The organism is Thermosynechococcus sp. FA-CM-4201 (assembly GCF_054689355.1).
Genome location: NZ_CP079920.1, coordinates 1,035,193 through 1,489,824, shown reverse-complemented (window position 1 = coordinate 1,489,824; position 454,632 = coordinate 1,035,193). Strand labels below are relative to the sequence as shown.

The window sequence follows — 454,632 nt, the reverse complement described above, 5'->3', positions numbered from 1 at the left end:
CCGCCAAGCCCTGTTCATTTGTCAGGCCGAGATAGCGGTGAATCTGAGGTCGCCGCAAATCCCCATCAATGAGCAGAACTCGCTGACCCGTGCCGGCGGCAGCAAGGGCAAGATGCAGGGCAACGGTGGTGCGCCCATCGGCGGGTAGGGCTGAAATCACGGCTAACGAATGCCCCAAACCCACAGCTTGGAGGTTGGCAAACACATGGTGAAAGGCTTCCTGAAACTTCACCCATTCCCCGACAGAGGGTAGCACTTGGGTCACCTGCCACAGCCCTGAATTGCCCTTCACCACGCGCTCTAGGCGGAGATTGGTTTGCGGGGTTGCCTTGGGAATTTTGCCAAGGAGGGGCAAGCCTAGGGCATCTTCCACTTGGGCTGGACTGACAAACGTATTGGCGGCGGCATCTGCCACATAAGTAGCCAGAACTCCCAACACAAGGCTGGCGATCGCCCCTAGCACCAACAGCAGTAAGCGTGGGAAGGTGGGTTGGACAGCGGGATTCTCTAAATCTGTCAACACCTGCCAGGCAAAATTATTCTGCGCCAGTTGCAGTTGCACCGCCTGTCGGGCTTGATTCAGCATCTCGAGGGAGAGATTGGCCGTCCGAATCCGATTTTCAAGGCGATCGATGGCGGGGAGTTGGCTACTCAGTTGTTGTAATTGTTGGGCAACCGCCGCTTGGGGTGCCGCAAGCTCAGCATCATAGCGCCGCTGGTTTTCGTATTCAATCCACGCCGTAATGTAGTTGGTAATCAGCGTTTGTGACACTGTTCCTTGAAAGCCGAGGGCCGTGGGGTTGTCCACTTGATACTGCTCACCAATGACTTGGCGGGCGATCGCCTGCAATTGCTCCACCAAAACTCGCCGCTGTTCCTCAAGGGCTTGGATGACGGGTGTCCCTTCCCGAAAAATGGCCAAATTCTTGGCAATTTCTTGATCCAGTTCTTGAATGCGTGCTAGTTGTTGCTGATAAGCAGGGGAGGTACTCAAATTCGCTGCCGCTAAGGCTTCGGCGGGCGTCATCTTGAGTTGTTCTTGGAACCCTTGAAAACGACCGTAGGCTTCCACGGCCTTAAGGCGGGCGGCTTGGCGCAGGCTATGGATTTGGCGATACTGTTCCGTTAAAAAGCGCAGTTGTTCTGAGGGTTGCAGGCTCGTGCCTTGGGGTTGACTGGCTCGGAGTTGCTGCTGGAGTTGCTCTAATTCTGTAAGGTGCTGATTGATGTCTTTGTCAAGTTGCTCTAGGGTGCGATTGAGTTGTTCTTGGCGATCGCGCTGACTGTAGTCAACAAATGCCTCGGCCACGGCTTTTAATACTGCGGTCACGATTTCTGGCTGGCGATCGCGATAGGCCACTTCTAGCACTTTTGTTTGTGTCGGTAGTTGCTCCGTGGCGGAACTAACCACTGGCCGAATTTCCAGATGCTCGGCCAAGACCCGCGTGGTCAGATGGGGGTACTGCTGTTGCAATTTCTGGGCAATGGGAGCCAGTACTTTGTCACTTTCTAGAACCAGAATCTGTGACCCCACATCCACTGGCGGGGTTGTGGTTGGTGGCGGTGAAGGGAGGGGGTCGGTGGGGAGGGTACCGGCAATGCCATCGCGTGGGGTCAAGGTTGGCGCAGGCTGTGGCTCCCTCACCGGTTCCATCAGGAGGCGAAAATAGGCCTCGTACATTTCGGGTTGCCAGAGAACATACCCGCCCATCACCAAGAATGAGAGTAAAACCGTCCCTGACAGCAGTCGCCACCGTCGCCGACAGCGATCGCTAAAAGCTTGCAGCCCACCCTTTTTAGAACTCTTTCTGGTGCTGAACCGTGACGGATTTCGCTGGCGATCGCCCGCAGGACGCGCTTCGCGATCAACGACCCGTAAATTGGGTGCCTTTTGTGGGAGCGACATCAGTAGTACGCCATTTTTAATCCAATAGATTGATGATAATCCCTAAGGTTCCTAATGCGCCGAGAGGCCGCAAGGCATTCCCAATCGTATCCCCTACCTGCGTTAGCCCTGACCGTTCCACCACAATCACATCCCCCTGCTGCAACACAGGATTGTTGTTGGCATTGGGTTGAGCCGCCAAGCTAAAGGGAATCCGTCGCCGACTGACCGTGCCATCGCGATTCAGCCGCACTAGCGTCACCCTAGACATATTGGCACGTTGCACATTAAATCCGCCCGCCGCCCCAATTCCCTGAGTGAGGGTGGCATTGGCTGGCACTTCGACCAAGCCCGGTCGCACCACTTCACCGACCACCTGCACCCGAATCACCTGTGGCGAAAACGTGGCAGAGGCGATCCGTATGGCTTCAGCCGCATTCACTTCCTTCGCCTTGGGCACCACAATCACATCATCACTGCGCAGTGTAATATCTTGGTTCGCATCCCCCGACTGAATCATCTCCCAGAGATTAATTCTCGTTACGGCTGTTTGGCCATTCCCCAGTTGGCGGCGCACTTCAATATTGCGAATATCGGCTTCTTGGGTAATGCCACCTGCTTGGGCAAGGACTCGACTCAAGCGCGGCCACGTGAGTCCGCCAGAAAGACCCACAGAATCAGCACTAGCTGCTTGATCGGCGGTGGAAACAGTGACCCCTGTAAAAGGGACAACATAACTCCCTGGACGTGTGACTTCACCTGCAACCAGAATCTTCATGGGGCGTGGGGTTTGTAAGCTCACAGTCACTGCTGGAAAACGCATGACTTTACTATAGGCGTTTAGAATCACCTGCTCCGCTTGGGGTAGGGTTAAGCCGCCCACCATGACGCGCCCTGCAAGGGGCAAAGAAACTGAGCCATCAAGATTCACTGAAAATTCTTTTTGAGTGGTGACGGTTGGTGGTAAGTTGACTACTTCAATGAAAAGCACATCCCCGGCACCCAAGAGATAGTCCTGAAGGGGGTTAATGCTAGTAAAACTGTAGGAGCTTGGGCTGACGGGCATGGGTTGAGCAGTGGCTGAGCGGGGTACCATCAGTGTTGCCCCAAGGGTGAATCCACTGGCGATCGCCAGCGTGATCACGGTGTTGTGTAGCTTTGGCAATGATTTGCACCCCATGGTTCATTCTCCTCACTCACTTGTTTGTTCTACCATACGCCATCTATTGGCAACCAAGGTCATGAAAAAAGGCTTTAGAATGAGTGCAAATGGCCTTGTCACCTCATTGTAATGCTGGATCAGCCACTCATTTGCCTAGAACAGATTTCTAAAGTGTATGGCCAAGGGGAAACGGAAGTTCACGCCCTCAGGGAGGTGAATCTCAACATTCAGCGGGGAGAGTACTGTGCAATTATGGGGGCTTCGGGGTCAGGGAAGTCCACAATGATGAATATTATTGGCTGTTTGGATCGCCCGACCTCTGGTCGCTACTTTCTGGATGGTCAAGATGTGGCACACCTCAGTGATGATGAACTCGCCCATATTCGCAATGCCAAGATTGGTTTTGTCTTTCAACAGTTTTACTTGCTGGGGCAGCTAACGGCACTGGAAAATGTGATGCTACCTATGGTCTATGCCCAAGTTCCCCCCAAGGAACGGCGCGATCGCGCGATCGCTGCATTGGAACGGGTAGGGTTAGGTCACCGCCTTGAGAATCGTCCCAATCAACTCTCGGGAGGACAGCAACAACGGGTGGCGATCGCCCGCGCCATTGTTAACCAGCCCCTACTCCTGCTCGCCGATGAACCCACCGGTGCCCTCGATAGCCACACCACGGCGGAAATTCTCGCCATCTTTGGGCAACTCAATGAAGCGGGCATGACGGTGATTATGGTGACCCATGAACCCGATGTGGCGGCTGTCACGCACCGCATTATTCAGTTTCGTGACGGTCAAATTCTTTGCGATCGCCCCAATGTGCCTAGCCCGCTGACAACAATGGGCCTTAGCCCGCCGCAAGCTACTACGGTTTTAAGCTAAGCAGTTAGGCGCTTTCTGGCTTCAGCCAATCAAAGAGTTTGATTTTTGGGATGGGGCACTGAGTTACAATGGCAGTATGGAATACCAACGGTACCAACATCTGAACTATACCGTCCGCAAGTTAAAGATTGGCAACAGCGAACAAATGCAAACACTTTCCCGTGCAGCGGGCGAGTTGTATTCACGGACGGTTGTCAGTTTTTGGCGAACGGTTCGTAAGCAAGGAATCTGGCTTAAGCCATCTTCTTTAATGCGATGGCTTCCTAACGACCCTGAAAATCAGCTCCACGCCCATTCGGCTGATGCAGTTGTCCAAAGCTTCTTCGCTTCCCTCAAGTCTTGGCGCGAGAGACGCCAATCAGACCCAGACGCACGTCCGCCCCGCAGACGCAGGCGGTTTTATAGGGTGCAGTGGAAATCATCGGCGATCAAAGTAAAAAATGGCAAGCTGTACTTGTCTAACGGACGGGACAACGAACCATTAGTCATTGATTGGGCATGGGATGTTCCTAAGATGGTTGAAATGGGCTGGGACGGCGAGCAGTATGAACTGAGGGCGATTTACCAAGACGAACCTGTTGCGCCTATCGAGGAAGGCGCCGTAGTGGGTGTAGATTTAGGCGAAATCCACCTTGCAGTTGCTCATGATGGCGAACAGACTTTTATCCTCAATGGGCGATTGTTACGTTCCAAGCGTCGTTATCAAAACAAGCTCAAAGGCAAGCTGTCTTCGCTAATTGATACCAAAAAGCCCGGTTCAAAGCGTCGTAATCGGCTAATTAAATCAAAGCGCAGACAACTTTCAAAGCTAAACCATCAGATCAAAGATATTCTGCATCAGCAGACCAGCAAACTTGTTTCCACGTTCAAAGCTAGAAACGTGCAAACCGTTGTAATTGGGGACATTCGCGATATTCGCAAGTCAGCCAAGTACAGCAAAAAAGCGAATCAAAAAATCCACCAAATGCCGTCAGGACAAACCCGCCAGATGCTGGAGTACAAATGTCATCGAGCGGGCATGAAAACCGTTCTGCAGAATGAAGCGTACACGACTCAAACTTGCCCTGCCTGTGGAAAACGCCACAAACCATCAGGGCGAGAGTATTCCTGCGCTTGCGGATTTCAATTTCACAGGGACGGCGTGGGTGCGATAAATCTTCGCAGAAAGTATCTGGGTCTCATGGAAGTCCCAGTAGTTGGGGTTATGGCTCCCCCCATTGGGTTAAGGTTTTATGCTCATACCCGATGTAGCTCATTGCTTAACAGCATTGAGAAGCCGCCGTCCCTTTAGGACGTGCGGAGAGTCACGGCACCTGTTTTATCTTAAGAAGGGGAACGACTGAGACAAAGCAATGGCAAAAGCAGTTTGGAAAGGGGCGACCTTGGCCGAGAGCGATCGCTATGAAGTGGTCGAAGGCAATGTTTATTTTCCGCCCGAGGCACTGAATCCGGCCTATTTTCAGTCCAGCGATACCCACACGGTTTGTGGTTGGAAAGGCACAGCCAGATACTACCACGTTGTCGTCAATGGTGAGGTGAATCGTGATGCGGCGTGGTACTATCCCGATCCCAAACCAGCGGCCGCCAATATCAAGGGCTATGTGGCGTTTTGGCGCGGGGTGCAGGTGACGCGCTAAGGGGAGCAATTCCCGCTCGGTTGAGAATTTCGGGAATCAAATCCTCACGGCGCACCGCCATTAAATGCACCCCCTGACACAGTTCCCGTGCTTGTTGCACTTGCTCGGCAGCAATGGTTATCCCTTCATCGAGGGGATCAGCGGCAGCGGCAAGGCGATCGATAAGGTGCTGCGGAATCGAAGCCCCCGGCACGGCGCGATTGATAAACAGAGCATTCTTGGCCGACTTGAGGAGAAAAACGCCGGCAAGAATGGGTCGCCCACAGCCAGCAGCAATCTGATCCATAAACTTGGCTAGCCGCTCAAAGTCGGTAATTAACTGCGTTTGGAAAAATTGAGCACCTGCTGCCAATTTGCGTTCAAACCGTTGTTGCAGTCCTGACCAACTGGCAGATTGGGGATCGACCGCTGCCCCAGCAAAAAATTGCGTTGGTCCATCGGCTAAGGGACGCTCCTCGCTATCCACGCCTTGATTCAGTTGGCCAATGACGCGCAATAGCCGTACAGACTCCAAATCAAAGACAGGTTTGGCTTGGGGATGATCGCCTGCTTTGACGGGGTCACCCGTGAGTGCCAAAATATTGCGTAACCCAAGGGCGGCAATACCCATGAGATCCGCTTGCAGGGCAATGCGGTTGCGATCGCGACAGGCGATCTGGCAAATGGGTTCAAACCCCTGCTGTTGCAACAAATAGGCGGCGGCCCAAGAACTCATGCGCAACACGGCGCGACTGCCATCGGTGACATTGACCGCATGAACTCGTCCCTTGAGATGGGCTGCTTGACGCAACATCGTACTGGCATCCCTACCCTTAGGGGGGCACACCTCTGCGGTGATGAGAAACTCACCCTGCTCACAGGCAGCTTGAAAACGCGAGACTGACAAGGAAATGGCTAGAGCGCGACTAGGCAATTATCATATCGCCTTTTGCCCGATGATTCCGTCACCATTGAGTGCAGTGGGCAAGGCAGCCAGCCTTTTGGGCCAACTAATGCCCTCTAGCGATCGAACTCCCCAAAAGCAGAAATATAGGTACCTTTAACGGTTTTTAGTTCCAACATAAACGTATTCGGACCAAGGGTGACCAATGTGCCGGGGATTTGGGCTGCGGCACTGCCAGTATTGGTGTAAAGGGCGAGGTTTGTATATGGAATCACTTCTGTGACACGGTAATGCTCGAGTTTCACCATGCCCCCAGAGCAAAACTGCACCTGCCCCTCTTGAGTACACTTGTCTTTTTCGATGGTGAGGGTCTCGACCATGCCCGATTCTCGTGTCCCACTTAAGACTAAGCGGTTACCAGTATGGGTGACTTGAACATCATCGTATTCTGAAACCTCGCCGCTACTGGAAGTAACGCTGACAAAACCGCGTGCCCAACTAGGAGCCACGAGAGCAGTGGTTGTGAAAGCAAGACCCAAAAAAACAGATGCGAAGTGATGCATAAAAGCCTCAATTAAACGTTAGTCAAAACAGTGAACTTATTGAGGAATCAGGGAAAGGGTGCTGGTGTCAATCGTGTAAACTCCTGCGGACACTAGACTATTGGGCTGAGCGCAAACCACACTTCCAGAGGGGCCATAAATCACGACGACATTACCACTACAGGGAACCTGTACCAGTCCATAGGCGGTGAGGAGTTGCCCGCCCGGACTATTGACCACAACTGTCGGACTATTGTTACCTGCGACACTACCCGCCACAGCCCCAGCAACCGCCGCTGAGGTGATCCCGATCGCCAGATTGCCCCAAAAACCACCCCCCCAGTAGTAGGGGACGGGGTACCAAGGATTACCACGGTTCCACCACCAAGGGTTGTTATTCCACCTAGGATTCACAATCACATTCCTATTGGGATTCACAATCACATTATTGTTGCGGTTCCAGTTGACGATGTTACCAGCGTTATTGATGTTAACGCGGTCGTTGTTAAAGTTGTTATTGAAATTGTTATTAATAGGACGATTTGGGATGATGTTGGGGCTAAAGTTATTGGGGCGAATGATCGGACTAGTCGGGTTGACGGGATGAACATCCACAAAACGGTTACTCAAACTGCGTTCTGCATTAAAGGAGGGGGCAGGGGCACGAAAGCCACCAAATCCACCCCCAAAGCCGCCGCGCGGAAACGCCATTGCTGACAGACTAGAGAGCAGAAACAGGGCACTAACGGCAAAGGAAGTGAAGAGCCGACCCATGATGACAAAATCCTTACCGTAGGATGGGTACACCTTGACTCTATCACTGGCCAATGGGCTGCCGTTGAAGCACGCAGCAACTCTTCATAGAAGCATTTTCTAAAGATAGAGGGGACAAGAAAGGCCTGTGATGCCGCTGTAGAGAGATTTTCAGGTTTACTCAGAGGGTTCTATCCTGCTGCCAAGGGCTACCGTCCTCGGTTCCCTCAGTCACAAAAATTTACGAGTAACGATTAATCACCCAAGAATCCCAGCAGCCCTTCCCCTAGGCGGCCAAGTGGGCACTCACCGTCTGCACCAAGGTCTCTGTCCAATAATCAGCAACACTTTGTTGCTCTGCTTCCACCATGACGCGGATGACGGGTTCTGTCCCAGAGGCACGTACCAAGACTCGCCCGCGATCGCCCATATCCAGTTGAGCTTTGGCAATCATCTGTTGCAGAGGTTCACACTCCTGCCAGTGGAGCCGCCGCTGCCGATCCTCAACACGGACATTGCGGAGAATTTGCGGGTAGGCGGTAAAACTTTGGTCTCGCAGTTGTGCCAAGGATAGACGGGAATCCTGAACTAGGGTTGCTAGGTGAACGGCTGTGAGTAGGCCATCCCCCCCCACACCATAGTGACGGCAGAGGATATGTCCCGACTGTTCTCCCCCCAGCATGGCACCGTGGCGCAGCATCTCTGCATGGACGTACTGATCGCCCACCGCCGCCCGCACCAGTTGTCCACCCCGCGCTTGCCAAGCCCGCTCAAAGCCAAGATTCGACATCACAGTGGCCACAATCAAATCCTTGGGCAGTTGTGCCTGCGACTGGAGCCGTTGTCCCCAGAAGTAGAGAATGTGATCGCCATCAACCACCCGGCCTTGACTATCCACCGCCAGCACGCGATCGGCATCGCCATCAAAGGCAAATCCCATCGCAGCACGGGTTTCACGGACAGCCTGTTGTAATGGTTCTAAATGGGTCGAACCGCAGTTGACATTAATGCGATCGCCATCGGCGCGATCGTGAAGGGCAATCACCTCAGCCCCTAGGGCATGGAACACCGTCGGTGCCACCGCCACCGCAGATCCCCAAGCCAAATCCAACACCACCCGCAGTCCCCGCAGCGGTTGACGATCCTCAAGGGGGGCTTGCACCGCATGGCGATAGCGCTGCAGCAATTCGGGACGATGATGCAAATGCCCCCAGTGCTCCGTATGGGGCAGGGATAGGCCAGCATTTAGGTGCGCTTCAATTTCTTTTTGCAGATCAGGACTGAGCTTGCTGCCATCGCTGCCAAAAATTTTAATGCCGTTATCGGCGGGGGGATTATGACTGGCGGAAATCATGGCGCCACCTATGGCTTCTGTGGTGGCCGTTAGGTAGGCAATACAGGGGGTCGGACACAAGCCCACATTCCACACTTCAAAACCAGCAGCGGTTAAGCCTGCGGCTAAGGCTGTGGCCAACATATCACTGGAGTTGCGGGAGTCTTGACCAATGATAAAGGGGCGCTGGGGGGCATCCGTCGTGTGCCGCAGCACTTCTCCCACCCAATATCCCAAGCTCAAGGCCAAGTTGGGGGTTAGCAACTCCCCCGCCCGTCCGCGAATACCATCGGTTCCAAACCGAATCGGCTGCTGCCCAGTCATGGTTGATTCCTCACGCCACACCAATACTCACTATTTTCTAGTCGATCCCCTTGGCTATGCAGGAGACGATTCTTAACATTTATTCACTATCTGTGGACTATAGCACCTCTGTGAACCTTTGCTGCCGCATCAACGTCCCCCCACAGGAGTATTCTGGATCAGCGGGAATTGAGGCAAAGCCAAATGTTACCACCCGACCTGCGCCAGCAATTGCAATCGTGCCAAGGGCGACTCCTACACCTTTTGGAGTCATTTTCCGCAGCACGGGTACTGGTGGTGGGGGATCTCACCCTCGATGAATTCCTCACGGGTCAGGTGGAGCGCCTCTCGCGGGAAGCCCCTGTGCTGATTTTGCGCCATGAGTTTACCCGCCAAGTGCCCGGCGGCGGTGCCAATGCCATCTACAATCTGGCCAAGTTGGGTGCTCAGGTGCAGGCCGTTGGTCTGGTGGGGGTAGATCCGCAGGGGGAGGCGCTTTGTGGCATTTTTCAAGGGGCAGGGATTGATACGCGGGGCATCTTTAAGGATGGCGATCGCCCCACAGTGACAAAAACGCGCATTTCGGGCCATGCTCGCCAGTCGGTGACGCAGCAAATTGTGCGTGTGGATCGCAAGTCCGATGACCTGCCTGCTCTAGCCCTTCAGGAGGCGCTAGCGGCCTTTATTCGTCAGCAGATAGGGACTGCCGATGCCGTGGTTTGCTCCGACTATGGTGATGGTGTCTTTACGCCCCCTGTGATTGCGGCTGCCCTAGAGCATGAGCGGACAATTGTTGATACCCAACGGGATTTAGCCCGTTATCGCGGTGCTTTCCTATTTACGCCGAACCTGCCAGAAGCAGAGGCAGCGGTGGGCTACCCGATTCGCACAGAGGCCGAGGTACTGCGAGCTGGGGAAGACCTGCTGGAGTTAACGGCGGCTAAATATATGCTGATTACGCGGGGGGATGCCGGTATGAGTCTCTTTAGTCGTGAAGCGGCGCCCTACCATTTGCCCGCCTTTAACCGCACGGATGTCTTTGATGTCACTGGGGCAGGCGATACCGTTGTCGCTGCTTTAACCCTTGCCCTTGTGGCGGGTGCCACTCTTTGGGAGGCGGCAGTTTTAGGCAATTTGGCTGCCAGTATTGTCGTACGCCAGTTTGGCACAGCCACCACATCCACCGCCGAGATGGCAACAGCCCTTCACCATTTGCTGGAAGATTAGTGCCGCGTCGCCTGCTGCAACCATTCCAGAATGCCTTGGGCAAGGGTGCGGGCAAGTTCAGCTTGGGCTTGGGGGTTAACAATCCACTCAAACTCTTCGGGGTGAATCATGAAGCCCAGTTCGAGCAGCACCGCAGGGGCAATTGTCGGACGAGTCAGGGCAAGGTTATTCCAAAACACACCGTACTGCTGCCGCCGCAGTCGCTGACTAAGATACCCCTCTAGGAAAACGGCAAGGTCATGGCTTTGGGGGTGATACCAAAAGGCGCCAATCCCTTGGGTATTGCGGGCATCGCCAGCATCGGGGAGAGCATTGTAGTGCAAGCTGAGGGCAAGGGTGGGTTGGGCTGATTCAATGGCGAGAAGGCGATCGGGCAAGTCCAGATCAATATCCTCGGTGCGCGTCAAAATGACCGTTGCCCCAAGGCGTTCTAGCTCGGGTGCCAGTTTTTTGGCCAGTGCCAATGTGACGACCTTCTCTGGGGTACCATCTGGGCCGCGTGCTCCCAAGTCCTCAGGCCCGCCATGGCCGGGATCAAGGAGAATTTTAATCCCCCGCAGGGGTTGTGTTCCCCGTTGGAGTTGGGGTGGATGCCGCAGTTGCAGCACCAGTCGATTTCCCTCATAGGCCACGCGATAGCCCCACTGTTGGCGATGATGGAGTGTGAAGTGGTATTCCACCCGGTGTTGATCAAGGGGGTACCAGTCAAGGCGCTGGATCACGGGATCAGCATCGAGGCGAATGATATCGGTTTGGGGAATCGTGTTGTGGAGCGTCAGCGTGAACTGGCGATCGCCCTGCTGAATTGAAATCGGTACGGGCACATCTAAAGGAAAGCTGATTTCTGTCCAACCCGCAAGTTGGCGGCTGGTAATACTGCGGATGGTGGCGGTTGTCGGCAGAGCACTAGAGAGGAAGCGCACTTCATTGGCGCGGATCCAACCGCCATAGTCCAAATGCAGCCAGTCCCCCGTTTGTCCTCGCACCCGTGCTCGCGTTCCCACTGGCAAGGGGGTTAGCCGTGAATAATCGGTGCTAGGGCCAGTGCGGGCGACCCCGCCAAGGGAGCGGGTGACTTCAACAACGGGTAATTGCGTTGGCTCAGCCACACGAATGCGGGCACCGGGTTGGCGCTGGCTGGCAAATTGCCATTGAATCGGGCCATAGTCGCCCACTTGGGTGAGCTGGAGGCAATTGCGATAGAGAGAGGGGCGAGCAGTGACCACATCCGCTTGATGAATCAGGGCAGCCAGATTAGAGGGCAGTTGCACTTGGGGCGGTAGGGATTCTAGGGGCAGAATGCGCTGACCTACTTGGACTTGAACGGCGCGATCGCTGGGGGCAGCAGCGGTAAAGCAAACAATTTCGTTGGGCAGGCGCACTAAATCGGCGGTTGGCTCTAGGGGTTGTAATGTCGTCGGTACTTGAGGCACGGTGCGGGTAATGGCAAACTCAAGGCGTTGATCCCCAGCTTGGAGGGTGATGCGATTCAATCCGGGTTGCAGGGGAAGACTGGGGGCAAAGTGTCCCGCTGGCGAGCGATCGCCGATCACTTGACCATTGAGCGTCACCACGACCTGTGGCGGGGCTGTGCCAATAAAGAAAATCTGGGGGGCACTGGTGGTGTGCTCTCGCGGCGGATAAACCACTTGGAGCGAACCCTGTGCCGTTGCTGGCTGGATTGAACTCACCATGAGTGCACCAAAGAGACTCAAACTTAACCAATTCACCCCCAACCCTCATACATTTCTTAATCCTTTCTTCAGATTACAGCCCTTTCCTAAAATGCGGGGTGACCATGATGCCGTTTTGCCTATTGTGATCCTGTTTAATTCTTGTGCAAAGGACTGTTATAAAAGTCAATCACTTCTCAGGAAAGAGAAGCAGTTTTCTCTTAAGCCACTTATGGAATTCGTTGATCCCCGCTGAATTAGCATATTTTTTAACATTGGGATCATTGCCATCTCTAGGAAATCCATCCATAATAAAAAGTGTCCTCTCTCATAAATTTCCTTAATGTTGCGCAATACTATTTCTTTGATCTTGTTATTTTGAAACGCAAGTTTGCGCAGCGCCTTCTATCACAAGTTCATGTCCATCAAAAAGAATTTAAGGATTATTTAACTATGGTTACGATGCAAACGATTCACTGTCCTCACTGTGGTAAATTAGCCCTTCGCCAACGCTATGGCTCCGTGAGTCACACCCAGTGTCCCCACTGTGATTACGTCCTAACGATGTGCGATCGCACAGGACGGGTGTTAGAGGCCTACACGCCTGAAATTACCCATGTGGGTCAGTATGGCGCCAACCTCACCTGCACTATAGAGCGGACACGGGCACTGTGCTAGGAAGAATTCATTAGAAGAATCTAAAGATTGATGAGGAAAATCCTGAGAGTTGTTAAGATAGTTTACATATGGCTATCTTACTTCTACTGGTACTGGCATTGGTGCTGTGGTCGGTGCGACTCCTCCACGGTGCCTATCGCCTCCGGGATTTTTCCTTACTGCTGGCCAGTGGCCTCGTGGCCATCTCAGCGGGAGGCGTGATTTTTGTCTATAGCCTGATGAATGGCTGTGTCGGCTACCTCAGTCAAGGGCAGCCCATGCCTGAATCCGATGCGCCTGTCATTATGTCTGATGTGGCCTACTTTGAGAGTACCTCTGGAGCAACGACCCCAACCTTTAGGCCCTAGGTTGTACTCAAAATCCAAACGTAGGCGATCGCGAGCGTCAACACTGTCAGCGGTGCACCAAAGCGCAAGTGCTGCCAAAAGGAAAACCGCTGTCCTGAGCTAGCAGCGGCCTCAACTGTAATTAAATTAGCCACAGCACCAAAAAGCGTGAGATTGCCCGCGAGGGTACTTGTGGCTGCCAGTAGATACCAGAGTTGATCGGCACCTTTGGGGATAAACTGTGCGAGCAGCAGCACCGTGGGCACGTTAGAAATTAAATTCGACAACAGTGCTGTAATCACCACTAAGGGCAAGGGCTGATTCACCCAAGGGCGCAAAACGGCCAATAAATCAAAGTTTTGAATACAGCGGGTAAGAATAAACAGACCCGCAAACAGAACCAATAGTGACCAATCCACCTGAGCAAGGATGCGCTCTGGCTTCACCCGACGGGTGACCAGTAAAGCCGCTGCTGCCAAAAGAGAGGATTCTGCCAAGGGAAAGCCGAGCAGAAAGGCCAAAAACATCAGCCCAGAGACAATCAGTGTCTTGTGGAGTAGCCCTTTTTGCACCTGCACGGGTTGAAGCGTCGCTAATGTACAGGGTTGGCGCGATCGCACCTCCGGGTAGAGCCACCCTAACCAAGCCACTTGCAGCCCTAACCCCAGCACTGCGATGGGAACCATCACTTGGGCAAACGGCAGATACCCCAACTCGGAAAACGAGCCCACGAGAATATTTTGGGGGTTGCCGCTGAGGGTGGCCACAGAACCGATATTCGTTGCCGCTGCGATCGCCAGCAAATAGGGCACTGGATTTAAGCCCAAGACATGGGTAATACGTAGGGTTAAAGGCGTCGTCACAAGGGCAAGGGTGTCATTCAGAAAGACTGCCGATAGCATTCCCGTCGCTACAGTGAGAAACACCAGCAACCCCAAGGGACTGCCACTAAAGCGCATCACCGTCACCATCGCGATTTGAAAAAAGCCGCTCAAGCCCAGATAAGCATTGACAATCATCATGCTGAGCAAGAAGACGATGGTTTGGGGATCAATCGCTTGCCATGCAGTGGGGAGATCAATCGCGCCTAAGGCAATCAAAAGAGCCGCACTCACAAGGGCGATCGTTGCGCGATTCATACGTAGCCCCGGCACCCCCCCTAGGGCTAAGGCACCGTAGCTGAGGGCAAGGATCAGGAGTTGCAGGAGAGACCGCAGCACCTACTGTTGGGTTTGAATTTTCTTGGCCTCTAGGGCATCGAGCAATTCCCCAAGGGCAGCCATATCATCACCGTCATATTCCCGCTTCCACAGCAGTTGGGAAATTTGGTTTTCAATGGCTGAGGTCAATACTTGGGTTTCGAGCACCCGTTGCACTAAGCGTTGGATCATCATAGGGGTTCAGCAGCTTAGACAGTCGTTCTCTAGGGTAGCCCATTGGCTGTAGGGCAAACTGAAGGAACCACTTTCTCAAGTGGCACAATTTGCTATAGTGGGGTCACTGGGATCAGCAAAGCGTTGATCCTAAGCTAGGGATCGTTGTCCCGTCAATAAATCGTGTTTCGATAAATTAAGGAAAGTTGAAATTCTAGAATACAACAGATATACTAAAGGGCGACTTTTGTAAACTCAATAACAGTTCTTTGAAGGCAAAGGAGGTAAGGCAACTTGGCCAGAAGACGGAAGCGGAAGAGCCGGCGGCGTCTCGAAGGACGCAAAATCCTTGAGTGCGTACCTCAATATAGCATCGAAAGTGGCGAAGATAAACCCGTGACAGCGGCACGAAAATTTATTCAAGCCAAGGGGATCACCCCACCCGCTTTACTTCTTGTTAAGCGGAATGAGCACACTACCGATCGCTACTTCTGGGCAGAAAAGGGCTTGTTTGGTGCGCAGTACGTTGAAGAAAACCACTTTTTATTCCCTAGCCTAAGGGAACTTGCCGAAGAGAAAATGGCAGCCACGACTCGTTAGGCTGTTTTTTTACAAACACCCGTTTTATTGAGGAGTCAGGATGTGTTCTTGACTCTTTTTGCTTTGGTCGTGAGAGGCTCTAGGGTGTGGTCTAAAGATTTGATCTTTTTGCGCCATTTACTTATGGCAATTTGGAAACTGTCCCCTACAATAGAAGTAGCGGAGACGCACGTTTCCGTTCACTCCTCACACCACACCCCGCCTGGACAGTTATTGGTTCGGGCGGCTTCCTTTTAGGTGGGGAGCTACAACTCCCAAACATAGTCAGGATCAGCAAGATTCGCCTGTACCTGTGCCAAATCGGCTAACTGACTAAAGGGGCTGGTCTGAGCGTATTTGACTAGGCTATCCAGCAAGAGGGCTAGTTGAGCATTATTCCCGCAGGCAATTGCTCTATCAATGCATTCAAAGAGTTGCTGAAAATTTCGCTCCCGCTCATCAAACGAATACCTGAGGTAGGCCATGAGAAATTGTCGCTTGGCTTCAATGTCTGCAAGGGTTGTTTGCTTCCAAGCTTCAATTTGACAGCGCCTCGTAGTTTCCTGCTCTCGAATCTGTTGGTACTCTTGATAGCCCTTAGCGAGAGAATAAACCAAATCGAGAACGGATACGACTCCTCCTGCTCCACCAAGAGCAGGTTTTCCCGCAGGCTGATTGTAAAACATTTTCTCCTCCTAGATATGCCTAGGCTCTAGCGATAGGCTGCTAGCAATCGGGTATGTTCGGGATTTAAGTTGCCTTGGCGATCAAGAAGTGGTGTGCGCATAATTTCCATCAGTGCTTTGACTAAAAGAACCGCCCTCTGATACTTCTCGGCATCCCGTTGAATATTGAACCCTTGCTGAATAGCTATTTCTAAGTCATCTAGTGCTATTTGGCAATGATAATCAAGATACTTAAGAACTTCTTCTAGCTCTTGAATTCGCCGTTGGACGCCGTCTTTCAGGTAGCCGATATAAGCATTCATTTTGGCAACCTCAACCTCTACTTGCGCTTCGTACTCAGCAGCTTGAGTGAGGGCTGTTTCTCCTTCTGCTGCTAGACTAAATCCCATAAGTGCAGCACCAATAACAGCACCTCCAACGGCACCTCCTAGTAGCAAACCACCTAAAGCCATGTCAGCAACTACAACGCCTGCGCCCCCGCCCATCAAAACTCCTGCGAAGGCTGTATCTAAATCTACATTTGTGGCTTCCTCCACACTCTTTCGGTAGTTATCAAGCTCAGTAAATGGCACCCCTTCAAACTCTAGAAAAAATTGAGTCTCAGTATCAGATATTGAATATTTTTTTTGCAATTGCTCCACAAGGTTTACAAAGCGCCTTACCGTATTCTGCTTGATTTGAATTTGCAGGTAATGATACTCATTCGCTCGCTTTTTAGTTCGATCTACGGTACATTTGAGAGCGGCTTCTTTAGAACGATAACGTTTTTCAGCAGCTTCAGCTATTTTTTTCGCTTCTTCCTTTTTGCTCAAGCCCTCTAAACCAGACCCTATACCCAGCCCAGCACTAAAAGCAGCCGCTCCAAGAATTAAGAATTGAATCATAAATGTTACCAAACTTTATGCGAAACATCGGGGAATAGGATGAAGCTACTACTAAAAAGTGATAAAGTCAATCCGTAGAACTACGGAATTTTTGTTTTTTAACCAAGCAAATTAAAATGGAATACAGCATTTATCATCAAACCACCTACACCTACAGCGCCCCTGTTGCCCTTGCCCCCCATGATTTGCGCTTGATCCCCCGCAGTGATGGCCACCAACGCCTGCGATCGCTCTCTCTGCAAATTTTACCAACACCCCAAGGCCAAAGTACCGTCCTCGATGTCCATGGCAATCACATTCAGCGCTACTGGTGGTCACCACAGCCCACCACCTCCCTGATGATTCAAGTCACCTCTGAAGTGGAAACCTATTGCGACAACCCCTTTAACTATTTGCTGGACTCGTGGGCAATCACCCTCCCTTTTAACTATCCGCAGCGACTGGCAACTAGCCTCCATCCCTATCTATCACCGCCAGTGGATCCTGTTGCCTATGAATTGGCTTGGCAAATTTTAGCCAGTGGCGATGGCAGTGTCCTCACATTTCTTAGTGACCTCAATAACAAAATTTACCGCACCTGTCAGCACCAAATTCGCGAAACTGGTGCCCCTTGGCCCCCCTGTGTGACTTGGGCAAAACAAATGGGTTCCTGTCGCGATACGGCCGTCTTGTTTATCCATGCTTGTCGGGCTGTGGGCTTAGCGGCGCGGTTTGTCAGTGGCTATCAGGAAGGAGACTTGGATAATCCTGAACGGCACCTCCATGCTTGGGTAGAAGTGTATTTACCGGGGGCAGGCTGGCGCGGCTATGATCCCACCCACGGCCTAGCAGTGAGCGATCGCCACATTGCCCTTGTGGCTGCGGCTGATCCGGCGGATGCTGCCCCCATTCAAGGTACCCTGCGGGGACAAGGGGTGACCTCAACCATGACCTATCAACTACAGATTCAGCGCCTCTCCTAGGTATGGAAGAAAAAGGCGGTGCCGAGAATCCCATAGGTGGCCAACAGCAGCGCCCCCTCTAGCCAGTTGGAACGGCCATCGAGGCTAATCACATTGGCAATCACAACCGCAATAATCACCGTCACCACTTCAAAAAGACTAAAGTTTAAATCCATCGGCTGACCAATGAACTGGCCAATCAGCACAAGCACAGGTGCCACCAAGAGGGCCACCAAGAGGGATGAGCCCAAGGCGATGGACACAGACAGATCCATATTGTTTTTCAGGGCAACCCCCACCGCAGTCACATATTCCGCTGCACCACCCACCAACGGCAAGAGGATGACCCCAGTAAATAGGGGCGTTAGACCCAAGCCCTCCGTTGCTGCTTCAACGGCGCCGACAAAAATTTCTGACTCAAAGGCTACGCCAATCGTGGCAATAATCAGAACCGTGATCCACAGGGGCAGGTTCGGCTTTTCATGGTGCCCCGCTTCGTCCCCCAGTTCCACCTGACTGACATCGTAAAGATAGCTGTGGGTTTTCAAAGAAAAGAGTAACGTTAGTCCATAGACCAGAATCAGAATGATCGCGGCCACAACGGACATGTTGGAAATTGCGGTTGGCGGCACACTGCTGGAGGTGTAAATGACCATTGCCGGTAGGAGAATCGCGGCGATCGCCACTGTCATCGAGGAAGCATTCACCCGTGCCACCACTGGGGCAAAGGATTGCTCCTTGTAGCGAATGCCCCCCAGCAGCATCGATAATCCCATCACCAGCAAAAGGTTCGCCATCAGGGTGCCTGTAATACTGGCTTTGACAATATCTACTAAACCCGCTTGTAGTGCGGCAATGCCAATAATCAGTTCCGTTGCATTCCCAAAGAGGGCATTCAATAGGCCACCGATCGTCGGCCCCGTGGCAAGTGCCACCTCCTCTGTTGCTGTGCTCAACCAAATCGCCAAGGGCACGATCGCCAGTGCCGCCAAAATAAAAACCGTGAGGGCGCCCCATTCCAGTTTTTCAGCAGCAATGGAGAGGGGGATAAACACCAAAAAAACAATCGAAACGAGTCGCTTCATGGGGGCACCCCTTACGTGGTGAACGGAGAAAAATCTCCTCTATCCTAGCCTGCGGTTTTATGAATCCATCCCAATTCGTGGGAAATGATGCTGATGCCTAACCACTGCGCAGGATCACTCGCTGATTTTGGCGGGCAACAAGGGAGAGGGTCAATGGGCCAGCGGTATAAACGGAGGTGGGGGTGACCGCGCTAATATCAATCGTCCCCTGGTGATCTTTGAGGTCGAGGACAAATTTTACCAGCTCGATTTGGCGAAAGGAGCCAACACTGCCAGTGACCGGATCTGGGAGCACTCCAGAGGCGATCGCCCGCTGATTACTGACCGTAAACAACTGATCCAAGCGTTGCAAAATTTGCTCATCGGTCATCTGGCTAGGATCCAAGGAAATGGTGGCCAGATTCTCACCCTCGCGGAAAACCTCCTGATTGCGCGCCACTTGGGGCACCACAAGAATATTGCTTTCTCCCTGTAGGTAATTGGCCGCTGCTAAAATGCGCACCACATAGGGCTGACCATCACTAATTTGGCTGCGCAGGCGGTTCACATCTTCGGTGGTAATTTGAATCACTTGATCCGTCGGTTTTAGATTCTGGGGATTGTTGAGGACAATGGCATTGCGCCGCGCCTCCCGCAGGAGTTCTTCAATGACTTGGGTGGCCTGAGCCGGATCCTTGACATTTTGAATCACAGCAGAGGCCAAGACTTGTCCCGTGCGAATGGCGATCGTCCCCCGCCGTAGTCCCAACAACAGGATGCTCACGTTTTCCTCAAGGCGTTGGCGACTGGCCTCAAGGGCAGCAATTTCCTGCTGAAGCGTGCGCTGTTGATTGCGTAACACCTGCTGCTGCTGATTGGCAACGGCTAGTTGATCCTGAATGCGATCAATCTCTGCTTGGAGACGATCCTTTTGACCTTCCACCTCGGTAAGGCGCTGTTGAGCCGTGCGAATGGCGGTTTCTAGGGCTGCTTTTTGGCCAGCCACATCCTCGAGGCGGCCTTGGATGGCTTGTCGCTCGCGTTGCAAACGCTGAATTTCTTGCCGCAGGCGTGCCCCTTGGGCTTCAAAGTTTTCGAGGTCTTTTTGGGCTTGGGTGTAGCGGTCTTGAAGTTGCTTAAGTTCTGCTTCTGTGAGGGTTTGACGATTGACGGCCTGCTCTAGAACTTGGTTGGTTTGACTGAGGCGTTGGCGAATGTTGGCGAGTTCAATTTGGGATTGTGCGAGTTCTGCCTCAATTTCATCCTTTTGGGCACGGGTTTCGGCGAGTTCTTGTTCAGCAGCCGCTTGCTGACGGCGAATCGTATCAATGCGCAGCACGCCATCGCGCAATTCACGGCTGAGGGCAAAGAGGATAGCAAGGGTGGAGGCAGAAATTAAGCTGCCTGTGAGAATGGTAATCAGGACAGCCGTCTGTCGAGGCCGCAAATTAAACCAACTCAATCGGGCTTTGCCCACTTTTGAGCCAAGGCGATCGCCCACTGTCGCGATCGCGCCCCCAAGAATAATCACAGCCAAGACCAGAACATACCCAGCCATATTTCGGGTACTGCTGCCACTCCCCAACTATACTTTCTACAGTATGTGCCGATGCTGCCCCCTATAACGGTTTGGGCAAATCACTTTGACTGAAATCAACCGATGCCAAAAATTGCTACTTGGAACGTCAACTCAATTCGCACCCGCCTTGACCATGTGTGCCAATGGTTGGATAGCACTGGAGTGGACTATCTCTGTCTTCAGGAGACCAAAGTCACCGATGCTGAGTTCCCGCGTCAGCCCTTTCTGGATCGTGGGTATCAAGTTTATTGTAGTGGCCAAAAGGCCTACAACGGGGTGGCCATTCTCAGTCGTCAGCCCCTTGCGGGTGTAGAAGCAGGCTTTGCCCCCCAATTACCCAGCCACAGTGAGTTGGATACGCAAAAACGACTGATTCGCGCCCAATTAGCCCCTGATCTGATCTTGGTGAATGTCTATATTCCCAACGGCGGAGCGTACGACAGTGAGAAATACCACTACAAGCTGCACTGGTTAAAAACTCTCCATGTCTATCTCGAGCAGCTCACTGCCCAAGGAGAGGTGATTCTCTGTGGCGATTTTAATATTGCTCCTGAAGATAAAGACCTTTTTGATGCCAGCGATCGCGCCACAAAAGTAGGAGCCACCGATGCCGAACGCAACCTTCTAGCGGCCATTCGCGACCTTGGCTTCCACGATGCCTTTCGCCACTTTACCGAGGAGCCGGGGCACTACTCTTGGTGGGATTATCGGGCGGGTGCCTTTCGCCGCAATCATGGCTGGCGTATTGATCACCTCTACATTACCCCCGCTGTCAAAGCCCGGGCCTGCAACTGTCACATTGATATTGCCCCGCGGCGCTTACCCAAGCCCAGTGACCATGCACCCGTGATCCTAGAGATTGAATAGAGGCTGTACAGTGGGTTGGCGCAGCCACTCGCTTAAACTCTGAACCCCTTGGCCGTAGGTGAGATCAAAGGTCAACGGCGTAATACTAATCAGATTTTGGGCAATGGCTTCCACATCCGTGGGAGCCTGATTGGGGTCTTGGGGATATTCTTCAACCACTTCACCGGCGAGCCAGTAGTAGGTTTTGCCGCGAGGGTCAATGCGCTTCTGGAACAGGTCATGGTAGCGCCGAATCCCCTGTCGTGTAATGACAACGCCAGCAATTTCACTGGCAGGCAGAGCAGGGACATTCACATTGAGGAGCATCTTTGGGGGAAGGGGGGCGGTTTCCAGCGCCTTGAGGAGACGACTGGCAAAGTCAGCGGCTGGCTGAAAGTCATGAACTGTGAAACTGGTGAGGCTAATGGCAATACTAGGAATTCCCTCAATCACCCCCTCCATCGCAGCAGACACCGTGCCGGAGTAGAGAATATCCGTGCCGAGGTTGGAGCCTTGGTTAATCCCAGAAACAACAAAATCTGGGGGTTCCTCTAGGAGGGCACCAAGGGCGAGTTTGACACAGTCGGATGGGGTACCGGAGCAAGCCCACGCCTTAATACTGGGGTGAAAGCGATCGCTAACGACTTCGGCGCGAATCGGATCAAAAACAGTGAGGCTATGCCCTGTAGCGGAGCGTTCGCGATCGGGACACACGACCACGACTTCATGGCCAGCGATCGCCAGCGTGTCTGCCAACGCCCGAATACCGGGGGCAAAGACCCCATCATCATTGGCAATGAGTAACCGCATTTCCTGCCCCCTGAATCGTGAAGTATTGGCAAAACATTACAGTTGATTGCAAATCGCAGCACACTCCCTGAGAAATGTTAACCTCTAAAAGGGTCAAGTGGCGTACTGCATGACCCACCCTGCCGAACAGTTTGAACGCACCATTCCTGACATGACCGCTTTTGGTGATTGACAGGATCTATGGAACGCCTACTGAACCATCAGTTGAAGGAGAACACTGTGTCTGTGCATCAAAGTCATCCGTTACTCCGTGAAGACCTCAGCGAATACGTTGCCCATTTGCAACTGCACATGGCACTCCAAGCGCGCAATTTGGTGCCTGCCCTGAAACATACGGGCGACAGCCGCGAGCAACTTCTCCATCAAACCCAAGCCAACTTCGAGAAGCACGTCTCCCGTCAAAGCTATATTGGCTAAAGCCATTTTCCTCTGTGCTCAAAAATCAAAGCCTATAATTCCTAAGCAGCAGTAATCTTGCTGCTTTTTGCGTTTGTTAGCACAGCACGTCATTTCCTCTCACCACTTTGAGGAACGATCGCAACAGAGTACACTAGGGACGATATTACTATTTGTAACACTCTTGCCAGCGTTCTCAGGAGGTTTTATGGCGCGGACAGAGTCCACGATGCTTGCCCTTGGTACTGTTGCTCCCGATTTTCAACTGCCCGATGTGGTGAGTGGGCAAACGATTTCCCTCAGTAGCTTTGCCGATAAGAAAGCCCTACTGGTGATGTTTATTTGTCGCCACTGCCCCTATGTGAAACACGTCCAAGAGGAACTGGCGAAGCTAGGGCGCGACTACAAAGACACCGGCTTAGGGATTGTTGCCATTAGTGCCAATGACGCCGCCAACTATCCCGATGATGCCCCAGAGTCCCTGAAGGCGATGGCCACCGAACTAGGGTTTACATTTCCGCTTTGTTACGATGAGAGCCAAGAAACGGCCAAGGCCTACACGGCAGCCTGTACACCGGACTTCTTCCTCTTTGATGGCGATCGCAAGCTCGTGTATCGCGGACAACTCGATGACAGCCGCCCCCAGAATGGCTTACCAGTGACTGGGAAAGACTTGCGTGCAGCCATTGATGCCGTGTTAGCTGGTCAAACCCCCAGCGAGGATCAAAAACCGAGTCTCGGCTGTAATATCAAGTGGAAACCGGGGAATGAACCCGCCTATTACGGCTAATGCTGGAAAGGCAAAGAGAGGGGCACTTTTATTGCCGCTTTTGAGTCGTTAACCTACTGTTATATCAATGCCAATGGGTTTGGCTGTATTGACGCGATTTGTTTTTTAGGTGTGAGCAGTGAATAACCAACTTTTTTCGCCAGTGCGAATGCAGCCAATGGGGGCTGCCCTGAAAACGGTAGCAGTGGCAATGGCAACCGTGGCGATCGCCCTCGGTCCTTTGAGTCCCAGCCGCAGCCAAGAAGCCCCCACGCCTCCTGAAAACCAACCCGCCGAAACTCCAGCATCCCCAACACCACCATCGGCAGAGCCTGTACCTGAAAGCTCCCCAGCGGCACCCCCCACCCCCCCGCCTGTGAGTCAGCCCCCCGCGGATGAACCCCAAGTGTTGATTGCGGAAGTGGTGGTTGAAGGAGCCACTCCTGAACTGGAGCAATTGGTCTATCAGGTCATTAGCACTCGACCCGGCAGTACCACCACCCGCACCCAACTCCAACAGGATACCAATGCTATTTTTGCCACAGGCTTTTTTGCCGATGTCAATGCTGTACCCAGCGATACCCCCCTCGGGGTACGGATTACCTTTGTCGTGCGCCCCTATCCAGTACTGCGAGCCGTTCAAGTAGCCGGCAATCAGGTGCTCACCCAAGAAAAAGTTAATGAAATCTTTGCACCCCAAATTGGTCGGACACTGAACCTCCGCGAGCTACAGTCCGGCATTGAGAAAATCAACACATTTTATAGGGATAATGGCTACATCTTGGGGCAAGTGGTCGGCACCCCCCAAGTGGATCCCGATGGCGTCGTGACGTTGCAGGTAGCTGAAGGGGTGGTTGAAGAGGTCACCTATCGCTTCCTGAATAAAGAAGGGGAACCGACAAAACAGCGTACTCGCGACTTTGTGATTAGCCGTGAAATGGACACCCAGCCCGGCGTTGTCCTCAACCAAAATACCGTGCAAGCAGATTTGCGACGCCTCTTTGAACTAGGACTCTTTGAGGATGTGCAAGTTGCCCTTGAACCAGGTCAAGACCCACGCAAAGTGAACTTGATTCTCAATATCAAAGAGCGCAATACCGGCAGTATTTCCGCTGGGGCGGGTTATAGCTCGGCCTCAGGTCTATTTGGCACTGTAGCGTTCCAGCAAAATAACCTCTTTGGTCGCAACTGGAAATTTGGTGTGGAAGCCCAAGGGGGTACTGAAGGGGAGTTTCTCTTTGACATTAACTTTACTGATCCTTGGATTAAGGGGGATCCCTACCGCACCTCCTATACCGTTAGTGCCTTTAACCGCCTCAATGTGCCTTTTACCTTCAGCAATGGCCCCATCAATGTGCCCCTAGCCAATGGTGATTTACCCCGTATTAACCGCTTGGGGGGTGCCGTCTTCTTTACGCGACCCTTTACCAAAGATCGGGATTTGATTCGCACCGCTTGGACCGGTTCCCTTGGTCTGCAATATCAGCGGGTCACCTCCATGGATAGCTCTTTTAATCGAACACCGACGGATTTTCTGGGCAACTGTTTGACCTTCCCAGATGATGGTGTGTGTCGCGGCTACAATGACCTCTTTACCGTGCAAGCAGCAATCCTGCGGGATCTGCGCAATGATCCCCTGCGGCCGACGAGTGGCCAAGTGATTCGCCTAGGCGTGGATCAATCCATTCCTATTGGTGCCGGGAATATCTTAATGAATCGGGTGCGGGGAAGTTATAGCTTCTATATCCCCGTGAAGTTTCTGCGTATTGAGGGGCCGCAAACCTTTGCCTTCAATATCCAAGCGGGCAACATTTTTGGTGATCTGCCCCCCTATGAATCCTTTACGATTGGGGGTGCTAACTCAGTGCGCGGTTGGGAAGAGGGGGCGATCGGCTCCGGGCGCGCCTTTGTGCAAGGGACAATAGAGTATCGGTTCCCAATTTTTAATATTGTTGGTGGCGCCCTCTTTGTGGATGGGGCCAGTTTGCTCGGTACCCAACGCAGCGTACCCGGTCAGCCGGGGATTGTGCGCGGTAAACCCGGAGAGGGGCTAGGCTATGGAGGCGGCCTGCGGGTGAATACTCCCCTAGGCAATATCCGCATTGATTTTGGCTGGAATAATGAAGGAGGCAGCGCCTTCAGCTTTGGCATTGGTGAACGCTTCTAGGAGAAAGATGGATGATCACGGCCTCTGTACCGATGGCATTGGTGGCAACGACTCAACAGACCCTTGGTGGGGCTGCCCAATGGTCAGGGGTGGGCTTGCATTCAGGCCAATGGGTTGAGGTCACCCTTCAGCCGGCACCCACCAATACCGGACGGCAGTTTGTGCGCCTTGATCTGGAGGGACAGCCTGTGATTCCTGCTCAGATTGATGCGGTGCAATCCACTCAGTTGGCAACGGAGTTAGTAGCCAATGGCGCCAGTGTGCGCACGGTTGAACATCTCTTGGCAGCGCTGGCGATCGCTGGCATTGATAATGTCACGATTGAGATCACAGGCCCTGAGGTGCCGGTGCTCGATGGCTCAGCGCAACCTTGGTTAGAAGGCATTCAGAGGGTGGGTGTTGTCCCTCAGGAGGCGCCTCGGCCAGCGGTACCCTTGAGGCAGCCTGTCACCGTTTACGAAGGAGAAGCCTTTGTCAGTGCCATTCCTGCTCCTGAGCTGCGCCTTACCTATGGCATTGACTTTCCCTATGCGGCGATTGGTCGCCAGTGGTGTAGCTTTACCCCTTCAGAACTGGCGGTCGCCGTTGCCCCTGCGCGCACCTTTGGTTTTGCCGAACAAGTGGAGTATCTGCGCAGCCAAGGCCTGATTCAGGGGGGCAGTTTAGAGAATGCTCTGGTGTGCAGTGCCAGTGGTTGGGTCAACCCACCGTTACGCTTTGCCGATGAACCGGTTCGCCACAAGTTACTGGATCTCTGGGGAGATCTAGCCCTACTGGGAACACCCCCCATCGCGCATTATGTCGCCTATCGCGCTAGTCATCATCTGCATACCCAATTGGCACGGGCGATCGCCCAGCAGATGGTTTAGTGGGCAACCATTCTCGCCTATGATTTGTTTATATCTTTAGATTTGCAGCCGACACCTACCCCTATGCCAACGTTGACTGACTCCCCACCGACCACTGTGCTGACGGTTACTGATCTTCAGCAGTTGCTCCCCCACCGCTACCCCTTTTTACTGGTGGATCGGATCATTGACTACGTGCCAGAAAAGTATGCCGTGGGGCTGAAAAACGTCACGATCAACGAACCCTTTTTCCAAGGGCACTTTCCCGGTCGCCCAATTATGCCGGGGGTGCTCATTGTGGAAGCCCTTGCCCAAGTGGGAGGGGTTGTCCTGATGCAGATGAACTGGGCAAAGGATAAGCTTTCTGTGTTTGCGGGCATTGATAAGGTGCGCTTTCGCCGTCCTGTCGTCCCTGGCGATCAGTTAATCCTGCGGGCTGAGCTTCTTGTTGTCAAGCAGCAGCGCATTGGCAAAATGCAAGGACGGGCTGAGGTGAATGGTCAATTGGTCTGTGAAGGCGAGATGATGTTCTCGCTAGTGGACTAGTCACAATCAATGATGCAAACGCTCATCCATCCTACTGCTGTCATTCACCCCAGTGCCGAGCTACATCCCACAGTTCGGGTCGGCCCCTATGCCGTGATTGGTGAACAGGTGCGCGTTGGTGCCCATACCGAAATTGGTGCCCACGTGATTATTGAAGGGCCAACAGAGGTGGGGGTAGGCAATCGTATTTTTCCGGGAGCGATCATTGGCACGGCTTCTCAGGATCAAAAATATACGGGTGCCAATAGTGCCCTACGCATTGGTGACTACAACACGATTCGCGAGTTTGTAACGATTAACCGCGCCAATGGTGAAGGGGATGCCACGATCATTGGTAACCACAATCTACTGCTGGCCTATGTCCATGTGGCCCATGATTGTGTGATTGAGGATCAGGTGGTAATTACGAATGCGGCCTCGATCGCTGGCCATGTTTGCATTGAATCAAAGGCACGCATTGGCGGTATGGTGGGCATTCACCAGTTTGTCCATATTGGTCGCTTGGCAATGGTGGGAGCCATGGCACGGGTCGATCGGGATGTGCCCCCCTATATGCTGGTGGAAGGTCATCCGGCGCGGGTTCGTGCCCTCAATCAGGTGGGACTGCGGCGGGCAGGCGTCACAGACGCAGAAATGCGCGACCTCAAGGAGGCGTTTCGGATTCTCTATCGTCGTGAGTTACCCCTTGCCCAGGCGATCGCCCAATTGGCAACCCTACCCCCTTCTGAGCATTTAGAGCATCTACAGCGCTTTCTCACCTATGCCCGTGAAGAGGGACGACGCGGCTTAACCCCCAGTGGCCGGGCGACAACGGATTAAATCTCTAGTTGCCACTCACTCAACGCCATGCCTGCTGTGGTGCTTGTCCATCCCCAAATTCCCCCCAATACAGGCAATATTGCCCGCACCTGTGCTGCCACCCACACACCGCTGCATCTGATTGAACCCTTGGGCTTTGAACTGAGCGATCGCTACCTCAAGCGAGCTGGTCTTGATTACTGGCCCTATGTCACCTTGCACTGCCATCCTGACTGGCCGACGTTCCTCAAAACTACCCATAGCGGGGGGCGTCTGATTGCCTTTGAGCCTTCAGCACAGCAGATTTACTGGGACTTTAGCTTTGCTGAGAGTGATTGGCTGGTCTTTGGCAGCGAACCCGATGGCATCCCCGCCGATGTCTTAGCGACCTGTGACGCCTTTTTGAAAATTCCCATGTGGCAGCCGGCGGTGCGCAGTTTGAATCTCTCGGCTTCGGTGGCGATCGCCCTCATGGAAGTTTACCGCCAACTCTATTCCTCAACTGCTGGATGACCGAATCGCTCCCCCTTGATAACTCCCCTATTTCAGACAACGGCTGTATCTGGTACTTTGCCTACGGCAGCAACCTCTGTACCACCCAAAAAAAACGTCGCATCGGTACCGTCCCCGCTGCTGAAGTTGCTCAACTGCCGGGCTATCGCCTTGCGTTCAATAAACGCAGTAATGATGGCACTAGCAAAGCAAATCTCGTTCTTGATCCTCACCATTCTGTCTGGGGTGTGATTTATCGCTGCACAGAAGCCGACATTGAACGCTTAGATTTTTACGAAGGTGTTAAGTGGGGACATTACCGTCATGAATTTGTTAGAGTCATAACGTCCACGGGTCAGGCGATAACGGCTCTGACCTATGTGGCAGGGGAGGATTTTATTGATGAAACCCTGTGGCCTTCAGCCGACTATTTAGAGACAATTCTCGAGGGGGCAAAGGAGCACGGGCTTCCTGTTGAGTATGTTGCTGAGTTGTGGGAGTGGAAAAACCGAATATGAATACCTCATCTTCTAGTGCAGTTGCCACCAAACCCCCACAAACTGAGAAACGGCGCCGCATTTTTCGGGTAGTGCGGATTGGCCTAGGGGTGACGCTCATTGGCTTAGCGGTCTATCTCCTCTGGTGGCGACAGCGGAATGTGGTCAGTCGTGTGGGCTACCTGAATGGCACAGTGATTACCCTCTATGCCACGATCCCCGGCACCCTAACCCTAGAAGACTTGCGCCCCGGCGAACTCCTGAATGCTGGTAGACAAATTGGTACCATCCGCAACGATCGCAATCCCCAACTGGAAACCGATCGCCAGAATCTAGAAACTCGTCTCAATGTCGCCCTTTCCCAGCAGCAGGGACTGCAACAGAAACGCAACAGCCGCGTGGCTCTGATTTCTCAACTCGATCGCTATCAGCAGAGTCAGCAAACCCTTGAAGTTCGCTTTGCTCAAGAGGCAGTGCAGCGTACCCTAGGCGAACTGCGCCAAGCCCAAGAAGCTCTGGCCATTGCCCGCATTGAAGCCGATCGCTATACCAGCTTAGTGGAAACAGGGGCTGTGGCGCGCCAACTCGCCGATGAAGCCGTTTCCCGTGCCAAGCAAGCGGCGAAATTCGTTGAGAGTAAACAGGCCGAACTGCGCCGCCAACAAACAGCCCTGCAAGCGGCTCGCCAAGGATTGCAACTGGATGCGTCACGCACCTTTAGCTTTCCCCAAATCCGCCTGATTGATTTAGAAACTGAACTGGTTGATATTGATGTTGAACTTTTGGCAGTGGCCACAACAATTGCCGAGCTACGCCGTGAAATTGCCAACATCAAACAGCAACTCTCCCTGCAACGGCTTGCCCCCGTGAAAGTACCGACGACCGCAGTCGTTTGGTCAGTGATTCACAAAACGGGGGATTTAGGCATTCCTCTGACCGCAGGGGATCCGATCATTAAAGTTCTCGACTGTAGCGATGTTTGGGCAACGGGCTTGGTAGCCGAGCGGGATAATCCTCGCCTGCGCGTGGGTCAGGAAGCAACAGTGCGTTTACTAGATGGGAGCGATCGCCGACTGAGGGGCATTGTGCGGGCGATTCGTGGTGGTCCCGGCAAAGTCGAGGTGGGGGAAAACGTGGCTGTGCCGCCCCCCGATCTAGTGCGCAATGAACTGGCGGTTGATGTTCAACTCTACAACCTACCAGAGGACTTAAGCGCTGAGCGTTTCTGTGGTGTGGGTCAAAGTGTCGAAGTGGTGTTTGGAAGCTAAATCATGCGCCTCAAGTCGTTGCAAACCGATGGCTGGCTTTTGCTCCTAGGCCTTCTCGGTCTTCTAGGGGTATTGCTGTGGCAAGTGGATTGGCGGGATCTGCTACCGAATCTTGTCGGTTTTTGGCATGAAGGACAAGCCATCATGCGCCCTCAGGGGACCACCCTTGAGGCACTGCTACTCCCCGCCTTTGTGTGGCTTGCCATCACGTTTCTCCTTAAGGAACTCTGCCCTAAACCCACTTTTTGGTCACGGCTGATCGTTAGTGTCGGCATTGCCCTACTGGGGATTCGCTATGAATTGTGGCGCTTCTTTGGCAGTCTCAACTTGGATGATCCCCTCAATGGCACGATCTCCGTCGTGCTCTTTTTGGCAGAATTGCTGACGGTTCTCAATAGTGTGGCCTTTTTCTTTCACTGCATTTTCTCCATTGATCGCACCCCCGAAGCCGATCGCCTCAGTCAAGCGGTGATTCGCGGGGAGTATCTGCCTTGGGTAGATGTAATCTTACCAACCTACAACGAAGGGGTGGATATTTTGCGGCGTTCGGTGATTGCCTGCCAAGCCATGGATTACCCCAACAAGCGGGTTTACCTGCTCGATGATACCCGTCGGCCAGCGGTGCGTGCTCTTGCCGCAGAATTGGGCTGTGAATATCGCGATCGCCCCGACAACCGCCATGCCAAGGCAGGCAACATTAACCACGCTCTTCCCACCCTCACGGGGGAACTAATTGCCGTCTTTGATGCCGACTTTATGCCCACGCGCAACTTCCTCACCCGCACCGTTGGCTTTTTCCAAGACCCCAAGACGGCAATGGTGCAGACGCCGCAGCATTTTTTCAATGAAGACCCCATCGCCGTCAATCTGGGACTAGAGGGCATCCTTAATAACGAGCAAACGCTTTTCTTTCGCTTTATTCAACCCTGCCGTGACTATTGGGACTCCGTTGTGTGCTGTGGCACCTGTTTTGTGATTCGCCGTAGTGCCCTCGATGAAATTGGTGGCATTCCCACCGACAGTATCACCGAAGACTACATGACAACCATTAAGCTGCAAAGCCTTGGCTATCGCGTCAAATACCTCAATGAAGCCTTGGCGGCGGGCATGTCCCCGGAGACGATTAGTGCCTACATTAACCAACGGCTGCGCTGGGGGCAGGGCACACTGCAAATGCTCTTTTTGGGGGGCAACTTTTTCACCGCCCCTAATCTGCGGCTGACGCAGCGCCTCTCCCATTCCTTGAGTATCATCTACTGGTTTCTCTCCATTCCGCGGGTGATCTTTCTTTTGGCACCGTTGGCCTTTTTGCTTTTTGGTATTGCCCCCTTGCGGGCAACGGTGAACGAGATTCTCTACTTTTACTTTCCCTACTATCTGGGGAATATCATGGCCTTTTCGTGGCTCACTGAAGGTCGCCGCTCCGCTTTTTGGTCGGATGTCTATGAAACGATTATTGCCTTTCCAATGGCTATCACCGTGATTCGCACGCTCATTAGTCCGAGGGGCAAAACCTTCAAAGTGACCCCCAAAGGGGTGGTGGATCCCCATCGCATCAATATCAACTGGCCGCTGATTCGTCCCCTGATGATCATTGCCATTTTGACGATTGTTGGCCTGATCTGGCGCAGCTCTCCCCTGCAGGATACGATTGTCAACCCCGATAGCTTGGCGGTAAATATCGTTTGGTCAATCTATAATTTGTCGCTGCTATTGGTGTGTATGCTGGTGGCCATTGATGTACCGCAGCGCCGTTTTACTCGCTTTCTGCGGGCTGAACCCTGCGAACTCATTGTTGGGGGCGATCGCTATGTCGGGCAAACTGTGGATATTTCTGAAGAGGGCGCCCGCTTACAAATCCGCCGCTGTGACACCTGTCGGGAAAGCCATCCTTCGCCGCAGGGATTGCGAACCTACAGTGCCCAATTTCGCCTCTTGCCCCCCAGTGAACTTGCAGATCTATGGATTTCAGCAGAGCTACGCTGGCACGATCAAGAACGCTTGATGCAGCTTCAGCAGGGGGGGAGTAGTGACCCCGTCGAAATGCGCATTCGCTTTCTGGATTTATCCTTGGCGGAGCAACGTCGTCTCATTCCCTACCTCTACTGCCAACCGGGGCAATGGGATGAAATTCGTGTTCCTGAAATTAAGACCGCTTGGGCAATGATTCAAAGTGTCTTTCGCCTGCATCCCCTTGCCGAAAGTCGCTAGACCATTCTTGAATTTCTGCTTTCAGTGTTCTGTATCAGTTTATAGCTATTCCAATCAAGAATGAGATACTGTCCAGCACAATAATTGCGAATCACCTCATCAATAGAACTGTTTGACCCTGCATGCATCCGCGCTCGCTTCAACGCACTCAAGTCGTGCTCAATCACGTTCAAGTCAGGAGAGTATTTCGGTAAAAATAACACCTCGTGACCCGCCACTTTGACCACTGCCTGAATCGCCCCTTTCGGATGAATTGGTGCATTATCCATCATCAACAACGAACGTTTCTCTAACGCCGGCAAACAGTATTGACTCAGCCAGCTCACAAACCCTAACCCATTCAAATATCCTGAAAACAGCATCAGCGCTATGAAATCTTTCTGGTGTCTATGCCGTCCTGCTACTAAACTCTCTCTTCTCTTACGCTTCCCAACTCGCTCTCCATCAATTCGTTGGCCTCGCGCTGACCCCCCATACTCACACTCCACCCGAGCGTCAAACCCCGTCTCATCGATATACACCACCGTTTCCTCGCCGTGACTCTCTACCCATGTGTCGAGCTGCTGTTGATACGCTTGGCGCTCTTCTTCACACCGTTCTTGGTAACGCATCTGTTTTTTTTTCGGGTGATGCCCATCTGGTCGAGGGCGTAACTAATGGTGGAAACTTGGACGCCAAATCGCTGGGCGCGGTCGATTAAACGGTCATCAGGATGGGCAGCAACATCCGCTGCTAAGGCTTCCCAATCCAGTTTCCAAGGACGACGGGGAACAACCGTGGGCGCTAAGTCCTCTCGCTTCAGTCAGCGATGGATGGTGGCGCGGCTCACCTGAAAGATTTGAGTCGCTTCACTGATTTTGCCACCTTGCTTGATATAGGAGACAACCCGCTCTCGTAAGTCCAGGCTATAGCTCATATTCTTGAGTAACATTCATGACTCTTTGAGTATAGCCTATCCCTCTTGAAAATATCTCACTCCCTTTCGAAATAGCTATATCTAGCCAAATCGACGGCCATTGCCCTCGATGGGTCAACTTCAGTAGTTTCTGGCTCCTGCTCAACCACAAATTCAACCTCAAACCATTGGGCATTGCAGCGCGGGATGCTCCTCACCTCTTTCAGGGAAGGGGAGACGAACAGGACCAAACACCTTCTTGAAGTGCCTCGACATCGGAATCTGGAAGTAGCCATCTTTCTTCAGATAGCGGGGCAACCTCACCTGCCTGTACAGCCCTTGCTGAGCCTTGTTGAGCAAGCGGAAAAACGACCTGAAGGCTCTGTCCACTGCTTTGAGGGTTTGCTGAGCGATGTCGGTATTCAGTAGCGCATAGTTTTCGTTCTCCTTGCAGGCGTGGTAGTTGGCTTCATAACGGAGGTGCTGATGTTTTTCAAAGAAAAACTGCCTGACGGAATAAAGCCCTACGTTGTAGAGATTTTTGGTGAATCTGCACAGGGCGCGTAAGGCAGCAAATTCCTGCCGACTCAAACCCCGGATTTGGTTCTTCTGAGTGACATACATTTTGTGCTCTCCACAACACCCTTATTGTAGAGAATAGGAAAGACTTCTATTGGCGGCTGTGCCGCCACTCCTATCTCTCCCTGCCCTAAACTGCAGGGTTTCTCGGAGGTCTTTGATGACTACAGCCGCATACATTCATCTGCCTTTTTGTCGGCGCCGCTGCTTCTACTGTGACTTTCCGATTACGGTGGTGGGGAATTCCCTCGAGCTGGCAGAATCACTCATCCAAGAGTATGTGGCTGCGCTGTGTCAAGAAATTGCCCACACCCCTGCTGAGCCGCTACCGCTCCAAACAATCTTTTTTGGGGGGGGAACACCGTCTCTAGTACCGCCTCAATACATTGGCCAACTGCTGGAAGCCCTCGATCGCCAGATCGGGATTGCCCGAGGGGCAGAAATTTCTATGGAAATGGATCCGGGGACATTTGACTTGGAGCAATTGCAGGGCTATCTCAAGGTAGGAGTGAATCGCGTCAGCTTGGGTGTACAGGCCTTTGACGATGAGCTATTGCAAGTGTGTGGCCGTAGTCACGATGTGGCCGATGTTGAGCGGGCAGTTGCGATGCTTCATAGGGCGGGGGTAGAAAATTGGAGCATAGATCTCATTTCAGGCTTGCCGCAACAATCCTTAGCGGATTGGCAATTCTCCCTAGAGCGAGCGATCGCTCTCAACCCAACCCATCTCTCTATCTATGACCTGATCATTGAGCCAAAAACCGTCTTCAGCAAACGCTATCAACCCGAAGCAGCCCCCCTACCCACCCAAGAGAATGCTGCCGCTGCCTATCGCCTTGGCCACGAAATGTTAACCGCAGCGGGCTACGATCACTACGAAATTTCTAACTATGCCCGACCGGGGTTTGCCTGTCGTCACAATCAAGTGTATTGGCGCAATCAACCCTACTATGGCTTTGGCATGGGCGCCACCAGTTATCTTGGGCATCGTCGCCTCAGCCGTCCGCGTACCCGCCGTGAATACTATCAATGGCTGCAAAGCTTACCCGAGAGCCTCAATCAAGTCAGTCCAGATTCCCTGTGGGATCGCTGGTTGGAAACCCTGATGCTGGGCTTGCGCCTCAGGGACGGCCTCTCTTTAGCTGCTCTAGCGGATGAATTTCCGATGTCGTGGGTTGAAGCACTACAAGCAGCAGCGGCAAACATGTCTCCAGAGATACTTTCTTTGGCGGGCGATCGCCTGCACTTGACACAACCAGCAGGATTTCTAGTGGCTAATCACGTCATTGTCACCCTGTGGGAAGCATTGGAGGGATCGGTTTTCCGCCAACAGGAAGGGGAACCCCTACCGATACACTAGAGGTTGTCTGACCAAGAATACACTCACGGGAAGCATCATGTTGGAACAGGGAACCATTTCAATCCATACTGAGAATATTTTTCCAATCATTAAAAAGTGGCTCTACTCCGATCATGAGATTTTCCTGCGGGAACTGGTCTCCAACGCCGTAGATGCCATCCAAAAACTGCGGATGGTGGCACGCTCTGGGGAATATAGCGGCGATGTGGATCACCCGGAAGTGACGATCACAATTGACAAAGAAAACAAAAAGCTGGCGATCGCCGACAACGGCATTGGCATGACCGCCGAGGAAGTCAAAAAATACATTACCCAAGTGGCCTTTTCCAGTGCCGAAGAATTTGTTCAAAAATACAAAGGCGAAGGGGAAGACGCCATCATTGGTCACTTTGGCCTTGGCTTTTACTCCGCCTTCATGGTCTCAGAACGGGTGGAAATTGATACCCTCTCCTACCGCGAAGGTGCCGTCCCCGTGCATTGGACTTGTGATGGTTCCACCGAATTTACCCTCTCCGATGGCCAGCGCACCACTGTGGGGACAACCGTCACCCTAACGCTCCAAGACAGTGAATTGGAGTATCTAGAGCCGGGGCGCATCCGTGAACTCATCCGCAAGTACTGTGACTTCTTGCCCGTGCCGATTAAGCTGGAAGGCGAGCAAATCAATAAACAAATTGCCCCGTGGAAGAGTGCCCCCAATAGCCTCAGCAAAGAGGACTACCTAGAGTTTTATCGCTATCTCTACCCCTTCCAAGAAGATCCTCTGCTCTGGGTTCACCTCAATACCGACTATCCCTTTGTGGTCAATGGCATTCTCTACTTTCCAAAGCTGCGCCCCGATATTGATGTCACTAAGGGGCAAATTAAGCTCTACTGCAACCAAGTCTTTGTCAGCGATAACTGTGAAGAGGTGATCCCGCGCTTTTTGCTGCCCCTGCGGGGGGTCATTGACAGTAGCGACATTCCCCTGAATGTGTCCCGCAGTTTCCTGCAAAAGGATCGTACCGTTCGCAAAATTGCTGACTACATTGCCAAAAAAGTGGGCGATCGCCTGAAGGAGCTGTACCGCGAAGACCCCGCTGCCTACGTGCGCTCTTGGCAAGACTTGGGCACCTTTGTCAAATTTGGCTCGATCAATGACGAGAAGTTCAAAAAGCAGGTGGAAGACATTCTCATCTACCGCACCACCGCTGAACTGACCTCTAAAGAAAGCGAGGATGTCTGGGCCAGTGAGGGGGGTATTCACGTGGATGGCAAAACCTACACCACCCTTAAGGAATACCTCGAGCGCAACAAAGAGCGCCAAGGCAATCGCGTCTATTACTGCACCGATGAGGTGAACCAAGCCACCTACGTGCAACTGCTTAAAAGCCAAGGGATTGAAGTCCTGTTTATGGACAGTTTCATTGATACCCACTTTGTGCCGTGGCTAGAGCAGAACTACAGCGATGTCAAGTTCCTGCGGGTGGATGCAGAACTGGATGAGACGCTCATTGACAAAAACAAAGAGAGCGAACTCGTCGATCCCACCACGAAGAAAACCCGCAGCGAGCAGATCAAATCCCTCTTTGAATCCGTGCTGAAAAAGCCAAAGCTGACGATTCGCACCGAAGCCCTCAAGGCCGATGCCCCCCCAGCGATGATCCTGTTGCCGGAAACCAGTCGGCGGCTGCAGGAGATGATGGCAATGATGCAGCAGCAACCCAATGCGCAGTTGCCAGAGGAGCATATCTTGGTTGTCAACACCGCCCATCCCTTGGTGCAAAATCTCCTCAGCCTCAACCAAGGCACGATTATTCAAACCAGCGGCACCTCAGAAACGGGTACATTGGTCGAAAAGCTGTGTCAGTATATCTACGATTTGGCCTTAATGTCGCAGCGGGGCTTTGATGCCAATGGTATGCAGCAATTTACAGAGCGTGCCAGTCAAGTCCTGACCCAACTGACCACTATGGCCACGCGCTAACGTTTGCAGAGGCGGGAGGTAACGCATGATTATTACGGTAGGCCTATTGGCGGGAGCGATCGCCCTACTGGCGTGGGGACTATACCGCAACCTGCCCTACGGCAAGCTGGGGATTGTGGCTTGGTTGCAAACCCTTGTCCTGATGCTCCCTTGGCTGGTGGTTTTTGGCAGCCTCAGCTTTGGGATTGTGATTAACTTTGCTGCTGTGCTCTTTGGGCTAGTGTTCTCGATTGTGGCCTATGTTGCCCTTGGCCGTTGGTTGCGATCGCTGGCGGCCACCGCCGAACTGCCCCTACCCTCTGCCCCTGCTGGTCGTTCGGAACTGGAGCAAGCCACCACAGAACAGACGACCCCAGCCCAGACTACTGCACGACCCAGCCTTCCCGCTGAAGACCTACAAGCGATTCAAAATATCTTTAGCGTTGATACCTACTTCGCCACCGACTACATTCCCTACAAGGGGGGCGTGATCTGCCCGGGGAATTTGCGGGGAGAGGCCAAAGTGGTGCATCAGCAACTCACCGAACGCCTACAGGCCGCCTTGCCCGATCGCTATCGCCTCTTTATGGTGGCCAATGGGGATGGCAAGCCGATGGTCGTGATTTTGCCGATGACGACCGAACCCATTCGCTCGGGCAATCTTCAGAAGCTGGCAGCGGTTTTCTTGGCGGTGGCCACCCTTGGAACCTGTCTTGAGACCAGCGCCATCTTGCAGGGGTTTAGCTTACTGGGAAATCCAACCACTGGCCTCTTTCAGCGATCGCTCCCCTTTGCCTTGGGTCTCTTTGGCATTGCCGCTATACGGGAAGGGGGTCACTGGTTAATGGCCAAACGCTATCGGGCACGCTTAGGGCCGCCCATCTTTTTGCCGGCATGGCAGTTGGGGACGTTTGGTGCCATGACCCGCATTGAATCCTTCCTTGCCAATCGCAGTCAACTCTTTGACATTGGTGCAGCGGGGGCGATCGCCGCCGGTAGTGTTTCGCTGCTGCTGTTGGCCATTGGCCTTGTCCTCTCGCCCACGAGTCAAGGGTTAGAGGTACCGACCCTCTTTTTCCAAGGATCGATTTTGGTGGGGACGATCGCCAAGCTCTTTTTGGGGCAGCAGTTGCAAAGCGAAGTGGTGATGGTGCATCCCTTTGTGATTCTGGGCTGGCTGGGCTTGATCATGACCGCCTTGAACTTAATGCCAGCGGGGCAACTGGATGGCGGGCGGATTATTCAAGCGATTTACGGCACAAAAACCGCCAAACGACTGACGATTATTACGCTTGTGGTCTTGGGCTTGGTGGCGATCGTCAACCCCTTGGCCTTGTATTGGGCGTTGGTGATCCTGCTGTTGCAGCGGGATGTGGATCAGCCCAGTCTTGATGAGATCACCGAACCCGATGACACCCGTGCTGGTCTTGGTCTGCTGCTGTTGTTCTTAATGGCCGCTACCCTGATCCCAATGGCACCGGGGTTAGCCGGTCGCTTGGGAATTGGAGGCTAAATGCCCGATTCACTGCGGCAAATTTTGACGGCGATCGCCCAAGGGCAACTGAGCGTAGAGACCGCCTATCGCCAACTGCAACACCTTTCCTACGAACCCATTGGCGATTTTGCGCGCATTGATCACCAGCGGCAGCAGCGCACCGGCTTTCCAGAGGTGATCTGGGGTCCCGGCAAAACCCCGCAGCAGATTGCCGAGATTCTGGAGCGGATGCGTCCCCACTATCCCTGTGTGATGGCCACACGCATTTCCCCCGAGGTGTTTGAGGCAGTGCGATCGCGCCTTGGTGGGCTGCACTATTTTGAAAAGGCACGGATTTGCAGTACAGCCCCCATTTTGCCGCCGCAGTTTCCGCTTCAGGTGGGCTTGGTCTGTGCGGGTACAGCAGATCTACCCGTGGCCGAAGAGGCCGCAGTGACGTTGCAGCTCTCAGGATTTGGCGTTGAGCGGTTTTGGGATGTGGGAGTAGCTGGGATTCATCGGCTGCTGAGTGTGCGCGATCGCTTGGAGGAGATGGCCGTACTCATTGTGGTTGCGGGTATGGAGGGAGCACTGCCCAGTGTGGTGGCGGGGCTAGTCTCAGTGCCCGTGATTGCTGTGCCCACCAGTATTGGCTATGGCGCAAACTTTGGCGGTTTGGCAGCGCTACTGACAATGCTCAACTCCTGTGCCCCCGGCATTGGTGTCGTCAATATTGATAATGGCTTTGGGGCGGCAATGCTAGCGGCCAAGATCTTGCGATCGCTCAGCCAACGGTTATAATGGTTATTTGTTCTTAACGTGTGATAGATCATCAGGTGACCTGTGGCTAACATCAAATCTGCCGCTAAACGTGCCCAAATTGCTGAGCGCAACCGTCTTCGCAACAAAGCCTATCGCTCGGCAGTGCGGACGCTGATTAAAAACTACTTGACGGCCATTAGTCAGTATGCCGCCGATCCCACTCCGGAAAAACTGGCGGAAGTCCAGCAGCGACTCAACTTGGCCTTTAGCAAAATTGACAAAGCCGTTAAGCGCGGCGTTCTCCATCGCAACACCGGTGCCCGTCGTAAAGCTCGGCTGACCCGTATCCTCAACAAAACGCTGCAACCCGCTGCCTAATCCCCATGTTGGTGGATACCCACGTCCATCTCAACTTTCCAGAGTACGCCTCCGATCTCGATGCAGTGGCTGAACGCTGGCGATCGGCGGGAGTGGTGCGGCTGGTTCATTCCTGTGTCGAACCCAGTGAATTTCCCACGATTCAGAGCCTTGCCGCGCAGTTTCCCGAACTCTTTATGGCAGTGGGTCTCCATCCCTTGGATACAGAACAGTGGCAGCCCGACCTCAAGGAAAAAATTGCCAGCCTAGCCGCCAGTGATCCCAAGGTGGTGGCCATTGGCGAAACGGGTTTAGATTTTTACAAAGCCACGAACCGCGAAGAACAGGAAGCGGCCTTTTGGGCACAGTTGGAGGTTGCCCACAGCTTGAATCTGCCAGTGATTATCCACTGTCGGGAGGCCGCCGCTGCGGCACGGGATTTAATTCAACAGTTTGTTCGCGATCGCGGGCCGGTGCAAGGGGTGATGCACTGCTGGGGCGGTACCCCCGAAGAAACTGAATGGTTCCTCGATCTGGGTCTTTTTATTAGCTTTAGCGGCACTGTCACGTTTAAGAACGCCAAACAAATCCATGCCTCGGCACAAATGGTTCCCAGCGATCGCCTGCTAGTGGAAACGGATTGCCCCTTCCTTGCCCCTGTGCCCAAACGGGGCGAAAAACGCAACGAACCCAGCTATGTGCGCTTTGTGGCTGAAGCCGTCGCCCGTCTGCGACAGTGTGACCTCTTGGAATTAGAACAACAGACGACCCTCAACGCCTGTCAGCTCTTTCGCCTACCCCTGCCCGCCGAACTTACCCCATAAATTTCTCAGGCATTGGGGAATTGACTGAATTGAATCAACGTTAAAAAATCTAGCGCATTTGCGAGCCTGCCCGTTTCAGCATCCTAGGATGGGGCTGTAGGCTAAAGACGATAGTTTAGGATGTGTCCCGATTAGTTAAGTAGGCAATCCGTGGACTCTTTATCAACGCCGTTAGCACCTTGATCTATATGATCTCGGTTGATTTTCTTGATACTCATGCTGACTTGACGAGGATACTGTATGGTTAGCTCTCCTCCCCGTCCCACTGAACTCACTGCTGATATTCATGCTTTTGGTCCAGCTCGCGCCACAATTCAAGGACAGCCCTTGAGTGATAGTGAAGTTGAGGCCATGGATGCCTTCTTCCGCGCTTGTAACTATCTGGCCGTGGGCATGATTTATTTGCTCGATAACCCCCTGCTCAAGGAACCCCTCAAGCCCGAGCACATCAAAAAACGCCTCCTTGGTCACTGGGGATCGAGTCCGGGTCTGTCCTTTTGCTACCTTCACCTCAATCGCATTATTAAAAAGTACCAACAGGAGGTGATTTTCCTAGCGGGTCCCGGTCATGGGGCACCGGGGGTCTTGGCACCCGTTTACCTTGAGGGCAGTTACACCGAGATTTACCACAACATTAGTGAGGATGCCCACGGCCTCAAAAAATTCTTCAAACAGTTCTCCTTCCCCGGTGGGATTGGTAGCCACTGCACCCCAGAAACGCCCGGCTCGATTCACGAAGGGGGAGAACTGGGCTATGTCCTCTCCCATGCCTGTGGTGCTGCCTTTGACAATCCTGATTTAATTGTGGCGGCAGTGGTTGGCGATGGGGAAGCAGAAACGGGGCCTTTGGCCACCTCATGGCATATCAATAAGTTCCTCAACCCGGCGCGCGATGGGGCAGTCTTGCCCATTCTCAACTTGAATGGCTACAAGATTAACAACCCGACGATTTTGGCACGGATTCCCCATCAGGATTTGGAAAACTTCTTCCGGGGCCTAGGGTATGAACCCTGCTTTGTCGAAGGCTCCGATCGCCCCTCAATGCACCAAGCAATGGCCGCCACCCTCGACTACTGCGTCACTAAAATTAAGGAGATTCAACGGGTGGCTCGGGAAGAGGGCGTCACCACCTTACCCCGTTGGCCGATGATTGTGCTGCGTACCCCCAAAGGCTGGACAGGCCCAGCGGAAGTAAATGGCCACAAAGTGGAAGGCTTCTGGCGAGCACACCAAGTGCCCATGGCCGATGTCCACACCAACCCTGAAAACCTTAAGCTCCTTGAAAATTGGCTGCGCAGCTACCGCCCCGAAGAACTCTTTGATGAGAATGGCACATTTCGTCCTGAACTCAAGGCCTTGGCGCCAACGGGCAACTACCGTATGGGGATGAATCCCCACGCCAATGGTGGGCTATTGCGCAAGGATTTGAAAATGCCAGACTTCCGGCAGTACGGCATTACGTTTGAGAAACCCGCCCAAATTGAGGTGGAAAATACCCGTCCCCTTGGCGTCTTCCTGCGGGATGTGATGCGTAATAATATGACCAATTTCCGCGTCTTTGGTCCCGATGAAAATACCTCGAATAAACTCAATGCCATTTATGAGGTCAGCAAGAAATTCTGGATAGCGGAATACTTTGAGGAGGACGCCGATGGCGGTGAATTGTCCCCCAATGGTCGCGTCATTGAAATGCTCAGCGAGCACACCATGGAGGGGATGCTGGAGGGCTACCTGCTGACGGGGCGGCATGGGTTCTTCTCCACCTATGAGTCCTTTGTCCATGTGATTGACTCGATGTTTAACCAACACGCCAAATGGTTGAGCATCTGCAATGAACTCTCGTGGCGGGCTGATGTTGCCTCATTGAACTTGCTGATTACGTCAACGGTGTGGCGGCAGGATCACAATGGCTTCACCCACCAAGATCCGGGCTTTTTGGATATTGTCTGCAACAAGAGTGCAAAGGTAACGCGGATTTACCTGCCCCCCGATGTCAACTCACTGCTGTCGGTGGCGGATCACTGCCTGCGGAGCAAAAACTATGTGAATGTGATTGTTTCTGACAAGCAGTTGCACTTGCAGTACATGACGATGGATCAGGCCATTGTCCACTGCACGAAGGGGCTAGGCATTTGGGACTGGGCTAGCAATGATCAAGGCTGTGAACCCGATCTGGTCATGGCCAGTGCGGGGGACATTCCCACCCAAGAGGCGTTGGCGGCGATCGCCCTCCTGCGGCAGGAGTTTCCAGAGCTGAAGATTCGCTATATCAATGTGGTGGATCTCTTTAAGCTGCAACCGGAAACCGAACACCCCCACGGCCTGAGCGATCGCGACTTTGATAGTCTCTTTACCCTCGATCGCCCGATTATCTTTAACTTCCATGGCTATCCGTGGTTGATCCACCGTCTCACGTACCGCCGCCACAATCATCGTAATTTGCACGTGCGCGGCTACAAAGAAAAGGGCAACATCAACACCCCCCTTGAGTTGGCCATCAATAATGAGATTGATCGCTTTAGTCTCGCCATTGATGCCATCGATCGCCTCCCTGGTCTTCAAGTGGCGGGTGCCCATGCCAAGGAGAAATTCCGAAACATGCAAATTGAAGCCCGCAACTACGCCTACGAGTACGGTGTGGACAAGCCGGAGTTTAGCCACTGGACTTGGCCGTTTTAGCTTGCTCCTCTAGGTTGATGCTCTGTTCCTCTCTTCGCTGATCGGCAAGGGAGGGGTTCTTCTTGGCGCACGGGCACTTGGTGCTGATGGAGATAGTCCTTGATCTGGGCGATCGTCAGTTGGCCATAGTGTAGGAGCGAAGCTAAGAGTGCCGCCTCTGCTTTCCCTTCCACTAGGGCAGCGCGAATATGCTCACAGGTGCCTGCCCCCCCAGAGGCAATCACAGGAATCTCCACCCGCTCGGCGATCGCCCGCGTCAATTCGAGGTCGTAGCCCGCCTGTGTCCCATCGGCATCCATACTGGTCACCAGCAGTTCGCCCGCACCCCGTTTGGCCATTTCCACCGCCCACTCAATAGCATCTAGCCCCGTGGCTTCGCGTCCGCCGCGCACATAGACTTGCCAACGGGGTTGGTCTGGATCGCAGTCGGGTTGGCGCCGCGCATCAATGGCAACAACAATACACTGGGCACCAAAGCGATCGCTGGCCTGATTCACGAGATCAGGTTGCCGCACTGCCGCCGAATTCAGGCTGACTTTATCTGCCCCGGCGCGCAATAGGTCTTTGATCATCGTCAGGGACTGAATCCCACCCCCTACTGTCAGGGGAATAAACACCTGATCCGCGGTGCGATAGACGACATCAATAATGATGTTGCGCTCTTCATGGGTGGCTGTAATATCGAGAAACACCAGTTCATCGGCACCCGCTGCATTGTAGGCTTGGGCGAGTTCGACCGGATCGCCGGCATCGCGCAGGTTGACAAAGTTCACGCCCTTGACGACGCGACCCGCCTTCACATCCAGACAGGGCAAAATTCGTTTGGCAAGCATTTGGCCTCCTTGGGACTACTGCACAGTGACACGGCGACCCCCACCACTGACAAAGATAATGGCGCGACCATCCGCCATCGGTTCCCAACCGACATCAAAGCCACTACGCCAAGCCACGGCACGGGCTGCCCGAAAACAATCAAAGCTATCGGGACGCACAAAAAAGACAAGGGAATAGCGGCTGGGGGAGAGGCGATCAATGGTACGCCGAAAGTTCGACGTGGGTTTTTCCAGCGTGCTAAAGGATTCGCCACCGCTGCGATCGCGGGGTTCAAAGAAGGTTTGCAAAATCGGTTGCCCTTGGCTGCGAACCAGACTCAGGCGCACATTGTAGTAGCGGGTACTGTGGCGAAAGGACTCTAGTTGTTGCTGAATTTGGCGGGGATCTGCAAAGGGATTTTCTGTGATCCGCCGCAGATGGCGATCAATGGCCTCACTGGCTTGATCCTCCTCAAGGGGCATGGCGCGATTTTCACGACACTCAAAGAAATACACCTGCTTGCGGGTTTCGCGGGCAATGGGTGTGCGCACAAGAGCAGGAGACACCGCTGCCGTCAAGCTAGCAAAGAGGCAGACAAAGATCATCACCCCCACGGTATTGGTGAGGACATCGAGGAACGAGTCCAGATTTTGACTGGGGGTTTGGACTTGGGGACGGGAGCGCGATCGCTTCATGAAGCGGCAGTACAGAGACTTCTTCTAGGTTATCGGAATTCTCGACCTCTGGTCTCAGCGCATCTGATAGAGTGGCAATTGAAGACTCAGTGATCAACTCCTCAACTTCTCCCGCCTATGGCAATGCTCAAAACGCGCCCCTCTCGTCCCCTCACCTACCAAGCCTACGATCGTGTGGTTGGCAAACAGGGTCGGGTCTTGGTGTTGCTCTCGATCATGACGGTATTTTTGCTGGGAGGCATTGGTGCCCGCTTGGGCTATCTGCAAATTGTCGAGGGCGATCGCAACCGCCAGATGGCCGATGAAAACCGCATTCGCCTGATTCCCAAACCGCCGGAGCGGGGGAAGATTTTGGATCGCAAAGGGCGGATCCTCGCGGGAAATAAGTTCTCCTACTCGGTATTTCTCTGGCCCCTTGCGGCGAAAAAGCCCGAATGGCCGCAGACGGTGAACATTCTCTCGCGGGTGCTCAATATTCCTGCCAGTGAGATCGAAGCGCGGGTCAAGCAAGCAGGGGTGAATTCCCCTTCGTTGATTCGCATTGCCCAAGGGATTAGCCAAGCGCAAATTGTTGCCCTCGAAGAACACCGCAATTTCCTAACGGGGGTTGAAATTGACCGTGAAGCCATGCGCTTTTATCCCCACGGCGAAACGGCCGCCCACATCATTGGCTATATCGGCGAACTGAATGAGGAAGAACTAGCGGCGCGTCGGGATCAGGGCTACCGCCTTGGCGATGTCATGGGCAAAATGGGCGTCGAAGCCACCTATGAAAAGGTACTACGGGGGACATGGGGCGGTCAGCAGGTGGAGGTGGATGGTCAAGGTAAAGTGATTCGCATTCTGGGTCAAAAGGTAGCTCGACCGGGGAATGACATCACGCTTTCAGTGGATTTGGACCTGCAAAAAGCGGCGGAAGCAGCCCTAGGGAGTCGGCCGGGGGCGATCGTGGCTATGGATCCCCGCGATGGTTCGATTCTTGCCTTGGCCAGTTATCCTGCCTTTGACCCCAATTGGTTTGCCCGCCGCATGACCCAAGCGCAATGGGACGAGCTACAACGGCGGCAATTTCCCTTTGTCAACCGTGCCCTGCAAGGGTTCCCTCCCGCGAGTACGTTCAAAATCGTGACGACGGTGGCGGGTCTGGAGTCTGGGAAGTTCAGCCCTGATACGGTACTGATGACCTATCCGGCTCTTTACACGGGTGGCTTTGCCTTCCATGATTGGAACCGGGCAGGCTTTGGCCCCCTTGGCTTTGCCGGTGCGATGGCGTGGAGTAGCAACACCTTTTTTGGCCAAGTGGCGCGCCGTATTGGTCCTGAGACCCTCATTGAGTGGGCACGGCGCTTTGGCATGGGGTCTAAGACTGGCATTGACTTGCCCGGCGAAGCGGCTGGCTTTGTCCCTGACCCCAAGTGGAAACAGGAAACCTTTGGTGAAGGTTGGTACGACGGTGACTCATTGATCACGTCCATTGGCCAAGGGGCATTGCAGGTGAGTCCAGTGCAAGCGGCGGTCATGTTTGCGGTACCTGCGAATGGGGGCTACAAAGTGCGGCCGCACTTGATTGCTTCTCAAAATCCCGATCGCTGGCGACAGTCATTGAATTTGAAACCCTCTACGGTGCAGGTGCTGCGCCAAGGCTTACGCCAGGTGGTGACCAGTGGTACCGGTGCGGCATTAAATGTGCCTGAGGTGGCAATCGCCGGCAAAAGTGGTACCGGCGAAGACCCCCCCCGTCCTCACCACACTTGGTTTGGTGCCTATGCCCCTGCGGACAAGCCTGAAATTGTGGTCGTCGCCTTTGCGGAAAACTCTGGTGGCGGCGGTGGTTCCGTGGCGGGTCCGATGGTGCTCAAAGTGATTCAGACCTATATGAAAATTCGCGATCGCTAGCTCCTTGCGGTTCAGAAGATTGTCATTCCCCAAGGTTACGCCTAGAATTTGAAGGAATGCGTGTGATGGGGTGAACCATGATCGAGCAGCGCGTCATTGCCCTTGGGCTGACAATGGGTCTCTTGACCACCGCTTTGGGGACTCGCCAAAGTGTTGCCGAAACGATTCCTGCTGAACCAGAAGCGACTGCACCGATCCTTGTGAATCCTGTTCAACCGGTGGAGAGTGAGCCTCTGGTTTTCTCCACAGAACCCGTGGATCCACCCCCCGGCAGCGAACCCCTCGAAAACCTGAAGCCTGCTCGCTCTATCCCCGTGGTGATCCAAGAACGATCCACCGGCTGTCAGGCGATCGTTAGCGAGGGCATTCCCCACAACCTTTGCCAAGCCCAAGGTGCTCCACAACCCGCAGTGACCCCCACGGCTACATCACCTTCCGCCCTAGCTTCCCATCGCCCCGTGGTGGCTGCAAACCCAAGAAATTTTGTGCCATCTGCCCAAACGGCTGCGCCGGCCTATGTACGCCAGCCCTTTCTAGGCCCCAACCCCTTGCGTTGGCTAAGGGTCAACAATGGCCAAATGCTCTTTCCCTTGCCGTTTCCAGTGCCCATTACCTCAACCTTTGGCTGGCGCATCCATCCCATTTTTGGCGATCGCCGCTTCCATTCGGGAACTGATTTGGGCGCTCCTCAAGGGACACCCGTGCTGGCAGTTTTTGATGGCCGCGTGGTTGAGTCGAACTGGCTGGGGGGCTATGGCCTCACCGTAATTTTGCAACACCCGCCCGAACAGCACCAAACTCTCTATGCCCACCTCTCACAGCTTTTTGTCAATCCTGGTCAATGGGTGAAGCAGGGAGATGTTATTGGCCTAGTCGGCAGTACGGGCAACTCCACAGGGCCGCACCTGCACTTTGAAATTCATGAGATGACTGCTCAGGGGTTGATTCCCGTTGCCCCCGAAGCGCGGTTAGAATTGGCATTAGCACAGTTAAAGCAGGCGATCGCCCAAGCGCGTCAGCAATCGAATCGCAGTTAGTAGGACACCGATGGTTATCGCGACTTCCCCTCACACCGATAATCCCCTCTTGCGGGGCGATGGTTTTCCCCCCTTTGATCAGATTCAGGTGAGCCATGTTGAGCCAGCCGTGCGCCAACTGTTGCAGGAACTCACCCAAGAATTAGAGACCCTCGAGCAATCCTTCACCCCCACGTGGGAAGGGCTAGTGGAACCCCTCGAACGTCTGAGCGATCGCCTCGGTTGGACCTGGGGCATTGTCAGCCATCTCACGGGCGTCAAAAACAGTCCTGAACTGCGTCAAGCCTACGAAGCCGTGCAACCCCAAGTGGTGGAGTTCTATACCCGTTTGGGGCAATCGCGTCCCCTCTATGAAGGCTTTAAGGCACTAGCTGCCAGTCCAGACTTTCAGAGCTATCCCCCCGCGCGCAAACGCATTGTTGAGGCCGCCATTCGCAACGCCGAACACAGTGGCGTCAGTTTGACAGGAGCCGCCAAAGAGCGCTTCAACGCCATTCAACTGGAATTGGCGGAGTTATCTACCCAGTTTTCCAACAACCTTTTGGATGCCACCAAGGCCTTTCGCCTCAAGCTCACCCAACCCGATGAAGTGGCTGGACTTCCCCCCAGCCTACTGGCGCTGGCTGCCCAAACCGCTCGCCAAGATGGCATTGAGACCGCCACCCCCGAAACAGGGCCATGGCACATTACCCTCGACTTCCCCAGCTTTGGCCCCTTTATGCAGCACAGCCAACGGCGGGATTTGCGGGAGCAGGTCTATCGCGCCTACATTTCCCGGGCCAGCAGTGGTGAGTGGGATAACCGCCCCATTCTTGAGCGCATCCTTGCCCTGCGGGTCGAAGAGGCACAGCTTTTGGGATTCAACACCTATGCTGAACTGAGCCTTGCCAGCAAAATGGCCGATAGCGTCGCCAGTGTGGAAAAACTCCTCGAGGAACTGCGTCAAGTCAGCTACAGTGCTGCCGCGCGAGAACTGGAAGAACTGAAAGCCTTTGCTGCTGCCCAAGGGGCACCCGAAGCCAACGATCTGCAGCACTGGGATATTCCCTATTGGGCCGAACGGCAGCGGGAAGCCCGCTTTGACTTCAACGATGAGGAACTGCGTCCCTACTTTCCTCTTCCCCAAGTCCTTGAGGGGCTGTTTGGCCTAGTGAAGCGGCTCTTTGGGGTGACGGTGGTGCCAGCAGACGGGCAAGCCCCCGTTTGGCATCCCGATGTGCGCTTTTTTGCTATCCTCGATGAAAATCATCTGACGATCGCCCACTTTTACCTTGACCCCTACAGCCGTCCTGCCGAAAAACGCGGCGGCGCTTGGATGGACGATTGCCTTGGCCGTGCCAAATATCGCATTCAGGGGGAATGGCGGACCCGTTTACCCGTTGCCTACTTAGTCTGCAATCAAACGCCGCCCGTGGATGGCAAGCCCAGCCTGATGACCTTTAGTGAAGTGGAAACCCTCTTCCATGAGTTTGGGCATGGTTTGCACCACATGCTGACGCGGGTGGATGAAGCGGGGGCAGCGGGCATCAACAATGTCGAGTGGGATGCCGTCGAACTCCCCAGTCAATTTATGGAAAACTGGTGCTACCACCGCCCGACCCTTTTTGGCATGGCACGCCACTATGAAACCGGGGAACCGCTGCCAGAACACTACTACGAAAAACTGGTTGCTGCCCGTACCTATCGCGCAGGCAGTGCCCTATTGCGGCAGTTGCACTTTAGTTTGTTGGATTTAGAACTGCACCATCGCTATCGACCGGGGCAAGGAGAAACTCCCCAACAGGTGCGCGATCGCCTAGCGCAGACAACAACCATTTTGCCCCCCCTGCCCGAGGATGCCTTTCTCTGTAGCTTTGGCCACATTTTTGCTGGGGGGTATGCGGCGGGTTACTACAGCTATCTGTGGGCAGAAGTTCTCAGTGCCGATGCCTTTGCCGCCTTTGAGGAAGCAGGCCTAGACAACGAGCAAGCCATTGCTGAAATGGGGCGACGCTATCGCGAAACCGTGCTTGCCCTTGGCGGCAGCCAACCCCCCATGGAAATTTTCAAAGCCTTCCGAGGCCGTGAACCGATCACCGAACCCCTGCTCCGTCACCGAGGCTTATTGTCAAAAATTTAGTTAGACACAAGAAAACTATTACGGTTTATTCCAAAATATGTAAACCGTGGACAACACCTCCTTCTGAATCAAATCTGGACTCGATGATAGAAAAAAAAGAATGATCATCTTTCTCAAAACGCCTAAAGACAGCATAGGCGATTAAATCAGCAAGTTGAATTAATCTTGATGCTTTTGAATCCAAAAAGAGAGGAACTTCTGAAAAGTTTCTAATTACTCCCCAAGTGTATCCAATTGTTCTAAAGTCAGTTGCTAGGGATTGAATGGTAGTCTCATAAGTGGATTTGTCAAAAATAATGATTCCTCTTTGCGTATCTCTTCGATTATTGTGAAGCCTTACCAAATACCTGTCAAATCTACTTGCTAGTTGCTCAAATGCAAGCTCTACCGGATCCTGAGGAGATACCAAAGATTTTTTAATGACGCTAGCAAACAATCGATTACTAGGATGGGACTTGACAAAAATCTCTAAGCTATCTTTTATTGCCTGATGTCGTTTCTCTTTGGAATATAGTCTCCATCTTCCCCTACCACCAAACATTGGGCTGCCATGTAACTCAATTGCTACTGGGTCAGCAGGATCAAACCTCTCTGCAATTTCATCAAGCTGCTTTGCGATCCAGTATCCTTGCCGCTCAAATACACAGAAGCCAGCTAAAACAAAATACTTTTGATTAGAGTCGCAGACTGAACCAGACTCATCGGCGTAGAGTAAATACACCCGAGCGTACGCAGTTTACAAAATTAAATAAAGATTCAGTCAAGGGAAGACCTAGCTTCCACGATCCGAAAGGGTCAGATCTCTTGACTGCGCTTTTTATTATAACGGCTATCACTACGTATTTTCAAGGCTGTGGAAAAACTTAATTTGTAAATCACAAAACTTTTAAGAAATGATCGCTCCGCGTTTGATCGAACCACTCAAAAAATAACGTTGGGGCTAGGCTTCATTGCGGTTGACTGCGAGAAGTTGGAGGGTCTTTGGATCGGGCTGGCCAGCAAAGAACTGACTCAAGGCTTGTTGAAACAGTTGATCCTCCTCATCGACGGCGGCGAAGAGGGTGAGGCAAGACCTGAACTTCAAAGCGTCAATTTCCCCAAGTATGGCGGCAGCCGACCGTGTCTTGTGCGAGCAGATTGCAGCGACACACTCTCGGAGGCGGGGTCTAAGGATTGGGTGTTGAATGTAAGCCCGAGCTTCGGTGAGGTCAGCGATTCCATACTCGTAGGACATGGCGCTCCTGCCTAGACCGCGAAGCTGAGGTAGGATGTACCACATCCAGTGACCTTGTTTCTGTCCTCGCCGTAGCTCTGAAAGCGCGGTCTCGTAGGTCTCTGCTTGAGCCAGAAGGAAGCGGTCGAGGGACGAAGAGGGGCTGTTCATGGGTGACCTTCTCCTTCACTAACCTAAGAGTATAGTGAAAGCTTCCAACATCGCTATCGGAATTTGCTGCTTGACAGGCTGACGATTGGCTTACTTTTCTAGTATGCGTTTACCCTGCCTCGTAATTATGGGAATCTTGACAGAATTACCATTCATGAATAAAATCTAGTGAAATTTTTAATCTCCCAAGGCCGCAGCTTTATTACTATTTTTCATGAAAAGTATTGACCTACAGTGTTGATCCCTAGACATCAAGCAGTAATTTTAAGAAATGAGAGCAAAGATACTGTATGAGTTCTCGGCGCATTATTAACCAACTCACGGCCACTGACCAGCCTGATACCGACATGATTATGGTTGCGGCACAGCATCCTGACCCCAAAGTGCGCCAGTGTGTAGCACAGTTGGCTGCCACGCCAGCAGAGATTTTACAGATGTTGGCTAATGATCGAGATGAAAATGTCCGCCTTGCGGTTGCTGCCAATGGCAATACCCCTGCTGATGTTCTAGAGGCTTGGCTATCGGAAGCTCAAGGCAATAAACCGTTAGCAGAAGCTCTGGCCCAGAACCTCAGTGCATCCCATGCTCTCCTGAAAACTTTAGCACAACACCCAGAGGCCAATGTCCGCCGTAAAGTGGCGATGAATCCCCAGACCCCTCCAGTTACCCTCTATGAACTGGCTGAGAAATTTCCGGGGGCAGTAGCTCGCAATCCTGTGATGGAACTCCTTGTGCTCCAAGACAGCGAACTACAGAGCATCAGTGATGAAACCTTAATACGAATATTAAAGCTTACAGAGCCGCCGACTTGGGCATTGACAGTTGCAGTCCAGCGTCAAAACTGGGAAGTGAGACAGCAGGCGGCTGAGGCAACAACGATTCCTCCTGAACTCCTCGAAACCCTTGCTGAGGATGAGGATTGGGATGTCCGCGCAGCAGTAGCGGGGAACCCGAAGACTCCCCCCTCTGCCCTCGAAACCCTTGCGAAGGATGGGAATAGGGATGTCCGTAATGCAGTGCGCTGGAACCTACAAACATGTCTAGATCGAAAGCAGTAGAGAGGAATTCTTGATCAATGACTTTCTGGACTTACGGTGGGGGAGGCTTTGCTGTGTGCGGCGGACTCTGTTCCTGTGCATACTTTACTCAACACAGATGGATAATTTATTGAAGCGGTTGAACAGCGAGCCAGATCGCTCAAGTCCTTCTCTCCCTCAATACCGACAGCCCAATTCTGCAGATGTGAGGTTTTTGGCATGACACCCGCCGAATTAGAACAGTTTTTGAACTCATTGGTTCAGCATCAATTGGAAGACATGAGCCTCATGATTTGGGGCCCCCCCGGAATTGGTAAGTCGAGTATTGTGGCGCAAACCGCCCAGAAGTACGGCTTAGATTTTATTGATCTACGCTTGAGCCAACTGGCACCAACGGATTTACGAGGCTTGCCTGTGGCATTACCTAAGTCCTCCCACGAGAAAACAGAGGGGATTTCTGTCTGGTATCCACCGGAGTTTTTGCCCCGTGACGGTAAAGGTATCTTGTTTCTGGATGAGTTGAATATGGCGCCCCCTGCCCTACAAGGGGTAGCCCAACAGTTGATTTTGGATCGGCAGGTGGGGAGCTACCGTGTGCCCCAAGGCTGGTACATTTGGGCAGCGGGTAACCGCAAGGAAGATCGTGCGGCTGTGTATGAAATGCCTGCGCCCCTAGCGAATCGCTTTATCCACCTTGAAGTGGAGGTGAACTTTGATAGTTTCAAAGCCTATGGATTGCAGCAAGGGCTGCATGAATACTTGCTTGCTTTTCTATCGTTTCGTCCAGAATTGCTCCACAAATTTCGCCCAACAGCATCCGCTTGGCCTTCTCCGCGTTCTTGGTTTATGGCCAATCGCCTGTATCAGGCTGGCTTGAGTATCGCCCCTGCGGTTGGCGAGGGGGTTGCCGCAGAATTCAATGCCTATGTCAAAATCTACGAATCCTTACCTGATCTAGAGGCGATTCTGATAGGTCAAGGCGCCTCGATTCCTTTTCCTCAAGAACCCTCACTGCGCTATGCCGTGACCATTGGTCTGACGGTACGCCTGAAAACCGCTGAAGAAGCTCTCAATGCCTTTGACTGGATGGAAAAGAAAGCTCCAGCCGAGTGGGTGCGTCTCTATGCGGTGGATATGTTGCGACAAATCGAGCATAAACAATTGATGGGTCGCTTGGTCGTGTTACTCAAACAACGGCCTACGTCAGGACTACAAAAGTACCTACAGGAGTTTAAGACAATCATCATGACTACGCTGTAGGGATTTTTCAATTCACCATTGATTAATAGAAGACTTGTCATGAAAACACAGATGACTGCTGACAAAGCCTACAGTTATGCCATGACTCGGCTACAGATGCACAATCCTTTCTTCGGCACACTGGCCTTATTTGCACAGGCTTATTTCACTGATTCAGTGCCCATTGCAGCCACGAATGGTAAGTCCCTGTATCTCAATCCTGAGGTATTTGTAAGCTTGCCTCGAAAGCAGCAGGATGCAGTCATTATCCATGAAGTTTTACACATGGCTTTGCTCCATGCAGTGCGGCGCGGTACACGAGATCAAACCCTTTGGAATATCGCTGCCGACATCGTGGTCAATGGCATGATTCGCAATCAAGAGCACTTAGAATTACTGCCGGGGAGTTTGATTGATCCAGACTTGGAGCGATTTGATGTTGAGGAGGTGTACGCCTGCCTACAGAAACGGGGAAAGACAAAGAAACGGGGAAAGGCCAAGAGTTCAAATGGTTCACAAAGAATAAAAAATGACTTACCCGCCGAACAACGGGACTTACTGGAGGAAGGATTGCCCGATGCTAAGCCCGTCAATGGCGGTGAGGGTGACGGCAATGGGCATGAGCACAGTGGAGTGCTCGATCAGGAATGGCTGCATGAAATAGAAGCTTTTTGGCGGCAGGCACTCCAACAGGCAATCTGTATTGCTGAACTGAGTAAACAGCGAGGAACACTTCCAGCGGGTATTGAACGATACTGCCGTGACTTGCGTCGTGGGCAGGTCGATTGGCGGACACAACTATGGCGCTACTTGGTGCACACACCAACAGATTTTCAGGGATTCGATCGCCGGTTTGTCTATCACAACTTGTACATTGAAACCCTCATTGGTGAATCCGTCTTGGTGTATGTGGCTGTTGATACGAGTGGTTCGGTAAGCGATGACCTCATTGCCCAGTTTTTAGGAGAAGTCACAGGGATTTTGGCGGCTTACCCCCACATTAAAGTGGAACTTTACTATGCAGATGCTGATATTTACGGCCCCTACGAGCTAGATACAGCGAGCCAAATTCCCAAGCCTCAAGGGGGCGGTGGTACAGATTTCTGTCCATTTTTCACAAAGGTAGCGGAGCGCTGGGATGGGATGACCGATGGTGTTTGTGTTTACCTCACCGATGGCTATGGTAATTTCCCTGAGGAACCGCCGCCGTTGCCAGTCCTGTGGGTCGTGTGTCCGGGCGGCTTGGACACGGCAGACTTTCCTTGGGGTGAAGTGATTCGTCTTATTTAGAATCTTTTGTTATCATTTAATAATGTTATTTATCAAAAGGGCGCTAGATAGAATGGCAGATAGCTTTCAAAAAGATTGTTCTGAGTGGCAGGCGATCGCCCTTGATCCGAAAACTCCAGCGGAGCAATTATGGGCATTGGCCATGAGAAATGATGCTTTGGCCGTCTTGGTCGCACAAAATCCGGCGATTCCGATTTCCCTGATTGAACGACTTGTTGAGAAAGGCAAGCCTGAGATTTTACGAGCACTGGCGAGTAATCCACAAACCCCCAAAGAGATTCTACTACCTTTGGCTGAGCACTTTCCTGAAGAGGTTTTTGCCAATCCTGTTCTTGAAATTTTGTGGCATCTTGATCCAGACTTAAAAGACCTCTCTCTATCTGCACTGAGAGCATTACTTCTGAATCCCAAAACGGCTGATTGGGCTTGGTTTCTTGTTCCTGATCGAGAAAGGCACAGTGGTAATTTGGATGATCTGAGGACATTGTGGTTTACCCTGAAGGAGGTGGCAGCAGCGCCTGAAACTCCTTTGAGTGTGCTTAACCATTTGTTAAACTTCTCAAAAGAAATCGTTGCAGATCGCCTCAATTACATCGATAACAAAAGCTATGGTATTTTTTCCCCCCCAAATCGCATCCGCAGTCTAAGCTCTAGGATCCAAGAGACCATTGGTGCTCGAACCGATATCCCCGTAGAACTTCTGTGTCAGTGGGCACAAGATAAGGATCGCTGTTGCTCTGGGTTAAGGAAAGGAATTGCTAAAAATCCTAATTGTCCTATTTTTTTACTGGAGGAGCTGATCCATGACCCTATAGACAGCGTCCGTTGCGCGGCTGCGGAAAACCCCAATTTACCCATTCAGTCCATGGTTGAAATAATGCGAGATTACGGATCTGAGGGTACAGAGCAAGTTATGTTCAATGTCAGAGCCTGGCTTGCCTCAAACCCTAATTTACCTCGTGAACTACTGATGCAACTACTCAATGATTCAAGTCATAGTGTCCACGTTGCCTTAGCGAACCGTCCTGATTTACCTGAGGAAGCGATAGAGACTTTAAGCCGTCACGAGTCAATAGAAGTTATTGCCGCCCTTTCCCAAAAAGATATTTGTGCCGATTTGATTCGGTTAGCCAGTAATCCGCAAACTGATGGCGATCGCCTGATTGAGTTGTCTCATCACTGGAATCTAAAAGTTTTGCTAGCATTGGTCAAAAATCCAATGACACCTCCCATTGCTCTCAAACAAATTGGCTCTCATCCCCATCTAAAAAGTAACCATCTTGAGGAAATTGTCTTTGGCTTACTGGAACATCCTAGCTGTCCAAACGAGGTTTTTGAAAAGGCCTTGGCTGTTGTGAGAGCAAAAGATAGCTCATCCTAGCCCTAATGTGCGACAAATTGCACAGCAAAAGCTGGCTGAATGGCAGGAGACTAGTCACGAGTCCTAGGGAGAAATGTGGGAAGAGCGATCGCCCCGCGTTTGATCGAGCCACTCAAAAATCCGATCCAACTGCTCCAGTGTAATCAATCCGTACTGCCAAAGAATGATCGGCAAAGATCCGCGCTGCTGTTGCCATTGACGCAAAGCCATCGCAATACTCTCTGGTGGCAGTGCCAGTTCCTGTTCAAGGTATTGCAGCAGTTGAGGAGAGTAGGGCATCGCAGGTGAGGAGTGACTAATGAGACAGGGACAACAAAACTTTTAGGCTTGCAGTATAGCAATGGGATTCTCAGGATAGGGTGAGTTTAACAAAAGCTGCATATTGTCTGAGAAGACGCTGGGGCTGATTGCAATGTTTCGCAGCATACCCTTAAGATAATTAAAAAAGATGCCCTATTTGTAAATTTTTATTACGATGCTTCAACAAGTCCGGCGCTGGTTTCGCCAAATTGGTTTAGTGATGGTGCTTGTGAGCTGCTGCTGGTTGGGCGCGATCGCCCCTGCCCATAGCTTCAACAATCCAGAGTTGTTGCCCGCGGAGCCAACCAATGTCGTTGATTTAGCGCAGATTCTGACACCCGTTCAAAAGGAACGCCTTGACAGCGAACTGGCAGAATTTGAAGCACAGACGGGCTGGAAATTGCGCGTCCTCACCCAGTACGATCGCACCCCCGGCTTAGCGGTGCGGGACTTTTGGGACCTAGACGATCGCAGTATTCTGCTGGTGGCCGATACGCGCGGCGGCAATCTTTTGAACTTCAATGTTGGTGACACCGCCTACCGCGTCCTCCAGCGCACTTTTTGGGTTGAGTTGCAAACCCGCTTTGGCAATCAATACTTTGTCCGCGACAACGGCGAAGATCAGGCCATCCTGCAATCACTTCATGCCATTGAAACCTGCCTCTCCCAAGGCGGATGCCGTGCCGTACCGGGATTACCCCAAGAGCAATGGATTCTCACCCTTGCCACCTCCATCTTTGGCGGCATCATTTTGGGCTTTGTGGCTCGCCCCCGCCGTGCAGATCAAAAAGTCGCTTGGAAGTGGATTCTCCTCTTTTCGCCGCTGTGGGGGATGCTTTTCTTTGCCTTTGGCCTTGGCCCTGTTCTGGTGCGTACCCAAGAATGGCTACCCGTTCTGCGCAATGTCGCTGGTTTTGCCTTGGGTGCCATTGTTGCCTTTTTGATTCCTGCTCCCAGTGGGCCACCGCCAGTGCTTGAGGAATAGGCACCTTACAACCCTTGACCAGAAAATCGCGTAGGATTGGGGTTAACCACACTACAACTTTGGTTGGGGAACCCGTCCTGTGCCATGAATAGTCATCATTCCTCGCGTCACATTGTCGGCATTGTCAAAGGCCCCGGAGATAGCGGTAGCGAGTACGTCTTTATTACGGCTGATGCCCAGCCCGTGCGAATGGGTGAATTTGTCTATTACGAGTTGAGCCATTCCCCAAGTGGGACCTCGAACTCCCATGCTGCTGCTGTTCATCAAGTCTTGGGCAAGATTACTGGCTGCCGTCTGATAGAGCATCTACCGGATCGGATGTTTGCTGATCACGAACTGAATCCCGGTGCGGTGGCTGCCCTGATTGGTTTTACCTGTGAACCGGCGGAACTCTACGAGATGACTGTAGAAGTGATGGGGGAATTTCATGAGGTCTTTGGCTTTAATAATCTGCGGCGGCTGCCCCTGCCCGGTGCCAAGGTCTATTTAGCGGAAGATAAACTACTGCGGCGGGTTCTCAACAAAAAACAGCCAGAGGTGCCGGGGGCGGCTCATATTGGGTCGCTGTTGTTGCGCGAGGAGGGGGCCGTTCCCATTGCCCTCGATGTGAAGGAACTGGTGAGTACCCATGTGGCCATCCTTGCCGGCACAGGGTCAGGGAAATCCTATACAGCAGGGGTTTTGGTGGAGGAGTTGCTGTCGCCGAAAAATCGAGCCGCAGTGCTGATCCTCGACCCCCACGGTGAATACCACACGCTGGCGCAACTGAGGGGACATGAAGCCTTTCAGGGGGAGGATGGCTATCAACCTCAGGTGAAAATTATTACGCCCGAGCAGGTGAAAATTCGGGTTTCTTCCCTAGAGTTTCACGATATTCTGACGCTGCTTCCCCAGATGAGCGATCGCCAGCAGGCCATTCTCAAAAAAGCCCACGATGAAGTGCGCCGCCTCTATCCCAATGGCCGTTGGAGTACGCAGGACTTGATTGCAGCGGTCTATGCTGTGGATCGTGTTGAAGATGAAGAGGGCAATGTCAAGCAGGGTTCCTCTGCTGATGCTTTGGCTTGGAAGTTGGAAAAAATGCAGCGCTCTGACTATTTCCATGCCTATGAGCACCTGCCACCGCAGGACTTATTTACCCCCGGCCAAGTGACGATTCTGCAAATGAATGAGATTCCCCTTGAGGAGCAGCAGGTCATTGCCACAGCAATTTTGCGCCAAACCAACCATGCCCGCATGAATACCCAAAAAGACCGCGTTTCTGAAGGGGATGAGCAATACTTACCCTACCCAGTCTTTATTTTGATTGAGGAGGCACATCGCTTTGCCCCTGCCCATGAACCCTCGCAATGTAAGCGGGTGCTGCGCACGATTCTCAGTGAGGGCCGTAAATTTGGACTTGGGGTGGGACTGATTACCCAGCGTCCCGGCAAACTCGATAGCGATGTGCTCTCCCAATGCATGAGCCAGTTTATGCTACGGATTGTCAACCCCGTGGATCAAGAGAGCCTCAAACATGGCGTAGAGGCGGCGGGTCGAGATTTGCTCAAAGAACTGCCTGCCCTGAGTAAGGGGCAAGTGATTATTGCGGGTGCCTGTGTGAATACCCCTGTCCTCTGTCGGGTGCGGCAACGCTTGACGACCCATGGGGGTGACACACTGGATGCCCCTGCCCTATGGCAAGAGTATTTTGCCCAACATAAACAGTTGGATCGCATGGTGGCGATGGCAGGCCCAGCACCCCGTCCTAAACCGCGAACCATTGGCCGGCGATCGCTCGAATAACGACCTGTTGTCAACTCCAAAAAAATGCGCTAGCTTAGGGGTAGCTCTACACAAGGGGCTGAAACGGCTTCGACGTCCTAGTGAAAGTTGGGCTGTGATACAGGTCGAGAGTGGGCTATCTCTCGTTAATCCAGAGTCCAAACCAAAAGTAACTGCGAACAACATCGTTCCTTTCGCTCGTAAAGCTGCTGCGGTAGCCTAAGACCTCTAAACAGGTTCGAGCACTCGTTGTCTGACTCCGTTAAGGGCAGCGGGTTAACCCCAACGGATGCGCTAGGCAGTTCTCTCTGGTGGGCTGTTTAGCAAAGACTCTACCAGAGCATCCTACTGTTCGGGATAAGGAGCAGTTCCCGCCTGAGGGTCAGAAAGGCTAAGCCTGTGAATGAGCAGTCGATGAATAGCTAGGGCGGACACGGGTTCGACTCCCGTCAGCTCCATTATCGTCCCTGTAAAAAGTTGAGAATGCCTTGGGCGATCGCCCGTGCCATTTGCGTCCGCCAAGCAGGATTCTGGAAGTTGGCAGCATCCTCTGCGCCCGTGACAAACCCTGTCTCGACAAGGGCAGAATCCATTGACGTATTGCGGATGACGTAGAATCGCGCGGATCGTACCCCGCGATCGCGAATGTTCAAGGAACTGAGAATACTATTGTGAATGGCGGATGCCAAACGACTTGAGCGTCCGGGGGCAAAGTAGGTTTCTAAACCATTGACATCGGGGCGAGCCAGACTAATGGCATTGGCGTGAATACTCACAAAGGCATTTGCCCGTGCCCGTTCCGCAATGGCGACCCGAGGAGCCAAGTCTAAGTCAATGTCTGTGGTGCGGGTCATAATCACCTGCACACCCTGCTGTTGCAAAAATTGGGAAACTTGCAGGCTGATATCGAGAACAATATCCTTTTCACGAATGCCGCCAATACCAATGGCACCGGGATCGCGTCCACCATGCCCGGGATCAATGACCACCACAAACCGGCCGCGGGGGACGGGCTGACTGGGGGGCTGGGTGGTTGCCGTGGGGGGGGTATCAATGGGTGTTGGGGCACTCGTAGGCGAGTCATTCGCTCCTTGGATTTGCACCACAAAGGCTTCCGCAGAGAGGGGGCGAGGCCCAAGGATACGAAAGTTCGGTGCTGGCGTCAGGAGAATAGAAACGGTTTGATTATCCTCTTGGCGAAATTCAATATTGCTGAGGGGACTACCAGTGACAAGGCGGGGTTCGCGCAGATTGCTGTCCAACTGTGCTTGCCGTAGGCGAATGCGATAGCGATTGCCTTCCCAGCCCACGTTATAGAAAACGGTGCGATCGCCCTGAATCAGCAACTCGCGTCCCCCCAGATCAACGCGCTGGATCGTTGTGAGGGGAGTTTGAGCACTGGCCGCAGGAATCACACTAGGGCGTTGGGACGGTGGCGGAGGTGGGGGTGTAATGGCCGTAGTTGAAGGCACAATCACAAAGCCATCATTACGGGGCGTCACTTGCCAATCGGCATCTTGGGGGTCAATGTCGAGGGTAATTTGGACTTGGCGATTGCTCTGAGTCCGTACCTCTGCCCGGACACGATCCCGACCAAAGCGGCGCAGTTCCAACCGCCGAGGACTAAAGTTGCGAATGAGTTCACTATTGCTGAGGAGAATTTCAATGCGATCGCGCCGAGGGCGGCGAAGGGTATAGCTTCCTTCGGGCAGGGGGCGATCGGCTAGCACCAGAAAACCCGTGGCATCTGCCCGCCAACTTCGCACTTGCAGCGGCCCTGTGGGCGTTACGGGAGGAGACGGTGGGGGCGGCGGCGGTAACGAAACTGTTTGCTGCTGGGGTGTGGGCAGTTGCACCAACCAGTTATTAGCTGTGACTCCCCGAAAGCGCACCTGCTGCGGATCAATTGTAAAACCAGCCGCATATTCCACCACAATCCGCGTGGTTTGGGGGTCAAACTGGGCAACCCGCACTTGGCGAATGGCACCACTGTAGTTTTGCGTAATCTGAGGGCTACCGAGAACCACGCCCGGCAAGTCAATGACAAGACGGGTCGGGTTATAGACCAATTCAGCACGGGGCTGAACAGCGCGTTCCGTGCGAATTTCCAGTTGATTGGTGGCGGGGTTGAGTCGCCACAATTGTAGGCGGCCGGCTGAGGCAGGCTGAGCCATGACCAGTGCAGTAGCGGGTGCCCATAGCAAACTCACCACAGCTCGAAATTGCCAAGAACGCCACGGTTGATCCATTCACGCTTCCTCCACCAGCGATGCACAACACACTGCCAAGTTGGCTAGCCAAGCCGCTCGCTCAAACGTGCTCAGCATAATTGATCGGGGACAGGTCTGTGAACTGGCACACCCTGCGATTTAGTTTTGCGCGATCGCCCTTCATCAGATTCAAATTTCAGCTTGGTTCAAGTCCACTTAGACGCACACTGGAGCCAATGAGTTCTCCCATTGCATGATCCAGCCTGTTTTGCCGTAGCTTTGCCCTAGGAAATGTCTGCGGAATCCTCAATGCCCAGTGGCCGTACCCACGATCGCCTCACTTGGATCGGCATGCCCCTTGTGGGCTTCACCGCCAGTGCCCTCACCCGTGACTGGATATGGGGGGCGATTGCCAGCAGTAGTTTTGGTATTGGCGGCTTTCTCCTCAGTCCAGACCTCGATACCCCCTCCTTGCCCTACTACCGTTGGGGCTGGCTGCGGGGAATATGGCTACCCTACCAAAAAGCCTTTCACCATCGCTCCTTTTGGACCCATGGCCCAGTGGTGGGCACGGTGATTCGGTTGCTCTATCTCAGCTTTTGGTTGGGGTTAGGACTGGGTCTTGTGGCCGGAGTTGCCGCATTCACAGGACACCTTTCCCTTGTGCAGGAATGGCTACATCGTTGGCAGGGAATCGACTGGCGCTGGGGAGTTGCGATCGCCCTTGGCCTAGAGCTATCGGCACTGCTCCATGTCACAAGCGATCTGGTGGTTTCCCAGTGGCGACGCTGGCACCGCTAATGGTGGTGCGTAGGGCAAGGCGGCGCACTAATGGAGCGATCGAGCCAACCCACTGCCTGTTGGAGATGCGCCAATGCCTCAGCATCATTTTCCTTAAGGAGATAGACCAGAGCGGCAGCCGCTTGTTCGAGGGCACGAGCACGGCGATTTCCCTTGAGGCGATGCCAATCTTGGGGAGCAATCCTAACCGCATCAAGGAGGGCAGTGGCCAGTTCTGCTGCACGGGGAGTCGTTTGCACCATGACTTAAACTTGATCTAAAGGGAGAACTATCCTCTAGTTTAAGCAGTGGGCAACTGCCCCTAACGCCACAGGCACTGGAACTTTACCCTTGAATCATAGCGTCTAAGGTAAAGGCAGGTGCATCCCGCCAAGGAGAGATCGTGATGGTAGCAAAAGTCACCCGCTCCCGCCCCACCTTGATTGTGCTGGCGGTTATTGGCCTTGCCTCGGCTGGTACAGCGGCATGGCTAACCTTGAGTCCCCCCCGGCAGGGAGATCCGGTTCCTAATCCGGCGGAAGTTGCCCAGCAGCAGGAAACTCAAATCTTTTGGGTTAAAAATGAAGGGGACACCCTCGTTTTAGTGCCCTCTACGGTACGGATCACTACCCCAGCAACACGGCCAGAACTCTTTATTCAATCTCGCTTGGAGCGGCTTTTGGCGGGTCCTGCCAATCAAGATGTCACCACCAGCATTCCGGAAAATACCCGTGTCAATCGTGTAGAAGTCAAAGCCGATGGCATCCATGTGGATCTCTCCCCAGAGTTTACCAAAGGTGGGGGAAGTGCTTCGATGCAAGCGCGCCTAGGACAGCTACTGTACACAGCAACAGTAAGTGATCCCAATGCGCCAGTTTGGATTTCCATTGGGGGTGAACCCCTGCGCGTCTTGGGGGGTGAGGGGCTAGAAGTGACGCAACCGATGACCCGGCAAGACTTTCAAACGGCCTTTGCCCTCCGTACCCAGTAGTGCCAAGCAAGTCCAAGAAGAATGAGACCCCACCCCGATAGCCACACTTGGCCTTCGACCCAAAAGGCCAGCCCTAGACAGCCGATTAAACCGGCAACCGCAAGCCAGCGGGGAAATTGTGGCTCCTTCAGTTGCAGTGTGGCGAGGTTGGTAATGGCGTAGTAAATCAGGACGCTAAAGGCACTAAAAGACCACGTAGTTTTTACATTGCCAATCAGGATCAAGAGGGCAATCCCGCCACTGACAGCAAGAATGGCAGCAACAGGTTGTTTTCCTTGGGCTGGAATCTGAGCCAAACTTGCCGGTAAATCTCGCCGTCGCGCCATTGCCAACACCACACGGGAGAGGCCGAGCAACAGATTGAGCAAAATCCCCACCATGGCCGCGATCGCCCCCAAAGCAATGAGAGGGGGCAGCCAAGGCACGCCAAAGGTACTGGCCACAACCTCTAGGGAGGCAACAGTGGTGCGGTTCGCTGAAGCATGACTGCCGAGGACAACGAAAGTGACACTCAGGTACAGCAGCAGAACAATGGCAATGGTGAGCACAATGGCGCGGGGAATGGTTCGCCGAGGGGTTTTGACCTCCTCCGCTAGCACAACAATACGGGCATAGCCTGCATAAGCGACAAAGAGCAGTGCCGTTGCTTGGAGAAGATTCTTGAGCGAGAGTGGTTGCGATGCTGCTGGCCAAAGTGACCCTCCCTGCGGTTGGACGTGGCCAATGCCCACAAAGAGCAACAAGCTCGCGAATGTGACAAGCAGAATCCCCAGATTCACTTGCGCCGATCTCCGGATGCCCAAAAGCACCACACAGGTCAAGACTGCCAGTAGCCCCAGAGCAGCCATGACTTGCCAGCGCCCGCTGTTGTCCTCTAGGCCAAGCCATTGGAAAAGATAAGCCATAGACCCAAGGGCGGCAGTGGCTGCGGAAGCCGATTTGGCCAGTAAAAACATCCACCCCGCTGTAAAGCCGAAAGGGGGAGAAAGATAGCGATACCCATACTCGTAGGTACCCCCACTCACAGGATGGGAAGCGGCCAATTGGGCACTACTGAGGCCATTACACAGCGCGATCGCTGCTGCTAGGATCAGGGCGATCAATACCCAAGGGCCGGCGAGGTCGGTGGCAATGCCTAAACTGACAAACAGCCCCGTACCAATCATTGAGCCTAGACCCGTTAAAATAGCGCCCCACAGTCCCAGTTCGCGTTTGAGCATGCCGGTTAGTTCGAGAACTGACAGACGCCTTCTAGCCTAGAGGATAGGGACGGCGATCGCTATAATTGGAGCAATTCTTAGCACTCGCGCAGGTATCAGGATCATGGCCAGTCCAGAACCCCCTAGCAACCAACCCGACGACCTCCTAGAAAACATCATCAGTGATTTGGGTGAGTTGGACGAGCCTCCCGCACAAGACATTGATCTCAATTCCCTGACCGCTGAATTGGAGTCGCTCACCCTGACCGCAGAACAGCGGGCGATCGCCCAAAACCAAGCCCTACAGGAGCAAATTAGCCAGCTCACCGCAGAACTGAACAACGTTCAACAGCAGCGAGATCAACTGAGCCAAGACCTTGCCCGCCTTCAGCAGCAGCATGAAGCCCTCTTGGCCAAGATGAAAGAATTAGGGACGCCAGCGGTAGAAGCAGCCCCCCTTGAAGCGGAAATTGCCCGCCTCCGTGAAGAAAACGCCACCTTGAGCGGCCTGCGGCAAAATCTTGAACAGGAACTGGCACAGGCTCTCATTCAGCAAGACGAACTTCAGCAGCAACTGGCAACGCTGCAACTGCAAGCCTCCCAGATTCAGGAACTGCAAAGTCAAGTGGCAACCCTGCAATCCCAAGTCTCACAAATTCAAGAACTTCAAGATCAACTGGCCTCACTGCAAACAGAAAAAACCGCTCTCGAACAACAACTGCAAACCCTCTTGGCTGCTTCACCACCCGCTCCTTTAGAGGATACCGCCCTTCTCGGCAATCCCCCAGACGCCGGCTTTGCCCAACAACTGGCGGAGATAACGCGGCAACTCACCCAAGTGGAAAGGGAGCGCGATCGCCTGCAAGAGGAACTTGCCCAAGCGCAAAATGAACTGCACGGCCTGCAACATGATTTAGAGGTGCTGCGCAACCAATCCTCAACCGTTGTCCCCACTGAACTCACCCTTGCTGCCCAGGAAAATTACCGCCTGAAGCGACAACGGCGGCGGCGTGACACCGTGCTTTGGATCAGTGGCATTGCGGCAACGGTGGTTTCTGCCTTGAGTGTCAGCTTAAATCTCCCGCAGCCCATTGGCCGCATCATTCCCCCTGTCGCTGCTTTGGCCGTGCCTGTGATCACAACGCTGGTTGGTAGGGGTGGGTCAAGTGAAAAGACTGCTTAGGCGATCCCCCTCTGGGCTAAAATCTTAGGGCAGGGACGCTTTGCTTAGGAGTTTAGATTACCGTGCCCAATCTCAAAGCTATTCGCGATCGCATCAAAACGATTAAAGATACCCGCAAAATTACCGAAGCTATGCGCCTCGTGGCGGCAGCAAAAGTTCGCCGTGCCCAAGAACAAGTCATGGCGAGCCGTCCCTTTGCCGATCGCTTGGCTCAGGTGCTCTATGGCTTGCAAACCCGACTGCGCTTTGAGGATGCCAATTTACCGCTATTGGCCAAGCGTCCTGTGAAGACGGTGGCGCTGCTGGTGGTGACGGGCGATCGCGGGCTGTGCGGTGGTTACAATGCCAACGTTATTCGCCGTGCCAAGGAGCGTACCCAAGAACTCGAAGCCGAGGGCGTCAAGTATATTCTGGTGATTGTTGGTCGCAAGGCAGCCCAATACTTCCAGCGCCGTGATTATCCCATTGATGCGGTGTATTCTGGCCTAGAGCAAATCCCCTCCGCCAGTGAAGCGGGTCAAATTGCCAGTGAACTGCTCTCCCTCTTTCTTTCGGAAACGGTGGATCGGGTGGAACTCATCTACACCAAGTTTGTCTCCCTGATTAGTTCAAAGCCCGTTGTCCAAACCCTGCTCCCCCTCGATCCCCAAGGGCTAGAAACCGCCGATGATGAAATTTTCCGCCTGACAACCCGTGGCTCCCATTTGGAAGTCAACCGCGAGAAAGTCACCTCGACGTTGCCTGCTCTACCCCCTGACATGATTTTTGAGCAGGATCCGGTGCAAATTCTCGATGCCCTGTTGCCTCTCTACTTGAATAACCAGTTGCTACGGGCACTGCAAGAGGCCGCCGCCTCGGAATTGGCAGCGCGGATGACGGCAATGAATAACGCCAGCGATAATGCTCAAGCGCTGATTGGAACCCTCACCCTCTCCTACAACAAAGCGCGTCAAGCTGCCATTACCCAAGAGATTCTGGAAGTGGTAGCGGGTGCTGAGGCCCTGCGCTAGGAGTTGACCTCTGAAGCTGCTTTTTGTTTCCACTTCGGTTGGCCCTCTGGGTACAGGTAAAGGGGGCGGTGTTGAATTGACGATCCTCAATATGGCTCAGGCCTTGGGCGATCGCCAGCACACTATTCATATCCTTGCCCCCGAAGGTTCCCACTTGTCAGTGGCGGCAACCATTGAACCAGTAGCGGGCGCCCTTCAAGTGCCAGCGCAGCATCAAACCCGCGATCAACCGATTACACTGCCGCCCAATAGTGTGTTAGCCAATATGTGGGCACGGGTGCGGCAGCTTCAGGATCAATTTGATGTCATTGTCAACTTTGCCTACGACTGGCTCCCCTTTTACCTGACGCCTTTTCTCAGCCGTCCTGTGGGGCATCTGGTGAGTATGGCTTCGGTTTCCGATGTCATGGATCAGGCGATCGCCCGTGTCATTGATGACTATCCGGGAACCATTAGTGTCTATACCCGCACCCAAGCGGCCACCTTCCCCTTTGGCGATCGCTGTGTGTGTTTGGGCAGTGGTCTTGATCTGTCGCTCTATGAGTTTTGTGCAGAGCCAGAGGATGCCCTGTGCTGGCTGGGGCGCATTGCTCCCGAAAAAGGACTCGAAGATGCTGTTGCCGCCGTTAATGTCACCCGCACCCCTTTGAAAATCATGGGGCAACTGCAAGATATAGACTATTGGCAGCGCATCCAAGCCGACTACCCCGATGCCCCGATTGAATATTTGGGATTTTTCCCGACTCGGGAAATGCAGGCACGGTTGCGGCGGTGTCGTGCCCTCCTGCTCACCTCCCGCTGGATTGAAGCCTTTGGCAATGTGGTCATTGAGAGCCTCGCCTGTGGCGTTCCTGTCATTGCCTACGATCGCGGTGGGCCGAGTGAAATTGTCCGTGATGGTCAAACTGGGTTTCTCATTACCCCGGATTCTGTCGAGGCCTTAATTGCCGCCATTGGCAAAATTGATCAAATTGATCGGGCGGCCTGTCGGCAGCAGGCGGAACAGGAGTATAGCTTAGCTGTTTATGGGGATAGGGTGGAGCAATGGCTACAGCAGGTAGCAGCTTCCTCTCTGCCCTAAACCAGCAAATTTGCATGGCAACTTCCGTACTCCCCTATACAATAGGCAAGGTGCGAGTGGAGATGACACCTGAATGGGCTGGGTTCTGTTCCAAGGGACAAAGCGAGGACACTCACCCTTGCTCATTTCCTTTACAATGGCCACGATCGCTAGTGCGGGCCTAGGGTTCTGGTTTTTGCGGAGCCTATCCCCGACACCGATGGCTCTCTCAGAACCAATGCCTTTACCTGACCCAGTTAAACTTGAACGACCTCTGCCCCGGCCGATTTTGGATGGCCGCGATCCCCTACTGGCCACTGTCCCCAATAAAGCCCCCCAACCACCAGCGGCTACCTCTACCCACGCCAAGGCAATGTTGCCCACAGTGCCCCCTCCTGCCCTGCAACCCGTGCCTCCGAGCCAAGGCCCTGCCCCTCAAGTGCGGGTGGCGATCGCCCGCGATCAAAATCAACTGACCGTTGGTACCGCCGTAGCCACCGCCGTCACCAATGATCAACAGCAAGTAATGACGCAGCTTGCCCCTTCCCAAGGGGTTGTGGTTACAGCTCGGGATGGCTTTTTGCTCTGGAATGGCCAACCCCTTGCCCCCTCCCTCTGGATTCGCCCTAGCAATCAACTGACGTTTGTTGGCGGGAAATGGTATCGCGGTGTCGTCCGCCTCATTGCTCAAGGAAACACGGTTACAGCCGTCAATCAAGTGGACTTGGAACAATACCTCGTCAGTGTCGTAGGTTCAGAGGTCTATCCCGACTGGCCAATGGAGACCCTCAAAGCCCAAGCGATCGCCGCCCGTTCCTATGCCCTTGCCCAAATGTTTCAACCCGCTAGCCGCTTTTTTGATCTGGGGAACGATGAGCGTTGGCAGGTGTATCGTGGGATTGAAACCGAGTGGAACACCACTCAAGCGGCAGTCCAAGCCACCCGGGGCATTGTTCTCACCAAAAGTGGACGAGTGATGGTTTCGATGTATGCGGCAACCGACGACATTGTGCGGGATGTGTTTGGCGGGCGTGGCATGAGTCAGACGGGTGCCTATGAACTGGGCAAGCGCGGCTACAACCACCTGCAAATTTTAGGCACCTACTATCCGGGGGCGGGTCTATCGCAACTGCAAACCCAATAACTCTTTGGAGGCCAAGTCCATGAAATCTGATCCATCATAAACTTCGCAAGGGAACTGCCACTATAGCGTAGCTGAGCGGTACGGGGAATTGCGGGTCTGTCCTTGAGATTCAGACTATAATCGACAGCATGATTCTCACCTACGAGTACCGCATCCAACCTAACAACGACCAAGAAGCTGTGCTGCTACGGCAACACTGGAACTATTGCTTGGGACAAAGACTCGATTGGTTGCATCGCACTCGCTGCTTCATTGTTCGATGCTCTTTGGTCTCTCAGCCCATCGGTGAGATTCCTGAATGTCCAACCTACTACTCTCAAGCCGCACAACTGAAACAGACGAAAGAACTGTTTCCTGAGTACAAACAGATTTATCACAAGGTACAACAACAGAACTTACTCAGGTTAGAGAAGGCGTGGCAGCGTTGGCTATTTCCTGATGCTGCATTTGCGCATCAAGAGGCAAAGAAAAGATTTTCACTACAAGGAGGCCTATCAACTATGACCGCCACGAGTGCAGGTTGTGCTGGTATAGGCCTTAGAAACCTCAGCCACGATGACGCCACGCTTTTGTGCTTGGAACTTCAGAAACTGCTTAAACCGATAATGCGCCCATGTCAGCATCGCTCGTGCAGTTCTGCTACCGAATTTCCGACCCGCCTTGGCCACCATGTCGGCAGTCTCAAACGTCGCCAGAAAAATCAAACGGTAGTTTGTCGTCAACCAGTGAGCCACCTGCTTGTGACACTGAGAATATCAGCAATTAGCTCAGCGGAGAGAACATCGTTGGTTTTGTGTAAAATCCTTAAATCCTTGGTGTAACCCATACCTTAGAAAAGGGCTATATTAAGATTTTTACTGCTTTTGACATCTTACGTAACAAAGTGGTGGTGGAAGAGACTCCCCTGAAATACTAGAGAAAGAGTCCTAAGTACTGGGGGCAAGTTTGTTGTGGCGTATCCCTTGCACATTGCCTTCATTTGGCACCAGCACCAACCCCTCTACAAAAGTTGTCGTACCGGTCAATACTTGCTCCCTTGGGTACGGCTCCACGGCACCAAGGATTACTTAGATCTGATCTTGATCCTTGCCAAATATCCCCGCCTCAAGCAAACCGTCAACCTTGTCCCCTCACTGTTGCTGCAAATTCAGGACTATATCAACGGTACGGCCCTTGATCCCTACCTGACAGCGACACTGACGCCAGTCGAGCAACTCACGGATCAACAGCGCTGGTTTATCATTGAGCATTTCTTTGATGCCCACCACCGCACGATGATTGACCCCCATCCCCGCTATCGGGAACTCTACGAGCAGCGGCAAACTCACGGCAAAACATGGTGTTGGCAAAATTGGCAGCCCCAAGATTATGGCGATTTGTTGGCGTGGCACAATTTAGCGTGGATTGATCCTCTGTATTGGGAGGAGCCAGAGATTGCCCAATGGTTGTCCCAAGGGCGGGATTTTAGCCTGAGCGATCGCCAGCGGATCATTGCCAAACAGCGGGACATTCTTGGCCAAATCATTCCCCAGCATCGCGCCCTTCAAGAGGCGGGTCAAATTGAAGTCACCACAACCCCCTATACTCACCCGATTTTGCCCCTCTTGGTGGATACCGATGCCGCAAAAGTAGCCGTTCCCAATATTGCCCTGCCCCAACAGCGGTTTCAATATCCCGAAGATGTCCCTCGGCATTTGCGGCGGGCGCGAGTTCTTTATGAACAATTCTTTGGGCGATCGCCCCGCGGACTGTGGCCCTCAGAGCAATCCGTGAGTCCAGCCATTCTTGAACCAATTGTCGAGCAAGGGTTTGAGTGGATTTGCTCCGATGAAGCAATCTTGGGCTGGACAACGGGAACCTATTTTCACCGCAACGAAGCAGGGGTTGTCCAACAGGCCAATGTTCTTTACCAGCCCTATCGCCTGACCACGACCAAAGGGGATCTCAACATTGTCTTTCGTGATCATCGCCTCTCGGATTTGATTGGCTTTACCTACAGTGCCATGGCACCGGAAGCAGCGGCAGCGGATCTGCTCAAGCAGCTTGAGGGCATTCGCCAGCAACTCATTGCCCATGAAGGAACTGGCCAGTCTAGTTTACAGCAACCATGGCTTGTGACCATTGCCCTCGATGGTGAAAACTGCTGGGAGTACTATCCCCGCGACGGCCTGCCCTTCTTAGAAAAGCTCTACCAAGGCCTGAGCGAGAGCGAGCACTTTGCCTGTGTTTCTGTGGCGGAGTATCTGCAACACTATCCGCCGCGTGCGGTGATTTCGGGTTCTGCTCTCCACAGTGGCTCTTGGATTGATGGCAATTTCTGTACGTGGATTGGCGATCCGGTCAAAAACAAAGCTTGGGACTATTTAGCGGCTGCCCGCCAAACCCTTGAACGCCACCCCGAAGCGACAGAAACAAACAATCCAGCGGCATGGCAAGCCCTTTTGGCGGCTGAAGGCTCTGACTGGTTTTGGTGGTTTGGTGAAGGCCACTCCTCGAACCACGATGCCATGTTTGATCAGCTTTTCCGTGAGCATTTGATGGCGCTCTACACGGCATTGGGGGAGCCAATTCCTGAGGTTCTCAACGATCCCTTAGAAGTCCACGAAGCCAAGGATACCTATCCACCCCAAGGCTTTATTCACCCTGAGATTGATGGGCGCGGTGATGAGCAGGACTGGAACTTTGCCGGACGGATTCAAATGGGTGGCAGCCGCGGGACGATGCACCGCCAAACCCTGATCAATCGCCTCTGGTATGGGGTGGATCACCTCAATATCTATCTCCGTCTTGATGCCCCTAGCCAAAAACAGCCCTTTGGGAATGACATCAGTGCCCTGCACTTTTGTTGGTACTACCCCAACATGGTGACGTACAATAGTCCCCTCTCTGACCTGCGAGATTGCCCCGACGCAGCCCCCCTCAACTACCTGTACCACCATCAACTGGTGATTGACTTTGAAAAACAACAGATGACCTTCAAGGAGGCGATCGCCAACTACCAGTGGGAAGAGCGACCCAGCCATGCCCGCTATGCCTTGGGCATCTGCCTAGAGGTAGCCATTCCTTGGGCAGATCTGCACCTGCATCCCGATTGTGGTCTGCATCTATTGATTGTGTTGGCACAGGATGGCTATTACTTAGATCATCTGCCCACAGAGCAACTGCTCTTTTTGACTACACCTTAGACCTTGCGGGGAAGCGTTAACAACAAGAGAGCGCTTAGGCTTGGCAATGCAGCTACGGCTGAGGGCAAATAATTTGCAGCGAGAAATTATTTTCTGCGTACCAAAGTTCTGTAAGCTCAGATAGGAAACCTCTGCGGGACCAACTTGTGCAGTTAGGAGGGTTGTGTGGATAACGTCATCGGCTTAGAGATTATTGAAGTTGTCGAGCAGGCGGCGATCGCCTCAGCGCGGTGGATGGGCAAAGGTGACAAAAACATGGCGGATCAGGTGGCCGTGGATGCCATGCGCAACCGCATGAATCAAATCCATATGCGCGGTCGCATTGTGATTGGTGAAGGGGAACGGGATGAAGCCCCAATGCTCTACATTGGCGAAGAAGTGGGCATTTGTACCCGTCCCGATGCTGCCCAATACTGTAACCCCGAAGAACTCATTGAAATTGACATTGCCGTTGACCCCTGTGAAGGGACCAATCTCTGCGCCTACGGCCAACCTGGATCAATGGCAGTGCTGGCCATTTCTGAAAAAGGGGGGTTGTTTGCAGCTCCCGACTTTTATATGAAGAAGTTGGCGGCGCCCCCTGCTGCTAAGGGTAAAGTGGATATTCGCAACTCGGCAACAGAAAACCTAAAAATTCTCTCGGAATGCCTTGACCGCGCCATTGATGAACTGGTGGTGGTGGTGATGAAGCGCGATCGCCACAATGACTTGATTCAAGAAATTCGCGATGCGGGTGCCCGCGTCCAACTGATCTCCGATGGTGATGTCTCCGCTGCTCTCTCCTGTGCTTTCTCTGGTACCAACATTCATGCGCTTATGGGCATTGGCGCTGCGCCTGAAGGGGTGATTTCTGCTGCTGCCATGCGCGCCTTGGGGGGGCACTTCCAAGGGCAACTGGTCTATGATCCCGCTGTGGTCATGACCAAGGAATGGGCCAATCGCACCCGTGAAGGCAACCTCGAAGAACTGAAAAAAGCGGGCATCACCGATCCCGATAAAGTCTATGAAGCTGAGGAATTGGCCTCTGGGGAAACGGTTCTCTTTGCTGCCTGTGGCATCACCCCCGGTATGCTCATGAAAGGGGTGCGTTTCTTCAGGGGGGGTGCCCGTACCCAATCTCTGGTCATTTCCACCCAGTCGAAGACAGCGCGCTTTGTGGATACTATCCACATGTTCGATAAGCAGTTGAAGTCGCTCCAGTTGTACTAAGCACTGACAGCGATCAAAGACAATGAACTCCCTCTCCCTGAGGGGGTTTTCTTTTGCGTGAGTGCCATGCCTGTGAACCTCGCCACTACGATTACCCTTGCTCGCCTGTTGATCGTGCCAGTGATCCTAGGCTTGCTCTCCTTCAATGATGGAGCGGTCTATCGCTGGTGGGGAGTGGGTTTATTTTTGGTGGCAGCCCTCACGGATTGGCTGGATGGCTACATTGCCCGCCGTTTCAATCAAGTGACGGATTTGGGCAAAGTGCTTGATCCTCTCGTGGATAAGTTGCTAATTCTTGCACCCCTGCTCCTGTGCATTGAATGGGGAGAGGTGCCTGCATGGTCAGTGGCGTTGATCCTCTTTCGGGAACTGGGAATTGCCAGTTGGCGGGTTCAGCAATCGCAAATTCAGGGGGCAAACCTTTGGGGCAAAGCCAAAACCGTTAGCCAGATGATGGCCGTGGCGTTGCTTCTAGCCCCCTTACCTCCTAGTTGGCAGGGGGGAATACTGATTGTTTATGGGGGGGCGATCGCTCTCACACTGATTTCTGGGGCACTTTATCTTCGTGGTTGAGTGCCAATGCGCCCTGCTAGCACCTCCTGCAACTGCTGCGGATTAATGCGATCGACCCAATAGGCTTGAAAGGTTGGCTGTGCCACTTGGCTAACAAACGTTTGACTCAAGAAGGGACGCAACTGCGCATTTTGTTGATTAAAGACACCAAAGAAGGCTGCACCCACCCCCTTGAAAAAGGGCTGCGCCAATTGAGGATTCGGACCAATGAGATCATCGGGTACCGGCAACACCCCCGCTTCGTTGACGCCTACTGCCGAGAAATGGGTACCGGGCACGAGCATGGCAAGATACTTGGGCTGCGCCTGCAACCATGTAAAGGGCCAGATCTGCTCCTCTAGCGGTGGCGCAAAGACATCCTTGCTACTGGAAACAATGAGTGTAGGTACCTTGATATTGGCCATGCCCCGTTCACCAATGAGGATACTACTCACTGGATTGACAGCAATCACAGCTTTGACCCGTGGATCCGCCAGTGTAGAGGGCACATCGGCAAGACCGAGACTACGACATTGCAGAGGCACTGAGATATTAAAGATAAAGAGATCACTCGCGGCTGCCAGACAGCGTTGTTTCACAGCATTCCAGTCAACGGTACCCCCTGCTGCTGCCAGTACGGTAAAGCCCCCCATGGAGTGACCAAAGAGGCCAACATTGTTGGTGTCAATCTTCAGGGCAGGGTTTTTCTGAACCAAAGCGGCCACGGCATCCACCCCAAACTTCAAATCCAAGGGCCGCTGCGCCCAGTCCTTCGGCAAATTCTCGTAGTCGAGGGGTGCCCCTGAGAGAAAACTACTGACCCGACTGGCATCGGAACCGGGGTGAGTGACTGCTAAAACCGCTAGACCATAACTGGCTAGGTGCTCCGCCAAGTAGGCAAATGTCGTGCGGTCTGAGGCTAAACCGTGGGAAATGACAATTAGAGGTGCCGGCGCCGTGATTCCTGTGGGGACATAGAGATCTGCGGGAATGGGGCCTGTGGTGCGATTGGGATTGGTAAATTCAATTTTTTGCTTTTGCCACTGGAAGGATCCTTTTTGGGCAGGATTGAGGCTACTGGCGGGCAGGGGCGTTCTTGGTTGGAGTTGCGCCAAGCGTTCGATAAAGTTTTGTGCTCGTTGTTCTTGATTTACGGCACGGGTAAAGGCTCCCACTGCCTTCAGACCCAACTCACCATTGACTTTAACACTCTTGCCGGGAAAGGCCTGTAGTACTGAGAGCAGGGTAATACCTGAGGGGGAACTGGCAGCGGTTTTCAGGGCTTCCCCAAGGGCTTGGCCACCATTGACATCATTGTCTGCACGAATGACTTGGCCGATACGCTCTAAAAAGCTTTGACCAATAGGACTTTTGACAAACTGGCTGACGGTGGTGGGTTCTAAGTCCATGCGGGTGGTTAGGCCTTCCCGCAGGTTGGGCTCTTGGTCACTAGGGAGCAATTGAATCAAAAACCTGAGTTCCGGACTGGTATTCCCCGTTTTGGCAAATGTGGCAAGGTCATTGACTTGAATGTTGAATGTGCCGAAGGGCGGATAAACAAGGCTAATTTGCTCGGCAGCAAGTCCCGTCTGTCCCCAAAATGTTGCAGCCACGCCGACGAGGGAGAACCACTGCCATTTTTTCCTTGTGCGCGCGATCGCCATCCCTGAGACACCCTCACTTAAATCATTAGCATTATCGTTGTTTGCAACGTCACCTGCAACTCATTTCCAAGGACTGGCAGCCTGAGGGCTAGGTTCCGACTCTCTGAAAAGGGCTGTAAAGGGCTGCCGCTGTGGTATTGTGCTTTTGGAAAAAATGAGGGAATCCGCCCATGAGTGATGATGCAGTCAAGCAAATGAAGCAGGCCGTTGCCAAAGCTGCTGCCGATCGCGTGCAGTCTGGAATGATTGTCGGCTTGGGCACTGGGTCAACGACGGCTTTTGTCATCCAATTTTTGGGCGATCGCCTGCGCAACGGAGAACTGAGCAACATCGCTGGTGTGCCCACCTCGTTTCAAGCCTCTGTCCTCGCCAAAAAGTACGGCATTCCCCTAGTCACCCTCGATGATGTGGAGAAATTAGACATCGCCATTGACGGTGCCGATGAAGTGGATCCCGCCAAAAACCTGATCAAGGGGGGTGGGGCGGCTCATACCCGTGAAAAAATTGTTGACTCCCTTGCGGATCAGTTCTTGGTGGTGGTGGACAGCAGCAAACTGGTGCAGAAATTGGGTTCCACCTTCCCTGTGCCCGTGGAAGTGTTACCCTTTGCCGTGGCTCCCGTCACTCGTGCCCTGAAAGCTCTTGGGGGGCAGCCCGAATTGCGCATGGGGGTGAAAAAAGATGGCCCCGTGGTCACGGATCAAGGCAACCTTGTCCTTGATGTCAAATTTGATGACATTTCTAACCCCGCCGACCTAGAGAAAACAATTAACAACATCCCCGGCGTCGTCGAGAATGGCCTTTTTGTCAACGTGGCCGATGTGATCCTGATTGGTGAGATTGTGGATGGCCAGCCCCGTGTGCGTGAAATGGGCTAGGAGTTTTTGCCTTCATTCCCCACGAGGCAGCAAGAGCCACGTTCCTGTGATCAATCTCTCAACCCATCGGTGATTGAGGCCTTAGGCGGCGACAGGGTTGCCATTAATAATCGGAGTATTCACTCCTACAGGAGCCTCGAATGTCTCTCCAATCTTTTACCCGTCGGTTGGTCACACTAAGCAGTATTGTGGTTTCAGGTGTTGTGGTTGCTACTACAGCAGCGCAAGCGAATCCACCAATTATCGTTAACTGCAATGGTGGTGGTCAAATTTGCGATCAAACTGCTCGTTATAACTTCAACTCTGAAAGCCCGAACTTTGATTACGCCCTCCAAGTTACTGCGCCTGCTACCCACTGCTCGGAAGTGAAATATTTCACCACCAATCGTCAGGGACAGCGGGTCGAAACAGAGTTCCTTGGCCCCAACCGTTCAGCCTTTTTGCCTATTGGTGGCAACTGGCAACAGGGGAATCACACGATTCAAATTGGGGCGATCGGGCGTCAGGGGGGGTGTAATGTGGGTACGCTAGGTTCTTGGGGGGTTCAAGTCAGTCCTGTCGTTGTTCCCCGCTAATGAGGAATGAACTCCTAGAAGCTTGACTCAATTCTCATCTATTCAAGGGTCGGTGGCAGCAACACTGACCTTTTTTTGTGCGTATTTTGGGCTGACTTTGCTGATTTATTTTGTGATATTTTGAACCTCCGGGGGCGATCGCTCGTCAGATTATTGAGAAAGATTATATTTGAGGATTTGTGCCATGCGATTGCGTTGGTTGGTATTGGCATTAATGGTGGCAGCAATGTTGATCACAGGAGCGATCGCCAGCCGTGCTGGTAAGGAGGTGCCCGCCACGCTTACGGGTCGAATTACGGCGGTTGTTGATGATGATGAAGTCTTAATTGAGGCCAATAACCAACGCTACAAGCTCGATCTACCCGATGCCTGCAAACCTGCCCTGCGCAATGGCGTTCTTAGGGTGGGCAGCGTTGTTACTGCCAGTGGCAAACTTGAGCTTGATGATCGCGAGCTAGATGTTTCCGTTGTGCAGATGAATGGGCGTCAGGTCTGCCCATAGTTGCGCACACCAAAGGGGACATGCACTGAGGGAATCGAACCCGCTGCTGATTCTAGATGGGTCAGTTGATCATCAAAGAAGATATGCGGCTTGAGTTGCTTGAGAACCCGTACTTTCTCCATGCCGCCAAGGAAAAAGGTTTCATCAGGCATGACGCCCCAACTATTGAGGGTGGTCACCACCCGTTCACTAGCAAGGATATTGCGTGCCGTTACAATCGCAATCCGTAACAGCCGCTGATAGCGGGCATCCTGCTGCTCTTTTGCCATTTCCAACTGTTGAAAGGCTGCCAGTTTCTTAAAAAGATCACTCAATGGCCCTGGATTGTGGGGAATGTTGGCCTTTTGCAGTTCATGGGCTTGAAATTGCTCGAGATCCCCTTGGCGAAAGACGGCTTCCGCTTCATCATCCGCTAGCACACCATCAAAGTCAAAGGCAATCCGCAACTCAGCATCGTCTTCGTGATCGGTGATGGGCGATCGAATCACCATGCCCGCTGGATACCCAGCCTCGATCGCCTGCTGCACATCCGTTGCATTTGCCGAAAGAAACAGAGACACATTAAAGGCAGGAATGTAGGGATGGGGGGATTTGCCGCCCAAAAATGCAGCGCGGGTAATGTTCAGACCGTAGTGCTGAATTGAATAGAAAACCCGCTGACCTGTATCGGGATCGTTTCTCGAAAGGAGCACGACCTCCACGGGTTCTTGTTCTGGATAGGCACGGTTGAGATTCAAGAAGCGGCGAATAAAGGGAAACGCCACCCCCTTCGGCAAGACATCGTATTTTCTTTCCCGCTGAAATTGGCGGTACTTTTCGGTACCCTCATTGCGAAAGACATCATCCGCTTCCCCCAAATCAAAGAGGGCACTGGAGGCCACCGCAATCACTAATTTCTGCTCAATTGGGTATCCCATTGCTGAGTGTCCGATAGTGTGATTGAAGCGCAGTCCGCAATTGGGCGATCGCCCCTTGCCAATCACCCCGCTGGGGCTGGCGAATTAACTGCGCCGAAGGATACCAAGGCGATCGCGATCGCTGCCAGAGCCACCGCCAATCTGCCACAAAGGGCAACAGGATCCACAGGGGCTTCCCTAGGGCACCTGCCAAGTGTGCCACAGCCGTATCAACTGTTACCACGGCATCCAACTGCTGGATCAAAAACGCCGTATCCAGAAAATCCCCCATATAGGGCTGGCAGTCAATCACCCCCACCTGCCGTAGTTGTTCCGCCTCCCTTGGCGATCGCTCCTTTTGCAGGCTATACCATTGCACGTCAAATTCCCGCAGCAAAGGTAGGAAATACTCAAGGGGACAGGATCGCTGAGCCGTCGTGCGTGTTTGACTATGGCTAGCCCAAACCAGACCCATCCGAGGTTTAGAGACATTAAAGATGCTGTGGGGTGGGTGGGCGGGCAAAGGGAAATAGGGTTTGAACTTGGGAAAGTGGTCTTTATCAATGCCCAAGTAGCGCGGCAGACTCAGCAAGGGGGTATGGTAATCAAAGGGCGGAGGCGTTTCCTCGGTGCTCATCACTTCAATCCCCGGCAGCGTTTGACAAAGACGCACCAAGGGTGGGTAAGCGGCAAAAATCACCCTTTGGGCACGCCGCGCCATTGAGGGCAGTAAGCGCACAAACTGAATGCAATCCCCTAGCCCCTGCTCACTATAGACAAAGAGGGTTTTCCCCTCTAGGGATTGACCTTGCCAACGGGGTTGCGGATAGGTGCGTAATCCTCCAGTGGGTTGCTGCCAGCGCCATTCATACTCTTCCCATCCCTCTGGGAAATGTCCTAGCAGCAGCAGCACAAGGGCAAAGTTGAGGCGCACATCCACTGCATCGGGGTCTAAGGCAACCGCTTGGCGAAAGTGGTGGAGGGCAGCTTGGGGATCCCCTGTTTCCAGAAGTGCTGTGGCCAACCCGGCATGGGCCGCACTATTGAGGGGGTCAAGACTCAGACAGCGTTGGTAGTAACTGATCGCTCCGCTAAAGTCCGCTTCGCTGAGGCAAATTTGCCCTAGTTGCAGGAGTGCCTGTTGATGTTTATTTTCCCGCAGCAAGACCTCTTGATAGCGATCGCGCGCCGCCGCGAGGTTACCCTGTAGATGCAAAGCGTACCCCAGATTGTAGTGGGCTGCCAACAGTTCTGGATTAGCACTCAAGGCGGCCTGAAACTGGCGAGTCGCTGCCTCATAATTTTTCAGTTCAAGATAGACACTGCCCAGATTGTTGTGGACATCGGCTTGACCCGGTTCAAGGTACAGTGACTGTTCATAGCAAGCACTCGCTTCTGTGAGTTTGCCTTGGGCGTGTAGGCAGAGTCCTAAGTTATACAGCGTTGTGGGCAAGTCGGGATTCAAGGATAGGGCTTTTTGGTAGCAGGCGATCGCGCGTTCAGTGTCTCCTAAGTCCAGATAGGCATTCCCTAGGTTGCTATGGGCTTCCACCCACTCTGGCTTGACTTCAAGGGCGCGTTGGTAGTGGAGTAGCGCAGCCGCCGGTTGCTGCAGCAAATCATGGAGAACAACCGCCAAGCGATAATGGGAAGGGGCATGCCACGGATCAAGGGCGATCGCCTGCTCATAGGCTGTCTGTGCCTCAAGGGGCTGTGCCAGTTGTTCAGCAATTAACCCCAATAGGTAATAGGCTTCTGGCTGCGGGGTCTCTTCAATAACTTGGCGGGCGCACTGTTGTGCTCCGCTCCAGTGCTGTTGTTGATACAGTTGCCAAGCCTTTTTTAGCAGCGAGGCGGTTCGCCATCCAAAGATACCCACGGCTATTGTGATGAGCAGTTATTCAAATAATAGGCAACAGCGGTGGCGATCGTAGAATTCCCATTGAGATCCAAGGGGGTGGGGTCTTGGGGCGGCTGGGGTTCTGCGTGCAAAAAGTGCCAGTGGCCGCCAAAAAACTCTTCATGGCTGAGGATTTGATGGCAGTGGTGCGCCTGTAATCCCGCCACCAAAACGGGGCCTTCAGCAAAATCATCACGACGAATTGTTGCCACCGGTACCCCCAAGCGACAGGCCTCTGCATAGGTGCCATAGCCGGGCTTAGACACGACTCGACCACAGAGGGGCATCACATCTACTGGGCGCAGTTGACGGCCACAGAGCTTCAGTAAGTTTGGCATATCCTCGGGTGCAGCCCCATCAAAGGTGAGAAACTGCCAATCGGGAAAGTCCTTGATGGCTTCATAGGGAATGGCTTGCAAACTCAACCCACCAAAGGTCAGCAAAACCGTGCGATCGCGAGGGTTAGCAAGGCCAAGGCGCTGCCGCAACTCCTCTGGTTCAAAACGCGGTTCGGCTCCCGTCAGTCCCACGGGTTCTTTGTGGGGAAAGGCATTGAGGGGTTCAGCAAAGGGCAGTTGAAACAAGCGATCGCACCCACTATAAAGATCACTCACCCAATCCGCAATCTCGCTAAAGTCATCGCCAAAGGAGCGATAGATAAAATCCCAGCCAAAATTACTGACCATCCAACAGGGCACCCCCGCTGCATGGGCGATCGCCACTGCTAAAGGGGGAATATCCGCTAGAACGAGCAGTGCCCGATTTTGCTGAATAAACTCTGCCTCGGCGCGGATCAACTCAGGGGCTGCCGCCTGAAGTTCCAAGAGCTTGGCACGGGTTGCTGCCAAATCCATGTGCAGACTATCGGCTTGCACGACCCCCAGATCAAGGGCACGGGGACGATGAATAAACTCCCCCTCCAGATTCGCCTGCAACAACCAGTAGGGAGCTGCCGTCACGATCAGTGGCAAGAGATCAGGCACTTGGCGGCGAATGGCATTCACGAGCGCCGTTGTCCGCGCCACATGACCAAAGCCATGATTGGTGATTGCCACGTAGAGAGTCGGTCGAGCCACAGGCTTGTTCTCGCCAAAACAGAAGCCATCTTAACATTTGCAAAAACTCTCTATTGGTGTCCCAAACATCTTTTTCCTTGCCTAAATAGGAACACTACGGGGCTGCGTCTATAATAGATTTATTCCAGTCTATTCAAATGAATCATAAGATAGATTTATTGATAGTATTTATGAATTTATGTTGATTTCCATGAAGATATGTAACATACTGTTGACTAGGAGGCAGAGATAAGCATAGCAACACGCTAGACGTTCAACATCTCTGAAGCTGTATGACCTATACCACCGATACTCGTTTCACTCCCTCAACACTGGCCACAGCCGTTCAAGAGGTCACCACTCTTTTCAACTGCCTGAGTGTGGATGACAAACTAGGACTTCTGTGGTTCATCTACACCGAAACGGGTCGTTCGATTACAGCCGCCGCCCCCGGTACGGCTCGCCTACAACTAGCGGAAGGGCTGCTCAATCAGGTCAAAGCACTCAGTTTTGATGATCAACTTCAATTCATGCGCGACTTGGTGGCCAACGTGGACACCCCTCTCACCCGTGCCTACGGTGTCTTTAGCCCCAACACCAAGCTCGCCTTCTGGTATCAACTGGCAGAACTAATGAAACAGGGGTTTGTGGTACCGGTGCCCCCCGGTTATACCCTTAGCCGCGATGCTGATCGCGTGTTTGCAGCCATCAAAGCCCTTGACTTTGGTCAACAAATTACCGTCCTGCGGAATGCAGTGGTCGCCATGGGTGTGGATCCACTTGCCCTGTAATTAAGATGCCATGGGTTACGCAAGGGGGCAGCTCGCTCCCTTTTTTTGTCTGGATTGAAACTACTGAGGAACCGAAAACATGACCCATCTTGTTCAAGGGAGTCCCATTCTCGGCATTGATGAACCAACGCTGATCGCCTATTTTGCTGCCCTCAATGATGAACGCTACGAAGATGTGGCTGCCCTGTTTGCTGAGGCGGGAGTTCTCTATCCGCCCTTTGAGGATCCGGTGATTGGCCAAGAGGCGATCGCCCATTATCTCCACCTTGAAGCCGTGGGTATGCGAGCAGAACCCCTGCAAGGAGAACGACTGAGCACAGAGGGCACAGAACGTCGCTACCGCCTTGTGGGTAAAGCTAAACTGCCCCTCTTTAGCGTCAATGTCGCTTGGCAATTTGGCCTCAATGCTGAGGATCAAATCACGTTTGTGAAAGTGGATTTGCTGGCAACCTTGGAAGAACTCCTCAGCTATCAGCCTCTACGTCAGCAGCGCTAGGGCGACCGGGAAACACCTCGGACTCTAAGGCCTCCACGCGATCGCGCAAATTGTGGAGAATGCCCGAATGACTCAGGCGTACCGCTGCCAACTGTTCCCGTAGGCGATCGTAGTTTTCGGGCAGTTGTTGACGCAGATGAATTACTTCACGGCTGAGGGCATTGACCCGTCGCTCTAGATCTGCCACCCGTTCAGGCAAATGCTCCGCTTGAATATAAAACTTGCAAACAATGTCAACAATTGCCGCTTCAAGGCTAGTAAATTGATGTTCCCGCTGATAGGCATACAGCCAACTGAGAACATCGGGCGGTAAATGCTCCGTAATTTCCGACTCAGAGTTCACGATTCTATCCTGTGGCAGGCTGTATTTCTATTTTGTCGCTTTAGGGAGAGCAGTGGCGAAGCATCGGAATAGACGCTTGTAGTCAGGCAAGGCCACTGCCATTGAGCAAAAACTTGGGAGGCGTCAGCCAAAAGAGTTGACTATTACCAAGGGGATCGATTTCTGGAATCTTCAGGCCAATAATGCCCGCCTTCTTGAGTTGGATGTGTCCCAAGGCTTTGCCACAGGTGAGCAGTTCAGTCCAGTGACTGAGATTGGGTTCATGACCGACAGCCATAAGGGCACCCTCATGGTCTTGACGCCACTGGCTGAGCCAATGGAGCCATTCTTGCAAGCTGCCACTCGGCGCCAGCAGGTCAGAAATCATCAGATCGGGGGCAACCCCCACTTCAAGGAGAATTTCTGCCGTTTGTCGTGCCCGCACGAGGGGTGAGGAGAGAATCAGTTCTGCCTCAATGCCTAAATCGAGTAACCGCCGCGCAATCTGCTGGGTTTTCTTTTCGCCTTTGGCCGTCAGGGGGCGATCGCTATCACTGCCTTCAAACACTTCCCGTTCGACCGCGATTCCGTGGCGGAAAAAAAAGACTGTTAGCTCCGTCATAAAGACCTAAAACTGGATTACTGCGAACAGTGCCTTACTCCGTACCGTGGAGGACATTGTTCTTCGGATTAACGAGGTGGAGGAGCTTCTGCTTAATCTGCGTATCGTAAACGCTCCACTTGAGTTTAGCGTATTCTGGATTCTCATTGAGACCCGACAAGAAGCCCACGGGAATTTCAAAACCGCCGGCTTGGGAGCGACCACCACCAAAGAAGCGTCCTTGGCGATCCTTACCAAAGGCCTCTTTGATAAATTCGTCGGGGTCAAGGGTAATTTTTGTCGTGCGCAGCGAACCGATAATCAGTTCTACCTCTTCATCTTCGTCGTGGACAAGGCCATAGACAACGGCAGTGTGGACATTCTCTTCGGTAACAAGGAAATCTGCCGCTTGGGGAATGGCATCGCGGTCTTCGTAGCGGATATAGCCCACGCCAGAAATTGAAAAATTGTTGTGAATGGAGCGGTTTTTCAGCGATCGCTCGATCACATCCATCACCTGCTTCGAGCGGTGGGACTGCAAAATGGTGTTCAGCAGTTGATAATCAATAAAACGACTCAGGAAGGCGGCTGCGAGAAAGTCCTCTTCTTTAGCTTGTTTGAGGCAATCAGTGTCGGAGCGCAGGCCATGCATCAGAGCCGTAGCACATTTGACGTGAATTGGGTTGCTACTGTCAAGGGTGAGTAGCCCCGCTTGCAGGTATTGGGTAAAGATGGTAGCCGTGGCGCGGGTCGTGGGTCGAATGTCTGTAAACTCGGCTTGAATGGCTTCTTGGAGACTGTGGTGATCAATGATGGCGATCGCGGGCAGGCCAGCCTCCTGCACCATGGGCAGCAATTGACTGGTGGTGCCTTGGTTGTCAATCAGGACGTAGCCTTGGTAACAGGTACAATCCCGCTGATCTTTATTTTTCGTACCTTGCACCGCCCAGCGCACAAGGGGCATCCCCGTCAGCCGCACTAGGGTAATGTTTTCCTGATGGCTCAGGGCACCGGCGTAGGCAATATCGCACTGAATCTCAAACTGTTCAGCAATGAGCTTATAGGTCCATGCCGAAGAGAGGGCATCGGGGTCAGGAAAATCTTGGAGAATAATCAACTGCCGCGTACCGCGATGGCGTTCCAACATTTGCCGCAGGGCTTCGGCACGGGGGTCACTCAAGCGAACTTCCGCCTTCGCCAATTCTGTAGAGGTCGTCTCCGATTTCACCAGTGCGTTACCATTCAGTTCAGGATGAGTGGAACCGACGTCACTGGCGGGGGGGTCACTGAGTTCAAGTGGATAGGGAGATTGCATAGTTGTTTCAGCGTTGGATAACAGGGTTGAACCCAATGGGGAACGCGCAGAAGATAATTGTCGTCACCATACCGTCAACGACTCTATCTCGATCTTGGCAGATATTTTATCGTTTGGCATCCCCCCTTGGACAGCGGTTGCGCCAGTGGCGATCGTCCCATACTTGGCAGTCCTTAGCCCTCACTCTAGCGATCGCGCTGTTTTTTGCGGGAACCCACAGTGTGAAAGCGCAGCAGGTCTGGCGGGGCAGTGAATCAGTCCCCCTGCAAAGAGCCTATGCCGACTGGCAGCAAAAGCACATCCTCTATTTGGGTGAGACCCACGATAGCGTGGCCGATCATCAGGCACAACTGCGAATTTTGCAGGAGTTGCAGCGGCGGGGTCGCCCCCTAGCGATCGCCCTTGAAATGATTCAGCGTCCCTTTCAGGCCGCCCTCGATGCCTACATTGCCGGTGAAATTACCGAGATGGAACTGCTGGAGCAAACCCAATATGCCCAGCGCTGGGGCTTCCCTTGGTCGCTGTATGCACCGATTTTTCGCTTTGCCAAGGAGCAGCAAATTCCCCTGATTGCCCTGAATACACCCACCGAAGTCACCCGCCAAGTGGCACGCCAAGGCCTAGAGAGCTTAGGGGAAGACGATTTTCGCTATATTCCGCCCCTAGCAGATATTGACTTGAGCAACACCGCCTATCGCGATCGCCTGAAGGAGATTTTTATTGCTGCCCATCAGGGGGTGAGCCACAGTATGAATTTTGACTTCTTTTACCAAGCCCAAGTGCTTTGGGATGAAACGATGGCCAAGGTCATTGCCAAGCATCATCAGCGGCATCCCGATCGCCTGATTGTGGTCTTGACAGGGCGGGGTCATGTTTATTTTGGCGATGGCATTCCCCAGCGGGTACAGCGACGGCTCTCCCCCAACCTCCGCCAAGCAATTATCCTGCTCAATCCCACAGCAACGGAAAAAGCGAAACCCCGCATTGCCGACTGGTTCTGGCAAAATGATCCCCCTCTCTAACCTAATCAGCCAAGCCATGTTCAAGGGCAAAGCGCACCAGTTCTGTGCGACTACTGGTACCTGTTTTCACAAAGAGGCGACTGACGTACTTTTCAATATTGCGAACACTGGTATTCAGTTGGCTGGCAATTTCCTTATTCATCAGACCCTTGACCACCAGTTGCAGCACACTGGCTTCGCGGGGGGTGAGGTCCAGTTGAATCGGGGGAGCCGTGGGATTGCGTTTGCCCTGTTGAACGAGCATTGCCCGCAGTTCGGCAATTTGTTGGGCTAGATTGGCCAGATTAGGTTCTGCCTCATCGCGAGCAGCCGCTTGGCGCCGTAGCAGATTTTTAATAATGGCCACCAGTTCATCGGGGTCAAAGGGTTTGGCTAGGTAGGCATCACAGCCAGCATCATAGCCTTGAATGCGATCGCGCTTCATGCCCCGCGCTGTGAGAAAGATAACGGGAATATGGTTGAGATGCGGCTGTTGGCGCACCGTTTCCAAAAAGGCGTAGCCATCCATCTGCGGCATCATAATATCCGTAATAATCAGGTCGGGCACATTGGTTTCTAGGTACTCTAGAGCCGCTTGACCATTGGCGACTGCTGTTACTTCAAAGCCACTGTCCTCTAAATAGGCCGTTACCGCCTCGCGCACCCCCGGTTCATCATCCACCAGCAATAATTTTGCTGTCATTGCATCTCTCCTACTCCTGTAGAACCCAATCTACTCATGGTTTACTATTATTGGCAGTATCTGCGTGGAATGTTTTAATGGCGATTATTGCGCTGCGGGCATGGTACCTACCGCAGTATGAACCCCTCGAACACATCGAGCAACGCCCCCACGATCTACGGCTCAACAAAAGTAGCTTGCTGAAAACAGCATTGCGGGCAGATTTTCTCGATGACTTAGAAACGGTGCAGCGTTCGGAGTGGTTTCAACGCTATCGCCTTGGGGAAACGGTGGAATTTTACATTGAGGGGAGCGGCAGCTATACGATCGCCAACATTGATGTTCTCAGTCATGAAATCTACTTCATCAAGAGCGATCGCCTGAGTTACTTGGAACCAACCCTCTTTTTCAGTGCCGCCGATAACCCCAGTAGCGACGAGATTCGCACCGCCCTCAAAGCATTTGTGACAACTACCCCCAGTCGCTTCCCCTTGGAACTGGTCGAAAGCCCACGCTCAGCCACCGCTCCTCTGCGTCTGGAGAGTCCGGTGATTACCCAATTGCGTCGCTCGCTGCTGTTTATTGCCGATGGCACAGCAGTTGAGAATGGCCAGTTGCCCACGATGATTGCCCTAGAACTTGGCTACGCCCTTGCCAGTAAACGCCGCAATCAAATCCTTGTCATTCAGCAGGAGCACCCCAGCCAGCGAGCACCTCTTCCCATTGAAGTTCCCAGTCGCCAGCGCCTCATCTATAGCGATTCCCAAGAGCTAGCCGAGAAGTTGCCTGCCGTGCTGCAAACCCTCTTGGAGCCGTTTAAGTTTTCATTGACTCGACTTCCCTGAAAGGAAGCCCGTTTCGGGAATAACCTAGCCGTTAACGAACAAGATCGTAGAGCAGGTGGGAAGGAACCCCTGCCGCCAAAAGAAGGCGCGGTAGAGTGGGCAGGACACGACAGCAATGCCGAATGAAATCATGGATCCACCGCTGCAAGGTTTCGACTTCATAATTGGTTAAAAGTTGATCGTGGGGCGTGAAATTCCGATTGTGGAACTGCTCCACTTGAATTTTTGCTAGCCAGCTTTCACGGGGTCGCGTTAATAACCAGTAGTTCGTGACAATCATCTTGCCAAGGTAGCGTACGGTCACTTCCGTAATTCGCCGACAGTATTCGTAGTAATCCGCAAGGTTTGTCGATTCATGGTTTACGGTAGGCACAGGGATCTGCTCTTGGGTTTCCGCAACCTGACTAAAGAACGACATCAAATCTGCTAAAGCATTGTGGGAGACAGGAAGTTCAATACCAATGAGGTCAAAAATTTTCTGCTCAATCTGTTGAAGCTGGTGGGTTTGATGTGGCTCGTTAACTTTTATTTTCTGATGTAACTCAATGAGAAATTCTAATTGATTCAGTTGTGGATAGGTTAAATGATCTAAATTGATGTAACGCTCTAGGTATTCTTCCTCAATGCCTAGTGGGTGTGTGTCACGGGCAACATAGGACTGAATTGCGGGATGCTCTGCCAGTAAGCGCCGCACATAGTAGCGAGTGACTGGAGAAATATTCATAGCGGGAACCCTCACATTCAGGACGGGAGATAGTAGCAAAAGGCGGAGAGGCACGTGACATGCACGTACTTTCAGATGTGCAAGAAGTGAAGTCAATGATGAATACTTAATACTTGTTTAACAAACGCAGGAACTAGGGAAGCGAATTAATATAACCAAATAGTTATTCAAAAAACTAATCATCATCATCAGGGAAACACCCATCACTTCAGGTTTACAAGTAAATTTACGGTATTTAAGTTAAAAGAGAACTCTAACTGCGTTGGATGAAACATGTTTCTGTTATAAATGCTGAGATCTGAGATCGTCAAGTATTGATTGATACAAATAGTTTTTGCGTCACCGTCCTGTAACATAGCCGCTACGTGACACTGCAAAATTTAAGAAACCGTTCACAATAGTTCATATTGAGCCTATATTTGGTAGCCAAGGCTACAACTGCTGTCAATAAGGCTGTAATAATGATTTGATTTTTTTATCTTCTGATTACAACTCTTTACACTGATTTTTATTGATCGCAGCGATCCCATTTCTGTACACGGACGGGGATCATTCATACCCCTTGGTTGTAGGGTTGATCAGCAAAGATACAGTCAGAAAATTTTTGGAGCGATCGCGGCTAGTCTGCCGATCCAGCGATGCCATGCGCTGTTCCGAGAAATCAGCGATGATTGTCTTACCCTTGATGCTGTTTAACCTCTGACCTCATCATTGAGCTGCCTATGCTTGCTGTTTATCCCGGAAGTTTTGATCCCATTACCCTAGGGCACTTGGATATTATTGAACGGGGTGCTCGTCTCTTTAGTGAAGTGATTGTGGCGATCGCCCACAACCCCCAGAAAAAAGCCCTCTTTAGCGTCAGCCAACGGATTAAACAAGTACAGGCGGCTACCGTTCACTTAAAAAATGTGCGGGTAGATACCTTTGATGGCCTGACGGTTGAGTACGCGCGATCGCAACAGGCAACGGTTCTTCTGCGGGGGCTGCGGGTGCTGTCGGACTTTGAATACGAGCTTCAGATGTCCCACACCAATAAAAGCCTCTGGCCAGAGATTGAGACCGTGTTCCTCACCACGTCCAATGAGTATAGTTTCTTAAGTAGTAGCTTAGTAAAAGAAATTGCCCGATTTGGCGGTAATGTTCGTCATCTAGTACCAGCCACTGTTGCAAAGGATTTAGAAGCATGCTTTACTCAAACGCCGATCCCATCTCAACGACCACTGGAGTAAACGAAGCCCTTGATGTCCCTTCCGTACCGCTGCAACTCCTGCAACAATTGGAAACGCTGGAAGAACTCCTGATTCTCGAAGGGACGAAGATCCCGCTGACCGGCCGCAAACTCATTGATGAAGAGCAGATTCTAAACCAGCTTACCCGCATTGAACAGGCAATCCCCGAATCATTGAAGACGGCACAGCGGATTCTCAATCAGCGGGATGAGATCATTAAACAAGCCCAACACCGCGCCCAAGAAATTATCCGTGCCGCAGAGCAACGCGCTGCCCAAATTGCCGATGAACTGCGGATTCGTCAGCAGGCAGAACTCGAAGCCCAGAAAATTCGCCAGCAGGTGCAGCAAGAGGTGGAGTTTATGCGCCAGCGCGCGATCGAGGAGATCAATCTGCTACGGCAAAACACAGAAAAAGAACTAGCCCATCTGCGCCAAGTGACCCGCCATGAATGTCAGGAACGGCAACAGGAAGCCGATGCCTATGCCGATCGCACCCTTGCGGAAATGGAGCGCCAATTCAAGGAAATGCTAGCGGTGATTCAAAATGGGCGCCAATACCTCAAGCAGCATCAAGCCCACCGTCAACCCTAGGCAATCCTCTAATTCTGTAGGGGATCGTAAACGATCAGGGGAGCAATCGCCCTTGGCTAATAGAGCTAACTTAGCTCCAACTGAATTGTCACGCTAGCGGGCTTTCACAGGCTCTAGCGTAAAGAACGTTTGAAAAATTTGCGTATCCACCTCATTCATTTGCTGCTGCAAGTGATCGAGGAACTCGTGCATGCCTTGGCCAATAATTTCATCAATCGTCAAATAGTCCAGTTGCGATCGCAGGCGTCCCAGTTGGCGTTCCACCGGCTGGTGCCAACTCCCCAAGGGCGTCCCCGTAATTTTGTAGAGGGATTTTTCCACCTGCAACAGACAAAAGCGAATGGCGCGCGGAAACTCGGCATCGAGAATCAAAAACTCTGCGACCCCTGCGGGTGTAATGCGATGCGAACCCCGTTTACGATACATTTCATAGGCACTGGCGGACTTGAGGAGTGCAATCCAGCCCAATTCATCAATGGGCGTGCCCACATCTTCCACTGAGGGCAACAGCAGATAGTATTTCACATCGAGAATCCGCGAGGTCTTATCAGCTCGCTCCAGTAGCCGCCCCATTTGACCAAAGTGCCACGCTTCATTGTGGCTCATCGTACTATCCATGACGCCAGCAAAGAGGTGACTAGCCTGTTTCACTTGCTCCAAAAAGCTGGCAATCTCCAATTGATCCGGGTCTTTAGCTGCCTCGCGCACCATTGTGTAGAAGGCATTCACCTGCTGCCACATTTCTGAGGAAATCACCTCGCGAATGGATGTGGCATTCTCCCGTGCCGCCCGCAGACAGGAGATGATCGAGTTGGGATAGGTGGTGTCAAAGGTGAGGAACTGAATCACATTTTCAGCCGTGGCCGTGCCGTAGTGCTCCTGAAAAAAGGGCAAATCCCCCGTTGTGAGCACTAGGGGATCCCATTGACTTGAAAGACTGGTGGGCAGATCCAGTAGCATGTTCAAGTTGACATCAACAAAACGAGCAATATTCTCTGCCCGCTCAATGTAGCGATTTAACCAATAGACCGCATCGGCAACACGACTTAACATATACTGGCAAGCATTCACTCTCTGCCCACTCTAGCAACCTTTTCCCGTCCTGAGTATATGCAGCAAACCCGTCTTAATACTCTGCTTGATCGTTTAGGCGCCGGGATTCAGGAGCAGTTAAAAAATCCGTGGCGACGGCTAGCAACACTGAGTATTGCCTTTCTCTTTGGGGTGTTCTTGGGCTTAGCCATTTCCTCGAGTGCGGGTCAACTGGGCTACTTAGATATTGTGGCCTCGAGCATCGTGGCGATCATTGCTGAAGTGATTAGTGCACTGTTCTATAGCGATCGCTGGAAACTGCGGCAGACGCTCTTTGGCGAAGTTCTCAATGCCCTGAAGTTTGGGCTGCTCTATGGCTTGTTCCTCGTTGCTTTCCTTCTGGGAAGTTAGTTGCTGATTACCTCGCTCAAGTTTACTGGGGACTTCTGAATGAGTATTGCTGTAATTTTAATCGCCATTCCTGACAATGAGCCGCCAGCAGACCTTGAAGCGCTGATCGCAGCCGCAGAGGAAGGAGACTTGCCCAGTTGCATCCTAGAAACTGCATGGCACGGTCTGCATTGGTTATTCACCGGCACTGCCGATGGGGGTGACGAACCTTGGTGCTATCTCCTCAAAGGGGGAACAGAAATGACCACTGAAGACAGGGTGGACAGTGCGCCCCGCTTCCTTGATCGCCATCAGGTGAATGCTTGGCATCAAGCCCTGCAATCGGTCACTGAAACGACCCTAGCACAACGTTTTGACCCAGAGGCAATGGCTGCCGCCCACATCTATCCCACCTCTCTTTGGAGCCGCAGTGACCAAGAGCCTTGGCAACTTCTTTGGCAAGCCTATAGCAATCTACCAAAAAACGCCGCAGTGCTCCGCCTATACTGCAAAGCGGTTAGGTGGTGGTGTAGGCCGTAGGCCGTGCGAAGCGGCGGCAGTCACTCAATCTCAGCTTGTTGCTGGATAGATTGAGCTAGCCCAAAAATCGAGTGCGACTAATAGCTATAATCCACTCATGATCACCCTGACGTACGAGTACAAACTCAAACTAACTAAGCAACAGGCCAAGCAGATCGACCACGATCTAGAAGTGTGTCGCCGAGTTTGGAATGATGCGCTGAGGGAGCGCAAAGACTGGATTGCTTCGCGCAAGTGTCCAGTCAATGCCTGCTCTGTGCGTAGCGAGTACATTATCCCAGCGGATGTCCCCTATCCCAACTTCAACGTGCAGTGCCAACGATTGACTCAAGCAAGGCAGACCAACCCTGATTTAGTGTCGGTTAACGCCCAAGCATTGCAGCAAGTCTTGAAGCGACTAGATCAAGCGTTTGAGCGGCGGCAGAAGTTGGGAGCCGGGTTCCCACGGTTCAAAAAGCCGGGTCAGATGCGGTCATACGTTTTCCCCCAACTCGGCAAGCAACCATTGGCACCCGGACGAGTCAAGTTACCGAGTCTGGGCTGGGTGGCTATTCGTCAGTCTCGGCCTTACCCAGAGGGGTTTACCGCTAAGCAAGCGAGGGTGCTCAAACGCGCCTCTGGTTATTACCTGCTGCTGACGTTTCAGGCTGATATTGCCATCCCAGAGCCTTCATTAGGGGGTCACGTGGTTGGCGTCGATGTTGGCTTGGAATACTTTCTCTCCACCTCGGATGGGCTTCAACTAGAGCGGCCTAGGTTTTTCGTAGAGATGCAACGCAAGCTTCAATTGCTGCAACGCAGACTCAAGCGAAAAAAAGTTGGGTCAGCCAACTGGAAGAAGATTCAACGGAAGGTGGCGAAGCTGCATGAACAGATTGCCCGCACCCGCAGGGACTTTCACTTCAAGGTTGCCCACCAGCTTTGCGATTCCGCTGACGTGATTGTGGTTGAGGATTTGAATCTGATTGGCCTCAGTCGTGGGACTCTGGGCAAGCACATGCTGGATGCGGGTCATGGGCAATTCCTGAACGCGGTGTTGCCTTGGGTGGCCTGCAAGCGTGGCAAGGCGGTTATCAAGGAGAAAGCAGCGGGCACCTCTCAAGAGTGTCCCAACTGTGGCGAAGCAGTCCGCAAAGCCTTGGTCACCCGTTGGCATGAGTGTCCCTGCGGGTGTTCAATGCCTAGGGATATTGCTGCTGCATTCGTGTTGCGGAATCGATTCATTGGCGGTGGGGCGCACCGTCTTGAAAATGCCCCTGGAGAGGTTCTGGCGGGGATGACTTTCGGGTCATCCAGTCAAGACTCTGTGAACGGGGAATCTCCTGCTATACGCGTTGGCGTAAGCCTGCCATCAGGCATAGCGTTAGCGGGATGAGCGTCAAACTGGGGAAAATAGGTTGGGAATGAATGGATGTCGATCGCTGAGGAGTTCCGCCAACTGCAAACGCGCCTCTTGGAGTGCTGGGACGGGACAGAAACTTTTATTCCTGAACTGCCCAAAGGCCCCGGCGGCATTGAGCGCGATATTGTGGTGGTGCCTTCCCTGAGCTTTCCCCAACCGGAGCTAGGCAAGATCACGGGCTACACCCACTACGAGGAACGGCAACTTTATACGCTGATCCAGTTGCGGAATCCGCGTACTCGCATGATCTACGTGACATCACAGCCGCTGCACCCCAGTATTGTGGATTACTATTTGGATTTGTTGCCAGGAGTGCCCAGTTCCCATGCCCGCGATCGCCTGCTCTTGCTGGCCACCTACGATCGCTCCGATAAACCCCTGACTGCCAAAATTTTAGAGCGGCCTCGCCTCTTGGAGCGCATTCGTCAAGCCCTGCGTCCCAACCAAGCCTACATGGTGTGTTTTAACTCCACCCCTTTGGAGCGGGAACTGGCGGTACGCTTAGGCATTCCCCTCTACTCGACGGATCCCGATCTCCTCTACTGGGGAACCAAGGCGGGCAGTCGGGAACTCTTTGCAGCCGCAGGCATCCCCCATCCGATGGGCAGTGGTTTTTTGCAGGGTGTGCCGGAATTGGTGCGGGCGATCGCTCACCTCCAAGAAAAATGTCCTGAACTGCAACGGGTGGTGGTGAAACTCAATGAGGCCTTTTCTGGGGAAGGCAATGCTCTTCTCGATCTGCGCCCACTGCGCCCCCTTGGCAGCCCACACACCCCGGATCATCTACAGCGGATTGAAAATAGCCTAGAGGAGATGGTCTTTCAGGCTCCCAATGAAACTTGGGTCTCCTATCGGCAGCGGTTTATGGAGCTGGGGGGGATTGTCGAAGCCTTTGTTGAAGGGACAGTCAAGCGATCGCCCAGTGTCCAAGGCTGTATTACCCCCAAAGGCAGTGTTGAAATTGTCTCGACCCATGAACAGTTACTCAATGCCCCCACGGGTCAAATTTTCATTGGCTGTGAATTTCCCGCCCAGGCCGACTATCGCCAACAACTCCAAGAATTGGGGCAAAAGGTAGGGACGTACTTGGCACAGCAGGGGGTGATCGGCTGTTTTGGTGTGGACGTTGTTGCAACCCAGACCACAGAAGGGTGGGAGCTTTACGCCATTGAAATTAACCTGCGCAAGGGCGGTACCACACACCCCTTCATGACCTTAAAATTCCTCACTGATGGCCACTATGAGCTAGCCTCTGGACTGTTTTACAGCAAGCACCGCCGTCCCAAGTATTACATTGCCTCCGATAACCTCTGCCAACCCCACTATCGCGGCCTCCTGCCCAATGATCTCTTGGATATGATTGCCCGCTACCATCTCCACTTTGACTCCAGCACGGAAACGGGCACTGTCTTTCACCTCATGGGGGCACTTTCGGAATTTGGTAAGCTGGGACTCGTCAGTATTGGCAACACCCCCGAAGAAGCCCAAGCCATCTACAACCAGACCATTGGCGTTCTCGATGCTGCGGCGCTATAAGTCCCTAATGTGCCCACCCCCCGCATAGACAGGGGTCTGAGAATCTCGTTACAATTGGCAACGTTCACTGTGAAGAGCAGCCTGTAGGGAAAATCCAGTGCAAGTCTGGTGCTGTGCCGCAACTGTGATGGGGAATCCCCCTCAGCCAGAATGCCTACTTGCTGTGGTTCACTCTATTTGCCTGCGTCGCACGGGCATGGAGTTTCAACGTGGTTGTTACGCTCAACGATTCCATTCTCAATCCCCTCGGTTTTAGTCTCGATTTACCCCCTCTCCCCCAATCTCGACCGCTTTTACTCGTCGGTCATGGGACGCGCGATCCGGAAGGTCGCCAAGCATTTTTGGACTTTGCCCAAGCCTATTATCAACTTGATCCCTGTCGGCCTGTTTTTCCCTGTTTTCTGGAGTTAACGGAACCCTCAATTTTTGAGGTGCTCAGCCAGTGTGCTGCCGCAGGCCATACCGATTTGTCGGTGCTGCCAATTTTGCTCTTTGCCGCTCGCCACAATAAGTTTGACGTTACAAATGAGTTGGATCGGGCGCGGCGTGCTTTTCCGCAGTTGCGCTACCACTATGGCCGCCACTATGGCATTGCCCCCGAAATTTTAACCCTCTGGCGATCGCGCCTTGAACTCTTGGACTCACCAGAATTTAATCCCCAAGGCATTGGCCGCGAAGAAACGGTTCTCCTAGTGGTGGGACGCGGCTCCAGTGATCCCGATGCCAATGGTGATGTCTTTAAGCTAGCCCGCATGCTCTGGGAAGGCAGTGGCTACAAAACCGTTGAGGTGTGCTTTATTGGCATTACCCATCCCCGCCTACCCGAAGGGTTTGTGCGCGCGAATCTTCATCAGCCCCGCCGCGTCATTGTCCTGCCCCACTTCATGTTTACAGGGGCACTAGTCAAGAAAATCTATACCCTCACCGCAGAAGCCCAAGCCGCCTATCCCAGTGTTGAATACGTGAACCTGCCGGAAATTGGCTTGCATCCGCAACTGTTTTATCTCACGCGGCAGCGGGAAATTGAAACCCATACGGGGCAGGTGGCCATGAACTGCGAAGCCTGTAAATTCCGTTTGGTAGTAGGCCAGAGCCATCATCACCACCCTCATCATGAGCATGAGCACCACTCCCACAGCCATGATCACGGGGGTCATCACCATCACCACCATCACCATGGATCAACCGTGGACTTGGATCACTTGCCCAGTTATCACCAACGCATTTGGCAAGTTCCCTAGACATTGCTTCCCAGCGAAAATGTTAGAGTAGAAATAATTGCTACTCTTTCTCAAGCTTGAATGGGGCTTGTCTATGCGCATTAAATATCCTCCCCAGACCGTTGATCGGGTGTTGATTTTTGATACCACACTGCGGGACGGTGAACAGTCGCCGGGTGCTTCGCTGAATGTGGATGAAAAACTCACGATCGCCCGTCAACTGGCTCGACTGGGGGTGGATATTATTGAGGCGGGTTTTCCCTTTGCAAGTCCCGGTGACTTTGAAGCCGTACAGCGAATTGCTGAAACCGTGGGCACCGAAACAGGGCCTGTGATCTGTGGCTTGGCTCGTGCCACCCGCCAAGATATCGAAGCCGCCGCAAAAGCCCTCAAACCCGCCTACTATCCCCGCATTCACACCTTTATTGCCACCTCGGATATTCACCTCGAGTACAAGCTGAAGAAAACCCGCGCTGAGGTACTGGAAATTGCCCCAGAAATGGTGGCCTATGCCAAGACCTTTGTGGATGATGTTGAGTTTTCTCCTGAGGATGCTGGGCGTTCGGATCCTGAGTTTCTCTATCAAGTTTTGGAGCGGGTGATTGACGCCGGTGCAACAACGATTAACATTCCCGACACCGTGGGGTACACCACCCCCGCCGAATTTGGTGCCCTGATCAAAGGGATTAAGGAAAATGTGCCTAATATCGATCGCGCCGTGATTTCCGTTCATGGTCACAATGATTTGGGCTTGGCTGTGGCCAACTTCCTCGAAGCAGTGAAAAATGGGGCACGGCAACTGGAGTGTACGATTAATGGCATTGGTGAGCGTGCGGGGAATGCCGCCCTTGAGGAATTGGTGATGGCTCTCTATGTGCGGCGGCAGTACTTCAATCCCTTCCTAGGGCGTCCACCGGAATCGGAAGCCCCCCTGACGAATATCAACACCCGTGAAATTTACAAAACCTCCCGCTTGGTCTCAAACCTAACGGGGATGCTGATCCAACCCAACAAGGCGATCGTGGGTGCTAATGCCTTTGCCCATCAATCGGGGATTCACCAAGATGGCGTCCTCAAGCACAAGCAAACCTATGAAATCATGGATGCCCAACTCATTGGCCTTGCCGATAACCAAATTGTCTTGGGCAAACTCTCTGGCCGCAATGCCTTTGCCACCCGCCTGCGGGAATTGGGCTTTGAACTCAGTGAAACGGAACTGAATAAAGCCTTTTTGCGCTTCAAGGATCTCGCCGACAAGAAAAAAGAAATTACCGACTGGGATCTTGAGGCGATCGCCAAGGATGAAACCCAAGGGATTGATCTGCGGGGCTATCAACTGGAATTTGTCCAAGTCTCCTGTGGTGATCATGCCCGGCCAACAGCCACGGTAACCGTGCGTACCCCCAGCGGCGAAGAACTGACGGATGCAGCCATTGGCACAGGACCTGTGGATGCGGTGTATCGCGCCATTAACCGCGTGGTGCAGATTCCCAATCGCCTCATTGAATACTCGGTGCAATCGGTGACCGCCGGCATTGATGCGATTGGTGAGGTGACGATTCGCCTACAGCACGAAGATCGCATTTACTCCGGCCATGCCGCCAACACCGATATTATTGTCGCTTCTGCCCAAGCCTATATGAATGCCCTCAACCGCCTTTATCGGGGTCTTGAACAACGGGCGTTACACCCCCAAGCTTAGGTATGTCGGAGTCCACTGCTAAGCCCTTGGAAGCCAATGGGGTCTATCTATGCCCCGTCTGCCGCCACGGGCAAATTGCGCCGATGGTACTGATGGATACCTATGCCTGTAACTTTTGCCGCCATATTCTCAGCTTAGATTTTGGCCATCAAACGGCGCGGCTCGAAGATAGTGCCATGACATTTCGCTGGCAATGGACCGGTACCAACTGGCGATCGCTAAATACACCACCTGTGAGCCTCACCTATACCGCCATTATGCTGGCGATTTTACTGGTCACCCTACCACCCGCCTTAATTTGGCTGGGCTATCGCATCTTTCCACCCCTCAGCAGTGATCCGCGCGCCCATTGGTTTCCCCTTTTTTGGGTCGGGCTGACCTTCTTTGCCCATCTGCTGATGATTCTGCGGATTTTTGCTGGCCTGTTGCCGACGACGCCCTTCGTTGGTCTTCATTTTCGTGGGCGATCGCGTAACGTACCCTAGCTCACTGCTGCTGACTGGGGCACAGGAGCAGATGGTATGGGTAAGCCTTCTACTTGACCTTGCTTAGGTGCACCCACCCCATTAACGACAATACCAATCGCCTTATCCTTTAACCCCAAATCATATTCCTTCAGTGCCTTAGCAAAGGCATCCCGTTTTGTTTTGCCTAAACGCACCACAAAGAGCGCTTGATCGACACTGGCCACAAGGCGATTGGTTTCTGCACACTCTGCCATCGGTGCCGTATCAATAATCACCAAATCAAAGGCAGCTTGGGTAGAGGCAAAAAACGAATGCCATTGCGGCGAACTCAACAGACTCATCGGCTCTTGCTGTGGTTGCCCTGCCGTCAGCACCCAAAGTTTTTCAGAGTGGGCTTCAAAAAGACTAAACCAGTTAGGTAGAGGAAGAGTTCCTGTCAATAGCTCAGCGAGACCAGACGTGTTTGCAATCCCAAAAACTTGATGCAGCCCGGGCTGACGCAGATTTGCATCTACTAGGAGAACTCGCTTGCCAATAGTCGCAGCGGCAAGCGCTAAATAGGCTGCGATTGTTGTTCGCCCTTCCCCTGCTCGAGCAGATGTTACCGCTAGCGTTCGCTGAAGACCGAGTTGTTCTAAATGACTCAGAAGAAAATAAAAGCTTTCCTTAAACGCAGGTGTTGCCCCTGCAAGATGATGCTGAAGTCCCCAGAGGGTAAGGGGAGTTTCTAAACGTGTAAACGAACACTGATCAAACTCACTTGCTAAGGGGATTTGTCCAACAATTGGAAGTCGAGTGTTTTGCCGAACTTGTTCAACCTCCAAGAAGCGAGAATCCATCAAATCTAAAATCAATGCTAAGACGACTCCAGAGACAGTTCCCAAAATCAAAGCGATCGCTAACGCCATTGATAACCGCATCGTTACTTTATATTGCTCTGTATCGTCAATATCAGATAGTACCCGCCATGTAAAATCCTGTTGCGCAATTTGTAGTTGTAGCGACTGCCGCGTCTGAAGTAGAAGCTGGAGTGATTGCTGTGCCGCTGCTATACGTTGCTCAATCTTACGATAGGGAGCTGAAACTCCACTAATGCGATTAATTTCAGAAGTTACAGCAGCAATTTGATTTCTTAGTTCTGTATTGACCCTTTCCAAAGACTGAAGTTCAACCGTTGCATTGATATATTCAGATAACAGGTTTGTCGTCAGTAAGCTTTGAGTAGGGATTCCAAGATTAGGGTCAGGTACTTGATAGCGCTGGTATGTTTGTTGTACTTCTTGGGTGAGCTGATTTACAAGCAAGCGTCGCTGTTCTTCCAAGCTTTGTACTACTGGTGAATCAGGCTGGAAATGACTGAGAGCTTCAGATAGCTGCTTTTCAGTTTCTCCAAGACTAGTCAGCAAGGTAGTATAAATTGGTGAGCTACTCAGATCTGTCAGTGCAAGACCCTCTGAGGGAGTAACGCCTAGCTGAGACCTTAAAGATGCAAGCTTTTGGCGGGTTGCATCAATACTGACTGTATTGTTATTGATTGCTGTCATTAGACGACTCAGCTCTGAGCGTTGTACATCAATATCACTTACACTTGTAGTTACAGACGAATCTAATGACTCAGGGCGGAAAACTCTATTCTCATTGCGAAATTGATTGAGCTGAACCACTAGCTCATCTAGCTGAGCAAAAGTTTTCTGAATTTCCTGATTAACATAGCGAAGATTTTCATAAATTTGCCGTTGTTTTTCTGATTCATTAAAATTCTTGAGTTCTGATGAGATGATTTCAAGGGCTAGTTGGATACTTTTCTGATCTCTTGAAGTAAACTCTATATCAACTACTTTAGCACCAGAAGTATTACCAAATAAACGAGAATCAGATGGTACTGTGATTTGAATACTATTACGAAAGGATTGATAGCTAAAATTTTCAGGATTCAAATTAGACTTTTCTAAAAATCTTTCATAAATTGGTTTTAGGACAATATCACTATTAAGAATTCTAATGAGGGTAGAAGTATCCCCTGAAAGGCTACCAGAAGGAATTGGTATAGTACCCATTGATTGAGCGAGGCTACTAAGTAGGGCTGGTGATGTTCCTGAGCGACCGCCTACAGGTTGAATGGGTTCTACTTGCAATGAAATAGAATATTGATAATTTCTGATGAATAAATAATAGTAACTCAAATACCCAGCAGCTACGATTGCACCAAATAAAGTAGCAGCAAGCCAGCGACGCTTGATCCCAGCCAACAAATCACCTAAAGTCACTCTGTCGACTGTAACTGGAGTTAAGATACTATCCTGTGTATCTGTCAGATGACGAGCTAATTGTTCTTGTTCAGGTAGGCTAGCATTTTTATAACTGTTTCTAAGTGACATAAAGCTTTCCTAATTTAGCCTAAGCTTTAACTACAGTTTATAGAAGGTCAGATACCACTCCACAAATTTTTGTACACCTACTTCCACGGGTGTTGTTGGTTCATATCCTGTCTCCTCTTTGAGAGCAACGACATCGGCATAGGTATCAGGTACATCACCCGGTTGCAAAGGTAAGAGATTCAACTGTGCCTTTTTCCCGAGATAGGTTTCTAGCAGTTCAATATAGCGTAGGAGTTCAACGGGTCGGTGCGCACCAATATTATAAACGCGCCAAGGTGCTAAGCTGGTTGCCGGGTCAGGATCCTCTCCGTTCCAATGTGGATTAGGCACAGCAGGCCGATCAAGTACACGCAGAATTCCCTCCACAATATCATCAATGTAGGTAAAGTCGCGGCGATGCTTGCCATAGTTAAAGACAGGAAGCGGCTCGTTATTCAAAATGGCTTTGGTAAACTTAAATAGCGCCATGTCGGGGCGCCCCCAAGGGCCATAAACGGTAAAAAAGCGCAGTCCAGTGGTGGCAAGTCCATAAAGGTAACTGTAGGTATGCGCCATCAGTTCATTGGCTTTCTTGGTGGCTGCATAGAGACTTAAGGGGTGATCAACATTATCGTGAACTGAAAAAGGTAGTTTTTTATTGGCACCATAGACGCTTGAGGTGCTGGCATAGACGAGATGTTCTACCTGATGGTGGCGACAGGCTTCTAAAATGTGGATAAAGCCGACAATATTACTGTCGATATAGACTAAGGGATTCTCAATCGAGTACCGTACACCTGCTTGGGCGGCTAAGTGGATCACCCGTTGTGGGGCAAAGTCTGTAAAGAGTTGGTTCACCCCTGCGCGATCTACAAGGTCGATTTTTCTAAATACAAATTGCTCACTTGCCGTGAAAGGGTTGAGGCGTTCAAGGCGAGCTTTCTTGAGGTTGACATCGTAATAGTCGTTGAGATTATCGAGACCAATCACGCGATCGCCCCGCTTCAGTAGTTCTAGTACTACTGCATTGCCAATAAACCCAGCAACACCCGTCACCAAAATATCCATCTTGATTCCTCAAATGATAAAAAGCGGCTAAAGGCGACCGTCCACATCTTCCTTCGATAATACCCACTTCACATCATAAAGAACCCCCGGTGTTTTCAAGAGACTGCGAATGCCAGTACTACCCATTTTCTGGAACTGCTCGTGGGCAACAGCAATAATGATTCCATCCCACTGTTCAGATAATTCTTCAATCAGGGAAATTCCATATTCCCTCTTGGCCTGTTGGCGATCTACCCAAGGATCGTAAATATCAACCTCTAGACCGTAGCTTTGCAGCTCTTTGATAATGTCAACGACACGTGTGTTACGTAAATCGGGGCAATTTTCCTTAAAGGTTAGTCCCATGACAAGAACACGAGCATTGGGCAAATCAATTCCCTTTTTGACTAATAATTTCAAAAACTGCGCCGCTACATAAAAGCCCATGTTATCGTTGATGCGGCGACCAGCTAGAATCAGTTCAGGGTGATAGTTGTAGGCTACTGCCTTATAAGTTAAGTAATAGGGATCAACCCCAATACAGTGACCACCAACTAAACCTGGACGAAAAGGTAAAAAATTCCATTTTGTGCTTGCAGCAGCTAATACTTCCTCTGTATCAATATCTAATAATTGAAAAATGATAGATAGCTCATTCACAAAAGCAATATTAATATCTCGTTGAATATTCTCAATTACTTTTGCTGCCTCAGCCACTCTAATCGAGCTTGCTTTATGCGTTCCTGCTGGGATAATGGATGCATATAAACGATCAACTAATTCAGCCACCTCAGGCGTTGAACCAGAGGTAACTTTTTTAATTGTGGTTAAACGATGATTATGATCTCCTGGATTAATTCGTTCAGGGCTATAACCAACAAAGAAATCTTGATTAAATTTTAGTTTGGATTCTTGCTCAAGGATGGGAACGCAAACTTCTTCTGTCACACCCGGATAAACAGTAGATTCATAGATAACTATAGACTGAGGTGATAAAACTTGACCAACACTCTTGGAAGCTTTTCTTAAAGGTTCCAGATCTGGAACTTTGTAATAATCTATTGGAGTAGGGACAGAAATAATAAAAATGTTACATTTTCTTAAATCTTCGAGACATGTTGTGTACATTAGCAAGGAACACGATTGCAAATCAGCTTTGCTGACTTCTCCTGTTCTGTCATATCCCTGCTTAAGTTCAGCGATACGTTGGTCATTAACATCATAACCAATAGTGTAGTACTTCTTCCCAAATTCAACGGCCAAAGGAAGACCAACATAACCTAAGCCAATCACAGCAATCTTAAAAGTATCAGAAAAATCAAGCATCATGCACTCACTTTCATGAATTTCGGTGTCTTTCACTTTTTTGAAAAGAGTTGCAATATCTTAATAAGACTAACATGAACTGAGCAATTTGAGGTATTGAGCATTAATTTTTTTGACATCAAATAACTCCACGGCCATTTGATAGCTATGATAGCCCATTGAAGGAATCAAACTGGGCTGTTCAATAAATTTCTGCATTGCAGTTATCAAAGCATTCACATCCCGAGGCGGAATAAGATAACCATTATAGCCGTCAATAACCGTTTCACGGCAGCCTGGTACATCCGTAGTAATCACTGGTCGACCCATAGCCATTGCTTCTTGCGTACTGCGGGGAACGCCCTCACGGTAGGAAGGTAAGACAAACACGCTAGTACTGGGTAGATACTCTTTGATATTAGCAAAGCCAAACCACTCAACTATACCAAGCTCGGTAAATTCCTTAATTTTTGCTTCAGATAAGCTCCCCGGATTGGTATCCAATCCACCAATTAACCAAAATCGAACTTGGGGATAAAGAGCTTTTAAGTGTTTAGATGCCTGTAAAAACTCTAATACTCCCTTTTCAATGAGTAATCTTGCAACTAAAGTAAATGTTAATGGACTAAAAAAAGGCTCACAATACGACCATTCTCTAAGATTAACACCTGTTCCTTTAATGATTAGAGTTTTACAAGGAGCTAGGTTGCACGCTTGAGTAATTTCATGACAGTCATCTTTATTTTGAAAGACAATTTTATCCGCAATAGGTAAACATATCCTGTACAAAGAAACGAGAACACTCTTCAATTTTTTTGGTTTTAATTGATGGTCAGGAGTAAATGCATAACCCAAGCCCGTGAACAATGCAGAGCGAAATTTTATATCAATAAATCTCGAGGCTAGTAATCCCCAAATAATTGGCTTCGAGCTAATAGCTAAGAGACTATCAGCATTAATTCGTTTTATTGTTCTAATGATAGAGAAGAGAGATTTAATATCTTGCCAAGGATTAGTACCATTACGAACAAGGTAAAAATGATGACATATAGCACCCATTTCACTTAACTTTGAAATTTCTGCTTCTGTATAATCTGGAGCTAAACAATGAACCTCAGCACCTGTATGAATCAACTCTAAAATCAAATCTCTTCTGAAATTAATTAACATCTGAGCACTGTTGCAAAGCAATATCAATGATAAGCCGTCTAGCTTGGGTATTCTATAGTGATCTTTGATTTCCATCTTAAATAAAAGGATACATGCGATAGGGTAACCACGCAAAAGCATGATCTGCAAATTGCAGCCACACCCATAATACTAAAAAACTGTAACCAAGTACTAGAAGCAGCCATCGATAAAATATTTCTCGACCTTGGGTGAGAAAGAGGTAGGGCAGATTTCCTAGAACATAGATTTGAATAGGTATTAAGTAGAGTGCAAGGCGATCGGCAGAAGTTGAAGAACCTGTAAACAAGAGTCCAAAAGAAAAAATAACTAGCCAAGATAAAGCAAGATAAACTTTTGAAGAAGTTCTAAAGAAGTTATGCCCTGTATAGTATTCAATCAAGAAAATAGTTGCAGGCAAGAGATTCATGGATAGTCGAACTAAAGCACCTGAAGATGACATTCCTGCTCCGATATAGTGAACTAAAAACTTATCACTGATGCTAGTAATCGCAATTGCACCAGATAGAGCTATCAACAATAATACTGATATAAATAAAATATTAACTATTTTTCCTGTTTTCAATGCATCAAACAAAAATATTAATATCGGTACTAATATTAGAAATATTGCTGTTTTATGAAACAGTAATGCCAAAATAAAAAACAGGATTGAACTTATTTTTTTATTGGATTCTAATGCCATTAGTGCTAGTAGCTCCAGAGCGATCGCTCCTGCTTGACGAGTATAGCCCATTGCTACAACAGTCGTTAAGTATGGAAAAGCAACCGTTAAGCCTAAGTAAGGATTTTTTAGTTTTTGACAAAAAGTAAATAAGCAGCTTGTGTAAATCAGTGCAACACATAAGTTTACAAAATAAATTTCTTGATTAAGAGTGGCAGCAATCTTATTAATCCAGTGATATGCAGGGTCACCAAGCAATGCTTCAAAGCCTATCCATGGCTGATATCTAGAAGCTTCTAATATGTTTATATACTGAAACCAGTCTCCACCAACTTCAAATCTCAGACCAATAAAAGTAACATAAATACTAAAAAGAAATAGCCAATACCACTTCGGCATTTCTATAACCGATGGTATTAGTGTGAGTAAGAAAACAAAGAAATAGGGAAACATATGCTAGTGCTAGATATTCAGAAACTGCGCTCTAACCATGACTGAAATATTAATGCCTCCCATAGTTGCCCTGCCCAGTTACGTTTCCCTATTTGATGTTCCTGCCAGTATTGCCAAACAAGGTCAGGTTGTAGGTAGCCCTCCTGCTGAAGACGGGTTGGATTCAACAAAGTTGCTCCCCAGTCTCGCAGTTCAGAACGCAACCACTGAGATAGGGGAATTCCAAACCCCATTTTAGGTCGTTCAATTAAAGTGGGGGGGACATAGCGATACAAAAGTTTACGTAGCACTTGCTTACCCTGCTGCTGTCTGATTTTCATCTCAAGTGGGAGTGTCCAAGCAAACTCAACAATTCGATGATCTAGAAAAGGGATACGGGTCTCAAGACTCACTCCCATAGCGGCGCGATCGACTTTTACAAGAATGTCATTGGGGAGATAGATTAAAAGGTCAAGTGCCATGATATAGGATTCAAAGGGAAGTTCTGTTAACTGACCTAGCGGAAAGTTAAGGAGTGAAGTTAATTCATGCGCGCCAATGACTAAACTGTAGGGAGTATTAAACTGTGACAGAATAGAGACGTACATGGATTGACGCGAGTCTGTGGATATAAGTTTTCTGATTTTTTCAAGTTTTTCGTCCACTGCGCTATATCGTAGATGCTTGGGCAAAAGCTGATTAAAGTCAGCTATTAATTGATTCAATCGCCCAATGGTCAGAAGACTTAAGAAATTTTTTAACAGCAAGCGGACATAGAGTGGAATGGTTTGTATTCTATTCCACAATATAGGTGCTAAAAAGTGACGGTTATAACCCCCAAATAATTCATCCCCTCCATCACCGGACAAAGCAACTGTGACGTGTTGCCGCGCAATCATGGAGACAAGATGGGTCGGAATTTGTGAAGAGTCGGCAAAGGGTTCGTCGTAAAGGTGGGTAAGTTTGGGAATGACATCTCGCGCCTCTTGACCCGTGAGGTAATATTCAGTGTGATCGGTACCCAAGTGTTGGGCAACTGCTTTAGCATGTTGGGCTTCGTTATAGGCATCTTCATAAAAGCCAATGGTAAATGTTTTTACGGGTTGAGAGGAGAGGCTTTGCATCAAAGCCACAACCGTTGAGGAATCGACACCCCCGGACAAAAAGGCGCCTAGGGGAACATCCGCTAAAAGCTGCCCTTTGAGGCTTTGGCGCAAAAGATGCTCTAATTCAGTTGCTGCTTCGTCCTCTGTCCCTTGAAAAGGCTGGGCAATTCCTTTAGCAATAACGCTTTCCAATGACCAATAGGGTTGGGGTCTGCCTTGAGTATTCGGGCTGAGGGCTTCAGCAGACCATTGGAGATAAGTACCTGCTGGTAACTTCCAGATATGTTCGTAGATGCTGTAGGGAGCAGGAATCCAACTGTAGCGAAAATACAAGGCTAAGGCATCGCGATTAATCAAGTTAGCAAAGGCTGGGTAAGCCCGAATCGCTTTGAGTTCTGAGGCGAACACCAATGCTCCATTCACCCAACCGTAGTAGAGGGGCTTTTCACCAATGCGATCGCGTGCCAAGGTTAATAGCCGATTTTCGCGATCCCAAAGGGCAAGGGCAAACATGCCGACGAGCTTTTCTAGGGTTGTGGCCACGCCCCAATGGCTAAAAGCCGCCAGTAGCGTCTCAGTATCAGAATGTCCGCGCCAAGGGGGGGCTGCGCCAAGGGCTGTTAATTCCTGACGCAGTTCAAGGTGATTATAAATTTCACCGTTAAAGACGAGGACATAACGGCCACACGCAGAAACCATCGGCTGATGTCCTGCGGGGGAAAGATCAAGAATCGCTAAACGACGGTGGCCTAGGGCGATACCTGCCGACTCATCTATCCAGACTCCCTCATCATCAGGGCCGCGATGGGAGAGGGTGGTATTCATCTTGCGGATAGTTGCTGCCCAGTCACCTGAAAAGGCAGCATTGAGAAAACCAACTAGGCCACACATAAGCCTTAGAGAACTCCTTGAGCTTTGGCTACTACAGACTCTAACAGATGAGCAAATTTGGGTGCTGTCACTTGCAGAGCGTAGTGCTGCTCAACTCGGTGACGTCCCGCAACGCCCATCTTAGTGCGCAAGTCAGGATTTTGAATTAAAGTTTCAAGGGCAGTTGCCCAGTCTTCATCTGTAGAAGCCAAAAAGCCATGGACACCCTGCTGAACAATATCAAGATTGACTCCGACAGGAGAAGCAACAACAGGCAACCCGCAGGCCATATACTGAATCAATTTGAGGCCACACTTACCGCGCTCCCAAGGCTCATCAGGTAGGGGCATAATGCCAATATCGCACTGAGCAATGTCTTGAGCTTCTGTTTCTTCTGACCATGGAATAGAAATAACTTCAGTGTTTGGCAAGTAAAGATCACGGGTACCGATCGCAATTAACTGGATTTTATAAATTTGAGATAAACGAGTCAGTACTGGAGTAATCTGAAGTAAATACTTTTGGGTTTTGGGCGTACCAATCCAGACAATTTTGAGGGGAGACAGCTCTGCGTTGATTTTATTTTCAGCAAAGGTATATTTAGAAAGATCAACAACAGTGGGTAAGACCTCAACCCATCTCGCACCTGCATTGCGGGCATACTCAGCAATATAGTTATTTCCAGCAGTTACTAAGGTGGCCAGATTCATGATAGAGGCGATCTTGCTAGAGAGTAAGGATTTAATAATTTTATTTTTGTGCTGATCATATTGATGGAAAATAGCATCATCATAATCGACAACAATCGGGATATTCGGAATAAAATAATTCTCGATAAAGAAAGGCATATAAGGAAATATTTCCTTTTCAAGGATAACTAAGTTGTAATGATTAAGTCTCAATAGCTTAATTAAGCGGTTAAATATACCTTTTAGGGCATGAATATATTTACGGTAATCTCCAGTATAAAGGTAGTGAAGGTATTCTTGATTAAGTAAGGGTAGTACTTCACAGCTAAACCCCCTTTTTTGTAAGTAATTAATGTATTGAAAAAAACGATAGCGGCTACTAGCACCGCCATATGAGTATCGTGTGAGAAATAATATTTTCATGTCACTCTATGCATGGCAGGCACTAAGGTAGTCATACTTTTAAATTTGATAAATTGCTCATTATTCCTTTGACAATTTGGAGTATAAAAGAGAATATAGATGCCATAATAGTTAGTACACTATATACCTTAAGGTACACGATGTCAATCCACATATTACTTATTGCTCCTTCTGCTCCCCCCAAAAATAGCCCAGAAGCTATTCAAGTTGGGCGTCTATTGAAGTTGCTGAATCCCTCAATTCGGGTAACACTAGTCACAACCCCAGTGACTTCAGGTTGGGCGCGGGAAGACTCTACTCTCACTATGGAGCGATCTGGGCTTCAAGTTATTACCCCAACTTTACCAGTCCATAGGCTGATGCACCGTATTCTAACTAATTCACGACTAGCATGGTACCACGTTCCAGATACTGAGTTCTGGCTTCTTTGGTTTACCCAATATATCATTCAGCAGCTTGAAGAGAGTCCAAATGTTATTTATTCTCGCTCAGGACCATACTCTGCTGCCCTCTTGGCGCGGCAATTAAAGATAATGTTAAAACGTCCATGGTTAATGCATTTGAGTGATCCATGGGTTGATAGTCCCTACAGGTGTCTTAAAGGTAAGCAGCGTGCTCTTGATCAAGCCTATGAATCATATTGCTTTGCAGATGCCGACCTTATTACTTTGACTACAGAGGGTCAAGCAAATTATTATCGAGCAAAATATTCAAATCGAGCTGCTGTGATTAGCGTCACTCCAAATATGATGCCAGTTGATTGGTATAATAATACCTTACTCAAGCCTAATCCAGATCAAACATTTCAAAAAAAGATACGCATTATACATACTGGTAGCTTGTATGGCGATCGGAATCCGGATGGGTTATTAGCTGCTATAGAAAAATTAGGTGCTATGATGCCAGACCTAGACAAAAAATTGTCTGTTGAATTTATTGGTAATATGTCAAAGGAGCTATTTCTTAAAATTTCCTCCAGCCCTGTGTGTATTTGTCATGGTTCTGTTTCATTCAAGGAAGCTATTCAGTATCAAATTAATGCAGATATACTATTATGTATTGAGCCTAAAGAGTCAATGCCTCTCCACCGTCATAATTTACTGTCTAAGATTGTCGACTATCTGGCTGTTCAAAAACCAATACTAGCACTCACACCAGAGAAAAGTGTAACAAGCTATTACTGTCATCGTGGTTATGGGTGGGCATTTGAACCTGACGATGTTAGTGGTATAACAAACTTTCTATTTACTTTATTAGAAGATCGAAATAAACTTCAGATCAGCTTGCCACCGCCACCAATGGAACTAGATCCAGTTCATGTAACCAAGTCAATCGAAAATAAATTACTAGCGTTATCAAAGGTTTAGTATGAAAAAAGATGATGTAGTCTTATTGGGATACTACGGCAGAGGTAACTTTGGTGATGATATTTTAATGGTTGTAACACATCGTATTATTCGTGAGCTATTACCAAAAGTAAAAATATCTATGCGCTTGGCTCAGCCAATTCCTTATGTTAGCCGTTTGACTGAAGAAGACATTGGATTTATACCATTTGGCAATCGAGATCAGCACCGTTTGATTGTACATGGTGGCGGCGGAACGTTTTTTGACTTTGCAGAATACTCAATATTCCGAAAAATAATAAATACTATTCTACTTTCGGCTGGCAGTACTACTTTTGTGAAATGTGAAAAATGGATACGTCAAGTTGCTAACCGTCCGCGTATGTCAGCAGAAACACGCATTGGCATTGGATTGGGTGTGGGTACATTTTCTTTTGGCTCTCCCAAACTACTTGAAGCACTACCTGTACTTGCTGATTTTAAATTACTTTGGTTACGTGATCAGCAAAGCCAAAGTAATCTTAAATGCTTAGCAATCTACCCACCAGTGATTTTAGGATCGGATATTGCCTTTCTTTGGAATTATTGGTGTCCTAGTGACTTACTGCTAGCAAGGCAGCCTAAAAGGAGTGGCCGACCGAAGATTGGTGTTATTCTAAGAGACTGGCCAGTGGGTTCTGGTGATCATTTCGCAAAAAGAATTGTGCTGAGTCTAAACTTGCTATCAGAAAACTACGACTTGACTTTGATATCCTTTGACAAATCAACAGATGAAGGCACACTAAAGTTCTTGAGAAATTTTCCACAAATCACTTGGCAGCCAGACAAAATGACGATTTCTGACTTTGCTAATATGCTTTCTGAACAAAATCTTTTTCTAACTGCAAGAGCACATGGAGCAATTTGTGGTGCTTGTCTTGGTCGTCCATCTGTCATACTAGAAATTGAACCAAAGCTAGCTACTATTCATTCAATGCTTCCGAATGCGACTCGTATTGCTCCACTAGATATTCAACCAGAGAAACTGGTGAATTATATTGAAGAAGTAAGAGCAATTTCACCAGCAGCTATCGAAAGTGAAGTTCTACAAAATCATAGAATTTGTCAAGATGCCCTTAGTCAAATTCGTTCCTATATTGAACTATGAATATCAATAGCAATCCTCGTGTCCTAATGATTATTCCTCAATTAGGCTATGGTGGAGCGGAAAGCTCATTTCTTCGATTGGCGAAATTCCTCTCAAACTACTACCAAGTTACTATTGGATTGATGTCTCTTAGTTATGGTGATCAAAGTTACACAAATATTAATTTAGATATTGAACTACCAATTATTTTCTTACACAATCAAGGAGAACCAAATCCAAACTTACCTAGTAAATTACTACGCTGGTGGCAGATGCTTCAAGAATTGAAGAATATAAAATCTAGTTATGATGTAACAATTAGTTTTCTTTCAGGCACAAACTTACTAAATGCTTTATCAGGAAGTATATCTAAAACAATTATCTCTGAACGTGGTTCAAAATTATACCATACGGGAATCACTCGATGGCAAAAGTTTCTGTGGTTAAGAGTACTAGATCCTTTTATCTATACGCGTGTTGACAAGATTGTTGCTGCTTCAGTTGACTACAGACAAGAAATTACTCAAATTGGCGGGAGAAAAATTATTTCAAAAGTTATATCTATAGAAGGTGGGATAGATTTAGACGATCTGATATCTCAAACAGATTCAGAGCCTGATGAAGATATTGCTAAATTTTGCAGCAAATCTACAGCTATTTACTGCGGCCGTTTAGATAAAGGAAAAGGTATTGATCTTTTGCTACCAGTCTTCTCTAATATATGTAAAACTTATCCAGATGCTCGATTTCTTATAATTGGCGATGGACCTCTTAAAAAGACTATTGTTGAAAGATGTGAAAAAATCGGCTTATCTATAACGACAACTGGTGATCCAAGTGCAAACGTTTTTTTGGCGGGATATCGATCAAACCCAGTAAGACATTTTCGGTTAGGAAATGTATTTTTAATGCCTTCACTACATGAGGGTCTAGGTAATGCATTGATAGAAGCACTAGTAACAGGCATCCCCATTGTTGCATCTGATTACCATTGGGGTGCTAGGTCAATCTTGGCGACCGAGTCAGATTTGAAAAAACTTACTAAATATCCCGTCAAAGAACCTCAAGCTGTTGCATATGGCACATTAATGCCTCTTCCAGTAACACCTTTAGCCTTGGATATGTGGACTAAAGAACTTCTTCGACATTTAAAGTGTCCTGCAATCAGACGAAATATAGATGAATCCTATTTAATTGCGTCAAAATTTGACATCAAAAAAACAGGATTAGAGTGGGTAAGGCTTATTAACTCTTTAATTGAAGAGCAGTATTAATTCTAAGGAGTTGTTCATATGGAAAATAGCAAAGAGCAGTTTCTTTTCATAAAGCGAGTAATTAATCGCATTGTCCGACCTTTTGGAATTAATCCTTTTCCTCGATCCTTCGAAAACCCTATAGCACTTAAAAGTGAGTCAGCAAGTGAAGTGTTTAATGAAATTTATCGTACTAATTACTGGAAATCATCTGAAACATATAGTGGTGTTGGCAGTGAGCTTAATTTTGTCTATCCCTATATTAAAAGATTAAGAAAAATAATCAATAAATACAATTTAGAAAATTTTTTTGATGCTCCATGTGGTGATTTAAATTGGATGAGTATTTTGATCAATGATGGAACTATTAAACAATATCATGGTGGTGATATTTCTGAAGAAGTTATTAAAAGAAATAAAGAAAACTATCCATACTTATCATTAGATGTCTTTGATATAACGAAAGATCTATTTCCAGCAGCAGATGTCTGGCACTGCCGTGATTGTTTTTTTCATTTACCCTTTTCTGCAATTTATAATGCGTTAGAAAATTTTCTTGATTCGGATATACCCTTTGCTTTAATCACAAGTCATCGATCTTACCTAATGCACAAGAATTTGGATGTTGGATATGGTGGATTTCGATTTCTAGATCTCGAGAAGGAACCATTTTCTTTACCAAAACCTATAGAAAGGATACCTGATTTCCGAGTTGCTTACGATTTTCCACGCTATGTTTGTCTATGGTCAAAGGAGCAGATTGCGGAGCTTAAGAGGTGATAAGATGAATAATTCTCTTAAAGACAAAAATCATAATAAGCCTACTATATTCCTTATTGATCATTCCTCTGATTTTACTGGTGCCCTCATGAGTGCATCAAATATTTCCTATGTCTTAAAAGAAAAAGCTCAAGTGTTTTTGGTACTACCTAAGCACTCTAATGTTCAGTCTTGTTCAAGGCTGGGTTTCACTAAATTATTATATTTACCTTTTCCTAAACTGAATCGCTCTCTAGTTTCTTTAATCTTATATTTCCCTACATTAATTATCTCTTCTTTGATGCTATTTCATTATATGAAAATTAATAGATCTAAAACTCTTTTAGTAAATGATTTCTATATTATGCAGGGAGCAATTATGCGTTTATGTGGATTTAATGGAAAAATTATAACTTGGATTAGAATTAACCCTGATAACTATGGAAAAATTAGTAATTTCTGGTTATGGGTAGTTCAGCAATCTTCTGATAAAGTCGTTGCTGTCTCAAACTATATTAGGCAAAAGCTCAAATTACCCATGCTACTTACAGCTCATGTATTATATGAATGCATTAGTCCTGATTTTGAAAATGAAATTCATAGTGAACCTCAGAGAGACTATTCTATAGACTTATATCATTCTAATGATGTTAATTTTACTTTTGTTTTTATAGGTAACTATATTCTTGGTAAAGGCCAAGAAATTGCAGTGCAAGCTCTGGCACAAGTTATTAAAAAATTTCCTCATGCTAAGGTAGAGTTTTACGGGAGTGACATGGGTCTGAAAAAGAATCAGGACTTTCACCAATCATTAAAAAACTTAGCTGCATCTTTAGGTGTTTCTCAGAGTGTACTATTTGGACCTTTTATTACCAATCCTCAGCAAGTTTTGCATGGGAAGTATGCCGCACTAAATCTATCTCGCTCTGAATCATTTTCAATGACAGTCTTAGAAGCTTCTGCCTGTGGATTACCAGTTATTGCAACTCGCTGTGGGGGTCCTGAGGAAATTATTGAGGATGGCCGCACAGGAATTCTAATACCAATCGATGATGTAGATGCCTGTGCAGATGCAATGATTTACCTGTGCAGTAATCCTCATCTAGCTCAACAAATGGGTAAAGCTGCTAGAGATCATGTATTGTCGAAATTCTCCCGAGATACTTTCCAAGATCAACTATTTGAGTTGCTTGAGATTTAAATCGGAGCGGCGGGATTTGAACCCACGACCCCCACTACCCCAAAGTGGTGCGCTACCAAGCTGCGCTACGCCCCGTTAAGCTTTACCAGTATAACACGATTTCAGAGAACATCCTAGCTGCTGACGGAAATCTTTCCTAGCGATTTCAAAATATGGGCATTCACCTGCTCAGATGCTTCATCTTGGGGGCAATGGCCAACCGCTGGCAAGGCGACAAATTCCTGCACACAGGGAAACTCAGCTAGCTTCTGCCCTTCATCAATGGGTTCCCAAGGGTCGGCGGCTCCCCACAGGAAATAGGTGGGGCAGGTGATTTGTGGTAGCAGGTCTTCGGGTAAGGGGCCTTGGGAATAACGGACAAAGGCTAGAAAGACATCAGCAGCCCCTGGATCTTGGGCAGGGGTGAGTAATATCTCGACCAGTTCATCGGTGACGGCGGCAGTGTTGGCATAGGCTTGCTGGAGAATGCGGCGCACAGTACGGGGTTGGGCAATTTGGCGGAAAAAGTAGGTGCCAAGGGTGCGATTCCCCAAAAGTTGCTGGAGTAGACTGGTTCCCCAACGGCGGTACCAAGGGAGTTGCGATCGCTTGCGATCGTGGAGCTGACGCAAAGAGCAGTTGAGCAGGATCAATTGACTGACCCACGCGGGCTGGAACACAGCGGCCTGTAAAGCGACCACACAGCCAATGGAGTTGCCAATTAAAACAGTGGGCTGACCAATGACCTCACAGCAAAAGTCTAGAACCAAGGTTGCCCACGTCTCAAAGGTGTAGGAGATGACTGAGGGAGCAGGTTTAGCGGAGCCACCAAAGCCCAGTAAATCAATGGCATAGACTTGATGGTGAGCCGCAAGGGCAGGGATGTTTTTGCGCCAATGCAAGCTAGAGGCACCAAAGCCGTGAATGAGAAGTAGGGGGGTGCCCTGAGTCCCTTGATGCCGATAGAGAATCGGGTAGCCGTGCCAATGCCACGTTTGAGATGGGAGAGAGACAGTCATTTAGTCGGCTTGCAGAAATTGACGGTAGCGATCGCTCAGCTCCTGAACAGCTCGCTCATAAAATTGCTGTCCATGCTCAGGGGTGGCCAAACTGGAATCTGCCCCCATACGACCATCGGGATAGCGGCGGCGAAAATCTGCGGCACTGTAGATGGCATGACTAGTATTGACTTCGGGATTGAGGGGCACGCGCTTAATGGCCTCTGGATAGAGAAATTGGGTCACCGCGACTTCACTGGGGGTGGCATGGGAACCCTCGCGATCGCCATACAATTCCCGTGCCAGTTGCATCACTGAACGACACATAAACCAGTTGGCCAACTCACAGCGCACCTGATCCGCCTCAGGAATTTGCAGATCTGCCAAAACGGCATAGGTCTCAGCAAAGGCCGCCTTCACTGTCGCGATATTGCCGCCATGACCATTAATGAAAAAGAAGCGTTGAAAGCCTGCCCGTACCAAGCTCACCAAATAGTCGCGAATGACGAGAATCAAGGTACTAGGACGCAAACTAATGGTGCCGGGGAAAGCCGTATGGTGTAAGGCCATGCCCACGGAAATTGTCGGGGCAACAAGAGCGTGGGTAATTTCTCCAACCCTTTTCGCGATTGATTGGGCACAGAGGGCATCGGTACCAATTAAGCCCATAGGGCCGTGCTGCTCCGTGGAGCCAATGGGAATAATCATCCCCTTGGAAGTGTTGAGATAGGCTTCGACCTCTGGCCAAGTACTCAAGTGTAGTAGGGGCATTCCTGTCTCCTAAATCGCATCCTCAAGAACGGCTCGTGTATTCCGCCACGCCCAAATCCCCGCGATCGCTACCACGCCCCCCATCCCCGCCATGACCACTGTCAGGCCAAGGAAGTCCGAAAGAATCCCCGCGATCGCCAAGGGCACACTGAGGGCAATATTGACAATGTTATTTTGGAAGCCAAAAACTTTGCCACGCATTGCTGCCGGCGTCCGAATCTGAATCAGGGTCTGCATGGGAATACCAATTAAAGATGCCCCCATTCCCAGCAAAATACTCAAGCCCAGACCCACCCACAGATAATGCACAAAGGCAAAGACCAGTAAGACGGCTGCCATCACCAAAAAGCCAATCAAAGGCAGGGGTCGATGATGTAATTTTTCCCCCCATTGGCCCAAAACCCCTGCCCCTAAAATTAACCCCAACCCTGCGGCGGCCAAGAGAAAGCCAAACTGATTGGGACGCAGGCCAATTTCCTGAGCTAAACTGACTGCCAACACCGTCAAGGCAGCAAAGACACAATAGAGAATGGTCAACTGGAGCATGGCATTGCCCAAGAGGCGATTTTTGCGCACGTAGTGAAACCCCTCCTGCAAGTCCTGCCAAACATTCAGGTGGCGATCGCGCTCATGAACCGCTTCTCGGTAGCGAATCGAGGCTAAAACCAACCCCGCCATGACGTACAGCGCACCAACAACAACTTCACGGGCATAGACACCCCCTAGAGCCACAGCACCACTCAGCAATGGCTCGCCGATGGCAAACCCCACGACGAGTGACCCCATCATTGTTGTGATAAAGAGGGCATTCGCCGAGAGGAGATTTTCCTCCTTCACTAGCAGGGGAATCGCCGCCTGTTCTGCCGGGGCAAAGAATTGCGTGAGGATGGACTCAGAAAAGGCAATCAGGAGCAGCAGCGTAAACCGCTTCGGAATAAAGATCAGGGCAAAGACCAGTAGCCCGCGCAGAATATTGGTAATGCTCATTAGCTCCCGCTTGGGGTAGCGATCCACAAACGTGCCCGCCGTTGAACCAAAGAAGACTGCTGGTAGCGTATTGGCAATCATTACGGCTGAGGCCTTAGAGCCGGGCAGTTCATAGCTGGCATCGTAGGAAACCGCCAGTGTAATTAGGAGGACAAGAAAAATTTTGTCCGCCAGTTGGGAGATGATTTGACCGCCCCATAACTTGAGGAAATTCTTGTTCCGCATCAGAGCAGCAAACCCTTCTGGACGGGGCTTGGGACCAGAACTTACCATTGCTGTTGCTCACTGACCATGAACACAAGTTTCCTCATCGTTACCAAAAATTGGGGCTGGCAGTCTGAATCCAATATACCGTCAGACCCTTGCCAGCGTTTGCCCTGTCTCTGTATCCTTTGAGGTTCCTTTTGGGCATTCTGAGGAATAGAGGTCGCAGAAATCACCAGATAGGAGGAAGTGAAAATACGAAAAATTACCCTTGCCTGTGTAGCACATGACACCCTACCATCTTAGGGTTAATAACCATTTAATTTTTTGCGGATAAGAAATTATTTTTTTAGAAGGGGAGGCCATGATGACTCAAACGCCAGCGGGTGCCCCACGCCCGGTTATTGCCTGTATTGATGACAGCCACACAGTACAGCGGCAAGTTTCTCTCATTCTGGAAACCTCTGGCTATGAGGTGTTGACATTTATGAACCCTACAGCGGCGCTACCCTCCTTAATTGCCAATCCTCCCCACCTGATTCTGTTGGATTTGAATTTGCCGGGGATGGATGGTTACGATATTTGCCGCCAACTGCGGCGATCGCCTCAACTAGAGGGCGTGCCAATTGTCATGCTGACGGCTAAGGATGATCCTGTCCATCGGATTCGTGCCCGTGGCGTGGGTGCTGTGGACTACATTACAAAGCCCGTTGCTCCTCAGGAGTTACTCAAACGGATTCAGAAACTCCTCAATGCGGGTATCGCGGCTCCCCCACGGCCTCCCGTGACGTTACAGGAAGGGACTCTGCTCTGGTCAATTTCGCACTTGCGCTTAATTCTGTCTCCTGAGCAACGGCAACAGCTCGTTCAGGCCACAGTCAAGCTGAAGCAGGCGATCTCCAAGTCCCCCAATAGCCCCAAACTCTATGCAAAGTTGGCTTTAGCCCTATATTTGGCGAATCAACTGGCAGAAGCGCGGGAAATCCTTCTGAAGCTCGTCCACTTGGCACCCGCAGAACTGAATCACCGTCGGAATCTGGCTTGGCTAGAGGAGCAATTGGGAAATACCAAGGGGGCGATCGCTCACTATCAAGACATTGTGCGCCACGATCCCCAAGATCAACGGTCACAGGCACGCCTCGCCTTTCTCCAAGGGCTGTAAGTGTTGCCTATTGATTCAATCGTGAATCCCTACCCGTGCCGCTCGAGCGCCAATTGCACCAAGCGATGGACTAATTCCGGAAAGGGCACACCACTCGCCGCCCACAGTTGCGGGTACATACTTAGGGCAGTAAACCCCGGCAGCGTATTTACTTCGTTAATTAGCACTTCGCCAGTGCTGGGTACATAGAAAAAATCAAAGCGGGCAAGACCAGCGGCATCAAGGGCTTGAAAGGCCTGTAGGGACATTGTGCGGATCTGCTCACTCACGGCTGGGGGAATCTGCGCAGGAATATGGAGTTGAGCGCGGCCATCGGTGTATTTGGTTTCGTAGTCATAGAACTCACTGCTGTAGGTAATCTCCCCCACCACCGAGGCTTGGGGTTTATCATTGCCGAGCACCGCGCACTCTAGCTCACGGGCAACCACACCCGCTTCTACAATAATGCGACGATCCAGTTCGGCAGCGGCCTCAAGGGCAGTTGTGAGTTGTTGGCGATTTTTGGCCTTGGAGATGCCCACCGAGGAGCCAAGGTTGGCGGGTTTGACAAAGCAGGGATAGCCCAATTCGGTTTCAATGCGATCGCACAAATGGTTGTAACGACAGGGATCCGACCATAGATCACTGCACTGAAGGGCGACGTAGCGCACTTGGGGTAAGCCCACAGCCCCAAAAACCGTTTTCATGAGAATTTTGTCCATCCCAATGGCTGAGGCGGCCACCCCCGAACCCACGTAGGGGCGTTGCATGAGTTGCAGTAGGCCTTGCATCGTACCATCTTCGCCATTGGGGCCGTGGAGTATTGGGAACCAAACATCAATGGTTTCAGCAACCGCAGGAAACTGCCATAGGGAGTCCTCTGGTGCTGTGCCCTCGGGGATGCCGACATGGTCTGTGGAGCGCCAGCGGCCATCTTTTTGGATGTAGATCGGAATCACGTCATAGCGATCGCGATTGTCGCCCTCGGCAAAGGCTTGGGCGATCGCTGCCGCCGACACCACCGAAACTTCATGCTCCCGTGAGCGACCTCCAAACAATAGCCCAACCCGCAGACGACCCATAGGACAAATCCGTGTGAATGTGACGGTTTCTTGGTACGATTTTCAAGGATTATACAAAGTTTGGGAGTTGCTATGGACGTGGGGCAAAAAGTGCGCGTCTGTCGAATTCGCGATCGCGTCGCCCAAGACATCATTCAAAAACTCGGCCAAGTGGGTCAAATTACTGGTTTTAAGATGACCGATGGCAGTGGAGTTGGCGTCATTGTCACCTTTGACGATCGCTCCAGCACTTGGTTTTTTGAGGACGAAATTGAAGTCGTCGGCTAATTCCTGCCCTGCCGCCTTTTTCGCAGCAACTGAGCGGGGTCAATAAGACCTCAAATCTGCTCTCCCACAGGATCCCACTGAATCCGATAGAAAAAGGCTGCATTAGTGGTACGTTGTATTGTGGTGCGCTTGCACCAAAAGCTGCATTCCACTTTCAGTCTCGATCGTTGTGCCCCTTGGGGAGCGATCGCCCTCTGAAAAAACGCAAATGAATTTACCTAGACAGTAGGCAAACGTCCATGGTCATATCAGCAGAACGAACCAATGTAGGCTTTATTACTCAGGTCATTGGCCCTGTCGTTGACATTGAATTTCCCAGCGGCAAAATGCCCTCCATTTACAACGCCCTGCGAATTCAAGGCAAAAACGAGGCCGGCTTAGACGTGGCTGTAACCTGCGAAGTGCAACAACTCCTTGGCGATAACCGCGTCCGTGCCGTTGCCATGAGCAGCACCGATGGCTTAGTGCGGGGGATGGAAGCCGTAGATACCGGTGCCCCCATCAGCGTACCCGTAGGGACAGCCACCCTTGGTCGCATCTTCAACGTGCTGGGTGAACCCGTGGACGAAAAAGGTGCTGTCAGTGCCACTGAAACCCTACCCATTCACCGTCCTGCTCCCAGCTTTACGCAACTGGAAACCAAGCCCTCGGTGTTTGAAACGGGCATCAAGGTGATTGACCTGCTCACCCCCTATCGCCGTGGCGGTAAAATCGGCCTCTTTGGCGGTGCGGGCGTCGGCAAGACCGTGATCATGATGGAACTGATCAACAACATTGCGACCCAACACGGTGGGGTGTCGGTGTTTGCTGGCGTGGGCGAACGGACCCGCGAAGGCAATGACCTCTACAACGAAATGATTGAATCGGGCGTGATCGACAAAAACGATCCCAGCAAATCCAAAATCGCCCTTGTGTACGGTCAAATGAACGAACCCCCCGGAGCACGGATGCGCGTCGGTCTGTCGGGGCTGACGATGGCCGAATACTTCCGCGATGTCAACAAGCAGGATGTGCTGCTGTTTATTGATAACATCTTCCGCTTTGTGCAAGCCGGTTCTGAGGTGTCGGCGCTACTGGGTCGGATGCCCTCTGCGGTGGGATACCAGCCCACCCTCGGTACCGATGTGGGTGCCCTGCAAGAGCGGATTACCTCGACCACCGAAGGTTCGATTACTTCGATTCAAGCGGTCTATGTACCTGCGGACGACTTGACTGACCCTGCTCCGGCCACAACCTTTGCCCACTTGGATGGGACAACGGTGCTCTCCCGTGGTCTAGCCGCAAAAGGGATTTACCCCGCTGTGGATCCCCTTGGCTCCACCTCCAACATGTTGCAGCCGGACATTGTGGGTCAGGAGCACTATCAAACGGCACGGGCGGTTCAAGCCACCCTCCAGCGCTACAAAGAGCTTCAGGACATTATCGCCATTTTGGGTCTCGATGAACTCTCTGAGGAAGACCGCCTGACAGTGGCGCGGGCACGCAAAATTGAGCGCTTCCTGTCTCAGCCCTTCTTTGTGGCGGAAGTGTTCACCGGTGCCCCCGGCAAATACGTCACCCTCGAAGAAACCATCAAAGGCTTCCAGATGATCCTCAGCGGTGAGCTGGATGATCTGCCCGAACAAGCCTTCTACATGGTGGGCAATATTGAAGAAGCCAAAGCGAAGGCTGAAAAACTCAAAGCCTAGGTTTCACAGGTGTCGATACAGGGTGGGGCAACCCGCCCTTTGATCATTGAGTGGCAAGGGAAGCGTTATGGTGATGACCGTCCGGGTAATTGCACCCGATAAAACCGTTTGGGATGCCCCCGCTGAAGAAGTGATTTTGCCCAGCACAACGGGGCAATTGGGTATTCTCTCAAATCATGCCCCCCTCTTAACCGCCTTGGAAACGGGCGTGATGCGGGTGCGCCAAGACCGCGAATGGGTGGCGATCGCCCTCATGGGGGGCTTTGCCGAAGTTGAAAACAACGAAGTGACGATCCTCGTCAACGGTGCGGAGCGCGGGGACACAATTGACCTCGAAAAAGCCAAGGCCGAATTTGCGGAAGCACAGGCTGCCCTCGCTAAAGCTGAACAGGGGGAATCTAAACAGGCCAAAATTCAAGCCACCCAAGCCTTTCGTCGTGCCCGTGCTCGCTTGCAGGCTGCAGGGGGCGTGGTCGAGATTTAGGTTCTTTCCCTGATTTGCTGAACGGCAATTGCTCCCCCTAGGGGGAGTTTTTGTTTAACTGGCCTGCTCCGTTTGCTGCCGCAGGTAGGCTTGGATAAAGGGATCAAGGTCGCCATCCATCACCTCTTGAATGACTGTCGTTTCCACCTCAGTGCGCAGGTCTTTGACCAGTTGATAGGGATGGAAGACATAGTTGCGAATTTGGTTGCCCCAAGCTGCCTCAACGGCATCACCGCGAATATCGGCAATTTCTTTAGCCTTTTGCTCTTGGGCAATGACTAATAGCTTCGCCTTGAGAATGGCAAGGGCTTTTTCCTTGTTTTGTAGTTGCGATCGCTCCTGCGTACAGCGGACGGCCAAGCCCGTTGGTTTATGGACAATACGCACTGCCGTTTCCACCTTGTTGACGTTTTGTCCCCCCTTGCCACCACTGCGGGAAGTGGTAATCTCCAAATCGCTTTCCGGAATCTCAACCGTAACGGATTGATCCAGTTCTGGCATCACATCCACGCCGGCAAAGCTGGTTTGCCGTTTGCCATTGGCATTAAAGGGAGAAATGCGCACAAGGCGATGGGTGCCCTTTTCAGAGCGCAGATAACCGTAGGCATAGCGCCCCCGAATTTCTAGGGTGGCTGACTTAATGCCTGCTTCCTCTCCCTCCGATAGCTCGGCTAGATGGGTTTGGTAACCGTGGCGCTCCGCCCAGCGGGTGTACATTCGCAGCAACATTTCTGCCCAATCCTGAGCATCCGTCCCGCCAGCACCAGCATTGATCGTGAGAATAGCGTTGTTTTTGTCGTAGGGGCCACTGAGGAGTTGTTCCAGTTCCCAGCGACTCAACTGGGCGTCTAACTCCTTGAGCAGCGTGGTCGCCTCTGTCACCAGCCCTTCATCCGGCTCTAGCTCCAGCAGTTCCAGTGCCGTTTCCACGTGTTCAATGGTTTTTTGCCACTGCTGAAGTTGGTTGAGGGTGTCTTTGGCTTCGGTCAATTGTTGGAGCGTGACTTGGGCGATCGCTTGATCATTCCAGAAGTCGGGCTGAGCGGCGGTGTGCTCAAGGTCGTGAATCTTGGCGTTTAAGGCCGCTGGGTCAAAGATAGTCCTGGGTATGACCCAGGCGATCGCGCAACAAAGAAAAATCGCGTTTGAGTGTACTTAAATCAATCATTCTACGATGCAAAAGAGAGGAATTCTGTTGATATTTTATCAAAGGCTTGCCCGCTTCCTCACTGTAGCGTCGGGCATTGCTAGACGAGCTTCGGGGTTGAGTGACCAAAGGTTAAGCTTCTTACCCTTGCCCTGTGTCCCTTCCAAGTGTCACCATGATCGGTAGGTGAACTCTGGGGAATCTAAACCTATGGCCATCAAGAACCCGCCCGAAGTACCCCGTAATCGCTGGATTGGTAATCTACTTCTTTTCGTGGGGTTGGGATTTCTCCTATTAAACCTACTTTTCCCCCAACTTTTTGCCCCCCGTCCACCTCAGGTTCCCTACAGTATGTTTATCCATCAGGTGCAAGAGGGGAAAGTAGCGCGTGCCTATGTCAGCCAAAATGAAATTCTCTACCAATTAAAGCCAGAGGAAGATAAACCGCCGCAAGTACTAGCGACAACGCCGATCTTTGACCTAGAGCTGCCGAAACTTCTACAGGAAAAAGGTGTGGAGTTTGCCGCTGCCCCCCCACCGCGCAATAGTTGGTTGTTGAATGTCCTTGGCTGGGTCATTCCGCCGATTGTGTTTGTGCTCATCTTTCAATTTTTTGCCAGTCGCCAAGCGGGCGGTGGTCCTCAGGGGGTTCTCTCCATCAGCAAAAGCCGCGCTAAGGTGTATGTCGAGGGTGCGAACACGGGCATTCGCTTTGATGATGTGGCCGGGGTTGAGGAAGCTAAGGCGGAACTGGTCGAAATTGTTGATTTTCTGAAAAATCCCCAACGCTATATCCAAATTGGTGCCCGCATTCCCAAGGGGGTGCTGCTGGTGGGGCCACCGGGAACAGGGAAAACCCTGCTGGCCAAAGCCGTTGCTGGCGAAGCCAATGTGCCCTTCTTCTCCATTTCGGGTTCGGAGTTTGTCGAGCTATTTGTGGGTGTCGGGTCTGCTCGCGTACGGGATCTCTTTGAGCAGGCGAAAAAGCAAGCCCCTTGTATTGTCTTTATTGATGAGTTAGATGCCATTGGTAAGTCCCGTTCCAGTGCCGGCTTTTATGGCGGGAACGATGAGCGGGAGCAAACCCTGAACCAACTGCTTACAGAAATGGATGGCTTTGATGCCACGGGGGCAACGGTGATTGTCCTAGCTGCAACGAACCGCCCAGAAACCCTTGATCCGGCATTGCTACGCCCTGGACGCTTTGACCGCCAAGTGTTGGTCGATCGCCCCGATTTGAGTGGTCGCGAGGCAATTTTGAAAATTCATGCCAAAAAGGTGAAACTGGCTCCTGAAGTCGATCTGCACGCGATCGCTGCCCGTACACCGGGGTTTGCTGGCGCAGACTTGGCCAACCTAGTCAATGAAGCAGCCCTACTGGCGGCGCGCAATCAACGGGAAGTGGTGACGCAGCAGGACTTTGCCGAAGCCATTGAACGCATTGTGGCGGGTCTGGAGAAAAAAAGCCGTGTCCTCAACGACAAAGAGAAGAAAATTGTCGCCTACCATGAAGTCGGTCATGCCCTTGTCGGGTGTGCGCTGCCGGGCAGTGGTCGGGTAGAGAAAATCTCGATTGTGCCCCGTGGCATGGCGGCCCTTGGTTACACATTGCAGTTGCCGACGGAGGATCGCTTCCTGCTTGATGAGCAAGAACTGCGTGCCCAAATTGCCACGTTGCTGGGGGGGCGATCGGCAGAGGAGATTGTCTTTGGTACGATCACAACTGGGGCCGCTAATGATCTGCAACGGGCAACAGATTTGGCAGAGCGGATGGTGCGCAGCTACGGTATGAGCAAAGTCCTTGGCCCCCTTGCCTTTGAGCAACAACAGGCGAGCTTTTTGACGAACAATGGCATGATGCTACGGGCAGTCAGTGAGGAAACCGCTCAAGCCATCGATCGCGAAGTCAAAGAAATTGTCGAGTCAGCTCACCAGCAGGCGCTCAGTATTCTGAAGGAGAACCGTGACCTTCTCGAAGCGATCGCCCAAAAACTCTTGGAAAAAGAAGTGATTGAGGGTGAAGAACTCCACGAACTACTGGCTCAAGTGAAAACTCCCACTGCTGCCTAACCAAGGGAGCCGCAAAAATCAAAGAAAATGCCAAAAAAAAGACCAGCGAATTACTGGTCATTCAGTCCAATGTTTTTGTCTCAGAAGAGAAGTTAAGGCGCACACAAAGCGGTGAGGGCGATCAAAAAGCTGCACTGCCTTAGCTCCCCTTCTTCTTCCATGATAATGTAGCGAGAGTCACAAAAATTCACATATAAAATCTTTAGGCATTTCTACTCAAACCCATAACCGCAGGTAATCAGTTTAGCGGCCACCGACGGTAATGGCATCGACTTTGATGTGGGGTTGACCAACGGTGACGTAGATACTACCGCTAATCGAGCCACAGAAACCAGGGGCAAGGGCGAGATCGTTGGCAGACATTGAAATGCGCTGCATGATTTCCTTGGCTTCGCCAATCAGTGTGGCTCCCTTGAGGGGGTGTTTGATCTGGCCATTTTCAATCCAGTAGGCTTCCTCAACGGCAAAGTTAAATTGGCCTGTGGCACCGACACTGCCGCCCCCCATGCGTTTGCAGTAAATGCCGCGATCAATGGAGGCCATCAAGTCCTCAACACTGTATTCACCGGGGGCAATGTAGGTATTGCGCATCCGCGAAGCGGCGGCATAGGTATAACTTTGGCGGCGGCCACTGCCCGTGCGAGGGTGCCCTGTGCGCATCGAACCCGCGCGATCGCTCAGGAAATTCTTGAGGATGCCATTTTCAATCAGCAATGTGCGCTGCGTTGGCATCCCCTCATCGTCCATATCAATACTGCCAAAGGCACCGCTGGTCATGCCCTCATCCCAAGCGGTCAAGTTTTCATGGGCAATTTTTTCGCCTTTTTTATCAGCAAAGGGGGTCGTGCCCCGCTCAATTTGAGTGGTTTCCAAGAGGTGACCACAGGCTTCATGGAAGATCACCCCGCCAAATTGGTTGGCCATGATCACCGGATAAGTGCCCGATTCTACATAGTCGGCATAGAGCATTTTGCCTGCCGCTTCGGCAACGGTATCGGCCAACGTGGTGTAGTCCCACTGGCGCAAAAAGTCGGGATTACTGGTATCGCCATTGCGCTCACCAATGGAAGCGCGGTGTTCACCATCAGCACAGAGAACAGAGGCCACGGCTGACTGGGTAAGGCGAATATCGCGACCAAAGGTGCCATCACTGGCGGCCACCATCACCTCTTGCCAATCACGAAAATAACTAAGGCGGCGGGATTGTAGATGTTGGGTTTTCTGACGCAGGCGATCGCTCCCCGCCAGCAAAATATCGGCCACTTCAGCAATAGAACTACAGGTGGCCAGCCAGCCTTCCTTGCGGCCTTGGGCATAGTCCCGCAGCAATTCAAGGTGGATTTCAGGCACATAGGCTTGGGGACTGGGCAAGAGCAACCCCATTAAGCCCAGAGCCTTTTCGAGAGCCGCCCGCAACCCCTTGAAGCTGAGGTCATTGGTGCTCACATAGCAATCACTGGTACCGCGAAAAACGCGAATACCGGCCCCTAAGCTCAAGCGAGGGGAAACACTCGTCAGGCGATCGTCCTCAACAAGGGTACTGAGGTAATGATTGCGCTCAAGGAAAATCTCGACAAAATCAGCGCCAGCCGCCCGCCCAAGGCCAAGGAGCGTAGCGAGGGGAGACTCCCAAGAGCCATCAAAGCGATCGCCTTCGGGGGAATAGTTAAGGTGGGCAAGATCCGCAGAACGAAGTAGCGTGGCTGGCATTGTTAACAATCACTTAACATATCCCCACTATAGCAAATTCCCCCTTGCCGCCTAGTTTTCAGCTTTGGCTAAAAAGGAGAGGTGATAGAGGGTATCCTTAGCGGGGTGGGCTTGCACCTCTTGGAGCACCACTGTTCCCTGCCACGGCAGATCGGGGATCGAAAGCTGGATCGGGGTTTTCTGGGGACGGGCATCCCGCACCAAAAATTCGGCAGCATGGGTATCCACCACCAAGGAAATCGAAGACTCAATCGTCGGGCCGTAGAGGACGGCAGGGGTTTTGCCCTCACGGCGTAGGGCATTGGGTTTGGCATCGGCAGGGCGTAGTTGCCCCTCAATAGCTAAGGAACGAGACATTGCTGCAACTCCAATTAAGATAAAACGGGATGGACTTGGGTGCCATCATCCTTGAGGAGTGCCCGTTTCGGACCATGGATCGGATCCTCAACAATGATGGTTTGGCTGCGCTCTGCCCCCAACGAGACAATGGCGATGGGCACAGACATAATTTCAGCCAAAAACTTGAGATAGTTCAATGCCGCCTTGGGCAGATCATCAAGGGAGCGGCAATGACTGGTGGATTGCTGCCACCCCGGCAGGGTTTCATAGATGGGACGACAGCGGGCAAATTTGAGGGCATTGCTAGGGAAGTGTTCGCAGCGTTCACCGTCAATATCGTAGGCGACACAGACTTTGATCTCTGGCAGCTCATCGAGGACATCGAGCTTCGTAATTGCCAAGCAATCGAGACCATTGATGCGCACAGCATAACGGCCAATCACGGCATCAAACCAACCACAGCGGCGGCGGCGTCCAGTTGTGGTACCAAATTCAGCACCGCGATCGCCTAGGAGTTCTCCCACTTCATCCAGCAGTTCCGTTGGAAAAGGCCCTTCGCCGACCCGCGTCGTATAGGCTTTGGCCACACCAATCACGCGGTCAATCATCGTCGGACCAATCCCCGCCCCGACACAGGCACCCCCGGCCACAGGGTTTGAGGAGGTGACGTAGGGATAGGTCCCATGGTCAAGGTCTAAGAGGGTACCTTGGGCACCTTCAAAGAGAATGTTGCGCCGCCGGCGGATGGCATCATCGAGCACGAGGGAACCATCGACAATGTGCGATCGCAGGCGCTCACCGTAGGCACAGTACTCTTCAATAATTGGCTGGGGTTCAAGGGGAGCCAGTCCGTAGAGCTTTTCGAGGATCAAATTCTTTTGGGCGATCGCCCACTCCAGCTTGGCCGCCAACTGCTCAGCATCCAGCAGATCCAGCATGCGGATTCCCGTGCGCTCCGATTTATCGGCATAGGTAGGGCCAATGCCCCGTCCTGTGGTACCAATGCGCCGCGAGCCACGCCGTTCTTCGGCAGCAATATCCAACTGGCGATGGTAGGGCATCGTCACATGGGCTGTTTCTGCAATCAGCAGATTCTCCGTGCTCACCCCCAACTGTTCCAGTTGCTCGAGTTCCTCAAGGAGCACCTTAGGATCCACCACCGTTCCCGCCCCAATGATGCACTGGGTATCGGGGTAGAGAATCCCTGACGGAATCAGGTGCAATTTCAGGGTCTGGTCCTTGACGACAATCGTGTGACCTGCGTTGACACCGCCCTGATAGCGGACTACCACATCGGCAGACTTGCTCAGGAGATCGGTGATTTTACCCTTGCCTTCATCGCCCCACTGGGCACCAACAACGACGACGTTTGCCAAGTGATTTTCTTAACTCGTTAATTAACACAATCGTCTATTGTAACCCTTGGGGCAAATGCACACAAGCGCGCGATCGCAAAAATTTTCCTATTGTCCTGCCCGTCCTAGGGGCGATCGTGCTAGCATATATAATGCTTTGAATGCCGATGTAGCTCAGTGGTAGAGCACTCGATTCGTAATCGAGCGGTCGTGAGTTCGAATCTCATCATCGGCTTGGCTGCCCCCTTTGCAACCATCTGCGAGCAGAAACAGACTGTGTTTGCCTACCTCAGAGGAACTGTTGTCGGCCATCAATCGGAGGGTGGCCATCGCTCGGCCCTGATTCTAGACGTGAATGGGGTCGGCTATCGCTTACTGGTCACATCCCATCTGTTGCGGCAATACCCGCCGAGTGCTGAGGTGGTGCAGATTTTTACCCATCTCAGTGTCCGCGAAGATCAGATGCTCCTCTATGGCTTTGCCTCGGCAGCAGAGCGGGATCTCTTTTTGTGTTTGATCCGTGTCAATGGGGTTGGGCCACAGATGGCGCTATCGCTGCTGGATACACTGCCCTTGCCAGAACTCGTCCAAGCAATTGTGAGTGGCAATACCCGTCGTCTCAGCCGCGCCCCCGGAGTGGGCAATAAAACCGCTGAGCGCATTGCCTTGGAACTGAAAGCCGCCCTGAGTGCTTGGCGACAGGAAACGGGGTTAACAACGGCTCCCGCTGGCCTGCCCACGGAAGCGATTCGTGAAGAACTGGAGTTAACTCTCTTGGCCTTGGGCTATAGCGATCGCGAGATTGAAGCCGCCCTTACTGCCGTCGGCCAAACGAGCACCCTCGCCAAGAATAGCGATCTAGAGGCATGGCTACGGGAAGCCATCACATGGTTAAGTGCCAATACCTAGGCCATAGAATGAAAAAGACTACGCTTACTCCAATTTTCTATGGGGCAGCCAACCTTCATTGACCTATTTGCTGGCATCGGTGGCATGCGGCTCGGTTTTAGCCAAGCGGGTGGTTGCTGTGTTTTTAGCTCAGAGTGGAACAAGTTTGCCCAGATAACCTACGAAGCAAACTTTGGCGAAGTGCCAGCAGGAGATATTACCCAAATCGCTTCAGAGAAGATTCCCGACCATGACATCTTACTTGCAGGGTTTCCCTGTCAGCCCTTTAGCATTGCGGGTGTCAGCAAGCACAATGCCCTAGGAATTAATCATGGTTTTCAGCACCCGACTCAAGGCAATCTATTTTTTGAAATTGCGAGGATCATCAACGATAAACGCCCTAGAGCTTTTTTGCTAGAAAATGTCAAAAATCTTCAAAGCCACGATCGCGGTAGAACCTTTCAAAGGATTCAAGAAATTCTAAATGATTTGGGATACTACACCTATTACCAAGTCATCAATGCTGTTCACTTTGTGCCTCAGCATCGGGAAAGGATTTTTATTGTGGGTTTTAGAGAACCCCTTGAGTTTACATTTCCTCAGGTGCTAATTCAGCAACATAGAGTTAGGGATATTTTGGAACCGTCAGTAGATGCTAAATATACGTTGAGTAATCATCTGTGGCAGTATTTGCAAAGCTATGCTGAAAAGCACCGTGCGCGTGGTAATGGATTTGGCTATGGTCTAGTTGATTTAGAGGGAGTAACCCGAACATTAAGTGCAAGGTATTACAAAGATGGCTCGGAAATTCTCATTCCCCAAGAAAACAACAATCCGCGTCGCCTGACGCCAAGGGAATGTGCCCGCTTAATGGGGTTTCCCAACTCTTTCAAGATTGTGGTTAGTGATACAAGGGCATACCAGCAGTTTGGCAATTCAGTCGTAGTACCGCTGGTGAAAGTCATTGCTGATGAAATATTAAAATCTCTAAAGCAAGGAAAGCTATTAAAACAAACTAGGCAGCTTACGCTCTTTTAGTTATGTCATTCAAAGTTTTAAGCAAGTAGGAAAAGAAAGTTTTAGCAAAGATATGTTCAGGCAATAAGTATTACATGAAGCCTATTGTTAAGAGAATTAATCAATGGGTTGCTAGCCAGAAGAACATTAAAGAAGCATGGCTATTAGTACTTAACCAGTTACACGACATAATACGAGCTTCCCAGACTGATGTGGAAACACTTTTAGATCAAAAAGTTCAACAGGGGGAAATAGAGCATCAAGGTCAAGCAATAAAGAGCATTGCTGGCAATGCTTTTTCAAATGCCTTAATTTACATCTTTATTGTTAACAAGTGTTGCAAAAACATACCTGACTGGATGTTCATAACATCTCAGCCATCAAGTATTCCAAATCTCAGACAATTAATTAATATCAATATCCAAAATGCAGTGCAAAAACCAGATATGGATATTGTGATTTATGCAAATACTAATATTAAGCAAAAGCATGCACCAGAAAGCTATATTATTTTGTCTCTTAAAACATCCTTAAGGGAAAGGGCGGCTCAAACTTATAAGTGGAAACTCCTAATGGAAGTTGCTCTACACAGCCCTGAATTATGCGAAAAATATAATATCTCCTATCAATCATCAGTAGTTCCGATTATTTGCTTTGCAACAACAAACTTTTATAACGAAATTAATCATCCTCAGCAATGCGGAATGTTGAAGTTCTTTGATCGGTCTCTTATCGCCAAGGAAATAAATTTTACAGAAGATTCGTTTATTTATCCTCTTTCTAATCTGATTCCATTTGCTATAGAAAAGCTGTCAAATCCCTATGTTTAGCTTAGTTTATTTTAACCCGCAAATAAAAAAGGGGCAGTTTTATGCCCCCTAGTATCACTAAATGATTTCAATCTCTAGGAAAACATCGGCAGGTGAGAATAGATGGCTGTCCACAGGGGACTCCAAGGCCCAAGGTTGAGTACTAGCGCCGCGATCGCCACGGTGCTGCTGAGCCATGTCAGCCATTGAGAGTAGATATTCCCCCCTTTCTTCTGGGTTTGTAGGTGTTCAACGGTTTGCTGAAGCTGTTCGACTTCTTGGTTGAGATCTGCAATCTCATGATGTAGCTCGTCAATTTCACGATCGCGATCGCTGACTGTGGCATGGCAAGCCGCTAGTTCTGCCTCTTTTTCGCGACAGGTGGCTTCAATCGTGGTGAGAGAAGCGGTCAATGTCGCCGTTTGACTGGCATATTCTTCTTCGAGGCTGCTACTGCGCTGGTAGGCGGTTTCTAGCTCTTGGCGATAGCGATCGCAATTGTCCCGTAGGGCTTCGTTTTCCGCTTGGCTATTGTTGAGGGCATTCGTCAACTCCGCCACCTGCTGGCGATAGTCACTCACTTGAGTGTGTAGTTGTTGGTGTTGGTCTTCTAGCTCTTGACAGCGGTTTTGCAGCCGTTCTACCTCTGAGCGCAGTTGCTCAATTTCTTGGCGCTGGCGATCGCGCTCCTGTTCACTACGGCTGACCAGTTCCTTTAGCCCTTCAATGCGCTGGGCTTGCTCGCTGACAATCTTGTGCAGGCGATCGCACTCTTCCTTCAAACGTTGGACAGAACCCTTGTACTGCCGCTGTACCCAAGCCCGTAAAAACGATAGGCCAGAGATGGTAAATCCAATTAGGGCATAGGTGCCCACCAGTGTATGACCCGTGGCCGACATCTGTAACATATTGAACCCCTGAACTTCAGTTGAATGTCAATAAAAACGCCGCAATCCAGAATACAGCCCTTTTCCCAAGGATGGAACCCGCCCAAAACAGTCAAAGCCGCTGTCGGACAGGCCTCTATCTCTTTATCCTTTGGCGATCGCTCCCCTATGCAGGGGCAGAGCGATAACTTTATGGGAATCAATGCAGAAACTTCTATTTCCTAGTCTAGCGAGGGAGAATGACGGCTGGGGCTAGCTTCTTGCCAGCATTGGTACAATAAGGGATGCACTTGAATTTGCAAGGGGAAGACCAATGACCGAGGCACCTGTATTGCCCATTCTATTGATGGGGATTGCGAACTTTTTGCAGATCTACTTAATTGTGCTGCTGATTCGCGTACTGCTGTCGTGGTTTCCCAATATCAACTGGTACAATCCGCCCTTTTCGATTCTCAGTCAGTTAACGGATCCCTACCTGAATATCTTTCGTGGTCTGATTCCCCCCATCGGTGGCCTTGACTTCTCGCCGATTATTGCCTTCTTCCTCTTGCAATTTATTGTCCAACTCTTATCGGGGTTCTCCAGTAGCGCCACGTTCTTTTAAGCCATCGCTAGCCTAGGGTGCAATCGCCATGTCAACGCTGCCTGCATTTCAGGATGAATTTGATGTCATTGTTGTCGGTGCCGGTCACGCCGGCTGTGAAGCGGCCTTGGCAACGGCACGGTTGGGCTGTCGTACCCTCTTGCTGACCCTCAACCTCGATAAAATTGCTTGGCAGCCCTGTAATCCTGCCGTGGGTGGCCCTGCAAAATCGCAACTGGTGCACGAAGTGGATGCCCTGGGGGGCGAAATTGGGCGTGTGACCGATCGCACCTATCTGCAAAAACGGCTCCTGAATGCCTCACGGGGGCCAGCGGTCTGGGCATTGCGAGCGCAAACCGATAAGCGCGAATACAGCGCCGTGATGAAACAGGTGGTGGAAAATCAGCCCAACTTGCTCGTGCGCGAAGGCATGGTCACGGATTTAGTCCTCGATGCCAATGACACGGTGATTGGGGTTGAAACCTACTTTGGCGTCGCCTTTCGCTGTCAAGCAGTGATCCTGACAACGGGAACCTTCCTCGGGGGTCGCATTTGGGTGGGGAATAAATCCATGCCCGCTGGTCGGGCTGGCGAATTTGCCGCCGAGGGACTCTCGCAAACCTTAGCGCGGCTCGGCTTTGAGGTGGATCGCCTGAAAACAGGAACGCCCGCACGGGTGGATCGGCGATCGGTGGACTACAGCAAGATGGAACCGCAACCCCCGGATGAGCAGGTGCGCTGGTTTAGCTTTGACCCCACCGCATGGGTGGAAAGACCCCAAATGAACTGCTACTTGACCCGCACCACCGCTGCGACCCACCAACTCATTCGCGAGAATTTGCACCTGACGCCGGTCTATGGTGGTTGGGTGGATGCCAAAGGCCCCCGTTACTGCCCCAGCATTGAGGATAAAATTGTCCGCTTTGCTGATAAAGAAAGCCATCAAATTTTCATTGAACCCGAAGGCCGTGATACCCCAGAACTCTATATCCAAGGCTTTTCCACGGGGCTACCGGAACCACTGCAACTACAACTGTTACGCACGCTGCCGGGGCTAGAAAACTGCATCATGCTGCGTCCGGCCTATGCGGTGGAATACGACTACTTGCCGGCAACCCAGTGCTTTCCCACCCTGATGACGAAAAAGATTCAGGGACTGTTTTGTGCTGGGCAAATCAATGGCACCACCGGCTATGAGGAAGCGGCCGCCCAAGGGATTGTGGCCGGGATCAATGCCGCTCGCTTTGTTCAAGGGAAACCGATGATCACCTTCCCGCGCCAAGAGAGCTACCTCGGCACCCTGATTGATGATCTGTGCACGAAGGAACTGCGGGAACCCTATCGTATGCTCACCAGCCGCTCGGAATATCGCTTGGTGTTGCGATCGGACAATGCTGACCAGCGGCTCACCCCCTTGGGGTACGAGATTGGCTTGGTGAGTGAAGCCCAGTGGCAGGTGTTTCAAGCAAAGCAACAGCGCCTTGCGGCTGAGACCCAACGCCTGCAAACCACGCGCATTAAAGCCCATGAACCCGTGGGCGAAGCGATTGTGGCCGCGACGGGGCAAGCGATTAAGAGTGCCATTGCCCTTGATGAGTTGCTGCGGCGATCGGGGGTACACTACGACCTATTAGATCGCCATGGCCTTGGCAATCCAGACTTGACCCCCCAAGAGAAAGAGGCGGTTGAAATTGCCATTAAGTACGCAGGTTACATTGAACGGCAGCAACGGGAAATTGAGCAGATTGCCCGCCAAGAACAGCGTCCGCTCCCTGCGGATTTGGATTACTTTGCCATCCCCACCCTTTCAATGGAAGCACGGGAAAAACTCAGTGCGATCCGCCCCCTCACCATTGGTCAAGCCAGCCGTATTGGTGGGGTGAATCCGGCAGATATCAATGCCCTTTTGGTCTATCTCCAGGTGCAACAGCAGCGGCAATCCCTAACGGCGGTGGGGGGCTAACACCAGCTCTTTGTAAGACTGAACCGAATAAGTCGGTCTTCAAGGCAAATGGAAAGCAGAGTGTTCGATTGTCTAATGAGTGAGCTGTTCATTACCCAGCTTCTACTTAGGGCTATTTGAATTGGTATTACAGTCTGTTGATGGTATCAGCTCATGGGGTTTTCATCAAGGGAAAATTGGCGGAGGTAATGTAGGGTGAGAGACCTAAAAGTAAAACCTAGTTTAGACCTACTCCGACAGAAACGATCGGAGATTCTGGCTGTCGCTGAAAAACACGGAGCTAAAAATGTTAAGATTTTCGGCTCGGTGGCAAGGGGTGAGGCAGATGAAAATAGCGATATTGATTTTTTGGTTGATTACGATCTCAATAAAATATCGCCTTGGTTTCCGTCGGGGCTAGTGATTGATCTTGAAAATCTATTGGGCTGTAAAGTAGATGTCGTAACAGTTGATATGCTCAAGGAATGCCTGAAAGCGCAAGTTTTGCATGAAGCTATTGTTCTATGAGAAAAACAGAAGAAAGACTCAAAGATATTCTACGAGCAATAGAAGCTATTGAGCGTTACGCTGTTAGAGGTAGGGATGCTTTCGATACAGAAGAACTGATTCAGATATAGATACTCAGAAGTGTTGAACGACAGTTTGAAATTGGATTGGTAATTAAGACATCATGGCCAGTTGGTTGGGCGAATTGGCGTTAGTCTATGCTTGGCGGCAGGGGCAAACCATTCCAGTGCGGGCTTATGCCTCGGCACCCCTGAAGCTGCAACGATCGTTTTATCCCGAGGGCAAGCCGATTTGCCACAGTGTGATCCTGCATACGGCGGGGGGCTATGTGGGGGGCGATCGCCTGCACCAAAAGATTACCCTTGAACCCCAGTGTCGTGCCCTATTGACAACGGCTGCCGCCGCCAAGGTCTATGGTCGTGCCCAAATCCCTGTGGAACAAACCATCCACTGCCATGTTGCCGATGATGCTATTTTAGAATGGCTACCCCAAGAAACCATTGTCTTTGAGGGTGCCCAATTTCACCAACGCCTGCGCATTGACCTTGCCCCTCAAGCACAGGTAGGCCTTTGGGAGATGACCCGCTTTGGCCGCACGGCTCGCGGTGAAGCCTTTAATCGTGGCTATTGGCGTTCCCATACGGAGGTGTGGCAGGGGGGGGTACCCCTGTGGATCGATCGCCAGCGGATTGAGGGTACAACAACGATGCTGACAGCCATGAATGCCTTGCAGGGGTCTCCCCTCATGGGGACATTGGCGTGGGTTGGTAGGGAAGTGAGCAGCGAACAGATACAACGGCTGCGGGATTTAGCAACGCAGATGCAGGGGGAGATGGGGGTCAGTGCCCTGATTCGTGGAGTGGTTTGTCGCTATCGCGGTCACTCCATGGCGGAGTTACGGCGTTGGTTTGTGGCGGCTTGGCAATTACTGCGGCAGGAGCAAGGTTCTCATCTTACGGTTTGTTATCCCCGGGTGTGGCCACGATGACCCGCAATATTGCTCTGACGGATTACGAGCGGCAACAAATTAGAAAAATTAGTGCTTGGCTGCGGGAGGAAACGACCCCTCTGCAACAGGCGGTGCAATCAGTCAATGCCACAGTCGAGCGTCAAGTCAGTCGGATGTTGTCCCCTGAACACCTAGCCATTCTGCGTAAGGCGGGCGATCGCCTGCTAACCAATAGCGATCACACTTGGCAACACCTGAAACAACGACTGGTTAGCACTCGGATACCAGTCGATCACTGGCAGGATCTTCAAAATCAACCCCTAGAGGTCTGCGATCGCCTGCAAGCCAGCGTTGCCGCTGTGGCCTTGACCAAAGCTGCTGTAGAAGCTCTGATCACTGCTCCCTTTGACTTTCTAGGCGAACTGGTGGATGTGGGGTTTACTTTGCTGTTGGGTCTCAAAACCATTCAAGAGGTGGGCTTGTGCTATGGCTTTGGCAGTGAGACTACAGTTGAACAGCACATCATCTGGGGCACGTTGGGGATCACTTTTGCCGGCACTGCCAAGGAACGTCAGCATCTATTGTTGAGTTTGCTGCATCCTTCTGAGGAAAGTGAACGGGGCGCGATCGCCGGCCTTTTGGAGGACAGTGCCTTTGAAGTCTTTACCGACAACACGGTAGAGGCGGTGTTGAGTCGCGCATTAGTGACCTTGAGTGAAGAATTGAGTGGCGAGTTGATCCCCGTGATTGGCATTACTTTGGGGGTTCTGGAAAGCGAACAATTTGCTCAAGAAGTGGCAACGACCGCACGATATGTTTATCAGTTGCGTTGGCTACTGCGTGCTCACGGTGGCAGTGGAATAGATGGTTGACAACGGCTGCCGCCGCCAAGGTCTATGGTTACGCTCAAGTGCCTGTGGAGCAAACGATCCACCGCCATGTTGTCGATGACGCTGTTTTAGAATGGCTACCCCAAGCAACAGTTGTCTTCGAGGATGCTCAATGAGTGGTTTGTCGCTATCGGGGTTACTCAATTTTATTCAATTAATGGAGTCAATTCTCTTTTCATTTCTTCTGTTGTCTTGATACAGTTAAATCCCCAAAAATAGTTACAGGCTTCATACTGATCATGTGTAACACTCAGTGAGATATCGCGAAATAAATTCGTTAAATGTGATGAAATTGATTGATATGTTTTTCTTTCTTGATAAGATTTTATGCCATTCTCTACCCTGATTTTCAAGGGAATGTTGATCAGAACATCTGCTGTACAGGTTATCTGTTGTTCAAATAGCCAGTGGGGTCTATTCATGTAAATACAGTACCCAATGTGAGTACCAATAGCGTTAGAAGCAGTGACATCTGACAACCAGATGATTGATTTAAGACGATTCAGAAAATTCCAATCGTAAATGTGACCTGCTGTTGTGCAGTGAAAACCTGCATTGAGGTAGAGTTCTACAATTTCAGGACGGCAATCTTTCCAGTAAAAGCAAATAAGTACTGATTCAAACTGATGCTCCTTTGATACTCTTTTAAGCCATTCGATAGCCTGTAAATGATTGAATGAAGTTTTAATTAGATGGGTTGAGTGTGCAGGAAAAAATAGTAGCGTTTTTCCAAGTTTTTTCTTGTAATCCTTTAGTGTTTCAATATCGATTAACTCTGCGTAATGTATATATGGCCCTATAGGTAGTACTTTCCTCTCCGTATACTTTGAAATAACTTCTTTCCTAAACTCACTGAATGTAATAATTGCCCTTGCAAAGGGATCATCGTCAGGTGCTCCGGAATCATCTAGATAGCAACCATGTTCAATAGGCGCCAGCAGCTTCTTTTTAGGCTCAATACCAGCGTACTGCTTGATTGTTTTGGATATACCGTAGAGTGAATTTTGTGAAAATTCTTCCGGAACTAGGTGATAGCAAATTCTCATAGGGATATCTACGTTATTAATATCCCGGTCAAACTGAAGTATGTTTGCATTCTTTTCTATGTAGGGCAAATATAGGTAAGACTCAAGTTTTGTAATTGGGTTTCTTGCGGGTGCAATCAGAAACAGTCGAATAGCCCTGATCGTTTTCTCAATTCCTCTCGATAAAGATTGATTTAGTAGCATGACTTCTTGTATATCCTCTGTTAGAGGAGGAATAATTCTTCGTATAAGATTATACTAGGAGATGATTCTTGTTAACAAAAGCTAAAGCTAATTTGGCTAATAATAGACTTTCTTAAGTTTGGTAAATGGGATCGGCAGTGCTGTTGAGGCTGAATAGAAGATGATTTGGGGCGCGTTGGGGTAAGTTTTCCAGCCATCATAGTCAAGGAATATCAGTATCCCCACGGTGCTGGCTACTGTGTGCTCACGGTGGCAGTGGAGTAGATCTCGCTTGCAGTTGATCGCCAATGCGCTGCAGGGCAACCATAGGGCCAGTGAGGAGGAGGCGATCGCCCGCCATTAAGGGACAGTCCTCCTTGGGTTCCAATAGCAGCGTTCCCTCTCGCCGCAGGGCACGGATGGTGACGGTCTCGGGCAGATGCAGATCGGCAATGGTGCGATGTTGTTCGCCAATCTCTTTGGGCAACATGATCCAAAGAAACAAGGTTTCTCCTTGGGGCACACTGACACGGCCATTGATCAGGGCTTCACAAGCTTCAAACTCTGCCGGCTGACCCACAATCAGGAGGCGATCGCCCCCCTGCAGACAGGTTTCACCACTGGGATAATCCACCTCAGTACCATCGGCACGGACAATCGCTAACAGAGTCACCCCCGTCAACTGGCGCAGTTGAATTTCCGCAAGACTCATGCCCCGAATGGGAGAATCCTCAGGGACGGTCACCCAGCGACTATTCATATCCTGAGCCGCTTGCCGCAGGAGACGGGCTGTTCCCTCAGGGGGGGTATCGCCTCGCAAATTAGCGTAGTGGCTGTCGCGCACCTGTTGTACCTGCTGCTGAATGTGGCGCTCACCCATGCCTAGCGTAAAGAATAGATGAGCGGCCAACTCCAGACTGGCTTCAAACTCGGGTTGCACCACCTCCCGTGCTCCCAGTTGATAAAGCAACTCAATGTCGCGATCGCTATTGGCGCGCACAATGACATCCAATTCCGGGGCAAACTCTAGGGCCCGCTTGAGACAGAGGCGAGTACTCATACTATCCGAGAGAGCGATCGCCATACCAAGGGCTTGATCGACGCCTGCTTTGGCCAGAATGGTGGTACTGGCAGCATTGCCGTAAATGTAGGGCAGTTGGGCATCGCGCACTTCGTTAATGACCGTTTCACTTTGCTCAATCACCAACACGGGATAATTTTGTTTTTGGAGGAGTTTCACCACACTCTTGCCGACGCGACCATAGCCACAGACAATCACATGGTTCCGCTGCGGCAACCCCGTTAAATCTATGTCGAGGATTTCATCTTCCTTGAGGATACGGCGCAGTAGGGGCAGTTCCAACAGCACGGGCACCAGCTTTAACAAAAAGGGCGTCACCAGCAACGTCACTGCTGTCGTGCCGAGGGTGAGCAGATAAACCTGTTGGGACACCAACCCCAAGCCCCGCCCTGCCGTCAGCAGCACAAAGGAAAATTCCCCAATCTGAGCCAGCCCAATCCCCGCCAGTAACGACGTTTTCCACGAATAACCAAAGAGCTTGACAATGGGGGTGGTGATCAGGAATTTACCCAGAATCACTAGACTCACCAGTTCAATAATGCGATCCAAGTGCTGCCAGAGAAACACTGGATCAATGAGCATACCAATGGAAGCGAAGAAGAGCGTGGTAAAGACATCGCGGATCGATTCCACGTAATCGAGGGTTTGATCGGCATACTCCACCTCGGAGATCATCAGACCCGCAATAAAGGCACCAATCTCAATCGAAAGCCCCAAATACTGGGTCAGCAGGGCAATTCCCAAACAAAGGGCAACGACGCCTAAAAGGAAAAGCTCACGACTTTCTGTTTTCGCCAGTAGCCGTAGCAGAGGGGGCAGTAACCACATCCCAGCGGCGATCGCCCCCACGGCAATCAAAGCAATGGTCAATACGGCTTGGCCGAGGGCAAGTCCCAACTCCTCTGGGGGTTTGTTCAGGGCAGGTAAGACGGCAATCATCAAGCCCACCGCTAGATCCTGCACCACCAAGATGCCCAGCATAATTTGCCCTTGGATCGACTCCAGCTCATTGCGATCCATCAGGCTGCGCAGCACCACTGCCGTTGAAGAGAGGGAGAGGACAGCACCGAGGAAAATCCCCTGATTGGGGGAACCCACCCAGCCAACCCCAACGGAAATGAGCGTTGTCACTGCAATGGTCAGGAGAATTTGCAGGGCACTGCCCCCCAAGCTAACCCCTTGAACTTTGCGAATTTCACCGAGGGAGAAGCTCACCCCGAGAGCAAAGAGCAAAAAGGCCACCCCCAGTTGTGCCAAACCTTCCACTTGGGGTACTTCCTTGAGGAGTCCCAAGCCCGTTGGCCCCACCAACATACCCGCCAAAAGGTAGCCCAGCAGGATCGGTTGTCGCAGCAAAGCCGCTAACACACCCCCTACCGCCGCTGCCCCCAGTACCACACTGAGGTCAATGACAAGGCGAAAATCTTCGGTCATACATCCCTAATGCTAGGGCATCAAGGCCAGCATCTGAGATACAACGGTAAAACTCTCATTGTAGAGGAAGTCCTGTCCCCAGCGCTGAAGTTCCTGACTTAGGAGCACCTCAGCCGTGAGATCACTCAGGGGAGACACATGATAAGTACGGCACATCTGAGCACTGCCCCCGGCTTCCATGCGCATACAGCCACGGGTTTCTGAGCAAATGATTGTACAGCAATCGGCTTGGAGATTGGAGGAGGTGAGTTTGAGGTCAATCAAATCCCCCAGCACGAGGCCAGCATCACCCGTGGGAATGCCGGCTAATTCTGCCTTAATCAACCGTTGATCGGAGGCCACCAGTTCCACGTGATAGACATCATAGTCACCGCACTCGTGGCGGATCTGTCGCGGCTGCCACTGAAGCCGGGAGGCTAACCAGCCAAGGTACATTAAAGCTTGAGCGGGATTGCCCTTTTCGTAGTCAATGACCACCTGATCAATTTCCTTAATGGCCAAACGGCGTTCCGGCGGATCAAAGGCTTCGGCGGCCAGTTCTTGCCATGCCCCCAGACGGCGCCAGTTCAAATCCGCGAGGGGGAGGTTCTGTTCCAGCAAAGGCGCGATCGCCCGCAAGCCCCGCAGCGGATCGAGAAATTCACTGGAATCCACAATCACCCGGCTAAATTGGGGCGCCAGGGTTTGAAACAACTCAAAGTTATTGAACAAGTCCCCCTTCCACCACAGAAAGCGGGGGAGTTCACGAATAATCAAAGACTGCAACAGGGGTTCCACCCGCTGGAAGGCGCTATGGGTGCCCTTGAGGGTAATGTATTCACAGCAAACGAGGGAACTGCGCATCTTTTTGTTGATCGGGCAGTAGGCCGCCACCTGAGCAGTAATTCCCGTATCTTCGCCAAGGGTAGGACACAGGGCAATCACCCGACAGGGATTTTGACTGGCGATCGCGTCAGCAATGCCACTACCGCGCATATCCACCGCATAGCGATCGCTCCGAGGGGTTCCCTGAGCATATTCTGCCTGCAACGCCTGCCGTAGTTGGGGCGTGACTCGACCCGTCAAGGGCAAGTTGTGATTCTTTTCAGCAGCACGAATCGCCGACTGCATTCGGGGGCCAAGAATGCCATCAATGGGGCCTGTGTAGTAGCCCAAGGCCGCTAGCAATTGTTGGGTATCATCCGCCTCATAGACAACGAGGGTAAAGGTGGTTGCCCGCACTGCTGCTGGCGCCGTACCATCCCCGCCATGGCTGAGCCAAATTTGCCGCAAACTTTGCTCAATATCATCCAACGAGACATCCACGGGATCTTGGAGCGCTACGAGGGGAGTTGATTCAGTTGCCATACCTAGGTACCTATCTGTGAATGAAGTTCGGCCTTTATTCCCATCTCTTCCCATGATGGGCAAAGATCATAGTCGCCGCCACCGCCGACCATCGGCATTAATCATCGCTTCTGCGGCATCGGGATCCCATGTCCCCGCTTCATAGGTGGGAATTGTGTCTGGATCCGTAGGGGCATCCCAAGCACTAAGCACCGGCATCACCACCCGCCAAGCAGCTTCCACCTCATCCGCCCGTGTAAACAGCGTTTGATCCCCGAGCATGCAGTCCAGCAAGAGCCGCGCATAGGCATCCGCCGTTGCCATCCCAAAGGAGGAGCCGTAGCTAAAGTCCATTTCCACCGTGCGCGTGCGCAGATCTGCACCGGGCATCTTTGCCTCAAAGCGCAGGGCAATCCCCTCATTCGGCTGGATACGCATTGTGAGAATATTGGGGTTGGTTTGGCGGGCGGCCGACTGGAAAATCAGTAGGGGCACATCGCGAAACTGAATCGAGATTTCCGTCACTTTTTTCGCCAAGCGTTTACCGGTGCGCAAATAAAAGGGCACCCCCTGCCAGCGCCAGTTATCAATCACTAGTTTGAGTGCCACATAGGTGGGCGTAGTGGAGGTGGGACTCACCCCCGGCTCTTCGCGGTAGCCCACCACAGGCTTGCCCTTCATCCAGCCCGCTCGGTATTGGCCGCGCACAGCACAGGCATCGAGATTATCCAGATCCGCTAAACGGGTGGCTTGGAGCACCTTCACCTTTTCGTTGCGCAGACTATCGGCATCGAGGGCATTAGGGGGTTCCATGGCGGTCAAGGCCAATAACTGAAGGATGTGGTTTTGCACCATGTCCCGCAGGGCGCCTGAAGTTTCATAGTAGCCCGCGCGATCTTCGACCCCGACGGTTTCAGCAACAGTAATCTGCACATGATCCACGTACTGGCGGTTCCAGAGGGGTTCAAAAATGGCATTGGCAAAGCGAAACACCATCAGGTTTTGAACGGTTTCTTTGCCGAGGTAGTGGTCAATACGGTAAACCTGCTCCTCTTTGCACACCGACTGCACCACCTCATTGAGGGCTTGGGCAGAGGTGAGATCGCGGCCAAAGGGTTTTTCAATGACGAGACGGTGCTTTTGGGGATCACTCAATAGAGCGGCTGCCCCTAGTTGTTGAATCGCTTCAACGAAAAAGTTCGGTGAGACCGCAAGGTAAAAGACGCGATTGCCGCGAGTTTGGCGTTTTTCATCCAGCTCAGCCAGCAGTGTTTTCAGCTTGGTGTAGGCGGCGGGATCATCCATATTGCCAGAGCAGTAAAACAGGCCTTGGGCAAATTCCTGCCACAGGGGTTCCGCCTGAATGCCGCCACCAAATTCCTCGACCCCTTGGCGCAGATGCTCTCGAAAATAGTCATCACTCCAGTCGCGGCGCGCCACACCAACAATCGTGAGTTCCGGGGGCAGACGACGTTCCAGTTTCAGTTGATAAATGGCGGGAATGAGCTTGCGCTGGGTGAGATCTCCACTGGCGCCAAAAATCACCAGAATGAGTGGTTCTGGGGTGCGCTCTTGGCGTAATCCGACCCGCAGGGGATTTTCAAATAGGGTTACCATAGGTTACATCTGTGTCACGGTTGCGTTGGCAGGGGTTGGCTGAATAAAGGATTCCACAAGGGCAACGTTCTCAGGGCTGCCAATAATCAGCGGTGTGCGCATGTGCAGATGATCGGGCACGACATCAAGGAGGGGTTGGGTTCCCGTACTGGCTTTGCCACCGGCTTGTTCCACGAGGAAGGCGATCGGTGCCGCTTCGTAGAGTAGACGCAACTTACCCGCCGGATTTTTTTGGGTGCCCGGATAGAGAAAGACGCCCCCCTGCATGAGAATGCGGTGAATATCGCCGACAAGGGCACCACTGTAGCGGGCACTGTAGCCGGGCTGGCGATGGACATGGCGGACATAGTTACGGATGGATTCTTCCCATGCCCAGAAGTTGCCTTCGTTGACGCTATAGATGGGACCACTGGCGGGAATTTGCAGGTTCTCGATCGCCAGAATAAACTCGCCGAGGCTGGGGTCAAGGACAAAGACATGGGTACCCTTGCCCATCGAATAAACCAGCATCGTACTAGGGCCATAGAGAATGTAGCCAGCGGCAATTTGCTTGTGGCCATCTTGCAGGAGATCAGCAGCGGTGCCGTCTAGATCAGTGCCCTCCTGCTGGCGAATCGCAAAAATGGAGCCCACATTCAGGTTAATATCCACATTGGAGGAACCATCGAGGGGGTCGTAGAGGAGGGTATAGCGACCAATGGGGCAATTTTCTGGAATGTAGTAGGGCTTCTCCATTTCCTCGGAGGCGAGGCGACACACTAAGCCACTCTGCTTGAAGGCCGCAATAAAAACTTCATTGGCATAGACATCCATTTTTTTGACATCTTCGCCTTGGATATTCACACCTCCCGTAAAGCCCAGTACCCCTTCCATCAGACCCGCTCGACTCAAGCGGCGGGCAATGAGCTTGCCAGCAAGGGCAATGCGATTCATCAGGGCACTGAGGTCTTGGGCAGCGGCGTCAAAGCTTTGGAGTTGCTGGAGAACGTGGCGAGATAGGGTCAAACAATCGCGATCGAGGGCCTGTTCATGGGCTGCGTAGTCAGTCATTGCCCCTCCCTAGTGAGGATGCATCTAGCCCTGATCCTAAACCGTCTCTTTTCAGAAGTGGTGAGTCTTTAAGATCAACTAAAGATTCCAAGGAGCACTGCTAGTGGTGATCCGGTGCATGCCGGCAGCAGCAAACTCGGCAAAGGTTGCATTGGCAGTTTCGCTAAAGTCCACGACCCCCGGCACCACCACAGGGGACATACAATCCTCAAGGAGATAGACTCGTTGCGCGAGTTGGGGATCTCGCTGTTGAATTTCACTGAGCAGGTCGGCCACCGTCCAAGCAACACAGTGACTTTTGGCTTGACCGGCAATGATCAGGCGATCGCCCGCCAGCAGATGCTCAATCAAAGCCCGATTTACCGGTACTAAAGGACGCCCTTGGGGGTCATGGCTGACTTCTGGACGCAGCACCGAGTAATTTTCCGTCAGAGGATGGCTCCCCTTGAGTTCGATGCGGGTTTGCTGCTGTCGCGCCACGGTGTGAAAGAAACAGGCCTCCTCCACAGCAGACACCAGCGCATGACCAATTCCCCCCAGCATCGAGTGGTAAGGCCAAATCGTCAGCGGAAATTTACCTTTGGCGGCTAACTGGGCAACATAGTGCCGGACATAGGCCTGCAAACTCTCTTGATCAGTCATGCCGAGGGCGGTCAGCAGATGGGGATTGGGTTGCCAGCGCCCACGCTCAACATCCTCAACGGTAATCGTGGTTAGGGGGGGCGGCGGTTCCCCAGTAGCATCCAGCCAAAAGAGGGGATGGAAAATTTGACTGGCGGTGTGGGTATCGAGGGTAACGATAATCTCGCTAATGTGGGCAAGGTGGGTATAGATAAAGCGGCAGAGGCGTTGATTATCCGCAACGGCACCGTGGACAAATAGCTCAAACTCTGGCAGGCAAAACGTATTTTGGACATCAATGAGCAGGAGGATCATGCGCTGCGGATCGTTACTCGCCGGCGGAATCTCGTACTGCTGTGCCCATTGGCGAGCTTGCGCTGCTCGTTCTTGGTAGGGGACACGCCACACCTGAGGGACTTTCGCAGGATCAAAGAAGTCGGGAATCGGCAGTTCTGTTGTTGTGGCCATGGCTCGCTCCTAGAGGGACTAGGCTAGAAAATCGTATTCAAGAATACAAATGTTAATTTTTAATAAAACTATCACCGTATCAGAAATTCTACGGATGAGCAAGCATTGATAACTTCTATAAAATTTACGATTAGTCAAAGTTTAATCTTCCCTAGGAGAACCTAAATGTTGGTGCGCACGCTCAATAGTGTTTTAGAGCAACATATTGCCGGAGTCCCGGGCGTGTTAGCCGTGTTAATTGGCCGCATGACCGATGGGGCAACCATTGCCGAAATTAACTACAGTGGCACTCACCTTGAAAATGCCTCCCTGAGTTCTTTGGGAGCCTATGCCAGCGATTTGCTGCGGGCCAATAATCGCGTGTGTCAGGTGGTGGATCCCGCCTCGGAGGCAGACTATTTGCTAGCGGGTTCGGCAGAGGTGCGACTGGTGATCAAAGCCTTCAGCAAAACCCCCTACTTTGTCCTATTTCTCACCAAGGGTAGCACGAACCTGAAGTTGGTCTTTGAGCGCATTAAGGCAATTTTGGCAGATGGCAAACCACTGCTGCCCTCCGTGCAGGACAACACCACCTCCGTCGCTCAACTGCTGCTCAGCTATGCCCGTCGCTATGCCCCGGATCCCAACTTTGTGACGCTGCGGCTGTCATTGAAAACCGGCTTGCACCGCGAGCGGTTGGAAAAAGGCCAATTGGATGAGCGGGAAGTGCGCATTCTCTATAAGGGTGTGGCCGATATTTTGGGCGTGGAACGCCTCCCCGTTGCGCTTCCCTAATGTTGTTGAATCGTCCCTAATCAGAAACTCAAGAAAAGATTTGTACCCATGTTTGAGCATCTCCGCATCGATCGCCCCCGGAAGCTGGTGGCTTTTTTTAACGAACCAGTGATTTTCCACTGCCACCACTACAATCTATTTCTCCAGCAAACCATTGAAGATCCCGACTGGATTGATGGGGTCAGTATCTTGCAGACCTCAGCCCAAGAGATTTTCTATAGCTTGCTCGCCAATGCCTTTAATACGTTGGGAGTGCAAACGCCAGTGGAACGCCTTGCCACCGCTGCGCAAATTTTTAGCTTTTTGGGCTTTGGCCGACTCAACTTTGAGGTGACAGAACAAGGGGGTGAGGTGGAATTGACCCACTCCCACTATGCCGAGGGCTGGCTCGGGAAGTATGGTGAGCAGGTGAGCCGCACGAAACCCATTGATCACTTAGCCGTAGGTTATGTGGCCGCAGCCTTAGATGCTACCTTTGCAGTATTGGGCACCTATGTGGCTGAAGAAACCAGTTGTATGGCGGTGACGCGGCAGGATCACTGCATGATCCATGTGACCAAAGCACCAGTGCGCCGCTCTCTAACACCCAGTCCACAAATGGGCAAGCTCATTGATCAACCTGTCCCACTGCCGAAAGCAGAAACGAGTGTGGACTACGATGCGGTGAATGAAGCCCTCTGGGGACTGCCCCTCGAAGGGGATGTGAATGGCCAAATTCGGGCGTTTAATGTGCTGCTGACGCGGATGCCTGCCAACTACTACAACCGCATTCAGTACCGTTTCCTTGATGAGCTACAAAAGGTGGATCCGCAACTTTTAGAGGTGGGGCAGGCTTTGATTCGTGAATCGGGTCATGTTTGTGTCTTTTACACCTTTGGCAATATCATGGAATCTTTGGAGTGGGAAGCGGTGGTTGGCCCCATGTTGAAAACCGATACCGATTGGATTCACGGGGGGTATGCCGTTGCTAGTAGTTTGGGGTGGGGGCGTTGGCAAGCCCTAGAGGTGGTCAGGAATGAATCCTGTCGGGTGGCCATTGATGGCAACTACGAAACCAACTACTTCTTGGCTTCCTATCCCCATGCTGCCCAACCGGCCTGCTATTTTGCCCAAGGGGCGGTGCCTGCCATGATGAACATTGTCTATAACGGACGCATTCAACAGAAGCCCGTTTTGGATGAGGCCTTTTACAATCGTCTCTTTCAGCGGGGTGGCGTGTTCCAAGGGGCAGAGGTGAGGGCGCGGGAGAAGGGCGATTCCTGGTGTGAATTCTATGCCCAACGCCTATAGGTCAGTTCTAAAGGATGCCAATTCAACTTTCTAAACGGCGGGAATGTGGCGGTACATGGGTGGTTGATGTCGATCTGGGGCGATCGCCCACCAGCGAGGAACTCGCCACCCTTGCCCAACGCTATGGCGGTCGCTGTCGCCAGTTTCAACAGTTGGTGTGGTTAGATCTTCCTAGCGGTCGGATTACGGCTTCACTGCGGCTGTCGCGTCTGACGATTCGCTTGGGGGATAAGACCCTCGAAGCAGCGATTATTGCCGAGTTGCAGCAGCTTGTGGAGGGAAGCGTGCCGGCCTGTGCGGTGGATCTCTAGCGCTAGCTATGGCGGGTTGGCTTGGCACCTACGATTTCCTGATTGTTTCGATGACTTTGGGGGCGATGTTGGCCTTGTCGCTCTATTTGCCCCTGATGAGTGGTCAACTCTCCCTTGCGAGTCCAGCCTTTTATGCCATGGGGGGCTATATTGCTGCATTGCTCTCCACCCGTGTTTTTGCGGGGCTGAACCCCTATCCTGTCCCCTTGGTGCTGGGGGAAATGGTGTTGGCGGCTCTTGTCTGTGGTCTGGTGGGCTGGGGCTTGGGCGTGCCCGTGCTGCGGTTGCGGGGCATTTATTTTGCCATTGCGACGATCGCTTTTTCTGAGGTGCTGCGGGTGTTGGCACTCAATCTGGAGGTCACTGGGGGGGCGATCGGCATCTTTGGCATTCCCCAACCCTTTAGTACGCCCTTGGGCTATTTGTGGCTGACGCTGCCCTTGCTGATTATTGTGGCGATCGCCATCGGTCGTTTGGAACAGACCCGTGCGGGCAAGGCGATGCAGGCCATTCGTGCCGATGAATTGGTGGCACAGACCCTCGGCATTGATACCACTCGCTACAAGGTTTTGGGCTTTGTCTTGGGGGCGATTCTAGCGGGGGTGGCGGGAGTTTTGGCGGCTCATCTTTTGAATACTTGGAATCCCCGTCAGGGCACGTTTGATACGGGGGTGTTGGCACTGACGGCAGTGCTGGTGGGGGGCAATCGGACGTTTGTGGGGGCGATCGCTGGCGGTATGCTCTTTACAGCCTTACCCGAACTCCTGCGGGGACTTGCCGATCAACCCTATTTGCCAGTGGCAGTGGCCACTTTTTTCCGCGATGGGCGTCTGATGCTCTATGGGTTGCTGATTATCCTCGGCACGCGGTTCTTTCCCAAGGGGTTATGTCAGCTGTCGTTGCTCAGGGTGTTTTCTCGCACTCGCAGCAAAGCTTAAAGATAAGAAACAATAGCAAAAGAGAGAAAATTGAAATAATCCTCCTTTGGCTGCTGCATGTCTCATCCGCGTCGCCTCATTGAATCCCGTCTGCCCCTGCAACCCATCTCGGAGGCCTCGGCACGGGAAAAGTCCATTCGCCACGGCCACATTTCTACACTTCATATCTGGTGGGCACAGCGACCCTTGGTGGCCAGTCGGGCAGCGGTCTTTGCGACGTTGGTACCCGACGCCCTTGGACTGATTCAACCTCATCAAGGACAACTCCGCCTATGACGCCTCCCTTCACCACGGTTTCCCTAACCCTAACCAGTGACCTAACCCAACTGGAGGCTCTCTTGGCATGGTTCAATCAATATCGCCCCACGACGCTGCCCATCGAAGAGTGGTTGAAGTTGGAACTCGCCCTTGCCGAGGGGTTTACCAATGCTGTGCGCCATGCCCATCGCGATCGCGCCAGCGATACCCCCATTCGCATTGATCTCTCCCTTGCAGACACTGTGATTGAATTGCGCATCTGGGATCAAGGGGATCCCTTTGATCTAATGGCCAAACTGGCAACACTGTCCAGCCAAATTGCCCTCGATGCCGAAGGGGGACGCGGTCTACGCCTCTTGGCAACCATCATGGATGAATTGGACTATCAGCGCGTGGGCAATACGGGCAACTGTTTGATTCTGCGCAAAACCGTGAAGCCGACTCCCCAATAACCCTATTCCTTGTGGGGAAACAGACGGGCTGCCAATTCCTCGTAGGTGGCATCAAAGGGACAGCGATCGCCCATGGGACACTGGCGACAGTATTTGCCATCGCTATAGCGTTCAAGGTTTTGGCGGTTAAAAAAGTAGGGCTTGTGGCTAAAGGTACTGGCCACCCACTGCCACGAGAGGTTATTACTCGCCGGATCGCCATCGAGGAGATGCTGCAAAAACCAAGCAGCTCCCGCCTGCCAGCGCACCCGACACCAATGCACCACATAGGCCGCCAACCATAGCCGCGCATGGTTATGCAAGTAGCCCGTTCGTTGTAGGTCGTCACTAAAGGCATCCATACAGGCCAGCCCTGTTTCTGCTGCGATGAGGGCGGGGGGTAAGTCGGCTTGATAATCGGTTGCTTGCCAACCCGTTTTATAGGGTTCGATGTCCTGCCACAGGCGATCGCCCCAACGGGCATAGAGGCGCTGCCAATAGTCTCGCCACGCCAGTTGTTGGAGTAGGGCTTCCGCTTGATGGGGGTGAGACACTACTTCGTACAGGCGATCGCGCACCGCCGCCAAACTGATCACCCCGTGGCGCAAATAGGCCGAAAGCCCTGTTACCGCACCCGTCAAAAAGTTGCGACTCTTGCCATACCGTACAGGCTGTATCTTGGCCAGACGCTCTTGGGCTGCGGCTAAGCCACCACGGGTTTCACTGACAGCGTCATCCTCCCCCACCACATCGGCAAAGACTTGGCGCAGATAGGGCACATAGGCATCACGAGTTCCCGCCATTCGCTCCACAGCAGCAGCAGCGAGCAGGTCTTGAGCAGAATCGGTCATCGGTCTAAGGGCTTAGCAAACGTTGCAGGCGATCGCGATTATCCAAGTGTCCCACAAGGCGGCGCACTGGCTGGGGATAGACCCGCACCAATGTTGGCGTGGCTTGGACTTGATCCTCCTCCGCCAGATCGGGTTGCTTAGTGACATCCACCACTTTGAGCGTATAGGGCACCTTGAGGGAGCGACTCAGCAAATCATGGAGGTTTTTGAGGGCAACCTCAGCGGCGTGGGTTTCTCCACGCACATAGAGGCGAAAGACATAGCGATCGGGCTCCGAAGGACGTGGCACAAAACTGCTCAGGGGGGTGGCTTCCTGCAAATCATAGATCAGTTGGTGATGCTCCCACAGTTGGGGAAAGCTGCTGCGGTAGGCCTCTAGGGCTTGGACATCACAGGGATGCTGCGGATCCTGTACCAACTGCCACGGCAAGGTGGGCTGATGCGCAGGGGCAAAGAGGGCATTCAGTAGGGGACGATGGGGCCATGCCAAGGGATAGACCTCCGCCGCCACTCGCAGGCATTGCTGCTCCTCATCAAACCAGTAATCCACCGCTGCTGTGTAGCAGGGGGATAGGAAAAGGGGCGGCTCTTCCAAATCCAACAGTTGTTGCAGGGCTTGACAGAGCGATCGGTGCCACTGTCCCTGCTTGGAGGGGTCACGGCAAAAGACCACATCCTCCCCCGGTGTAAAGAGCGCCAACCCCTTGTATAAGACAGGCTTGAGGCCAACCATTGCCCTAGACACGACCCCGTAGAATTTGCGCCATTTCGTTGGGTTTGGGGGAGTTTTCGATGGCGGTTTCCTCGTCAATGCGCCCCGCCTCATAGAGTTCGTAGAGGCATTGGTTCATCGTGCACATGCCGTCGTAGGTACACTGCGGAATAATCGCCTCAATTTCCTCCACATCACCCCGCAAAATGTAGTCCTTGATGGCATCGGTGTTGATCATGATCTCGTGAATGGCCGCCCGCTTACCATCCGTCGTGCGCACAAGGGCTTGGGCAATGACCGCCACCAGCGATTCTGCGACCTGCATCCGCATCGGCCCCTGTTCATCGGGGTTGTAGAGGTTGAGGATCCGCTCAATCGTTTTCACGGCACTGTTGGTATGCAACGTACCAAAAACCAAGTGACCCGTTTGCGCTGCTTTTAGGGCTGTATTCACTGTCTCGCGATCGCGCATCTCCCCGATCAGAATAATATCGGGGTCTTCCCGCAACGACGCCTTCAGGGCATTGTCAAACTTCAGCGTATGGATACCCACTTCCCGCTGCCGGATCAGGGCACGGCGACTTTGGTGGACAAACTCAATCGGGTCTTCAATGGAGATAATGTGCTTCGGCATTTCGGTGTTGATATAGTCCACCATTGCCGCAAGGGTGGTGGATTTCCCGGAACCCGTTGGCCCTGTCACCAGAATCAGACCCTTGTGGTAGTGGCAGAGATCCTTGAAGACCGGTGGTAAATTCAACTGCTCTAGGGTCAGAATCTTCACGGGAATCAAGCGCAGCACCATGGCGGGGCCTTTTAAGGCGACAAAGATGTTGATCCGCACACGGCATAGCCCTTCGTACTGATAGGCACCATCGTATTCAAGGTGGGTGCGAAACTGCTCAATTTGTTGGGGGGTCAGCAGTTCATTCAGCCAGTAGTTAAAAGTTTCCTCATCAGTAACGGGATAGTTGGTAATCTCTAAACGTCCGCGATCGCGAAAGCGCGGCGCTTCGCCAACCCCAACATGAATATCGGAATAGCCGTGCTCAAAGGCCTCCCGCACCAGTTGTTCCATCGTGGGGCCAGAGATTCGCGCGGCCGGTGTCGGCATTGGTTGGGTCGGTACCCCCTGTTGGGGCATTCCCGGCTGCGGCGGCATTGGTCGTGGGGGCATCCCCGGTTGCGGTGGCATGGGTCGAGGCGGCATGCCGGGCTGTGGGGGCATCCCTTGGGGAGGTGGTGGGGGGGCAGCAGGACGGGGAGGCGCCATTCCCGGTTGGGGAGGCATCGGTGGAACACCCCCACCCATTGGCGGCCGCGGCGGCGGCATCGGGGGTGAATTGGGAACACGCGGCGGTGGCGGAGGAGGACTTTGGGGATTCGTCATAGAGAGACTCGTGAGAGGGCTAGGAATGGATCAGGTATTTTCAGTGTGCCACCGTTCTTGGCAAACGATAGCAGTCGTTAGCGTTATGTTAAAACTTGGCGGCAGAGGAACACCCACAGCGGTAACACCACCACAAAGCTGAGGGTACTCAGGGCGATTACTGCCGGTGGAAGTTCGGTATTCAGTTCGTATTCTTCTGCCAAAATTAAGGCCGCAAAGGCGGTGGGCGTACCCGTCATAATCGCGATCGCCAGCAACGTATCGCCCCGTAGGCCCAAACCATAGGCGATCGCCATCATCGTCAATGGCAGCAACAGCGTTTTCACCAACATAGGCAGCACCCCCATGCGAAAGCTCTGCCAGCCGGGGAGCCGACTGAGGCGAATGCCGGTGAGGACAAAGGCAAAGGGAATCACTAGGTGAATATCTATCTCACACAAGCTCTCAATCGCGTCGGGAAAAGAAAGATCATGGGTTGCAAAGCCCGCCATTGATGCCCAAAGGGTCGGCACGGTTGGAATCACCGCCAAGGCTCGCCACCAAGGTTGATCATTGCCCTTACCGTAGTACTGACCAAGGAATGAACCCAAGCCGTAGGTACCGAGGGCATTTTGGGTAATGGCATAGAAGGCCGCCCAGGGCAATGCCGTGGCACTCAGAAGAGGAATCGCGACCCCCAAGCCAACAAAGCCCGTGTTGCCGAGAATGCTGGCAATCAGATAGCTCCCCTGAAAGCGGCGACTTTCTCCTTCGGGAACTGTACTCGTCAGGAAGGGGGGGGTGTATTGCAGCCATTGCGGTTGAAAGTAGCGTTTCTGCCAATGGTAGAGGCCTTGGGCAAGGGTATAGCCGACAATGAGCGCCACAAAGGCCAGCACCGGTGCCAACCAAATTAACCCCGCGAAGTTGGTCTGCCGCACCAAGGCAAAAATTTGAATGGGCACCCCGACCCAATAGAGGCCGCGTCCCAACCATTGGGGAATCACTGCCGGCAACCAACGGCCACAGATGAACCCCAGACTTGTCCAAATGACTAAGGGGCTAGCTGCGCTGAGTGCATCCGCCATCGCGATCGCCCGTTAACGGTTCTCCAAACAATATACTGTGGACATTCCTAAAGGAGTTTACCGATGGTATTACAAAAGGGGTCAGCCCTGAGTTTTGTCATCCTACTGGGGGTAGTCTCCCTTTGTGCCGATGCCACCTACGAAGGCGCACGCAGTCTCACGGGGGTCTATTTAGGAGTATTGGGGGCCAGTGGTACCGTTGTCGGCCTCGTGGCGGGCTTGGGGGAATTCATTGGCTATGGTCTGCGCCTTGTGATTGGCTATGTGAGCGATCGCACCCGTGCCTATTGGCGCATTACCACCTTGGGTTACGCCATCAATACCTTGGCTGTGCCCCTCATGGCCTTGGCCCATCGTTGGGAAGTCCTAGCGGGATTCATGATTGCTGAGCGCACGGGCAAAGCGATTCGTACACCCCCCCGCGATGTTTTGCTCTCCTACGGTGCTAGCCAAGTGGGTCGTGGCTTTGGCTTTGGTCTCCATGAGGCGATGGATCAAATTGGTGCCGTTGTTGGGCCGCTGATGGTGGCTGGCGTCTTTGCCCTCACTCAGCACTATCAATGGAGTTTTGCCGTCCTCGCCATCCCTGCCCTGATCGGACTGGTCGTTTTGTTGGTGACGCAGCGGCGGTACCCAGAGCCACGGGACTTTGAAACAGTGGTTCAGGATCTGGATACCAAAAGACTACCAACGCTGTTTTGGATTTACCTCTTAGCGGTGGCCTTTCTGGGCGCTGGCTATGTGGATTTCCCCTTGATTGCCTTTCATTTACAGCAGGGGGATAGTCTGCAAACGAGTCAAATTCCGCTGCTCTATGCCTTGGCAATGGGGGTTGATGCGGTGGCCGCCCTGCTCTTTGGGTACTTACTGGATCGCATTGGCATTATGGCCTTGATCCTTGCGGTTGTGCTGTCGGTGGGCTTTGCCCCCTTGGTTTTCCTCAGTTCTGCGGTGATTTGGGGCATGGTGCTGTGGGGCATTGGCATGGGTGCCCAAGAATCCATTGTGCGGGCGATCGTCGCCAACCTCGTCCCCCCAGAACGGCGGGGGTCGGCCTACGGCATCTTCAGCACGGGCTATGGCTTAGCGTGGTTTCTAGGAAGTTTGCTCATGGGCGTGCTCTACGATCGCTCCTTGGGGCTGTTGGTCTTGGTGTCGGTGGTGCTGCAACTGCTGGGGCTGCCACTGCTATTGTGGATTAGGCAAGGGGCGAGGCATCGTGCTTAGGGGCTGCTTCTTCGGCGAGTGCCTGCAAGCGGTAGAGATGGGCATATACCCCATTGCGAGCCAAGAGTTCACTGTGGGTTCCCTGCTCCACCAGTTGTCCCCGTTTGAGCACAAAAATGCGATCCACATGGCGGATTGTGGCAAGGCGGTGGGCAATAATAATGGCGGTTCGATTCACCAAGAGGCGGTTTAAGGCCTCCTGAATCATCACCTCTGTGCCCACATCTAAATTGGCGGTTGCCTCATCAAGGACAAGGATTTCTGGATTGCGAATCGCCACCCGCGCAAAGGCCAAAAGTTGTCGCTGCCCCGCCGAGAGGTTCGTGCCCCGTTGCCGTAGGGGAGTGTCATAGCCTTGGGGCAACTGCTCAATAAAGTCAGCAATGTTCATTTCGGCGGCCACCCGCTGAATGTCGGCAAGGGTGTAATTGTCGCCAAGGGCAATGTTGCTTTTCACATCCCCCGAAAAGAGAAAGCTATCCTGCAAAATCACGCCAATGTGCTGCCGCAGTTCTGCTTGGGTAAAGTCGCGGACATTGCGACCACTAACGAGCACTTCACCGCGCGTTGGATCATAGAGGCGACAGAGCAAGCGAATAATCGAACTTTTGCCTGCACCGGTGGGGCCAACAATCGCCACCTTCTCGCCCGCATGGATCTGAAAGGAAAGTTGCTTGAGGACATAGTCATCGTCTTTGTAGGCCAGCCAGACATCGCGAAACTCAACGGCAGCGGCTGTATTTTCTGCCTTGGGTAAACGCAAAAAGGTGCGATCGGGATCCTGAATTTCAATGGGTTCTGAGAGCAGATCATGGATGCGCTCAATGGCGGTTAAACCCGCTTGCACCGTGGTAAATTTCTCCGCCAACTGCCGCAATGGATCAAAGACGCGCTGCGAAAAGAGGATAAACGTGGCCAAGGTGCCAAAGTCAATCGTGCGCTGCTCCACCAAGGCACCGCCGAGCCAGAGAACCCCCGCGATCGCCACAAAGGCAATCCACTCCAACGTTGCTGATACTGCGGAATCGTAGAAAATCGTCCGATCCACCTCTTTGATGTAGCGTTGATTGCGCCGCCGAAACAGTTGGCTATTAAAGGCCTCACGGCGAAACAATTGCACCACCGTAATGCCAACGATGTTTTCCTGCAGATCGGCATTCAGTAGCGACAGCTCCTCGCGGGATTTGTAGTTGGCCACGCGGTAGCGATGTTGAAAATAGATAATCAGAGCGGTGATCGGCAGTACCAAGGCTAGCAGCAGCGTTGCCAGCAGGCGGTCAATGAAAAACATCGTCAGGATGACCACCAGCATTGAGAAGACATCGCTGAGAACCCCCACGGCGCCAGTGGCAAACACATCCCCCAGAGCATCCACATCACTGGTCAAGCGAGTAATCAGCTTACCGACGGGAGTGCGGTCAAAAAAGCGCGACGATAAGCGGAGCACGTGGTCAAATAAATCATGGCGAATATCGGCAGTAATGTTTTGGCCAATTTTTTGAATCCAGTACCCCTGCACTGCCTGCACCCCAAAACGCAGCACCACGGTAATCAGCAGTGCAATGCTCAGGAGATCAATCCCTTGGGTTAGGGTCAAGGCTTTCAAAAAGCTATAGGTACTCTCTTCTCCCTTGAGGAAGGCGATCGCCTGACCAATGATGATTGGTTGCAATGCTGCTGCTGCCGCCAAGGGAATCAAAAGCAAGCCACTTCCCACCAGTCCCCAGCGATAGGGCTTGAGGTAAGGAATCAGTCGTTGCAAAAGTTGCCAATCCGTGGAGCGTGTTGCCGCTGTCATGCCCTGCTGAAACTTGTGAACATCTTTTTCCCAGTCTAGTGGGTGCTTGTAATTGTTTGTAACAATTTACACCCTTTAGGGAGTTGTCATTTAGCCATCCCTTAGCTAAACTAAGAGTAGTTCGGGCTATTCAATCCCCCGCATAGCCCCACTGAAATCCCCGAAAAGGTAAGTTACACCGAAAGGGTAACGCACAAATCAAGGATCCTATAGCCGCCGCTTCAGAAAATGGTATGGACGTCCTTGATGCCGAAGGGATTTTTTCCAAGCTTCTCAACAGCTCTAAGCCTAGGGTATAGATTAGCCTACCCTTTGATTAGGTAGGATAGTGGAGCGATCGCCCCCAACTGCCTCTCACTCTCTTGAAATCGCAGTAGGCTAGAACTAGCGGCACCCCGTTCCATTCCATTCATTGGTTTATGAGTGATTCCCGTTTGCTCGATATTGCGCGGCAGGGCGACCCCCGTGCTATTGGTACGCTGTTGAATGCTGTCCTCCTGCCAAAGCGGGTCAAGGCTACTGTGGTGCGTCAGGCCGAGGAGCTAATGATTACGCTGCATTCAGAAAAAATGCTCAATCAAGGGGCAGCCGTCACCCTGATCCGCACCGCCTTAGAAAAATTGCACTTGCCGGAGATTCAACGGGTTTTCATTGAGTCACGGGTGTTGGGCGTTCCCCTGTGGGAAAGCCATTTTGCATTACAAGTCATGCCTGCCGTTCAACCCCCGCCGCCAGCGATCGCAGATCCATGGGCCACGGAAACTGCACCCCCTGAACCAACGCTGCTGGATTTGATGTCCGCTTTTATGACCTCCGAGGCACCTGCCACATCTGACAGTCAGGATGCCGTGGCGCGATCGCCCCAAGAGAAGGAACAACCCAGTCCAGTAGAGAGCACACCTGAATATGGCGATGTAGCGCCTCCCCTAGAGCAAGTCGCTGAGGATGGGACAGGGGCAGAACCCATCAGTGAGCCGCAAGGGAGTTTCCTAGATGAAATTCCAGATATTGACCCTGACGAGGACATCAGTTTGGCAGATTTAGCGGCTGCCTTTGACCCCAACCCACCCTCCCCAGAACCCAATATTGACTGGGAAGAATCGCCCCCCCGCCAAGAAGAACCCATTGAATCCGACACCCTGGATGGGTTTTCAGAAGAATTACCAGTGCTCGCAGTCACTGCTGAACCACCCGCAGAAGCCCCTGAGTCCGTAGAAGAGAGCATTACACCACCAGAAGCCCAAGCAAGTGTTGCTGAGATACCCGAACTCTCTGAAGCCACCCTAGAGCAACCGACCCTTGAGGCATACGACTTCCCTGAACCGACGACTGAGGACACTGCCGCCCTAGAAGCCCTAGAGGCTGAGATTAGCCCACCAACCGCGATACCCCCCGAGATGACCACTGAAGCTGAATCCTCGCCTGAGGGAGCGATCGCCCCAGACGCTGCCCCTGTGGTTGAGGATCCTTGGGTCGTCTCAGACACGTTGCCCACTGCCCCCCCAGCCCCTTCAGAATCTGCTGCCTTTCCTCAAGACCAAGAACCCGCCAACTATCCGCCCCTACGGGATCCTTGGTTAGAGGCCGAGCCTACACCGCAAGTGAAGGCAGACAAGACGCCTCCCCCTGAAACCACCACAGAACCCCCACAGACCCCCTCTGAATCCGAGATTTACACCACTCCAACCATTGAAAAAGTGCCCCGCGATGATCAGGCAAAGGTGGCAGGTATCGCTGGCATGGTGATGGGGCTAGGCTTTTGTGCCACGGGATTAGGAACGATTATTGGTCTGCCGATGGTCGTGGGCAGTATGTGGATGCTTGGGGATGAGGAAGTATGGAGTGGTGAGTGTCCCCATTGTCATCAGCCACTAAAAATTCCGGTGGGTAAGCTGTGGCGCTTTAGTTGTGAGAAGTGTCAGGGATTGATTGAAGTCAAACATGGCCGCTTCTACGCACGCCAAGCCCCCCCGACGTCTAACCCAAATCTAAATTGATCTGACCCCGTTGACGACGGGCTTCAAGGGCTTGGGCAATGAGATCCAATAGCCCCGGTGCCTCTTCCTGAATCGTCAGCAGCAGACGTTCGCCCATGGCCAAATCTGTATCTAGAGCGGGCGGTTCTTCTTGAACCAACTGCCGCAGCCGAGGTACTGTATTGTCAACGATTTCCACGAGTGCCCCCAAGCAGCGAAAAAACTGCCGTTCGGTGAGGGTGCTATCCTCAATGGGGAATTCAATCATGGCACGCACTTCACCCGCGTTGGGGTCGTACTCCCACTGCAACATTTTTGTCTGCCACGAAATGCACAGTAGGGTTTGCAAAATGGCATCACGAAAGCGGTGGGTTTTAATCCCCGGCAAGAGATTGGGGGCATAGAGCTTAAAAAACTCGCCCCCCTCGTCTAACTCAATGACGACGATAAATCGCTCAAGGTGATCGCCGTTGACGCCCGTAATAATTTGGTGGTTGGGGGCATTCAACCGATAGTTCAGTTGGTGCCGTTGGAGATATTGGGCAATTTGGCTGAGGGCGATCGCCATGCCGGCGCCATCCTATACCGTTGCCAAAGGCCGATGACTAATTGTCGTTCCCAAAAGCTCTAAAAATGCCGCTAACCACTGCGGATGAGCCGGCCAAGCCGGGGCTGTGACCAGATTGCCATCCACCACGACTGCATCCACCGCCACACTGGTAAAGTTGCCGCCCGCACTCACGACCTCAGGACCACAGGCCGGATAGGCCGTACAGGTTTTACCAGCCAAGACACCCGCTGCCGCCAGCAGTTGGAGACCGTGACAAATCGCTGCAATCGGTTTTTGGCTCTCGCCGAAGTGCTTCGTGATTTCCAGTACCCGTGGATTAAGGCGCAAATACTCTGGGGCACGTCCCCCCGGTACCACCAAGGCATCATAGGTACTGGGGTCAATTTCCGCAAAAGTGGCATTGAGCGTAAAATTGTGCCCCCGTTTTTCACTGTAGGTTTGATCCCCCTCAAAATCGTGGACGGCGGTGCGAACGCTATCGCCAGCAACTTTATCGGGACAGACCGCATGCACTGTGTGACCCACCATTTGCAAGGCTTGGAAGGGCACCATCACCTCGTAGTCTTCAACATAGTCACCCACGAGCATCAGAATGCGTTTGCCACTCATGATTCTCTGCCTCTGAAATTGACCTGTTTTGATCCTGACACAATCCTGTCCCCTCCAAAAGTTACGCTTAAAAAGCGGATAGTCAGGTAGAGTCTCATGGTAGAAAGCAAGACTGCTGCCGGGGTTTACTTTGTGGGTGCTGGCCCTGGTGATCCAGAATTACTCACCCTCAAGGGGCAACGGCTCATTCAAGAGGCCGATGTGATTCTCTATGCCGATTCCTTGGTGCCGACGGGGATTTTGCAGTTTGCGCCGCCGAGTGCCACCTGTATTCCCACAGCCGCAATGACCCTCGAAGAGATCATTCCGCTCATGGTTGAAGCAGTACAGGCGGGTCAAAAAGTGGTGCGGTTGCAATCGGGAGATCCCAGCCTCTACAGCGCCATTCACGAGCAGATTGCCCGCCTCGCGGCAGCAGGCATTACCGTTGAAGTTGTCCCCGGCATTAGTGCCTATCAATTGGCCGCTGCCCGCCTCAATGCTGAACTCACCCTACCCGAATTGGTACAGACAATTATCCTCACCCGTGCCAGTGGCCGTACACGAGTGCCACCAACAGAAGAATTGGCCAGTCTAGCCGCCCATAAAGCCAGCCTCTGCCTCTATCTCAGTGCGAATTGTGTCCACCGTGCTCAGCGAGACCTGCTTCAGCACTACCCGCCCGAAACCCCAGTTGCTGTGGGCTACCGCCTAGGATGGCCCGATGAGCAGTTGTGGCTGGTTCCCTTGACTGAAATGGCATCATTTAGTCAGCAGCAGCGCTTGACGCGCACCACCCTTTACCTGATCAGTCCAGCACTAGCAGTACAACATCAAGGCCATGGCTCATTGCGCTCCTGCCTCTATAGCCCAGAACATCACCATCTGTTTCGCCCCCATTAACCTGCTTATAATTGGGATACCTTGTGGGCAAAGGCTGTGGACAACTGGCTAAGCAAAGCACTGATCTTTTTGATTCGCGCTTATCAGCGTTGGATTTCGCCCTTATTTTTGCCCACCTGTCGTTATACGCCCACTTGTTCTGCCTATGCGGTTGAGGCGATCGCCCGATTTGGGGCAGTCAAGGGCACCTATTTGGCCATTCGTCGTATTTTGCGCTGCCACCCCTTTGCTGCCGGTGGCTATGACCCTGTACCCGATCCCCACAACGACTCTGTACCCCCCACTCCCCCGTGTTAATCTCTGGGAGACCCTATAGACCCTCTACCAAAATTCGCCGCAGTGCTCCGCCTATACTGCAAAGTGGTTAGGTGGAGGTGTAGGCCGTAGGCCGTGCGAAGCGGTGATAGGCGACCAGAGGGAGCAGTCACTCAATCTCAGATTGTTGCTGGATAGATTGAGCTAGCACCGAAAATCGGGCGCGACTAATAGCTATAATCCACTCATGCTCACCCTGACGTACGAGTACAGGCTAAAACTAACCCAGCAGCAGGCCAAGCAGATCGACGACGATCTAGGGTGTGTCATCAGTTAAGCCAGATAACAGCGGCAGCGAGATATATCGCACCTAAAAAGTTTCGCGCTGTCTTATCGTAACGTGTGGCAATCCCTCGATACTGCTTGAGCTTGGCAAAAAAATTCTCAATCAAGTGCCGAGCTTTGTACAGTTCTTTGTCATAACCACGACGCTGTTTACGACAAGACTTGGGCGGAATGACAGCCTCGCACCCTTTCTCCGCTAGCCCTCTTAGCACCCGCTCATCTGCATCATAAGCTTTGTCCGCCAGTAATGCTTGTCCTTCTTGAACAAGCTCCAGCAGCACATCTGCTCCCGCTAACTCGTGGACTTGGTCTCCACTCAGATAAAACCCCGTCGGATGACCTAAGGCATCACACAGCGCATGAATCTTTGTACTCAACCCACCTTTACTGCGCCCAATCGCTTGGTCTACAAGGCAGCCGTCTTCTTGTTTTTGTGGGCAACTCCAGCACTGTGCTGATGCGCCCGTACGAGGGTGGCATCAATCATGGCGTATTCATTATCCGCATCTTCAGCTAAAACGTTGAAGACCCGCTCCCAAACCCCTGTTTTTGAGCATCGAGTATGGCGGGTATGGATGACTCGGAAGTCGCCAAAGCGTTCTGGTAAAGCTGGCCACGGGATGCCCGCACGATAGCGATACAACACGGCGTCGACAAACAGTCGATTATCTTTAGCAGTACTGCCCACATGCTCCTCACATCCTGGCAACAAGTCTTTGATTCTTTCCCATTGGTCATCTCGCAGGGCGTACCGATGCATGATGGACTCCTGATGAATGCTGACCTCATGTTACCTCAGCAAAACACTGCCCCGATGGTCAATCTATCCGATGACACGCCCTAGACTAAGCTAAATCCAAATGAGCCTGAATTTCTGTTTTAAGCCGATTGAGGATATGGCGCTGATCTAGTTGACTGAGGATTTGCTGGACAACGGTTTTAGGCCCCGCAGCACCCCAGCCTGCACCGTTGGCAAAATAGGTTTTGGCCACTTGCCCCATCGTATAGGAGGAAACGCCAGCAATCCCCGCTTGGGTCATGGCGACTGAGAGGTAAGGGCCAAGGGCAATGCCACCACTCATGGGCGTAGCTAATCCCAACAGTCCCTTGAGGGAACTCAGTCCCAAATTGACGGCAAATTCCCCTAAACTAATGCTGCCCATGGCAATGGCAATGGTTTGGAGCAGTTCCTTGGCGCCTGCTTCTGTGAGTTCAATGTCGTAGAGGCGCGAGAGCAGTTGAATTGTCGTCAAGTCAATGACAGCACTGCTGACCATATCGAGCACGGTGACGGGGTTGAGGGCGATCGCCAGCGCCTTGGTCACTGCCCCTTTCCAAATCAGTTGGTTGGCCTCCTGATCCCGCAGTTCCAGCTTGTAGCGGGCTAACTCTTCACTCACTTTATTGGCAAAGAGCATTGAATTGAGGGCAATCAGGGCTTTGCCTTCGCGCTCTAGCACCTCCAAGATTTTCCGTTTGAGGGGTTCCACTTGGGGGGCACCGACGGTCATTTTTACCTGTACTCGTCCTTGGCGATCGCGACTCACTTGGGGGACAAGGGGCGCTGCCGCTACCATGACAATTTCTTCAGGGGAGAGGAGTTCTTTGACGCGCTCATCACGGATTTTGGCATAGATGGCCTCGCGATCTGCCTCTGGATACTGATCCACTTTGTTGAAGACCAAAATCATGGGCTTCCCTGCCTGCCGTAACTCACTGAGGGCTTGGTATTCAAGACGGGTCAAGTCGCCAGCAATGACAAAGAGAATCAAATCCGCTTGGGCTGCTACTTCCCGTGCCAGTTGCTCCCGCGCGGCGCCATTAACTTCGTCCAACCCCGGTGTATCAATGAGGCGGATGGGATTGCCACGCTGCGCTTCCGAAATTTGCCAGAGGGCACTGGCTTCCTCTTGAGTCACGCCATGAATGGGTCCAGTGGCAAAGTAGGGTTCCCCTAGCAGCGCATTGAGCAGGGAGGACTTTCCCCGCCCCACCATGCCAAAGACGGCAATTTGCACGACACCATAGTGGAGCTTGTCGAGCATTTCTTCGAGGTCAGCGATCGCGCGGGCGAGGGAGGCTTTTTCGCTGCCAGTGGCTTTGCACTCGAACAGTAATTTTTCAAGGGCACTCTTGGCCGCTTCGTAGCTACGGGCGCTTTGGTAGTCCTCAAGGTCATCAATCGTGCCTTGAAGTTCCTTTAGAAGGGCATTCGCTGGCGATCGCTCTGTCACAGATGCAACACTGACGTTACAAAGATTTGCTTTTTATTGTAAGGGCAATAACGGGACTGGTGCGATTTGAACGCACGGCCTAGCGCTTAGGAGGCGCTCGCTCTATCCGACTGAGCTACAGCCCCAAAGAGATACCTTCTATCCTAGCGAGTTTCGATCGCCCCTAGGCTGCTGTAGCCGCCGTTGCCCCGTGGGCTAGGGCATCAATCTCCTGAAACAAGCGCTCTAGGGGAGCATTGGGTTCTAAAAACGAGAAGAGATGCTTGTAGCGCAGCTTGCCTTCCTGATCAATGAGAAACTGCGCCGGTAGCGGTGCTCCCAAGGCTTGACCCGTGCGGTATTTGCGAAAGACTTGGCAACTGGGGTCATAGAGCAAGGGCATCTTTAAGTCCATATCCGCCTTGACCTTTTCACTTTGCTGGGCATCGGTACTGGTGACCACAAGAACCGCCACTCCCTTGCTTTGAAAGGTTTCATAGTTTTCATTCAAGGCCTTGAGATAGGGATAGCAGAGGGGGCAGTATTGGTGCTCGGTGAAGATACGGGTAAACACCAGCAGGAGTGGCTGCTCTTTCCACACGTTTGAAAGGCGCACGGGCGAACTCAACCCTACGCCGGGTAACTCCACATCTGGAACCAGCGCACCCCGCTTCAGTTGATTTTGGGGCGGCAGTGGCCACGCATTTTGCCAGAACCGCTCATTAAAGAGGCCACTGAAGTTAGTGGAGGTGAGGAACGGTAATTGAACAGCCATGGCTCCCTCGCTGGTGGCTCAACAGTTGCCTAGCGATCGACAGATCCCATAATCACATCGATACTGCCAAGGATAGCAACAATATCCGCCACTTTCATCCCCTTCAGCAACTGGGGCAGCACTTGCAGGTTATTGAAATCCGGTGGACGAATCTTCCAGCGCCAAGGGAAGACATTATCATCGCCAATCAGGTAAATCCCTAGCTCCCCTTTCCCCGATTCGACCCGCACATAGTGCTCGCCTTTGGGAATTTTGAAGGTGGGAGCCAGCTTCTTGCCAATGTACTGATAGTCAAAGCCATTCCACTCTGACTTGGCACCCTCGAGCATCCGCTTGGCTTCGAGGTTTTCGTAAGGGCCACCGGGCAGACCATCCAAGGCTTGGCGAATGATCTTCACCGATTCGCGCATTTCCTGAATACGGACAATGTAGCGGGCAAGGCAATCGCCTTCGGTGGCCACAGGTACATCCCAGTCAAAGTCGTCATAGCACTCGTAGTGATCCACCTTGCGCAGATCCCACTTCACGCCGGAGGCGCGGAGCATCGGCCCCGATAGCCCCCAGTTGATGGCATCCTCACGGCTAATTTTGCCCACCCCCTGTAAGCGCCGCACAAAGATGGGGTTGTTGGTGATCAGGCGCTCATACTCATCCACTTTGGGCAGGAAGTAATCGCAAAAATCACGACACTTGGTTACCCAGCCATAGGTGAGGTCAGCGGCCACTCCCCCCATGCGGAAGTAGTTGTTGTTGATGAAGCGCATGCCTGTGGCGGCTTCAAAGAGATCGTAGATGTATTCCCGCTCGCGGAAGATGTAGAAAAAGGGCGTCTGGGCACCGACATCCGCCAAGAAGGGGCCTAACCACAGCAGGTGATTGGCAATACGGTTCAGCTCCAGCATGATCACGCGGATATAGCTGGCACGCTTGGGCACGGGAATACCGGCTAATTTTTCGGGAGCGTTGACGGTGACCGCTTCGTTAAACATCCCTGCGGCGTAGTCCCAACGGCTCACGTAGGGGATAAACATAATGTTGGTGCGGTTCTCGGCAATTTTCTCCATGCCGCGATGGAGGTAGCCAATGACCGGCTCGCAGTCAATCACATCTTCGCCATCAAGGGTCACCATTAACCGCAAAACCCCGTGCATTGAGGGATGGTGCGGCCCCATGTTGATGACCATGGGTTCTGTGCGAGTCTCTATCGTGGGCATAGATGGCAGTTCCGCTAGAGGGTTGGACGCTTACTTTACAGCCCTTTTCTAAAATCTGGGATACATGAAGGGAGGGCAATTTACTCCCATACTGGCTTTCGCGGTTTTAAGCCTGTTCCATCTCTGAAAAGGGCTGTTCTTTTGATATGCTACACAGGTTTTCCCCGCTTGCCAATTCAAATTTGCTTATGGCTTAGATAACGGTGCCATCGGGGATCACGGCATTTTTGATAATCACCACGACCCCGCTGCGGATATAGAATCCCTGATCCTCACGGTTGGATTCTTCGACATGGTCTTTGTTGATGATTTTGACATCGTGACCAATGCAGGCATTTTTATCGACTATTGCGCCGCGAATCACACTGTTGGCACCAATGCCGATGGGGATTTTATGTTGCAGAGCCAGTTGGTGGCGTTGCGCGGAGTCTTGGTAGTAGTCGGCTCCCATCAAAAGGGAATGGTCAATGACACACCCGGATTCCACCCGCGATCGCACCCCCAACACGGAATGGTGCACTTGGCATTCCTTCAGAATGCAGCCCTCGCTAATGATCGACTCGGTGATGGTGGAACTGAGAATCTTACTAGGGGGCAAATAGCGGGGACGGGTGTAGATGGGGGCGTTTTCGTCGTAGAAGCTAAAGGGTGGTTGGGGTTGTTGGGTGAGGGCAAGGTTGGCTTCGTAGAAGGATCCAATCGTCCCAATATCTTCCCAGTAGCCATTAAAGACGTAGGTTTGGACAAGATGAGAACGCGCCGCAGCGGGAATGATTTCCTTGCCAAAGTCCGTGGCATCGGCCATCTGTTGCAGTAGATCAATGAGAACTTGCCGCTTAAAGACATAAATTCCCATTGAGGCAATGTAGGGCTTGCGATGGGCTTCCTCGGCACTGAGGCCATAGCGGGTTGTGTCCACCCGCATATCCCGTAGGGTATCCCCCGTGGGTTTTTCACGGAAGTCAACGACTCGGCCTGTGCCATCTACCTTGATCAAGCCAAAGCCAGAGGCGGCCTTCTCATCAACGGGCAACACGGAGAGGGTAATATCGGCGCCCGTTTCGCGATGACGCTGCACAAACAGGCGATAGTCCATGCGGTAGAGGTGATCGCCTGAAAGAATCAGGTATTCATCCACGTCCCAATCGGCCAACAGCCACAGGTATTGACGCACCGCATCGGCAGTGCCCTGAAACCAGTTGGGATTTTCTGGGGTTTGTTGGGCTGCTAGGACTTCGACAAAGCCACCCGTCAGGCCGGGGAAGGTATAGGTACGGGCAATATGACGGTTGAGGGAGGCCGAGTTGAACTGGGTCAGGACGTAAATGTTATTAATTTCGGAGTTGATGCAATTGCTCACAGGAATATCAATGAGGCGATATTTTCCAGCAAGGGGAACCGCAGGCTTGGCGCGACGCTTGGTCAAGGGATAGAGACGTGTTCCGGCACCGCCCCCAAGGATAATCGCCAGGACTCGTTTCATTGAAAACTCCATCTGAACGGCCACACCAACAGTGTACGCTGTGGTGGCACTTCTCTTTGCGCAGGGGACGCTTTTTGGTAAAGAAGCCGCGCAATGGCATGATAATGATACTTGGTCGTTGATCCCAAGCGGGGAGTGGCAGCATGGGATTTGTGGACATTGCGATCGCGGATCTGGCAGCGGACTACGGCGTGTCGGTCGAAACGGTCTGTGCATGGTGCGATCGCTTGGGTATTCGCTATACCAGTCCGCAGACGCGCTTGCCCCTTGAAGATGCCAAAGCAATTATTTTGGCCTTGACGACCCCTGCACCCGCCAACGATCAACCAGACACACCGCAATCGTAAGACCTGCTTATTGGGAGAACTATGTTAAAAAAATGCGTTTGGCTTGCGGTCGCTCTCTGCCTCTGCCTCTGGCAACTCACCACGGGCACAGCACTGGCCGCCGAACTGACCCCTGAAGTCCTGACTGTCCCCCTCAACAGCGAGGGCAAAACGATTACGCTGACCGAAAAACAATACCTAGAGGGTAAGCGCCTCTTCCAGTATGCCTGTGCCTCTTGCCATGTGGGGGGGATTACCAAAACAAACCCCAGCTTGGATTTGCGCACGGAAACCCTCGCCCTAGCCACGCCGCCACGGGATAACATTGAAGGTTTGGTGGACTATATGAAGAACCCCACCACCTACGATGGTGAGCAAGAAATTGCTGAGGTGCACCCCAGTCTGCGCAGTGCCGACATTTTCCCGAAAATGCGCAACCTGACGGAGAAAGATTTGGTGGCGATCGCCGGCCATATTCTCGTCGAACCCAAAATCTTGGGGGATAAATGGGGCGGTGGCAAAGTTTATTACTAATGACTCGTAACAAGGATTTTCCCAACACCCATGTACCAACCTCACTTTTGGCAACGGTCTCTCGGCTGGCTTTGCGGTGGTCTCTTGATTCTGCTGCTAGGCTGGGCGATCGCGCCGGCAACGGCACTGGCAGCCGCCGGGGTAGATAACTATGTGATCCAATACCTCAAAGTAACGGACAGCGTAGAATTGCCCCTCAATGATCGCGGTGAGACCAAAACCTTCACCGCAGCGGATCTGACCCGTGGCAAGCGGCTCTTTGAGGAAAACTGCAAAAACTGTCATGTCGGTGGCAGTACGTTACCCAATCCTTTGGTGTCACTTTCTCTGAAGGATCTCAAGGGGGCAACGCCGCCACGGGATACGATCGCCAACCTCGTTGCTTTCCAGCGATCGCCGAGATCCTACGATGGCAGCGAAGAGAGTTATTCTTGCCGCCGCGTGAGTGAGGACTGGTTAACCACGGAACAGCTTGAGACCTTAGCTGCCTTTATTTTGCGAGCGGCAGCCGTAGCGCCCGGTTGGGGCGTAGAAAGCTTTCCGGACAGTGCCCCCTAGGTTGGGAACTTTGCTACACTGACCTTTGGTGAACCTTGCACCCCTTGATTTTTGGGGCTTTATCCATACCCTGACGCATTCCATGAAAGGAGAACTCCGTTGAAAAAGCTATTCATTTCTGTTTGCGCGATCGCGATCGCTCTGTTTGTCAGCCTCACCCCTGCAGCCTTGGCAGCAGATTTAGCCAATGGTGCCAAAGTCTTTAGCGGCAACTGTGCAGCCTGTCACATGGGGGGCGGCAATGTGGTGATGGCCAACAAAACCCTGAAAAAAGAAGCCCTTGAACAATTTGGCATGTACTCTGAGGATGCCATTATCTACCAAGTGCAGCACGGCAAAAATGCCATGCCCGCTTTTGCGGGTCGTCTCACCGATGAACAAATTCAAGATGTGGCTGCCTACGTGCTCGATCAAGCTGCCAAGGGTTGGGCAGGCTAAAATTGCCACAGTCTGAAAATAACGATTGATGAAGGGTGTAGGCCTAGGTTCTACATCCTTTTTTTGTTCTGTGACTGCCCTCCAAGTCCTGCAAAGAGAGATGTTTTATTCTGCATCCCCTAGGGGATCCTCTCTAGAACCAGTGCAATTCATATAATGATGAAAGACTTGCTCCTACAAAAAGGCGGTACACTTGGGCTATGCCTGCTGCCCCATTGCCAGCAAATGAACCGGAACGGCAACGTGCCCTTGAGCAGTATCGAGTCTTAGATACGCCTCCGGAACCAATCTTTGATGAAATTACGAATTTAGCGGCGGCAATTTGCGAAACCCCCATTGCCCTGATTAGTCTCATCGATCGCCAGCGGCAGTGGTTTAAGTCCAAGGTGGGGCTAGATGCCTGTGAGACCCCACGGAATATTGCCTTTTGTGCCCATGTGATCCTGCAGCCCGAACTGGTGGTGGTGCCGGATGCTCGGCTGGATCCCCGCTTTGCCGATAATCCCGTTGTTACCGGACCGCCCTATATCCGCTTCTATGCGGGGATGCCCTTGATTACTCCGGATGGCTATGGCATTGGTACCCTGTGCGTGGTGGACTACCAGCCGCGTGAGCTAAACCCCGTTCAACAGCAAACCCTGCGCACCCTTGCTCGCCAAGTCATTAGTGAACTGGAAATCCGCCATCACTTAGAGGTCACCCAGCAACAACTGGCCTACATCCAGCAGATGAGCAGCCTCCAAGAGGCGGTCTTCAATAGTAGTAATCACGCCATTATTGCCACCCGTACCGATGGCATCATCACGTTGATGAATCGAGCCGCTGAGGAATGGCTGGGATATCCTGCCTCAGAACTGGTGGGTAAAGCAACGCCAGAACGTTTCCATGATCCTCAAGAGGTGGAGCGTTATGCTCAGATTCTCAGTGCCCAATTGGGAGAACCCATTCCTGCGGGGTTTGAGACTCTTGTGGCCCGGGCGCGGCGGGGTTTGGCGGATGAGCAGGAGTGGACATTTGTACGGCGCGATGGCTCTCGCTTTCCTGTGTCCCTGTCAGTCACCCCGATTCATGATAGCCAAGAGCAACTGATTGGCTTTTTGGAGTTAGCAATTGATATTACTGACAAGAAGCAAATTGAGGCGGAGCTGCGACTGCGGGAGCGAGCGATCATTGCCAGCACCAATGGCATTGTGATTACCGACTACCGCCAACCCGATAATCCAATTATCTATGTCAACCCTGCCTTTGAGCGGATGACGGGATACCGCGCAACGGAGGTCATTGGCAAAAATTGCCGCTTTTTGCAGGGGCGCGATCGCCATCAACCGGGGGCTGAAGCCATTCGTAATGCAATTAAAAAAGGTCAATCTTGCCGGGTGGTGCTGCGCAACTACCGCAAAAACGGCCAACCTTTTTGGAATGAACTTGCCATCTCCCCGATTTATAACGAATTTGGGGAAATTACCCACTACATTGGCATTCAAAGTGATGTCACCGAACGGCAACGGGCACAACTGTTTTTACAGCAGCAGGTAAAGCGCACGCTCCTGCTCAATCGCATTACTGAGGAAATTCGCCAGCAAATCGAGCGGGAACACATCTGTCGTACAGCAGTGCAGCAGGTGGGAGCAACCCTGAATGTCAGTCGTTGCCTCTTATTTGTCTATCAGGAGAATGCCCCTTCGCCGATGGAATTGGTGGCAGAGTATTGTGCGCCGGGGGTGCCCTCCGTCAATGAGTGTGACCTTAATTTGGCACAGATACGTGGCTCATTTTTGGAATCGGTCTTTGCCTCTGATGAAGTATTTAGCTGCGATGATGTCACGACTGATAACCGCCTCGTTGCGCTGCATGAGTACTGCGAAGCCCTGAGTGTGAAATCTGCGGTGATTGTGCGCACGGCTTATCGCAATCAAGCCAATGGTTTACTCATTTTGCACCAGTGCGATCGCCAGCGGCGGTGGACGGAGGCGATTAAAAGTTTGCTCAAGAGTGTGGCGGCACAGGTGGGGATTGGCCTTGCCCAAGTACAACTCCTTGAACAGGAAACCCGCCAACGTCAGCAACTGCAACAGCAAATGCAGCGGGCATTGCTCCTGAATCAAATTACCGAACAGATTCGCCAAAGTCTCGATACGGAAACGGTCTTTGAAACCACTGTGACCCAAATTGGTCAGGCCTTTGGGGTTAGTCGCTGTTTGATTCACCGCTACGAGCCGGGGCCACCGCCGCGTATTCCTGATGTGGCCGAATATCTGCAACCGGGCTACGCATCGATGAAGGGGATCAATGTGCCTGTGGAAAATAACCCCCACGCCCTCCAAGTCTTAGGTAGCGATGCCGCCGTTGTTTCCCACGATGTGACGCAGGATCCCCTGCTTGCTAGTGCAGAGAAACTGTGCCGCCAGTTTGAAATTAAGTCAATGCTAGCCATTCGTACGTCCTATAAGGGAGTGCCCAACGGCATTATTGGCCTGCACCAGTGCGATCGCCAGCGGCAGTGGACCCCTGACGAAATTGAACTCCTTGAAGCAGTAGCGGCTCAAGTAGGCATTGCGATCGCCCAAGCGGAACTCTTGCGCCATGAACAGCAGCAGCGACAATTATTGGCTCAGCAAAACCAAGAACTCGAACAAGCCCGCCTGCAAGCAGAACTGGCCAACCGTGCCAAGAGTGAATTTTTGGCCACCATGAGCCATGAAATCCGCACCCCGATGAATGCGGTTTTGGGCTTTACGAATTTGCTCTTAGATACGCCCCTCAATGAGCAGCAACGGGACTTTTTGCAAACCCTGCACCAAGCCGGTGAAGCACTCCTAACAATTATTAACGACATTCTTGACTTCTCGAAAATTGAATCGGGCAAGTTGGTACTGGAGCAGCAGCCCTTTGATGTGCGCGAGTGCGTGGAGGATGTCCTGAGCCTATTGGCCAGCAAAGCCGAGGAGAAGGAGTTAGAGCTACTTTACACCTGTACCCCCGAAACCCCTGCCCAAATCAAAGGGGACGTGACACGGCTGCGGCAGATCCTCGTGAACCTCGTGGGCAATGGCATTAAGTTTACCCATGAAGGCCAAGTCGTCGTCCATGTAAGTGTGGTCAAGCGCGAGGGCAAGGATTTTCTCCAATTTCAAGTTCAGGATACGGGCATTGGTATTCCCAGCGATCGCTTGGATCGGCTCTTCAAGCCCTTTAGCCAAGTGGATGCCTCTACGACGCGCGAGTATGGCGGTACAGGCCTAGGGCTAGTCATTAGCAAACGCCTCTGTGAGTTAATGGGCGGTGATATGTCCGTTGAGAGTGTGGAGGGTCAAGGCACGACCTTCACCTTTACAATCCTCGCTGACGGTCAAAAAACCTATGTACCGCCAACGGTTCATCCGGCGTTGGAGGGCAAGCGTGTCCTCGTTGTTGATGACAATGCCGCCAGCCGTGAGAATCTCTGCACATTACTGCAAAACTGGGGGATGGTGCCTATTGGGTATGGCAATCCCCAACTGGTTCTAGAGGCCGCTCCCCAGTGGGATTTGGCGGTGATTGATTTGAATATGCCCGAGATGACCGGGCTTCAGTTGGCAGAACGGTTGCAATCAGAGCCGCACTTCAGGCAACAGCCAATTATCTTACTCACGCCCCTGAGTTGGCTAGAAACTGCTAGCCGCAAGGAATTGATCACAGCCCACGTCCCCAAACCCATTCGCCCCCTCATCCTACGGCAAACCCTCATTAAGACCCTCAGCAGTGAATCCGCAACTCAGCCTGCCCTGACAAAAACAGGCATTGACCCCAACTTGGGCAGTCGCTTCCCGCTACGCATCCTCCTTGCTGAGGACAATGCCGTTAATCAGAAGGTGGCACTGCATATTCTCAAACGGATGGGCTACCGTGCCGATGTAGCAGCCAATGGCCTCGAGGTGCTTGAAGCACTGCAACAGCGCCCCTACGATGTTGTGCTGATGGATGTGCAAATGCCAAAGATGGATGGCCTCGAGACCACCGAACGCATTTGTGCCCAATGGCCTCCTAGCCAGCGCCCTTGGATTATTGCCATGACGGCGAATGCCCTAGCCGGCGATCGCGAGCGCTGCTTTGCGGCGGGGATGGATGACTACATCAGTAAACCGATTAAAATTGAAGCCCTTGCCGCTGCCCTCAACCGCTGTCGCTGCCTCAGTCCCAAGACGACCTACCCGCAACTGTGTGACCCGATCAGTTTCAATGGCGATCAGAATACCGCAGAGTCTATGAGTTAGAGATATTTGGCCAAGAGCAGATGAAGCTTCTCCTTGGTGGCTGCGGGTACCTTGTCAAGGGGAGTGAGAATGGCATTCTTTAAGGCACGGTGGGCTTTAGAGGCTGGTGGATTCTCATGGAGGCGTTTGACGGTTTCACAGATAATCGCTTGGGCATTTTTGACATTGCGCTGCAAGTTGCCAATAATCATCTCCACTGTGACTGAGTCATGCTCGGGGTGCCAGCAGTCGTAATCCGTAACGAGCGCCAGCGTTGCATAGGCAATCTCCGCTTCACGAGCGAGTTTGGCCTCCGGTAGATTCGTCATGCCAATTACGGTGCCGCCCCACGAGCGGTACAGGTTGGACTCTGCCAGCGTCGAGAAAGCAGGGCCTTCCATACACACATAGGTACCTTGGCGGTGAAGGGTGACATCGGGCAGGTTGAGATCGGCGATCGCATCCGCGAGAACGCCAGCAAGGGCAGGACACACTGGATCGGCAAAGCCAATGTGCGCCACAATGCCATTACCAAAGAATGTGGAAATGCGGTTACGGGTACGGTCAATAAACTGATCGGGCACCACCATATCAAGGGGTTTCACCTGTTCTTGGAGGGAACCCACCGCAGACGCAGAAAGCAGGTACTCGACCCCAAGGGATTTGAAGCCATAGATGTTGGCACGAAAGGGAATCTCCGTCGGCAGTAGATGGTGATCGCGGCCATGGCGTGCCAAAAAGACGACTGGAGCCCCAGCAATCTTGCCGCAAATAAAGGCATCGGACGGATCACCAAAGGGCGTAGTCAGACGTACCTCTTCGACATCGGTGAGGGCATCCATCTTGTAGAGACCACTACCGCCAATAATGCCAATTTTTGCAGTCATGGAGATTCCTAAAACACCAATCGGCAATAGCTTAGCATTAGTTGGCCGGCTTTAGATGCCACCGAGGGGGTTGAACTGGTAGTTGGAGCCTTTAGGGCCATTGGGGCCCGGTGCTGCTTGGACGAGAGGTACGCGATCAAAGGTACCACTGGCGGTTTGCCCCTGAATTTGTACCCCTTGGCGGAGCAGTTGTTGGGTGCTGGCGCGATCGCCCCCTTGAACCATCGCTTGGGCAAGGGCTTGAGTTGCATCGTAGGCGGTAGTGGTGCGCCAACTAATCTGACCCCGCCATGCTTGTGCAGCCTGCTGAGCAAAGGGATCATTGGGGTTGGTACTCCAAGGCACCGCCAGAATCATGCCATTGATGGCGCTATCCCCCTTGATCAATAAATCGGGGCTGTAGAGTTGATCACTACCAAACAACTGAACGGGGGTGGTTTGGGTTTGATTGGCAATAGCAAGGGCAACGGCATCATTTACCCGTGCGCGACTCATGGCCAACATCACCACATTGGCTCCCGCTTGCTGTGCTGTGATCATTGCTGTATTGGCATTAAATCCGGGGGCGGCCACATCCATCTGTTGCACCACTTGAGCACCAAACCGAGGCAGAGCAGCGACTAATTTAGTTTTCAGTTCATCACTGTAGGGGCTATCGCTGTTGTAGAGAACAGCCACTTTGGTATTAGGGACTTTTTTCGCTGCGGCTTGGGCGAGGGTATTGGCAGCATTGTCAAGGTAGGTATTGAGGAGTTGTTGCCCCTTTTCATTCAGGGATAGCGTCTGTACCTGTACTGTACCGTTGCCTTGGGGGGTGACATTCGTTGTTAAGGGAGAAAGCGCAGCTATTCCCGCTTGTTCATAGACCTGTAGAGCGGCACGACTATTGGCATCGGTGCCATGACCCAATACCCCTTGGATTGAACTGTTGATCAAATCTTCGGCCAAACTGGTCACACCATTGGGGCTGTTTTCATTGACAATGGCGACTTCAAGGGCACGACTGGGGCTATTGGCATTAAAGCGCTCTTGGTACTGAGCTACCCCCCGCAGAATTTCCTTGGCAGTATCGGGGCTAGTACCAATGGGAACAACGGTGGCCATCGTCATCGGGTTGCCAGCTTGGCGGGCACGGGCATTGTTGAGATAAATGCGCGCCTCTGGATCATTGGGATCGAGGGTAACCAGTTCTTGATATTTGGCGATCGCCTGTGCCCAATCTCCCTGATCAAAAGCAAGGGCGGCTTCCTGCTTCAGGGCTGCTCGCTGTGGATTGGGTTCACTGATGAGGATGCGCTCTCCTTGGCTAATGTGTGCTGTGTTGCGGGTAGTGGTTTTGCTCACCAGTTGGTTGCCACTGGTGGTCCCTACCGTCGGGGGTGAAGTATTGCCGTTGCGGTTGGCAATCAAGATTCGATAGCCGAGGAAACCAATACCACCCGCGAGTAATAGAACCACCCCAAGGGCAGCAGCAATGAGCGGTAGTTTCGACTTTCCCGCCCCAGCAGCACTATTACCACTGGCAGGATTCATGGCCTCGCGGGGTAGGCCACAGATGTTACAGTCAGGGCCAAAGTTTTCATAGGGGGAGTGGGCACCACTGGCATTGGGGTAGGATTTACCGTTTTTAGGTACGCCATCGCACTGCCAAGAACCGGGAGATGGTGCCATGATGCCCCCCTTTCAAGTGAATTTGGATCAGTGTGCTGTCTTAGGCACGGGCAAGAACAGGATTTTCATCTGCGGCTTCTTCGGTGTCGCTCTCTTCTTCAAGGACAATCGTCATGAAGCGGAGAATGTTTTCGTTGAGGCGCATGGCGCGTTCAAGGGGGGCGATCGCCGTCCCAGCAGCGGTATAGGTCATCAGAATGTAGTAGCCCTCCCGCAGTTTCTTGATCGGGTAGGCAAACCGACGCTTACCGCGATTTTGCACCTTAAGCTTTGTCGCACCCTGTTCTTCTAAAAAAGTGCGAAATTGGCTAATGGTTTGTTCCAGTTGTTCTTCCCCCACATCAGGACGAATAATATAAAGCGTTTCGTAGTTCCGTGTAATCATTAAGGTCAACTCCCTTTGGACAAATGGCCTTTTGACGGATGCAAAAAGCAAGGCTTTATAATTCTAGCACCGCAGTTTGCCATTCTTGGCAAGGAGAAAAGGGGACTAATTCACTATGGTGGAACGGTTTGTGCGGGTGCAGACCACGGGGGGGCAGATTTATTACGGCACACTGCAACTCAATCGCGAAGTGATGATTTGGGATGCGGCACCGTGGCTCCACGGCCAACCCACGAACCAAGTCCTTAGTCCCGATAGCTATCAACTACTGGCTCCCTGCTCCCCCTCAAAAATTGTTGCTGTCGGACGCAACTACGTGAAGCACGCTGCGGAAATGGGCGACAGTGTGCCCCCTGAGCCATTGATTTTTCTGAAACCGCCGACAACGGTTCAAGCCCCCGGCTGTCCCATTTGGTATCCGCCCCAAGTGAAGCGGGTGGACTATGAGGGGGAATTGGCGGTGGTCATTGGTCGTCGCACCCGTGCCTGCCCTGAAAATGAAGCTCTTGAGCATATCTGGGGCTACACGATCGCCAACGATGTCACGGCTCGAGATCTTCAGCAGCGGGAGCAGCAATGGACACGGGCTAAGGGGTTTGACACATTTTGCCCCCTAGGTCCTTGGATTGTGCGAGAGGTTCCTAGCGATGCGCGGTTGCAAACCTTTATCAATGAGGCAGCGCAACCCGTCCAATCAGCAACGATTGATCAAATGGTTTTCTCACCCGCCAAGTTGGTGAGTTTCATTAGCTATGTGATGACGCTGCTGCCGGGGGATGTGGTATTGACGGGGACACCCGCAGGAATTGGTGCATTACAGGTGGGCGATCGCGTGCGTGTCGAAATTGAAGGCATTGGCAGCCTCCTGTCGGTAGTCACAACACCTGAGACCCCTTGGACACCCCCCTTAGGTCGCGCCTATTAGGAATGGCTTACTTAACGCCTTATGGTGTCGCAGGTAGAGGCACAACCGACGACCTACTGATTACAAGTCAGTTGTTTGTACTGTACTGTGCTCAACGCCTTACGGCATCAGAGGTAGAGGCACACTCCCTTTTGGAGCACTCCCTTTTTGGGGCACTGGGTGCTCAACGCCTTACGGCATCAGAGGTAGAGGCACACTCGCCCCGCAATCGCTGTGGTTGCTCCCCCACTGGGTGCTCAACGCCTTACGGCATCAGAGGTAGAGGCACAGCGGTGCCCTAGAATTGACTCTAGGACTAGCTTAGCACAGCCCGTTTTCAAGCACCTCAGGCACTTCATTTTTTATCGGCTGTAAAATTTTTAGCCTAGCTCAGTATTCAGTTGTCAATCCCGCTTGGGGGAATAGGTTCAGAGATTTTCAAGCACCTTTAAATCTAACAAAAACCTTCAAACCAAGTCAAGAGGCTAGTTTTGAATATGCTGCAATCCAGAGAATATTTGAGTCCAGAGGTGCTTGCATTTTTGAAAAGTGGACAGAAAATTCAGGCTGCATTTCCTCGAGCCTTGGGAATTTGAGTGCTGCTCACCAGTCAAGGTAAGCTAACAAACAGAGGATTTGCTTGGGGTAAAGGACATGGCTGTTGCTGCCGCCATCATTCTCTTGTTGTTGAGTGGCTGGGTGAATGACCATCCGTGGGGATGGCTACTGATTCTCGGTCTAGGATTGGGCTATTGGTACTGGCGGCGATCGCCCGCTGCGCCAAACGTGGTTCCCTCTCAACCTTCCCTGCATCCTCAATTACTGGAAAAGCAACTGGCAGACACGCGGAGCCTTTTGCAGGAACTTCCCATAGAGCGTCAAGCCTCCCTACAATCAACCCACAGCCAACTCCAACAGCGGTTAGATAGCCCAACGGTTGAGGTGTGTGTTCTTGGGCAATCGGCCTATGCTCTCAATCGGGTGTACGATGCCGTCGCTACCCTACCCCTTGATAGCTGTACGCTTCAGCAGCAAACCTTGGCAACAGTGCCCCAAGCAGACTTAGTGCTTTTGACCGTAACGGGTGCCCTCACCGCCAGTGAGTTTGAGATGCTGCGAGTGTTGCAGGCAGGCCATTATCACGTTCTGGTGGTCTGGTGTCCAGAAATGACGCAGGAGAGCGATCGCCCGAAGGATGCGCTTTGCGATCGCGTGGCAGTACATTTACAGCAGCAACTGCAACAACTCCAGATGGGGCAAGACCAACTCATTCCCTTTACACCCCACCATCCCCAAGCCCTCACCTCCGCAGTGCTGCACTGTCTCACTCAACAGCGAGCAAATCTAGTCTTAGCCGGCACCTATCGCCGTGCCCAACACCTCCATCAACAAGCGCAAGCCGCCCTCAATCAGTATCGCCAAGAACGAGCCACCCCGATCATTGAACGCTACCAATGGCTAGCGGCAGCGGCAACGGCAGTGAATCCTCTCCCGCTTTTAGATCTTGTTATGGCCGGGGGGCTATTGGTGCGCCTCACGTGGGACCTAGGGCAAATCTACCAACGCTCCTTTCGCTTGGCGGATGCCGAACCCCTTGCCAAGGAGCTATTGCGGCTAATGGTGCAGTTGGGGGCTGTGGAACTGGGTACCCAATCCCTAGGGCAGTGGCTCAAGGGCAATTCCCTCACCTATTTGGCAGGGAGTTGTTTACAGGGGGCAACGGCAGCCTATGTCTTGCGCTTGAGTGGATTGAGTTTGATTCATTACTTTGAGACCGCTCCCCAAGCCAAATCTCTGCCTTTGGTGGCTCGATTGCAGCAAAGCCTTCAGTGGGCACAGCAACAGGTGGGACGCTCTCCCCTGCAAACCCTAGGACACTCTCTTGGCTTGCCGTCGGCCTAACCAGTGACGCAGGAGTTGAGCCGCAAAAAGCACAACAAAGGCGGGGTTGTTTATCAGATAGCGTTGCCAGAGGCGGCGAGGTTCTTGCAGGAGTCGAAAAAGCCACTCCAGACCGATCGCCATCATCCAGCGAGGCGCTTGCGCCACAACGCCACTGTGAAAATTAAAGGCCGCTCCCACACCCACCAAGACAATGGGCAGAAAAGGGCTTTGGCGAGCCATCCACTCCTCCTGCTTCGGACAGCCAAGGCTGACAAAGACCAGATCAGCACCGCTCTCAAGAATGCGCTGGCGATCGCCGGCCTCCTCCTCAGGGGTCAAGGGACGAAAGGGGGGCGCCTGGGCACCCACGAACTGGATATTGGGAAAGCGCTCTTGTAGATTCCGTTGCAGCCGCTCTAAGACGAGGGGTTCACTGCCATAGAGGAAAATACGCCAGCCTTCCTCTTGGGCGCGATCGCACAAGGCCAGCATCAAATCAGGACCATAGACCCGCTCCGCCTGAGGAAAGCCCAAGAGCCGTAAGCCCCACACCAAGGGCATACCGTCAGAAGTCACCAGTTGGGCACTATTCACCACCCGTTGGAAGGGCGATCGCCACACCCCTGTCATGACCACATGGACATTGGCCGCCACCACATAGCCCCCCTTACCTTGACTTATCCATTCAGCTATAAGATCACAGGCTTGGCTGTAGGTGGTGACATCAATCCGTGTCCCTAAAATGTGCGCTGACTCCACGCTGGGGCTACTCCGCATGTTTGACTTGATTCCAGCGTAGGACATTGGTTGCAGAACCGAAGTGAACATCCGACAATGCAAAGCAGATGTCATGTTGTGCCCTGGGGAATGAATTTAGAAGAGTGCTATCGCATTCTGGAGTTGCCACAAGGGGCGTCCTTAGCCCAAGTGAAATCCGCCTACCGACGGCTAGCGCGACGCTATCATCCCGATGTCAACCCCGGCGATCGCACTGCCCATGAGAAGTTTATTCTCCTCCAACAGGCCTATGAAAAATTAGTGCGAGTACTGCCCACCTTTCGGCCTACCCCTGTTAAATCAGAACCCCAATCTCCCCCGCCGCAGACACCGCCACCTCTCTCAGCCTTTGAGATTGAACTAAAGCACGCCAGCTATCGCCAACTTCAGGAATTTCTCAAATATCGCTGCTATCAACGTGCCCTATCCCTTGTGGAAGGGTTGGCCAGTCGGCTGCCCCAAGATGCCGAAGTACGCCAGTGGCAAGCTGTCACCTATCAGTGCTGGGCGCGGCAACTCATTCGCGATCGCCAGCCCCAAGCGGCACGGGAGTACCTGCATCGTGCGCTGAAGGCCGATCCGGATAACCGACTCCTTTGGCAAGAAGCTGAAAAGGACTTTCGTACCCTTGATCGCCTGTACGGCATAGAAATCTAAGTCCAGTCCTCCCGTTTATTGCTGCCCACCTTGTAAACGCCGCCGCGAGCGTGAATGGCACGGGTACGCTCAAAAAGTTCTTCCTCAGTGAGTTGCCATTTTTCTAGCAGCTCTGCCATTAACTTCTTATTCGTTTCGGCACCCGGAAAGCCATCGTAGCGAATCAGCAATCGTCCCAACTCCGCTAGGTTGTAGTCACTGATGCCCTCTTGCCGCAGGCGCTCGAGGACTAACCGATCTTGGGCCTCGCGAGGATGTTGTAGGTTTTGGGAGTTTGTCATTTCAGCCTCCAAGCTAAAGGTTTTAACGGCTAGTTTTGCGATAGCGATTCCCCGGCTGCTGCTCCACCCAACCCGCTAGCTCCAAGTGCATCAGTTCTGCCATCACCACCCCTGTTTCCAAGGGTACCCGTTGCACAATGTCATCAAAGGCAACACTATTGCCGCCTTGGCTCAGTTGTTGAATCGCCTCGAGAATCTGTTGCTGGGGGGGCGATAGCGTTGGGGGTGGGGCTGAGAAGAGTTTTGGATCAAGGGGGGGTGTATGCCCCAATTGTTCGAGGAGAGCTTCTTCTCCCAAGATAATCTGTGCCCCTTGATTCACCAGACTTAGGGCACCCTTGGCACGGTGGTTATCGAGATGCCCCGGCAGGACATAGACATCGCGACCATACTCAGCAGCATAGCGAGCAGTGATTAGGGCACCCGATTTGTAGGGAGCCTCGGCAATAATCACCGCACGGCACAGGCCAGCAATGATGCGGTTGCGGCGGGGAAATTGGGGGCGATCGGCACCCACCCCCCTAGGGTACTCGCTCAAGAATCCTCCGCGTTCACGAATCTGGTAATAAAGCGAACGATTTTCCGGTGGGTAGATCATATCCACCCCCGTGGCTAAGACAGCCAGTGTGGCACCGCCAGCTTCTAGACAGCCGCGATGCGCCGCGCCATCAATGCCTGCGGCCATGCCGGAAACAACAATAAACCCAGCTTGAGCAAGGGCATGCCCCAGCTTGTGCGCCCAACGCTGCGCATATTCTGAAGGATCACGGGTACCAACAATGGCAACGGTTGGTGTGAGTTGACTCAGGAGTTCTAAAATGCGAGTCCCACCATAGTAGAGCAAGGGCGGCGGATCGGGAATTTCCCGCAGCAGGGGTGGATACTGGGGGTCACTCAGCACCCAATGGTGGGGATTTTGCTGACAGTGGTGCTCGTAGAGGGCGAGGGGTTGGCACTGCTGACGATGGTGGGCGATCGCCCCTTGGAGTTTGGCACCAATGCCCTCTACTTTTCCTAAGGTTTCTAGGGACGCTTCCCAAGCAGTTTGCAAGTCCCCAAAGTGCTGCCAGAGGCGTTTGAGCAACACCGGGCCAAGGCCGGGTACCTGTGACCAACTGTACCAATAGGCAGCATCAGTGGGAACCAAGGGAGCTTAGTAGGCTTCCTGCAACTCGTAGAAGTCAGGGGTGATGTAGTCTTTACGCAGCGGCCAGCCCACCCAATCCTCGGGCATGAGGATGCGCTTCAAATTTGGGTGCCCCTCATAGACAATGCCAAACATATCGTAGGATTCGCGCTCTTGCCAGTCAGCGGTTTTCCAAATCCAATAGACCGAGGGCACACGGGCATCATCGCGGGGGACAAAGACCTTAATCCGCACCTCTGGGGGGCGATCGGCATTATCACTGAGCTTGATCAGGTGGTATGTGCTCACCAAGTCTTGGCCAGGGCCTGAATCATAGGCGGCTTGGCACTGCAAATAGTTAAAGCCATCGGCATAGAGGGCTTGGCACACCGCCAGCAGGCGATCGCGATCAACTTTGATGATTTCTACGCCAGAGGCATCGGTACCGAGGGATTCCACACTCAGGTTTTGAGACTGTAAGAGGCGGCACACAGGGCCAGCTTCAACAATGGGGGCTTCGGGGGTGTCACTCATGTTCGCTGCTCCAACCTAAACTGCTATCCACTCACTCAAGACCATTCAAGGGCACGTTTGCGCCACGCATACACCAGAGCCACGATCAGAATGGCAATGAAAATCAAGGCTTCGATAAAAGCCAGTAAGCCCAACTGATGGAAGGCCACCGCCCAAGGATATAAAAAAACCGTCTCCACATCGAAAATGACAAAGACGAGGGCAAACATGTAGTAGCGCACATTGAACTGAATCCACGCGCCACCAATGGGTTCCATCCCCGATTCGTAGGTCGTTAAGCGGATCATCCGCCCCGATTTAGGACGCAATAGCGCAGAGGCAGCTAAAGCCAGTACGGGTACCAGACCACAGATAATCAAAAAGCCGAGAAAATACTCGTAACCACTGAGAACAAACACGGTTGCAGTGTCCCTCGATCTTGGAATCGCTACCATTTTGACACACTCCCCTAGCGATCGCTAGGCTAGGGATCAATAGAAAAAACTAAATTGCCCTATAGCGAATCATTAGCGATGTCCCAACCCACTGTCCTCTGTGCTGGCGAAGTCCTCTTTGACTGTTTAGAAGTGCCCCCTGATCCCCCGCAGTGTTTTCTTGGCGGTGCCCCGGCCAATGTGGCCTGTGGTTTGGTGAAGTTGGGGGTGAGTGCCGCCTTTTTGGGAGCTGTGGGGGACGATGCCTTGGGGGAGCAAGCCTGTACTGAATTAGCTGCCTTGGGCGTCAATATCGAAGCGATCGAGCGGGTGGCTGGGGTACCGACGCGGCAAGTGCGTGTTCAACTGCTGGGGGGCGATCGCCAGTTTGTGGGATTTGCGCCAGCGGGAACTTCTGTCTTTGCTGATATGCAGTTCTATGGCCAGCAAGTCTCGCCATCATTCCTAACTGGGGCACGATTTTTCGTTACCGGCACCCTCGGACTAGCCAGTGAACCCACCGCCACCACGATTGAACATCTGGTACAGCAACTGCGGCAAAACGGTGCCTTTATTCTTATTGATGCCAACTGGCGACCAATCTTTTGGCCGGATGCGAGCGCTGCTCCTGAACGCATTCGTTCTTTTCTGGCACAGGCGCATTTTCTGAAACTGGCCAAGGAAGAGGCGGAATTATTTTTCTCTGACAGTGATCCCCAAGTTGTCTATCGTGCCCTTTGGGGGATGGCACCTGACCATGCCGTGGTCATTACTGATGGGGATCAAGCTATTCGCTACTGCTGGCACGGAAATCAAGGGGAATTACAACCACCCGCCATGCCCGTAGTGGATACCACCGGTGCCGGCGATGGCTTTGTTGCGGGTTGGATTGCCCAATTATTGCAGGGCAGCTCGGAAACCTACCGTGACCCCCAATGGCAGGCTGCTTGTCTAGAATTTGCCACGGTGGTGGGGGCGCTAGTGACAACAAAACGGGGGGCGATCGCTGGTCAACCCACCCTTGCTGAGGTCACTCAATGGCTTCGGGATCATCCTCAGAGAAAAATACGAACGCACTCAAGGGGCTAGCCGTGGTGGATGGGCTTGTCGCGATCGCTGGCTGATGTTCACGGCTAGGGATGGCTGCCGCCAAGGGACAGGCCCGCCAAAACCCCCGTACCGGCACATTCAATTTTTCGCAGGTACCACCCCGCCGCCCTTCGGAATAATAGAAGCGGCAAAAGCGGCAAGTTGTGGGAGTGACAATTGGGCTGTCCATCGCGGGGATCAACTCCGAAGTAAAATCTTTAGGCTCTCTACCTTCCATCCTATGAAATTCCCCTCAGCGACTTTTGCAGCGATCACAGGGGCAAAGCAGCCTAGAGAGTCAGTTTTAGCGATCCCCGGTGGTCAAAAGTGCTTTTAGATTCTTTTCATACTCCCGCAACACTCCGTAATAATACGGACATCAATTGTAGGAAAAATGAAAAAAAGGTTACGTCCGCAGACGCAACCCATGGAGATCACTATATTTTTAAGCCGCAGAGGAAATTAACGCACCGCCGCCGGTGTCGGTTCCTTGGCCGGGATCAAGAATAACTTGATCATTTGCCACACGTTCGAGAGATAGAAGGGAAGTTTCTTGAGGAATCCGCCATTTTGCTTGCTAATTTCTGTCAGCTTGGCGTTGTTTTCGACACACCGCTCTAGCCGCTGATAAAACTCTGGATGATCGACATCAAGAATCACCGGGAAAACACGGCCTGCAGTTTCATTGGTTTTGGCAATCACCTCGCGATCATACTCACGGGCATCCAAGCCAATGGCGGCATAGAACTTCGCCCGCTGCAAATCGTTGAGGTACATTGTGGCAAAGACCGACAGCAGGAAGAAGCGGCACCACAGTTTCGGCGGCAGCCAGCAGACCATGAAGTAGCGTGCCCATTTCTTGCCAGAGAGGGACAGGGGAATTTCCTTAATCTTTTGCCAGAAGGTGCGCGGACGATCCAGCATTTGCGGTTGGGCACGCATGACGGCATCAAAGAAGTCACCATGGCGGTTTTCGTCTTGGCACCAGTTTTCAAAGAAGCGGAAGATGGGGTAGATGCGATGTTCGGGGTGTTTTTCCAGATGGCGATAGATCGTAATGTAGCGCCAGTAACCAATTTTCTCGGAGAGGTAGGTGGCGTAGAAGATGAATTCCGGTTCGAAGTAGGTGTAGCTGCGGTGCTGCGTCAAAAAGCCGAGATCCAACGATAGGTTGAAGTCGGACATGGCTTTGTTGAGGAACCCTGCGTGGCGGGCTTCATCGCGAGACATGAGGGCAAAGCACTCCGCCAGTAGAGGGTTGCGATCCTTCAGCTTGCGGCTGAGTTCTTTGTAGAGGAGAAAGCCAGAAAATTCCGCTGTGCAGGAGCGCTCCAAAAATTCAATAAATAACTGGCGGGTTTCGCCATCAATATGATCCCAAGACTGTTCAAATTCTTCATCCCGCACAAAGTGGTGGCGGTTGTAGTCGCAGCGGAATTCCTCAAGGATGGCCTGAAGTTCTGCTTTGTTTTCAGTAATGTCCATATTGGCCATCGCTTCAAAGTCAGTGGTGTAGAAGCGGGGCGTGAGGATGGTTTCCTTGGCGGGAGCTTTAATGCCCGGCCGCAGTTCTTCAAACTCTGGTTTGGCGACGGTATTAACCATAAAAAGCTGCGTCTCGCTCTTGCTAACGGCACTCATAAAGCATGGTAGCGAAAATCACCGATGCGTTACAGGTCGTTACAGAACCGTTACATTCCCCACCAGCGACTGAGTTGATTGCGCCAGCGATCGCCCCAAGAGGCCGACCATGTGGGTTGACTATAACGTTGAATTAACTGTTGCCCCAAGGGAGTGAGGCGATAGCGATCGGTGAGGCCTTGGCCATCCACTTCGCGGCGCAGTAAACCGACGCGGATCAACCAGTCCAACTCTGCTTCTGCTAGGAGCACAGGCAAAGGCGATCGCGTGAATCCAGATTTGAGACCCGCTTCGCCCACAATTTCTAGGAGTGCCACACTCCGCTGCTGCATTGTCTGAAACAAGGGGGGCAAAAAGGGACTACAGCGCAGGGCGCGATCGCCCCGTTCCAAGACCTTCGGAGAATACGCGATCGCCACAGGGTACGTCCTTAACAGAGAACCTCAATAGCCGCTATCAATGAAGGTTGCCCGGTCATTCACTGAAATACCACCAGCGGGGGGTGTGCGGGGCGATTGAGCCGCTGGAGAGGTTGATGGCGAAGAGGGGGTTTCTGCCTCCTGACGACGGCGCTCGGGTAAGACGACGCGCTCCATAATGAACTCAATCGTGCCCTTGCGCAACCATCCCCGTGCGACCAAAATATCGCCGAGTCTTGCCCCTGTTGCTCGCTGATCGGCTAAGGCGACTTCAATTTGTGCGGGTGTCACCAATTCTGCCTCAACCAGATAGTTCCCCAAGCGTTTCGTGTAGCTGTCATCATGGGGACGCTGGATAAAGGGGGGCTTTTTCGCAGGTGCCTCAGTTTCTGCTGCCACGCCTGGCAGGCTGTCAAAGTCACGCTGATCCCCCGCTAGGGCAACCAAGCATTCTTTAATTTTCATCAGAATTTCCGCTGCTCGCCGGGGTTGATTTTGCTGGGCTGCCTGCTCCAAGAGCCGCGCTTCCGCCTCAATCAGCGTTTGCCGGGATGCCACTGCTGCAACTTGTAAAATGCGTGCCTGCTGCTGAAGCACAGCCATATCTCGTTCAAGAAGGGCTTTTTTACACTGCTTGAGAACAAGGGATCCCTGCTTCAGCAGGACTTTGTGGGCAGGAGTAGTCATAGACAGCAACAGCGGGGATAAAGAAGATGACTTAAAAGAATCTTAAAGCTTGGCAACTGCCTTTGGCATTGTTTAGGCAATGGGGAACACAGTTCTACTTTTACTATAGTCCCTTGCTATGAACCCATTCAGGTGAAACAGGGTCAAATTAAGATTTCTCCAAAATATAGCTCTTTTCTGAAATACAACGTACATCAAGGAGCTTTGCACCTCTCTGACGGTGGCTTTCCCAGTGTTAAGCATGCTGCATCGTCATGAAAAGGGCTATGAGGCTCACTGTTGCTGACGTAGGACGGTGTTGAAGAGTTCTTTGACCTGTTCCCACGCATCCCGTGCGGCTGCTGCATCGTAACTATCCCGTTGATCGCAGAAGAAGCCATGATCTGCTGGATAGATGAAGATGTGGTGGCGAATGCCGTGGTGGCGCAGCGCCGTTTCAATTTGCTTCACCTGCTCCATGGGAATACTTTGGTCGCGATCGCCAAAGAAGGCATAGAGCGTGCCGCGAATTTTCGGTGTGATTTCAATGGTGGGTAGGCCACCGCCGGGGGTCATGGTTGTAATCCCAGCGCCATAAAATGAGGCCGTGGCTTTAATGTCCGGTAACTGAGCCACTAGATAGGCCACATGACCGCCAAAGCAAAAGCCAATCGTACCAATGGCATCGCCATCGACATTTTCGAGGCCGCGCAGATAGGCAATGGTGGCTTGGGTATCACTGAGGAGTTCCTCGGCTTTGGTTTGGTTTTTGTACTGCCGCCCCAAATCAATATCAGCAGCGGTGTAGCCCGTTTCAAAGCCGGGGGCAAAGCGTTGGTAAATGGCGGGGGCGATCGCCACATAGCCTTCGCGGGCAATGCGTTCGGTCACATCGCGAATATGGGCATTGACGCCAAAAATTTCCTGAAAGACAATCACTGCCGGATAACGGCCGGGGGCAACAGGCTCGGCTAAGTAGGCATCAATTAGCAGATCGCCATTGACCACCTTGACCCAACGACTGGTAATCTCCACCATCGTGAACCTCCTAGGCAGGAATGTCGAGGTCTGGAAACGTGCGCTTGAAGTCGCTAATCAATTCATCCAGTTCCGCGAGGGCGGATTCAATGTCAATGGTGAGGGTGCCATTGCCGGGCAGTTCCAAGAGCTTTTTGAGGCTCTCCCGCTTCGCCAAAACCACTGCTAGACGTTCCTGTAGTGTGGGTAACTCCATCTTGTACCTCGCTGCAAAGCTCACTATTACTCTACCGTTTCGTTGGCCAGCTTCTTCCCTTTGACAGGTGTCGGGGGCACCAGTTCCACATTGATTTCATTCACAGGACGCGGCCGCAGTTCCAGAGATTGCGATCGCGGGAGCAGATCAAAGATTTCCCGAAACGTGTCATCGAGGGTTTCAAAGGGCACCACACCGATAAATTCCTGCCGCAATTGGCCTTGGCGATCGAAAATCAGGGTTTGCGGCACTCGGCCTTTGTAGTAGTAGCCCGCTTCATTGGCGGAAAACTGCGCCCCAAAGGGTAAGGCATCGACATCAATGGCAATGAAATCGGTGACGCGACCATAGTACCCCTGCAATTGGGAGATGGTTGAGGCAAACTGCTTGCAGTCGCGGCTATCGTTCACATAAAACAGCAGCAATGTGGCGCGATCGCTCTGACGCGATTTCTCTAGGGTGACCTTCGGTGGCACTAAGGAGCCATTGCCAGCATAAAGAGCAAAGATGTTCCCATCGTAGCGATCGTCTTGTAACCCCGCCCAACTCGGCGCTGTCCACAGTCCCCACAGCAGTAGGATAAGTCCTAACCAGCCCCAAACCCGTTTCATTTTTCGCTCCATCACGTTCCGTTCTGTAAAGACACTATACCGCCACGCCATCCCCCTCCCGTGCATTGTAGAACCGCTGCCGCGCCTTCTAAGGTAGGAAGAGTGTCTTTATTGCTTTTGCCACTGGCTACAGGGGTGCTCTTTCTGTGGCTTTTTTCGGCGTGATCGGGCGTAATCAAAGGAATGAATCTGTACCGACGTTTAGGGATAGTCACGATTTTCAGTACAGTGCTACTGGCCAGTTGTGCCCCCACCTCGCAAAAGGGCACTCTCCAACTCTATGCCAATGGTGAAGAGCGCTTGCAAACGGGATGGACAACCAAAGATGGCTGGCAGCTCCAGTTTGACCATGTCTATTTGACGTTGGGCACGGTGACTGCCTATCAAACCAATCCCCCCTTCGATCCTGAGGCAGGCGATCGCCCCGCAAGTGAAGTGAGTGTTGTGTTTAGCGATCCCATGACGCTGGATTTGGTGAGTGATCAGCGTCCCCTTGTGGGCAGTGCGGCGGCGGCGGTGGGGCACTTCAATGCGCTGCAGTGGCAGACCCTCGCACCCAGTTTACAACTGGTGGGCACAGCGCAGCGGGGTGATGTCAGGGTGCCCTTTGACATTACGTTGGATCAGCCCTTGGCCTTTGTTTGTGGCGACTACATTGGCGATCAGCGCAAGGGCATTGTGGCAGCCAATAGCGCTGCTGATGTGGAGATCACCTTGCATTTTGACCATCTTTTTGGTGATGGGGCTGAACCGGCAACCGCTGAGATCAATCGAGATGCACTGGGCTTTGCCCCTTTTGCGGCGATCGCCACCCCTGAGGGCGTCACGGTTGATTGGACAGGATTACAGCAAAAACTCAGCCCCCAAGACTTTGAAACACTACGTAAAGCCCTGAGTAGTCTGGGGCATGTGGGTGAAGGTCACTGTCGGGAGATTGCTCTATGAAAACTGTTTTAGCAACTGTCGTCACCCTAGGACTACTGGTTCCCAAGGTGCTTGCCCATGGGGTAGATTTGCGCTACCAACCACAGCAGGTCATTCGTGTTACAGCGCAATACGAGAGTGGTCAACCAATGGCTGAGGCCACGGTACAGGTCTTTGCTCCCGATCGCCCCCAAGAAGCCGTCATCAGTGGTACGACCAATGCCCAAGGGGAATTTCAGTTTGTTCCCGATCGCCCTGGACAGTGGCAGGTGCAGGTACGCCAAGGGGGACATGGCGGCCTACTCACGATTCCAGTGGCGACCCATGCCCAAGCAACGGCTGAAGTTGCTCTTACCGCCGTTCCCGAACCGCCAAGGACGGTTTCCCTGAGTCAATACACTCCCGCACAAATCACAGTCATGGTTTTGGCAGTGCTGTGGGGTGCCATTGGCACGGCTTGCTTTGCTTGGTCACGACGGCGGCTGCCAGTGGAGTCGTAGTCATGCACATCCCCGATGGTTTAGTGCCGCCCCTATGGTGTGGACTGGGTTACGCCGGTACGGGTGGTCTTCTGTGGTGGTCTTGCCGCCGTTTGCAGCGGGCAACGGTGGATCCGCTGGCGATCGTCCCGCGATTAGCCCTATTAACCGCCGCTTTTTTTACCGCCTCGGCAGTCTATATCCCAGTGCCCCCCAGCAGTGTTCACCTGATGTTTCTCGGCAGTCTAGGGGCAGTGTTGGCGGAAGGGGCAATGATTGCGGTGGTTGTGGGGTTATTTTTGCAGGCGGTGATGTTTGGTCATGGCGGCTTGACCACCCTAGGCCTGAATGCCCTAATCATGGGGATACCAGCGCTGCTGGCGGCGGCTATTTTTCGGGGAGTGTGGCATCGCTGTCCGCCAAGGGGGCGATCGCTCCTCGGGTTTCTCCTTGGGGCGGGGGCTGTGCTGTTGGCCGTTTTCTTATTTGGCGCAGTGATTCTCTTGAGCCTGCCAGCAACCTTGGATCAACAGCGGGAATGGCTAGCGATCGCTGCCCTTGGGATTGCCCATTTGCCCCTTGCTATGTTGGAAGGAGTGGTCACGGCTTCACTGCTGGTCTTTTTGGCCAAAGTCAAGCCAGAATTCCTGTCCCAAGGGGCGTCTTTTTCCCGTGAAAGTTCTCCTTACCCTACTGCCGACCCTCGCTGAACTCTACGGCTTAATCTTTCTGTGCATGGGCATTGGCTATGGCAGCAGCCGCTTTTTGCCACCAACGACGGGGGCTTGGCTAGCGCAAGGGTTATTCTGGGTGGGGACGCCCCTCACGGCATTTAGTTTTATTGTCACCACCACGATTACAGGTCACAGTACGTTGGCTCCTCTATTGGCCTGGCTAGGGATGGGGATCGGCGTCAGCTTGGCATGGCTGTGGTTACAGCAATATCCCGCTCACACGCGGCAGGAGCAGGGCAGTTTTCTCTTGGCGACCATGGTGGGCAATACAGGTTTTATTGGCTTTCCCATCACTTGGCGACTGCTGGGGCAGGATCACTTTAGCTGGGCGTTGTTTTTTGATCTGATGGGGACGCTTCTCATTTCCTATAGTGCTGGCATTGGCGTGGCGGCGAGTTTTGGCGATTACCTACGGTATGTCGAAGGCGATCGCTCAATTTCCATCTCAAAACTGCTGTGGCACATTGGCCGTAATCCAACCCTCTGGTGTGTCGGCATCGGACTGCTGCTGCGACAACATCCCCTACCGGCGATCGCCCAACAGGGACTTCTGACCTTGGCATGGTTAATGGTGATTGCTGGCCTTATCTATATGGGGATCTGCCTTGGGGAAGCCCCCCTCAAGCTCCAGTGGCAGCGGATAATTCCCTGTCTGACCATCAAGATGCTGTTGGTGCCACTGCTGCTGGGAATAGGCTTAACCCTGATCGGGGTCACAGGGCCGCCGCGCCTAGGAATGGTACTGCAAGCAGGAATGCCCCCGGCCTTTATGACGCTGATCTTGGCGGATGTGTATCACTTAGATCGCGCCTTTGCCGCCAGCTTAATTTTGACTAGTCTTTTTGCCTTAATTCTTTTATTGCCCCTGTGGCTGGTGCTCTTTGCCGGCTAGGGGCATTGGGTGGCTAATCGTCGGGGGTCAAGCGCAACAGCAGGTAGCCTGCGCCTAAACCAACCAGAACCAGCGTAAACGTAATCACCGCAGTATTGAAAATCTCTTCTGCCATAGGGCGGCCTCAGCTAACAAGAACTCATTTTAACCAATTTGGCTCCTTTGCTTACCACGGCTCCAAAACAGGTTCCCGCAGCAGCTCATGGGTACCACGATTCACGGTCAAGAACATCCCGCGGGGGGTTTTGGTCAATAGATACGTGTACTCGCCATTGACCGCCTCAAAATAGTACCCTTGAGGACTCCAATCCCGCAGGGGCAACCGAATCGATAGGCGGGGATCCTGCTTGTGTCGCGCCATATAGTAGGCGGGGCGATCGCCCCCACAGATATTCACCCAATAACTGCGAGTCTCCGTGGCCACAAAGGTACTCTCATAGGAGCGACAGGAGAGGGGACGAGCCAATGCCGCCAGCGGTGTCAGGATTAACAGGGTCACAGCAGCAATTGTCTGCCCAAAGGATTTCATTAGTAGGCTTCCCCATGGCTTTTAACTCCAGTCTAGCCAAGGAGGCGGGAAAGGGTTTCCACCCTCGGTAAGATAGATGATGACGACTGCTGTTTACCTTCAACAGGGATTCAATGACGCTCGCGATCGCCCCCTTTCCCATCACTGCCATCATTGGCCAAGAGGCTATTAAACTGGCACTGCTGTTGGCCGCCGTTGATCCCGGTTTGGGCGGGGTGATCATTGCGGGGCGGCGGGGGACTGCCAAATCCGTCCTTGCGCGAGGTATTCATGCCCTATTGCCCCCGATTGAAGTCATTGATCAGGGGGAGATCCCCGTACCGATCATTGCCAACCCCGACCCGGAACGCCCCCAAGACTGGGATAGCCGCTTGCAAGCTTGGCGCCAAAGCCATCCCGATGTCGCGTTGACCACGAAAGTCATTCCAGCCCCCTTTGTGCAAATTCCCCTAGGGGTCACCGAGGATCGCCTCTTGGGAGCCGTGGATGTAAGTCAATCGGTGCAGCGGGGCGAAGCGGTCTTTCAGCCCGGCCTATTGGCGGCAGCCCACCGCGGGGTGCTCTATGTGGATGAAATCAATCTCTTGGATGAGCAATTGGCCAATGTGCTGATGGCAGTGCTCAGTGCTGGCCGCAACCAAATTGAACGGGAGGGGATTAGCCTGGATCACCCCTGTCGTCCGCTTTTAATTGCCACGTTTAACCCCGATGAGGGGGAAGTGCCACCCCATCTGCTGGATCGGTTTGCGATCGCCCTATCGGCGGATACGGTTCTCGGTTTAGATGAGCGGGTTGCAGCGGTGGATCATGCCACTCAATTTGCTGATTCGCCCCAAGCTTTTTTGCAGCAATACGATGCTGAGCTAGAGGATCTGCGCACCCAAATTATTCTGGCGCGGGAATGGCTCAAAGAAGTGAAAATTCAACGGCAGCAAATTGCCTATCTCGTCACCGAAGCCCTACGGGGTGGTGTTCAAGGCCATCGAGCAGAACTCTTTGCAGTGCGGGTGGCCAAAGCCCATGCTGCCCTGAATGGCCGCAGCGAAGTCAATGCCGAAGATCTACGCCGCGCTGTTGAACTGGTGATTGTGCCGCGAGCCACTCAACTGGAACCGCCGCCGGATCAACCGCCCCCACCGCCGCCGCCCCCGCCAGAGAATCAGCAGTCTGACCCCGAAGAAGAACCCGATGAGCCAGAGACGCCACCGGAAGAGCAGCAGGAGACGCCACCCATTCCTGAGGAATTTGTTTTTGAGGCCGATGGCACGGTCTTGGATGAGTCGGTGCTCTACTTTGCCCAACTGACCCAACGCCAAGGGAAATCGGGGAGTCGCAGCCTGATTTACTCCCAAGATCGCGGTCGCTATATCCGCCCGATTTTGCCCCGTGGCCGAGGCGGTCGAATTGCTGTGGATGCCACCCTGCGCAGCGCCGCTCCCTACCAAAAATCCCGTCGCCTACGCCAACCCCAACGCCGCGTCATTGTTGAAAACAGTGATCTGCGAATTAAACGTCTGGTACGTAAAGCGGGTGCTTTGATTATTTTTGTGGTCGATGCCTCTGGCTCAATGGCACTGAACCGCATGAATTCCGCCAAGGGAGCTGTTTTACGCCTATTGACCCAAGCCTATCAAAACCGCGATATGGTGGCGCTGATTCCCTTTCGGGGCGAGCAGGCGGAGGTGCTCCTACCCCCTACCCGATCCATTGAAGCGGCACGGCGACGCCTTGAAACCCTGCCCTGTGGGGGTGGCTCTCCCCTTGCCCACGGCCTGACCCAAGCGGTGCGAGTGGGCTTGAATGCCCGCCAAAGTGGTGAAATTGGTCAAGTGATGATTGTGGCCATTACCGACGGTCGGGGCAATATCCCCCTAAGCCGCTCCCTTGGGGAAACCATTCCGCCGGAGACCAAGCCCGATGTCAAAGCGGAAGTGCTGGAAATTGCCGCTAAAATTCAAGCCTTGGGTCTAAAGCTCTTGGTGATTGATACCGAGAATAAGTTTGTCTCGACCGGCATGGGCAAGGAATTGGCACGGCAAGCGGGGGGCAAGTATTACCATCTGCCCAAGGCCACCGATCAGGCGATCGCCCAAGTGACACAAAACGCCCTGCAATTTTAGCCACCAATAAAAAACTCTCCCCCCAGTTAGAGAGGAGAGAAAATAGCCAACTATTCGGGCAGTGAGCCTACATCATGCCGCCCATGCCCCCCATGCCGCCATCCGCAGGAGCTGCGGGTTTCGGTTCCGGTTTTTCGACCACAAGGGCTTCCGTGGTCAGTACCATGCCGGCGATCGAACCGGCATTTTGCAGGGCAGAGCGTACCACTTTGGCGGGGTCAATAATACCCGCACTGACGAGGTCTTCATAGGTGCCGGTTGCGGCATTAAAGCCATAGTTGAAGTCGCCGGCACGGACATTCTCCACGACCACGGCTCCTTCGACACCAGCATTGTCAGCAATTTGAGCCACTGGTGCTGCTAAGGCACTGGCAACAATGCGCGCACCCGTCTGTTCTTCGGGACTGAGGCTAGGCAGCAGGGCATCAATGCGACTAGCTAAGTGAAGCAAGGTCACACCACCACCAGGCACAATCCCTTCAGCCACTGCCGCTTTGGTGGCATTGAGGGCATCTTCGAGGCGGAGTTTGCGATCCTTCAATTCCGTTTCGGTGGCAGCCCCCACTTTGATCACCGCTACGCCGCCCACCAGCTTGGCAATGCGTTCTTGCAGCTTTTCTTTATCGTATTCGGAGTCGGTCTCGGCCAACTGTTTCTTGAGCTGCTCGACGCGCTTTTGAATATCGGCTTTATTGCCTTTCTCTGACACAAGGGTGGTGGTGTCTTTGGTCACGGTGACGGAGGCGGCTTCTCCTAGCATGGTGATTTCCACATCATCTAGGGTCAGTCCCACTTCCTCAGAAATGACTTGACCGCCCGTGAGAATGGCAATGTCTTGCAGCATCGCTTTACGCCGTTCGCCAAAGGCCGGGGCTTTGACAGCAACAACATTGAGGACGCCCCGCAGTTTATTCACCACCAGTGTGGCGAGGGCCTCGCCTTCCACATCTTCAGCAATGATCACGAGGGGACGACCACTGCGAGCCACTCTTTCTAAGGTGGGAATCAGGTCTTGGATGCTGGTAATTTTCTTGTCCGTCAGGAGCAGATAGGCATTGTTGAGTTGGACAATCATCCGCTCTGGATCGGTGACAAAGTAGGGGGAGATGTAACCGCGATCAAACTGCATCCCCTCGACAATTTCCATTTCTGTATTCAGGGATTTTGATTCTTCAATGGTGATCACGCCATCTTTGCCGACTTTGGCCATGGCTTCACCAATCATGGCTCCCACTTCGGGGTCATTACCGGCTGAGACACTCGCCACTTGGGCAATCATGTCCCCTTCAACGGGTTTGGCCACTTCGGCAATGCCCTCAACAATTGTTTTAATTGCTTTTTCCATGCCGCGTTTGAGGGCAATGGGGTTGGCGCCGGCAGCGACGTTTTTCAGGCCTTCACGGATCAGCGCTTGGGCAAGGAGGGTGGCAGTGGTTGTGCCATCGCCGACAACATCATTGGTTTTGGCGGCCACTTCCCGAATCAGTTGGGCGCCGGTATTTTCGTAGGCATCTTCCAGTTCGATTTCCTTGGCGATCGTCACACCATCGTTGACAATTTGCGGTGCACCATACTTTTTCTCAAGCACCACGTTGCGGCCTTTGGGGCCAAGGGTAATTTTCACGGCATCGGCAAGGGCATTAATTCCGCGTTCGAGCGATCGCCGGGACTCTTCATGAAATGCGACTAATTTTGCCATGGGTGGCTATCCTTTAGTAACTTGGAGGTAATGATTGAGGGACTGCAAACTTGGCAGACTTCAAGCCATTGTTCACAATACTGTGGAAAATAAGCTCAGGGCAATGGCAGAAAATGTAGGGGATTCCGCACTTGCTCGCATACACTGGCAATAGATCAACAAGCTTCTCAGCCATGGCTGGCCGCCGCCTCAATCAACAACGCCTACAGGTCTTCTTGTACGTCACCTTAATGCTCGGCATTGCCCTTGCAGCGGCCAAGGAGTATTTTTACCTCAACAACGGTCAAGGCGGGCAAGACTGGCAAATTGGTGCGCCACAGGTGGATGTCATTGCTGCTCAGCCAAAACGCTCCCTTGCGGAAATACAGGCTTTTGCCCTGCAATTGGTGAATCGCGATCGCCAGCTCAATGGACTGCCACCCCTTGTTGCCGATGAGTTACTGACAGAGGCAGCACAACGCCATGCCGAGGATATGCTCAAACGCCAATACTTTAGCCACACCAACCCCGAGGGGCAATCGCCAATGGATCGCTTTATTGCCTTGGGGGGACGCGGCGGCGTCGGTGAAAATATCATGGAGCAGAAGGGCACCCCCGGCTTGGTGCTCAACTACAAACTGATTGAGCGTTTCCAAAAAGGCTGGATGTATAGTGAGGGGCACCGCCAAAATATCCTGCGGCCTGAATTTACCCGTTTTGGCTTTGGCATTGCTTTGAATGCAGCACGGGGCGAGGTCTATGCTGTACAGATGTTTGCCCTGCCAGCCCAGTAAGAGGCGCAAAACCCGCTAAAGAGATCGAAAAATATCAATCGTCATCAAACCTAGCCACATGAGCCATGTTCACTGAAGAAATGTACGTTGTCCTCGAATCCAGTGCCAGCGATGAGACCTTTCTCACGCCCATGGAGCTACAGGCCAAGCTGGTGGAGTATCTAACAGGAACCGAGGTTTCCCTAACGCCGGATCTACTTGCTTTGCCCGATGTGGAAAGTCGTGCCCACTACCTCATGACAACGGGTTGTGAACTGCAATTACCCAATGGTGGCTACCTTCAGTGGTATGCCGTGCGCTTAGAAAAATAATCGTTACAGAGGGTTACGAAACTCCTGCTCGGAAAATTCCGTTCTAATATAGATAAGGCTCTTGGATCAATAAAGGGTTCAGACGATTATTTATTCTTTCGTGGTGTCCAAATCGTCAGGAATAGCAGGGTAACGAGACTGTGGCCGATCGCCGTCGTCAACAAAAGAAAAAACAGCAAATGACCTACAGTTGGCCGTTGGCAGGCACCTATCAAGCCCTTAGCTCTGCATCGGTGGATTTGATCTGGCGCAAAGTGGTGAATTTGGCCGATGTATCGTGGCATCCCTTGATTTTGCGCACGAATGTGCCCTACGGACTTGTCCCCAAGCCGGGGTTTATTTTCCAGGCCATGACCCGTTGGATTCCGTGGCCGATTCAGATTTTTGTCGAACGGGTATCACCGGGGAAACTGTTGAGTATTCGCATTTTGGTCTTGCCGGGGGTAGAGGAACGGGTAACCTATCGTTTAGAATCAACGGTTTGTGGGAGTCAGATTTCCTGCTCAGTGATGTTGCGGGGATGGCTGGCGCCGCTGATTTGGTCGCTGATTCGCGATTATGCGGCAGTGTTGGCTGCCCGTCTGGCGATCGCCGCTGAGAAGGAACCCCCCTCTGCCAAGCCCCCCATTGACCCCTGTTTAGGTTTTTAGACTGACGAGAGAGACTTCTATGCTCAGCGATAGCGATCGCGTTCGTGTTCTCAGTGAAGCCCTGCCCTATCTCCAAGCCTTTGCCGGGCGCACCTTTGTCGTTAAATACGGCGGTGCCGCCATGAAGGAAGAGCAGCTCAAAGATTCCGTGATTCGCGATATTGTCTTTCTCTCCTATGTGGGGATTCGCCTTGTCGTGGTTCATGGCGGTGGCCCAGAGATCAACACTTGGCTGGGCAAGCTCAACATCGAACCCCAATTCAAAAATGGGCTGCGCGTCACCGATGCCGCAACAATGGATGTGGTCGAGATGGTCTTGGTGGGTCGTGTCAACAAGGAAATTGTCACCCTGATCAATCAGGCGGGCGGTAAAGCGGTGGGGCTGTGCGGCAAAGATGGCAACCTGATTCGTGCCCGTGCCCAAGGGGAAGATAGCATTGGCTTTGTCGGTGAAGTGCAGGGGGTGGATACCCGCGTGATTACGGCGCTAGTGGAGAAGGGGTATATTCCTGTCATCTCCAGTGTGGCTGCCGATGATACCGGCCAAGCCTACAACATCAATGCCGATACAGTTGCTGGCGAGATTGCAGCGGCCTTGGGGGCTGAGAAGCTAATTTTACTGACGGATACCGCGGGCATTTTACGGGATTATCGCGACCCGAGTACCCTCATTTATCGCCTTGATATTGCCGAAGCGCGGCAACTGATTAAAGAGGGGGTTGTCTCTGGGGGAATGATTCCTAAAGTCACCTGTTGCGTGCGATCGCTCGCTCAAGGGGTGAAAGCAGCGCACATTATTGATGGCCGGGTGCCCCACGCCCTGTTACTGGAAATTTTTACCGATTCGGGGATTGGCTCAATGCTCGTGGGATCCAATGCGGCCTACGATAGCGCCTTTACTGACTGAAACTTTTCGCATGAAAACGGGCGTCCTAGGGTATGACAAGGATGTTTTAGCGTAAGCGCCTATTACTTATGAAGTTATTCTCTTTAATCTTAATTAGTAGCGGCTTAGCCACTAGCCTAACGCTGCCAGCACGTGCCATTCCCCAACCCTACCCCCAAGTAGCCGTGAATAGTTTTATGGATACCTGCATCGAGCGTGGCCGGCGATCGGCGCCCCTTGTCCCCCGTTCAATGATGAGTAACATTTGTCAGTGCTCCATCAACTACATTCAACAGCGGGTGAGCTACGCCGACTTTCAAACCCTTGATCCCAATGGCGGCCAACCGCAGTCTCCTCGCCAACAACAGGCACAGCGGGTTCTCGATGAAAGTGTGAACTACTGCATTCGCCAGCAACTGGGCGTCTAGGCACTTTTTCAGCCTGCTGAGCGTCGGAAAACTTAGCTTGCGATCGCCAACGGCCAAGGCAAGTCTTTGTGCTAGATTGGGCGTAGGCTAAAGGATCGAAAATTTAGGACGAATCATATGGGAATCACACACCGCACGCTCGTTGTCAGTACGACAGTGGTCATGACGGCATTGGTTGCTGTCACGGGTGCGGGTCTGCACTGGTCCCGTAGCCTAGCAGGTTTTCGCCAAAGTCCTAAGGAACTGGTGGATGAAGTCTGGCAGGTCATTGACCGTGAATACGTAGATGCCACCTTCAATGGCAATGACTGGCGTGCCGTGCGGCGGGAATTTCTCTCGCGGAACTACACCAAACCCGAGGATGCTTACAAAGCGGCACGGGAAATGCTCGAGAAGCTCAATGATCCCTACACCCGCTTTATGGATCCGGAGCAGTTTCGCTCCATGCAAATTGAAACCTCTGGTGAACTCACAGGGGTAGGCATCACCATTACCCAAGACGAAAAAACCAAAGAAATCACGGTGGTTTCCCCCATTGAAGGCAGTCCCGCCGCTGAGATGGGTCTAATGGCCAAGGATGTGATCCTGAAAATTGACGGCAAATCCACCAAGGGCATGGACCTTAACCAAGCCGTCAGCATGATCCGTGGCCCTGTGAATACAAAAGTGCGCCTCACCATCCAGCGGGGCGATCAAATCTTGAACTATGAGATCACCCGTGCCCGCATTGAAATTCATCCCGTTCGCTTCAGCCTACGCCAAACTCCCCAAGGCCCTGTCGGCTATATTCGCCTTGTCACCTTTAGCTCCAATGCAGCCGCAGAAATGCGCGCCGCCATCCGTGAGTTAGAAAAGCAAGGCGTTGAAGGCTATGTTTTGGATTTACGCTCCAATCCGGGCGGCCTACTCTTTGCCAGTGCTGAAATTGCCCGCATGTTCCTACCGCAGGGCGATATTGTCTCTACGGTCAATCGCCAAGGGGAAGCAGAGCGCTTACGCGCCGGTCGCGGCTTCTTGACCAATAAACCCCTTGTGGTTCTCATTGATGGTGGGTCGGCCAGTGCCAGCGAAATCCTCGCAGGTGCCCTACAGGATAATGGCCGTGCCGTATTGGTGGGAACGCGCACCTTTGGCAAAGGCTTGGTGCAGTCCGTCCAGCCCGTGGGAGAAGGGGCAGGGATTGCGGTGACGATCGCCAAATACTTTACCCCCAGTGGTCGCGATATTAACAAGAAGGGCATTGAACCCGATATTGAAGTCACCCTCACGGAGCAGCAGCGGGAGCAACTCACGCGCGATGACATTGCCACCGATCGCGATCCTCAATTTACACGGGCGCTCGCGGTTCTCAATGAACGCATCCTCGCAGAGCGACGCAACACCCAATCAGCGCGTCCCCCCCAGACAGCTAATCCTTAACTTCACTCAGTTAGGTGATCACCGTGGCCGACCACCGCCGACAAGCCCAGCGGGTATTGTTCTTGGCGCTAGGGGTCAATGTCACACTGACCGTTGTTAAAGCGGTTGTTGGGGTTCTCAGTCACTCCCTCAGTTTACAGGCCGATGCCCTGCATAGCTTGACCGATGCCGGTAGCAGCATCTTGGGCTTAGTGGCCATGCAGTGGGCTAACCCCCATCCCGATCGCGACCATCCCTACGGTCACCAAAAGTTTGAAGCCCTCGGTGCATTGGGGATTGCTGCCTTTTTGGGCATGGTGTGCTTTGAGATTTTACAAAGTGCAGTTGAGCGCCTGCTGCATCAAAGCAGTGCCGTGACGATTACAGGGGCAGAACTGTGGATTGTGATCCTCGTTCTTGGCATGAATATCGGCCTTACCCTCTATGAACACCACATGGGGCACAAGCTGAATAATTCCGTCCTCATTGCCGACGCCAAGCATACCCTGAGCGATGTCTGGACAACCATTATTGTCCTTTTAGGGTTGATTGGGGTATGGACCTTCAATTGGGATTGGTTGGATGTGGTGCTAGCATTTCCCGTCGCTGCCCTTGTGTTTTGGAGTGCTTGGGAAGTCCTCAAAAGTAACATTCCTTGGCTGGTGGATGAGATGGCGATCGCCCCTGAAGCTATCCATGAGCTAGTGATGACCGTGCCCGGTGTGGTTAATTGCCATGACATTAGCTCGCGGGGGATGGTGGGACGGCAAGTGTTTATTGAGATGCACTTAATTGTCGAGGCGGAAGATATTCCCACGGCCCATGACATTACGGAGCAAATTGAAGCCCTGCTGCAAGACCGCTATGGACCTGCTCGCATTGTCATCCACGTCGAACCCCCCGACTACGAATCCAGTCAGATCAGCTTCTCGTAGGTGATTTTTGTTATTTTTTGAGCATCTGCGCAGCGCAACTGAGGAGTGACCCTGTGGTGTACGACTGTATTGTGGTTGGTTCAGGCCCTGCGGGTGGGGCGGCTGCCTATCACTTAGCCAAGCGAGGCCGTCAGGTGTTGGTTCTGGAAAAGGAAAGCTTGCCCCGCTACAAGCCCTGTGGCGGTGGTGTGTCGCCGCAAGTGCAAGCTTGGTTTGACTTTGACTTTCGTCCTGCCATCTCGCTGAAGCTGACGCAAATGGTCTGTACATGGCAGGGGGGAGAAGCGCAAGTGCTGGAACTGCCGCCAGAGCAAGCAGTATGGATGGTGCGCCGCGATGTGTTTGATTATTTTCTGATTCAACAGGCGCAGAAACAGGGGGCGCAGGTAGCGGCTCAAACTCCCGTTACAGGTCTAACATGGGGGGGCGATCGCTGGCAGGTGCATACCCCCAAGGGGGATTTCACAGCACAGTATCTCATTGGCTGTGATGGTGCCAAAGGTTCAATGGCCAAGTGGTTGGGATTCCAACATCGTCAGCAGCGGATAGGAGCAGCCATTGAGGTTGAAGCAGCCATGCCCAATCATTCCCTGAGGGCAGCCCACTTTGACTTTGGTCGCGTTCACAATGGCTACATTTGGAACTTTCCTAAACGGGATGGCTACTCGATTGGCGTGGGCACCTTTTCCCTAGAGCGCAAGCAAAATCTTCGGGCGATCGGGGCAGCGTATGCTGAAACCTTTGGCGTTGATTTCAGTCAAGTCAAGGTCTATGGTCACCCCCTCTACTGTTGGCAGCGGCACCAGCGCCTGCATACCCAAAATGCCCTACTTGCTGGCGAAGCTGCCTGTATCGTTGATCCATTTACCGCCGAAGGCATTCGTCCCTCGCTGTTGACCGGGATGTTGGCTGCCCAAGCCATCGATCGCGCCCTTAATGGTGAGCCAGAGGCTCTCGCGGACTATTCCCGTCAAGTCCAGCAGGCGTGGGGAGCGGATATGGTCTGGGCAAAACGTCTAGCCACCCTTTTTTATCAGATGCCCCACATAGCCTATGAAGTGGCCATCAAACGTCCCAGCGCCCTACAACGGATGGGGCAAATTCTCTGCGGTCAGTTGCGTTACCGCGATGCAGCAGCCAATGGCCTCAAATTGTTGGCGGCGGGTTTGAGAGTGCCGACGGTTTTCCGTTAATGCCGATAGGGATGCTCCCTGAGCTGCCTCCTATAATGTTGGTGCAGCCTAACTTTAGGAACACGAGTGGTGAGCAGTCCCATTGAGCAGCGCAAGGCCGAGCACCTCGAGCTTTGTATTCAAGGTGATGTCAGTAATCAAGAAATCACCACCGCTTTCGAGAAGTATCGCTTTCGCCATTGTGCCCTGCCCGAGCTGGACTTTGCCGAGATTGATCTGACCGTCGAGTTTTTGGGCTGGCGACTCGCTGCCCCCCTGCTGATTTCCTCCATGACCGGTGGCACACCCCAAGCGGGAGACATCAATCGCCGCTTAGCCCGGGTGGCGCAGCACAAGGGAATTGCCATGGGCGTCGGTTCCCAACGGGTCTTGCTGGAGCATCCAGAGGTGGCGACCACGTTTGCCATTCGTCAAGAGGCACCCACTATCCCGCTCTTGGCCAATCTTGGCGCGGTGCAGTTGAACTATGGCTGTGGCGTCAATGAATGCCAAAAGATTATCGATCTCCTAGAGGCGAATGCCCTGATTTTGCACCTCAATCCGCTGCAAGAGGCGGTCCAAACCGGGGGCGATCGCAACTTCAAGGGACTGCTAACCAAAATTGGCGTTCTTTGTCGGGCCCTACCCGTGCCTGTGATTGTGAAGGAAGTGGGCAATGGTATCAGCGCTGATGTGGCCAAGCAACTGGTGGATGTGGGGGTGGCGGCGATTGATGTGGCGGGGGCAGGGGGCACCTCCTGGGCAAAAGTGGAAGCGGCGCGTGCCCAAGATGCCCGTCAACAGTATCTCGGAGAGGCCTTTGCCGAATGGGGTATTCCTACGGCTCAGTGCCTTGAGCAAATTCATACTGCCCTCCCAGAGACGCCCTTGATTGCCTCCGGCGGTCTCAAAAATGGCATTGATGTCGCCAAAGCCCTTGCCCTTGGTGCCAGTCTGGCGGGTTTAGCGCGACCCTTTTTGCAGGCCGCCCATCAATCAGAGGAGACACTTGCGCAGCGCATTGACTTTATCCTTGAGGAATTGAAAACCGTGCTGTTTTGTACCGGCAGTGCTACCCCCCAAGCCCTCTATCAGCGCCGCTGTCTCGAAAGGATCTAGCGGGGGTCTTCAAGGATCGTGCGCAGCCATGGGGGCGGATCCGGAATTGGATTGCCCAATCGCTCCAGCAGTGTCCAGGCCAAAATATGCACCACTAAGGCATACACCGTGGACTGGAAAAAGACAAGTAGCAGTGCCACAACTTGGATCAGGGTCACCGTTGGCTCTAGGAGCAAATTCAGATTGACCAGTACCCAATCAATAAAATTCGTGACCTGCTGATTGAAGTAAATCCAGAGGTTTTCCCCGAGCAGAATCGACACAAGACTAATCTGAAAGAAAAATCCTGCGGTGCCAATCACTGCGCCACTGAAGATGGAACGTCCCCAGTCTTCTTTTTTGGCCCAACAGCCACCAAAAATGACCCCCATAATGCCGTGGGGCAAGAGAAATTGCAGACTACGGGGTGGCCCCATCAACACAGAAAGGAGCAATGCACTGACAATGGCTGCCATCCAAGCGGCGCGGCGGTTCCAGCGTAAATAAACGAGGGCGATGGGAATTGGAAAAAACAGGCGCAAGACCGGACCAATGGGCAAATAAAAGTTAATCACCCACAGCAGGGCAGCGGTACTGGCAAGGAAGGCCGTTTCCGTAATGACAAGGGTGCGCTGAATTTGAGATCGCCCTAAGGCTTGGGACTGCTCAGGGGGCACAATGGCTTCTACGTCGGGAAAATCATCCTCTAGGGAATCCGTTGGGTTCATTGATTGACAGATCACCTTTTTTCTCTACACTCTAGCAAGCTTTACTGCCAGCCCTCAAACTGGATATAGCTGCCGGAAAAATCCTTTGCTGAAAGTTAGAATCGGGGGTAGGGTATTTTTATCAAATTTGCATGTTAACCTATGTGTCGTCTTTATGCCTATATGGGGCGCAAAACGTCCCTTGCCCATGCCTTGGTGGATGCTCCCCATTCCCTGTTGGTGCAAAGTTATCAACCCCGCGAAATGACGGCGGGACTCTTAAATGCCGATGGCTTTGGGGTGGGCTGGTATGCAGTCCGTCAAGATGTGCCACCCTTTCTCTATCGGCAAACAATGCCCATGTGGCATGATGTTAACTTTACTGAGCATTTAAGCCGCTACATTGAATCTGCCTGTTTCTTGGCCAATGTCCGCAGTGCAACACCGGGTCAACCCGTGCAGATGACGAATACACAGCCCTTTCGCTGGGGACGCTGGCTGGGGGTGCACAATGGCTTTATCGAGAACTTTCGCCAAACCCTCTACCGCCCCATGCGCGATCGCCTGTCGGATATTTGTTACAACATTGTTGAAGGCTCGACGGATTCTGAGCACCTCTTTGCCCTCTTTTGCAATGAATTGGTGTTGAATCCGCAATTGTCACCCGTGATGGTTCTGCGGCAAACGCTGCAAATTGTTTTTTCCCTAGCCCAGGCAGCGCGTACCAGTGTCAGTGCCGCCATGATTCTTACTGATGGTGTCTATATTCTCGCCACCCGCTGTTCGCGGGGCACACCCCCCCCCACCCTCTACTGGAGTCAGGATGCCGAGAAAATTCAACTCACCTCAGAGCCTGTAGATCATCAAACGGAGTGGTATCCTTTACCGGAAAATAAACTGCTGTTGATGAGTTTGCAGAGTGAACCAGAAATTTACGCCTTCTGAGATATCAGTGCCTTTTAATCCCTTTGATCGGGGAGCTTTTTGGCAAGCCTTTCAGAACCAGCGGCAATTTACACTCCAAGTCGTGGCTGAGTTGAGCGAGGCCGTCCTTTGTGCTCAGCCCCATCCCCTCTATAGTCCCGTGGGATGGCATTTGGGACACATTGGCTACACAGAAGCTTTTTGGCTCTTGCCGGAATCCTCAGGGGTTAGCGATCGCGATCGCTATTGGTATGCCGCCGATGGCCGACCCAAGGTGGAACGACAATACTTACCACCGCGCAATGAATTACTCGACTACCTCGCAGGGATTCGCCAACGCACGGGCGATCGCCTCTACAGCCTTAGCGACGAGCAGTGGCAACGGGAACTCCGTCTCTGGTGGTGGATTTTGCAGCATGAAGCCCAACATAGTGAAACGATGCAAATGGTGTTGGCGATGCAGGGGATTTTCACCACGTTACCCCCTAACCTATCGCTGCCACAGGATCACCAACGGATTCCCGCTGGGGGGTATGTCATTGGCAGTGAAGACCTCTTAGCCCTTGATAACGAGCAGCCAGTCCAGAGTGTAGAGCTGCTTCCTTTTACGATTGATGCGGCACCGCTGACGTGGCGGGAATTTCTTGCCTTTGTTGAAGCAGGTGGCTATCAGCGGCGGGAATGGTGGTCCAGCAGTGGTTGGGAATGGCGAGCAGCAGAGGAAATTACCTCACCGTTTTACCCGATTCCTGAGAACCTAGACTTACCGATGTGGGGACTCAGTTTCTACGAAGCGGAAGCCTACGGCCATTTCCAAGGCAAACGTCTCCCCAGTGAACGGGAATGGGAAATTGCTGCTCAGCAGGGACTCTTGAATCAGGGCTACGTTTGGGAGTGGACTCAGAGTCCCTTTGCCCCCTATCCGGGGTTCCAGAGCTATCCCTACCGGGGGTATTCTGCGCCCTACTTTGATGGCGAGCATTTTGTCCTTAAGGGCGGTAGTCACTGGACGCGCCCCATTCTCAAGCGACCCTCATTTCGCAATTGGTATAGCCGCACCACCCGTGAGGTGTTTGCCGGGGCACGCTACGTTCACCAAGAAACACTCCCTACACCAAGGGACACTGATGCCTAAATTTGAACATGTTTAGCCTGCCCTCTCCGATCCTCGCGTCAGCAGGTGGTGTGAGCTTCATGTTTTGTGCTGAGGTTCTCATCCATCCTGTGATCGCCTTCACTGGGATTCTTCCTAGGCTCCGCCAAGATTGAATCATCAACCCTTCTCTGGAGCGTGAGCCACATCATGAAACGCTTATCTCTTTCCACCTTGCTACTGCTCACTGGGACACTCGCCCAAACTAGCGGAGCTTTGGCTCTACCCACAGCAACGCTGCAAGGCCGTATCTTTTTTGGCGATCAAATGGGTAATGTTGCACCTGCGGCCTGCTCAGCCATCGAAGTCGTCGCTAAACCCCAGAATTTACCCCCAATTAAGGTATCCGCTGTGGGTCCTAGTGTTGGTGCGAAGGATGGGCAATGTACCTTCAAGATGACTAATGTTCCAGCAGGTGTGCCCATTGAATTGAAGGCAGTGTACGGCGATTTGCTTTCCTATCCTGAAAAGACCTATCCAAGCCCCGCTGGCAATTGGCAGAATCCTTTTGCTTTGCGTCCGGGACAGGTGAATGTCAAGTACATCGAAATTGATGGTAAACCCTAATCAGTTCAGCAAACATCCCTCCTCAGTGAAGAAAGTTTGAAAAGCGGCGCTAAACCATCCGAGGGGTACCCTGAACTTTCTACCAAAATTCGCCGCAGTGCTCTGCCTATACCGCAAAGCAGTTAGGTGGTGGTGTAGGCCGTAGGCCGTGCGAAGCGGTGATAGGCAACCAGAGGGAGCAGTCACTCAATCTCAGCTTGTTGCTGGATAGATTGAGCTAGCCCAAAAATCGGGTGCGACTAATAGCTATAATCCACTCATGATCACCCTGACGTACGAGTACAAACTCAAACTAACCTAGCAGCAGGCCAAGCAGATCGACCACGATCTAGAAGTGTGTCGCCGAGTTTGGAATGATGCGCTGAGGGAGCGCAAAGACTGGATTGCTTCGCGCAAATGTCCAGTCAATGCCTGCTCTGTGCGTAGCGAGTACATTATCCCAGCGGATGCCCCCTATCCCAACTTCAACGTGCAGTGCCAACGATTGACTCAAGCAAGGCAGACCAACCCTGATTTAGTGTCAGTTAACGCCCAAGCAGTGCAGCAAGTCTTGAAGCGGCTAGATCAAGCGTTTGAGCGGCGGCAGAAGTTGGGAGCCGGGTTTCCACGGTTCAAGAAACCTGGCCAGATGCGGTCATACGTTTTCCCCCAGCTCGGCAAGCAACCATTGGCACCCGGACGAGTCAAGTTACCGAGTCTGGGCTGGGTGGCTATTCGTCAGTCTCGGCCTTACCCAGAGGGGTTTACCGCTAAGCAAGCGAGGGTGCTCAAACGCGCCTCTGGCTATTACCTGCTGCTGACGTTTCAGGCTGATATTGCCATCCCAGAGCCTTCATTAGGGGGTCATGTGGTTGGCGTCGATGTTGGCTTGGAATACTTTCTCTCCACCTCGGATGGGCTTCAACTAGAGCGGCCTAGGTTTTTCGTAGAGATGCAACGCAAGCTTCAATTGCTGCAACGCAGACTGAAGCGAAAACAGATTGGGTCAGCCAACTGGAAGAAGGTTCAACGGAAGGTGGCGAAGCTGCATGAACAGATTGCCCGCACCCGCAGGGACTTTCACTTCAAGGTTGCCCACCAGCTTTGCGACGGGGCTGATGTGATTGTGGTTGAGGATTTGAATCTGATTGGCCTCAGTCGTGGGACTCTGGGCAAGCACATGCTAGATGCGGGTCATGGGCAATTCCTGAACTCGGTGTTGCCTTGGGTGGCCTGCAAGCGTGGCAAGGCGGTTGTCAAGGAGAAAGCAGCGGGCACCTCTCAAGAGTGTCCTGACTGTGGTGAGGCAGTCCGCAAAATGCTATCAACCCGTTGGCATGAGTGTCCCTGCGGATGTTCTTTGCCACGAGATATTGCCGCTGCATTGGTACTGCGAAATCGGTTCTTAGGCCGTGGGGCGCACGGTCTTGAAAATGCCCCTGGAGAGGTTCTGGCGGGGGTGTCCTTCGGGGCATCTAGTCAAGACTCTGTGAACGGGGAATCTCCTGCTATACGCCTAGCGTTAGCGGGATGAGCGTCAAGGGACTTTTTAGCAAACCAGCAGGGGGCAGGAATACTCATTTACTTTGATTAGCAAAGGCTGGCATCCCCTTGTCACTCCCATATTTAAGAAAAGGGCTGTAATTTGAGTACAATAGTGTGATGCCAGCGGCGGCTTGCCCTGTTGGTACGGCGTTTACCCTAGGTTGATCACTGCCTGCTATGGTTCAAGAGCGTAGTCTGCCCTCTTTGTCCATTCCCCAAACCACGATTACCCGTGAGCAGGGGTTAATGCTCTATGAAGATATGGTACTGGGGCGCACCTTTGAAGATAAGTGTGCTGAAATGTACTACCGAGGGCGGATGTTTGGCTTTGTCCACCTCTATAACGGTCAAGAGGCTGTCTCTACAGGCGTGATCAAAGCCATGCGTCCCGATGATTACGTGTGCAGTACCTATCGCGATCACGTGCATGCCCTGAGTGCCGGGGTTCCTGCCCGTGAAGTGATGGCGGAACTCTTTGGCAAGGCAACGGGGTGTAGTAAAGGCCGGGGCGGCTCAATGCACCTTTTTTCTGCCAAGCATAATCTCTTGGGGGGCTTTGCCTTTGTCGCTGAGGGGATTCCAGTGGCAACGGGGGCAGCCTTTCAGACGATGTACCGCCGTCAGGTGATGGGGGATGCCAAGGCCGATCAGGTCACCGCTTGCTTCTTTGGCGATGGTGCCAGCAATAATGGCCAGTTCTTTGAGTGCTTGAATATGGCGGCACTCTGGAAATTACCCATTTTGTTCGTCGTGGAAAATAACAAGTGGGCGATCGGCATGGCCCATGAGCGTGCCAGTTCGGAAACAGAAATCTACAAGAAAGCCAAGGTCTTTGGCATGGTGGGTGAAGAAGTCGATGGCATGGATGTGCTGGCGGTGCGTACCGTGGCTGAGGCAGCGATCGCCCGAGCCCGTGCCGGTGAAGGCCCCACCCTGATTGAAGCTTTGACCTACCGTTTCCGGGGGCACTCCCTTGCGGATCCCGATGAACTGCGCTCCAAAGAAGAGAAAGAATTTTGGCTAAAGCGCGATCCGATCAAAAAGCTGGGTGCCTACCTCGTGGAACAAGAACTGGCCACTAGCGAAGACCTGCGTGCCATTGAGCAAAAAGTACAGGCGGTTGTTGATGATGCGGTCACCTTTGCTGAGGAAAGTCCTGAGCCTAAGCCCGAAGAACTCTACGACTACATCTTTGCAGACGAATAGGCTAGCCGCTCCCAGCAAAGAATCAAAGACCTAGGAGCGTTCGAGGTATCGCACCGTCACTGAGTAAATGGCATAGCCAACACAGTAGCCTGCTAGCACATCACTCACCCAGTGGGCACCCACATAGACAGAGCTAATGCCCATCAGAATCATCAGGGCGATCGCGACTCCATAGCTCAATCCTCTCAAGGTTGGCCGCTTCGTAGAGAGGAAATAGCTCCAGAGGAAGTACAGTAAAAGATTCCCTGCTGCATGGCCACTGGGAAAACTATGCCCGCTCAGGTGCAATACCAGTGGATTATCGGGTCGAGCAACATTAAAGAACGGTTTGAGCACCCGATCAATGAGAATCAGGATGAACAGCGTCGAGAACGCGATCGCCTTCATCTCCCGCCAGCGGCGATATTTCCCTAAAACCACGAGGGAAATAAACACTAAACTGCCAGCAACGGGGGCATTGCCCGAAAAATAGGACAACTTTGCAACAGGAGCAAACTCAGGCGGTAAAACGGTTCGGACAATCTCGGACAAACCAATATCCCACTGTTGGCCAAGTCCACTGAACACTAGGAAACAAATGCCTAAGAAGCAGCAACAAACGCAAATAAGTCCAACTTGGAATGTTGCAGAGGGTTGGGGTGTTGTCTTTTGGTAAATACTGGTCTGGCGAAATGCGCTGAGGGGCATAGCTCACAACAACAGTTCTAGAGGAAACTCGTGTTTAAGAGAACATTATTTACAGATTAAGGGATTATAACCTAGCCCCCCACCCCTACAGCCGATTCCAGTCTCAGCAACGTCAAGAATATATTTTTATCAATGAATAAACCATTGCTGGGTCTGTTGACTACGATAGTCTCTAGAATGAAAGGAACGTTCCTTAGAACATTGGCATGTTGTTGACTCCTCCTTTGTTTGCTTGGTTGGATGGTCTCTGGGATGGGGTATTCTCCACCCAAGGGATCATGATCATGCTGCTGATGGGCTACGCAGGGGCGATGTGGCTCTTTTTGTCCAGTGCCCCCAAGGTCTATACGATCATGGTCTCGGATCTAGAGCACGCGCGGCAGTTCTATGAGCAGGAGTTGCATTTGCCGATCGCCGATGTGCCGCTGCACTACTACTACAACTATGAGCAAACCCTTGGCGTCGCTTCGATGGATCCGCTCTATGTGCCCTCGGCCTTGAGCTACAGCAGCCCCAAGCGCCCCAGCCCCAGTGATGGTCTGTGGTACCAACTTAAGAAAAATACCCAACTACATGTGATTAGTGGTGCTAGCAAGGGGGAACGCAATCGTCAGCGCCATGTCTGCTTTGACCGTGAGTGCCTCGAACTCCTGTTGCTGCGGATTCAACGGCGGCAGTTGCGCTACAAAATGCGGAGCGATCGCCCCCTCAATTTCCTTGTCAAGGACTACGATGGCACCGTGATTGAAATGGCAGAAATTTCGGCGCGGCCATGACAGATCTCCAAGAACTCCCTAGTCGTGGTCATCTGTTGACGGAGCAGATCCATCCCGCCAGCCAAAATCTCGATCAGCTCACCCCCTTGGAACTGGTTGATCTTTTTAATCAGGAAGATGCCCAAACGCTGCGGGCGATCGCCCAAGCCCGCGAGGCCTTAGCCCAAACCATTACCGCCACAGCAGCCCGCCTCCGCCAAGGGGGACGACTCTTTTATGTTGGTGCCGGCACCAGTGGTCGCTTGGGGGTTTTGGATGCTGCGGAATGTCCACCCACCTTTTGTACGCCCCCCCATTGGGTTCAAGGCATTCTCGCTGGCGGTGACGCCGCCCTTGTGCGCAGTTCCGAAGGCCTTGAGGATCGCTACGAAGATGGCGCCGCTGTGGTGCGCGATCGCCAGATTACGGCTCAAGATGTGGTGATTGGTATTACCGCCGGCGGAACCACTCCCTACGTTCATGGCGCCCTCGATGCAGCGCAAGCAGTCGGGGCACTTACGGTCTTTATGGCCTGCGTTCCTTCGGATCAGGTACAGCGGGCTGCCGACATTGACATTCGCCTACTGGTAGGGCCTGAACTTCTTGCTGGATCGACCCGTTTGAAGGCCGGTACCGCCACAAAAATGGCACTGAATATCATTTCCACGGGGGTGATGGTGCAGTTGGGCAAGGTGTATGGCAACCGCATGGTGGATGTGGCCGTCACCAATCGTAAGCTCCTAGATCGTGCCCTGCGGATTCTCACGGATCTCACGGGGATTGATCGCGCAGCGGCAGCAGATCTCCTCGAACGCAGTGGCTACCAAGTGAAACGTGCCCTGCTGATGCACTGGACAGGACTGGATGCCCTTGCCGCTCAAGCCCTTCTCGATCAACACAATGGCCAACTGCACGCGGCCAAACGTGCTGCCCTGAACCCCTAAATGCCCACTTTGAAGCCAAGACCGCGATTATTGCGGGGTTCCTCAAACTGCCTGTACACCTTTGGATCGGGGCGAGTAGGCACAGGGGAAATCTCTAGGCTGTTTTCAATCTCTGCCATATTGCTTGCAGGTTGGACGGCATTGGGGGTTGCCGCAGGATCGGGGGCCGATTGCAGTGCCGATCGCAAGTCGGGACTCACTTGAATCGTGCCAATGGCAGCGGAATCAGCAAAGGCAGGGACAGCAGTCAGCGTGCTGGCAATGAGCATCAAAGGGATTGAGGAGAAACGCATAGTAAAGAATCCTCAAGGGGGTTAGAAATGAAGCACCTAAGAACCCCTAACTGCGTTGGGAGTATTCTCTATGTTCTCTATTCTAGGGCAGCCACCTCTCCCTTGGTTGCAGCAAAGGATACCCCCTGTAGTGGCAAGATAACAATAGGACGGAGAGAGAGGGATTCGAACCCTCGGTGAGTTGCCCCACACAGCATTTCCAGTGCTGCGCCTTCGACCACTCGGCCATCTCTCCTAGTTTAAGCAGTTCTACTATCCTATCAGAAGTCCTGTGTCTCTGCTGCATCCAATTGCCCAAGCCAGTTTTGCCATCATCGATCGCGAGATCGGCGCTCACCATTTTGATGCCCCAAGCTATGCGATTTTGCGACGGATTATCCATAGCACGGCGGATTTTGAGTTTAAGAACCTCCTAGAGATTTCGCCGGGGGCGATCACCCACATCACACAAGCCCTGCGCTCAGGTGTGCCGATTATTACCGATGTGGCCATGGTCAGTGTCGGCATTCAAACCATGGTCAGCCGTACCTTCCAGAATCCGATTATTACCGCCCTCGACGATGGCAGCCACACCGCCCCCGGTCAAACCCGCAGCGAAGCAGGGATGATCCGCGCGTGGCAACAGTGGCCCTATGGCCTGTTTGTGGTTGGGAATGCGCCAACGGCACTCCTTGCCCTGTGCGATCGCCTGCAACAAACCCGTGTGCCGCCAGCGGGCGTCATTGGTGTCCCCGTTGGCTTTGTCAATGTCGTGGAGTCAAAAGCGGCTCTTGCCCAACTGCCCGTGCCCCAAATTCGGGTTGCCGGTCGCAAGGGGGGATCGCCGGTGGCGGCAGCAATTGTGAATGCCCTGCTGGAGTTGGCCGATAGCGAGGAGTCAGCGTGACCCCGATTCATGTGGTCGGCATTGGCCTAGAGGGGCTGGCAGGGTTGGGGGAAACAGTTCAGGGCATGATTCGCACAGCGACGCTCTTGGTGGGGAGCGATCGCCATCTTCAGTTGATTCCCCACGGAGACGCCCCCCGCTTGTCTCTACGAGACTTTCATGCCACCCTCAAGGCGATTCAAACCCACTTGGCAACAACCCCCGACCCCCAAGTGGTAATCCTCACCAGTGGTGATCCCCTGTTTTACGGGCTGGGACGCTGGCTTCTTGAAGTCTTTACTCCCGATCAGTTGACGTTTCATCCCCACCTCAGTGCGGTGCAATTGGCCTTTAGTCGGCTCAAGCTCCCTTGGCAGGACGCCGTGATCTACAGTGCCCATGGTCGCGATTTAGCTGGGTTGGTGCCGCTGTTGCAGCGGGGGGTGGAGAAAATTGCCATCTATACCGATGGCGAGGCCAATATTGCTGCCATTAGCCGCTTATACCAAGCATTGCACCTGCCTGTGTCCTATCGGGCGTGGGTGTGTCAGGCTCTAGGTAGCGAAGAGGAAGCCATTCTGCCGTGGGACTTGGCCCAACCAGTAACGGAACTGCCGCCAGTACATCCCTTGAATTTGGTAGTGCTCCTGCGTCAACCCCAGCGCCTGCCCCCTCGGGAACAGCCCGTTCTTGGCTTAGGGGATGATCAATTTTTTACCTTTGGCGATCGCCCCAGCTTGATGACGAAGCGGGAAGTGCGGGTACTGGCTCTAGCGGAACTTGCCCTCACCAGCACTGTTGAAACCGTTTGGGATGTGGGTGCTGGCACCGGCAGTGTCGCCGTGGAAATCGCCCGCCTTGCCCCCCAAGCCACCATTTACGCGATCGAGAAAACAGCTATTGGCTTTCAATTGATTGAGCGCAACCGCAAGGCCTTTGGTTTGACCAACCTCATCCCAATCCAAGGGGCAGCCCCCCAGAGCCTCAGTGACTTGCCGCAACCAGATCGCGTGTTTATTGGCGGCAGTGGTGCCCAGTTACTGGCCAATCTTGACTATTGCTGGTCGCACTTGCAAGCGGGCGGCCGGGTGGTGCTGGCGATCGCCACTCTCGAACACCAAGGCCAAGTTCTCCACTGGTGTCAGACCCAGCAAATCAGCCCACAAGTGCTCCACGTGCAACTCAGCCGCTCCGTTCCCTTGGGTCAAGGCCACCGCCTCCATCCCCTTAATCCAGTTACCCTAATCACCCTGAGTCAGGGGTAAAAATAGCCATCGGGATAAACTGTGGTGCGATCGCACACCGCAGCCGATAGATCAACACCCGTTGCCCGAAAAAAATTACACCGCTGTACCTGTGCTGCCGTTAAATCTGCCTGCTCTAAATTGGCCTGTTGCAGATTTGCCCCTTGGAGATTCGCTTGTCGCAAATTGGCATAGCGCAGATCCGCCCCCTGAAGATTCGCACCTTGCAGGTTTGCCCGTTCTAAATTGGCCGACCGTAGATTGGTGCGGACAAGGTTGGCTCCTTCGAGATCCGCTGCCGCAAGATTTGCTTGATACAACTGAGCATCCCCCAATTCACTGTGGCGTAGATTAGTGGCAGTCGCTTGAATTCGATTCAACTGGCAATAGGGCAGATAGGCATTCTCCAGATCACTGTCACTAAAATCGGCATCGCTGAGATTGGTGTCAAAAAGGCTCAGACCCGTCAGATCGCTGCCCCGAAAATCCCGTTCCCCCGCTGCATAGGCTGCCAATAGTTCCTCATTGCTGAATTTGGCCATAATGGTATAGAGAGCGTTGTACCGTGACTAAGTATTTCTACCTAAACCTTTTTGACTGTAGGGGGATTTATTGAAGAAGTTCAGTTTATTTAATGGTTTCTTAACTTGGTGAGGCACCACAATGGGGTTTCAACCGCTTTCCTTGGCACAGCATTACCACGAACGCACCAAGTACGCCCCTGAGACCTTAGCCCAACAGGCAGCACCGCTGGATTTTAGTCGTCAGCCCAGTCCCTTCAAAACCTATCCTTTTGGTCAGTCTTTCTCCCTCAAGCCCTTTTTAGAACCTGAGCAGGGGGCAGCCCACCCCCACTGGCAGCGACTCTCGCGGTTGTTGTACTGTACCTATGGCATTACTGGGGTGGTTCCCTATCCCGATCAGCCCTTTTATATGCGGGCAGCACCCTCTGCCGGGGGGCTATATCCAGCGGAAATCTATCTCCTCACTCGCAACGACACCGCCATTCCCGCTGGCATTTACAACTACCAAGTGAAAGACCATGCCCTTGTGCAGGTGTGGCAAAGCTATTCTTGGTCAGCCCTACAGGCCGCTTGTCTTTGGCATCCCGCGCTAGAAAGGACGCACATTGCCCTGATCGTGACAGCCGTTTTTTATCGTTCCGCTTGGCGTTATGGCGATCGCGCCTATCGCCGTATTTGCCTCGACATTGGGCACCTCTTAGGGAATGTGGAACTGGCCGCCAATATCAATGACTTTCGCGCTCACTTCATTGGTGGTTTTGTGGATGCCCAAATGAATGAACTGCTTTACCTTGATCCAGAACAAGAGGGGGTGTTGGCGGTGGTTGCCCTTGCCAATTTACTCGAAGTGGGTGAAAACTTGTCCACGTTCCCCGCGGTGTTGGCCTCTGCCACCTGCTATGACTATGGGGCGATCGCCAGTGGCGAGCTACTGAAGGCTTATCATCGTGCCAGTGCCCTCACCAATAGTGACATTATCTACGGCATGGCCAAAGTCGAGGAGACCACTGATCCCAACCTCAGTGCCCAAGAGCCGACTGACCCCCCCGCTAGTAAGTACAACTTCCCCTTTGGGCTGCGCGTCAGTCTCAGCAAAACCATCATTCACTGGGAAACCAATCTAGCCGCTCTCCAGCAAACCATTCTCCAGCGGCGCTCGACTCGTCAGTACAGTGGCCAAGGGATTGAGGTGGATCAACTGGCTGCCCTGCTCACCTTTGCCTACCATCCTCAGGACTACCGCGATCAAGGCCTAGACGAAGCCCCCAGTTTCTTTGACCCGACACTGGTGGAAACCTTTATTGCCGTGACGCGGGTCAGGGATCTGGAAGAGGGGTGCTACTACTATGCTGTGGCCGAGCATGAGTTACGCCAGATTCGCTTCAAGAACTTTCAGGAACAGTTGCATTTCCTCTGTCTCAATCAAGACCTCGGTCGCGATGCCGCAGTGGTGATTTTCCATACCGCCAATCTGGAGCGGGCGATCGCTCGCTATGGAGAACGGGCTTATCGCTATCTCCACATGGATGCTGGCCACCTCGGACAGCGGATCAATTTGGCGGCCACCGCTTTGGGGCTAGGGGTGAGTGGCATCGGCGGTTTCTTTGATGATCAGGTCAACGATCTGTTGGGTATTCCCCCGCAAGAAGCGGTTCTGTACATTACCACCGTTGGCAAAGCAGCGTGACCCTCACCACCCGTGGCCACTACAGTATTAAGGCTCTATTGGACTTGAGTTTGTTACCCAACTATGGGCCTGCCTCCGTGCGCGCCATTGCTGAGCGGCAAAAGATTCCTGCCCCCTATCTGGAAAAACTCTTGATTGAATTGCGGCGGGCTGGCTTGGTGCGATCGCTGCGAGGTGTTTATGGCGGCTATCAACTGGCCCGTCCCCCAGCCGCTATTTCCCTGCGGGATATCCTTACTGCCGTTGGTGAATCGCCGACCCCCCTGTTTTTGCACCCCCCTCAACCGGAAGATGGCACAGCGGATTGGGTGACCTTGAGTCTCTGGCAGCGACTCCACCAAAAACTTCAGGATGCCTTGGCCAGTATCTCCCTTGAGGATTTATACTTTGATGCCCGCAGTTGGCAAGCGGCTCAAGGGGATGGGGCAACATTTGTCATCTAGGCGATCTAGGCTAAGGTCATCCCGTTAAGAGGGGAGACCAAGGATGCCAGCACCAACCTACCCCAAAGCATGGCTGATCATTCGCGAACGTGGTTTGCCGAAACGGGAAGTCATTCTCAGTCCCGATCGCCAGTGGACGATTGGTCGCCAACTCGATTGCAGTATTCTCCTCAAAGATACCTACGTCTCGCGGGTGCATGCCGTCATCAACGCCTTTCTCTTTAAGGGGCAGCCCCTCTATTTCATTAGTGATTACCACAGCCGCAATGGCACGTTCCTCAATGGCCTGCCAATTCAGCACAGTACCCTCCTGCACCATGAAGATGTCATTGGTGTTGGGACTACCTTGATCGTTTTCTATTATCCCGACATGTTTAAGGACATCTCCCTCGATGAGCGCCCCGAACTGAGCAAATGTTCAACCGGCAGTCTGCCTTGGGTTGGCTAGGGGTTTGACAGCCACAGGGGATAAATTTTATGATGGAAAATTGTTGAGTTTGCACGGAACAGGTTTTCCAAGAGGCACGCATCCCCTCACCTGCACGGCAAGGAGTTTTTTAGTTTCTATGGCATACGCAATCATTGAGACTGGTGGCAAGCAACTGCGCGTTGAAGCCGGGCGCTTTTACGATGTGGAGCGGCTCCCCGTCGAGCCAGAGGGCACAATTGATCTAGAACGGGTGTTGCTGGTGCAAACCGATAGCCAAGTCCACGTGGGTCAACCCTACGTTAGTGGTGCGGTTGTCTCGGGTACGGTGATGGAGCATCGTCGCGGCCCCAAGGTGATTGTCTATAAAATGCGTCCGAAAAAGAAAACTCGCAAAAAACAAGGCCATCGCCAAGAACTGACCCGCATTATGATCAACGAGATTCGTCTCAACGGTGAATCCCTAGGAGGTTAACATGGCACACAAGAAAGGAACAGGTAGTACCCGCAACGGTCGTGACTCCAATGCCCAACGTCTAGGTGTCAAGCGCTTTGGCGGTGAAGTGGTCAAGGCCGGTCACATTCTTGTGCGGCAGCGGGGTACGAAGTTTCACCCCGGCGTCAATGTCGGTCGTGGCAGTGACGATACTCTTTTTGCAACGATCGCCGGTGTGGTCACCTTTGAGCGCTATGGCAAAAACCGCAAGCGCGTGAGTGTCTATCCCCTAGCCGAGGGCTAAAACCACTCCTCAATAAACGTTCAAAAATCATCTAATTGGGTCAATCCTCTGGGTTGGCCTTTTTTGTTGTCTTAGCCCATGACATCCCTAGGGGAGTAGTGACCTGAGTATTGTAAATTTCTATGAACGGCTTGCTTTAAGGTCGAGAAATTGTTAAATTAGATACAGAAATGAATCGTTCATCTCTCGCAGGACATCAGTAAACGCTTTTCAGACCGAGTTTAATTGTCAGCGTTGTACCTTCGCGAGGGACGGAAGTAGGGAAACAGATCCCGAAGGAACGCGCCTCAACCAGTCCACCTTGTAATAAAAATGGGGCGAAAACTATGACTACTCTTACTTATCGCGGCGTTCAATACAACTACGTTCCTCCAGCGATCAACACCCAAGCAACGGATGTCGTGGCCAAGTATCGCGGTAGCACCTATCGTGTGGCTGCTGCAACGAATCCACCAGAAGAATCCTTAAAAATCATGACCTATCGTGGCGTCAAGTATCAAAAAGGTAAACAGCCCGCTGGTGTTCCCGCTGCTCGCTTGGCCGATAACGTGGCCTCTGTGCCCATGACAGCAACGGTTAACGAAATGGCTCGCTCCTTGGCGATCGCACATCATGTGATGATTAAAAGCCGTGAACAAACCCTCCTTGCCCGGGTGGCAGAAGCGATCGGCATGCCGGTGACGGCAGCCCATTACTGGAACCAAATTCAAGGGAAAGTGAACCCCGTCTTTGGTGCCACCTACGATCGCTCCCATGTGGCGCTGAGCTAAGGCAGCAATGACACTGGGTTGAACTGTTGAGTTGAGTCAGTAGGAAAATAACGAGGGAGTCAGGTCATCCTTGGCTCCCTTTTGCTTTGGGCATTAGCCCCGCCGATCCCACGGCCCCCAAATGGCAAAGGTCATCCCCGGATGGTAGAGATTGACAAACATGGTTTGGCCGTCGGGTGAGAAGCAAACCCCCGCCAGTTCTTGATCATTGAGGGCATTGCGAGCAAAGGTGTATAGCTCTCCTTGGGGGGTGATACCAATCAGGCGATTAATGGCATCGTCGCCATCTTCGCAGCAAATCAGGTCTCCCCAAGGGGCCATCGTCAAGTTATCGGGATAGTCAAGAACCTCTTTGCCGGGGGACTCGACAAACAGCTCAATCGTGCCACCATCTGCTGCGGTGCGACCGGGGCGGTATCGCCAGATTTGGCCTAGCCGCTTTTCACCACCACTGGTGGCTGCAAAGTAAAATTCGCCATTGTGGTAGCAAAGGCCTTCGCCGCGTACAAATTGGGCGGCCCCTTTGTCGTAGCCCTCATAACGCACGGTGTCGAGGGGCGGGTCAGGCTGCGTGATATTCACCCATTCCACCTCGAAGGGCTTGCGTAGGGGAAAGTCTTGACCAGTGTTGATTTTCGGGTAGCGTTTGATTTTCAGGGCTTGGAGTTGGCCGCCAGCGGCAAGGTTGGTGGGTTCCTTGGGAATAAAGCGATAAAAGAGACTATCGCCGCGATCCTCGGTTTGATAGACGATATTCGTTTTCGGATCAATGGCGATCGCCTCATGTTGAAAGCGCCCCATCGCCTTGAGGGGAACGGGCGTCACGGGTCCTTGAGCACTGATCGGTACTTCAAAGTTGTAGCCGTGGCGTTTTTGTACCGGGCCTCGGTTGGCGGGATGTTCGGGCGTGGAAATCGTTTCTTCGCAGCTAATCCAACTGCCCCAAAGGGTTTTGCCGCCACCACAATTGCGCGAGGTGCCCGCCAAAGAAACGTAATGCTTGAGGAGTTGCCGATCTTTGCTCACCACGAGTGTAGTGGTGCCGCCGGGGGCAATGGGGTCATACATCCGGTCCTTGGGAGCCACCACCCCCTGAAAGGCACGGGGTAGCCCCGGATACATCTCATGGTTGCGTACAAGGATGGTCGTGCCATCGGGGCCGGGGAAGGCGGCCATGCCATCATGGAGTGTCGGGACGGGGGTACCATCACTCAGGCGATCGCCCAGCTTCGAGAACACCCGATATTGAAAGCCTGCCGGTAAATCCAACAGGCCATTGGGATCCTTGACCAAAGGACCAAATCCGCGTGTGGTCAGCGGTTCACCTTGGGCTGCCCGTTGATAGAGAAGCTGTAATCCTTGAGGAAAAAGTGCTGCCCCCATACCAGCGGCGGCAAGGGTGAGGAAGCGACGACGTTGCAAACCCATAAAAAACCTATGTAAACTCCACAACTAACGGCTAAAAGCCGACCCCTATTGTCTTACTGCAAAGTTAGGCAGTTATTCAAGGCAGTTTTGTTGCCGATTGGGGATTGCCTGCTAAAATAAAGTCATAATGAGTTCGGATAAGTCCATGCGAGTTATTGATTTGCCCCTCAATGCGATTCGTCGTCCCCTGATTCGGCAAACGGATCCTGCCAAAGTCGCAGCGTTGATGGCCTCCATTGCGGAAATTGGCCAGCAGGAACCCATTGATGTCCTTGAGGTTGAAGGGCAATACTATGGCTTTTCGGGATGCCACCGCTACGAAGCCTGTCAACGCCTCGGACTGCCAACGATTCGGGCACGAGTCCGCCGTGCGCCCCGTTCGGTACTGCATCTGCACCTTGCCTAGGCATCTTGTCAGATTCGCCTCAGTGTGGGATTCTAGCCAATTAGTCCCTCTAGGATAGCGATCGTGACCGGTGTACGCCTTGAACAACTGACCAAGGTCTATCGCGACCCCCAGCGCGGGCATGATGTCACGGTGCTGCAAGGGATTGATCTGAGGGTCGGTGCGGGCGAGTTTTTGGTGCTGGTGGGGCCTTCGGGGTGTGGCAAGAGTACCCTGCTGCGGCTGATTGCGGGTTTGGATGAACCAACCACGGGCACCATTTGGGTGGGCGATCGCGTCGTCAATGGCTTACCGCCCAAAGCGCGGGACATTGCCATGGTCTTTCAAAGCTATGCCCTCTATCCCCATCTCACAGTCTATGACAACTTGGCCTTTGGGCTGCGCCGCAACTCGCAAATGAATGGCCTGTTACCCGCCCCCATTGAGGCCACTTTAACGCGCTGGACGCGATCGCTCCCCAAGGGGATGCAACTGTCTTTTCCCCGCGAACGCATGATTCACCAGCGGGTGATGCAGATTGCGGAGATGCTGCAAATTGGTCACTTGCTCTATCGCTATCCCAAACAACTGTCGGGTGGTCAGAAGCAGCGGGTGGCCCTCGGACGAGCCATGGCACGCAATCCCCAAGTCTTTTTGATGGATGAACCCCTTTCTAACCTAGATGCCAAGCTGCGCACCGAAACCCGCACACAAATTGTCCAACTTCAGCAGCAATTGGGCATCACAACCATTTATGTGACCCATGATCAAACGGAAGCGATGACCATGGGCGATCGCATTGTGGTGCTGCACCAAGGTCAAATCCAGCAAATTGCCACCCCCCTCGACCTGTATCAACGCCCTGCCAATCGCTTTGTCGCCGAGTTTATTGGCTCACCACCGATGAACTTTTTAGCCGTGACCCTCAACCAAGGGAAGATTCAGTACCACAATTGGCAGATGTCCCTGAGCCAGCCCTTACCCTCGGTATCCAAAGCATGGTTGGGGATTCGTCCTGAGCATTTCGTGCTGGCAACGGCTGATGCAGAGAATACGCTGCCCGTTGAAGTGGATCTGGTGGAAGCCCTTGGCCATGAAACGGGGCTAGCCGTTCACCTCACTGCGACAGGAGAAACGTTGCGGGTGCGCTTGCCCGGGCAACAGCCGATTCAGCGGGGCGATCGCCTGTATGTGCGCCCTGATCCGCAGCATCTTCACTTTTTTGATCAGAACACGGGGCAGCGCCTAGAACCATGAGCCAGCGTCTGCAAGCCCGCCTTGCGATGGCCGGCATTACCCGCAAGAGTCAACTGCGTCGTAAAGGATTTACCCGACAGCAAGCCAATGCCATTTGGTCTGGCGACCTACACCGACTGCGCCTAGAAACCCTCGAACACCTTGCCCAAGTTCTGGGGCTGACTCCCTTGGAGTTGTTTCAGTCGCTCTATGGCGAATTGGCTGCTGAGGCGGCGCTCCAACACCAAGCCCTTCAGATTCTGGAGCCGTTTCTGCGTTTCTGGCCCACTGCCGCCTATGCCGCTAGCCAAAACCCCACCGCACCCGCCCAGCGGATTTTGCCCCTTGTGAAGCCCGTGTTTCAACTCCTAGAGCAGTGGGGGATTCGGTTGATTGGTGAGGTGGGGACGTGTGTTCCCTTTGATCCGCACCAGCACCAGAGCGATCGCGTGCCCCTAGAGGAAGGGACCCCTGTGCGCATTACCCATGCGGGCTATTGGTGGGGCGATCGCCTACTCTTTCGGGCAGTGGTGACGCCAGTAGATACTCTTGGACAATCTGCCCCCTCAGCACATGCTCCTGAATCACCCGCTCAATAACGGCTGGCGTTGCCGAGTGATACCAGACGCCATCGGGATAGACCACTAAAATCGGCCCCTGTTGGCACACCCGTAGGCAATTGGCCTTTGTGCGAAAAATACAGCCCTCTGGGCGCGGTTGATCCAAACCCAATTCCTTGAGGCGTTTTTTCAAATACTCCCATGCTTCTAAACCCACTGCCTTGTCACAGCACAGGGGTTTGGTTTGATCGGCACACAGGAATAGATGCCGCTGAATGTGATCAATGCCGAGAGCTGCTACTTGCTGCGCTAACGAAAGAGATGTCATAGTTGGCTTTTTCTACTCTCCAACAAGGGTTTCCGGTGTTGGTAGCACCATTGAGGAAGTGGGGGAGGGTTGACGCCGATTCCATTCAATGTCGGGCATTTCCTCAAAAGCTCGCCGCAGGGAGGCCTCCCAGAACTGCCGCACCTTTACCAAAAAAGGATCACCCAAGACAAATTCGGCGCGGTGACAGATCTCAAAGCTATCGGTGCGGTACATGATCAGGTCAAGGGGGGGGCCAACGGAGATATTGGATTTCATTGTTGAATCAAGGGAAAGCAGCGCATACTTTGCCGCCGCATCTACCGGCGTATCGAAGCGCAACGTGCGGTCTAAAATTGGCTTGCCATATTTTGTTTCACCAATCTGGAGAAAGGGAGTTTCGGGGGTCGCTTGCAGAAAGTTGCCCTGACTGTAGATGAGGTAGAGGTAGGGTTCCTCGCCGCGAATCTGCCCCCCCACCAGAAATGTGCATTGGTAGTCAATGTTATCTTTGGCCAACCAAGGGCGATGACTATCGGTGACCTCCCGCAGCTTACTACCGACATAGCGGGCTACCTCGTACATATTCGGCAACGAGTTGAGACTGTGCTCCAACTGACCCTTGAGATCACGGCGAATGAGTGTGAGGACTTCCTGAGTAATTGAAAGGTTACCAGCGGTACAAATGACAATCACCCGCTCCCCCGGCACCGAAAAATCAAAGAGTTTTTGATAGGTGGAGATATAGTCCACCCCCGCATTGGTGCGAGAGTCTGCCGCCATCACCAGACCCGACGTGGTGAGGATTCCCAAGCAATATGTCATCTTGCCTATGCTCCGCCAATAACCAAGCACTATAGAGCATATAAGGGATTTGCAGCGATCGCTAGGGACGCCAAGGATTGGAAATCGACCTGATGATCCGATAGGGTAGGGTTCGGTGTCACAGTGAGGTTTGCAGCAATGTCAGCCATTCTAGAAACCCTTGCCCTCATTCTCCTGCTGGGATTCTTTGCGGGTCAGTTGGCACGGCGACTGGGGGCACCCGCCTTGATCGGTATGATTCTCGTGGGGATTGTCCTTGGGCCTGCGGCCTTGAATCTGTTGCAAACCGATGTCCTAACGGCAGCCCCCACCTTTCGGGCTGTTGCAGTAATGGTGATTTTGATGAAGGCGGGACTAGGCTTGGATCGCCAGAAGTTGGCACAACAGGGCACGGTGGCGCTACGCCTCGGTGTATTACCCGCACTGTGTGAAATGGTCGTTGTGGCCGGGGTGGCCATGCTGCTACTGGGATTTGATTTGCGCCAAGGGCTATTGTTGGGGGCGATTGTGGCACCAGAGTCCCCGGCGGTCATTGTGCCGGGCATGCTACGGCTAAAAAGTTTGGGCTGGGGCGTGGATAAAGGCATTAGTGATGCGATTCTGTCGGGCAGTGCCATTTCCGATGTGGTGGTGCTGCTGCTTTTTAGTCTGCTGATGGGGTCTGAGCATGAGGGAGGATTCCTAGGGGCTTTACCGCCCGCCTTGGGGGTGAGTGTGCAGGCACTCCTTGAAATTGGTGGTGGCTTGATCGTGGGTTATGGCTTGGCATGGGCGCTGGTCTTTTTGTTGGTCAAGCAAAACTGGAGTCAAAATCGGGTACAAACAACGCTTGTGGCAGCAGCAGTGGCCTTAGGGGCGGTGGGCTTGGCCGATCGCCTGCCCTTGTTTTCCGGCTACCTTGCGGTGATGAGTGCAGGGTTCTTCTTGATTGAGATGGATGCGCCCCTAGCGCGGCAATTGCGGGGGGGGTTTGATGTGCTGTGGCAGGTGGCAGAGATTTTTCTCTTTGTGCTGTTGGGAGCTAGTGTCCAGTTGGGGGTGTTGCAAAGTTCCCTCGGTGTGGGTTTGGTGATTTTAGCGGTGGGTACCTTGATTGGGCGCGGCATCGGTTGGTATCTTTCCACCCTTGGCAGTAATTGGACCCTCTCAGAACGTCTCTTTTTGCTGCCGGGGAATTCCGCAAAGGCAACGGTGCAAGCGGCGATTGGTGCTTTGCCCTTATCCGCTGGGGTGGCGGGGGGTGAAACGATGCTGGCGATCGCGGTCCTCTCGATCCTGATTACGGCTCCCTTGGGGGCATGGGCGATTCCCACGTTTGCGCCAAAACTCCTGCAAAAGGGCGAGGTGGATCCCACCAAAGTCCTGCTGCAACCACGGGTTGTTCTCTTAGCACCAGTGGATGTTTCGAGTGTCACCCCCTATGTTCTCCAAAAGACGGCGGAATTAGCACGGCGTGCCGATGCGGAAGTGATTGTGCTCCATGTGCAGGACGTACCCGACCCCAAGGCAGTGGCCACACTCGAAGGTCAAATTAAGCAGTACCTCGCCGACATTCGCTATCGTTTCATTGTGACCGCTGGCCCGATTACCGAAGCCATTTTGGATACCGCTGCCCTGTACAACGTGACGGAAATCATTCTTGGCAAACATGGTCAAAAGGGTCTCAAGCGTGTCCTCATGGGGTCTGTGTGTCAGAGTATTCTTGAGACCTCAACTCGACCCGTGTTGATTGTGGAGGAGCCACGCTCGTGATCTCGATTCATCCTCGGTTGCGCCCTGCGTTGGCCGTTAGTCTTGGAGCCATCCCCGGTGCCTTGAGTCGCTTCTTACTGGAGGCCTATTTGGAACCCTATCTTGCCGGTAATGTGCCCTTTGCGACGTTGATCGTGAATGTCACTGGCTGTTTTTTGCTGGGGGTGATTGCTCCCCTTGCCTTTGCCCGCACGTTTGTACTGCACCCCGATTTGCGCTTGCTATTGACAACGGGATTTATTGGTTCCTACACAACCTTTTCATCCTACGAGTTGGATAACGACAAGCTCTTGGGGATCAGAGATGCGGCAGTCGAGGGTTTTTACTGGCTCGGCAGTACGGGGTTGGGATTGCTGGCCTTGGAGTTGGGCAGCCGCCTCATGCTGCGGGGGTTAGCCTATTGGGAGAAGTGGGATGATCTCACCTGAAGGACTGTTGGCGATCGCCATTGGGGCTGTGCCCGGCGCTTTGACACGCTACTACGTCGGTTTATGGAGCGATCGCCGCTTTGGCACCCTCGTCTTCGGTACTCTGAGCGTGAATCTCATGGGTGCCTTTCTTATGGGCTTTTTGAGCCATGTTTTAGCGCGTTGGGGGGCACCGCTGTGGCTCAGCTATGGCATCACCATCGGTTTTTTGGGATCTTTGACCACCTTTTCCACATTTACCCTCGAGGTATCGAACCTGCGCCGTGAAGGCTACCCCCGCATTGCGTGGCTGTATTGGCTGAGTACGCCCATTCTCGGGTTTTTGTTTGTGGAAGCGGGTATTGCTTTCTCCCATTGGGTTGAGATCAACGGCTAGCCGCCAATACTGGCTAGTAGCTTCGCTTCCTCTTCTTTGGAAATGAGGCGGCCTTGGTTTTCGTAGTCGGGAATTTGGTCAAAGTAGAGGTAGCGATAGAGATCCGCTGCAAAGGGATCAATTTTCCGCGTCACAATCTCTAGGTACTCTTCGCGGGTGGGAATGCGCCCCAGTAGGGCACAGACTGCTGCTAGCTCTGCAGAACCGAGATAGACCCGTGCCCCTTTGCCCATGCGGTTATTAAAGTTCCGTGTGGAAGTGGAGAAAACTGTGGTGTTATCAGCAACGCGGGCTTGGTTGCCCATGCACAGGGAGCAGCCCGGCATCTCCATGCGTGCCCCAGCAGCGGCAAAAATACCGTAGTAGCCCTCTTCGCGCAACTGCTGCTCATCCATACGGGTGGGGGGTGCAATCCAGAGGCGAACCTTCACCGCTCCCTCCCCTTCCAGCACCTTGGCAGCGGCACGGTAGTGGCCAATATTAGTCATACAGGAGCCAATAAAGACCTCCTGCACCGGATCGCCAGCACATTCTGAGAGGGTTTTGATGTTGTCGGGGTCATTGGGGGCAGCCACAAGGGGTTCCTTGATCTGATCGAGATCGACCTCAATCACATCGGCATACTCGGCATCCGCATCCGCAGAGAGAAGACTGGGATTGGCCAGCCATGCCTCCATCTTTTTCACCCGCCGCAGAATTGTACGCGCATCGCCATAGCCCCGAGCCACCATGTTTTTCAGGAGAGCTACATTCGATCGCAGGTATGTTGCCACCGTTTCTTCACTCAGTTTAATCGTGCACCCTGCTGCCGATCGCTCCGCTGTGGCATCGGTCAGTTCAAAGGCCTGCTCCAGTTGCAAGTCCGGCAGCCCCTCCATTTCCATGATCCGTCCGGAGAAAACATTCTTTTTATTCTCCTTGGCAACGGTGAGCTTACCCTGTTGAATGGCCACGTAGGGAATAGCATTGACAATGTCCCGCAGCGTCACCCCCGGCCGCAACGAACCTTTGAAGCGCACGAGCACCGACTCCGGCATATCCAAAGGCATCACCCCCAAGGCCGCTGCAAAGGCGACCAAACCAGAACCTGCTGGAAACGAAATGCCCAAGGGAAAACGGGTATGGGAATCGCCCCCCGTGCCCACGGTATCGGGCAGCAGCATGCGGTTGAGCCAAGAGTGAATAATGCCATCCCCTGGTCGCAGTGAGACGCCCCCTCGCGAGGTAATAAAGTCCGGCAGTTCTTTGTGGGTTTTGATGTCAACGGGCTTGGGATAGGCCGCCGTATGGCAGAAACTTTGCAATACCAAATCCGCACCAAAGCCAAGGCAGGCCAGCTCCTTGAGTTCATCGCGGGTCATTGGGCCTGTCGTATCCTGCGAGCCAACTGTTGTCATCACGGGTTCACAGTAAGTGCCGGGGCGGACGCCGGGGAGACCACAGGCTTTACCAACAATCTTTTGCGCCAAGGTATAGCCCTTACTGCTCTCGACGGGGGGCTTGGGACGAGTAAAGAGGGGACTGGGTTCTAGGCCAAGGGCAGCTCGCGCTTTGTCGGTGAGGGTACGGCCAATGAGAAGGGGAATGCGACCCCCCGCCCGCACTTCATCCAAGAGGGTATCGGGCTTGAGCGTAAAGCGACTAATCACCTCTCCCGCTTCATTGGTGATTTCGCCTCGGTAGGGGTAGATCGTGATCACATCCCCCATATTCATTTGGGTGACGTCGCACTCAATGGGCAGCGCACCAGAGTCCTCCATGGTGTTGAAAAAAATGGGCGCAATTTTGCCACCGAGACAGACGCCCCCTGTGCGCTTATTGGGGACGTAGGGAATGTCGCGACCAATGTGCCAAATCACAGAGTTGGTGGCGGACTTGCGGGAGGAACCAGTGCCGACAACATCACCGACATAGGCAAGGGGGTAGCCCTTTTGCTTGAGTTCGGCAATGATTTGCAGTGCCCCCGGCAAACGGCTTTCCAGCATCACCGTGGCGTGCAGCGGAATATCGGGGCGAGTAGTGGCATGGGGGGCAGGGGAAAGATCATCGGTGTTGGTTTCACCCGCCACTTTGAAGACAGTGACGGTAATCGCTTCTGGAAGGGGTTCACGGCAGGTAAACCAGTCCCCATTAGCCCAAGACTCCATCACTTGACGGGCGTAGGTGTTCCCTTGGTGCATCAGGTCTTGGACATCGTGAAAGGCATCATAGACCAAGAGGGTATGGCTGAGGGCAGTGGCCGCCGCACGGGCAAGTTCTGGGTTTTCATGACGCAGCAGCTCAATGAGGGATTGAACGTTGTAGCCCCCCAGCATTGTTCCTAGGAGTTCCACCGCTGCAACGGGGGTGATGAGGGGACTGGTGAGTTCTCCCTTGGCGATCGCTGTCAAAAAGCCCGCTTTAATGTAGGCCGCTTCATCCACACCGGGGGGCACACGATCGCGAATCAGGTGCAGTAGGTATTCCTCCTCTCCCGCTGGGGGGTGTTGCAGTAGATCACAGACCGCCGAGGTTTCTGCCGCCGTCAGGGGCAAGGGGGGGATTCCCAAGGCAGCACGTTCTTGGGTTTGCTGACGGTATTGGCTGAGTACGGTTGTGTCCACGCTGTTTTGACCTCAATTCACAAACACAGAGGATGTTAGGGAAAGCCGTTTTATGTCCAGATCTAAATTTTAGAGTACCGATTTGCGTTTGGTTCTTTGGTTACTTTCGATACGGATACCCTTGGGGCGATCGCCCCTATCGCCAGTCCCGTTGTAACTCTTCAGCCACGCGACGGTAATCCGCTTGAGCTTCCTTCGCCTGTTTGCCCTTCCATTGGGTAATGGGAACCCCATCGAGAGCTGCCCGTTCATGGGCTTTGTAAGCGCGAATAAAGGAATGACAGGCCGCCACCCCCAACTGCAAGAGCGTATTTTGGGCTTCGAGGGCTTCATTGACACAGCGGGGATCAACGCGGGTCAGCAGGACGCGGTGAGGAACTTTAGACGGTTGCACCACTTGCTTCACTGTTTCAATGAGGGCGGCAAGGTCAATGGGGGCGGGGGGGGTGGGCAGCACCAGATAGTCGGCGATCGGTACCACCGCTGCTAGGGCACTGGAGGCTAAGGCCGGCGGCGTATCGACAACAATCAAATCATAGCCAGAGAGCTTGCGCACATTGCTGAGGAGTTTTGGGTTGACCTCCTGCGCCAGATCGAAGCCCATGGATTGGCCACTGCGCTGAAACCACCACGTCGCCGAGGCTTGGGGATCCGTATCCACCAACAACACTTTGTACTGCTCGGCATAGGTGGCTGCTAGATTGATTGCCGTTGTGGTTTTACCAACGCCTCCCTTACCGTTAAGCACAGCGAGCAGACGGGGTTCAGCCAAGGCTCTATCCTCCTAAAACTGCCGCAGAAAGCGCAGATCGCTGGTGTAAAAGCGGCGAATATCATCAATTTGATGCAGCACCATAGCAAACCGCTCTACTCCAAACCCAGCAGCAAAGCCCGTATAGACCTCTGGATCGTAGCCGACATTTTTGAGAACGGCAGGATCCACCATGCCACAGCCCATCACCTCTAACCAGCGTCCCTGCCACTGCACATCCACCTCCGCCGAGGGTTCGGTAAAGGGGAAATAGCTGGCACGGAAACGAATGGGAACATCACCAAAGAGTTCCGCCAGAAACGTGGTGACGGTGCCCTTGAGGTCTGTAAAGGTCAGCCCCTCATCCACTGCCAAAATCTCAATCTGATGGAACACAGCCGCGTGGGTGGCATCCTCCGTATCCCGCCGGTAACAGCGGCCGGGGGCAACGATGCGAATGGGGGGATCATTGAGTTCCATGTGGCGAATCTGCACCGAGGATGTGTGGGTGCGCAGGAGATTGCCATCGGGCAGGTAAAAGGTATCCTGCATATCGCGAGCCGGGTGATCTGCGGGTGTATTCAGCGCCTCAAAGTTGTAGTAGTCGCTTTCCATTTCGGGGCCATTGGCAACGGTATAGCCGAGACCCACAAAAATATCGAGGATGCGGTCAATGGTGCTATTGAGGGGATGAATGTGCCCTTGGGGACGATAGACGCCCGGCATGGTTACATCAAGGCTTTCAGCCGCCAGTTGAGCAGCAATTTTTTCGGCTTGCAGGGTTGTGCGGCGGGCTTCTAGTTCTTGGAGCAGCTTTTCCTTGAGGGTGTTGGCGAGGGTGCCGATGGTGGGGCGATCGCTAGCGGGCAATTTGCCCATGAGGGCGAGAATTTGTGAGAGTTCGCCTTTTTTGCCCAAGTAGGCAACGCGCAATTGCTCTAGGGTATCGAGGGTGCTAGCTGCGGCGATCGCCTGCAAGGCTTGGGCTTCTAAATCTTTGAGTTGTTGGCTCAGCCGATCACGATCAAGGGTGGGGGTGGTCATGGCAAAATGCGGTTGCGGAATACGCAAAAATCAACATTAACGAGGCGTCTCAAGAAATTCCCACGGGCTGGGAATAAGCCTTGATTATAACGCTATGCCCGCAGTTGCGATCGCGATGGTTCTAGAATGCCGACTCCCAAGCAAACAAGTCAGCCTAAACATACGGTCAGTCAGTGGCTAGCCAGAGCACCCCAAGCCTTTCTCCATTCACCCCGGTTTTCTGCGAACCGTGAGCAACAGATGGCGATCGCTGCCTGTGGGCTGTGGTTTTTGGCACAACTGCTTTACCTGCACTATTTGTCCGCAACCCCTTGGCCGTGGCTCGAAAGTTTGGTGGAGGCTGCCGCCGTCGTGATGATTGGCGGTTTTCCAGTGCTGTGGTGGGCAAGTGGCCAGCGGGATTTTGATAAGGTGGCTCAACGCTGGCAGAGACGGTTACTCCTAAGTTTGGCACTGTATATTGCCATTAGCTTAGCCCTTCCCGAGGCAAACCGCTTTCGTTGGCATCCGATTCTGACGAACTTGATCTTTGCCGATCAGCCGGCGCTGAATTTGCTGGTCTTTCTCGTGGGCGTCTGGGCAATGGTGCGCGTCCCTTTCCTCTTGCGGCAGCAAACCACACCGACACCAGTGTTGTGGGCTTGGATCAGTGGAGCAGCCCTCTATCTATTACTCAGCCACAGTGGGCTAATTTCGCCAGCCTTCCCCAAGGAATACACGGAAGGATTCATCATTACGCCCATTTACCTACTCCTCTGTGCTTGGGGCGATGGGCAGCGGCGACACCCCCCACGGACGACCCCCACGGGATTGGGATGGCGGGACATTCCCCTAATTGCGGTCTCACTTTTTAGCCTCTACTGGTTCTCGACGCCCTACTTTCGCTTTGGCCCTTTTGTGGCGCTGCAACTGTTTATTCTTGTGATCATGTTTGGCAGTGGGTTGGGGCGATCGCACTTTGGCTATAGCTTTGAACCCCGTTGGCGCGATGCCCGTTTATTGGCGGGAATGTTCTTGGCGGCCTTGGTGACCATGGTGCCCTTGGGGAGTCTATTGGGCTTTTTGCCCTTGGCGGAATTCAACTTGACCCCCTCGCCGCTGGAGGTGTTTGTCTATGTGGCGCTCTTTGCAATGCGGGTGGGGATTTTTGAGGAGGTGCTCTTTCGCAGTGGTTTGATGATTTTCGTGCGGGATCTGTTGCAGCACTATGGGGGCGATCGCCAGCGGCCGGTGGTCATTGCTTGGGGTGCCATTCTCATTTGTTCGCTGCTTTTTGGCATTCTCCATGTAGGCAATGAGCCAAATGCTGATATTCAACTGCCCCCCATGGCCTACCGAGCAGTGTATATCGTCATGGCAACTTTGGCCTCGCTCTTTTACTGCCTAACCTTTGCTTGTACCCAGCGCCTCTGGGCGGGCGTTTTCCTGCATGGTCTAGTGGATGCGATCGCCGTCGTCTTTTTTGGCGCTGCCCTCGTCACCCCTTTCTAGCGCACCACAATCACAGGCACACCCGGTTGCACTTTCTCAAAAAGCTCCTCAATGTCGCGGTTGTACATACGCACGCAACCGTGGGAAACCGCATGACCAATGGAATCAGGATTGGGGGTACCGTGCAGCCCCACCCAATTGGTGCCATCACTCCAAAAGCCAATCCAACGCCGCCCCAAGGGGTTGCGGGGATGTCCACCGGCAATCACTGCTCCGGTAAAGGGATTTTTCCAAGCGGGATCGCGAATCATCTCCCGAACTTGAAATTGACCTGTGGGGGTTTCCCACCCCGGACGACCTACGGCCACTGGATACCGGCGCAGGGGAGTTTGTCCTTGATAGAGGGTCAATTGGCGCCGCGATAGGCTGATTTCTAGGCGTAGGGGAGCAGTGACCGTTGTTGGGGGGGCGCTAGCAAGGGCAAAGGGGAGAGAACCCAAAAGACTCAAACTCACCAATCCAAAAACCGCAAGCGATCGCTGGCTAGCTTTTAGGAACCCTTGTCCTTTCATTGCTCCATTCACTCCTACCACTGTGAGATTATTGGCATTGGGGAATAATAGATAGCTACGTTGCTACTGGAAAATTTTTCAAAATTCTAGATGAATGACCAAGTTCTACGCTATTTACCCCTTGCAACAGGGGTTCTGGGGGGCACACTTCTCCTCATCAATCGCCTCTTGACCCCCATGCTGACCCCTTCCCAAGCACGCGCCGATGTCGTGGGGGTGATTCTTGCAGCGGTCTTGATTTTGACGACGCTGATTTGGCAGCGGGTGCAACCCCGTCCCCCGGAAGCGGTGATCCTTGAAGGGGAAGAGGGATTTGAACTGGCCGATGATCTGGATGCTGCCCTGAAAACAGAGCTGGCGTGGCTCTCCTATACCTTGCTGACGAATACGCCCACAAAGTCCATTGTCATTTGGCGGGGCGATCGCCCCCTCTTGCGGCGCGGTATTCTTGGGCCGAAACCAATGACGGCCACGGGTGCCATTGTCCAGCGAGCACTGCAAACCCAACGCCCCATCTATTTAGTGAATTTAGCCCTTTACCCCGGACGCATTGAATTTGACTATTTGCCCCCCAATACCCAAGGGGTGATCTGCCAACCCGTGGATGAGCAAACGGTAATGATTCTCGGCACCAATGCCCCCCGCAGCTATACCCAGCAGGATGAACAGTGGGTGGCTGCCCTTGCTGCCAAGTTCGCTCAGGTGCTGGCAGAACAGTACAATAAAGCCTAGACGCGCTTGCAAGCGACTTTTGACACTGAAGACCGTTTATTAGGATTTCGATACTTACTATGACTGTTGCAACTTCTGCTACCACTGCTGTGCCCAGTGACTCGCGCCAACGGGTGGCCACGTTTCTTAAGGAGCTACAGGATCAGATTTGTCAAGGGTTAGAGGCTGCCGATGGCGGTGCCCAGTTTCAAGAGGACAGTTGGCAACGTCCCGAAGGGGGGGGCGGTTGCTCGCGGGTGATGAAAAATGGCCAGCTTCTGGAGCAGGGGGGCGTTAATTTCTCGGAGGTGTGGGGGGAGCAGTTGCCGCCCTCAATCTTGGCTCAGCGGCCAGAGGCAGCGGGTCATGGCTTCTATGCCACGGGTACCTCAATGGTGCTCCATCCCCGCAATCCCTATGTGCCCACAGTGCATTTGAACTACCGCTACTTTGAAGCCGGGCCGGTGTGGTGGTTTGGCGGTGGGGCGGATTTGACCCCCTACTACCCCTTTGCCGAGGATGCCAAATACTTCCATCAGGTGCATAAGGCTGCCTGCGATCGCCACCACAGCGAGTACTACCCCGTCTTCAAACGCTGGTGTGATGAATACTTTTACCTCAAGCATCGCGGCGAAACCCGAGGCGTGGGCGGCATTTTCTTTGACTACCAAGATGGCAGCGATCGCGAACTGTACCGGGGGCCTCATCCCGAGGGCGAGGCGGCTCGCTATAGCCAAAAGGTGGGTTCTGTGGGCAGTCGTTCGTGGGAAGACCTGTTTGCCTTTATTCAAAGCTGTGGCCAAGCTTTTCTTGAGGCCTACCTACCGATTGTGGAACGGCGGCGTCACCTCGAGTATGGCGATCGCGAGCGGCAATTTCAGCTCTATCGGCGCGGGCGCTATGTGGAATTCAACCTTGTCTATGACCGCGGCACAATCTTCGGCCTGCAAACCAATGGCCGCACCGAGTCTATTTTGATGTCCTTGCCGCCCCTTGTCCGCTGGGAATATGGCTATACACCGGAACCCAACAGCCGTGAAGCAGAACTCTACACCACATTTTTGAAGCCCCAAGACTGGGTCAATTGGCCACTCTAAAACAACTCTATGGATGCCCCTGTGTTTCGCCGTGTTCTTGCTCTCCTTGGAGATCTGCGCTTAGCAATTCTCCTGTTGCTGGTGATTGCGATCGCCAGTATTGCCGGCACCGTGATTGAGCAGGGGCAATCCCTCAGCTTCTATCAAGCCAATTATCCCGAAGACCCCGCCCTGTTTGGTTTTCTCAGTTGGCGGGTTCTGCTGGCACTGGGGTTGGATCATGTGTATCGCACCCCTTGGTATCTCAGCCTTTTGGTGCTCTTTGGTGCCAGTTTGATTGCCTGTACCTTCAGTCGTCAGGTGCCCGCCCTAACCACCGCCCAACGCTGGCAGTACTACCAAGAACCGCGTCAATTCACAAAGCTTGCCCTCAGCACCACGATTCCCCAAGGCTCCCTCAAGGACTTAGCCACTGCCCTGAGCGCAAAGGGCTACCGCGTCTGGCAAACCGATAATCAACTCTATGCCCGCAAAGGCATTGTCGGTCGCATTGGCCCGATTGTGGTTCATGCCAGTATGATCCTAATTTTGCTGGGGGGGATTTTGGGGGCGCTCACGGGCTTTATGGCGCAAGAACTGATTCCCAGTGGTGACACCTTTCATCTTCAGCACATTGTTCAGGCGGGGCCACTAGCGCGGATCCCCCAGCACTGGTCAGTTAAAGTGAATCGCTTTTGGATAGACTACACCGCTGCCGGTGACATTGACCAGTTCTACTCGGATCTGTCAGTGCTGGATGCCGACGGTCAGGAGGTGAAGCGGGGCACGATTCATGTCAACCAGCCCTTGAAATATGGCGGAGTCACCCTCTATCAGGCGGACTGGAGTATTGCCGCCATTCGCTTTCGCCTCAACAACAGTCCCGTGCTGCAACTGCCAATGGCACAACTCGACACCGCAGGGAAAGGTCGCCTCTGGGGCACATGGCTGCCCACGAAACCCGATCTCTCGGAGGGGATTTCCCTGATTGCACGGGATCTGCAAGGTACAGTACTGATCTACAGCCCTAAGGGGGAGTTTCTCACCAGCTTGCGCACAGGCATGAGTACAGAGATTAACGGTGTGACACTGACGTTGGTCGAACTGGTGGGCAGTACGGGGCTGCAAATTAAAGCAGATCCGGGGATTCCCCTGTTTTATGCGGGCTTTGCCCTGTTGATGGCGGGGGTAATCATGAGCTATGTGTCCCACTCGCAGGTGTGGGGGCTTCAGGAAAACGATCTCCTCTACGTTGGTGGACGCACAAATCGGGCACAGTTGGCCTTTGAGCAGGAATTGGTGGCGATCGCCCGCGAATTGGCACCCCAAAGCCAAACCACAGAAGTGGAAGTTTAGCCCCTTGACTCTCTAGTTGACTGGAGACTTCAGGATCAATAGGGAGTGCTTTAGGGGAAGGTCATGATGACCCGCCTCACGTTCAAGGTGCAGGGGATGCGTTGTGCTGCTTGCGCCAATGTCGTTGAAACCGCCCTGCGATCGCTGGCGGGGGTGGTGGAGTGTGAAATTCATTTTGCTGCTGCCCAAGCCACTGTCACCTACGATCCGCAGCGCGTCACATGGTCCGATCTGCAAGGGGCGATCGCCAAAGCCGGCTATCACGCAGAGCGACTCCCTGAAGAAGGCTTGGTAACCGACACCGCCGCCGAAGAATTTGCCTATCGGGCTGAACTGCACCGTCTCAAACGCCGACTCCTCTTTGCCGGTGGCGCCACCCTACTACTGCTGCTGGGGAATCTACCCATGATGACAGGCTGGCATCTCCCTTGGATCCCCGCATGGCTGCACCATCCTTGGGTACAACTACTGCTGACGGCGCCAATTCAGTTTTGGAGTGGTGAATCCTTTTACGCAGGGGCTTGGCGGGCACTGCGCTATCGCACAGCCACGATGGACACCCTAGTGGCCTTGGGCACCAGTGTTGCCTTTTTCTATTCTCTTTTTGTGACGCTCTTTCCCCAAGCCTTCCATGAACACACGCCAGAGGTCTATTACGAAGTCTCAGCCGTTGTCATTACCCTGATTCTCTTGGGACGCTTTCTCGAAAGTCGCGCCAAACGGGAAACTGCTGCCGCCATTCGCAAACTCCTCGCCCTGCAACCGAAAACAGCACGGGTGATTCGTAACGGCGAAGCAGTGGAGGTGCCCCTGATTGAAGTGCAAGTGGGGGATCTATTGCTGGTGCGTCCGGGGGAAAAAATTCCCGTGGATGGTGAGATTGTGGCCGGGGCTTCGACGGTGGATGAATCGATGGTGACCGGCGAGAGCCTGCCAGTGGAAAAGCGCGAGGGGGATGAAGTCATTGGTGCCACCCTTAATCAAACGGGCAGCCTGCAAATGCGTGCCACGCGGGTGGGGCAGCAAACCTTCTTAGCACAAATGATTCAACTGGTGCAGCAGGCGCAGGCCTCAAAAGCCCCCATTCAAAAACTGGCGGATCGGATCACGGCTTGGTTTGTACCGACGGTGCTGGCGATCGCTCTCCTGACGGGTCTGCTGTGGCTCACTGTTGGCCGCAACCCCACCCTTGCCCTATTGACGACCATTGGCGTCCTAATCATTGCCTGTCCCTGTGCCCTTGGCTTGGCGACCCCCACTTCAATCATGGTGGGCACGGGCAAAGCAGCGGAGTATGGCATTCTGATTAAAGATGCCCGCAGTCTACAACTGGCCCACCGTCTTCAGACCCTTGTCCTCGACAAAACCGGAACCCTGACCCAAGGCCATCCCAGCGTTACAGATTTTTATACTCAGGAGGATGCCACAACCCTTTTGCGCCTTGCCGCCAGTGTGGAATGGCACTCGGAACATCCCCTTGCTGCCGCTGTGGTCGAGTATGCCCAAGGGCAGGGGATATCGCCGCAAACGGTTCGCGATTTTGTGGCCACGATTGGTCAAGGGGTACAAGGCATTGTTGAAGATCAATGGGTACTCATCGGTACTCCAGCCTTTCTAGAAACCCACGGCATTGACATCACCCCTTGGCAGCCCCAAGCCCAACGCCTTGCCCAAGAGGGAAAAACCGTCGTCTGGATTGCCGTGGCGGGGAAAGTGAGGGGTCTCATGGCCATTGCCGACACGCTCAAACCTGAAGCCCCGGCGGTAGTGGCTGCCCTCAAGCGCATGGGATTAGAGGTGATTCTGCTGACGGGTGATCATGCCGTCACGGCTGCGGCCATTGCTCAGCAAGTGGGAATTGAGCATTACGTTGCCAGTGTCCGCCCCGATCAAAAGGCGGCGATCATTGCTGAACTTCAACGTCAAGGGAAGTGCGTGGCCATGGTGGGGGATGGCATTAATGATGCCCCGGCTCTCGCTCAAGCAGATGTGGGGATTGCCTTGGGCACGGGTACCGATGTGGCGATCGCCAGCAGTGACATCACGCTCATTTCTGGACATCTTCAGGGCATTGTCACTGCCCTACAACTCAGCCGTGCCACGATCCAAAATATTCGCCAAAATCTCTTTTTTGCCTTCATCTATAATGTGGCTGGCATTCCCATTGCCGCTGGTATCCTTTACCCCTTGAGTGGCTGGCTCCTCAATCCCATGGTGGCCGGTGCAGCGATGGCCTTTAGCTCCTTCTCCGTAGTGATGAATGCCCTGCGCCTGCGCTATTTTCGACCAAGACGGCCAGCCCTCTTGTAAAACATAGGCGAGATAACCTGCGCTCAGAGGAGATGCAACATTGTGCCTAAAGCACCTATTATTCAGGGCGATCGCTCCTATACCTTTGCCGATTACTTCAAACTCAACTTTGCGCCCCAGGATATTTTGGCGTACTTCAACGTCACTCTACAGCGCCGCTCCCTAAGCCTACCTCGCTATACTGGCACCCTTGATCGCCTGACGGATCTCAAAAACCGCATTGAAGAAAGCCTGCCTCGCCTCAGCCTCACCACTGAAATCGCCCGACGGGAATTTCTAATTGCACCCGTCTTGATGGATGTCCTTCACTACACCCAAGCAACCCTCAACGTTGAGTATCCCATTGTCGTCAATAACCAACTCAAAGGCTCCCTAGACTACCTGCTGCAAAACGGACAATTCTTTCTAGTCATTGAAGCCAAAAATGAGGACTTAGAACGCGGCTTTGTCCAACTAGCGATAGAACTTATCGCCTTAGATCAATGGATTGAGTCAGAGCAACCCCTTCTCCAAGGCGCGATTTCAACGGGTAACATTTGGCAGTTTGGGCAGTTCGATCGCCAGAGCCGTACCGTGACTCAAGACTTGAATCTCTACCGCGTACCCGCCGACTTAGAAGACCTGCTGCGAATTCTTGTAGAAATTCTAACCCCCTAAAATTACTCCGTTGTCTGAATTGAGTAAAACTTCACTGGCTCACCAGAACCTTGCGGTACTTCCGCCCAGCAATCACCGGGGGGTGCCGCCGTCGTCCCTTCCTTTACGGAAGCGGTGGTTACCCCAAGATCACCAGGTTTTGCCCAGACACAGCCAGAGACACCTCTACCGGCTGGATCAATGGCCTGAGCATGCACTGACACATACCACGGATTGCCACCGCCATAGAGCACTGCATTGGTTGTTTGACTCTTAATTTGGTCATAGCTGAGGACAAGGGGATGGTAGCCCTCAATTTTATAACCACCGCCACTGGTGTCGTAGATTTTCAGCAAAGATAGCTTAGTCGCAAAAATCTTATGGCGCACGCGGTAGGCTTCCTGCGCACGGTTAATCGCACCGATTGTGGATTTGGCACTGGCCAGTTGCGCCTTGGTGCGCTGATTGAGCAATGAAGGCAAGGCAATCAAAGCAATCACCCCGATAATCACAATCACCGCCAGTACCTCTGGTAACGACAACCCGCTATTGCGATTCAGTTGGCGGCGCCGCTCCAGTTGTTCATTGAGCGTAAAGAGCAATTTCAGGCGAATGATGGGGTGAGTCATAGGAGCTAATCCTTGGTGGATATTGGTTACGGCCTTCTACTTCTAGGTTAGCGAGTTCGATCTATTCCATGTATTGGGTACAAACATCTCCCTCCTCAGTCCGCATCGCACCCAACACCGTTGAAATCCGCACACAGCGCAAATAGTCATATTCATAGGCATAGATGCTAAAGGAAATCCGCCGAGGGGTCACCGGCGTAATCACCCGACCCTGATGATCAAAGGCCAGTTCACACTGATTGCTGTCCCGTGCTGCATCTTGCCAGCACTCCAACATTTGCCCCCCAGAGCTAGTGACAGGACTATTAAAGTCTGTCCCCCACATCACCATCACCACTTGCTCATCATCTTCAATCAGGGGTTGCCACGTCCATTGATTGCGAGGGGTTGTGGTGCGGTTCATTGTCCACTGCACACCCGTATCTGTATTGCGAAAAGCGACCACCCAAGGCAAGTTTTCCTTTTTCGCGGCGGCTTGGGCAAGGCGCAAAGCATTCCGGGCATTATTCGTTGCTGCCCGCACCCGTTGCCGTTGCAACAAAGGGAAAATGCTCATTGTGCCAATGCCAATGACCACCCCAATCAGAACAATGACAACCAAGACTTCAACCATGCTAAAGCCATAGTTTTTCCTACTTTTGGGTACAGACTTGTTTGACAAGCAAATCATAAGACAGATTCCTTTAAACTAATTTAGTGGTCAGCCTCCACTTCCAGAGGTCTGAACGACAATAGAACGACTTCTGACCGTTGTTGTCATCACAGGGCGATTAGCTATATCGCTTGAATTAATCCCTGGCAGTCCTTCGGGATTAGCGCGCAAGTAAACAAGTGTAGTAGCATTAATTCCAGTAGAACTTGCTGTGCTAACACAGGCATAGAAACTATTGGAACCTGTACTAGGTGTACGTTGAAATCCCGGTTCGCAGGGTACAGGCGTAGCTGGTAAGCTGCTCCAATTCTGATCAATAAAATCCATCACAACTGGTGGCAACTGATCAGTAGAGCTATTCATACTGGAAATTAAACCATTTACAGTCCGCTGGTAGCGACGCAGACGAGCCTTACCTGGCCACTTTGAATTAGGGTTATCATCCAGATAATAAACAACTAGTAACGGTACTGACCGAGTGTTATAGATTTGGTTGCAAAGTGTGTCAGAAGGAGAACAATTATTAAAACTATTGCTAATAATTTCCCTAGAAATAGGTTCAAGTTTTACCATTGCCAATATTGGCTGTAATGTTACTGAGCCAAATGACGTGAGAATATCACTTGTTTGAAATTGATCTAAAGGATCTCTTTTATTAGGATTAGCTAGGTCATTTGCTGTAAATACATAGTAAGCTTGCTCAAGGTCACTAGTAATATATTCAATCGATGCTTGTAGATCTTGACGTATTTGATTTAAGGAAGATTCCCGTGACTCTACACGTAGCATCTCGATTAATAGAGAACCAAGAGATACAATAATTATCGAAGCAACTATCAATGAAACTAAAATTTCTACTAGTGTGAATCCGTTCTTCGCTTGTCGGGACAAGAAATGAATTCGAGAGAGAGCATATTTCCTATTCATAATAAATTACTCGCAAACAGGATACAAAAAATACAAAAAGTTAATTACTACTGCCTAAAGTACTAAATACTTGGTTATCTGTTGAATCGTCTTTGGTGATAATAGCTGTTAAAACAACTAAAGGTTGTTCAATGCTTATTGAGTTAGTCATTGCAGCAGTTAAAGGAGCTGTTCCAAGTGCCTCGGAGTTATTAATGATACCTGCGTCATAAACTCTCACTTGAACGGGATAGGCATGGTTTGATGAAGTAGATGCTCCCCTATATATTTGAACAGCATACTGCCGGTTACCCATGATTCTAAGGCAAGACTCAGTAGCTGAAGATGGTAGATTAGTCGAAGCTGGACATGTAACAACGGAATTCGGCGGAGGTTGATTATCTAGTAGTGTTGGATTTTGTATCGTCGCAGTTATAGTACTCACTGGAGGTAAAGTAGCGCCACTTTCCAGCATCAAGCGTAATCTATCAATCTCACTTCGTGCAAGCTGTGAAGCTTGGTTAATCCGATCATTTTGTAAACGTGTTGCTGTCACCATCACTAAGGGTGCAGTGAGCATTATCAAAGCCAGATTAACCACTAGAATGGCGATAACACATTCTACTAAAGTCAATCCCTGTTCCAAGGATGAATTTAGAAAAAGCCGTCGAGTATTCATCGTTTTTTCCTCAGTAATATATTATATCAGCAAGATTCTGCTGTAGCCGTTGGGTCAATTTGGCCTCCTCCCCATGCAGCAGGCCGTTGAGCACGTCGAAGTTGGCAGACATAGGGATCATTAGCGGGTAACTCCTTATAAAACTCACTCGGCTGAAGCTGTTCTTGGGCAAAGCGCTCAGCAATCGGTGTTTCACGCACTTGTAAGATACCGACATCGTATCCCCAGAGACGGTTGGGAGGACTATAGTATTGAATAACTTCTCCTGTTGGTGCCCCACAATTAAAAGCAGTATTCACATTGCGGCACGCTGCATCTGATGAAGGAGAGATTTCCCACTGATCCTGATCAAAGGGGGCATTACCTTGGGTTGAGAAGTTCAATTGCATCAAGGAACCATGAATCCAGAGGTTCACTCCTCCCCAATCCTCTATGAATCGGGGGAAGTTATGTAATCCTCCATAGGATTGATTAGGACGTGATGGAACAGTACCACTGACGATGATCAGATTCATGCGAGTTTCTACAGCACGATTGCGAGAGCGACCACTTGTAAATGTGAAGTAAGCATTATAGGGATTATTCGCTTGACCTGTGTTCCCTGTTGGATAACTCGTGAGTGGATTACCATTCCTGTCTATCCGTTCACCCGTCTGGTAATTGAGCAGCCATGACGTACCATTACGATCTACATAAATAGGTGAACTCGGATCAAATGGATTTTCGCGAAGCCAAATAGCGCTGTCGTTAGGCAACTCAGCACTTGGTCGGTTAGCATTCAGAAATGAAGGAACTAACGATGCACTGTCTTGGCATGTTGGATAGATAACTCCACCAGCATTACTAACCGTTGAGCTTTGGGATGCATAAGTGTTGTTGTTAACAGTAAGCTGTGTGTAGTTTGTAGCTAGGTTCTCTGGAGAAGTGGCTGCCAATTGTTGAATCGCATTGCGATAAGCTTCAGCAAAGTAATCATTAGCTGAACCATTACAGAAATTACTAGAGGTAAGGGTAATAGCGTCAGCTAGGATCTCTGTTGCTCGCCAAGTATCTGTTGCTGGTACAGCAAAACGAGTATCCCGCGTTGTACGGTTACTATAAAACTGAGTCACATTGAAAGAACCAGGAAGTTTTTGAGTAAATTCTTCAATTCGGTTACTTTCATTCGTTGTTCCGTTTGTACTGTGCCAGTTAAATTCACCTTGAACATAAACAGGATTATCGCTAATGAATGTCATCCCTAGTTTGTTTTTTTCAGGTGGTAGTCCAGCTCGATCCAGTCGAGTACCATTCCACAGACGGAAGCCATAGGGACGCCGCATGGGATCTGGGAAGAAATCTACGGGCTTTGTGGAGATACCATTCTCCCTCAAGGTTGGGTCATGGGGGCTAGATGGGTTTGTATTCATCCAGTTTTGACCCGAAACGGCTGGTCGAGCAATGCCATCTTCACGTACTGCATCTTCACGGAAGGCATAGACAATACCCCCCATTGGTAACCAAGTATCGCCACCAATGGGACTCCGCCGCAGCAGGTCGAGGTCAATATCCATCTCCCGCACAGCCATCTCTTCACGGCCATTAAAGAGGGTGTTATCGAGGAAAGCGACATTGCGGGCATTGCCATCAAAGTCAATGATTTGATTCAGGCGGTTTGGGAAGCGGATATTGTTGAGCAAAATACCATTGGCAGCCTCAGTGGGAGTAAGGAAATCAGTTGTATTGGCACGTGGGGTTGCCGCAATAGCACTCGGGGTTACAGCCGTCCCCCCTAGTGGGTTGAAGATCGCCCGCAGGGCAGGATATTTGATGGCTGTATTGAAGACACCAACAATTAGAGAATTCGTAGGAATATTAGTACTACCACCACCACTGCGCTCAGTGTGACCAAGATAAACTAAGTTCATGCTATTGGGCTGGCCACTGCTGCCCGGAATAAAACTGGTAACAATAAATCGCCCTTCTCGACGCTGGCTACTATCAGGGGTGCGAATTTCAATGATGTCACCCACAGAAAAGACTTGATTGGTTCGCAAATTCGTCACTGTTGTTGAATTGCGGGTTGGGTTATTGGGAAATGCCACGGTAGGATTAGCAACCGTCCCTAAGACAAATGATGCTGAGGCACCCACGGGTACCGTAACATCTGAACCCGTAGTGTTGCGAAGGGTCACACTGATGATCTTGACAGGATTAGAGATATTAAGTTGAACTGTGCCATTAGCATCTAGAGCCTCGTATTGCACCAGTCTTAATCGGCCAACCCCTGCAACATAGACATCTTGACCAATGTCTGAAGGACGTAAATCAAAGTTATAGCTTGGGGCATCTTCTACCTGTAGTGTTCTCTCCTGATTATTCGGGATTAACCACTGTTGACCAATGACAAAACCACGCCGTTTGTCGCCCAAGCAAAATGCATCCCGTAGATAGCGTGTGTTGTTGTTGTCAGGAATGCTGCACGCATAGGCTTGAGGATTTAGGTCATATTTCACTTGCTCTTTTAGAGCAATGAGTCGTGCTAAGCGTGCTAGTTGATCATTAGTGTTCGTAGGGTTTTCTTGGAGTGGGCGTAACCCCCAACTGTTCTGATCAATTAGAGCAGTGATATAAGCATTGGCATCCAAGTAACCACCCCGATAAGAGAGGGGGTTATTATTATTGCGGCGATTCACTTGAATGCGTCCTGCGTCAGAACCGTTTGCTTGGACTCTAACTTCACCATTGGAATTATCATTGTCTGTAAGACTTAGTAGCGCATTGTTCAGGCTAGTAAGCTGAGACAAACTGCTATAGTTAACTGTTTCTAATGTATTCACACTGTGCGCCAGCATCCCCAACATACAGCCTGCGGTATGCCTTGCGCTTTGATCCGCTAGGCTATTGTTCCCTTGTGGCGAGAGAGCGCGGGCAAGGTTCGAGAAGTTCCCGGCACGGGTGGTGACTGGGTTGGGGTGAATCAGGGTACCCCCTGTTTCCTGTTTTGGTGGAAAGGCACCATCCACGCCATCACCAGCATAGGCGACAAGGTTTTGCATCGCTGACTGCATCGCTGGAGCATTAAAACTTGGGGGAGTAAATTCCCAGCCATCTGTGCCGCGCCCTGTAAAGAAATCAAAGAATTGGAAACCACCGGGCAAGCCTTGAATGCCGCTGTACTGGTTGAACATAATGCTGCGCAGGGCAGTTTGGGGCGTACCGTGGTGGTGGGTTGTGGCAAGACAGGCAATGGGTTGGTAGCCGCTATCATTTTGCCCTGAATAGCGATTGGTCAAGGGATCAGGAATTGAAGCGTTAATTGTTGTCCCCTCTGCCTTGTAGTGATAAACGGCTGTAGCTTGTACGGCCGCAAGGTTATCCCGTAGCGTACGGTGTTGGTAAAACTCATTACGACGGTTATTGTTGGCGGTGTTGCCGGCTGCGGGATCTAAAGGTTTACCAAGTTCAAGACGTTCCCCAACAATAATCCGCAACCCCTCTTGGCGTGCCCGCCGCTCCCAATAACCATCAAGCCCAAGCAGAGCAGAAGGCCCCCAATTATTTGTAAGATAAGGTTGAAGTGCTGTGTCAGTAATCTTATCACCAATCCTAGATGGAACTGCAATTGGATTGGGTACCGATCCGCCATATTCTTCGGCTTGCTGAGAGGTATATCTATAGGTTGGCTTGGGTCCATAGCGATCATCAGCACGATAAGTATCATCTACATAGGGAGTAATTTGATTTTTGTTAGTTATGCGGGGTGGTTTATTACCCTCATTTCTGGCATAGTATTGATTTTGCCAATTAGGATCACGATGACTACGATTTGTTGGATCATTACCTCGGGCTACACTTTTGTCATAAACAACAATTTCAATGGGGTTTAAGGCAATATCAGATGGATTCACACCATCCTTGATAGAATCTCTTCTTGAATCAAATACAACATTCGAACCAGTGTCACTATCACCTGATGTCACTGGCGCAGCATCTTTAACATAGGAGTGAATGATAACAGATCCATTGGTATTATTGTCTCGTAAAGTGCCTGATACAAATTGACCCTGAAATTCTTCATTTTCTGCCGTAGTGATTTCTGAAGCCTCAGGAGTATAGTAACAAGAATTAGTCGAACTTATCAGGTAGCTTTGCAGTCTATTACTTGCACCACCCATAATAATACTGCCTTCAGTGTGCATAGCACCATTCCAGCGAAAATCAGGACCCGGAAAAATTTCAAGATCATTGCGGAACCATGCTGCCCACTTGTTTGGTCGATTTCGGCGGCGCTGTTGAATGAGTTCCAAAGATTCAATGAAGGGACGGCCATTTCTATCTTCATAAACTACAGCACTTCATAAACTACAGCATTCACTTGAAAATTTTTACGATATTCAGAGGTAAAGTCATCCCATCCAGCCGCACCTTCTCGAGCCGCTTCTCCTCTCGATTCTAAACAAGGATTCGTCGTATCAAAAAGTGCAGGACGATTACGTGTAAGTAAGTTTTGTGCTTTATTGCTATCGGAGTCATTAATTTGATCATCCGTTGGTCGTCTCACAAGAATCGAGTACGCAATTATTTGATTGGAATTATTGGGTGAGCGAAATACCCATGCATTGTCTGGGGTGTTATCACCATTAATATCAATCCGTTGCTCATCTGGAAGATCAAATACTGATTCTGCTAATCGCTCTTCTAACCAACCTTCTCCCGGGGTGCCACTTGGGAAAGAAAAGGGAGCATCCTGTGGAGGATTAAATAAATAAGCCAGTTTAGCTTTAGCCCGATCAACAGCAGGATTGGCTGCATTTATTGTTAGCGTTTGTCGCTGGATACCAACTTCATTTGTACGATTCAGCGTCCGCAACATGAGCGCCCCTACTGTCAGTGTGATCACCACGAGGACAATCACTGCTGTGGGCAGTACGAAGCCAGCGCGGCCAAACCTCACTTGTCGGCGACGCAGAACTGGACTGAGCCGTCGTTGCAACCAGAGGCGCAACTGGTGAAACAAATGCCGAATCGTCCGCATTAGCTTGCGATACTGCCGTTTCGAGAGGCCAAAGCGTCGGTCATTCTTTTTCATAGGGGTACCTAGTCAAGGCAGAGGAGCGGCAACCTGCCATTAGTTACAGAGCTTGGAGATGGGCTAATAGTTAGTATGGTTTTTCCTTAGTAAAAAATTTCAGGCTCCAGACAATTTTTCGGATTGTTGCGGCCAGCAATAATACTTATTGCCAGAAGATCAAAAACGATTTATGGTGCATGGGCTAGGTGGAGCGATTTAGCCACGCAAACACTTCCCCTAGGTCAGTAAAGTCTAGGAGTGCTTCTGCTAGAACTTCGATTTGATCGGGAGAGAGCTGACGAATGCGTTCTTCAAGGTCACTGGGCACACTGCCAAACCGCCGCCTTAACTGCCGTAGGACAACGGCTGCTTCGCCTTGTTGTAGTCCTTGTTGTAATCCTTGCTGTAGTCCCTGTTGCAAGCCTTCCTGTCGTCCTTCTTGTTTTCCTTCTTCTCGTGCCTCAGCATACACTTCTTGATAAAATCGCGTCCGCTTCAGTTCCTCAGTGGTAAACCCCAACATGCGCAGCACCTCCTCGCGACTCAGCGTGGTGAACTTGTAGAGCACAATGGTTGTGATCAACTCCATTATGACTTCTGGCCTTGGCACTGCCTCTATGCGAGTGCGCTCTGCCAGCATCCGCGCTGCTGTCGGCATGTCTGCTTCGGGTAGCACTGTGAGCTGCATTAGGGCTAGGCTCAATGGCAAGACCTCAAGTGAACCGAGTTCATTCAAATAGACCCGACGCAGGCGATCGCTATTCACTAACAATTGATACGGCTCAAAAGACTCTTGTTCTGCTTGGCGATCGGGATAAATGACCACAGCTTGCCAGTCAGAGAAGGTACCATCATGCAACCGTAGGTAGAGAAAGATTTCGGAAAAGAAGCGTTGGTAGAAGGTATTGTCCCGTTGGAACTGAACTTCACAGAAATAGACGGTTCCTGAGGGGTCAGGGGGCACGAAGACGCCATCAATGCGAAAGGCGGTTTGCTTCAGCTCCACTGAGTCAAAACGATACCCTTGAGGTGTGTCTATGCCCAAGAGGTCAAAGAGGGTTTGGGGTAGCTGGGCAAACAGTTGATAAAAGAGGGAGTCGCGGTGCATGGGCTAGGAAGAGCGATTTAGCCACGCAGACACTTCCCCTAGATCAGTGAAGTCTAGAAGTGCTTCTGCCAGTGCTTCGATTTGATCGGGAGAGAGCTGACGAATCCGTTCTTCAAGGTCACTGGGCACACTGCCAAACCGCCGCCTTAACTGCCGTAGGACAACGGCTGCTTCGCCTTGTTGTAGTCCTTGTTGTAGTCCTTGTTGTAGTCCTTGTTGTAGTCCTTGTTGTAGTCCTTGCTGTAGTCCTTGTTGTAATCCTTGCTGTAGTCCTTGTTGTAATCCTTGCTGTCGTCCTTCTTGTTTTCCTTCTTCTCGTGCCTCAGCATACACTTCTTGATAAAATCGCGTCCGCTTCAGTTCCTCAGTGGTAAACCCCAACATGCGCAGCACCTCCTCGCGACTCAGCGTGGTGAACTTGTAGAGCACAATGGTTGTGATCAACTCCATTATGACTTCTGGCCTTGGCACTGCCTCTATGCGAGTGCGCTCTGCCAGCATCCGCGCTGCTGTCGGCATGTCTGCTTCGGGTAGCACTGTGAGCTGCATGAGGGCTAGGCTCAATGGCAAGGCCTCAAGTGAACCGAGTTCATTCAAATAGACCCGACGCAGGCGATCGCTATTCACTAACAATTGATACGGCTCAAAAGACTCTTGTTCAGTTTGGCGATCAGGATAAATGACCACGGCTTGCCAGTCAGAGAAGGTACCGTCGTGTAACCGTAGATAGAGAAAAATCTCGGAAAAGAAACGTTGGTAGAAGGTGTTGTCCCGCTGGAACTGAACTTCACAGAAATAGACCGTTCCCGAGGGGTCAGGGGGCACGAAGACGCCATCAATGCGAAAGGCAGTTTGCTTCAACTCGACTGAGTCAAAACGATACCCCTGAGGCGTGTCTATACCCAAGAGGTCAAAGAGGGTTTGGGGTAACTGGGCAAACAGTTGGTAAAAGAGGGAGTCGCGGTGCATAGGCTAGGTGGAGCGATCGCTCCGACCAGAAAGTTCAGAAAACTTCAGAACTGGAGCGTTATGGAGGCAGGGGTTCCCCCTATGGTAAGCTGAGGACTGTATAGAATATGTTGTGGTTTTGCATAGATCCCTATGGCGACGTACTATTACATTCTCGCAAGCAAAAAGTTTTTGACTGAGGAAGAACCCCTTGAGGAAGTGTTTCGCGAGCGACAGCGTCATTATCGGGAGCAAGGTAAAGAGATTGATTTTTGGCTGGTGCCAGAGCCTGCCTTTTTAGAGCAACCCCAGTTTGCTGAACAGAAGGCGCGTTGTCCACAGCCCGCCGCAGCCATTATCTCCACCAACCAGCAATTTATCCAGTGGCTGAAGCTGCGCTTGGAGTATGTGCTAATGGGGCAATTCACCAGCGAGGAAGTCCCGAACCCCCTTGCTTCCCTTGCGAGTGTTTAGGGACAGGCTTGGGCAACAGCGGGATTTTGTTGACGGTAGTCCTTGAGCCAGTCACAGGCGCTGGCTAATAACTGTCCTAGGGTGGCCAGCGGGCTAATCAAGACCTCGTCATCCTCGGTACCGATCGCCACATAGAGTTCGTCTTGGCCACTCACGTCAACGCTATAGGGAATAGCGGAAATGCGATCAATGAGTGTAATGAGCTGGCCTCTTTGGTTCCAAACCCGCACACTGCGATCGGGGGAGGCGGTGGCAATCATTTCACCATCGGGGCTAAGACCGAGACTGACAATACTCCGCTGGTGAGCACGAAAGACACGGGGAGGGCTGGGGGCATTTTTGCCGTGAATTGACCACAAATAGACGGAGCCACTTTCGCCAGCCGCTGCAAGGAATTGGCCATTGGCACTAAATTCAAGGCTGGCCAGCCATCCTGCATCTGGATTCAAGCGATAGGCAAGGCGATCGCCCTCAAAATTCCAGACCTCAATTGTGCCCGCAGACCCCGTACTCGCGAGGAGGGGGAGTGTCGGATGGAAGCTGAGGCTCCAAATTTCTCCCTCACTTTTGCGCTTTTGGATGTTCTCTGGCCGCTGGAGGTCAACGAGATAAATGGTGCCTTTTTCATCCCCTGCCGCCAAGTACCGTCGTTGGGCATCCATAGACACAGTGTAGAGGGGGGCTTCGATGGGCAGTTGCCAGATTTGCTGGGAGCGATCCGCAAGGTTCCAGATCACCAATTTTCCCCCTTTGGTGGCGATCGCCACCCGTTGGCCACTAGGACTAAAGAGCACTTGGTTGATGCCTTGAGGATCGAGAACTGGGGTTGTGGCAAGGAGCGTACCATCCCGCCGCCAGTACTTGACGCGACCATCTTTGCCCCCCGTGACCACTGTGGCTGCTTGGGGATCTAAGGCCACTGTCCAAATACTTTCTTGATCGGCAAGCCAGTGTTCTGTGCGGTGATGATCGAGGTACCACAGCGTCATTTGCCCGCCGCGATCGCTACTGAGAAGGACAGACCCCGTTGGATTAAAGCTGACGGTATTGATCAGGCGTTCATGACTCCCCAACTCAGCAATCAGTTCACCCGTTGGCTGCCACAGACGCATGGTGTTATCTGTGCTCAGGGTCAGTAGGCGATAGCCCACAGGAGACGTGCCCACAAAATAGACGGGGGCGGCACTCACACGCCATTGATTGATTTGTTGCCCCTTGGTGTTCCAAAGGCGGAGGGTGCCATCCTTGCCCACCGTCGCCAGTTGGCCATTGCTGAGATAGGTCAAACTGGTTTGGGGAACGGGAAAATCGGCTTGGACTTGCCATGCTTGGAGCAGTTCCCCCTGACGGGACCAAACCCGAATCCAGCCTTCTTCATCGGCAGTGGCCAAGCGATCGCCCCTGATGGCATAACTCAAGCTATTGATACTCCGGCTAGGGGTAGGAATAGTGGCCAGTAATTCCCCCTCAAGGCTCCAACGCAGCATATCCCCTGTAGTGGTGGTGGCCGTCAACTCCTGCCCCTCTGGACTAAAGCGAAAGTTGTTGATCGGTAAGGCAGGCAAACGCCGCTCAAAGACCAGTTTTTGCAGCTCGACACGCCACAGAGAAATTTCGCCCTTGTCATTGAGCAGACCTACGCGATCGCCCTCAGGGTTGATCCGCGCCAGTTTAACATTGCCCATCTCCAAAGACTGGGCACTCAGTCGCTCGCCGTTCACTCGCCAAAATTCCACAAGGCCGCTTTCACTAATGCTGAACTGCTGGCCATCGGCCGTCAAAAAGGCCGCCATCAGGGGGGTATTGTCACTCTGCCATTGGTTGCGGGCTTGAATGTGATCGAGGAAAAAATTGAGCACAAAGAGGGGGCGCGTGGTGGGGTATTGACTCAGGGGGCGATCGCCCACCAATCGTTTTAGGTCACGTCCTGCCTGAATTCCTGCCAACAGAGCGGGTAACTCTTGGCTTTGAAACTGCTCTAGGAGATCGTTACTGGTTTGCTCAAGGGCTAAACTTTCTTGGCTGGCCTGCAAATCGGCGTGGGTTTTGGCCAAAATCGCGGCTACCCCTAAGGAAATCACAGAAACAATGCCCAGCGCCATGAGGGCCCGCTGAGTGAGACGACTGGCTTTGCGGCGAGCTGCTTCCAGAATTCGATTGGCAGCGCTGATGGCTTCTTTTTCTTGGCGCTCGAGGAAGAGAGTATCTTGAATTGCCTTTTGGTTTGCCTCTTGACTAGCAGAGAGGTACTGATAATCCAGATCACTGAGACTTTTGCCACTGGCCCAGATCAACGCTTCCTCAAGGGCTTGTCCCCGCAGGAGCCGGGAGCTATCACTTCCCCCAGAGCGCAACCATGCTTGGAATTCCTCACTGTAGGGGCGCAGTTGTGCCAACTGTTGCTCAACCCACTGGGCATCAAAAACGTGGGCATAGATGGGGTTAAACACCTGCAACTTGCCTTGGCGCTGGCACACCAATCCCGTCAAAGCTAGGGCACGCTGCTCACTACTGCCATCAAGGGGAATGCCCCCCGTTTCTAAAACGCGCTGATAGAGACCCAAGAGACGACCAATGCGCTGTTCATCGGCCAGCAGGCGATTGCGAATCGTCTTCAGGTGTTCGGGTTCATCTTGCCGCTCCCAATCCTGAAGGATATGCTCTTGGACAAACTGCGCTAACTGCTGGGAGAGCGTTGCCGCTGGCATGAATGACCCGTGGTGTTGCAGCAGGCGACAGAGTTTTTGGGTCAAGAAGGGTTGGCCACCCGTCCAGTTGAGAATTTCCGCCAAGAGCTGATCGGGGTTGTCGCTGAGATGGGCAATGCCCTTGAGTAGGGGGGTGGCTTCCGCAAGGGTAAATCCCTGTAAATCAATGGCACAGCCAATGTTAAAGGGGGTGCGCTGCTTATCTTGAATCAGTTGATCGGGGGTGGCCACGCCAAAGAGGGCAAAGGTTAAGCGCTGATATTCGGGACACTCCGCCCGTTGGTTGTAACAAGCACGAATCCACGCAAAAAAATCATCGGTGGAAAAGGGCAGACTCAGCAAACTATCAATTTCATCAATGAAAATCACAAGGGGTTCACGGGTGTGGGCAAGCAGCACTGTTTCTACAAAGTCGCTGAGGCGCTGAATGGGTGACACAAGCTGGCGATCGCGCCACCAAGAGCGCAAGGAGACCACATCGGTTAACTGAAATCCCTGAATGAGGGCACCCACAAAGCTGGCATACCACTGCTCGGGTTGAATATTTTGGCTGCCAATTTTGGTAATGTCGAGGGCAGCACAGCGGTACCCCATTGTCATCAATTGCTGTGTGACTTGCACCCGCAAGCTGGATTTGCCCATTTGCCGTGAATTGAGAATATAGCAAAACTCGCCGGCGGTGAGGGCAGCCAACAGATCCGCATCCGCTTGCCGTCGGACATAGACTGCCGATGTGGTGGGTAAACTGCCCCCCACTTGATAGGTAGCTGCTGCATCCATTGAGGGTGACCTAGTTGGAAACGGTACGCTCAGGTGCTGTTGACGTGGTTGCTCTCTCTGAAGTGGCCTGACTAGCAAGAAATTCTTTTTCTGTCACTTCTCCCAGTTGCCCCATGGGTTGGGACGGACCATTATTGACACTCACCTTGACAGCGCCAGCATTCCCCGTGCGGACAATTAAACGTTCCTTGGCTTGCCAACTGCGCTCTGTTCCCGACTCCAAAATACCGGCATAGACGACTCGACCATCGGCTTCCACCTCGAGCCATGAGGCATCGGAGAGAGACAACTTGACCTCAAGCGTTTCAGGGGGCGTGGGGCTGGGCGTCGGTGTTGCCGCTGCTGTCGGGGTGGGTGTGGGGCTGGGGGACGCGGTAGGGGTCGGTGCGGGGGTTAAATCGGTGATGCTTTGGGCTTGGGGACGAAAGAGATAGGCCAACCCAGCCACTGCCGCTGCCACAAGGGCAAAGTACATCAGGTAGAGGTGAATTGGGCGCAACTGCCAACCTATGCCACCCTTGGGAACACTGGGTTTATCGGGGCGCTCCACAGGATCGGCCACTGTTGGAAAATTGGCGGCAATACTTTTGCCATCCAGGCCAAGGGCATCGGCAAAACGGCGAATAAATCCTTGGGTATAGACGGGTTCGGGCAACTCCTCTAGGCTGGCATTTTCAATGGCTGCAAGGATTGACTGGCGCACCAAGGTTTTGGCGGCCAACTCCTCAAGGCTCAGACCCAGTTCGAGTCGCTTGTCGCGGAGGAAGGCACCAATTTCTGCCAGTTTTTCTGCCTGTTGATCACTGAGGTGAGGCATCGCTATCTATCTCCTGCCGTCAGTCTATGCCAATTTGCCGAAGAGGGGTTTAGTCATTGGGATTATCCTATAGCAAGCTGCTGTAGATTGGGGGACTGCCTTTGGTAGGCTAGATCTGGCTTTTAGACGCACCTCTTTTTTATGACTCAGTTCTCTCCCTTGTACGAAGGCAAGGCAAAGATTATTTATGCCACAGCGGATCCAGACATCTTGCTGGCGGAGTTCAAGGATGATGCCACCGCCTTTAATGCTCAGAAGCGCGGCTCGATCCAAAACAAGGGAGTGATGAACTGCGCGATCGCCAGCCATTTGTTTCAGTATCTGGCGGCTCAGGGCATCCCCAACCATTTTATTGCCCAAGTGGCGCCAAACAAGATGCACATTCGGCGAGTAGAGATTATTCCCCTTGAGGTGGTGGTGCGCAATCGGGCAGCGGGAAGCCTTTGTCGGCAGACGGGATTGCCCTTGGGATTAGACCTCAATCCCCCCTTGGTGGAGTTTTACCTCAAGAATGATGATCTCGGTGATCCGCTACTCACGGGCGATCGCCTGCGCCTATTGCAGATTGCCACGGATGAGGAAGTCGCTCAGATCAGGGAAATGGCCTTGGCCGTCAATACCCATCTCAGTCGCTTTTTTGCGGAGTGTGGCATTACCTTAGTGGACTTTAAGCTAGAGTTTGGCCGCAGTCCAACAGGGGAGATTCTCTTGGCGGATGAAATTAGTCCCGACAGTTGCCGCCTCTGGAATCAAGATGAAAGTGATCCTGAAAAGCGCATTCTCGATAAAGATCGTTTTCGCCAAGATTTGGGGGCGATCGAGGATGCCTACGCTCTTGTCATGCAGCGAGTGTTAGCCCATAGCGTCAGTTAGCAAGGGGTGGGCAATGACCGTTGTACTCGGCGCCGATGTGGGTGGCACAAAAACGCTCGTCGAGTTGTGGGATGTGGTGGGCAGTGATTGGCATTTGCTCCACAGGGCTAAATACGCCAGCCGTGATTTCCCTGACTTGACAGCTCTTTTGCAAACGTTCCTCAAGGAGAGTCCTACCCATCCACAGCGGGCTTGTCTGGGGATTCCAGGCCCTGTGATTGACCAAGTGGCTCAGGTCACCAATTTGGACTGGCGGGTCAGTGGTGCCGAATTAGAGAGGGCATTGCAGATCCCTTGTGTGACGTTGCTGAATGATTTTGCAGCCGTGGCCTATGGTGCATTGGTGTTGCCGCCGACGGATTTTGTGGTCCTTCAGGAGCGGCCGCGGCGTCCCCAAGCGCCTATTGCCCTACTGGGAGCAGGGACTGGATTAGGGGAAGCACTAATGATTTGGCAGGGCGATCGCTACCAAGTGATGCCCCTGGAGGGCGGTCACACCGATTTTCCCCCCCGCAATGAACAGGAAATAGGTCTATTGCGCTATCTCTGGCAAACCTACGAGCGAGTTTCTGTGGAGCGGGTGGTTTCTGGTGCAGGGCTAGTGGCGATTTACGACTATCTCAAGAGTGTCCACTTTGCTGCCGAATCAGCAGGGGTTGCAGCAGCCATGGCAGAGGTAGAGGATCGCGCTGCCGTGATCAGTCAATATGGTCTTGAGGGGGATCCCCTGTGTGCGGAAGCCTTGCGGATGTTTGTGGATGCCTATGGGGCGGAGGCTGGCAACCTTGCCCTGAAAAGTTTGCCCTTGGGCGGGGTGCTGATTGCCGGGGGGATTGCCCCGAAAATTCTACCCAAAATGACCGATGGCACGTTTCTGCAAGGGTTTGTGAATAAGGGACGGTTTCGCCCCCTGCTAGAGCAGTTGTACGTTGCAGTGATTACGAATCCAGAGGTGGGATTACGGGGCGCCGTACATTTAGCCGCTCAGGGGGCCTAGGGGGGTTAGAGGTGCTTCAGTTGTGGATAGGCCATCAGCAACTCATCGGCAGTGAGGGTGTCACCAATGGCTTGAGGTTGCCAGAGCAATTCCACCGCCAGTAGGCGATCGCTACCAATGCCCCCCAACTGTTGCAACACTTGCCGTAGCTCGAGGTCGTTGTTCACTGCGGGCAATTTCAAGCGGCCAGTGGCAGCCACCACCAAAGTTACGACAATGTATTCACCCACATCATTGCTCACCACAGGGGCGATCGCCGTCTGCTTAATCTCACGGCGGTAGTTAGAGAGGGTTTCCGCACTGAGTTTGCTGCGCTCCGCAAGGGCCAGTTGGTTAAAGGCCGTTTCCGCTTGCAGCAGTTTCGTTTCTTGGCTGCTGGCGTGGGCATAGACCCAGTACTGGGGATGGCGCAGCAGGGCAAGGGTTGCCTCTTGCAGCACTTTGGTCAGACCTTCGGGACTTTGGGTATCGGCGGTGAGCGCCAGTTGATTCAGTTCCTCTTGGAGTTCGCGAGCTTGGGCGAGGAGTCCCACATGCAGCGTATGCAGCGAGACCACGGGGTTGTCTTGGTAGATCTCTGAGTCATCGCCGCTGTTGCGGAAGTTGCGGAAGGTGGAGATCAAGATATTGGCCAGTACACCAATCATGATGATCGTGAATAGGCCGCCAAAGCCACCCCCAAAACCAAAGAAGGGAATCAGGAAGGGAAAGCCAAAACCACCGCCATAAACAGGAACGGGCTGCGCATAGCCGCCGTAATCACTGCGGGGGGCACGGTAGGAACGGGTGGGCGCCGGACGACTAAAGGAGCCACCCCCGACACGTCCACCACTGCGGGCTGCCCATGCGGCACCACTGTCAAGGACAAGATGGGCAATCAATACCGCCACTGCCACAATTGCTGTCACAGATTTGAGACGTTGCCAAAAAGTTTTCATCATAAATTGTGTTCCCAAGGATTGACACACCGAAGGAAATGTCCTGCTCTCAGTCTAACGTTTTGTCATCTTTAGAACAGATAGGGAAACCCTACAGCCCTCTTCACGGGGATGGAACGCGCTGGCAGCAGTCAAAATTGCGAGAGCCTCGCGCCCCCTTGGTGTAGGCCATATTTTAGAAAAGGGCTGTATTACGATATGAAAAGCAAACTTTCGATGAATGCTTTGCCTGCCGAGTTCTGTTCACGAAAACAATGATTGAAATTCCTGAGCCTCTTAAGCCGGTGATTACCTTTGCCCACCCGGTGCTGATGTGGATTCTTTTTGCGCTCACGCTCTATGCCATGTATTTAGGGATTCAAACCCGTCGCCTACGCTCCCTCAGCGGCGAGGAAAAGAAAGCACTGATCCAATCCAAGGTCAATATCAAACACCACCAAGTGGGCGCTATCCTATTGGCTTTGATGGTCATGGGTACGATTGGCGGCATGGCCGTCACCTACATCAATAATGGCAAGCTCTTTGTCGGACCGCACTTGATTGTCGGGCTAGCGATGACGGCATTGATTGCGATTTCTGCCAGCTTGACCCCCTTTATGCAAAAGGGAAGTGAGGCCGCTCGTGCCCTACACATGACCCTGAATCTGTTTCTGGTGATCCTCTTTGGTTGGCAGGCGGTAACAGGTCTGCAAATTGTGCAGCGAATTCTCAATGCCAGCTAGATGCGGGTGGCAATCTAGGAAGCGATCGCAGCAATTGCAAAATCTCTGCAACAAGCGAGAACTTTTGTGCCAGAATATGAGGAGCGCCAATTACTGCAAATAATTCCTAATGCAGTGGGTGCTCCTTAGCTTTACTGGTTGCAGACGGTTCGCTTTCTGGGTGATCATGAGCACACTTTCCCTGATGCCAACGCTTAAAACAGCCGTCCAGGTTGAGCACTTACGTAAATCCTTTGGCCGCTTTGCTGCGATTCGCGATGTGAGCCTCTGTGTCCATGAGGGGGAAATTCTCGGGCTGTTGGGGCCTTCGGGTTGCGGCAAGACAACGCTACTGCGCTTAATCGCCGGTCTGGACACGCCAGATGCTGGGGAAATTTGGGTGGGCGATCGCTGTGTGGCAGCGGCAAATGTCTTTGTGCCCCCTGAGCAACGGTCTTTGGGCATGGTGTTTCAGGACTTTGCCCTTTTTCCCCACTTGACGGTGGCCGAGAATATTGCCTTTGGGTTGCAACAACAACGCCTGAGCAAGCAGCAAATTCAGGAGCGGGTAGCAGCAGTTTTAGCCTTGGTGCACCTAGAGGGAATGCAAAAGCGCTATCCCCATGAATTGTCCGGTGGGCAACAACAGCGGGTGGCCTTGGCGCGGGCGATCGCCCCCCAACCAGCGGTGATTCTCCTTGATGAACCCCTGAGTAATCTCGATGCCCAAGTGCGCCTGCAACTGCGGGAGGAATTACGCACCATTCTCAAGGGCACAGGGACAACGGCGATATTTGTGACCCATGATCAGGAGGAAGCCCTGAGTCTCTCGGATCGCCTAGCGGTGATGCGCCAAGGCAAGATTGAGCAGGTGGGTACCCCCCAAGACATTTATTGCCAGCCAGCCTCGCGGTTTGTGGCGGGCTTCATTACCCAAGCCAACTTTTTGCCGGCCTGTGCCGAAGGGTCTCAGGTGCGCACGGATGTTGGTGTCTTTCCCCTGCTGGAAACCCTGCCCAAAGGAGAAGGGGAAGTGATGATCCGCGAAGAGGATCTCCAGTTGCAGCCAGACACTGAAGCCACCAGTTGCTTTGTGATTCGCGATCGCCAGTTTCTTGGTCGCGAGTATCGCTACTGCATTCAACTGCCCTGTGGCAAAGAACTCCATGCCCGCCAGCCCCTTGCTGTGGATTTACCCATTGGGACTGCTGTGAAGGTAGCGGCTGAAGTGGTGCGCTTTTTCCCGAAGGAAAACTAATCTAGGGCACGCGCCATATACTCACCCCAGAGGGCGGCAGCTAGACCACTGCTGCCTTGAGTAGGGCTATTATCGTCATTGCCGAGCCAAATACCCGTGAGAACATCGGCAGTGGGTACATAGCCAATAAACCAAAGATCCCGACCATCATTCGTAGTGCCGGTCTTACCCGCGACTGGACGGCCAATGGCGGCGGCACGACCCGTTCCCCGACTCACAACAGCGGTGAGTAGATGCGTCATTTCATTGGCGATCGCGGGGTCGAGAACCCGTTGGGGCGTTTCATCACTGGCGGCATAGATCAGGCGACAGGTCTGCCAGTCGTTTGCACTTTTACAATCACCGCCATCGCGTACTGAAACAATGGCATGGGGCGGAATGCGCTGTCCCTCATTGGCGAGGACGGCAAAGGCACCACTGATTTCAAGGAGAGTGACCTCACTTTGACCGAGAACAAGGCCGGGCACCGCTTGCAGCGGACTGACAATGCCCATTGCTCTTGCCAATTGAATCGTGGCTTCTAAACCAACGCTTTGGGCGAGGCGCAAAGCAATCGGATTTTCGGAAAGGGCTAATGCTGTGGCCAAATCCATCGCACCACCCCCCCCACGACAGCCATCGAATTGTTGCCCTTTCCAGAAGACGGGAGCACAGGAAAAGGTTTCACCAGCCGTGTGGCCTTTCAAGAGGGCTTCGGTATAGACAAACACCTTGAAGGTCGAGCCGGGTTGGCGCAGCGCAAGCGTAGCCCGATTAAACTGGCTTTTTTGATAGTCCACCCCCCCCACCAGAGCCAGAATCAAACCACTACTAGGCTGGAGGGTAATCAATGCCCCTTGACTGACGTCATAGTTGCTGCCGGTGGTGCTAACGAAATTGCGCAGACTCAATTCAGCCTGTTCTTGCCAACGGGGGTCTAGGCCGGTTTCCACAATCAGGTTGCCCTCTTGAGCAAGGTCTTCGCCGAGGAGTTGGGCCAGTTCCTGATAGACATGATCCGTGTAGTAGGGAAAACGCTGGGAGGTGAGCAATTCCCGCGCCTTGGGACTAATTTCAATGCGGGAGCGGCGGGCGCGATCGCCCTCTTCTTTGCTGATGTAGCCCTGCTGCACCATGCGCAAAATGACACGATTGCGATAATCCACGGCAGCATCGTAGTCGCGCACAGGATTAAAACGGTTGGGGGCGGGCAGAATCCCCACCAGTGTAGCAGCCTCACTGAGGGTCAGGTCTTTGGCGGGTTTATCAAAGTAGAATTGAGCTGCATCTTCAAAGCCGCGATTTCCCATGCCCAAATAGACACGGTTGAGGTAGGCCAAGAGCAACTCATCTTTGCTGTAGAAAAATTCCAAATTCAGGGCAACCGCCATTTCCCGCCACTTGCGGCCGAGGCTCTCATCCATCCCCACATGGGAACGAAAGAGGGTACGTGCCAACTGCTGGGATAGGGTACTTGCTCCTTCCCGTGTTTGGCGGGTTAATAAATTGGTCACTACCGCTCGCGCCATGCCCAGAGGATCAACGCCAAAGTGCCAGTAGTAGCGCACATCCTCAGAGGCCAAGACCCCATGGACTAAGTAAGGGGAAAACTCATTGAGCCGTTGCAGTTCGCGGTGGGGGCGATCTTCCACTGGATTGATCAGTTCCCCTTGGCGATCGAGGAGAATAATCGGCCCTTGCTCAATCGGAGGCAGGGGACGCACCGCCACTTTGCTAGCTTCGGCAGTCAGTAATCCCATTACAAGGCCACTGATGCCGATCGCCCCCCAAATGCTGTAGCTGAGAACACGAACCCAAGGGGGGGGTGGATTGTGGAAGCGGAGGGTAACGGCACCTTTGACCTCAGGAGGGCCAAGGGTAATCACATCGCCGTGGTGCAGTTCACTCGTTTGCAGGCGCCGCCGTTTGCGATAGATGCCGTTGGTGGAGTCTAAGTCTTGGATTTGAAAGACGCCTGTGGGGGTGAGCCGTTTTAGGCGGGCATGGGTGCCACTGACAATCTCCGCATCAATAAGAATATCGGCACGACTCTGACTGCGGCCAAGAATGTAGCGATCGCCAACCAAGGGAAAGACTTGGCGTTGACCTTTGAACTCGACCCATAGTTCGGGCGTGCGAGCATTTTCCCGCAGGGAGACCTGTTGCCAATCAAAGCGGGAGTGTACCGTTTGCACCGCTTGGGTAACGGTCTGAGTCATGGACTGCCAAAAATCTCGGGCAGGATTGGGCATGGCAGCAGCTATGGGGACAATGGTATTGGACGCACGGGTAACCTGATTGTATCCCTACATTTCTGGCACATAGCCCGCTGGCACGGCACTCGGATCCGTATCTCGCTTGGAACTGAGGATATCCATGCGCTCAACGAGAATGACCGGCGAGGAGCGCTCGACCCCCGTGTTGCGGTCTTGCCAGCGATCGAACTTCAGACTGCCCTTAATACCCAAAAGCGTCCCTTTGCGCACATAATCAGCAGCCACCTGAGCCGTTTTGCCCCAAATTTCTAGGTTAAACCAATCGGGTTGATCATCCTTGCTGGGGCGATTTACTGCCAACGTCAGCCGACACTTCACACTCCCCGACTCAAAATAGCGCACGTCGGGATCACTGCCGACACGACCCACTAGATGAACCACGTTTAGACTCATGGCCGACTGCCTCAGATTGCTCTTCGCTTCATTGTATATCGTTTGATTCTACTTCCTGAAAGCAAGAGGAGTATCGATATAGCCTCTTCCTGAGTGGATTGCAACCCCCTGTTCTTAATGCTACTTCAGGGTTGGTGGCTAATTTGATACAGGTTTTGCGCGATCGCCAACCTTGAGACCTTGACCACTCAAAACGCGACCAACCGCAGAAACATCGTCCACTTCTGTAATTTGAATTCGACCGATGGGCTGGGTATCGAGGCGCAACATTCTACCTGTCGTTGGATCTTTAATCTCCTTGATCACCCGTTCAATCGAGAAGAACATCCCCGGCCGCAAGCCGTCTCTACTTCCCTTATTCAAGATCACTCGCCCTGCGGAGACATCGGCCACCACAGCCACAACATTAGGAAGCACTGGTGCAAGGGCAGCCAAGGCAGGTTCTTGCCGAATAATCCCCTCGACCAGTTGGTTCACTGCTTGCTCAGCCGCTGCCGATAGTAGCGGATCAGCCGCCTCACCAAAACTGCTTGCCCCCGTTCCCAAAACACTGGCACTACCAGTCTTTTTCTCTGCGGTTCCCCGTCCTTCAGTGGCCGCTAAAATTTCGCCAGTGGTGGTGTTCACAGTCCGAGCGGTCACCGTTCGGGTTTTTCACCGAATTTAGGTCTCTCCATATTCTGACATACTCCCACGACTAAAAGTCGTTGTAGGGCTTTTCCGCCCCGCACTAAAGTGACGGAGCTACCAAGCTAAATTGTGGTGTGCAGCCAAGAAAAGGGTCGGAGCCAGCGATTTATTACAACTGTTATCGTTTGCTGGGCGATTTCTTCATTTTCTTTTAGGATCGAAGTAAGGCTGAGCGATGCCGAAAGGAGGCCGACGATGCGCCAACAACTCTTCAGTGCTTTGACAGTTTTAGCTGCTTTTGTTGGTCTCAGCAGTGCTGCTGTGGCACAGCCGATGGCGATCGCCACCCTCACCCCCCCTGAACTTCAGGAACTGCAACGCCTTGTGCCCCGCAGTGCCGAGGATTACTACAACGTAGGGTTAATGCACCAAGGTACGGGTGATCTGGCCGCTGCCATAGAGGCCTTTAGCCAAGCAATCAGACTCAACCCCAGTGCGGACTACTACTTTGCTCGCGGCCTAGCCTACTATGACCAAGGGGATATGCAGCGGGCGATCGCGGACTTTACCACTGCGCTGCGCAACGATCCACAGTTTATTGCTGCCTACTACAACCGGGGCATGGCCTATCTTGCTCTGCAAAACTACACAGCGGCGATTGCAGACTTTGATGCTGCCCTAGCGCGGGATCCCCAATTTGTTGCTGCCTACTATAGTCGCGGCATGGCTCACTTCGATAGTGGCAATGTGGAATTGGCGCAACGGGACTATGAGCGTGCTCGCGCTCTCAACCCCGCCATGACAGCCCAGTACTACGATCGCGCCCCCCGTCCCCTCACTGGCGGTCCCTAGTACCTGAAGCCACCGATTGCGGCGATAATAGGGGGATAATGTGCATGATAAGGATGAGCGATCGCGCCTATGCCCAGAACCCCTTCTGAATTTGCGGTGCATTTATTTCTGGATGGCGGTCACCGTGAGGAGGTGCGCTTCCCCACCATTCAAGACTTCCAGAAGTGGTACAGCAACGAGTTAGTGGCCAAAGCAGATTCCAACGACTTTATCTCCGTTCCCATTAAAAACATTCAAGGGGAATACATGGTGGTGCGCCCCTCGAAAGTCTTTGCCATTCGGGTAGAACCCGTGTTTGCCTCTAGTGTGGATCGGTTTGCCTAACGTCTATGGCGGGTTTATTCGCAGGATGGGTTCAGGGGGTCGTGATCCTCGCAACGAGCGCGATCGCTACAGCACCAACGGTTGCTCCCTTGACGCGCCAAAGCCAACTACCCCCAACGGTTGCCCTAGATACGGCTCTCTGGCAATCCCCCAGTGAACGCGCACGACTGCTGCAAGCGATTGATCATAGTTTGCGTTACCTGCGCACCGATAAAGCGCGCCGCGACTACGCCGCCTACACTGCTCCCGGTCAACCCGGCGCCGCCCTTGGACCCAATCTCCATCAGCGAGTGATCCGCTCCCTCGAACGCTTTCGCCATCTGGTACAAACCCGTCGCTCTGCGGCAGAACTACAAGCATCTGTCAAACGTGAATTTGTCTTTTATCAATCCATTGGCACCGATGGCCAAGGGCGAGTGGATTTCACGGGCTATTATGCACCGACGTATCGTGCCAGCTTAGTGCCCACCGCAGAATACCGCTATCCTCTGTTTCGTCGCCCCCCCAATTTTGAGCAGTGGCAAGAGCCGCACCCAACCCGCTTGGAACTGGAAGGGGCGGATGGTCAGCAGTGGCGCAAGGGGCCTTTGCGGGGTCTGGAACTGGTCTATTTGCGCGATCGCCTAGAGGCCTTTCTGGTGCACGTCCAAGGGTCGGCTGAACTGCAACTGCCCGATGGTCGCCGCTTTACCGTCGGCTATGCCGGTAAAACCAACCACCCCTACACCAGTATTGGCCAAGAACTGATTCGCGATGGCAAAATTGCCCGTGAGGAACTGACGCTACCGCGCCTCATGGCTTACTTTGAGGCCAACCCTGCTGAGCTAGATCGCTATTTACCTCGCAATGCCAGCTTTGTCTTTTTTGAACACACTCAAGGGCGTCCCCCCACGGGCAGTCTCTCAACTCCGGTGATTCCAGAGCGTTCGATCGCCACCGATAAGTCCTTGATGCCCCCGGGTGCCTTGGCGGTGATCAACACGAAAATTCCCCTCAAAGCCCAAGGCCAATGGCAGCAAACCCCCGTCAGCCGTTTTGTCTTGGATCAGGATACCGGCAGTGCCATTCGCGGGCCGGGGCGTGTGGATATTTTCATGGGCACGGGGGAGGTGGCCAAAGCGCGGGCGGGTCTGATCAATACGCCGGGGCAGTTGTATTATTTGCTCCTGCGGGACTAGCTAGGGGTGCAGCGCTACTTTAATGACTTGGCGCGCCTTCATTGCTTGCAGGACATTTTCAATCTCCGTGAGGGGGGCTTGGCCACTAATCAGTTTCTCGAAGGGCAGTGTGCCGCTGGCAATCAGTTGCAAGGCTTGGCGGACAAATGTGGGTGTGTTGTGAAAGACCCCCTTGAGGGTGAGTTCCTCGTAGTGCAGGCGCTCAGTATCAACGCGGATTGAAGTTTCGCGGGGGCAGCCACCAAAGAGGTTAATCGTGGCACCGGGGCGACCACAGGCGATCGCCGTTTCCCAAACTTCAGGAACCCCCGTGGCTTCAATGACAATATCGGCACCGCGTCCTTGCGTCCACTCTTTAACCACCGTGGGAATATCGCTGCACTGGTGATGATTGACCGTTTGCTCTGCCCCAAAGGTGCGGGCGATCGCCAGCCGCTGATCGGAACCACCAAAGGCGAGGACTCGTGCTCCCTGTTGTGCCAAAACCCCCATAAACATCAGGCCAATGGCACCATCCCCCAGCACCACAATTTGCGGTGGACTCGGCCACGTCGCAACCATTGCGGGGTCAAAGCCAGAGCGGGCAACACCATGCAGAACACAGGCGAGGGGTTCGGTAAGCGCTGCCAAGGCAAAGGAGAGGGACTCCGGAATAGGCAGTAGATTCTGGCGGACAATGCTGGCGGGAATTTTTAGGTACTCGGCAAATGTGCCATTGTTAAACTCCAGATGGGGACAGAGGGAAAAGGCCTGCCGCTGACAGTAAAAACACTGGCCACAGGGGGCAGAATTATTGGCCACCACGCGATCGCCCACCTGCCAACGGGTCACGCCTGCTCCGAGAGCAACAATTTCCCCAGCCGCTTCATGGCCAAAGAGAATCGGTGGCGTTAGCATCCGTGCATGACCACCGCGCCGCCATACCTTCAAATCCGTACCACAGGTGGTGGCGGCCTGAACACGAATCACCACTTCCCCCGGCCCCGGCGTCGGATCAGCGACGGTTTCAATGCGCACATCTTCTTGGCCGTAGAGCACTGCTGCTTTCATTGCTCTTCTCCCATCGGATTAGGTCAACCCTTGCAGGAGGCCACAGAGCAGTCCCAAGAGGGCAACCACCCCATAGAACGTACTCACCACCCGCAGTTCTGACCAGCCCCCCAACTCAAAGTGATGGTGCAGAGGTGCCATCCGCAGCAGCCGCTTGCCCACACCGTCAGGGCCTTTGGTTGCCTTGTAGTAGAGTACTTGGGCAATGACGGAGAGGGACTCCACAAAGAAAAGACCACTGACAATCAACAGTTCCCAGAGGTGATGACTCGCTAAGCCAATGCCCGCAAGGAGTGCCCCAAGGGCTAGTGAACCTGTATCCCCCATAAACACCCGCGCCGGATGGTGATTGTGCCAGAGGAAGCCGAGGCAGGCACCACTCATCACCACTGCCAGAATTTGCAAATCGGGATGGGCGGTCAGAATAATGCCTAAAGCGAGGAGGGCGATCGCCGCCGTGCCCCCGGCAAGACCATCGAGACCATCAGTAAGATTGAGGGCATTCCCTTCCGCCATCGGCACAAAAATCGCCAAGGGAATAAACGCCATCCCTAAAGGCCAAACCCACCCCCAAGGCGCGGTCACTACCGTTGCCGTTGGATCACTCCCCACCAGCCAAGCACAAAAAAGAGCCGCCCCAATGCCCTCAAGGAGGAGCCGCAGTCGAGCCGATAACCCTTTGTTGGATTTGCGCCGCAGAACTTGCCAGTCGTCCCACCAGCCAATGGCAGCATACCAAAGCACCAACAGGGCGATCGCCCCCACCGCAGCCGATACTTTCCCCTGCGCGAACCCCGTCCACAGGAGCGCCAGACCTAACCCCGTCGGCACAAAAAAGATTCCCCCCATCGTCGGTGTGCCCGATTTTTGCAGGTGAGATTGCGGGCCATCTTCGCGAATAATCTGCCCGGTTTTCAACCGCCGCAACAGGGGCACCACGGCCATGCCTAAAACCGCAACGATGACAAAACTCAGTAACCAAGGCAGGGTCAAGGTTTGCAACGGTTGTTGCCAATGGTTTGCGCCGGTATCGTAGGCAATGCTAGCAATGAGCAGACCAATAGCGAGAAGGCCAAAAAGTCGCTGTCCTGTCAGCCAACGGGGTTCAATGGCAGCCGTGGTTTTGGTGGAGGGCATGGGGGTAGCTCTAGCACATCACTCCGATAATAGGGGGATCTGTGCCCTACTCCTCAAGCCCTAGGTCATCTTCTTCGTCGTAATCGCCCAAGGAGTCACCAACAAATTCCTCAATTTCACCCATATCATCGAGGGTGCTATCGAGGATCGGGTCTGCCTCATTGGCATCACGGGCAATTAATCGACCCGTTTGCTGTAACCATTCCAAAATGGAGCGATCCGAACGGCCCACAGCGGTTAAGTTCTTTTGGGAAATCGGTTCTTCGTACAAAGAGGGGTTGTATAGGGTCATAGGGCTAGGGTGAACGGTATTGTGATAGTCCAATCCTTTAGTCTAACGTTTGCCCCTAGGAATGTAAATCTGTGCTTTGTGGCGATCGCCCAAAGTGGCACATTCTCTGGAACCTGCCTAGACTGGAGAAGTCACTAAAAGCATGGGCATGAAACTTGGATACACGAGGGATAAAAAGAATGTCTTTACTCAACAAATCATCCATCACCTTGGCGGTTTTAAGTGCAGTGTCCCTCGGCGGGGGGGCGATCGCTGCTCCCTATCCCCCAGAAGTGGTTTCCCGATTTACCAGTGAATGTACCACTGCTCTGCAACAACAGGTGCCGCAGATGGCGCAATACGGCAATGCCTACTGTACCTGTGTGATCAATGAACTGCAATCCTCGCTGACCTTGGCCGAGTTTCAGGCGATCGGTGAAAATGTGCAGACCAATGTCACTCCCGAAGTGCGCCAGATGCTCACCAACACAGCACAAACCTGCCTACAACGAGTCACCCAATAAGCGAAGGGGGAAAAATTCCCCCCATATGTTCCTAGACTGCGCTTAGAAACTGAGCGGCAGCGGCTTGCAGATCGGCGACTTTATCGAGTTTTTCCCAAGGTAGGTTGAGGTCATGACGCCCAAAGTGACCGTAGGCAGCCACATCTTGGTAGAAGCGACCACCGCGATCTTGGGGCAAGTGGCGCAGGCCAAAGGTTTGGATAATGGCAGCGGGGCGCAGATCAAAGTGGGTTGTAATCAACTCCAGCAGTTGCTCTGGGGCGAGTTTACCCGTGCCAAAGGTATCCACAAAGAGGCTCATGGGGCGAGCAACGCCAATGGCATAGCTAATCTGTAACTCGCATTTGTCGGCTAGGCCTGCGGCCACAATGTTCTTGGCAATGTAACGGGCCATGTAGGCGGCACTGCGATCAACCTTAGTGGGATCTTTCCCAGAAAAGGCACCGCCCCCGTGACGGGCATAGCCACCGTAGGTATCAACGACGAGTTTACGTCCCGTGAGTCCCGAATCCCCCTGAGGACCACCAATGACAAATTTGCCCGTGGGATTGACGAGAAAGCGGGTCTTGTCATCGGGTTTAATTGCTAGATCCGCAAAGACAGGGTTAACGACGGCTTCCCATAGATCGGCTTTAATCTTTTCTTGGACGGCGGCTTCGTCGCTGATGTCACCAATGGTGGCCGTATGTTGGGTGGAAATCAGGATGGTATCAATGCCCACGGGCTGGCCATCCTCATAGATGACGGTGACTTGGGTTTTGCCATCGGGACGCAGGTAAGGCAGTTGACCGGTTTTGCGGACAGCGGCCAAGCGACGCGCCATGCGGTGAGCCAAACTAATGGGCAGGGGCATATACTCAGGGGTTTCGTTGCAGGCATAGCCAAACATAATGCCCTGATCACCCGCCCCAACGCGATCCAATTCGGCATCACTGAGGCGTTCCCGTGCTTCTTGGGCGGTGTCCACCCCTCGGGCAATATCCGGGGATTGCTCATCAAGGGCAACGATAACGGCACAGCTATTGGCGGCAAAGCCATTTTCGGCATCGGTGTAGCCAATTTCACGGATTTTCTGCCGGGCTAGGTTGACGTAGTTGACCTGTGCTTTGGTGGTAATTTCTCCAGTAATCAGCACCAGACCCGTATTGACGACGACCTCAGCAGCAACGCGACTCTGGGGGTCTTGGGTGAGCAGCGCATCCAGAATGGCATCGGCAATTTGGTCGCAAATCTTATCGGGGTGGCCTTCAGTGACGGACTCCGAACTAAATAAGTAACGCAAGATAGCACTCCTATGGCATGGGTTGTTGAAAGAACTGCAAGAAATTGGCTTATAGTAACACGGACTTTTGACGAAAAAACAAGGACGGGTTTCTAAATCTTAGGATTATACCTGAGCAGTAGGCCACACGAGTCAACCTGAGGATTGGCTAGACTAGGGGCAGATTTCAGGCTTTTCAGGTTGTATGTCTGCTTTACGCTATGCCTACTATCCCGGTTGTGTGGCTCAAGGCGCCTGCCGGGAATTAGACCTCTCAACGCGGGCGATCGCCCCCCTGTTGAATATCGAGCTGGTGGAACTGAAGGAGGCCAGTTGTTGTGGCTCAGGCACGTTTAAGGAAAATTCGTGGCTACTGGAAGATACCGTCAATGCCCGCAACATTGCCCTTGCAGAACAGTTGGCTTTGCCCCTGTTGACCCATTGCAGCACCTGTCAGGGGGTGATTGGCCATGTGGATGAACGCCTCAAAACCTTTCAGCGCGATCGCCCGGCGTATGTGGCAGAAATTAACCAAGTGTTGACCCAACAGGGCTGCGCTCCCTACCAAGGCACCACAGAAGTTAAGCATTTGCTCTGGGCGATTGTCGGCGATGTGGGCATTGACGAGTTGCGCGATCGCGTCCGTCGTCCCCTCAGCGGACTTCGCTGCGCTGCCTTTTATGGCTGCTATCTGCTGCGTGCCCAAGAGAGGCTGCCCTTTGATCACCCGATTCACCCCACCTCAATGGAACAGGTGTTTGAGGCAGTAGGCGCCACCCCCGTGGAATATGAGGGACGCACCCAGTGCTGTGGTTGGCCCATTTCTAGCTATGCAACGGCGGCCAGTTTTGCCATGGCGGCACACCGACTCCAGAGCGCGATCGCCAGTGGGGCGGATTGCATTGTCACCCCCTGCCCCCTGTGTCACCTGAATCTCGATGCCCGTCAACCAGAGATTGCCCAGCAGGTGGGAGTTGCCCTCAATTTGCCGATTCTCCATTTGCCGCAACTGGTGGGTCTAGCCCTTGGCCTGAGTCCAGAGGAACTGGGTTTAAGAAAACACGTGGTTTCAACGCAGCCGGTGTTGGCAAAACTAGGGCTTTAGCTGATTTCCAAGAGGCCTGATTCGGTGCAGATCGCTTGCAGTGGCTGATCCCACGGATCACGGGGCAATTCTGCTAGAACCGCTGACTCAAAGACAATTCCCCAGCGACACACGTGCTGCCAATCGGGGTGGGCAAAGAGGCGATCGAAAAAACCCGCTCCATAGCCGAGACGGTACCCTTGGCGATCGCAGGCAACGGCAGGCACCAAGCAAAGATCAACACCCGCTGGATCAATCGGGGGCGCTTCGGGGGATGGTTGCCAAATGCCATAGCGTCCTTGCTGGAGAGTGTCTTGGTTGCCATTAAAACAATGCCACCGCAAATCCTGACCCACGACACGGGGCAAGCCCCACTGTTTCGGGAGTGACCAGAGAAAGCGCAAATCGGGTTCGCGGCGATGGGGCACATAGGTCAACACCGTGGTTGCCTGTTGAAACTGGGGATGATTAAGCAAGTGCTGACAAATGCGCTGACTGCGATCTTGCCACTCGCGATCGCTCAATTGCTGCCGCCATTCAAGGTAGTGTTGTCGCAGTTTGACTTTATCGCTCATTGATTTTCTGGGCACCAAAGCCACAAGTTAAGATAGAGGCCAAAGTTGAGTGTTTAGCCTGAGGAACGATGCAACTGTCCCCCCAAGAAAAAGACAAGCTCCTGATTTTTACCGCCGCTCTTGTGGCCGAACGTCGTAAAGCACGGGGTCTCAAGCTCAATTATCCCGAAGCGGTGGCCTATATTTCCGCTGCCATTTTGGAAGGGGCGCGGGAGGGGCGCACGGTTGCTGATTTGATGAACTATGGCACAACGCTGCTCAGGCGTGACGATGTCATGGAGGGGGTGCCAGAAATGCTCACAGAAGTACAAGTCGAGGCAACATTTCCCGATGGCACAAAGCTGGTGACGGTGCATACCCCCATTCGCTGAAGTCTGAAAAAGCTGCAAGTTAACGCCAACCAATGACTAGCCCTGTATCCCCAAGGGGCGCAGGGAGAATTTTTGCAGTCATTCAAATCCCGATAAAAATAGTCGGATATGTTTGACAGGGCGATCGCCCCCTGCTAGGATGGTCAACAACTTGTCTGAGGCAGTCTGAGACCCATGACCGCAACGTTGACCTCTACCACCGAAACCGCCTACTTTACCCACCTCAAATGCAAAGAGTGTGGTGCAGAGTACGAACCCCAAGCCATTCATGTCTGCGAATACTGCTTTGGCCCCCTAGAGGTAAAGTACGATCTGAGCCAATTGGCGGCAGCCGTAACGCGCAGCACAATTGAAGCGGGGCCGAAATCCATTTGGCGCTACCGTCCCTTTTTGCCTGTGACATCGGCCAACCCCATTGATGTGGGCACAGGGATGACTCCCCTCGTCAAAGCCCAGCGGCTGGCTCGGCGGCTCGGACTCAAGCATCTGTACATCAAAAACGATGCCGTGAATATGCCCACCCTCAGCTTTAAGGATCGGGTGGTATCGGTGGCGTTGACGCGGGCGCGGGAATTGGGTTTTACGACAGTCTCCTGTGCCAGTACCGGCAATTTGGCGAATTCAACGGCGGCGATCGCGGCTCATGCGGGGCTAGATTGCTGTGTCTTTATTCCAGCAGATCTGGAAGCGGGTAAGGTCTTGGGGACACTCATCTATGGGCCAACGGTGATGGCCGTTGAGGGCAACTACGACCAAGTGAATCGCCTGTGCTCGGAAGTGGCGAATACCCACGGGTGGGGGTTTGTCAATATCAATTTGCGCCCCTACTATTCGGAAGGGTCAAAGACGCTCGGTTATGAGGTGATTGAACAGTTGGGCTGGCAGCTTCCTGACCACATTGTGGCTCCCTTGGCTTCTGGCTCTCTGTTCACGAAAATTTACAAAGGCTTCCGCGAATTTGTGGAAGTGGGTCTGGTGGCTGATAAACCCGTGCGCTGTAGTGGTGCCCAAGCGGTGGGCTGCTCCCCCATTGCCCAAGCCTATGCTGAGGGGCGGGATTTTGTGGCACCCGTGAAACCCAACACCATTGCTAAGTCCATTGCCATTGGTAACCCCGCCGATGGGGTCTATGCCCTCGACATTGCCCGCAAAACCAATGGGGCGATCGCGGCGGCCACCGATGAAGAAATTGTGGCAGGCATTAAGCTGCTGGCGGAAACGGAAGGTATTTTCACGGAAACCGCTGGCGGTACCACAATTGCCGTTCTCAAAAAGTTGGTGGAATCGGGCAAAATTGACCCCGAAGAGGTGACGGTGGTCTATATCACGGGCAATGGCTTAAAAACCCAAGAGGCAGTGCAAAACGACATTGGTCAACCCCTGACGATTGAACCCAAGTTGGCCAGCTTTGAGCGTGCCTTGGAGCGATCGCGCACCCTCGAACGGTTGGATTGGCAACCGGTATTGGTCTAGTCGGTTTTGCCGACGCTGTGTTGAAATTTATGGATGGTTTGTAGAGGTCTATGGCTGTTACTGTTTTGATTCCCACTCCCTTGCAAAAGCTCACCCGCGATCAAGCAACGGTGGAGTGCCAAGCCCAATCGATCGCTGAGCTTCTCGAAAAGTTAGAGCAGGACTGCCCCGGCATTAAAGGGCGCCTCTGTGATGAAAGTGGCCAACTGCGGCGATTCGTCAATTTCTACGTCAACAATGAGGATATTCGCTTCCTCAATGGCATTGAAACGCCCCTCAAGGATGGCGACGAAGTCAGCATCATTCCGGCGATCGCTGGCGGCTAAGCAATAGGAATTTGCTCCTGTTGAGATGATTCAATGCTGATCACAGGAGCATCAAGCCCACATTTAGATTAGATATTTTTCACGTCATTGAGAAAACGCTGGTAGTAGAGGTCTTTGAGGCTTTTCTGCACATAGTCTTTTAGCTCGGGGGGAAGAGAGAGACCCAAAAGTGATTTAAGTTCCTCTTCAGTGTAGATTTGTGCTGTTAAGGGCTGGTTTTTGAGCCATGCCGCAAGCCGCTGATAGAGGACTCCCCAAAGGGGGCGATCGCCCCGGCCTTCAAGCTGGGCTTGTAGATCCTTCAACCAACGGCTGGCCACGACCCGCAGCAACAACCACCGCAAGCGAACTGACTCCTGCCACGATCGCCACTGCTCGCGAACCTGCTCCTGTATCTTTTGCAGCTTTTCCTTCAGGTCAGAAAGACTCAGCATCAGCGTTATAGACTCTTTTCTTCATATCTAGCACAGAGATCTAGACCATTAGTAGCCTCCTTGAAGGAATAGTAGTGTCACTGAAGGAATAGTGATGTCACTCGTTCAGGTGTAAGTACTGCTAATTCAAGACCTTCAACTTCTGTAGTGATTTTTTCAAATTCTTGAAATGTTTCACGCATTGTACCAATCATCAAAGCTACATCAAGCAAGCAAATTTGCAAGGCCGCAGATGATTTTTTAGCTTCTAGGCGAGTTCTAAGATCGCCACAGGCTTTAATTGCTTGAGAAGAGGCTTGATCGGTTTTGTCTTTATACTCTTGCCATGCTGCTAACATGCGCTCAACTATTTCTCGACTATTACGAATTTGAGATTTATAGGTTTCAGCCGTTACTGGATCAATCGCTGGCTTATTCGCTAACCGTTCTAAGTCGGCAATTTGACTGTTAATTTTCTGAATACGTTCACGAATTGATTTATCGACTTCACGAATTTTATCTAGGCCATAAACTTTGAACTGATCTAGATACTTTATAATAGCCTTAGCAAGTTCATGAACTAAAACTCCATTATAAACTATAAGTTTTTTTTGCTTTTCTTTATCACCTGCTATCTCTGCACTTTCTAGTTCACCAAGTATTTGCTTGTTGACAAACGAAAATACTTCCACTGTAATTCCTAAAGATTGAACAGAAATGTTGATTTGCTTCTCGCCCTCAACAAGTCCCTCAAGCTGTTCACGTCTCTCTCGCGGCATTGCTGACAAACCTTCAACAGCTTCTTGCCAGTTTTTGTAATTTTCATTCTCAATTTGCTCTGCAACATCATGGATAATAAAACTGATTTTTGTTGCAAGGCTATTAATTTGCTCAGTAACCGCATTTGGTAAAAAAGACAAAGTTGCAGCATCACTGATCAACTTATCAGGAGCAAGTTCACGAGATTCTCCAGTACTAATTAGAAGGTCTGTACAACGTTTTACAAGGGTTAAACAGGCGTCTTTAGCAGCTTGCTTTTTAGCTTCAATGATAGGATCGTTATTTGGTGAGCGGCCTATAGGTGAGCTGTGTTTTTTTGAATCATCTTTTGCTTCAATACTACTTGAATTACTTTTGGTGCGTGCGTGTTCTTCAGCTTTGCGGATGAGTTCTTCAGGATCCATAAGTGCTCTTGCACCTCTCAAACTATGAATTAGCAGGTGAAGCTACCAACGTTAGGCATCACTATAGCACACCTAGACAAAAGAAATTTATCATTAAGAAATATCACAATTATTAGAGTTTGCTTATACAAATCATCGCTAGCGAGCGATCGCCCCCAACACTCCGAGCAAGGGATTCACCTGTTCTTGGGAAGAGATTTGTTAGGATCAGGGCACTGTTTGCCGCTGCTGTCCGATGTTTCAGTCTTGGTTGCAACCCATTGCTAATTCCCCCATGTTGGCTCCCGCCAAAGATGTTGAGGATTCCCTGCTGCTGCGCCTAGGGGTCTTGGGCATGGTCATTGTTGGCTTGGTGGCAACCGATGTGGCGGCGGATACTGCCAATAGTCTCTGGGCGGTTCCTCTCTCTATTGCGGGCTTTAGTTGGAGTTGGTGGGCACGGCGGCAAAGAAATGTTGTGGCAAAGCTGGCGATCGCCGTTGGGATGTTGACGGCATTGGCGATTTTTTTGGGGCGATTGGCCACCCTCAACCAAGATTCACGGATTCTGCTGACAGAACTCTTGATCCAACTGCAAGTGCTCCATAGCTTTGACTTGCCCCGCCGCAAAGATTTGGGCTACTCGATGGTGATTGCCCTGATTTTAATTAGTGTGGCGGCCACCCTCAGTCAAACCATGACTTTTGGCCTGTTTCTTGTGATCTTTCTGGCGATCGCCCTACCCGTACTCGTCCTTGACTACCGCTCGCGCCTTGGCCTACTCTCCACCACCCTGAAATCCCTGCGCTTGCCTTGGCGGCAATGGGTCGGCCTCTTTGCCCTGATTCTTGGCTTGGGGATGGTGGTCTTTGTGCTGCTGCCGCGCTTCCCCGGCTATCAGATTCGCACCTTGCCTGTCAGTGCCGAAATTCAAGTGGAAGGGGAGTTTGACCAAACCCGAGTGATCAATCCGGGCTATGTCAGTGGCCGTGGTGGTGGCGGTGTCGGCGAGGAACTGGCCAATCAAACCTTCGACCCGAACTTTTACTATGGCTTTGGCTCCGAGATTGATCAGACCTTTGGCGGGATCATGACCCCCAAGGAGTTAATGCGGGTGCGATCGCAAGCCCCCGGCTTTTGGCGCGTCCTTGCCTTTGATCAATATACGGGGCGGGGTTGGCGCATTAGTCGCAACGATGAGGCAGAAGTGCTGCGGCGTTCGCCTTGGAGTTTTCGCTATCTGCTGCCGCAACAACTCTCCCAAATGCCAACACGGGAAGTGATTCAGACCTACACCATCGTTTCTGAGTTTAGTAATCTCATTCCCCATCTCTACGAACCCCGCGAACTCTATTTTCCCACCCGCGAAATTGCCCGCGATCCCGATGGTGGTCTGCGTGCGCCAGTGCCCTTGCCCGAGGGGCTGACCTATTCCGTGATTTCCCAAGTGCCCGTGCGCGATCGCTCCCTGTTGCGCAGAGCGCCAAAATTAAATCACACCTTGGGCTATCAGTCCTACCTTGAAGTGCCCCCTGACTTGAAACCACGGCTGCAAGCGCTGGCCAAAGACCTTCTTGCCAAGGCCGATCGCTCGATTCCCGAACCCTACGAGCAAGCCCTCTACCTCACCCAAGCCCTGAAGCAATCCTATGCCCTGAAAACCGACATTCCCGAACTAGGCAAAGATCAAGACTTGGTCGCAGCCTTTCTGTTTGAGTGGCGGGGGGGCTATCCCGATCACTTTTCCACGGCGTTGACGCTGCTGCTGCGCAGTATTGGCATTCCCAGCCGCTTGGTCACCGGTTTAGGAACGGGAGAATTTAACCCCTTTACGGGCTTGTACGTGGTTCGCAATACCGATGCCTATGCCCTGACGGAAGCCTACTTTCCCAATTTGGGCTGGTTTCTCTTTGATCCGATTCCGGGGCACGATCTCTATCCAGCCACCCTAGAGGTGGATCAGACCTTTAGCGTCCTCCAGCAGTTTTGGCAGTGGGTCACGGGATGGTTGCCGACCCCAGTGACGGGATTCTTTGGCACCGTCTTTGCTACCCTCGAAACCGCTTTGCAAAAATTCTTTGATCTGTTTAGCCAAGGGCTGGGGGGCATTGTCCAAGGGATTTTGATTCTCTTTGGTGGCGTCATTGTTGTCTGGGGCTTGTGGTATGCTCTCCAGACGTGGCGATATCGTCAACGCCTGCAAAAATTGCCGCCGATCGCCCGCCTCTATGTACAAATGCTCGATGGTCTTGCCCAGCAGGGATTACCAAAGCGACCCAATCAAACCCCTTGGGAATATGCGCGATCGCTGCAAACCTCTGGCCGTCTTGATGCCGTCAGTCAACGTGCCATTGAAACTCTGACACAGGCCTATGTGGCTTGGCGCTATGGTGGTGATCAGCCCCCCTTGCCGCCCCTGAAGCGCGCCCTGAATCAACTGCGACAACAACGCTGGCGATCGCTGCAACGCACGGTAGCCGATTTGCGCCGTCGTTAATCCTTGTCCTTGGGATTGCTCTCATCGGCGAGGGCATCATCGCTCACTAGTTCGGTCACCAGCACCTTATCAACGCGGTTGCCATCCATATCCACCACCTCAAAGCGCAGGCCATCGGTTTCAATGTAATCTCCCGACTGGGGAATGCGCCCAAACAGCGTAATAATTAACCCGCCAAGGGTGTGGTAGTTGGCCGTGTCCTCCTCAGGTAAGCTTTCCCGCCGCAGCAATTCCTTGAGTTCATAGGTAGAAAGCAGCCCATCCAGCAGCCAAGAGCCATCCTCCCGCTGAATAATTTGCGGTTCCTCCCCCTCATCATGGCGCAGCGTGCCAATAATCGCCTCCGTGAGATCATTGAGCGTCACCAGCCCTTCGATGCCCCCGTATTCATCAGTAATCAGGGCAATGTGTTGACTCGACTGGCGAAAGAGTTCAAGAACATCAAGCGCCGGTAGGCCTTCGGGAACAAAGAGTGCTGGTTGCAAAAGCTGGCGCAGGTCAATCTCTTGCTGGGTGAGACGGGCAGCCAAAAAGTCCTTGGCTGAAATAATTCCCAAGCAGTGATCGATGGTTTCTTCAGCCACGGGAAACCGCGAATGGGAACTGGCCAGAATTTCCGCTTCCATTTCTTCAAGGGAAGATTCAATATCCAGCCAAACGATATCGGTGCGGGGGGTCATGATCGACTGAATCGGGCGATCGCCCAAGTTGAAAATCCGTGCCACCATGTCCTGCTCCGCCACCTCAAAGAGACCCGCCTGTGCCCCCTGCTCAATCAGGACTTTGATTTCATCCTCTGTAACTGTTTGGTCAGCAATGGTGGCAATGCCCAATACTTGCAGGATGGTATCTGTGGAGACGCTGAGTAAATGCACAATCGGGGCGGCTAATTTCGTCAGCCATGTCATGGGTTTGGCAATATTGCAGGCGATCGCCTCGGGGTACGTCATGGCAATCCGCTTGGGCACCAGTTCACCAATCACCAAGGAAAGGTATGTAATCCCTGTCACCACAAGAGCAATACTCAAAGGCTGGCTATATTGACCCAACCACGGCACGGGACTGAGGGCAGCCTGTAAGCGCTGGGCAAGGGTGGCACCCCCCACAGCACCACTGAGAATCCCAATCAGGGTAATCCCAATTTGTACAGCCGAGAGAAAATTATTCGGTGAGTTGGCGAGTTTTAGGGCTGCCTTCGCCTTGCGTTGACCCCGTTTTGCCAGTTGCTCGAGGCGGACTTTGCGTGCAGAGACCACTGCGATTTCAGCACCAGCAAAAATGCCATTGGCGATGATGAGCAGCAGCACAAGTAAAATTTCTAAGGCAGCGGCAGACATTGCAGCTATTCTTCTAGGGGCAACCCCAGATATACATTCTCAGTCGGCATCGTCGGTGGTCAGACTTATTCAAGAGACTGCTCCTTTACTGCCGATGTTGTTTCCATGATGATGAATAAATCGCTCCTCTGCCATATCGCCCAGGGAATGAGATGCCGTCCTTGAGTAGTCTTGGCTGTTTTGTGGGTGTTCCATTCTGTTCCAAAGGGCTGTATAGCAGTCAGGATACTGGAATCTGGAAGACTCTACAAGGGGGCGGAATCTTAGAATAGACGTGATGTTTCCCTCGCCAACCAATGCACGAGCGGCTTCAACGCTTCCTTACCCTAGGGGCGATCGCGATTCTGGTGCTGTTAATTGTGGCTTTTCTCTGGAGCGAAGAGGCACTTCAGTCGCCGAGCCGAGCTTGGGAGACCCTCAGTAATGCAGTGATTACCTTGGTGGGGGAGTATCCCGATCGCCCGCGCACCCTGCCGGGGCAAGTCCTGCAACTGCTGCTACTGCTCTTTGGCACCTTTGCCTTCGGTGCCCTGATTGGCAAGTTTTCTTCCTACTTTGTCACCCAAGCCCTTGCCCAAACGCTGCCCATGAAATCCTTTAGCAACCACATTATTGTCTGCAATTGGAATGCCAAGGCTCCCCTTGTACTGCGGCAACTCATTGAGGCCAACCGCCACCATCCCCGCGATATTGTCCTGTTGTGTGCGGAACCGATTAAACTCGACCTTGAATTCCAAGAGCGCGCTGATGTTTTTGTCGTGCAGGGGGATCCCACCCATCACGGTACCCTCGAACGGCTCAATGCCCCTAAGGCCAAGGCGATCATTCTGCTTGCCGATGCCGATATGGAAGCCCCCGATGAAAAAAATGCCCTCATTGCCCTTGCGGTGAAGCACCTAGAGAAAACCCCCGGCCAAGAGCAGGATATTCATGTGGTGGCCGAGTTGGTGAATAGCGATCGCCAGCGCCACCTCAAGGAAGCAGGGGTCGATGAAGTGATTTCTAGTCAGGAGTATAGTTCCGGCATCCTTGCCCAAAGTGCCCTCTTTCGCCAAATGTCCGAGGTCTATCGCCAACTCCTGACCTACTCTGACCACACCAATGAGTTTTACTTTATTGAGCCGGGGTACTATCCCGCCACCCTCTATGGCCTCTCATTTCCTGCCCTGAGTGCTTGGGTGAGTGAGTACAGCAGCCACCACCCCGACAATCCACTGCTCCTTGTGGGGATTCGCCGCCAAAATCAACAGGTATTGCTCAACCCGCGTCCCACAGACTTTCAGAGCCTTGACCCCAGTGACACCCTGATTGTGATGGCCTATCGCCCGATCTATGACTTGCGCGGATAAACCCGTCCTTTCCAAGCCCCCCCCCGACCTTGCCAGTGGCGCCGCGCCGAATCCAGTGTCATCAGCGTATAGAGGAAAGCAATCACGGGCAGTGTCAGTGCCCAAGCCCGATTGAGGCCATAGAAACGCACCGTTGGCCCGTAGGCGATCGCCATCAAGCCCCAAGTGAGTCCCGCCATGACGGCTAAGGGCAGCGAGTGACCGATCAGACCGATAGCAAGGGCAAGGGGCGCCCACAAATACACTAGGGTCATGCCAATCACGGTTCCCAGCAGCAAGAGGGGCGAATAGGACAACTGCGTATAGGCGGTGCGAGCCACCATCTGCCAAATACTGCCGAGCGTATTGTAGGCACGCAGACTCACGGTGGTCGGTGTCAGCCCCAACCAAATGCGATAGCCGGCTTGCTTGACAGCGGCGGCCAAAGAACAATCATCAATCAGGGCATCGCGAATACAGGCAATGCCACCTATCTTGTCCAGCGCCACAGGATCAATCAAAATACAACCGCCGGCGGCCGCTGCCGTTGCCCGCTGTGGATCGTTGACCCAGCGGAAGGGATAGAGCTTGGCAAAGAAAAAGACAAAGGCGGGAATGAGCAATTTTTCCCAGATACTCTGGCAGCGCAGTTTCACCATCAGCGAGACAAGGGCACACTGTTGCTGACGGGCATGGGCAACCAATTGCCGCAAATTTTGGCGATCGTGGGCAATATCGGCATCCGTGAGCAGCAAGTAATCGGGATCAAACGCACGGGCGGCCTCAATACCTTGGGACAGTGCCCAGAGCTTACCTGACCAGCCGGGGGGGAGCGGTGTGCCTTCAATCACCGTCAGGCGATCGCCCTTGCCCAGTTCCAGCGCCGTTTGGCGAGCGATGTCTCCTGTGCCATCGTCACTTTGATCATCCACCAAAATTAGGTGTAGGGTGCCTGCATAGTCCTGTTCTAGGAGCGATCGCACACTGGTAGCAATGACCGCCGCCTCATTACGGGCTGGAATGACAACCACTACCCTTGGCCAAGTCCTGAGGTCTCCCCCCTGTAGCCGCTGATCCGTGCGCCAAAACTGTCCCCAAAACAGCAGCAAAACCAGCCAGATCACAAGGGAAAGCGCCGTTACACTCAACAGGATCAGGGTTAACACAGGGGGCATAGTGATTACAGTTCGCTATCGAGGACTTCTTCAGCCATAGGATTGAGGTGCTGATGTTGCTGCCGTCGCGATCGGCGGCGATATTTTTTCGGATCCAAGAGGGGTTCAAGGCGCTGCTGCCCTTGGCGGTCACTCTTGGCCTTGACTGGGGGCGCCTTCCCTAAGGATGGCTCTGCACTGGCCATTGTTTCTAGCTCATGCAAATACTCAATGTAGAGGGGATAGCGCTCCCAATCACCGCGTACACAGCAGCCCGGCTCCTGATCGTGGCGACAGTTATCAAAGAGGCACCGCTCCTTGCTCAGCCGTTGGCGAATCTCTGGAAACGCTGCTGCCAATTGCTGGGGGTCTGGGGGCAGTTCCGGCTGATTAAAGCCCGGTGTATCGGCAATCCAGCCCCCCGCTGGTAGGGGAAACAGTTCCACATGGCGAGTGGTGTGCCGCCCCCGGTGCCAGTGATCCGAGACCGCGCCAACGCGAATATCTTCCCGAGGGGTCAGATGGCGGATCAAGCTACTTTTGCCCACACCCGACGGGCCACAGACAACTGTAATCTTATCGGCGAGGTGGGGGTGCAGATGTTGCCAATCGCTTCCTTGGGTGAGACTGAGGACATGGCAGTGATAGCCCCATTGATGCAGGCGATCGCGCCACTGCTGTTGCTCTTGGGGCGAAACTAAATCCGCTTTGGTGAAAAGCACGCGAATCTCCACCTTCAGACCCTCGGCGGTCAAGAGAAAGCGGCTAATTTGATGGACATCGGCAGGGGGGTCGGCCAAGGCAAAAAGGAGCAAAATCTGATCGACATTGGCGATCGCCGGGCGTGGCAATTGATTGCGGCGGGGTAAAATCTCAGCGATCGCGCCGCGGTGTCCTTGCCAGTCGGGATGGCTCACCACCACCCAATCCCCCACACACACCTGTTGCCCCATCTTCTTGAGGCGGGCGCGGCGCACACACAGTAGCTCCTCAATGCCATTGGCGGCTTCCCGCAGGCGGACACGGTAGTAATTGGCCTGAACAGCCCGCACCAAGCCCACCAGTTCACTCATGCCGGACGCTGCACCTGAAGGGCAAAATAGTCCTGCCGTGGCTCAATCCCGAGGATATCGTAGCCCGCCATCCGCAAACTATCGGGCACCTGCTCAATGGGTTCCCCCGCATCCAACCACACCTCAAGGGGCTGCTGGGGGGGCAACTGTTGCAGTCGCAGTTTTGTGCGCACAAAGTTCAAAGGACAGGGCGTTCCCCGTAGATCCAATGTTTCCATGGCAGGGCAAGTAACCAACTGCAACTATCTTCCCAAAAAGGCGACCACCTTGGCGAATACCTGCTCTCGCTCGACATCAAGGGGGAGCAAGTGATCCGATTCCTGAAGCCAGTGCAATTCCTTTTGGGGGCTGCCCAGGTGTTCATAAATCCTCTGTGCCCCTTGGGGGTCAACGGTGGTGTCGGCGTGACTTTGGAGAATCAATGTTGGCGTTGTGATCAGCGGCAGTTCCGACTCCACTTGGGCAATCAGGTCAAGGGCACTACGCACCGCTTGGAGATTAAAACTTTTGAAAAAGCAGGCAGCTTCTGCTGCTTGGCGTAGAGGGCGATCGCGAATCGGTAGCGTCCGCCGCGGCAACCAAGGAATCCACTGGCCAAGGGACTGCACCAGCCGCTCTGGCGCCACGGGCGAAAACCAAGGCCGATAAATCCGTAAAAAAGGGGCAAGGAGCACTAGGGCATCAACGGCATAGTGACGGGCAAGATGAAGGGCTAGCGTCCCCCCTGTGGAAAAGCCAATCACCGCAACCGTTGAGTAGCTCTCTCGCAAGGCCTGAAAGGCACTGACGACGGCCTCATACCACTGCGGCCATGTCGAGGCGGGCATTTGGGCACTGGGGCGATCGTGCCCCGGATAGAGGATGCCCTGAACGGTCCACCCCCCTTCGTAGAGCACCTCTCCTAAAAGTTGCAGTTCATAGGCCCCGCCCCCCAAGCCATGGAGTAGCAAACAGGCGCGATCGCCCGCAGCATGACCATAGAAGAAAGGACGATTGACGAGATGAATCAATGCAGTTGCATGCCATACGTTACCAACATAGAAAAAATCTACCCCGATCGCCAGAGCAACCGAGGTAGAGGACGCGACGTTCATTTAAGCGGTAGTTCGCCTAAAGAGCCTAAAAGCGTTCATGGAAGGTGCGGTTAATCACATCCAACTGTTGTTCGCGGGTGAGTTTGACAAAGTTCACCGCATACCCCGATACCCGGATGGTGAGTTGCGGGTACAGTTCAGGGTGATCCATGGCATCCAGCAACATTTCGCGGTTGAGCACGTTGACGTTGATGTGGAAGCCCTGATCGTGGATGTAGCCATCGAGCATATTCACCAAGTTGCTGATTTGATCTTCCCGTGTCTTGCCAAGGGCACTGGGCACGATGGAGAACGTGTTGGAGATGCCATCTTGGGCATGGACATAGGGCAACTTGGCCACGGATGCCAGTGAGGCGATCGCCCCTTTCGTATCCCGACCGTGCATGGGGTTGGCGCCCGGTGCAAAGGGTTCACCCGCTTTGCGGCCATCGGGGGTACTGCCGGTTTTCTTGCCATAGACGACGTTGGAAGTAATCGTCAGAATCGACTGCGTGGGCACGGCATTGCGGTAGGTTTTGTGTTTGCGGATTTCATTCATGAAGGTTTCCACCAGCCACACCGCGAGGCTATCCACGCGATCGTCGTTGTTGCCGTACTTCGGAAAGTCACCCTTGATCTCGTAGTCCACCGCCAACCCTTCGGCATTGCGGATCACTTTCACCTCGGCGTACTTAATGGCCGAGAGGGCATCCGCCACCACCGATAGACCCGCCACACCACAGGCCATCGTGCGGAAGACATCGCGATCGTGGAGTGCCATCTCCAGCCGCTCATAGCAGTACTTATCGTGCATGTAGTGGATGACGTTGAGGGTATTCACATACACCTTCGCCAACCAAGCCATCATCTGTTCAAAGCGCGGCAGCACTTCTTCCCACTTCAGCGTGTCGCCCGTAATTGGCGCAAACATGGGTGCCACTTGCTGCCCAGAGACTTCATCCCGACCACCGTTGATCGCGTAGAGCAGGGCTTTGGCTAGGTTCACCCGTGCCCCAAAGAATTGCATTTGTTTGCCGACCCGCATGGCCGAGACGCAGCAGGCGATCGCGTAGTCATCGCCCCAATAGGGACGCATCAAGTCGTCGTTTTCGTATTGGATCGAACTGGTGTCAATGGAAACTTGGGCGCAGAAGCGTTTGAAGGCCTCTGGCAAGTTTTCCGACCACAGCACCGTCAAGTTGGGTTCGGGGGCAGGCCCAAGGGTATAGAGCGTATTCAAAATGCGGAAGCTGGTTTTCGTCACCAATGGGCGACCATCGAGACCCATACCACCGATGGATTCCGTGACCCACGTGGGATCGCCAGAGAAGAGTTCATTGTATTCTGGCGTCCGCAGGAAGCGCACCATCCGCAGTTTCATCACAAAGTGGTCAATCCATTCTTGGATCTCGGCTTCTGTGGCTGTGCCGTTGCGCAAATCCCGTTCAAAGTAAATGTCGAGGAAGGTGGAGACCCGCCCAAGGGACATGGCGGCACCGTTTTGTTCTTTGACAGCCGCAAGGTAGCCAAAATAGAGCCACTGAATCGCCTCTTTGCCGTTGGCCGCTGGCCGCGAAATATCAAAGCCATAGCTGGCGGCCATTTCCTTGAGTTCATTGAGGGCTTTGATTTGCTCTGAGAGTTCTTCCCGCAGGCGGATGGTTTCTTCATCCATGACATCCAGTTCTAGGGAAGCCTGCTGTGCCTGTTTATCGGCAATCAAGCGATCCACGCCATAGAGAGCCACGCGGCGATAGTCACCAATAATCCGACCCCGACCGTAGGCATCCGGCAGTCCCGTAATGATCCCCGATTTACGGCAGCGGCGCATTTCGGGGGTGTAGGCATCAAAGACGCCATCGTTGTGGGTTTTGCGATATTTAGTGAAGATTTCCTTCGTGCGCGGATCCAACTCGTAGCCGTAGGCCTTGAGGGAGGTTTCAACAACGCGAATGCCACCAAAGGGCATAATCGCCCGTTTCAGGGGCTTATCGGTTTGCAGGCCAACGATTTGCTCCAGCTCGCGATCAATGTAGCCCGGGGCGTGGGCTGTAATCGAAGAGGGGACACTGGTATCGGCATCAAGGACGCCTTTTTCTCGCTCCAGTGCCATCAGGTCGCGCACTTTTGCCCATAGTTGTTGGGTGCGATCGCTGGCGCCTGTTAGAAAGGAGGCATCCCCTGTGTAGGGGGTATAGTTGCGTTGAATAAAGTCGCGCACATCAATGCGATCGACCCAATCACCACCCGTAAATTCTTGCCATGCCGCTTCGGGCAATTCTGTGTAGCGTGTACAGTTCATAATCAATGTTCCTCATCAAGTGTGCAGCAATTTCTCGCGATCGCCTTTCACCCATAGCGATCGCCTCAAACCAGCAAGAACCTGCTAACTGCCAATGCTAGAAAATACGCAAGAGATTAAGAGATTGCGATCAAACGAGAAATGCAAATGAACCTTTTGTAGGCCAAGCCTTATCACTCTTTTTCGGCCTGCTCACACCTACACTTTCATTATAACCCGTGGGGTCTAGGGGCTTTTTTTACGAAATTTTTGCGGAATTGTTGCGCAACACAAATCTTTTTTTCATCGATTTCACCGGGAAACCCCATCGCCTTGTGCGTGGGGAGGGATAGGTGCTTTAATGCCCCCAAAGCAAGCAATAGATTGTCGGCTTACCACTAATCCGTTAGCTCTAGCAAGAAGCTGAACTTTGGAGGCAGTAAACTGACCTAAGCGTTTCCAGTTCGCATCGCTGACAGAAATCTGCTTTTGGGTATCGCCACTCACCCGACCGATACAAACCCGACCCGCCATTTCAGCACGAACAACATCGCCCTTCCTGACGCCATGCCGTGTCGTTGTACCGCCATATTTACGGCGTACGTTGCCTTTTGCTGGAACCATCAGATGTAGCTGTCTGCGAGAAATTGGCGGTCTGCGAATCACCCGGAAAACCGATGGAGTTAGCTGAACCGAACCTGTCCAGATATGGCCGTGGGTATTGGCGGTGTGAAACGATTCGTATTGGATGAACGCTGAACACGCTAGAGCCAACCCATCAACAGCATGGCTCTCTGGCGTTTGTGCTGACTTGTCTTTCGACTTGACTAGCCCCAACTGAGTTCTGAGATTAGCGGTTTCGTAACCCAATTGAGTTTCAACCGGAGCCAGTTTTGACAACCATCCCAGCATCACTCGCTGTCCGACCATGACAGGAGAGAAAGATTTTGACCCCCTTGCCTTTACGTATTCGTAAACAATCTTGCTGACTGGGAATAGACGGCATAGCTCAGTCACTACTCGCAATTCAAGCTGTCGATTAGCCCGAATACTGGGAGGCAGCTTATTCTGTCTGCGGTTGTCGAATCGTTTCTGCCTATGAGCGCGTTCGGAGTAGGCAACCTTACGGTTAATCCTCCGTCCTCTGCGTCCTCGTCGCATGCTGCGGCGTTGCTCCATTCGGTCTTTAACCGTTTGGAATGGCAGAATTAGATGAGCCAAAAACAGGGTAGCCTTGGGGGATTGCCCCCCAACACCGGAATACCGTTTTCCGGGGTCAACACCAACGACGATGGGCTGAGTTTTTTCCCCAGCAGGTTGATGATTGAGTTGAACATAGAACACGCCCAAATCGGACCACTTGCCCACTGCCAACCCGTCTCGAATCCAGCGTCTTGCTCTACTCGGCTTGGTTGGCATTAACGGTTTTCCGTCAGACGATAGAACTGGAACTCTAATCATACGAGATAATCCTCTTTCGAGTTGTTTGTCCCTTCGCCCACCGCATCCAACATGGCTTGGCTTTCCCAACGCCTCTAACCGGGAGGCTTGCAGATAATCCGAACTAGGGAAGCATTCGGAAGTGCGTGGCAGGATTCGGCTCAATGGGCTAGTCAATTCTTAGTCGGAACCCGGCTGTTCCAAGCCCCATCCCCTTGGGGGTGGGGTAATTGACTTGTTTAGGCCGCGATCGCCTCGGTTGCTGAGGCCATTTGCAAGCGCTCAATGGCTGCATCCAGCAGAGCTAAACCAGCCTCTAGGGTTTCAATGCGACACAATTCACTACGCAGTTCTGCGGCATCGGCAAAGCCCTTGGCGTACCACGTCAAATGCTTACGTGCTTGGCGAATCCCCCGTTCCCCCTTGTATTCCCAGAGGGCAATGAGATGATCCCGCGCACAGTGCAGACGCTCAACCACCGTTGGTGCAGGCCGCAATTCTCCGGTTTTCAAAAAGTGATCAATTTCCCCCACCAAGAAGGGATAACCCATCGTTCCCCGCGAGCACATCACACCATCTGCGCCGGTTTGCTCCAAGCAGCGCACTGCCGCTTCCACCGAGAAAATATCGCCATTGGCAATCACCGGAATACTGAGGCGCTCCTTCACCCGCGCAATCCACTCCCAGCGGGCTGGGCCATTAAAGCCTTGGGCACGGGTCCGCCCATGAACCGTAATCATTGCCGCGCCAGCATCTTCCATCGCCTTGGCAAAGTCAAGGATATTAATCTCCTGATCGCTCCAGCCAATGCGGGTTTTCACCGTCACCGGCACAGGCACCGCCTTTGAGACCGTACGCACAATTGTTGCTGCCGTTTGCACATCCCGCAGGAGCGAAGAACCACCGCCATTCTTCGTGATTTTATTCACCGGGCAGCCCATGTTGATATCCACCGTATCCGCCCCTTCAGCCACCGCCTTTATCGCTGCTTCCGCTAGAAAATCAGGGCGACAGTCAAAAAGCTGAATACTGATGGGGTGCTCATTGGCATCCACTTCCATAATTCGGGGCAATGTTTTCAGATAGTGCAACCCGGAAGCACTGACCATCTCCGTGTACATCATTGAGTCTGGGGCATAACGGCGCACCAATCGCCGAAACACCAAATCGGTTACCCCAGCCAACGGGGACTGCAAGACCCGACTATTGACCGTAACAGAGCCAATCTGCAATGGCGTTGCCAAACGGGCTTTTAGCTCTGGAGACAGGGTTAACATAACTCCCACGAAAGCTCAATGCTGCTGCTGCGGCGTTTGCTCTTGATAGGCTGCATAGACTGCCCGCACATTATACCAGTTCAAAAAGATGCGAGCCACTTCCAAGGCATCTTGGGGGCGACCGATGTTAATCAGCCATTGTAACAGGGGTGCCAGTGTTTTTTCATTGAGAATGCCGCCGAGGGATAGGATGGCCCAAAGGAAATAGTGAAAGGGCGTCATTTGAATCATGAGCTTCACTTCCCAAATGGGATGCTTTTTATAGAACAAAACTCCCATTCTCCCCCTTTCAATCTCTTTCTGGATCAGGGTGGGCACTTGACTGAGGGAAAAGGGGGGATGCCAGTGGTAACCAACGGCTTCGGGGCACTTCAGTAATCGTAAACCTAATTTCTTGAGACGCACGCCTAGTTCTAAATCTTCCCAACCATACAGTTGAAACTGGGTATCAAATAGGCCGGCTTTTTCCAGCCAATGGCGGGCGATCGCCACGTTTCCCGTTGCAAAATAGGCGGCTGAAAAATCAATGATCTTATAGGGTTCTGAGGTTGGGTCTTCAAAATTACAGGTATTAATCACACGACCATAGGAAAAAGCAGGAACCTGAGCAATATCCTCGATGCCAAGACGTTCTTTTTCTTGAGTTAAGCACTTTCCATGGGCTTCTAAAAACGTTTCCGTCACCACCAAATCACTATCAATAAAAATAATCCAATCCCCCTGAGCCACCTGAAGCCCCAAGTTACGAGCCGCCGCAGGGCCGAGATGTTCCTGTTGAAGCCAGCGGACACAGGGAAACGCTTCACGATGTGCCTCAAGCCACTCGATGGTGTTGTCTGTTGAGCCATCGTCAACAATAATGACCTCATAGCCCTCAATGCCTAAGTCTGGATTCCACCTTTGATGGGCGATCGCCCGAACACACTTTTCTAGAATGGGCAAGCGATTATAGGTAGGAATTACGACACTAAAAAACATGATCACTCCAGAAATCTGACATTAAAGTTTAATCAAACAACGCTGCTTTTGATTATTATGGGTTACAGCAACTGTGTTTCACACCGCAATTTGATTTGCAAAAAATATAGCCCAAGAACATATTGGGCATTAATTTTGTTAATTAATCCACCTAAGAATAGGTAGCTTTTGATAATTTCTCAGTATCTTTTCAGCTTTCTTGATTAAGATTAAAATTTTGTCTACTGCTGTAGTAATCTCATAACTGCGAAGAGTTCCTTGAGTCGTATAATGATTCAAACAAAAGTAACCAAAAGGTAGTGTATTTTCAACTGGCTTGGGCGTCAATTCCTTAAGAGATAAGTAACTCTTAAGCTCTTCTACATTCGAAGGTTCATAGACGCAGTCAAGCCCCTTATATGCTGCATCTCCTATAAGAATAACTGGCTTACCTAAATAGGCTGCTTCTATTCCCATTGTAGAAGCATAGGTAATGACTAAATCAGAAGTTCTGGCCAACTCATAGGAATCAACTGGAGAGTTACTCTTTACTACTACAAGATTCTTTCCTTGAAGATTATTCCAATAATCTCTTAACCGTTTACTTTTTTTATCTTTATGAGGATGAACACGAATCACAAGTTCAACATCATCTAAATTATCAACATACTGAATTAGCCACTCAATGGCTTCAGATTGAGATTTAAAAATAGAGTAATTTATGAAAGAAGGATCGACAAAGAAAAGCTCATCATCACTAGAGCTGTAATACGTCCACCTGTAAGTTTTACATTTCTTGGGAATCAGGTTTTTCTTCTGACGTTGTACAAATGAATAAAAGTTGCCAATATCTTCTCCTTTAGACTTTCTCAGAAAGAATGACTTGGCTATAGTTATTTTTTGGTCACTCTTGTTAGATTGCCAGAGTTGCTTAATCTGCAACCTTGTTGCCCTAAGGTCATGAGGAGAATATGGCGATATATAGTAATGGTTAAGAGTCGCTCCAAACTCATAGTATAAGACTTGTACACCATATTTTTGACATATCTCCACAACTGGTCTTGTATAAGCCGTTCTACCATTAAAAATTATTACATTTTTGGGTTGAAATAAATTAATTACTTTATCTGTAGATAGGTACATAGATATTGCTGATTTAAAGTATGCTTCAATCCAATAGCTGTGTTTCAAATCAGGATTTGGATCACTAAACCTTGAACAATATGAGCTAGCAACACCTAGACCAATATTTATATTTTCATCTAATTTTACTCGAGATATTTCCTCTAAGTTTATACACTTGTCTAATTGTTCTTTGAGCCTTTGCCATAAAAGATCGACTTTTGTCCAATCGGGAGTATCCCAAAAAGTCTTATTTACATTCTTGCTATTTAGAACTTCAAATAGATACTTGACACGATTCCAATAGTACAACTTAATGGGCAAGGATATAATTGGATGACTTAAATAAGGGAAATAGCCCTGATCTGGCATGCAATCGTGAATAAAGACTAGAGCTATGTTATTTCCTGCTTTGTTATAGCTTAATGCAATTTCACAAGCTATTTCTAGATGAGGCCATGCAGAAATACTAGTAATAATTATATTTTCTATGTTTTGTTGTTTTGCATAATCAAGCTTATATTTGTCATCAAGATTATCCTTAATATTTAGAACCATAAGCTTCCTAGAATATTCCTATAAAAGGATAGGGCAAAAATTCTATAGCGATTTGCTTTTGAATAGGAGCATCATTCCGATTGCTACCAAAGCCCCCACAGTTGTGTTGATGCCGTTAACAATTTCATTACTCAGCCAAGTGTAGCGTTCCTGAAGGGTGGCTCCCACCAGACTCTCCACAAGGTTGGCTAGGAAAGCAGCAAGAATACAAATGGGGATGGCGATCGCCCCCATCAAGCCCACACTCCAGCCTAGCACAGCAATCACAGTCGCACCAACCAGACCCGCCAGTGTTCCCTCTAAGCTCACCGCTCCCTCTGTTCCCCGGGGCACCGGTTGTAATGTGGTGATGAGAAAGGTGCGCTGGCCATAGGCTTTGCCCACTTCACTAGCACAGGTATCTGAGAGCTTGGTGCTAAAACTGGCCACAAACCCCACCAAAAATAACTCCCGCCATTGGGGCAATAGGAGAGCAAGGAATGCACAGACGGTGCCTGTAAAAGCTGATCCCCAGACATTCTCGGGTCCGCGTGCTCCAGAGCGTTTTTCAGCAATGCCTGCGGCCTCTTTTTCGGCCATGCCGATGCGGGTGACGGCTGAACCGACAAGGAAATAGACCATGACAATCAGATAACCCTGCCAGCCTAAGGTGCCCCAAATCAGTACGCCGAGGAGCCACGCATGGAACAGACCTGCTGAAGTGAGTAATTTTTGCCGCGTAAGGAGGGCGATCGCCCCAAGGAAGGTATTGAGCAAAATACCTATCCACCAAGGGTTCAGCAAAAGGATGCTATCCACGAGAACCGCACTCCGACTGTACTGGCAGCACCTTATCATACTTTTCAGGCATAGAGGACAAATGATGATCACTTGGCTATTGGAGCCACTGCAACACGCATTTATGGTCAAGGCGCTGGGGGTAAGTACCCTTGTGGGCTGTGTGTGTGCGGTATTGTCTTGTTTTTTGACCCTGAAGGGCTGGGCACTGATGGGGGATGCGGTGTCCCATGCGGTATTGCCCGGTGTGGTCTTGGCCTATTGGCTGGGGCTGCCCTTTGCCTTGGGGGCTTTTGTCTTTGGTCTGATGGCCGTGACCCTGATTGGTTTTATTCAGCAGCAGACCCGGGTGAAGGAGGATACGGTTATTGGCTTGGTGTTTACCGGCTTTTTTGCCTTGGGGTTGGTGCTGCTCTCGAAAACGGCCAGTAGTGTTGACCTGATGCATATTCTCTTTGGGAATGTCTTGGGGATTAGCGATCGCGACCTCTGGCAAACAGTGATTGTTAGCCTCATGACACTGATCACGATCGCCCTACTGCATCGGGATTTGATCCTCTTTTGCTTTGACCCGACCCATGCCCGCACCATTGGCCTGAATACGACGCTGCTGTACTATCTTCTTTTGGCGCTGCTATCCCTAACCACTGTGGCTGCCCTGCAAACTGTGGGCATTATTCTCGTGGTGGCGATGCTAATTACACCCGGAGCAACGGCCTATTTGCTGAGCGATCGCTTTGGCCTCATGGTACTGATTGCCCTAGCCGTGGGTGGCCTTGGCAGTTTATTGGGAACCTACATCAGTTACTATCTCGATGCGTCAACGGGTGGTTGTATTGTTGTTTTGCAAACAGTGATTTTTTTGCTGGCGATGATTTTTGCCCCCAAGCACGGTCTGTTGGCCAAAGCCCGCTCTCCCCTGAGTTAGGTTTAAGGATTATTTTGTGGGGTGTTGCCGATGCCTTTGCTAGAGTTCATGATATAGTTGCCCCATATTTATCATGGGTGAAGACAGTTGCGTTATGGAGTCAGATCAACAGTGGCCTACGGAACCTGTTCCCTCTGAAGTCCCCGCCTCCTTTGTTCCGGGAGAGGTAGGCATTGCATCTGGCGACAATGGCCATGGCGCACCAACCGATGTGTTAAGGAGTTATGACAGCTTGGTGGAAACTTCAGCAGCGCGCATCAAAGTGATTGGTGTCGGCGGTGGCGGTGGCAATGCAGTCAACCGCATGATTGCCAGTAATGTGGCGGGTGTTGAATTTTGGTGCGTCAATACTGATGCGCAGGCGATCGCCCAATCCCAGGCCCACCGCTGCCTGCAAATTGGCCAAAAACTCACCCGTGGTCTCGGCGCCGGTGGCAACCCCGCCATTGGTCAAAAAGCGGCTGAAGAATCCCGCGAAGACCTTGCGGCGGCGCTCAAGGATGCCGATTTGATTTTCATTACCTGTGGCATGGGTGGCGGTACTGGCACTGGCGCTGCCCCAATTGTGGCTGAAGTGGCCAAGGAACAGGGCGCCCTAACTGTTGCAGTCGTAACCCGTCCCTTTACCTTTGAGGGTCGTCGTCGAGCTAGCCAAGCGGATGAAGGGATCGAAGCCCTGCAAAGTCGTGTTGACACCCTCATCGTGATCCCCAATGACAAGATTCTCTCAGTGATTTCGGAGCAAACATCGGTTCAGGATGCGTTTCGAGTGGCCGATGATGTGCTGCGCCAAGGGGTTCAGGGGATTTCCGACATTATTAATCTGCCAGGGCTGATTAACGTCGATTTCGCCGATATTCGTTCGGTGATGGCTGATGCCGGTTCTGCCATGATGGGCATTGGTATTGCCTCTGGCAAGTCACGAGCTACGGAAGCCGCTGTCAGTGCAATTTCTTCGCCCCTACTGGAGGGGTCGATTGAGGGTGCCAAGGGGGTTGTCTTTAACATTACGGGAGGCACAGATCTCACCCTCCATGAGGTCAATGCCGCTGCCGAGGTGATCTACAATGTGGCCGATGCCAACGCGAATATCATTTTCGGTGCGGTGATTGATCCCCAAATGCAAGGGGAAGTTCAAGTCACCGTTATCGCTACTGGCTTTAGTGGTGAACCCATTAGCCGTACCCGTGCCACAACCAAAACGACACCCCTAACGAACCGCCCCCTAACGACGGCATCTCCCCCCCCTGAAGCGCCCGCACCACAACCAGAAGTTGAAGCCAAGCCGAAGTTGGACATTCCTGAGTTTCTCCAGCGACGGCGACCAAATCCCTAGGTGTTATAAGGTAACCATCTCTCAAAGGGGATGGCAGGCCGTCTCAAAGACCTAATTCGCGGGCGATCGCTACTAAGCCCTCGCGGTAGGAAGGATAGCGGAGCTGAACGCCTAAAACTCGCTTGATTTTGTCATTGCGGACTCGGCGGGATTCGCGCCAAAAGGACTGGGCCATTGGACTCAGATTGGCTGCCTCTAAAGGGATGGCTGGTGGGGCTGGGCGACCCAACAGACGATAGGCCTCGAGTAGAACAGGAAGCGACTCTGAGGGTTGATCATCACTGAGGTTATAAATTTCCTGCGGCGTGGGTTGTGCCAGCGATCGCTCAAGGGTTTGGACAATATCCGCCACATGAATACGGCAAAAGTAGTGCCCCGGTTTATCAATGAGTTGGACATCACCCTTGAGAATACGAGCAATGGGATTGCGTCCTTCTCCGGGGCCATAGATGCCGGGGAGTCGAAAGATATGGGTGGGCAGATTGGAGTTGAGAAAGGTTTGCTCAATTCTGACGCGGTGTTGTGAACGCAAATTTTGGGGATTGACGGGTGTGGTTTCATCTACCCAGCCCCCTTGGCGATCGCCATAGACCCCTGTTGTCGAAAGGTAGCCAAACCAGTGCAGATTCAGTTTCTCTAACTGCGGCAACAGTGCCAGCGCAACCGCATCCTCCCCTTGGCGATCGGGAGGAATACTATTGAGGATGTGGGTTACCCCCTCAAGGGCAGCCGGTGCTAAGGGAACTTGCTCCCCTTGCTGCTCCCATGTAAAGGCAAAACAGGGAACAGTGCTGAGTTCTGGCGGCGGCTCTCCCCGACGGTTGGTAATGACCACATCAATGCCTTGGGCCTGGAGCGATCGCGCCAACCACGTTCCGGTATAACCGCAACCGAGAATGAGAACCCGCATTGCGCTCTAGTCTTGGGAAGAGGCTGCTGGTGCTTCTACCAAACGCACCTTCGTAGCCAAACCCAGCAATTGCAAGCAGCGAATCGTGAGCCACGTCAGATCCAGTTCCCACCACTGCAAACCGTGGCGTGCCGAGTACTGATACGCATGGTGATTGTTATGCCAACCCTCGCCAAAGGTTAACAGGGCGACCCACCAGCAATTGGTTGAGTGATCCGTGGTTTCAAACGTGCGATAGCCAAAGGCATGGGTGGCACTATTGACCAGCCAAGTGGTGTGATAGACCGTTACAAGGCGCACAAAAATTCCCCAAACCACAAACGGCCAGCCGCCCCAGAGGTAAAGAACAATGGCCAAGACCACCTGAATCGGCAGAAAGTACTTGTCAAGAAACTGATACACCGGATCATCCGCAATATCTTTGGTGAAACGAGGAATCTCTGCTTCCGCTGGCACCTCACGAAACATCCATTCAATATGGCTCCACCAAAAGCCCTTACGGGAATCGTGGTGATCATTGGGTTGATCGGAGTACAGATGGTGATGGCGGTGCAGCCCAACCCACCAAATCGGCCCCCCCTGCATTGAGAGTGTGCCGCAAAAGACCAAGAAATACTCTAACCACTTGGGCACTTGGAAGCTGCGATGGGTAACGAGGCGGTGCCAACCAAGGGTAATACCAATGCCAGCAGTCAACCAGTGAAGTACAAGCGCCAGCAGGACTGCCTTCCAGCTAAACATGCCGGGTAAAAACGCAAGAAGAGCACCGAGGTGCACAAAAATAATAAAGGTCGCCGTAGGCCAGGCAATGGGGGGTTTGGCAACGGTGGCTTGGGTCATGAACACATCCGTAAAACAACTGACTCGGCTGCTGTTCCCTCTAGGCTGAGCTTGAACAACACCCATCAGACTTTAGTATAACGAGCTACGGTTGAGTATCTTTACTTAGGTGTTTTTCCCAAGACCAATGATTCGGCAGTCCCCCCTATAAATTCCCTCTGGTGGGGGAAGTCTCTGGCGAGAGTGTCCCCGAAAATAGCAGGCATCATACCCAGTAGCAGACTGATTATTTCATTTTCTGTGGTTTTGTAACGAAATGTTGCATTTTCTCAGATTAATCCCTAGGATAGAGGGTAAGGTGTGGTAGTTATAGGAATCATGAAAACGCCACGTTGGACACGACTCATTGACTTCCTACAGCGGGAGATGGCACTGCCCACCGCTGCCATTGACTTCGGCCTCAAGCACTGCGATGAGCAAGTGAATCTGTTGCCCGTTGTTCTCTGGCAGTATGGCTTGGTGAGCCTTGAGCAGCTTGACCGCATCTTCGATTGGCTAGAAACCAGTCAGTCCTAGTGGCGCTCTCAGAATTCCTGATTTAGGCTTAGTGAATCACGGTTTCCTTAGCAACAAAGTCATAACTCTGGGAAATCCCCAACTGCTGAGGCAGAGAGATGGGACTTTGCCAGCCCACGGGTTGAATTGACAACAGGGGTGAAGGACTCTTGAACGTTCCCCAAAGATGAACCTTCTTACCGAGTAGCTCAGGCGGCACGGTAATTTTGTAAGTGCAACCATTGCTACCCGCAGGGGACAAAGTAGCGGTGGCACCCCCCACTGGAAAGCCGCCAGGAGGATGCAGTGTGGCATTAATCACAATCTCATTGCAGGAGATAGAAGGAGATTTATTGATCTTGCCGATAATCGTAGGGCGTACCTGTACGTTACTTGGGGGTTGCAATTGCACGGTCTGGGTGGAAGCTAGAGGTACAGCACGGCTTACAGCGGGGCTGAGGGCAACGGCGAGGCAGGCGAGGAGTAAACCTTTTTGATACAGCATTGGGGTGTCGTTTGTGTGAATGGAGAGAACAGTTTTGTCTAGCCCCTATGGGGTGAATACTCTTATCTTAGGTGGGCTGACTAAGAACAGCCGTGGCATTTCTCACCCGCAACCGATGATGCTCATCACCAAGGGCGGTGACTGTTGAAGCCGTTGAATGAGGGAATCGACCAGTGGATCACTTGGGAATAGGGGAGTGGCTCTGTGAGCAGGTAGCCTTGAATGGCTTTACAGCCAAGGTGTTGGAGGAGTTGCCCTTGCCCCCAAGTTTCTACACCTTCCGCGACGGTGGAAATCTCTAAACCGTTGGCTAAGTCAATAATGGCTTTGACAATTGCTTGGTCTTGGCGATCGCCTTGAATGTCAGTGATAAACGAGCGATCAATTTTTAGCCCCGTAATCGGGAATTGTTTCAAATAGTTCAATGAAGCATAACCAGTGCCAAAATCATCCAGCGTAATCCCCACCCCAAGGGTACGCAACTCTTGAAGGATTAACTGCGTCCGTTGGACGTGATGGATGGCTGTGGTTTCTGTAATTTCCAAGGTGAGTAATTCGGGAGCAAGGTGGGCGTCCCGCAGGCACTGGCTGACTTCTTCGACAAGATTCATGTGCAAAAACTGCCGTGCCGACAGGTTTACCGCTACTCCTACGCCAGCTAATCCTTGGTGTTGCCATGCTTGGCAGTCGTGACAGGCCTGTTGGAGAACCCAGCGGCCAATGGCAAGGATCAGACCATTCTCTTCAGCAATATCAATAAAGTGTTTGGGATAGAGCAAGCCCTGCCGAGGATGGTGCCAGCGCAGTAATGCTTCAATGGCGTGAATTTTGCCTCTGGTGAGATCTAGTTGGGGCTGATAGTAAATCGAGAGTTCGCCGCGTTCAAGAGCCGCATGGAGATCGTTTTCAAGGCGCAGGAGTTCCGGGGCAAGGGCATTGAGACTATTAGTGTAGAACTGATACGTGTTGCGGCCTGTTTCCTTGGCGCGATAAAGGGCAGTGTCCGCATTGCGCAGTAAGACATCGGCAGATTGACCGTGATCGGGATAGACGGCAATGCCAATACTGGTCGTAATGTGGAGATGGTGGCCATCGAGAATGAACTCGGGCTTGAGGGCGTAGAGAATGCGTTCAGCCACAATGGCCAAATCATCGGGGTGGTGAACCATGGGCAACAGCACAGTGAATTCGTCACCGCCCCAGCGCGCTACGGTATCGGTTTCCCGCAAACAGTGGACGAGGCGTTCTGCTACCTGCTGCAATAGCTGATCCCCGACGGCATGGCCAAGGGTGTCGTTAATGACTTTGAAGCGATCGAGATCTAAAAACATTACCCCTACCCGCTGTTGTTGTCGGCGAGCTTCAGCCAAGGCCATGGGGAGGCGATCGTCAAACAGGGCACGATTGGGCAGCCCAGTGAGCAGGTCATGGAAGGCTTGGTAATGGATCGTATTTTCTGAGAGCTTGCGATCGGTAATGTCCACAACGGTGCCTTCAAAGTAGGCAAGTCGCCCTTTATCGTCATAGACGGCGCGGGCATTTTCGGAAATCCAAATGATTTGGCCATCTTTGCGATAGACCTGCGATTCAAAGTCGGTAACAGTACCAGTGGCGGTGAGGGCTTGGATAAACTCTTCGCGGCGACGCGGATTGACATAGAGCTGACCGGCAATGTCAGTGATCTGGGCTTGTAGCTCCGCTGGGGAATCATAACCGTAGATGCGAGCCAAGGCGGGGTTGACCTTGAGGTAATGGCCATTGGGACTGGATTGAAAGATGCCCTCTGTGGCGTTTTCAAAAATACTGCGGTACTGGCTCTCGGCAAGGCGGAGCGATCGCTCGATCTCTTGGCGCTCCAGCACATTGGTGAACACCTGCCCCATCACCTGTAGCAGGGGTAGAAAGTTCTCTAGGTGGGGTTGGGGCTGCCGCACAAAGTCTATGCCCAAGAAGCCAATCAGTTGTGAACCGCGTTTGAGGGCAACTGACAATAGAGATTGAATTTTTTGTGCCTCCATCCCTTGGCGATCGGGGGCATCGGTCGGTAACGCTTCAATAGCCGGCCATAGTACCCAGCCTTGGGTTTTGAGCGCCTCAAAAAAGAGGGGAAATTCCCTTTCGGGCACCCCCTGCAAATTTTCCTGTTGTGGCTCGATCCCCGGTAGGCACCATTCATAGGTGTTGGACAACGTAGTGCCCTCGCTATCATCAGGCTCAAAGAGATAAACCCGGTCGGCCTCCATCATTTCTCCCAAGAGACCTAGAACCTTGTGGATGGCTTGGGGAATCTCCGTCAGGGGCAGGTTGATAAACTCACTGGCGACGGTACTAATCAGGCGTTCATAGCGCAGTTGCTGATCTAGTTGAGCTTGCCGCTCTTGCTGTGCCCGTTCAGCGCGAATCCGCTCTAGTTCAGCAGTCACCCGCACGGCACAGATTTTCAGCAGACTTTCAATGACGGCAATCCGTTCAAGGGGTTGCGAATGCATGAGAGCAATAATGCCAAGGGTTTCCCCTTTGGAATTTCGCAAAGGCACGCCAATATAGGCCTCAATCTGCAAGTCTCTGAGCATCTCATCCTTGGGAAAAAGGCGCGCCACACCGTGGTTGTAAAAACAGGTATCGGCTGTTAGAACTGAGGCGCAGGGGGTATCGGCAAGGGCATAGCTTAAGGGGGGTTGGAGTTCACCACGATAACTCAGGGCAAGCGTCGTCACCCAATCCTGCTGGCGGCCACTGAGTTCACCAATAAAAACATAATCAATGCCTAATCGCTGACTCAGATAAAGGACTAAATCACGGCAAAAGTCATTGCCCAAGCTTTCGTTGAGGTGAATAATCGGCTGATCGAGGGCTTCGTGCAACTCCTTCCACGCGGTAATGTCGGTAATCACCCCATCAATGGCAATCACTTGGCCTTGGCTATTCAGAACGGGAATGCCCTGTTCCCGTACCCAGCGGGGGTGACCATCGCGGTGCAGAATGCGGTATTCGATGTCGTAGGGGCTGGCATGGGCGATCGCCTGCTGTAGGGTCTCTGTGACAAGGGGCAAGTCTTGAGGATAGGTGAGTTGATTCCAGCCTTGGTCACCACGGCTATAAAATTCCCTAGGCGTATAGCCCGTTACGCCATAACAGCCCTGACTCAGGTACGTCAAGCGCCACGGTGGTGTACTCTCACAGGAAAAGATAAACCCCAACAGTTGATCCACCAATTGGGTGAGGCGCTGGGGATTTTCGGCGAGGGGGCTATGGCTTGGCTCATGCTGGAGAAAGGTAACAATGAACCCCGCTGTTGATGTTGGCTCCCTGAGGGGAACCATGGTGAAACAGAGTCCCCGATGGCAACCTTGCAGGGGCATTTGCTGGTGCCAACACTGGTCAAAGAATGTGAGCAATGCTCCATCCTGAAGGAGTGAAGCCACGGAGAGGTGATTCCCCAAAAGTTGCTGGCCAAGGCTATTGGCGCTAATGACTTGATATTCGGGTGGGCGGGTGGGGGAAACGCCAATCAGTAGTAGCCCTTGGGCACTGTAGTTAAAAAGAATCTCCAAGAGGCGATCGCCCATGGAGAGGGAGGAAGCGGCCAGTGTCTGATCTTGCAGAGGAGAGGGCTGAACCACGGCCAATGTTGCTAAATTTTATTTCTTAATCCATCTACTCTAAACGATTCTGGCCAAGATGAACTGCTAAATCGAAAACACTTTATGCCACACCAAGACGATGCCGCCTGTGGCTGTAAGGGTGATCAGGTAGAGGGAACGACTGAGCCACAGAGCCGCAATAATCGTACCTTGATCAATGGGGTGCAGTGGCTCCCCTAAAAAGGGTTTCACTTTCACCGTGCCGCGATAGGTATTCGTGCCCCCCAGACGTACCCCCAAAGCGGCTGCATAGGCACACTCACTCCAACCGGAATTGGGACTGGGATCCTTGGGGGCATCCCGGCAACACCACTGCCACACGCGCTGCCACTGCCCGGAGCAAAGGGCAACCAGCAAGACGAGCAACCGACAGGGCAACCATGTGAGTACATCATCGGTTTTGGCAGCAAACCATCCCCAGTGGGTGTAGGGTGGCTCGCGGTAGCCAATCATTGAGTCCAAGGTGCTGGCCGCTTTGTAGGCCATGACGAGGGGCAAGGGGGTGAAGTGAGGAACGACAAGGGTGGCGATCGCTCCATAAAACAGCGGTGCCATCATGCCATCGGTGGTATTTTCACTCACGGTTTCCAGAACCGCCCGCAGAATCTCAGGCGTCTCTAAGTGGGCAGTCTCACGACCCACATACTTGGCCAAGGATTGGCGTGCCCCCTCAAGATTGCCAACTGCCAAAGGTGCCAATACCTCTACCGCTGCATCCCGCAGACTACGACCCGCAAAGCCACTGGCGGTGCCCACGACTGCAATCCCCCAACCGAGGAGGGGCGAGATCGTCATCCCCAGTGCCACCACCCCCCAACTAATGAGGGCAGAACCTACGGTTAAGGTCAGTGTCAGCAGCGCCCCCCCCAACCGCTGTCCCCAAACTGGCCAGCCTTGGCCATAGTTGAACCCGTTACTGACGAATTGAATATACGCTCCCATCCAGCGCACCGGATGTGGCCAGCCCCACGGATCCCCAAGGCCAAAGTCAAGGAGGGCAGCAGCCAGAAGAATTGTGTAGGCACTGAGGGGGCAAGACACAGGAACGATCAACGGGGGCGATCGCTCATTTTAGAACCTTAGCGCCACCCAGCCCGATCCATAATCCGCAGAGCCTCGGCATTGTTGCGGCCAAAAACTGCTGCATTGACATTTTGCCCTCGGAAATTGCCAAACCGCTGCACAATCGGATGCAAGGGAACCCCGGAGCGCACTGGATATTCAAAGTTGGCCATCGCAAACATCTCCTGCGCCTTGGGACTCACCAGATACTCCAAAAAGCGAATTGCCGCCTGACGATTGGGGGCACCGGCCACCACACCACCGCCACAGATATTCACGTGGGCACCGCGATCGCGCTGATTGGGGAAAAACAAGCCCACTTTCTCAGCAACTGCACGATCTTCTGCTTTATCTGAGGCAATCAACCGTGCTAGATAGTAGTGATTTGCAATTGCAATGCTGCCAACACCCGCTGCACAGGCACGAATTTGGGCGGTATCATTTCCCTCTGGGGGACGAGCAAAGTTTTGGGCTAGTCCTCTCGCCCATTGTTCGGTTTTTTGGGCACCATGAATGGCCAGCAAGGACCCCGTTAGAGACTGATTGTAGATATTGCTGGAACTGCGACTGAGAATCTGCCGCCGCCACTTGGGATTAGCCAGATCCTCGTAGGTGGAGAGTTGGTTGGGATTCACCTTGGATTTATCGTAAATCAGGACACGCACCCGCCGCGAGAGGCCAAACCAGTGTCCTTGAGGCTCCCGTAGGTTTGCTGGCACAACGCTATTGAGTACCCTTGACTGAATGGGTTGTAAAATACCTGCCTGCTGTGCTCGCCAGAGCCGACCAGCGTCTACAGTAATTAATACATCAGCAGGACTACGGCTGCCTTCACTACGAATTCGCTCAATCAGGGCATCGGCTTCAGCTTCAATAATGTTGACGCGAATCCCTGTCTGCTGCGTAAAACCATTGTAAAGGTCTCTATCAGTATCGTAGTGCCGTGCTGAGTAGACATTGATCACACCCCCAGCCTGTCGCTGTTGGGCATTGCTGGATTCAGAGCGTTGATTCCAGAGGTGGTGGGCAACATAAGCCGTGGCTCCCGCGCCCATGCCAAGCAATACACGGCGACCTACTTTCTGCATAGTTGAGAATCTCTCCTAAATTCAAGCTGAGACATATTCTAAAACCACATGAGTGTTTTTGCAATTTCTTCGCAATAAGTTTAAGCCTTGCCATACCACCACTGGCGATCGCGAGGGGTTAGCTCCACCCAATAGAGCGTAATCACCATCATGGCCCCCGTTTCAATGTGGCGTACCCAATAGCTGGGATGCCGTTTTGTGGCACTATCGAGGACAAGCCGTCGGCCAATGCGTCGCCAACTGGGTTCTTTGCTGCGCCACGCAATGCGACAACAGGGCCAAGGCAACTGCTCGCGGTCAAACAGGCGACAACAGGCACCGACCACTTCATAGCTAAAGGAATAGCCAGGACTGTAGAACTGAGTCCCACTCACCAAGACAGGGGGGTGTTCTATGGTCGAAGATGAGCCAATCAAGGACGTGTGCTAGCGTGCAGGCCAGCTTTCCAGTGTATCAGGAATCCCCCCTAGGGTTCCTGGGCGGCAATCAAAAGGGCACAGCAGCTAAAGCCGATGACTAGTGGCAACAAAGACTGAAACCAGCCACTCAGGCCCGTGGTGACTAGGGCGATCGCCAGTGCCAACATCTGTAGGCGGCGTTGCTGCGGCGAGAGGGCCACCGGCAGTTCAATGAATTGCAGCCCCTCAGTGGGCAAGGGTAGGGGCATCACTCCCCCCGGCGGAAATGCCCAATACTGGTACTGCTCAATAAAGAGATCTGTCCAGCCGTGTTCTTGGCACCAGGCCACTGCGGACTGATAGGAGTATTTGAGTAATTGCAACGAAGGATGACGATCCATAGGGGCACTGGTAAGGGCAAGACAATCAACATCTCTACTGAGAACATAACAGAACTGGGAAATCGGTTTGGAACGCTTGTAGTAACTCTTAATCCTTTTGCTTGGGAGAAAATTAAGATTCCCGAAAGAGGTGAGCAGATATACTGAAAGATAGATAGAGTTGTGTCAGAAAGCACTACGGTTCCTACACACCTGTTCGTTGCAGCCCGTTGATGTAAAGAAGTGTTTATTTATGTTTTGCAGTGAGGGGTATTGTTAAGCCATCAATTCATCGTTTTCAACAATCATTAAATTTCCCTCAAACCCCTATGAAATCTTGCTTTGCCATGAGTTAAACCCAATCATGAAATCCCTTAAAAACCATCTAGGAGGCGGTCATGTTGCTGGAGGCACCAACGGTACCCGTTTCACCCATTGCCTTGCTCCATAGCCTGTTAGAACTGCGGCAGGAAATTACCAAAGAGGGGGAAGCCCGTTTTCAACAGTGGCAATCAAAAATTAAGCGATCCGAATTTATACCTAGTGCGCGCAATCTTGCCTACTATTTGGCCTTGCGCTGGCGGGATCTACGAGCCATTCAAATGGCCTTGATGCCTTGGGGGTTATCGTCCTTAGGACGGATTGAGTCGCGGGTGCTCCCCAACTTGGATGCGGTGATCAATACCCTCGGCGCCCTGTGCCATACCCATGAGTCACTGCCCCCCCGCCCACCCTTAGATGCCTTTTTTGCGGGCGATCGCCAACTGCGCCGCCAGACGGAAGAACTCTTTGGCCCGATTCGTGGCAAGCGCCATGTGCGCATTATGGTGACGCTCCCTACCCAAGCGGCCACTGATCCGCAATGGAGTATTACGCTCCTGCGCAAGGGGATGAACTGTGCCCGCATCAACTGTGCCCACGATGACCCCGCCACTTGGGAAGCGATGATTGAGCACCTGCAAGCGGCAAGCCACATCACCGGTCAACCCTGCAAAATTCTGATGGACTTGGGGGGGCCAAAACCCCGCATTGCCGATATTTTGCCGGAAACGGTGCGCGTCCACAGCGGCGATCGCCTGCGGCTGACAACGGAAATTTGCCCTGAGGGCGCAGAGATACCGCAATTCACCTGCTCCTTGCCAGAAATTTTGCCCCAATTAGAAGTGGGTCAGCGGGTTTGGATTGACGATGGCCACATTGGCGGTCGCATTGTCAGCAAAGATGCCCAAGGGGTAGAACTCACCATTACCCACTGCAAGGAAGGGCAGCGGCTGAAAGTAGCCAAGGGCTTGAACTTCCCCGACAGTGATTTGCGCCTGTGTCCACTGACCGAGAGCGATCGCGAGCATCTAGCCTTTGCTTGCTGCCATGCCGACATCATTGGCTACTCCTACGTTCAGTCCGCCGAGGACATTGCCCTACTGCAACGGGAACTGGAGCATTGTTGTGGCGATCGCGCCGACCAGATGGGCATCATTGCCAAAATTGAGACCCCGAAAGCAATTCGGGCACTGCCAGAAATGATCATTCAAGCGGCGGGTCGGCAACCCTTTGGCGTCATGATTGCGCGGGGCGATCTCGCGGTTGAAATTGGCTACCAACGCTTGGCGGAAATGCAGGAGGAAATCCTCTGGCTCTGTGAAGCCGCCCATGTGCCCGTGGTTTGGGCGACCCAAGTCCTTGAAAACTTAGTGAAAAAAGGCGTGCCCTCTCGTGCAGAAATCACGGATGCTGCGATGGCGGAGCGAGCGGAGTGTGTCATGCTCAACAAAGGCTCTTATGTGGGGTTAGCAGTGGATATCCTCGATGATGTCCTTGCCCGCATGGAAGCCCATCAGCAAAAGAAAACACCGCAACTACGGGCACTGCACTCGTGGCAGCCCTACGAAACGATCGTGCACCAATAAACCTGAATTAACCTTCCGAGAGGATGCTGGGGCGAATTTTATCCCCGTCCCGCAGAGGGCGACCCGAACGGACAACATAGCGATCGCCGGCATTCAAGCCACTCAGGATTTCCACTTTGCCCTCCCGCCGTTGACCAAGGGTGACCTGCCGCTCCTGCACGCGATCGCCAACCACCACAAAAACGCTACCTTGCCGTGAGGATAGTTGCCCCTCCTCAAAACCACTGAGGGCGGATTGGGGAATCATCAAGCGCGGCGCATTCGCTCCTTGGAAAGCGACCCGTGCCAGTAAACCACTGCCCAAGCGTTCATCGGCATTGTCAATCACGACTTCCACAGGAATCAGACGGGCATCGGCGGCGGCAGGTGAAATTCGCGTAATCCGTCCTTCATAGGTGCGGTTGGGCACGGCATCAAACGTCACCGTTGCTCCTTGGCCGGGAGCTAATCTCGCTAATTCCCGTTCCGAGACCTCCACAACAACTTTGAGTTGACGAAGATCGCCAAGGCGGAGAACTTCTCCCCCCGGTTGCAGTAGGTTGCCCACTTCTGTCAGTCGCTCTAGCACCACGCCATTGAGGGGCGATCGCAGGAGGGCTTGATTCAACCGTGCCCGTGCCTGTTGGACAAAGGCGGTTTGGGCTTGGACTCGACCTTGGGCAACGGCCACCCCCTGTTGAGCCGTCACCACCTCTGCTTCCCGAGACCGCAGTACCTGCCGTGCCGTTTGCGCCGTTGTCCGTGCCTGTTCCGCTGCTTGCGCTGAGACGGCGCCATCCCGCAGCAGGGTTTCAAGGCGGCGAGCATCACTTTCTGCCTGTTGGAGAGTCAGACGGGCTTCTTCGACAGCCGTACGGGCACGATTGACAGCGGCTTGGGCTTGGATCACCTCATTGCGGCGGGCAGCCAGTTCTGCCTCTGCTTCAAAGACGGCATTTTTGAGGACAACGGGATCCACCTCCGCCAACAATTGCCCCGATTGCACGCGATCGCCCACATCCACGCCAAGGCGAATCACTTGACCTTCCACCTGCGATCGCACCATCACTTCACGGTAGGGGCGAGTGGTACCTGTGAGGGTTGTACCAGCGTCTAATTGTGCTAAGCGTGCCACCGCCACATCGGCAGCGACCCCTTCACTTTCTGGTCGCGCGACTGCCGGTGATTCTAAGCGACTCATTGCCGACTGGCATCCCCCCAAGAGCACCGCGATCGCGATCGCCCCCAGCCATTGTTGCTTCGCCATCATCTGTCTAATCATCTTCCCAACTGCTGCCGATAGCCTATCACACTGTCCTCAACTGCATCAGTAACACCTCCCAGACGAGGCGAGGCTGAACGTACTGCTGTAAATATTGGCGGGCACGCTCCAATTCCTGAAGCAGGACAACACACCGCGGGAATTCTCCCCCCTGCCAAAGTTGTTGCTGCATTAGACTGAGGAGCCAAAGCTGCCGTTCCACATCGAGGGCTTGAGTGATGTCCCGTGCCAATTCCAAAGCAGTTTGCAGAGGTAGGGGGGCATTCAACTGTTCACCGAGGTGGCGAAACGCCTCAGGAATCTCTTGCCATGTTTGCCACGCTTGCAGAATCGCTCCCGGAGACCCAGCCCCCAACTCCAAAAGGGCAGGAGTGATCTGAGGCCAAAAGTCAGGGGGCGCCACCTGTTTCAATACCTGTTCGACATCGTAACGATTCAGGGGATAGAAGGGAATTTTCTGACAGCGGGAAACGATCGTATTCAAGAGCGCTGATGGACTGGGGGCAATGAGAATCAACGTGGCACGCCCCGGTTCTTCGAGGGTTTTTAGCAGGGCATTGGCGGCGGCTTCGTTCATCGTTTCGGCATGACTCAAAACCACTAGCGATCGCGGCGCACGCATCGGCGGTTGGCTGAGGTGACGGCTGAGGTGGCGAATTTGCTCTAGACGAATCTGGGGGGCACTGCGGGGAATCTCCTTCTCAGCGGCGAGGAGTTGGCGACGGGTGTAGAGCGTCCCTTGGACACTGTAGGTGGGTTCAATCCAGAGGACATCGGGGTGGTTGCTAAGATCGCTGGCCTCATTGAGAATCGCTTGCAGAAAACAGCGGGCAGTGAGGGCACGGCCTACCCCCTCAGGTCCAACAAAGAGATAGGCGGGGGCGAGTCGCTGGCGATCGAGGGCATGGGTCAAGAGTTGCACAGCGGTTGGCTGACCAATGACAGGGCGAAACCAACTCATGGGTTGGGGAAATGGGCTGCGACGTAGGCAATGGCACTGGGGCGATCGCTAACAAGGCCATCGAGCATCGCCGATCGCAGGGCAAGGAGAATTTGCCGTAACTGCGGCCCGCGAGGATAGCCCAACTGTTGCAGATCATGGCCATTTAAGGGCGGCTTTTGCAATCGCCAATGCCAGAGGTACTCCCGCAATAGGGCGACATCCGCTAAATCGGCTTCGCTACCCTGCGCCTGCTGCACTGCGGCCAAAAGCACAATGACGGGTAGGGGGTGACGCTCTAAAAATTCACAGTAGCGACTGCGCTGTTGCTCGCTCTGCCGTAATGTCTGCCATTCCTCTTGGAACTGAGGAAAAGTGTCGAGCCACTCACCGATGTGCTCCCCCAGTTGCAGTTGACGGGCGATCGCCCCTGCAGTGGGGACAGTCACAATCAAAGCCAAGAGTTCTAGCTCCCACAGGGGAAAGGTTTGCCACTCCCGCCGCTCAGGAACTTCTGGCCACCACTCCCAAACCAATTTCAAACGCACCTTGGCCGCCTGATCAAAGGTGACTTGGCGATCCAAACACTCAAGGGCACCCAACTCCGCTAGTAACGTCAAGGCACGCTCACCGCCAAAGGATTCAGTTGGCGCAAGGGGCAGTTCGAGGATGTGGCGCAGTTCATTGCGCAGCCGACTTTGTAGGGAAGGCCGTTTTGAAGTGGGGCGATCGCGGGTGGCAAAGACACCGCTGGTCAGGGCATATTCAATGTACTGGCGGGTTTGCGGCTCTAGGTCAAAGCCAAGGCGCACGGCAAAACGCACGGCTCGAAAAATCCGCGTCGGGTCTTCAATAAAACTATTGGGGTGGAGCACCCGAATCAGTCGCCGCTGCAAATCCTCCCGTCCGCCAAAGAAGTCCAGAACCTCCCCGTGGCGCGGTGGCGTCAGGCGCATAGCGAGGGCATTGATGGTAAAGTCGCGGCGGTAGAGATCTTGGCGAATCGAACTAGCAGCCACTTCCGGATGGGCGGCCGGATAGGGATAAAACTCACTGCGGGCGGTGGCAATATCCACAGCAAACCCCGCCAAGGGCGAGGCCTTCGGCCAATGCAGTGCAGCGGTTTGAAACTGACCGTAGATCTGTAAATCGGTCTCGGGGTAGAGGTCATGGAGCGCTTGTGCCAAATGCACGCCGGCCGCTTCTTCCTGTTGCACCCCATCCACCACCAAATCAAACTCCCGTGTCGGTAAATGGTGATTCCCTTGGGCGATCGCCAGCAGCAGATCCCGCACGGCGCCGCCCACAAGGTACAGTTGCCAGCCGCGTTCCTTGGCGATCGCTGCCGCCCGTTGCAGTAGCGCCCAGAGTTGCTCCGGCAGTCGTTGTTGCAGTGCCTCGTAAAGATTGAGGGTTGGCAAGGGGCAGACCGTTTCTGTTTCGCGGCTGAGGGCATAGAGGTGGCGCAGCACATCGGTACGGGTGACAATTCCGACCAGATCACCTTGCTCATTCACCACCGGTAATCGCCCAATATCGTACTGCACCATTAGGGCTTGAATCTCTGGCAGTGGCGTTGTCGGGGAAACGGTGCGCACTGGTGCTTTCATGTATCCTTTGACTGGGGCATGGGCAAAGCCGTGGTGCAGCGCTACATCCAAATCTCGCCGTGAAATAATCCCCTGAAGTTCCCCTTCAGCACTCACGACCGACAGACCAGAGTGGCCATAGCGCAGTAAGACGCGGTGGGCATCGGCAATGGGGGTTTCTGGGCGTACGGTTCGCACGGGTGAGGACATGAGTTCTGCTGCTGTTGGTGGATGGGGAATCTGTGCTTGGAGCGCTGTAAATACCTCTTTGAGCACCGCCTCTGGTTGGTCTGTGGTCATCGTTACTGCGGCGGCTTGGGCATGGCCACCCCCGCCAAGGGGAGCCAGTAAATGGGCAACATTGACATTGGGAATTTGGCTGCGGGCAATAATGGCGAGATGATGTTGGCGATAGTAGTGGCCAAGGAGAATGGCATCGCATTCACTGAGATCCGCCAATTGGGTGATTAACCGCGAGAGGCCGGGGAGATACTCCGCTGTGTGCAGCAGTACCCAGCCTAGCCGATAGCCCTGATAAACCACTTGCTGGAGATTGGCCCACGCCTGCTGCAAATAGGGTTGCAGGTCTGCACTCAAGCCAGCCTCGGAATAGGTGGCGATCGCTCGCTGATTGGCCCCTTGGCTCAACAGCCATGCCAAAGCTTGCACATCCCGCACTGTGGTTTGCTCAAAGGTCAAAGAACCCGTATCCGCATGAATCCCCAAAGCGAGAACCGTTGCTTCTGTGGGCGTCAGGCGAATCTCTGCGGTCTGCAACTGTTCGCAAATAATGGTGCTGGTTGCCCCCACGGGTTCTAGCCATTGCTGCTGCGGGACAATATCCCCCGTCATCTCCAAATGGTGATCGTACAGGCCAATTTGGACTTGGGGTTGATCCAGCCATCCTGCTGCTTGCCCCAATTGGCGGCGCCACTGCGTATCCACCACCCAAATCTGCCGTAATTGGCTAGGATCAACGGCTCTTGCTTCAATGAGAGGGTATTCATCGCGATGGTAGGCCAAAAACTCCCCCACCTTGGGATGGGTCCCCCCAGTCAAGACAATTTTCGTCCCGGGATAAAGGCGCGTCAGACCAACGGCTGCCCCAAGGGTGTCAAAATCAGCAATTTGATGACAAAGGACAACATCCATCAGAACTTCCGCAAGGGGGCGGTGGTGAGAATTTTCAACTGCCCTGTATCCAGTCTGCGGCAAGTTGTCTTCCAGCAAAAGGACAAAAATTAGTAGAGAAGAGGAATCAGTTTTTTCACTGTCTGCCGATAGGTCGGGTAGTCCTTAAACTTGGCCGATAGCCACTGTTCCTCTTGAGCGGCCTTGCGGTCAAAGAAAATGAAAAGGGCGATCGCCCCCAGCCCGTGGGAAAGGCTCATTTGCCATACGCCATAGGCCAAGGCCAAAAAGATGACGCTGCTATAGATCGGATGGCGCACCCAACCATAAACCCCCGTGGTCACTAACTGACTGTCTTCTTTGGGATGGGGTAGAGGCGTCAAGTTGTTCCCTAGGTGAAACAAGCCAGCAATGCCTAGGCCAAGGCCAATCAGCCCCAAGCCAAGGGTCAATCCTAGGCGCACGGTAAAGGGCAGACTAACCACTCGTACCACTGGTAGCAAAATAAAACCGACACTGAACACCGTTTGGCCAATGACCCAAAGTTCTCCCCGCTGGTTGCGCCACCAGTCTTTGCTGAAGCCCCACTCTTGCAGTTTATTCACCTTGGTTGCCGCTGTTGCTGGATATCTTAAATTCTAGCGATCGCGTGCTCACTCCACAGGGGGCAACAATTTTGTGGCTTTAGCACTGGCTTTTTTCGCCTTCGTCTGGCCACTTCCCAGTTTCCCCAAGGATTCTTGGAGTGTGCCCATCGGGCAAATCGCGCACCACGCCCGCTGATTAAAGATCACCCCTAAAAGAATGGCAACAATGGACGTGACGACGCACATATTGACAAATAGACCCCCCACCGCCACCCAGTTGCCCCATGCCAACGTCATGCGAATCGCAAAAACCGTCATGATGAAGCTAAACACAGCCCAGCGAAAACTTTGTTTTTTGAAGAGTTTGGGATAGGGACGGTGGGGACTAAAGTGATAAAGCACAATGTCTAGGAACGCGCCACGCGGGCAGAGGTTGCCACACCAATAGCGGCTACGAAAATAGGCCAGGGCAGGAATACCCAGCATCATGGCCAGCATGAGGTACCCCAGCCACGAATACCACAGACCACCGATCGCAATCAGAAAAAATAGCCAAATCATTGCCCACTGACTGGGCTTGCCCCTCAACGATCGCTTCATAACCTGCTTAATCGTATAGTCTTATATGACTATAGAGTTACTTAGTAGAAAAAGTCAAGGTCTGGCGCCAGTGTTTTCATGACAAGAATGGGCTTTAGCCCGCCGCAAGCTGCTACGGTTTTAACCTAAGCAGTTAGGCGCTTTCTGAGTTTATAGTATGCTAGAGTTGAGCTGTTTCCACGTTCAGAACTAGAGACGTGCAAACTATAAACAAAAGTATCTGGGTCTCATGGAAGTCCCAATAGTTGGGGTTATGGCTCCCCCCATTGGGTTAAACCCAATGTAGCTCAGTGTGTAACAACACTGAGAAGTCGTCGTCCCTTTAAGGCGTGCGGAGAGTCACTCTTTACGTTGCGCAGTAAACTTCCCACCGACTAGAGTCGGGGGCTTTCAGTAGCCCTAGGCCATTGGGCAAGCCAAATAGCCTGAACTTCCAGCGAGCATTACGGACTCGCCCAATAAGGCAATCACAGAGGCACCATTCAGATCAGCATCACCAACCTAGCCACAATGACCACAAGCAAACTGTTTGCCATTTCGATAGGACCGACAAGGATCAGGATGAATATGCAGGCATCGATGGCAAGTTTGGCTGGTATACGCTGGATTGACCGTCACCCACTTCACGCCTTCTCGCAGACATTTGTACTCAATAAACTGCCGCAACTGATAGAACGACCAGCTATTGGAGCGTCTGCGTTCGGTTTTGCTTCGGGGTTGCTGATTCAGGCGCTCGCGAATTCCCGTCAAGTCCTCTATCGCGATCACCGCATTGAGCGCTTTCGCTTCACGGACAATCGCCGCACTGATCGAATGGTTGAGCCACTGTTGAAAGCGTTGTTCTTTACCCGCCAGCCGTTTCAAAAGTTTTCGGCAAGACCGCCGCGAACTTCTTGTGCCCTGCGAGGCTCGTTTTTGAATCGACGCTCTCACTCGATGAAATTTATCTCGACGTTCGTTTAACTGATTCCCATCCCAACCTCCACCTGTACTGGTTTTAGCAATCTCTCGTCGCCCCAAGTCCACGCCAATGACGGTGCTCGGTTCAGAAGGTTCAGGAACCTCTTCGGTGATTTGGATGTGGATATAGTAGAAGCCATCCCGATGTTTGCATAACTGAGCCGATGTTGGCCTTCGCCCTCTCAACCTGTTCTTTTGATAATCACCCATATCAAGCTGAATGGTCTCTCGACCCTCCAACAGCGTCAGGCTCACCGCCCCATCTTTTTCCTTGAAGGTAAAGATGCGAGCATCAAAATCTGCCGAAGTTGGCTTGAATTCTTGAACCGCTTTACCTTTCAGCTTGGCGGTCTTGCGGTTGGCTCCGACTCTGGCACAAACCCGAACCGCTTGATTAGCGCTTAACCCAAACCGAGAACGAAGTTCCTGATAAACCCTGTTTTGAATGGTGATCTTATTCGTTACGGTCGGCTGAACGGTTTTGTTGGCAAAGTTACAAGCATCTGCAAACGCTTTCAAGAATCACTCGATTTTGAGAGACTGTTCAGGAGTGGGCTGAAGCTTGCAAACGACTGTTAGGGTCTGTTCCATGGATAACAGTCTATCATTAGATTATATTGTCTGTGGCAACGACTAAAGTCGTGTCTGTCTTTCCTCTCCGTACTAAAGTATGGGGCTTCCAGACATAAATCTGGTGAGGGGAAAGCAGAGAAGTACGAGCGGCAATTGCGCATCATCAACCGCTGGGAAGCGACGAGTCAGGTTTGCTCCTGTTGTGGCTATCGCTGGGGTAAGTTGGATTTGGCAGTGCGCACGATTACCTGTGAGAACTGTTTTACGACTCACTGCCGCGATCTCAATGCCTTGAAGATCATCGAGGTCGTCGGGATGGGGTATCGCCCGACGTTAAAACCTACATCGAGGTGCGATCGCGCCGTTGAAGTGTAGAGAATCCTCCGCCTTTAGGCGCGGGAGTATGTCAACTAAGCAAACTTGAGGATTAATGGTAATTCGATCGAGGTGTTCATTCATAATTGGCTATCTCAAGCTTGAGACTTCTTCATCCTACCGTTGCTTTTAGAACCGCCTTCCTATGGATAGCGGATGCTCAGGACCGTGAGTTGCGATCAAGCAAGGATTTCAAGAACGATCGCCGATGCCAGGGGGTAAGGCCATACTGGTCAAGGGCTTGGCGGTGTTGGGGGGTGCCGTAGCCCACATTGCGTTCCCAGCCATACTGGGGATAACGCCGAGCTAAGCGTGCCATGAAGCGATCGCGTCGCACTTTGGCAATAATGGAGGCACAGGCAATACTATAGCTGTGGCGATCGCCCCCAATAATGGCCGTTACCTTTTCAAAGGGCGCTGTTTTTGTTAGTTTGCCATCAATCAGGGCATGATCCCAAGGGGCAACTCGCGCTAGGGCACGCGTCATCGCTCGATAGGTGGCTTGCAGAATATTCACCTGATCAATTTCTGCCACACTGGCACTACCAATGCCAATGGCGATCGCTTGGTTACAAATCTGTGCAAAGAGGCGTGATCGCTGGCGGGCACTCAACTGCTTGGAATCCCGCACCTCTAGAAGGGGAACACAGTCCACCGGCAAGATTACGGCTGCTGCCACCACTGGCCCTGCCAAACAACCCCGACCCACTTCATCCACACCAACAACGCGACAATAGCCCTGTTGCCAGTAGGCCTGCTCATAGATCAGGCTGGGCGGTTCCATCATAAACTCCGCAAGGGTACTGCCACTATAGGGTAGCTTAGGGGCACGGGGAATTGCGGTTCTCTCCTTAAGACTCAGATAATAATCGACAGCATGATTCTAACCTACGAGTACCGCATCCAACCAAGCAGAGAACAAGAGGCCATCATGCTGATGTGGCTAGAGCTGCTACAGCGACACTGGAACGACTGCCTTTGAATTTCGCACTTTATGTAAACTTCCCACCGACTAAAGTCGGGGGCTTTCAGTAGCCCTAGGCCATTGGACAAGCCAAATAGCCTGAACTTCCAGCGAGCGTTACGGACTCGCCCAATAAGGCAATGACAGAGGCACCATTCAGATCAGCATCACCAACCCAGCCACAATGACCACAAGCAAACTGTTTGCCATTTCGATAGGACCGACAAGGATCAGGATGAATATGCAGGCATCGATGGCAAGTTTGGCTGGTATACGCTGGATTGACCGTCACCCACTTCACGCCTTCTCGCAGACATTTGTACTCAATAAACTGCCGCAACTGATAGAACGACCAGCTATTGGAGCGTCTGCGTTCGGTTTTGCTTCGGGGTTGCTGATTCAGGCGCTCGCGAATTCCCGTCAAGTCCTCTATCGCGATCACCGCATTGAGCGCTTTCGCTTCACGGACAATCGCCGCACTGATCGAATGGTTGAGCCACTGTTGAAAGCGTTGTTCTTTACCCGCCAGCCGTTTCAAAAGTTTTCGGCAAGACCGCCGCGAACTTCTTGTGCCCTGCGAGGCTCGTTTTTGAATCGACGCTCTCACTCGATGAAATTTATCTCGACGTTCGTTTAACTGATTCCCATCCCAACCTCCACCTGTACTGGTTTTAGCAATCTCTCGTCGCCCCAAGTCCACGCCAATGACGGTGCTCGGTTCAGAAGGTTCAGGAACCTCTTCGGTGATTTGGATGTGGATATAGTAGAAGCCATCCCGATGTTTGCATAACTGAGCCGATGTTGGCCTTCGCCCTCTCAACCTGTTCTTTTGATAATCACCCATATCAAGCTGAATGGTCTCTCGACCCTCCAACAGCGTCAGGCTCACCGCCCCATCTTTTTCCTTGAAGGTAAAGATGCGAGCATCAAAATCTGCCGAAGTTGGCTTGAATTCTTGAACCGCTTTACCTTTCAGCTTGGCGGTCTTGCGGTTGGCTCCGACTCTGGCACAAACCCGAACCGCTTGATTAGCGCTTAACCCAAACCGAGAACGAAGTTCCTGATAAACCCTGTTTTGAATGGTGATCTTATTCGTTACGGTCGGCTGAACGGTTTTGTTGGCAAAGTTACAAGCATCTGCAAACGCTTTCAAGAATCACTCGATTTTGAGAGACTGTTCAGGAGTGGGCTGAAGCTTGCAAACGACTGTTAGGGTCTGTTCCATGGATAACAGTCTATCATTAGATTATATTGTCTGTGGCAACGACTAAAGTCGTGTCTGTCTTTCCTCTCCGTACTAAAGTATGGGGCTTCCAGACATAAATCTGGTGAGGGGAAAGCAGAGAAGTACGAGCGGCAATTGCGCATCATCAACCGCTGGGAAGCGACGAGTCAGGTTTGCTCCTGTTGTGGCTATCGCTGGGGTAAGTTGGATTTGGCAGTGCGCACGATTACCTGTGAGAACTGTTTTACGACTCACTGCCGCGATCTCAATGCCTTGAAGATCATCGAGGTCGTCGGGATGGGGTATCGCCCGACGTTAAAACCTACATCGAGGTGCGATCGCGCCGTTGAAGTGTAGAGAATCCTCCGCCTTTAGGCGCGGGAGTATGTCAAATCGTACTCGATGCTTCATTGCTCGTTCACTTTTCTAAGAGTCAACTGTCCAATCGGCAGGCCTGAGAAATGTTTCAGGAAGAAAATTACGCTGATGAAAGCTCAGAAACGATTTGTTAGAGTAGCGGTGTCTAAGGGATGACGTTTACACCAGTTGAACTGATATGACCTCCCCACGGTTTAGTTTTAGCGGCTTGGCGGTGACCCGTCACATCGGCACCCTGATGCTGACCCTCACAGTGATTGTTTTGGCGGTCTTTATCCTTTTTCGTCTGCAAGTGGATCTGCTGCCGGGGATTACCTACCCGCGCATTGGGGTACGGCTGGATATTCCAGGGGTGGTGCCTAGTGTTGCTGTTGAGGAGGTGACCAAGCCCCTTGAGGAAGCCCTGAGTCGCACGGAGGGAGTAGTGCAGGTCTATTCCCAAACCCGTGAAGGTCAAGTCAGTATTGATTTATTTTTTGAACCCGGTGGCGATGTTGATCAAGCCTTAAATGAGGCCACTGCTGCCTTTAACCGTGCCCGCAGTACCTTGCCCGATATTATTGAGTCGCCGCGCCTCTTTAAGTTTGATCCGTCGCAATTGCCGGTCTATGAGTTTGCACTGACCTCAGAAACCCTCAGTGGCCGCCAGTTACGGGTCTTTGCCGATGAGGATTTGGATCGCGAACTCAGTATTGTCCCCGGTGTGGCAGGCGTAGATGTCTCTGGGGGGACGACCGAAGAAGTACGAATTCTGGTGGATTTGAACCGATTGCAGGCCACAGGGGTAGGGTTGAACCAAATTTTAATGGCGCTCAGCGATCGCAACCAAGATGTCTCTGGCGGACGCATTCGCGGCCAAACAGCAGAACCCCTTACCCGCACGGTGGGACGGTTTCGTAATGCCAGTGAAATTGAGGATGTGGTGCTGACAGGCGCCAATGGTCAGCGGGTCTATCTGCGGGATGTGGCGCAAGTCGTAGATGGTAGTGCCGAGCAACGGGTATTTGTGACGCTCAATGGCCAACCTGCCGTTAAAGTCAGTATTCTTAAGCAGCCGGAAGCCAATACGGTGGAAGTGGCCGATGGTATCAAGCGCCGCTTAGCAGAGCTACAGGCAGCCAATCTCGTGCCCCCCGATGCGCAGATCATTCCTGTCCTTGATGAATCGGTTTATATCCGCAACTCTCTGAACAATGTGATCACCGCAGGCCTGACGGGAACTCTGTTGGCGGCGATCGCTGTGCTGCTGTTCCTTGGCTCGGTGCGGCAAACCCTGATTATTTTGCTGGCCATTCCCCTGTCAACGATGGCAGCGATGTTGCTGATGGGGCTATTTAACTTCTCCCTCAATGTGTTTAGCTTGGGTGGACTCGCGCTTGGGGTTGGCATCGTTGTGGATAACGCCATTGTGATGTTAGAAACCTTAGCGGATATTGACCCCCACCACATGAGCCAAGAACAGTACCTTGAGGAGGTGAAACGGCGTAGCCAAGGCATTGAATCAGCGCTTTTGGCCTCTACCCTCACTAACTTGGTCGCTATTTTGCCTTTTTTGTTGCTGGGGGGCTTGGTTGCACTGCTCTTTAATGAGTTGATTCTAACGATTAGTTTTGCTGTTGCCGCATCGCTGCTGGTGGCACTCACGGTCGTGCCGGCCTTGGTCTCCCGCCTTTTGGGGGTGCGGGTGCAAAATCGTCTACGACAAGTGGCCTTTATTCGCCTTTTTAATGAAAAGTTTCTCTGGCTGACGGGGCGCTATGAATGGGCCTTGGGGCAAGTGCTACGGGCACGCTGGCTGGTGGTTGGGCTGGCGATCGCCCTTCTAGGGGGAGGAAGTTGGCTTTTGGCTCAGCAAATTCCCCAAGAACTGCTGCCGCGCATTAATACGGGTCAAGTCAACCTCATAGCCATTTTTCCACCGGGAACCCCCTTGCCCACCAGTCGCCGTGTCATGGAGGCAGTGGATCAGGTGCTGATGGCACAACCGGGCACAGAGGCGGTCTTTACTACCACTGGCGGTGCCCTCTTTGGCACGAATACGATTGCCAATCCCCTGCGAGCCAATAGCAACATCATTCTGCGGCGTGGGGTTGATGTGGATCGCTACATTACAGAAGCGACAAAAGCCCTTGATCAACTCAACCTTGTGGGGGTGCGGCTGCGCCTGACTCCTGGCCAAGTGCGGGGGATTATTCTCACCAACTCACCTGTACGCGGTGCTGATGTCGATGTGATGCTGCGGGGCAGTGATGAGCAGACCCTCAACCGCTTTGGTCGCCAAGTCCTCCAAGTTCTTGATGAAAAGGCCACTTTGGTGCGCTTTCGTCCCGATGCCGATCCTCGCCAACCAGAAATTGAAATTCTGCCGGATTGGGAGCGCGTCAGTGAACTGGGGCTGAATACCCTCAACCTTGGTCAGACGATTCAAACCGCCTTGGAGGGGTTTGTGCCCACCCGCCTGCAACGGGGCGATCGCCTAGTGGATATTCGTGTCCAACTCGACAGTGAAAGCATTCAAACGCCCGCTGACCTGACAGCGATTCCCCTTTTTACTGCCAATAACCGTCCCCTCCGCCTTGGGGATGTCGCTCGTCTTGAACCCAGTCAAGCCCCCGGCGAAATTCGGCGTATTAACCAGCAGCAGGTCTTTGTGCTAGCGGGCAATCTTGTTGAAGGTGCCAGTCTCAGTGCTGCCCTTGCTCAGGTGAATGACATTCTCAACGATCTGGAGTTTCCGCCAGGGGTGTCCCTGATGCCAAGTACGGCAGCTCAAACCAATCAGCAATTGCAACAGGCCTTAGTGGTCTTAGGCAGTTTGGCGGCCTTTCTCGTGTTTGTGGTTATGGCGGTACAGTACAACTCGCTGCTTGACCCCCTAGTGATTATGTTTACCATTCCCTTGGCCTTGGCCGGTGGAATTTGGGGCTTGTACCTGACACGGACGGCCATTGGCGCCACGGTCATTGTCGGTGCCATTTTGCTCGTGGGGATTGTTGTCAACAATGCCATCATCATGGTGGAGTTGGCGAATGAGATTTACCGACAGGAAGGCTGTAGCCGTAGCCAAGCCATTCGCAAAGCTGCCCCCGCCCGTCTGCGCCCGATTATGATGACCACGATTACAACGGTGGTGGGGATGTTCCCCTTGGCATTAGGGCTAGGCGAAGGCTCAGAATTTTTGCAGCCCCTTGGCATTGTCGTGTTTTCTGGTTTGGCTGTGGCAACACTGCTTACCCTCTTTCTCATTCCCTGTTTTTATGTGATTCTGCATGGCTTTGAGCGTACCACCCACCGCAGTCTGCCTGAGCCATTGCCAGCACCGGCCGTCCCCTCCTCGGAAGAGCTTCAGGAACGCTAACGCTGTAGGCCAACATTACTGTTTAGAGTGGGAGTGACGCCTCTGCCCAAGTCCTGCCGATGACTGCTGTTGACCCTATTGCTGTTGGTCAAAATACCCTCCTTGAGGTACGCCAACTGAGCGTGTTTGACCGCAATCAACTGCTGCTCAGCGATGTCAGCCTCACGATTCAGCCGCGACAACTAGTGACCTTGATCGGTGCCTCTGGGTCTGGTAAGAGCTTACTGTTAAGCTGTTTGAACCGCTTTATTGAACTTTTTCCGAATCTCCACATGACTGGAGAAATTCACTATCGGCAGCACGCCCTCAAGGAGTGGCATGCATCGCAACTGCGTTGTCGTATGCCGATGATTTTCAGCAGACCAAGTCTCTTTCCAAAATCAATTTATGAGAATGTCGCCTTTGGTGCTCGGGTGCATGGCTATCAAGGGGATCTCGATGCCCTTGTGCAATCTGCCTTGGAACAGGTGAATCTGTGGCAAACTTTGAAGAATCATTTAGGCGAGCCGGCACTTCACCTGTCTTTAGAACAGCAACAACGCCTTTGTCTAGCGCGGGCGATCGCCCTGCAACCGGAGATTCTGTTACTGGATGACCCCTGCATGGGGCTTGATACTGCTGCGACCCGCCGCATGGAGGAGTGTCTGTGCCACCTCAAACAAACCTACACCCTGATCATGGCAACCCATCACCTACGACAAGCAGCGCGGATTTCTGACTGGACAGCCTTTTTAGCCCTGCAAACCACCCCTCAGGGACAGACAGTGGGACAACTGATTGAGTACGCCCCCACGCGCTTACTTTTTCAAAGGCCACAGCATCCCTTAACCCGCGATTATGTCAGTGGTCGTTTCTAATAATTCTCACTGAGCAGCAGTTTGGCAATGAACCCGTATAGAATTGGGGTGTAAAAGCTAACCTCAATATAGAGACAACTAGCTTTTTTAGCTTTACTCTGGGAAGTAGAGATAAACGATGGGTACCTTAATCTTAGGTTGGTTGGATCGGCAGTGGAATAGGGCATCATTTCTATGATTATCTGTTCCGAGTGTTTTCACCCCAATCCCGTTGGTGCTGTTCAATGTGAAGCGTGCTTTTCGCCCATGCCCAGTATGACTCCTTGTCCAAATTGTGGTGCCCCAGTTCAACCAGACGCTAGTTTTTGTGGCCAATGTGGTTTCAATCTGCGTCGCCTTGCCGTCAGCGCACCCCCAATGCCAGAGGTGAGGCAACACACAGCAAGTGCTGCACCAACCGTGGAAGTCGTTGCCCATCAAGGCCGTCTAACAACGCTACCCCCGCCGCCCCCACCACCGGCTCATGTCTTCTCCGTTGAGATTGCCACCATTGAAGCCAAGCTGATTCATGTGCAAACTCGCACAGAACTACAAATTCCCACAGGGCGTCCCGTCATTCATATTGGCAAGCCGAATGATCGGATTCCCCCCGATATTGATGTGGCTGGCTTTCCTAACTCAGAAATTGTCTCTCGCATCCACGCGGATCTGCGGATTGAGGGGAATGCCCACTATATTGAAGATGTGGGCAGTGCCAATGGAACTTACATTAACAATACTCCCCTTTATCCGGGCAATCGTCACCGCCTGCAATCGGGCGATCGCATTGCCTTAGGCAAGGGAGATTTAGTCACTTTTATCTATGAACGCATCTCCTAGTTCTTTAGAGTGTATTCAGGTACGAAGAGGCGGTTAGACAACGTGATTACATTGACATTACTCCATCCCGTTCAAGCCACCCCAGTCCAAAGCTGGACCTTTGAGAATGAAAATGTCATCCGTATTGGCCGAGCAGTCGATAATCACGTCGTGCTCTATAGCGCGGTGGTGTCGCGTCACCATGTGGAACTCCGTCGTAATGGCTTGCAATGGGAAGTGGTCAATCTTGGCACCAACGGCACCTATTTGGATGGCAAACGCATTCAGCAGGCAACCTTAATGGATGGCGGCATCCTGCGTTTGGCACGCTCTGGACCCAATATTCAAATTCGCCTCGGTTCTGATCAGCGTCCCGCCACTCCCAATGCCCGCATGGAAACGGTGCCTGAAGGTCGCTTGGTGGATGTTGAGAAGGGCACCTATTCAGGAGAAGAAGAAGCTATCGGTACAGCCGCCGAACCCACGTCCCGTGCTGAAGAAAGCACCCCCACCTCCAGCAGTAGCAGTGTCACCGCCCAAGAGGATGAAGAGGCTGAGTTTGCGGTGACAGGCCAACTGCCAGTTCATTTACTCAGTGAGTGGCGTGCTCCCCCCGACTGCCAGCACAACCATGCCCAAGAGAACGATGTTTTTTGCATTGACTGTGGTGTGCCTCTGCGGGTCTGGAAAACTCTCGGCAACTACCAGATTATTCGTGCCCTTGGTCAAAGCAACATTTATTTGGGCTGGCGCAGTGGCTTAACGGCAGTGATTAAGGGACATAGTCTTGCGGCGTCACGCGACGAAATCCGTGCCTTTCAGCGCCAAGCGCGGCAATTGTGCAAAATCGAACATCCGGTCTTACCCCAGTTTTGGGAAGCCTTTCAGTGCGGTAGCGATTCCTACTTGGTCTCAGAAATGATCTATGGCCAATCCCTAAAAGAGCGGGTTCAGGATCAAGGGCCAATGAACGTGATTGAGGTCAGTCGTTGGCTGATTCCTGTATGTGAATTGCTTGAGGTGCTGCACCAGCAAGACCCCCCTGTGTTGCATTTACACATTCGTCCCTCCAATCTTATTCATCCCTACGTCAAACGGGAAACAACAGAACTCGTGCTCGTGGGCTGGGGGAAAGCATCTGTCTTAACCTCTGAATCTGGAACATTCATTGGTACCGTGGGCTATTCGGCGCCAGAACAGCAGGAGGGAAAACCCGAACCCGCTTCAGATCTATTTGCCTTGGGGGCAACGATGGTGTACTTGCTTACGGGCTATGAACCGGAGACCTATTTCCGCTGGGGCACCCGTGAGTATCGTCTCTATGCCGAGGACATTCCCCATTTGGATCCGCTAATGGTGGATTTAATTAACTGCTTGACCCACCCCGATCCTCGGGAACGCTATCCCAATGCCGCCGAAGTCAAGAAACGCTTGCAGGAAATTGCGACGATTACCCCCGCCGTCTCTTCAAGTGCCTCATAGAACATCAATTTTCACCAAACACTTGCACACTTCCAGAGGGCATCAAGACTAACCGCAGTAAAATTGGGCGATCGCCCCCAAAGGGACTCGCTAGAGGACTCTCCCGCAGTGGAATGGGCGTGCGATCAATAAAGCGAACTGCTGCACCATTGAGGGGTAGAGCTTGAGCAAGGGTGCCATCGGGGTTGAGCACAATGCGGTATTCCAAACTCGTGTCTAAACTAGCCGGCGGACGCCAACGGTCTTGAAAATAGGTTTTCACCTCCCGCAGGGTGGTTGCAGGGACGGGGGTGGTTTCGGCTGGGGGAATGATCATTGGGGCAGGTTCAATACCGGCCGGCGCGCGGTCAGTGGGAACTTGCACTACCACGTTATTTTGATCAGGGGGTTGAGGGGGAGGTGCCTCTTCGGCAACAGGGGGCGGGGGTGGAGCAGGCACGATCGCTGGGGGCGGCATTTCTGGCGGCGCGGGCAGTGGCACAAGGGTAGACGTTTCAGGAGCAGCCGGCGGCGGGCTAGGTAGGGGAGCGAGTTGTGGGGTTTCTGGGGATTCTGGCAATTCTGGCAAAGGGGGTGGAATCACTAGGGGAGGAAAGTTAGGTTCCTCACGGGTGGCCTCAGGGGAAGTGACGACCATCGAAGCGGGAGGTATCAGCCAGCGCTGGGTGACAAGGGTGAAGGCAGCAACCACACCCACGGCCACCGCTGCACTTTTGGCCCAGATTGGGATTTGAGCAACGGTTGATTGGGCGCGCTCCACCAGTTCTGGCAACGGCTCCATGACGGCAGACCAGTCATCAAGAACGGTCACCAAATCGTATAGTTCTGTTAGTTGCAGAAGAATTACCCGCCCATCGGGTAGACGGAGTTCATGTTCGAGGGGCGATCGCGATCGCAGGACAAAGCCCTCTGCGGTGACTTCTGTCGGTGTTTGGTGATGGCTCAGGAAAGCCTCAATATACTCGTTGACCAGCGTTTTTAGTTGATAGAGCTGGCGATCGTTGCCCTCAAAGCAGAGTTTTTCTCCGACAGCCAGTGTAAAGTGGAGCGATCGCACCGGCGCCCGGCGCAGCTTCTGACTGAAGGGCAAAAATTCAGCAGCAACATCCAGTTGGCAGGTGGGTTGAGAGTAGCTGAGGGTGGTACTCATTAGACATCGGAATGGGGAAACAGGGTGGGCAATTCAGGGGCTGGTGCAGGTATTGGTTCAGGTTCCACCAACGATAGCGAAGGGGGCGCGGGAGTAGTGCGTTCTAGCAGGGTGATCCAAAGGCGACGTGCCCCTTGGGGCGTACTGTAAAAGAGCAAATCCACGAGTAAATCTAAGGCCAGTTGTGCCAATTCACTACCATCGCTGCTGTTGTCGGCCATTCGCTCTTGATACAAACTCGTGAAGCGGTCAATGTAATCCCCAAGAATGGGATCTAAGTGGGGCGGGCGACCTTGACTCATCTGCTGTTGCCAGCGTTCAATGGCGGTGCGGATGGTTTGCTGGTGTTGCTGCGCTAAGCGGGTACAGATCAAGGCCAAGGCACGGGCTTCATCCACATCCAATTTACGTCGCCCATTGCGACCCCGCCGCAGGGGACTCGATTGCCGCAGTCGCCATAACCCGACGCGATCGGGCAAATAGGCCTCAAACCCCATGGCTTCTGCCAATGCCAGTACCTCTGCCGAACCCACATGAGCCAAGGCTTCGAGACTCAGCAAAATCAGGTCAATCTGTGCCTTGATGGGCAAGGAAGAGGCCATCGTACCACCTTATGCAGCGGTTAAACCCAACATTGCGCGTAACGTCAGTGCCACAAATGTGAGGAGTCCCACCATGAGGCCAATAAGGGCGATCGCGCTCAGCGGACGCTTAAAAAGAGGCACCAATGGCTCAACGACATTCCACACTACGCCCAATAGAACCGTGACAAAATACCGTTGGTAGCGCAGGACATTTTCCCAAAAGCCATCCATTGATTGATGCTCCTAACTTGGTGACGCCAGTGGGCTTGAAATTGCTTTCATGATACTACTCCAGCGGAGACTCTAGGGAAGCAACACCCTTGGCCTATACCATAGGCACATAACTAGACGGCAGAACAAAGCCCTCCCGACTTGCGACGGCACGGGTCAGTTCTTGGTAGGTGTGTTGCAACTGCTCTAACAAACCTAGAGGAATAAGATGAGCACGCTCAAAGGCAGCAATCAACTCCCGGTAGTACCAGAGAACCCCCTCTCGACCCGCCCGAAAACGCGCCCAAAGATCACCACCAATGTTGCCATAATCTCTGAGAATGCACAGTAGGTTGTGCAATTTATCACTGGCGGAGACCAGTTGAGTGTCGCGATCGGCAGCGGTACCCTGTTGGAGGTGTTTGATATAAGCCAGTTTGCGAGTTGCCCAAGGCAGTTTTGCATCTCCTTCTAGGGTATTGGCCACTGAATCAGAACAGGTGCGAACAATTGCAGCAACGCGATCGCCATAACGCTCACGAATAGCCTCTAGGGTCGGCAGTCCCCCTTGATCTTCAACGGCATCATGGAGCAAGCTGGCGATCGCCACATCCTCATCGGCACCATACTCAAGGGCGATCATTGATACTGCAACCAAGTGGGAAATATAGGGCACATTTGATCCCTTGCGCGTTTGTTCACGATGCAGAACAGCCGCATACTCCAAAGCATCCAGATAACGTAGAGAGGGCATCTGCTTCACCTCAAGCATCTATTGCTATTGTGCGACAGCTCCTTTCTAAAGGTAGAATTACCATGCACTTATCATATTGCAAAGATTTGTTAACAGATTGAATTGCTTATTTTTGTCAACGATAATTTTGTTGAATGTATTCCTAAGCGTGCTCCCTGCATAGCGGCTTTCCATGGCTAATGAAGCAAATACGGAACAGAAAATTATCCTACCGTTACTCAAGCAGTGGGGCTATCAGTCTTCTGAGTATCAAGCCAAACCTCGGATTGGAAATGGCTACCCTGATTTTTTGGTGACCTTAGCGATGGCGGGCGATCGCCCCCTGAACTATCTGATCATTGAGGTCAAAACCCCAGCGCAGTCCCGCCTGACAGGTGGCCAGCAGTTGAGATACTACATGGAAGCAGCTCAGGCTGTTTTTGGCTTACTTACCAATGGCCGAGAATACCACCTTTTGTATCAAAATCCCCTTAGAGAACCACTTCAGCAGGTGACGTGTGCTTCAGGTATCCTCGATAAACAAACCATTCAGAAACTGACTAAAATTTTACACCGCTCCGCAGCCGCTGCTCTAGTGACTGCCTTAACCCAGCAAAGGCTCAAAGTCTATCATTATTTTGAAAAGGCACTTGCAAAGAGTTTTTCTATCTCCTCAACCACTTCTAAGGAGTCACCCATGATCATTACTGTCTTCAATCATAAGGGGGGCGTTGGCAAAACAACGCTAACCCTTAATCTTGGTGCCGCCTTTGCCACGATGGGCAAGCGAGTTCTCCTGATTGATATTGACCCACAGTCTAACTTAACCATTGGCGTCGGCATTAACCCCCTCAAAGATGTAGAAGAGCAAGGCAAGAAGGATATTGCTGACCTATTGCTAGAGCCAAGGGTGGGTCTAGAAGATGTAGTTTATCAAAGAGCTTGGGGGAACCTGCACCTTGACATTGTTCCCGCCCACATTCGCCTAGCTGATAAGGAACCCGCACTCATCAGCACCATTGATATTGATCGGGTATTACAACGAAAACTCAAAAATCATGGCTATGACATTGTGCTGATTGATCCACCACCCGCCTTTGGTAAAGTCAATGCCATTGCTTTGATGGCGTCTGATGGGGTACTGATACCGACGCAGTTTGCCCCCTATCCTATACGGGCAATAGAGTACGTTTTAGCCCGCCTTGAGGCCATGAGGGATGCCATGGAAACTCCGCCTCGACCCCTTGGAATCGCTGTGAGTATGTATAATCGTACAACATCGGCAGCTAACTATGAGATGAAAGAGAAGTTGTCGAATATTCTTGAAAAAGCAGCCAATGGAAGACAGACAGTGCAAATTCTACCCGAATCAACATGGATTGCACACCGAGTTGTGATGTTGCGAGCCACAGAGTCGCAGCAACCGATATTCAGTAGAAAATTTTATGAAGAATTAGATCGATCAGATAAAGAATCCATTGATGATTTAACGAATTCATTTGAAAATTTAGCTCGCTATCTTTCTAGTCAGGCATCATAGAGTATGAGTCACTCCAATCAAATCTCGAAGCACCTCGGTTTACATCCAACACATCAGGGTCAGATTCATATTGATTATCTGACAATCCCAGAGACCTACCCCAAGGACTTATTCTCTGCTTCACCACAACTGATCCGTGAGGACTTGGATAAATATAAAACCAACCTCATCCCCCTCATTATTCGTCCAGTCACCACCCCAGAAGGCGACACAGCGTATGAAGTTGTCTTCGGCAAGGAGGTAGTTGAATTTGCCCGTGAATTGGGTATCAATCAACTATGGGCATCGAGAATTGAGCTTGAAGATGAAGAAGTTCTAACCTTCCAAGAAAGACTTAAATCTATTTTGAAAGTAAATTCAAAGAGAAGCAACTTGGTTGATGGAGCTTCCCAATCATTTATGAAATTATTTAATGAATTTCAAAAGAGCTTAAATGACCAAATTAAGCCGATTATAGATAAACTCGAGAAAATTGCTCAGGAATTGCATGAATTCAAAACAAACGTTGCTGAATTGGAGCAGCGTGTCTCTAAGAAAACAAAATTTAATTCGCCTGTGTCGATCAATCGCTGTAAAAAAGCTGAGAATCTTGCCAAGCGTGTTCTAGGCTTAAAAGTTGAAGAAGCTGAAAAAATCATCCATCAGATTCAAAAAGGTAAAAAATTTAAGTCTGCGGATGAGCTGAAGGCAATTGCGCCATCAGGCCGCTGGGATGAAGTTAGCATCTCATTTGGGTAAAGCTTTCTGGAATACAGCTCTTTGCTAAGATATGGCATAGATAAAAGGGGTGCAACGTCTAGAACAACTATAGCTATTTCGAAAGGGAGTGAGATATTTTCAAGAGGGATAGGCTATACTCAAAGAGTCATGAATGTTACTCAAGAACATGAGCTATAGCTATTCCAATTAAGAATGAGATATTATTCGGCACAATAACTGCAAGTCACTTCATCAATAGAACTGTTTGACCCTGCATACATCCGCGCTCGCTTCAGCGCACTGAAATCGTGCTCAATCACATTCAAATCAGGAGAGTATTTCGGTAAAAATAACACCTCGTGACCCGCCGCTTTGACCACTGCCTGAATTTCTCCTTTCAGGTGAATCGGTGCATGATCCATCCGAGAGTCAAACCCCGTCTCATCGATATACACCGATATACACCACCGTTTCCTCCCCATGGCTCTTTACCCATGTGTCGAGCTACTGTTGATATGCTTGTCACTCTGCCTCACACCGTTCTTGGTAACGCATCTGTTTTTTTTCGGGTATAGCCATAGGTAACAACCAGCAGCTCACTAATCTTACCGCGTTTATGACGATTGGAGTTGATGACACGGCTGGCCTTGAGTTCAATGCAGCGCCAAGATCGATACAGGTGCAGCATCGGTTCAACCCAAGCATTGCTAAGCATGACGTAGCATCCCCGTTGAGCCAACTCATCGACAACGTTGGCTAAGGCAATCTGTTCTGCCTCACCAAAGGGCTGATCGGTGTAACTGGTGAAGCTGGCTGTTTTAGAAAGAGGATAGTAAGGTGGATCAAAGTAGATAAAATCCCCCGCCGTTGCCCAAGTTAAGACCTCTTGAAAATCCGCCACACTCAATGTCACGTTTTGCAGAGCAATGCTTGCTTGGCGCAGAGCTTCTGGATCAAAAATCTGGGGGTTGCGATAACGACCCATGGGAACGTTGAACTGCCCGGCACGATTAACACGATAGAGGCCGTTAAAACAGGTTTTGTTCAGATAGATCAAGCGAGCCGCTCGCGTCAGGGGATCAAGTTGCTGCTGATCTAAGCTACGAATGTGGTAGTAAAAAGCTTCGCTGTGCTGTTGGCGATATGCCGTGAGTTCTTGAATTAAGTCCTCCACGCGATCGCGCACAATTTGGTAGCAATTCATTAGTTCAGGGTTGCGATCGCTCAACCGCGCCTGCTGAAACTGAAACTGCCCTCGCTGGGCTTGGCCAAAAAGATACCAATAGAGCGCTGCACTGCCACAAAACGGCTCAGCATAACAGCGACATTGATGGGGTAAATAGGGCGCCATTTGGCTCAACAATTGCGACTTGCCCCCTGCCCACTTGAGAAATGGCTTCGGGCTGAGGATCGTTGCTGTCCCCACTAGGCTGGTGGAAACAAGATGAACAACAGTCCCTGCTGCCCCACGAGCAATTCCCGTAGGAGCGTGACAATGCCCACCCAGATAATGGGACTAATATCCACTCCCCCAAGGGGCGGCACGACGCGGCGAGTGGGTGCCAGCACAGGCTCTGAAAGCCAGTAAATCACTTTCAATGGCCCTTGGGTGAGGTTGATCTGGGGGTACCACGTGAGGACAATCCGCACCAGAAAAATCAGGGTAAAAATGGCGAGGATGATTCCCAGTACCCCATTGATGACAACAACAGCAGGCATTGGCATTGCTTACACTATCCCAAATCATTATCCCAAAAAATGATCAAGGGCAGCCTTGAGTTCGGCGAGTTCCTGATCAATGCGTCCCTCTTGAGCAGCACGAGTCACACATTCATTCAAATGCTCATCGAGAATCAGCCGTGCCACCCGATCCAAGGCTCCCCGCACTGCGGCAATTTGAATCAGTACCTCTGGGCAAGGCCGACTATCCTGCACCATTGTTTTAATACCACGCACGTGCCCTTCAATGCGCGAGAGTCGATTAACGATCGCCCGCAGCGATTCCTCACTGTGATGATGGGGATGGGAATGCAGAGAAGGGGAAGAATGGGAATGGGATTCAGTGCCCACGGCAAATAGTCCTAAACAATCAGTACAACGATCAAGATATTCAACAGAATATTCAACGCATTAGGAACTAGGGTTTTGTTGCTCCCTGTTGAAAATAATTTCTTAAATTCACTAAGCGTTGGCGATTCATAGCCGCCAGTTGTTGGCGCTGAGCAGGGGTGAGAACTTGCTGGACTTCTAAAGCAGCCGCAAAACGTGTTCGTTGCAGCATCTCCCGTAAGCTCATCACCAAGTCAAATTGTTGTTGGAGTTGAGCCGTGGGGGCACCCGCCACCAGCAGTTTCTCTAGTTGTTCTTCAGCCGTATTCAAAGCCGCCTGTTGTTCCTGCACTTTTTGCTTATACCGTCCGTCGATCGCCTGCATCTGCTGGGCTTGCTGGGGTGTCAGGTTGAGGCGCTCCATCCATTTCGGCAAAGGAGCAGCATGCGCCCCTAAACTGAGCAAAGAAATAACGACTGTGGCATATCCCCAGAGCAATGGCTGGCGTAAAGACATTGATGATTCCTCGCACGGAACGGCAACCAAGGGTTGCACAGCAATTGTAGCAAACTTGCTAGCTGCGCTTAGTTTTGGCCGTGAATGTTACGGCTCTTGCCTAAATTTTCAAGTGGGGGTTTGCCTTGGGCGTCACTCCCGTAACTGTTGCCCCTAGGGAAGTCGTGATAGTATCGGGACACATCCCCCGCAGGACTCAGTGGACGAACCGACGTGACAGAACCAATTTTTTGGTTGGCGGTGTCACTGGTATTAGTGGCCGTATGCTTGGCAGCCGTTCTGGTTGCTGCCATTCCGGCATTTATGGAATTGGCACGGGCGGCGCGCAGTGCGGAAAAGCTCTTTGATACCTTGGGGCGTGAACTGCCACCCACCCTAGAAGCCATTCGCTTGACGGGTCTAGAGATTAGCGATCTCACCGATGACATTAGCCAAGGGGTAGAAAGTGCGGGCAATGTGGTCAAGCAGGTGGATCAAGGGATTGCCGCAGCAAAACGCCAAGTTCAAGAAGCGAAAGTGACCACCCGTAGTGTCTTTGCCGGGGTCAAAGCCGCATGGCAAACGTGGAATCGTCCCAGTCGCAAACCCTCGCGGTTGCCCCCGAGTCAATTGTCACCGCCGCCAGAGCGATCGCCCCAAGAACGCCGTGAGCAGGCCAAGGAAAGCTGAATCATCCCTTGGCGTAGGGTCGCCACTGGCTCAGCCCCTAGCTTGAGTTGATACTCCGTGGCTAAGAGAATCTGCAAACAGGCTTGAAGGGCCGGCAAAGCAACAGCGTTCACTTCTTTTTGCAGGAAATAGACCCGTTTCGGATTGCCCACTTCGGCGAGTTTGGCAATGCGTTGATTGTCGCGCTCATGGCTGAGCAACTTGACCCACAACCACGTGCGAAATTGTTTCGTCAGGGTGGCCAAAAGGCGCAAGGGGGGTTCATTTTGTAGTAGCAAGTCCTCCAGTTGGCTGAGGGCAGTGGCTGTGTCTCCGCGCAGTAGGGTACTGGCAAGGGTGAGGCTACTTTGTTGGGTGGCATGAACAAGGGTGGTGATGTCTTCAGCGCTAAGGGGGCGATCGCCCGCAAACAAGGCCAATTTTTCTAATTCATTGTGGAGTTGGCGGCTGTCATTGCCCACAGCTTCAGCAAGAAGTTGTATTCCTTCTGGGGGCAGGCGGACTTGATAGCGTTGAGCCGCCTCACGGATCTGCTGTTCAATCTCAGCGGTTTTCCAAGCGGCAATCGGACTAAATTCCTGAATGTTGCCATACTGTTGCAGCAGCTTGACGGCTTTACTGCGGCTGTCGGGCTTTTGGCTACTGGTCAGGAGTAAATGACAGTTCGGGGGAATTTGCGGCAGGGTGAGTTCTAAATCTGCGAGTAGTTCCGCACTACAGCGTTGACCCAGCGTCGTATTCACCAGCCACACCAAGCGATCGCCCGCGCCAAAGGGGGGCGTCATCACCTGCGCCAATGCAGCTTGAACGGCCTCAGCATCCTCCCCAGCAAATTTCTCGAAGTTAAAACTTTCCCACAGGGGATCGACCACTTGTTGCCGTAGGTCTTTCACGGCCTGCTCGAGTCGGAATTGATCCTCCCCCCAGTAGAAGTAAACGGGCATGATGCGGAAATTTTCCCTGATCCACTAGGATAAAGACATTGTGGCGGAGAATTTAAGGAAATGTTGCAATCTTGTTCCCGATGGCCATCCCGCCTTTTGGCGCTGGGTACACTGGGGGTAGGGTTAGCAATCGCTCCCCTCTTCTGGCAGCCGGCGGACTCCCAAGAAACGCCCTCCCAAGCCCTCACCATCTTGGCTGATGTGCAGCAGGCGAATGCCGTCACAGGAGTGATCACGGCACGGGGCAATGTGCAACTGCGTTATCCCGCCCGCCAAATTCAGGCCACGGCGGCTCAGGCACAATACTTTAGCCGTGAGGGGCGCATTGTCCTCAGTGGGAATGTGTATGTTTTGCAACAGGGGAACAGTCTGCGGGCTGACACCATCACGTATCTTATTGAGGAAGCAAAATTTGTCGCTCTGCCTGCCCCCAGCCGCCAAGTCGAATCTATTTTAATGATCCCCGATGACCCTAACCAACAAATTCTTACACCTGTGCAGCCCTAACGGGCGGTTTGCGCTACCGACCACGCTTCGCCTAGAGGGGGTATGTAAACGGTATGGCAGTCGTTGGGTGGTGGATCACGTCAGTCTCTCGGTGGCACGGGGAGAAGTGGTGGGTCTGCTGGGACCCAATGGTGCAGGGAAAACGACAACCTTTTACATGGCCACGGGGATTGAACGACCGGACTATGGGCGGGTATGGCTGGATGATGAGGATATTACCCAAGCTCCCTTGCATCAGCGGGCACGGCGGGGCATTGGCTATCTGCCCCAAGAACCGAGTATCTTTCGCCAGTTGACGGTTGCTGAAAATATTCTCTTGGTCTTAGAGGAAACGGGTGTGCCGCGGCGGCAATGGCGCGATCGCTTGGATCAACTCCTAACAGAATTTCGCTTGACCCACATTGCCCATACCCTTGGTCGGCGAGTCTCAGGGGGAGAACGGCGGCGCACCGAATTAGCCCGTGCCTTGGCCGCAGGGACCCAAGGACCCAGTTTTTTACTGCTCGATGAACCCTTTGCGGGCGTGGATCCCATTGCCGTGCATGACCTACAGGACATGATTGCCAAGCTGCGCGATCGCCAAATGGGCATTCTCATTACCGATCACAATGTGCGGGAAACGCTGGAAATTATTGACCGTGCCTACATTTTACGGGAAGGGCAGATTTTAGCCGCAGGGAACAACTGGGAATTGGCACAGGATGCCAAAGTGCGGCAATACTACCTCGGTGAGGATTTTCGTTTCTAGGTATGCTCAGACCACTGCGGCGGATCTGGCTGCCGACTGTCCCCAAGTTAGATCAGTATCTTCTCTCGCTACTGCTACCGGGGTTTGTTTTTGGCGTAACAATCTTTACTACTTTGGCGCTGACCGTCGGCACGATTTTTGATCTAGTGCGACAAATTGCCGATGCTCAACTGCCCCTGACGATTTTGCTGCAATTGATTGGCTATCAACTGCCGACCGTCTTGGTCTTGGTGTTTCCGATGGCCGTGCTGCTTGCGGTTGTGGGGGCGATGAGTCGGCTCTCGGAAGAGGGGGAGTGGATGGCGCTGCGCAGTGTAGGCATTTGTCTGCGCCGTGTCCTCGTCCCTGTGGTGGTTTTTGCGTTGTTTGTGAGTGGGTTGACCCTTGCGCTCAATGAAATCGCCGTACCGATCGCCAAGTATGAATCGCAAAAACTCATGCGGGAGTTGCTACAACAGGAGCGTACCCTCGGCTCAGGCACCGATATTTTCTACCCTGAGTACGATCGCCACGGAGATGTGCGGCGACTGTATTATGGGCATCGCTTTGATGGCAGCCGCATTCAGGGGATTACGGTTTTGGACTTTTCGCAACCGCAGGTGACTCAGGTCATTAGCGCTGAATCTGCTGAGTGGAATGTGCGTGAGAGTCGCTGGTTACTCTCGCAGGGGGTGGCCTATTTGATTAGCCACACGGGGGTCAGCCGTAATCTCTTGCAATTTGACCAACAGGAGATCCGCTTGCCTCGGCCGGCCCAATCTCAACAACTGCGGCTAACAGATGTGGATGAACTCTCGATCACCCAAGCACGCCGTGCGCTGCAACGTCTCGATCCCGATCAAGAGCCAGAACTGGTGCGTGCCCTCAAGGTTCACTTGGCTCAATCCCATGCTCAGCCCTTTTTGGCTGTGGTCTTTGCCCTTTTAGGGGTGGGGTTTGGCCTCAGTCCCTCCCAACGGCGGGGGCGGCAGGGATTTGGCATTAGTGTGGCGGTGGTGTTTGGTCAGTACGTGCTCACGTTTTTTCTTGGGGCGCTGGGGACGATTGGCACACTCTCCCCCCTTGCGGCGGCGTGGTTGCCCCATGGCATTGGCTTGGTGGTGGCGATCGCCCTACTGTGGCGCGCGGATCGCAGCTAGAGCGTTATGATGAAAGAAGTGCTGATTGCTGATCCATGCCGCAAACGTTTGATCTTCACGTTGTTGAGACGCGACCCTTGTTGACGCCTGCGACCCTGCTGGCGGATTTACCGCTGACCGAATCCCAAGCCACCCTTGTGGCCACCACCCGCGATCGCATTCGTGACATTTTCAAGGGGCGCGATCGCCGACTGCTGGTCATTGTGGGGCCTTGTTCAATTCACGATGTCAAGGCGGCCTTGGAATATGGGGAAAAGTTGGCGCGGGTGCGCGATCGCCTGCGGGATAGTCTTGAGATCGTCATGCGGGTTTATTTTGAAAAACCACGCACCTCTGTAGGCTGGAAAGGATTGATCAACGATCCGCACCTGGATGGTAGCTATGACATCAACACTGGGCTACGCCTTGCACGGAAGCTACTGCTGGATTTGGCCAACTTGGGGATGCCCGCCGCGACAGAATTGCTCGATCCAATCATTCCCCAGTACATTGCTGACGTTGTGAGTTGGACGGCCATTGGTGCTCGTACGACGGAAAGCCAAACCCACCGTCAAATGGCGTCGGGTCTCTCGATGCCCGTCGGCTTCAAAAACGGTACCGATGGTCACTTAGATTCGGCAATTAATGCCATGATCGCGGCACAGCAGTCGCACCATTTTCTGGGAATTAATGCTGAAGGCCGTGCCAGTATTGTTGCCACCACTGGGAATCCCGATACCCATCTTGTACTGCGCGGTGGCAAAGAGGGCCCCAACTATTCTGCTGCCCACATTGAAATGGCGGCTGCACTCCTAGAGCGTAAGGGACTCACCCCGCGGCTGATGGTGGATTGTAGCCATGCCAACGCTGCCAAAGATGCCCAGCGCCAAGTGCTAGTGTGTGAAAATCTTGCCCAGCAGGTACAGCAAGGCTCCCGTTATCTGGCGGGTGTCATGATCGAGAGCCATCTCAAGGCGGGTAATCAACCGATTCCCAAGGATCTCTCGCAGTTGGTCTATGGCCAGAGTATTACCGATCCCTGCGTGGACTTTGGGACAACAGTAACGATGCTCGAACAATTGGCTAGTGCTGTCGGGTCACAACTGGTCGCCAGATAAGTGGCTCGCCGATCGCAGCAGGGGAAGCTAGTCCTTTGCCTTTTGGGAAGGGAGATTTAATGAAAAGAACTCTTCCTCATCTTTGAGGATTTGAAAGACCTTATCCATGCTCGTGAGTTCAAAGAGCATCATCATCTGCTTGGGAATATTGCATAGGTAAAGCTGTCCTCCACCTGCACGGACTGTTTTGAGGGCAACAACAAGAGCACCCAAGCCAGAACTGTCAATGAAGGTGACATCACCACAATCCAGCAATAGGGCTTGAGTCCCCCCTTGAACCAGCTCACTAATGGTTTGACGAAATTCCTGAGCTTGGGGGCCACCAAAGACCCCAGACAGCTTAATCACTTCGACAGGGTTGGCCATAACGGGATGATGGAAAGGAGTTCCCCGCTAGTATACAGCCTTTTTTCATAGAGATTCGTAACGGGACAAACCCATCACTGCCCTTGGCTGAGTTCCAGAGATGCGGTGCTCTGTGAAATTTTGTGGAGCGAGCGTAACAAGCCGTAGTAGTCATAGTAGGCTTAACTCTAGCCGTTGAGAAATTTTTAGGACGATAACTCATGGTGCAACGTGGTTCTAAAGTCAAGATTCTCCGCCCTGAATCCTACTGGTACAACGAAGTGGGCACCGTCGCCTCTGTGGATCAAACCCCCGGCGTCAAGTATCCTGTGATTGTGCGCTTCGACAAAGTCAATTACACCGGCTACAGCGGCAGTGCCAGCGGTGTGAACACCAATAACTTTGCGCTGCACGAAGTGCAAGAAGTGGCTCCGCCCAAAAAAGGTAAATAGTTTCTGAGGCTGTGCCGGAATTACCCGAAGTTGAAACGGTACGTCGTGGGCTAGAGGTGGTCACCCTTGGGCAACCCATTGTTGGGGTCGAGGTGCTTCTAGCCCGTTCTATTGCGCTTCCTGAAGAGCCGCAGGCGTTTATTGATCACCTGCGCGATCGCTCCATCCAACAGTGGCACCGGCGGGGCAAGTACCTTTTGGCCGCCCTCAATGACGGCAGTCGCCTCGTGATCCATCTGCGCATGAGTGGCCAGTTGTTGTGGCTGACAACTCCCCAGCCCCCCTGTCCCCATACCCGTGTGCGCTGGTTTTTCGCAACGGGGGCGGAACTTCGCTTTGTGGATCAACGGACGTTTGGTCGCTGTTGGTGGATTCCTGCACACTGCCGCCCAGAAAAGGCGATTCCCGCCCTGGACAGATTGGCACCGGAACCCCTGAGTGAGGCCTTTACAGTTTGGTTCTTGGCGGAGCGGTTGGTGCATTATCGTCGCGCGGTGAAAACGGCGCTCTTGGATCAAACCGTTGTTGCCGGCATGGGGAATATCTATGCCGATGAAAGTCTTTTCTTGAGTGGTCTGCACCCCGCTCTACCCACCTACACCCTAGCGATTGAGCAGATCGCTCACCTCCATCAGGTCATTCGCCAAGTGCTGAGGGAAGCGATTGCAGCGGGTGGTACCACAATTCGTAGCTTTGTCACTCCGGCGGGGGTGAATGGTCGCTATGGGGGCCAAGCATGGGTCTATGGTCGTAAGGGGGAACCCTGCCGCGTCTGTGGCACAACGATTGAACGGCTACGCTTGGCAGGACGCTCCAGTCACTATTGCCCTCGCTGTCAGCCACTCTCTTCGGCAATGGGCAAATAAAGGGTGAGAATTTCTCCCGCTTGGCGATCGCGCCGTTGAATCACCTTGGCACCAACTGCTTCGATTAAGAGTTTTGCCGCCTGAAAGTTGAGACTGAGTTGCCCGGTCGCGGGATGCCACAGGAGCAGGTGCCCCAAGGCGGCCAGATCGCTGCGGTGTTTGTACTGGGGCGATCGCAATTCTAGCTTCACGTGCTGCCCTGCCCGCTGCACCACCAATTGCAGTTCACTCTCTGGGGCAAGGGTCTGGCTATAGTATTCCACTAACCCGGTCAAGACCTGATCTAAAGACGTTGGATCACTGAGAACAAGGGGTAAATTGGGCGGATACTCGAGAACCAATTTGACTTGACGACGGGCCGCCTGTTTTTGCCAGCGAGCCAAGTTGGTCGTGAAGAGTTCCGTCAAGTGGGTCTGCCCAAAGGCAAGGGGGGGTTTGGGGCTAGGACTGGTGAAGATTTCGGCGGCATCACTCAGGAGATTAAAGCGGGTGATTTGATCCTGAATCTCTTGACCAATCTTTTGCAGATACTGGTACGTGCGCTGGGGTAAATTCTCTTGCTGTTGTAGCAATTGGATAAAGGTATTGATGGTGGTAAGGGGAGTGCGCACCTCGTGGGAGAGGGCTTGAAGCAGGCTAATGTCCGCAGCCATGGGGGTAGAAGTTACAGTCAGGGGCGGGGTCGCCGGTTGACTATAGTCCAGCAGCCATTGACCAAACTGACTCACCAAACGATAGCTGGGGGGCACCATCTCGACGCTGGCCAGCCACTGATCAATGGGGTGGAGATCGGCCAAGGGAAGTTGCTGCCGCAATTGCTGCCAAAAGGCGTGAATTTCTTCAGGAGCAAAGGAAAAGTGCAGTCCGCGCTCCCCTTGATAGATCAGCAAAAGATTGACCTCTGGACTCAGCAGTAGGCAAAAGGGACTCATCCCCTCTTGAACTGCGGGCAGAAGGGTCATTGCCGGCAAAGCAGGATTGGCGTCTGTGGGGGGCAGGTAGGGCAGCGATCGCCCTTGGGGCATGAGAACATAAGTTTTTAGGGGACAATCTTGAAGAATCAGGCTGGGGAAGCAGACTAAAAAGCCCTCAATGGGATGCATCACTGCCAATAATCTTTCTAAGGCAGCAACCCCCGCTTGCCACTGCCAAAAGCGATCGCCGGCACGGGTATCATACCGATCAATGGTGGAATGCGAGCGTCCCATAGCAGCCGATGCAACGTCCCCAACTGCCTTGACCATAGCCCCAACGTTTCCGATTCGCCTAGGGGTAAAACCGAACTTAGGCGGGGATGATGCCGTACAGATCGTAAATATCAGCAGCGGTGATTTCTACGGGGACAATCGTGCCCAAGGTGGCGGCTCCCTTGACATAAACCACGCCATCGACATCCGGGGCAAAGCGGGGCGATCGCCCAATCAGTTCCCCAGTTTGCGGGTTTTCCTGCTCAATGAGCACAGGCACAGTTTTGCCCACTTCAGCGGCATTTTTGCGCTGGGCAATGGGTTGTTGCAGTTGCATCAGGCGATCGCGCCGCGCCATTTTGATGTCCTCTGGAATCTGATCGGGCAGATCATAGGCGGCAGTGCCTTCCTCAGCGGAGTAGGTAAACACCCCCACATGGTCAAATTCATGGCGCAGCACAAACTGGCAAAGATGCTCAAACTGGCTCTCGGTTTCCCCCGGAAAACCGACAATAAAGGTCGTGCGCATCACTGCTTCGGGTAGATCCTGCCGCAGTCGCTCAATCAGGCGATCGTTCACCCCCGCTTGCCAAGGCCGATTCATCGCCCGCAGAACCTCAGGATGGGAATGTTGCAACGGCAAATCAAGATAGGGCAAGATGTTGGGGGTTTCCCGCATCGCTGCAATCACCTCAGGCGTCAGCCCCGTGGGATAGGCGTAGTGCAAGCGAATCCAAGGCACATCCACGTCGCCAAGGGCGCGAATCAGGGCTGCCAGTTGGGGTTGGCCATAACGATCTAGGCCGTAGTTGGTCGTAATTTGGGAAACAATGATGATTTCTTGGACGCCCTCAGCGGCTAACTGCTGGGCTTCGCTGACAATGGATTCAATGGAGCGCGATCGCTGGTTGCCCCGCAGATGGGGAATGATACAAAAGGCACAGCGATAGTCACAGCCCTCAGCAATCCGCAGATAGGCCACCGGTTCTGGTGTGGTGCGGTAGCGAGGAACAGTTTCATCGGCAATGTAGGTGGGCACGGCACTAATTTGCTGCACCCGCTCACCCGTTTCTACCCGCTCAATCACCTCAACAATGTGCTGGTAATCACCACTGCCAACGACGGCCACCGCCTCAGGAAGCGCCGCCAAGAGTTCCCCTTGAAAGTGCTGCGCCAAACAGCCTGTGATCACAATTTTCTTATTGGCTTCTGCCAGTTCCACCAGTGTGCGCACCGACTCTTCACGGGCGGCTTGAATAAAGCTACAGGTATTGACAATGACGTAGTCAGCTTCGGTTTCATCGGTACCCACCCCATAGCCCGCTGCCGCAAGGAGACCAATCATGTGCTCCGTATCTACGCGGTTCTTATCACAGCCAAGGTGGGCAAAGGCAATCTTCGGTTTGGTTGGGTTTGGCATCTAAACGGGTCAGCAGCATCTAACAGTAGGGGGTAATATCTTCACCACACTCGTCAGCCAAATAGGTGAGCGAGCGGAAGCGCAACCCCACTAATTGATCATAAAGGGGATTGAGTTTGCAGAGGGGGGGAATATGGACAATCTTGCGGCCAAAGAGGGTAATGTCGCGCTCAAAGGGGCATTGGGGGGGAATCAGGCGGCAGAGGAAGCGAGCCACCTTGGCATCTTTGACCTCTAAACCATCGAGCCAATGGCGCACGGGATCCAAGAGGCGCAGGGTTTGTTCATTGCTGTCGTGCTGACCATCAAGGGTATGTTTCAGGGACTCCAGGGCATCAATTTCCACTCCCAAGGCGTTGCAGAAGCGTTGCAGTTCAGCATCCTCCGATTGGGAGTAAATGCCATTGGCAAGCGCCACCATCACGGCTGTGCGCAGGAAATTCTCGGCAAGGGCGCGATCGCCACCAAAGGTAGCCACCAGTTCTTCATTGGTGACTGGGGCAAAATGTTCAAGATCAATTTCTGGGGCAATTTCCTCGCGAATCAGGCTGGCAATCAGTTGCTTCTCTTCGGGATCAAAATGACCATCGGCGCCGGCAATGCTCAAGAGACCCTTAATCCAAATGGCCGTTTGTTCCGGTGTCAGTTCAAGGGTAGATGCTGCGGTGGTTGCCATAGAGATTGCCCCAAGATTGCTGCTCACTACGACTGTACTCTAGGTCTGGGTCTTTCGTGCCATCCTGAAGGACCGATAAAATCCTTGCTACAATTAACGAAGTTTTGTTAAGCAGTGTGTCACGTCCTTGACTGTTTCGCTGTTGCCCTCCACCTGCTCAACCCCTTGGTATGCCCTTGATCCCATTTGGCAGGGGGATGCGGCGGCGATCGCCCAAGGATTGCCCCATGATCTTTTAGCGCCGGCGTGGCAAATCCTGATTCTCGGAGATGGCTCCCCCACCCGCCACTTGCAACTGCTGACGGGCGAAACCACGGAAGTGGATGTGATTGATATGTCCGCCATCGGTCATGCCAGCGATCGCGCCCCGGCCCAACTGCAACTGATTCCCGGCCCTCGGCTGCGGCGTCAAGTGTGGTTACGCACCGCTTCAGGTCAACGTTTGGCCTATGCCACCTCCTGGTGGGAAGCCGCCCATGTGGATGAGTATTTGCAAAATCGTGCCATGCCGATTTGGACAAACCTCGCCCAGCGCAAGGTGGAGCTTTATCGCGATATTCAGGCGGTGTATCTCGGGCACTCTGAAACCTTGGCGGCAGCCTTTGGCGAAGCGGGGCCTTTTTGGGGACGCCATTACCTCTTTTGGCACGATCGCCGTCCGATTACGCTGATTTATGAAGTCTTTTCCCCCTATCTTTGCCGGTACCTTGGTCCGATGGGAAGTACGGCCTATTTGGCAAAATGAAGCTCACACTTTGTGAACTGCGTAAGAATCCCCCGAATCTATTCGGCGGGAGTGTCAAAAGCAACGATAAACCTTCACCGTTTGAGTGAACCACTCGCGCTGTTCAGCCGTTGGATTGCTGCGCCTTAAACCCCACCTGCGACGCGAGGATGGGGGAGTGCAGGCTAAACTTGTTCAATCCATTGACCACAAACCCGCAGGTGGTAGCCCCCTGGCAGTGTTGAAGTTTGGCTGCCATTGCCTGCCGCGATCAGGAGACGCACCGCTTCAATGACGCTAAAATCTACACCCCGTTTCAGGTGCTGATGGAGAAATCGCTGGATCAAGCGACGTTGCAGCGCAAGGGGCAATTCCCGTAGGCGCAGCCGATCCAAGGCAGGGGGATGCTCGCGGATCACGGTGGGGGCAAGCCGATCCACCTCAGCCTCGAAATAGGCGCGATCGCTGGCCAGCAGTTCAGCCGTTTGGGCAAGCACCTCTTCCAGATTCGGATTAAAGTGCTGTTGGAGATAGGGAATTAACTCCAAACGCAGCCGATTGCGGCGATAGTTGAGATGGTGGTTCGTTTCATCCTGCCAGACGGCTAATCCGTAGGTTTGGCAAAAAGCAGCCGTTTCCGCTCGCGTCATCCCTAGGAGCGGGCGTACCAACTGAATCGCACCCAAAGCACGGCTGGGTAAGAGGGTGGCTAGACCATCGGGGCTGGTGCCGCGCAATAGATGCAGTAGGAGACTTTCGGCGCGATCGCTCTGGGTGTGGGCTGTCACCACATGGGTGCAATCCAACGCCTTGGCTACGGTCTCAAAGACTTGGTAGCGCCATGAACGGGCTGCGGCTTCAGTTTTCGGCATCGGCGGCGCCCTCACCACTTCACAGGGCAGGTGCCATTGCTGCGCTAGCGCTTGGACAAAATGTGCATTGGCCGCGCTATCTGCACGCCAGCAGTGATCACAGTGGACAGCCACCAAAAACCACTGCCAGTGGGGCTGTAGATCCAGTAGCAGGCGCGTTAAACAGACGGAGTCTTGCCCGCCCGATAGAGCAATGAGGATGCGTGACCCCACAGGGAGCCATTGCTGAGTTTTTAAGGTGGTATGCAGGCGGGCGTGGTAGATGCCCCACACTTGCAATAACCCGCTAGAAGAACCAACCGTAGGAGTGTAGGCCTTTCCCCAGGAGGTTCACCCCTAAATAACAGACCCAGACCACCCCAAAACCAACGGTAGCGAGAATCGCGGGCTTGCGTCCCTGCCAATCGCGGGTAATGCGGGCATGGAGATAAGCGGCATACACCAGCCAGACAATCAGTGCCCAAGTTTCTTTGGGATCCCAACTCCAAGGCGCTCCCCAAGCCTCATTTGCCCAGACCGCACCAGAGATAATCCCAATGGTCAGCAGCGGAAAGCCCAGACCAATCATGCGGTAGCTCAAGTTATCGAGGGTCTCAGCCAAGGTGAGGCGTTGCAAACTCAATTGTAGGGTGGGTTGGGTGAGTACCGTGGTACCGCCGCCCCCAGTCGAGGATTCTAAGGAAGGTTCGGGCGTGCGACTGCGGAAGCTGCCTGTGCCCACGGAGCTGCCCTTGAGGCTGACGGGTTTGCCCCATGTGACCACAAGAAAGGCGATCGCCAGTAGTGACCCCACCATCAAGGTGGCATAGCTGAGCATCATCACACTGACGTGCATCATTAACCAGTTGGACTTCAAAGCAGGCACTAGAGGTGCTGACTGTTGCATTTCCGAAGGGAGTGAGAGGGCCGCAAAAGCCGTAATTCCCATGGCAACGGGTGCGGTAACAACCCCCACAAGGCGCTGGCCACTGATGGACTCGGCGACAAAGTGCATGGCTGTCAAACCCCAGCACAGGAAAAAGAGGGATTCGTAGAGATTGCTGATGGGAAAGTAGCCCCCCTCAATCCAACGCGCCGCCAGCAGGCCCGTAATACAGAGATTGGCGATCGCCATCCCCGTGCGACCCGCCGCCGTGAGAACAGGCCATTGGGGAAACGCTGCCCCACACCAGTAGAGCAACATGGTGATCAAAAGCACCGCAAAGGCCGTATTATCGAGCCAACCTTCTAGGGTTAGTAAATCCATAGGTTTTTTTTTCGCCAGCCTGCTACTCTTTTGTATTGTACTGTCCGAACCGCGCTTTTCTGGGATAGTTGCGCGTGTTCCATGCCTATGCAAAGGCTGTACCACAATTTCAGCCTGAATCCCTATAATCAGGGGTGAAGAATCATCGTGTTCAATTGTGCTGCTGCTGGAGCGAGAACCCCATGAACGAGCTACGGGCTGCGCTGGAATTGGCAACGGAGGAGGAGTTGCAAGACCTAACAGAAATTCTGTTTCGTCGTCGGCTCAACCCCTTGGACTATCTAACAACGCCGGATCCCATTGCCGTCCAAGCGCAGGATCGCCAAGCATGGCTCGATGACATTGAGGAGCGGTTTCGCTTTTTGGCGGCAGATGGTCTGACGGTACTCAAGGGTAAAGCGCAGCAAATCAGCTATCGGCAAACATTGATGCGGGTCTGTCGCTATCTGAAAATCAAGTTTTCCCCCAGTTGGACAGTGCCACAACTAGAAATGGAAATCTTCTTAAATGTGTTGCAGCGGATGTGGAAAAAGCTGGGGGATGAGGATCGCAAGGTCTTGGCTGCCCAAATCCAAGATAGCTTGCCCGAACTGCGCAACGGCCACCCCATTTCTATGGAAACTGTACGCCTGATCCTAGAGGGCGGCGCAGCGATCGCCATTAGTTCCGTTGTCCGCTCAATGGTGGTGCAGCAGGTGGCACGGCAGTTTGCGATTCATTTCGCGGGCTATAAGCTCTCAATTACCCCCTTGGTGTCCCGAGGAGCAGCGATGGGAGCCGCTCGGTTTGCGGTGGGGCGTAGTGTCTTGGCCTTTGCCAGTACCGCCCTATGGGTCTGGTTTATTGCTGACTTGGGTTGGCGCGCCATTTCCACCAACTATGCGCGCATTATTCCCACCATTTTTGCGATCGCCCAAATTCGTCTTTTGCGGGGTGAGCACACCTCTGAGTGGGCAATGGCCTAGAGCGTCATGACTCGCTCTTGATCCAGTGTCAGCAGTTGCCGCAGTTGGTCGAGGTTGAGTTCGGTTAGCCAGTGTTCGCCGCTGCCAACAATCATTTCCGCGAGGGCTTTTTTCTGTTCGATTTGCTCGTGGATCTTCTCTTCGAGGGTGCCGGTGCAGACAAATTTATGGATTTGGACATTGCGGGCTTGGCCAATGCGGAAGGCGCGATCGCTGGCCTGATTTTCAACGGCAGGGTTCCACCAGCGATCGTAGTGAAAGACATGATTGGCACGGGTGAGATTGAGGCCCACGCCCCCCGCTTTTAGGGAAAGAATAAAGACCGTGGGTGCCTCAGGATCGTGCTGAAAGCGTTCCACCATCAATTCCCGCTGGGCTTTGGGAGTGCGTCCTGACAGGAAAAAGATCTCCTGCTGTAGCGCCTTTTCGAGATAGGTTTTCAGGTGGGTGCCAAATTCGGCAAATTGGGTAAAGACAAGGGCGCGATCGCCCACTTCCTGAAGCTCTTGCAGCATTTCGATGAGGCGTTGCAATTTACCCGAGCGATCGGGGGCATAGTCTTCCTGCTTGAGATACTGGGCGGGATGGTTACAGATTTGCTTCAGCTTGGTCAGCGTAGCCAAGATATTGCCCCGCCGCTGGATACCTTCACTATTTTCAATGGCCGCAAGGGAGTCTTCCACCACCGCAGTGTAAAGCTGCATCTGCTCTAGGGTGAGACCGCAATAGACCAGCATCTCCTGTTTTTCGGGCAGGTCTTGGATAATGCTGCGGTCAGTTTTCAGGCGGCGCAGAATGAAGGGCTGAACATAGGTACGCAGGGCGTTGAGGGAGGTGGTGTCGCCATAGCGTTCAATGGGACGGACATAGCGGTGCTGAAAGTAGGTGCGATGGCCCAAGTACCCCGGATGCAGAAAGTCCATAATCGACCAGAGTTCAAGGAGCCGATTTTCTAGGGGGGTTCCCGTCAGGGCAATGCGAAACTGGGCGGGGAGTTCCCGTGCGGCTTGGGACTGCTGGGTGTTGGCATTTTTGATGTTTTGGGCTTCATCGAGGACCAGATGCTGCCATGACACTTGTTGCAAGGTGGTGCGATCGCGCTGCAAGAGGGCATAACTGGTGAGAATCAGATCGTGGGTTTCAACTTTTTTCAGAAATGCCTTGCCCTTGGGGCGATCGCTCCCATGGTGGACATAGGGACGCAATGTCGGTGCAAATTTTTGGCACTCCCGTAGCCAGTTGCCCAGTACCGAGGTAGGACAGATCAATAGGGTCGGTCGGTAGGCACGTCCTGCTTCCTTGAGGTGGAGCAAAAAGGCCAACAGTTGAATTGTTTTCCCTAAGCCCATATCATCGGCCAAGCAAGCCCCCAACCGCCAGCGTTCCAAGAAACTTAGCCACGCTACCCCCCGTGCTTGGTAGGGACGCAGTTCACCACAAAATTCCTGCGGTGTCGGCACTGGATCAAGGGTTTGTTTGCCTGTGAGGCCATCGAGTAGTGCCTGAAGGGCATCATTGGCGTCTAAACCCAGAATCGGTAACTTGGCTACCGTCACCGTATCCCCGGTGGCAATGCGCAGCGTATCCGCAAGGGAAAGTTGGGTCTTTTGGGGAGACTGGAGAAACTCTTGAGCGGCCTTGACCTCTTGGGGACGCAGCAGCACCCACTCACCATTGAGATAAACAAGGGGAGACTCTTGGCGGCGCAGTTGCTCAAAATCCGCTTCCGAGAGGGGATGCTGCCCCAACTGTAATTGCCACTGAAACTGCATCAAGCTCTCAATACTCAAGCCGCTGGTGGCCGTGGGCGGCAATGTGGCAATCATCCTCAGACCCAAACGATGCTGGGTGCTGTTGCGGCGCAAACTGGGTGGCAAAATAATCGCAACCCCCTGCTGCTCAAGGGGCGGAATGGCACTTTGCAAGAAGGCATAAACTTCCGTGGTTTGCAGCGTCAGACCCACAGGGGAGGGTTCTTGGAGACTGCGATCGAGGGGACGATAAATCCGTGAAGCCAAGCCGAGTCCCCGCAGCAGGGTTTCTTGGGGCTGCCAGAGCACTTGCCCGTGATAGAGGAGGGACTCTTGCGTACATTGCCAAATCTCTGCCGCCGCCAGCATCGTTTCCGTTTCGCCCTCAGTTTGTAAGCCAAAGGCCAAGCGCCAGTCACCCTCAGCCGTATCTGGGGGCACCAATTGCAGTGCCAGTCGCCATTGGGGGCGCAGATCCAACTGCTCGCGGTAGGGTTCTTGCCAACGCTGGAGCCGTTCCACAAAAGAAGGCGGCAGTTCCGTTGCTTGCCCTGTTTTTAGGAAAGTCAGCCAGTGACTATGCTCCTTGGCCAAGCCCACTTTGGGTAAGTCTAGGGCGGCAAGGGCAGTGTGGAGATAACCCTGCAAGGTGTGGTGCAGAAAATCCGCCAATAGATCGGTGGCATGGGGCGGAAACCGCAGAGCCGTGGCATCCCCTTGATAACAGCGACACAGATGGGGCATCCGTTGGCTAAATTGGCGAAAGCGATCGCGATCGCCGCCGTGGGTGAGCAGAATCCGCCAGCCCTCTGGTGTCGGCAAGTATTGACCACGCACAATTAAATCCAGCAACCAGCGACTCACGTGGAACCAATAGCGCAGATCATCGCCAATGCCGCCACTGTCTTGGCCGTGAAGACTCAGTTGATGCAGTTGCTCTAAAACTTCTGAGGCAGGAATTGACCCGCCCGGCACCTGCCAGAGAAATAGCGGTTCCCCCTTGACTTCTGCTAGGGGGGGTGGCACCAGTTCATTGCCCTGCACTTGCGCGGGTAAAGCCGCATAGGTAAAACTGGGACTCGCCTTAACAAGGGACAGCTTCAGAGGAGCCGCATAGGGATAAGCAGGCACCATCGTTGACGCCCAAGGCGTGGTTGCCTGAGCCAGCGATCGCCATTCTTCTGCCCAAAGAAAAAATTGTGGCGTTGGCGTTGCCAGCCACGTCCCATGTAAAACAGCCATGGAGCTATTGTAGTTCGGAACTCAAGAGAGATTCGAGATCTTGAGGGGGCATAGGACGAGCAAAGAGATACCCTTGGCCATAGTCACAGCCGAGTTGCTGTAGGGTTTGCAGTTGCTCATGGGTTTCAATGCCCTCAGCAATGGCACGATAGCCCAACTGGTGGGTCAGGAGCAAGATCATCTGCGTAATTTGAAAATTGCGTGCATTTTGCTCCAGTTGACTGACAAAGGAGCGATCCACCTTCAGGTGTTGGATGGGCAGGCTGTGAAGATAACTGAGGCAGGAGTAACCGGTGCCAAAGTCGTCAATACTAATGTCAATCTTGCGATCGCCCAAGGCTTGCAAGAGATTCATCATCTCATTTCCCAATTCCAGCCCCATGCTTTCGGTGAGTTCGAGCACCAGTTGCCCCTTGGCGAGGGGATACTTTTGGCGCACCCGATCCACATGATTGAGGAAACTGGGATGCTTCAGGGTTTTGGCAGAGACATTGACACTGAGAACGAGATCTGACGCCGCTGCATACTGCTGTTGCCAGTGCCAGAATTGCTCGCAGGCATGCTCTAGTACCCACTGATCCAGAGCAACAATTAACCCCGTATCCTCAGCAATGGGAATAAACTGCGCCGGTGATATGAGACCCCGTTCGGGATGCTGCCAGCGCACCAAAGCCTCCATGCCCGCCAGCTGTTGATTTTGCAGATTGAAAAAGGGCTGATACAGCAGCCGTAGTTGATGGTGCTCTAGGGCATCGCGCAGATCATGCTCAAGGTGGAGGCGATCCAGAACCTGTTCATACATCTGCTGATTGAAGACAACATAACCTCCCTTTTGCTGGGCTTTGGCTTGATACATGGCAATATCGGCATCCCGTAGGACTTCTAGCCCCTGCTGATACTCGTTTTGGGCAAAAACGACGCCAATGCTGCCACTCATCACAATTTGCCGCGCATCCACTATCAGGGGTCGCTGGAGACAATTCAGCATTTGCTCACATAGGGCGATCGCCCCCTGAATCTCGGAAATTTCCGTTGCCAGAATCACGAACTCATCACCGCCAAAGCGAGCCAGTGTATAGCGATTGTCAATGCAACGGCGCAGCCGATTGGCAAAGGCGACAAGAACGCGATCGCCCACTGCATGTCCCAAGCTATCGTTAATAATCTTGAAGCGATCCAAATCTAAAAATAGCACCGCATAGTGAAACTTAGGATTCATCCGAGCTTGGGTAATCGCCGTTTCCAACTGCTCCATGAAGTAGAGGCGGTTGGGCAACCCTGTCAATGAATCGTGGTAGGCTTCGTGGTGAAGCTGCATCTGCACCTGTACCCGACTGGTGACATCGCGGGAGGTGGTCTGCAATTTCTGCAACTGCCCCTCACTGTCGTAGCGAGGTTTCACCAACGTTTCTAGCCAGAGGACATCCCCCTTAACGGTGCAAACCCGATAGGTGATGGGCCAAAACTTCTGCTGCCGAATCATCTGTTGCAGTTCCTGCTTCACCCGCGATCGCTCTTGGGGATGACAGATTTCTGTAAAATGCTGGCCAATCAGTGTCTCGGCACGGCAGCCCAACAAGGTCTCACAGGAGGGGCTGACATACAAACAAATACCCTCGCGATCGTGGAGACCAATAATATCGTTGATATTTTCCGCCAGCAGTCGGTAGCGCTCTTCACTCTGCCGCAGGGCGATCTCTGCTAGCTTGCGCTCTGTAATGTCAATGTGGGTACCCACCACTTTGCAGGGCTGACCGTGCTCATCCCGAATCAATACCGCATTACTGTGAAACCAGCGGTAGCTGCCATCGCGATGACGCAAGCGAAAGTCAATGGCGTACTCTGTCTCCCCTTGCAAAAACTGCTGGAAGGCCGCAATGGCGCGATCGCGATCCTCCGGGTGCAGTCGTGCTTCCCAATCCTTGGGGCTAGCCTCTTCAGCGGTGGGGGGATAGCCCAACTGGTCTTTGTACGTCGGGGAGGCATAGGAGGTACCGGTGCGCAGATCACAAAAATAGAAACCGATGTTGGAAGCCCGCACCGCCAAGTCTAACTGCGCCTGTTGTTCCTTGAGGCGCGCCTCCGCCAGATACCGCTCAGTAACATCGAGGATGAGGGTGTACCACATGACAGCGCCATTGGCCAGTTGTTCGGGCTGACCCGCACCCTCGAGCCAGCGGATGTCACCATTGGGATAGCAAATACGCCATTGCCAAAACCACGGTTGTAACGTTCGGGCTGAAACCAGCACCGACTCCCACATGGCCTGCCGATCTTCAGGATGCACCATATTCCAGAGGACGGAACTATCTTCAGCGGCAACCTCAGCAGGCACCCCCCAAAGCTGCTCGCACATGGGATTGAGGTAAAACACCTGATTGCGGCCATCGGGATGTTGGATGTAGCGGAAAATGGCACCGGGGACATTGGTTGCGGTGAGGCGAAAGCATTCTTCACTTTCCCGCAGAGCAACTTCAATACGACGGCGTTCAGCCAGTTCCTGCTGTGCCCGCTGATAGAGTGTGGCCTGGTAGATGGCCACCTCCAGTTGCGTGGAGATAGCTCGAGCAAGGGAAATTTCTGCTGCGGACCATTCATGGCACTGTTGAGAGGCAAAGAGAGTTAAGCTGCCCCAGATGCGATCTTCCACCAGCAGAGGAATCAGCAACCAAGCTCCCGGAAACGCAGCGGTAATTTGTTGATTGACGGGATCAGTAATTTGGCTAGAGTCAGCAATGGCGACAACTTCACCGGCCTTCAGGCGCTCCGCAAAGGGGTTATCGCGATCGGGAATGGCAACATTAGTCAGGGAGGGAAAGTTGGGATCATGGTGATACTCTGCTACATGCCGCCACACCGCCTCCTCGGGTAAATACTTGACGACAAAGGCATCAAACCCCAGCCCCAGTTGCGCCACTTCTCGCACCGCCGTCTCAAAGATCGTGTCGAGATCAAGGGAGTTGCGAATCGCCTGAATGACGCGATTGAGAGCTTGCTCCCGCAGTAACTGTTCTTTGAGGGCAGTAATATCGCGGCCAACGGATTGGATTTCCTGTAGGTTACCTTGATCATCAAAAATTCCCACATTAATCCATTGTGTCCAACGAAACCCTTGCTGGGGATGATACAGGCGATTTTCATTGGCAAAGGAGGGAGCACGGGGACTCAGTTGAGCAACTTTCTCCAGCAATGGGGGTAAATCTTTAGGAAGAACAAATTCTGACCAAGGGTGACCAATGACTTCTGGAGCAGAACGGTTAAAGAGGCAACAAAAGGCCTCATTGGCAAATGTGATGGTGGTGTCAGCACGGGAGCGCAAAACGAAATCCGTCTGACTTTGCACCATGTCATAGTAACGAGTCGCTTGCTCTTGCCAATGATTTTTGATTATCTGCTGCTCGATTTCATAGCGTTTGCGATCGCTAATATCCTGAAATGTGGCAATACTGAATTGGATGTTGCCGTCAGTGTCAAAAATTGGGCTGGCATAGCTTTCGATAGTGATACGGCGATCGCCATACTGGACATCTATCTCAGTGGAACAAATAGCCATCCCTTTGAGGGCTTGTATGCCAGGCAACTCCTCCTTGGGGTAGGGGCGATCGCTATAGCAATGAAAAATCTGTAGATCTGCACAAATTTGCAATGCGGTTTGCGTGGGATCACTCACTCCTAAGATAGCTCTGCCATAGGGATTGATATAAACAATTTGCCCCGTTGGATCATACAGAGCAACGCCAATGGGCAGTGCTGAAAAAACTTCCGCTAGATAATGCTCAACATCACTGCCAAGCCGGGTTCGCAGCAGTTGCAATAGGGTCTCTGCACAGAGCACCAAGCTAGAAGAATAGAGGGCGGAGGAAGGCAGTGAGGGACTATCCATAAAAATAATATAAAGATGAGTACCCCGAGTATGATTAAAACTTCTCTCGAGCAGAATTTAGGGGAACTTAGAGAGGAGAATTCTTTTTGAAAGTAGCACAACTAGATTGATTTGTTGCAACTTACGGCCTTTGTCACATATGTAAAATACACTCAAAATGCCGAAAAGACGGTATCCCATAAAAAAGGGGGAGTATTCTCTAGTTTAGATGCTGATCCTCATAGGGCTTTTGTTGCGCAGTTAACCATCGAGCATATAAATCTGGGCGCCGTTCACGAGTGCGTTCGATCTGTTGTGCCCGCCGCCACGCCGCAATTTCCCCATGGTGACCAGAGAGCAAGACGGGTGGTACGGTCCACCCCCGAAATTCTGCGGGTCGAGTGTAGTGGGGATAATCCAGCAAGCCATCTTCAAAGCTATCTTGGTGGAGTGAGGCAGCTTTGCCTACGGTGCCCGGCAGGAGTCGCAGCACACCATTGAGAATCACAAGGGCAGGAATTTCACCACAGGTCAGGACAAAATCGCCAATGGAGATTTCTTGGGTCACTAAATGCTCGACGACCCGCTCATCCACTCCCTCATAGTGACCACAGAGAATCACCAGTTGATCTCGCTCCTGTGACCAATGCCAGAGGTGCTGTTGGGTCAGGGGTTGCCCTTGGGGGGTGACATAGATCACTTCACGGCGGGGCAAAGAGGGCAGCGATTCCACGGCAGCAAAGAGGGGTTCAGGCTTCATCACCATACCCACACCGCCCCCGTAGGGTTCATCATCCACCCGCTGGTGCTTATCGGTACTAAAGTCACGCGGATTCGTCAGGACGACCTCAGCAATCCCCCGTGCCAAAGCTTTGGCCATTAAGCCACTGCTGAGGGGGGAGGCAAAGAACTCTGGAAAGAGGGTAATAATATCGAAACGCATTACTGACGGTGGCAAGAGAGGGAACCATAGTAGGCAAGGGCACGCAATTGGCTGAGGGCACAAAGTTGCTCTTGTTTCCACACCTGCTGGGTTTCTGGTGCTGGGGGAGGTGACTGAACACCCAAGAGTTGATTGATCAAAGGGGAGCGATCGCGCCGAAAACGCACGATGGCATATTCTCCCTCCTTGAGATTAGCGGCACTGGCAAGGGCACTGAGGGTTTCTGGACGGCTGCGGGTACCATCAATGAGGCGATAGCTCTGCGCCTGCTCGTTACTAAAAATCATCGCGCCCATTTCGTTGCGAATGACGTTAGGATCAATGCCCCGTGCCTGCGCCACATGATTAATAAACTTGCTGTACTCCTGCTCAAGGCCGGCTTGGAAGACCTCAATTTCTTGGGGGGTGAGGCGACGGAAGGGGTTGCCAATATCTTTGCTCCGACCGGCGCTCAGTGTCCGTTCTTCGATACTGTTGGCAGTAACGCCTCCCATCAATAGGCCATTATCGAGACTGGTGGGGCGATCGTAGTAGAAAACACTAGGGCCGAGAATGCCAATACTGCCAATCATGCTGCCGTGATCAGCGTAGATCCGATCCGCTGTCACCATTGCCCAAACGCCACCAGAGGCAGAAATGCCCTCAATAAAAGCATAGACTGGTTTTTGGGTGGCTGCGCGGTAGCTCCTAATGCCTTCGGCGATCGCCTGGGAGCCAAAAATCGTGCCGCCGGGAGTGCTGATATTGACAAAGACGGCCTTAATCGTTTCGTCCTTAGCGGCCTCTGCCAACTGCCGCTGCACTTCATAGCCGTAGGTGACGCCGACAAGGGGCGCAAAGAAGCTATCTTCTTCGCTTTGCGGGCTGCCGAGAATTGGCCCAGTAATGTCGATTCTGAGAATGCGATCGCGACTGCTCTCCTTGCCGCTGACGTGCTCGTAGGGACTGGTTTCACTGGCAGGTGCCAACAAGACCCCGAGGAGGGCAAAGAAGATCGTGGCACTGAAGCCCACCACCCCCAGTGTGAAAAAAAAGGTCAGCGTGCCAAAAAAGATCACACCGCAGCGGTGAAACACACTGGGCCAAAAGGGGGGAAGGGAGCGCGTCATAAGAGGAGGAAAGGGTTTAGTATAATCTGAAAAGTTTTCAGTCAAATGTTTTACTTATTTTAGCCGTCCCCTGCGGTTTTCTCCTGTGTTTGCCCCTCACAAGCCACCCTTGCCGTGTTGACCTGTCACGATCCCTTTCCGAGGTAGGTTCTCTCCACTAATGAAACCCTCGATGACCGCTGAGCAGTATCTCAATCACCCCACCTTTGGCTTGCTTTATGGGGTCTGCCCTATTGATGAGCATCGGCAACTCTTTACCACGTTGTATGCACAGCGGCTGTTCTTCATCGTTAGCCAACGGCCGGGGGGGATGGAGTTTGAGTCCATTAGTCGCACCGATGCGCGAATGCTCATTGAACAGCGGTTGCGATCGCTGCGCCGCCTTGGCAAAATCGCTGAATACCAAGCCCTCCAAGCCATTCATCGCCAAGCCTTCATGTAACCCGATCCAGATTTCGCTAGACTGAGGCTAGGTTTTGGGGAGCGAGGATGAGCTACGACTATGACCTATTTGTGATTGGTGCCGGCTCCGGTGGCTTGGCAGCCTCAAAGCGGGCAGCTTCCTACGGTGCTAGGGTGGCCATTGCCGAAGGGGATAAAGTCGGTGGTACCTGTGTCATTCGGGGTTGTGTCCCCAAAAAGCTCATGGTCTACGGCTCCAAGTTTAGCCACCTCTTTGAAGACGCTGTCGGCTATGGCTGGCGCCCCGTTGAAGCAAAGTTGAACTGGGAGCGACTGATTCAAGCAGTGAACCAAGAGGTGAATCGCCTCAGTGAATTGCACATTAGCTACCTTGCCAAAGCCGGAGTCGAACTGCTGCCCTTTTTTGCCCGCTTTGCTGACCCCCATACCCTAGAACTCGTGGATCGCCAAGGACAGGTTCAGCGGCGAGTGACAGCGGCGAAAATTTTGATTGCCGTCGGGGGCGAAGCGATTAAGCCCAATGTGCCGGGCATTGAACACAGCATTACCTCGCGGGAGATGTTTTTGTTGCCCAAGCAGCCAAAGCGCATGGCTATTCTTGGGGGCGGCTACATTAGTGTTGAGTTTGCCGGCATTATGCAGGGGCTAGGCACGGAGGTGATCCACTTTCTGCGGGGCGATCGCCCACTGCGGGGGTTTGATCAAGACATTCAAGATGGGGTCTATCAGGGGATGCTTCGCCACGGCATTGATGTCCGTCCCCAGTGCCACATTACGGGCTTGAAGCTCACCAAGAAGGGCAATATCCGCATTCGTTACGAACAGCAGGGACAAGCCTGTGAAACCAAAGTTGATACGGTGCTGTGTGCCGTGGGGCGTGCACCCAACTTGCAGGGGCTAGGTCTTGATCAGGCGGGGGTGCATCTTACTGCCAATAGTCAAGGAATTGTCGCCATTGCTGTGGATGAATACTACCGCACCAATCAAGAACATATTTTTGCTGTGGGGGACTGCACTAACCGCGTCAACCTCACCCCCGTAGCCATTGCCGAAGGACGCGCCTTTGCCGATACGCAATTTGGTAATCTACCACGCACCTTGAGCTATGAGAATATTCCCTCAGCGGTGTTTTCCCAGCCGGAGGCGGCTTCGGTGGGGCTGTCGGAGGCTCAGGCCAAGGCGAAATTAGGGGAAGAGAATGTGAAAATCTACCGTGCAGCCTTTCGCCCGATGTACCACAGCCTCACAGGTCGAGATGAAAAGGTGATCGTCAAATTGGTGGTGGAGAAAAATACGGAGTGGGTGCTGGGTGCCCACATGGTGGGGGATAATGCGGCTGAAATTATTCAAGGGATCGCGATCGCCCTCAAAATGGGTGCCACCAAGAAGGACTTTGATGCCACGATGGCCATTCATCCCTCAACGGCGGAGGAGTTTGTCACACTGCGTTAGTGGCGACTTGAACCGGACTGTGGAGCAGCTCTAGAGCCGCCAGATATTGGGGATCTGCTGCTGTACCCATAGCCATAAGACTCTCGGGAGCATCGAGAACCCGCCGATCTGGCTCAATGCCCACTTTGTTGATGTTGTGGTGATTGGGGGTTTCGTAGTGGGCAATGGTGACCGCAAGGCCAGAGCCATCACTGAGGTTAAAGAGGGACTGAATCGAGCCTTTACCAAAGGTGCGATCGCCCACCAGGCGAGCACGGCCATGATCTTGCAGGGCACCGGCCAAAATCTCACTGGCACTGGCTGTTCCGCCATTCACAAGGACGACGAGCGGATCATGAGTGAGGGCACCGCCGCTGGCATTGAGGCTATCAATGATCCCTTGGCGATCAACCGTATAGACAATGACCCCCGAATCCAGCCACAATTGGGCAATTTCCACCCCCGCCTGCAACAGTCCCCCCGGATTATTGCGCAGATCAAGGATGTACTCCTCTGCTCCCTGTTGCTCTAGCATTTGAATGGCTTTGCGCATTTCTGTGGCGGCCATCGCACTAAATTGACCAAGGCGAATATAGCCAACGGTGTGCCCCTGCACTTGGCGAACCTCAGCCATAACCGGATTAATCTCAATGTGTCCCCGTTTCAGGGTGATTTCTTGGGGGGCTTCACTGCCCCGTTGTAACAACAGATGCACAGCGGAACCAGCGGCTCCCCGCATTCGTTCGGCGGCTTCATCGAGGCTGAGCTGGTTGGTGGAGACACCATCAATGGCAAGAATGCGATCGCGGGGTTGAATACCCGCTGCGGCAGCAGGAGAGCCATCAATGGGAGCAATTACTTCGAGAACACCAGTTTCAGGGTCAGTGCTAATTTGCAAGCCGACACCCGTGAGTTCCCCAGCCGTGGTGGTTTGCAGGCTACGAAATTGGGCGGGGCGCAGCAGCCGTGTAAAGGGATCCTCTAAACTCGCCAACATGGTTTGAATGGCCTCGTAGGTCGCCTCGCGATTGGGTAGGGGACGTTTCAGTGCCTTTTCGCGCACCAGCCACCAGTTTTGGCCATTAAAGGAAGGATCCACATAGGCTTGGTTAACAATGCGCCATGCCTCATTAAAGAGTTTTTGTTCCTCCGTCAGGGCGATCGCGGAGTCAGTGGGGAAAATGCCCCAGACCCCCACCAAGACCACCAAACAACAAATGAGACGTTGCAGCCAACGAACCCCCATTCCTTCACCTGCTGATTGCTTCTTTTTCCTAAGCTAGCACTAGAAAAATGTTTCGCAAGATACTGTTATGCCTTGAGAACCACCTTGGGATGCAGGCGATCGCCCCCACTCACCCCAATCCCCACACAGGTAGCGGCAAAGGTGACGCCCACGAAACTCGCCGCCGGCGGTAGCCCCTCACCAATCACGGTGCGGCCATGGTACCAGTCGTTGAGTTGGACTTCATTGAGTTCAAGCCATGGCAGATGCGAGAGAACCTCTTGGGGCGGGCGCAGTGGTAAATACTCTGGCGAAATGCTTTCTAGGGCATGGCTTTCCTCAATGCTCAGGCCACCACTTTCAATCCGTTGCAGTGCCGCCAGCGTTCCCCCTACCCCCAGTGCTGCGCCCAAATCGCGGGCAAGGGCGCGAATATAGGTGCCACCGCCACAGGTAATGCGCAGTGTGAGTTCCGGCTGATGGCTCGGTTGCCAATGCAACACCTCGATACGGTACACAGTCACGATACGCGGCGGCACGCTCACGACTTCACCCGCCCGGGCACGGGCATAGAGCCGCTGGCCATCCACCTGAATCGCACTGTAGGCTGGGGGATATTGCTCAATCTCGCCAATGAATTGCGGGAGCTGTTCCTCAATGGCCTCGAGGGTGAGGTGACTGGCAGCTTGTTCTTGGCAAATCTCCCCCGTAATGTCATCCGTGGTCGTGGTGATGCCAAAGCGTACCGTGCCAATATAGGCCTTGCGATCGCTTAAATAGGGAAGGAGTCGCGTCGCTGAACCAAGGGCGATCGGCAGCACCCCTGTGGCCATCGGATCTAATGTGCCACCATGACCAATACGCTTGAGCCGCAGCCGCTTTCGCAGTTCGTTAATGCAGTCGTGAGAGGTGCAGCCAGCGGGTTTATTCAGATTCAAAAAACCAAACATCAAGGCGTTGCAGTCCCTTGGGGACTCAGAGGTAAACCACTCACAAAGCGTTGCAGGGCAGCGATCGCTCGGTTGTAGTCAATGGTAGAACTCAACAGGTTGCTCTGGGCTTGAATCAGAGCCGTTTCTGCATTGCTCACCTCCGCTTGGGTGCCAATCCCTGCTTGGAAGCGCAGACGGGCAAGGCGGAGTCCCTCCGTGGCTTGGCGCACCGCCACTTCATTGGTGCGGATATTTTCTTGGCTGGATTTGAGGGTGTAGTAGGCCTGCTCCACTTGGAAGCGAATCAAGTTGCGAAAGGCGGCATACTGGGCTTCAGCGATCGCGGCAGCGCTTTCCTGCTGAGCGGCACTGGCACGGGAGACCCCGCCATCAAAGAGGGTCAGGTTCATTTGACCGCCAACGGTATATCCCCAACGGGGTGCTGCACCATCTGTGAGGCTATCTAGGGTGTTAAAACTTCCGCCGGCCACCAACTGTGGGCCGAGATTGCCCAAAGCCACCCGTCGTTGCTGAAGGGCTGCATTCCGTTGCGTCAGTTGTTGTTCTAGTTCCACGCGGTTGCGAAAGGCGAGGGCAATGCTCTCCTCAAGGGAAAGTTTCCATTCCCCAACCACCCGAATTGGGTCAGCGGCGCGCACATTGGCCTTGTCATTGAGACTGAGCACCTGTGCCAGTTGGCGTTGAGCCGTTTGCAGTTGGCTTTGGGCTTGCACGAGTTGCTGTTGGTTATTGGCCAATTGTACCTGTGCGGTGAGGACATCAAATTGGGTGCCTAAGCCAGCCCGTTCGCGGGCGATCGCATCCCGTAAGCTGATTTGGGAGTTTTGTACCGCTGCTTCCCCAATCCGCACCAGCGCTTCCGCCTGTTGAATGTTGTAGTAGGCATTGGTGACATCCTGCCGCAGTTGTTCAAATTCCCGCTGAAGATCCAGTTCGGCATTGCGCACCTGTTCCTGTGCTGCTTTGATACTGCCATCCCGTTGGCCAGAGGTGAAAATGTTGTAGCCCAGTTGCACCGTACTGGTCCAAGTATTGCTCGTGGTGTTGAGCCGCAAGGGGGGTGGTAGTTGGGCATTTTGCAGGCGAATCGCCGCTGAATCGGTACGACTAATCCCCAATTGCAAGGAAATACTGGGATAGAGAGCCGCCTCCGCTTGGCGCAGAACCGCCCGACTTTGTTGCAGTTGTGCCTCAATGATTTGCAGTTGGCGATTATTCCGCCGCGCCAGTTCAATCGCTTCGTTGAGGGTAATGGGGCGATCCAAATCAATTTTCACTTGATCGGAACGACTGGGGAGATAGAGGGGATCGGGATTGGGATTGAAGGGCAGGAGATCGGTGGCCGTCGGGTTGGATTGGGCGATCGCCCCGCCGCTCATGGTGATCAAGACCCCCACAAGGCTCCCTAGCAGCAGACTGCTTTGTTGGCAGATGGATTGTTGACCCATGCTCACTCCCGACACCGTTACAATTACGGATTCTCGCTACCACATTAAGACTATAACAGTCCTTTCCCAAGGAATCGTTGCCAAAAAGGCGGTACACTGACACTCAATCACTTCAAATCCTGCAAAATTCAAGGCTTGTCCAGCACTGTGGCAACCATTTTACGCACCTGGAGCTATCAATATCCGTGGCTCTACGACACCATCAGTGCCCTCGCCGCAATCACCGTCGGGGGGAGCGATCGCCTGCATCGCCTTGCTTGGCAAGATTTGGACTTACCCCGTAGTGCTGTGGTGTTGGATCTCTGCTGTGCCCACGGCATTGTGACGCAAGCCTTAACTCAGAACTTTGATCAGGTCACGGGACTAGATGCTTCCCCGAAGGCGATCGCCCGTGCCCGCGAGCGGGTGCCCCAAGCCACCTATGTAGAAGCCTTTGCGGAGCAGATGCCCTTTGCTGATGCCACCTTTGATCTGGTACACACGAGCATGGCGCTCCACGAAATGACCTCGGAGCAACTGCGTGCCATTGTGGCGGAAGTGTGGCGGGTTCTCAAACCCGGTGGCTGGTTTGCCCTGATTGATTTTCATCGTCCCCAAGTGCCCCTCTTTTGGCCGGGGATAGCCCTCTTTTTCTGGCTCTTTGAAACGGAAACCGCTTGGCAACTGCTGCAAACGGACTTAGCGGAGCAGCTACGGTTACAGGGCTTTACTATCGAGCGGCAGACCTACCACCTCGGGCGCAGTTTACAGGTTCTCCATGCCCGCAAACCCTGCCCAAACAATTAAGATATATGAACGATTTGCAACACGAGTGTGATAGCGATGGTCAGTTCACTGCCCCAACTGGAGATCAACCTAGAAACTGATGCCGAATTTGTGGCGCGGCACATTGGCATTACCCCCGCCGATCTACCGCAAATGTTGAGCCTGTTGGGGTATGGCAGCCTCAAGGAGCTGATCAATGCTGTCATTCCCCCAGAAATTCGCTTGCAACGCCCCCTCGCTCTAGGTGAGGGTCTTAGTGAAACGGCAGCCCTGCAGAAATTACGTATCCTTGCCCAGCAAAACCAAGTTTGGCGCAGTTACATCGGCATGGGCTATTACAACTGCATTACGCCGGCAGTGATTCAGCGCAACATTCTGGAAAACCCCGGCTGGTACACCCAGTACACCCCCTACCAAGCGGAAATTGCCCAAGGACGCCTCGAAGCGCTGCTTAACTTTCAAACCCTTGTTAGCGATCTAACGGGACTACCCATTGCTAATGCCTCGCTCCTCGATGAGGCGACGGCTGCCGCTGAAGCCATGACCCTGAGCTTAAATGCCTGCCGTCAAAAGGGAGCCAACCGCTTCTTGGTGGCGCAGGATTGCCATCCCCAAACCTTTGCCGTTCTGCGCACCCGTGCCCTGCCCCTTGGCATTGAGATTGTGCCCATTGACCCGATCGCCAGTGAATTGCCTTGGGAGAATGCCTTTTGCCTGCTCTTGCAATATCCCGCTACTGATGGTGCGGTGCGATCGCCCGAAGCCCTGATTGCCGCTGCCCATGAACGGGGACTCTTGGTGACGGTGGCCACCGATTTGCTGGCCTTGACACTGCTGACACCGCCGGGAGAATTGGGGGCAGATATTGCCGTCGGCAGTTCCCAGCGTTTTGGTGTGCCCTTGGGCTATGGCGGCCCCCATGCCGCCTTCTTTGCCACCCGTGAAGAATTTAAGCGGCAATTACCCGGCCGACTAGTGGGGGTTTCCCACGATGCTCTCGGTCAAAAAGCATTGCGCCTTGCCCTGCAAACCCGTGAGCAGCACATCCGTCGCGAAAAGGCCACCAGTAACATCTGCACGGCTCAAGTTCTCCTCGCAGTTGTTGCCAGTATGTACGCCGTCTATCACGGAGCCACGGGGCTGCGGCAAATTGCTGAGCGCATCCATCAACGGGCAGTGACCCTAGCAGCAGGCTTAGTAGCAGCGGGCTATCCACTCTACCATTCTGAATTTTTTGACACCCTGCGTATAGGCTTGGGGAACCTGCCAGTACAGGTGCTCAAGGAGCGGGCGGCGGCGGCACAAATCAACCTGCGCTACTTTGACGATGGCAGTGTCGGCATCAGCCTCGATGAGACCACCACTGAGAAAGATGTGGCGGATTTACTGGCGCTCTTTGGCGCAAGCCCTGTGGAAGTGGACGCGGGCGATCGCCTGCCGCCAACCCTGAAACGCCAATCTGCCTACCTGCAACACCCGGTCTTTCAGGAGTACCACAGCGAACACGCCCTACTGCGCTACATTCACCGCCTTCAGGCCAAGGATCTCTCCCTCACCACCTCGATGATTCCCCTTGGCTCCTGCACAATGAAGCTCAATGCCACTGCTGAAATGCTGCCGATCAGTTGGCCAGAATTCAATCAACTGCACCCCTTTGCCCCGGCTGAGCAAGCCCAAGGCTATCAGCAGCTCTTTCAAGACCTGTCGGCGATGCTAGCGGAGATTACAGGCTTTGATGCCATTTCCCTACAACCCAATGCTGGCTCCCAAGGGGAGTATGCGGGACTCTTGGTGATTCGCCAATACCACCACAGCCGAGGCGAAAGCCAGCGCAATGTCTGTTTGATTCCCACCTCTGCCCATGGTACCAACCCCGCCAGTGCCGTCATGGCTGGGATGCAAGTGGTGGCGGTGAATTGCGATGCCCAAGGCAATATTGATGTGGCGGATCTGGCGGCCAAGGCGGAAACCTATGGCGATCGCCTAGGGGCGTTGATGATTACCTATCCCTCGACCCATGGGGTGTTTGAAACGGAAATTCGCCACATCTGCGAAATCATCCATCGCTACGGCGGTCAAGTCTATATGGATGGTGCCAATATGAATGCCCAAGTGGGGCTGTGCCGTCCGGGGGACTTTGGTGCCGATGTCTGCCATTTGAATCTCCACAAAACCTTCTGCATTCCCCATGGCGGTGGCGGACCCGGTGTTGGCCCCATCGGGGTGAAAGCCCACTTGGCGCCCTTCTTACCAACAACGCAGGTGACTCCCCAAGGATCAGAAATTGGCCCTGTGACCGCAGCCCCTTGGGGCAGTGCCAGTATTTTGCCGATTTCGTGGATGTACATCACCCTGATGGGGGGAGTGGGGTTGACGCGAGCCACGGCGATCGCCATCCTCAATGCCAACTACATCGCCAAACGCCTTGAACCCTACTATCCCGTTCTCTACAAAGGCGCCCACGGTTTGGTGGCCCACGAGTGCATTCTTGATCTGCGTCCCCTGAAAAAATCGGCGGGGATTGAGGTGGAAGATATTGCCAAGCGGCTGATGGACTACGGCTTCCATGCTCCCACCGTCTCTTGGCCTGTCGCGGGAACGCTGATGATTGAACCGACAGAAAGTGAAACCAAGGCGGAATTGGATCGCTTCTGTGAGGCGATGATTGCCATTCGTGCCGAAATTGCTGAGATTGAGGCCGGCGTCAGCGATCGCCAGCAAAACCCCCTGAAAAATGCCCCCCATCCAGCCCTGATACTGGCCACCGATCCATGGCCGTACCCCTATTCACGGCAAGTGGCCGCCTACCCTGCCCCTTGGCTGCGGGAGTACAAATTCTGGCCAGCGGTAGCCCGCATTGACAATGCCTATGGCGATCGCCATCTGGTGTGTAGTTGCTCAGTGCCCATACCAGAGTCTTAAGCAAAGCTGAAATTTTTGCGGCGGTTGCCGATTTGCCTTGTCGAAGCCAAAAAGGGGTTGCTAAAAGTAAGGCAGGTCAACCCCTAGGTGGTCTTATGACACTGGATAGCCTCGATACCGTTGTTCTCTCCCGTTGGCAGTTTGCCCTCACGGCCATTTTCCATATGCTCTGGCCGGTCTTGACGACGGGCATGAGTATTTACCTTGTGGTCATTGAGGGGCTGTGGCTGAAAACCAAGAACCTGACCTACTATCACCATGCGCGCTTTTGGTCAAAGCTGTACATCCTCAACTTCGGGATTGGCGTGGCTTCGGGGTTGCCGATGGCCTTTCAGTTTGGTCTGAACTGGGCGCCCTTCTCGGAATCCGTCGGGGATTTCTTTGGCACCGTTTTGGGCTTTGAGGGCACCATGGCCTTCATGCTGGAAGCCAGCTTCTTGGGCATTATGATTTTTGGCTGGCAACGGGTACCGCCAGTGATGCACTGGATTTCCACCATCTGTGTTGCCTTTGGTGCCAACCTCTCCACCTTCTGGATTCTCTCGGCCAACTCATGGCTTCAGACCCCGGCGGGGGGCGTCTTTGTTGAGGGGAAGTTCCGCGTTCAGGACTACTTCCAAGCGATCGCCAACCCCTTCATGGTCAAGAGCTTTGCCCACATGTTCTTTGCCACCCTCGAAACGTCGCTTTTTGTCATTGGTGGCATCAGTGCTTGGTATTTGCTGCAAAACCGCCTGCCCAATTTCTTCACCAAATCCCTGAAGGTGGTGTTGGTCATGGCCTTGGTGATTGCTCCCCTACAGGTGTTTGTCGGCCACCTGAGTGCTGAGCAGGTCTATCACTACCAACCCGCCAAATTAGCCGCCATGGAAGCCCTGTGGGAAACGGTGCCAGCGGGTACGCCTGCGGACTGGAGTGTGATTGCCTTACCCAATGAGGCAGCCCAAGCAAATACCTTGGAAGTGAAAATTCCCGGCCTGCTGAGCTATCTACTGGAACTGAAGCCCAAGCTAGACACCCCGATTCTGGGCTTGAAGGAGTGGGCACCCAGCGATCGCCCCCATTTGATTGGCCTGATTTACTATTCCTTTCGCCTGATGGTGGCCATTGGTCTGTACCTCGCGGCTCTAGCGATGGTCACGATTTTTGTCTGGTGGCGCACCGGTCTCGAGGGCGATCGCCTACGCCATTACAAGTGGCTCTGGTGGGGCTGGATTTTTGCAGGCCCCTTGGGATACCTTGCCGTCGAAGCGGGCTGGATTGTGCGCTGTGTCGGGCGTCAACCGTGGATTGTCTATGGTCAGTTGCGGACGGCTGAAGCCGCTTCCGATTTACCCCCCCAATTGGTGCTCTTTTCCCTCAGTGGCTTGGTTGCCCTCTACACGATTTTCTTCTTTGCGGCTCTTTTCTTTGGTAGTCGCATTATTCAAAAAGGTCCCAACGTTGCTTTGCCAGTGCCCGGCCAAGCCAATGCGGAAGAACTGGAAATCCGCATCAAACTGGCAGAACACCAACCCGATCGCCGTCCCCTAGAGACTCAGCAATAAGGAAATAGCCATGGAACCGAATCCCCTTGCCCCCTTAGAGCACTTTCTACCTCAGGTGTGGTTTTTTATCCTCGGTCTTTTCCTGTTTCTCTACATTTTGCTGGATGGCTTTGACCTTGGCATTGGCATTCTCTCCCTCACCAGTAGCGATGAACGGCGCCGCAATATCCTCATGACCAGCCTTGGCAATGTTTGGGATGCCAATGAGACGTGGTTGGTGCTGATGGGTGGATCGCTATTTGGTGCTTTTCCCTTGGCCTATGCCACAATCCTCAATGCCCTTTACCTACCCGCAGTGATTATGGTGGTGGGGCTGATTTTGCGGGCAGTGTCCTTCGAGTTTCGTGAGAATGCCAATAATAAACGGGTGTGGAACCTTGCCTTTGGCATTGGCAGTTTCTTGGCCGCCTTGGGACAGGGCTTTGCGGTGGGCACCGTTTTTGAGGGCATCAAAGTAGATGCCGCAGGTCACTTTGCGGGCGGCATGTGGGATTGGCTGACGTGGCACTCGGTGTTGGTGGCACTGACGCTGATTCAGGGCTATGTGCTGATTGGGTCAACCTATCTGATTTACAAAACCACGGGTGAGTTGCAGCAAACCCACTACCGCACGGCGACGATTGCAGCTTGGACAACGTTTATCGGGGCTGTGTTGATTACCATTAGCGCCCCCATCTTCCATGAGCACCTGCGTGCCCAACTGTTTCAGCCACCGCTGTTCTATATTTTTGCGGCAATTCCTGCTTTGGGTATCTTGCTGATTTTTCTATTGCTGCGTAGTTTACAAAAGCGCGAAGAAGTCATGCCCTTGGTGTGGACGTTTTTGCTTTTTCTGATGTCATTTATTGGCTTGGGCTTTGTCATTTTCCCGAATATTATTCCCCCCAGCGTCACAATTTACGAAGCTTCAGCCTCTCCCAGTGCCCAAGTCTTTATGCTGATTTTCGTCGCTTTCTTAATCCCAATTATGTTGGCTTATAACCTCTATAATTACCTCGTCTTTCGTGGCAAAGTTGTGGCCTAGGTATGGTCAAGAAATGCAGATGAAAATAGGCTAACAAATCAGAAAAAAAAGAGGCACAATAGCAAAATACAGCCTTTCTTCAGATCGATGCCTCAGCCTAGGGATTCGTTTTAGGGTTTATCGGCCAAACTGGGCGATCGTGCGGGGTGCTTCTGAAAAGGGCTGTCACCTCTTTTTGCTCATTCATTCCGTCGATGTCCTGTTGGCAAGTTGACCTTTACCGTCGGCCGTTGCGTACCCCCAGTGGTCTTGATCTGTGGGAACTGGTGATTTGTGACCCTGAAGAAAATTTTTACTACACAGCTTTTTGCCCAGAACCCCTCGTGAGCAGTTCATGGCTGGCTACAGAGTTCAAAAGTTGTGGGCAGCCCTTACCGCAGCGGGTACAGGTCTTTCGTCCCCAGAGTTTAGGCCTCGTGGAAGTGGCTTGCCAAGAACTCAACCTTCCCCTCGAAGCCACCCGCCGCACGCCGGCTCTGAAGCACTACCTGCGTCAACGCACTCAGGAATACCAAAGCCTGAAAACCTACACAGGTGAAGCCTATGATCCATTGGCGATCGAGCAGCCGCCGCCATTGCCGCTGCCGGAGGATATTTGGGGAGACTCGTGGCAATTTGCAGCAATTACCCCCCCCGACTTGGAACAACTCATGCAATATCCGTTGCGGATTCTGGCCTTTGAAATGGCGATGTTACCGGCGTCTTTAGGCTTGGCTTCCGATACGCTGATTCCGGGCATTATTCTCTACGGTGGTCGCAAGTCCCTGAAGCTAGCGCGGTGGTTCCAAGAGCAGGTGCCCTATCGCTTGGAGTTTGTGCCGGGGCGGCCCTGCGGGGTGGTGTTGCACAGTGGCTTGCGCGATCGCTGGGTCTTTTTGACATTTGAGAATGCCGAGATTGCCCAAGCAGGAGAACTCTTTCGCGATCGCCTGCGCTCCACTCAAGGTCTGCACTTTCTCCTCATCCAACCGACCCCCAATGACACCACCTACACGGCTCTCTGGCTGCTCCAACCCCTTGAATAGCCTAAGGTTTTTTGAGTTGCCCCTGTTCCAAGCTTTCCTGCAGGGCACGGGTTTCATCCAAAACCGTTTCAATGCCTTCAATGTGGGTCTGCCGCACAAAATTAATTTTGATTTCCTCTAGCCACATCACCAACAGGTCTTGAATCACCTTGCCCACCTGTTCCTCTTGGAGTTCGGCACTGAGGGTTTGGCCAAATTTTTGCGCCAGTTGACTCACTAGTAATGCCCCCTCGCGGGGTGGATTGCCTTGGTTTTTGCTGGCTTGCTCCAATAGCAGAAAGAGGCGATCGCTAATCTCCTTGGCAAGGGACTGGCGCCAGTGCAGGGGTAAAGCCTCAAGGGATGGAATCTCCAATAGCCGCCGATAGGGGGGCGCTTGCCGCAGCACCTGATCCACACTGTAGGCCACTAAGCGTTCTACTTCTGGTCGCAATTGCGGTACCACGCGGTAAATGACCACCTGTCCAACCAAGGCCGCCAGTTCCCCCAGTTCATCAATGTCATTGAGGGTCTTCTTGCTCCCTTGGACACCAGAGACACGCGGTAGCCAGCGACTAAATTGGCCGCGACGGATTGCTTTTTGTAGTTGTGTGAGCACTTGCAGGACAACCACTTCAGAAATATCGGTGGCGATCGCTGCCACTAAGCCCTGAGAGGCCTGCCGTTCAAGACTATCAAGGCAAATAATATCCGCTTGATCAAGGCGAATCGTGACCGGGATAATCCGCAGCCATGCCCAAGTGGGTGCCAGCCACCAAAAGGGGAAAAAGAGCAGCACATCGTACCAGCGCCAGAACATCGCATCCCGCCAGCGGGCACCGCGATATTGCCGACTCAGCCAAAACGTGCGTCCCAAGAATTCCACCAAAAAGAGGAGATTAAAGGGAATATCAATGGCATCAAAGTGATCAATGAAGTTGCCATCCTCACCGTAGCGCCGCCAGTAGTTCGTGGCCATCAGGGGGATAATTTGCTGCTCAAACCAAGCAAGGTTGGTCTGCCAGTTCTGTTCGTTGATATACTCTGGACTCCAAAATCGCTCGAAGGATTGTTTTGAGGAGGCATCGCGACGGCCAAAGACCTTCAGCCGCATCAGGTTCTTAATGCGTTCGAGGGTGCCCGTCTTATTGGCCAATGCAAAGGGGTCGGTGTCCACCATCGTTGAACTTTGTTGGCGCAACTGAGCCAGTAACTCTTGAGTGGCTGGGGCATCTACCCCCTGTTCAGTAATCGTCTGCCGCAGCTTAGCAACGGTTTCAATATATGCTTGGGTGGCGCGGTGGGGTTCGATGCCCTTGATGGGATCGTACAAGGGAGTGATTGGGAAGGGCTGAGGCAAATAAATGACCCGCTGAATTAGAGGAATGCGCACCTTACCCAATAGCCAAAAATCCCGCAGCGGAATGTAAGTGAGGTCAAACAGCACCAAGAGGAAATTCAGGCTGGCGATCGCCACCATGATCCGTTCATAGGTTCGATTCAAGGGCTTATCAAACATCACACCCCCCTAACGCAAGCGAACATACCCCGCTTTTTCAATAGCGGTTTGTCCCTGATCCGTCAATAACAGTGCTGCATAGGCGCGACCGGCTTGGGCATCCGGGCTATTCTCATCCTTGGCAATCACAAACAGGCGACGGGTCATGGGGTAACTGCCATCCTGAAAGGCACGATAGTTCAGCGTATTCCGCCGCTGTGGACATTGGGCAGGATCCACATAGGGTTCCTGATAGGGAGGAACGTACTGATTAGGTTGCCGCCCCAAGGGCAAGGGTCGCACACTGCACTGACCAACAATTTCTGGTGCCGAGGCATAGTAAATGCCGCCGGGGGTCGCCCCCACCCGCCGTAGGGCATCTGTGGTATCCCGCACCATCACCACCTTGGGACTGAATGGTTGGTTCCCCAAGACATCTTGGACAAAAAACTCCACCGTTCCGCCATCTTCCAGCCGCCGTGAAAAGGGGGTAATGGCTAGATTTGGACCGCCCACTTGGCTCCAGTTGCTCACTTTGCCCGTGTAAATATCAACCACTTGTTGCACCGTGAGACCGGGAATCTGGAGGTTGGGATTAACGGCGATCGCGATGCCATCGATCGCCACCGGTAGTTCCAGCAATTTCAGCCCTTGACTCTGCGCCTGCTGCCGCTCCTGCTCATTGAGGGGGCGCGAAGACTGGGCAAAGGCCAGTTGATGATTCATTAACATGCGAATGCCACTGCCCGACCCCGGTGTACCGGTGGGTGGATCCGTGTAGCGCAGACGAAAATTCGGCCAAGCTGCTTGAATCAGGGGATCCACATCGCGGCGAATCGGTGCCCAGGTCGTACTGCCCCCGTATTGAAACGTGCCACTGGGAACATTGCTGACATCGCTGAAATTGGCAGCCGCCATCTCTGGCGTACTCTGGGGTACCCCCAAGTTTTCAGTCACCTGTTCGAGGGGATTTTGATTGCCCAGTAACCGAATCACGAGCACTGCCCCCACCCCCAATAGACCACAGGTAAGCACAAGAGACACCAGCAAGGGCAGCAGGTTGCTATTGCGAGACATGGCAGAACCAGTCAAAACTCTGCCCCTAGCCTAGCTCAAGGTTGTCCCCGCACTGATCTTTTTTGGGCCAATGTTTAGGTTTAGACGCCGTGGTGCACAGTTTTCACCCACTTGAGGCGCTTCGCCCGTACTGCCATGCGGAGTGTCGTCGTACTCACGACTGGTAGCCAATGGAGCATATAGAGGGTTCCCCGCAAACTCTGCCAAAAGAGTTGCCAAATGCTCACCGATTGTGCCTGCGGAATACCCCGCAACATCCCCACCATCGAAATCGTAAAGCTCAGTGTCGTCAGGGGCACCAGCAGCGGGCTACGATGGCGCAGCACGGCCATCAGCAAGTCGGGAATTGTGGCCGTAGGAATGGCATATTTGATCAAAAACCAGCAGAGCACATCCCAGCTTTTTTGCCAGCCGAGGCGATTGCGCAGCAAGGGTTGCCAGTAGTCGAGATAGCTTTGGTAGCCCCCCTCACCCCAGCGATTGCGTTGGTGCCACAGTGCCAGGAGTGTAGTCACGCCCTCTTCCTCTACCGCTGGATTCATCAGCACGTCAATCTGCCAACCGTGGAGATGCAGCTTCAAACTGAGATCCAGATCGTCAGTAATGGTTTCTTCATTCCAACCGCCGCAGCGCTCTAGGGCTTGTCGCCGCACAAATTGGCCATTGCCCCGCAGTTCTCCCATGCCGCCACAGGCCACCCGCTGCTGTTGATAGTAGGCATCAAGGATCATTTCTGCGGCTTGGCCTTGGGTTAGTAAGTTAATCTCGGCATTACTAATCGCTTTGCGCACTTGCACCGCGCCGACACTGGCTACTTGAAAGCGGTTGACCACCTCTTGCAGGAGATCTTGGGGTACCGTGGCATCAGCATCAAAGACACCAATAATGTCTCCGCGGGTCAGGGGCAACACCTGATTCAGGGCACCGGATTTGCCGCCCCCCGCCCCCGGCAGCCGCCGCAGCACCTTGAGGTGAGGATACTGCTTTTGTAGTTCGTTCAAAATATCGGGGGTGCGATCGCTACTGTTGTCATCAATAATCCACACCTCGTAGTGGGGATAATCCAAGCGGCAAAGGTTTTTCACGAGGCGACCAATCACCGCTTCTTCATTTTTCGCCGCCACCACCAAAGACACCATCGGCTGCACACTTTCTGTGGCCCCTAAAGCAGGTAACGTTTGCGGCTTGGCTCGCCAGTAGCGCAGCGTTTGCAAACTCATCAGCAGCGTTAGGGCATAGATCAGCCAAATGCCACCCACAATGAGATGCAGGGCGATCGTGCTCCCCCAAATCAGAGAGAGCGCTAGGAAAGCCTTGCGACGGCGACCCTCAGAACGCGGTTGTAATGGAGGACTCTCTGGGGCATCAACCCACTCCGACAGGAGTTCGTCGAGGGGATCGGCTTCGTTGTAGAAACTGTTTTCGGGCCAGGAATTCTCCGGCATAGGTCACCTGATTGAGAAACCAGTACTTATCCACTCCCTTAAAGAAGCTGGGAATGAGATAACACCACACTGTGCAGCCTTCGCAGACGGAGAGTCGGCCTTGGGAGCGGCGATACTCCTCTACCACCTCGGAGGACTTGTACAGTTCGTACAGGCGACCATTGATGGGGACTCCCTTCTGCGCAAAGTGGTAGCACGGTAGCAGCAACTCATCATTGGGGGAAATGGCAATGACTGCATCCACCGCCTTGCAACGGGGATTTTGGGTATTGTTTCCCCCCGCACGGATGAGGGCTAATGCTGCCTTATTGTAACCAACATTGTTATACTTCTTCGCATTTTGTTCAATGTGGTCGGCAATTTCAGGGGTGGGGTTCTTCTTGTCGTTGTAGTTTTCATGGGCAGTAAAAGCGGGGTTCAACCAAACCCGTACCCCCAGACTCTGGGCAAATTCGGCTACCTCACCAATGCGTTCATAATTTTGAGCAGTGACGGTGTGATTTAGCACCGGATATTCGCCAAGCTCAAGGGCAATTTTGACGGACTCCACCAGCGTGTCAAAAATTTTCACACCCCGCGACTGATCATGGGTGGCCGCATCAGGCCCATCGAGGGAGAAGTTCAAGAAATCCACCAAGCCCTGAATTTCCTTGGCACGGCGGGGATAGAGAATCGTGTTTGTCGTCATGCTGGTAATGAAACCGAGACGCTTGGCTTCACGGTAGATGGCTGGGGCATCGGCACGCAGCAGCGGTTCACCCCCCGTAAAGTCCACATATTTCACCCCCAAACGTTTCAAATCGCGGAGATTGGTTTGGATAGCGCTAAAGTCAGCTTCTTTACCCGGTTCCAGTGCCCAAATGTCGCAAAAGTGGCAGCGGGCGTTACAGCGGTAGGTCAGGTAGTAGTTAGCAACCAGTGGACGCATTGGGTATCTTCCTTAACGAATTCAAGCAAGGCCAAGATGAATGGGCAAAAGCAGTAAATGAGTTTATGCAAGCAATTGAAAAATTTCTAGACAAAACTTCATTAGAGTTTGAGTTGCTGAACAGTTTAGCACTCTGCTGAGCTGAAGGACGGCGATTCCTCACCTGAAGCGGCTGCAAGTTTAGCAATGCTTATTATTAATAAAGATTTTTTATATCAAAACCGTGTTGCTATTTGCCTAGATTATCTTTTACCGTGAGGGTATGCGCAATTGTGAGGACAGCCCCATGAATCAACTCCTTGCCCAACGCACACCTACTTCTTTAATGACCAAAATCCGTCAGTGGTTAATGACTTATCCGATCACAACGCCAGCGATCGCCCACCGCATTTGCCGCCTGATTCCAGCCCAATGCCCCTTTGCCCGCACCCTCTCCCTCTTCGGTCGGCCAGTCATCACCATTCCCCCCCTGTGTAAACTCAATCCCTTTTATGAGGAGGTCGTGATGCTGCGTTTTCGTGCCCTCACCTACCTCAGCGATGTCTGCCAAGAGGACATCAGCCAATACGTCTAGGCAGCGAGGAACTTGCAGTTGCTATACGATTAAAATGTATAGCTTTGTATCCATGGTGCCCGTCGCATGCTGAAAGCCCTATTTGGCGATCCCAATCAGCGCAAGGTTAAAAAGTATCAACCCCTTGTGGTCGAGATCAACCTGCTGGAGGAGCAAATTCAGCCCCTAAGCGATAGTGAGCTACAGGCGAAAACGGCTGAGTTTCGGCAGCGACTCGACAATGGCGAGACCCTCGATGATTTACTGCCCGAGGCCTTTGCCGTGGTGCGCGAAGCCTCACGACGGGTACTGGGGATGCGCCACTTTGATGTCCAGCTCATCGGTGGCATGATTCTCCACGATGGCCAGATTGCCGAAATGAAAACGGGGGAAGGGAAAACCCTCGTGGCCACGCTGCCGGCCTACCTCAATGCCCTAACGGGCAAAGGAGTGCACATTGTTACGGTCAACGACTATCTGGCACGGCGGGATGCGGAATGGATGGGGCAGGTGCATCGCTTTTTGGGTCTGACGGTCGGGCTGATTCAGCAGCACATGGCTCCCCAAGAGCGGCAGAAAAGCTATGCCTGCGATATCACCTATGCCACCAACAGCGAAATTGGCTTTGACTACCTGCGGGACAATATGGCCACATCCATGGCCGAAGTGGTGCAGCGTCCCTTCAACTACTGCATCATTGACGAGGTGGATTCGGTACTGATTGACGAAGCCCGCACCCCCCTGATTATTTCAGGTCAAGTGGAGCGTCCCACCGAGAAGTACCTCAAGGCGGCTGAGGTTGCCCGTCTTCTGAAAAAGGACGAGCACTATGAGGTGGATGAAAAAGCCCGCAATGTGCTGATGACCGATGAGGGGTTTATCGAGGCGGAGAAACTGCTGGGGGTCAGCGATCTCTATGACCCCCAAGACCCTTGGGCACACTATATCTTTAATGCTATCAAGGCCAAGGAACTCTTCCAGCGGGATGTGAACTACATTGTCCGCAATGGTGAAGTGGTGATTGTGGATGAATTCACGGGACGGGTCATGGTGGGTCGCCGCTGGAGTGATGGCCTGCATCAGGCGATCGAAGCCAAAGAAGGCCTCGACATTCAAAATGAGTCGCAAACCCTCGCCACAATTACCTACCAAAATCTCTTTTTGCTCTATCCGAAGTTGGCGGGGATGACGGGGACAGCTAAGACCGAGGAGGCAGAGTTCGAGAAAATCTACAAGCTAGAAGTGACGGTGGTGCCCACCAATCGCCCCAGTCAGCGGCGGGACTTTCCCGATGTGGTCTATAAAACCGAGCGGGGTAAATGGCTGGCCGTGGCCTCTGAATGTGCCGAGATTCACGCTACGGGTCGCCCAGTGCTCGTGGGTACCACCAGTGTTGAAAAGTCGGAGCTATTGTCCCAACTGCTGCGGGAGTTGGAAATTCCCCATAACCTGCTGAATGCCAAACCCGAAAATGTGGAACGGGAGTCGGAGATCATTGCCCAAGCGGGCCGCAAGGGCGCAGTGACAATCTCAACCAACATGGCCGGCCGAGGCACCGACATTATCTTGGGGGGAAATGCCGACTACATGGCACGCCTCAAGGTGCGGGAATACTTTATGCCTCGCATTGTCATGCCCCCCAGTGATGACCCGATGATGCTGTTGGGGCTGAAAATGGATCGCGGCGGTGGCCAAGGCTTTAGTCAGGCGGCGCAGAAAAACTGGAAGGCCTCGCCGGGACTCTTCCCCTGCGAAATTAGTAAGGATGCGGAAAAGCTGCTGCGCCATGCGGTGGATGTGGCGGTCAAGACCTATGGTGAACGCAGTTTGCCGGAGTTGCAGGCGGAGGACATGCTGGCGATCGCCTCGGAGAAAGCACCGACCCAAGACCCTGTGATTCAAGCCCTGCGGGATGCCTTTAACCGTATCCGCGAAGAATATGAGGTGGTCACCAAGAAGGAACATGAAGAAGTGGTGGCCCTCGGTGGCTTGCATGTGATTGGCACAGAACGCCATGAATCGCGGCGGATTGATAACCAGTTGCGGGGACGGGCCGGACGCCAAGGCGACCCCGGATCCACACGCTTTTTCCTGAGCTTGGAAGATAACCTGCTGCGCATTTTCGGGGGCGATCGCGTCGCCAGTATCATGAATGCCCTGCGCGTTGACGAAGATATGCCCATTGAATCGGGACTCCTCACCCGCAGCTTAGAAAATGCCCAGCGCAAGGTGGAAACCTACTACTACGACATCCGCAAGCAGGTCTTTGAATACGACGAGGTGATGAATAACCAGCGGCGTGCCATCTATGCTGAGCGGCGGCGGGTGCTGGAAGGGGAAGACCTCAAGGATCGGGTGCTGGAGTACGCCGAAAAAACCATGGATGACATTATTGCCGCCTATGTCAATCCCGATCTGCCGCCAGAGGAATGGGATTTGGAGGGCTTGGTGGCCAAGGTGCAGGAATTTGTCTATTTGCTGTCGGATCTGCGCCCTGAGCATCTAGCCCATCTCAGCGTACCGGAGATGCAGGCCTTTTTGCATGAGCAAGTGCGCACCGCCTACGAGCAAAAAGAAGCAGAAATTGAGCGCATTCAAACGGGTCTGATGCGGCAAGCGGAGCGGTTCTTTATCCTGCAACAGATTGACCTGCTGTGGCGGGAGCACCTACAACAGATGGATGCCCTGCGGGAGTCGGTCGGCCTACGGGGCTATGGCCAAGAGGATCCCTTGGTGGAGTACAAACGGGAGGGCTATGAATTGTTCTTGGACATGATGGTGATGATTCGCCGCAATGTTGTGTATTCCCTCTTCCAGTTCCAGCCCCAAGTGGCACCGCCCCCAGAGGAAGTGTCCTCGTCCTCAGATCAGGCCTAGCCGAGTTGCCCAAAATTGATCCTCGGTGCTCTGGAGCAATCTGTAGCGCCACAGGGTCAACTATACTGGCAGAGTTTCAGTAGGCATGGTGTGGCGTTGAGCGTGTTGGCAAGATCGGCTTCTCGGGTTGTTGGCAGTGGCATTGCACTTGCGATCGCTAGCTCCAGCACCAATATCGCGTTACCTCAGGAGATTCAGGGCGATCGCCTGAACTTAAATGGCCGCGACTACCCCGTGGCTTGGCAGCAGTGGCGCGATAACCAAAATCAACTGCGCACAGGGATTAGCGATGGTGGCCTTGCCAATCGCCTGGGGGTGCTCCTTGGGGATACCACGGATCCGTTTCAGCAACCAGTGGCGTGGTTTCAGGCGCAATTTAGCCCCTTGGCGGTACGCTTTAGCCCCAACGGCATGTATCGCTACTTGGACATCACACCGTGGATTGAGCAATATCAGTGGCAGGTGCAACCCCAAGGCAATACGCTCCAGATCAGTACTCCCGCGGCACGGATTCTCAGTTGGCGGCAGGGACGACAACCTTGGGGCGATCGCTGGGTCTTTGAATTGGATCGCCCTACCCCTTGGCAAGTGAATCGGCTCACCTTTAGCCGCACTGGTCTCACCCCCCGCGATCTGAGCCTGACCATTGAAGCGACGGGACAGTTGGCCACGATTCCCAACGTCAAAATTACGGCTACCCCCAATCGCACCGTTCTGGAAACACAAATTCCCGGCACGGCTCGCCCCGTGGCCTCAATGCTGCTCAATCCACCGCGTCTAGTGATTGATTTCCGTAGTGATGCGCCGCCACCGCGGACGATTCAATGGGCACCGGGGCTACGTTGGCAACAGCAAACCGTTACCCTCGGCGGTCGTCAGTTTCCTGTGGATCTGCTGATCATCAATCCCCAACAGCCGGGGCTGCGTCTGCGTCCCCTCGGCATGACCCCCACAACCTTGGTGGGCCTAGCAACACTGCCCGAACTGGCTCAACGCTGGCAAGCCGCCGCTGCTATTAATGCTGGGTTCTTTAATCGCGATCGCCAAGCTCCCTTGGGGGCAATTCGCAGTGAGGGCAACTGGCTCTCAGGCCCGATTCTCAATCGCGGTGCCATTGGCTGGGACGATCGCGGCCAGATGATTGTCGGTCGCCTGAGTTTGCAGCAGCGGGTGAGGACGCCCGCCGGTACGGTGCCCATTGTCACGTTCAATTCTGGCTATGTCCAAGGCGGTCTTGCCCTCTATACCCCCAGTTGGGGTGCAAGTTACCAAGGGAAAACGGGCAGTGAAGTGGTCATCACGGTGCGCAATCAGCAGGTGGTGGGGCAGCAACCGATCAATAACAATCAAGCGGTGCCTATTCCCGCAGATGGCTTCCTACTGGTGGCACGCAACTTTAATTCCGCCTTGGCAAACTTCCCACCGGGAGCTTCCGTGCAACTGGAAACCACGGCTGTGCCCGCTGCCTTCAATAGCATGCCCAATATTGTCGGTGCCGGTCCTCTACTGGTGGATCAGGGGCGAGTGGTCTTGAATGCCGCGCTGGAGCAATTTGGAGCGGGTTTGGATGCGCAGGCAGCCCCCCGCAGTGCCATGGGTAATCGCAGTGATGGCAGCATTGTCTGGGTCACCACCCACAACCGTATTGGGGGTATGGGGCCAACCCTCGCCGAATGGGCACAAATTGTCCGCCAGTTGGGCTTGATCAATGCCGTCAATCTGGATGGTGGCAGTTCCACGGCTCTCTACATTGGTGGGGTCTTGGTGGATCGCCATTCGGTGACCACAACACGGGTCAATAATGCCATTGGCGTTTTTTGGCAACCCTAGAGATAGGCCAAGGGATCGCTGGGTTCGCCATTGAGGCGCACTTCAAAGTGGAGGTGGGGGCCTGTTGAGAGTCCCGTCGAGCCAACCTCAGCAATGGGCTGTCCCTGTTGCACAAATTGGCCTTCCCGTACGAGCAATCGCTGGGCATGGGCATAGAGGGTCGTCATGCCGCCGCCATGATCGAGAATCACAGTTTGGCCGTAGCCCCCTGACCAACCGGCAAAGATCACGGTGCCCGCTTCAGCAGCAAAGATGAGGGTGCCAAAATCCGCGCCAAAGTCCACACCCGCATGGAACCGCCGTGTACCTAAAATTGGGTGAATCCGCCAACCAAAGGGACTGGTCAGCGGTGCTTGAATCGGGTAGGCAAGACGGCCACTGCGGGGAAGGGGTGGGGCGCCCCTAGGGACATAGCCGAGGCGTTGGCTAATGAGTTGCTGAATGGCGGCACTATCACGGGCGAGTTGGGCTTCAATGGAGGCAAGGGCTTGGCGATCGCTCCGTAGGCGAGCAATGAGTTGCCGTTGGTTGGCAGCTTCGCGCTCATAAATGGCCTGTTGCTGTTGCAGTTGTTGGCGTAGGGCTTGAATGAAGCGCTGTTGCACTTGAATTTGTCGCTCCTGCTGCTGAAGTCGCTCGCGATCGCGAACCAAGGTGGCCAAGTGCTGGCGATCGCGCTCATAGACCTGACGCAGACGCCCCTGCTGCTCAAACCAATCATTAAGGGTTTCCGCCTCAAAGACCATTGCCCACTGGGGAATCTCACGGTAGCGTTGGAGCCGCCGCAGGCGATCGCTAATCACGGCCACACTGGCTTCGTAGCGCTGGCTGAGGGTTTGTTGCTGTTCCTTGAGATCTTTGAGCAGTTTTTCCGCTGCTTGCAGGCGATCGCTGGCCGCCATTAACTGCTGCGTTGTCGTGTCCACATTGGTTTCCAAACTCTCAAGGCGATCGCTCGCTGCTGCCTCAAGGCGTTCCAGTTGTTGACGCTGCTGACCCACCGCCTGCTGGTGCTGCTGATGTTGTTGGATCACCCGCTGCCAATACTCCAAGTTCTGGGAGGGCGCCGTTGCCCAAGCCGCCAAAGTCACGCCTAGCATCACTAGCAGCCCAAGGCAAAGGTATAGCCCGTAGCGGTATTGCTTTGGCATTGACCGTCCCCAACACCCCCCTAAAAAAATACCTTCAAAAATTACGTTGCCGTGAGTCGCATTATCCAACCTTGGCTGCCTGCTGCAGAAAGCGAATCGCCCACTGTGGATGGCCGCCCCAATGGAGATGGAGATAACTGGCGTGGATTTGAGAATTGCCCCAGCCCTCTGCTTGACCGTCCAATTGCCACAGCGGCGTTGGCGGCGGCACACTCAAACAGGAATAGTGAAATTCATGGCCTTGAACCCTCTCTCCTGCTTGCAGACACACCGTTGTTTGTAAAGCCGTGGCTTGGCGATAGCCGAGGGTGAGTTTTTTAGCCATGTGGGCAACCGTCGGTAAGTATCCCACCAAAGGGTAGTCGTGTCCCTCAAAGGTTTGGATGCCTTGGCTGAGGTACATCAGGCCACCACACTCGGCATAGAGGGCTAAGCCCCCTTGAATGGCCTGCCGCAGGGACTCAAGAAACGAGTGATTCGCCGCTAACTCTGGGGCAAACACCTCTGGAAAGCCACCCCCCAAGATCAAACCCTGCAGACCGGTGGGCAAGTGGGTATCCCGCAAGGGCGAGACCGGAATTAACGTTGCTCCCAAGGCTTGGAGCAGATCAAGGGTGTCAGCGTAGTAAAAGTGGAAGGCAGCATCTTGGGCAATGCCAAGGGTGACTTGAGTCAGAGGGGAAACGCTAAAAGGGGGCGCTGCGGGGCTGGGGGCAGGGGCAAGGAGTGGCAGGAGTCGCTCCCAGTCAAAACAGGTGTTTCCCAAATGGGCAAGGCGATCGCCGAGGTGCTGAAATTCCCGTGATTCGTGGGGCGGCACTAAGCCGAGGTGGCGACTGGGGAGTGCCAAGGCCTGATCGCGATAGATGACGCCGAGAATGGGCACCCCAAGGGGGGCAAGGGCAGCTTCTAACATTTGCCGATGGCGATCGCTGGCGACGCGATTGAAGACCACGCCGGCAATCTGGAGAGAGGGATCATAGTGGCAGAAGCCATAGACCAAGGCCGCCACCGAAGCCGCCTGTTTTTGCACATCCAAAACCAGTAGGATGGGAGCCTGCAAGAGCTGGGCAATGTGTGCTGTACTGCCCTCATGGCTCCCCCCGCGGCCATCAAATAGCCCCATCACCCCCTCAATAAGTACCGCATCCATCCCCTGACTGTGATAGCCGACGCAGGCACGGATATAGTCAGCACTGGTGAGCACCGCATCGAGGTTACGGCAGGGGCGACCACTAATCGTGGTGTGAAACAGCGGATCAATGTAGTCAGGCCCCACCTTAAAGGTTTGGACGCGCTGCCCCCGTGCCGTTAAGGCTGCATTCAAGGCCAAAGCCACCGTTGTTTTGCCGACACCACTGCGATCGCCCGCTATCACCAACGTCATTCTTAATCCCGTTCCCCAAGAAAAATCAATCTATGGCCAGAATCCATCGCAATGCCTGCATTTCAGGGAGATTCCCTACCCCAGCCGCCGTGAGAGCGCCCCCCCACCCCTGTAAGATAGGAGACTAAGCGTGCAGTCAACAGTTGGGTCAGGGTCTATGACAGCGGTAACTTCGGTGCCCAGTTTCTGTGAAGGAATCCAGTATTTTGGCGACGATTGGCCAGATTGGCAACGGTATGGTCAAAGCCCGCTCCTCAATGCCCAACAGAGTGCCCTCACAGACTTAGACACCCCCGAGGCCGCCTATCAAACGCTCCTCTATGCCGATGCCCTGCGCTATTTGATTTTACAGATGACCGGCAGTAAGGCCTCAGGTCACCCCGGCGGTTTTGCCAGCCAAGCGGAAGCCTATGCCGCCCTAGTCATGCTGGGGCACAAAAATATCATCACAGAAGTAGGGCACCACGCCCCCGGCTTCTATGCCGCCATGTTCTTGGATCGCTCCCTAGAAAAGATGGGTATTTATACGGTTCAAGACCTGCGCGATCGCTTCCGCGAAAAACATGGCCTTTTGGGTCACCTCTCTGGTTATATTCCGGGGATTCTAGCCCCCGCCGGTCCCCTCGGACAGGGACAGCACTTTGCCATGGCCGCTGCTTGGTTACACCGCCAGACCCTCTTTCCCTTCACCTTAGGCGATGGCGGTCTGGGGGAACCCTACGTCATGAGCAGTATGGCCCACTTCCACACCGCTTTCCCAGAGGTCACCAACTTTCTGCCCGTCCTCGTCTGGAATGGCTTTAGCCAAGAGCACCACAGCATGGTCTCCCGCAAAACCAATCCGGAAATGATGGCCTACTGGCACGGCAATGGCTTCCAAGAGGTGGTGCTGGTGGATGCCAAGGACTTTGACGACAGCGGCCAAGAGGGCGATTACGTGGATAGCACGCTCTTTTCCTTTGGTCAGCGATTGGCCTTCATGCAGGCGGTGCTCAAGGGGGTGCAGGAGGCGGCGCGATCGGCCCTCTCTGGTAAGTTAACGGTCTTTATCCTCAAACAACTCAAGGGCGCCGGCGTTCATGCCAAAGGGGCAAAATCCCACAATCTCTATGCCCAGCACACCCTCGACAACCCTGATATTGTCAATGCCCTGAAAGCCCGTGCCCTTTCCCCCGCTGCTTGGGAACTGGTGCGCCAAAACTGTGTTGCTGCGGCCGGCGGGCCTGCGGCAGAGGTGGTGGTGACTGAGCAGGTCTTGGACTTACCCTCGCTCGGTGAGATTGCCCTTGAGGCCTATGAATTGGGAGAAAACAAGGTGGCAACCACAGCCATGGGGCGGATGGTGGCTGAAGTGGGGCAGCGCGATCGCCGTTACCTCGTCACGAATGCCGATGGCAATGAGGCCTCTGGGATTGGCAACATCAACCAAGCCCTGAAGATCATTCACCCGACAACGGATCCCCTCTACAACCAAGTCCCCAATGGCCAAGTCTATGAACCCCTGAGCGAGGATGCCTGTGCGGGGCTGGCGGCAGGGTTGTGCTTGATGGGGAGCCGCAGCCTTTGGTGCTCCTACGAATCCTTTGCCATTAACGGCCTTCCCATTTGGCAAACGGTCACCCAAGCCATGGCCGAACTCCGTCGCCCCACACCCGCCACAGTGACCCTTTATACTGCGGGAGCCCTTGAGCAAGGGCGCAATGGTTGGACGCACCAACGCCCAGAAATTGAAGCCTACTATGCTGCCCTGTTGCGCAATGGCAATGTCTTTGCCCTCTTTCCCCCCGATGCCAACAGTATTCAAGTGTGCTATCGCTGGGCACTGACGGCGCAAAACAAGGGAATTGCCATCTTTGCCAGTAAAACTCCCCTACCGGTGCGCACCACCTTTGCCCAAACCGAACAGGCCCTTGATGATGGTGCAGTAACCCTCTACGAGTCTGCCGCCGGTCGTGCCACATTGGTACTGGCGGTGCTGGGGGACATGATTTTGCAACCGGTATATAATGCCCTGCCCCAGTTAGAGCAGCTTGGTTATCGGGTGCGGCTTGTCTCGGTGATCAATCCGCGGCGACTGTACCGCCCCAGCGATGTTGCTTGGCAAACCTGTGCTGAACCCGATGGTGGCTTTGCCGATGAGGCCACGTTCCAGCGGCTCTTTGGCGGCGATGCCCTTTTGGGAATCACGGGCGGGCCTGCGGCGTTACTGGAGCCAATTCTTTTGCGTGCCACCTGTCCCCGCGATGTGTTGGCTTGGCAACGGGGAGAAACGACGGCTAGCCCCGCCGAACTCATGGCCTACAATGGCCTCACCGCCAAAGCAATTTGCGATCACGCCCGTTCACTCCTGAAGTAAGTGCCCATGACTGCCGCCCATCAAAAAGCCCGTGCCCTCAAGCCCGGTAGCCCCCGCCCCGCCAAGGCACTGTGCAGTGAGTGTGGCCTCTGCGACACCTACTATATCCACTACGTCAAGGAGGCCTGCGCCTTCCTTAATCAGCAGTTTGAGACGCTCGAGCAGCAAAGTCATGGCCGTGCCCGTGATCTTGATAATTGGGACGAGTGCTACTTTGGCGTTCACCAGCAGATGATGGCGGCTCGCAAAACCGAACCCATTGCAGGGGCGCAGTGGACGGGGATTGTCAGCAGTATTGCCATTGCCATGTTGGAGTCGGGACGGGTGGAGGGCGTTGTCTGCGTTCAAAATAGCGAGAGCGATCGCTTTACCCCCAAGCCCGTGATTGCCCGCACTCGCGAAGAGATTCTGGCTGCTCGCGTCAATAAACCCACCCTATCTCCCAATCTTTCGGTGCTGGAGCAGGTGGCGCAATCTGGCCTGAAACGGCTGTTGGTGATTGGTGTCGGCTGCCAAATTCAAGCCCTGCGTGCGGTACAGGACAAACTGGGTCTTGAAAAGCTCTACGTCCTGGGCACTCCCTGCGTGGACAACGTCACCCGTGCAGGTCTGCAAAAATTCCTTGAAACCACCAGCCGATCGCCCGAAACCGTGATTTACTACGAGTTCATGCAGGACTTTCGCGTACATTTCAAGCACAGCGACGGCTCCACCGAAACCGTACCCTTCTTTGGCCTCAAAACGAATCAACTCAAAGATGTCTTTGCCCCCTCGTGCATGAGTTGCTTTGACTACGTGAATGGCCTTGCCGATCTGGTCGTGGGCTACATGGGCGCTCCCTTTGGTTGGCAGTGGCTGGTGGTGCGCAATGAGCTTGGCCAAGAAATGCTCGATCTTGTGCGCGATCAATTGGAAACGCAACCCGTCACGAGTGCCGGCGATCGCCACGCTGCCGTGCAACAAAGCATTCCTGCCTACGATAAAGGCGTCACGCTCCCGATGTGGGCGGCGAAACTAGTCGGCCTCGTGATTGAGCGTATTGGCCCCAAAGGGCTTGAATATGCCCGCTTTTCCATTGACTCCCACTTCACCCGCAACTATCTCTATGTGCGGCGCAACCATCCCCAAAAACTCGCCGCTCACGTGCCTGCCTTTGCCAAAAAAATTGTGGATCAGTATCAACTCCCCGCCCAATAATCACCATAAAAAAAGCCCCCCTGTGGGGAGCCATATTTGGACTTATCACTAGAGAGGTTTAGGAGCGACCTGTTTAGGCTTCAATGCTTGGGGCAATCATCGCCACAGGAGCCGATTCACCGCTTGCCAAGTCGAGGGGGAAGTTGTGGGCATTGCGTTCGTGCATCACCTCAATACCAATGTTGGCGCGGTTGATGATGTCGGCCCAGGTATTGATCACATTCCCTTGCGCATCCACAACGGAGTGGTTGAAGTTGAAGCCATTGAGGTTGAAGGCCATCGTGCTAATGCCAAGGGCAGCAAACCAGATACCCACCACTGGCCAAGCAGCGAGGAAGAAGTGCAGCGAGCGGCTGTTGTTGAAGCTGGCGTATTGGAAGATCAGCCGACCAAAGTAACCGTGAGCCGCCACGATGTTGTAGGTTTCTTCCTCTTGACCAAACTTGTAGCCATAATTGGTGGATTCGGTTTCAGTGGTTTCCCGGATCAGGCTAGAGGTCACCAGAGAACCGTGCATAGCGGCAAACAGGGCACCGCCAAAGACACCGGCCACACCCAGCATGTGGAAGGGGTGCATGAGAATGTTGTGCTCAGCTTGGAACACAATCATGAAGTTGAAGGTACCAGAGATGCCCAGCATCAGGCCATCGGAAAAGCTGCCTTGACCAATGGGGTAGATCAACAGCACAGCCGTTGCCGCTGCCACGGGAGCCGAGAAGGCCACAGGAATCCAAGGCCGCATCCCGAGGCGGTAGCTGAGTTCCCACTCCCGACCCATGTAGCAGAAAATGCCGATCAGGAAGTGGAAAACAATCAGTTGGTAAGGGCCACCATTGTAGAGCCACTCATCAAGGGAAGCGGCATCCCAGATGGGGTAGAGGTGTAGCCCAATGGCATTAGAGGAAGGCACCACTGCCGCTGTAATGATGTTGTTGCCATAGAGCAAAGAGCCGGAGACAGGCTCACGGATGCCATCAATATCCACGGGGGGCGCCGCAATAAAGGCAATCACAAAGCAAATCGTTGCGGCAAGGAGCGTCGGGATCATGATCACCCCAAACCAGCCAATATAAAGGCGGTTTTCTGTGCTGGTAATCCAATCGCAAAAACGCTCCCACAGATTCGCTGTCTGACGACGTTGCAGAACTGTAGTCATAGTCGTTATGAATCCATGAATAACAACAGAACTTAAGCAGCAGCAATGAACGCTGCAAGCTCTTGTTTATTGATTATATGGTTATATTTCTGAGTGGCAAGAGGTTTGAGGTCAGCTTTTATAGAATCAAAAGACCTTTATCTATCTATTGATTTTTATCAATCTTTTGGATTGACGTTGCGTGGATGCTAGCGTCTCTGATATTTGGGCTTTTACTCTGTTGAGCCTGTTCAATCCCTCTGTTTAAGCAATAAAAAACCGCCCCTCGATGCAGGAGCGGCTGTGTCAAAGTTCAGCAGATGAGCGTTACTTAGCCGTTGATGCTCGGAGCAATCATGGCCACAGGAGCAGACTCAGCGTTGGCCAAGTCGAGGGGGAAGTTGTGAGCATTGCGCTCGTGCATCACTTCCATACCCAAGTTGGCACGGTTGATGATGTCAGCCCAAGTGTTGATCACGTTGCCCTTGGCATCAATGACCGAGTGGTTGAAGTTAAAGCCATTGAGGTTGAAGGCCATCGTGCTGATACCCAGAGCGGTGAACCAAACCCCGACCACCGGCCAAGCGGCGAGGAAGAAGTGCAGCGCACGGCTGTTGTTGAAGCTGGCGTATTGGAAGATCAGACGGCCAAAGTAACCGTGGGCAGCCACGATGTTGTAGGTTTCTTCCTCTTGACCGAACTTGTAGCCGTAGTTGGTGGATTCGGTTTCGGTGGTTTCACGGATCAAGCTGGAGGTCACCAGAGAACCGTGCATGGCGGAGAACAGAGCGCCACCAAAGACACCCGCCACACCCAACTGGTGGAAGGGGTGCATGAGGATGTTGTGCTCAGCTTGGAACACAATCATGAAGTTGAAGGTACCAGAGATACCGAGGGGCATCCCGTCAGAGAAGCTGCCTTGACCAATGGGATAGATCAAGAAGACCGCAAAGGCAGAGGCCAAGGGGGCAGAGTAGGCCACGCAAATCCAAGGCCGCATACCGAGGCGGTAGCTGAGTTCCCACTGGCGACCCATGTAGCAGGAGGCACCCAACAGGAAGTGGAAGATGATCAGTTGGTAAGGGCCACCGTTGTAGAGCCACTCATCGAGGGAAGCAGCTTCCCAAATGGGGTAGAAGTGCAAGCCAATGGCGTTGCTAGAGGGGACAACTGCACCCGTGATGATGTTGTTGCCATAGAGCAAAGAACCAGACACAGGCTCACGGATGCCATCGATGTCCACAGGGGGCGCAGCGATAAAAGCAATCACAAAGCAGATGGTTGCGGCCAGCAGGGTGGGGATCATGATCACACCAAACCAGCCCACATAGAGGCGGTTATCGGTGCTGGTCACCCAGTTACAAAACCGCTCCCACAAATTCGCGCTTTCGCGACGTTGGAGAGTTGTGGTCATAGTCGTGATAAGTCCAAAATATATTACCAGTTACAAACCCTTGAAAACAGTTATAAACTGCAAGGGCTTAAGCATTAACTTAATATTTGCCCCAAGGGATCGGGGAGAGGCCTAAATTATTGTTAGTAAAGCTAAATAAGTAGTTGTATTTATTTATTTTTCTTAATGATTTTATTTCCATTGATTGCGAGCGATCGCCCCCCCTGAGGACAAGCTCAAGGGTTAAGATATTTTAAGCAATCGTGTTTAGGGCAGAGCCTTCCCATGCGCGTAATTTTAATGACTGGCAAAGGTGGCGTTGGTAAAACCTCAGTGGCGGCAGCAACGGGGTTACGCTGTGCTGAGTTGGGGTACAAAACGTTGGTGCTGAGCACCGATCCCGCCCACTCCCTTGCCGATAGTTTTGACCTCGAATTGGGGCATGTCCCTGTGCCCGTCGCCGAAAATCTCTGGGGAGCCGAACTCGATGCCCTCATGGAATTGGAGGACAACTGGGGAGCCGTCAAGCGCTACATTACCCAAGTCTTGCAGGCGCGGGGGCTAGAGGGCGTTCAAGCTGAGGAATTGGCGATTTTGCCGGGGATGGATGAAATTTTTGCCCTTGTGCGGATGAAACGCCACTATGACGAAGGCCAATACGATGTCCTGATTATTGACTCTGCCCCCACCGGTACAGCACTGCGGCTGTTGAGCCTACCCGAGGTGAGCGGCTGGTATATGCGCCGCTTCTATAAACCTTTGCAGCGGATGTCCGTGGCCTTGCGACCAATTGTGGAGCCAATTTTCAAGCCCTTGGTGGGGTTCTCTTTGCCTGATCAAGAGGTCATGGATGCCCCCTATGAATTCTATGAGCAGATTGAAGCCCTTGAAAAAGTCCTCACCGACAACACGCAGACCTCAGTGCGCTTGGTGACCAATCCCGAAAAGATGGTGATCAAGGAATCCCTTCGTGCCCATGCCTATCTCAGCCTTTACAATGTGGCGACGGATTTAGTGGTGGCCAACCGCATTCTGCCAGAGACCGTGCATGATCCCTTCTTTGCCCGCTGGAAAGAAACCCAGCAACAGTATCGCCAAGAGATTCACGACAATTTTCGCCCCCTGCCCATCAAGGAAGTGCCCCTGTTTGCTGAGGAACTCTGTGGTTTAGCGGCACTGCACCGCCTGAAGGAGACCCTCTACGCTGATGAAGATCCAGCTCAGGTCTATTACCAAGAGCAAACGATTCGGGTGGTGCCCAGTGATGGCCAGTACAGCCTTGAACTCTATCTACCGGGGGTACCCAAGGAAAAAATTGAACTGAACAAGACGGCGGATGAGTTGAATATTCGCATTGGCAACCATCGTCGTAATATGGTGCTACCCCAAGGATTAGCAGCGCTGCAACCGGTGGGCGCGAAGATGGAGGCGGACTACCTGAAAATCCGCTTTGCTAGTGCCACCAGTGGCTAATTCGGCTAATCAATGACTGATGAGACTTGCCACTGTGACAACGACTGGGCTGGCGATCGCCACCACTAATCTGACTAAAGTTTATCGTTCTGGCCATCACGAGACGCCTGTTCTTCAGGGAATTAACCTGCAAATCCAGCGCGGTCATATTCATCTGCTGATGGGACCTTCGGGGTCGGGGAAAACCACCCTGCTCTCGATTTTGGCCGGCATTCTTGCCCCCACTAGTGGCCAAGTGGTTGTCTTAGGCCAAGAGATTACGCAACTGTCCAAGGCTGCACTGGCAAAATTTCGCCTGCAAAATATTGGCTTTGTCTTTCAGAGTTTTAATCTTTTCCCCGCTTTGACCGCACTGGAAAACGTTGAAATTGCCCTCAATCTTAAGGGCATTAAAGGTCAAAAAGCCAAGGAACAAGCAGCAGCGCTTCTTAAGGCCGTTGGTTTGGGCGATCGCCTTGAGTTTGTGCCGGCAAATCTTTCTGGGGGTCAGAAACAGCGGGTGGCCATTGCCCGTGCCCTAGCGGGTGAGCCGAAGATCATTTTTGCCGATGAACCGACGGCTTCCCTTGATTCCCAAAATGGCCAACAGGTGATCAAAATTCTCTACAAGCTGGCAAAACAAAACGGCTGCACAGTGTTGATTGTTACCCATGATCCACGGATTACAGCCATTGCCGATCGCATCACCAAAATCGAAGATGGCAAAATCAGTGACGGTTAAGCCTGCTCCCGTTGTACCCAGCGTTCCCAAAGGAGTTGCAGCGTCAGAGCGACAAGACCCACGGCAATAATGCTAAAGACCCCCGTTGCGAGGGTACACAGGCCCACCACAAGGGTGCGCACGGCCACGGCCAAGCTATAAACCAGTTGATTGTGGTAGCTCACTGCGTGAGTGGCAAAGACGTAGGCGATCGCCCCTGTTAACCGATAGAGGAGAATCCCCAGCGTGCCAGCAATCAGCGCACCGGTTAGACAGCGTAATGGGTTAGTTTTTGGGGGGAGAAGGGTCATGGACGGTATTTACCTTTGTGAGCCGATGATTCCAGAATACGGTAGCCAATGTCACGACGATAGTAGCAGTCGGCAAATTCAATGGCGCTGACACCCGCATAGGCCTTGGCTTGAGCCGTGGCAAAATCAGGAGCTAAAGCGGTAATGTTCAATACGCGACCGCCATTGGTGTACCATTGCCCGTCCTGCCAGCGCGTTCCAGCATGGAAAACGAGCACCCCTTGGGCGATCGCTGCGGGAATGCCCTGAATCACATCCCCCTTGCGGTAACTCCCCGGATAGCCCCCCGCCGCCATCACGACCGATAGAGCCACCTCATTGCGCCATTGTAACGCTCCCAAACTGGCTAAGCGTCCCTCGACACAGGCCAAGAGCACCTCAATCAGAGGGGTTTCCAAGAGAGGGAGAACCACTTGGGTTTCGGGATCACCAAAGCGACAGTTAAATTCCACCACGTAGGGATCCCCTGTGGGCGTCACCATCAGACCAGCATAGAGCACCCCACAGTAGTGGATTCCCCGATCCTGCAACGCCCCTAGGGCAGGTTCAAGAATCGTCTGTTGAATCCGTTGCATTAACTCTGGTGTCACCCAAGGGACAGGGGCATAGACCCCCATTCCCCCCGTATTCGGACCTGCATCCCCTTCGCCAACGCGCTTATGGTCTTGGGCGGGCAGCAGCGGCAGAATGGTTTTGCCATCCGTAACAGCGAGTACGGAGACCTCTTGCCCCTCTAGTACTGATTCAATGACCACCTGTTGACCAGCGGCGCCAAATTCACCCCCAAAAATCCGCTCAAGGGCAGCGATCGCCTCCGCTTCTGTGGCCGCTACCGTCACTCCTTTACCCGCCGCTAAACCATCGGCCTTAATAACAATGGGTGCCCCTTGGGCTTGGACATAACGAGCGGCCGCCTCATAGTTGTCAAACACTGCCGCCTTGGCCGTAGGAATCTGAGCCGCCTCCATGAGCGCCTTTGCCCAAGCTTTACTGGCTTCAATTTGTGCCCCTGCTTGGCTAGGGCCAAAGACAGGAATCTTTAGTGCTTGCAGGCGATCGCTTAAGCCAGCGGCAAGGGGAACCTCTGGCCCGACAACCACTAAATCAACGTTATTCTCTTTGGCAAATTCACCAATGCCCGTGAGGTCGGTGGCTGCAATGGCCACATTCTCACACCGCTCTAGGCAGGCTGTGCCCCCATTACCGGGGAGACAATAGACCTGTGTCACGCGAGGAGAATCGAGTAATTTCCAGGCGATCGCGTGCTCTCGACCACCACTGCCAACGACAACGACCTTCACAGATGCACTCCCAAAAGATAGGCCATATTTTTGAAATTAATCTTCAGGAGATTACCAAGTTTATCAGTGACTCTCCGCACGCCCTAAAGGGACGGCGGCTTCTCAATGCTGTTAAACACTGAGCTACATCGGGTATGAGCATAAAACCTTAACCCAATGGGGGGAGCCATGACCCCAACTACTGGGACTGCCATGAGACCCAGATACTTTCTGCGAAGATTTATCGCACCCACGCCGTCCCTGTGGAATTGAAATCCGCAAGCGCAGCGATACTCTCGCCCTGATGGTTTGTGGCGTTTTCCACAGGCAGGACAAGTTTGAGTCGTGTACGCTTCATTTTGCAGAACGGTTTTCATGCCCGCTCGATGACATTTGTACTCCAGCATCTGGCGGGTTTGTCCTGACGGCATTTGGTGGATTTTTTGATTCGCCTTTTTGCTGTACTTGGCTGACTTGCGAATATCGCGAATGTCCCCAATTACAACGGTTTGCACGTTTCTAGCTTTGAACGTGGAAACAAGTTTGCTGGTCTGCTTATGCAGAATATCTTTGATCTGATGGTTTAGCTTTGAAAGTTGTCTGCGTTTTGATTTAATTAGCCGTTTACGGCGCTTTGAACCGGGCTTTTTGGTATCAATTAGCGAAGACAGCTTGCCTTTGAGCTTGTTTTGATAACGACGCTTAGAACGTAACAATCGCCCATTGAGGATAAAAGTCTGTTCGCCATCATGGACAACTGCAAGGTGGATTTCGCCTAAATCTACGCCTACTACGGCGCCTTCCTCGATAGGTGCAACAGGTTCGTCTTGGTAAATCGCCCTCAGTTCATACTGCTCGCCGTCCCAGCCCATTTCAACCATCTTAGGAACATCCCATGCCCAATCAATGACTAATGGTTCGTTGTCCCGTCCGTTAGACAAGTATAGCTTGCCATTTTTTACTTTGATAGCCGATGATTTCCACTGCACCCTATAAAACCGCCTGCGTCTGCGGGGCGGACGTGCGTCTGGGTCTGATTGGCGTCTCTCGCGCCAAGACTTGAGGGAAGTAAAGAAGCTTTGGACAACTGCATCCGCAGAATGGGCGTGGAGCTGATTTTCAGGGTCGTTGGGCAACCAACGCATTAAAGAAGATGATTTAAGCCAGATGCCTTTCTTACGAACCGTTCGCCAAAAACTGACAACCGTCTGTGAATACAACTCGCCCGCTGCACGGGAAAGCGTTTGCATTTGTTCGCTGTTGCCAATCTTTAACTTGCGGACGGTATAGCTCATTGGGCGATAAGTAGCTTTTGTCTTGCCATTGTAGCTCAGTGCTTCTTCATCAGCGGCTCTATCGAAAAATTAAACTCCTTGAGTGGCTGAAGCCAGAAAGCGCCTAACTGCTTAGGTTAAAACCGTAGCCGCTTGCGGCGGGCTAAAGCCCATTGCTGTCAACAGGCAACGTTCTCGCCAAAGGCAACGAAAAACAACAGTCTGCGATCGCCCTGCAAGGCAAATTTAACCAGTTGACAAGGCCATGATTTTCCTGATAGTCTAAAAATCGCTCAAAAATTGGGACTGTAGTTCAATCGGTTAGAGCACCGCCCTGTCACGGCGGAAGTTGCGGGTTCGAGCCCCGTCAGTCCCGTTAAAGTTATAAAACTTTACATTAAGTTGTTCAGGGATAACTTGCATAGTTGCTTTTTGGGCACTGGATAACCCTATAAGTGCACTGGTTATCCAGAGGAAGTCTTATGGCAAAACCAACTCTTGAGTTTATTCCCCTTCGACCAGCGGTCTGTAGTGACAAGGAGGTTAGCCTTGATGTTTTGGTTAAAATTACACCTCCGACCTGCGATCGCCCTACTCACCGCCCTCCACTGAATCTTGGCTTGGTTATTGATCGCTCCGGTTCCATGTCAGGGCAAAAGATTGCCTATGCCCGTGAAGCCGCTAGTTTTGTTGTGCAAGAACTCTTGCCTAGCGATCGCGTGAGTATCACCATCTTTGACAATGCAATTGATACCTTAGTACCCAATACACCCGTTCTTGATAAACCTTATCTCCTCAGTCGCATTCGCACGATCCAAAGTCGCGGTTCCACAGCTCTGCATCAAGGCTGGGTCACTGGTGCGGAACAGGTGAAAAGCTACTATGAGGCTCAACGCCTGAATCGGGTTTTACTTCTATCCGATGGACTAGCTAACGTTGGTGAAACAAACCCAGATCGTATCGCCCAAAATGTCCACCAATATGCAAGCCAAGGAGTGAGTACCACGACGCTGGGAATTGGTGCCGACTATGATGAAGACCTGTTAGCAGCGATGGCCAGCAGTGGTGATGGTAACTTCTATCACATTGAAACTCCAGAGCAGCTACCAACGATTTTTCAGAATGAATTGCAGGGGTTGATGACGACTATTGGTCGCAGTGTCACGTTGTCCATCCGTCCCCAAGGCGCAGTGTCCATCAGTCGAATGCTGAATCGGCTGCCTCAAACAGAGACAGGAGCCTACAAGCTATCTAATTTAGTTATGGGAATGCCCCTGAGCCTTGTTGTGCGGCTGCGGGTGCCGGCAATCACGACAACACCCTCTGCCCCCCTGTTGAACGCAACCCTCGAGTGGTTGGACACCGCCTCAGTCCCACAAGCTTTGACAGAAGCTTTGTGTCTTGATGCAGTACCTCAGACGCAGTGGGAAACATTGCCTGAAAATCCTCAAGTTCAAGAACAAGTTTTACTACTTGACTCTGCTGCTGCCCGCGAAGAAGCCATTGCTTACGCTGATCAGGGCAACCTAGAACGTGTCAATGAAATTTTAACTCATCGCATTAGTTGCTTGATGGCCGTTGATCTCCATGGGCATGAGTCTCCAGAGATTGCTCAAGAATTAGCTGCACTTCAGAATCTCAAAGCAGATTTGGATAATCGGAATGTGCAAATGATGCGCAAAAAAATGCGTTTCGAGGCTCATCAGCGTCACTGGAGTAAACCAAAAGAATAGTCTAATCTCTGCTGAAGGTTACCGTTGGGCTTGGCTACCATACATGGCCTGTAGAACCACAGCAGGGTTGACCAGTTGCCCTCGGTGGCGGAGCGTCCAGTGAAGGTGAGGTCCGGTGGTGCGCCCTGTCATGCCCACTCGACCAATACGTGCCCCCGTAGGTACCCGCTGCCCCTCTAGGATGAAAATGCCACCGGCGCGATCGACCATGGCTCGTCCTTGGGGGGTCTGCTCAACCCGCCCCATCATGTGGCAGTAAACATGTTCCCAAGCCCCCGATTGAATCCGTACCAGCGTGCCACAGGCGGTGTGATCGGAAACTTCAATCACCTGCCCAGCCCACCAATTGCGGATATAGCTTCCTTGGGGAGCGGCAAAATCAAGGCCATTGTGAAATTCGGTCGTGGGTTCCCCCGTGGGCGATCGCCGGTAGCCAAAGGGAGAGGTATAGCCTTGGAAATTTTCCACAGGAAAGGAAGCATCGCTCCAGCGGAGTGTCCCTGCACCAGTATTTTGGGAGGGTTGACTGAGTTGGGGAATTGCAACCGTGCTACCCAAGGCGATCGCTAGTGCTAGACTGATTCGCTGCCAATGCATATCAAACTCCTCACATCTTTTTTGGCCTACGGCCTTAGACCGTCATTAATGCACACCGTTCCCTATTCTAGGGACGTAGGATATTTTCAGGTAACGGGAAAATCAAGATGGCTGTTAACGACCCCCAGCAACCGGCGGAAGTGACTCAATCAAGCCTGCGCGATCGCCTGCGAGCCGAGGCAGCCGCTCCCTATCGGGGACTACGCCGCGTTTTCTATGCCGTTTTTGCTGCTTCTGGCCTCATGGGTGCCTTTATCCTTGGCCTCAAGGGATTAGCGGGCACGGCAGGTGATGATTTGGTGTGGAATCTGGCATTACAAATCGGAGTGGTTGCCCTGATGGTTGCCCTCTGGCGTTGGGATCGCGGCTAAACTGCTTGAGCGAGCAAAAAGCGATCGTGGCCACTGAGATCGTGGAGAATCTCCACCCGTTCATAGGCTTGGCTGGCCACTGCTAGCGCCGCCACTGCTTCCCCTTGGGTTGCCATCAATTCGATAAAGAGCCAGCCTTGGGGCTGAAGATACTCTGGCGCCGTCTCAACAATCTGGCGAATTGCCTGCAAGCCATCCGCACCACCATCGAGGGCAAGGGAGGGTTCATGGTACTGCACTTCAGGCTGAAGGGTAGCCACTAGGCTGGTGGGAATATAGGGGGGATTACTGACAATGCCCTGCACCTGCCCTTGGAGATGGGTCAGGGGGTCAAACCAATTGCCAACATAGCAGCGCACGCGATCGCCCAAAGCGTACTTTTGAATATTCATTTGCGCGACTTCGAGAGCCTCAGGGCTACAATCCACGGCATGAACGAGCGCTGCCGCAAATAACCGCGCCAAGCCAATGGCGATCGCTCCGCTCCCCGTACCCAAATCCAGCCAATGCCCCTGTTGCTGCCAAGGGGGTACCGTTGCTGCCACCACTTCTAGGAGTTCCTCTGTTTCTGGCCGGGGAATCAACACACTGGGGGTGACGACTAATTCCAGATCATGCCAATGAACCGTACCAATGAGATATTGCAGCGGGACTCGCTCTTGCCAGCGGCGTTGCCAGCGCGCTTGGAGGTCTGCAAGGGGCAGTTTCAGAGGAATCTGGGGTGGAAGTCGGCGCAGTGTAATATCAAGGGGACTCAACTGTGTGAAGGCACTGAGAAATTGTTTTAACTCCCGTAGGCCACTCTCGCGCTCAGGGGCTGGAATCATCGCCTCTGCCCAGTGCCACCATGCTTGGAGTGCCTCGCTACTCACGAATATATCTTGACCCTTGTTTTCTGAGGATACTCGTATCAAAATAGCCCTAGAATTCCTAACTGTGCCTTATTCACTGTGGCAGATTTTCAGGAACAGCTTCAACGTCTGCAAGAGCAACTGCAACGGGCGCAGGCGCGAGCAAATGAACTGCCGTCACTGGTTCCTGAACCGCCCCCACCGCCTGTGGATCCCGAAGCCCCCGAATGGGCGGATGAACGGGCACGGATTGAAGCCCGCGTGCGCAGTGAAACCTCTGTTGCTGAACTTCAGGCACAACTGATTGAAGCCCTCTTGGAAAATGAACGGCTACGGCGTGCCCTAGAGGAAGAGCGGCAAAATCATGCCCGTACCCGTGAGGGACTCATTACCGCCTTGGGGGATGCTTTGGATACCCTCAAACAGCGGCGGCGATCGCCGAAACCCCCCTAGGGACTCGGCCACAGTGCTACGCTTAAACCCACCAGCACCAGACTGCCCCCCGTGATTACTGCCGTTGTGGGCACCTCACCAAAGAGGAGCAGGGCAAAGAAACTCGCAGCAATCGGTTCTGCCAACACTAGAAGGGTGACCCATGTGGGGGAGAGCCAACGCACGCCCCAATTGAGACTGGTGTGCCCCACCAACTGCGGAATCAGCGCTAGCAGGAGAATAGCGCCATAGAGCTTTAGCGGCCAACCTGTGTAGGCAAAGCCAAGGAGGGGCGGCAGAGGGAGAAGCACCAGAGCAGCAGTGGCATAGGCAACAAGGGCGTAGTGGTGAATTGCAAGACCCGCCTTTTGAGCCGCTTGACCACAAATAAAGTAGGCACTGACCGCCCAGGCCGCAGCGATCGCCAGCGCATTTCCCAGCAGGGGGTTCCTTGCCACAGCACTGGTCGGTTCTCCGGTTCCAATCAGGGCACTGCCACCAAGCGCGATCGCCATGCCCACCCAAGCACGGGGTTTAAGGGTTTGTCGCTGCCAAAGGTACCCCACGAGTGCCGACCAGATCGGGGTTGTGGTCACCAGCGTTGTTGAGGCTGCCACCGAGGTGTAGTTCAGTGAGGTAAACCAGAGGCTAAAGTGCGCCGCAAGGGCAACCCCAGCAGCCAGTGCCCAACGCAGATTTTGGCGAGTCAGGTCTAGCCACGGCCACGTGTAAAGTTGCGGGATCAACAAGAGGGCCGCCAGACTCAGGCGACCACTGGCCAAGAAAATACTCAACCCCACGGTCATGCCTAGGGAATCAGTGGCTAAGCCAGCAACGCCCCAGCGCACCAGCACAGCAGCCGTAGAAACCGCCAACACGCCCACGCCGAGCACAAGGGCGATTTGCCAATGGGGCGGCCTATTTACCGACATCGGGAATGACGACGGGAGCCTCACCATCGAGACCAAAGGCCGTATGCACCGCCCGCAGCGCCCGCACCCCCTCGGATTCTGCCACCACACAACTCACGCGAATTTCCGAGGTAGCAATCATTTGAATGTTGATGTTTTCACGGGCAAGAGCCGCAAACATTTGCGCCGCAATCCCCGGACGGTGGATCATCCCCACACCGACAATACTCACTTTGGCGATCGCCGTATCTACGAGGATGTCGCCGTAGCCCAATTGGGTCTGAACCCCTTTGAGCAGTTCCGTGGCTCGCTCGGCATCGGCAGAGGCCACCGTAAAGGCAATATCGCGGGTCATCACACCCCCGAGGGAGCGCGATCGCTGGGATTGGATAATCATGTCCACGCTAATGGCGGCGTCCGCAAGGGTCTGGAAAATTGCCGCCGCCATACCGGGGCGATCAGGCACATCGCGAATCGCAATCCGCGCCTGCTTGGGATCAAGGGCAACACCCCGCACCGGTGGGGCATCGGGGGTTTCTTGGGGGGCAGTGGTGGCGGCTTCCACATCAAAGGTTTGGGAAAGGACGGCGATCGCTCGACCTGCATCCGCTGCGGCCACTGTACAACTGACATTTACTTCAGACGTGGAAATCATTTGTAGGTTAATACCCGCTGCCGCCAAGGCCGAAAACATCTGAGCCGCCACCCCCGGTCGGCCAATCATCCCTGCACCTGTGATACTCACCTTGGCAATGTCGGCATCCACGAGCACATCCGTTTCTTCAACCCGTGGATTCAAGCGGGGATAAAAGGCGACAGCAACAGCCTCGGCTTGTTTAAGAACGCTCTTTTGCACCGTGAAGGCAATATCGTTCGTTTGCCCTTCGTGAATGGATTGGATAATCAAATCCACATCCAGGTTTTGCCGTGCCAGTTCGCCAAAAAGCTGTGCCGCAACGCCGGGGCGATCGGCCACCCGCAGCAGTGCCACCTTCGCCTGATCCGTGTCCAGTGCCACACCATCCACCGGCTTGCCCAGTTCAAGATTTTCCACGGGACGGGGTGGCCGCGACGGTGCAATGACGCGAGTACCGGGATCATCTGTCCAACTGGAGCGCACCACCAAATCCACGCCATAGTTGCGGGCAATTTCCACCGCGCGGGGGTGCAAGACCTTTGCCCCTAGGCTCGCCAACTCCAGCATTTCGTCACAGGTAATCTCGCTCATGAGTTGGGCATTGGGCACCAGTCGCGGATCAGTCGTCAAAATGCCGGGGACATCGGTGTAAATTTCACAGCAATCCGCCCGCAAAGCCGCCGCCAAGGCCACAGCCGAGGTATCGGAACCGCCGCGCCCAAGGGTAGTGACTTCAAAATCCGCAGCAGCAGTAATCCCCTGAAAACCCGCCACAACCACCACTTGTCCTTCTTTGAGGTGCCGTTCGAGGCGCTGGGTCTCAATGTGGAGAATGCGGGCACGGGTGTGGGCCGGTTCGGTAACAATCCCTACTTGGGCACCGGTGAGGGAAATGGCGGGTTCCCCCAAGGCATGGAGCGCCATCGTCAACAGGGCGATCGAGACCTGCTCCCCCGTCGAAAGCAGCATATCCATTTCCCGCTGACTGGGGCGATCGCTAATGGCATAGGCCAGTTGCACCAAGCTATCCGTGGTTTTGCCCATGGCCGAGACCACCACCACTACCTGATGTCCCGCTGCCACAGTCGCCTTGACCCTGCGGGCTACCGCTTGAATGCGCTCGACACTACCGACGGACGTGCCGCCATACTTTTGTACAATCAGTCCCATGGGCGTTCTAAAGAGAATGCTGTCCTATTTTATATTTAGGGCGGTGATTCTTGGCTGTGGCTGATCCGTGGCGCTAGGGAACTAAAAAATCGCTGTTAAACTGGAAATTAGAACTGAATTGCGGAAACGGGTGCCGATGAAATACGCTCAACGCCTTTCCCAACGGCTGAGTCAACTGGCTTTGGTCGTGGGTCTCTCGTTAGCTCCCACTAACATTGGTCTAGCGCAGTCGAGCAATAACAACACCGTTTCCTACAGTCAATTTCTCAATGCCCTCAAAGCGGGTGAAGTCAGCTCTGTTGAACTCTATCAGGAACAAGGGCTAGCCAAGTTTCGCCGCAAAGATCAACCCGAACAATCTCCGCCTCAAGAGGTACGGCTCTTTGATCGCAATCCTGAACTTGTCGAACTGCTGCGCCAAGTAAGTACCCGCTATGACACGACGGTGCGGGTGGTGCCCTCGAGCAGTGATGGGGCAGTGGTTGGCGTCATTTCTAACTTGATGCTGGGCTTCTTTCTGCTGATTTTATTCCTGATGATTTTGCGGCGGGCGAGTAATGCCCCCGGCGGCCCTGGGCAGATTCTCAACTTTGGCAAATCCCGTGCCCGCTTTCAAATGGAGGCACAAACGGGGGTGACCTTTGGCGATGTGGCCGGGATTGAAGAGGCCAAAGAAGAGCTTCAGGAAGTCGTGACCTTTCTCAAGAATTCAGAGAAATTTACCTCTATTGGTGCCCGTATTCCCAAGGGGGTGCTGCTGATTGGGCCACCAGGAACGGGGAAAACACTCCTTGCCAAGGCGATCGCCGGTGAAGCCGGGGTGCCCTTCTTTTCCATTTCTGGTTCTGAATTTGTGGAAATGTTTGTGGGCGTCGGTGCTTCCCGTGTACGGGATCTCTTCAGAAAGGCCAAAGAAAACGCCCCTTGTCTGGTGTTTATTGATGAAATTGATGCCGTCGGTCGCCAACGGGGTGCCGGCATTGGCGGTGGCAATGATGAGCGCGAGCAAACCCTCAACCAACTCCTGACGGAAATGGATGGCTTTGAGGGTAACACGGGCATTATTGTCATTGCGGCAACGAACCGCCCCGATGTTTTGGATGCTGCCCTACTGCGTCCGGGCCGCTTTGACCGCCAAATTACCGTTGATTTGCCCAGCTACAAGGGACGCCTGCAAATTCTCCAAGTCCATGCGCGGGACAAGAAAATTGCCCCCGAGGTGTCCCTAGAGGCGATCGCCCGCCGTACCCCCGGCTTTTCGGGTGCCGAACTGGCCAACCTCCTCAATGAAGCCGCGATTCTCACTGCCCGGCGTCGCAAACCTGCCATTACGAATGCCGAAATTGACGATGCCATTGATCGCGTGACGATTGGCATGACGCTCACGCCTCTCCTCGACAGTAAGAAAAAGTGGCTGATTGCCTACCACGAAGTGGGTCATGCTCTACTGATGACGCTCTTGAAACACGCGGATCCCCTCAATAAAGTGACCATTATTCCCCGCTCTGGGGGCGTTGGCGGCTTTGCCCAGCAGATCTTTGATGAAGAGCGGGTGGATAGTGGCCTCTATACCCGCGCATGGCTCCTCGACGAGATCACGATTCTATTGGGGGGGCGCGCTGCCGAAGTAGAAATCTTTGGCGATGCTGAAGTCACCGTGGGTGCCAGTAGCGACTTGCGAGCGGTAGCCAATCTGGCGCGGGAAATGGTGACCCGTTACGGTATGTCGGATTTGGGACACTTAGCCCTTGAAACGCCGGGCAACGAGGTCTTTTTGGGTCGCGATCTCATGCCCCGCGCTGAATATTCTGAAGCCGTGGCCGTGCAAATTGACCACCAAGTGCGTGAGATTGTTATGCACTGCTACGAGATTGCCCGCAAACTCATCCGCGAGCATCGGGTGGCCATTGATAAGCTAGTGGAGCTGCTCCTTGAGAAGGAAACCATTGACGGTGATGAGTTCCGTGCCTTGGTGCGCCAATATACCACCCTACCTGTCAAAGACCCCACTTGGAAGGCGACAGCGACGCCAGTATCCTTTCGTCAGGGTGCCCAGCCGTCCTAGGCAAGGAGGCAACGGTGAGCCATGAGCGGCAGGCAGTCCGCCACCTGTTAGTCCTCGAAGATAGTGAGGGGCGGCGACCCATTTTGCTAGAGGCAGCCACCTATTCCATCGGTCGCGATCCAACGAATTCAATTGTGCTCCACTCGAAGATGGTCTCACGGCAGCACGCGATTTTGTTACGGGTGACCAGTCCTGAAACCAATAGCCATCTTTTTCGCCTCATTGATGGTGATTTGCAGGGCAAGCGCAGTACGAATGGCACTCTGGTCAATGGCCAGCGGATTGTTGCCCATGATTTGCGTGGCGGCGACATGATTGTCTTTGGCGGCGATGTGCGTGCCCGCTACTTGACCTTAACCAACATGACGGATACGGAGTTTCAGGATTTTTGCCGCAGTACCGATGTCTTAGGCTTTCTCTCCAAAAGCACCAATCCCTTTGCAACGCTTGTCCCCCTCAATGAAGGTAATATCGAGAATTTTAGTGAAGCGGCCTTAGTGCGCTTGGCCTCCTATCCGGAGCTGACGCCCAACCCAATTTTGGAAGTGGATTTAGAAGGGAGGGTGACATATCTCAATCCAGCGGCAGTGATGCAGTTTCGGGATCTACAGCAACAGAAGTTGACTCATCCTCTGCTGTTGGGATTGCCGGAACTAGCACGCTACATGAAGCAAACCCAAGAAAAAGTCCATGTGCGGGAGGTGGAGTACCAAGGGCGCATCTACGAGCAATCAATTCACTACATCTATGAAAGTGAGCTGATCCGCAGTTATGTCATGGATGTCACCGATCGCAAGCGAGCCGAGGAACAACTGCGCAACCAAGCCCGCCGTGAGGCCATCATTAACCGCATCATTCAAGCCATGCGCACCACCATGGTGGCAGCGGAAGTCCTGCAAATTACGGCTGATTTACTCCTAGAAGCCTTGGGATCAACCCTCTGTCTGATTACCCAAACCCATGCTCCCAATAGCCCTACCTATGCCAGCCGTCCTCAATTTGTCAGCTTACCCAACTATTTGATTGCGCTGAACCAGCAGGCGATCGCCCTCTTTGAACCCGCCCTCAGCAACGGTGAGCAGGTGGTCTTGGCGGCTAGTTGTACGGATTTACCGGAGCCGCTGCAAACGGATCTCAGAACCTTCAACGTCAACGCTTTGGTGATCACCCCGCTGATTTACCTCGGCCAACTCCTTGGGCAAATTACGCTCCTCGATTGTGAGTGGGAACCCAGTGAGGCAACCTCCGTTTTGGCGAGCGATCGCCAGCTTTGGCAACAAACCCTGCCCAAGTCTTGGACGCCAGAAGATTTAAGCCTTGTCAAAACCATTGCCGATCAGTGTGCCCTCGCCATTCACCAAGCGCAGCTTTACCAGCAGGTGCAAGAACTCAATGCCGATTTAGAGCGACAAGTGCGCGCCCGTACTGCCGAACTGGAACAGAAAATGCAGGAGCTAGAGCGGCTCAATGCGATTAAGGATGATTTCTTGAGCACCGTTTCCCATGAGTTGCGTACCCCCATGGCGAATATGAAAATGGCCATCTATATGCTGAAGCAATTTGCCACCGACGATCGCCAGAAACGCTACCTCGACATTCTCACCAATGAGTGCAACCGCGAAACGGAATTGATCAATGATTTGCTGGATCTGCAACGCCTAGAGGCAGGGCGCAGCCAAATTCAACAAGAGGTGATTGATCTCGACAGTTGGCTGCCCTCGGTGCTTGAACCCTTTCGCAACCGCATGCAACAGCGGCAGCAATCCCTTGAGATTTTGCGCCCCCCCACGTTGCCGCCCCTCCTCTCCAACCGCCATGCCTTAGCCCGCATCTTGGCAGAGTTACTCAACAATGCCTGTAAGTACAGCCCTGCTGGTGCACAGATTGTTGTCCGTTTTGATCCCATCGGGGGCGATCGCCTGCAAATTCAAGTGAGTAATCCCTCAGAGATTCCCAGTGAGGAGCTACCGCGCATCTTTGAAAAGTTTTATCGCATTCCCAATGCCGATCCGTGGCAACAGGGGGGAACGGGCTTAGGCCTTGCCCTCACCCAAAAACTCGTGGAGCAATTGCAGGGTGAAATTAGCGCCGACAGTGAAGCGGGCATTACCACCTTTACCCTCAGCCTACCCACTGCATCAGGTGATCCCGCTGCCTGATAAAATAGGGTGCTAACGTTTTTAGGGTGCCATGACCCTTTCGCGAGTCGCTTTAAGTAGCCTACAGCAAGACCTTGAACAGTTAATTCGTCGCTTGGATAGTGTGCCCCACGGCGACGTGATTTACCAAGCCCTGCAACTTTTTCTGGATATTGCCGATGAGGAACTGGAACGACTAGATTGGAAGATTCTGCGTTCCTGCCTGCGGGATATGCACCAAGCCCTGCGGGTCTTTGCCCCCTATCGCCATACTCGCAAAATTTCGATCTTTGGCTCCGCTCGCACCCCCTCCACCGCGCCAGTCTATGAAATGGCGGTGCGCTTTGCTCAGGCGGCGAGTGCCACGGGGTTTATGATTATCACCGGTGCCGGGGGGGGCATCATGGAAGCCGGCAACAAAGGGGCAGGCCCCAACAAGTCCTTTGGCCTGAACATTGAACTCCCCTTTGAGCAGGGTGCTAATCCCTACATTGAAGGGGATCCGCGCCTGATTCACTTTAAGTACTTCTTTACGCGCAAGCTCTTTTTGCTCAAGGAAACCGATGCCATTGCCGTCTTTCCCGGTGGCTTTGGCACCCAAGATGAAGCCTTTGAATGCTTGACCCTCTGCCAAACGGGCAAAGCCCCCCCTAAGCCATTGGTTTTGATGGATGTGCCCGGGGGTACCTACTGGCAACACTGGGATCGGTTTATTCGTGAAGAATTGGCAGCCAAGGGACTGATTAACGGTGAAGATCAGGAACTCTACCGCATCTGCACCAGTGTTGAGGAAGGCTTAGCCTATCTGAGTGGCTTTTATCGTGTCTATCACTCTAGCCGCTATGTGGGCGATCGCTTGGTGCTGCGGTTGAACCAAGACATTAGTGATGCCGCCTTGGCAGAACTCAATCGCGATTTTCAAGACATTCTTGTGTCGGGGCAGATTGAACGCGCAGAACCCTTGCCTCGGGAAGTGGAAGATGAGCAACCCATTAACCGCCCTGCCTTGACCCACACGCTCCACCTGCCGCGATTGATCTTGCACTTTAACCAGCGGGACTACAGCCGTCTTTACCAACTCATCTATCGCCTCAATGGCTTTGCCACGGCGGAGACTGTGTACCATCCCGAACGCAAATAGGCGATCGCCCTTCGATTAGCTTGCAGTTTTTGATCACTCTAGATAAACACACGCCCATGATCGAACGCTATACCCTTGCCCCGATGGGGAATCTCTGGACGGATGCCTACAAATTCAAAACATGGCTCGATGTTGAGATTGCGGTCTGCGAAGCCCAAGCCGAACTGGGGCATATTCCTGCCGACGCCGTCGCTGAAATCAAAGCCAAGGCCAAGTTTGACCCCCAACGGGTGCTGGAAATTGAAGCAGAGGTAAAGCACGATGTCATTGCCTTCCTCACCAATGTCAACGAGAATGTTGGCGATGCCGGGCGCTATATTCACCTTGGCTTGACCAGCTCCGATGTCCTTGACACCGGTTTAGCCCTGCAATTGGTGGCCAGTCTCAGCCTGATCCAAGAGCAGTTGGAGCATCTCATTCAGGCGGTGCGTCACCGCGCCCAAGAACATCGCTATACGGTGATGGTGGGACGCAGTCATGGAATTCATGCCGAGCCAATTACGTTTGGCTTTAAGCTGGCTGGTTGGTTGGCGGAGCTGCTGCGCCATCGCGATCGCCTGTGTCAATTGCAGCGCACCGTGGCCGTGGGCAAAATTTCTGGGGCAGTGGGCACCTATGCCAATGTGGATCCACGTGTAGAGGCGATCGCCTGCCAAAAACTAGGACTGCAACCCGATACCGCTTCGACGCAGGTGATTTCCCGCGATCGCCATGCCGACTATGCCCAAACCCTTGCCCTCTTGGGAGCCAGCCTCGAGCGCTTTGCCGTTGAGATTCGCAATCTTCAGCGCACCGATGTTCTGGAAGTCGAGGAATTCTTCTCGAAGGGACAAAAAGGCTCCTCTGCCATGCCCCACAAACGCAATCCCATTCGTTCCGAACGGCTGACCGGTCTAGCGCGGGTGCTGCGGGGCAATGCCTTGGCGGCCCTGGAAAATGTTGCCCTCTGGCATGAACGGGATATTTCCCACAGTGCGGTAGAACGGGTGATTTTGCCCGATAGCTCGATTCTCAGCCACTTTATGCTGGTGGAAATGACCGACTTAGTGCAGACGCTACAAATCTACCCCGAGAATATGCGCCGCAATATGAACTGCTACGGCGGTGTCATCTTTAGTCAGCGGGTGCTCTTGGCGCTGGTGGAGAAGGGGCTGAGTCGCGAAGCCGCCTATGCCTTGGTGCAAAAACACGCCCACGCCGCGTGGAATCAACCCAATGGCGATTTTGCGGCCAACCTCAAAGGGGATCCAGAAATTCAGCGCTACCTGACACCAGAGGAACTCGAGGCCTGCTTTAACCCTGAACATCACCTCAAGCACCTCGAGGAAATTTACCAGCGGTTGGGGATTTAGACCGAATTGAGGTGGGCTTCAAGGTCGCTAATCCGAAAGAGCGATCGCAGGGGGATCCCTTGAGCGGCAAAGGCAGCTTCCCCGCCTGCTTGGCGATCGACAATGGCCAGAACCTCATTCACGACATAGCCTGCCTCTTGGAGCCGCAGCACCGCCTTGAGGGCAGATCCCCCCGTCGTGATCACATCCTCAAGCACTGTGATCACCGCCCCTTGGGGCAAGGGGGGACCTTCAATAAAGCTCATCGTGCCGTGGCCTTTGGCTTCCTTGCGCACAATCAGCGCCGCCCGATCCTGCCCCTGCACATTGGAGAGCACGCTCACTGCCACCACTAAGGGATCCGCCCCAAGGGTGAGACCCGCCACCGCCACCACTTCAGGGGCTAACTGCGCTAAGAAGAGCCGTCCCACCAGGTAAGCACCCCGCGCCGATAGGGTCACGGGTTTGCAGTTGATGTAGTAGTGGCTTTTTTGGCCAGAGGAAAGGATAAACTCGCCGGCACGGTAGGCATCGCGGCACAGAAGCGCCAAGAGTTCCTGACGCAGGTCAGCAAGGGAATCGTGCATAGTGTTCTCCACAGTTAGGGGGTTGAGCTAGCGGGCACGCGAAACCAATGGGTGGTGCCGTCCTTTTGATCCACGAGTTTGACCCCTTGAGCCAAAAGGAGATCCCGCAGGCGATCGCTCTCGGCATAGTTTTTGGCTTGGCGGGCAGCAGTGCGAGCGGCAATCAGGTTTTGAATCTCCTCATCGGTGAGTCCCATCGTTGGCGAAGTTTTTGGCGCCTCTTTGGCCTCTAGACCCAAGACTTGCGCAAGGGCAACCAAGGTGTGCCAATCGCGACTCACCTCAGCGGGCGATCGCCCCAAGTCTCCCCCATGGAGATAGCGGTGCTGCTCACGATTCAGGGTTTTCGCCAGTTCAAAGACCACGGCGAGGGCAGCGGCGGTGTTCAAGTCCTCATCCATCGCTTGACAAAAGGCTTGAGTACTGGGGTGGCTTTTTACCGCTTCTGGAGCCGTGGGGGGCAGGGGAATCTGCTGATGCATGCGCAGGGCTTCCGCGAGGGTTTGCCAGCCCTTGGCAGCGGCGCTTAGTGCTTCTGGCGTAAAGTCCAAGGGTTTGCGGTACTGAGCCTGCAAAACCAACAGGCGCAAGGCCATGGCATCCACCCCCTGAGTCAGCAGGTCACGAATGGTTGTGAAATTCCCCAAGGACTTGGACATTTTCTCAGTGTTGACGGTGACAAAGCCATTGTGGAGCCAAAATCGGGCTAGGGGCTGTTGCGTCACCGCCTCCGATTGGGCAATTTCATTCTCGTGGTGGGGGAAAATTAAATCCATGCCGCCGCAGTGGATATCCACCGTTGCCCCAAAGGCTTGTCGCACCATTGCCGAGCATTCAATGTGCCAGCCGGGGCGCCCTTTACCCCAAGGGGCTTCCCACGGGTCATAGACACCCATTTCCTCGGGCTTCGCCGCTTTCCAGAGGGCAAAATCAAGGGGATGGCGTTTGCGCTGCTCCTCCTCTTCCTCAACGCGGCCACTGGCACCGGCCATGAGTTGCTCAAGCTGGCGCCCGGAGAGCTTGCCATAGCTGGGAAATTGCGCCACGGCATAGTAAACATCCCCACCGGCCACATAGGCATAGCCGCGATCCAGTAGCCCTTGAATGAGGTGAATAATTTCTGGAATCACCTCTGTCGCGCGGGGATAAGCAGTGGCCGGCAGGATATTCAAGGCCGCCATGTCCTCGTGGTAGGCGGCAATGTAGCGATCGCTGACCGTCGCCATGGTTTCACCGTTTTCATGGGCACGGCGAAGAATTTTGTCATCAACATCAGTAAAATTCTGCACATAGTGCACCGCGTAGCCCAAGAACGTGAGATAGCGGCGCAGCACATCCCAAGCCACATAGGAACGGGCGTGCCCCAAATGGCAATAGTCATACACCGTGACACCACAGGCATAGATCGTCACCCGCTCTGGGTGCAGGGGCGAGAAGGGTTCAAGGCGGCGAGACAGCGTGTTGTACAGATGTAAGGGCACAGAAACACCCCGCAAGGATCAACAGTTGCAGCAGCAAATCGCTCTTTGATAGGATATAGGATACCAAATTCATCATTATCGAGGACAAACACACCCCCATGGCCAAAAAAAGCATGATCGAACGGGAAAAAAAGCGGCAACGGCTCGTTGCTAAATACGCCAGCAAACGCCAAGAACTCAAGGCTCAACTGGCCAGTGCCGAAACCCAAGAAGAGATCATGAGCATCCATCGTCAATTGCAACAGTTGCCCCGCAATAGTGCCCCTTCACGGCTGCGGAATCGCTGCTGGTTGACGGGTCGTCCTCGTGGTTACTATCGCGATTTTGGCCTCTGCCGCAACGCCCTGCGGGAAATGGCACACCAAGGGTTACTGCCGGGGGTTGTCAAGTCCAGTTGGTAAATTGGCTCTGCTACCCTAGAGCTAATAGGGTTGAGGCAAAACCATGGCAGAGCGATTATCCCCAGCGGATATTGAGGCACAGCTAGCTAGCCTACCCGGCTGGAAATTGGCGGGCGATCGCCTTGAGCAAACCTTTACCTTCAAAGACTTCCTAGGCTCCATTGCCTTTGTCAATCGTCTGGTAGATCCCGCTGAGCAGGCCGGGCATCACCCTGATTTATCCATTTCTTGGAATCGGGTCACGGTCTGCCTTACCACCCATGATGCTGGCGGGATTACCCAAAAGGACATTGATCTGGCCAAGGTGATCTCCGATCTGGCCGCAGCATAAATTTCGTCAGCGTTTGCCAACATTTAAGGATTGGGCAAAGAAAGCAGAACTACGATAGAAGGTAGTGCCCGCGATCGCCCATCCTATGAATACCGCCGAATTACTCGTGAAATGCCTTGAAAATGAAGGCGTTGAATATATTTTTGGTCTGCCGGGGGAAGAAAATCTCGATGTCCTGCAAGCGCTGCGTCGCTCCCCCATTCAATTTATTACCACCCGCCACGAACAGGGGGCGGCCTTTATGGCCGATGTCTATGGTCGCCTCACCGGTAAAGCGGGGGTGTGTCTCTCGACCCTTGGCCCCGGTGCCACGAACTTAATGACCGGTGTTGCCGATGCCAACCTCGATGGCGCTCCTCTTGTGGCCATTACAGGACAAGTGGGGACGGATCGGATGCACATCGAGTCCCACCAATATCTGGACTTGGTGGCCATGTTTAGCCCGGTTACCAAATGGAATGCCCAGATCGTCCGCCCCAGCATTACACCGGAAATTGTCCGCAAGGCCTTTAAGATTGCCCAAAATGAAAAGCCGGGGGCGGTTCACATTGATGTGCCCGAGAACATTGCCGCCATGGAAGCTGAGGGCTATCCCCTCAAGCCTAGCCCCCCCGAAAAAACCTATGCCTCGTTCCAGAGCATTCTCAAGGCCGCTGAACTGATCAATGCTGCTGAGAACCCCCTGATCCTGGTGGGAAATGGCGCCATTCGTGCCCATGCTGCCGCTGCCCTCACCCACTTTGCCGAAAAGCTGAATATCCCTGTGGCCAATACCTTCATGGGTAAAGGGGTCATTCCCTATCAGCACTCCCTTGCCCTGTGGACGGTGGGACTCCAACAGCGGGATTACATTAGCTGCGGCTTTGATCATGCTGACTTAGTGATTGCCGTTGGCTATGACTTGATTGAGTACTCCCCGAAAAGCTGGAACCCCGATGGCCGCTTGCCCATTATTCATATTGCGGCCACCCATGCGGAAATTGACAGCAGCTACATCCCTGTTGTTGAGGTCGTGGGGGATATTTCTGACTCCCTCTATGAAATTCTCAAGCGGGCCGATCGCCAAGACAAGCCCACCCCCTATGCCGTGCAACTGCGGCAGGACATTGTGGCGGACTATTGCCAATATGCCCAGGATGAGAGTTTTCCCGTCAAGCCGCAAAAGCTTATCTATGACCTGCGCCAAGTGATGGGGCCAGAGGACATTGTGATTTCTGATGTCGGTGCCCACAAGATGTGGATTGCCCGCCACTACCATTGCGATCGCCCCAACACCTGCATCATTTCCAATGGCTTTGCGGCAATGGGGATTGCGGTACCGGGGGCAATGGCGGCGAAATTGGTCTATCCGCAGCGGCATGTGGTGGCAGTCACGGGGGATGGTGGCTTCATGATGAATTTCCAAGAACTGGAAACTGCCCTGCGCATGGGCACGAACTTCACAACCATCATCTTTAATGACGGCGGCTATGGCCTCATCGAGTGGAAGCAGCAGCGCTACTTTGGTGAATCTGCCTATGTCCACTTTGGTAACCCTGACTTTGTTAAGTTGGCCGAAAGCATGGGACTCAAAGGCTATCGCATTGAGGACACCGCTGACTTTATCCCCACGCTGAAAACCGCCTTGGCACAGGATGTCCCCACCATCATTGATGTCCCTGTGGACTACAGCGAGAATCTGCGCTTTAACCAACGCCTTGGGGAGCTAAGCTGCGACACTTAGGCCACGTGCGCCACCCGCATCCAAGGAGCATAGGGGTTGATAAAGCCCGTCACTGTGATCCGTTGCCCATTGCTATAGGCTTGCAGGCGATCGTTCACAGTGGGGTGGAGCGTCACCAAGGGCCAAGACTGTTGATCGGTGCGCAGTTGATAGGCCTGCTCTCCCAGTTTTACAAATTCGCCCGTGACAGTTTGCATTCCGGCACTCACGGTCATGGGTGTGGGCTGGGCGATCGCCACTTCTGGCGGTAGGGGCACTGTCGGATCAAAGGTGCTTAAGGTCTGGAGCTGCCAAGCTGCCCACTCTGGATGTTGCGGCGGCAGATTAAAGAAGGGAAAAATTGCCTGTCGGCACTCCTGAATCAGGGGCTTCAGATCAAGGCTGCCCACCAGTTCGTGCAGCGATTTCCCTTGGCGAATGGCTGTGGCGGCTAACCACCCTGCCCCCTGGCCAATACCCATCACTAGCGGTTGCAAGCGGGTGGCACCATTGGCAATATGGGTCACGGAGATATTTTTTTCTGCGACTAGAAAGCCCTCTATCCTCTGGGGAATCAGCGACGTATAGGGCACCACAAAGGGCGTCCCCGTCCAACGACCGCCCCAACGGATGGACTTAGGGACAAGGGGAAGTTCCATCCCCGGATAGTGGTGATCGTTGGGATAGTTGCCAATGGCAATGCCCGTGTAGTGACCTTGGGCATCAACGGGCGGTGGAGCACTGGGGAGAAGATCCTGCTCGTGAATCGTGGTGAGACCAATCAGGCGCCGGCTTTCACGGTAGTAGGGATGGAGCGCATAGGCACCGCCCCCCAGTTGGCCAGGGAGTTGGGGAAACGTCTCTTCCGCTAGACCATAGCGGCGACCAAAGTGGCGTTGGATGTAGCAGGCAAAATCCTGGGCGTGCCAGCGTGCCTCTTGGCAAAAGGCCTGCCGCTCTTGGGCAGAGCCAATCAGCCGTTCCAGACCCACCCCATAGTCATTCCCCTGCTGCGGCCAGTTGAGCATAAAGCGGTTCCCCGGCAGGCGGCCATAGTTGAGAAAGTGCAGCGGGTCGTAGCCTGCCCAAGCACCGTTAAACTTGTGCTCATCCCAAAGGGGGGAAGGGGGAATCTCCGGGGCAGTGGCACCCTCACCATAGTCCTGTAAAACGACAATCCATGTGGGGGCTTGAACGGGATAGGTTTGAGTCAAGGCGGTGGGTGCTGGGGGTGCTGAGGGTTCTTGGGTTTCTGCCTGCCACTCCCACCCCCAACGATGGGGGATGTCTCCCAAGGCAAGGAGATCGCCGAGTTCTGTGGCGTCAATGGTGATTTGGGCATGGATGGTGAGGGTGGTCAATTCCACGCCGAGGATGCGATCGCCGTGGCGCAAAACCGCTTGGGGAAGCTCACCAACAATCCACGTCAGGTTCGGGGTTGTCTTGACCCACTCGGCAAACAGATCAGCAGCGACCTTTGGCTCAAAGGTAAAGAAACTCACCCAAGCATGATCTAGCCCCCCCGGCTGTCGTTGGGCGATCGCCCGCAGAAACTCGCCCCACAGCCCTGTTTGCCACGCCATCAGTTCATTGCCATCCGGCGCAGCCACCCCAGCACTCGTGAGCATGCCCCCTAGCCACGGCGTTTCACTGACCAGCACCGTTTGCGCACCCGCGCGAGACGCCGTTAAGGCAGCAGCCACCCCCCCTGTGCCACCACCCACCACGAGTACCTCGGTGCGCAGGGTTTGCCTCACTGTTGCGGTTCCTTGGGATCCGTAATCAACCCCCAGCGATCGGGGGGCCAAAAGCGAATCGCCGCACGGCCAATAATGTAATTGCGCGGTACCACTCCCCAGCAGCGACCATCAAAGCTATTATTGCGGTTATCCCCCAAAACCAAGTAACTGTTGGCAGGAATGACTTGGGGTTGAGCCAGATAGGGCTGGATGCCGGCACAGGTATCTACGGATGTAAAGGTTGAGGGGGCAAGATAGGGTTCGGGTAGGGGCTGATTATTGACATAGACCCGCCCTTCGCGCAGTTCGACGCGATCGCCCGGCAAGCCCACCACCCGTTTGATAAAGGCATCGCGAAAGCCCGCCTGCTGAAGCGTGGGGGTTGGATTAAACACAATAATGTCGCCCCGATGGGGGGCATGGAAATAGTAGCTGACTTTTTCAATAATCAGGCGATCGTTAATCAGCAGGGTTTCTTCCATCGAGCCGGTGGGGATATAGCGTGCCTCGGCCACAAATGTCCGAATACCAATGGCAAGAACAGCCGCTAGTCCTAGGGTTTTGGCCATCTCCAGCCACCAAGGTTCTGTGGCCTTTTGGGTCTTGGCTGTCACTGATTCAGGGGTAGAAGCATTTGTGGGTGGCACTTTGCCATCGGACATAGGAAGGAATCTCGCAAACACTCAAAAATTGAAGCCATGCACTCCACGATACTACAGCCATGTGAGGTGAGTGGTCACTTTGATCTTAGAGTGCTTTGGCAAACGTTCTGTTCCACGGGGCAGCTTACGGTTAAAGGATCTGCTCAATCATGTACTGGGCTTGAGTGCCATAACTACCGCCAAAAAGATTGAAGTGATTGAGGATGTGGTACAGGTTGTAGATGGTTTTCCGTTGCCCATAGCCAGCCCCTAGGGGATAGGTGGCGTTGTAGCCCTCATAAAAGGCCGCAGGAAAGCCACCAAAGAGTTCACTCATCGCCAAGTCCACCTCGCGATCGCCATAGTAACTGGCGGGGTCAAAAATCACCGGTTCCCCCGTGCGACAAAAGGCAGCATTTCCCGACCAGAGATCGCCGTGCACTAGGGTAGGGGTTGGTTCATGGTTCAGGAGTTCTGGAATGGCTGCTAGGAGCTTCTCCGCCTTGGGAAAGTGTCCACCCCGACGGCGAGCCAGATCAAACTGATAACGCAGGCGCGCATCACGGAAAAACTCCCCCCAGTTGTCTGACCAAGGGTTGATTTGAGGAGTGGCACCAATGGTGTTATTTTCCGACCAGCCATAGCGATCGCCCGTACCCTTGAGGTGCAACTGTGCCAGCTCTACCCCCATCTGCCACCAATCTCCAGAACTGGTGAGGGGCAAGTATTCCAACACTAAAAAACTCGCGTCCTCAACCACCCCCCATAGCAGGGGAAGGGGAACGCGAATCGCTTGAACCTTGGCGATCGCCCGCAGGGCATTGGCTTCGGCAGCAAACATGGCCTGCCGTTCAGGGCGATTGAATTTCACAAAGAGGGTTTGCTCTGGATGTTGCCACACATAGGTGGTGTTGATACTGCCGCCCCCCACTGCAAGGGCTTTACCCTCATGGAGCCGCTGACCCGTCGCTGCGGCAAATTGATCCCACAACTGTTGCCAGCGACCCACGCCCTCAACCCTTAGTCGTCGTAAATGCGGCACTCAGCAGCATCAGGGTTGTCATCACAGTACTGCTGGAAGGAGGTTTTGTGATCTTGCTGCTCAGCGCGTTGGTGGGCAGCTTCCGCTTGCAGTTCCTCAAGGGCATCCCAAGCAGCGGCACACTGTCCAGAGGTTGCCCCTTCGGTGTCACAGATTTTGTGGGCTTCCTCGCGGGCTTGTTCAATTTGTTTCTCGAGATTACTCATAGAGCCTTTATTGAATCACCGTATTGAGTTTATGCAATCTGCCCAAGGGCAGGAATGCCGTTACTCCACTCTAGCAATGAATGCCCTGAACTGCCAGAAGCTGCATCCCCACCCCTCACCCCCTAGAGGGTACTGTCGGCAACGGTTGCTTCACTGACTAGGCTGGGGGCGGATTGGGTCAGTTGGGCATAGAGGGGCAGATGGTGCTGCGCTACTGCCGGCAGAGCCGCGTGGACATGGCTGGCGATCGCCGTCGTGGTCACATCGTAGGTTTGGGTGGCCAGCTTGGGATACATCCCCACGGCAATAATCGGCACCAAGAGGGACAGGGCAATGAAGGTTTCACGGGGATTGATGTCCAACAGCAGTTTGTCAAACATATCGCCCGCTTGTTTGCCCGTAAAGACACGGCGCACCATCGAGAGCAGATAGACAGGCGTGATAATCACCCCCACAGCCGCAAGGAAAATCATCCCTACTTTGAAGGTGGTGGAGTAGGCATCACTGTTGGTCAAGCCCAAGAAGACCGTGAGTTCACTGACAAAGCCACTCATGCCGGGCAGCGCCAGCGAGGCCATCGAGCCAGCGGTAAACAGGGCAAAGGTTTTCGGCATGGATTGGGCAATACCGCTCATTTTTTCCATGGCCAATGTGTGGGTGCGATCGTAGGTCACCCCGGCCAAGAAGAAGAGGGCAGCCGCAATCAAACCGTGGGAGAGCATTTGCAGCATCGCCCCATTGAGCCCAATGCCATTGAGGGCACCAATGCCCAGCAGCACAAAGCCCATGTGGGAAATCGAGGAGTAGGCCAGCCGCCGCTTCAGGTTTTCTTGGCCAAAGGCGGTTAGAGCACCATAGACAATATTCACGACCCCAAGGGCAATCAGAACAGGGGCCAAGTAGATGTGGGCATCCGGCAGCATTTGCAGGTTGAAGCGAATTAGGCCATAGCCCCCCATTTTCAAGAGCACTCCCGCCAACACCATTGAAACGGGGGCAGAGGCTTCACCGTGGGCATCGGGCAACCAAGTGTGCAGTGGGAAAATCGGCAGTTTGACACCAAAGGCAATCAGGAAGCCACCATAGGCCAAGAGTTCGAGAGCCAAGGGATAGTCCTTGAGACCCAAGGCCGCCATGTTGAGGGTAAAGTCACCGCCATAGAAGGCCATCGCTAGGCCAGCAATCAGGATAAAGAGGGAACCAACGGCAGTGTAGAGGATGAATTTTGTAGCGGCGTATTGGCGTTTGGCACCGCCCCAGATGGAGATCAGCAGATAGACGGGCACCAGTTCCAATTCCCAAATTAGGAAGAAAAGAATGAGGTCTTGGGCGGCAAAGACGCCAATTTGGGCACTGTAGAGCGCCAACATCAGGAAATAAAATAAACGCGGCTTCTGCTTTACTTGCCAAGCCGCAAAGATTGCCACTGTGTTTACCAGACCCGTCAGCAAAATCAGGGGGACGGCAAGGCCATCAACCGCTAGGGACCAGTTCAGGCCGATTTGCGGGAGCCAAGGCACGGTTTCCACCATTTGGATCTGGGCGGATTGGGCATCGTAGTGCTGCCAGAAAACCATTGCCGAGAGGCCAAATTCGAGGAGTGCGATCGCTAGGGCATACCAGCGGACTGTCTTCCCCTCACGGTCGGGCAACACGGGAATGAAAAAGGCTGCCACTAAAGGCAGCAGTGTCAGTACAGTCAGCCAAGGAAATTGGACATTCATCAGACAACCCCCCAAGGGACGAGTCCAGTAATCTGTTCAAGTATCTGAATAAGAATATATACCTATTTGCTAAATGTTGCAAATTGTTAAGCATTTTTCTAAATTATAAAGTTTATGGCACTGCTATTGACAAAAATCTATTCTATAGAGAATTGATATTGATCTGAATAAAGTTAAGATGGGGGTTGACGTGCTTAAGGTTTCTTACCGTTGGTTGCGGCGGTGCAGTTCTATGGCAACAGGCAAGGTGTAACGGCAAAGCAGAATGTTACAGTTTGTTTTAAATACCAAGGTGTCTGCGGGTGGGGTCTCATGATTTTCTTGGAAGCCAGTGTTTTTGTCACTATCCTCGTCGGGTTTCTAGCAACGATCGTCAAGAAAAACCTGCTAATGAAGATTGTGACGATGGATGTTATGAGCACCGGGGTAGTGGCTTTGTTTGTGGTCATTGCCACCCACAGTGGTCTGGTCACGCCCATTGCCCGTGGCGGAGCCTTTGATACTGCCTATGCCGACCCCGTACCCCAAGCCGTGATTTTGACCGCGATCGTGATTGGCCTTTCGATTCAAACGCTGATGCTGGTGGCGGCAATGAAGCTAGCGCGGGATAACCCGACTTTGGAAACGCCAGAAATTGATCAAAAGTATCTGTAGGAAGTGGCAATGACGGAGCTGGCGATCGCTTGGATTTTGTTGCCCTTTGTGGCGGGTTTAACGCTTTACCTATTGCCCCCCTTGGCGCGGGGTCTGACGCTGGCGATCGCGCTTATTTCCCTCTGTGTCGGCTTAGGCATTACCATCAACCAAGTCAACACTGCCTTTGTCCTGCTCGATAGCTTTGGCATTTCCCTGAGCATTGACCCCCTCAGTGGCTACTTTATTGTCACCAATGCCCTCGTGATTTTGGCAGCGCTGTTACATACATGGCAGGAAGGTCATAAGGCATTCTTTTATGTGCTGCTGTGTCTGCTCCACGGCTGTGCCAACACGGTCTTTATTTCAGCGGATTTCCTCAGTCTCTACGTCAATATTGAGGTGCTGGGGATTGTGGTCTTTTTGTTGATTGCCTATCCCCGTAGCGATCGCCCCCTCTGGATTGGCCTGCGCTATCTGATGGTGAGCAACGTGGCCATGCTCTTTTATCTAATGGGGGTGGCGCTTGTCTATCAGACAAACCATAGTTTTGCCTTTAGTGCCCTGATGCAGGCACCGCCAGAGGCTGTGGCACTGATTTTGATGGCATTGTTAGCCAAGGGCGCCATTTTCATTAGTGGGCTTTGGTTGCCCCAAACCAACGTCGTTGCTGCCCCTGTGGTTGCTGCTCTCCTAGCCGGTATTGTCGAAAATGCTGGGGTGTTTAGCCTTGCGCGCGTCAGTCTGCTCTATAGCGACATTGCCGATATTGTGCGGCTGTTTGCCCTCGCCTCGATCTTTTTTGGCCCAATATTTGCCTTGGTGGCCGATGATGTACGACGGATGCTCAGCTTTAGTACCCTTGGCCAACTAGGATGGGTGATCATTGCCCCCCCGGCGGCGGGTTTGTATGCCCTGATGCACGGCTTAGCCAAGGCCAGTCTTTTTTTGAGTGTGGGGGAACTGTGCCACTATCGTCTTAGTGAATTGCGCCAAGAGGGTCTGCCGCGCCCAGTGGCGATCGCCCTGATGATTGCCGGTTATGGCATTGTCGGTGTGCCTTTTCTTGCTGGATTCGCCGCTAAGGCCTTGACCCTGAGTTACCTTGATCCGTGGCAGCAGGGACTCCTCTATGGTGCTGGCTTTTTGACCGCCACAATTTACAGCAAATTCCTCTTTTTGCCCCGCTATCCTAGCAAGACTCTTATGCCCGTGGGCTATAGTGCCGCCACCATGGTGCTCTTGGGTGGGCTATTTCTGGCCAATGCCGGCTACATGGAAGCCTACAGTGGTGGCATGAGTTTGCTACGCGCCTTTTTGCCGCCCTTGGTAGGGTGTGGTCTAGTGGCCTTGGGGGTCTCCCGCTGGGAATCCGCTTGGCGAGGGGCTTGGGAACGTCTAGAGCACCTTCTAGGGGTGATGCTGTTACTCTTACTTGGCTTGGTGGGGTTAGCCCTATGAATTATTTGAACTTTGCCCTGCGCCTGACGATTTGGCTGCTGCTGACGGCGGACTTTGGCTTGGTCAATCTGGCGATCGGGATTCTGGTTTCGCTCCTGCTGCCCCAAGGGCGAGGGGGTATGGCAACACTGCGGCAGTGGCTGAGTACCCTAGGAAAAGTGGCGATGGCTGTTCCCCGTGCCTATATTGAGGCTATTGAAATGATGGTGCGTCCCCATCGTCATGAAGCGATCGTCCGTCAACCCGTTGATCCTACTCGTGCCCCCGGTCTGATTTTTCTGGATATTTTTACGATTACCTTCACCCCCAAGACGATCGTGCTGCACTACGACGAGGAGGGCTGGTTTGAAGTGCATCAACTAGTGGAGCGCAGACCGGAAAAATGACGGCCTTTTTAGTCATCATGCTGCTGATTCTGGGCATTCCCCTCTATGCGGCTTGGAAGGGGGAGCACATCTGGTCGAAGATGTTGGCCTTTGCCAGTATTGCCACAAAGGCAGCCATTATGATCTTGCTGGTGTCAGTGCAGCGGGATGATTGGATGATTGGCATTGTGGGGGTGATCATCCTTAGTGTGGGTAATGGTGCCCTGATGCTCCTGGCGCAGATTCTGCGGCGACTACGGGATGTAGCCAATCTTTAGGGAGGGGGTCAGTGATTTTACAGTGGATCAGTTATGCCTGTATTAGTTTTGGTCTCTTTCTTTGGCTGTGGGGAACATGGCCGCTGGTGGGTCGGCGATCGCCCCTCTATAAACTGCATTTTTTGTCAATCTCCGATACCTTAGGTTCGATGGCGATCATGATCGGCGTCTTGCTGCGCATTCCCCGCGAGTGGCCGCTTCTAGTCTTGGCATTGATCTCCCTTGCCCTCTGGAACACCATTCTGGGCTACGTTTTGGCCTACTGCTCCCAAGGGGAGGACACTGATGGATAGCTGGCTCATTGCTGTCACTGCACTCCTGCCCCTAACGGCCCTAATGCTGGTGTTTCAGGAGAATCCCTACCACGCCCTTGTAATTCGCGGCATTATTGGTGCGGTGGCGGCTCTCCTCTATGCCATTCTCGGTGCTGCTGATGTGGCGTTGACCGAAGCCCTTGTGGGCACGATGCTCTCAATTATGCTCTACGCCGTTGCAGTACGCTCTTCCTTGGTGCTGCGATTGGGCATCTTAGCTTCGGCACTCTCCACTGATAGCTTGGATCACTTACTGGAAGCCATTCGTGAAGCTGTTGCCCCCTATCATTTGCGCGTTGAATTAATCATTTATCCCACGTTTGAGCAACTTAAAATAGCGCTCCGCGATCGCGAGATCCACGCCCTATGCGCTGAAGAAACCACTCAATTATTAACGATGACCCGTGTAGCGCGCCTTTACACCATCCTCAAGCCCCACCTCACCAGTCTTACAGAACTCGTGTATTACCCCTTGCCCAGTGAAGAGGAGTCAGCGACATGATTTGGCTCTATGGCATTGCGGCAGTGCTACTGCTGGTGAAAATGCTGATGATCCCCACCCTACCTGCGGTACCAACGATTCCCATTGTCGAAACCCTTGTTAACCAGAGTGGTATTCCCAATGCCGTTACCGCCGTGATTTTGCGCAATCGCCTGTATGACACCATTTTTGAAGTGGTGGTATTCACCCTTGCCATTATGGGGGCACAGTATTTGCTCAGCAATGAAAAACCCCTTGGCCACGTTAGCCGCTTTAATGATCAACCTTCGATTGTGTTGGCAAGATTTGGCGCCACCATTTGCTCCCTCGTGTGTATTGAGTTGGCCTTGCGGGGGCACCTGAGTCCGGGGGGTGGATTTGCGGCTGGTGTTGCTGGCGGGACGGCGATCGGTCTTGTGGCCATTACCTCAGCCCCAGAATGGCTAGAGAGCATTTATCGTCGCTTCCATGCCGCCACATGGGAAAAAATCTCCGTGATTGTTTTCATTCTCTGCGGTGCCAGCCTGTTAATAGGGGTGGCTTTGCCTGCGGGTCGGTTTGGCACACTCCTCAGTGGTGGCTGGATTCCTTGGCTGAATATCCTCATTGCCCTGAAAGTGGCCTTGGGGTCGTGGGCAGCAGTACTGACGTTTATTCGCTATCGTGGTCTGCTCTAATCCAATAGTCCTTTGACGCTCATCCCGCTAACGCTAGGCGTATAGCAGGAGATTCCCCGTTCACAGAATCTTGACTAGATGACCCGAAAGTCATCCCCGCCAGAACCTCTCCAGGGGCGTTTTCAAGACGGTACGCCCCACCGCCGATAAATCGATTCCGCACCACGAATGCAGCGGCAATATCCCTAGGCATTGAACAGCCACAGGGACACTCATGCCAACGGGTTGATAGCGTTTTGCGGACTGCTTCGCCACAGTCAGGACACTCTTGAGAGGTGCCCGCTGCTGTCTCCTTGACAACCGCCTTGCCACGCTTGCAGACCACCCAAGGCAACACCGAGTTCAGGAATTGCCCATGACTACAATTCCTCTGGTTTCTCCAAGGATTCTGCCTGATACAAAATTTGCCCTTCGTTACGGATGTTTTCCTGTAGCGCTTGGTCAGAAATGTACTCCAGCTTCAGTAAGTCCACCATATAGGGAATGTTTAGCTCGGCCAGTTCACGCCGCAGGCGTAGATATTCGTCAAAGTCCATATCAGGAGCAGCGATCGCCAGATCAATATCAGACCCCCGCTGGGCATCCCCCCTTGCCCGCGACCCAAAGAGCACAACCTTTTTTACCGTTGGATAGCGGCGAATCACGGCGAGAATCATTTCAAGGGTTTGCTCCTGCATTGATCTATCCCTGAGTGAACGATGGATTGCTTGTTGTGGCCAACCCCTGCTGCAATGTCAGCATCACCCTTTGCATATCCCCTTGTAAAAGGGCAGGCAAGTTCAGCCAGAGGCCAGCAAATTCCTGACTACGCAGCACTCCCTCGCGATCGGGCTGTTGTTGAACGTAGCTCCCCTGCTCGCGGTGATACCAGTAGAAGGCCTGTTCTGAGACCACCCACACCAGATATTCCTTGACGCCAAAACGACAATGGAGGTCTTTCTTGTCATGGAGATCGTAGGCGGCACTGCTAGAGGCAATTTCAATCACTAACTCTGGTGCTCCTTCAATGTAGTCATCAGCACTAATGCGCGACTGCCCCCCGGCAGATTCCTCAAGGCGCAAGATAATATCGGGCTGGACTTCATTCCTGTCATCGAGCCTGACCGTGGCATTACCAGCCATCAACAGGTGGGGAATAGCGATGCAATAATTGCCTGCCCAAACCATCATTTGACTATGGGGCACACCATGCAGGCGGTAGCGGACAGGTGAAGCCACAAAGACGACTCCATTGATCAGTTCAGCTTTTTTAATGTGGGGAGAGCGGCCATAGCGGTACTCAAATTCCTCGCGGGTGAGGCGATCGCCACTTTCAAGGGGGATGACATTGACTAATTGAGTCATTTCGTAGCCTCAACGCTGGATTTATTATGATTGCCGCTTCCGGGCTTCAGTAAACCGTTGGCATTCAGGGGAAGCTAGCCCCTGTTGTAATGTGAGCATCACGCTTTTCATATCCCCTTGCAAAAGGGCAGGCAAATTGAGCCAGAGGCCGGCAAATTCCTGACTGCGAAGTACTCCCTCGCGATCGGGCTGTTGTTGAACGTAGCTCCCTTGCTCGCGGTGATACCAGTAGAAGGCCTGTTCTGAGACCACCCACACCAGATATTCCTTGACGCCAAAACGACAATAGAGGTCTTTCTTGTCGTGGAGATCGTAGGCGGCACTGCTAGAGGCAATTTCAATCACTAACTCTGGTGCCCCTTCAATGTAGTCATCGGCACTAATGCGCGACTGACCCCCCGCCGATTCCTCAAGGCGTAATAGCACGTCGGGTTGGACTTCATTTTGGGTATCAAGCCGGACTGTGGCGTTATCGCAAACCATGAAGCCCTTAAATTCAATACTGTAGTGAAAGAGCCAGCCAAGAATGTTGCTATGGGGCTGGGCGTGGTTTCTAACCCGAATTGGTGAGGCCACAAATACCACTCCGTTAATCAGTTCCGCCTTCTTAATGTGGGGAGAGCGGCCATAGCGGTACTCAAATTCCTCGCGGGTGAGGCGATCGCCACTTTCAAGGGTGAGGAGAGGAGCCGTCATTTTTCGCAACCGTTCGTGATAGCACCCAGCACCTTTATTCTAGGCGGGAGCCAAACGCTGGATGGCAAATGTGCATCAATTAGACAGTCGGTAACCCCAATACCTCACCGCTGCCGGCAACAACGGTGCCAATCGGCCAGCTCTCAATTCCCCACTCAGCAAAGCAGGCCTGCGCCGCGGCAACCGCTGACGCGGGTAAAACCACGGTGTACCCAATGCCCATATTGAAGGTGTTAAAGAGTTCGGCCAAGCTGACGTCCCCCATCTCCCCCAGCCAGTGAAACAGAGGCGGGATAGGCCAAGCGTCTGGATCTAGTTGAGCCGATCGCCCTTCGCCCAAACAGCGGGGCAAATTTTCCGGCAACCCACCGCCCGTAATATGCGCCATGCCGTGGATGGGAATCCCTTGACCTAAAGCCGCACGAATGGGTTGGACGTAGAGGCGGGTTGGTTCTAAGCACAGCTCCCCAAGGGAAGGGGGACCAAGGGGGGTATCCTGCCAACTGAGCTGGCGATCGCTGACAATTTTACGCACCAAACTAAAGCCATTGCTGTGCAGCCCAGAACTGGCCAATCCCAAGACCACATCCCCCACCTGCACTTGGGTGCCATCCAGCACCTGATCCTGCTCAACGACACCAACACAGAACCCCGCAAGGTCATAGACCCCTTCGGCATAGAATCCCGGCATTTCCGCTGTCTCCCCCCCCAAGAGGGCACAACCGGCTGCTTCACACCCTTGGGCAATACCCGCTACCACAGCGGTCATAATTTCTGGCGCCAGACGACCACAGGCAATGTAGTCCAAGAAAAAGAGCGGCTCAGCACCGCAGGTGAGGACATCGTTGACGCACATGGCCACCAGATCAATGCCAACAGTATCGTGGCGATCGAGGGCTTGAGCCAGTTTTAGCTTCGTACCTACGCCATCAGTTCCTGAAACCAAAAGGGGTTGACGATAGCCCTTGGGAATTTGACACAGCCCAGCAAAGCCCCCCAGTCGCCCCACCACTTCCGGTCGTTGGGTTCGCTGCACCAAAGGGCGAATCTGCTCCACAAAAGCACGGCCAGCGGCCACATCTACACCGGCACTGCGGTAGTCCATCAGCGCTGCTCCTGTAGTTGGGGATAGTGAGCCTTGAGATACTCCAAAAGGCCCTCACAGGCATCGGTGAGCAGATCCAACACCTTCTCAAACCCCTGACGACCGCCGTAGTAGGGGTCGGGCACTTCCTTCGCGTCGTGGTGACGGCAAAAATCGCACATTAACCGCACTTTATCGCGGTATTTCCCTTCGGGGTCAAGGCGCAAAATATCGTAGTAGTTTTCGCGATCCATCGCCAAAATTAGGTCAAATTCCTCAAAGTCAGCAGCATGAAATTGGCGGGCGCGATGGGTCAAGTGCAGTCCCCGTTGCCGTGCCGTCATCACCATACGGGCATCCGGTGGATCGCCAACGTGGAAGTTGCTGGTGCCAGCGGAATCACACTGAATCTCATGCTCTAGGCCGGCCTTTTTGATCAGGTCTTGCATGATCCCTTCGGCGGCAGGGGAGCGACAGATATTACCAAGACAAACAAAAAGCAGACGGATGGGCATAGCGCGTTTCCTAGGGGGCGGGAATCAGCATACGAATGAGATCAGCGACCTGCTGACTGCTGTTGGGCATGGCCAATTGGCGGGCATTCTCTGCCATGGCGTGTAATTTTTGCGGGTGCCCTAGCCATTCTAAAATGATCCGTCCGAGGCGATCGCCCGTCAATGCCGATTGCGGGATCATTTCAGCAGCACCGGCACTCACCAGCACTTCAGCGTTCACTGTTTGGTGATCTTCAGCAGCATAGGGGTAGGGAATCAACAGCGCCGGGGTTCCTGTGAGGGTCAGTTCCGCCAAGGCACTAGCGCCAGCTCGACTAATGACAATATCCGCGCGGTGGAGCAGAGGTCCCATGGGTTCAAAGAAGGGAAAGACGAGGTAGTGGGGATGCTGAACACTTTGGGCATCGGGATCATTGTTGCCCGTGAGATGCACCACCCAAGCCCCCGCATCGAGCCAGCGGTGAACCGTTTCCCGTACAAGGCGATTGATGGCCACTGCCCCTTGACTCCCCCCCATCACCAGAATCAGGGGCGCATCTTTGGGAATCGGCAACTCCAAGTCGCCGGGGTTGAGAATATCGGGACGCACCGGGGTGCCCGTCACCCGTAGGTTCAGCCGTTTGGATTTGAGGTAGGCCAAACTCGCGGGGGTACCCAAGGCAACCAGCGTACACCAAGGTGCCAGCCAGCGGGTGACTTTACCCGGTAGGGCGTTGGATTCATGGAGCAGGGCGACACGCCCCAAACTGCGAGCCGCTAAAATGGCGGGCGCTGCAATGTAACCACCAGTGGTAAACACCCCTTGGAAGTGTCCCTGTTTTAACAACTGGCGCGTTTGCCAAAAAGCCCCCCAAAATTGCCAGAGGGGGCGCAGCCTTGCCCAGGGGGTCTTGCCTTGGACGCCACCAAAGTTGATTGTATGCAGAGGGTAATGGGGCGGAATCAATTGCTGTTCTAGGCGATCGCGCACCCCCAACCAATGGATCTCATATTCAGGTAACTCTTCTGCCACTGCTAGTGCCGGAAAGAGATGCCCGCCGGTACCACTCGCTGCAATCAGTAGTTTCCTTTGCCCAAGCATTAAACGTTCCAGCCCAATGTGGTCATGAGCTTATCGACAAAGTTGGTATAGACAATGCCGCTGCGGAACTCCGGTGTATCCATCACCTGCTGATGAAAGGGAATGGTGGTCGGCACCCCCATAATTGCACATTCTCTTAGGGCACGCTTCATGCGGGCAATGGCAGCGGGGCGATCGCTCCCCCACACGACCAACTTACCAATCAGCGAATCATAGTAGGGGGGGATTTCATAGTCAGTATAAACATGGGAGTCCATGCGCACTCCAGGGCCACCGGGGGGCAAGTAGCCGCTAATGCGACCGGGATGGGGACGGAAATTGCGCTCTGGGTCTTCGGCATTAATGCGGCACTCGATCGCGTGTCCGCGCAACTCAACCTGCTCTTGGGTCAAGCTGAGGGGTTCCCCTTGGGCAATGCGAATTTGCTCGGCAATCAGATCCAGCCCCGTAATCATTTCCGTGACGGTGTGCTCCACCTGAATGCGGGTATTCATTTCCATAAAGTAAAAGTTGTCTTGGCCGTCAAGGAGAAACTCAATGGTGCCAGCACCGACGTAGTTAATGGCTTTGGCAGCAGTGACAGCGGCAGCTCCCATCTTGGCACGCAGTTCTGGGGTGAGGGCAGGGCTAGGCGCCTCCTCAAGGAGCTTTTGGTGACGCCGCTGTACAGAGCAATCGCGCTCCCCAAGGTGAATGACATTGCCATAACTATCCGCCAGAATCTGGAACTCAATGTGGCGGGGATTTTCAATAAACCGCTCCAGATAGACGCCGGCATTGCCGAAGGCCGCTTCCGCTTCCCCTTGGGCGGCACTAAGGGCCCGTCCTAAATCTTCGGCAGAGCGCACTAAGCGCATCCCCCGGCCACCCCCCCCAGCCGTAGCTTTAATCATCAGAGGATAGCCAATTTTGCGGGCGATCGCCCGGGCAGTTTCCTCATCCTGCACCAGTCCATCACTGCCGGGAATCGTCGGCACCCCCACCTGTTGCATCGTCGCTTTGGCGGTGGATTTATCCCCCATAGCACGCATGGCAGCGGGACTCGGCCCAATAAAGGTAATCTTGTGGTCGGCGCAGATCTCGGCAAAGCGGGCATTTTCCGCTAAAAAGCCATAGCCAGGGTGAATCGCCGAAACATGGCGGGTGAGGGCAGCAGCAATAATGTTGGGAATATTGAGATAGCTGCGGCTACTGGGGGCTTCGCCAATGCACACCGCCTCATCGGCCAATTGCACGTGCAGGGCATGGCGATCTACGGTGGAATAGACGGCAACCGTTGCAATGCCCAATTCCTCACAGGTGCGTAGAATCCGCAGTGCAATTTCGCCACGATTGGCAATCAAAATTTTCGTAAAGGCCATGGCGGTCAACGGTAGGGGAAGCGATCCCTAATGCTACCATGCCAGCCGAACGCTTCCGAAAAGCCGACAGCAATTGCATTGGTGCCACTGGCCAAAACAAGTTAGGATCAGCAGGGTTTTATTTGGGAGCGCACTATGGCTGCTGTGTCACCCACGATGGCATTGACCGTTACGAAAACCAGCAATTGGACAATTGAGGACAGCGAGCAGCTCTACCGCATTCAGGGCTGGGGCGAACCCTACTTTGGGATTAATGCTGCGGGTCATGTCACCGTCTCTCCCAAGGGCGATCGCGGTGGGTCATTGGATCTCTATGAACTGGTGCAGGCGCTCCAACAGCGCAACATTGGCCTCCCCCTGCTGCTGCGGTTTTCCGATATTCTTGAGGATCGCATTGAGCGACTGAATGCTTGCTTTGCCCGCGCCATTGCCCGCTATGGCTATCAGGGAGCCTACAAGGGGGTCTTTCCCGTCAAGTGCAATCAACAACGCCACATCATTGAAGCCCTTGTGCGCTTTGGCCAGTCCCATCAGTTTGGCCTAGAGGCAGGATCAAAACCGGAATTGCTGATTGCCTTGGCCATGCTCAATACGCCGGGGGCACTGCTGATCTGCAATGGCTATAAGGATCGCGGCTACATTGAAACGGCTATTCTGGCGCGTCGCCTTGGCCACACCCCGATCATTGTCCTTGAGCAGCCCGAAGAAGTAGCGGAAGTGATTGCTGTCAGTCAGGCCTTGGGCATTGAGCCAATTGTGGGTGTGCGGGCAAAACTCAGTACCCAAGGGGTGGGGCGCTGGGGCACCTCCGCTGGCGATCGCGCCAAGTTTGGTCTCACCGTGCCAGAGATTTTAACAGCGGTTGAACAACTGCGGGAAGCAGGAATGCTCAACTCCCTGCAACTGTTGCACTTTCACATTGGCTCGCAAATCTCTGCCATTAGCGTCATCAAGGATGCCATTCGCGAGGCGGGGCAAATTTATGGCGAGCTGGTGCGCCTCGGTGCCAATATGCAGTACCTCGATGTGGGCGGCGGCTTGGGGGTGGACTACGACGGCTCGAAAACCAACTTCCATGCCTCGAAAAACTACAGTATGCAAAACTATGCCAGTGATGTCGTGGCTGGTATTAAGGACGCCTGTCGGCAGCGGGGCATTCCCGATCCCATCCTCATTAGTGAGAGTGGCCGTGCCATTGCTTCCCATCAATCGGTATTGATTTTCAATGTCTTGGGGGTCAGTGAAGTGCCCAAAATTACCCCCGAACCCGCCACGGAAGAGGAGCACCTGATTATCCGCAACCTCTACGACACCTACCAAACAATTGATGAGAACAACTACCAAGAGGCCTACAACGACGCCCTGCAATTTAAGGGGGAAGCGATCAGTCTCTTTAACTTTGGCTACTTGAGTTTGCCGGAGCGGGCACGGGCAGAGAGTCTCTTTTGGGCCTGTTGTGCCAAGATCCTCGACATTGCTCGCCAGCAGGAATATGTGCCCGACGATCTCGAAGACCTCGAGAAAATCATGGCTTCAATTTACTACATCAATCTATCGGTGTTTCAGTCGGTGCCCGATAGCTGGGCGATCGATCAACTGTTTCCGATCATGCCAATCCACCGCCTTGATGAAGAACCGACAGAACGGGGCATCCTTGCGGATCTCACCTGCGACAGCGACGGCAAAATTGACCAGTTCATTGACCTGCGGGATGTGAAATCAGTTTTGGAACTCCATCCCTTTCGCCCCGGCGAACCCTACTACCTTGGCCTTTTTCTCAACGGTGCCTACCAAGAGATCATGGGCAATCTCCACAATCTCTTTGGGGATACGAATGCCGTCCATATCCGTCTAACCCCCAAGGGCTACGAAATTGAGCATTTGGTGCGGGGCGATACAATGCAAGAAGTCCTCGGTTATGTGCAGTACCAATGTGATGCCCTCCTTGAGAAAATCCGCCGCCGTGCCGAGGCTGCCCTTGCGGAACAGCAAATTACATTGGCGGAAGCGCAGCACCTACTGGAAAACTATGAGCGGAGTTTGCGCAGCTACACGTATCTATCCTCTTAGGGAAAGCGATGCTGGGAACATTTCAATCAAGCCATTTACGCATTGAGGTGCCGGCCACCGCAGACCAACTGCGGGATTATTTGACGCAGCCAGCACAGTTACGGCAGTGGTTGTGGCCGCTACAGATTCAGGTGACGGGCGATCGCCTGCAAGTGGGGGATACCTTCACCAGTGAATTCCTGTGGTTAAAACTGGAACACCGCGTAGAACTGCTCACAGCAGAGCGACTGGTTCTAGTGCTGCGGCAGGCCATTGAGGGCTGGCAAGAATGGTCGTGGGGAGAGGGCTGGGTACAGTCCTGTATTGAGGGGGTGACACCGCTGCCTCTAGAGTTGGGGCAGACTTTTCTTCTATGGCGGTTGAAATCCGTGCTGAGTGAAACGGTAGCAAGCTGAGGGTCGAAGAACGTTGAAGCGATCGCGCCAATGGGGATGGATTTTATTCCTGAGTGCCCTGCTTCTCAGCAGTTGTGAGGGCAGTGGGCTACAAAATTTATTTGCTGCCGATCCCAATGCTGATCAATGGGCAGGGAATCCTCCCACAGCGGCACCCACTCCAGAGCCGACGACAACACTGCCAGAGAATTTACGGTTTCCTAATGCGATGCTTGTAGCCACTCAGCCGCAAGCAGGGGCACCCCAAACCACGGCAACCCGCTGGCAAGCACCTGCACCAGCGATCGCCATTCAGCAATTCTATAGCCAACAATTTCAACAGTCGGGCTGGCAATTGGTGGAGCAGCAGGTAGCCGACAATGCGATCACCCTCAAGGGGCGCAGTGCTGAACTGGAAGTGAGCGTCACCATCAACACGGTGCCCGAAAATAACCTGACAACCTTCACCGTGGCCTACACACCCACCAATAGCACCACGGCCACACCGCCTCCCCAACCCAACCCCACGGCACCCCAAGCCTTTACCGATCTCGATCAAGCCCCCGCTCCCCTCCAGCCCGCCATTCGTGATTTGGCAGAACTGGGGGTTCTCAGCACCACGGGCGATCGCTTGCAACCCAATGCCCCCATTAGTCGCGCTCAGTTTGTGCGTTGGCTGGTGACCACCTACAATCGCTTTTATGCCGATCGCCCCGCACGCCAAATCCGCTTGGGCAGCCGCAACGACACGCCTATTTTCCAAGATGTCCCCCGCGATCATCCCGACTTTCCCTATATTCAGGGACTGGCGATGGCAGGATTTTTGCCCAGCCCCCTCACCGGCGATACCAGTACCCTCTTTCGCCCCAACGCTCCCCTCACCCGCGAAACGCTGTTGCAGTGGAAAGTGCCCCTCGATCAACAGGGGCGGCTGAGTCCCAGCACGATTGACCGCATTCAGCAAACATGGGGCTTCAAGGACAGTCAACGGATTGCTCCCCCTGCTATCAATGCCGTGGCCGCTGACTATCTCGCGGGGGATCTCGCGAACATTCGCCGCGTTTGGGGAGAAACCCTCTTGCTCCAGCCCCAAAAACCCGTCACCCACGCCGAAGCCGCAGCAGCTCTGTGGTATATCGGCAACGGTAGCGAGGGACTCTCAGCCGCAATGGTGAAGCAAGCACCGCCCTCTGCCTCCTAGAACCTTGCTAGATTAGAAATCCGAGTCAATTGTTATGATTTGCTGAACTGATTGCTGCCTATGCCTTGGCCCTTATCCCGTGGTTACCATCGTCAAATTGCCCGCCTCGAAATTACGGGGGCGATCGCTGGGGGTACTCGCCGTCGTGTCCTCAAAGCCCTGAAAACCATTGAAGAACGGGGCTACCCGGCACTACTGGTGCGCATTGATAGTCCCGGCGGGACCGTCGGGGATTCCCAAGAAATCTATGCAGCCCTCAAGCGTTTGCAGTCGAAAATGAAAATCGTTGCCAGTTTTGGCAATATCTCTGCCTCTGGTGGGGTTTATATCGGTATGGGGGCACAGCACATCATGGCCAACCCCGGCACCATTACGGGCAGTATTGGCGTCATCCTGCGGGGCAACAATTTGCAACGGCTCCTCGACAAGGTGGGGGTCTCATTCAAGGTGATCAAGTCTGGCCCCTACAAGGACATTCTTGCGTTCGATCGCGACCTTACTGAGGAAGAAATCCGCATTCTCCAAGACCTCATTGACACCAGCTATCACCAATTTGTCCAAACCGTGGCCGAAGGCCGTAACCTCGATGTCGAAACTGTGCGCAGTTTTGCCGATGGCCGTGTTTTTACTGGTGAACAGGCCCTAGCTCTCGGACTCGTGGATCGCTTAGGAACCGAGGAGGATGCCCGGCGCTGGTTGGCGGAACTGGCTGGACTTGACCCCGACAAAACCAAGGTGCAAACCATCGAAGAACCCAAGTCGCCCTTGGCTCGGCTGTTTCCGCGTCAGCAGGAACGATTCCCCTTTCCGTGGCAAGCGGGTCTCGACTGGTTGGAATTTGAAATGGCCACCAATGGACTTCCCCTATGGCTCTATCGCCCCTAAGCTGGATACAGTACCCTTGCGGATGTCTTGATGGAGGAGCACACTGTGGGCTGGCGCGTCCGAGCAATTCGTGGAGCAACTACCGCCACTGAAAATTCAATTCCAGCAATCCGTGAGGCGGTTTTGGAACTCCTCGGCGAGATTGAGCGGCGCAATGCCCTCGATTTCTCGGAAGTGATTAGTGTTACCTTCTCTGTTACCCGTGACCTCGATCAGATCTTTCCGGCAGCGATCGCCCGTGAATGCCCCCATTGGCGCAACATTCCTCTCCTTGATGTCCAACAAATGCATGTGGAGGGAGGCTTACCCCGCTGTATCCGCTGCTTGATTTACTTCAACACCCCCAACCCCGATCAACCGATTTACCATGCCTACCTGCGCCATGCCCAGAGCCTCCGTCCCGATCTGGCAATGCACGGCGACTACCATCCCCTCCATCTGTCCTCTCATTCTCTAGGTTAACTATGACCGCTCTTGTCCGTGACTACATGACCCCCAACCCCTTTACCATTCGTGCCGATGCCCCGATTTCTGAGGCAGTTCGCCTTATGGAAGAAAAACAGGTGCGCGGCCTCCCCGTCGTGGATGACCAAGGCAAATTGGTGGGCTTGGTGTCTGAAGCTGACCTGATTGTGCGCGAAGCGCCTCTAGAGCCGCCGTTGTACATTACGTTCCTAGGCAGCATCATTTACTTTGAGTCTCCAGAATCCTTTCATCAACACCTCAAGAAAACCCTCGGCCAGCAGGTGCAAGATGTCATGACCCCCAACCCCCACACGATTAACGTCGATGCACCCATTTCCGAAGCGGCTCGCCTCATGGTGAATCACCACATTAGTCGCCTGCCGGTCTTGAATGCCCAAGGGGAATTGGTCGGCATTATTAGCCGTCATGATCTGTTGCGAGCCTTGCATACCCAAGAAACCTCTGCGTGACGTTTGTCAAATTGGCCTGACACTAACTTTCAAGATTGGTGACTTCCCATAGAATAACCACAGGTTTGCTCGCGATCGCCTGAGGGTTCCTTGATCATGACCGCTTCCCTTGATTTGATTTGGCAGCAGGCACGGCAGGGTCAAGCAGAGGCCATTGCCCATTTGATGAACCGCACGCTTCAGGCTAAGGGGGTGCGTGCCCTCGTCCGGCGACGGGGTGACTGTTTACAAATTATGTTTGAAGCGGCGCGATCGCTCCCCCCCCAAGTCTGCGTTCAGTTTGTTTGCCGAGGCCTCAAGCAACTGGCGCCCCAAGGGGTTCTACGTGTACGGCTCCATGCTCGGCTCCTTGGCGAAGAATGGCCAGAATGGACACAGACCGTTGACTTACAGGAGACCTTACCAGCAGCGCCGTCTGCTCAAGCAAGCCCAAATCCAGCAACACCTGCCACTACCCCATCCCATCAGGCGGTTAGTGCTTTTGCCCTCAGTTTACTGGCGATCGCGGGCACGGGTGCTGTTGCCCTCACCCTACAAAATCAACTTAGTGTCGATGCCCCGCCGAGTGCGGAACCCAGTCCAGCCATTACAACCCCTGAACCGGACGTTCCCCTTGTGCCCCCCCCACCCGCCCCGAGCGATCGCCGTTTGCGGATTAAGGCCGTTGGCGATATTGTCCTTGGCACCAATTTTCCGAGTAACCGCTTGCCTGCGGATCCGCAAAAGCTCTTTGCCCAAGTGAAACCCTATCTTCAGGGGGCAGATTTCCTCTTTGGCAATTACGAAAGTACCCTTACCGATTATCCCCATCCCTTCAAAAACACCAGTAGTGGTCGCAGTTTTGCCTTTCGCTCCCCGCCCAGTTATGCACAGGTGTTGCGCCAAGCCGGTTTCAATGTCCTCAACATTGCCAACAACCACAGCTACGACTTTAATGAGCAGGGATTTCGCGATACGATTCGCCACATCAACGCCGCTGGCATGACCGCCATTGGTGATCTCAATCAAATTACCTACCTCGAAGCCAATGGCCTGAAAACCGCATTTATTGGCTTTGCCACCTACTACGGCCAAAATCGCATTCAAGACCTCAAGGCCGGTGCCGCTCTTGTACAGAAGGCCAAGCAAAACGCTGATATTGTGGTTGTCAGTTTCCACGGTGGCGCCGAAGGCAGCGATCAAATTCACACCCGCGATCGCACCGAGTACTTCTATGGCGAAGACCGCGGCAACGTGGTTCAGTTTGCCCGCACCATGATTGACAATGGTGCCGATTTAATCTTAGGTCATGGTCCCCATGTCCCCCGTGCCCTTGAATTGTACAAAGGTCGCCTCATTGCCTATTCCTTAGGGAACTTTGTCGGCTATCAGACCTTGAGCAGCCACGGTACCCTTGGCAAGTCGCTGATTCTCGATGTCGAACTCGACGGTTCTGGCCGCTTCCTTCAAGGAAAAGTCATTCCTGTACGCCTAGATGCCAAGGGGATTCCCCACATTGATCAAAACTTTGCCAGTGTGCAACTGATTCGCCGTTTAACCCAAGCCGACTTTCCCAACACCCCCTTGCAGATTGAACGCCTCGGTGAGATTGTCAGCACCGATTCCCAATCCTAGTTAGAGTAAAAATACTTGCGGTTTAAACATTTCGACTAGTGAAAAAGCGAGTCACATTGACATTCCCCCGACGGACGATTCAAATGCCCGTCACTTATCGCTTGGCCAAGGACTTTAACATTGCTGCCAATATCATTCGCGCCCAAGTGGCACCTAACCAAGTGGGCAAACTGGTTCTAGAATTGGCTGGGGACATTGATCAAATGGAGGCCGCCCTAGAATGGTTGCGGCAGCAGAATATTGAGGTTTCCCTCGCCAGCCGTGAAATTGTGATTGATGAGCAGGCCTGTGTCCACTGTGGCCTCTGTACAGGGGTATGCCCCACTCAGGCGCTGACGCTGCATCCAGAGACCTTTCAACTCCAATTTACCCGCTCCCGTTGCATTGTCTGTGAGCAATGTGTTGCCGCGTGTCCCATGGAGGCGATTCACACCAACTTTTGATTGAGATTATGGCTCTAGGGTGACATCCTCATAAATGTCCGATAAGTGGCCTTGCCAGCCAATGCTCTTGAGTTCAACCCAATCTTCTGGGGGGGAGTAGGCCTGCCAAACCCACAACCCCGAGGCACTGCGACGAAAGCTCTCCAATCGCTGTTGGCGGGTATTGACAAGTACATATTCCTCGAGGCTCTCAAGGCTTTGGTAGTCAATGAATTTATCGCCGCGATCAAAGGCCTCTGTTGAGGGAGAAAGCACCTCAATCACCAAGCAGGGGAAGGATTTATACAGTGGTGTTTGCTGATCCCGTGGGTCACAGGTCACCAACAAATCAGGATAGTAAAAGCAATTTCGCTGCTCAAGCCGCACTTTCATATCTGAGAGGTACAGACGACACCCCCGTTGCCGCACAGTAGGTCGTAGGAGAGTAGCCAAATTCAAGGCTAGGGTGACGTGGGCATCACTGGCTCCTGCCATTGCAGATACTTGGCCGTTGCTGTATTCGTGCTTAAGGCCACTTTGGGCTTCCCATTCCAAATAGTCTTCAGGACTCAGTTGCGGCGAAGGTTGCGTGCTCATTGGCAGTCTGGAATAGGCAGCAGTTATCTCGCTACTATTGATCCTAGGGTACGAAAAAAATCATGACCCCAAAATGCGGATATTGGCCACTGGCAACGCTAGTGGGGATGATATTCCTGATTACCCCGGCCAAGGGGGTGCCGTCGGTGGCACTGCCAGAAAGTTTTTATCGGGCGATCGCCAACCAAGACTGGGCAACAGCGGTGCAAATTCTCGATCAGGTCATTCGTGCCCATCCCCAACAGGCGCAAGCCCTTGCTAGCTATCGTCAAGAATTGGTGCGGCTGCAACAACTGCCCCGAACCCCTGCTCCGCCCATGGCAACAGTAATCACCCAACCCAGTGGCATCGTACCCATCCTGCGGCGGCAAGGGGGGATTCCCGTTATCCCAGTAACATTTAATCAACGACTGCGGTTTGAGATGCTGGTGGATTCAGGCGCCAGTATGACAGTGATTACGCGATCGATGGCACGCGCTTTAGGCATTACCCCCGCTCAAGTGGTGGATAATCGCGTGTTTCATACCGCCAATGGTCAAGTGGTGCTACCAGTCGTCTATGTCCAATCCATCAGCGTTGGCGGTTTTCATCGTAAACAAGTGCCCGTTGCTGTCGCTGGGCCTGAAATGACCATTGGCCTCTTGGGGCAGGATTTTCTCCAGCACTTTGATGTCAGTTTGCGGCAAGATCATATTCAGTTGCAGCGTCGTCCTTAGGAAATGCCCATTCTCGCCCAAGCGGTTTTAGCCAGTCACAATGCCGGTAAAGTCAAAGAGTTTCAAGGTTGGTTACAGCCGTGGATTGGGGAGTTGCTGCCCCTGCCAGCCACGATTGAGATTGCTGAAACTGCGGATTCCTTTGTGGGTAACGCCTGTTTGAAGGCCGCTACTGCCGCCAAGCAAATGGGAGAGTGGGCGATCGCCGACGATTCGGGGCTAGCAGTTCATGCCCTTGAGGGGGCACCGGGGATTTATTCGGCTCGCTATGGTGCGACGGATGCTGAGCGCATTGAGCGCCTATTACGGGAAATGGCCGGTGTCAGCGATCGCGCCGCTGAATTTATTTGTGTCATTGCTCTCGCGCGTCCCGATGGCACGATTGCCGTTACGACCGAAGGACGGTGTGCAGGCGAGATTTTAACGGCGCCCCGCGGTCAGGGGGGGTTTGGTTACGATCCTGTCTTTTGGGTGCCCAGCCAGCAGCGTACCTTTGCCGAGATGAGTCCCATTGAAAAGCAACAGGTCAGTCATCGGGGTCAGGCCTTGCAGCGGCTGCGGGAGTATTTCCAAACCTTTCATCCGTAGATTCACGGTTGTTGGCAGCAGGCTTTTTGGTCTAAGCTAACGCCAATAGTGTTCCTAAGCCAACCTGTGGCCACTATGCAAGAACGAGCCTAGCGTCGCAAAGTTGCATTAGACAATGCTTCCCATAGAAAGAAATTCACAGGGAATATAATGAAAACAAGGGGGCATCTCCCCTAGGCCCAGTGGCTGGCAGCCTTCTTGCCGTGATTCAAAGCAAAAACTATGGGCGATCGCGAATTAATAGACCAATTTATTAAAGACTTAATTCAGAAAAATTCGCGAATGCTCTCGAATCGGCACCTGCGCGTAGAAACAACCTTTGATGAAGTTCAGTTAATTTCCTACAAAGATGGCATCGTTGCTCGGGTGAAAACAGATGCCCCTACCCTTGCCATTGAAGTACGAGATGCCTCACCCTATCGGCCTCTGATTCAAGAGGTAATGGTGGATTATGAGATCTTCCAAGTCGGCGTGGCTCAAACGCCCGGATTTTTACGTTACGAACATCGCACTGTTCCGGAAGGTTATGTGATCCAATACACCGAAGCGGGAGTGCTGTGGAAAGATCGCTGGGCACGGGGTAAGCGACGCGGTGCTCTGACAGGGGGCAACTCCCTCGGTATGGATGCGATGATTCTCTATCGCGGCACCTGGTATCCCATTCAAAGCGTCAATGCGGCCAATGGCTTTGTTGCCATTCGTACCTTGGGCGGGGAAGCCACCTACAGTGCCTCTGACTTTCTGGTGTGGCTGAAAAAAGAGGAAAAAGACACCGCCGAGAGTCCCAGTCAGATCAGTGCCTACAAACGGGGAGAACGCATGGGAGACATTGACAGCGCCCCCACCCAAATCCTCGAGGCCACAGAAATTATGGCGGCCAAGACCAGTGGCACCCCATCAACGCCAATTGTCCCCCCTGCTGGCGAACCAGAGGAGGAAGAAGATCACGCCGTCATTTTACCTTCAGCGCCACCAGTACCTGCGGTTGCAGCAACAGTTTCAACGCCCTCTGAGCCTGCACAACCAGTTGAAGCCACCCAAGGCTATCCAGCGGCCAACTACGAGCATTCTGTGGGTTATCCCCATCCCAACTATGATTATTCGCAAGGGTATCCAGCGGCCAACTACGAGCATTCCGTGGGCTATCCCCACCCCAACTATGATTATTCCCAAGGCTATCCAGCGGCCAACTACGAGCATTCTGTGGGTTATCCCCATCCCAACTATGATTATTCCCAAGGGTATCCAGCGGCGAACTACGAGCACTCCGTCGGCTATCCCCATCCCAGTTATGGCCAGCCCTACCCGCCCCAAGTCTATCAGCACATTGATCCCAATATTCAGATGGCGCTGACGTATCTCCAATCTAGCTTGGCCTATCTGCTGCAAGTCGAACCGAAAAATGCCAATATCCATGCAGCCATTCGTGCCACTAGTATGGCAATTCAAAATCTCCTCACCCTTCTCAATGGTTAGCGGCTCTCGGCAAGGGGATGCAGGCGAAAGACACTCTGAATCATTGCCCAAGCGGTTTTAATTTCGGGAACCCGCACCTCATCCCATTGACCCGGTTGGCAGTAGAGATAGCGAAAGAAACGACGCCGCTTTGGTAGTGAAAAGGCTAGGAACTGCACCCCCATTTCGATGTCTTGGCTGGAACAGGGGCGTGACCAGCGGACTTGAATCGGCAACGTCAGGTGGATAAGGGGGCTAGGCTCCGTAAACCGCAGTTCACCCAATCCTTCACCAAAATGGAGATGGGTGGGAGCCGTGAGGCGAATACAGACCCCTTCCTCTGATAGATTCAGCGTTTTCCTCGGATAGCGATCGCCCCCGATAATGAGTTCACAGGGTTCCCGACGACAAAATCGCGGATGCCGCCGCTGAGGCACATCAATGGCCACAAGGACGCACACCAGTAGGATTGCCAAATTGTAGGCCGACCAAACCATATTGATCAGAAGGCTATCGGGGTTGACCAGTGTATCCTGCAAAGGGGAACTGCGCCAAATTAAGCCACTAATCGAAAGTACGGCAATGATGATCAGGGGGCGAATCAATGGCCAGTTGATATTGATGTGGTGGGGATCAACAATGCCTTTTGGTGTTACTTTGAAGGGCTTGCCCTTGGGACTAATAAATGTCCGTATCACCGTGATCGCCATTGGCAGGGCAATAATCGTTTCGTAAACATCTGACCAAAACGCAGAGCGGCGGCCTTCGGTCAGCCACGAAAAAGCCATCACATTGCCAAGGTAGTAGGGTAGGTAAAAGTAGAGAATCTCGTTAATCGTGGCCCGCAGCGGCGCCAGCCCAAAGAGCAAAAAGGCGAGAGGTGCCAAGAGAAAAATCACGCGGGGAATCGAGAGCAGCCAATAGAGCACCCCCAAGCTATGGTAGAACCGCTGCATCAGGTTCAGGTTGGGAATTGTCAAGAAATTGGCCTTCAAAAAGAGCATCTGTAGCGTTCCTTGTCCCCAGCGCAGCCGCTGGTTAATGTAGGCGCCAATCGTTTCCGGGGACATGCCCGCAGAGAGGGCTTCATTGAGGTACTTCACCCGATAGCCGCGCCCTTGGAGGTACATGGAGGTCAAGTAATCTTCAGTAATGCTGTCGGTGGGGATGCCGCCAATCTCATCGAGGGCACTGCGGCGAATGACAAAGCACGTCCCACAGCAAATCACGGCATCAAAGAAGTCGCGACTGGGTTGGATAAAGCGAAAGAAAAGAGTCTGCTCGTTGTTGAGAATACCCTCAAGGCCAAGGTTGACGGTAATGGGGTCTTCGTTGAAAAAGTGCTGTGGCGTCTGCACCATGGCGGTTTTGGGGTCTTGGAAGAAGCCGACAGTACGAGTCAGGAAGTTGCGGCTGGGAACAAAATCAGCGTCAAAGACTGCTATCAGTTCGCCTGTGAGGGTGGGGAGGGCATGGTTAATGTTGCCGGCTTTGGCATGGCGGTTATCGGGGCGATCGCGATATTCACACCCCAGTTCTGCAGCAAGGGCACGCACCGCTGGCCGACGGGTATCATCAAGCAGATAAATGCGCTTGTGGGGGTAATCCATCGCTTGGCAGGCAATGACTGAGCGGCGCAGAATCTCCACATCTTCGTTGTAGGTGGGTAAGATCACATCCACCCAAGGCAAATACTCCCCGCGAATCACGGCTTGGCTCAGGCGATCGGCCTCGGGGCTGCGGTCTTTAGAAAAGATACACAGGGCAAAAAAGCAAATCGTGTTCGTTAAAGTCAACAGTTCAGCGATGAATAAAAGAACCGAAATCGCGCCATTGAGGGGATCATCCAAGTTGAGGCTGTTAAAAAAACGCCAGAGAATATACCGCAAAGCCAACAGGGTCAACCCCAAACTAACAATCAGGCGTGACCAGAAATTGGGCTTGGGGGAAATCTCCTTCAGAAAAAACGTAATGGCAATCCAGACCAGTGTGGGCAATAGGAGGGCTTGAAGCGTCGTTCCCTCAGCCCGCAACAGTGCCTTCCCCTTGTACCAAAGACCGACTAAGTTGGGTAGCAAGTTTTGCCAATCCAGTTGGCTGAGCAGGACGGCCAGAAATGCGCCACCGCCCAACAGTAAAAGCCAAAGATCAGGGCTAATACGTCGCGATCGCGCAGGTGCCCGTGGTGTAGGCGGCCTCGATGACTGAGAAACCCTAGGGGATAGCTTGTTAGTTTCAAGTAGCTTCATGGGAACACACTGAGTTGGGATGAAGCTCTACATCCTGTACTCACTCAGAGTTGAACAACACCACGACCTCAAAATTGCGATCGGGTGAGCAACTCTTTAGATTTCAACTATTTTTAATGCTTTGATCAATGAGCCTTGGATGTAGAAGTCGCGTTAATTGATTTGAGTAATAGCAACGCTTCTAAATGCAAGACTAGTTATCAGCAAAATTTTTGACTGCCTACAATAATTGGAGCGCACCTGTAGGCTAAAAAGCATGGCCGCTTTGGCTTGGAAAGAATTGGATAGATGCGATTTTTCAGCATGGTGGTAATTTACCTAGGGAACTTATCTCTAGTGTACCCAATGCTTTAGCAAAACTAAACCTATACAGAACACTGGAAGCAAAAATTCAAGAATGGTCTAGCGACTTTCGGCAAGGGGATGCAGGCGAAAGACACTTTGAATCATTGCCCAAGCAGTTTTATAGCTATTTCGAAAGGGAGTGAGATATTTTCAAGAGGGATAGGCTATACTCAAAGAGTCATGAATGTTACTCAAGAATATGAGCTATAGCTTGGACTTACGAGAGCGGGTTGTCTCCTATATCAAGCAAGGCGGCAAAATCAGTGAAGCGACTCAAATCTTTCAGGTGAGCCGCGCCACCATCCATCGCTGGCTGAAGCGAGACGACTTAGCCCCCACGGTTGTGCCTCGTCGTCCTTGGAAACTGGATTGGGCGGCCTTAGCAGCGGATGTTGCTGCCCATCCCGATGACCGTTTAATTGACCGCGCCCAGCGATTTGGCGTCCAAGTTTCCACCATTAGTTACGCCCTCCACCAGATGGGCATCACCCGAAAAAAAAACAGATGCGTTACCAAGAACGGTGTGAAGAAGAGCGCCAAGCGTATCAACAGCAGCTCGACACATGGGTAGAGAGCCATGGGGAGGAAGCGGTGGTGTACATCGATGAGACGGGGTTTGACTCTCGAGTGGAGTGTGAGTATGGGGGGTCAGCACGAGGCCAACGGATTTATGGAGAGCGAGCGGGGAAGCGTAAGAAAAGAGAGAGTTTAGTCGCAGGACGGTACAGACACCAGAAAGACTTCATAGCCCCAATGCTGTTTTCAGGATATTTGAATGGGTTAGGGTTTGTGAGCTGGCTGAGTCAATACTGTTTGCCGGCGTTAGAGAAACGTTCGTTGTTGATGATGGATAATGCACCAATTCATCCGAAAGGGGCGATTCAGGAAGCGGTCAAAGCGGCGGGTCACGAGGTGTTATTTTTATCGAAATACTCTCCTGACTTGAACGTGATTGAGCACGACTTGAGTGCGCTGAAGCGAGCGCGGATGTATGCAGGGTCAAACAGTTCTATTGATGAGGTGATTCGCAATTATTGTGCTGGACAGTATCTCATTCTTGATTGGAACGGCTATATCTCCTAAATCCCCGTAGCTTTAGGTCGGGGAGTCGTCAAAGGAATTGGCGACCACGTTAAACTTCCGAGGATTCTTGGGGCAGTGCCGCAAGGGCTTCCTTGAGGGCTTTAGCTAGGGCGATCGCGGAAGGGTAGCGATCGGGCAACAGAGGAGCCGTAGCGCGGTGCAACACCTGTTTCAAGGGGTCGGGAATCTCGGGGCGATCCGAAACATCAAGGCGATGAAAGCCATCACGGTGGTGATAGAAACGAATCGGACTATCCCCCAACAGTAGAAAGGTTAGGGTTCCGCCCACTGCAAACAGATCCGACTGAATGGTGGGTTTGCCCATCATCTGTTCCGGGGCACTGTAGCCCTCCACAGCAATGCGGGTGCCACTGGGGGAATGCCCCAGTTCTTTGACCGCCCCAAAGTCAATCAAAACGATTTGGTTATCGCGCGATCGCACCAGTAGGTTACTGGGTTTGAGATCCCGATGAATCACGGGTGGATCCTGATTGTGCAGATAGTCCAAGACTCCGCAGGTTTGAATCATCCAATGCACCGCCTGAGGAATCGGCACCGTGCCATTGCGGAGTACCCAGCGCTCTAGGTCAATGCCATGAATGAGTTCCATGACCAAATAGCTTTTGCCATCTTCGACAAAAAAGTCATAAAAGCGGGGAATCCCTGCATGGTCAAGGAGTTGTAGGATGCGCGCTTCCCGTTCAAAGAGTTCCTGTGCCTTCTCATTGTCCTCCATATCAGACCGCAGTTCCTTGAGAACCCGCACCTCCGGTACCTTGCCAGGCCATCCCCCCGCGGGTTGCGCTTCACAGGCCAAGTAGGTTGTGCCAATCCCGCCATGCCCTAAAAGACGCAGGATGTGATAGTTGCGTACGGTGCGCTGCACATTGAGGGGTTGACCACAGTGAATGCAAAACAGATTCCCCGGCATATTACCGGCATGGGTACACTCACTGAGGGTGGGCGCACTGCGGCGAAAGGTTTGCTCATGGAATTCAAGAATTGGGCCTGTGGGTCCTAGCTGAATGAGGCTGCCACTGGCAAGTTTGCTCTCATCAACAAGGCGACCGTCAACAAACGTCCCGATCGCCCCCAAACTTTTGAGATACCAACGCCCGAGATTTTCTGGATCCCGATAGCAACACAGTTCAGCGTGATAGCGACTAATGAGAATATCATTGAGAATCACATCATTGTCTGCGGCACGACCAATACGAATGGTCGTTTTAATCGGGAAACGCCATGTTTTGATCGGGGTACGTTTCCAAGGGTCTAACAGGTGCAGGATAATCACAGGCGTGCAACTGCCACAGCAAACTACAACCCTTTTCCCATGGATGGAACAGGTTCACAACAGTGAGAGCCAGTTAGTCTTCCATCTTTTAGAGCAGGGCTGTAATCAGAATTTAGCTTATTTTCCTCGGCTTTGCGGATGCTCGTTGTAGTTCGCAATGAAGGGGACAAGATAATGATTTTCAGTTTCACTTGCAGATGCTCAGGGTTCCTGCTGCTGCCAAAGCGTAGTACACTAAGGAATAGTGCTGGTGTAGCTCAGTTGGTAGAGCAACTGACTTGTAATCAGTAGGTCGTCGGTTCGAGTCCGACCATCAGCTTTACTCAGTGTGCGCCCAAAAAGTATTGGGTCTTTGGCTCAGCCTTGCCTGCCATGACGGCACTATGATGATCAAGGAAACGATCGCGCCACCCCTGCCATGCTTGTCTATTGCACCCGTCCCTACTGTCGTTGTCCCCAAAACGATGTTCCAGACCTAGACACCCCCAACAAACGCTACAGTCGCGTGGCGGAGCGATTTTGTACGGCCTGTGGGATGCCCTTGATTCTACGGGGACGATACGTTGCAGAGCGGCTTTTAGGGCGTGGGGGCTTTGGGGCGGCCTATCTAGCACGGGATTTGGATACCCCCGGTCGGCGCGAGTGCGTGATCAAGCAGTTGATGCCGATGATGTCCGATCCCCAGAGCCGGCAAAAGGCACTGGAACTCTTTGAGCGAGAGGGTGAAGTTCTCGATCAACTAGGGCAGCATGCGCAGATTCCGGATTTACTAGCATTTTTTGCAGAAGAAGTCCCCAGTGTGGATGGGCAAGGGGTAGAGCAGTATTTCTACTTGGTACAGGAATATATTGACGGCGAAACCCTCGAAGATGAACTGGCTCAAAAGGGATGCTTTAGTGAGGAAGAGGTGCGGCAGGTGCTGCGGGAACTCCTACCCGTGTTGCAGTACGTCCATGACCACGGCTCGATCCACCGTGATATTAAGCTCTCGAATATTATGCGCCAGCACCCCAGCAAGACAAAGTTTCCCGGCCAAGGGCGGCTCTACCTACTGGATTTTGGTGCGGTGAAGCAGATTTCCCAAGCGGGGGGACAGCAAGGACACTTTACGGGTATTTATACCCAATACTATGCGCCACCGGAACAAGCACGGGGGGAACGGGTCTATCCCAATTCAGATCTCTATGCATTGGCAGTAACCTGTATTGCGCTGCTAACGGGCAAAAATCTTAGTGAGCTGTTCGATGCCTATAACAACCGCTGGCATTGGCATCCCTATGCCCAAGTCAGTCCACAACTGCGAGCCATTCTAGATCGCATGCTACAACCTGCGCCTAGCGATCGCTACCAATCAGCGGCAGAGGTCTTAGCGGACTTAAATGCTTCCCCTACCCCCGCCCCAGCACCGCCCCCACCGCCACAACCAGTAACGCCAGCCCCTTCCCCACCACCCGTAGTGTCACAACCGGCACCCCCGCCTTCACCTGCACCGGTGACGCCACCCACCAGCACACCACGTCCGAGAGCAAAACCGCCCCGCCAGCCTGCACCCCCCTTACCGGCATTGAAAATTCTCATTGGTGCTGGTTTTACGGGCTTTGAAATGACCGCCTTGGGGCTGATGATTTTTAGTTTGATGACGGCTTGGCAGTTGCCCGTTGGTGTGAGTGCAGGGTTAATTGGCGCTCTATTTGCCTTTTTGGTGTTTTTGCAGTACAAACGCTGGATTGAACATTGGGAGCAGTTGATCATTGCGGTCATTTCGGGGGCAGTTCTCTTTTTTGTCCCCCTCTTGCAAGCGGGTTTAGGGGGTGTGACAGCGCTGCTCATTTGTGGTTTAGTGGGGTTGGGTTGCATGGTGATGGGCAACATTTTTTTACTGATTTACAATATCTTGGCGCGGTTGCTGTAGGAGCGGGGCAATGCAGTTAACGTGGTTGGAGAGCAATACTTGGTTGTGGGAGTTGGGTCATACGCGGATTTTGGTTGATCCGTGGTTTGTGGGGGCACTGACTTTTGGCAACACGCCTTGGCTGTTTCAGGCGGAGCGATCGCGCCCCTGTGCCATGCCGACCGATGTGGATGTCATTTTGCTCTCCCAAGGGCTACCAGATCACTGCCATGAACCAACCCTCCGCACCTGCGATCGCGCCCTACCGGTCATTGCCTCCCCCAGTGCCGCCAAAGTTGCCCAGAGCCTTGGCTTTGACACAGTGATTTCCCTTAGCCCCCACCAAACCTACACGTACCGCGATCTCATGATCCAAGCCACCAAGGGCGCCAGTATCGGTCCTAGTCAACAGGAAAATGGTTATGTTCTGCGCTGGGGCGCTCAAAGTCTGTACTATGAACCCCACGGCTGTCATGATCCGTGGCTGCGCACCTACGGCAAGGTGGATGTGGTGATTACACCGCTGTTGGATGTCTGTTTACCCGTGGTGGGTGCGATTCTCAAGGGGGGCAAAACGGCATTGGAATTGGGGCAATGGCTTCAGCCCAAGGTGATGATCACCACCGCTGGCAATGGTACCCTCCGCCTTCAGGGATGGCTACCGCGACTGCTCTCGGTCAAAGGCACCCTTGAGGAACTGCAAGTGTCGTTTCAGCGGCTCGGCCTCAACACTCGTTTGGTGGAACCAGTGGCCTACACTCCCCTTGTTCTTCTGGCTGAGGTCTAGGGATGCGACGCTGGCTACGGCCTTTGATTCTCTTTTGGCAAGAGGTCATTCTTCTACTTCAGGACAATCAGCGGTTTTTGCAGTTGCTCAGTCAGATTGAGGGGATCGCAACCCGCGTGCTGGCGATCGGGATGCTGCTGGTGGTCATCGTCGCCATTATTGATTTGGGGCGGATTTTGACCGTGGAGCTATTCTCACCCCCTTTAGGGCAGTTTAGCCTTGAACTGGTGAAAATCTTCGGCCTCTTTCTCAATGTGCTGGTGGCTCTCGAGATTCTTGAAAATATCACCGCCTACCTGAAAACCCACGTCTCGTCGCAAATCGTTGAATTGGTCATTGTCACCTCTCTGATTGCCATTGCCCGCAAAATTATCATTCTGGATATTGGTCAACCGGAAACGGTGGCGAAGCTCTTGGGGCTGGCGATCGCCATCTTGGCCTTGTCTGCCAGTTACTGGATTGTGCGTCGCCTAAACTACCGGCGGCGTCCCTGAGGGATAGACCTGCTCGCGGTAGGCTTGCGCCTGTTCTAGGGTGGTTTGCAGCCGCTCCCAGTCCTCCTGCTCCACTTGGCGAATCAGATCATCAAGGGTGGCACGGTAGTGGATCAGGCAGTGGCGCAACGCCGCGCGGTTATATTCCGCCATCATCCGTCCCAACTCTGGATTGCCGCCGCCAACACGGCTGGTATCGCGAAAGCCGGAGCTAGCCAACTGCTGGGCAAGCTTCCGAATTGGCTCATTGGCTTCTTGGGCATTGGCAAGAATCAGTGCTGCACTCACCAAGACGGGAAGGTGGGAAATCCAAGCAACGGCGCGATCGTGATCCGCGGGGGTGGCATAGAGTAGCTTGGCGCCGAGATCATTGACCACGCCCGCCACACAGTCAATGGCCGCACTCTCAGTGTAAAGGGTTGGGGTGAGAACATAGGGGGCATTCTCAAAGAGATGGGCTTGCGCCGCCTCAATGCCGGATTCTGCGGTACCGGCCATCGGGTGACCACCGACATAGCGGGGCCAGAGTTTTTCAAGGGCAGGGACAATTTCTCCCTTGACGGATCCCACATCTGTCAGCACGGTTTCTGGACTGAGATAGGGGGTAATCTCCAAGGCGACACTGAGGATGCTGCCAATGGGGGGACAAAGAAACACCAGATCAAGGGCACGCAAAATTTCTGGCTCCGTACTGCCCCAGTCAATGGCACCCTTGGCGATCGCCCGCTCGCAGGTTTCTGGGCGCCGACTCAGCCCAACCACATAGTGCCCCTTTGCCCGCAGATCAATGCCCAGTGAACCACCAATCAGTCCCAGCCCGACGATGCCAATCCGCAGCATACTGCCCCTAAACTGAAGTACCTTTACAATTGTGACAAGAATGGGCTTTAGCCCGCCGCAAGCTGCTACGGTTTTAACCTAAGCAGTTAGGCGCTTTCTGCCTTCAGCTACTTAGAAATGATGGTTTTGTTTATAAATAGTAATGTGCTATAATAAAGTACGAAACTTGTTTCCACGTTCAAAACTAGAAACGTGCAAACCGTTGTAATTGGCGACATTTGCGATATTCACAAGTCAGCCAACTACGGCAAAAAGGCGAATCAAACGATCCACCAAATGCCGTCAGGACAAACCCGCCAGATGCTTGAGTACAAATGTCATCGAGCGGGCATGAAAATCGTTCTGCAAAATGAGGCGTATACCACTCAAACTTGCCCTGCCTGTGGAAAACGCCACAAACCATCAGGGCGAGAGTATTCCTGCGCTTGCGGATTTCAATTCCACAGGGACGGCGTGGGTGCGATAAATCTTCGCAGAAAGTATCTGGGTCTCAGGTCAGTCCCAGTAGTTGGGGTTATGGCTCCCCCCATTGGGTTGAGGTTTCACGCCCATACCCGATGTAGCTCAGTGTTTAACAGCATTGAGAAGCCGCCGTCCCTTTAGGACGTACGGAGAGTCACATCAATCGTAAACATCAGTACTACCGATAAGAATCCACCAGCGATGCTGCTCTGAAATTGGGCTTGCCATGGGTGAAAAACGACTCAACGGCTCTAGTGTAGTTCGATACAATCGGAATTGAATTCTGTTGCGCTTTAGGCCACCCATGATGAAACGCCTTGCCCATTTGCTTCAGCAGACCCTCAAATTCTGCCTTGGCCTTGCCTTGGTTTGGTGCCTGAGTAGCGGGACACCAGTGTGGGCAGCAGCGGCTCACCATAGTTTTGTGGCAGCCGCAGTGGAGCGGGTTGGCGATGCGGTTGTTCGCATTGATACCGAACGCACGATTGTGCGCCCAGCGGATCCCCTCTTGAGTGATCCCTTCTTTCGCCAATTTTTCCCCGGTTTAGCCTTGCCCCCCCAAGAGGATCGGCTGCGGGGTCAGGGGTCGGGGTTCATCATTGATCCCAGTGGTATTGTCATGACCAACGCCCATGTGGTGAGCCAAGCAGATACGGTGACGGTGCGCCTCAAGGATGGCCGGGTCTTTGAGGGAGAAGTGCGTGGCGTGGATGAGGTATCTGATCTAGCGATTGTCAAACTCAAAGGGGTCACCGAACCATTGCCCACTGCGCCCCTCGGTGATTCCAGTGACGTGAAAGTGGGGGATTGGGCGATCGCCGTCGGGAATCCCCTTGGCCTTGATAACACCGTAACATTGGGCATTGTCAGTACGCTGCACCGCTCCAGCGCCCAAGTGGGCATCCCCGATAAGCGCCTTGATTTTATTCAAACGGACGCAGCCATCAACCCCGGCAACTCTGGGGGGCCTTTGCTCAATGAAGAGGGGGAAGTGATTGGCATTAACACTGCCATTCGTGCCGATGCCATGGGGATTGGCTTTGCCATTCCCATCAATAAGGCCAAAGCCCTGCAAGAGCGCCTGATTCGCGGTGAGAAAATTCAACACGCCTACATTGGCATCCAAATGACCACCTTCACACCGGCAATGGCCAAGGAAAACAATGCTAACCCCAACTCGCCAGTGATTCTGCCCGAGGTCAATGGTGTCCTTGTCCTGCAAGTGTTGCCCAATACGCCGGCGGCAAAAGCCGGTCTGCGCTGGGGGGATGTGATTACCGCCGTGGATGGGGAACCGATTACCAGTGCCGATCAATTGCAGGGGATTGTTGATAGTGCTGCTGTGGGGCAAGTTCTCAACCTGACCGTTCAACGGGGCGATCGCAGCCAACGGATTGCGGTGCGGACAGCGGAGTTGCAGGGAGCGGCTTAGGATGCCCTTGGGGCTACTGCTGCTGTGGCTTTTTGCCCTTGCCACCCGCTTTTGGGGGCTGACTCGCTTTCCCACGCTGGTATTTGATGAGGTCTATTTTGCCCGCTTTGGCCGCAACTATCTCGCCGGTGTCCCTTTCTTTGATGCCCATCCGCCTTTGGGAAAATACCTGATTGCCCTGAGCATTTGGCTGGGGGGCGGCTTTCACCCTTGGGGCTATCGCTGGTTGAATGCCCTGATGGGATCGCTGATTCCCGTGGCGGTGGCGGTGTTGGCCTATCTCCTGACACGGCGATCGCCCGTGGCACTGTTGTCGGGACTCTTTGTTGCCCTTGATGGCCTCTTTTTGGTGGAGTCCCGCTATGCCCTGATTAATATCTCCCTTGTGCTTTTTGGGGTGGTGGCACAGATTCTCTGGCTGTGGGGGTTGCGCTACCAGGGAAGGGGGCGATCGCTCTGGCTGATGGCCGCAGGCATTGCCCTTGGTGCCTGTGTGGCGGTGAAGTGGAGTGGGTTGGGATTTCTGTTGGGGGTAGGGCTTTTCTGGCTTCTCCAGCAGAGGTTGCCGCTGCCTGCTGACTGGAAGACCACCTACCAGTGGTGGCAGATGTGCCTGCTACTCCCCCTTGTCGCCTTTGTGGTTTATACCCTGCTCTGGCTACCCCATCTTCAGTTTCATCCCCACCAGAGCCTACTTGACCTCCATCGCCAAATGTTTAACTTTCACCGCAGTGTTGCCAGTACTGCCCATCCCTACTGCTCCCCGTGGTGGTCTTGGCCGCTGTTGCTGCGCCCCATGAGCTACTTTTTTCAGCGGGTGCAAACCCTCAGTGAACTGGTGCCCGTTATTGGCCCCCCCTTACCAATGGCAGATACGCAGTGGGTTTATGCTGTCTATGCCCTCTTTAATCCCCCCCTGCTGTGGCTGGGCACCTTGGCCACGTTGGCTCTTGTCCCCCTTCGATTGACCACAATTGCAGGCCGTTTTGTGCTCTTAAACTATGCTGCCAATCTGCTGCCTTGGGTACTGGTGAGCCGCTGTGTTTTTATCTATCATTACCTCCCCGCTGCTCTCTATAGCTTTATGGCCTTGGCCTTGGTCTGGGAAGCCAGCCACGCTTGGGGAGCATGGGCACGCTGGGCACGCATTGCCGTCTTAGGGGTGGTTGTTGGGGGCTTTCTTTACTGGCTCCCCCTGTATTTAGGATTACCCCTGACGCCCCAAGGCTTTTTTCGGCGGATGTGGTTGCCCTCTTGGATTTAGAGCTATCCCAAGAGCCGTTTGACGGTGGCAATGAGTTCTGCGGGATCAAAGGGTTTGGTGATGTAGGCATCTACCCCCTGCTTTTTACCCCAGTGAATATCAAATTCTTCGCTTTTGGTGGTGCACATGATCACGGGCACACTTTGAGAGGCGGCTTCGCCCTTAATCCAGCGGCACAGTTCATAGCCATTCATGCGCGGCATCACCACGTCCAGAATCACCAAATCAGGGCATTGAGCCTTGATCTTTTCTTGGGCTTCGACACCATCCTCGGCCTCAACAACGTCGTAGCGTTGCTCTTTCATCAGTTCAACAATCATTGCCCGCAGGGTGGGGCTGTCATCAACAACCATAATTGTGGCCATAGAGGTTCTGCCTGATGCCGCAAATAATACGCTGGTAATTAGTGAACAGTTGGATATCCTATCCATCGCCTAGCTTATCATTTTCACCTGAGTCCTGAACATCGGCACTTTGGTGTTTAGGGGCGATCGCTCCTTTGGAATTCCTGAAAGAGGGCGGCCAATTCTTGACTCAAGGCTAGGGCGGTACGGGGCAAGGGTCGCTGGCGACGCCAAAAGGGCGGAAATTGTTGCCACAGGTGCAGTAGGGTAGGCGTTCCCAGTTCAGGAGCAAGGGTCGGCCACTGCCCAAAGACGTGGGAAGCGCGATCGCTCACGGTGACCTGACCATTGACCAGCACCATAATCCAGTCTGCCCAGCCATAGGCAAAATCAAGATCATGGGTGGCAATCATAATCGTGGTTCCCTGCTGGTGAATGTTCTCTAGGGCTTGCGCCAGTTGCTGCCGCTGCTGATAGTCCAGATAGGTGGTGGGTTCATCGAGCAGTAATAGGGTCGGCGCTAAGGCCATTACCCCAGCCAGTGCCACCCGCCGTTTTTGCCCCAAACTGAGATGATGCAGGGGGCGATCGGCAAGATCCACTAAATCAAATTCCTCTAGGGTTTGGGACAAGCGTGCTTCAATTTCGGCGCTGGGTAGGTCTAAGTTGCACAGTCCATAGGAGATGTCCTCCGCCACGGTGGCTGCCACCAATTGCTGTTCCGGGTCTTGAAAGGCCAAGCCAATGCGTTGCCGCCACTGCCGCAGTCGTTCGGGTTGATAGAGGAGCCGTTGCCCTTGCCAATAAATTTCACCGCGATCGCGCCGATAGAGAGCCGCTGCCAGATAAAAGAGCGTTGATTTGCCCGAGCCATTCAGCCCCAAAAGGGCAACTTTCTGTCCCGCCTCTAGGGTAAAGGAGCAGTCTTGCAGCACAGGGGTCGTGGTATTGGGATAGCGAAAGCCAACTTGATGAAACTCGAGTAGCGGCACAGACATCTCAGGCGATTGCATTCAGCAGAATGAGGGCACCGCCACCAATGACGATTTCAAGGCCATACCGTTGCGAATAGGCATAGGACTGGGGGCGCAATACCCGAAACTGCCCCTGAAAGCCACGACTGAGCAGCGCAAGGTTCACCTGTTCATAGCGGTAGAGAGACTGCCGCAGGAGTTGAGCCGCCAACAGGCTGACACTAAAGAGCCAGCGCGATCGCCGTTGATAGCCGCCCCGTGCCCGCTGCGCCAATTGCAGGGTGAAGGCGGTTTCTAGAAGGGTGAAAATATAGCGGTACATCAACATCAGAATATCGAGGATGAAGTGGGGAACCCGCCAGCGCTCAGCCACACTCAACAGGGCTGGAAAGGGAGTCGTCAATAAAATCAATAGTAAACAGGTGCTGGCAACCATTGTCCGCAATCCTAGGGTTAAGCCTTGGTGCAACTTCTCGGCACTGATAAAAAGCGACCAGCCCATGAGGGAGATGTCACTGAGAACCACTTGCCCTGAAGCCCGTAAAGTCTCCGTCGGGATGATTTGCACCACTAACCCCGGCAAACTCACCAGCCAAAAGGCAGCGACTGTGGCTAAGAGGGTGAAATAAACCCGCCATGGAATGCGCGCATAGCCAAGAATCCATAGACTCAGCCACAGCCAAAGCAAGCTCTGGACAAGGGGGCGAGCAAAAAAGGTAAATAACAGGCTGGCGATCGCGAAAATCAGCTTTTGTTCAGGGTGCAGATGCCGCAGACCATTGCTGTAGGCATAGGTATCGAGGTGATGGTGCATTGACCGCTCAGGACTGTTGCGATTTTGCGGCGGCGGCTGCCTTTTGGCGATGACGTTCGCGGTACTGACCCAAGATAAACCCCATGACCCCTGCACCCAAGGCTGCTTGAAGGGCAAAAAGCAGTGACTCGACTTCGGCGCTGGGGGGTTCAAACAATGGCTCTGCCCAAGGTTCAAAGTCTGGCGCCACCTCACTAATTAACGCTTCGGCTTGGGCATCGGCGCCTTCAAAGTCACCCTTAATCAGCAGTAGGGGAAGTGTACTTAAGAGAATTGCGCCGCCCAATAGGAACGCTACTGTTTTTTTATTCATTTGATTCCGCTCCAGGCAAGAGTTTTAAGGTTTGCAATTCTGCTGTGCAGTACGTGGTCAACCAGTTCCACACCAACACCGTGAGTAACCCTTCACTGATAGCAAGAGGAATCTGCGTCACGGCAAAGAGCGCCGCAAACTTGGCAAAAGCCGTCGCCACCCCACCCAGACTATCGGGAAAGGCCAATGCCAATTGTAAAGAGGTCACGGAGTAGGTGGCCAAGTTACTGATCAGGGCAGCACTAAAAATCGCGATCGCTGGCTTAGCCGTGGCACGGGACACCCCCCAATAGGTCAACCCAGCCAACCAAGGTCCCACCACCGCCATGGAAAAGCCATTAGCGCCTAGGGTGGTCAGGCCGCCATGGGCAAGGAGCAGGGCTTGAAAGAGTAGCACCAATGTCCCCAGCACTGCCATGAGCGGTGGCCGAAAGAGAACGGCCCCCAAGGCAATCCCCATCGGATGGGAAGAGCTACCCGTAACGGAAGGAATCTTCAACGAGGAGAGGACAAAGGCATAGGCACCGGCTAAGGCAATCAGCAGGGTTGACTCTGGTTGCTGTTTGATCTGTTGTCGCAGTGCCCATAGTCCCCATGCCAAAAAGGGTAAAAAAACCAGCCACCAGCCCACTGCCCAGCCAAGGGGCAAAAACCCCTCGCTAATGTGCATTGCCAAGGCGGGGTTAGGACTCGCGACCACGAGATACGCGGTCAGAAGGGCGATCGCCCCAAGGGAGCCATATCGCTTCGCTTGGCTACTTTTGATCATTGAGACACTACCTAAACCTAAGTGCGCCTATTCTAGTGCGCAACGGGTGACTTGAATATGCCCAGTGGGGGCTGCAACAGATATTAGAAAGAGCTATGCATGCTCAAGAATTCATTGGTGCTAAGACTGTCAGGCTGAAATTTGCATAAATTTTGATGTAGTCGGTATAACAGGATGAAGTCTAATGTCATTATTGAATCGTAGGTACTGTTGCTATGTTCCCAGGGGGGAGTTGTCATGAGTGAACTGACTGCCTTTGGTCATTCCTTGAGTAGTGGCTATGAAGTAGTGGTGATCAAGCCGCAGTCCCTCAGTGATACGACCCTGATCGTTCAAGCGCTGCGGGCTGACAAGGCAGTGATTCTCAACCTAGAGCACCTCGATGTCACCGAGGCACAGCGCATTTCTGATTTTGCCGCTGGTAGTACCTATGCCATCAATGGCCATCAGTCGCGCCTTGGCGATGGTGTCTTTCTCTTTACGCCCAACGTGATTAATATCCAAGAATCCACAGCAGCACCGACCCCCGCGGGACTGGCCTAGGCCGTTCATGAATCCTGAGGATCTGCTTACCGTCAGTGAGTGTCAAGAGATTGATCAACTGCTCTTGCCGGCAGCCGATCGCTTTGCAATTCGGGTCGCGGTGTATGCCCAACGCTATCTGCGAGCCAAGACAGAGGTGACCCCCCTCGAAGACCTGACAGAAGCCCAAGTCTATGAACTGGTTGCTGCCGATCCCCAGTTGCAAGCAGAGGAGCAACGCCAAGGGGGCTTCATGACGTGGTATGGCCAAATTCTGATCAGTGCCCTCAAGCAACTGCGGCAAATTGCTGAAAGTGAGGGGGTGCCCATTGCTCAGCTAACTATTCCCCAGATTAGTCGCTGGTTTGAGCAGCAGTGTCAGGCACGCTTGCGATCGTCCCCGCCGTCACCTTAAGAATTTGTGCTTGTTGCCGCCAAGGGGTGGCAAAGGGGGCAAGGTGGGTGGTGGTAATCAGCGTTTGGTAGCGATCGCCCATCACCTCTAATAAAATTCCCTGCCGCTGCAAATCCAATTCGGCGAGGACATCATCCAACAGCAAAAGGGGAGTATCACCCACCACACTTTCCACAAGAGCCAGTTCCGCCAGTTTCAGCGCCAATACTAGCGTGCGCTGCTGTCCTTGGGACGCAAATTGACGGGCACTTTGCCCATTGAGGCAAAAACCAACATCATCACGGTGTGGTCCTACGAGACTGGTTTTTTGCAGCAGTTCAATGGCGCGGCGAGCGGTCAAGGCCTCATTAAAGGCAGCCACAATCGCTTCAGAGGTGCCATCGCCAAGGGGCACATGGCTCTCATAAGTCAAGGTGAGTGTCTCACGATCGCCACTCAACACGCGATGCCAATCCTGTGCCAAGGGGGCCAAGCGTTCAATGAGGCGCTGTCGGCGGCGGATAATACGGGTGCCATTGATCACCAATTGCTGATTCCATGCTTGCCAGAGGGCTTCATCCCATCCTTGGCTGCCTGCCTGTTTGAGGAGAGCATTCCGTTGGCGCAGGGCTTTTTGGTAGGTTTGCAGCAGTTGGCTATAGAGGGGTTCCAACTGCACCAAAATCCGATCCAACCAGTTGCGGCGAATGGCCGGTGTGCCCCGCACCAGTTCCAAATCCAAGCAGGAAAACTCCACCGCATTGAGTTGCCCCAGAAATTCCGCTGTGCGCTTAACGGTACAGCCATTGACCCGTAGGACACGCCCTGACAGGGGGCGCAAACTCACCGCCAGATCAAGGGGGACGCCTTGGCGCTCAAGGGTGGCTTCAATTTGGGCACTCTCTTGTCCCTGCTGAATCAAGTCGCGATCGCGATGGGTGCGATGGGATTGCAGTGTGGCCAGCCACTCCACCGCCTCGAGCAAATTGGACTTGCCTTGGGCATTGTCCCCAACGACGATGGTTTTCGGCGCAGCAAAGGTCACCGATTGCTCGCTGTAGTTGCGAAAGTGGCGCAGATGCAGTGATTTGAGAAACACTTACCAGCCCCAAGTGCCCGGTGCCCCCTTAAACGGGCCAACAATGTCCGGAGTAATCCAGCCGCCATAGAAGCCCCCCGGTTGCGGAATCACCACCACACCATCCACGGTGCATTCATCCATCAAGGCGGCATAGAAGGCAATGTAGTTGCGGATCGGTGCAAAGGCGGCGGTGGGTTTGGGATAGTACCAGGCTGCATTATTGGCTTGGCGATCGCCCACTTTGACGTGGTAGTAGGCGCCTTGTCCTTTCCACTCGCAAAAGGTTTGCCGTGCCGAGGGCACCAGATACTGCGCCTGCACATCCTCTGGCGGAAAGTAATACACCGGCGGATGACTGGTTTCCAGAACTCGCTTTCCCCGCTGGGTGTCAGCAATCACCACACCATTAAAGACCACCCGCAGGTGTTTTGAGGTGGGTTCAACACGGGGCGGACGGGGATAGTCCCAAACCGATTCTTGGCCGGGGGCAGGGGGAATCCGTTGCATCGGGTTTTAGTTCCTCAACACTCTTCCTTGACGGTAACAGCTATGACTCAAGCTTGGGAACTGGTTTGTCGCTCCACCAACCCCTGTTCAATGGCCAGTCGCACCAGCTCAGCCCGATTGTGAACCGCTGTTTTTTGAAAGAGGCTACTGACGTGCTTTTCAATCGTGCGGGCACTCAAGTGCAGGCGATCGCCAATCTGGGCATTGGAGAGTCCCGCCACCAGCAAAGCCAAAACCTCTTTTTCCCGCTGCGTCAGATCAATCGTAATCTGCTGAGTTTTCGGAGTTGAGAAGGGCTGCTGTCGCTGCTGCCACTCCATTTGTACCAGTTGTGCCCGATCCAGCAGGTTACGCACCACCGCTGCCAACTCATTGAGGTCAAAGGGCTTGGAGAGATAGACATCGCCCCCGGTGCGATAGGCACGAATCCGCTCCTCTAATTCTGTGCGTGCTGTTAGGTAAATCACTGGCAGTAAGCGTAACGAGGGATGCTGGCGCACCTGCCGCACCAACTCATAGCCATTCATATTCGGCATGGCAATATCCGTAATCAGCAGGTGAGGCTGATAGCGATGGATCATTTCGAGGGCCTGGGCACCATCTCCCGCCGTCAGGCAACAGTACCCTTCGGATTCCAAAAAGCGACTCACCGACAGGCGGATGCCGGCATCGTCGTCAGCAATGAGTACCGTGAGGGACATAGGAAATTTATGTCTCCACTAGACCACAGTATTTCTCCACACAGCGGATAAACAGCTCAACCCCAATACTTAAAACGGTTTCGTCAAAGTCAAAGCGGGGATGGTGGTGGGGGAAATCTAACCCCAGTGTGCCATTGGCTGACCCCAAAAAGAAGTAGCAGCCCGGAACAGCTTTCAGAAAAAACGACATATCTTCCGCCGCCATCGTTTGACAATGGGACGTGACCCCAGCCGGCACCTCAACCACGGATTCAGCAACAGAGCGCACTAATTTCGCCATCTTGGCATCGTTGACAGTGGGGGGATACATCCGCTCGTAGTGAAAGCGATAGGTGGCACCATGACTCTGGCAGATACCCGCAATCACCTGCTCAATGCGCTGGGGTAGCCAGTCCCCCAACTCTGGCTTGAAGTATCGCACTGTTCCCCGGAATGTCGCGGTATCAGCAATCACGTTCTTGGCGGTGCCTGCATGCACTGCCCCCACGGAGATCACTGCCGTTTCTAGGGGATCCACGTTGCGCGAGACAATGGTGTGCAAGGCCGTAATGATTTGAGCAACAACGAGAACCGTATCCACCGTAAATTGGGGTAAAGCCGCGTGTCCCCCCTTGCCGTGCACTTCACACTCAAAGAATTCCGCCGCCGCCATCAACGGCCCACTCCGCACCCCCACCGTACCAACGGGCAGAAAATTCCAGAGGTGCAGGCCAATAATGCCATCCACTTTCGGGGCATCGAGCACACCGGCTTCAATCATGGGTTTAGCCCCACCGGGACCTTCTTCCGCTGGTTGAAAGATGATTTTGACCGTACCCGCAAAATCGCGGTGCTCAGCAAGGTATTTCGCAGTCCCAAGGGCGATCGCTGTGTGACCATCGTGCCCGCAGGCGTGCATTTTCCCCTCATGGAGAGAGCGGTAGGGCTTATCGTTTTCCTCGTGCACCGGCAGCGCATCCATATCGGCGCGAATCGCTAGCACCGGTCCCGGTCGCGATCCCGGAATCACGGCCACAATTCCCGTTTCCGCAATGCCGGTGCGATGCTGAATGCCCCATTGCCGCAGTTTCTCACTCACAAAGGCCGCCGTCAGGTGTTCCTGAAAGCCCAATTCCGGTCGCTGGTGCAAATAGCGTCGCCACTGCACAAGTTCGGGTTGCAGGGCAGCCACCTCTGGACGCAGTTGGCAGCTCAATTGGGGAAGATGGAAAGCCATGGGGCAGTCTTTAAGATTTTGTTTAGCATTCACTTCTAGGATAAAGCATGCCCTTCGTCAGCGGACGGATGCGGATTGATATTGCGCTTTGAGGGGAACTTTGGCACCGCCTACTTCCACCAGTAGTAGGATTTTTTGGTCAGAACCCCCTGACTTAGGAAACATTTGTTATTATGGCAGGTAGCTCCCTAGGGCAAAAATTAAAATAGTTCAGTATTGGATACTACACTTTGCCAATTCTGAATCTTAGGGTCTCTTCAGCCAAACGAGGATGTTATGGTTCAATCCCTTCAATACTCCATCGAACTCGTCAAAGATGAAGCACGACGACTGGTGGCCAAAGGTGTGGTGAGTCGGCAGCAGCCCATTTACACCCTCTGCCAGTTTGTGCCCGTTCGGGAGTGGCCCCTCATTGAGGCAGAGCTAGAGCGCTGTGATTTTATGCTGCGCGATCGCATTGGCGACCTGATCGGTCGTGAGTGCTGGGACAACGACTAAAGAGCAATCATTCAGGGCACCTACTTCCCAATCATGCCCAAATCCTAGGATGTGGGTGCCTGAGAATCCTGCTGTAGGTCTTGGCGAATGGCTCGCAGCGTTTCCAGAAGCGTTTGAAGATCTGCGGCCAAGTCAGCACTCTCCCGCGGAGCAGGCTCAGGGGTCGAAGAGGATTGCTGCTGTTGGGCAATAAAGGCTTGAATCAGTTCCCGTGCTTGCGCTTCGGTGAGGCGGCCTTTCTCAGCACAGACGGTGGCCAGTTGACGGGCATCCACCCGCAGTTGCGTCAGGTATTCTTGGCGCTTGGCCTCATCCTGTAGGGATTCAATGGCAGCCGCCGCCGCCCCAATACCAGTGTAGTAGAGTTGTTGTGCAAGTTCGAGGGGATTGCGATCCATAGAGTTGATCCAGACTATCCTTTGTTACTCTACGGGAAATCTCGCTTGCTCATCAAGGTTGAGGAAAGCGACTGCGGTAGAGATGGACAATTTTACTCACCACCTCATCGATCCCCAAGTTGTCGGTACAGACTTCTATGGCATCGGCAGCTTTGCGAAAGGGGGCGTAGGTGCGTTGCTGATCCGCTGTGTCGCGAGCGGTAATCTGAGCCAGCAATTCCTCGTAGGAGAGGTCGCATTGCCCCTGCTGTTGTAATTCCTGCCAGCGGCGCTGGGCACGCTCTTCGGGCGAGGCCGTTAGGAAAATTTTCAAGCCCGCCTCGGGAAAGACATGGGTGCCAATATCACGACCTTCGGCAGCAATGCCCCCATTGGCTCCGATCGCCCGCTGTTGTTGTACCATGAGTCGTCGCACACCCCGCAGGGCGGCAATTTGGGATACTCGCTGCGTCACCTCGAGGGAACGAATCGCTTGGCTGACCTCGCGATCGTTAATCCATACCCGCGTCGGTTGACCGGGATCGCTGCTCTCAAGACGCAACTGACAATGGGCGATCGCCTCAACGACCGCTGGCTCATCCCTGAGATCAATGTGATTTTGCAAGCACCACCAAGTTACCGCTCGATACATGGCACCAGTGTCAAGGTACTGCAACCCTAGGGCTTGCGCCGCTAGTCGCGTCACGGTTGACTTCCCCGCGCCGGCAGGGCCATCCACGGCCAGAATCGGCAGGCGGCGATCCAATAGGCAATTGTCAATGAGGCGCGTTTGCCCCACCCAACCCGCGATCGCCAGTAGCCCCACGGTCTCAATGCGTTCCAAGGGCACAAGGGTCTGGGGATGCACCAACTCGGCATAGTCGAGGCGCAACTGCGGAAACTGGCGCAGATGGTTGTGAACCTGCTCCAAGAGATCGCTGGCGGCAAAGCAGCCCTGCCGAAAAGCAGCAGTCGCTATCTCCAGGCTCTGGCTTAGGGCTAAGGCCGTGGCGCGATCGCTGGCACTGAGGTATTGATTGCGGGAACTCAGGGCAAGACCATCGGCATCGCGGACAATGGGGCAGCCAATGATCTCCACGTCTAGATTCAAATCTGCGACACAGCGGCGAATCATCGCTAACTGCTGGGCATCCTTTTGACCAAAATAGGCGCGATCGGGCTGCACCAGATGTAAGAGCTTCAGCACAATTGTCGCTACCCCGCGAAAATGGCCGGGGCGCGATCGCCCACAGAGGCGTTCCGTTAGCTCCCGTGGCGGCTCAACGATCGTGAGACTTTCCATCCCCGCTGGATACAGTTCAGCCACACTGGGTACAAAAAGCAGATCCACCCCTAACTGCTGACAAAGTGCCGTATCAGCCTCAAGGGCACGGGGATAGCGCTCCAAATCCTCTTGGGGGCCAAACTGAAGCGGGTTGACAAAAATACTGACAACAACCACATCACACTCTTGCCGTGCCCGCTGGATCAAGGCAGCATGACCCCCATGCAGTGCCCCCATTGTCGGCACAAAACCAAGGGTGGTTGCGGGAGATAATGTGCCAAGGGCAGCCTGTAAACCCGCCGTGGTGGTCAAACGGTAAAACGTACCCATAGAGTGCTTCGGGGGCGATCGGTGCAGTTTTGATACAATCTGTCATATTACAGCCCTTTTCACACCGAGAGAAGACACACCAGTTGCTGAAAGCCACGATCAGAGGGGCTGGTTTGCTGTATCCCAATTGTGGAAAAGCGCTGTCCACTCCCCTTGCCTGCTTTTTCTAACCAAAGTTTGTACATTTGTTGCAAGGGCTTTAATCTTGGGGGCAGGTTTTCTAAAATTCAGGTACCTTCGTTTCTCTGTACTTGTAAACCCTGTCACGCCACCTCAGTTTTACCCCCCTAGCCAAAAGCTGATTTTTTAACTGGAACTGTTCAGCATACGCCGCGAGGATAGCCCCTATGGCCAATGAACTACAAAACGGCTTACAAAAATACCGTTTCGTCTGCACCCTCACCTTCGGGGATATTTATGGCCAAGTCATTGTTTGGCTGATTGTAATCTTTATTGGTTTGGCTGCGTCCCTCACCCTCTACAACAATCCCGTGCAGGCGTTTCTGGTCGGGGGGCTAATTTTGGTCTTAACCTTGCCCTTTTTGCTCTTTGCCTTTGTGACAACACTGCTCAACCATATTGAAATGCGACCGGTGACAGTGACAGAGAAGAAAAAGCGCAAAGATGCCGCCGTGGCCTCAACCACTGAAGTGGCTCCAGCGAATTAAAGAACCCTTAAAAATAGCGGGCGATCGCCCCCAAAATGCCACACTGAAATTAACGCTGAGGGGGCAGTTCTATGCTTTACTGGCTGACATTTTTGCAGGCATTACCGACACCAGAATTGCCAGCACCCCCCCGCACCCAAACCAAAGCCATGGTACTGGCGGAGTCTCCCCCCATCATCATGGGCAATCTGGGTGGGCTGCTCTTTTTTCCCGGTGTCATTGCCGGCATTGTGATTCTGCTGCTCCTGAGCATTTGGGCCTACACCCGCGTCTATGTTATTACCCCCAACAA

437 protein-coding genes, 6 tRNA genes, 1 other RNA gene, 6 pseudogenes and 2 riboswitches (2 of these 452 cut by a window edge) are annotated in these 454,632 nt (G+C 53.0%); of the genes and pseudogenes, 233 read left to right on the top strand and 217 right to left on the bottom strand.

Annotated elements, in window-relative coordinates:
* Both KV190_RS07265 and KV190_RS07260 read right to left on the bottom strand, forming a co-directional pair.
* Positions 1-1,906 carry the 5' portion of a GumC family protein gene (locus tag KV190_RS07265; protein WP_460192605.1) on the bottom strand. 338 nt of this gene lie to the left of the window's left edge, so the window shows 1,906 of its 2,244 coding nt (coding positions 1-1,906); it begins with the start codon at positions 1,904-1,906; its stop codon lies beyond the left edge, outside the window.
* Between the two features lie 16 nt (positions 1,907-1,922).
* Positions 1,923-3,065 (bottom strand): SLBB domain-containing protein, encoded by a 1,143-nt coding sequence (locus KV190_RS07260; protein ID WP_460192604.1) that lies wholly within the window; start codon positions 3,063-3,065, stop codon positions 1,923-1,925.
* 111 nt (positions 3,066-3,176) lie between these two features.
* Here KV190_RS07260 and KV190_RS07255 point away from each other — a divergent pair, with 111 nt between their 5' ends.
* From KV190_RS07255 to KV190_RS07245, 3 genes are all read left to right on the top strand, one after another.
* Entirely contained in the window at positions 3,177-3,926 is a 750-nt protein-coding gene (locus KV190_RS07255) for an ABC transporter ATP-binding protein (protein ID WP_460192603.1), read from the top strand.
* Positions 3,927-4,002: 76 nt separating this feature from the next.
* Positions 4,003-5,217 (top strand): RNA-guided endonuclease InsQ/TnpB family protein, encoded by a 1,215-nt coding sequence (locus KV190_RS07250; RefSeq protein WP_460192602.1) that lies wholly within the window; start codon positions 4,003-4,005, stop codon positions 5,215-5,217.
* 61 nt (positions 5,218-5,278) lie between these two features.
* Entirely contained in the window at positions 5,279-5,563 is a 285-nt protein-coding gene (locus KV190_RS07245; protein ID WP_460192601.1) for a DUF427 domain-containing protein, read from the top strand.
* On the opposite strand, the gene KV190_RS07240 is transcribed toward KV190_RS07245, so the two are convergent.
* The 4 genes from KV190_RS07240 to glmM form a co-directional block, all read right to left on the bottom strand.
* Entirely contained in the window at positions 5,517-6,449 is a 933-nt protein-coding gene (locus tag KV190_RS07240; RefSeq protein ID WP_460192600.1) for a methylenetetrahydrofolate reductase, read from the bottom strand. The genes KV190_RS07245 and KV190_RS07240 overlap by 47 nt on opposite strands.
* A 113-nt stretch (positions 6,450-6,562) precedes the next feature.
* Positions 6,563-6,985, bottom strand: coding sequence for a hypothetical protein (locus KV190_RS07235; protein ID WP_460192599.1), 423 nt, complete (start codon positions 6,983-6,985; stop codon positions 6,563-6,565).
* Between the two features lie 60 nt (positions 6,986-7,045).
* Positions 7,046-7,762, bottom strand: coding sequence for a hypothetical protein (locus tag KV190_RS07230; protein ID WP_460192598.1), 717 nt, complete (start codon positions 7,760-7,762; stop codon positions 7,046-7,048).
* Positions 7,763-8,027: 265 nt separating this feature from the next.
* Complete coding sequence (gene glmM, locus KV190_RS07225; RefSeq protein ID WP_460192597.1) at positions 8,028-9,398, bottom strand: phosphoglucosamine mutase; 1,371 nt, start codon at positions 9,396-9,398, stop codon at positions 8,028-8,030.
* Between the two features lie 183 nt (positions 9,399-9,581).
* Between glmM and rfaE1 the strand changes: the two genes are divergently transcribed.
* Entirely contained in the window at positions 9,582-10,604 is a 1,023-nt protein-coding gene (gene rfaE1, locus KV190_RS07220; protein ID WP_460192596.1) for a D-glycero-beta-D-manno-heptose-7-phosphate kinase, read from the top strand.
* Here rfaE1 and KV190_RS07215 read toward each other — a convergent pair.
* Positions 10,601-12,298 carry an N-acetylmuramoyl-L-alanine amidase gene (locus tag KV190_RS07215; protein ID WP_460192595.1) on the bottom strand — a complete coding sequence of 566 codons (1,698 nt, stop codon included), beginning with the start codon at positions 12,296-12,298 and terminating at the stop codon, positions 10,601-10,603. The genes rfaE1 and KV190_RS07215 overlap by 4 nt on opposite strands.
* Before the next feature lie 432 nt (positions 12,299-12,730).
* Between KV190_RS07215 and KV190_RS07210 the strand changes: the two genes are divergently transcribed.
* A complete protein-coding gene (locus tag KV190_RS07210) occupies positions 12,731-12,955 on the top strand; it encodes a replication restart DNA helicase PriA (RefSeq protein ID WP_149819579.1) in 225 nt (74 codons plus the stop codon).
* Between the two features lie 68 nt (positions 12,956-13,023).
* Positions 13,024-13,302, top strand: a complete 279-nt coding sequence (locus KV190_RS07205) for a hypothetical protein (protein ID WP_460192594.1) — start codon at positions 13,024-13,026, stop codon at positions 13,300-13,302.
* On the opposite strand, the gene KV190_RS07200 is transcribed toward KV190_RS07205, so the two are convergent.
* Positions 13,299-14,501 carry an anion transporter gene (locus KV190_RS07200; RefSeq protein ID WP_460192593.1) on the bottom strand — a complete coding sequence of 401 codons (1,203 nt, stop codon included), beginning with the start codon at positions 14,499-14,501 and terminating at the stop codon, positions 13,299-13,301. The genes KV190_RS07205 and KV190_RS07200 overlap by 4 nt on opposite strands.
* A complete protein-coding gene (locus tag KV190_RS07195) occupies positions 14,502-14,675 on the bottom strand; it encodes a hypothetical protein (protein WP_149819585.1) in 174 nt (57 codons plus the stop codon).
* Between the two features lie 273 nt (positions 14,676-14,948).
* On the opposite strand from KV190_RS07195, the gene KV190_RS07190 reads away from it, so the two are divergent.
* Entirely contained in the window at positions 14,949-15,254 is a 306-nt protein-coding gene (locus KV190_RS07190; RefSeq protein ID WP_149819587.1) for a DUF3155 domain-containing protein, read from the top strand.
* A gap of 245 nt (positions 15,255-15,499) precedes the next feature.
* Here the strand turns inward: KV190_RS07190 and KV190_RS07185 are convergent, their stop codons facing one another.
* Positions 15,500-15,919, bottom strand: a complete 420-nt coding sequence (locus KV190_RS07185; protein WP_460192592.1) for a hypothetical protein — start codon at positions 15,917-15,919, stop codon at positions 15,500-15,502.
* Positions 15,920-15,945: 26 nt separating this feature from the next.
* Positions 15,946-16,803 carry a hypothetical protein gene (locus tag KV190_RS07180; RefSeq protein ID WP_460192591.1) on the bottom strand — a complete coding sequence of 286 codons (858 nt, stop codon included), beginning with the start codon at positions 16,801-16,803 and terminating at the stop codon, positions 15,946-15,948.
* A 116-nt stretch (positions 16,804-16,919) separates the two neighbouring features.
* Here KV190_RS07180 and KV190_RS07175 point away from each other — a divergent pair, with 116 nt between their 5' ends.
* A complete protein-coding gene (locus KV190_RS07175) occupies positions 16,920-17,765 on the top strand; it encodes a transglutaminase family protein (RefSeq protein ID WP_460192590.1) in 846 nt (281 codons plus the stop codon).
* On the opposite strand, the gene cax is transcribed toward KV190_RS07175, so the two are convergent.
* Both cax and KV190_RS07165 read right to left on the bottom strand, forming a co-directional pair.
* Positions 17,762-18,829, bottom strand: a complete 1,068-nt coding sequence (gene cax / locus KV190_RS07170) for a calcium/proton exchanger (RefSeq protein WP_460192589.1) — start codon at positions 18,827-18,829, stop codon at positions 17,762-17,764. The two genes, KV190_RS07175 and cax, sit on opposite strands and share 4 nt — an antisense overlap.
* Before the next feature lie 97 nt (positions 18,830-18,926).
* Positions 18,927-20,366 (bottom strand): DUF3084 domain-containing protein, encoded by a 1,440-nt coding sequence (locus tag KV190_RS07165; RefSeq protein ID WP_460192588.1) that lies wholly within the window; start codon positions 20,364-20,366, stop codon positions 18,927-18,929.
* A 102-nt stretch (positions 20,367-20,468) separates the two neighbouring features.
* On the opposite strand from KV190_RS07165, the gene xth reads away from it, so the two are divergent.
* Entirely contained in the window at positions 20,469-21,254 is a 786-nt protein-coding gene (gene xth, locus KV190_RS07160; RefSeq protein ID WP_460192587.1) for an exodeoxyribonuclease III, read from the top strand.
* Here xth and surE read toward each other — a convergent pair.
* Positions 21,240-22,043 carry a 5'/3'-nucleotidase SurE gene (gene surE, locus KV190_RS07155; protein ID WP_460192586.1) on the bottom strand — a complete coding sequence of 268 codons (804 nt, stop codon included), beginning with the start codon at positions 22,041-22,043 and terminating at the stop codon, positions 21,240-21,242. The genes xth and surE overlap by 15 nt on opposite strands.
* A gap of 180 nt (positions 22,044-22,223) precedes the next feature.
* Between surE and KV190_RS07150 the strand changes: the two genes are divergently transcribed.
* The 10 genes from KV190_RS07150 to KV190_RS07105 all read left to right on the top strand — a co-directional run bounded on the left by KV190_RS07150 (position 22,224) and on the right by KV190_RS07105 (position 32,035).
* Complete coding sequence (locus KV190_RS07150; protein WP_460192585.1) at positions 22,224-22,460, top strand: hypothetical protein; 237 nt, start codon at positions 22,224-22,226, stop codon at positions 22,458-22,460.
* A 187-nt stretch (positions 22,461-22,647) separates the two neighbouring features.
* Entirely contained in the window at positions 22,648-23,229 is a 582-nt protein-coding gene (locus KV190_RS07145) for a thioredoxin family protein (RefSeq protein ID WP_149819602.1), read from the top strand.
* A 118-nt stretch (positions 23,230-23,347) separates the two neighbouring features.
* A complete protein-coding gene (locus KV190_RS07140) occupies positions 23,348-25,375 on the top strand; it encodes a BamA/TamA family outer membrane protein (RefSeq protein WP_460192584.1) in 2,028 nt (675 codons plus the stop codon).
* Positions 25,376-25,386: 11 nt separating this feature from the next.
* The gene (gene lpxC, locus KV190_RS07135) at positions 25,387-26,244 is read left to right on the top strand and encodes a UDP-3-O-acyl-N-acetylglucosamine deacetylase (protein WP_460192583.1); all 858 of its coding nucleotides are present in this window, start codon (positions 25,387-25,389) and stop codon (positions 26,242-26,244) included.
* 63 nt (positions 26,245-26,307) lie between these two features.
* The gene (gene fabZ, locus KV190_RS07130) at positions 26,308-26,769 is read left to right on the top strand and encodes a 3-hydroxyacyl-ACP dehydratase FabZ (protein ID WP_149819609.1); all 462 of its coding nucleotides are present in this window, start codon (positions 26,308-26,310) and stop codon (positions 26,767-26,769) included.
* A 12-nt stretch (positions 26,770-26,781) separates the two neighbouring features.
* Positions 26,782-27,588, top strand: coding sequence for an acyl-ACP--UDP-N-acetylglucosamine O-acyltransferase (gene lpxA / locus KV190_RS07125; protein ID WP_315863029.1), 807 nt, complete (start codon positions 26,782-26,784; stop codon positions 27,586-27,588).
* 27 nt (positions 27,589-27,615) lie between these two features.
* Positions 27,616-28,080 (top strand): tRNA (cytidine(34)-2'-O)-methyltransferase, encoded by a 465-nt coding sequence (locus KV190_RS07120; protein WP_460192582.1) that lies wholly within the window; start codon positions 27,616-27,618, stop codon positions 28,078-28,080.
* A complete protein-coding gene (locus KV190_RS07115; protein WP_460192581.1) occupies positions 28,077-28,577 on the top strand; it encodes a gamma-glutamylcyclotransferase family protein in 501 nt (166 codons plus the stop codon). The genes KV190_RS07120 and KV190_RS07115 overlap by 4 nt, the downstream gene beginning before the upstream one ends.
* Complete coding sequence (locus KV190_RS07110) at positions 28,574-29,824, top strand: HlyD family secretion protein (RefSeq protein WP_460192580.1); 1,251 nt, start codon at positions 28,574-28,576, stop codon at positions 29,822-29,824. The genes KV190_RS07115 and KV190_RS07110 overlap by 4 nt, the downstream gene beginning before the upstream one ends.
* A gap of 3 nt (positions 29,825-29,827) precedes the next feature.
* Positions 29,828-32,035 (top strand): glycosyltransferase, encoded by a 2,208-nt coding sequence (locus KV190_RS07105; protein WP_460192579.1) that lies wholly within the window; start codon positions 29,828-29,830, stop codon positions 32,033-32,035.
* Positions 32,036-32,112: 77 nt separating this feature from the next.
* On the opposite strand, the pseudogene KV190_RS07100 reads toward KV190_RS07105, so the two are convergent.
* Positions 32,113-32,951, bottom strand: a pseudogene (locus tag KV190_RS07100) (IS630 family transposase); the annotation flags it as partial.
* Between the two features lie 159 nt (positions 32,952-33,110).
* Entirely contained in the window at positions 33,111-33,554 is a 444-nt protein-coding gene (locus KV190_RS07095) for a hypothetical protein (RefSeq protein ID WP_460192578.1), read from the bottom strand.
* A gap of 115 nt (positions 33,555-33,669) precedes the next feature.
* Between KV190_RS07095 and hemW the strand changes: the two genes are divergently transcribed.
* The 7 genes from hemW (at position 33,670) to KV190_RS07060 (ending at position 42,910) form a co-directional block, all read left to right on the top strand.
* Positions 33,670-34,869 (top strand): radical SAM family heme chaperone HemW, encoded by a 1,200-nt coding sequence (gene hemW / locus KV190_RS07090; RefSeq protein WP_460192577.1) that lies wholly within the window; start codon positions 33,670-33,672, stop codon positions 34,867-34,869.
* 37 nt (positions 34,870-34,906) lie between these two features.
* Positions 34,907-36,835 (top strand): molecular chaperone HtpG, encoded by a 1,929-nt coding sequence (gene htpG / locus KV190_RS07085; protein WP_460192576.1) that lies wholly within the window; start codon positions 34,907-34,909, stop codon positions 36,833-36,835.
* Positions 36,836-36,860: 25 nt separating this feature from the next.
* Complete coding sequence (locus KV190_RS07080) at positions 36,861-38,327, top strand: site-2 protease family protein (protein ID WP_460192575.1); 1,467 nt, start codon at positions 36,861-36,863, stop codon at positions 38,325-38,327.
* A complete protein-coding gene (gene larB / locus KV190_RS07075) occupies positions 38,328-39,089 on the top strand; it encodes a nickel pincer cofactor biosynthesis protein LarB (protein WP_460192574.1) in 762 nt (253 codons plus the stop codon).
* A 42-nt stretch (positions 39,090-39,131) separates the two neighbouring features.
* Positions 39,132-39,428, top strand: coding sequence for a 30S ribosomal protein S20 (gene rpsT, locus KV190_RS07070; protein ID WP_149820827.1), 297 nt, complete (start codon positions 39,132-39,134; stop codon positions 39,426-39,428).
* Positions 39,429-39,433: 5 nt separating this feature from the next.
* A complete protein-coding gene (locus KV190_RS07065; protein WP_460192573.1) occupies positions 39,434-40,231 on the top strand; it encodes a TatD family hydrolase in 798 nt (265 codons plus the stop codon).
* Positions 40,232-40,471: 240 nt separating this feature from the next.
* A complete protein-coding gene (locus KV190_RS07060) occupies positions 40,472-42,910 on the top strand; it encodes a phosphoketolase family protein (RefSeq protein ID WP_460192572.1) in 2,439 nt (812 codons plus the stop codon).
* Here KV190_RS07060 and hisF read toward each other — a convergent pair.
* A complete protein-coding gene (gene hisF, locus KV190_RS07055; protein ID WP_460192571.1) occupies positions 42,907-43,743 on the bottom strand; it encodes an imidazole glycerol phosphate synthase subunit HisF in 837 nt (278 codons plus the stop codon). The genes KV190_RS07060 and hisF overlap by 4 nt on opposite strands.
* A gap of 15 nt (positions 43,744-43,758) precedes the next feature.
* Complete coding sequence (locus KV190_RS07050; RefSeq protein WP_460192570.1) at positions 43,759-44,418, bottom strand: hypothetical protein; 660 nt, start codon at positions 44,416-44,418, stop codon at positions 43,759-43,761.
* A 117-nt stretch (positions 44,419-44,535) separates the two neighbouring features.
* Here KV190_RS07050 and mrdA point away from each other — a divergent pair, with 117 nt between their 5' ends.
* From mrdA to KV190_RS07035, 3 genes are all read left to right on the top strand, one after another.
* Positions 44,536-46,314: a penicillin-binding protein 2 gene (mrdA, locus tag KV190_RS07045; RefSeq protein ID WP_460192569.1), complete on the top strand. Its 1,779-nt coding sequence runs from the start codon at positions 44,536-44,538 to the stop codon at positions 46,312-46,314.
* A 77-nt stretch (positions 46,315-46,391) separates the two neighbouring features.
* A complete protein-coding gene (locus tag KV190_RS07040; RefSeq protein WP_460192568.1) occupies positions 46,392-47,351 on the top strand; it encodes a M23 family metallopeptidase in 960 nt (319 codons plus the stop codon).
* Between the two features lie 10 nt (positions 47,352-47,361).
* On the top strand, positions 47,362-49,470 hold the full coding sequence (locus tag KV190_RS07035) for a M3 family metallopeptidase (protein WP_460192567.1): 2,109 nt from the start codon (positions 47,362-47,364) through the stop codon (positions 49,468-49,470).
* Between the two features lie 25 nt (positions 49,471-49,495).
* Here the strand turns inward: KV190_RS07035 and KV190_RS07030 are convergent, their stop codons facing one another.
* Positions 49,496-50,191: a DUF3800 domain-containing protein gene (locus KV190_RS07030; RefSeq protein ID WP_460192566.1), complete on the bottom strand. Its 696-nt coding sequence runs from the start codon at positions 50,189-50,191 to the stop codon at positions 49,496-49,498.
* A 219-nt stretch (positions 50,192-50,410) separates the two neighbouring features.
* Complete coding sequence (locus KV190_RS07025) at positions 50,411-50,854, bottom strand: DUF1810 domain-containing protein (RefSeq protein WP_460192565.1); 444 nt, start codon at positions 50,852-50,854, stop codon at positions 50,411-50,413.
* Positions 50,855-51,144: 290 nt separating this feature from the next.
* Between KV190_RS07025 and KV190_RS07020 the strand changes: the two genes are divergently transcribed.
* The 4 genes from KV190_RS07020 to KV190_RS07005 all read left to right on the top strand — a co-directional run bounded on the left by KV190_RS07020 (position 51,145) and on the right by KV190_RS07005 (position 55,801).
* Entirely contained in the window at positions 51,145-51,912 is a 768-nt protein-coding gene (locus KV190_RS07020; protein ID WP_460192564.1) for a HEAT repeat domain-containing protein, read from the top strand.
* Positions 51,913-52,110: 198 nt separating this feature from the next.
* Entirely contained in the window at positions 52,111-53,151 is a 1,041-nt protein-coding gene (locus KV190_RS07015) for an AAA family ATPase (RefSeq protein WP_460192563.1), read from the top strand.
* 51 nt (positions 53,152-53,202) lie between these two features.
* A complete protein-coding gene (locus tag KV190_RS07010; RefSeq protein WP_460192562.1) occupies positions 53,203-54,420 on the top strand; it encodes a vWA domain-containing protein in 1,218 nt (405 codons plus the stop codon).
* A gap of 52 nt (positions 54,421-54,472) precedes the next feature.
* Positions 54,473-55,801 (top strand): variant leucine-rich repeat-containing protein, encoded by a 1,329-nt coding sequence (locus KV190_RS07005; RefSeq protein WP_460192560.1) that lies wholly within the window; start codon positions 54,473-54,475, stop codon positions 55,799-55,801.
* Positions 55,802-55,864: 63 nt separating this feature from the next.
* Here the strand turns inward: KV190_RS07005 and KV190_RS07000 are convergent, their stop codons facing one another.
* Positions 55,865-56,080 carry a DUF2949 domain-containing protein gene (locus tag KV190_RS07000; protein WP_460192559.1) on the bottom strand — a complete coding sequence of 72 codons (216 nt, stop codon included), beginning with the start codon at positions 56,078-56,080 and terminating at the stop codon, positions 55,865-55,867.
* 241 nt (positions 56,081-56,321) lie between these two features.
* On the opposite strand from KV190_RS07000, the gene KV190_RS06995 reads away from it, so the two are divergent.
* The 3 genes from KV190_RS06995 to ssrA all read left to right on the top strand — a co-directional run bounded on the left by KV190_RS06995 (position 56,322) and on the right by ssrA (position 59,311).
* A complete protein-coding gene (locus tag KV190_RS06995; RefSeq protein ID WP_460195247.1) occupies positions 56,322-57,086 on the top strand; it encodes a TPM domain-containing protein in 765 nt (254 codons plus the stop codon).
* 84 nt (positions 57,087-57,170) lie between these two features.
* A complete protein-coding gene (locus tag KV190_RS06990; protein WP_460192558.1) occupies positions 57,171-58,871 on the top strand; it encodes an ATP-binding protein in 1,701 nt (566 codons plus the stop codon).
* Between the two features lie 54 nt (positions 58,872-58,925).
* Positions 58,926-59,311, top strand: a transfer-messenger RNA (tmRNA) gene (ssrA, locus tag KV190_RS06985).
* Here ssrA and KV190_RS06980 read toward each other — a convergent pair.
* Positions 59,309-61,099, bottom strand: a complete 1,791-nt coding sequence (locus KV190_RS06980) for an N-acetylmuramoyl-L-alanine amidase (RefSeq protein ID WP_460192557.1) — start codon at positions 61,097-61,099, stop codon at positions 59,309-59,311. The two genes, ssrA and KV190_RS06980, sit on opposite strands and share 3 nt — an antisense overlap.
* Positions 61,100-61,351: 252 nt before the next feature.
* Between KV190_RS06980 and KV190_RS06975 the strand changes: the two genes are divergently transcribed.
* Complete coding sequence (locus tag KV190_RS06975; RefSeq protein ID WP_460192556.1) at positions 61,352-61,861, top strand: metal-binding protein; 510 nt, start codon at positions 61,352-61,354, stop codon at positions 61,859-61,861.
* Here KV190_RS06975 and KV190_RS06970 read toward each other — a convergent pair.
* Entirely contained in the window at positions 61,858-62,103 is a 246-nt protein-coding gene (locus KV190_RS06970; RefSeq protein WP_460192555.1) for a DUF6439 family protein, read from the bottom strand. The two genes, KV190_RS06975 and KV190_RS06970, sit on opposite strands and share 4 nt — an antisense overlap.
* A gap of 143 nt (positions 62,104-62,246) precedes the next feature.
* Here KV190_RS06970 and KV190_RS06965 point away from each other — a divergent pair, with 143 nt between their 5' ends.
* Positions 62,247-62,831: a GerMN domain-containing protein gene (locus KV190_RS06965; RefSeq protein WP_460192554.1), complete on the top strand. Its 585-nt coding sequence runs from the start codon at positions 62,247-62,249 to the stop codon at positions 62,829-62,831.
* On the opposite strand, the gene KV190_RS06960 is transcribed toward KV190_RS06965, so the two are convergent.
* Positions 62,801-64,051, bottom strand: coding sequence for an APC family permease (locus KV190_RS06960; protein ID WP_460192553.1), 1,251 nt, complete (start codon positions 64,049-64,051; stop codon positions 62,801-62,803). The genes KV190_RS06965 and KV190_RS06960 overlap by 31 nt on opposite strands.
* 103 nt (positions 64,052-64,154) lie before the next feature.
* Here KV190_RS06960 and KV190_RS06955 point away from each other — a divergent pair, with 103 nt between their 5' ends.
* The 4 genes from KV190_RS06955 to KV190_RS06940 all read left to right on the top strand — a co-directional run bounded on the left by KV190_RS06955 (position 64,155) and on the right by KV190_RS06940 (position 68,427).
* Positions 64,155-65,213 carry a hypothetical protein gene (locus tag KV190_RS06955; protein ID WP_460192552.1) on the top strand — a complete coding sequence of 353 codons (1,059 nt, stop codon included), beginning with the start codon at positions 64,155-64,157 and terminating at the stop codon, positions 65,211-65,213.
* Between the two features lie 62 nt (positions 65,214-65,275).
* Positions 65,276-66,223 (top strand): F0F1 ATP synthase subunit gamma, encoded by a 948-nt coding sequence (locus tag KV190_RS06950; protein WP_460192551.1) that lies wholly within the window; start codon positions 65,276-65,278, stop codon positions 66,221-66,223.
* Between the two features lie 91 nt (positions 66,224-66,314).
* On the top strand, positions 66,315-67,304 hold the full coding sequence (locus KV190_RS06945; protein ID WP_460195246.1) for a glycosyltransferase family 4 protein: 990 nt from the start codon (positions 66,315-66,317) through the stop codon (positions 67,302-67,304).
* Between the two features lie 73 nt (positions 67,305-67,377).
* Positions 67,378-68,427, top strand: coding sequence for a SpoIID/LytB domain-containing protein (locus KV190_RS06940; RefSeq protein WP_460192550.1), 1,050 nt, complete (start codon positions 67,378-67,380; stop codon positions 68,425-68,427).
* Positions 68,428-68,927: 500 nt separating this feature from the next.
* Here KV190_RS06940 and KV190_RS06935 read toward each other — a convergent pair.
* Positions 68,928-69,176: pseudogene (locus KV190_RS06935) on the bottom strand (zinc ribbon domain-containing protein); the annotation flags it as partial.
* 201 nt (positions 69,177-69,377) lie between these two features.
* On the opposite strand from KV190_RS06935, the gene KV190_RS06930 reads away from it, so the two are divergent.
* The 3 genes from KV190_RS06930 (at position 69,378) to pgsA (ending at position 73,394) form a co-directional block, all read left to right on the top strand.
* Positions 69,378-71,612, top strand: a complete 2,235-nt coding sequence (locus KV190_RS06930) for a glycoside hydrolase (RefSeq protein WP_460192549.1) — start codon at positions 69,378-69,380, stop codon at positions 71,610-71,612.
* A gap of 165 nt (positions 71,613-71,777) precedes the next feature.
* Entirely contained in the window at positions 71,778-72,821 is a 1,044-nt protein-coding gene (glpX, locus tag KV190_RS06925; protein WP_460192548.1) for a class II fructose-bisphosphatase, read from the top strand.
* Positions 72,822-72,887: 66 nt separating this feature from the next.
* Positions 72,888-73,394 (top strand): CDP-diacylglycerol--glycerol-3-phosphate 3-phosphatidyltransferase, encoded by a 507-nt coding sequence (pgsA, locus tag KV190_RS06920; RefSeq protein WP_460195245.1) that lies wholly within the window; start codon positions 72,888-72,890, stop codon positions 73,392-73,394.
* Here the strand turns inward: pgsA and KV190_RS06915 are convergent.
* Complete coding sequence (locus KV190_RS06915) at positions 73,379-75,037, bottom strand: alpha/beta hydrolase (protein ID WP_460192547.1); 1,659 nt, start codon at positions 75,035-75,037, stop codon at positions 73,379-73,381. The genes pgsA and KV190_RS06915 overlap by 16 nt on opposite strands.
* Positions 75,038-75,207: 170 nt before the next feature.
* Between KV190_RS06915 and rpiA the strand changes: the two genes are divergently transcribed.
* The 3 genes from rpiA to KV190_RS06900 all read left to right on the top strand — a co-directional run bounded on the left by rpiA (position 75,208) and on the right by KV190_RS06900 (position 76,992).
* A complete protein-coding gene (gene rpiA / locus KV190_RS06910; protein WP_460192546.1) occupies positions 75,208-75,915 on the top strand; it encodes a ribose-5-phosphate isomerase RpiA in 708 nt (235 codons plus the stop codon).
* Positions 75,916-76,055: 140 nt separating this feature from the next.
* Positions 76,056-76,490: a hypothetical protein gene (locus KV190_RS06905; protein WP_460192545.1), complete on the top strand. Its 435-nt coding sequence runs from the start codon at positions 76,056-76,058 to the stop codon at positions 76,488-76,490.
* A 184-nt stretch (positions 76,491-76,674) separates the two neighbouring features.
* On the top strand, positions 76,675-76,992 hold the full coding sequence (locus KV190_RS06900) for a YacL family protein (protein ID WP_460192544.1): 318 nt from the start codon (positions 76,675-76,677) through the stop codon (positions 76,990-76,992).
* Here the strand turns inward: KV190_RS06900 and KV190_RS06895 are convergent.
* Genes KV190_RS06895 through KV190_RS06885 form a run of 3 tightly spaced genes read right to left on the bottom strand, consistent with a single transcriptional unit; the run spans position 76,977 to position 80,864 of the window.
* Positions 76,977-77,909 (bottom strand): 5'-nucleotidase, encoded by a 933-nt coding sequence (locus KV190_RS06895; RefSeq protein ID WP_460192543.1) that lies wholly within the window; start codon positions 77,907-77,909, stop codon positions 76,977-76,979. The two genes, KV190_RS06900 and KV190_RS06895, sit on opposite strands and share 16 nt — an antisense overlap.
* The gene (locus KV190_RS06890) at positions 77,893-79,767 is read right to left on the bottom strand and encodes a tetratricopeptide repeat protein (RefSeq protein ID WP_460192542.1); all 1,875 of its coding nucleotides are present in this window, start codon (positions 79,765-79,767) and stop codon (positions 77,893-77,895) included. Before KV190_RS06890 ends, KV190_RS06895 begins: the two co-directional genes overlap by 17 nt.
* Positions 79,768-79,769: 2 nt before the next feature.
* Positions 79,770-80,864: a glycosyl transferase gene (locus tag KV190_RS06885; RefSeq protein WP_460192541.1), complete on the bottom strand. Its 1,095-nt coding sequence runs from the start codon at positions 80,862-80,864 to the stop codon at positions 79,770-79,772.
* Between the two features lie 272 nt (positions 80,865-81,136).
* On the opposite strand from KV190_RS06885, the gene KV190_RS06880 reads away from it, so the two are divergent.
* Positions 81,137-81,634: an orange carotenoid protein N-terminal domain-containing protein gene (locus KV190_RS06880; protein ID WP_460192540.1), complete on the top strand. Its 498-nt coding sequence runs from the start codon at positions 81,137-81,139 to the stop codon at positions 81,632-81,634.
* A 79-nt stretch (positions 81,635-81,713) separates the two neighbouring features.
* Entirely contained in the window at positions 81,714-82,130 is a 417-nt protein-coding gene (locus tag KV190_RS06875; protein ID WP_460192539.1) for a nuclear transport factor 2 family protein, read from the top strand.
* On the opposite strand, the gene KV190_RS06870 is transcribed toward KV190_RS06875, so the two are convergent.
* The 3 genes from KV190_RS06870 to KV190_RS06860 all read right to left on the bottom strand — a co-directional run bounded on the left by KV190_RS06870 (position 82,099) and on the right by KV190_RS06860 (position 84,368).
* Positions 82,099-82,473 (bottom strand): SlyX family protein, encoded by a 375-nt coding sequence (locus KV190_RS06870; protein WP_149820712.1) that lies wholly within the window; start codon positions 82,471-82,473, stop codon positions 82,099-82,101. The genes KV190_RS06875 and KV190_RS06870 overlap by 32 nt on opposite strands.
* Positions 82,474-82,555: 82 nt before the next feature.
* Positions 82,556-83,074 carry a phosphohistidine phosphatase SixA gene (gene sixA / locus KV190_RS06865; protein WP_460192538.1) on the bottom strand — a complete coding sequence of 173 codons (519 nt, stop codon included), beginning with the start codon at positions 83,072-83,074 and terminating at the stop codon, positions 82,556-82,558.
* A gap of 34 nt (positions 83,075-83,108) precedes the next feature.
* Positions 83,109-84,368 carry a DHH family phosphoesterase gene (locus KV190_RS06860; RefSeq protein ID WP_460192537.1) on the bottom strand — a complete coding sequence of 420 codons (1,260 nt, stop codon included), beginning with the start codon at positions 84,366-84,368 and terminating at the stop codon, positions 83,109-83,111.
* A 113-nt stretch (positions 84,369-84,481) separates the two neighbouring features.
* Here KV190_RS06860 and KV190_RS06855 point away from each other — a divergent pair, with 113 nt between their 5' ends.
* A complete protein-coding gene (locus KV190_RS06855; protein WP_460192536.1) occupies positions 84,482-85,390 on the top strand; it encodes a ChaN family lipoprotein in 909 nt (302 codons plus the stop codon).
* A 1-nt stretch (position 85,391) separates the two neighbouring features.
* On the opposite strand, the gene KV190_RS06850 is transcribed toward KV190_RS06855, so the two are convergent.
* Positions 85,392-86,072, bottom strand: coding sequence for a response regulator transcription factor (locus tag KV190_RS06850; RefSeq protein ID WP_206199599.1), 681 nt, complete (start codon positions 86,070-86,072; stop codon positions 85,392-85,394).
* A 77-nt stretch (positions 86,073-86,149) separates the two neighbouring features.
* On the opposite strand from KV190_RS06850, the gene KV190_RS06845 reads away from it, so the two are divergent.
* Positions 86,150-86,896, top strand: coding sequence for a hypothetical protein (locus tag KV190_RS06845; RefSeq protein WP_460192535.1), 747 nt, complete (start codon positions 86,150-86,152; stop codon positions 86,894-86,896).
* A gap of 31 nt (positions 86,897-86,927) precedes the next feature.
* Here KV190_RS06845 and KV190_RS06840 read toward each other — a convergent pair whose 3' ends face one another.
* Positions 86,928-87,620 carry a hypothetical protein gene (locus KV190_RS06840; RefSeq protein ID WP_460192534.1) on the bottom strand — a complete coding sequence of 231 codons (693 nt, stop codon included), beginning with the start codon at positions 87,618-87,620 and terminating at the stop codon, positions 86,928-86,930.
* A gap of 722 nt (positions 87,621-88,342) precedes the next feature.
* Here KV190_RS06840 and coaD point away from each other — a divergent pair.
* Both coaD and KV190_RS06830 read left to right on the top strand, forming a co-directional pair.
* The gene (coaD, locus tag KV190_RS06835; RefSeq protein WP_460192533.1) at positions 88,343-88,849 is read left to right on the top strand and encodes a pantetheine-phosphate adenylyltransferase; all 507 of its coding nucleotides are present in this window, start codon (positions 88,343-88,345) and stop codon (positions 88,847-88,849) included.
* Complete coding sequence (locus KV190_RS06830; RefSeq protein ID WP_460195188.1) at positions 88,804-89,442, top strand: ATP synthase F0 subunit B; 639 nt, start codon at positions 88,804-88,806, stop codon at positions 89,440-89,442. Before coaD ends, KV190_RS06830 begins: the two co-directional genes overlap by 46 nt.
* Before the next feature lie 93 nt (positions 89,443-89,535).
* Here KV190_RS06830 and KV190_RS06825 read toward each other — a convergent pair whose 3' ends face one another.
* Positions 89,536-90,495, bottom strand: coding sequence for an alpha-E domain-containing protein (locus tag KV190_RS06825; RefSeq protein WP_460195187.1), 960 nt, complete (start codon positions 90,493-90,495; stop codon positions 89,536-89,538).
* A gap of 57 nt (positions 90,496-90,552) precedes the next feature.
* Here KV190_RS06825 and KV190_RS06820 point away from each other — a divergent pair, with 57 nt between their 5' ends.
* The 7 genes from KV190_RS06820 (at position 90,553) to KV190_RS06790 (ending at position 97,749) form a co-directional block, all read left to right on the top strand.
* Positions 90,553-90,885 carry a DUF565 domain-containing protein gene (locus KV190_RS06820; protein ID WP_460195186.1) on the top strand — a complete coding sequence of 111 codons (333 nt, stop codon included), beginning with the start codon at positions 90,553-90,555 and terminating at the stop codon, positions 90,883-90,885.
* 39 nt (positions 90,886-90,924) lie between these two features.
* Positions 90,925-91,404 carry a DUF1877 family protein gene (locus KV190_RS06815; RefSeq protein WP_460195185.1) on the top strand — a complete coding sequence of 160 codons (480 nt, stop codon included), beginning with the start codon at positions 90,925-90,927 and terminating at the stop codon, positions 91,402-91,404.
* A 97-nt stretch (positions 91,405-91,501) separates the two neighbouring features.
* Entirely contained in the window at positions 91,502-92,779 is a 1,278-nt protein-coding gene (locus KV190_RS06810; protein WP_460195183.1) for an RNA-guided endonuclease InsQ/TnpB family protein, read from the top strand.
* A 36-nt stretch (positions 92,780-92,815) separates the two neighbouring features.
* Positions 92,816-94,342, top strand: a complete 1,527-nt coding sequence (locus KV190_RS06805; RefSeq protein ID WP_460195182.1) for a peptide ligase PGM1-related protein — start codon at positions 92,816-92,818, stop codon at positions 94,340-94,342.
* A gap of 74 nt (positions 94,343-94,416) precedes the next feature.
* A riboswitch (adenosylcobalamin-variant (AdoCbl-variant) riboswitch) is annotated at positions 94,417-94,506 on the top strand.
* Positions 94,507-94,551: 45 nt separating this feature from the next.
* Entirely contained in the window at positions 94,552-95,583 is a 1,032-nt protein-coding gene (locus KV190_RS06800) for a sirohydrochlorin chelatase (RefSeq protein ID WP_460195181.1), read from the top strand.
* A gap of 73 nt (positions 95,584-95,656) precedes the next feature.
* The gene (locus KV190_RS06795; protein WP_460195180.1) at positions 95,657-97,264 is read left to right on the top strand and encodes a 2-isopropylmalate synthase; all 1,608 of its coding nucleotides are present in this window, start codon (positions 95,657-95,659) and stop codon (positions 97,262-97,264) included.
* A gap of 2 nt (positions 97,265-97,266) precedes the next feature.
* Complete coding sequence (locus KV190_RS06790) at positions 97,267-97,749, top strand: hypothetical protein (protein ID WP_460195179.1); 483 nt, start codon at positions 97,267-97,269, stop codon at positions 97,747-97,749.
* On the opposite strand, the gene KV190_RS06785 is transcribed toward KV190_RS06790, so the two are convergent.
* From KV190_RS06785 to KV190_RS06755, 7 genes are all read right to left on the bottom strand, one after another.
* Positions 97,746-100,109, bottom strand: coding sequence for a GumC family protein (locus KV190_RS06785; RefSeq protein WP_460195177.1), 2,364 nt, complete (start codon positions 100,107-100,109; stop codon positions 97,746-97,748). The two genes, KV190_RS06790 and KV190_RS06785, sit on opposite strands and share 4 nt — an antisense overlap.
* 30 nt (positions 100,110-100,139) lie before the next feature.
* Entirely contained in the window at positions 100,140-101,156 is a 1,017-nt protein-coding gene (locus KV190_RS06780; RefSeq protein WP_460195176.1) for an NAD-dependent epimerase, read from the bottom strand.
* A gap of 27 nt (positions 101,157-101,183) precedes the next feature.
* Positions 101,184-102,461 (bottom strand): Vi polysaccharide biosynthesis UDP-N-acetylglucosamine C-6 dehydrogenase TviB, encoded by a 1,278-nt coding sequence (tviB, locus tag KV190_RS06775; RefSeq protein WP_460195244.1) that lies wholly within the window; start codon positions 102,459-102,461, stop codon positions 101,184-101,186.
* A gap of 69 nt (positions 102,462-102,530) precedes the next feature.
* On the bottom strand, positions 102,531-103,730 hold the full coding sequence (locus KV190_RS06770; RefSeq protein ID WP_460195175.1) for a glycosyltransferase family 4 protein: 1,200 nt from the start codon (positions 103,728-103,730) through the stop codon (positions 102,531-102,533).
* Entirely contained in the window at positions 103,687-104,691 is a 1,005-nt protein-coding gene (locus KV190_RS06765) for an EpsG family protein (protein WP_460195174.1), read from the bottom strand. Before KV190_RS06765 ends, KV190_RS06770 begins: the two co-directional genes overlap by 44 nt.
* Positions 104,692-104,762: 71 nt before the next feature.
* Positions 104,763-106,721 carry an asparagine synthase (glutamine-hydrolyzing) gene (asnB, locus tag KV190_RS06760; RefSeq protein ID WP_460195173.1) on the bottom strand — a complete coding sequence of 653 codons (1,959 nt, stop codon included), beginning with the start codon at positions 106,719-106,721 and terminating at the stop codon, positions 104,763-104,765.
* A gap of 5 nt (positions 106,722-106,726) precedes the next feature.
* A complete protein-coding gene (locus KV190_RS06755; RefSeq protein WP_460195172.1) occupies positions 106,727-107,812 on the bottom strand; it encodes a glycosyltransferase family 4 protein in 1,086 nt (361 codons plus the stop codon).
* Positions 107,813-107,865: 53 nt separating this feature from the next.
* On the opposite strand from KV190_RS06755, the gene KV190_RS06750 reads away from it, so the two are divergent.
* Genes KV190_RS06750 through KV190_RS06730 form a run of 5 tightly spaced genes read left to right on the top strand, consistent with a single transcriptional unit; the run spans position 107,866 to position 113,497 of the window.
* Complete coding sequence (locus tag KV190_RS06750) at positions 107,866-109,179, top strand: glycosyltransferase (protein WP_460195171.1); 1,314 nt, start codon at positions 107,866-107,868, stop codon at positions 109,177-109,179.
* Between the two features lies 1 nt (position 109,180).
* Positions 109,181-110,305 carry a polysaccharide pyruvyl transferase family protein gene (locus tag KV190_RS06745; protein WP_460195170.1) on the top strand — a complete coding sequence of 375 codons (1,125 nt, stop codon included), beginning with the start codon at positions 109,181-109,183 and terminating at the stop codon, positions 110,303-110,305.
* Between the two features lie 26 nt (positions 110,306-110,331).
* The gene (locus tag KV190_RS06740) at positions 110,332-111,558 is read left to right on the top strand and encodes a glycosyltransferase (protein WP_460195169.1); all 1,227 of its coding nucleotides are present in this window, start codon (positions 110,332-110,334) and stop codon (positions 111,556-111,558) included.
* A gap of 18 nt (positions 111,559-111,576) precedes the next feature.
* A complete protein-coding gene (locus KV190_RS06735; protein ID WP_460195168.1) occupies positions 111,577-112,317 on the top strand; it encodes a class I SAM-dependent methyltransferase in 741 nt (246 codons plus the stop codon).
* Positions 112,318-112,321: 4 nt separating this feature from the next.
* Positions 112,322-113,497: a glycosyltransferase family 4 protein gene (locus KV190_RS06730; protein ID WP_460195167.1), complete on the top strand. Its 1,176-nt coding sequence runs from the start codon at positions 112,322-112,324 to the stop codon at positions 113,495-113,497.
* A 1-nt stretch (position 113,498) separates the two neighbouring features.
* Here KV190_RS06730 and KV190_RS06725 read toward each other — a convergent pair.
* The 4 genes from KV190_RS06725 to KV190_RS06710 all read right to left on the bottom strand — a co-directional run bounded on the left by KV190_RS06725 (position 113,499) and on the right by KV190_RS06710 (position 116,505).
* Positions 113,499-113,572, bottom strand: a tRNA-Pro gene (locus KV190_RS06725).
* A 38-nt stretch (positions 113,573-113,610) separates the two neighbouring features.
* Positions 113,611-114,495: an alpha/beta fold hydrolase gene (locus tag KV190_RS06720; RefSeq protein ID WP_460195166.1), complete on the bottom strand. Its 885-nt coding sequence runs from the start codon at positions 114,493-114,495 to the stop codon at positions 113,611-113,613.
* Positions 114,496-115,245 (bottom strand): creatininase family protein, encoded by a 750-nt coding sequence (locus KV190_RS06715; protein ID WP_460195165.1) that lies wholly within the window; start codon positions 115,243-115,245, stop codon positions 114,496-114,498.
* A 9-nt stretch (positions 115,246-115,254) separates the two neighbouring features.
* Positions 115,255-116,505, bottom strand: a complete 1,251-nt coding sequence (locus tag KV190_RS06710; protein ID WP_460195163.1) for an MFS transporter — start codon at positions 116,503-116,505, stop codon at positions 115,255-115,257.
* Between the two features lie 295 nt (positions 116,506-116,800).
* Here KV190_RS06710 and KV190_RS06705 point away from each other — a divergent pair, with 295 nt between their 5' ends.
* Positions 116,801-117,598, top strand: a complete 798-nt coding sequence (locus KV190_RS06705) for a response regulator (RefSeq protein ID WP_460195162.1) — start codon at positions 116,801-116,803, stop codon at positions 117,596-117,598.
* Positions 117,599-117,627: 29 nt separating this feature from the next.
* Here the strand turns inward: KV190_RS06705 and KV190_RS06700 are convergent, their stop codons facing one another.
* Positions 117,628-118,659 (bottom strand): D-alanine--D-alanine ligase family protein, encoded by a 1,032-nt coding sequence (locus KV190_RS06700; protein WP_460195161.1) that lies wholly within the window; start codon positions 118,657-118,659, stop codon positions 117,628-117,630.
* Positions 118,660-118,731: 72 nt separating this feature from the next.
* Here KV190_RS06700 and petP point away from each other — a divergent pair, with 72 nt between their 5' ends.
* The 3 genes from petP (at position 118,732) to atpC (ending at position 121,098) form a co-directional block, all read left to right on the top strand.
* Positions 118,732-118,926, top strand: a complete 195-nt coding sequence (petP, locus tag KV190_RS06695; protein ID WP_149817325.1) for a cytochrome b6f subunit PetP — start codon at positions 118,732-118,734, stop codon at positions 118,924-118,926.
* 239 nt (positions 118,927-119,165) lie between these two features.
* A complete protein-coding gene (gene atpD, locus KV190_RS06690) occupies positions 119,166-120,614 on the top strand; it encodes a F0F1 ATP synthase subunit beta (protein WP_286626204.1) in 1,449 nt (482 codons plus the stop codon).
* A gap of 67 nt (positions 120,615-120,681) precedes the next feature.
* On the top strand, positions 120,682-121,098 hold the full coding sequence (gene atpC / locus KV190_RS06685) for an ATP synthase F1 subunit epsilon (RefSeq protein ID WP_149817321.1): 417 nt from the start codon (positions 120,682-120,684) through the stop codon (positions 121,096-121,098).
* Between the two features lie 54 nt (positions 121,099-121,152).
* Here atpC and prfB read toward each other — a convergent pair.
* A protein-coding gene (prfB, locus tag KV190_RS06680; RefSeq protein ID WP_460195159.1) for a peptide chain release factor 2 occupies positions 121,153-122,266 on the bottom strand; the annotation gives its coding sequence in 2 pieces (ribosomal slippage) (positions 121,153-122,190 and positions 122,192-122,266; 1,113 coding nt in all).
* A 189-nt stretch (positions 122,267-122,455) separates the two neighbouring features.
* Here prfB and ftsH4 point away from each other — a divergent pair.
* Complete coding sequence (gene ftsH4, locus KV190_RS06675; RefSeq protein WP_460195157.1) at positions 122,456-124,315, top strand: ATP-dependent zinc metalloprotease FtsH4; 1,860 nt, start codon at positions 122,456-122,458, stop codon at positions 124,313-124,315.
* A 243-nt stretch (positions 124,316-124,558) separates the two neighbouring features.
* Here the strand turns inward: ftsH4 and KV190_RS06670 are convergent, their stop codons facing one another.
* Genes KV190_RS06670 through KV190_RS06660 form a run of 3 tightly spaced genes read right to left on the bottom strand, consistent with a single transcriptional unit; the run spans position 124,559 to position 127,740 of the window.
* Positions 124,559-126,025 (bottom strand): TldD/PmbA family protein, encoded by a 1,467-nt coding sequence (locus KV190_RS06670; protein WP_460195156.1) that lies wholly within the window; start codon positions 126,023-126,025, stop codon positions 124,559-124,561.
* 51 nt (positions 126,026-126,076) lie between these two features.
* Entirely contained in the window at positions 126,077-126,382 is a 306-nt protein-coding gene (gene rplY, locus KV190_RS06665; protein ID WP_250681861.1) for a 50S ribosomal protein L25, read from the bottom strand.
* A 14-nt stretch (positions 126,383-126,396) separates the two neighbouring features.
* Complete coding sequence (locus tag KV190_RS06660) at positions 126,397-127,740, bottom strand: adenylosuccinate synthase (RefSeq protein ID WP_460195155.1); 1,344 nt, start codon at positions 127,738-127,740, stop codon at positions 126,397-126,399.
* A gap of 142 nt (positions 127,741-127,882) precedes the next feature.
* On the opposite strand from KV190_RS06660, the gene KV190_RS06655 reads away from it, so the two are divergent.
* The 4 genes from KV190_RS06655 to KV190_RS06640 all read left to right on the top strand — a co-directional run bounded on the left by KV190_RS06655 (position 127,883) and on the right by KV190_RS06640 (position 130,454).
* A tRNA-Thr gene (locus KV190_RS06655) sits at positions 127,883-127,954 on the top strand.
* Positions 127,955-127,995: 41 nt separating this feature from the next.
* Positions 127,996-128,628 carry a Holliday junction branch migration protein RuvA gene (ruvA, locus tag KV190_RS06650; RefSeq protein ID WP_460195243.1) on the top strand — a complete coding sequence of 211 codons (633 nt, stop codon included), beginning with the start codon at positions 127,996-127,998 and terminating at the stop codon, positions 128,626-128,628.
* A 39-nt stretch (positions 128,629-128,667) separates the two neighbouring features.
* The gene (gene dcm, locus KV190_RS06645; protein ID WP_460195154.1) at positions 128,668-129,645 is read left to right on the top strand and encodes a DNA (cytosine-5-)-methyltransferase; all 978 of its coding nucleotides are present in this window, start codon (positions 128,668-128,670) and stop codon (positions 129,643-129,645) included.
* Between the two features lie 74 nt (positions 129,646-129,719).
* Positions 129,720-130,454, top strand: a complete 735-nt coding sequence (locus KV190_RS06640) for a BsaWI family type II restriction enzyme (protein WP_460195153.1) — start codon at positions 129,720-129,722, stop codon at positions 130,452-130,454.
* A gap of 74 nt (positions 130,455-130,528) precedes the next feature.
* Here KV190_RS06640 and KV190_RS06635 read toward each other — a convergent pair whose 3' ends face one another.
* Complete coding sequence (locus tag KV190_RS06635; RefSeq protein ID WP_460195152.1) at positions 130,529-131,341, bottom strand: hypothetical protein; 813 nt, start codon at positions 131,339-131,341, stop codon at positions 130,529-130,531.
* A gap of 292 nt (positions 131,342-131,633) precedes the next feature.
* Between KV190_RS06635 and KV190_RS06630 the strand changes: the two genes are divergently transcribed.
* The 6 genes from KV190_RS06630 to KV190_RS06605 all read left to right on the top strand — a co-directional run bounded on the left by KV190_RS06630 (position 131,634) and on the right by KV190_RS06605 (position 136,328).
* A complete protein-coding gene (locus tag KV190_RS06630) occupies positions 131,634-131,924 on the top strand; it encodes a YggT family protein (protein ID WP_149817300.1) in 291 nt (96 codons plus the stop codon).
* A 28-nt stretch (positions 131,925-131,952) separates the two neighbouring features.
* The gene (mnmG, locus tag KV190_RS06625; protein ID WP_460195150.1) at positions 131,953-133,866 is read left to right on the top strand and encodes a tRNA uridine-5-carboxymethylaminomethyl(34) synthesis enzyme MnmG; all 1,914 of its coding nucleotides are present in this window, start codon (positions 131,953-131,955) and stop codon (positions 133,864-133,866) included.
* A gap of 195 nt (positions 133,867-134,061) precedes the next feature.
* Positions 134,062-134,373, top strand: a complete 312-nt coding sequence (locus KV190_RS06620) for a nucleotidyltransferase family protein (RefSeq protein ID WP_460195149.1) — start codon at positions 134,062-134,064, stop codon at positions 134,371-134,373.
* 163 nt (positions 134,374-134,536) lie between these two features.
* Positions 134,537-135,361: an urease accessory protein UreD gene (locus tag KV190_RS06615; protein ID WP_460195147.1), complete on the top strand. Its 825-nt coding sequence runs from the start codon at positions 134,537-134,539 to the stop codon at positions 135,359-135,361.
* The gene (locus KV190_RS06610) at positions 135,358-136,194 is read left to right on the top strand and encodes an EcsC family protein (RefSeq protein WP_460195146.1); all 837 of its coding nucleotides are present in this window, start codon (positions 135,358-135,360) and stop codon (positions 136,192-136,194) included. Before KV190_RS06615 ends, KV190_RS06610 begins: the two co-directional genes overlap by 4 nt.
* Positions 136,191-136,328: an urease accessory protein UreD gene (locus KV190_RS06605; protein ID WP_460195144.1), complete on the top strand. Its 138-nt coding sequence runs from the start codon at positions 136,191-136,193 to the stop codon at positions 136,326-136,328. The genes KV190_RS06610 and KV190_RS06605 overlap by 4 nt, the downstream gene beginning before the upstream one ends.
* Before the next feature lie 30 nt (positions 136,329-136,358).
* On the opposite strand, the gene KV190_RS06600 is transcribed toward KV190_RS06605, so the two are convergent.
* From KV190_RS06600 to KV190_RS06575, 6 genes are all read right to left on the bottom strand, one after another.
* Positions 136,359-137,441, bottom strand: a complete 1,083-nt coding sequence (locus tag KV190_RS06600) for a hypothetical protein (RefSeq protein WP_460195143.1) — start codon at positions 137,439-137,441, stop codon at positions 136,359-136,361.
* Between the two features lie 244 nt (positions 137,442-137,685).
* Positions 137,686-139,935 carry a cation:proton antiporter domain-containing protein gene (locus tag KV190_RS06595; RefSeq protein ID WP_460195141.1) on the bottom strand — a complete coding sequence of 750 codons (2,250 nt, stop codon included), beginning with the start codon at positions 139,933-139,935 and terminating at the stop codon, positions 137,686-137,688.
* 12 nt (positions 139,936-139,947) lie between these two features.
* A complete protein-coding gene (gene opcA / locus KV190_RS06590) occupies positions 139,948-141,282 on the bottom strand; it encodes a glucose-6-phosphate dehydrogenase assembly protein OpcA (protein ID WP_460195140.1) in 1,335 nt (444 codons plus the stop codon).
* 66 nt (positions 141,283-141,348) lie between these two features.
* Positions 141,349-142,878, bottom strand: coding sequence for a glucose-6-phosphate dehydrogenase (gene zwf, locus KV190_RS06585; protein WP_460195139.1), 1,530 nt, complete (start codon positions 142,876-142,878; stop codon positions 141,349-141,351).
* A 3-nt stretch (positions 142,879-142,881) separates the two neighbouring features.
* The gene (fbp, locus tag KV190_RS06580; RefSeq protein WP_460195138.1) at positions 142,882-143,928 is read right to left on the bottom strand and encodes a class 1 fructose-bisphosphatase; all 1,047 of its coding nucleotides are present in this window, start codon (positions 143,926-143,928) and stop codon (positions 142,882-142,884) included.
* A 78-nt stretch (positions 143,929-144,006) separates the two neighbouring features.
* On the bottom strand, positions 144,007-145,017 hold the full coding sequence (locus KV190_RS06575; RefSeq protein ID WP_460195137.1) for a cysteine hydrolase family protein: 1,011 nt from the start codon (positions 145,015-145,017) through the stop codon (positions 144,007-144,009).
* Positions 145,018-145,182: 165 nt separating this feature from the next.
* Between KV190_RS06575 and KV190_RS06570 the strand changes: the two genes are divergently transcribed.
* The 6 genes and pseudogenes from KV190_RS06570 to KV190_RS06545 all read left to right on the top strand — a co-directional run bounded on the left by KV190_RS06570 (position 145,183) and on the right by KV190_RS06545 (position 149,040).
* Complete coding sequence (locus KV190_RS06570; RefSeq protein ID WP_460195136.1) at positions 145,183-145,791, top strand: hypothetical protein; 609 nt, start codon at positions 145,183-145,185, stop codon at positions 145,789-145,791.
* Positions 145,792-145,839: 48 nt separating this feature from the next.
* A complete protein-coding gene (locus KV190_RS06565) occupies positions 145,840-147,081 on the top strand; it encodes a hypothetical protein (RefSeq protein ID WP_460195134.1) in 1,242 nt (413 codons plus the stop codon).
* Between the two features lie 14 nt (positions 147,082-147,095).
* Positions 147,096-147,392: a hypothetical protein gene (locus KV190_RS06560; RefSeq protein WP_460195133.1), complete on the top strand. Its 297-nt coding sequence runs from the start codon at positions 147,096-147,098 to the stop codon at positions 147,390-147,392.
* A gap of 8 nt (positions 147,393-147,400) precedes the next feature.
* The gene (locus KV190_RS06555; RefSeq protein ID WP_460195132.1) at positions 147,401-148,330 is read left to right on the top strand and encodes a branched-chain amino acid ABC transporter permease; all 930 of its coding nucleotides are present in this window, start codon (positions 147,401-147,403) and stop codon (positions 148,328-148,330) included.
* Positions 148,331-148,387: 57 nt separating this feature from the next.
* Positions 148,388-148,561 (top strand): annotated as a pseudogene (locus KV190_RS06550) (DUF1156 domain-containing protein); the annotation flags it as partial.
* Between the two features lie 41 nt (positions 148,562-148,602).
* Positions 148,603-149,040 (top strand): ATP-binding protein, encoded by a 438-nt coding sequence (locus KV190_RS06545; protein ID WP_460195131.1) that lies wholly within the window; start codon positions 148,603-148,605, stop codon positions 149,038-149,040.
* 2 nt (positions 149,041-149,042) lie between these two features.
* On the opposite strand, the gene KV190_RS06540 is transcribed toward KV190_RS06545, so the two are convergent.
* From KV190_RS06540 to KV190_RS06525, 4 genes are all read right to left on the bottom strand, one after another.
* A complete protein-coding gene (locus KV190_RS06540) occupies positions 149,043-149,870 on the bottom strand; it encodes an FAD-binding domain-containing protein (RefSeq protein ID WP_460195130.1) in 828 nt (275 codons plus the stop codon).
* 4 nt (positions 149,871-149,874) lie between these two features.
* The gene (locus KV190_RS06535) at positions 149,875-150,603 is read right to left on the bottom strand and encodes a circadian clock KaiB family protein (protein ID WP_460195129.1); all 729 of its coding nucleotides are present in this window, start codon (positions 150,601-150,603) and stop codon (positions 149,875-149,877) included.
* A 4-nt stretch (positions 150,604-150,607) separates the two neighbouring features.
* Positions 150,608-151,972 carry a type IV pilus twitching motility protein PilT gene (locus tag KV190_RS06530; RefSeq protein ID WP_460195128.1) on the bottom strand — a complete coding sequence of 455 codons (1,365 nt, stop codon included), beginning with the start codon at positions 151,970-151,972 and terminating at the stop codon, positions 150,608-150,610.
* Between the two features lie 83 nt (positions 151,973-152,055).
* Entirely contained in the window at positions 152,056-153,039 is a 984-nt protein-coding gene (locus tag KV190_RS06525) for an AEC family transporter (protein WP_460195127.1), read from the bottom strand.
* Positions 153,040-153,102: 63 nt separating this feature from the next.
* Here KV190_RS06525 and KV190_RS06520 point away from each other — a divergent pair, with 63 nt between their 5' ends.
* Complete coding sequence (locus tag KV190_RS06520) at positions 153,103-154,266, top strand: MFS transporter (RefSeq protein ID WP_460195126.1); 1,164 nt, start codon at positions 153,103-153,105, stop codon at positions 154,264-154,266.
* Here KV190_RS06520 and KV190_RS06515 read toward each other — a convergent pair.
* On the bottom strand, positions 154,238-156,064 hold the full coding sequence (locus KV190_RS06515; RefSeq protein WP_460195125.1) for an ABC transporter ATP-binding protein: 1,827 nt from the start codon (positions 156,062-156,064) through the stop codon (positions 154,238-154,240). The two genes, KV190_RS06520 and KV190_RS06515, sit on opposite strands and share 29 nt — an antisense overlap.
* Positions 156,065-156,483: 419 nt before the next feature.
* Between KV190_RS06515 and KV190_RS06510 the strand changes: the two genes are divergently transcribed.
* A complete protein-coding gene (locus KV190_RS06510; RefSeq protein ID WP_460195124.1) occupies positions 156,484-158,061 on the top strand; it encodes a hypothetical protein in 1,578 nt (525 codons plus the stop codon).
* Here the strand turns inward: KV190_RS06510 and KV190_RS06505 are convergent.
* Both KV190_RS06505 and KV190_RS06500 read right to left on the bottom strand, forming a co-directional pair.
* Complete coding sequence (locus tag KV190_RS06505; protein WP_460195123.1) at positions 158,042-158,608, bottom strand: hypothetical protein; 567 nt, start codon at positions 158,606-158,608, stop codon at positions 158,042-158,044. The two genes, KV190_RS06510 and KV190_RS06505, sit on opposite strands and share 20 nt — an antisense overlap.
* Before the next feature lie 12 nt (positions 158,609-158,620).
* The gene (locus KV190_RS06500) at positions 158,621-159,220 is read right to left on the bottom strand and encodes a DJ-1/PfpI family protein (RefSeq protein WP_460195122.1); all 600 of its coding nucleotides are present in this window, start codon (positions 159,218-159,220) and stop codon (positions 158,621-158,623) included.
* Positions 159,221-159,316: 96 nt separating this feature from the next.
* On the opposite strand from KV190_RS06500, the gene cobM reads away from it, so the two are divergent.
* Positions 159,317-160,102 (top strand): precorrin-4 C(11)-methyltransferase, encoded by a 786-nt coding sequence (cobM, locus tag KV190_RS06495; protein WP_460195121.1) that lies wholly within the window; start codon positions 159,317-159,319, stop codon positions 160,100-160,102.
* Between the two features lie 36 nt (positions 160,103-160,138).
* Positions 160,139-160,399 (top strand): membrane protein insertion efficiency factor YidD, encoded by a 261-nt coding sequence (gene yidD / locus KV190_RS06490; RefSeq protein ID WP_460195120.1) that lies wholly within the window; start codon positions 160,139-160,141, stop codon positions 160,397-160,399.
* Positions 160,400-160,686: 287 nt separating this feature from the next.
* Here yidD and KV190_RS06485 read toward each other — a convergent pair.
* The 6 genes from KV190_RS06485 to KV190_RS06460 form a co-directional block, all read right to left on the bottom strand.
* Positions 160,687-161,462 (bottom strand): IS5 family transposase gene (locus KV190_RS06485; protein ID WP_460195118.1). Its coding sequence is split into 2 segments (ribosomal slippage): positions 160,687-161,112 and positions 161,115-161,462, totalling 774 coding nucleotides; the frame shifts between segments, so codons are not numbered across the junction.
* An 85-nt stretch (positions 161,463-161,547) separates the two neighbouring features.
* Positions 161,548-162,936 (bottom strand): GTP-binding protein, encoded by a 1,389-nt coding sequence (locus tag KV190_RS06480; RefSeq protein ID WP_460195117.1) that lies wholly within the window; start codon positions 162,934-162,936, stop codon positions 161,548-161,550.
* A 51-nt stretch (positions 162,937-162,987) separates the two neighbouring features.
* Positions 162,988-163,061, bottom strand: a tRNA-Arg gene (locus KV190_RS06475).
* Between the two features lie 38 nt (positions 163,062-163,099).
* On the bottom strand, positions 163,100-163,690 hold the full coding sequence (locus KV190_RS06470; protein ID WP_460195116.1) for a peroxiredoxin family protein: 591 nt from the start codon (positions 163,688-163,690) through the stop codon (positions 163,100-163,102).
* A 29-nt stretch (positions 163,691-163,719) separates the two neighbouring features.
* Positions 163,720-164,904, bottom strand: coding sequence for an NAD(P)H-quinone oxidoreductase subunit H (locus tag KV190_RS06465; protein ID WP_149820368.1), 1,185 nt, complete (start codon positions 164,902-164,904; stop codon positions 163,720-163,722).
* A gap of 193 nt (positions 164,905-165,097) precedes the next feature.
* Positions 165,098-166,387 carry a glucose-1-phosphate adenylyltransferase gene (locus tag KV190_RS06460; RefSeq protein WP_460195115.1) on the bottom strand — a complete coding sequence of 430 codons (1,290 nt, stop codon included), beginning with the start codon at positions 166,385-166,387 and terminating at the stop codon, positions 165,098-165,100.
* Positions 166,388-166,530: 143 nt separating this feature from the next.
* Between KV190_RS06460 and KV190_RS06455 the strand changes: the two genes are divergently transcribed.
* The 5 genes from KV190_RS06455 to KV190_RS06435 all read left to right on the top strand — a co-directional run bounded on the left by KV190_RS06455 (position 166,531) and on the right by KV190_RS06435 (position 172,496).
* Positions 166,531-166,734, top strand: coding sequence for a hypothetical protein (locus KV190_RS06455; protein WP_024124421.1), 204 nt, complete (start codon positions 166,531-166,533; stop codon positions 166,732-166,734).
* 21 nt (positions 166,735-166,755) lie between these two features.
* The gene (gene psbV / locus KV190_RS06450; protein ID WP_024124422.1) at positions 166,756-167,247 is read left to right on the top strand and encodes a photosystem II cytochrome c-550; all 492 of its coding nucleotides are present in this window, start codon (positions 166,756-166,758) and stop codon (positions 167,245-167,247) included.
* Positions 167,248-167,277: 30 nt separating this feature from the next.
* Positions 167,278-167,805 carry a photosystem II cytochrome PsbV2 gene (gene psbV2, locus KV190_RS06445; protein ID WP_460195114.1) on the top strand — a complete coding sequence of 176 codons (528 nt, stop codon included), beginning with the start codon at positions 167,278-167,280 and terminating at the stop codon, positions 167,803-167,805.
* A 99-nt stretch (positions 167,806-167,904) separates the two neighbouring features.
* On the top strand, positions 167,905-168,243 hold the full coding sequence (petJ, locus tag KV190_RS06440; protein WP_460195113.1) for a cytochrome c6 PetJ: 339 nt from the start codon (positions 167,905-167,907) through the stop codon (positions 168,241-168,243).
* 200 nt (positions 168,244-168,443) lie between these two features.
* The gene (locus KV190_RS06435) at positions 168,444-172,496 is read left to right on the top strand and encodes a GAF domain-containing protein (protein WP_460195112.1); all 4,053 of its coding nucleotides are present in this window, start codon (positions 168,444-168,446) and stop codon (positions 172,494-172,496) included.
* Here KV190_RS06435 and KV190_RS06430 read toward each other — a convergent pair.
* The 3 genes from KV190_RS06430 to rpsF are packed head-to-tail and all read right to left on the bottom strand — an operon-like array spanning position 172,493 to position 175,418.
* Positions 172,493-173,362, bottom strand: a complete 870-nt coding sequence (locus tag KV190_RS06430) for an S-methyl-5'-thioadenosine phosphorylase (RefSeq protein WP_460195111.1) — start codon at positions 173,360-173,362, stop codon at positions 172,493-172,495. The genes KV190_RS06435 and KV190_RS06430 overlap by 4 nt on opposite strands.
* Before the next feature lie 51 nt (positions 173,363-173,413).
* The gene (locus KV190_RS06425) at positions 173,414-175,033 is read right to left on the bottom strand and encodes an ABC transporter substrate-binding protein (protein WP_460195109.1); all 1,620 of its coding nucleotides are present in this window, start codon (positions 175,031-175,033) and stop codon (positions 173,414-173,416) included.
* 40 nt (positions 175,034-175,073) lie between these two features.
* Positions 175,074-175,418, bottom strand: a complete 345-nt coding sequence (gene rpsF, locus KV190_RS06420; RefSeq protein WP_460195108.1) for a 30S ribosomal protein S6 — start codon at positions 175,416-175,418, stop codon at positions 175,074-175,076.
* A gap of 115 nt (positions 175,419-175,533) precedes the next feature.
* Between rpsF and KV190_RS06415 the strand changes: the two genes are divergently transcribed.
* Both KV190_RS06415 and KV190_RS06410 read left to right on the top strand, forming a co-directional pair.
* Entirely contained in the window at positions 175,534-176,343 is an 810-nt protein-coding gene (locus KV190_RS06415; protein ID WP_460195107.1) for a fumarylacetoacetate hydrolase family protein, read from the top strand.
* A gap of 633 nt (positions 176,344-176,976) precedes the next feature.
* Positions 176,977-178,224 carry a YcjF family protein gene (locus tag KV190_RS06410; protein WP_460195106.1) on the top strand — a complete coding sequence of 416 codons (1,248 nt, stop codon included), beginning with the start codon at positions 176,977-176,979 and terminating at the stop codon, positions 178,222-178,224.
* On the opposite strand, the gene KV190_RS06405 is transcribed toward KV190_RS06410, so the two are convergent.
* The gene (locus KV190_RS06405; protein WP_460195105.1) at positions 178,192-179,010 is read right to left on the bottom strand and encodes a WecB/TagA/CpsF family glycosyltransferase; all 819 of its coding nucleotides are present in this window, start codon (positions 179,008-179,010) and stop codon (positions 178,192-178,194) included. The genes KV190_RS06410 and KV190_RS06405 overlap by 33 nt on opposite strands.
* A 63-nt stretch (positions 179,011-179,073) precedes the next feature.
* Between KV190_RS06405 and KV190_RS06400 the strand changes: the two genes are divergently transcribed.
* Complete coding sequence (locus tag KV190_RS06400) at positions 179,074-179,640, top strand: J domain-containing protein (RefSeq protein WP_460195104.1); 567 nt, start codon at positions 179,074-179,076, stop codon at positions 179,638-179,640.
* On the opposite strand, the gene KV190_RS06395 is transcribed toward KV190_RS06400, so the two are convergent.
* The 4 genes from KV190_RS06395 to ndhC are packed head-to-tail and all read right to left on the bottom strand — an operon-like array spanning position 179,637 to position 181,979.
* On the bottom strand, positions 179,637-179,921 hold the full coding sequence (locus KV190_RS06395) for a DUF3288 family protein (RefSeq protein ID WP_460195103.1): 285 nt from the start codon (positions 179,919-179,921) through the stop codon (positions 179,637-179,639). The two genes, KV190_RS06400 and KV190_RS06395, sit on opposite strands and share 4 nt — an antisense overlap.
* A 22-nt stretch (positions 179,922-179,943) precedes the next feature.
* Positions 179,944-181,068 carry a DNA-processing protein DprA gene (gene dprA, locus KV190_RS06390; protein WP_460195102.1) on the bottom strand — a complete coding sequence of 375 codons (1,125 nt, stop codon included), beginning with the start codon at positions 181,066-181,068 and terminating at the stop codon, positions 179,944-179,946.
* 6 nt (positions 181,069-181,074) lie between these two features.
* Positions 181,075-181,581, bottom strand: a complete 507-nt coding sequence (locus KV190_RS06385; protein ID WP_206201193.1) for an NAD(P)H-quinone oxidoreductase subunit J — start codon at positions 181,579-181,581, stop codon at positions 181,075-181,077.
* Positions 181,582-181,616: 35 nt separating this feature from the next.
* Positions 181,617-181,979, bottom strand: a complete 363-nt coding sequence (gene ndhC / locus KV190_RS06380; protein WP_460195101.1) for a photosynthetic/respiratory NAD(P)H-quinone oxidoreductase subunit C — start codon at positions 181,977-181,979, stop codon at positions 181,617-181,619.
* 114 nt (positions 181,980-182,093) lie between these two features.
* Here ndhC and KV190_RS06375 point away from each other — a divergent pair, with 114 nt between their 5' ends.
* Positions 182,094-183,083: a carbohydrate kinase family protein gene (locus tag KV190_RS06375; RefSeq protein ID WP_460195100.1), complete on the top strand. Its 990-nt coding sequence runs from the start codon at positions 182,094-182,096 to the stop codon at positions 183,081-183,083.
* On the opposite strand, the gene KV190_RS06370 is transcribed toward KV190_RS06375, so the two are convergent.
* From KV190_RS06370 to KV190_RS06340, 7 genes are all read right to left on the bottom strand, one after another.
* Positions 183,025-183,273, bottom strand: coding sequence for a hypothetical protein (locus KV190_RS06370; RefSeq protein ID WP_460195099.1), 249 nt, complete (start codon positions 183,271-183,273; stop codon positions 183,025-183,027). The two genes, KV190_RS06375 and KV190_RS06370, sit on opposite strands and share 59 nt — an antisense overlap.
* Before the next feature lie 272 nt (positions 183,274-183,545).
* Positions 183,546-184,688 (bottom strand): magnesium-protoporphyrin IX monomethyl ester (oxidative) cyclase, encoded by a 1,143-nt coding sequence (gene acsF / locus KV190_RS06365; RefSeq protein ID WP_460195098.1) that lies wholly within the window; start codon positions 184,686-184,688, stop codon positions 183,546-183,548.
* A gap of 86 nt (positions 184,689-184,774) precedes the next feature.
* The gene (locus tag KV190_RS06360) at positions 184,775-185,143 is read right to left on the bottom strand and encodes an Npun_F0494 family protein (RefSeq protein WP_460195097.1); all 369 of its coding nucleotides are present in this window, start codon (positions 185,141-185,143) and stop codon (positions 184,775-184,777) included.
* 24 nt (positions 185,144-185,167) lie between these two features.
* The gene (locus tag KV190_RS06355) at positions 185,168-185,830 is read right to left on the bottom strand and encodes a hypothetical protein (protein WP_460195096.1); all 663 of its coding nucleotides are present in this window, start codon (positions 185,828-185,830) and stop codon (positions 185,168-185,170) included.
* Between the two features lie 273 nt (positions 185,831-186,103).
* Positions 186,104-186,847 (bottom strand): dienelactone hydrolase family protein, encoded by a 744-nt coding sequence (locus tag KV190_RS06350; protein WP_181495372.1) that lies wholly within the window; start codon positions 186,845-186,847, stop codon positions 186,104-186,106.
* A gap of 10 nt (positions 186,848-186,857) precedes the next feature.
* On the bottom strand, positions 186,858-187,043 hold the full coding sequence (locus tag KV190_RS06345) for a hypothetical protein (RefSeq protein WP_460195094.1): 186 nt from the start codon (positions 187,041-187,043) through the stop codon (positions 186,858-186,860).
* Between the two features lie 26 nt (positions 187,044-187,069).
* Positions 187,070-187,666 carry a thylakoid membrane photosystem I accumulation factor gene (locus tag KV190_RS06340; RefSeq protein ID WP_460195242.1) on the bottom strand — a complete coding sequence of 199 codons (597 nt, stop codon included), beginning with the start codon at positions 187,664-187,666 and terminating at the stop codon, positions 187,070-187,072.
* Between the two features lie 171 nt (positions 187,667-187,837).
* Here KV190_RS06340 and KV190_RS06335 point away from each other — a divergent pair, with 171 nt between their 5' ends.
* From KV190_RS06335 to KV190_RS06320, 4 genes are read left to right on the top strand one after another with little or no spacing between them, the layout of a single operon-like run.
* Entirely contained in the window at positions 187,838-188,599 is a 762-nt protein-coding gene (locus KV190_RS06335; RefSeq protein ID WP_460195093.1) for a DUF4382 domain-containing protein, read from the top strand.
* Positions 188,596-189,078: a carboxypeptidase regulatory-like domain-containing protein gene (locus KV190_RS06330; RefSeq protein ID WP_460195092.1), complete on the top strand. Its 483-nt coding sequence runs from the start codon at positions 188,596-188,598 to the stop codon at positions 189,076-189,078. Before KV190_RS06335 ends, KV190_RS06330 begins: the two co-directional genes overlap by 4 nt.
* A 2-nt stretch (positions 189,079-189,080) precedes the next feature.
* Positions 189,081-189,767 (top strand): cobalt transporter CbiM, encoded by a 687-nt coding sequence (gene cbiM / locus KV190_RS06325; protein ID WP_460195091.1) that lies wholly within the window; start codon positions 189,081-189,083, stop codon positions 189,765-189,767.
* Positions 189,730-190,683, top strand: a complete 954-nt coding sequence (locus KV190_RS06320) for an AEC family transporter (RefSeq protein ID WP_460195090.1) — start codon at positions 189,730-189,732, stop codon at positions 190,681-190,683. The genes cbiM and KV190_RS06320 overlap by 38 nt, the downstream gene beginning before the upstream one ends.
* Before the next feature lie 13 nt (positions 190,684-190,696).
* Here the strand turns inward: KV190_RS06320 and petM are convergent, their stop codons facing one another.
* Both petM and KV190_RS06310 read right to left on the bottom strand, forming a co-directional pair.
* Positions 190,697-190,798, bottom strand: a complete 102-nt coding sequence (gene petM, locus KV190_RS06315; protein WP_011057256.1) for a cytochrome b6-f complex subunit PetM — start codon at positions 190,796-190,798, stop codon at positions 190,697-190,699.
* 51 nt (positions 190,799-190,849) lie between these two features.
* Positions 190,850-191,212, bottom strand: coding sequence for a hypothetical protein (locus KV190_RS06310; RefSeq protein ID WP_460195089.1), 363 nt, complete (start codon positions 191,210-191,212; stop codon positions 190,850-190,852).
* A gap of 113 nt (positions 191,213-191,325) precedes the next feature.
* Between KV190_RS06310 and bchD the strand changes: the two genes are divergently transcribed.
* Positions 191,326-193,332, top strand: a complete 2,007-nt coding sequence (gene bchD / locus KV190_RS06305; RefSeq protein WP_460195087.1) for a magnesium chelatase ATPase subunit D — start codon at positions 191,326-191,328, stop codon at positions 193,330-193,332.
* A gap of 67 nt (positions 193,333-193,399) precedes the next feature.
* Here bchD and groL read toward each other — a convergent pair whose 3' ends face one another.
* Positions 193,400-195,031 (bottom strand): chaperonin GroEL, encoded by a 1,632-nt coding sequence (gene groL / locus KV190_RS06300; RefSeq protein ID WP_460195086.1) that lies wholly within the window; start codon positions 195,029-195,031, stop codon positions 193,400-193,402.
* A 173-nt stretch (positions 195,032-195,204) separates the two neighbouring features.
* On the opposite strand from groL, the gene KV190_RS06295 reads away from it, so the two are divergent.
* The 9 genes from KV190_RS06295 to fni all read left to right on the top strand — a co-directional run bounded on the left by KV190_RS06295 (position 195,205) and on the right by fni (position 202,703).
* Positions 195,205-195,804, top strand: a complete 600-nt coding sequence (locus KV190_RS06295) for a CAP domain-containing protein (RefSeq protein WP_460195084.1) — start codon at positions 195,205-195,207, stop codon at positions 195,802-195,804.
* A 65-nt stretch (positions 195,805-195,869) separates the two neighbouring features.
* On the top strand, positions 195,870-196,115 hold the full coding sequence (locus KV190_RS06290; RefSeq protein WP_460195082.1) for a CRR7 family NDH-1 assembly protein: 246 nt from the start codon (positions 195,870-195,872) through the stop codon (positions 196,113-196,115).
* Between the two features lie 179 nt (positions 196,116-196,294).
* Positions 196,295-196,765: an SRPBCC family protein gene (locus KV190_RS06285; RefSeq protein WP_409874632.1), complete on the top strand. Its 471-nt coding sequence runs from the start codon at positions 196,295-196,297 to the stop codon at positions 196,763-196,765.
* A gap of 19 nt (positions 196,766-196,784) precedes the next feature.
* A complete protein-coding gene (gene argB, locus KV190_RS06280; RefSeq protein WP_460195080.1) occupies positions 196,785-197,672 on the top strand; it encodes an acetylglutamate kinase in 888 nt (295 codons plus the stop codon).
* 68 nt (positions 197,673-197,740) lie between these two features.
* On the top strand, positions 197,741-198,079 hold the full coding sequence (locus KV190_RS06275; protein ID WP_460195079.1) for a hypothetical protein: 339 nt from the start codon (positions 197,741-197,743) through the stop codon (positions 198,077-198,079).
* Between the two features lie 117 nt (positions 198,080-198,196).
* A complete protein-coding gene (gene ctpC, locus KV190_RS06270) occupies positions 198,197-199,498 on the top strand; it encodes a carboxyl-terminal processing protease CtpC (RefSeq protein WP_149820121.1) in 1,302 nt (433 codons plus the stop codon).
* A 23-nt stretch (positions 199,499-199,521) separates the two neighbouring features.
* Positions 199,522-200,412, top strand: coding sequence for a CDF family zinc efflux transporter Cdf31 (gene cdf31 / locus KV190_RS06265; RefSeq protein WP_460195078.1), 891 nt, complete (start codon positions 199,522-199,524; stop codon positions 200,410-200,412).
* Positions 200,413-200,468: 56 nt separating this feature from the next.
* Entirely contained in the window at positions 200,469-201,605 is a 1,137-nt protein-coding gene (locus tag KV190_RS06260) for a geranylgeranyl reductase family protein (RefSeq protein ID WP_460195077.1), read from the top strand.
* Between the two features lie 69 nt (positions 201,606-201,674).
* A complete protein-coding gene (gene fni / locus KV190_RS06255) occupies positions 201,675-202,703 on the top strand; it encodes a type 2 isopentenyl-diphosphate Delta-isomerase (protein ID WP_460195076.1) in 1,029 nt (342 codons plus the stop codon).
* On the opposite strand, the gene KV190_RS06250 is transcribed toward fni, so the two are convergent.
* Positions 202,700-203,410, bottom strand: coding sequence for a DUF2232 domain-containing protein (locus KV190_RS06250; protein ID WP_460195075.1), 711 nt, complete (start codon positions 203,408-203,410; stop codon positions 202,700-202,702). The two genes, fni and KV190_RS06250, sit on opposite strands and share 4 nt — an antisense overlap.
* Before the next feature lie 141 nt (positions 203,411-203,551).
* On the opposite strand from KV190_RS06250, the gene egtC reads away from it, so the two are divergent.
* The 5 genes from egtC to pdhA all read left to right on the top strand — a co-directional run bounded on the left by egtC (position 203,552) and on the right by pdhA (position 208,763).
* Complete coding sequence (gene egtC, locus KV190_RS06245; RefSeq protein ID WP_460195074.1) at positions 203,552-204,334, top strand: ergothioneine biosynthesis protein EgtC; 783 nt, start codon at positions 203,552-203,554, stop codon at positions 204,332-204,334.
* Positions 204,335-204,341: 7 nt separating this feature from the next.
* Positions 204,342-205,448, top strand: a complete 1,107-nt coding sequence (locus tag KV190_RS06240; protein ID WP_460195073.1) for an SUMF1/EgtB/PvdO family nonheme iron enzyme — start codon at positions 204,342-204,344, stop codon at positions 205,446-205,448.
* 168 nt (positions 205,449-205,616) lie between these two features.
* Positions 205,617-206,033 (top strand): hypothetical protein, encoded by a 417-nt coding sequence (locus tag KV190_RS06235; protein WP_460195072.1) that lies wholly within the window; start codon positions 205,617-205,619, stop codon positions 206,031-206,033.
* Positions 206,034-206,367: 334 nt separating this feature from the next.
* Positions 206,368-207,546 carry an RNA-guided endonuclease InsQ/TnpB family protein gene (locus KV190_RS06230; protein ID WP_460195071.1) on the top strand — a complete coding sequence of 393 codons (1,179 nt, stop codon included), beginning with the start codon at positions 206,368-206,370 and terminating at the stop codon, positions 207,544-207,546.
* Positions 207,547-207,734: 188 nt separating this feature from the next.
* Positions 207,735-208,763: a pyruvate dehydrogenase (acetyl-transferring) E1 component subunit alpha gene (gene pdhA, locus KV190_RS06225; protein ID WP_460195070.1), complete on the top strand. Its 1,029-nt coding sequence runs from the start codon at positions 207,735-207,737 to the stop codon at positions 208,761-208,763.
* Positions 208,764-208,793: 30 nt separating this feature from the next.
* Here the strand turns inward: pdhA and KV190_RS06220 are convergent, their stop codons facing one another.
* Entirely contained in the window at positions 208,794-209,330 is a 537-nt protein-coding gene (locus KV190_RS06220) for a phosphatase PAP2 family protein (protein ID WP_460195069.1), read from the bottom strand.
* 326 nt (positions 209,331-209,656) lie between these two features.
* On the opposite strand from KV190_RS06220, the gene KV190_RS06215 reads away from it, so the two are divergent.
* Together KV190_RS06215 and murQ are read left to right on the top strand one after the other, a co-directional pair.
* Positions 209,657-210,226, top strand: a complete 570-nt coding sequence (locus KV190_RS06215) for a VOC family protein (RefSeq protein WP_460195068.1) — start codon at positions 209,657-209,659, stop codon at positions 210,224-210,226.
* The gene (gene murQ / locus KV190_RS06210; protein ID WP_460195067.1) at positions 210,223-211,149 is read left to right on the top strand and encodes an N-acetylmuramic acid 6-phosphate etherase; all 927 of its coding nucleotides are present in this window, start codon (positions 210,223-210,225) and stop codon (positions 211,147-211,149) included. The genes KV190_RS06215 and murQ overlap by 4 nt, the downstream gene beginning before the upstream one ends.
* Here murQ and KV190_RS06205 read toward each other — a convergent pair.
* Complete coding sequence (locus tag KV190_RS06205) at positions 211,146-211,442, bottom strand: hypothetical protein (protein WP_460195066.1); 297 nt, start codon at positions 211,440-211,442, stop codon at positions 211,146-211,148. The genes murQ and KV190_RS06205 overlap by 4 nt on opposite strands.
* 150 nt (positions 211,443-211,592) lie before the next feature.
* Positions 211,593-211,677, bottom strand: a tRNA-Ser gene (locus tag KV190_RS06200).
* 36 nt (positions 211,678-211,713) lie between these two features.
* On the opposite strand from KV190_RS06200, the gene KV190_RS06195 reads away from it, so the two are divergent.
* Complete coding sequence (locus tag KV190_RS06195; RefSeq protein ID WP_460195065.1) at positions 211,714-212,328, top strand: cobalt-precorrin-8X methylmutase; 615 nt, start codon at positions 211,714-211,716, stop codon at positions 212,326-212,328.
* Positions 212,325-213,572: a precorrin-6y C5,15-methyltransferase (decarboxylating) subunit CbiE gene (gene cbiE / locus KV190_RS06190; protein WP_460195064.1), complete on the top strand. Its 1,248-nt coding sequence runs from the start codon at positions 212,325-212,327 to the stop codon at positions 213,570-213,572. The genes KV190_RS06195 and cbiE overlap by 4 nt, the downstream gene beginning before the upstream one ends.
* On the opposite strand, the gene KV190_RS06185 is transcribed toward cbiE, so the two are convergent.
* Positions 213,563-214,093 (bottom strand): pentapeptide repeat-containing protein, encoded by a 531-nt coding sequence (locus KV190_RS06185; RefSeq protein WP_149820681.1) that lies wholly within the window; start codon positions 214,091-214,093, stop codon positions 213,563-213,565. The two genes, cbiE and KV190_RS06185, sit on opposite strands and share 10 nt — an antisense overlap.
* Before the next feature lie 121 nt (positions 214,094-214,214).
* On the opposite strand from KV190_RS06185, the gene KV190_RS06180 reads away from it, so the two are divergent.
* From KV190_RS06180 to gifA, 6 genes are all read left to right on the top strand, one after another.
* Complete coding sequence (locus KV190_RS06180) at positions 214,215-215,762, top strand: SagB/ThcOx family dehydrogenase (RefSeq protein WP_460195063.1); 1,548 nt, start codon at positions 214,215-214,217, stop codon at positions 215,760-215,762.
* Positions 215,759-216,205 (top strand): Rrf2 family transcriptional regulator, encoded by a 447-nt coding sequence (locus tag KV190_RS06175; protein WP_206199615.1) that lies wholly within the window; start codon positions 215,759-215,761, stop codon positions 216,203-216,205. The genes KV190_RS06180 and KV190_RS06175 overlap by 4 nt, the downstream gene beginning before the upstream one ends.
* 43 nt (positions 216,206-216,248) lie before the next feature.
* Positions 216,249-216,653: an FHA domain-containing protein gene (locus KV190_RS06170; protein WP_460195062.1), complete on the top strand. Its 405-nt coding sequence runs from the start codon at positions 216,249-216,251 to the stop codon at positions 216,651-216,653.
* Between the two features lie 118 nt (positions 216,654-216,771).
* Complete coding sequence (gene rplU, locus KV190_RS06165) at positions 216,772-217,107, top strand: 50S ribosomal protein L21 (RefSeq protein ID WP_149820672.1); 336 nt, start codon at positions 216,772-216,774, stop codon at positions 217,105-217,107.
* Between the two features lies 1 nt (position 217,108).
* Positions 217,109-217,372, top strand: a complete 264-nt coding sequence (gene rpmA / locus KV190_RS06160; protein WP_297051500.1) for a 50S ribosomal protein L27 — start codon at positions 217,109-217,111, stop codon at positions 217,370-217,372.
* Between the two features lie 174 nt (positions 217,373-217,546).
* Positions 217,547-217,659: riboswitch (Glutamine riboswitch) on the top strand.
* Positions 217,660-217,698: 39 nt separating this feature from the next.
* Entirely contained in the window at positions 217,699-218,142 is a 444-nt protein-coding gene (gene gifA / locus KV190_RS06155; protein ID WP_460195061.1) for a glutamine synthetase inactivation factor IF7A, read from the top strand.
* Between the two features lie 93 nt (positions 218,143-218,235).
* Here gifA and KV190_RS06150 read toward each other — a convergent pair whose 3' ends face one another.
* Entirely contained in the window at positions 218,236-219,570 is a 1,335-nt protein-coding gene (locus KV190_RS06150) for an alkaline phosphatase PhoX (protein ID WP_460195060.1), read from the bottom strand.
* Between the two features lie 145 nt (positions 219,571-219,715).
* On the opposite strand from KV190_RS06150, the gene KV190_RS06145 reads away from it, so the two are divergent.
* From KV190_RS06145 to KV190_RS06135, 3 genes are all read left to right on the top strand, one after another.
* On the top strand, positions 219,716-219,976 hold the full coding sequence (locus KV190_RS06145; RefSeq protein WP_460195059.1) for a chromosome partitioning protein ParB: 261 nt from the start codon (positions 219,716-219,718) through the stop codon (positions 219,974-219,976).
* A 63-nt stretch (positions 219,977-220,039) separates the two neighbouring features.
* Positions 220,040-221,212 (top strand): ABC transporter ATP-binding protein, encoded by a 1,173-nt coding sequence (locus KV190_RS06140; RefSeq protein ID WP_460195058.1) that lies wholly within the window; start codon positions 220,040-220,042, stop codon positions 221,210-221,212.
* Positions 221,209-221,790: a helix-turn-helix domain-containing protein gene (locus KV190_RS06135; protein ID WP_460195057.1), complete on the top strand. Its 582-nt coding sequence runs from the start codon at positions 221,209-221,211 to the stop codon at positions 221,788-221,790. The genes KV190_RS06140 and KV190_RS06135 overlap by 4 nt, the downstream gene beginning before the upstream one ends.
* On the opposite strand, the gene KV190_RS06130 is transcribed toward KV190_RS06135, so the two are convergent.
* Positions 221,672-222,079 carry a (2Fe-2S) ferredoxin domain-containing protein gene (locus tag KV190_RS06130; RefSeq protein WP_460195055.1) on the bottom strand — a complete coding sequence of 136 codons (408 nt, stop codon included), beginning with the start codon at positions 222,077-222,079 and terminating at the stop codon, positions 221,672-221,674. The genes KV190_RS06135 and KV190_RS06130 overlap by 119 nt on opposite strands.
* 12 nt (positions 222,080-222,091) lie before the next feature.
* Positions 222,092-222,883, bottom strand: coding sequence for a peptidase (locus tag KV190_RS06125; RefSeq protein WP_460195054.1), 792 nt, complete (start codon positions 222,881-222,883; stop codon positions 222,092-222,094).
* Between the two features lie 138 nt (positions 222,884-223,021).
* Here KV190_RS06125 and KV190_RS06120 point away from each other — a divergent pair, with 138 nt between their 5' ends.
* The 3 genes from KV190_RS06120 to KV190_RS06110 are packed head-to-tail and all read left to right on the top strand — an operon-like array spanning position 223,022 to position 225,439.
* The gene (locus tag KV190_RS06120) at positions 223,022-224,635 is read left to right on the top strand and encodes a cation:proton antiporter (RefSeq protein ID WP_460195053.1); all 1,614 of its coding nucleotides are present in this window, start codon (positions 223,022-223,024) and stop codon (positions 224,633-224,635) included.
* Positions 224,632-225,063 carry a fluoride efflux transporter CrcB gene (gene crcB, locus KV190_RS06115; protein ID WP_460195052.1) on the top strand — a complete coding sequence of 144 codons (432 nt, stop codon included), beginning with the start codon at positions 224,632-224,634 and terminating at the stop codon, positions 225,061-225,063. The genes KV190_RS06120 and crcB overlap by 4 nt, the downstream gene beginning before the upstream one ends.
* On the top strand, positions 225,050-225,439 hold the full coding sequence (locus tag KV190_RS06110; protein ID WP_460195051.1) for a fluoride efflux transporter FluC: 390 nt from the start codon (positions 225,050-225,052) through the stop codon (positions 225,437-225,439). Before crcB ends, KV190_RS06110 begins: the two co-directional genes overlap by 14 nt.
* Here the strand turns inward: KV190_RS06110 and acnB are convergent.
* The 3 genes from acnB to pheS all read right to left on the bottom strand — a co-directional run bounded on the left by acnB (position 225,436) and on the right by pheS (position 229,837).
* Positions 225,436-228,042: a bifunctional aconitate hydratase 2/2-methylisocitrate dehydratase gene (gene acnB, locus KV190_RS06105; RefSeq protein ID WP_460195050.1), complete on the bottom strand. Its 2,607-nt coding sequence runs from the start codon at positions 228,040-228,042 to the stop codon at positions 225,436-225,438. The two genes, KV190_RS06110 and acnB, sit on opposite strands and share 4 nt — an antisense overlap.
* A 136-nt stretch (positions 228,043-228,178) precedes the next feature.
* Entirely contained in the window at positions 228,179-228,814 is a 636-nt protein-coding gene (locus tag KV190_RS06100) for a ParA family protein (protein ID WP_181495815.1), read from the bottom strand.
* 12 nt (positions 228,815-228,826) lie between these two features.
* A complete protein-coding gene (gene pheS, locus KV190_RS06095) occupies positions 228,827-229,837 on the bottom strand; it encodes a phenylalanine--tRNA ligase subunit alpha (RefSeq protein ID WP_460195240.1) in 1,011 nt (336 codons plus the stop codon).
* Positions 229,838-229,963: 126 nt separating this feature from the next.
* Here pheS and KV190_RS06090 point away from each other — a divergent pair, with 126 nt between their 5' ends.
* Complete coding sequence (locus KV190_RS06090) at positions 229,964-231,328, top strand: CPBP family intramembrane glutamic endopeptidase (RefSeq protein ID WP_460195049.1); 1,365 nt, start codon at positions 229,964-229,966, stop codon at positions 231,326-231,328.
* On the opposite strand, the gene KV190_RS06085 is transcribed toward KV190_RS06090, so the two are convergent.
* Positions 231,325-231,840, bottom strand: a complete 516-nt coding sequence (locus KV190_RS06085) for a L,D-transpeptidase (protein WP_460195048.1) — start codon at positions 231,838-231,840, stop codon at positions 231,325-231,327. The two genes, KV190_RS06090 and KV190_RS06085, sit on opposite strands and share 4 nt — an antisense overlap.
* A gap of 90 nt (positions 231,841-231,930) precedes the next feature.
* Between KV190_RS06085 and KV190_RS06080 the strand changes: the two genes are divergently transcribed.
* From KV190_RS06080 to KV190_RS06060, 5 genes are all read left to right on the top strand, one after another.
* Positions 231,931-232,572, top strand: coding sequence for a cofactor assembly of complex C subunit B (locus KV190_RS06080; protein ID WP_460195047.1), 642 nt, complete (start codon positions 231,931-231,933; stop codon positions 232,570-232,572).
* A gap of 59 nt (positions 232,573-232,631) precedes the next feature.
* Entirely contained in the window at positions 232,632-233,648 is a 1,017-nt protein-coding gene (gene hemF, locus KV190_RS06075; RefSeq protein WP_460195045.1) for an oxygen-dependent coproporphyrinogen oxidase, read from the top strand.
* A 9-nt stretch (positions 233,649-233,657) separates the two neighbouring features.
* On the top strand, positions 233,658-234,983 hold the full coding sequence (locus KV190_RS06070; RefSeq protein WP_460195044.1) for a cytochrome c biogenesis protein: 1,326 nt from the start codon (positions 233,658-233,660) through the stop codon (positions 234,981-234,983).
* A gap of 66 nt (positions 234,984-235,049) precedes the next feature.
* Entirely contained in the window at positions 235,050-237,293 is a 2,244-nt protein-coding gene (locus KV190_RS06065; RefSeq protein WP_460195239.1) for a heavy metal translocating P-type ATPase, read from the top strand.
* A 42-nt stretch (positions 237,294-237,335) separates the two neighbouring features.
* The gene (locus KV190_RS06060; RefSeq protein ID WP_460195043.1) at positions 237,336-237,950 is read left to right on the top strand and encodes a hypothetical protein; all 615 of its coding nucleotides are present in this window, start codon (positions 237,336-237,338) and stop codon (positions 237,948-237,950) included.
* A gap of 2 nt (positions 237,951-237,952) precedes the next feature.
* On the opposite strand, the gene KV190_RS06055 is transcribed toward KV190_RS06060, so the two are convergent.
* The 8 genes from KV190_RS06055 to KV190_RS06020 form a co-directional block, all read right to left on the bottom strand.
* A complete protein-coding gene (locus KV190_RS06055; protein ID WP_460195042.1) occupies positions 237,953-238,558 on the bottom strand; it encodes a type IV pilin-like G/H family protein in 606 nt (201 codons plus the stop codon).
* A gap of 61 nt (positions 238,559-238,619) precedes the next feature.
* Complete coding sequence (locus KV190_RS06050; RefSeq protein ID WP_460195041.1) at positions 238,620-239,171, bottom strand: hypothetical protein; 552 nt, start codon at positions 239,169-239,171, stop codon at positions 238,620-238,622.
* An 87-nt stretch (positions 239,172-239,258) separates the two neighbouring features.
* Positions 239,259-240,101: a prepilin-type N-terminal cleavage/methylation domain-containing protein gene (locus tag KV190_RS06045; protein WP_460195040.1), complete on the bottom strand. Its 843-nt coding sequence runs from the start codon at positions 240,099-240,101 to the stop codon at positions 239,259-239,261.
* 76 nt (positions 240,102-240,177) lie between these two features.
* Positions 240,178-240,795, bottom strand: a complete 618-nt coding sequence (locus tag KV190_RS06040; protein ID WP_460195039.1) for a type IV pilus modification PilV family protein — start codon at positions 240,793-240,795, stop codon at positions 240,178-240,180.
* A 26-nt stretch (positions 240,796-240,821) separates the two neighbouring features.
* Positions 240,822-245,084 (bottom strand): hypothetical protein, encoded by a 4,263-nt coding sequence (locus KV190_RS06035; RefSeq protein WP_460195038.1) that lies wholly within the window; start codon positions 245,082-245,084, stop codon positions 240,822-240,824.
* A gap of 38 nt (positions 245,085-245,122) precedes the next feature.
* Positions 245,123-245,650, bottom strand: a complete 528-nt coding sequence (locus KV190_RS06030; RefSeq protein WP_460195036.1) for a hypothetical protein — start codon at positions 245,648-245,650, stop codon at positions 245,123-245,125.
* A gap of 400 nt (positions 245,651-246,050) precedes the next feature.
* Positions 246,051-246,956: an Rpn family recombination-promoting nuclease/putative transposase gene (locus KV190_RS06025; RefSeq protein ID WP_460195035.1), complete on the bottom strand. Its 906-nt coding sequence runs from the start codon at positions 246,954-246,956 to the stop codon at positions 246,051-246,053.
* Positions 246,957-246,959: 3 nt separating this feature from the next.
* A complete protein-coding gene (locus KV190_RS06020; RefSeq protein WP_460195034.1) occupies positions 246,960-247,925 on the bottom strand; it encodes an Rpn family recombination-promoting nuclease/putative transposase in 966 nt (321 codons plus the stop codon).
* 132 nt (positions 247,926-248,057) lie between these two features.
* Here KV190_RS06020 and KV190_RS06015 point away from each other — a divergent pair, with 132 nt between their 5' ends.
* On the top strand, positions 248,058-248,378 hold the full coding sequence (locus KV190_RS06015) for an MgPME-cyclase complex family protein (RefSeq protein ID WP_011057339.1): 321 nt from the start codon (positions 248,058-248,060) through the stop codon (positions 248,376-248,378).
* Here the strand turns inward: KV190_RS06015 and KV190_RS06010 are convergent.
* Together KV190_RS06010 and KV190_RS06005 are read right to left on the bottom strand one after the other, a co-directional pair.
* Complete coding sequence (locus tag KV190_RS06010; protein ID WP_460195032.1) at positions 248,375-251,866, bottom strand: AAA-like domain-containing protein; 3,492 nt, start codon at positions 251,864-251,866, stop codon at positions 248,375-248,377. The genes KV190_RS06015 and KV190_RS06010 overlap by 4 nt on opposite strands.
* Positions 251,867-251,876: 10 nt before the next feature.
* Entirely contained in the window at positions 251,877-252,683 is an 807-nt protein-coding gene (locus KV190_RS06005) for a helix-turn-helix domain-containing protein (RefSeq protein WP_460195031.1), read from the bottom strand.
* 141 nt (positions 252,684-252,824) lie between these two features.
* Here KV190_RS06005 and purC point away from each other — a divergent pair, with 141 nt between their 5' ends.
* Together purC and KV190_RS05995 are read left to right on the top strand one after the other, a co-directional pair.
* Complete coding sequence (purC, locus tag KV190_RS06000) at positions 252,825-253,556, top strand: phosphoribosylaminoimidazolesuccinocarboxamide synthase (RefSeq protein WP_460195030.1); 732 nt, start codon at positions 252,825-252,827, stop codon at positions 253,554-253,556.
* Between the two features lie 13 nt (positions 253,557-253,569).
* Entirely contained in the window at positions 253,570-254,553 is a 984-nt protein-coding gene (locus KV190_RS05995) for a glucokinase (protein WP_460195028.1), read from the top strand.
* A gap of 5 nt (positions 254,554-254,558) precedes the next feature.
* On the opposite strand, the gene KV190_RS05990 is transcribed toward KV190_RS05995, so the two are convergent.
* Positions 254,559-255,494, bottom strand: a complete 936-nt coding sequence (locus tag KV190_RS05990; RefSeq protein ID WP_460195026.1) for a DUF1517 domain-containing protein — start codon at positions 255,492-255,494, stop codon at positions 254,559-254,561.
* Between the two features lie 251 nt (positions 255,495-255,745).
* Here KV190_RS05990 and KV190_RS05985 point away from each other — a divergent pair, with 251 nt between their 5' ends.
* Both KV190_RS05985 and KV190_RS05980 read left to right on the top strand, forming a co-directional pair.
* A complete protein-coding gene (locus KV190_RS05985; RefSeq protein WP_460195025.1) occupies positions 255,746-256,213 on the top strand; it encodes a DUF4079 domain-containing protein in 468 nt (155 codons plus the stop codon).
* Between the two features lie 166 nt (positions 256,214-256,379).
* Complete coding sequence (locus KV190_RS05980) at positions 256,380-257,450, top strand: ABC transporter ATP-binding protein (RefSeq protein ID WP_460195024.1); 1,071 nt, start codon at positions 256,380-256,382, stop codon at positions 257,448-257,450.
* Here KV190_RS05980 and KV190_RS05975 read toward each other — a convergent pair.
* From KV190_RS05975 to KV190_RS05965, 3 genes are all read right to left on the bottom strand, one after another.
* The gene (locus KV190_RS05975; protein WP_460195023.1) at positions 257,447-259,681 is read right to left on the bottom strand and encodes a transglycosylase domain-containing protein; all 2,235 of its coding nucleotides are present in this window, start codon (positions 259,679-259,681) and stop codon (positions 257,447-257,449) included. The two genes, KV190_RS05980 and KV190_RS05975, sit on opposite strands and share 4 nt — an antisense overlap.
* Positions 259,682-259,735: 54 nt before the next feature.
* Entirely contained in the window at positions 259,736-260,098 is a 363-nt protein-coding gene (locus KV190_RS05970) for a single-stranded DNA-binding protein (RefSeq protein ID WP_460195022.1), read from the bottom strand.
* A gap of 138 nt (positions 260,099-260,236) precedes the next feature.
* Positions 260,237-260,740 (bottom strand): CsgG/HfaB family protein, encoded by a 504-nt coding sequence (locus KV190_RS05965; protein WP_460195021.1) that lies wholly within the window; start codon positions 260,738-260,740, stop codon positions 260,237-260,239.
* A gap of 243 nt (positions 260,741-260,983) precedes the next feature.
* On the opposite strand from KV190_RS05965, the gene KV190_RS05960 reads away from it, so the two are divergent.
* The 3 genes from KV190_RS05960 to mltA all read left to right on the top strand — a co-directional run bounded on the left by KV190_RS05960 (position 260,984) and on the right by mltA (position 263,082).
* Positions 260,984-261,580, top strand: coding sequence for a tetratricopeptide repeat protein (locus KV190_RS05960; RefSeq protein WP_460195020.1), 597 nt, complete (start codon positions 260,984-260,986; stop codon positions 261,578-261,580).
* Positions 261,581-261,649: 69 nt separating this feature from the next.
* Entirely contained in the window at positions 261,650-261,904 is a 255-nt protein-coding gene (locus KV190_RS05955) for a hypothetical protein (RefSeq protein ID WP_149817491.1), read from the top strand.
* Positions 261,905-261,909: 5 nt separating this feature from the next.
* Complete coding sequence (gene mltA / locus KV190_RS05950) at positions 261,910-263,082, top strand: murein transglycosylase A (RefSeq protein WP_460195019.1); 1,173 nt, start codon at positions 261,910-261,912, stop codon at positions 263,080-263,082.
* Here the strand turns inward: mltA and KV190_RS05945 are convergent, their stop codons facing one another.
* From KV190_RS05945 to KV190_RS05935, 3 genes are read right to left on the bottom strand one after another with little or no spacing between them, the layout of a single operon-like run.
* Entirely contained in the window at positions 263,083-264,132 is a 1,050-nt protein-coding gene (locus KV190_RS05945) for a zinc-dependent alcohol dehydrogenase (RefSeq protein WP_460195017.1), read from the bottom strand. It lies immediately after the preceding gene.
* 18 nt (positions 264,133-264,150) lie between these two features.
* Positions 264,151-265,269, bottom strand: coding sequence for a phospho-N-acetylmuramoyl-pentapeptide-transferase (gene mraY / locus KV190_RS05940; protein ID WP_460195016.1), 1,119 nt, complete (start codon positions 265,267-265,269; stop codon positions 264,151-264,153).
* Between the two features lie 46 nt (positions 265,270-265,315).
* A complete protein-coding gene (locus KV190_RS05935; RefSeq protein WP_460195014.1) occupies positions 265,316-265,561 on the bottom strand; it encodes a DUF3134 domain-containing protein in 246 nt (81 codons plus the stop codon).
* 179 nt (positions 265,562-265,740) lie between these two features.
* Between KV190_RS05935 and KV190_RS05930 the strand changes: the two genes are divergently transcribed.
* Positions 265,741-266,064, top strand: a complete 324-nt coding sequence (locus tag KV190_RS05930; RefSeq protein WP_460195013.1) for a hypothetical protein — start codon at positions 265,741-265,743, stop codon at positions 266,062-266,064.
* A 31-nt stretch (positions 266,065-266,095) separates the two neighbouring features.
* Here the strand turns inward: KV190_RS05930 and metK are convergent, their stop codons facing one another.
* Positions 266,096-267,346 (bottom strand): methionine adenosyltransferase, encoded by a 1,251-nt coding sequence (metK, locus tag KV190_RS05925; RefSeq protein WP_460195012.1) that lies wholly within the window; start codon positions 267,344-267,346, stop codon positions 266,096-266,098.
* Between the two features lie 184 nt (positions 267,347-267,530).
* Between metK and KV190_RS05920 the strand changes: the two genes are divergently transcribed.
* Positions 267,531-268,430: a CoB--CoM heterodisulfide reductase iron-sulfur subunit B family protein gene (locus tag KV190_RS05920; RefSeq protein WP_460195011.1), complete on the top strand. Its 900-nt coding sequence runs from the start codon at positions 267,531-267,533 to the stop codon at positions 268,428-268,430.
* Here the strand turns inward: KV190_RS05920 and KV190_RS05915 are convergent.
* The gene (locus tag KV190_RS05915) at positions 268,427-268,984 is read right to left on the bottom strand and encodes a 5-formyltetrahydrofolate cyclo-ligase (protein ID WP_460195010.1); all 558 of its coding nucleotides are present in this window, start codon (positions 268,982-268,984) and stop codon (positions 268,427-268,429) included. The genes KV190_RS05920 and KV190_RS05915 overlap by 4 nt on opposite strands.
* 68 nt (positions 268,985-269,052) lie before the next feature.
* Between KV190_RS05915 and ureA the strand changes: the two genes are divergently transcribed.
* The 3 genes from ureA (at position 269,053) to KV190_RS05900 (ending at position 271,154) form a co-directional block, all read left to right on the top strand.
* Complete coding sequence (ureA, locus tag KV190_RS05910) at positions 269,053-269,355, top strand: urease subunit gamma (protein WP_460195009.1); 303 nt, start codon at positions 269,053-269,055, stop codon at positions 269,353-269,355.
* Between the two features lie 174 nt (positions 269,356-269,529).
* On the top strand, positions 269,530-270,828 hold the full coding sequence (thrC, locus tag KV190_RS05905; protein ID WP_460195008.1) for a threonine synthase: 1,299 nt from the start codon (positions 269,530-269,532) through the stop codon (positions 270,826-270,828).
* Positions 270,829-270,878: 50 nt separating this feature from the next.
* The gene (locus KV190_RS05900) at positions 270,879-271,154 is read left to right on the top strand and encodes a MoaD/ThiS family protein (protein ID WP_149817514.1); all 276 of its coding nucleotides are present in this window, start codon (positions 270,879-270,881) and stop codon (positions 271,152-271,154) included.
* Between the two features lie 68 nt (positions 271,155-271,222).
* Here the strand turns inward: KV190_RS05900 and KV190_RS05895 are convergent, their stop codons facing one another.
* On the bottom strand, positions 271,223-271,588 hold the full coding sequence (locus KV190_RS05895) for a hypothetical protein (RefSeq protein ID WP_460195007.1): 366 nt from the start codon (positions 271,586-271,588) through the stop codon (positions 271,223-271,225).
* Positions 271,589-271,665: 77 nt separating this feature from the next.
* Positions 271,666-272,751 carry a hypothetical protein gene (locus KV190_RS05890; RefSeq protein WP_460195006.1) on the bottom strand — a complete coding sequence of 362 codons (1,086 nt, stop codon included), beginning with the start codon at positions 272,749-272,751 and terminating at the stop codon, positions 271,666-271,668.
* 235 nt (positions 272,752-272,986) lie between these two features.
* On the opposite strand from KV190_RS05890, the gene KV190_RS05885 reads away from it, so the two are divergent.
* Positions 272,987-275,227: a transglutaminase TgpA family protein gene (locus KV190_RS05885; RefSeq protein WP_460195005.1), complete on the top strand. Its 2,241-nt coding sequence runs from the start codon at positions 272,987-272,989 to the stop codon at positions 275,225-275,227.
* Here KV190_RS05885 and KV190_RS05880 read toward each other — a convergent pair.
* Positions 275,224-276,564, bottom strand: a complete 1,341-nt coding sequence (locus KV190_RS05880; RefSeq protein WP_460195004.1) for a hemolysin family protein — start codon at positions 276,562-276,564, stop codon at positions 275,224-275,226. The genes KV190_RS05885 and KV190_RS05880 overlap by 4 nt on opposite strands.
* Before the next feature lie 296 nt (positions 276,565-276,860).
* Between KV190_RS05880 and KV190_RS05875 the strand changes: the two genes are divergently transcribed.
* Positions 276,861-277,913 carry a potassium channel family protein gene (locus tag KV190_RS05875; protein WP_460195003.1) on the top strand — a complete coding sequence of 351 codons (1,053 nt, stop codon included), beginning with the start codon at positions 276,861-276,863 and terminating at the stop codon, positions 277,911-277,913.
* Here the strand turns inward: KV190_RS05875 and KV190_RS05870 are convergent.
* The 10 genes and pseudogenes from KV190_RS05870 to KV190_RS05825 all read right to left on the bottom strand — a co-directional run bounded on the left by KV190_RS05870 (position 277,895) and on the right by KV190_RS05825 (position 289,664).
* Complete coding sequence (locus tag KV190_RS05870) at positions 277,895-279,067, bottom strand: glycosyltransferase (protein WP_460195002.1); 1,173 nt, start codon at positions 279,065-279,067, stop codon at positions 277,895-277,897. The two genes, KV190_RS05875 and KV190_RS05870, sit on opposite strands and share 19 nt — an antisense overlap.
* Before the next feature lie 5 nt (positions 279,068-279,072).
* A complete protein-coding gene (gene rsgA / locus KV190_RS05865; protein WP_460195001.1) occupies positions 279,073-280,119 on the bottom strand; it encodes a small ribosomal subunit biogenesis GTPase RsgA in 1,047 nt (348 codons plus the stop codon).
* Positions 280,116-280,337, bottom strand: a complete 222-nt coding sequence (locus KV190_RS05860; RefSeq protein WP_460195000.1) for a sulfurtransferase TusA family protein — start codon at positions 280,335-280,337, stop codon at positions 280,116-280,118. Before KV190_RS05860 ends, rsgA begins: the two co-directional genes overlap by 4 nt.
* 24 nt (positions 280,338-280,361) lie before the next feature.
* The gene (locus KV190_RS05855; protein ID WP_460194999.1) at positions 280,362-281,213 is read right to left on the bottom strand and encodes an alpha/beta hydrolase; all 852 of its coding nucleotides are present in this window, start codon (positions 281,211-281,213) and stop codon (positions 280,362-280,364) included.
* A 25-nt stretch (positions 281,214-281,238) separates the two neighbouring features.
* The gene (gene pflB, locus KV190_RS05850) at positions 281,239-283,494 is read right to left on the bottom strand and encodes a formate C-acetyltransferase (protein ID WP_460194998.1); all 2,256 of its coding nucleotides are present in this window, start codon (positions 283,492-283,494) and stop codon (positions 281,239-281,241) included.
* A 999-nt stretch (positions 283,495-284,493) separates the two neighbouring features.
* Positions 284,494-284,892 (bottom strand): annotated as a pseudogene (locus KV190_RS05845) (RRXRR domain-containing protein); the annotation flags it as partial.
* Between the two features lie 260 nt (positions 284,893-285,152).
* Entirely contained in the window at positions 285,153-286,190 is a 1,038-nt protein-coding gene (dusB, locus tag KV190_RS05840) for a tRNA dihydrouridine synthase DusB (protein ID WP_460194997.1), read from the bottom strand.
* Positions 286,191-286,205: 15 nt separating this feature from the next.
* The gene (locus KV190_RS05835) at positions 286,206-287,168 is read right to left on the bottom strand and encodes a glycosyltransferase family 2 protein (RefSeq protein ID WP_460194996.1); all 963 of its coding nucleotides are present in this window, start codon (positions 287,166-287,168) and stop codon (positions 286,206-286,208) included.
* A gap of 138 nt (positions 287,169-287,306) precedes the next feature.
* Entirely contained in the window at positions 287,307-288,827 is a 1,521-nt protein-coding gene (locus KV190_RS05830) for a capsular polysaccharide export protein, LipB/KpsS family (RefSeq protein ID WP_460194995.1), read from the bottom strand.
* A gap of 42 nt (positions 288,828-288,869) precedes the next feature.
* Positions 288,870-289,664, bottom strand: coding sequence for a TIGR00297 family protein (locus KV190_RS05825; RefSeq protein WP_460194994.1), 795 nt, complete (start codon positions 289,662-289,664; stop codon positions 288,870-288,872).
* 22 nt (positions 289,665-289,686) lie between these two features.
* Here KV190_RS05825 and KV190_RS05820 point away from each other — a divergent pair, with 22 nt between their 5' ends.
* On the top strand, positions 289,687-290,532 hold the full coding sequence (locus tag KV190_RS05820) for a metal ABC transporter permease (protein WP_460194993.1): 846 nt from the start codon (positions 289,687-289,689) through the stop codon (positions 290,530-290,532).
* A 73-nt stretch (positions 290,533-290,605) separates the two neighbouring features.
* Entirely contained in the window at positions 290,606-291,868 is a 1,263-nt protein-coding gene (gene ftsZ / locus KV190_RS05815) for a cell division protein FtsZ (RefSeq protein WP_460194992.1), read from the top strand.
* A 43-nt stretch (positions 291,869-291,911) separates the two neighbouring features.
* Here ftsZ and KV190_RS05810 read toward each other — a convergent pair whose 3' ends face one another.
* Both KV190_RS05810 and KV190_RS05805 read right to left on the bottom strand, forming a co-directional pair.
* Positions 291,912-292,778 carry an SDR family oxidoreductase gene (locus tag KV190_RS05810; protein WP_460194991.1) on the bottom strand — a complete coding sequence of 289 codons (867 nt, stop codon included), beginning with the start codon at positions 292,776-292,778 and terminating at the stop codon, positions 291,912-291,914.
* 6 nt (positions 292,779-292,784) lie between these two features.
* On the bottom strand, positions 292,785-293,618 hold the full coding sequence (locus KV190_RS05805; RefSeq protein WP_460195238.1) for an acyl-CoA desaturase: 834 nt from the start codon (positions 293,616-293,618) through the stop codon (positions 292,785-292,787).
* Between the two features lie 318 nt (positions 293,619-293,936).
* On the opposite strand from KV190_RS05805, the gene KV190_RS05800 reads away from it, so the two are divergent.
* Entirely contained in the window at positions 293,937-294,134 is a 198-nt protein-coding gene (locus KV190_RS05800; RefSeq protein WP_181496383.1) for a DUF2949 domain-containing protein, read from the top strand.
* Positions 294,135-294,162: 28 nt separating this feature from the next.
* Here KV190_RS05800 and KV190_RS05795 read toward each other — a convergent pair whose 3' ends face one another.
* The 6 genes from KV190_RS05795 to KV190_RS05770 all read right to left on the bottom strand — a co-directional run bounded on the left by KV190_RS05795 (position 294,163) and on the right by KV190_RS05770 (position 301,211).
* Positions 294,163-294,618: a hypothetical protein gene (locus tag KV190_RS05795; RefSeq protein WP_460194990.1), complete on the bottom strand. Its 456-nt coding sequence runs from the start codon at positions 294,616-294,618 to the stop codon at positions 294,163-294,165.
* 125 nt (positions 294,619-294,743) lie between these two features.
* Positions 294,744-298,241, bottom strand: a complete 3,498-nt coding sequence (locus KV190_RS05790; RefSeq protein WP_460195237.1) for an EAL domain-containing protein — start codon at positions 298,239-298,241, stop codon at positions 294,744-294,746.
* Positions 298,242-298,307: 66 nt separating this feature from the next.
* Positions 298,308-299,303 (bottom strand): adenosylcobinamide-phosphate synthase CbiB, encoded by a 996-nt coding sequence (gene cbiB / locus KV190_RS05785; RefSeq protein WP_460194989.1) that lies wholly within the window; start codon positions 299,301-299,303, stop codon positions 298,308-298,310.
* 38 nt (positions 299,304-299,341) lie between these two features.
* Entirely contained in the window at positions 299,342-300,412 is a 1,071-nt protein-coding gene (locus KV190_RS05780; protein ID WP_460194988.1) for a Fe(3+) ABC transporter substrate-binding protein, read from the bottom strand.
* Between the two features lie 80 nt (positions 300,413-300,492).
* Positions 300,493-300,786: a hypothetical protein gene (locus KV190_RS05775; RefSeq protein ID WP_460194987.1), complete on the bottom strand. Its 294-nt coding sequence runs from the start codon at positions 300,784-300,786 to the stop codon at positions 300,493-300,495.
* Positions 300,787-300,878: 92 nt separating this feature from the next.
* On the bottom strand, positions 300,879-301,211 hold the full coding sequence (locus KV190_RS05770; RefSeq protein WP_460194986.1) for a slr1957 family protein: 333 nt from the start codon (positions 301,209-301,211) through the stop codon (positions 300,879-300,881).
* Positions 301,212-301,588: 377 nt separating this feature from the next.
* Here KV190_RS05770 and KV190_RS05765 point away from each other — a divergent pair, with 377 nt between their 5' ends.
* Positions 301,589-303,097 carry a pyruvate kinase gene (locus KV190_RS05765; RefSeq protein ID WP_460194985.1) on the top strand — a complete coding sequence of 503 codons (1,509 nt, stop codon included), beginning with the start codon at positions 301,589-301,591 and terminating at the stop codon, positions 303,095-303,097.
* 7 nt (positions 303,098-303,104) lie between these two features.
* Here KV190_RS05765 and KV190_RS05760 read toward each other — a convergent pair whose 3' ends face one another.
* The 6 genes from KV190_RS05760 to KV190_RS05735 all read right to left on the bottom strand — a co-directional run bounded on the left by KV190_RS05760 (position 303,105) and on the right by KV190_RS05735 (position 310,684).
* Positions 303,105-304,346 carry an efflux RND transporter periplasmic adaptor subunit gene (locus KV190_RS05760; protein ID WP_460194984.1) on the bottom strand — a complete coding sequence of 414 codons (1,242 nt, stop codon included), beginning with the start codon at positions 304,344-304,346 and terminating at the stop codon, positions 303,105-303,107.
* 37 nt (positions 304,347-304,383) lie between these two features.
* A complete protein-coding gene (locus KV190_RS05755; protein ID WP_460194983.1) occupies positions 304,384-305,319 on the bottom strand; it encodes a DNA polymerase III subunit delta' in 936 nt (311 codons plus the stop codon).
* Positions 305,316-308,039, bottom strand: a complete 2,724-nt coding sequence (locus KV190_RS05750) for a CBS domain-containing protein (protein ID WP_460194982.1) — start codon at positions 308,037-308,039, stop codon at positions 305,316-305,318. Before KV190_RS05750 ends, KV190_RS05755 begins: the two co-directional genes overlap by 4 nt.
* An 89-nt stretch (positions 308,040-308,128) precedes the next feature.
* Positions 308,129-308,623 (bottom strand): methyltransferase family protein, encoded by a 495-nt coding sequence (locus KV190_RS05745; RefSeq protein ID WP_460194981.1) that lies wholly within the window; start codon positions 308,621-308,623, stop codon positions 308,129-308,131.
* Positions 308,624-308,671: 48 nt separating this feature from the next.
* Positions 308,672-309,205 carry a 4Fe-4S binding protein gene (locus KV190_RS05740; protein ID WP_460194980.1) on the bottom strand — a complete coding sequence of 178 codons (534 nt, stop codon included), beginning with the start codon at positions 309,203-309,205 and terminating at the stop codon, positions 308,672-308,674.
* A 501-nt stretch (positions 309,206-309,706) separates the two neighbouring features.
* The gene (locus KV190_RS05735) at positions 309,707-310,684 is read right to left on the bottom strand and encodes an RNA-guided endonuclease TnpB family protein (protein ID WP_460194979.1); all 978 of its coding nucleotides are present in this window, start codon (positions 310,682-310,684) and stop codon (positions 309,707-309,709) included.
* A gap of 207 nt (positions 310,685-310,891) precedes the next feature.
* Here KV190_RS05735 and KV190_RS05730 point away from each other — a divergent pair, with 207 nt between their 5' ends.
* Entirely contained in the window at positions 310,892-311,113 is a 222-nt protein-coding gene (locus KV190_RS05730) for a zinc ribbon domain-containing protein (protein WP_460194977.1), read from the top strand.
* Between the two features lie 160 nt (positions 311,114-311,273).
* Here the strand turns inward: KV190_RS05730 and KV190_RS05725 are convergent, their stop codons facing one another.
* Together KV190_RS05725 and KV190_RS05720 are read right to left on the bottom strand one after the other, a co-directional pair.
* The gene (locus KV190_RS05725) at positions 311,274-311,897 is read right to left on the bottom strand and encodes a ribonuclease HII (RefSeq protein ID WP_460195236.1); all 624 of its coding nucleotides are present in this window, start codon (positions 311,895-311,897) and stop codon (positions 311,274-311,276) included.
* Positions 311,898-312,150: 253 nt separating this feature from the next.
* Positions 312,151-313,230 (bottom strand): RNA-guided endonuclease InsQ/TnpB family protein, encoded by a 1,080-nt coding sequence (locus tag KV190_RS05720; RefSeq protein WP_460194978.1) that lies wholly within the window; start codon positions 313,228-313,230, stop codon positions 312,151-312,153.
* Positions 313,231-313,437: 207 nt separating this feature from the next.
* Between KV190_RS05720 and KV190_RS05715 the strand changes: the two genes are divergently transcribed.
* The 5 genes from KV190_RS05715 to KV190_RS05695 all read left to right on the top strand — a co-directional run bounded on the left by KV190_RS05715 (position 313,438) and on the right by KV190_RS05695 (position 320,175).
* Positions 313,438-313,659 carry a zinc ribbon domain-containing protein gene (locus tag KV190_RS05715; protein ID WP_460194977.1) on the top strand — a complete coding sequence of 74 codons (222 nt, stop codon included), beginning with the start codon at positions 313,438-313,440 and terminating at the stop codon, positions 313,657-313,659.
* 199 nt (positions 313,660-313,858) lie between these two features.
* Entirely contained in the window at positions 313,859-317,038 is a 3,180-nt protein-coding gene (locus KV190_RS05710; protein WP_460194976.1) for an efflux RND transporter permease subunit, read from the top strand.
* 59 nt (positions 317,039-317,097) lie between these two features.
* Entirely contained in the window at positions 317,098-317,895 is a 798-nt protein-coding gene (locus KV190_RS05705; protein ID WP_460194975.1) for a phosphate ABC transporter ATP-binding protein, read from the top strand.
* A gap of 174 nt (positions 317,896-318,069) precedes the next feature.
* Positions 318,070-318,714, top strand: coding sequence for an FHA domain-containing protein (locus KV190_RS05700; protein WP_460194974.1), 645 nt, complete (start codon positions 318,070-318,072; stop codon positions 318,712-318,714).
* A 42-nt stretch (positions 318,715-318,756) separates the two neighbouring features.
* Positions 318,757-320,175, top strand: a complete 1,419-nt coding sequence (locus KV190_RS05695; RefSeq protein WP_460194973.1) for a protein kinase domain-containing protein — start codon at positions 318,757-318,759, stop codon at positions 320,173-320,175.
* 4 nt (positions 320,176-320,179) lie between these two features.
* Here the strand turns inward: KV190_RS05695 and KV190_RS05690 are convergent, their stop codons facing one another.
* From KV190_RS05690 to KV190_RS05675, 4 genes are all read right to left on the bottom strand, one after another.
* Complete coding sequence (locus KV190_RS05690) at positions 320,180-321,325, bottom strand: DUF4335 domain-containing protein (protein ID WP_460194972.1); 1,146 nt, start codon at positions 321,323-321,325, stop codon at positions 320,180-320,182.
* A complete protein-coding gene (locus KV190_RS05685; RefSeq protein ID WP_460194971.1) occupies positions 321,325-321,927 on the bottom strand; it encodes a DUF3038 domain-containing protein in 603 nt (200 codons plus the stop codon). Before KV190_RS05685 ends, KV190_RS05690 begins: the two co-directional genes overlap by 1 nt.
* Before the next feature lie 9 nt (positions 321,928-321,936).
* Positions 321,937-322,140, bottom strand: coding sequence for a DUF751 family protein (locus KV190_RS05680; protein ID WP_297048631.1), 204 nt, complete (start codon positions 322,138-322,140; stop codon positions 321,937-321,939).
* Between the two features lie 94 nt (positions 322,141-322,234).
* On the bottom strand, positions 322,235-322,873 hold the full coding sequence (locus KV190_RS05675) for an HD domain-containing protein (protein ID WP_460194970.1): 639 nt from the start codon (positions 322,871-322,873) through the stop codon (positions 322,235-322,237).
* A gap of 304 nt (positions 322,874-323,177) precedes the next feature.
* Between KV190_RS05675 and KV190_RS05670 the strand changes: the two genes are divergently transcribed.
* Both KV190_RS05670 and KV190_RS05665 read left to right on the top strand, forming a co-directional pair.
* Positions 323,178-324,392: an AAA family ATPase gene (locus KV190_RS05670; protein ID WP_460194969.1), complete on the top strand. Its 1,215-nt coding sequence runs from the start codon at positions 323,178-323,180 to the stop codon at positions 324,390-324,392.
* A gap of 3 nt (positions 324,393-324,395) precedes the next feature.
* Complete coding sequence (locus KV190_RS05665; RefSeq protein ID WP_460194968.1) at positions 324,396-325,130, top strand: hypothetical protein; 735 nt, start codon at positions 324,396-324,398, stop codon at positions 325,128-325,130.
* A gap of 182 nt (positions 325,131-325,312) precedes the next feature.
* Here the strand turns inward: KV190_RS05665 and KV190_RS05660 are convergent.
* The 5 genes and pseudogenes from KV190_RS05660 to KV190_RS05640 form a co-directional block, all read right to left on the bottom strand.
* A pseudogene (locus KV190_RS05660) lies at positions 325,313-325,513 on the bottom strand (transposase); the annotation flags it as partial.
* Between the two features lie 110 nt (positions 325,514-325,623).
* Positions 325,624-326,517, bottom strand: a complete 894-nt coding sequence (locus KV190_RS05655; protein WP_460194967.1) for a DNA adenine methylase — start codon at positions 326,515-326,517, stop codon at positions 325,624-325,626.
* Positions 326,517-326,810 (bottom strand): YggT family protein, encoded by a 294-nt coding sequence (locus KV190_RS05650; RefSeq protein WP_460194966.1) that lies wholly within the window; start codon positions 326,808-326,810, stop codon positions 326,517-326,519. The genes KV190_RS05655 and KV190_RS05650 overlap by 1 nt, the downstream gene beginning before the upstream one ends.
* 27 nt (positions 326,811-326,837) lie before the next feature.
* Positions 326,838-327,161: a metal-sensing transcriptional repressor gene (locus tag KV190_RS05645; RefSeq protein WP_149820521.1), complete on the bottom strand. Its 324-nt coding sequence runs from the start codon at positions 327,159-327,161 to the stop codon at positions 326,838-326,840.
* Positions 327,162-327,228: 67 nt separating this feature from the next.
* Positions 327,229-327,657 carry a Spy/CpxP family protein refolding chaperone gene (locus KV190_RS05640; RefSeq protein ID WP_460194965.1) on the bottom strand — a complete coding sequence of 143 codons (429 nt, stop codon included), beginning with the start codon at positions 327,655-327,657 and terminating at the stop codon, positions 327,229-327,231.
* Between the two features lie 213 nt (positions 327,658-327,870).
* Between KV190_RS05640 and KV190_RS05635 the strand changes: the two genes are divergently transcribed.
* Positions 327,871-328,326 (top strand): hypothetical protein, encoded by a 456-nt coding sequence (locus KV190_RS05635; RefSeq protein WP_206200953.1) that lies wholly within the window; start codon positions 327,871-327,873, stop codon positions 328,324-328,326.
* On the opposite strand, the gene holA is transcribed toward KV190_RS05635, so the two are convergent.
* Positions 328,263-329,270, bottom strand: a complete 1,008-nt coding sequence (gene holA, locus KV190_RS05630; protein WP_460194964.1) for a DNA polymerase III subunit delta — start codon at positions 329,268-329,270, stop codon at positions 328,263-328,265. The two genes, KV190_RS05635 and holA, sit on opposite strands and share 64 nt — an antisense overlap.
* Before the next feature lie 60 nt (positions 329,271-329,330).
* On the opposite strand from holA, the gene KV190_RS05625 reads away from it, so the two are divergent.
* From KV190_RS05625 to KV190_RS05610, 4 genes are read left to right on the top strand one after another with little or no spacing between them, the layout of a single operon-like run.
* A complete protein-coding gene (locus KV190_RS05625) occupies positions 329,331-329,777 on the top strand; it encodes an LptA/OstA family protein (protein ID WP_250683195.1) in 447 nt (148 codons plus the stop codon).
* Entirely contained in the window at positions 329,737-330,525 is a 789-nt protein-coding gene (gene lptB, locus KV190_RS05620; protein WP_460194963.1) for an LPS export ABC transporter ATP-binding protein, read from the top strand. The genes KV190_RS05625 and lptB overlap by 41 nt, the downstream gene beginning before the upstream one ends.
* A gap of 2 nt (positions 330,526-330,527) precedes the next feature.
* Entirely contained in the window at positions 330,528-331,664 is a 1,137-nt protein-coding gene (locus KV190_RS05615) for an LptF/LptG family permease (RefSeq protein ID WP_460194962.1), read from the top strand.
* A 35-nt stretch (positions 331,665-331,699) separates the two neighbouring features.
* Positions 331,700-332,761, top strand: a complete 1,062-nt coding sequence (locus KV190_RS05610) for a 3-deoxy-7-phosphoheptulonate synthase (RefSeq protein WP_460194961.1) — start codon at positions 331,700-331,702, stop codon at positions 332,759-332,761.
* A gap of 27 nt (positions 332,762-332,788) precedes the next feature.
* Here the strand turns inward: KV190_RS05610 and KV190_RS05605 are convergent, their stop codons facing one another.
* Positions 332,789-333,127: an STAS domain-containing protein gene (locus tag KV190_RS05605; protein ID WP_460194960.1), complete on the bottom strand. Its 339-nt coding sequence runs from the start codon at positions 333,125-333,127 to the stop codon at positions 332,789-332,791.
* 200 nt (positions 333,128-333,327) lie between these two features.
* Here KV190_RS05605 and KV190_RS05600 point away from each other — a divergent pair, with 200 nt between their 5' ends.
* Both KV190_RS05600 and KV190_RS05595 read left to right on the top strand, forming a co-directional pair.
* Positions 333,328-333,558: a photosystem I reaction center subunit IV gene (locus KV190_RS05600; protein WP_011057407.1), complete on the top strand. Its 231-nt coding sequence runs from the start codon at positions 333,328-333,330 to the stop codon at positions 333,556-333,558.
* A gap of 11 nt (positions 333,559-333,569) precedes the next feature.
* Positions 333,570-334,424 carry a DNA-formamidopyrimidine glycosylase gene (locus KV190_RS05595; protein ID WP_460194959.1) on the top strand — a complete coding sequence of 285 codons (855 nt, stop codon included), beginning with the start codon at positions 333,570-333,572 and terminating at the stop codon, positions 334,422-334,424.
* On the opposite strand, the gene KV190_RS05590 is transcribed toward KV190_RS05595, so the two are convergent.
* From KV190_RS05590 to KV190_RS05580, 3 genes are all read right to left on the bottom strand, one after another.
* Complete coding sequence (locus tag KV190_RS05590) at positions 334,394-335,632, bottom strand: sensor histidine kinase (protein WP_460194958.1); 1,239 nt, start codon at positions 335,630-335,632, stop codon at positions 334,394-334,396. The genes KV190_RS05595 and KV190_RS05590 overlap by 31 nt on opposite strands.
* A 76-nt stretch (positions 335,633-335,708) precedes the next feature.
* Complete coding sequence (rimO, locus tag KV190_RS05585) at positions 335,709-337,031, bottom strand: 30S ribosomal protein S12 methylthiotransferase RimO (RefSeq protein WP_460194957.1); 1,323 nt, start codon at positions 337,029-337,031, stop codon at positions 335,709-335,711.
* Positions 337,032-337,050: 19 nt separating this feature from the next.
* Positions 337,051-337,707 carry a Mo-dependent nitrogenase C-terminal domain-containing protein gene (locus tag KV190_RS05580; protein WP_460194956.1) on the bottom strand — a complete coding sequence of 219 codons (657 nt, stop codon included), beginning with the start codon at positions 337,705-337,707 and terminating at the stop codon, positions 337,051-337,053.
* A 127-nt stretch (positions 337,708-337,834) separates the two neighbouring features.
* Between KV190_RS05580 and KV190_RS05575 the strand changes: the two genes are divergently transcribed.
* Positions 337,835-338,452: a chorismate lyase gene (locus KV190_RS05575; RefSeq protein ID WP_460194955.1), complete on the top strand. Its 618-nt coding sequence runs from the start codon at positions 337,835-337,837 to the stop codon at positions 338,450-338,452.
* Positions 338,453-338,616: 164 nt separating this feature from the next.
* Here the strand turns inward: KV190_RS05575 and tilS are convergent, their stop codons facing one another.
* Together tilS and ccsB are read right to left on the bottom strand one after the other, a co-directional pair.
* A complete protein-coding gene (gene tilS / locus KV190_RS05570; RefSeq protein ID WP_460194954.1) occupies positions 338,617-339,576 on the bottom strand; it encodes a tRNA lysidine(34) synthetase TilS in 960 nt (319 codons plus the stop codon).
* A gap of 13 nt (positions 339,577-339,589) precedes the next feature.
* A complete protein-coding gene (gene ccsB / locus KV190_RS05565; RefSeq protein ID WP_460194953.1) occupies positions 339,590-340,549 on the bottom strand; it encodes a c-type cytochrome biogenesis protein CcsB in 960 nt (319 codons plus the stop codon).
* Between the two features lie 182 nt (positions 340,550-340,731).
* Between ccsB and KV190_RS05560 the strand changes: the two genes are divergently transcribed.
* Positions 340,732-341,514, top strand: a complete 783-nt coding sequence (locus KV190_RS05560; protein ID WP_460194952.1) for a YaaW family protein — start codon at positions 340,732-340,734, stop codon at positions 341,512-341,514.
* Here the strand turns inward: KV190_RS05560 and KV190_RS05555 are convergent.
* The 4 genes from KV190_RS05555 to KV190_RS05540 form a co-directional block, all read right to left on the bottom strand.
* Complete coding sequence (locus KV190_RS05555) at positions 341,511-344,507, bottom strand: DEAD/DEAH box helicase (RefSeq protein ID WP_460194951.1); 2,997 nt, start codon at positions 344,505-344,507, stop codon at positions 341,511-341,513. The two genes, KV190_RS05560 and KV190_RS05555, sit on opposite strands and share 4 nt — an antisense overlap.
* 4 nt (positions 344,508-344,511) lie before the next feature.
* On the bottom strand, positions 344,512-348,390 hold the full coding sequence (locus KV190_RS05550) for a bifunctional diguanylate cyclase/phosphodiesterase (RefSeq protein ID WP_460194950.1): 3,879 nt from the start codon (positions 348,388-348,390) through the stop codon (positions 344,512-344,514).
* Between the two features lie 199 nt (positions 348,391-348,589).
* Positions 348,590-349,312, bottom strand: coding sequence for a tRNA (guanosine(37)-N1)-methyltransferase TrmD (trmD, locus tag KV190_RS05545; protein ID WP_460194949.1), 723 nt, complete (start codon positions 349,310-349,312; stop codon positions 348,590-348,592).
* Positions 349,312-350,421, bottom strand: coding sequence for a S49 family peptidase (locus tag KV190_RS05540; RefSeq protein WP_460194948.1), 1,110 nt, complete (start codon positions 350,419-350,421; stop codon positions 349,312-349,314). The genes trmD and KV190_RS05540 overlap by 1 nt, the downstream gene beginning before the upstream one ends.
* A gap of 172 nt (positions 350,422-350,593) precedes the next feature.
* Here KV190_RS05540 and pipX point away from each other — a divergent pair, with 172 nt between their 5' ends.
* Together pipX and gor are read left to right on the top strand one after the other, a co-directional pair.
* Positions 350,594-350,863, top strand: coding sequence for a transcriptional coactivator PipX (gene pipX, locus KV190_RS05535; RefSeq protein WP_460195234.1), 270 nt, complete (start codon positions 350,594-350,596; stop codon positions 350,861-350,863).
* Between the two features lie 47 nt (positions 350,864-350,910).
* Positions 350,911-352,296, top strand: a complete 1,386-nt coding sequence (gor, locus tag KV190_RS05530; RefSeq protein ID WP_460194947.1) for a glutathione-disulfide reductase — start codon at positions 350,911-350,913, stop codon at positions 352,294-352,296.
* On the opposite strand, the gene ctpA is transcribed toward gor, so the two are convergent.
* The 3 genes from ctpA to KV190_RS05515 all read right to left on the bottom strand — a co-directional run bounded on the left by ctpA (position 352,283) and on the right by KV190_RS05515 (position 355,901).
* On the bottom strand, positions 352,283-353,521 hold the full coding sequence (ctpA, locus tag KV190_RS05525; RefSeq protein WP_460194946.1) for a carboxyl-terminal processing protease CtpA: 1,239 nt from the start codon (positions 353,519-353,521) through the stop codon (positions 352,283-352,285). The two genes, gor and ctpA, sit on opposite strands and share 14 nt — an antisense overlap.
* Positions 353,522-353,586: 65 nt before the next feature.
* Positions 353,587-354,450: a tRNA pseudouridine(55) synthase TruB gene (truB, locus tag KV190_RS05520; protein WP_460194945.1), complete on the bottom strand. Its 864-nt coding sequence runs from the start codon at positions 354,448-354,450 to the stop codon at positions 353,587-353,589.
* On the bottom strand, positions 354,450-355,901 hold the full coding sequence (locus KV190_RS05515) for a TolC family protein (protein WP_460194944.1): 1,452 nt from the start codon (positions 355,899-355,901) through the stop codon (positions 354,450-354,452). The genes truB and KV190_RS05515 overlap by 1 nt, the downstream gene beginning before the upstream one ends.
* A 147-nt stretch (positions 355,902-356,048) precedes the next feature.
* Between KV190_RS05515 and KV190_RS05510 the strand changes: the two genes are divergently transcribed.
* The 5 genes from KV190_RS05510 to KV190_RS05490 all read left to right on the top strand — a co-directional run bounded on the left by KV190_RS05510 (position 356,049) and on the right by KV190_RS05490 (position 363,184).
* Positions 356,049-356,687 (top strand): class I SAM-dependent methyltransferase, encoded by a 639-nt coding sequence (locus KV190_RS05510; protein ID WP_460194943.1) that lies wholly within the window; start codon positions 356,049-356,051, stop codon positions 356,685-356,687.
* A 36-nt stretch (positions 356,688-356,723) separates the two neighbouring features.
* Positions 356,724-359,588: an aminomethyl-transferring glycine dehydrogenase gene (gcvP, locus tag KV190_RS05505; RefSeq protein ID WP_460194942.1), complete on the top strand. Its 2,865-nt coding sequence runs from the start codon at positions 356,724-356,726 to the stop codon at positions 359,586-359,588.
* 101 nt (positions 359,589-359,689) lie between these two features.
* Positions 359,690-361,135: a cytochrome ubiquinol oxidase subunit I gene (locus KV190_RS05500; protein ID WP_460195232.1), complete on the top strand. Its 1,446-nt coding sequence runs from the start codon at positions 359,690-359,692 to the stop codon at positions 361,133-361,135.
* 10 nt (positions 361,136-361,145) lie between these two features.
* A complete protein-coding gene (gene cydB, locus KV190_RS05495) occupies positions 361,146-362,159 on the top strand; it encodes a cytochrome d ubiquinol oxidase subunit II (protein WP_460194941.1) in 1,014 nt (337 codons plus the stop codon).
* 194 nt (positions 362,160-362,353) lie between these two features.
* Entirely contained in the window at positions 362,354-363,184 is an 831-nt protein-coding gene (locus KV190_RS05490) for a Tab2 family RNA-binding protein (RefSeq protein ID WP_460194940.1), read from the top strand.
* Between the two features lies 1 nt (position 363,185).
* On the opposite strand, the gene KV190_RS05485 is transcribed toward KV190_RS05490, so the two are convergent.
* The 4 genes from KV190_RS05485 to KV190_RS05470 form a co-directional block, all read right to left on the bottom strand.
* Positions 363,186-364,682, bottom strand: coding sequence for a hypothetical protein (locus KV190_RS05485; RefSeq protein ID WP_460194939.1), 1,497 nt, complete (start codon positions 364,680-364,682; stop codon positions 363,186-363,188).
* 9 nt (positions 364,683-364,691) lie between these two features.
* On the bottom strand, positions 364,692-365,738 hold the full coding sequence (locus KV190_RS05480) for a PstS family phosphate ABC transporter substrate-binding protein (RefSeq protein WP_460194938.1): 1,047 nt from the start codon (positions 365,736-365,738) through the stop codon (positions 364,692-364,694).
* A gap of 80 nt (positions 365,739-365,818) precedes the next feature.
* A complete protein-coding gene (locus KV190_RS05475; protein ID WP_460194937.1) occupies positions 365,819-367,183 on the bottom strand; it encodes a glycosyltransferase family 2 protein in 1,365 nt (454 codons plus the stop codon).
* Complete coding sequence (locus KV190_RS05470; RefSeq protein WP_460194936.1) at positions 367,104-368,111, bottom strand: radical SAM protein; 1,008 nt, start codon at positions 368,109-368,111, stop codon at positions 367,104-367,106. Before KV190_RS05470 ends, KV190_RS05475 begins: the two co-directional genes overlap by 80 nt.
* A 262-nt stretch (positions 368,112-368,373) precedes the next feature.
* Here KV190_RS05470 and KV190_RS05465 point away from each other — a divergent pair, with 262 nt between their 5' ends.
* The 3 genes from KV190_RS05465 to KV190_RS05455 all read left to right on the top strand — a co-directional run bounded on the left by KV190_RS05465 (position 368,374) and on the right by KV190_RS05455 (position 373,371).
* Positions 368,374-368,685: a Mo-dependent nitrogenase C-terminal domain-containing protein gene (locus KV190_RS05465; RefSeq protein WP_460194935.1), complete on the top strand. Its 312-nt coding sequence runs from the start codon at positions 368,374-368,376 to the stop codon at positions 368,683-368,685.
* Positions 368,686-368,751: 66 nt separating this feature from the next.
* On the top strand, positions 368,752-371,541 hold the full coding sequence (secA, locus tag KV190_RS05460; protein WP_460194934.1) for a preprotein translocase subunit SecA: 2,790 nt from the start codon (positions 368,752-368,754) through the stop codon (positions 371,539-371,541).
* A 102-nt stretch (positions 371,542-371,643) separates the two neighbouring features.
* Positions 371,644-373,371 carry a phosphodiester glycosidase family protein gene (locus KV190_RS05455; RefSeq protein WP_460194933.1) on the top strand — a complete coding sequence of 576 codons (1,728 nt, stop codon included), beginning with the start codon at positions 371,644-371,646 and terminating at the stop codon, positions 373,369-373,371.
* Here the strand turns inward: KV190_RS05455 and KV190_RS05450 are convergent.
* Positions 373,368-374,522 (bottom strand): M23 family metallopeptidase, encoded by a 1,155-nt coding sequence (locus KV190_RS05450; protein ID WP_460194932.1) that lies wholly within the window; start codon positions 374,520-374,522, stop codon positions 373,368-373,370. The genes KV190_RS05455 and KV190_RS05450 overlap by 4 nt on opposite strands.
* A 61-nt stretch (positions 374,523-374,583) precedes the next feature.
* Entirely contained in the window at positions 374,584-375,909 is a 1,326-nt protein-coding gene (locus KV190_RS05445) for a cobyrinate a,c-diamide synthase (protein WP_460194931.1), read from the bottom strand.
* 157 nt (positions 375,910-376,066) lie between these two features.
* Between KV190_RS05445 and KV190_RS05440 the strand changes: the two genes are divergently transcribed.
* The gene (locus tag KV190_RS05440; protein ID WP_460194930.1) at positions 376,067-378,265 is read left to right on the top strand and encodes a phosphoketolase family protein; all 2,199 of its coding nucleotides are present in this window, start codon (positions 376,067-376,069) and stop codon (positions 378,263-378,265) included.
* Between the two features lie 6 nt (positions 378,266-378,271).
* Complete coding sequence (locus KV190_RS05435; protein WP_460194929.1) at positions 378,272-379,462, top strand: Coenzyme F420 hydrogenase/dehydrogenase, beta subunit C-terminal domain; 1,191 nt, start codon at positions 378,272-378,274, stop codon at positions 379,460-379,462.
* A 73-nt stretch (positions 379,463-379,535) separates the two neighbouring features.
* Here KV190_RS05435 and psbA (KV190_RS05430) read toward each other — a convergent pair whose 3' ends face one another.
* Together psbA (KV190_RS05430) and psbA (KV190_RS05425) are read right to left on the bottom strand one after the other, a co-directional pair.
* A complete protein-coding gene (gene psbA / locus KV190_RS05430) occupies positions 379,536-380,618 on the bottom strand; it encodes a photosystem II q(b) protein (protein WP_181494996.1) in 1,083 nt (360 codons plus the stop codon).
* A gap of 310 nt (positions 380,619-380,928) precedes the next feature.
* Positions 380,929-382,011 carry a photosystem II q(b) protein gene (gene psbA / locus KV190_RS05425; RefSeq protein ID WP_460194928.1) on the bottom strand — a complete coding sequence of 361 codons (1,083 nt, stop codon included), beginning with the start codon at positions 382,009-382,011 and terminating at the stop codon, positions 380,929-380,931.
* 264 nt (positions 382,012-382,275) lie between these two features.
* On the opposite strand from psbA (KV190_RS05425), the gene KV190_RS05420 reads away from it, so the two are divergent.
* Positions 382,276-383,463 (top strand): TRC40/GET3/ArsA family transport-energizing ATPase, encoded by a 1,188-nt coding sequence (locus KV190_RS05420; protein WP_460194927.1) that lies wholly within the window; start codon positions 382,276-382,278, stop codon positions 383,461-383,463.
* Positions 383,464-383,482: 19 nt separating this feature from the next.
* Positions 383,483-384,184, top strand: coding sequence for an ABC transporter ATP-binding protein (locus KV190_RS05415; protein ID WP_460194926.1), 702 nt, complete (start codon positions 383,483-383,485; stop codon positions 384,182-384,184).
* On the opposite strand, the gene KV190_RS05410 is transcribed toward KV190_RS05415, so the two are convergent.
* The 3 genes from KV190_RS05410 to KV190_RS05400 form a co-directional block, all read right to left on the bottom strand.
* Entirely contained in the window at positions 384,181-384,474 is a 294-nt protein-coding gene (locus tag KV190_RS05410; protein ID WP_206200680.1) for a DUF3082 domain-containing protein, read from the bottom strand. The genes KV190_RS05415 and KV190_RS05410 overlap by 4 nt on opposite strands.
* Entirely contained in the window at positions 384,471-385,775 is a 1,305-nt protein-coding gene (gene purD, locus KV190_RS05405) for a phosphoribosylamine--glycine ligase (RefSeq protein WP_460194925.1), read from the bottom strand. The genes KV190_RS05410 and purD overlap by 4 nt, the downstream gene beginning before the upstream one ends.
* An 83-nt stretch (positions 385,776-385,858) precedes the next feature.
* Positions 385,859-387,049, bottom strand: a complete 1,191-nt coding sequence (locus KV190_RS05400) for an RNA-guided endonuclease InsQ/TnpB family protein (protein WP_460194924.1) — start codon at positions 387,047-387,049, stop codon at positions 385,859-385,861.
* Positions 387,050-387,330: 281 nt separating this feature from the next.
* On the opposite strand from KV190_RS05400, the gene KV190_RS05395 reads away from it, so the two are divergent.
* Together KV190_RS05395 and KV190_RS05390 are read left to right on the top strand one after the other, a co-directional pair.
* A tRNA-Asp gene (locus KV190_RS05395) sits at positions 387,331-387,404 on the top strand.
* Positions 387,405-387,510: 106 nt separating this feature from the next.
* A complete protein-coding gene (locus tag KV190_RS05390; protein WP_460194923.1) occupies positions 387,511-388,761 on the top strand; it encodes a vWA domain-containing protein in 1,251 nt (416 codons plus the stop codon).
* An 18-nt stretch (positions 388,762-388,779) separates the two neighbouring features.
* On the opposite strand, the gene KV190_RS05385 is transcribed toward KV190_RS05390, so the two are convergent.
* On the bottom strand, positions 388,780-389,358 hold the full coding sequence (locus KV190_RS05385) for a M23 family metallopeptidase (protein WP_460194922.1): 579 nt from the start codon (positions 389,356-389,358) through the stop codon (positions 388,780-388,782).
* 107 nt (positions 389,359-389,465) lie between these two features.
* On the opposite strand from KV190_RS05385, the gene KV190_RS05380 reads away from it, so the two are divergent.
* Positions 389,466-389,729 carry a DUF3493 domain-containing protein gene (locus KV190_RS05380; RefSeq protein WP_460194921.1) on the top strand — a complete coding sequence of 88 codons (264 nt, stop codon included), beginning with the start codon at positions 389,466-389,468 and terminating at the stop codon, positions 389,727-389,729.
* On the opposite strand, the gene prmC is transcribed toward KV190_RS05380, so the two are convergent.
* Positions 389,726-390,601, bottom strand: a complete 876-nt coding sequence (prmC, locus tag KV190_RS05375) for a peptide chain release factor N(5)-glutamine methyltransferase (protein WP_460194920.1) — start codon at positions 390,599-390,601, stop codon at positions 389,726-389,728. The genes KV190_RS05380 and prmC overlap by 4 nt on opposite strands.
* A 78-nt stretch (positions 390,602-390,679) precedes the next feature.
* On the opposite strand from prmC, the gene KV190_RS05370 reads away from it, so the two are divergent.
* Positions 390,680-391,033 carry a hypothetical protein gene (locus tag KV190_RS05370; RefSeq protein ID WP_460194919.1) on the top strand — a complete coding sequence of 118 codons (354 nt, stop codon included), beginning with the start codon at positions 390,680-390,682 and terminating at the stop codon, positions 391,031-391,033.
* Here KV190_RS05370 and KV190_RS05365 read toward each other — a convergent pair.
* Positions 391,030-391,944 carry a DMT family transporter gene (locus tag KV190_RS05365; RefSeq protein ID WP_460194918.1) on the bottom strand — a complete coding sequence of 305 codons (915 nt, stop codon included), beginning with the start codon at positions 391,942-391,944 and terminating at the stop codon, positions 391,030-391,032. The genes KV190_RS05370 and KV190_RS05365 overlap by 4 nt on opposite strands.
* The gene (locus KV190_RS05360) at positions 391,931-393,730 is read right to left on the bottom strand and encodes an aspartate kinase (RefSeq protein ID WP_460194917.1); all 1,800 of its coding nucleotides are present in this window, start codon (positions 393,728-393,730) and stop codon (positions 391,931-391,933) included. The genes KV190_RS05365 and KV190_RS05360 overlap by 14 nt, the downstream gene beginning before the upstream one ends.
* Positions 393,731-393,866: 136 nt before the next feature.
* Between KV190_RS05360 and ftsH the strand changes: the two genes are divergently transcribed.
* The 4 genes from ftsH to purB are packed head-to-tail and all read left to right on the top strand — an operon-like array spanning position 393,867 to position 400,426.
* A complete protein-coding gene (gene ftsH, locus KV190_RS05355; protein ID WP_460194916.1) occupies positions 393,867-395,795 on the top strand; it encodes an ATP-dependent zinc metalloprotease FtsH in 1,929 nt (642 codons plus the stop codon).
* A gap of 14 nt (positions 395,796-395,809) precedes the next feature.
* Positions 395,810-397,954 carry an ATP-binding protein gene (locus KV190_RS05350; protein ID WP_460194915.1) on the top strand — a complete coding sequence of 715 codons (2,145 nt, stop codon included), beginning with the start codon at positions 395,810-395,812 and terminating at the stop codon, positions 397,952-397,954.
* A 31-nt stretch (positions 397,955-397,985) separates the two neighbouring features.
* Complete coding sequence (locus KV190_RS05345) at positions 397,986-399,074, top strand: LOG family protein (RefSeq protein ID WP_460194914.1); 1,089 nt, start codon at positions 397,986-397,988, stop codon at positions 399,072-399,074.
* A gap of 56 nt (positions 399,075-399,130) precedes the next feature.
* Positions 399,131-400,426 (top strand): adenylosuccinate lyase, encoded by a 1,296-nt coding sequence (gene purB / locus KV190_RS05340; RefSeq protein ID WP_460194913.1) that lies wholly within the window; start codon positions 399,131-399,133, stop codon positions 400,424-400,426.
* On the opposite strand, the gene pyrE is transcribed toward purB, so the two are convergent.
* Both pyrE and cysS read right to left on the bottom strand, forming a co-directional pair.
* Entirely contained in the window at positions 400,423-400,992 is a 570-nt protein-coding gene (gene pyrE / locus KV190_RS05335; protein ID WP_460194912.1) for an orotate phosphoribosyltransferase, read from the bottom strand. The two genes, purB and pyrE, sit on opposite strands and share 4 nt — an antisense overlap.
* Before the next feature lie 14 nt (positions 400,993-401,006).
* Positions 401,007-402,473, bottom strand: a complete 1,467-nt coding sequence (gene cysS, locus KV190_RS05330; RefSeq protein WP_460194911.1) for a cysteine--tRNA ligase — start codon at positions 402,471-402,473, stop codon at positions 401,007-401,009.
* A gap of 98 nt (positions 402,474-402,571) precedes the next feature.
* Between cysS and rpsN the strand changes: the two genes are divergently transcribed.
* The 3 genes from rpsN to KV190_RS05315 all read left to right on the top strand — a co-directional run bounded on the left by rpsN (position 402,572) and on the right by KV190_RS05315 (position 404,928).
* On the top strand, positions 402,572-402,874 hold the full coding sequence (gene rpsN, locus KV190_RS05325) for a 30S ribosomal protein S14 (RefSeq protein ID WP_250683269.1): 303 nt from the start codon (positions 402,572-402,574) through the stop codon (positions 402,872-402,874).
* 43 nt (positions 402,875-402,917) lie between these two features.
* Complete coding sequence (locus KV190_RS05320) at positions 402,918-403,205, top strand: 4a-hydroxytetrahydrobiopterin dehydratase (protein WP_460194910.1); 288 nt, start codon at positions 402,918-402,920, stop codon at positions 403,203-403,205.
* 85 nt (positions 403,206-403,290) lie between these two features.
* Positions 403,291-404,928 (top strand): acetolactate synthase large subunit, encoded by a 1,638-nt coding sequence (locus KV190_RS05315; RefSeq protein WP_460194909.1) that lies wholly within the window; start codon positions 403,291-403,293, stop codon positions 404,926-404,928.
* Here the strand turns inward: KV190_RS05315 and KV190_RS05310 are convergent.
* The 5 genes from KV190_RS05310 to KV190_RS05290 form a co-directional block, all read right to left on the bottom strand.
* Positions 404,925-406,664 (bottom strand): FAD-dependent oxidoreductase, encoded by a 1,740-nt coding sequence (locus KV190_RS05310; RefSeq protein WP_460194908.1) that lies wholly within the window; start codon positions 406,662-406,664, stop codon positions 404,925-404,927. The two genes, KV190_RS05315 and KV190_RS05310, sit on opposite strands and share 4 nt — an antisense overlap.
* Complete coding sequence (gene lepB / locus KV190_RS05305) at positions 406,661-407,308, bottom strand: signal peptidase I (protein ID WP_460194907.1); 648 nt, start codon at positions 407,306-407,308, stop codon at positions 406,661-406,663. The genes KV190_RS05310 and lepB overlap by 4 nt, the downstream gene beginning before the upstream one ends.
* Positions 407,309-407,438: 130 nt before the next feature.
* Positions 407,439-408,296 carry a fructosamine kinase family protein gene (locus tag KV190_RS05300; RefSeq protein WP_460194906.1) on the bottom strand — a complete coding sequence of 286 codons (858 nt, stop codon included), beginning with the start codon at positions 408,294-408,296 and terminating at the stop codon, positions 407,439-407,441.
* 11 nt (positions 408,297-408,307) lie between these two features.
* On the bottom strand, positions 408,308-408,535 hold the full coding sequence (locus tag KV190_RS05295) for a Calvin cycle protein CP12 (RefSeq protein ID WP_011057657.1): 228 nt from the start codon (positions 408,533-408,535) through the stop codon (positions 408,308-408,310).
* Positions 408,536-408,657: 122 nt separating this feature from the next.
* Positions 408,658-410,259 carry an NAD(P)H-quinone oxidoreductase subunit 4 gene (locus KV190_RS05290; protein WP_460194905.1) on the bottom strand — a complete coding sequence of 534 codons (1,602 nt, stop codon included), beginning with the start codon at positions 410,257-410,259 and terminating at the stop codon, positions 408,658-408,660.
* Between the two features lie 312 nt (positions 410,260-410,571).
* Here KV190_RS05290 and KV190_RS05285 point away from each other — a divergent pair, with 312 nt between their 5' ends.
* Genes KV190_RS05285 through KV190_RS05255 form a run of 7 tightly spaced genes read left to right on the top strand, consistent with a single transcriptional unit; the run spans position 410,572 to position 414,468 of the window.
* Positions 410,572-410,913 carry a cation:proton antiporter subunit C gene (locus KV190_RS05285; RefSeq protein WP_460194904.1) on the top strand — a complete coding sequence of 114 codons (342 nt, stop codon included), beginning with the start codon at positions 410,572-410,574 and terminating at the stop codon, positions 410,911-410,913.
* Between the two features lie 9 nt (positions 410,914-410,922).
* Entirely contained in the window at positions 410,923-412,353 is a 1,431-nt protein-coding gene (locus tag KV190_RS05280; RefSeq protein WP_460194903.1) for a cation:proton antiporter, read from the top strand.
* Entirely contained in the window at positions 412,350-412,739 is a 390-nt protein-coding gene (locus tag KV190_RS05275; RefSeq protein WP_460194902.1) for a Na+/H+ antiporter subunit E, read from the top strand. Before KV190_RS05280 ends, KV190_RS05275 begins: the two co-directional genes overlap by 4 nt.
* Complete coding sequence (locus tag KV190_RS05270) at positions 412,736-412,996, top strand: hypothetical protein (RefSeq protein WP_181495024.1); 261 nt, start codon at positions 412,736-412,738, stop codon at positions 412,994-412,996. Before KV190_RS05275 ends, KV190_RS05270 begins: the two co-directional genes overlap by 4 nt.
* 14 nt (positions 412,997-413,010) lie before the next feature.
* On the top strand, positions 413,011-413,289 hold the full coding sequence (locus KV190_RS05265) for a monovalent cation/H(+) antiporter subunit G (protein ID WP_460195231.1): 279 nt from the start codon (positions 413,011-413,013) through the stop codon (positions 413,287-413,289).
* Complete coding sequence (locus tag KV190_RS05260; RefSeq protein ID WP_460194901.1) at positions 413,282-413,812, top strand: DUF4040 domain-containing protein; 531 nt, start codon at positions 413,282-413,284, stop codon at positions 413,810-413,812. Before KV190_RS05265 ends, KV190_RS05260 begins: the two co-directional genes overlap by 8 nt.
* On the top strand, positions 413,809-414,468 hold the full coding sequence (locus KV190_RS05255) for a Na(+)/H(+) antiporter subunit B (protein ID WP_460194900.1): 660 nt from the start codon (positions 413,809-413,811) through the stop codon (positions 414,466-414,468). Before KV190_RS05260 ends, KV190_RS05255 begins: the two co-directional genes overlap by 4 nt.
* A gap of 19 nt (positions 414,469-414,487) precedes the next feature.
* Here KV190_RS05255 and KV190_RS05250 read toward each other — a convergent pair whose 3' ends face one another.
* The 8 genes from KV190_RS05250 to accC form a co-directional block, all read right to left on the bottom strand.
* A complete protein-coding gene (locus KV190_RS05250) occupies positions 414,488-414,793 on the bottom strand; it encodes a zinc ribbon domain-containing protein (protein WP_460194899.1) in 306 nt (101 codons plus the stop codon).
* A 34-nt stretch (positions 414,794-414,827) separates the two neighbouring features.
* Positions 414,828-415,145: a type VII toxin-antitoxin system MntA family adenylyltransferase antitoxin gene (gene mntA, locus KV190_RS05245; RefSeq protein WP_460194898.1), complete on the bottom strand. Its 318-nt coding sequence runs from the start codon at positions 415,143-415,145 to the stop codon at positions 414,828-414,830.
* A 4-nt stretch (positions 415,146-415,149) separates the two neighbouring features.
* Positions 415,150-415,812 (bottom strand): Uma2 family endonuclease, encoded by a 663-nt coding sequence (locus KV190_RS05240; protein WP_460194897.1) that lies wholly within the window; start codon positions 415,810-415,812, stop codon positions 415,150-415,152.
* A 24-nt stretch (positions 415,813-415,836) separates the two neighbouring features.
* Entirely contained in the window at positions 415,837-416,508 is a 672-nt protein-coding gene (locus tag KV190_RS05235) for a Uma2 family endonuclease (protein WP_460194896.1), read from the bottom strand.
* Positions 416,509-416,587: 79 nt separating this feature from the next.
* Positions 416,588-417,613, bottom strand: a complete 1,026-nt coding sequence (purM, locus tag KV190_RS05230) for a phosphoribosylformylglycinamidine cyclo-ligase (protein WP_460194895.1) — start codon at positions 417,611-417,613, stop codon at positions 416,588-416,590.
* Positions 417,613-418,107 (bottom strand): low molecular weight protein-tyrosine-phosphatase, encoded by a 495-nt coding sequence (locus tag KV190_RS05225; RefSeq protein ID WP_460194894.1) that lies wholly within the window; start codon positions 418,105-418,107, stop codon positions 417,613-417,615. The genes purM and KV190_RS05225 overlap by 1 nt, the downstream gene beginning before the upstream one ends.
* A 10-nt stretch (positions 418,108-418,117) precedes the next feature.
* Positions 418,118-419,188 (bottom strand): undecaprenyldiphospho-muramoylpentapeptide beta-N-acetylglucosaminyltransferase, encoded by a 1,071-nt coding sequence (gene murG, locus KV190_RS05220; RefSeq protein ID WP_460194893.1) that lies wholly within the window; start codon positions 419,186-419,188, stop codon positions 418,118-418,120.
* Positions 419,188-420,549, bottom strand: coding sequence for an acetyl-CoA carboxylase biotin carboxylase subunit (gene accC / locus KV190_RS05215; protein ID WP_286625194.1), 1,362 nt, complete (start codon positions 420,547-420,549; stop codon positions 419,188-419,190). Before accC ends, murG begins: the two co-directional genes overlap by 1 nt.
* A gap of 156 nt (positions 420,550-420,705) precedes the next feature.
* Here accC and speA point away from each other — a divergent pair, with 156 nt between their 5' ends.
* From speA to KV190_RS05175, 8 genes are all read left to right on the top strand, one after another.
* Positions 420,706-422,619 (top strand): biosynthetic arginine decarboxylase, encoded by a 1,914-nt coding sequence (gene speA, locus KV190_RS05210; protein ID WP_460195230.1) that lies wholly within the window; start codon positions 420,706-420,708, stop codon positions 422,617-422,619.
* An 8-nt stretch (positions 422,620-422,627) separates the two neighbouring features.
* Positions 422,628-423,014, top strand: a complete 387-nt coding sequence (locus KV190_RS05205) for a hypothetical protein (RefSeq protein ID WP_460194892.1) — start codon at positions 422,628-422,630, stop codon at positions 423,012-423,014.
* Between the two features lie 13 nt (positions 423,015-423,027).
* Positions 423,028-424,194: an S-layer homology domain-containing protein gene (locus tag KV190_RS05200; protein ID WP_460194891.1), complete on the top strand. Its 1,167-nt coding sequence runs from the start codon at positions 423,028-423,030 to the stop codon at positions 424,192-424,194.
* Between the two features lie 60 nt (positions 424,195-424,254).
* Entirely contained in the window at positions 424,255-425,079 is an 825-nt protein-coding gene (gene sppA, locus KV190_RS05195; RefSeq protein ID WP_149819639.1) for a signal peptide peptidase SppA, read from the top strand.
* A gap of 30 nt (positions 425,080-425,109) precedes the next feature.
* Positions 425,110-425,541 (top strand): chorismate mutase, encoded by a 432-nt coding sequence (aroH, locus tag KV190_RS05190; protein WP_149819637.1) that lies wholly within the window; start codon positions 425,110-425,112, stop codon positions 425,539-425,541.
* A 2-nt stretch (positions 425,542-425,543) separates the two neighbouring features.
* Positions 425,544-426,014, top strand: coding sequence for a CBS domain-containing protein (locus KV190_RS05185; RefSeq protein WP_460194890.1), 471 nt, complete (start codon positions 425,544-425,546; stop codon positions 426,012-426,014).
* 96 nt (positions 426,015-426,110) lie between these two features.
* On the top strand, positions 426,111-427,628 hold the full coding sequence (locus tag KV190_RS05180; RefSeq protein ID WP_460194889.1) for a CapA family protein: 1,518 nt from the start codon (positions 426,111-426,113) through the stop codon (positions 427,626-427,628).
* 38 nt (positions 427,629-427,666) lie between these two features.
* Positions 427,667-428,071: an NIL domain-containing protein gene (locus KV190_RS05175; protein ID WP_011057637.1), complete on the top strand. Its 405-nt coding sequence runs from the start codon at positions 427,667-427,669 to the stop codon at positions 428,069-428,071.
* 6 nt (positions 428,072-428,077) lie between these two features.
* Here the strand turns inward: KV190_RS05175 and KV190_RS05170 are convergent, their stop codons facing one another.
* A complete protein-coding gene (locus KV190_RS05170; RefSeq protein ID WP_460194888.1) occupies positions 428,078-428,647 on the bottom strand; it encodes a Uma2 family endonuclease in 570 nt (189 codons plus the stop codon).
* A gap of 62 nt (positions 428,648-428,709) precedes the next feature.
* Between KV190_RS05170 and KV190_RS05165 the strand changes: the two genes are divergently transcribed.
* The 3 genes from KV190_RS05165 (at position 428,710) to KV190_RS05155 (ending at position 431,427) form a co-directional block, all read left to right on the top strand.
* On the top strand, positions 428,710-429,363 hold the full coding sequence (locus KV190_RS05165) for a retropepsin-like aspartic protease family protein (RefSeq protein WP_460194887.1): 654 nt from the start codon (positions 428,710-428,712) through the stop codon (positions 429,361-429,363).
* Positions 429,364-429,366: 3 nt separating this feature from the next.
* Positions 429,367-429,951: an RdgB/HAM1 family non-canonical purine NTP pyrophosphatase gene (gene rdgB, locus KV190_RS05160; protein WP_460194886.1), complete on the top strand. Its 585-nt coding sequence runs from the start codon at positions 429,367-429,369 to the stop codon at positions 429,949-429,951.
* Positions 429,952-430,233: 282 nt separating this feature from the next.
* A complete protein-coding gene (locus KV190_RS05155; protein WP_460194885.1) occupies positions 430,234-431,427 on the top strand; it encodes a hypothetical protein in 1,194 nt (397 codons plus the stop codon).
* Here KV190_RS05155 and KV190_RS05150 read toward each other — a convergent pair.
* Entirely contained in the window at positions 431,424-433,655 is a 2,232-nt protein-coding gene (locus tag KV190_RS05150; RefSeq protein ID WP_460194884.1) for a glycosyltransferase family 2 protein, read from the bottom strand. The two genes, KV190_RS05155 and KV190_RS05150, sit on opposite strands and share 4 nt — an antisense overlap.
* A gap of 544 nt (positions 433,656-434,199) precedes the next feature.
* Here KV190_RS05150 and KV190_RS05145 point away from each other — a divergent pair.
* Positions 434,200-435,083 (top strand): annotated as a pseudogene (locus KV190_RS05145) (IS630 family transposase).
* Positions 435,084-435,132: 49 nt separating this feature from the next.
* Here KV190_RS05145 and KV190_RS05140 read toward each other — a convergent pair.
* A complete protein-coding gene (locus KV190_RS05140; protein ID WP_460194883.1) occupies positions 435,133-436,377 on the bottom strand; it encodes a protein kinase domain-containing protein in 1,245 nt (414 codons plus the stop codon).
* 246 nt (positions 436,378-436,623) lie between these two features.
* On the opposite strand from KV190_RS05140, the gene KV190_RS05135 reads away from it, so the two are divergent.
* The 4 genes from KV190_RS05135 (at position 436,624) to KV190_RS05120 (ending at position 439,549) form a co-directional block, all read left to right on the top strand.
* Positions 436,624-436,696, top strand: a tRNA-Thr gene (locus KV190_RS05135).
* A gap of 99 nt (positions 436,697-436,795) precedes the next feature.
* A complete protein-coding gene (locus KV190_RS05130; protein ID WP_460194882.1) occupies positions 436,796-438,289 on the top strand; it encodes a protein kinase domain-containing protein in 1,494 nt (497 codons plus the stop codon).
* Between the two features lie 10 nt (positions 438,290-438,299).
* Entirely contained in the window at positions 438,300-439,055 is a 756-nt protein-coding gene (locus KV190_RS05125) for an MBL fold metallo-hydrolase (RefSeq protein WP_460194881.1), read from the top strand.
* 2 nt (positions 439,056-439,057) lie between these two features.
* A complete protein-coding gene (locus KV190_RS05120; protein WP_286625967.1) occupies positions 439,058-439,549 on the top strand; it encodes a phosphate-starvation-inducible PsiE family protein in 492 nt (163 codons plus the stop codon).
* Here KV190_RS05120 and KV190_RS05115 read toward each other — a convergent pair.
* Positions 439,526-440,386 (bottom strand): prephenate/arogenate dehydrogenase, encoded by an 861-nt coding sequence (locus KV190_RS05115; protein ID WP_460195229.1) that lies wholly within the window; start codon positions 440,384-440,386, stop codon positions 439,526-439,528. The genes KV190_RS05120 and KV190_RS05115 overlap by 24 nt on opposite strands.
* A 195-nt stretch (positions 440,387-440,581) precedes the next feature.
* Here KV190_RS05115 and KV190_RS05110 point away from each other — a divergent pair, with 195 nt between their 5' ends.
* The 3 genes from KV190_RS05110 to KV190_RS05100 all read left to right on the top strand — a co-directional run bounded on the left by KV190_RS05110 (position 440,582) and on the right by KV190_RS05100 (position 443,547).
* On the top strand, positions 440,582-440,992 hold the full coding sequence (locus KV190_RS05110) for a zinc ribbon domain-containing protein (protein WP_460194880.1): 411 nt from the start codon (positions 440,582-440,584) through the stop codon (positions 440,990-440,992).
* A gap of 163 nt (positions 440,993-441,155) precedes the next feature.
* Complete coding sequence (locus KV190_RS05105) at positions 441,156-442,283, top strand: HhoA/HhoB/HtrA family serine endopeptidase (protein WP_460194879.1); 1,128 nt, start codon at positions 441,156-441,158, stop codon at positions 442,281-442,283.
* A 1-nt stretch (position 442,284) separates the two neighbouring features.
* Positions 442,285-443,547 carry a phospholipid carrier-dependent glycosyltransferase gene (locus KV190_RS05100; RefSeq protein WP_460194878.1) on the top strand — a complete coding sequence of 421 codons (1,263 nt, stop codon included), beginning with the start codon at positions 442,285-442,287 and terminating at the stop codon, positions 443,545-443,547.
* A gap of 2 nt (positions 443,548-443,549) precedes the next feature.
* On the opposite strand, the gene KV190_RS05095 is transcribed toward KV190_RS05100, so the two are convergent.
* The 5 genes from KV190_RS05095 to KV190_RS05075 all read right to left on the bottom strand — a co-directional run bounded on the left by KV190_RS05095 (position 443,550) and on the right by KV190_RS05075 (position 446,761).
* Entirely contained in the window at positions 443,550-443,912 is a 363-nt protein-coding gene (locus tag KV190_RS05095) for a response regulator transcription factor (protein WP_460194877.1), read from the bottom strand.
* 116 nt (positions 443,913-444,028) lie between these two features.
* On the bottom strand, positions 444,029-444,889 hold the full coding sequence (locus tag KV190_RS05090) for an energy-coupling factor ABC transporter ATP-binding protein (protein ID WP_460194876.1): 861 nt from the start codon (positions 444,887-444,889) through the stop codon (positions 444,029-444,031).
* Between the two features lies 1 nt (position 444,890).
* The gene (gene cbiQ, locus KV190_RS05085; RefSeq protein ID WP_460194875.1) at positions 444,891-445,679 is read right to left on the bottom strand and encodes a cobalt ECF transporter T component CbiQ; all 789 of its coding nucleotides are present in this window, start codon (positions 445,677-445,679) and stop codon (positions 444,891-444,893) included.
* 7 nt (positions 445,680-445,686) lie between these two features.
* Positions 445,687-445,992 (bottom strand): energy-coupling factor ABC transporter substrate-binding protein, encoded by a 306-nt coding sequence (locus KV190_RS05080; RefSeq protein ID WP_460194874.1) that lies wholly within the window; start codon positions 445,990-445,992, stop codon positions 445,687-445,689.
* On the bottom strand, positions 445,985-446,761 hold the full coding sequence (locus KV190_RS05075) for an energy-coupling factor ABC transporter permease (RefSeq protein WP_460194873.1): 777 nt from the start codon (positions 446,759-446,761) through the stop codon (positions 445,985-445,987). Before KV190_RS05075 ends, KV190_RS05080 begins: the two co-directional genes overlap by 8 nt.
* Positions 446,762-446,998: 237 nt before the next feature.
* Between KV190_RS05075 and KV190_RS05070 the strand changes: the two genes are divergently transcribed.
* Positions 446,999-447,304: a cell division protein SepF gene (locus KV190_RS05070; protein ID WP_149821405.1), complete on the top strand. Its 306-nt coding sequence runs from the start codon at positions 446,999-447,001 to the stop codon at positions 447,302-447,304.
* A gap of 7 nt (positions 447,305-447,311) precedes the next feature.
* Complete coding sequence (locus KV190_RS05065) at positions 447,312-447,698, top strand: hypothetical protein (RefSeq protein ID WP_460194872.1); 387 nt, start codon at positions 447,312-447,314, stop codon at positions 447,696-447,698.
* On the opposite strand, the gene recF is transcribed toward KV190_RS05065, so the two are convergent.
* From recF to KV190_RS05045, 4 genes are read right to left on the bottom strand one after another with little or no spacing between them, the layout of a single operon-like run.
* Positions 447,637-448,776 (bottom strand): DNA replication/repair protein RecF, encoded by a 1,140-nt coding sequence (gene recF, locus KV190_RS05060; RefSeq protein WP_460194871.1) that lies wholly within the window; start codon positions 448,774-448,776, stop codon positions 447,637-447,639. The genes KV190_RS05065 and recF overlap by 62 nt on opposite strands.
* Positions 448,777-449,265: a DUF427 domain-containing protein gene (locus tag KV190_RS05055; RefSeq protein ID WP_460194870.1), complete on the bottom strand. Its 489-nt coding sequence runs from the start codon at positions 449,263-449,265 to the stop codon at positions 448,777-448,779.
* Between the two features lie 47 nt (positions 449,266-449,312).
* Entirely contained in the window at positions 449,313-449,966 is a 654-nt protein-coding gene (locus KV190_RS05050) for a response regulator transcription factor (RefSeq protein WP_460194869.1), read from the bottom strand.
* 7 nt (positions 449,967-449,973) lie between these two features.
* Positions 449,974-451,182, bottom strand: a complete 1,209-nt coding sequence (locus tag KV190_RS05045; protein WP_460194868.1) for a M20 metallopeptidase family protein — start codon at positions 451,180-451,182, stop codon at positions 449,974-449,976.
* Positions 451,183-451,458: 276 nt separating this feature from the next.
* Here KV190_RS05045 and KV190_RS05040 point away from each other — a divergent pair, with 276 nt between their 5' ends.
* The gene (locus KV190_RS05040) at positions 451,459-451,680 is read left to right on the top strand and encodes a DUF4327 family protein (RefSeq protein WP_024123956.1); all 222 of its coding nucleotides are present in this window, start codon (positions 451,459-451,461) and stop codon (positions 451,678-451,680) included.
* Positions 451,681-451,724: 44 nt separating this feature from the next.
* Here the strand turns inward: KV190_RS05040 and KV190_RS05035 are convergent, their stop codons facing one another.
* Both KV190_RS05035 and KV190_RS05030 read right to left on the bottom strand, forming a co-directional pair.
* Positions 451,725-452,078, bottom strand: coding sequence for a hypothetical protein (locus KV190_RS05035; RefSeq protein ID WP_460194867.1), 354 nt, complete (start codon positions 452,076-452,078; stop codon positions 451,725-451,727).
* A gap of 52 nt (positions 452,079-452,130) precedes the next feature.
* Entirely contained in the window at positions 452,131-453,672 is a 1,542-nt protein-coding gene (locus KV190_RS05030; protein WP_460194866.1) for a bifunctional pantoate--beta-alanine ligase/(d)CMP kinase, read from the bottom strand.
* A gap of 347 nt (positions 453,673-454,019) precedes the next feature.
* Here KV190_RS05030 and KV190_RS05025 point away from each other — a divergent pair, with 347 nt between their 5' ends.
* Together KV190_RS05025 and KV190_RS05020 are read left to right on the top strand one after the other, a co-directional pair.
* Positions 454,020-454,340 carry a hypothetical protein gene (locus KV190_RS05025; RefSeq protein ID WP_149821421.1) on the top strand — a complete coding sequence of 107 codons (321 nt, stop codon included), beginning with the start codon at positions 454,020-454,022 and terminating at the stop codon, positions 454,338-454,340.
* A 71-nt stretch (positions 454,341-454,411) separates the two neighbouring features.
* Positions 454,412-454,632 carry the start of a flotillin family protein gene (locus KV190_RS05020; protein WP_460194865.1) on the top strand. Its footprint extends 1,615 nt past the window's final position, so the window shows 221 of its 1,836 coding nt (coding positions 1-221); its start codon is at positions 454,412-454,414; the stop codon falls past the right edge of the window.

Excerpts from the sequence above, each read along its gene's own strand:
- KV190_RS07260 (WP_460192604.1), bottom strand. The coding sequence starts at position 3,065 with ATGGGGTGCAAATCATTGCCAAAGCTACACAACACCGTGATCACGCTG.
- KV190_RS07255 (WP_460192603.1), top strand. The coding sequence starts at position 3,177 with ATGCTGGATCAGCCACTCATTTGCCTAGAACAGATTTCTAAAGTGTAT.
- KV190_RS07250 (WP_460192602.1), top strand. The coding sequence starts at position 4,003 with ATGGAATACCAACGGTACCAACATCTGAACTATACCGTCCGCAAGTTA.
- KV190_RS07245 (WP_460192601.1), top strand. The coding sequence starts at position 5,279 with ATGGCAAAAGCAGTTTGGAAAGGGGCGACCTTGGCCGAGAGCGATCGC.
- KV190_RS07230 (WP_460192598.1), bottom strand. The coding sequence starts at position 7,762 with ATGGGTCGGCTCTTCACTTCCTTTGCCGTTAGTGCCCTGTTTCTGCTC.
- glmM (WP_460192597.1), bottom strand. The coding sequence starts at position 9,398 with ATGACTGGGCAGCAGCCGATTCGGTTTGGAACCGATGGTATTCGCGGA.
- rfaE1 (WP_460192596.1), top strand. The coding sequence starts at position 9,582 with ATGTTACCACCCGACCTGCGCCAGCAATTGCAATCGTGCCAAGGGCGA.
- KV190_RS07215 (WP_460192595.1), bottom strand. The coding sequence starts at position 12,298 with ATGGTGAGTTCAATCCAGCCAGCAACGGCACAGGGTTCGCTCCAAGTG.
- KV190_RS07210 (WP_149819579.1), top strand. The coding sequence starts at position 12,731 with ATGGTTACGATGCAAACGATTCACTGTCCTCACTGTGGTAAATTAGCC.
- KV190_RS07205 (WP_460192594.1), top strand. The coding sequence starts at position 13,024 with ATGGCTATCTTACTTCTACTGGTACTGGCATTGGTGCTGTGGTCGGTG.
- KV190_RS07195 (WP_149819585.1), bottom strand. The coding sequence starts at position 14,675 with ATGATGATCCAACGCTTAGTGCAACGGGTGCTCGAAACCCAAGTATTG.
- KV190_RS07185 (WP_460192592.1), bottom strand. The coding sequence starts at position 15,919 with ATGTTTTACAATCAGCCTGCGGGAAAACCTGCTCTTGGTGGAGCAGGA.
- KV190_RS07180 (WP_460192591.1), bottom strand. The coding sequence starts at position 16,803 with ATGATTCAATTCTTAATTCTTGGAGCGGCTGCTTTTAGTGCTGGGCTG.
- KV190_RS07175 (WP_460192590.1), top strand. The coding sequence starts at position 16,920 with ATGGAATACAGCATTTATCATCAAACCACCTACACCTACAGCGCCCCT.
- cax (WP_460192589.1), bottom strand. The coding sequence starts at position 18,829 with ATGAAGCGACTCGTTTCGATTGTTTTTTTGGTGTTTATCCCCCTCTCC.
- KV190_RS07165 (WP_460192588.1), bottom strand. The coding sequence starts at position 20,366 with ATGGCTGGGTATGTTCTGGTCTTGGCTGTGATTATTCTTGGGGGCGCG.
- xth (WP_460192587.1), top strand. The coding sequence starts at position 20,469 with ATGCCAAAAATTGCTACTTGGAACGTCAACTCAATTCGCACCCGCCTT.
- surE (WP_460192586.1), bottom strand. The coding sequence starts at position 22,043 with ATGCGGTTACTCATTGCCAATGATGATGGGGTCTTTGCCCCCGGTATT.
- KV190_RS07150 (WP_460192585.1), top strand. The coding sequence starts at position 22,224 with ATGGAACGCCTACTGAACCATCAGTTGAAGGAGAACACTGTGTCTGTG.
- KV190_RS07145 (WP_149819602.1), top strand. The coding sequence starts at position 22,648 with ATGGCGCGGACAGAGTCCACGATGCTTGCCCTTGGTACTGTTGCTCCC.
- lpxC (WP_460192583.1), top strand. The coding sequence starts at position 25,387 with ATGATCACGGCCTCTGTACCGATGGCATTGGTGGCAACGACTCAACAG.
- fabZ (WP_149819609.1), top strand. The coding sequence starts at position 26,308 with ATGCCAACGTTGACTGACTCCCCACCGACCACTGTGCTGACGGTTACT.
- lpxA (WP_315863029.1), top strand. The coding sequence starts at position 26,782 with ATGCAAACGCTCATCCATCCTACTGCTGTCATTCACCCCAGTGCCGAG.
- KV190_RS07120 (WP_460192582.1), top strand. The coding sequence starts at position 27,616 with ATGCCTGCTGTGGTGCTTGTCCATCCCCAAATTCCCCCCAATACAGGC.
- KV190_RS07115 (WP_460192581.1), top strand. The coding sequence starts at position 28,077 with ATGACCGAATCGCTCCCCCTTGATAACTCCCCTATTTCAGACAACGGC.
- KV190_RS07110 (WP_460192580.1), top strand. The coding sequence starts at position 28,574 with ATGAATACCTCATCTTCTAGTGCAGTTGCCACCAAACCCCCACAAACT.
- KV190_RS07105 (WP_460192579.1), top strand. The coding sequence starts at position 29,828 with ATGCGCCTCAAGTCGTTGCAAACCGATGGCTGGCTTTTGCTCCTAGGC.
- KV190_RS07095 (WP_460192578.1), bottom strand. The coding sequence starts at position 33,554 with ATGTATGTCACTCAGAAGAACCAAATCCGGGGTTTGAGTCGGCAGGAA.
- hemW (WP_460192577.1), top strand. The coding sequence starts at position 33,670 with ATGACTACAGCCGCATACATTCATCTGCCTTTTTGTCGGCGCCGCTGC.
- htpG (WP_460192576.1), top strand. The coding sequence starts at position 34,907 with ATGTTGGAACAGGGAACCATTTCAATCCATACTGAGAATATTTTTCCA.
- KV190_RS07080 (WP_460192575.1), top strand. The coding sequence starts at position 36,861 with ATGATTATTACGGTAGGCCTATTGGCGGGAGCGATCGCCCTACTGGCG.
- larB (WP_460192574.1), top strand. The coding sequence starts at position 38,328 with ATGCCCGATTCACTGCGGCAAATTTTGACGGCGATCGCCCAAGGGCAA.
- KV190_RS07065 (WP_460192573.1), top strand. The coding sequence starts at position 39,434 with ATGTTGGTGGATACCCACGTCCATCTCAACTTTCCAGAGTACGCCTCC.
- KV190_RS07060 (WP_460192572.1), top strand. The coding sequence starts at position 40,472 with ATGGTTAGCTCTCCTCCCCGTCCCACTGAACTCACTGCTGATATTCAT.
- hisF (WP_460192571.1), bottom strand. The coding sequence starts at position 43,743 with ATGCTTGCCAAACGAATTTTGCCCTGTCTGGATGTGAAGGCGGGTCGC.
- KV190_RS07050 (WP_460192570.1), bottom strand. The coding sequence starts at position 44,418 with ATGAAGCGATCGCGCTCCCGTCCCCAAGTCCAAACCCCCAGTCAAAAT.
- mrdA (WP_460192569.1), top strand. The coding sequence starts at position 44,536 with ATGGCAATGCTCAAAACGCGCCCCTCTCGTCCCCTCACCTACCAAGCC.
- KV190_RS07040 (WP_460192568.1), top strand. The coding sequence starts at position 46,392 with ATGATCGAGCAGCGCGTCATTGCCCTTGGGCTGACAATGGGTCTCTTG.
- KV190_RS07035 (WP_460192567.1), top strand. The coding sequence starts at position 47,362 with ATGGTTATCGCGACTTCCCCTCACACCGATAATCCCCTCTTGCGGGGC.
- KV190_RS07025 (WP_460192565.1), bottom strand. The coding sequence starts at position 50,854 with ATGAACAGCCCCTCTTCGTCCCTCGACCGCTTCCTTCTGGCTCAAGCA.
- KV190_RS07020 (WP_460192564.1), top strand. The coding sequence starts at position 51,145 with ATGAGTTCTCGGCGCATTATTAACCAACTCACGGCCACTGACCAGCCT.
- KV190_RS07015 (WP_460192563.1), top strand. The coding sequence starts at position 52,111 with ATGACACCCGCCGAATTAGAACAGTTTTTGAACTCATTGGTTCAGCAT.
- KV190_RS07010 (WP_460192562.1), top strand. The coding sequence starts at position 53,203 with ATGACTGCTGACAAAGCCTACAGTTATGCCATGACTCGGCTACAGATG.
- KV190_RS07005 (WP_460192560.1), top strand. The coding sequence starts at position 54,473 with ATGGCAGATAGCTTTCAAAAAGATTGTTCTGAGTGGCAGGCGATCGCC.
- KV190_RS07000 (WP_460192559.1), bottom strand. The coding sequence starts at position 56,080 with ATGCCCTACTCTCCTCAACTGCTGCAATACCTTGAACAGGAACTGGCA.
- KV190_RS06995 (WP_460195247.1), top strand. The coding sequence starts at position 56,322 with ATGGTGCTTGTGAGCTGCTGCTGGTTGGGCGCGATCGCCCCTGCCCAT.
- KV190_RS06990 (WP_460192558.1), top strand. The coding sequence starts at position 57,171 with ATGAATAGTCATCATTCCTCGCGTCACATTGTCGGCATTGTCAAAGGC.
- KV190_RS06980 (WP_460192557.1), bottom strand. The coding sequence starts at position 61,099 with ATGGATCAACCGTGGCGTTCTTGGCAATTTCGAGCTGTGGTGAGTTTG.
- KV190_RS06975 (WP_460192556.1), top strand. The coding sequence starts at position 61,352 with ATGTCTGCGGAATCCTCAATGCCCAGTGGCCGTACCCACGATCGCCTC.
- KV190_RS06970 (WP_460192555.1), bottom strand. The coding sequence starts at position 62,103 with ATGGTGCAAACGACTCCCCGTGCAGCAGAACTGGCCACTGCCCTCCTT.
- KV190_RS06965 (WP_460192554.1), top strand. The coding sequence starts at position 62,247 with ATGGTAGCAAAAGTCACCCGCTCCCGCCCCACCTTGATTGTGCTGGCG.
- KV190_RS06960 (WP_460192553.1), bottom strand. The coding sequence starts at position 64,051 with ATGCTCAAACGCGAACTGGGACTGTGGGGCGCTATTTTAACGGGTCTA.
- KV190_RS06955 (WP_460192552.1), top strand. The coding sequence starts at position 64,155 with ATGGCCAGTCCAGAACCCCCTAGCAACCAACCCGACGACCTCCTAGAA.
- KV190_RS06945 (WP_460195246.1), top strand. The coding sequence starts at position 66,315 with ATGGCTCAGGCCTTGGGCGATCGCCAGCACACTATTCATATCCTTGCC.
- KV190_RS06940 (WP_460192550.1), top strand. The coding sequence starts at position 67,378 with ATGGGCTGGGTTCTGTTCCAAGGGACAAAGCGAGGACACTCACCCTTG.
- pgsA (WP_460195245.1), top strand. The coding sequence starts at position 72,888 with ATGCCTGTGAACCTCGCCACTACGATTACCCTTGCTCGCCTGTTGATC.
- KV190_RS06915 (WP_460192547.1), bottom strand. The coding sequence starts at position 75,037 with ATGGCGATCGCGCGCACAAGGAAAAAATGGCAGTGGTTCTCCCTCGTC.
- rpiA (WP_460192546.1), top strand. The coding sequence starts at position 75,208 with ATGAGTGATGATGCAGTCAAGCAAATGAAGCAGGCCGTTGCCAAAGCT.
- KV190_RS06905 (WP_460192545.1), top strand. The coding sequence starts at position 76,056 with ATGTCTCTCCAATCTTTTACCCGTCGGTTGGTCACACTAAGCAGTATT.
- KV190_RS06900 (WP_460192544.1), top strand. The coding sequence starts at position 76,675 with ATGCGATTGCGTTGGTTGGTATTGGCATTAATGGTGGCAGCAATGTTG.
- KV190_RS06895 (WP_460192543.1), bottom strand. The coding sequence starts at position 77,909 with ATGGGATACCCAATTGAGCAGAAATTAGTGATTGCGGTGGCCTCCAGT.
- KV190_RS06880 (WP_460192540.1), top strand. The coding sequence starts at position 81,137 with ATGACCTATACCACCGATACTCGTTTCACTCCCTCAACACTGGCCACA.
- KV190_RS06875 (WP_460192539.1), top strand. The coding sequence starts at position 81,714 with ATGACCCATCTTGTTCAAGGGAGTCCCATTCTCGGCATTGATGAACCA.
- sixA (WP_460192538.1), bottom strand. The coding sequence starts at position 83,074 with ATGACGGAGCTAACAGTCTTTTTTTTCCGCCACGGAATCGCGGTCGAA.
- KV190_RS06860 (WP_460192537.1), bottom strand. The coding sequence starts at position 84,368 with ATGCAATCTCCCTATCCACTTGAACTCAGTGACCCCCCCGCCAGTGAC.
- KV190_RS06850 (WP_206199599.1), bottom strand. The coding sequence starts at position 86,072 with ATGACAGCAAAATTATTGCTGGTGGATGATGAACCGGGGGTGCGCGAG.
- KV190_RS06845 (WP_460192535.1), top strand. The coding sequence starts at position 86,150 with ATGGCGATTATTGCGCTGCGGGCATGGTACCTACCGCAGTATGAACCC.
- KV190_RS06840 (WP_460192534.1), bottom strand. The coding sequence starts at position 87,620 with ATGAATATTTCTCCAGTCACTCGCTACTATGTGCGGCGCTTACTGGCA.
- coaD (WP_460192533.1), top strand. The coding sequence starts at position 88,343 with ATGCTTGCTGTTTATCCCGGAAGTTTTGATCCCATTACCCTAGGGCAC.
- KV190_RS06830 (WP_460195188.1), top strand. The coding sequence starts at position 88,804 with ATGCTTTACTCAAACGCCGATCCCATCTCAACGACCACTGGAGTAAAC.
- KV190_RS06825 (WP_460195187.1), bottom strand. The coding sequence starts at position 90,495 with ATGTTAAGTCGTGTTGCCGATGCGGTCTATTGGTTAAATCGCTACATT.
- KV190_RS06820 (WP_460195186.1), top strand. The coding sequence starts at position 90,553 with ATGCAGCAAACCCGTCTTAATACTCTGCTTGATCGTTTAGGCGCCGGG.
- KV190_RS06815 (WP_460195185.1), top strand. The coding sequence starts at position 90,925 with ATGAGTATTGCTGTAATTTTAATCGCCATTCCTGACAATGAGCCGCCA.
- KV190_RS06810 (WP_460195183.1), top strand. The coding sequence starts at position 91,502 with ATGATCACCCTGACGTACGAGTACAAACTCAAACTAACTAAGCAACAG.
- KV190_RS06805 (WP_460195182.1), top strand. The coding sequence starts at position 92,816 with ATGTCGATCGCTGAGGAGTTCCGCCAACTGCAAACGCGCCTCTTGGAG.
- KV190_RS06795 (WP_460195180.1), top strand. The coding sequence starts at position 95,657 with ATGCGCATTAAATATCCTCCCCAGACCGTTGATCGGGTGTTGATTTTT.
- KV190_RS06790 (WP_460195179.1), top strand. The coding sequence starts at position 97,267 with ATGTCGGAGTCCACTGCTAAGCCCTTGGAAGCCAATGGGGTCTATCTA.
- KV190_RS06785 (WP_460195177.1), bottom strand. The coding sequence starts at position 100,109 with ATGTCACTTAGAAACAGTTATAAAAATGCTAGCCTACCTGAACAAGAA.
- KV190_RS06780 (WP_460195176.1), bottom strand. The coding sequence starts at position 101,156 with ATGGATATTTTGGTGACGGGTGTTGCTGGGTTTATTGGCAATGCAGTA.
- tviB (WP_460195244.1), bottom strand. The coding sequence starts at position 102,461 with ATGCTTGATTTTTCTGATACTTTTAAGATTGCTGTGATTGGCTTAGGT.
- KV190_RS06770 (WP_460195175.1), bottom strand. The coding sequence starts at position 103,730 with ATGCTTTTGCGTGGTTACCCTATCGCATGTATCCTTTTATTTAAGATG.
- KV190_RS06765 (WP_460195174.1), bottom strand. The coding sequence starts at position 104,691 with ATGCCGAAGTGGTATTGGCTATTTCTTTTTAGTATTTATGTTACTTTT.
- asnB (WP_460195173.1), bottom strand. The coding sequence starts at position 106,721 with ATGTGTGGCCTAGTTGGTTTTCTCAATGCTGCCTTTTCAGGTGACTGG.
- KV190_RS06755 (WP_460195172.1), bottom strand. The coding sequence starts at position 107,812 with ATGAAAATATTATTTCTCACACGATACTCATATGGCGGTGCTAGTAGC.
- KV190_RS06745 (WP_460195170.1), top strand. The coding sequence starts at position 109,181 with ATGAAAAAAGATGATGTAGTCTTATTGGGATACTACGGCAGAGGTAAC.
- KV190_RS06740 (WP_460195169.1), top strand. The coding sequence starts at position 110,332 with ATGATTATTCCTCAATTAGGCTATGGTGGAGCGGAAAGCTCATTTCTT.
- KV190_RS06735 (WP_460195168.1), top strand. The coding sequence starts at position 111,577 with ATGGAAAATAGCAAAGAGCAGTTTCTTTTCATAAAGCGAGTAATTAAT.
- KV190_RS06730 (WP_460195167.1), top strand. The coding sequence starts at position 112,322 with ATGAATAATTCTCTTAAAGACAAAAATCATAATAAGCCTACTATATTC.
- KV190_RS06720 (WP_460195166.1), bottom strand. The coding sequence starts at position 114,495 with ATGACTGTCTCTCTCCCATCTCAAACGTGGCATTGGCACGGCTACCCG.
- KV190_RS06715 (WP_460195165.1), bottom strand. The coding sequence starts at position 115,245 with ATGCCCCTACTACACTTGAGTACTTGGCCAGAGGTCGAAGCCTATCTC.
- KV190_RS06710 (WP_460195163.1), bottom strand. The coding sequence starts at position 116,505 with ATGGTAAGTTCTGGTCCCAAGCCCCGTCCAGAAGGGTTTGCTGCTCTG.
- KV190_RS06705 (WP_460195162.1), top strand. The coding sequence starts at position 116,801 with ATGATGACTCAAACGCCAGCGGGTGCCCCACGCCCGGTTATTGCCTGT.
- KV190_RS06700 (WP_460195161.1), bottom strand. The coding sequence starts at position 118,659 with ATGGGTCGTCTGCGGGTTGGGCTATTGTTTGGAGGTCGCTCACGGGAG.
- petP (WP_149817325.1), top strand. The coding sequence starts at position 118,732 with ATGGACGTGGGGCAAAAAGTGCGCGTCTGTCGAATTCGCGATCGCGTC.
- atpD (WP_286626204.1), top strand. The coding sequence starts at position 119,166 with ATGGTCATATCAGCAGAACGAACCAATGTAGGCTTTATTACTCAGGTC.
- atpC (WP_149817321.1), top strand. The coding sequence starts at position 120,682 with ATGGTGATGACCGTCCGGGTAATTGCACCCGATAAAACCGTTTGGGAT.
- ftsH4 (WP_460195157.1), top strand. The coding sequence starts at position 122,456 with ATGGCCATCAAGAACCCGCCCGAAGTACCCCGTAATCGCTGGATTGGT.
- KV190_RS06670 (WP_460195156.1), bottom strand. The coding sequence starts at position 126,025 with ATGCCAGCCACGCTACTTCGTTCTGCGGATCTTGCCCACCTTAACTAT.
- rplY (WP_250681861.1), bottom strand. The coding sequence starts at position 126,382 with ATGTCTCGTTCCTTAGCTATTGAGGGGCAACTACGCCCTGCCGATGCC.
- dcm (WP_460195154.1), top strand. The coding sequence starts at position 128,668 with ATGGGGCAGCCAACCTTCATTGACCTATTTGCTGGCATCGGTGGCATG.
- KV190_RS06640 (WP_460195153.1), top strand. The coding sequence starts at position 129,720 with ATGAAGCCTATTGTTAAGAGAATTAATCAATGGGTTGCTAGCCAGAAG.
- KV190_RS06635 (WP_460195152.1), bottom strand. The coding sequence starts at position 131,341 with ATGTTACAGATGTCGGCCACGGGTCATACACTGGTGGGCACCTATGCC.
- KV190_RS06630 (WP_149817300.1), top strand. The coding sequence starts at position 131,634 with ATGACCGAGGCACCTGTATTGCCCATTCTATTGATGGGGATTGCGAAC.
- mnmG (WP_460195150.1), top strand. The coding sequence starts at position 131,953 with ATGTCAACGCTGCCTGCATTTCAGGATGAATTTGATGTCATTGTTGTC.
- KV190_RS06615 (WP_460195147.1), top strand. The coding sequence starts at position 134,537 with ATGGCCAGTTGGTTGGGCGAATTGGCGTTAGTCTATGCTTGGCGGCAG.
- KV190_RS06610 (WP_460195146.1), top strand. The coding sequence starts at position 135,358 with ATGACCCGCAATATTGCTCTGACGGATTACGAGCGGCAACAAATTAGA.
- KV190_RS06600 (WP_460195143.1), bottom strand. The coding sequence starts at position 137,441 with ATGCTACTAAATCAATCTTTATCGAGAGGAATTGAGAAAACGATCAGG.
- KV190_RS06595 (WP_460195141.1), bottom strand. The coding sequence starts at position 139,935 with ATGACCGAAGATTTTCGCCTTGTCATTGACCTCAGTGTGGTACTGGGG.
- opcA (WP_460195140.1), bottom strand. The coding sequence starts at position 141,282 with ATGGCAACTGAATCAACTCCCCTCGTAGCGCTCCAAGATCCCGTGGAT.
- zwf (WP_460195139.1), bottom strand. The coding sequence starts at position 142,878 with ATGGTAACCCTATTTGAAAATCCCCTGCGGGTCGGATTACGCCAAGAG.
- fbp (WP_460195138.1), bottom strand. The coding sequence starts at position 143,928 with ATGACTGACTACGCAGCCCATGAACAGGCCCTCGATCGCGATTGTTTG.
- KV190_RS06575 (WP_460195137.1), bottom strand. The coding sequence starts at position 145,017 with ATGGCCACAACAACAGAACTGCCGATTCCCGACTTCTTTGATCCTGCG.
- KV190_RS06570 (WP_460195136.1), top strand. The coding sequence starts at position 145,183 with ATGTTGGTGCGCACGCTCAATAGTGTTTTAGAGCAACATATTGCCGGA.
- KV190_RS06565 (WP_460195134.1), top strand. The coding sequence starts at position 145,840 with ATGTTTGAGCATCTCCGCATCGATCGCCCCCGGAAGCTGGTGGCTTTT.
- KV190_RS06560 (WP_460195133.1), top strand. The coding sequence starts at position 147,096 with ATGCCAATTCAACTTTCTAAACGGCGGGAATGTGGCGGTACATGGGTG.
- KV190_RS06555 (WP_460195132.1), top strand. The coding sequence starts at position 147,401 with ATGGCGGGTTGGCTTGGCACCTACGATTTCCTGATTGTTTCGATGACT.
- KV190_RS06545 (WP_460195131.1), top strand. The coding sequence starts at position 148,603 with ATGACGCCTCCCTTCACCACGGTTTCCCTAACCCTAACCAGTGACCTA.
- KV190_RS06540 (WP_460195130.1), bottom strand. The coding sequence starts at position 149,870 with ATGACCGATTCTGCTCAAGACCTGCTCGCTGCTGCTGCTGTGGAGCGA.
- KV190_RS06535 (WP_460195129.1), bottom strand. The coding sequence starts at position 150,603 with ATGGTTGGCCTCAAGCCTGTCTTATACAAGGGGTTGGCGCTCTTTACA.
- KV190_RS06530 (WP_460195128.1), bottom strand. The coding sequence starts at position 151,972 with ATGACGAATCCCCAAAGTCCTCCTCCGCCACCGCCGCGTGTTCCCAAT.
- KV190_RS06525 (WP_460195127.1), bottom strand. The coding sequence starts at position 153,039 with ATGGCGGATGCACTCAGCGCAGCTAGCCCCTTAGTCATTTGGACAAGT.
- KV190_RS06520 (WP_460195126.1), top strand. The coding sequence starts at position 153,103 with ATGGTATTACAAAAGGGGTCAGCCCTGAGTTTTGTCATCCTACTGGGG.
- KV190_RS06515 (WP_460195125.1), bottom strand. The coding sequence starts at position 156,064 with ATGACAGCGGCAACACGCTCCACGGATTGGCAACTTTTGCAACGACTG.
- KV190_RS06510 (WP_460195124.1), top strand. The coding sequence starts at position 156,484 with ATGAGTGATTCCCGTTTGCTCGATATTGCGCGGCAGGGCGACCCCCGT.
- KV190_RS06505 (WP_460195123.1), bottom strand. The coding sequence starts at position 158,608 with ATGGCGATCGCCCTCAGCCAAATTGCCCAATATCTCCAACGGCACCAA.
- KV190_RS06500 (WP_460195122.1), bottom strand. The coding sequence starts at position 159,220 with ATGAGTGGCAAACGCATTCTGATGCTCGTGGGTGACTATGTTGAAGAC.
- cobM (WP_460195121.1), top strand. The coding sequence starts at position 159,317 with ATGGTAGAAAGCAAGACTGCTGCCGGGGTTTACTTTGTGGGTGCTGGC.
- KV190_RS06470 (WP_460195116.1), bottom strand. The coding sequence starts at position 163,690 with ATGGCTGTTCAATTACCGTTCCTCACCTCCACTAACTTCAGTGGCCTC.
- KV190_RS06465 (WP_149820368.1), bottom strand. The coding sequence starts at position 164,904 with ATGCCCACGATAGAGACTCGCACAGAACCCATGGTCATCAACATGGGG.
- KV190_RS06460 (WP_460195115.1), bottom strand. The coding sequence starts at position 166,387 with ATGAAACGAGTCCTGGCGATTATCCTTGGGGGCGGTGCCGGAACACGT.
- KV190_RS06455 (WP_024124421.1), top strand. The coding sequence starts at position 166,531 with ATGGGATTTGTGGACATTGCGATCGCGGATCTGGCAGCGGACTACGGC.
- psbV (WP_024124422.1), top strand. The coding sequence starts at position 166,756 with ATGTTAAAAAAATGCGTTTGGCTTGCGGTCGCTCTCTGCCTCTGCCTC.
- psbV2 (WP_460195114.1), top strand. The coding sequence starts at position 167,278 with ATGTACCAACCTCACTTTTGGCAACGGTCTCTCGGCTGGCTTTGCGGT.
- KV190_RS06435 (WP_460195112.1), top strand. The coding sequence starts at position 168,444 with ATGCCTGCTGCCCCATTGCCAGCAAATGAACCGGAACGGCAACGTGCC.
- KV190_RS06430 (WP_460195111.1), bottom strand. The coding sequence starts at position 173,362 with ATGACTGCAAAAATTGGCATTATTGGCGGTAGTGGTCTCTACAAGATG.
- KV190_RS06425 (WP_460195109.1), bottom strand. The coding sequence starts at position 175,033 with ATGGCACCATCTCCCGGTTCTTGGCAGTGCGATGGCGTACCTAAAAAC.
- rpsF (WP_460195108.1), bottom strand. The coding sequence starts at position 175,418 with ATGATTACACGGAACTACGAAACGCTTTATATTATTCGTCCTGATGTG.
- KV190_RS06415 (WP_460195107.1), top strand. The coding sequence starts at position 175,534 with ATGGTGGAACGGTTTGTGCGGGTGCAGACCACGGGGGGGCAGATTTAT.
- KV190_RS06410 (WP_460195106.1), top strand. The coding sequence starts at position 176,977 with ATGGCTGTTGCTGCCGCCATCATTCTCTTGTTGTTGAGTGGCTGGGTG.
- KV190_RS06405 (WP_460195105.1), bottom strand. The coding sequence starts at position 179,010 with ATGTCCTACGCTGGAATCAAGTCAAACATGCGGAGTAGCCCCAGCGTG.
- KV190_RS06400 (WP_460195104.1), top strand. The coding sequence starts at position 179,074 with ATGAATTTAGAAGAGTGCTATCGCATTCTGGAGTTGCCACAAGGGGCG.
- KV190_RS06395 (WP_460195103.1), bottom strand. The coding sequence starts at position 179,921 with ATGACAAACTCCCAAAACCTACAACATCCTCGCGAGGCCCAAGATCGG.
- KV190_RS06385 (WP_206201193.1), bottom strand. The coding sequence starts at position 181,581 with ATGAGTGACACCCCCGAAGCCCCCATTGTTGAAGCTGGCCCTGTGTGC.
- KV190_RS06375 (WP_460195100.1), top strand. The coding sequence starts at position 182,094 with ATGTCCCAACCCACTGTCCTCTGTGCTGGCGAAGTCCTCTTTGACTGT.
- KV190_RS06370 (WP_460195099.1), bottom strand. The coding sequence starts at position 183,273 with ATGGACAGCCCAATTGTCACTCCCACAACTTGCCGCTTTTGCCGCTTC.
- acsF (WP_460195098.1), bottom strand. The coding sequence starts at position 184,688 with ATGGTTAATACCGTCGCCAAACCAGAGTTTGAAGAACTGCGGCCGGGC.
- KV190_RS06355 (WP_460195096.1), bottom strand. The coding sequence starts at position 185,830 with ATGACTACTCCTGCCCACAAAGTCCTGCTGAAGCAGGGATCCCTTGTT.
- KV190_RS06350 (WP_181495372.1), bottom strand. The coding sequence starts at position 186,847 with ATGGTGGAGATTACCAGTCGTTGGGTCAAGGTGGTCAATGGCGATCTG.
- KV190_RS06345 (WP_460195094.1), bottom strand. The coding sequence starts at position 187,043 with ATGGAGTTACCCACACTACAGGAACGTCTAGCAGTGGTTTTGGCGAAG.
- KV190_RS06340 (WP_460195242.1), bottom strand. The coding sequence starts at position 187,666 with ATGGAGCGAAAAATGAAACGGGTTTGGGGCTGGTTAGGACTTATCCTA.
- KV190_RS06335 (WP_460195093.1), top strand. The coding sequence starts at position 187,838 with ATGAATCTGTACCGACGTTTAGGGATAGTCACGATTTTCAGTACAGTG.
- KV190_RS06330 (WP_460195092.1), top strand. The coding sequence starts at position 188,596 with ATGAAAACTGTTTTAGCAACTGTCGTCACCCTAGGACTACTGGTTCCC.
- cbiM (WP_460195091.1), top strand. The coding sequence starts at position 189,081 with ATGCACATCCCCGATGGTTTAGTGCCGCCCCTATGGTGTGGACTGGGT.
- petM (WP_011057256.1), bottom strand. The coding sequence starts at position 190,798 with ATGGCAGAAGAGATTTTCAATACTGCGGTGATTACGTTTACGCTGGTT.
- KV190_RS06310 (WP_460195089.1), bottom strand. The coding sequence starts at position 191,212 with ATGAAATCCTTTGGGCAGACAATTGCTGCTGTGACCCTGTTAATCCTG.
- bchD (WP_460195087.1), top strand. The coding sequence starts at position 191,326 with ATGACGCTCGCGATCGCCCCCTTTCCCATCACTGCCATCATTGGCCAA.
- groL (WP_460195086.1), bottom strand. The coding sequence starts at position 195,031 with ATGGCAAAATTAGTCGCATTTCATGAAGAGTCCCGGCGATCGCTCGAA.
- KV190_RS06295 (WP_460195084.1), top strand. The coding sequence starts at position 195,205 with ATGGCTGGCCGCCGCCTCAATCAACAACGCCTACAGGTCTTCTTGTAC.
- KV190_RS06290 (WP_460195082.1), top strand. The coding sequence starts at position 195,870 with ATGTTCACTGAAGAAATGTACGTTGTCCTCGAATCCAGTGCCAGCGAT.
- KV190_RS06285 (WP_409874632.1), top strand. The coding sequence starts at position 196,295 with ATGACCTACAGTTGGCCGTTGGCAGGCACCTATCAAGCCCTTAGCTCT.
- argB (WP_460195080.1), top strand. The coding sequence starts at position 196,785 with ATGCTCAGCGATAGCGATCGCGTTCGTGTTCTCAGTGAAGCCCTGCCC.
- KV190_RS06275 (WP_460195079.1), top strand. The coding sequence starts at position 197,741 with ATGAAGTTATTCTCTTTAATCTTAATTAGTAGCGGCTTAGCCACTAGC.
- ctpC (WP_149820121.1), top strand. The coding sequence starts at position 198,197 with ATGGGAATCACACACCGCACGCTCGTTGTCAGTACGACAGTGGTCATG.
- KV190_RS06250 (WP_460195075.1), bottom strand. The coding sequence starts at position 203,410 with ATGAACCCAACGGATTCCCTAGAGGATGATTTTCCCGACGTAGAAGCC.
- egtC (WP_460195074.1), top strand. The coding sequence starts at position 203,552 with ATGTGTCGTCTTTATGCCTATATGGGGCGCAAAACGTCCCTTGCCCAT.
- KV190_RS06235 (WP_460195072.1), top strand. The coding sequence starts at position 205,617 with ATGAAACGCTTATCTCTTTCCACCTTGCTACTGCTCACTGGGACACTC.
- pdhA (WP_460195070.1), top strand. The coding sequence starts at position 207,735 with ATGGTTCAAGAGCGTAGTCTGCCCTCTTTGTCCATTCCCCAAACCACG.
- KV190_RS06215 (WP_460195068.1), top strand. The coding sequence starts at position 209,657 with ATGTTGTTGACTCCTCCTTTGTTTGCTTGGTTGGATGGTCTCTGGGAT.
- murQ (WP_460195067.1), top strand. The coding sequence starts at position 210,223 with ATGACAGATCTCCAAGAACTCCCTAGTCGTGGTCATCTGTTGACGGAG.
- KV190_RS06205 (WP_460195066.1), bottom strand. The coding sequence starts at position 211,442 with ATGCGTTTCTCCTCAATCCCTTTGATGCTCATTGCCAGCACGCTGACT.
- KV190_RS06185 (WP_149820681.1), bottom strand. The coding sequence starts at position 214,093 with ATGGCCAAATTCAGCAATGAGGAACTATTGGCAGCCTATGCAGCGGGG.
- KV190_RS06180 (WP_460195063.1), top strand. The coding sequence starts at position 214,215 with ATGGGGTTTCAACCGCTTTCCTTGGCACAGCATTACCACGAACGCACC.
- KV190_RS06170 (WP_460195062.1), top strand. The coding sequence starts at position 216,249 with ATGCCAGCACCAACCTACCCCAAAGCATGGCTGATCATTCGCGAACGT.
- rplU (WP_149820672.1), top strand. The coding sequence starts at position 216,772 with ATGGCATACGCAATCATTGAGACTGGTGGCAAGCAACTGCGCGTTGAA.
- rpmA (WP_297051500.1), top strand. The coding sequence starts at position 217,109 with ATGGCACACAAGAAAGGAACAGGTAGTACCCGCAACGGTCGTGACTCC.
- gifA (WP_460195061.1), top strand. The coding sequence starts at position 217,699 with ATGACTACTCTTACTTATCGCGGCGTTCAATACAACTACGTTCCTCCA.
- KV190_RS06150 (WP_460195060.1), bottom strand. The coding sequence starts at position 219,570 with ATGGGTTTGCAACGTCGTCGCTTCCTCACCCTTGCCGCCGCTGGTATG.
- KV190_RS06145 (WP_460195059.1), top strand. The coding sequence starts at position 219,716 with ATGCGAGTTATTGATTTGCCCCTCAATGCGATTCGTCGTCCCCTGATT.
- KV190_RS06135 (WP_460195057.1), top strand. The coding sequence starts at position 221,209 with ATGAGCCAGCGTCTGCAAGCCCGCCTTGCGATGGCCGGCATTACCCGC.
- KV190_RS06130 (WP_460195055.1), bottom strand. The coding sequence starts at position 222,079 with ATGACATCTCTTTCGTTAGCGCAGCAAGTAGCAGCTCTCGGCATTGAT.
- KV190_RS06125 (WP_460195054.1), bottom strand. The coding sequence starts at position 222,883 with ATGACATATTGCTTGGGAATCCTCACCACGTCGGGTCTGGTGATGGCG.
- KV190_RS06120 (WP_460195053.1), top strand. The coding sequence starts at position 223,022 with ATGTCAGCCATTCTAGAAACCCTTGCCCTCATTCTCCTGCTGGGATTC.
- KV190_RS06110 (WP_460195051.1), top strand. The coding sequence starts at position 225,050 with ATGATCTCACCTGAAGGACTGTTGGCGATCGCCATTGGGGCTGTGCCC.
- pheS (WP_460195240.1), bottom strand. The coding sequence starts at position 229,837 with ATGACCACCCCCACCCTTGATCGTGATCGGCTGAGCCAACAACTCAAA.
- KV190_RS06090 (WP_460195049.1), top strand. The coding sequence starts at position 229,964 with ATGCCGACTCCCAAGCAAACAAGTCAGCCTAAACATACGGTCAGTCAG.
- KV190_RS06085 (WP_460195048.1), bottom strand. The coding sequence starts at position 231,840 with ATGAAAGGACAAGGGTTCCTAAAAGCTAGCCAGCGATCGCTTGCGGTT.
- KV190_RS06080 (WP_460195047.1), top strand. The coding sequence starts at position 231,931 with ATGAATGACCAAGTTCTACGCTATTTACCCCTTGCAACAGGGGTTCTG.
- hemF (WP_460195045.1), top strand. The coding sequence starts at position 232,632 with ATGACTGTTGCAACTTCTGCTACCACTGCTGTGCCCAGTGACTCGCGC.
- KV190_RS06070 (WP_460195044.1), top strand. The coding sequence starts at position 233,658 with ATGGATGCCCCTGTGTTTCGCCGTGTTCTTGCTCTCCTTGGAGATCTG.
- KV190_RS06065 (WP_460195239.1), top strand. The coding sequence starts at position 235,050 with ATGACCCGCCTCACGTTCAAGGTGCAGGGGATGCGTTGTGCTGCTTGC.
- KV190_RS06055 (WP_460195042.1), bottom strand. The coding sequence starts at position 238,558 with ATGACTCACCCCATCATTCGCCTGAAATTGCTCTTTACGCTCAATGAA.
- KV190_RS06050 (WP_460195041.1), bottom strand. The coding sequence starts at position 239,171 with ATGGTTGAAGTCTTGGTTGTCATTGTTCTGATTGGGGTGGTCATTGGC.
- KV190_RS06040 (WP_460195039.1), bottom strand. The coding sequence starts at position 240,795 with ATGAATACTCGACGGCTTTTTCTAAATTCATCCTTGGAACAGGGATTG.
- KV190_RS06030 (WP_460195036.1), bottom strand. The coding sequence starts at position 245,650 with ATGTTGCGGACGCTGAATCGTACAAATGAAGTTGGTATCCAGCGACAA.
- KV190_RS06025 (WP_460195035.1), bottom strand. The coding sequence starts at position 246,956 with ATGCACCGCGACTCCCTCTTTTATCAACTGTTTGCCCAGCTACCCCAA.
- KV190_RS06020 (WP_460195034.1), bottom strand. The coding sequence starts at position 247,925 with ATGCACCGCGACTCCCTCTTTTACCAACTGTTTGCCCAGTTACCCCAA.
- KV190_RS06015 (WP_011057339.1), top strand. The coding sequence starts at position 248,058 with ATGGCGACGTACTATTACATTCTCGCAAGCAAAAAGTTTTTGACTGAG.
- KV190_RS06010 (WP_460195032.1), bottom strand. The coding sequence starts at position 251,866 with ATGGATGCAGCAGCTACCTATCAAGTGGGGGGCAGTTTACCCACCACA.
- KV190_RS06005 (WP_460195031.1), bottom strand. The coding sequence starts at position 252,683 with ATGCCTCACCTCAGTGATCAACAGGCAGAAAAACTGGCAGAAATTGGT.
- purC (WP_460195030.1), top strand. The coding sequence starts at position 252,825 with ATGACTCAGTTCTCTCCCTTGTACGAAGGCAAGGCAAAGATTATTTAT.
- KV190_RS05995 (WP_460195028.1), top strand. The coding sequence starts at position 253,570 with ATGACCGTTGTACTCGGCGCCGATGTGGGTGGCACAAAAACGCTCGTC.
- KV190_RS05990 (WP_460195026.1), bottom strand. The coding sequence starts at position 255,494 with ATGATGAAAACTTTTTGGCAACGTCTCAAATCTGTGACAGCAATTGTG.
- KV190_RS05985 (WP_460195025.1), top strand. The coding sequence starts at position 255,746 with ATGATTGAAATTCCTGAGCCTCTTAAGCCGGTGATTACCTTTGCCCAC.
- KV190_RS05980 (WP_460195024.1), top strand. The coding sequence starts at position 256,380 with ATGAGCACACTTTCCCTGATGCCAACGCTTAAAACAGCCGTCCAGGTT.
- KV190_RS05975 (WP_460195023.1), bottom strand. The coding sequence starts at position 259,681 with ATGCCCAATCCTGCCCGAGATTTTTGGCAGTCCATGACTCAGACCGTT.
- KV190_RS05970 (WP_460195022.1), bottom strand. The coding sequence starts at position 260,098 with ATGAGTCTAAACGTGGTTCATCTAGTGGGTCGTGTCGGCAGTGATCCC.
- KV190_RS05960 (WP_460195020.1), top strand. The coding sequence starts at position 260,984 with ATGCGCCAACAACTCTTCAGTGCTTTGACAGTTTTAGCTGCTTTTGTT.
- KV190_RS05955 (WP_149817491.1), top strand. The coding sequence starts at position 261,650 with ATGCCCAGAACCCCTTCTGAATTTGCGGTGCATTTATTTCTGGATGGC.
- mltA (WP_460195019.1), top strand. The coding sequence starts at position 261,910 with ATGGCGGGTTTATTCGCAGGATGGGTTCAGGGGGTCGTGATCCTCGCA.
- KV190_RS05945 (WP_460195017.1), bottom strand. The coding sequence starts at position 264,132 with ATGAAAGCAGCAGTGCTCTACGGCCAAGAAGATGTGCGCATTGAAACC.
- mraY (WP_460195016.1), bottom strand. The coding sequence starts at position 265,269 with ATGCCCTCCACCAAAACCACGGCTGCCATTGAACCCCGTTGGCTGACA.
- KV190_RS05935 (WP_460195014.1), bottom strand. The coding sequence starts at position 265,561 with ATGACCCTATACAACCCCTCTTTGTACGAAGAACCGATTTCCCAAAAG.
- KV190_RS05930 (WP_460195013.1), top strand. The coding sequence starts at position 265,741 with ATGTCTTTACTCAACAAATCATCCATCACCTTGGCGGTTTTAAGTGCA.
- KV190_RS05920 (WP_460195011.1), top strand. The coding sequence starts at position 267,531 with ATGTCTGCTTTACGCTATGCCTACTATCCCGGTTGTGTGGCTCAAGGC.
- KV190_RS05915 (WP_460195010.1), bottom strand. The coding sequence starts at position 268,984 with ATGAGCGATAAAGTCAAACTGCGACAACACTACCTTGAATGGCGGCAG.
- ureA (WP_460195009.1), top strand. The coding sequence starts at position 269,053 with ATGCAACTGTCCCCCCAAGAAAAAGACAAGCTCCTGATTTTTACCGCC.
- thrC (WP_460195008.1), top strand. The coding sequence starts at position 269,530 with ATGACCGCAACGTTGACCTCTACCACCGAAACCGCCTACTTTACCCAC.
- KV190_RS05900 (WP_149817514.1), top strand. The coding sequence starts at position 270,879 with ATGGCTGTTACTGTTTTGATTCCCACTCCCTTGCAAAAGCTCACCCGC.
- KV190_RS05895 (WP_460195007.1), bottom strand. The coding sequence starts at position 271,588 with ATGCTGAGTCTTTCTGACCTGAAGGAAAAGCTGCAAAAGATACAGGAG.
- KV190_RS05890 (WP_460195006.1), bottom strand. The coding sequence starts at position 272,751 with ATGGATCCTGAAGAACTCATCCGCAAAGCTGAAGAACACGCACGCACC.
- KV190_RS05885 (WP_460195005.1), top strand. The coding sequence starts at position 272,987 with ATGTTTCAGTCTTGGTTGCAACCCATTGCTAATTCCCCCATGTTGGCT.
- KV190_RS05880 (WP_460195004.1), bottom strand. The coding sequence starts at position 276,564 with ATGTCTGCCGCTGCCTTAGAAATTTTACTTGTGCTGCTGCTCATCATC.
- KV190_RS05875 (WP_460195003.1), top strand. The coding sequence starts at position 276,861 with ATGCACGAGCGGCTTCAACGCTTCCTTACCCTAGGGGCGATCGCGATT.
- KV190_RS05870 (WP_460195002.1), bottom strand. The coding sequence starts at position 279,067 with ATGCCCCCTGTGTTAACCCTGATCCTGTTGAGTGTAACGGCGCTTTCC.
- rsgA (WP_460195001.1), bottom strand. The coding sequence starts at position 280,119 with ATGAGTGAACTGGTGGGCTTGGTGCGGGCTGTTCAGGCCAATTACTAC.
- KV190_RS05860 (WP_460195000.1), bottom strand. The coding sequence starts at position 280,337 with ATGGAAACATTGGATCTACGGGGAACGCCCTGTCCTTTGAACTTTGTG.
- KV190_RS05855 (WP_460194999.1), bottom strand. The coding sequence starts at position 281,213 with ATGAACGTCGCGTCCTCTACCTCGGTTGCTCTGGCGATCGGGGTAGAT.
- pflB (WP_460194998.1), bottom strand. The coding sequence starts at position 283,494 with ATGAACTGTACACGCTACACAGAATTGCCCGAAGCGGCATGGCAAGAA.
- dusB (WP_460194997.1), bottom strand. The coding sequence starts at position 286,190 with ATGTTAACCCTGTCTCCAGAGCTAAAAGCCCGTTTGGCAACGCCATTG.
- KV190_RS05835 (WP_460194996.1), bottom strand. The coding sequence starts at position 287,168 with ATGTTTTTTAGTGTCGTAATTCCTACCTATAATCGCTTGCCCATTCTA.
- KV190_RS05830 (WP_460194995.1), bottom strand. The coding sequence starts at position 288,827 with ATGGTTCTAAATATTAAGGATAATCTTGATGACAAATATAAGCTTGAT.
- KV190_RS05825 (WP_460194994.1), bottom strand. The coding sequence starts at position 289,664 with ATGATAAGGTGCTGCCAGTACAGTCGGAGTGCGGTTCTCGTGGATAGC.
- KV190_RS05820 (WP_460194993.1), top strand. The coding sequence starts at position 289,687 with ATGATGATCACTTGGCTATTGGAGCCACTGCAACACGCATTTATGGTC.
- ftsZ (WP_460194992.1), top strand. The coding sequence starts at position 290,606 with ATGGGTGAAGACAGTTGCGTTATGGAGTCAGATCAACAGTGGCCTACG.
- KV190_RS05810 (WP_460194991.1), bottom strand. The coding sequence starts at position 292,778 with ATGCGGGTTCTCATTCTCGGTTGCGGTTATACCGGAACGTGGTTGGCG.
- KV190_RS05805 (WP_460195238.1), bottom strand. The coding sequence starts at position 293,618 with ATGACCCAAGCCACCGTTGCCAAACCCCCCATTGCCTGGCCTACGGCG.
- KV190_RS05800 (WP_181496383.1), top strand. The coding sequence starts at position 293,937 with ATGAAAACGCCACGTTGGACACGACTCATTGACTTCCTACAGCGGGAG.
- KV190_RS05795 (WP_460194990.1), bottom strand. The coding sequence starts at position 294,618 with ATGCTGTATCAAAAAGGTTTACTCCTCGCCTGCCTCGCCGTTGCCCTC.
- KV190_RS05780 (WP_460194988.1), bottom strand. The coding sequence starts at position 300,412 with ATGCAGAAAGTAGGTCGCCGTGTATTGCTTGGCATGGGCGCGGGAGCC.
- KV190_RS05770 (WP_460194986.1), bottom strand. The coding sequence starts at position 301,211 with ATGGATCGTCATCCTTCGTTGCAATTACTCAAATACTCCTATCAGTCC.
- KV190_RS05765 (WP_460194985.1), top strand. The coding sequence starts at position 301,589 with ATGTTGCTGGAGGCACCAACGGTACCCGTTTCACCCATTGCCTTGCTC.
- KV190_RS05760 (WP_460194984.1), bottom strand. The coding sequence starts at position 304,346 with ATGATGGCGAAGCAACAATGGCTGGGGGCGATCGCGATCGCGGTGCTC.
- KV190_RS05755 (WP_460194983.1), bottom strand. The coding sequence starts at position 305,319 with ATGAGTTGGTTTCGCCCTGTCATTGGTCAGCCAACCGCTGTGCAACTC.
- KV190_RS05750 (WP_460194982.1), bottom strand. The coding sequence starts at position 308,039 with ATGGATGTTGTCCTTTGTCATCAAATTGCTGATTTTGACACCCTTGGG.
- KV190_RS05740 (WP_460194980.1), bottom strand. The coding sequence starts at position 309,205 with ATGAAGCGATCGTTGAGGGGCAAGCCCAGTCAGTGGGCAATGATTTGG.
- KV190_RS05725 (WP_460195236.1), bottom strand. The coding sequence starts at position 311,897 with ATGGAACCGCCCAGCCTGATCTATGAGCAGGCCTACTGGCAACAGGGC.
- KV190_RS05710 (WP_460194976.1), top strand. The coding sequence starts at position 313,859 with ATGACCTCCCCACGGTTTAGTTTTAGCGGCTTGGCGGTGACCCGTCAC.
- KV190_RS05705 (WP_460194975.1), top strand. The coding sequence starts at position 317,098 with ATGACTGCTGTTGACCCTATTGCTGTTGGTCAAAATACCCTCCTTGAG.
- KV190_RS05700 (WP_460194974.1), top strand. The coding sequence starts at position 318,070 with ATGATTATCTGTTCCGAGTGTTTTCACCCCAATCCCGTTGGTGCTGTT.
- KV190_RS05690 (WP_460194972.1), bottom strand. The coding sequence starts at position 321,325 with ATGAGTACCACCCTCAGCTACTCTCAACCCACCTGCCAACTGGATGTT.
- KV190_RS05685 (WP_460194971.1), bottom strand. The coding sequence starts at position 321,927 with ATGGCCTCTTCCTTGCCCATCAAGGCACAGATTGACCTGATTTTGCTG.
- KV190_RS05680 (WP_297048631.1), bottom strand. The coding sequence starts at position 322,140 with ATGGATGGCTTTTGGGAAAATGTCCTGCGCTACCAACGGTATTTTGTC.
- KV190_RS05675 (WP_460194970.1), bottom strand. The coding sequence starts at position 322,873 with ATGCCCTCTCTACGTTATCTGGATGCTTTGGAGTATGCGGCTGTTCTG.
- KV190_RS05670 (WP_460194969.1), top strand. The coding sequence starts at position 323,178 with ATGGCGGGCGATCGCCCCCTGAACTATCTGATCATTGAGGTCAAAACC.
- KV190_RS05665 (WP_460194968.1), top strand. The coding sequence starts at position 324,396 with ATGAGTCACTCCAATCAAATCTCGAAGCACCTCGGTTTACATCCAACA.
- KV190_RS05650 (WP_460194966.1), bottom strand. The coding sequence starts at position 326,810 with ATGCCTGCTGTTGTTGTCATCAATGGGGTACTGGGAATCATCCTCGCC.
- KV190_RS05640 (WP_460194965.1), bottom strand. The coding sequence starts at position 327,657 with ATGTCTTTACGCCAGCCATTGCTCTGGGGATATGCCACAGTCGTTATT.
- holA (WP_460194964.1), bottom strand. The coding sequence starts at position 329,270 with ATGCCCGTTTACTTCTACTGGGGGGAGGATCAATTCCGACTCGAGCAG.
- KV190_RS05625 (WP_250683195.1), top strand. The coding sequence starts at position 329,331 with ATGTTGCAATCTTGTTCCCGATGGCCATCCCGCCTTTTGGCGCTGGGT.
- lptB (WP_460194963.1), top strand. The coding sequence starts at position 329,737 with ATGACCCTAACCAACAAATTCTTACACCTGTGCAGCCCTAACGGGCGG.
- KV190_RS05615 (WP_460194962.1), top strand. The coding sequence starts at position 330,528 with ATGCTCAGACCACTGCGGCGGATCTGGCTGCCGACTGTCCCCAAGTTA.
- KV190_RS05610 (WP_460194961.1), top strand. The coding sequence starts at position 331,700 with ATGCCGCAAACGTTTGATCTTCACGTTGTTGAGACGCGACCCTTGTTG.
- KV190_RS05605 (WP_460194960.1), bottom strand. The coding sequence starts at position 333,127 with ATGGCCAACCCTGTCGAAGTGATTAAGCTGTCTGGGGTCTTTGGTGGC.
- KV190_RS05600 (WP_011057407.1), top strand. The coding sequence starts at position 333,328 with ATGGTGCAACGTGGTTCTAAAGTCAAGATTCTCCGCCCTGAATCCTAC.
- KV190_RS05590 (WP_460194958.1), bottom strand. The coding sequence starts at position 335,632 with ATGGGACGCTCGCATTCCACCATTGATCGGTATGATACCCGTGCCGGC.
- rimO (WP_460194957.1), bottom strand. The coding sequence starts at position 337,031 with ATGCCAAACCCAACCAAACCGAAGATTGCCTTTGCCCACCTTGGCTGT.
- KV190_RS05580 (WP_460194956.1), bottom strand. The coding sequence starts at position 337,707 with ATGGCAACCACCGCAGCATCTACCCTTGAACTGACACCGGAACAAACG.
- ccsB (WP_460194953.1), bottom strand. The coding sequence starts at position 340,549 with ATGGATTTACTAACCCTAGAAGGTTGGCTCGATAATACGGCCTTTGCG.
- KV190_RS05560 (WP_460194952.1), top strand. The coding sequence starts at position 340,732 with ATGAACGAGCTACGGGCTGCGCTGGAATTGGCAACGGAGGAGGAGTTG.
- KV190_RS05555 (WP_460194951.1), bottom strand. The coding sequence starts at position 344,507 with ATGGCTGTTTTACATGGGACGTGGCTGGCAACGCCAACGCCACAATTT.
- KV190_RS05550 (WP_460194950.1), bottom strand. The coding sequence starts at position 348,390 with ATGGATAGTCCCTCACTGCCTTCCTCCGCCCTCTATTCTTCTAGCTTG.
- trmD (WP_460194949.1), bottom strand. The coding sequence starts at position 349,312 with ATGCGTTTCGATATTATTACCCTCTTTCCAGAGTTCTTTGCCTCCCCC.
- KV190_RS05540 (WP_460194948.1), bottom strand. The coding sequence starts at position 350,421 with ATGACGCGCTCCCTTCCCCCCTTTTGGCCCAGTGTGTTTCACCGCTGC.
- pipX (WP_460195234.1), top strand. The coding sequence starts at position 350,594 with ATGACCGCTGAGCAGTATCTCAATCACCCCACCTTTGGCTTGCTTTAT.
- gor (WP_460194947.1), top strand. The coding sequence starts at position 350,911 with ATGAGCTACGACTATGACCTATTTGTGATTGGTGCCGGCTCCGGTGGC.
- ctpA (WP_460194946.1), bottom strand. The coding sequence starts at position 353,521 with ATGGGGGTTCGTTGGCTGCAACGTCTCATTTGTTGTTTGGTGGTCTTG.
- truB (WP_460194945.1), bottom strand. The coding sequence starts at position 354,450 with ATGTTTGGTTTTTTGAATCTGAATAAACCCGCTGGCTGCACCTCTCAC.
- KV190_RS05515 (WP_460194944.1), bottom strand. The coding sequence starts at position 355,901 with ATGGGTCAACAATCCATCTGCCAACAAAGCAGTCTGCTGCTAGGGAGC.
- gcvP (WP_460194942.1), top strand. The coding sequence starts at position 356,724 with ATGGTCAGTTCACTGCCCCAACTGGAGATCAACCTAGAAACTGATGCC.
- cydB (WP_460194941.1), top strand. The coding sequence starts at position 361,146 with ATGGAACCGAATCCCCTTGCCCCCTTAGAGCACTTTCTACCTCAGGTG.
- KV190_RS05490 (WP_460194940.1), top strand. The coding sequence starts at position 362,354 with ATGTCCTGTTGGCAAGTTGACCTTTACCGTCGGCCGTTGCGTACCCCC.
- KV190_RS05485 (WP_460194939.1), bottom strand. The coding sequence starts at position 364,682 with ATGTTTGATAAGCCCTTGAATCGAACCTATGAACGGATCATGGTGGCG.
- KV190_RS05480 (WP_460194938.1), bottom strand. The coding sequence starts at position 365,738 with ATGTCTCGCAATAGCAACCTGCTGCCCTTGCTGGTGTCTCTTGTGCTT.
- KV190_RS05475 (WP_460194937.1), bottom strand. The coding sequence starts at position 367,183 with ATGCCGGAGAATTCCTGGCCCGAAAACAGTTTCTACAACGAAGCCGAT.
- KV190_RS05470 (WP_460194936.1), bottom strand. The coding sequence starts at position 368,111 with ATGCGTCCACTGGTTGCTAACTACTACCTGACCTACCGCTGTAACGCC.
- KV190_RS05465 (WP_460194935.1), top strand. The coding sequence starts at position 368,374 with ATGCGCAATTGTGAGGACAGCCCCATGAATCAACTCCTTGCCCAACGC.
- secA (WP_460194934.1), top strand. The coding sequence starts at position 368,752 with ATGCTGAAAGCCCTATTTGGCGATCCCAATCAGCGCAAGGTTAAAAAG.
- KV190_RS05450 (WP_460194932.1), bottom strand. The coding sequence starts at position 374,522 with ATGCCAAAGCAATACCGCTACGGGCTATACCTTTGCCTTGGGCTGCTA.
- KV190_RS05445 (WP_460194931.1), bottom strand. The coding sequence starts at position 375,909 with ATGACGTTGGTGATAGCGGGCGATCGCAGTGGTGTCGGCAAAACAACG.
- KV190_RS05440 (WP_460194930.1), top strand. The coding sequence starts at position 376,067 with ATGACAGCGGTAACTTCGGTGCCCAGTTTCTGTGAAGGAATCCAGTAT.
- KV190_RS05435 (WP_460194929.1), top strand. The coding sequence starts at position 378,272 with ATGACTGCCGCCCATCAAAAAGCCCGTGCCCTCAAGCCCGGTAGCCCC.
- psbA (WP_181494996.1), bottom strand. The coding sequence starts at position 380,618 with ATGACTACAGTTCTGCAACGTCGTCAGACAGCGAATCTGTGGGAGCGT.
- psbA (WP_460194928.1), bottom strand. The coding sequence starts at position 382,011 with ATGACCACAACTCTCCAACGTCGCGAAAGCGCGAATTTGTGGGAGCGG.
- KV190_RS05420 (WP_460194927.1), top strand. The coding sequence starts at position 382,276 with ATGCGCGTAATTTTAATGACTGGCAAAGGTGGCGTTGGTAAAACCTCA.
- KV190_RS05415 (WP_460194926.1), top strand. The coding sequence starts at position 383,483 with ATGAGACTTGCCACTGTGACAACGACTGGGCTGGCGATCGCCACCACT.
- KV190_RS05410 (WP_206200680.1), bottom strand. The coding sequence starts at position 384,474 with ATGACCCTTCTCCCCCCAAAAACTAACCCATTACGCTGTCTAACCGGT.
- KV190_RS05400 (WP_460194924.1), bottom strand. The coding sequence starts at position 387,049 with ATGAGCTATACCGTCCGCAAGTTAAAGATTGGCAACAGCGAACAAATG.
- KV190_RS05390 (WP_460194923.1), top strand. The coding sequence starts at position 387,511 with ATGGCAAAACCAACTCTTGAGTTTATTCCCCTTCGACCAGCGGTCTGT.
- KV190_RS05385 (WP_460194922.1), bottom strand. The coding sequence starts at position 389,358 with ATGCATTGGCAGCGAATCAGTCTAGCACTAGCGATCGCCTTGGGTAGC.
- KV190_RS05380 (WP_460194921.1), top strand. The coding sequence starts at position 389,466 with ATGGCTGTTAACGACCCCCAGCAACCGGCGGAAGTGACTCAATCAAGC.
- KV190_RS05365 (WP_460194918.1), bottom strand. The coding sequence starts at position 391,944 with ATGTCGGTAAATAGGCCGCCCCATTGGCAAATCGCCCTTGTGCTCGGC.
- KV190_RS05360 (WP_460194917.1), bottom strand. The coding sequence starts at position 393,730 with ATGGGACTGATTGTACAAAAGTATGGCGGCACGTCCGTCGGTAGTGTC.
- ftsH (WP_460194916.1), top strand. The coding sequence starts at position 393,867 with ATGAAATACGCTCAACGCCTTTCCCAACGGCTGAGTCAACTGGCTTTG.
- KV190_RS05345 (WP_460194914.1), top strand. The coding sequence starts at position 397,986 with ATGACCCTTTCGCGAGTCGCTTTAAGTAGCCTACAGCAAGACCTTGAA.
- purB (WP_460194913.1), top strand. The coding sequence starts at position 399,131 with ATGATCGAACGCTATACCCTTGCCCCGATGGGGAATCTCTGGACGGAT.
- pyrE (WP_460194912.1), bottom strand. The coding sequence starts at position 400,992 with ATGCACGATTCCCTTGCTGACCTGCGTCAGGAACTCTTGGCGCTTCTG.
- rpsN (WP_250683269.1), top strand. The coding sequence starts at position 402,572 with ATGGCCAAAAAAAGCATGATCGAACGGGAAAAAAAGCGGCAACGGCTC.
- KV190_RS05320 (WP_460194910.1), top strand. The coding sequence starts at position 402,918 with ATGGCAGAGCGATTATCCCCAGCGGATATTGAGGCACAGCTAGCTAGC.
- KV190_RS05315 (WP_460194909.1), top strand. The coding sequence starts at position 403,291 with ATGAATACCGCCGAATTACTCGTGAAATGCCTTGAAAATGAAGGCGTT.
- lepB (WP_460194907.1), bottom strand. The coding sequence starts at position 407,308 with ATGTCCGATGGCAAAGTGCCACCCACAAATGCTTCTACCCCTGAATCA.
- KV190_RS05295 (WP_011057657.1), bottom strand. The coding sequence starts at position 408,535 with ATGAGTAATCTCGAGAAACAAATTGAACAAGCCCGCGAGGAAGCCCAC.
- KV190_RS05290 (WP_460194905.1), bottom strand. The coding sequence starts at position 410,259 with ATGAATGTCCAATTTCCTTGGCTGACTGTACTGACACTGCTGCCTTTA.
- KV190_RS05285 (WP_460194904.1), top strand. The coding sequence starts at position 410,572 with ATGATTTTCTTGGAAGCCAGTGTTTTTGTCACTATCCTCGTCGGGTTT.
- KV190_RS05280 (WP_460194903.1), top strand. The coding sequence starts at position 410,923 with ATGACGGAGCTGGCGATCGCTTGGATTTTGTTGCCCTTTGTGGCGGGT.
- KV190_RS05275 (WP_460194902.1), top strand. The coding sequence starts at position 412,350 with ATGAATTATTTGAACTTTGCCCTGCGCCTGACGATTTGGCTGCTGCTG.
- KV190_RS05270 (WP_181495024.1), top strand. The coding sequence starts at position 412,736 with ATGACGGCCTTTTTAGTCATCATGCTGCTGATTCTGGGCATTCCCCTC.
- KV190_RS05260 (WP_460194901.1), top strand. The coding sequence starts at position 413,282 with ATGGATAGCTGGCTCATTGCTGTCACTGCACTCCTGCCCCTAACGGCC.
- KV190_RS05255 (WP_460194900.1), top strand. The coding sequence starts at position 413,809 with ATGATTTGGCTCTATGGCATTGCGGCAGTGCTACTGCTGGTGAAAATG.
- mntA (WP_460194898.1), bottom strand. The coding sequence starts at position 415,145 with ATGCAGGAGCAAACCCTTGAAATGATTCTCGCCGTGATTCGCCGCTAT.
- KV190_RS05240 (WP_460194897.1), bottom strand. The coding sequence starts at position 415,812 with ATGACTCAATTAGTCAATGTCATCCCCCTTGAAAGTGGCGATCGCCTC.
- KV190_RS05235 (WP_460194896.1), bottom strand. The coding sequence starts at position 416,508 with ATGACGGCTCCTCTCCTCACCCTTGAAAGTGGCGATCGCCTCACCCGC.
- purM (WP_460194895.1), bottom strand. The coding sequence starts at position 417,613 with ATGGACTACCGCAGTGCCGGTGTAGATGTGGCCGCTGGCCGTGCTTTT.
- KV190_RS05225 (WP_460194894.1), bottom strand. The coding sequence starts at position 418,107 with ATGCCCATCCGTCTGCTTTTTGTTTGTCTTGGTAATATCTGTCGCTCC.
- murG (WP_460194893.1), bottom strand. The coding sequence starts at position 419,188 with ATGCTTGGGCAAAGGAAACTACTGATTGCAGCGAGTGGTACCGGCGGG.
- accC (WP_286625194.1), bottom strand. The coding sequence starts at position 420,549 with ATGGCCTTTACGAAAATTTTGATTGCCAATCGTGGCGAAATTGCACTG.
- speA (WP_460195230.1), top strand. The coding sequence starts at position 420,706 with ATGGCATTGACCGTTACGAAAACCAGCAATTGGACAATTGAGGACAGC.
- KV190_RS05205 (WP_460194892.1), top strand. The coding sequence starts at position 422,628 with ATGCTGGGAACATTTCAATCAAGCCATTTACGCATTGAGGTGCCGGCC.
- sppA (WP_149819639.1), top strand. The coding sequence starts at position 424,255 with ATGCCTTGGCCCTTATCCCGTGGTTACCATCGTCAAATTGCCCGCCTC.
- aroH (WP_149819637.1), top strand. The coding sequence starts at position 425,110 with ATGGAGGAGCACACTGTGGGCTGGCGCGTCCGAGCAATTCGTGGAGCA.
- KV190_RS05185 (WP_460194890.1), top strand. The coding sequence starts at position 425,544 with ATGACCGCTCTTGTCCGTGACTACATGACCCCCAACCCCTTTACCATT.
- KV190_RS05180 (WP_460194889.1), top strand. The coding sequence starts at position 426,111 with ATGACCGCTTCCCTTGATTTGATTTGGCAGCAGGCACGGCAGGGTCAA.
- KV190_RS05170 (WP_460194888.1), bottom strand. The coding sequence starts at position 428,647 with ATGAGCACGCAACCTTCGCCGCAACTGAGTCCTGAAGACTATTTGGAA.
- KV190_RS05165 (WP_460194887.1), top strand. The coding sequence starts at position 428,710 with ATGACCCCAAAATGCGGATATTGGCCACTGGCAACGCTAGTGGGGATG.
- rdgB (WP_460194886.1), top strand. The coding sequence starts at position 429,367 with ATGCCCATTCTCGCCCAAGCGGTTTTAGCCAGTCACAATGCCGGTAAA.
- KV190_RS05155 (WP_460194885.1), top strand. The coding sequence starts at position 430,234 with ATGCTCTCGAATCGGCACCTGCGCGTAGAAACAACCTTTGATGAAGTT.
- KV190_RS05150 (WP_460194884.1), bottom strand. The coding sequence starts at position 433,655 with ATGAAGCTACTTGAAACTAACAAGCTATCCCCTAGGGTTTCTCAGTCA.
- KV190_RS05130 (WP_460194882.1), top strand. The coding sequence starts at position 436,796 with ATGCTTGTCTATTGCACCCGTCCCTACTGTCGTTGTCCCCAAAACGAT.
- KV190_RS05125 (WP_460194881.1), top strand. The coding sequence starts at position 438,300 with ATGCAGTTAACGTGGTTGGAGAGCAATACTTGGTTGTGGGAGTTGGGT.
- KV190_RS05120 (WP_286625967.1), top strand. The coding sequence starts at position 439,058 with ATGCGACGCTGGCTACGGCCTTTGATTCTCTTTTGGCAAGAGGTCATT.
- KV190_RS05105 (WP_460194879.1), top strand. The coding sequence starts at position 441,156 with ATGATGAAACGCCTTGCCCATTTGCTTCAGCAGACCCTCAAATTCTGC.
- KV190_RS05100 (WP_460194878.1), top strand. The coding sequence starts at position 442,285 with ATGCCCTTGGGGCTACTGCTGCTGTGGCTTTTTGCCCTTGCCACCCGC.
- KV190_RS05095 (WP_460194877.1), bottom strand. The coding sequence starts at position 443,912 with ATGGCCACAATTATGGTTGTTGATGACAGCCCCACCCTGCGGGCAATG.
- KV190_RS05090 (WP_460194876.1), bottom strand. The coding sequence starts at position 444,889 with ATGTCTGTGCCGCTACTCGAGTTTCATCAAGTTGGCTTTCGCTATCCC.
- cbiQ (WP_460194875.1), bottom strand. The coding sequence starts at position 445,679 with ATGCACCATCACCTCGATACCTATGCCTACAGCAATGGTCTGCGGCAT.
- KV190_RS05080 (WP_460194874.1), bottom strand. The coding sequence starts at position 445,992 with ATGAATAAAAAAACAGTAGCGTTCCTATTGGGCGGCGCAATTCTCTTA.
- KV190_RS05075 (WP_460194873.1), bottom strand. The coding sequence starts at position 446,761 with ATGATCAAAAGTAGCCAAGCGAAGCGATATGGCTCCCTTGGGGCGATC.
- KV190_RS05070 (WP_149821405.1), top strand. The coding sequence starts at position 446,999 with ATGAGTGAACTGACTGCCTTTGGTCATTCCTTGAGTAGTGGCTATGAA.
- KV190_RS05065 (WP_460194872.1), top strand. The coding sequence starts at position 447,312 with ATGAATCCTGAGGATCTGCTTACCGTCAGTGAGTGTCAAGAGATTGAT.
- KV190_RS05055 (WP_460194870.1), bottom strand. The coding sequence starts at position 449,265 with ATGCAACGGATTCCCCCTGCCCCCGGCCAAGAATCGGTTTGGGACTAT.
- KV190_RS05050 (WP_460194869.1), bottom strand. The coding sequence starts at position 449,966 with ATGTCCCTCACGGTACTCATTGCTGACGACGATGCCGGCATCCGCCTG.
- KV190_RS05045 (WP_460194868.1), bottom strand. The coding sequence starts at position 451,182 with ATGGCTTTCCATCTTCCCCAATTGAGCTGCCAACTGCGTCCAGAGGTG.
- KV190_RS05040 (WP_024123956.1), top strand. The coding sequence starts at position 451,459 with ATGGTTCAATCCCTTCAATACTCCATCGAACTCGTCAAAGATGAAGCA.
- KV190_RS05035 (WP_460194867.1), bottom strand. The coding sequence starts at position 452,078 with ATGGATCGCAATCCCCTCGAACTTGCACAACAACTCTACTACACTGGT.
- KV190_RS05030 (WP_460194866.1), bottom strand. The coding sequence starts at position 453,672 with ATGGGTACGTTTTACCGTTTGACCACCACGGCGGGTTTACAGGCTGCC.
- KV190_RS05025 (WP_149821421.1), top strand. The coding sequence starts at position 454,020 with ATGGCCAATGAACTACAAAACGGCTTACAAAAATACCGTTTCGTCTGC.